Here is a 461,373-nt window from a genome sequence, read left to right on the forward strand (position 1 = left end):
CATCGTTGCCCTAGCCGGGGACGCTGCGTTCACCAACGGCATCTCCTTCGAGGCACTCAACAATATTGCCGTGCAGACCAAGCGGATGATCATCATCCTCAACGACAACGCCTGGTCCATCGACAAAAACGTAGGCGCAATCGCCTCCTACTTCCATAAGATCGTGACGCATCCGAGCTTCAAGTATCTTCACGACCGCGCCGGGGAGTTCATCGCCCGCTTCGGCGGTAAGGCTGTTTCTCACGTCGCACGCAAAGCGGAAGAATCCGTCAAAGGCCTTCTCGGTCCCTCGATGCTCTTTGAAGAGTTTGGCCTGAGCTACTACGGTCCCATCGACGGCCACGACCTCCCGCTCCTGATCGATACGTTCAAATTTCTCAAGCAGCAGAACAAGCCCGTCATCCTGCATGCGATCACGCAGAAGGGCCGTGGTTTCCAGCCCGCGCTCGATAAGCAGAAGAAGTTTCACGGCCTCGGGCCGTACGATCCGGAGACCGGCGAAACCACCGCAGCAGGGCAGAAAACCTACTCCGAGATCTTCGCGGAGACCCTTTCCAAGCTCGCCACCGCCAACGACAAGGTCGTTGCCATCACCGCAGCCATGCCCAATGGCACGGCCCTGGATCTCTTCCGCCCGCTGCATCCGAAGCGCTACTTCGATGTCGGCATAGCAGAAGAGCATGCTGTCATCTTCGCGGCGGGTATGGCGACGAAGGGCTACCGGCCTTTCTGCGCCATCTACTCTACCTTCCTGCAGCGCGCGTTTGACCCGATTGTCCACGACGTCGCCTTGCAGAACCTGCCGGTTGTCTTCTGCATGGATCGCGGCGGCCTCTCAGGAGACGACGGCCCGACGCATCATGGCCTCTTCGACATCAGCTATCTGCGTTCGATCCCCAACATCGTTCACATGGTGCCGCGGAACGAAGACGAACTCGCCGACATGATGTACACGGCCATGCTGCACGATGGCCCATCCGCCATCCGCTATCCGCGTGGCATCGGTCCCGGAAAGCCGGTCAAAGAGCAGCCCGTTGCGCTGGAAATTGGCGTGGCCGAGGTGGTGAAGCAGGGAACGGACGTCACGGTCTTTGGCCTGGGTGCTCTCTTCCATCTCGCGGAAGAGACTGCCGTTCGGCTCGAAGCGCAGGGTCTCTCGGTCGCTCTCATCAATCCGCGCTTTGCCAAGCCGATCGATCGCCACACGGTCGAACGCTATACGAAAGACGCTGGTCTTGTGATCACCTTCGAAGACCATGTTCTCGCAGGAGGCTTCGGTTCCGCCATCCTCGAAACGATGAATGCGCTCGAAATCAACACGCCCGTGGTGCGCATCGGTTGGCCCGACGAGTTCATTGAGCACGGACGCGTGGATGCGCTTCGCGCAAAGTATGGGATCACCGCAGACGAGGCTCTTGTGCAGGCTCAGCCCTATCTGCAGGCCATCCAGCAAGCCCATCTCGCCACGCGCTAGCCATCTTTATCGACCGGTCATCTGCAGGAACTTCGGCATCAGCTTGCAGGTCTGTTCCTGCCGATACTTGAAGATGGATTCGATCTGAGCCCGCCCGGCCAACGCATTCGCGATGTCTCCGAGCGGTCCGCCGGGGAACGCATACTCCAACTCATCCCGGACGAGAGTCCCGCTTACGCCATCGCGTACTTCTGAAAAGACACGGTGGCAGTGTCTCCAATAAGCGAAGGGCCCACGGTCCTGCTCGTCGCAGAAGTGGTCGTTCCACGCGAACTCCGTGATGCGCGCGTGCCAGTTCAGCCGAATTGGCAGCCTGGGGATTGCACGGAAACTCAGGATCATGGTCGTCCCCGTACCTGCTGCGGAAGAGCGGTACTGCGAACCAGAGGTTGAAGCTGGCGCTGCACCCGGACTCTTCAATACCGCCTCTTCAATGCGCGCATCCTGCCATGCAGGCATCAGTGGCGGAAGGTGGACGGGGTTCGCAAAGAACGCGAAGACGCCTTCGACCGGATACGGCAACCACTGCTCCGCTTTAAAGCAATGTTTCATTGTCGCCATCCTCAATATTGCTTCAGAAGTTGCATGCTTTCAGATGCGGGAAAATTTTATGAAGATATACGACTGAAGTAGTCGTGGATCGTGTAAAGTATCCATATCGGACTGATGTTGTCGTAGATAGAGCTGCCTTCGGAGAATCGTCCGTGAAGGCCAAGTGTTTTGTTTGCAGTATTTAGCGTTGGGGCAGTTGAGGGACTTCCTCGAGTGAAGCAAGAGTGGATGTGCAATGGCTATCCACCCAAACCTCGGAGACATTGAAATGAAGAAACACAGAAAAATCTCTCATCCGGCGCGCATCCTCGCCATGGGAACCCTGGCGGTCTACGCCACTGCTTCCAAGTCGCAAACGGTTGCTCCCCAGAGCGGGCAGAACAATGCGACTGGCGCCAGCAATCCTTCCACCCTCGCGTCATCTTCCGCGCGCCGGTTCAACATTGCCGCTGGAACCCTGGAAGGAGCGCTCAACGATTTCCGCGCTCAGTCTGCGGTCGAAGTGAATGTCAAGCTGCCGATGGACAAGCTCCAGGGCATTCAGACTCCCGCCGTATCCGGTCTTTATACCCCCAGCGTGGCCATGCGCCGACTTCTGGAGAACACCGGACTCTCGTTCAAATTCGCCGGTCCAGACAAGCTGGACATTGTTCTCCGGAATGACGAGTCGGTCGATGTGAGCTCGCTGGATATCCTTCCTCTTTCGACCTTCACGCAACCGTTGTTGGACACAGCGCAAACGGTCAACGTGGTTCCGCAGTTCATCATTCAGGAGCAGGCGGCCAACACGCTGCGTGAGACCCTCCGCAACATCCCCGGCATCTCGCTCGCAGCGGGTGAGGGTGGAGCGCAGGGCGACAACCTGAACATCCGCGGATTTTCCGCCCGCAACGACATGTTCCTCGATGGCATTCGCGACTTCGGTTCGTACTACCGTGACTCTTTCGACTACGAGTCGGTCTCTGTGATCCAGGGTCCCGCCTCCGTGGAGTTCGGACGTGGTTCAACCGGCGGCGTGATCAACCAGGAATCGAAAGCGCCGATGTCGAAGACTTCGATTCGGGGTGGCCTGCAGCTTGGCACCAACCTCAATCGCCGCGTGAACCTTGACGTGAACAAGCCGCTGGATGAGTACATCGCCGGTGCGGCGTTCCGTATGAACCTGGTGGGTCAGCAGTCGCAGGTGGCTGGGCGCAACAACGTGGAGATGAAGCGGTTCGGTGTTGCAACTGCGCTTTCCTTCGGCATGAACTCCAACACGCGCTGGAATCTGAACTACCTGCACGAGGCGGAAGATTCTCTCCCCGACTACGGCCTGCCGTACTTTTACGCGAAGGTAGCTCCGGTCGATCGGCATAACTTCTACGGCTTCGTGGACGACAACTGGCTTCGCACAAGTCCTGACATTATCTCGGGTCGCGTCGATCATGATTTCTCGCCGAACGTGTCTTTGCGCAGCTCGCTGCGTTGGGGCAACTATCCGCGCGACGTGCGGATTACCGAACCACAGATCGGCGCGACGGCCACTCTGGCGGGTGTGGGCGCAGTGCAGCCCAATGGAAACTACGCAAGCTATAACGCAAACTGCGGCACAGCCACTTGCTTCCTTGCAACCGCGCCGATCACTTCCATTGGCGTAACGCGCAACCAGATCCAGGCGCGCAGCACGGAAGATATTTTGTGGGAGCAGACTGCGCTGACCGCGCACCTGAGGTTCTTCGGGATCGAAAACGATTCGTCCTTCCTTCTCGAAGGTGGGCGGGAGCGCTCCGCGCCGGTACGTCCTCGTTACACGGTGGCGACCACTCCGGCCACGGCACCATCGCCTGGAGATCTCTTCGTTCCGCTGACCATCACAGCCCCTTCGATCACGCACGTGGCCTCGCAGAGCTATGGGTTTAACTTCATCGATACCCTGAAGATCACGCGTTGGGTACAGCTTTCGGGCGGCATCCGCTTCGACTACTTCAATACGCATTCGGACGCGTTTACACCGACGACCTCCACCACAACCACGCCGATCTATACCGGGACACGCGTCATTCTCGATCATCTCGACAAGATGCCGACCTACCGCGCGGCGATTGCGGTGAAGCCCCGCCCGAACGGCACGGTCTACTTCGACTACGGCACCTCGTTCAACCCGTCCGCGGAGTCGCTTTCACTCTCGGCAAACAACGCAACACTTCCTCCCGAGACGAACGAAACCTATGAGGTCGGTTCTAAGTGGGATGTGATGAACGGCAAGCTGAATCTCTCCGGTGCCTGGTTCCGCACAGAAAAAATGAATGCGAAGGAGACAAGTCCTCTTGATTCGACCATCACCCTCGTCTCCGGAACGCAGCTGGTACAAGGTGTGCAGTTTGGAGCCATCGGCCATTTGCCGCGTCACTTTGATGTGATCCTTGGCTACGCGTATCTTGCGGGTCGGCTGGAGAGCTCCGCGCTCAATGCTTCCCCGTTTGCTTCGCTCAATCTCGGTTTTTACAACAACTGGCAGACTCGCCTGAAGACCGATCCGAATGCCGTCGTCGATCCTCGCTACAACACCGCACCGTTCTACATCAATCCCGCAAACTTCCCGCTGGCAAACGTTGGAAAGAACACAGGCAATCTCTGGGTCACGCATGATCTGGGATGGCGCTTCGTGGGGGGATTTGGAACGAACTACATCGGCGCACGCAGGGCCAGCAGTTCTTCTCTGATTGGCATCTACAACACAGCGGCTACGCCGGTGACCAGCGCTCCTCTCGCGTTCAAGACGCTGCCTGGATACTGGAACTTCGATGCGATGATGCGTCGGCCTCTCACGGATAACCTGAATCTTCAGGTCAATGTCTTCAACCTCACAAATGGTTTCTATATCGCGCAGCCTCATCCGAATCATCTGATTCCGGGCGAAGGAATCAACGCGCAGATTGGTCTCAACCTGCACTTCTAACCCGCCGTGGCGCGTGAGAACAGCCTCCACTCACGCGCCGCGTGTTTTTCTAGAAAACTTATGCTGATTCAGATCCCGAATGTCTTCACTTCCGAGCAGGTAAAACAGATCCGCGCTGCGCTCGATGCAGCGGAGTGGGTCGATGGCAAAGTCACCGCCGGTCACCAGTCTGCGCTGACGAAGCAGAACGCCCAGATTCCGGAGAACAACCCGACCGCTCAGCAGATCGGAGATGTGATTCTCAAGGCACTCGGCAGCAACAATCTTTTCCGTTCTGCGGCGCTGCCCTTGAAGGTCTTTCCTCCACTCTTCAATCGCTATGCAGGCGGGCAGAACTTTGGCACGCACGTCGACAACGCCATCCGCACCCACGGCGCAAGCGGTCAGCGCATCCGTACCGACCTCTCGTGCACGCTCTTTTTCTCGGATCCTTCGGAGTATGACGGCGGTGAACTTGTCGTCCAGGACACCTACGGCGACCAGCGCGTGAAGCTGGAAGCCGGGAGCATGATTCTTTACCCGTCAACCAGCCTGCACCACGTCACGCCGGTTACGCGGGGCGCGCGCGTCAGCAGCTTCTTCTGGCTGCAGAGCATGATTCGCAGTGATGAAAAACGTTCCATCCTCTTCGAACTCGACCAGAGCATTCAGACTCTCGCGATAAACGATCCGAGCGATGCCACGGTAGTTCGACTGACCGGGGTTTATCACAATCTTTTAAGACAGTGGGCCGAGATGTAGAACCCCTTAAGTTCACTGGCAGACCTGTTCGCCGGTGAGAAGTGTGCGCCCGACGCCGCCCTCACGGTTGAGGGCGCACTCCTTCAAAAGTATCTGAGTGGGTTTGTCTTCTTCGAATACTTGTTTGTCATCCCGTAGCGCAGCGGAGGGATCTGCTGTTGCTTCCTGACAAATCTGGTTTGTGCGCTCCGCGCGACCCCATTCTTTCGCATAAAGCCGCGAAAGAATGGGGCACGGGACTTTCCCCAAACAGTGCCGAATACGTGAATCACACGGTTGGATTGAAATACATCGATAGTGGTGATGGTGGCCATGCCGCCTTTTCGTCCGAGAACGACGTCTGCAGGGAAACGTGCTTTTCGCTTCAACGGATTGGAAGAACGTTTAACTTTGACGTTTTTTGGCTACCCCGATCTGGTTGTCTATAGCGGAAAGATTTTCCTCGGTTTGACATTGGGAACAATGCACTTTTAACTGTGAGTCAGCGCATGCATACCGTAACGATGGACAAGCCGAACAAGGAAGCTGCGCACAGGCAGGATTCAGGGCTGTTTGCCATTGCCATTTTCAAACTGGGCAAGGCGGCGCTCTTCATGGCGATCGGCTTTGGCGCGTTGCACTTCCTGCATCACGATCTCTCGGAGAGTCTGTTGCACTTAATCGCAGCGCTGCGGTTCGATCCGGAGAACCACTTTCTCTCGGTCATCCTCGATCGGGCGGAACTGGTGTCCCATCATCGGCTGAAGCTGATCAGTCTGGGTACGTTCGCGTACTCAGGCCTCGCTATGACAGAAGGCGTTGGATTAATGCTCCGGAAGACCTGGGCGGAGTATCTGACCCTGTGGCTCTCCGTAAGCTTTCTGCCGTGGGAGAGCTACGAACTAATCCGGCATGTGGATTGGTGGCGTGTAGGCATCCTGTTCAGCAACCTGGTGATCGTGGTCTACCTGGTCTGGCTGCTGAAGCGGAAGCGCATGCCAGCTACTTCTCAGGAATAATTCCTTCTTAAATCTGGTCCTGAAAGAGCGCTAGCCTCTATCTTCGCTTTTTCTTCGTCTACCGCGTGACGTGGTTTGACGCAAGTAGAGACTTGAGGACGACTCAGAAAGCTAAACACAATATATGGGGGTTGACTAGGATGGTAACCCTTCAAGATGCGATTTCCACTTTCATCTGTTGAAAAAAGGGAAGTATTTACCACTTTTCGCTTTACTTGCGGCGTCATACGCGTAACGATGTGGAACGAAGTGGTAAAAAGTGGTCAAAAGGAAACGAATCCCGGATGCCATGAGCAATCTTAGCGTGACTTGGCAGCAAGTGGCGGTAAACGCACCAGAAACGGTTCATGCAAAAGGGTTCACATGTTTCGCGGTAATCATCCAGCACGGGTCGACGAGAAGGGCAGGCTTAAGCTGCCTGCCGACTTCAAGCGCCGTTCGGATGAGGTGTATGGGCCGCAGTTTTACATCACGAGCAAGGACGGGAAGCGGGCGGAGATCTATCCGATCCGCGAGTGGGAAAAGATCGAAGCCAAGCTGGCCGAGATCCCTTCCATGAATCCGGCCAAGAAGAAGTTTCTGGACGTGACGAACTACTACGGCCAGATGGCGGAGTTTGACGCGCAGGGCCGGTTATTGATTCCGCAGATTTTGCGGGAGTCGGCAAAGTTGACCACCGATGTGGTGGTGTTGGGCGAACAGACGGTTCTCGCAGTGGTGAACCGTGAAGAGTTTGAGGCGGAGCTGAAGGCGGCTCCCCTGTCGGCGGCGGATATGACCGCGCTGGCTGATCTGGGACTGTAAAGTCCTGTAAGTTTTCTGCCCTCAGGGGCACGCATGGAGGCGGTGAATGTTCGATCCGCAGCATGTGCCGGTTCTTTACGACGAAGTTTTGAACTTTCTGAATGTGCGCGCCGGCGGAACCTATGCCGATGCCACGCTGGGACTTGGCGGACACTCGAGCGGCATCGCTCGTTTGCTCGGAGCAAAGGGAACGCTGATCTGTTTCGATCGCGACCCGGAGGCGATGACCAAGGCCAAGGCGAGGTTTGAAGCGCTGGCAGTAGAGCTGGGAGACACGATGCCAACGGTGCGGTTTGAACCGCGAGCGTTCTCCGAAGCGAAGGACGTGATCAAGCCCGGTTCGTTGGACGGCTTGCTGGCGGACTTCGGCGTAAGCAGCCTGCAACTGGACGAGGCGCACAGAGGATTCAGTTTTCGGTTCGAAGGACCGCTGGATATGCGTATGGATACGCGCAGCGGCGAGACGGCCGAGCAAGTGGTAAATCAGGCGGACGAAGAAGAACTCGCCAACCTGATTTACGAATTCGGAGAGGAAAGGAGGTCGCGGAGAATCGCCAGAGCCATTGTGAGGGCGCGCCCGATACGGACTACGGCAGAACTGGCCAAAGTCATATCGGTCGCGGCCCCCTCAATGAAATCGGACAAGATCCATCCGGCGACACGGACTTTCCAGGCACTTCGAATTCGAGTGAATGATGAGTTGGGCGAGATCAGGACGCTGCTGGAAAGCGCGCCATCTCTGCTCAAGGTAGGAGGCCGGTTGGCGGTGATCAGTTTTCACTCGCTGGAGGACCGGCTGGTGAAGGATGCGACGCGCGATGGCGCTCGCGATGGGATTTGGAACCTGATCGAGAAGAAGCCGATCACGGCGGGCGAGGACGAGATTCAGCGGAACCCGCGCTCACGGAGCGCAAAGCTGAGAGTCGCCGAGCGGATAGCCGATACGGGTTTTGTAGTAAAGCGCAAGTTGCCGCCCGAGGGCGGGAGTTTACGCGGTAGACGGTAGGGTTCGAAGAGATTTGGGCCTGTTTAGAACGACGATTTGAGTGAAAGAAGAGAGAGGCAAGCTATGAGCACACAGACGATGACGATGACGGGAGTGGTTGCGGGACGTGCGCAGCGCGATCGTGCGGAGAGTTTTCGCGAGCACAACCGCGAGGTCTTCGAGTCGCAGCGACGTGCTCGACGCGGACCTACGCCGGAAGTCTTCTTCACCAAGCACCTCGACAACAGCCGCATCGTGAAGGCGGATGACCCCGAGCGCCGTCGCGAGATGCGTTCGTTCGCCGCAGTGGCGGGCGTTCTGTTTCTCTTCGTGATGGTCTATGTGTGGCAGCACTTTGTTTCCATCGAGATGGGATACACCATCGAAGCGAAGAAGCTGCAGGTAGAGCATGTGCGTGAAGATAATCGGCAGATGCGTCTGAGCGAAGCCCAGTTGAGCGATCCTGATCGTATCGATCGCATCGCAAAGCAGCTTGGTCTCGATATGCCGCAGCCCGGACAGGTCGTTCGTCAGAACGGTCTCGATCCGAATGCCCCCGTAATGGCGCAGGCTGGCGTACCCGCAAGTTTGTTGACACAGTAGCTTTAAAGACCAAAGGGACAGTCCATGAGCAAACAGCCACGGCAGACGTTAACGGCTCCGATCCGGAGAATCCGTTTCGTCTGGGTGGCTTTTGCTTTTTTAATCTGGACCTTCGGAATCTCGTTCCGGCTGGTCTGGCTGCAGGTCTACAAACATAAGGACTGGGTAGACCGCGCGGCCAAACAGCAGCAGCGGACGTTCGAGGTGGCTCCACGACGCGGTGTACTGTACGACCGTAATCTGCGCGAGCTCGCCGTCACCGTCCTTGCAGAGAGCGTCTATGCGGTGCCGAGTGAGCTAGGCGACAACCGGGCGACGGCGGCGGAGCTGCTGGCTCCGATCGTGCACGTCGATCCGACAGACTCCTTTACTACCGAACAGGGCATCCTGGGACGCATGAACGCTTCGCGGAACTTTGCCTGGGTAGCGCGCAAGCTGACGCCGGAGCAGGCAACCCGCGTGCGCGAGTTGAATCTGAAGGGCGTCTACCTGCAGAAGGAGTTCAAGCGTTTCTACCCCAATAGTGATCTTGCTTCGCAGGTGCTTGGATACGTGGGAACGGACGACTCTGGCCTGGGTGGTCTGGAAGGCAAGTTCGACGATGATCTGCATGGAACGCCGGGGCGTGTGTTGACCGCGCTGGATGCGAAGCGCCATGCCATGGGCAGCGAAGAGCGCGAGCCTCTGCCGGGCGAGAACCTCGTGTTGAGCATCGACACCAATATCCAGTACATGGCGGAACGTGCGCTGGACAAGCAGATGGAGAAGGTGAAGGCCGCGCACGGTACGGTCGTGGTGCAGGACCCGAACACGGGACAGATCCTGGCGCTGGCAATCTCTCCGCGTTATAACCCGAACGACCTGAGACATCAGGATGCAAGTATCTTGAAGAACCTTGCGGTAAGCGATGTGTATGAGCCGGGTTCAACTTTCAAGCTAGTGACGTATTCGGCTGCACTCGATGCAGCGGGCGTGCAGCCTACCGACATTGTGGATTGCCAGGGCGGCGCCATGACCATGTATGGACGTACGTTGCATGACGATAAAGCGGATCACTTCGGACGCGTGACAGTGCAATATGCCCTTGAGCATTCAAGCGATGTCGGCGCTGCGAAGATGGCGCTGAAGGTGGGTCCGAACAAGTTTTATGACTACATCCGCGGATTCGGTTTTGGTGACCGCAGTGGAATCGAGTTGCCGAGCGAAACGCGTGGTCTGTTGCGCGCTCCGAAGAAGTGGGGTGCGACGAGCATCCTCTCGATTGCGATTGGGCAGGAGATCGGCGTAACTCCGGTGCAGCTGGTGACGATGGTGTCCACGATTGCCAATGGCGGTACGTACATGCCACCACATATTTTGTTGAGCGAGACGGAGCAGATGAAGGGTGACCCTCGTCTGCGACCTGCGGCGTTTCGTCCGGGAACGCGGCTGCCTGAGAAGTTGCCGGATGGTGCGCATCGCGTCATCAGCGAACTGACTTCGGCGAAGATGCGCAGCATGATGGCGGGCACGGTGATCGAGGGATCTGGTAAGGCTGCGACGCTCAACGGCTATAGTTCCGGAGGCAAGACGGGCACGGCGCAGAAGATCGATCCGGCGACGCACACCTATTCCCATACCAAGCTGGTTGCCAGCTTCGCAGGGATTGCGCCGGTGAGTAATCCTGCGATTGCGATTGCGGTGGTGATCGATACACCGACACTGGGCACCCGATATGGTTCGACTACGAGTGCGCCCGTCTTTGCCGAGGTGGCGCAGCAGGTCCTCGAGTACCTTGGCGTCCCGCACGACCAACCGCTACATGCACGATCCAAGAGCGAAATCGCCAGCACGCAAAAGCCGTCTGGCGAAGACGACGCTCCCTCCGACAGCGGCGCGGATCTCGGGGCTCTTTTTGCCGAGGTTAATTCGTTGCCTGCGGATGATCCTCTCCGCGCGAAGAATGACGCTGCGATGGTTGCGGCTTCGCCAGCCCCAGCCCCTACGGCAAGCGCGCCGATAAAGAAGGGTATGTTTGGCGCTCTGCCGGACAAGATTTTGACCGCGTTTCGAGAGCACGGCGGATCCAGTGTGATGCCCGATTCCGATGATCAAAAGCCACTGCCGAAGTCTGTAGCGCAGACGGTAACGCGGCCAGATGGTGGGGTCGTCGTGAGTTCGGAGAAGAATGTGCCGGTGCCCACGTTTGTTGGAGCATCGATGCGATTAGTTGTGGAGCGCGCGCGCGGAGTCGGTCTGCGCGTGCAGCCCGTGGGCAGCGGCATTGCGACGGAGCAGGTCCCGGCGGCGGGAGCGATGGTTCCGCAGGGGACGGAAGTCATCGTGCGGTTCGCACGTTGAGTTCACCCGCCTGGCTGATTATTTTGATCGGCGTTGGTGTGGGCGCATGTGTGGGTCTGGCCGGAACAGGCGGAGCGTTCATCATTCCTACCCTGATTTTTGGGTTTGGTCTGACGCAGCTGCGCGCGCAGGGAACGGCCCTGCTGATTGCATCCCTGCCGATCTGGATTGTGCCGTTGATCCCCTACGCGCGGGCGAAGCAGGTGGACTGGCGTCTTGGCCTGGTTCTGGCGATAGGCCTTACAGTAGGTAGCTGGTTTGGCGCGCAGTGGGCGCAGCAGTTGCCGGTGGGGCTTGTACGGAAGACCTTTGCGGTCGTGCTGATCAGTGTGGCGATCAAGCTGTTTCTACAGCGGTAAATACGATGAGATTTGAAGAGATAGTGCGCGGTGTGACGACGTTGGCGGTGCGGCTGGCGCCAGTGGATGTGCGCGGCGTGGAGTATGACTCACGGCGTACAGGCACGGGTTCACTGTTTGTCGCGATGCGCGGCGAAGCGACGGACGGCAATCGTTATGTCGCAGTTGCATTGAAGCTCGGTGCGGTGGCGGTACTGACTGATTCTCCTACCGTGTTTGAAGATCTGACTTCGCGCTCCGATATCGGTGTTGCTCTGGTGGAATATGGGCGGCGGGCGCTGGCCGAAGTGAGCGCGAACTTTTTCGGACATCCGGAACAGGTTTTGAAACTGTGCGCCGTGACGGGCACAAACGGAAAGACGACGACCGCCTTCCTGATTGAAGGTCTGTTGCGGAGTGTCTCGCGAAAGAGCGTTTTGCTGGGGACGATTGAGACGCATGTGGTGGAAAACGTTCGTCCTTCTCCGCATACGACGCCGGAGAGCCGCGACGTTCTGGAGATCTTTGCCGAGGGAGTACGGGCAGGCGCTACCGAAGCGGTAATGGAGATGAGTTCGCACGCGCTGGTGCAGGAGCGTGTGTGGGGTCTCCCGCTGGATGTGGCGGTCTTTACCAACCTGACACAGGACCACCTGGACTATCACGGGACCATGGGCGAGTACGCGCGGGCCAAGGCCCTCATGTTCCGTGGTGTGGGCACCTTGCCCCCAAGGATCGCCGTAATCAACGCGGATGATCCGTCTGCCGGAATGATGGTGGAGGCCGCTTCGGGGTGCGAGGTCTGGACGTATCGGGTGGGAGCCCGTGAGTTCGACGAGAACGCCTACGAGTTTGTGGCGGACGATGTGAAGCTCGGTGCGGGGTGGACCGAGTTTGCTCTAGTAACGCCCATGGGGGAGCGGGTGGTGCGGTCGCAGTTGACCGGGCGTGTGAACGTCTACAACCTCGTTGCGGCGATGGCGACGGGCATGGCCCGCGGCCTGTCTCTGGACGAGTGTGTGCGTGGGGCGGCGGAGTTGCTGCCGGTGCCGGGACGGTTTGAAACAGTAGGGAACGACCTGGGCATCACGGTGGTGGTGGATTATGCTCACACCGACGACGCCTTGCGAAACCTGATCGGATTGGCGCGGGAGTTGGTGGGCGAGGGGCGCGTGATTACCATGTTCGGTTGCGGAGGAGACCGCGACCGAACGAAAAGGCCAAAGATGGGGCGGGCTGCAGGCGACGGGAGCGACCTCGTCATCGTGACCAGCGACAATCCGCGCAGCGAAGACCCTGCGGCAATTGCCGCCGATGTATTGGTGGGTCTACAGGATACGAAAGCCATCGTCGAAGTGGAACTGAACAGGCATGTCGCTATCCGGCGGGCGATTACCGTCGCGAAGGCAGGTGATATTGTTCTGCTGGCTGGTAAAGGGCACGAGCGGGAACAGGTGTCGCGTCAAGGAAGTATCCTTGTAAGTGTTCCATTTGACGATGTCATGGAGGCACGGGCTGCTCTGGATGCAAGGAGTTCCAAAGGCTGATCCCCTGAGCGAACCCTGTGGCACCTTTTGGCATCAGACTCGTGACTGGCTTTCCTTGTCTTGATTGCACTATAGAACTTACGTGTCGGTCTGCGGCGAGCGTAGGTCGAGGTTCCTGAATTTAAGCGGTGGAGTTTGTGGAGTGAGCTTTTTCAATGGAAAGTGGCCAGCAGAAGCAACGCTGAAAGTTCGTCCGGCCGCGATCCGGGCGTTGACCTGCGTGCTCTCACTTTTTCTGGGCGTGGCTACCTCTGTTGCCGCGCAGGACGCTGTGACCTCTCCTTCCGCAGGGACTCCAGCTCCGTCGATCGCGCCGGCGATCCTGCCGGGGCCGAGCGCCTCTCCTGCTCCCCCGACATCTTCTTCGACTCCATCTGTACCTCCTGTCACTGATGCCACAAAGAGCGATGCGTCGCCAGCTGTAGAGGAAGCCGACACAGATGCGGCAAGTACGCTCTGGAGCTATCGCGGAGTGAAGGTCGACGCCGTCCAGTTCGAGGGTGTGAGTTTCGATCCCAAAGATCGAATTCTCGAGATGTTTGCGGTACATGAGGGTAAGCCTCTGGATCCGATTCAAGTGCGTGCCATGATTCGGCGGCTGTATGCGACGGGGCTCTATCGCAGCATCGACGTGCGGGCCGTGAAGCATGGCAGTGGCGCGGGACAGACGGTTACCCTGATTTTTGGTGGAACACCTCGGCTTTTTGTTGGCCGCGTGACAATCCTGGGAGTGAAGACGGAGCGCCTGAGTTCGCTTCTGGAATATTCGACCCAGCTGCAACCGGGAACGGCGTTTACGGCTGCAATGGTCGCCACGGGGGAGCAGGGGATCCGGCAGACGCTGTCGACAAATGGATACTACGAGCCGGTCATCCAATCGAAGACCAGGACCGACGAAATCGGCAAGCAGATGGACGTCACATACACTGTGACGCTTGGGCCGCAGGCGCGCGTCGGCGGAGTTGCCCTGACCGGAACGGACATCGGCATGACGCCCGAGGAGTTCCGCAAGCGAGGCAAGCTGAAGTACAAGAGCAAGGTCACGCGCGACACGACGAGCAACGCCCTGACGAAGCTGCGCGCACGCTACCAGAAGCAAGACCACCTGGAGGCCACCGTTGCTCTCGAAAAGCAGGAGTACGCCGCACCTCGCAAGCAGCTGGACTATACCTTTGGCGTGAACCAGGGACCGACCGTCAAGGTGATCATCAAGGGAACGAAGATCTCCAGCGCCCGGCAGAAGAAGCTGTTGCCGATCTATGAAGAGAGCGCCGTCGACAACGATCTCCTGAACGAGGGCGCACACAACATCCGCGAATTTCTGCAGCGGCAGGGTTACTTCGATGCCGATGTGAACCCGCATGTGGACGGAGTTGGAACGCCGGCGCAGACCGTGGTCTTCGATGTCACCGAAGGAAAGAAGTACCGCGTCATTGCGGTAGATATCACGGGCAACAAGTACTTCGACACGGACACGATGCGGGAGCGGATGCAGGTCGTGAAGGCGGATGCGTATGTGCGCAATGGACGCTATTCGCAGTCGCTGCTCGAAAACGATGTGGCCTCCATACAATCGATCTACCGTGCGAACGGTTTCAGCCGCGTGAAGGTCTCCACGGAGACGTTGCAGGCCGGGACGAAGGGCAAGCTGGCCCTGATGCGCGTCAACGTAAAGATCGATGAGGGAGAGCAGCAGAAGTTCGGAAGCGCAAAGTTGAGTGGCGTCGATCCTTCCCGCGAAAAAGAAGTGCGCGCCATGATGAACACGGTGGAGGATCAACCCTTCTCACTGAGCACGGTGTCAGGAGATCGCGACAGCATTCTGCAGTACTACCTCGCCAAAGGCTTTGAGCAAGCGAAGGTCGAAGTAAAACAGGCGTTGCGCGCGGACGATCCGACGCAGACAGATCTTACGTTTGTGATCACAGAGGGCGACGAGGTCTTCGTCGACAAGATTCTGCTGTCGGGCGTAAACCACACGCGGAAGAGCGTCGTGAATCGTCCTCTTCTATTGAAGCCGGGCGATCCTTTGGACCAGAGTGCACTGGTGGAGATGCAGCGCAAGTACTACGATCTGGCGCTCTTCAACGAGGCGAATGTTGCCGTGCAAAATCCTGAAGGAACAGCGGACCGCAAAAACGTTTTGGTGCAACTGACAGAGGCACGCCGCTGGGATGTGACGTACGGTGCGGGCTTTGAAGCGCAGACGGGAACACCGCAGACGAACTGCCGTGCGCAGGAATCGATCGGTGGAACCACTTGCACTCCCGAAGGAAGAGCGGGCGCCTCGTTCCGTGTTTCCGCAGACGTTACTCGGATCAATCTGCGTGGCACGGACAACTCATTGCAACTCCATACGACCTATGGCCTGTTGGAACGTGTGGCCTCGATCACGCTCAACACACCTCACCTTTTGAATCACACGAACTTCACCGGATCCCTTACCGGCGGATATTCCAACGTGCAGAACATCTCCACGTTCAAGGCTTCGACGCTGCAGGCGATTGCGCGTGTGACGCAGAAGATTCCGCGCGCCGATACGCTGATCTATGACTTTACTTATCGTCGTGTCAGCGTAGACCAGGACAGTTTGCAGGTAACGGCCAATCTGATTCCACTGCTCTCGCAGCCGGTGCGTGTAGGTGGCCCTGGCATTACCTGGTACCACGACACGCGTGGCCCTTCTCCGCTGGATGCTCAGAAGGGTATGTACCTTTCTGTTCAGGACTTTTTCTCGAATTCCAAGTTTGGATCACAGGTCAACTTCAATCGGACGGACATCGCTTATTCCACGTATTACACCTGGGGAAAGCGCAGGAAATATACCTTCGCGCGCAATACGCGCTTTGGTTTCGAGGTCGCTTCGGGGGCCAATCCAAATGCGGGCACATCGGCGTGCGCGGGCATTCTACTGACGACGAATGCAAGCTGTAATCCGATTCCTTTGCCGGAACGCCTGTACGCCGGTGGCGCTTCCTCGCACCGTGGATTCGCCGTGAACTCTGCCGGGCCCCGCGATTTGACGACGGGTTATCCCGTGGGTGGATCTGCGGTATTTATCAATAGTTTCGAGTTGCGCCTGCCTCCGCCAGTGCTTCCGATTGTGGGTGACAGTGTGAGCTTTGTGCTCTTCCACGATATGGGCAACGCGTTTCTGCACATCAATGATATCTGGCCAAGTTTTGGAAGATTCAAGCAGCCGAATCGGCAGACTTGCTTTGACGTCACACCCTCGCAGACGGGCACATGCGACTTCGCCTACTTCTCGCATGCGGTCGGCGTGGGTGCGCGGTACAACACGCCTGTGGGTCCCATTCGCGTGGACTTCAGCTATAACATTAATCCGCCGGTCTATCCGATCATCGACGACTACTCTTTGCCGCAGGCGAATCATGCCGTGGGTCATGGCAGCCACTTCCAGTTCTTCTTCTCGATTGGACAGAGTTTTTAATGACGATGCGCGCTACATTCCGGGTCTTCGCAGTGGCATTGCTGCTGTGCTTTATCTGCCGTAGTATGCCCGCGCAGACACCGGCGAAGCCGGCAGACCCGCGTGGGGAATCCGTGGACCGGATCATCGCGATTGTGAATGGGCAGATCATTCTGCAGAGCGACCTGGACGAAGAGGTACGGTTTGCAAAGTTGCAGCCATACCGCCTGGGCGCTGGAAAGACGCTGCGTGAACAGGCGATGAGCCGTCTCATCGACCGCACGTTGATCCTGCAGCAGCAGCAGGGTATGGGACAGGCGCCGATCACAGACGCTGAGTTGGATGCTGCAATTACGGACCTCCGCAAAGACCTGCCCGCCTGCGCACATGCTGCCTGCGAGACGGACGAAGGCTGGATCAAGTTTCTTGCCGGAGTCGGTTTTACTCCCGAAGAGGTGCGCGAGCGTTGGCGCATCCGTCTGGAAGTCTTGCGATTTATTGAGCAGAGATTCCGCGCGGGCATCCGTATCTCTGACGCGCAGATTGAAGAGTTCTACAAGACCACGATGCTTCCGCAGTACGCCCAGCAGAAAGTGCAGCCTCCGCCGCTGGAGACCATTAGCGCGAGGATCGAGCAGGTACTTCTGGAGCAACAGGTGAGCGTGCTTCTGGATCAATGGTTAAAGACACTGCGAGAGCAGGGCTCTGTGCGGATTCTCAAAGAGGGGGAGGACGCACAGTGAGTCTGCTGAATCCAGAGATTGAGGAGACCACTCCCCCTGCGCCTCGACGCCGTCGCGGGCTGGGTATCGCCGCATGGATCTTGGGAAGCCTCTTCGTACTCTTTCTACTCATCGTTGGTGGACTCGCGTGGTACTCCACGACGTCGGACTTCGATCGCCGCGTGAGTGCGATTCTGGTGAAGACTCTGGAGGACGCTACAGGTGGAAAGGTGGACCTGGCGCATACGCGCTTCAGCCTGAGACACCTGGCCGTCGAGGCGGATGGCCTGGTGATCCATGGTCTTGAAGGTCCAGATCAAGCGCCTTATATCGCGGTAGATAAAATACTCTTGCGCGTGACGATCAAGAACTTTCTCTGGCACGCGGCGGGCAAAGGTGCGATCAAGTACATCTCTCTGGATATGCTGCGTGTGGAGCAGCCGCACATTCATCTGATCGTGAATAAAGACGGCACAACGAACCAGCCTGAGCCGAAGACAAAGAGCACGAGCAATGAGCCAGTACTCGATACGCTTCTGGATCTACAGGCCCACACGGTGGAGCTTGTGAATGGAGTGGTGCTGATGAACGATCGCGCCATTCCTTTCGATCTTGCGGCACGCGACCTTGGAGTGTCTTTGCGCTATCTGCCCAAGAGCGATCACTACGGTCTGTCGGTGGGGATCAGCGATCTGCGCACGAAGATGCAGCAGGAGCCCGAAGCGAAGAGCCGCTTGCAGTTGGAAGCGGAGCTGGGACGCAAGCTGATAGAGCTCAGCAGTCTGACACTGGATACAGGCAAGGACTCACATCTCTTAGTCTCCGGGAAGATTGAGAACTTCGACAATCCCGCGTGGGAGGCGGGCATCAAGGGCGATATCGAAATCCCGCAGATCTCCGTACTCAGTGGCTTTCCCGGTCTCAAGGGTGGCCGTGTGAATCTGAATATCAGCGGACATAGCTGCACGGTCGCACCGGCAGCGGCGCAAAAGCAGCCGCGTTTCTGGCGCAGACGTCATCCAACAGAGAACAAGGCGAGCACCAAGGTGCTTCCTCCGGACCCGGATTGCCAGAAGGGCTACATGCTGGTGGGATCGGCGAAGTGGCATGACGCCGGGTATGAAGATGAGGATGTGACCGTCCACGGCGTAAATGGTGGAGCGGAGTTGCGCGTGACGCCGACGGAGCTTTTGTTCCAGGCTCTGACGGCGAACCTGCCTGCGGGCGGCGGAGAGATTGCAGGCGAACTGCGGATCAACAACTGGCTGGGTGAGGTCTCGCAGGATGCTGCGGTAGGTTCGGCTACGATTGCTGCCGGACAGAAGACGGCGAACGCAGCCGCCAGCGCGATCAATGCAAAGGAGCCTTTGATCGGGTCACGCAGCCTGGACAAGGTCGAACGCGCGCATGCCTATCTGACCGTGACCCTCACCAAAGTGAGTCTCCGCACGATCATGGAAGTCACGCGCAATAAGAAGGACCTGGGACTGGATACGGCTGTTACAGGACCGGTAAAGGTGGAGTGGGGCGGCGCTGTGGCAGATCTTCCGAGCTCTGTGGTCGTAAATGCCCAGTTGAAGCTTGCGCCGACTGGAGTTCTTCGTTTGAAGGCCCAGAACATTCCGGTAACGGGATCGGTGGACGCGGAGTATCGCGGCGATCGCGAAGTGGTCAATATCAAGCAGGTCACGGCGAAGACACCGGCGACGACGGTTTCCGCGAGCGGTGTTCTGGGCGTCAACAAGGGCGATGCGCTGACCGCGCTGCGCATGGATGCGGACTTCCGTGACCTGGGCGAATTCGATTCTGTTTTGAACTCGATTGGATACGAAGCCAATGGCAAGAAGGGTAGTGCCGCTTTGCCGGTCGTGCTGCATGGACAAGCGCACTTTGTAGGCACGGCAAGCGGTCCCATTGCGGGTCTGGATGTCAAAGGACACTTGGATGCGCAGCAGCTTGAAGCGCATCTAGGCTCTGCGGGCGATGTGCTGGTGGATTCGATTGTAGCCGATGCGGAGTACGCGCCGAAGGGCGTGACGGTGGCGAGTTCAACGATCCATCGCGGCACAGCGGTTTTGAACGTAGCGGGTAGTTTCGAGCCGCATCGTATGGTCGGCAGGCGTGGCGTCGTGAGTTACGCGTGGGACAACGACATGCTGCTGGACACGCATGTGCAGCTTGCCGATGCCAGCGTCAAAGATGTGCTCGACATGGCCGGCCAGGGCAAGCTGCCCATTAGCGGAACGGCGAATGCAGATGTGCGATTGAAGGGCACGCTGAACAATATGCAGGGTGGCGGCCGCGTTTCGCTGCGTAAGGGTGTCGCCTATGATCAGCCATTCGATTCCATCGTGGCGGATCTGACAGCGCATGGCCAGGACATCGAAGTAAGCAGCCTACAGGTGCAGGCGCAGGGTGTGCAGGTGAGCGGCAATGGTGGGTACGACCTGACATCGAAGCATCTCCACGCGCACGTGGAAGGAAACAATATTCTGCTGTCGAACCTGCAGGCCGTGCAGAAGGCCCAGGTGCCTGTGGATGGCGTACTGACGTTCAAGGCCGATGCCAATGGAACGATGGAGCAGCCGGGTCTCACCGCACAGTTGCGGCTGCTGAATCTGACCCTGAACAAGCAGCCACTGGGGCAGTTGAACGCAGACGTCCATAGCCAGGGCGATCAGGTCTTCCTCACTGCGCACTCCACAGCAGCGGGCGCAAGCCTGGATGTCACAGGACAGGTTCAGCTCGTGGGCGACTATCCCATAAAGGCGAACCTGAAGTTTGCGAATCTGGATGTGAATCCGATTCTGAAGCTTTATGGAAGCACCGCCAAAGCTACCTCCAACGTAGCGGGCGAAGCCAGCGTCAGCGGTCCGGCTAAGAAGCCGCAGGCCCTGACCGGCAATGCTGTATTAAATCAGTTCCAGGTAACGCTGCAAGGCATTGCGCTCACGAGCGAGCAGCCCATCCGTGCCAGCCTGGCCAACGGTGTGGTGCGTCTAGACGATCTGCATATCACGGGACTCGAGACCGATCTACACGCCTCGGGGACGGCGCAGCTGTTTTCGCCCGATGGTTCTCCGTTGCCTGCGTCGGGCGGCAAGATCGATGTGAAGGCGAATGGCACGCTGGGGCTTGGAATTGTGCATGCTCTCGATACGGACATACGATCGAGCGGCAAGATCACCTTCAACGTCGGGGCGACGGGCGGCATGAGCAAGCCGATGCTGGGCGGAAAGGTGCAATTCGCGGGCGTCAACCTGGCGATGGCGGACATTCCAAACGGCATCAGCAATATGAATGGCACGGCCATGTTTACGGAAGACCGTCTGCAGATCCAGGACGTCACGGCAGAGTCCGGCGGCGGCAAGATCAAGATGGGTGGCTACGTGCAGTTCCGCGGCGGTTTGTTTGCGGACGTCACCGCGTCGGCTCAGGCGGTTCGCGTGCGCTACTACGGCGTAAGCGCGACGATGAACGCCGACGCGCGTCTGCAGGGCAGTGGCGACGGCGCGACGCTGAGCGGCAATGTTCTGATCACGCGATTTGGACTGGCGGAGACCTTTGACTTTGCCTCGGTCGCGGGAGGAGCGGGGGGTGTCTCAGCACCGCCCGATCCCGACTCGCTGATGAACAAGATCCGTTTGAACGTGCAGGTAAAGTCCGCTCCTGCGCTGGACTTCCAGAACTCGTATGCAAAGATCGCGGGCACGGTGGATCTAAGCATTCGCGGAACGCTCGATGTGCCTTCTGTTCTTGGGCGTGTCACCATCACGGATGGAAGCGCGACGTTTGCCGGAACGCAGTATCAACTGCAGCGCGGCCAGATCTACTTCAATAACCCCGTGCGCATCGATCCGACGATCGACCTGGACGCGACGGCCCGCGTGGAGAACTACGACGTCACCATCGGTATTCACGGAACGTCGAAGAACTTCAAGCTGGCCTACCGGTCGGAGCCTCCGTTGTCACAGGCGGATATCTTCAACCTGCTGGCGCTCGGACGTACACAGGAAGAGGCGCAGATCAACACCCAGCAGCTGCAGCAGCAGGGACAGGATCCGACGACCAACGCTCTTCTGGGTGGAGCTCTTAATGCTACCGTTTCGAGCCGTGTAAATAAGCTATTCGGCGGCGCGGGCAAGGTGAAGATTGACCCGGCCTTTGTCGGCACGCTCGGAACTTCTTCCGCTCGCATCACAGTAGAGCAGCAGGTTTCGCGACAGGTCACGGTAGTTTTTGCGACGAACGTAAACTCTCAGGCACAGCAGCTGATCCAGGTGCAGTATCGGCTTAGCGATAATAAGTCGATTGTTGCGACCCGCGATGAAAATGGCGTATTTTCGATGGTCTATAAGATCAGAAAGCGTTATCGTTAGGCGTAACCTACGCGCGCTTCCTGCGTCCAATCAGGTGGAATAAAACACATGACTTATGTGTTTAGAATCGCCAGGAGAGCGAATTATGAAGAAAAGCATGAAGTTATTGAGTGGTGTTTTTGCCTTGTCCCTTGGATTGTTCGCAGCGCCTACGTTGCGTGCCCAGGATAAGATCGCTGACACGCAGATCCAGGAAGAGGTCGCGAAGGCCCTTTCGAACAAGCGGTTCAGCGCTGTGCAGAGCAACGTAAAGAACGGCATGGTGACATTGACCGGATCCGTCGACGTATACAGCGTGAAGGAAGATGCGGACCATCGCGTGCATCGGCAGAAGGGTGTGACGGCTGTCCGAAACATGATTGAAGTCAGCAGTTCGTCCAAGCTTTCGGATACCGAGCTCCGCGACAAACTGGCGGAGAAGCTGTCTTACGACCGCGTAGGCTATGGCACGACGGCCTTCAACTCGTTCACGATCGGCGTGCAGGACGGTGTTGTAACGCTGGGCGGTGTGGCATACGGACCGACGGACAAGGACTCGGCGATCTCAGTTGTGTCGAATTATCCCGGTGTGAAGGACGTTGTGGACAACATCGAAGTCGCGCCGACCTCACCGATGGACGATCGCATCCGTCTGGATGTAGCGCGTGCTGTCTATGGATTCCCGTCGCTCAACAAGTACGCAATCGACCCGGCGAAGCCGATCCGCATTACCGTCATCAGCGGCAATGTGACGCTGACAGGCGTAGTGAATAATCAGGCCGACAAAGATGCTGCCGGAATCCGCGCAAACAGCGTCGGTGGCGTGTTCAAGGTGACGAACTCGCTGCAGGTCGCGGGTCAGAAGCAGGACTGATTTTTCCTTTCGCAGACAACGGCCGGAGCAATGCTCCGGTCGTTTTGTTTTGGATGAACGGATGCCTAGCTTCACTACTTTTTCATCCCGCAACGAGATCTGCTTTTAAAACTTGGAAACTCAGTATCTTCCTTCCTTTTCCCGACATATCAGGTTTGTGCGCTCTGCGACCCACCCTTTCGCGGATGAAACTGGGAAAGAATGAGGCACGAACCTGTACGGGGTTCGCTTTACACTGGAAGTATGACGGGAACGATGACAGGGCTTTGGCGAAGCACGCGGGTCACACTGGAGATGATCAAGTGGGAGCATTCGATCTTCGCGTTGCCCTTCGCCTTGACGGGAGCCATGCTTGCCGCACATGGAGTGCCCGAGCTCCGCGTCCTCTTACTCATTGTGGTCTGCATGGTCTCTGCACGGTCGGCGGCGATGGCTTTCAACCGACTGGTGGATGCCGACCTTGACGCAGTGAATCCACGGACGGCGACACGCGCTATTCCAGCAGGTGTTTTGTCCAGACGTTTCACCGGTTTGTTCACGTTGCTCATGTGCGCGGTGTTTGTAGCGGCGGCGGGCGCGCTCAATAAGTTGACGCTGATTCTTTCGCCCATCGCTCTCGCCGTGGTATTGGGATACAGCTACATGAAGCGCATCTCGCGGTGGTCGCACCTGGTGCTGGGTCTTGCACTGGGGATCGCGCCTTCGGCGGCGTGGATTGCAGTACGCGGAACATTGGATGCGCGCATCATTGTGCTCACCGCGGCGGTACTGCTCTGGGTAGGTGGATTCGATGTGTTCTATGCGTGCCAGGACTTCGAGCATGATCGCAAGGCGGGGCTCAACAGCATTCCCCAGGCCTTCGGTCTGCAGGGAGCTTTCTGGATTGCGCGCGCCATGCACGTGGGCATGGTCGCTCTGCTTATATGGATGGTCCCGCTCTTTGGTCTGGGAACGATTGCAGAGGTCGGTGTCGGGATTGTGGCGGGCCTGCTACTTTACGAGCACTCGATCATTGCGCCGAATGATCTGCTTAGAATGAACGCTGCGTTCTTTTTGCTGAACGGGGTGATCTCGATGCTGTATTTCTTCTCAGTCGCTACCGATATCTTCTGGCGGCGCTAACAAACCACTTAGGCAACTTCGACGAGCGGTTCTTTCTCTACAGGCAAAGGCATTCTCTCGTGCACAGATGCAGGAGCGATACGTTCTGGAACGGATTCAACAGTCGCGTTGGATCGGCGCAGTGAAGCCCATGTGAGTGGTGCCTGTAGACGGAGGATATCTGCTGCAATCTCCTTGCGCTTTCGCTGAATGCGAAGCAGATTGTTTCCTGAAGCGGTGTTGGCCAATATTGCAAGCTCTGCTTCGGCTTTTGTAGCGAGGGTGAGGTAATGCTCGCGACGCAGGTAGATCCAAAGCGTGCCAACAACATGTACAAGGGTATCCATCATTCATCCTTATTGGTAAGTACCGGTCTTAGGATTGGATGCATGGGAGGTGGTCGGAATGGCTTCTTTGCAGCAGAAAAGGCACCCGCGAGGGCGGGTGCCTGTGGATAACTTCTCGTTCAGAGTACGCGAATACAGCTCCTAAGAGTGGCGGATCTCTTCGCGCTTTTCTGCCTGGTGCTCTTTAATTTCATCGAGTTTGGTGTTGACCGAGTCGCGGACGTGCTCCGCTCCCGAAACGACCTTGTCCCGCAGATTGGAGGCGTGAGCTTCTCCGGTAGCGCGAGTGTGATCCTCGTGAACCGCTGTGCTGGTCTTCGCAGTGTCACTCACGGAGCGTGCCGTATCTTTGACGTTGCCCCAGGTCTCTTTGGCGGCGCCTTTGACCTCGTCCTGAGCGCCGGCGTTTGCGAGATGCTGACTGCCGACGGCTTCGCCTACGGCCTGTTCTGCTTTTCCAAATGCGTTCTGTGCTTTGCCTTTGATCTGATCGATGTCCATGGTGCACTCCCGTGTTGAAGGGTTGAATGAGGAATGGCCGCTCATAGGGACGCGGCCATTCAGGTTCCAGATCAGCTGGCCGCTAAACTGCGCGTCGACCAGAGATGAGGTTGAAGATAAGGGAGATGATCGCAAGTACGATGAGGATGTGGATCCATCCACCCACGGTGTAACCGCTCACCAGACCCAGTAGCCACGCAACTAAAAGAATTACCGTAATCGTCCAAAGCATCGTCGTCTCCTAATGCCCTCTGCTGCCGGGCGATTTCATCGAATTTGAATCTGGGCCAAGCGGCCACACAACATGAGTTGCCGGGTAAACTTGCAGGGTTGCCAGAACGACAACGAATATCGTAAGGAGTGAAGCAATGCGTGTGGCGATTCAGGGAGAAGCGGGTTCAAACAGCCATGCTGCGGTGCTGGAAATGTTGGGAGAGCAGCAGGTAGTTGCCTGCGCGCTTTCCGCCGAGGTCTTCGATCGCTTGGCCAAGGGCGAAGCCGATGCTGCCGTTCTGCCGATCGAAAACAGCCTCCACGGATCGGTTGCAGAGCACTACGACCTTCTGCTCTCGCACGATGTTGTGATCGTGGCGGAACTTACCCTGAGAATCCGACACGCCTTGATTGCTGTGCCCGGCGTTCGCATGGACGAGGTGCGACGTGTTCTCTCGCACCCGGTGGCGTTGTCGCAGTGCCGCAGATTTTTCGCGGAACATCCCGAAATCGAAGCCGTGCCTTTTTACGACACGGCCGGAAGTGTGAAATATATCGTCGCGGAAAACCTGCAGGATGCCGCAGCCATTGCCCGCCCCAATGCTGCAGAGGTTTTCGGCGGAGAAGTCCTGGCACGGGACCTCGAGGACGATCCCCAGAACTTCACGCGGTTCTTCCTTCTGGTGCCGTCGGCTGCGGCTGAGCGTCTGCGGCCCGCAGGAGAGGTAAATAAGATGAGCGTTGCCTTCGCCATCGAGCACAGGCCGGGTTCGCTCGTCACTGCATTGCAGGGGTTGGCCGACCTGAAGGTGGACCTGACCCGGATTGAATCGAGGCCAGTTCCGGGGCAGCCTTGGGAGTATGTCTTTTATGTTGATCTACGGTTTGAAGGGGACGAGACCCCGGACCGGGTGGTCAAGTGGCTCAATGGACACTGTCGTATGGTGAAAGAACTTGGACGATACGCATCGGCCTGAGCATCCCATGCATCAGCTGAAGAGATAGGCCGTACTGCCGATGCAACTGAAGAGCCGGGAACGGACATCCGGTAAGAGACGTACCTCGTATCAGCACTGATGTGAAGGCTTTAGGGTAGGTTGCGACCGATTGAAATCTGCGGCGTCTAATATCCGAAGACCTGATAGAAGGACACTCAAATGCCAAACGATTTCTTAAGCGTTATCAAACCTACCGCCTCCGATCCAAGCAAAGCCAATGGACTAAAGCATGCCGCTTTACCGGTTCTTCCGGTGCGAGATACGGTTCTCTTCCCCCATGCTGTCTTGCCGCTTACGGTAGGGCGCGAGAGTTCGATCCAATTGATTCAATCACTTGGAGAGGCAAAAACTATCCTGGTAGTCGCGCAGCGCGACGCTCGCCAAGACCAGCCCGACTCCATCGACCTGCATACGGTAGGCACCCTGGCTACCGTGCACAAGGTGGTCAAGATGCCGAACCAGAGCCTCTTTGTCTTTACAGAGGGCACGGAGCGCGTGCATCTGGGCGAGTTCGACCAGCTGACGCCGTTCATGACGGCGGAGTATGAGACCATTCCGGAACTCGAGCCGTCGCTGACGCCCGAAGCTGAGGCTCTCCAGCGGAATGTGGTGTCGCAGTTCCAGGCGATTGTCTCAGCCTCGCCGACCTTGTCGGACGATCTGCAGACGATTGCCCTGAATATCGAAGAACCGAGCCGCTTGGCGGACTTCGTTGCTTCGTCGCTGCCGTTCTTGACGACAGTGGAAAAGCAGGAACTTCTGGAGACGGCGGATGTTTCGGCTCGCCTGGAACGGCTGAACAAGCACCTGGCCAAGGAGCTGGAGGTGCAGCAGTTGCGCACCAAAATCCAGACCGAGGTGCAGGACGCGGTGCAGCAGTCGCAGCGCGAATACTACCTGCGCGAGCAGATGAAGGCCATCAGCAAGGAACTCGGCGATGGGGACGATTCCAACAAGGACATCACGGAGCTGAAGGAGAAGATCGAAGCTGCTGGAATGCCTGAAGAAACGAAGAAGGAAGCCCTGAAGGAGTTGAGCAGATTGCAGCGGATGAATGCGGCTTCGCCGGATTACTCGCTGACGCGCAACTACATTGAATGGCTGGCGGTTCTGCCGTGGGCGAAGAGCTCAGGCGAAGAGCCGGACATCAAGAAGGCGGCGGAGTTCCTCGACGAAGACCACTACGGCTTGACGAAGGTGAAGGACCGCATCCTGGACTACCTTTCTGTGCGTCGGTTGAAGCCGGACATGAAGGGACCGATCCTCTGCTTTGTCGGACCTCCGGGCGTCGGTAAGACCTCGCTTGGAAAGTCCATCGCACGTGCGCTGGGACGGAAGTTCTCACGTATCTCGCTCGGCGGTATGCACGACGAGGCAGAGATCCGTGGACATCGGCGGACGTACATCGGAGCGATGCCGGGACAGATCATCCAGAACCTGAAGCGCGTGGAGACAAACGATCCCGTGTTCATGCTGGACGAGATCGACAAGCTTGGCCGCGACTTCCGTGGCGACCCGGCGAGCGCTCTGCTGGAGACTCTCGATCCGGCCCAGAATGGGACGTTCCGCGATCATTACCTCGATCAGCCATTCGATCTGAGCAAGGTGCTGTTCATCTGCACGGCGAACCAGTTGGATCCGATTCCGGCTCCGCTGCTCGACCGTATGGAGATCATCGAATTGACCGGTTACACGGAAGAGGAGAAGGTCTCGATTGCCGAGAAGTACCTCGTTCCTCGGCAGGTGAAGGAGAACGGGATCGAAGCAGTAGAAGGCGGAGAGGCGAAGATCGAGTTCTCGCGCGAGGCACTGGGCATCGTGGCTCGGCACTACACACGCGAGGCCGGTGTTCGTAAGCTCGAGCAGTTGATCGGAACTATCTGCCGCAAGCAGGCACGTCGCATCGCGGAGGGCAAGACCGAGAAGCTGGTCGTGACCGATGCTGTGATCCAGGAGTTTCTGGGCGGATACAAGGTCCGCGTGGATACGGAGATCGCGGAGCGGACAAAGCGTGCAGGCGTTGCGGTTGGCTTGGCGTGGACCCCGGTCGGCGGCGACATCCTCTTCATCGAAGCGAACAAGATGAAGGGCAAGGGCAACTTCCAGATCACGGGCCAGATTGGCGACGTGATGAAGGAGAGTATGCAGGCGGCGCTGACGTGGGTCCGTTCCAATGCGGGTTCGCTTGGACTAGATGAAGATGTGTTGAAAGACATCGATCTTCATCTGCATGTTCCGGCGGGCGCGATTCCGAAGGATGGACCTTCGGCGGGCGTGACCATGGCAACGGCGATTGTGTCCTTGCTGACGGACATGCCAGTGCATCCTCTGTTGGCGATGACGGGAGAGATTACACTCTCGGGCAATGTGCTCCCGGTAGGTGGCATCAAGGAGAAGTTCCTTGCGGCCAGACGGGCTGGTGTGAAGACGATCATTCTTCCCATCGACGTCAAGCCGAACGTGGAAGAGGACCTGACGGTGGACCAGAAGGCGGGCATTGCGATCCACTACGCTTCGCGGATCGAGGATGTGTTGCGGATCGCTCTGCCGCACAGCCTGCGGGAAGCGGTGAAGGATGAGATCGTTCGCGAAGAAGTTCTCGCGGCGACGGTCTAAGTAGAATGGCGGCAAATCGAAGCGGCCCGGCGAACCTGCCGGGCCGCTTTTCTTTTTGAAGGGATATCCTCGGACGATGCGTGTGCGCGTACTTTGTTTTGGAATGTTGCGGGATGTGCTGGGCGCGGAGTTTAAGCTGGATCTGCCTTCCGGATCCAGCGTCGCAAGGGTGATCGAGCGCTGCGAAGAGCGTGCACCTCAGCTTTCGACGATGTGGCCGCGTATCGCGGTGGCGGTGAACCAGGCTTATGTCTCGCGGGAGACTGGGCTCGTGGATGGGGACGAAGTGGCGCTGCTGCCTCCCGTAAGCGGCGGAGCGGTTTCCATCGTCTAATCTTTATCAGGGGTTGGCTGGGCAATGCAGGTGGAACTGACACGCACGGTAATTGATGCTTCTGCTGTTACGGCGGCGTTGAAGCTGGGCGAGGACGGCGCGGTGTGCGTCTTCGACGGCATCGTGCGCAACAACACGCGCGGGCGGCAGACGCTCTATCTGGACTATTCCGCATATGAAGAAATGGCGCTGGAGCAGATGCGTGCGCTTGCCGCAGAGGCGGTGGAGAAGTTCGGTGTGCGCGATGTCGCGATGGTCCATCGCCTGGGCAAGTTGGAGATCGGCGAGACGAGCATCCTGATTGGCGTATCGAGCGCGCACCGAGGCGTGACGTTCGAGGCTTGCCGGTGGCTGATCGATACCCTCAAGAAGACGGTGCCGATCTGGAAGAAGGAGTACTTTGTCGACGGCGCGGTGTGGGCCGATGGTGAAGCCTTTCCCGATGCAATCGTTCCGGCGGCATCCCTTTGAAGCTCGCTGCCGTACTCCTCGCTTTTCCGCTCGTACTGGCTGCTTCCGCGCAGCAGGCGGACGTACCTGTGTTGCGTGTCGAAACGCGGCTGGTGAATGTGCCGGTGAACGCAACGGATGCGATGGATGTCCCGATTCCCGATCTGAAACAAAGTGATTTTCAGATCCTGGAAGAGGGCAAACCGCAGAAGATCGCCATCTTTGAACGGCAGGCGACGACGCCGCTTTCGATGGTGATGGCGATCGATACCTCCGAGAGCGTAATTACGCAGTTCCAGACGGAGCGCGACGCGGCGAAGCGGTTTGTGAAGCAGATGTTGCGCGAACAGGATGAGATGGACCTGATCTCGTTCTCGGACACGGTGGATGAGATCGTTCCGTTCACCAATGACGCGGGCCGCATGAACGCTGGCATTGGAAATCTCCACAAAGGCGATGCGACTTCACTCTACGACGCGATCTATCTGGCTTCGCAGCGATTGACCGAGGCGAAGCGCGATGCGACGCGGCGCAAAATCCTTGTGATTGTGACCGACGGCGGCAACACGACGAAGGGCATGCGCTACCAGCAGGCAGTGGAGGCTGCGGAGCGCGCTGGGGCTGCGATCTACCCGATCATCATGGTGCCGATTGAAGCCGACGCTGGCCGCAACACCGGCGGCGAGCACGCCCTGATCCAGATGGCGCAGGACACGGGCGGAAAGTATTTTTACGTGCTGGACAAGCACGATCTGGACAAGGCCTTCGCGCACCTCTCGGACGATCTGCGGACGCAGTATCTGCTGGGGTATTACGCGCCACCCCGCCACAGGGATGACGGCTTTCGCACGATCAACGTGCATCTGACCGACGCGGCACGGGCTGCGACGGCCAAGCTACGGTACAAGTCGGGCTACTTCGCCGACGGACGCTGACTCTTAGCGAGTCGGCAGGTCAGCGAGTCGGCGAGTCAGTGGGGCCGCAAGTCGCAGGGCCGCAATTCAGCGGACTGGGTTTGGCGAGTATTCTCTCTGTATGAGCGAGCCGGTTAAGTTTGAATTTGCGGATGCTGCGGGTGAGATTGCCCGTGAGGCGGGGGCGCTGTTGCGCGAGTATTACAAGCGCGGCGTTGCGACAGAGTACAAGGGTGACGTGGATCTGGTGACGGAGGCTGACCGCGCCAGCGAGAAGCTGATTACGGAGCGGCTGCAGGCGGTATTTCCCGGCCACGGGATCTTCGGCGAAGAAGGAACACGGCAACAGCTGGGAGCGGAATATCGCTGGTACATCGATCCTTTGGACGGAACCACGAATTTTGCGCATGGCTTCCCCTATTTCTGCGTTTCGATGGGCCTGGAGCGACGTCCTGCGGGTCTTGCTGAAAACGAAGACGGCGCGATCGTGGCTGCGGTGATCTATGAGCCGCTGCGTGATGAGATATTTCAGGCGGAACTCGGTAAGGGTGCGCGGCGGAACGGCGAGCCAATGCATGTCTCCCGCACGGCGCAGATGCAGGAGTCGCTGATTGCAACAGGCTTTCCCAGTGTGAAGCGGCACGAAAGCCCGAACATCCACTTTTACCAGCAGATCACGCTGCGGACGCATGGTGTGCGCAGGGCGGGTGCGGCGGCGGTGGACTTGGCCTACGTGGCCTGCGGACGGCTGGAGGGCTTCTGGGAGTTCAACCTGAACCCCTGGGACACAGCGGCGGGCGCACTCCTGGTGACAGAGGCCGGTGGAAAGATCACGCGGTTCGATGGATCGAAGTTTCGGCTGGATTCGCGCGAGGTCCTGGCGACGAACGGTCTGATCACGGACGAACTACAGCATGTCTTTGAGGAGATGTTCGCTGGGCGTGGATTGGCACCGATTCCCACACCAGCGGAATTCCGGGAACGGCGTCAGTAAACCTCAACGAGTTGCTTCAGCCGCTTCTTCTCTAAGAAATTCTTGAATCTGCGTAGAGTCGAGGACGATTCTTGGAGAGGAAGTCGCATTTTTTTGCCGAATGCGCAGGCGTTCGACCATAGGAAGTAAGTCCTTCCAAAGGAGAGGATCTGTCTGTTGCCGGAGTTGAATGTCGCTTTTGCAGGCTTCGTAATACCCATTCACCCAGTAGAAAAAGGTGTGCCAAACCATTTCTTCGTCCAAAGCGCCGCGGCGCAGAAGGAGTGCCATCGTTTCGAAGAAGTCCAGGATCGGTTCTGCCTCGAACATATCGCCACTAGCCAGAGCTGTCGCTGCTTTGGAACGCTGTATCTGCTTGGCGGGGCCAAAGAAGTCATTCTCCAGGCGGAAAAGAAGGTCGATCGATTGGTTGAATCGCGCTCTTCTTATTTGATAGATGAAACCGCAGAGAGCGATGACGACACCAGCGGCAGAGACCACGACCGGAATCCAATTGGGAAGAGGCGTCATGCGGCCATGATAGAGGATTTAGAGGTTTTAGATGAAACTCCGTCCGCAATAGTCCGAATTTCACATAGGAATCGGCACGGATGACGCGGGTTTTCTGCTGATAGAATGAAGATCCCGAACGGATATTTTGATGAAGTTTGAGAGGATTTGGAAATGGCTTACGTAATCGCAGAACCCTGCATTGGCACCAAGGACACGGCTTGCGCGGACGCTTGCCCTGTGGACTGCATCCACCCCAAGAAGGGTGAGGATGGTAACGAGGAAGCAGTACAGCTCTTTATCGATCCCGTGGAGTGCATCGATTGCGGTGCCTGCGTTCCGGTTTGCCCGGTTTCGGCGATTTATGCTGCGGACGATCTGCCCGACAAATGGGCCGAGTTCCAGGAGAAGAACGCAGCCCACTTCGGTCGCTAATCTTCGAAAGTCTTTATGGAAAGCGCGCAACCTGCAGAGGTTGCGCGCTTTCTGTTTGCATTCACACTTTCAGAAAGGAGGGGTATGAGCGAGCGTCAGGATGAAGCCATTGTGCTGCGGACATGGCCCTTCCAGGAGGCGGACTTGCTGGTGTCGCTCTTCACGCGGCATCAGGGGCGTGTGAAGGGTGTGGCGCGGCATGCCATGCGGTCGCGGCGGCGCTTCGGCGGGGCTCTGGAGCCGATGACGTACGTGCGTGCGAACTGGGCGGAGAAGCCTCGGCAGGAGCTCGTGCGGCTGAACAGCTTTGAGATTTTGTGGTCGCCGCTTCGGGAGCCGGTAGACTATGCACGCTCTGCGGCGCTTTCAGTGGTGGCGGAAGTGTTGGAAAGTGCGTTGCCGGAGCAGGCACCGGAGGACGATGTCTTTCGGCTGGCCCTGACGACGATCGAGCGGATGCAGGTCGGTGAGGTGTGGCTTCCGGTGACGTATTTTCTGCTTTGGGTGACACGGCTTCTGGGATGGATGCCCGATCTTTCCTCATGCGCCGTGTGTGGAGAAAGTCTTCGTGGAAAAGGTTTCTTTTATTCGCCTGCAAGGGACGGAGCGACGTGTGTGGTCCATCGCGGAAGCGGGAGTGTTGAAGTCGGTGCGGAGAGTTCCGCGCTGGCTGTGCGAATTTTTCAGCAGCCGATTGCTGTGCTGGCTCAGGAGGCTTTTCCGAAAGCACGGGCGGTGGATCTGCGGAGGTTTGCGGTGACGGCGCTGGAGCGGCATCTCGAGGACCGATTGCTGTCGGCCAGGGTGCTGGCTCGGTTGTAGTGTCTTTGGACAAAAAGCTACGGATGACGGATTAGTTGTTGGGATAGTTTTTCGGGAGAAGAAGGGTGAGGGCGTCCGGAATGGTGGAGATGTGGAGCGGAAGGATGCCGAAGGGCTCGCCGTCGGCCTCCGCTTCGATCTCATAATCTCGCGGTGTGCAGAGAATTTCCGTCGCACGGACGGCGATCAGGTTGTCAGCGCTCTCGACGCCCGCGAGGGGTGCCTGTCCAAGAAGGCAGCGCAGGATAAAGAGAAAGAGTGCCAGACGATTGTGCTTTCTGGTGAGGATGGCGAGCAGATCATTGCGTGTGAGCGCGTTGCCGGGACGCCAGCGGTTGAGTATTCCTCCAAAGGAACGTGCGCGGAGGATGAGCAACTCCGAAGCAATGAGTGCGATCTCGGTTCCGTCCAACAGACCGATGCGCACGTCGAAGTCTTCGACACGATTTCTGCGGATCAGGTTGAGACCCTGGAAGAAATAGTGCATCCGCGAAGCGCTGGCCGTGGGCTTGGGGAGAGACATCAGTTCTGCGTGAAAGCCCGCGCCGGTGGCGGTAAGGAAGTAGGTGGGAGCAGCGTCCCCGGGGCGGGCCAGTGTGCCGACAGGAACGCGTCTCTTCTCAAACTGAGCCAGCTGTTGGATCGCTTGCAGGGGCTTCATGCTCAGGCCGAGATCGCGTGCGATGACGTTTCCTGTTCCGAAGGGAATAATGGCCAGGGCGATCTTTTGGTGGACGGCTCCCTGCATGGCTTCGAAGAGGGTGCCGTCGCCTCCGCAGACGATGACGAGTTGTGTGCCTGCCTGGGCGGCGGTGGCTACCTGAGGCCCCGCGCTTGCGGGGCCAGTCGTGGCGATCGATTCGACGTCCGGGAAGTGGAGTCGCAACGCCGCCAGCATGGTGGGGAGCTGCCGAAGGACGGCGCCGCCGCCGGCCTTCGGGTTGTAGAGAAGCAAGGTTGCAGACATCTAGAAGATTCTAGATGTTATTTCTGCGTTGCAATCCACTCGTTCACGCGCTTGTCGAGGACGTCGAGCGGAAGTGCGCCGGAGTCGATGACGAGATCGTGGAACTTGCGAAGGTCGAACTTCGTGCCAAGCGCGGTCTGAGCGCGTTCGCGGAGTTCGATGAGTTTGAGCTGGCCGATCTTGTAGCCGAGGGCCTGTGCGGGCCAGGCGATGTAGCGATCGGTTTCGGCCTGGACGTTTGTCTCGTCGATGGAGGAGTGGTCGTGGAAGAAGTCGACCATCTGCTGGCGCGTCCAGTGTTTGGAGTGAACGCCGGTATCTACGACGAGACGGATGGCGCGCCAGACATCGGCTTTGAGACGGCCGTAGTCGTTGTAGGGATCCTGATAAAAGCCGACTTCTTTACCCAGGCGTTCGCTGTAGAGACCCCAGCCCTCGGTGTAGGCAGTGTAGTAGCTCTGCTTACGGAACTCAGGGATGCCTGTAAGCTCCTGCGCGATGGAGATTTGCAGATGATGTCCGGGCAGACCCTCATGGTAGGAGACGACTTCCGCGTCCTCAAGGCCGCGGCTGGCGAAGTTATAGGTGTTGACATAGACGCGGCCGGGGCGCTTTCCATCAGGTGTTCCGGGCTGGTAGTACGCGGCAGCCTGCTCCTTCTCCATGTACTCGGGGACGGGGAGGACTTCGAGCGGCGCCTTGGGCAGTGTGCCAAAGAGTTGCGGCAGCTTGGCCTTCATGTCGTTGATGTGGCTGGAGTAGGCGTCGATGAGTTGCTGCTTGGAGGTGGCGTGCAGTTTCGGGTTGGTTTTGACGGCGGCATTGAAGGTCTTGAGATCGCTGAAGCCCATCTTCTTCGCGATGACCAGCATGGCGGCTTCGTCGCGCTTTACTTCTTCCAGGCCAATCTTGTGAATTTCGTCAGCGGTCTTATTGGTCGTTGTGCTCTGGCGGATGCGGAAGGCGTAATATGCCTCTCCGTCAGGAATCGACGAGATGCCGGGTTCGGTGCGGCCCTTGGGAATGTATTCCGCCGAAAGGAACTTCGCGAAGCGCTGGTAGCTGGGAAGGACGACCGTGGCGATGGCATGCATCACCTCGTCGTGAATGCGTTTTTGATCTGCGGCGCTGATGGTCTTGGGGAACTGCTTCAGCGGTGCGGAAAAGGGCGAGTCTTCCGGCTTGATGGCGATCAGCGCATTCGTTTGAACGAGCACTTTTTCGAGAAGGAATTTGGGAGGCATACGTCCGTCGTTGATGCCGGCTTCCATGGCGACCATGATCTGCGAGAAGGGTTTGTCCACGGTGGAGAGGCGCTTGATGTAGTCGTCGTAGTCCTTAACCGTGTCGAAGGCCGTGGCGGCGGCGAGCTGCGGCACCTGTGTATGGAAGCCGTTGAACTGGTTGACCGGCATCTCCCATTCTTTGAAGCGGGCGGATTCCTGATCGTCGATGAGCGTTCGGAGGAGGAGTTCGGAGGAGAGCTTATCCTGGTCGCTGAGACCGGTGGTGTCGATTGCGCCAAGGCGCTCGATAAAGACACGCTCGCGCTGGAGCTGATTGGAGAACCCGGCGGCGGACATGTCGCTCCAGCGATCGTTGTAACGCTTATCGCCAAGGTAGGTCGCGGTTTCGGGCGAGTGGAGCAGGACGTCTTCCCAGTACTCGACGAAGAGCGTGTTAAGCGCTTTGGAGCGATCCGCTGGGGAGATTTGACTCCGCAGAAGCGGGCTCGCGATGAGGCCTGCGAAGAGAGCGGTTGCAACGGCGCAGGAGCGCATGGAAGACAGCACGGAGTTTGCCAATTTCGAACACCTCAGATTCGTTTGAGTGTATCAATCCGGTGTAGATAAGTTGTCCCTTAATGCGGAGATGTTCTTAATTGGGATAGAGTGCAGCAGGTTGCCTTGCGCGGCGTCAGAAGAGGTCTTCTTTTCCAGCAAGCGGTAGAGGGTCGAACGACTGATGCCGAGACATTCGGCGGCGCGGAGCTTGTTGCCGCCGCAGTAGCCGAGCACGTAGTTCACGTGGTGGAGCACGATGTCTTCAAGTCGCTGCGTTTTTCCCAAGGGTAGAGGTGACAGGGATGGTTGAGCGGAATTTTCTTCAGCGAGAAGGCAGGCCGGAAGGTGTGGGATCTCCAGAACGCCCGCGTCCGTCTGGGTGACGGCGTACCCTACAACCTCTTCAAGCTCGCGGACATTGCCGGGCCAGGAGTGGGAGAGAAGACGCTCCAGCAGGTTTGCCGAAAGCGCAGGAGGAAGTTTGCCCTGTTGGCGAGCAGAGAGGCTCACGAAGTGGGTGACGAGTTCTTCCAGGTCTTCGAGGTGCGCGCGTAAGGGCGGCAGCGGAATCTCGATCATCGAAAGGCGTTCGTAGAGATCCTTGCGGAAGGTTCCTAATTGAACCTGGGGCCGGAGATCGTGTCGGGTTGCGGCAACTACGCGGATGCGCACATGACTGGCGCTGGCGTTCCGGAGTTCCTGCTGTCGGAGAACGCGCAGCAGAGCTACCTGCGTACTGAATGGCATTTCGCCGACGTCATCCAGAAACAAGGTGCCTCTGTAGTTGGAAAATCCGGCTTTCGCGATCTGTTCGGCGGCGGTGGAGGCATTGCAGACGACCAGGGGAGTGTCCGTCCCCATTCCCAGAGTATGGAGCGCGTGCGCGATGAGGTTTTTCCCTGTGCCTGGCTCCCCGGTGAGGAGCACGCTGCGAAAGTGCGGACCGATGCGATGGATCTGAAGTTTGAGGCGCTCCATCACGGCGCTGCTTCCGATCAGGCCGAAGTCTCCGGAATGGGCGGTGGGAGGGTTTGTCGTGAAATGGGGGACGGGGGCCGGCATCGCTTTCATCACTTCATCGGCAATAAAACGGAAAACATGAGCCCGACGTAAAAAAGGGGAAGACCGCATGCAGCGGTCTTTCCCCTTTGGGGAATTTCGCAGGGCGAAATTTTATGCGTTGGTCTTGGCGCAGTAGGTGTCGAAGGCCCGTGTGAGTTCCTGTGCGATGGCGGGGGCGTTCGAAGTTTCAATCGCCGAACGCTGCATCAGGTAGACGAGCTGGCCGTCGCGCAGGATGGCGATGGCGGGAGAGGTGGGGGGATGACCCTGGAAGTAGGTGCGTGCTTTCTCGGTGGCTTCGCGGTCCTGGCCGGCAAAGACGGTGACTGCCTGGTCGGGCTTGACGCCGTTCTGCATAGCCAGACGAACGCCAGGACGCATTTTGCCTGCCGCGCAACCACAGATCGAGTTGACGACGAGCAGGGTGGTTCCGGGCTGCGCAAGAGCAGCGTCAACCTCAGCCGCCGTGCGTGCCTCATTCAAACCGGCGCGTGTGAGTTCCTCGCGCATCGGGATCACCATAAGTTCTGGATACATGCATCCTCCTTGCAGACGGTTGAAAGCCGTGTGCTGCTTTGATTCTACGCATTCCCGGTTGGGTTCGTATCAGGAGAAAGTCGTGTGATTTACCCTCGAACCGGATGACGTTTCTCGAACAGGTCGCGCTGGCGCCGTACACCACCCTTGGAATCGGCGGTCCCGCCCGCTGGATGGCGACGGTGTCGACCGAAGGCGATCTGGTATGGGCCCTGAAGTTTGCGGCAGAGAAAGACTTACGGGTCTTTGTGCTGGGAGGCGGAAGCAACCTGTTGGTGGGCGACGCGGGTTTCGATGGCCTGGTGGTGCGGATCGCACTTCCGGGAATTGCGCGCGACGGCGACTGCCTGCGTGTGGGAGCCGGAGAGAGCTGGGACAGGTTCGTGCAGTATGCCGTGGAAAACGATCTGGCTGGTGTGGAGTGCCTGGCCGGGATTCCTGGAACTGTAGGCGGAACGCCGGTGCAGAACGTCGGAGCGTATGGGCAGGAGGTGGCCGAGACGATTGTGCGGGTGCGGGCCTTCGATCTTGAGCTGAAAAAGTTTGTCGAACTGATGAAGGAAGAGTGCGGGTTTGGCTATCGCACCAGTCTCTTCAACACCGACCCAGCAGAGGGCGGTGCTAAGGGGCGTTACGTGGTGACGCGTGTGGATTTTTGTCTGCATGCCGGTGGTGCGCCGCAGTTGAAGTATGCAGACCTGGCAAAGCGGTTTGCGGAAGGCTCATCTCCGAGTCTGGTGGAAGTGGCCGAAGCCGTCCGTGCGATTCGAGGGTTGAAGGGTATGGTGACGGCTGCGCCGGATATCTCGGGGGAATATCCAAGCGAGCGTGATGCAGATACGTGCTCGGCGGGGTCGTTCTTTCGGAATCCCGTGGTGCCGGTGGAGGTGTTGGGTGGGATTGCAAGCGCTTTGGAAATAGCCGAGGACAAGGTTCCGCATTGGGCAGTCGGCAATGATCGCGTAAAGCTGCCTGCGGCGTGGCTGATTGAACAGGCTGGGTTTCCGCGAGGCTATGTGATGGGGTCGGTGGGGATCTCGACGCGGCATACACTCGCGCTCACGAACCGGGGCGGAGCGACGACGGCGGAGATGGTGGCGCTGCGCGATGAAATTGCGCGGGTGGTGTGTGAGCGCTTCGGAGTATCGCTGGAGCAGGAACCGGTTTTAGTTTCCTAAGAGGTGCAAGAGATGCTCGCGGCGGTCGCTGAGGACTTCGCGGGCTGGGCCGACCTGGGTGATGCGGCTGTCTTCGAGGCGAGCGACTTCGTCGGCTGATTCGAGAGTTTCCGACAGATTGTGAGTGACGGAGAGGATCAGGGCTCCGGAATCTGCCTGCCAGTTTTTAAGCTCGGCGATGAGCTGCGTGCGCAGAAGAATGTCGAGGCCACTGAGGGCTTCATCGAGCAAGAGAAGTCTTGGGCGGGAGGCGATTGCCCGCGCGAGCGCCACGCGCTGGCGTTCTCCGCTGGAGAGGGTGGCTGGTTTGCTGTCTCGGACGTGTTCGACTTGGAAGCGCTGAAGGAGTTCGTCTGCGAGGGCCGTGCTCTCGCCTTTGAGCGGGAAGAGAAGATTTTCGCGCGCGGTCATGTGAGGGAAGAGCGCGGCGTGATGCGTGACGAGCGGGATCCGGCGGCGATCCGGGCTCAGGTGGGAGATGTCTTTCTCGTCGAGAAGAACGCGCGTGGCGGGCGGCTGCCATAGACCGGCGATGGCGCGGAGGATGCTGGATTTTCCCGCACCGGATGCGCCGAAGAGGACGGTCCACGGCTGCTTGATGACGAGATGGACCTCAAGCGTTTGTCTTCCGCGTTCGCCCTGGAGAGTCAGTTCAAGCATCGCTGTTTCTCCGGAAGAGGCTGCGGCCGTAGACGAAGAGCAGGGCGATGGTGGAGGCGAGAAGAAGCCAGAGGGCAGTGTGATTTGCCGCGGCGTAGTCGAAGTTCTGTACCTGATCGAAGAGGGAGATAGAGAGCGTCTGTGTGCGACCGGGAATGCCTCCACCGAGCATAAGGACGACGCCGAACTCTCCGACGGTGTGCATGAAGGTGAGGACGGCTGCGGCGAGGATCGAACTCTTCACCAGAGGCAGAGCGATGGCGCGAAAGACGCGGCTGGGGGATGCGCCGAGGGTCTGCGCGGCTTCGAGATAGCGCGGGTCGATGCTGCGCAGGCCAGCGACCACCGGCTGCACGGCGAAGGGAAGGCTGTAGAGCACGGAGCCGACGACCAGGCCTGAGAACGTAAACGCAAGAGGGTGGCCGAGGAGGCGGATGATTGTACGTCCCAGTGCCGTGAGCGGGCCTAGACCGACGAGGAGGTAGAAGCCGAGCACGGTCGGGGGGAGGACGATGGGGAGGGCAACGAGGGCTTCGACGATGTAGCGCAGTTTGCTGCGGCCGAGGGCGAGCCAACCTGCGAGAGGCAGGGCGAGGATCATCAGCACGAGCGTGGTGATGGTGGCAAGGCGGAGTGTGAGGAGGAGAGCTTCCTTATCCACTTTGCGAGTGTAGCTGGTGGTGAGTTATGCAGCAGATCCCTGCGCTGCGCTACGGGGTGACAAACAAAATTTAGCGGAGGAACACGAGCAGGGTTTCAGCGCAAACCAAGGTGTGTCCAATACTCTTCCGGTTCCTAAAGGGGTCTTTTGTCATCCCGTAGCGAAGTGGAGGGATCTGCTTTTGCGGTTTACTGGTAGGTTCGCTCTTCGAGCGAAAGATGCGCTTTGCGCATAACCCACACGTCGCAAAAGACGCGATGTATGGGGCACCCGGTTTGGGTCTCCGAAGAAATCTGGTTTGTGCGCTATGCGCGACCCCACCCTTTCGCATGAAGCCGCGAAAGAATGGGGCACGAGGGTGTTTTTTACTTGATGGGGTGCAGGCCGAGGCTGGCGAGGTGGGCCTGGATCTCGTCGCTCAGGATGTAGTCGAGCAGCTTGTGGGCATTGTCGCGCTGGGGAGAACTGCGCAGCACGACGGCGCACTGGCGGATCTCCGGGTAAACGTAGGTGGGAAAGAGGACGAAGCTGCCGCTGTTCTTGAACTTCGGCGAGGTGGCGATGGTCTCGGAGATGAGGGCGAGTTCCGCGTTGCCGGTCTGTGCGAACTGTGCTGCCTGAGCGACGGATTCGCCCTGCACAAGATGCGGTGCGACGTTTTCGTAAAACTTCATCTTCTGCAGTGCGGACACAGCAGCGCGTCCGTATGGAGCGTGGTCGGGATTGGCGATGGAGACGGACTTCAGATCTTTGCGCTCCAATACTTCGAGATGGAGAGGATTGAAGCGCGAATCCTTGCGGGTCCAGAGTACGAGGGTGCCTTTGGCGTAAGGGATCGCGTCTGTCGAATCGGCCATACCACTGGAGACGACGCGTTCGGCGAAGACATAGTCAGCGGAGAAGAAGATGTCCGCTGGAGCGCCTGAGATCATCTGCTCGGAGAGGACGGAGGACGCGCCGTAGTTGATGACGAGATGAATCCCGGTTTTACGTTCGAAGTAGGGTGCGAGCACTTCAAAGACCGGCTGCATGTCGGCGGCGGAGGCTACGTGCAGCTCTGTCTTCGGTTTGGGCGCGGGTTTTGCCTGGGCCTTGGCGGTGCTGGAAGACGCGCAGAGTGCCGCGAAAACGAACGCGATGAAAGCGAGCTGTTTCATAGAGAAGCAGCCTTTACGATACCCTGTACCTAGCCATGAATATGCGGTCACATCAGCTTCGATGCATCGGAACGGGCGAGCGTATAGCTCCGGAAGATGCTCCCCACGATTTTAGGGATCCTGAAACGCGCGAACTTTATGAAATTGAATACCCGTGGAGCGAAAGCGCCGAGACCTCCGGCACGCCCCATCGGAATCTGCCGAACCCGTCCGCGCTGCGGCACCTCTGGGCGGAACGGCGCGATTCCACCCTGCCGATTGACCAGTCGGGTGTCTGGCGGTATCGGGAGTTGCTGCCGATTCTGAAGGACGACAACACCGCAACGACGCTGCGCGAGGGCAATACACCGCTTTACGATCTGCCGCGCTGCGCTAAGTCGCTGGGGCTGGATTTCCTTCTGGCGAAGCACCAGGGCATGAATCCTACGGGTTCGTTCAAGGACACCGGCATGACGGCGGCGCTTTCGGTTGCCGTGGAACGTGGCTATGAGTGGGTAGCTTGTGCTTCCACTGGCAATACCTCGGCTGCCATGGCCGCCTATGCGGCGCGCGCCGGGCTGCGGAGCATTGTCTTCATTCCCGAGGGCAAGATTGCCTGGGGCAAGCTTTCGCAGTCGATGGACTACGGCGCGATGACGGTCCAGTTGAAGACGGATTTCGATGGTTGCGTGCGGATTCTGGCCGAGCTGGTGAAACGGCATCCGATTTATCTGTTGAATTCTGTGAATCCCTACCGTCTGGAAGGCCAGAAGACGCCGGCTGTCGAGATGGTGGAGCAGTTGGACTGGCAGGTTCCTCATCACGTGATCGTCCCGGGCGGCAATCTGGCCAATGGATCGGCTTTGGGCAAGGGTTTTGCCGAGATGAAGCACCTGGGACTGATCGATCGTGTTCCGAAGATCTCGGTGATTCAGGCGATGGGGGCGAACCCGCTCTTTCAATGGTTTACGAACGATCACAAGGAGATCGACCCGGTGGTTGCGGACACGCGCGCGACGGCGATCCGTATCGGGAATCCTGCTTCGTGGCGCAAGGCCGCTCGTATTATCGAGACGACCAATGGCTGGTGCGAGCAAGTGTCTGAGTCGGAGATTGCGTTTGCGAAGGCGCAGATCGGTGCCGAGGGCATTGGCTGCGAACCGGCGTCGGCTGTGACGCTTGCAGGCCTGAAGAAGCTTGTGGCGCAAGGCAGGGTGGAGAGCGGAGAGCGAACCGTCCTTCTTCTAACAGGCCACACCTTGAAGGATCCGGAGTACACCATCGATTTCCATCGCGGAACGCTGGCCATGGATATCGAAGAGGCAGCGCCTTTCCGCAGACCCCCTTTGGTTCTGGACGCCGATCCGGAGACGGTGTTGCGCGCCCTGGATGCCGAGATGAAGAACACGCCTGTGCCGGTACGCTGAAGATGAGTGGAACGGTACGGCTTCGTCTGCCTGCAACTTCAGCAAACCTTGGGCCGGGCTTTGACGCCCTGGGTCTGGCAATGGATTTTCACCTGTACGTGGAGGCGGCTGTCTCCGGCAAATTCGCGATTGAGGCGACGGGCCGCAATGCGCAGGTGTGCGGCGATGTTGAAGATTCCCTGATCCTGTCTACGTACCAGGAGGTGCTGGGGCAGCAGGGAATCAGTGCACCTTCGCTGGCGTTGAAGGTGCGTAACGAGATTCCGCTGGGCATGGGCTGCGGCTCTTCGGCGGCGGCGCTTGTGGCCGGGGTCGCGTTGGCTTCCCACTTCGGTAAGTTGGGGTGGAACCGGCACGAGATTCTGACAGAGGCGAGTCTTCGCGAGGGGCATCCTGATAATGTGGCTGCCTGCGTGATGGGCGGGTTGACGGTTTCGGCGATGTCAACCGATGGTTCTCTGACGACGGTGTCCGCGGTCTCGCTTGCTCCCGCGACGCAGTGGCCTTTGCTCTTGGTAATGCCGGGGGCTTCTTTGTCGACTTCCAAGGCTCGGGGTTTGTTGCCTGAGAGCTATTCCAGAGCAGATACGGTGGCGAATATTCAGGCGGCATCGCTGCTTACGGCGGCGTTTGCTACGGGTCGTGGCGAGCTTCTAGCTTTGGCGATGCGGGATCGTGTGCACCAGCCTTACCGGTCAGAGGCCTGCGCCTTGCTGCCACTTCTTTTGCCGTTGGCGGGTACCGAGGGTGTTCTGGGGGTGGCGCTCTCGGGTGCGGGGCCTTCTGTTCTTCTGGTTTTGGAAGATGGTATGGATCTGGCCGTTGCGGAGGCCCGTGTTCTTAAATTGCTGGATGGGAATGAGGTTGAGCTGTTTCGGTCGCGAATGGGCGGCGGGGCCACCCTTTAGCCGTAAGTAACGTGTTTTGATTACCTTGTGTGGTTACTAGAGATCTCTTGTTTCAAGAAGTCTTGAACTGTAACTTTGACTCTGTAGGAAGCCTTGGGAAGGGCTCCACCTGCACAGCGCCCGTTGAACCCGCTTGATGGGATCCGGGCGCTTCTCTTTTCGAGACGACAAAAGCTAAGTTACAGACCGGCGGAGAGGCGCGTCCTGGGATCGGCGTAGTCGCGGAGAGCATCACCCAGAAAGCAGAACGCGAGCACGCAGAGCATGACCGCCATGGCGGGGAAGAAGATCATGTGCGGAGCATCGAAGAGATGAGGGCGGGCGTCGTTGAGCATCGATCCCCAACTCGCCATCGGAGGAGGCACGCCAAGGCCAAGAAAGCTCAGCGTGGCCTCTGCGAGGACGGCTGCGGCCATGCCTACGGCTGCCTGAACGATCACGGGCTGCATGATGTTGGGAAGGATATGACGTGTAAGGATGCGAAGGTTGTTTGCGCCGAGGGCACGGGCTGCTTCCACATATTCGCGTTCGCGGGCGGCCATGACCTGGGCTCGAACGAGTCGAGCATAGTTAACCCAACCCGCGATGGCGAGCGCGAGGATGACATTGCGCAGGCCTGGGCCGAGGAAGGCAACGAGCGCGATGGCGAGAAGAATCCCTGGCAACGTCATGAAGGCATTCATGACATAGATATTGAGTAGAGCGTCGCGCCAGCCGCCGTAGAATCCGGCAACGCAACCAACGAGGGCACCGAAGACGAGAGAGAGACCTACGACTGTGACGGCGACGGTCAAGGAGATGCGTGCGCCGAACAGCGTACGCGAGAAGATATCTCTTCCTAACTCGTCGGTCCCGAACCAATGACCATGGCCAGGAGAGAGCAGGCGCGCCTGGAGATCGAGCGCTGCTGGATCATGTGGAGCGATCCAAGGCGCAAGCAGGGCAGCGAGCGCGAAGATTCCCAAAAGAGAAAGCGCCGTCCATGTAAGCCAGTTGCGATGCATCACTGGGATCATGTTACCTGTGGTGAGGCAGTGCGCGTCGACATGGAGAACCGTCAGGCATACTTGTGCTATGGCTGAGTTCAACCAGGGAATTTCTTCGGCAAAGAAAGAGGGTGGCAACGAGTTCCGCACCATTCTCGGAGTTCGCTTTTTTTCTGGATCGCTGAAGGGTGCAGTCGACCGGATGTTGCATGGTGGACTTCTGGTGGTTCCTTCGGCTCCGGTGCTGCAATTGATCGAGACGGACCTGGAATCGCGGGATGCTCTGTTGAGCGCGGATTTTGTGATCGCGGACAGTGCATACATGGTGTTGGTTTGGAGGTTCCTTCAGTGGGAGAAGATTCCGCGCATCTCCGGCCTGGCCTACCTGGATGAACTGCTTTCGCGTCCGGAGATGAAGAAGCCCGAGGACACGGTGTGGGTGATGGCCCGGCCGAAGTCCGCGGAGACCAACCGGGCATGGCTTCAGACGCAGGGCATCGATCCGCCGGATTCGCATATTTATCTCGCACCGGTTTATCCGCCGGGACCGATCCAGGACCCGGTGCTGCTGGAGATGTTGGAACGTCTTCGCCCGAAGCATGTGATTATGACCATCGGCGGTGGAAGCCAGGAGCGGCTTGGTCTTTATCTGCGGAGGAACCTGAGTTTTGTTCCGGGCATCCATTGCATTGGAGCTGCGATTGCTTTCCTGTCCGGCGATCAGGTGAAGGTGCCGATGTGGGCGGACAAGTTCTATCTTGGATGGCTGATCCGCACCATGGATAACCCCAAGCTGTACGGGCCGAGGTACGCCAGTTCCTTTGCCCTGGCAAAACTGATGTTTCGTTTTCGCAGCATGCTGCCGCCGATTAAGGCGAGCTGAGAGAAACGCATCCAATGGATTCAATCCGTGTCTGAACTGTTGTAAGTGATTTGGGGTCGACTTTGCGGCGTGCTTTTCTCATGGTTGTTTTCGCGTTCTGTGTGGTGGGTGCCCAAGTTGTTTTGGCACAGGGCCGAACGGTGGCAGAGCAGTATCTGTTCGCAGCGTTGAACCAGGAACGCGCCGCGGTGGGTCTGCCTGCGCTGACGTGGAATCCACAGATGGCGGTGGCAGCGCGAGAGCATGCGATTCGTATGGCAAGGATGGGTGGCATCTCTCACCAGTTTGCGGGCGAGCCGGATCTGACGCAGCGCACGTCGACTGCAGGAGCGAAGTTTTCTACCGTTGCCGAAAATGTGGCGGTCGGGGAGTCTCCGCTGACGATTCACAACGCGTGGATGCATTCGCCGGGGCATCGCGCGAACATTCTGGATGCGGTGGTTACGTCGGTCGGTATCTCGGCGATTTTGTACCAGGGACGTTTGTGGGCGGTGCAGGACTTCTCCCGGGACGTTGCGACCCTATCTCTCGCTGCGCAGGAGGAGAAGGTGCGTGCCCTGGTGGCGCAGAGCTCTCGTATGACATCGATCACCCCGACGCCTGAGGCACGGGACACGTGTGCACGCGAGAAGGGCTATGCGGGGGATCGGCAGCCGTCGTTTGTGATGCGGTACTCCGGTTCGAGCCTGGCGCTGCTTCCGGAGCAACTTACGGCCAAGCTGGCTTCAGGGCAATACACGCACGCGGAGGTAGGGGCATGTGTTCCCGAGGGTAGCGCGTTTGCGGGCTACAGCATCGCAGTGCTGCTTTATCCCTAACGCGTGTTCTTGTCTGGCACTGCTGCACTTTGACCCTGCGGCCTCATTTTGCTATAACAGACAGGTGGCCTAGCGTGAGTTCTTCCGCCGCGGACACTGTTGCAAGATCCCCACAGTGGGTGCCACGTTCCTGAGTAGCTCAATGGCAGAGCATTCGGCTGTTAACCGAAGGGTTGTAGGTTCGAGTCCTACCTCAGGAGCCATATTATCAAGCATTTGCAGCATGATTTACATGACTAAACCTCCACTATGACGTGGAGTATGTCGCAAACTATGACGTAAATCGTTAGGTGTCGCGTTACGTTGCTCGATCATCTCTCGAATCGCGTCTGAGTTGTGATGCTGATACGGCAACGTCGATCTCACACTTGCGTGTCCCATGGTCTGCATGACCGCTGGTAAATTGCCGGTGGAAGCCAGAGCATAGGTGCCGAAGGTGTGACGAGCGGAGTAGAGAACGATGCGCGGATCGAGACCCGCACGTCGCCGTGCCGCTTGAAACGCCTTACTGACAGACTCCAGGTGTCCAGACTTTGAGTCAGAAACTTATCGGGCCGGGGCATGGCTTTCGGCAGCTAGTTTTCCCCTTCCTCTTCTCTCTTGCGTTCTATTTCTTTGTCTTTTGGAGTCTGATATCTGTGCTTCAAAGATTTGTTAGACAACATGGCCTAGGCCGGATGTCTCGATAAAGGCTGAAGTTGCCGACAAAGCAGTATCTATGGCGCGTTTTTCGGCATCCCGTGTGGAGGAAGCATGGGCGGTTCTTGCGCAAAATAATGATCTTGCCTAAAAGTGCGGCAAACGTCTTCAAAGCGCTGGGAGTCATCTTCGCGATGCTCATGGCGTCCGCCATACCAGGCTTCAGATGGTTGGGAATGCTGCTAATTCCGGGTGCTCTCTTAGCCGCGCTACTATTTCCGGAAGGGATATATTCAGATCATGGTTGGGCTTTCTTAGTGGTGGCTGGGCTCATAGACTGGATCATCATTTGGATCGGCGTCTGGTACGTCCAGGATTACTAAGGAGCGGATGAGGCGAGACTATGAAATTTCATATGAGAGACGTTGCTTGCTTACTGTTTGTGAGTATGGCAATGGCCGCACAGCAGCCTAAAGCCCGATGTTTTTCACAATGCACAGCGGCTGTACGACAGCGGTAAATGGCCGGAAGCGGAGAAGAGCTTCGCGAATATCGCCCACGACGATCCTGGCAACGTTGCTGCGCAGATGTACCTTGGGCAGACTCTGTTCCGAGAGGAGAAGTACGCGGCGGCAGTTGTTCCCTACGAGAAGGTGCGGTCGTTAGAAAGAAGTGGAGTGAAGCTGACGCGGACCCAGCACCGAATCCTAGTGGATCAATTGGCGATGGCCTATGGCATTAGTGGGCATACAGTGGACTCGAAGGCACTTCTACAGGAGGCGGTTCGTAGCGATCCTGAATACCCTCTGAATTACTATAATCTCGCCTGTGTGGCTGTGGATGAGAACGACAAACCGGCAGTCTTAAAGAATCTTACGTTGGCCTTCCAACACCATGCTCAGGTTCTTCTGAACGAACACCTGCCTGACCCTTCTTCCGATCCCTCGTTCCAAAAGTATGCTCAGGACGCCGACTTCAAGGCCCTCGTGGATCGTCTGAAGAGCTGAGCAAAGGAAGCCTGATGAAGTTCTCTGAGATAGCGAATCGCTTGACGGGTATCTCGACGCCGTTCGGTAGGGCGTCATGGCAGCCTGCTGAGATGGAGATCGAAGGGGTGCGTCGAGTGATCGTCTTCTGGAGGCAGAAATGGCTATCGATAACAACATAACGACGGCAGATTCGACGGAACTGGGCGCTAATCGAAAACGCTATTGGATGTACTGGGCTTCTGCGGTGGCTTCATCGCTGCTCTTCCTCTTTTTCGTGGCTTCAATGCTCATAGTGCCTGGTGTCACGTCATCCCGCAAGATATGGATGCTGACTGTTATGGGAGTCGGCGCGGCGGCCTCGTTAGGGATTGGACTGTGGCGGTTCCGCAGCACGGAAGCCCCCGCCACACTTTGGCCGCTCGGCCCTATCATCGGTGTTGTATTGCTGCTGGAATTCGCATACTGTGCGGTGCGCCAGTCTCTTTGACACGGCTCGCTGCGATAGCCTCTTCGCTCTCGCCTCGCTCCAGTGCTGGCCAGACATATCCACCGGTAGCGTTCAAGGTCGAGATGGTTCCTTGCTTCGTATCGAGAATGGCGGCTCCATCCTCATTCACGACGGTCCGAAGATGAGTCTCGGCGTTTGCCATAAACACCCCGCAGCCTTGGACGATCAATTCGCAACCGGCTGTGAAGGTGAACTTTGTCTCCCTTCTTGCATCGTGCAAGCGAAAGCGGGAAATTGGTCAAACTTACTTCGCCATCGCAGCAGAAGGGTTTGGGAGCGCAAGATGCGCAGTTTCTAGTGCGCTTCTCGCGTACTTTCGGCCAAAGATACTTTTGGGCGAGGAGCTACTCATCGAGAGCTTGGAGCAGGTCTTTCCGCTTTTCCTATCTTCACGTAGATCTCGTCTACCCGCCACGAAGTGACTGATACGACGAACCCGCGTTGCCAGTTCAGGCACGTAGCTATGGACACTGCATGATCGTTGCTGGACTGACCTTCCGCGCCGCTCCCGCGTCATCTATACAAGATCTTGATGGCTGACACCGTGCTTACGGTACTAGCGACGCAAGCCAGAATGATCACAACCGGAAAACGGCGCGCTTGAACATGACCCATCGTACCTTCCGGGTGCGATGGGTCATGTTCAAGCCATAGTTCATGCAACAGGGCGTATTTGATTACTCCGGGCCCCATTCGGTGTGCTTTACGGTAAGGCGTTCAGGCCAGCTTTCACGGTGTTGGCGAAATTGTAGTTAGTTGTTGCGTCCCAACTAATACTCCAGGTCATTGCGCCTCGGAGTGTGGGCCACGTCGTCGATGGGCGAAACGCTCCGCACTTTTGTCCCTCGGTGAGGCAGTCGAGAGCATTGACTACGACCGAAGGATCTACATAGCCGCCGCCGGCGGCTGCTGACGTCGCTGGGAATCCAAGCCCGATTTGATCCGGGCGCAACCCACCCTGTATGAGAATGCAAGCCTGCGCCGTTGCGAAGTCTTCGGTGCCTTCCGCGTAAATGTTGCCGTCGCAACCGAACATTGTGCCGGAGTTGTAGTACTGCGTGTTAACTATCGTCAGGATGTTCTGAATCTTGAGTGCAAGGGCGAAATAGGGACTGCTTGTGTTCGTTACGTCGGTGGTCTGCGGTGCCATCGTGATGATGAGACCGGGCGAAAGCGCGGCAAGTTGCTGTAGTGCGCTGGCTAGATTTGTGACATTGATCCCGCTCTCCAGATCGATATCTACTCCATCGAATCCGAACTTAGTCATCAATGCGTGGGCGCTGTTGGCGAAACTGGTTGCGCTGGCCGCGTTATTAATCGCGACGGTTCCATTCGCACCGCCGATGGAGAGGATAACCTTTTGTCCGCGAGAGTGCAGAGTGCTGATGTCGGAGGTGAACTGCGAATCGTTGTAACCTCCCCCGATACATGCCGCTAATCCCGAATCTGTCGTGTAATCGACGGCACCGGGCGTTGACGTTGAATTTGCAAACGCCACGGCGGCTATGGTGTAGCTAGTGGGGACTGCGCTTAGACGGGGACACGTCGAGCCGTTAGTGAAGTTTTGCCAGTATCCTAGTAATAGGTGCTTGGGTAGGCCCGCCGAACCCCCACCGCTGCTGCCGCCCCCGCCAACCGTTGCCCACGCGAAAGTCTCCCAAGCTTGCGCTGTCGTGCGATCGGCATTCAGAGGCGCAGTCGACGCGATATTCAGATCGGCGGACACATATTTGCCGTTGCCAACATTCAGTAGATGGATCTGGCCGTTACCGAGGTCGATCCAGTGAAACTCCTCCCAGGTGTTGAAGACGGTGCGGGACGCCACAAGAGGAGTATTGGCCCCAAGATTCTGGTCCGCCGACACATACTTGCCGTTGCCGATCGAGAGCAAGGCAACCAATCCTCCGCCAGCGTCGACGACCTGGAACTGCTCCCAGGTGTTTACGGTTGTGCGGTCAGCGACGAGAGGGGCGGTAGCGTCCAGGTCTTGGTCCGCGGACACGTACAGGTTCGTGGCACTGGCCTTCAAGGAGATGATTTGACCGATGGGTGCCGCCGCAAAGGCCACCCCGCTCCCTATGGCTACGAATAAAAAGAAACTACAAAGGCTGACTAAGGATTGGTGCCGTCTTGAACAACTCCGGTTGCTGTCTTGTGATTCCGTTCTCATTTCATCGCTCCTGATTAAGATCGCCTTTCGAATAAAGGCGCACTACGACACCGCCGTGACCCTTGGAACGGCCTGAGTGGATCTCGATGCCGTTAGCCAGGCGTTGTCCACAACATTGCTTGTGCTGAATAACAATTTTTGTTGGAACATCGTTTAATTGATGACCTCGCTCCTCGTCACGCGCAGAGGTTGCTACTCGGATCTAATCTGAGTAGTCCGTCGCATCGGGGCGAAGAACGCATCACCGCGGCATTGGCCCGGTTAGCTGGTGCTGAGACGACCCAGCAAACTAATGAATGTGATCTGGAAGCGTTCGATGGTGGTTCTTTACCGGAGTATTTTGAGCATGAATAATAGTCATCCGAAACCTCTCAGCGGGATCCTAGTACTAAGCCAGAACAACATGACATCCGGTATGAATCTAAAAAGCAACGCGAAACCGAACGCGAGTAGTATTGCCGCGATCCTGCTTCGCGTCAAGTTAGATTTCTGGGTTTGCCATCAGGTTTTAGGCGACCGCCAAAGGGCAAGCAGTGCTATATCCTCGTCACCGCTACGAGACCAAGAAAAATTGAAGTGGTGGTCAAACGTAACTCGAGAGTGATGTATTTGTGGCAGTTCATGCATGGACAACGTGCGGAACTTGGCGGCCGCCGAGGTTCGCACTAAGCTGGGGAGCTCAGAGTTCCTTCGCTCCAGAAGTCCGCGAATGTGCTCCACTCGTTCGATGATTTCACCGTAGTCGGCAGGTCGATACATGGCGAAGGCTTCTCCTCTTGATGCTCAACATCGGAGTTGCGAATTCGCACCAAGCGGAGCCAGACCGTCCTAATGTTCAACAGGCATTCCAAGAGAAACGGTGCTGGCCCAGAGAAGTGCAAATCGTATGCTTGCGTGCAGGTTCAGACGCATCACGATTCCTTAAAGACGACAAGGAACGTTGGGTTCCAAAACCATCGCGGCACTGTGAGCGAGGACGTTGAAAGCGATTGCGGGGGAAGGCACAGGATTGTCACCACGTTCTTTAACTGATCGGCCCGCTTCCATTCGCACTCTATTGGTCCAGTCTGGGCCGGTGCACATTGGGGTCCTCTATATCAGGTGGCGCTTCCATCTGTCTCACGGCCTCGAAAGCCTGGGAGGAGAACGCAGTCGCCGGGAACGCGACGTTTGCTTTGAATCTCTGGTCGATCTGATTAGGCGTTGGCCGTGGCGGCTTCAGTTCCATGCAACGGTTGATAGACATCACCCGTTGACCAGAGATGGTGACGCAAGACGGCCAACAATTAAAGGCCGCCAAAATTCATTATTCAATTTCCGACTCGACGGATGGGCTCTCATGATTGAGGTTTCCGTTCCTGGAGAGAGGTGGAGATTGAAGTTCATAGTGATGGCGAAATAGGTGTGGAGACATTTCTGACTACTAGCCGTCTGCGTGGCGCCGAAGCATTGGCTGATCTTTTTGAGCGTTTTAGTGATTAGGTGTTGTGTTGTTTTCCGAAGTTTTTGGGTTCAGTCTCCCTTTTGGTGAAGGAGCGTCCGGAATAAACAGGAGTTCCATGTGTTACTCCGGGTAGGAGTTTCACCATGGCAAAGCATTCTCTCAACGGCCGCGAAGGCACCGATTTGGCTGGTTCGAGAAATCTCGGGCGATATGACTTGAACAAACAAGTCGAAGTACAGCGCACGCTTCGCCGGCACGAGACCGAGCTACAGCAAAACGTACACAAGCTCGAACTCAAGGAAGAGATCCCTCCCCTGGATCGTCAAACCTTTGCAAATTCATATCACACTAGCCCAGAAGATCTCTCTAACGTGGCTCTCGAAGGTCCAGACGGACGATCCCGGTCCAAGGTGGCACGCGCAGTATTGAGCCTGTTCGCAATCGTTGGTTTCGAATTGGGATCTCCCTGGATGGCTGCGGTACACGGTCAGACGTCGGCGACGCCGGAGTGGAACACTGCCAGCTTCAACCCGGCGCGCGATGCGTGGCAGAGGAATGAGACCAAAATCAATCCTGAGAACGCTAAGAACCTTCAACTGCTTTGGAAGGCGAAGCTGGAAGTGAAGACGATGGGGATGCAGTCCTTCCGGGAACCCCTGATCGTCTCCAGCGGCGGCAAGACGCTGACGATTCTGGCGGGCAGCTCGAACGAGATCTATGCTCTGGACGCCGATAGCGGCGCGGTGGTGTGGAAGAAGAAGTTGGCGTGGGCGTCGGAGAAGCCCGAGGAGCCGGGCGAAGGTAGCAGCTACATCTGCACGAATGCGTTGAGCGCTACTCCGGTGGTGACACCTTCGGGAGCAGGCGAGAGATTCGTTTACGTCATTGCCAGCGACGGCTATCTGCACACTCTAGCCTTGGGGAGCGGCGAGGAGAAGGATGCGCCGCTTCAGGTCCTGCCTGAGCCCCATGGGAAGCCGTATGGGTTGAACCTCGTCAACAACGTTATCTACACGATTACCGGCCGGGCATGCGGCGGAAATCCGAATGCGCTCTATGCGGTGAATCTGGCCAATAAGAAGGTCACGGTCTCGCAGCCTCCGCAGGCCGGTCTTTGGGGAGTAGCTGGAGCTACCATCGGTGCCGATGGGACGATCTACTTTGAGTCCGGAGATGGCGTATACGATGCAAAGTCGGGACGGCTCTCTACCAGTGTCGAGGCTTTTACCTTCTCGAACGATACGCTGACGTTGAAGGACTACTACACACCTTCGAACTATGAGTGGCTGACCAAGCGCGATCTGGATATGGATGCCACCGCGGTAATCTTCCCGTACAAGAGCCAGGAGCTGATGGTGGCTTCGGGTAAAGAGGGCCGCTTCGTGCTGATCGATACGAAGTCGATGGGCGGCGTGGATCATATGACACCTGTGTCCCGGACTCCGTTGATTACGAATACGAGTGCCAACCTCCAGACAGAGGGCACCTGGGGAAGTCATGCGTCGTGGCTGGATGCAGATGGAACGCGATGGGTGCTTGCACCTACTGGATCACCGGTTGCGGTCAAGTTTCCCATCACGAATGGCAAGGCTCCGAATGGAGGTGTCATCGCGATGAAGCTGGAGGACAAGGGTGGCAAGTTGGCCCTGGCACCAGTGTGGCAGTCCAGAAATATGATTACCGCCGAGCCTCCTGTGATCGCCAATGGCGTGGTCTACGTGCTGGCGGCAGGAGAGTTCACTGGGCAGGCGAACGAAACGGAGGGCGGGTTGTTCAATTCGGAACAGCGAATCCAGAGGTCCGTCCCTGCGAAACTCTTCCTGCTCGATGCCAGGACGGGTAAGGAGTTGTATTCGAGCGGAGATCAGGTCGCTTCGTTTCTGCATCAGGCCGGCCTTTCGGTAGCGGGCGGGCGAGTTATCTTCGGTACTTTCGATGGCACGATCTATTGCTACGGACTTAAGTAGTTCTCAGAGACGGGTTGGCCTGAACGCTCTTAAAGAATTGGATTCTTCAGATTGAGATATCGTCATTGCACTTTGAATCGAGGACGTGAGCTGATGAGAAATTCCCTGGTTTTATTCGCCGCATTGGCGCTGCCTGTTGCCGTCTTCGCGTCTGGTGCGGCCTTCGCCCAGGGCGGTGGGATCGGTAACTGGACTACCGCTGGCGCTGACCCCAGCCATAGTGGCTGGCAGAAGAATGAGAAGAAGATCTCCAAAGAGACTGCCGGAACTCAGTTTAAGTTTCTGTGGAAGCTCAAGCTGGGCGCGACGGCGAAGGAGACGCAGTCCTTCACGGAACCGCTGCTGGCTTTGCGTTTGATCAACGCGCAGGGGTTCAAAGACCTCGTCCTGTGGGGGAGCACGGATACGGTATACGCCGTCGACTCAGAGTTGGGCACAATTGTGTGGAAGAAGACCTACGATGTGCCCGCTTCCAACGGCACCGGCGCATGTGGGGCCCATAATCTCAGCATCGTGATGGAACCTCCGGTGGTAATTAACTTTGGGGCACATCGCGCTCCGGGTGCATCTCCTGCGCCTACGCCTCCTGCATCTGCTCCGCCACTTCCTCTGAGCCAGCGTCGTCTGGGCGTTACGGCTGGTGGTGGAGGCTTTGGGTTGAAGGGCCTGTATGTGTTGACCGGCGATGGAATCCTTCATGAGCAGGTTTTGAGCACGGGCATCGATTTCGCTCCCCCAGTCAAATTTCTGCCAATGGCCCATGCAAATCCGGACGGTCTGAGCGTGATTGGAAAGAAGATGTTCACCATCACAGGCCGTGGCTGTAGTGGAACTAAGAATGGTCTTTGGGCCATCGATCTGGCGAGCCCGGATTACACCACGACCAACTATATGACTGACAAGGTTGTTCCGCTGGGGCTCTCTGGCCCAACACTGGACGATGGTGTCGCTTACCTAGTGACCGGCAGCGGCGCTGCGGGCAATGTGCATGCAGACAGTGTGATCGCAGTAACGGTAAAGGATATGAAAGAGAAAGACTGGTATATGCCTGCGGGCGAGGGCAAAGTGAGGAACATCTCGCCGGTTGCATTTACTTTCAAACAGAAGAAGCTTGTTGCAGCGCCGGGCAGGGACGGCAGCTTCGTGTTACTTGACAGCGAGTCACTCGGCGGCGCGGATCACCATACGCCTCTGTCCGAAAGCGCGAAGATTGCAAAGACAAAGAGTGATAGCTTCGACAGCCTCGCCAGTTGGCAAGATGCCAGTGGTACAGCATGGGTGCTCGCATCGGTCTCCGGTTCTCTACTTCCCGAGGCAAAGTTTGCGGCCACGAATGGTCCTGCTCCGCACGGAAGCGTGGTTGCATTCAAGGTGGAAGAGAAGGGCGACAAGATGATGCTCACACCTGCCTGGGTATCGCGCGACTTGATCCACCCTGCACCGCCTGTGATTACGAATGGAGTGGTCGTAGCCCTCTCGCAGGGAAACTCGACGATGCATGCCACCCTTTACGTCCTTGATGCTATGACGGGTAAAGAGCTGTACTCCAGCAAGGATGCTATTTCGACCTATGCGCATTTGACCGGCGTCGCCGTTGGCGATGGCCATGCTTTCTTCACAACCCATGACAGTACGCTCTATTCCTTCGGTATCGGGTTGGAGCACTGACAAGGGATCTATCGGAGAGGTTTTGGATTATCTATGGTGCGGAGTGAACGTGAACCGATTAGCAAAAGTGGTGATTTCCAATGGCAAGCGCTTCCTGATCCAAATCGCGCTTTGGGGAGTGACCGTTGGTATGGCTTCCTCTCAGCAGACACCGCCACAGACGCCACCGAAAGACCACGCGCAGCACAGCACAGAGCTTCCGCCCGGTGCAGGGAGAGACACAGTGGTGCGGGTCTGCGGAAAGTGCCACTCGCCTAACATTTTGGTGGCGAATCCGCGGGATCGGCAGGGATGGGAAGACACCATCACCAAGATGTACGGACTGGGTGCGGTCGCGACGGATGAAGATTTTACAGAAATTCTTGAGTATCTGGCTAAGAATGTCTCCCAACCGCCGACCGCACCGTCAATGGCCAAAGTCGCTGTGAATAAGGCGACGGCTGCGGAAATGGAGACTTCTCTGGAACTGTGGGTGAAAGACGCTGAAGCCGTGGTTAGCTATAGAACGAAGAATGGAGATTTCAAGTCTCTCGAAGACCTGAAGAAGATTCCAGAGTTAGACGTGAAGAAACTGGATGAGAAGAAGGATCGAATTACTTTCTAAGCTAAAGGCGGCATAAAAACTTATGTCTTGCGATGAGGGTTACTACGCCAAACTTCAAAATCGTATGCTGGTGCCTCGGGAGACCGGCAAGGAGAGTCTTGTGCCGTGAAGGAATGGCAAGCCACATTGAGTCTGATCATGGATTGTGTACGGCGAAGGGTTGATAGGGAGACTGTAGGCCAGCCATTGAGCCCCGAAAGCTTCAAATTATGAATTCAGTGTGCCGACGCGCCGTTAGTGTCGTTTCACATTGGTTTGTTTTCCGTAGATATACGGACGGTCATTCTTGGACAGGCGACTGCGTGAGCAGTCTTGTTTTTCAGATCTTCAAAGGACGTGCAGCGTGAGCAGGTCGAAGTCGCCTCGGCCTGAAAATGCAAGCTGAAAAAGCGAATTCAAGCCCAGATGTTAAGCTCACCCGGGTGAGCCAGATCCAGGGATCGTGAAAAGCAATACCTTACAGCGTGGGATGTATGGTTGGCAGCGTCTGCAGAGATAAGCTGCCCTTCCCGAAGGACTGGGACAATATATTCAGCGTGTCCACATCATCAGTCGAAAGATAGACGCTGGAAGCTGTTTCGTTTTGGTCGAGATGGTCTACCGAGGAAGTACCGGGGATGGCGATGATGACCGGTGACCTCTTGAACAGCCAGGCCAAAGCTATCCCCGATGGTGCCACGCCTTCCCGTCTGGCGATAGCTTTTAGCTCTTCCGATTCAATAAGTTTCCCGATCTTTAGCGGGTAAAAAGGGATAAATCCGATGTCATGCTTAGTGCAGTAATTGACAACACCATCGTGGGTCCGCGTGCCAAGGTTATATTCGTTTTGCACGGTTGCAATCTCAACCGATGACCGCGCCCGCTCAATCTGATCGACACTTACGTCAGAAAGTCCGATGTGACGTATTTTCCCCTCGACCTGTAGCCGTTGAAGCAGGCCCATTGTGTCTTCAATCGGAATCTTCCGATCGACGCGATGAAGTTGGTATAAATCGATACACTCGACTCCGAGATCACGCAAACTACCTTCAATCGCTTGACGCAGATGCGACTCGCTATTATCGACTGCGCTCCGATGATCCTCAGACGTTGCCGGTCCGCTCCGTATCATGCCGCCCTTTGTCCCGATTACAAGCTCTGCGGGATAGGGCCGCAAGGTATCGCGAATAAGGCGCTCGTTGTCACCGGGGCCGTAAACATCTGCCGTGTCGATGAAGTTGATTCCCAATTCAATGACTCTGTGCAGGACTGCTCGGGCGGCTGGCACATCTTCTGGCGGGCCCCAAACGCCTTTGCCGGTGAGTCGCATGGCTCCGAAGCCAAGTCGGCGAACGGGAAGATCTCCACCGATACTGAATTCATCTATATTCATCATGCTCATCACATCTCCTAACTTCAGACTGCTTCGATTCATCAAGCCGCACTCATTGCAGCTTTCAAACGCTCGAAGCTTTAGAGTAAGTGTGGAGTGAACTACATGGTCAATACCTTATGCTGATTTCAGAATTTTCCCTCAAGAGCGGCCTTTCCAGAGAAACGGTTCGTTTCTATGTGCGCCTCGGGTTGTTGCATCCACAGACAACATCGAAGGGCGGTAGAAATCCTTATCAGCAATTCCAGCAGGACGACCTCGCTGCCGCTGAACTTATTCGAGTCGGCCAGGCGCTTGGTCTTTCTCTCAAAGAGATCGCAGTGCTGACGGAAAAGCGCCGCGGAGGCAAACTTCCTCTGAAGGGCCGAATAGAGCTGATGAAAGCACAGTTAACTCAATTAGACCTTAAGGCGATAAAGATTGAGAGATTAAAGACCTACGTTCGTGCCAAGATCGCTTGGCAGGAACATGGGGAGAAAGGCCCTGAACCGAAGCTCGACCCGGCGATATAGCGCAACAGATCCAGCGCTTTGCACCAACGAAGGAAGCCCTATAAAGAAGCAGAGCGTATTGCCGATGTCTCCATCTCCGTATAAGTGCAGGGTGAGTCATTCGAGTGAGCGCACATATAAGCTTATATAATCGGCTTATAGTTGACCTGTAGAAGGGCCGATGGGTAGTAGTCTTGATTTTGTGGTAGAGAATGCAACTGTGCTTGCTGTGCCTGAAACAGGGTCATTTGATGTGAAGCGCGGCGCTAAGGCTTTGATAAGGAACTTTGCTCCGCCGATGGCTCAGGCACAACAGACGCGGTATGGATATCCTGGCGAGTGTTCGATATGTTGGCGCGTATGTCTTCCGCCATCACTTATGCCCTGGGAAATCGACCCACAACCTAAGTGGAGAGCTAAACCGTGACGTCTAACGAATTTCCTGAATCTAAAGAAATCAGTGATCTCTTCAAGGGCTCCTCTTTGCGAGAGCGCTCAAGCCTGAAACTTGGGTGGAACGGGATCACTGTAGAACGTCGCAGTACGGAAGCTGGCGAACGGCCTGAAGCCGCTTCTGATCACTACTTCATTGTCCTTTGGGAAACTCACTCCACACATGGGGAACGCGAAGACGTTCGCGGACAATTCGCTTCATATATAAAACACCCCGGCACGATAAGTACATGCATCCCGGGAATTATTCCGCGAGTACGAGCTTTCTCGAAGACAGAAGCCATCGTCTGTGCGCTCAATCCAGTGTTCCTAGCTGGCATAGAAGATGAGCTCGATTGCCGTCCCACCGATCCGATGCGCAGCCAGTTAGGAATCACCGACAAGGGACTATGGGGGCTCGTATCGCTTCTAGCGACGGAAGCAGCGGAGGAAGGACGTTGCGGAAGGCTGTATGCGGACTCCCTGGCACACACTCTCGGTATTCGATTCCTGTATACGACGAGAGAACAGAGGCAGCAGGAACCACAGAAGATGTCTACTTTGCCGCGTTATCTGCTTCAGCGCATTGTGGAGCTTATGCACACAAATTTAGCGTCGGACCTCAGTCTCGCAACCTTGGCGTCCGAAAGTGGATACAGTCGCGCCCATTTTGTACGTATGTTCCGGGCAGCAACTGGCCAAACTCCCTACCAATATCTATTGGATCTGCGGTTGGAGCGCGCGAGACAGTTCATCAAGAATGGTTCAAGATCGCTTACCGACATAGCTGCCTCCTGCGGATTCGCCAGCCACACCTCGTTCTCAAAGGCATTCCGTCGCCGGTTCAGAACAACGCCAAGTCTCTATCGCCGCGAAATTTAGCACTTAAGATCTAAGGTGAGCGTTTAGGTGGAGCGCCACGCCCCAGCCCTATCTACATTGGGGCTGGGAGTACACAATGCCTTTTAAGAAGATAAGCGATCACGCGGCCAACGCATCGGACGCAGCTTTTGTAGAAAAAGTTCGTTCGAATCAACTGAAGCTATCACAAGATCTCCGCGCGAGCTATGACTTCATCGTTTGTGGATCGGGCTCATCCGGAGCCGTTGTAGCGCGCAGACTTGCAGAGAATACGGCGGCTAGGGTTCTCTTACTTGAAGCGGGTGGCAGCGATGATCTTCCGAATATCACCGAACCCCATTTGTGGTTTACGAACCTTGGAAGCGAGAGGGATTGGGGATTTCAGGCTCGACCAAACCCAGATCTGAAAGATCGTGTTGTATCCCTGAACATGGGAAAGGTGCTCGGCGGAGGATCGAGTATCAACTTGATGGCTTGGGCCCGCGGCCACAAGAACGATTGGGATTATTTTGCGCAGGAAGCCGCCGATCCAGCATGGAACTACGCATCTGTGCTGGAGATCTATCGCCGTGTAGAAGATTGGCATGGCACCCCTGATCCGCAGCATCGAGGATCGGGAGGACCCGTGTTTGTTGGCCAGGGACCAGACCCAAACCCTATTGCCCCAGCCATGCTCGAGGCTGCAAGACTGTTGGGCATTCCTACTTTTGCGAATCAAAACGGAGAGATGATGGAGGGCGAAGGGGGTGGTTCTATCACCGATGTGCGCATCCACGATGGACGCCGGCTATCGGTCTTCCGTTCTTACACCTTCCCGTATATGGATAGGCCAAACCTGACGGTATTGACCGACGCGCTCGTGACACGGTTGATCTTTGACGGCAAGAAGGTCTCCGGCGTCGAAGTGGCGATCGGAAACCAAGTACATCGGATCGCAGCCGATTCGGAAGTTGTGCTTTCCCTAGGAGCCATCAACACGCCGAAGGTTCTGATGCAGTCCGGAATCGGTGACGAAGCTGAGTTGAAGCGGCTGGGGATTCCAGTGGTTCAGCATCTTCCTGGAGTAGGACAAAATTTCCAGGACCACTGTATGGTCGCATCCTGCATGTGGGAGTATGAGGAGCCGCTAGCACCTCGTAGCAACGCCAGCGAGGCTACACTCTTCTGGAAGAGCGATCCAAATCTCGACACGCCCGACCTGCAGATCGCACAGATCGAAGTGCCATTCACGAGCCCTGAGACCGCGAAGCTCAATCCGCCTGCAGGGGCATGGGGAATCTGTCCCGGCCTTGTAAGGCCGAAGAGCCGTGGAAGGCTTCATCTGACCGGACCGAACCCTCATGATCCGATCGAGATCGAGGCGAACACTTTGAGCCATCCTGACGATCTCGAAGCCATGCTTCGATGTGTGGAACTTTCAAGGGAAATCGGAAACTCCGCGCCGCTCCGAGCTTTTGTGAAGCGGGAGGTGATGCCGGGCAAGCTCAAAGGAGCAGCTCTTGAAGATTTCATTCGGAGCGGCATTGTGAGCTATTGGCACCAGACCTGCACGGCGAAGATGGGACGCGATGAGATGTCCGTTGTCGACGGCAATCTCAAGGTTTACGGAATCGAAAAGCTTCGCATTGCGGATGGCTCAATTATGCCGCGCGTGACTGCAGGCAACACGATGGCTCCCTGTGTGGTCATTGGTGAAAGAGCAGGAGAAATCCTCAAGAAAGAATACAAATTCTGAGTAGCTTTCGTTTTAGGAAAGAGCCGCTGGAATCAGAAGGCTTTTCCTATCCAGCAACGATGACTTTCAAGACTCGCAGATCTTTGTTGGCATGCGAGTCTTGAAAGTCTATGAAGTCGCATCGGGCACTCAGCCCCGGAGTCTAGTCTTTTGCCCCTTACAGCTCTCTCGCCAGATGGCCGTTGGAATCACGCCAGCGGCCGCGTCCTCTCTTGTGTCCTTGTTGTTGGCGGCCTTGCGACGTTGTCTGGGTGTCAAAAAGACACTTCTAAAGCGGCTGCTCCTATTGTGCCTGAGGTGATTGTTGCTCAGGTCTCGTGCCAGCAATTGGGACAGGCCGAAGAGTTCACGGGACGTGTAGAAGCAGTCAATACGGTCGAAGTGAGGCCTCGAGTCTCGGGGTACTTGCAGCGAGTTAACTTTCGCGAAGGAGATATGGTGCATCGCGGAGACCTCCTGTTCGAATTAGATCCACGGCCATTTCAAGCCGAGGTAGACAGGCTCAGCGGAGATTTGGAAGTAGCACAGGCTGAAGTGGCCAGGACCGACGCCGACCAGCATCGGGCAGAGCGCCTCCGAGATAACGAAGGTATGTCCAGGGAGGAATACGACCGCAGGGTTGCGGCGCATACAGAAGCTGGTGCAAAAGTATCTACAGCCGAAGCAGCCCTGCGTGCTGCGAATCTGCGCCTTAGCTTCACTCGTATCACTGCAGCAATCGATGGGCGCATCGGCAGAGCGCAGGTAACCGAAGGCAACCTTGTCCAAGAGGGGCCTGCGCAGATCATACCTCTCACTACGCTTCTGTCTGTCAATCCCGTGTATGTCTACTTTGATGTGGACGAAGCAAGTTATCTCACAATCAAGCAACTTCCTGGCGCGGGAGTACAGTCGGCTCTTCTTGGCTTGGCGGATGAGACTGGATTTCCGCATAAAGGCCAGTTGAGTTTTGTCGACAATCAGGTGAACCGCAACACTGGCACAATCCGGCTGCGGGCTACTTTCGCGAATTCGAATCTGCGCATGACTCCCGGCCTCTTCGCCCGAATCCGACTCGAAGAAAACAAGACCTACAGGGGGTGCTTAGCTCGGGACGAGGCGGTTGTCACCGACCTCGATCAGAAATACGTTTACGTGCTCTCGAGAGGAAACTCCCTTGTGTACAGACCTGTTACTCTTGGCCCCTTGCAAAATGGGCTACGGGTCATACGATCGGGCCTTATGGACTCGGACGTGATTGTCATCTCTGGTTTGCAACGAGTGCGGCCTGGCATCAACGTCATTCCAAAGCGCGTCCCGATGGAACCGGCCTCTCCAACCAAGTCGAGCCGCCTCGCGGTTCCTAAGCCACTGCGGTCGATGAATCAAGCAAGTGGATCAAACGGAGCTGGTATTGAACATCTCTAATTTCTTCATCAAGAGACCTATTTTCGCAGCCGTCTTTTCAATCACCATCTTCGTGATTGGCGCCGTCGCCTATTTCAGACTTCCACTGAGTGAATACCCTGACGTCGTTCCGCCAACAGTGATTGTTAAAGCAACGTTTCCGGGCGCGAATCCGAGAGTCATCGCCGACACTGTCGCTTCACCGCTGGAGCAACAGATCAACGGCGTCGAGAACATGCTTTATACATTTTCCCAAGCGACATCGGACGGAGCGATGACGCTGACGATCACATTTCGACTCGGTACAGACCTGGACAAAGCGCAAGTGCAGGTTCAGAACCGCGTGGCACAAGCACTTCCGCGATTGCCAGAAGTTGTGCAGCGACTGGGCGTAACCACAGAGAAGAGCTCGCCTGATCTCTTGTTACTCGTTCATCTCGTGTCTCCGAATAACCGCTACAACATGCTGTACCTCGCAAACCTTGGCGTTCTGCAAGTCAAGGATGAATTGAAGCGCCTACCGGGGGTGGGCGATGTGACCATCTTCGGTGCTGGTGACTTCAGCATGAGGATTTGGCTCGATCCAGACAAGCTGAATACCCATAATCTGACGGTGAACGACGTTGTCCAGGCAGTGCGCGATCAAAACCTGCAAGTAGCTGCCGGCGTACTAGGCACCCCGCCGTTGAAGACAGGGGAAACTGCGTTCCAACTCCTCGTCAACACGCAAGGAAGACTCACAACCGTCGAACAATTCGACAACATCATCATCCGGTCGACAAAAGACGGCGCACTCACCCGTGTTCGAGACGTAGGTCACACCGAAATGGGGTCGAGTAATTACGCACTTAGAAGCCTTCTCGATCTTCGACCGGCGGCTGCAATCAGCGTGTATCTGCGCCCAGGATCGAATGCCCTAGCTACAGCTCAGCAAGTTCGCGACACAATGGCCCGCCTGAAGAAGAGCTTTCCAGATGGTGTCGATTACCAGATGCCCTACGACCCAACAGTCTTCGTACGCAACTCGCTTCTTGCGGTAGCGCACACATTTGTCGAAGCGCTGATTCTGGTTGTTCTTGTTGTCCTCGTCTTTCTGCAGACGTGGCGCGCTTCGATCATCCCAATCTTGGCACTCCCTGTCTCCCTGGTCGGAACCTTTTCGATCATGCTCCTGCTAGGGTTCTCTCTCAATACGCTTTCGCTCTTTGGACTGGTTCTTGCCATCGGAATTGTGGTCGATGACGCCATCGTAGTGGTAGAGAACGTTGAACGAAATATAGAGCTTGGATACGAGCCAAAAGAGGCCACCAGGCGGGCCATGCATGAGGTCAGCGGTCCCATCATCGCGATTGCTCTCGTATTGTGCGCCGTGTTTATCCCAACGGCCTTCATCGTGGGTGTGTCGGGCCAGTTCTATAAACAGTTCGCGCTCACGATTGCGATTTCGACGGTCATCTCCGCCTTCAGTTCGTTGACTCTCAGTCCGGCAATGGCTGCTCTGTTGCTGAAGCCAAAAGGCTCCGAGCCGGATGCCCTCACCAGAGGGATTGATTTTGCGTTTGGCTGGTTCTTCCGGCTGTTCAACCATGCTTTCGAGACCAGCTCCAATAGATACCGTGGATTGGTGAAGAAAAGCCTGCGAGGCAGCATCGTAGTGGTCATCATCTATTTTGGCTTCACTGCGCTTACAGGACTTGGCTTCTATCGCGTGCCTTCCGGGTTCATCCCGAACCAGGACAAGGGTTATCTTGTAGCCTTTGCTCAGTTGCCAAACGGTGCGTCTCTCGATAGGTCAGAGGAAGTCATCCGTAAGATCTCCGCCATTGGGTTGAAACATCCGGGAGTGGCTCACGCCGTTGCGTTTCCCGGCCTCTCCATCAACGGCTTTACGAATAGTACGAATGCAGGAGCGATCTTTTTTCCTTTGAAATCGCCCGACGAGCGGGCGAAGTCAGTCGACCAATCCGCTATAGCGATTGCGGCGGACATTCGTCGCGAGGTTGCAAATATCCCCGAAGCTTATATCGCGATCTTCCCACCGCCCCCAATCGAGGGGATTGGAACCACGGCCGGATTCAAACTGTACATCGAGGACAGAGCGAGCCTTGGCCTGGAGGCTCTCTACCGGGAAGCATCACGAACTTCCGTCGGCGCCAATCAGGCGCCGGCGCTTGCTGGAGTCTATTCCAGCTTCGATGTAAACGTCCCAGAGGTCAATGCGAATGTTGATCGCGACAAGGTGAAATCCTACGGCCTGAATATTTCGGATGTCACGGACACATTGCAGGTTTATCTCGGATCGCTGTACGTCAATGACTTCAACAGCTTCGGGCGAACCTATCAGGTCAACTTGCAGGCCGACTATCCGTTCCGACTCCAACCGGAGGCAATAGGTACGCTCCGCACACGCAACAGAGATGGGATGATGATCCCGCTCAGTTCCGTGGTCTCTGTATCCAGGACGTTCGGCCCGGATCGTGTCATGCACTATAACGGGTACCCGGCCGCTGATATTAATGGGGCTGCAGCCGAAGGCTTCTCCAGCGGCCAGTCCGAAGCGGCCATCTCTAGCGTTCTAGATCGCGATCTGCCCAAAGGCATGACCTATGAGTGGAGCGAGTTGACCTTCCAAAAGATCCTGGCCGGCAATACGATGATCTACATCTTCCCGTTGTCGGTCTTCTTGGTCTACCTAGTTTTGGCCGCTCAATATGAAAGTTGGTCGCTTCCGTTCGTCATCATTTTGATCGTGCCGATGACCCTATTCTCCGCGATCGGTGGTGTATGGCTAACGCATGGTGATAACAACATCTTCACCCAAATCAGCCTTATCGTTCTCGTCGGTTTGGCATGTAAGAACGCAATTCTGATTGTCGAGTTTGCGAGAGAGCGCGAGATTTTAGAAGGCATGAACCGAGTCGATGCCGTGCTCGAAGCCTGCCGCCTGCGATTGCGACCGATCTTGATGACTTCCTTTGCTTTCACGATGGGCGTGGTTCCTCTGGTGTTTTCGAACGGGGCGGGATCAGAGATGCGTCGGGCCATTGGAGTCGCCGTCTTTTTCGGAATGCTCGGCGTCACGCTCTTTGGACTCCTCTTTACGCCTGTGTTTTATGTATTGGTCACGAGAGAACGAAAGCGGACCGCAACCGAGGAGGATTTAAGCGCAAACAACCCCACTCAGCTGAACGCTCCCACGGAGGCTTGAACCATGCATTCATCGATTCGAGTCACCTCCTTTGCCACACTTCTGTTGACTGTGGGATGCTCAGTTGGACCACATTACCGATCACCACGGCAGCAGATCTCTCAATTCCACGAGGCCCCGCCTGAATTGACCACCAGCGGTTCCGTCGATCCGCGCTGGTGGCAGCAATTGGATGATCCCATACTCGATTCGGTGATTCAGGCATCTCTCAAATCGAACAACGACATCGCCATGAGTCTTGCGCATCTTCAAGAAGTTAGATCAATCTTCGATGAGCGAAAACTGGACAGATATCCCGTGGCTCCAGTGGATGCCTCATACTCTTACGCACGAGAGCAGGTACCTGGTTTCTTCAACAAGCCAGCAACCATAAACACCTTTCGGACTGGATTCGATGCGGTTTGGGAGACCGATATATTCGGCGGTGTGAAGCATGGAGTGGCAGCGGCACAGCACGCCACGGAAGCGGCAGCAGCAGACGTCCAGGCACTAAAGGTAAGTATCGCGGCAGAAGTCGCAATGAACTACTTTGTGATACGCAGCGCCCAGTGGCGGCTGGAAGTTGCTCAACACACCGTTAGTAACCAAAAGGACACATTGCGGGTGACGCAGAATCGTAGAGATGCCGGTCTCGGCGAAACACAAGATGTGGCGAGTGCGGCTGCGCGGGTAGCCGCCGTGGAAGCCACGATTCCTCCGCTAGAGTTTGAGATCAAACGAGCGCAATATCGGATTTCCGTACTCTCAAACGTGAAGCCGGGAGAGCTTGCCGTAGACCTTTCTCCCCACGCGTACCAGCCGATATCAAAGATGCTCGCCATTGGGAAACCCGATGAACTGCTGCAGAGACGTCCTGATGTTCTAGCGGCCGAACGTCGACTGGCCCAGGCATCAGAGACAGTCGGAGTTGCCCGAGCCCAGGAGTTTCCGCAAGTCAGCGTTTCTGCATTCATTGGATTTCTTGCAGGACGCGGCAGCACGTTCTTCACGCCGGATTCGTTGGGTGCAAGTGTGGGACCTTCGATCTCATGGTCGGCCTTTGACCTGGGAAGAAATCGCGCTCGCTTGCGCGGAGCGAAGGCGAACCTGGATGAGTCAACAGCCGCTTATCAGGACATAGTCCTTCGCGCACTCGAAGAGACTGAAGATTCGTTTGCGGAGTATAGGTCACAGCACAAAAGACTCGTCAAGCTGATGATGCAAGCTAATGAAAGCAAGCGGGCCGCCGACATCGCTCGGCTGCGTTATCGAGAAGGCGTCATTGACTTTCTGACTCTCCTCGACACCGAACGAACAGAACTCGAGGCGGAGAACGGTGTCGCAACTACGGAGGGAGAAGAATACATTTCGATCGTTCGCATTTACAAAGCTCTCGGTGGAATTCCTCGATAGTTCTCCCTAAATGTCTTTATCGACAAGGATGGCGTGGTGCAGGCACGACTTCAACTCAGTACTGGTTCGGCCAGCACCCATCGGCTTTCCTGTAATTGGATCATTTCGAGATCGGACGATTCCAGCTCCTGCCACGCCGCAGACCCGTCGCAGTTGAGAGAGTTCGCTGATGCCGAACACGACCCTTTCACGCCCTCCGCCCGTCGCGCTTAGGAATGCCAAGCTGCTTCCTTCGCTATCCAGATATCCGAACACATGCTCCAGTCCACGGCGCATGGCGTAGAGAGGTCGCGACCAGCCTCGCTTGCTCCAATCGCTCCGTACATCCGGGATACCAGAAAGCTCCTCCAAAGAGCACCCACGATCCAGGTCGGAGACTCGGTTGAAAGCCAGTCAACGACGTCTCCTCGCCCATGCGCACCACTCGCTCTTCGAGAAGGCTCGGCTGCGGAAATTTCAGAGCGAATAATGCCGCATACTCTCCGATTTCCGTACCTTGCGTCCCATACTTCGGAGGGCACGGGAGCGGCGGTCTTGGTGCGCATCTCCGCCAGATCCGAAAAACGTCGCGCTCGTAACATTGCTTCCAGAGAGAAATGACCCGCGTCGCGGAACGCGTAGCCTCCGGTTCTCAACGCATCGCTATAGCTTGCAAAGTGCTCAATGCTCATCTGAATTAAGGCGTCGGCATGAGGCTCGGAGTCCGTGTCACGACGGTAGCGGCGCCTTGTTCTCTCGCTGAGCTTTGAGTTGAGCCTCGCCTGAAGTAACTCCTGGACAGAGCGCTTCTGTTCGCTCGATCGGACAAACCTTTTATGCTTGGTTGAGAACAGTTTTCCGCGAGAACGGTGTTCCCACGGAAGGATGAGTTCCGCATTGCCGTCATATGCCCCAGATCCTCGCAGGGAGCGATCTTCCAGCACCGGCAACCCCACCGCTAAGGCACGCACGCGTCCCGCGATCCGTACCGAACCAGGATAGAGAAATTCCTCCGTGCCGAAGTAGGAATAGTCCGCGGTAAGCGGTTGCAATTTGCCTCGCGTCGCCACACAGCGGCTACAGCGATATCCGTTGCCAGAGTCCGACGCATCACTTGGAAGGTGACGAGGCGATCCGGGATGCCGAGTTGTCGAGCAATGGGCCGCATCGTACTTGAGCAATTCGGGAAAAATTTCGTTGAAGATACTGAGTTCGTCTCCGCAGACCGGACTCCATTCGGCTGGGTAGAACGCGAGCACAACGGGGCTCCCGCGCAGTTCGCTTCAGAGAAGCTTTTGATCCTGTGCGACATGCAGGCTGAACTCAGGTGCTGTTTTGCCAGCAGTGAGGATTGTGGCGAACATGTGTGCTCATGCATCCAGCATGGCATTGCTAAAGGGAAGACTGTATAGCTTTGCACACATCGTCTTCGATTCGGAGACCTTGACCATGATGAGTGCGCTTAGGTCTTCTTGATTGCGGAGGACGTTTTTTTCGCCGCCTTCGTCTTGTCTTGTTTGACGTCAAGGAGCGCGGCGCTCATCGAATTGGGACCTGGCCGTTGGTCGTGGAGAACGACGTTAAGTAATGATTTGTGAACATGAATACGTCCATTGTATTCAATGAATCCCATTTTTCGGAACCGGTTCATGAAAAAGTTCACCCTGGAACGGGTGGTCCCGATCATGTCCGCCAAGGTCTCTTGCGTAATGCGCGGAATGACCGTCTCTGGTTCGCCAGACTTTCCGAAGTCTGCCATGAGAAGCAAAATTCTCGCCAATCGTCTTTCGCTGGAGTTAAAGAGTTGATCGACAAGATCGGCCTGTGTCCGCATGGAACGTGCCAGAAGGAAAGCGACAAACAGGTCGGAGAAAGCGTGTTCAGCATGGAGGACTCGCATCATTTCCGCCCGTTCTATTTTGAGTGCAGAACAGGCAGTGATGGCCGTGGCAGTGGACATGTGCAAACCCGCGATGGCCGTCACTGATTCCTCTCCAACGAAGTCGCCCGCGGAGATCAGAGTGATTGTCGCTTCCTTCCCAGCCTTAGATACGACCGTAAGTTTTGCCCGCCCCTTTTGAAGGTAGAAAACTGAATCGGCAGCACTTCCTTGCGAGAATAGGGTTCCATTGGCTTTTATCTGAACGATCCGGCGACCCATGCCTGAGTTGGCGAGAAAGGCAATCGGATCGAAATCCTGCTTCTTCCGGTGTGGCATTTAGGCCTCTTCCTGTTCGCGGGCTACAGAGCGAACACGTGACCTTTATCTAACGCATGGTACGTATACGTGGAGCTGAAGCCGAAAGTTTAGGGCGATCACGCTCACGGCGCGATGGCCCAATGCTGCACTGATCATACCGACAGGCAGGGAACTGGCCTATGTTGTGAGCAGAAAACGCAGTATTCGTCGTTCGTCACAGCGAGACTGACTGTAGATCCGCCGGCCGCCAGCCACGGCGAGTCCACGGCGTGAGCAGTAAACGAGAAGGAAAGAAGCCCCTTATTTGCGATCTGAAACGGGAAACGATTCGATTTTCAAGGCACCGGACGTTCCAACACTAGCGAAGTAACGAAATTGCGTGCAATCCGATACAGTTTCTTTCTTCCAGGTAGTCCACACTTCAACTCGAGTAACCTGTCGCGTTCCCAATCGATTGTCGATGTGGCGAGGTCGCTTAGGGAGAAAACGAGCGATGAAGATGCAAGCAGCTGTCGTCGAGGCATTCGGTCAACCTTTAGTACTGCGCGAGTGGGACATTCCCGTTGCTGGACCGGGGCAAATCGTGATCAAAACCGAGGCCTGCGGCGTATGTCACACAGACCTGCATGCGGCAAACGGAGACTGGCCTCTCAAACCTGGCTTGCCATTTATCCCCGGCCACGAAGCCATCGGAAAGGTCACTGAAGTCGGCGCGGGCGTGACAATCGTCAAGGAGGGTGACCGTGTGGGAGTTCCGTGGCTCTACTCTGCCTGCGGCCATTGCGAATACTGCCTCAATGCATGGGAGACGGTCTGTCCCGATGCAAAGTTTGGCGGGTATACCAGGAATGGCGGTTTTGCCGAATACATCTTGGCGGACCCGAACTACGTAGCCCACATACCGAACGGACTCGCTCCATCGGAAGCTGCGCCTCTCATTTGCGCTGGTATCACTACCTACAAGGGACTGAAGCAGACCTCGGCGAAACCGGGGCAGTGGGTTGCGATCTCCGGTTGCGGCGGCCTCGGTCATCTTGCAATTCAATATGCCAAAGCTATGGGATTACTTGTCTGCGCTGTTGATATCGATGATGGAAAGTTGACGCATGCGAAAGCCCTCGGGGCGGATGTAATTGTCAATGCAAAGCATGAAGATCCGGCCGCAGCGGTCAAGAAGAGCACCGGTGGCGGGGCGCACGGTGTTCTTATCACGGCGCCGTCGCTGATTGCCTTCAAGCAGGGCATCGGGATGGCCCGTAAACTTGGCACCTGCGTCCTGGTTGGCCTCCCTCCGGGAGAGTTTCCGGTCCCCCTATTCGACGTGGTTGCGAACTGTATTACCGTCCGCGGATCCTTCGTAGGTACTCGCGCGGATATGGCGGAAGCATTGGCTTTTGCTGTCGACGGTAAAGTAAGAGCGGACATCGAACTGCAGCCCTTGTCAGCCATTAACGAAGTCTTCAATCGCCTTAGGCACGGAGATGTCCCGGCCCGTGTTGTTCTAAATTTCCAAAGCGCCTGATAAAGCACCACTCGATAGTTAAGTCTAATAGTGTGCTTAACTGCACAGTATCCATTTCGCATCGGGCTCATGCTTGAAGTGTTCTTGTGTTGGACTTCATAAGCTATAGAAGTTCTTTGGCAATCGAAATCTCTCAAGAGGAGAGATTTCAGAAGTTGCTCCAGGTCTCAGAAGGCGTGCAATGAAACGATGGCTGACGATTCCGTTGTTGGTAGTCGCTGCCACTTTATGGCCGACGTCTCCCGGGATGGCCCAGGCCGCCCCCTCAGTGGCAAAGTATACCGCTGCTGCCTCGATGACTGTAGGTTATGTAGGTGCTGAGACCTGCGCCATGTGTCACGCAGATATCTCAAAGAAGTTTGGTTCAAATCCTCACTCTGAAATGGCACTGACACACGGCGGGAAGGGCGTTACCTGCGAAAGCTGTCACGGTGCGGGGCAGGCGCACGTAGAATCCGGCGGCGATAAAACAAAGATCTTCAGCTTCCGTACAGCAACACCCAAGATGGTCAATACAAAATGCCTTTCCTGTCATCTTGGAACGCATGCGGACTTCGATCGTTCGGCTCACGCTCTCGCAGGAATAGGATGCACGTCCTGTCACAGCAATCACAGCCCGCAGAGTGAACTGCACCTATTGAAGGTGGCGGAACCCAAGCTTTGTTACACATGCCACACCGATGTGAAGGCGTCGTTCTCGCAACCTTTTCATCACAAGGTGAATGAGGGAGTTATGACTTGCAGCGATTGTCATAATCCGCATGGCACGTTGCAGGACAAGCTGCTTCGGGCCAACGCCGATCAAAACGCCATTTGTACCAAATGCCATGTCGAAGCGTTGGGACCATTCGTCTATGAGCATCCGCCGCTCAAAACCGAAGGCTGCACCGCCTGCCATTTCCCGCACGGTTCTCCAAACGTACGCCTGCTCACGAAGAACAACGTCAACTCGCTTTGTCTGCAATGCCACTCGGCATCGATGAACTTCAGCGCGCCAGGCACGCCTTCGTTTCATAACCAGGCAAACCAGTACCAGTCTTGTACCAGTTGTCACACCCAGATTCACGGCTCAAATGCCGATCTCGATTTCTTCAAATGAGAGGAGAGCCGCATATGACGAACTCATTGCTGACGCTCCACATTTTGAAGGCCCCACGCCTGGGCGGGTTCGCGATGGTTGCGTTCTGCATGGGGATGTTTTCGATGGCATTTCCCCGCGCGGAAGCACAGACCAGCCAACCGCCAGCTACGAGAAGTACCGCACCATCGGCTCCTCTTACTGTTCCGCCCCCTGCTCAGACCCCCACAAAGCCTTCTCCTGATTCCGCTCCAGTGACTCCCACAGACAATATTCGCTTTGGATATGCAATCCATCAATCCATCGATTTCGGCACTCACGTCGTCTCACAAAGCGGCAGCGGCGCCATGTATGCCACGCTGGTCAATATTCAATCTGGCCCTCGTATTCTCGATTTCTCCCTGAATATGGTTTGGGCTCACCCCGGTCACCCTCTTTTGTTCGATCATCTGTCCTCAACCAGCTTCGGCTATGGTGGAGATCCGAACAACGTTTCCACGCTCAACTTCTCCAAGGGAAAGCTGTACGATTTCCGCGGGACGTTTCGTCGTGACCGCCAGTACTCCGACTACGATCTCCTCGTGAACCCATTGATACCGTCGACATCGCTTCCTTACGTTCCGGTGCTCCATTCTCCACATCTTTTCAATACGGTTCGCCGTATGACGGACTTGAACCTGACGCTGGAGCCTCTGGCAAGGTTCAGCGTTCGGACCGGATACTCGCACATTATCAGCCAGGGTCCCTCGAACAGCACCATCCACGAAGGGGGGGAAGGCCTTCTCACGCAATTTTGGCGCAACGGTACGGACACCTGGAACGGTGGACTTGACTGGAAAGTCGATCCCCACACAACCATCAGCTTCGACGAGTTCATTATGCACTACAAGGGTGATACTCACTGGCAACTGACGGGGCTCAACAACGTGCTTTCGAATGGAGCTCCCGTTGCACTCGGAATCGATTTGTCGTCGGTATGGGCGACTCCCTGTGCCGCTCCGTTTACCACCAGCGGTACCGTCAATCCAACCTGCAACGCTTTCCTCGGATACAGTCGTTCGGCACCGACGCGCACGCTCACACCAACGGAGCAACTGCGCTTTCAGAGTGCTTCGATTCCACGACTCACCTTGAATGGGCGCGTTCTCTACAGTGCCACGACCAGCAATCTGAGCAACTATAACGAGACATTCAATGGGCTGGTATCGCGCTCTGCGTTGCGAGAATCGGTGGTGACCGGCTCTGCACGCATACGCCGTATTAACGTCAATGGTGACCTGAGCTTGACATGGCAGATTACGCCAAAGCTGGCGGCGACGAACCTATATAACTTTGCTGACTTTCGCATCCCAGGCACAAATTCCTTTACGGAAACTAACTACGCCGGAACAACCTTGCTTGCCGCTCCTGGCGCAACAACGACAACCACGACGCAGGACCATCAGTTTCTCAACCAAAAGACCAAGACTGATACGTTTCTGATGATCTGGGATGCAACACCTCGTGCGCGTGTGGACGGTGGATTCCGTTATCGCAGTCGCATAATTACCAACGCAGCTGGAGAATTTGTTCCGATTCATGAAGACTGGGGTTTGTTCGGTGTCGCGCTGCGTCCTACTCCTTTGCTACGCGTCAACTTCAACGTAGAGGCCATGTATGCGGACAAATCATTCACCCGCATTAGTCCGCGGCAGATGCAGCACTACATCTTGCGTACGACCTACAAGCCGCACGACTGGTTGACCTTCAACGGCACGGTGAATATTCGAGAGAGCCGTGACAACGTACAGACGGTCAACCATCTCGAACATAATCGGGATTTCTCGTTTGGTACATCCTTCTCGCGTAACAGTCATTGGTCGTTTGACGTCAATTACTCGTACGACGATGTTTTCGCAAGCACACTGCAATGCTATGCCTCGACTCCGGCTCCTCCTACGGCCATAGTCGCGCCTGCCGTTTGCGTTGCGGCGGCGACACCCTTCGCGAGCACCGGCTACTACAATGCACCCACCCAGTTTGTGTCCTTTGGCTTTATGGTGAACCCAGTCAAGAAGGTACATCTTAACGGCGGCTATCGCGTGAGCGCGGTCAATGGCACAACCGACGCCATCAATATCCGCCAGGTGCCCGGCTCTCTCCAGTCGCAGTTCCATACTCCCTACGCGAATGTTGCTTATGATCTTGCCCCCAACTGGATGTGGAAAGGCGACTACAACTTCTACGGTTATGGGGAGGGCGGTCCGAGCGGACCTACCCTGCCTCGCAGCTTCCACGGAAATATCTGCACGCTCGCAGTTCATTACGCCTTCTAAGGCCATGCCCACATCACGGAGATCACTATGAAATTTCTTTACGCTGCCACTCTCTCTGCAGTTGCTATTTTTTGCATGGCTACTGTCAGTCACGCGCAAGCGCCCACAAATCCCTACGCCGCAAAATGCCAGATGTGCCATGGCGCGACGGGATTAGGGGACACCCCCGCAGGAAAGATGATGGGTGCTCGTGCATTCAATGCGCCGGATGTGATCAAACAATCAGACTCAGATCTTCTCACTGTAATCAAGAGCGGTAAGGGCAAGATGCCTGCCTTTGCTGGTAAGTTGACCGACCCGGAGATGACGGCATTGGTCGCTTACATCCGCAAACTGCAATAGACGACGGCGATATTCGTCGACGAACTGATTCAAATATTACGCGTCAGCAGGGATGGGAAGAACATGGAAGAACTGATCGAAAAGCGGGAAGACACGGAAGTCGCAGAGCCGACCGGGAGACGCTCGTTCGTCATGGCAATGTTCGCGGTATGTGGAAGTGTGGTGGCCGCGTTATTGGCTGTCCCACTCTTCCGTTTTGCCACCTTTCCGCTTCGTAAAACTGAAAGTGAGACCGAATGGTCCGATGTCGGACTGGTCTCTGAATTCACGTCACTGACTGCGCCTGTTGCAAAGACCATCACGTTGGAACGGCGGGACGCGTGGCAAACGACCTCCTCACAAACCGCTGTCTACGTATTGCCGGCCAAGAATGGAGAGCTTCGGGTGCTTTCGCCGATATGCCCACATCTTGGTTGCTCCGTGCAGTGGCAGGATGCGCAAAATAAATTCATCTGCCCTTGTCACTCGGGATCGTTCACTGCGGAGGGCGAGCGCCTCGGTGGGCCGCCACCGCGTTCGATGGATGCCCTCGAAGCGAAGGTGGAGGATGGCACCTTGAAGGTCCGTTACCAATACTTCCGTCAACTGGTCTCCAACAAAGAACCAATGGCTTAGGCGAGGAAAGATCATGTCGAATCAACTCATCCCTGAACAGGACAAGAAGCCCAAAATCGTGGACCGGGTCGATTCCTGGTTTGACGATCGCACCGGGATTGACTCGATCCTCCACGAGTCGTTGGATGAACCGATCCATGGTGGCGCAAGCTGGGCCTATATCTTCGGCTCTGGCCTCCTGTTCTTGTTCATGTCACAGGTCATCACGGGCGTCTTCCTGGCGCTTTACTATGTCCCGTCGGCGGACCATGCACACACGGTGGTGTCGTATATCGTCAAGGTTGTTTCGGCAGGTTCGTTCATTCGCAGTATCCATGCCTACGGATCGAGCGGCATCATCATCCTATTGTGCCTGCATATTGGACAGACCGTACTCTATGGGTCCTATAAAGGACGCCGCGAGCTGCTTTGGCTATCGGGCTGCATTCTGATGGCGCTTATGCTCGGCATGGCCTTCACGGGTTATCTTCTGCCCTGGGATGAAAAGGCTTACTTCGCGACCGCCGTTGGAACAAACCTCATTGCGGAAGTTCCCTGGATCGGTCCGATTCTGCAGAAACTCGTGCGCGGCGGCGACCAAATGGGAACGCTTACTCTGTCGCGCTTCTTTGTGTTTCACGTCTTCATTCTGCCTGGAATGTTGATCGCGTTCATCGTTGGCCATATCTTCTTTTTCCGTAAGGCCGGAGCAGCGGGGCCTATCAAGGAAGATCCCGTGAACCCGCGTCTTCCCTCCGTGCCTTTTTATCCGCGCCAGGTATTCATGGATGCGGCGTTCGCTATCGTATTAATAGGCATTCTTGCTGTGATTGCGAAGACGATCCCGATGGATCTTGGGCCAGCTGCTAATCCTGCCGACACTCATTTTCTGCCGCGTCCGGAATGGTATTACCGGCCTGCTTTCCAATGGCTGAAGTACCTCAGTGGGCGCTGGTCGTTGGTCGGCGGAATTATGCTTCCCGCGTTGCTCGCGCTTATTTTTGCTGCGGCTCCCTTCCTCGATCGTCGCCTGGAGCGTAGACCCTGGAAGCGTCCCATCTCGGTTGGCGCATTCTTCCTCTTTCTCATCGTCTACACGGGCCTTGGAATTGCCAGCTACCGCGATGACTACAGTGATCCATCCATGGCCTCCCAGATGCACGCGCAGGATGCGGACGCTCGCCGCTTCATGGCAGCTCCCTTTGTTCCGGAGTCCACGGCAGGAAGCGTCTCTGCCAACCTTGCTTCCGCGGATCCAATGGTGGCGAAGGGGCATGCCCTGTTTCAAGCGCAGTCGTGCAACTCCTGCCATGGAGAAGGCGGAGTTGGCACCGCCGCGGCAGGCGCATTGACTGGGGTTGCTGGGAAATACACCGACGCCCAGCTTGAGGCGCTCTTGCAGGCGCCCAATAGCACGATGAGCGGAGGCGGAATGCAGCCCGTCGTGATGAAGCCGGCAGACCTCGAAGCGCTAAGCACCTATCTTCGCCAACTTCATTAATCGAACGGAAGGAATACCTATGCCATACGAAAGCACTAATCCTTACACAGGGGAGCGCACGATGCAGTTCCCGGAACATACGAGCGCCCAGGTTGAATCAGCCGTCGCACAAGCCGATACATGTTTTGCAAGCTGGAAGGAAACTTCATACGCGCAAAGGAAGTCCATCCTCGAAAAGGCAGCAAAAATCCTACGATCACGAACGGATGAGTTCGCCAATTTGATCACGTTGGAGATGGGGAAGCTGATTGGAGAGAGTCGAGGTGAAGTAGCTCTCAGTGCAGACATCATCGATTATTACGCTGAGAATGGAGAATCCTTTCTCGCTCCAGTGCAGCTTTCTCCAAAGAACGGCGAGGCGGTCATCGCGAGCGCTCCTATTGGTGTCCTCTTCGGGATCGAGCCATGGAATTTCCCCTACTACCAACTCGCGCGTTTCGTTGCACCGAATCTGATGGCTGGCAACGTCGTGATGGTAAAGCACGCGCCGTCTGTGCCTCAGTGTGCTCTTGCCTTTGTCGCGTTGTTCAAGGAAGCGGGCGCGCCCGAAGGAGCCTACACGAATCTCTTCGTATCCGACGAGGAGGCCGATCGGCTTATCGATGATCCGCGCATCAAGGGGGTGGCTGTTACTGGCAGTGAACGCGCGGGATCTGCGGTCGCGGCACAGGCTGGCAGGAACCTCAAGAAATCTACGATGGAACTCGGAGGGAGTGATGCGTTCATCGTCCTCGAAGATGCAGAAATGGATAAGACCGTGGAGTGGGCGGTTTGGGGAAGAATGAATAACACCGGACAATGCTGCGTGGCTGCGAAGCGGTTCATCGTGGTTGAAAGCGTTGCCGATGTCTTTCTCGCTAAGTTTCAGGCGGCACTCCAGTCACTGATCCCGGGAGACCCGATGGAAGCTGCAACAACTCTGGGCCCGCTCTGCTCAGAAGCTGCTCTCCTCCATCTCCTCGACCAGGTCAAACGTTCGGTCAGCGCGGGGGCTCACGTGTTGATCGGGGGAGGAAGATTGGACCGGAAGGGAGCCTTCATGCAGCCGTCGATTCTGACCGATATCAAGAAAGGTACGCCCGCCTACGATGAGGAATTCTTCGGGCCCGTAGCACTCTTCTTTCGCGTCGCGAATGAGGATGAGGCGGTACAGCTTGCGAATGATTCCAAGTACGGCCTGGGCGGTTCTGTTTTCACCGCGGATACCGTTCGAGGAAAGCGGATTGCCGATCGAATAGAAACCGGAATGGTTTTCATCAACCATCCGACGTGGACCGCGCCTGAATTGCCATTCGGCGGTGTCAAGAACTCGGGCTATGGCCGGGAGCTCTCCAGTCTGGGCATCCAAGAATTCGTTAACAAGAAGTTGGTTTGTGTCGTTCCAATTGACGCTCCGGCCTAGCCTCCGCTATGTCGAGGAAAGTACATTACATCCCTCCGGGAAGCGCCTGACGAGGCGTTTCCGGAGCGAACATTGAATTCCGATCTTGAAGTGATGCTGACGTCGCCTTTCACGGAGCACCCGAAACAGTCCGCCGTGGCTCTTTTTCGCAGGCGGGTTTTCTGATCCGAAGACCATGATCGTGTAGTGCCAAAGTCGCCGATCATAACTGTGGCGATCACTAGATGCGGAGGCCGTCTCTTAGTGTCTGTCTGATCTGTCTCATCTGTTCTTGAGTCGCATCGAGATAAGCTTTTACCCGTGTCGTGTCGGGTCGTTCGTGCTATGTTCGGCGAGATAGATAAGGTCCTCAAGATCCGGCTCCGGAACTTGCTGGAGCCACTGTCTGGGTACATTCCTGTCCGTATGCTGATGAAGAATCCCGCTCTCGCGTCGGAATCAATAACTCTATTTACTCTGAATTCGTTAGCGCTGACTAGATGAAATCCTGCGACATCTGCCAAAACACCAGCAATATTCGCAATATTTCTATAGAGATACTTAACAGCAGATGATACTGTTGCCACTCCCGCAGAGAACTGAATGGGAGGGGTACAAGATGGCGAATTTCCTGGTGCGTGTAGAGTTGCAAGGCAACCCCATCGATGGAACATACGACAAGCTCCACAGTTGTATGGAGAGCCTTGGTTTTAAACAAACCTTCACTTCCGCAGGAGAGGAACTCACTCACCTGCCTCACGCTATGTACGAGGGCAGTTGGGCAAGTAGTACGAGCAGCCTCTGTGTAGCGGTCAAGAATACCGTCAAGGCGAACATCTGGCCGAAGCCGGTCATTCTGGCGATTGAGTACAACACGTTTGCTCTGTTCAAGGCCTAAACAGGTCTCCATGGAGATGAGCATCTAGCGGAATTTGTTGCTCTTCGTCAACAACCGGAGGATCCCGTACCAACTACGTTTCATCATGGTGCCTTCCGATATTCGTCGCACGGGTCTCTGGTTCCGGCATCGGGAAGAGGGTGACGGCCTTGAGTTGAGCGTGAGCCACCACTCGTGCTCTCTTGTGACGCCCGCGCTACAGGCGATCATAAGCAGCTTAAGATAGACGTCTCTGACAGGACGCACTTGGAGGCAGCCCTATTCAAATAATCCGGCGTCGAGAATGGTTTATCCATCAAGGATTCCTCGGCGAAGTGCGGTCATCACTGCATCCAAACGGTCATTCGCTCCCAGCTTCGCCAGTATGGTCCGCATGTGACCTTTCACCGTATCCTCGGAAATGGCCAGCTTATCCGCGACAATTTTGTTTGACCATCCGCGAGAGACAGAGCGGAGGACTTCAAGCTCACGCGCAGACAGGGCTTCGGACGAGAAATGCCGTGTAAGTTCGGACGCAATCTCAGTAGGCACATAGCGTAAGCCACCATGTACAGCCCGAATAGCTTGTGCGAGTTCCTTGCGAAGCATTGTTTTAAGTAAGTATCCGACCGCGCCCGCTTTGAATGCTCGTGCAGCTTGCACATCACCGCGATAGGTGGTTAGCACGATGCAACGTGCTCTGGGATTAATTTGCAAGATCTGGCAAATCACGTCAATGCCGTTCAGTCCCGGCATTTGTAGATCTATCAATGCAACGTCAGGTCTATGGAGACGGAACGTCTCAACGGCCTCAACCCCAGTTGCCGCTTCGGCAACCACCAGCATGTCGGGCTCCCGCTCCAATGAGCGAGCGACGCCGTCTAGGATCAGCGGGTGGTCATCGGCACACATCACGCGGATGCGACTAGTCGTCACGAAACGGCTTTCCGGGAAACTGCGCGTCGATGTTGAGAGATTTGCCATAGAGGGAAGACGGATTCTACTTTCGTGGAGTGTTCTCTGTCGATGCTTAGGCTGCCCACCGCCGATAAGCGTGTTAGCTTTCAAAAAATCGAAACGCGGAGCGTGAAACCAGGTTGAATCAGTTCCGATGCAGCAGCCTCTGCCAGAAACTCTTAGGCGAAGTAGTGTAGGCGACCACAGCAGGTACAACGAGGAGAATCAACGTGCCCCCTTCCGCCGGAGACGAGATCCTGAATTCGGCTCTGAGGTTTTCCGCGCGCTCATGCATACCCGCAATTCCCCAATGGTCGGAAGTCCCTTTAAACTGTCTCGTGTCGGGAGGGATTCCGCGTCCGTCGTCGAGGACACGAACAGTGAGTCGACGCGGATTAAACGCAATGGTGACCTCTATTTTAGTAGCGCGACTGTGCTTATAGGCGTTCAGGATCCCTTCACGGGCAATGGCGTATATCTCTGGGTAGCTGAGTGGGTTTAAGTCTCGCGCGGCGCCTTGGGCAGTGACTGAGAATCGGGCGCTGCCATGGGAACCGAGCTCTTCCTGTAATTGTGAAACGGCTTCGTACAACGACAACGGCACGAGCGTCTCATAGCGCAGGTGTTTAATTTGATCCCTGCTCTCGATCAGAAGTTCATCCGCGCGGTCCAGCGCTTGTTCCATCTCGGCTCGGGAAGGTTCACTTCTGGGAATCGCCTGAGTGGCAAGATGGAAGCGCATCATCAGCCCCTGAAATCCTTGAAGTAAGCCATCGTGGAGCTCGCGTGCAACGCGCTCCCTCTCTGCCAGCCGTTCCGACAACCGCGAATGCAATTGTTCGGTAACGAATCGTGTGCGCGCACTCAGAATCAGCCAGGCGCAGGCGCCGAGGGCAAGAACGCAGAGAGCCCGGAACCACCCCGTTTGATAAAAAGCGGGTTCCACTTCGATCCTTAGTGGAGCTGCCAAGTCACTCCACTCCCCGCCATTGCTTGCTGAGACTTGGAATTGATACGTTCCAGGGCTGAGCCGAGTGTAGAAGGCCTGCCTGCGGCTTCCGGCATCCTGCCAAGTCATATTCTCCCCCATAAGGCGGTAGCGGTAACGGACCCTTTCGGGCGCACTTAGATTTATTCCGATGTAATTGATTTCCAGATCATGGAAGCGGGCCGAAGACGTGTGCAAGACCGCGCCAGGAAGACCAGGCGCCTGAACGACCGGCCGTCCATCCACAAGCACATTCTCAATCAGGACGCTGGGGAGCGTTGCTCTCACACCAAGACGGCTCGGGTCGAGGCTGACGACATTACCCGAAGTTGCGAACCAGAGATTACCGCGACTATCGGTTATGGCAGAAGGGGTACGCTTGTACTGGGTAGGTAGTCCCACTAATCCGTCGTTTTCGTCGAAGACTTCAGCCCTCACGAGGTAGGATGGATCCTTCTTTAAGCGGATGATTTCGTTAGGTGTAATACGCAGTACGCCAGCTGCGCTGTTGAGCCACATGCTCCCGAAGCGATCAAAGGCGATCCCGGATGTGCCGAGCAACAGGTCGCGATCCAAAGTGTGCATCCGGTGAAGGCTCTGTCCATCCACGAAGCACACTCCATTGGATCCACCCAGCCAAATCGTCGCTGCCCCTTCTGCGAACGCAAGAGTATTGCTCCACAATCCGTCTTGAACGTGGAGTTCTTTGTAAGAGCCTTCATCACGGACCACGACCTTGTTTTCTCCGTAGCCTAACCACAGTCTGCCTGAGGCGTCTGAGTATAGGGACCAAGGACCACCGAGTGAGTGCCCGACCTGGTTGAATGGTGCCCATTGTCGGTCTGCATACCTCCAGATGCCTTTGCCTTGTGTTGCAAGGATCAAGGACCCATCGGTGTCCTCTATCAAGCTCTTCGGCGGGACATGTTGCATCGCGTCTGGCAGCTTTTCACGGGTTGCGGAAGAGCCATAGCACTGCAGTTCATAGGCTGTCAGATCTGCGAAACAGATATCGCCATTGCGGCGCTTACCCAGAGGGCCCGTGTTGACATGAGGTCCGATGGGGGTTGTTTTGCCATCGAGAACACGCATCAACGAGGAGCCGTGTGAATTGATCCAAACGGAACCATCATCTGCAGCAATGAGGGACGGGAAAAAGCGCAGTTCAGTCGCACGAAACGGAATAAACGGAGTCTTCTTAAACCGGTCGAGACCGCGATCGGTGCCCACCCAAACGTTGCCCTCTCGGTCTTCTAAAAGCGCGTGAGTTTCCCGCGCGCTTAAGTCAGCAAGGCCGGCAGTTTCTATCGAGAGCTTCTTTCCGGGATCCGAGATGTTTCGGATGCGCGCAAGTCCCTCGTCATCTTGAGCGATCCAGAGGGTATCCTCTCTGTCTACAAGAAGTTCGGCCTTACCTTCAAGGTGAAAAGCACCTTTCGAACTCTTGTCCGAAAGAGAACGTACAGATCGCCATGCGTCCGCTACCCATATCTCGCCCGTTTTGCTTTGCACGATGGAGCTGACGTAATGCACTGCATAGGGCAAGTCCTCAAACCTGTTTGCCCCCTTCCTGAGGATCGCGAGTCTCTTGTCCCGACCGACCCAGATATTTCCTTCACGGTCAAAGAGAACCGAAAAGATCCCTCCACTGAAAAGGCCGTCCTTCTCTCTTAGATCGATCCATCGTTCTCCTTCCAAACGAAACAGTCTACTGCCGCCTGTTACCCATACTGAGCCATCTGGGCGCACGAAGATTCCATCCAACGTGTTTGGTATCAATCCGCTATCACGACCATAGTGCGTGCTGGTCCCATTCGCGTTGAGATGAACGACAGCTGTGTTTCGCAACGCTATCCACAAACCTCCGCTCGGGTCGGCTGAAAGTGCCGCTATGTCCAGAGAGGGCAGTTGCCGGTCCGCGGGGCCAAATGGATATGTGGCGAAACGAAGACCGTCGAACCGGTATAGGCCGAGCGAAGAGCCAATCCACAGATAGCCATCTTTGGTTTGAGCGAGACTCGTGATGCTGCCGGGCGCGCCATCCCGACGAGTCCAGAAGGTGTGTGTCGTTCCCTCAAATGCTGGCGCAGGAAGAGGAGGAAGCAACCCGGCTCCAGGCGAGTTCGCTTCGTCTGCGCTCGTCATGTTTCCTGGGGAGGCTTCAGACATTTCTCCTCGCGCACCGAAGGATGCACTGACCATCAGCAAGAGCAACACCATGAACAATAGCTTTTGAGGCCGCCTCATTCTTGAAACTTCGCCTGATGCGTTCAAGAGTCCTCGCAGATGTACCCCCAAGGATAACGGCACCACTATAGTCTCGCGCTGGCTGTTCGTAACCCCACCTAAGTATTGCTTCGGATTGTTTTATTTCTGCCGTACGAGCAGTCCAAGATAGTCGCGCGCCCACATTGATTCCTTCGGAGCAAGCCCTAGGTGGGATGCGTCAGACCACCAGTTGGTGTCTTCTTTGATCAGCTGGCCGAACACGAGGCGAACGTTCACGTATCGCGTCCGCAAGTCAATTTGGCGCAGGCTACAGACAACTTCAAGACAGGAGATAAGCACATGAGCACGATTAGGGTTAAGGATGGAACGGAGATCTATTACAAGGACTGGGGCACTGGCCAACCTCTCTTCTTTCACCACGGCTGGCCGCTTTCAGCAGATGACTGGGACACCCAGATGATGTTCTTTCTGGAACGGGGCTTTCGTGTAATTGCTCATGACCGTCGTGGCCACGGCCGTTCGACACAAACCTACAACGGACACGACATGGATACCTATGCTGCCGATGTAGCGGAGCTTGTCGAAGCACTGGATCTAAAAAACTCAATTCACATAGGACATTCGACTGGAGGTGGTGAGGTCACCCGCTATGTTGCGCGCCATGGCGCAGGCCGCGTCACCAAAGCAGTCCTCATCAGTTCGATCCCGCCAACCTTCATGCAGTCAGAAAGAAATCCCGACGGGGTTCCCAAGGAAGTCGTCGATAGTATCCGGAATGGGACAGCCTTCAACAGGGCGCAGTTCTACAAAGACATCACCGTACCGTTCTACGGCTTCAACCGGCCTGGTGCGATTGTCTCTGAGGGGATCCGTGAAAACTGGTGGCGGCAGGGCATGATGGGTGCGGTGACGGCTCACTACCAATGCGTAAAGGTGCTTTCAGAAACCGAGTTTTACGACGATCTGAAGATGATCAACATTCCGGTTCTTGTCATGCACGGCGAGGATGATCAGATCTGCCCATTTCCAACTACGGGGGCGAGATCCGTCAAGCTTCTGAGGCACGGCACGCTAAAGTCGTACCCAGGCTTGCCGCACGGGATGCCGACCACGCATGCAGACCTGATAAACGCAGACCTGCTCTCATTTATTCGGGCTTGAGAAACTCCATGCCCGGTGGTCGAGCGCGAGTTCTCACCGGGCGCGTTCCTGAGATCGGAATTTCCACTGGCACCGAGGCCCGACGTACGGCAATTCCGGTGAACATCCAATCGACACTATTCGGAGCAACCACCATTCGTAAGTCGTCCCCGCGGAACGGATTAGGTCACCTGACGAGAAGACGCCGGGGAACAGCAAAAAAGTTAGATTACCGTTTCCGTCTTCCCACAGAGCCGAAGATTTCTATTGAGGACGCGATGGGCGTGCTCGGACGGCTGCAGGACGAGGGGAAGATACGCCAGATCGGACTCTCGGCCGTGAGTGTCCAGATGTCGTAAGTGCTGATGTCGTGAACAGATGCACCGATGTGATCCAATTTGGCCTCTCATCCTTCACAACCGTTTGACCGCAGAATATCGCTGGAATCCGGAACATAATGCGCGCTATGGCCCGAGCGTAGGAGCGTATCCTGACCACCCTGGCGTCATGAAAGCAATCATTTCTTCAATTTCGCAAGAGTGAGCAATATAGCTCAGACATTGAAAACCTGGCTCGTTACGGTGATCAAGGGTCAGTGTTGTTTCACGCAGCAGGTTTAGGGATCGATCCTGCGCCGTTACACGACTCTTAGAGGATCAAAATGAATAAGGGCAGAATTGGCACCGCGTCCATAGTCGGTATGTTGCTGGTACTTTTCCTGACTGGATGTGGTCAGGAGGCGATCAATTTGCCGGATACGACGCGGCCTACCGTTGTCTCGACCACTCCGGCGCAAGGTGCCACCGGGGTAAGTGTGACAACCGTCCCGACGGCAACTTTCAGCAAGGCGATGAATTCCGCCACCATTAATGCGACCACTTTCACGCTTGCCGGGCCAGGTGGAGCAGTGGTAGCCGGGACGGTGTCCTATGCCGCGACGGGCTCGATTGCAACTTTCGTTCCTGCGGCCAATCTTGCAACGAGTACAACGTATGTGGCCACTATTACGACTGGCGCACAGGACGCGGCCAGCCCATCGAACTCGTTGCTGGCCAACTATGTCTGGACCTTTACAACCTCCCCTGCCGCCACAGTTATTGTCCCCACAGTGACGGGGAGCAATCCGGCGAATGGAGCGACGGGTGTGGCGCTTGCCACGGCGTTCAATGCTACTTTCAGCACCGCCATGAACGCCTCTACTTTGAATGCAAACACCTTCAAACTGACCGGACCCGGCGGTGTGGTAGTACCCGGAACCATTGCGTATACGGCGACCGGATCCGTTGCTACCTTCACACCCCTTCTCCCTCTCGCTACAAATACGACCTATGTGGCAACCATCACGACGGGCGCCCAGAGCCAGGCGGGCGTTGCGCTTGCGAACAACTTCGTTTCGACCTTTACAACAGTCCCACCGGCTACAGTGCCTGTACCGCCGGTTGTTGTTTCCACCATTCCGCTGAACGGCGCTACGGGTGTTCCATTGAACCAGACCCTGAGTGCTGTCTTTAGCAACGTCATGAATCCAGCCACACTCAATACGACGACGTTCAGGCTGACTTCTTCGGCTGGAACGGCGATCACGGGTACCGTTGGCTATGTTGCAGGTGGAAATACGGCAACATTCACTCCTTCCGCGGCTCTTCTTCCCAGCACCACCTATGTTGCGACCATTACAACGGGCGCGCAGGACACGACAGGAACGCCGCTGGCTGCTCTCTACCAGTGGGCCTTCCGAACGGTTCCCGCACCAACGCCACCCACGGTGATCTCGACCACCCCCGCCAACAATGCAGCTGGCGTTCCGGTCAATCAGAGCATTCTTGCCACCTTCAGCGAAGCGATGAATCCGACAACGATCAATGGCACCAGCTTTACGCTCACAGCACCTGGGGGCGTTGTGGTTGCCGGTACTGTGTCTTATCTCGCAACCGGTTCTATCGCCACCTTCGCTCCGGCCGAGAATCTCGCAATCAGCACAACGTATGTTGCGACGATCACGACAGGCGCACAGGATTTGCTTGGCATCGGCATGGCCAATAACTATGTGTGGACATTCACGACTGCCGCGACTTCCGATACGACGAAGCCGACGGTGATCTCCACGATCCCGGCCAATGGCGCAACGGGAGTGGCCTTCAATACGGCCGTAACCGCAACGTTCAGCGAAGCAATGGATCCGTCAACCATTACTGCGGCGAGCTTCACGGTGACCGGTCCGGGAACCACGCCGGTCGCAGGTTCCGTGACCTACGCCGCTGTAGGGAACACCGCTACCTTTACCCCAACCGTGAACCTTGTTCCCGGAACGTTATTTACCGGGACCATCACAACAGTGGCGTCGGACCTGGCTGGAAATACGCTCGCCGTCAATTATGTCTGGACGTTTACTACTGGAGCCGCTCCCGACACGACACCTCCCACCATTACACAAACCAATCCTGTGAGCGGAGCTACGGGCGTCGCTTTGACGCAGACAATCAGCGCAACATTCAGCGAAGCGATGGATCCACTGACGATCACCACTGCAACGTTCAAGCTCGCAACCGCGGGTGGTGATGCGGTGGCTGGAACGGTTTCCTACGACGCCCTCAGTTTCATCGCCACCTTTACGCCTTCTAGTTCGCTCGAAGGAGGTACTTCCTATCTCGCAACTGTCACAGGAGCGAAGGATTTGGCTGGGAACGCCCTTGCAGGCGGTACTATACCGAATCCCTGGAACTTTGCTACGGGCGCAGTTGTTGTTCCACCGCCGGTAAATCTCGGCACCGCATCGCTCTTCGGTGGCTTTGGTGGAGGCGCTGGTATGACCAACCAGGGAACCGAAACCGTCGTCAACGGCAACATTGGAACGACCGCTGTTTCGACGCTGATCACTGGCTTCCACGACAACACGCCCAACTGCATCTACACGGAAACTCCACTCAACGTCGGATTGGTGAACGGATCCATCGATACGGCGCCGCCGCCACCTACGGTCGGATGCCCGAACGAAGGGACGGCGGTGACCTCCGCGATCGCCGCTCAGGCTGCCGCCGACGCATTGACTGCCTACAATGCTCTCGTCGCCTTTCCCAACGGTCTTGACGTATCGACCTGCCCCGGCTGCGGGGGAGGATCCGCTGGAGAGCTTGGCAATCGCGTTCTGGCACCTGGGATCTATAAATCCGCCCCAGGAAGCTTCGACATCACGCAGGGCGATCTCACGCTGGATGCTCAAGGCGATCCAAATGCCTTCTGGGTATTTCAGATGGCGACGACCTTCGGTGTTGGCACGCCGTCCGTCTCCAGGAGCGTCCTGCTCGTCAATGGAGCCCAGGCTAAGAATGTCTTCTGGCAGGTTGGGACCGCTGCAACGATCAACGGAATCGTGGGTGGCGGCACTCTGCAGGGCACAGTCATCTCTCAGGCCGGTACTGCGGTGTCCACTGCTGGCGTGGTCGCGGTGACCACGATCAACGGGAGACTTCTGGTCCTAAGCGGGCCGGTGACACTCGTCAATACCGTGATCAATGTCCCCGCTCCTTAGGCCCGAGTTGAGGCCGCTCATATATGAGCGGCCTCAGTACTCGATCGTTTCACGGCGCTGTTAGATGACAGTCGCAACGTGCAAGTTCAGGAGAACCACATGATTCGCAAATCGCAAACCTCGATCGCATTGGCCTTTGTCTCTGTACTCGCATCGACCCTCTGCCTTCAGGCGCAGCAGCCTCAATCCAAAGATTTTCCCAAGACGGAAGTATTTCTTGGTTATAGCTATCTGCGTGCTGTGCCGACGCTCGCGGACGGAAATCGGCTGGTTACATTGAACGGCGGGAACGCATCCGTCGCTTATAACCTGAATCGATATCTGGGGCTCGTTACCGACTTCGCGGGCTTTGCCGACTCTGAAATACGTCTATCTGGACCCGGAGCGAATCCCGCTAGAATTGAAGACTCGACGGGCACCGCGTATACGTTCCTCTTTGGCCCTCGCCTTTCCTTCCGGCAACACCAGCGGTTCACACCTTTCGTGCAGGTCCTGGCAGGTGGCGCATACGCGACCGCTGTACCGCTAGATAGTTGCCATGCCGCACCCTGTACACCGCTTCCAGAGCAAGGTTCCTTTGCGATGACGGCAGGAGGCGGATTGGATCTGAAGGTATCTCGTCATCTGGCCCTTCGCTTAGTTCAAGCGGAGTATCTTATGACTCGATTTGCCGATGTGACGACCACGACGAGGCAAAATCAGAACGATCTGCGGCTTTCCGCCGGCCTGGTCTTCCGCTTCGGTGGTCATAGAATGGAATTCATCCCCAACCGTGCTCCTGTTTCTGTGTGCTCTGCTGACAAGCAGGTGGTCTACGTTGGATCGATGGAGACGGTCGGTGTCCACGCGAGGGCTGTTGACGCCGACAACGATGCGTTGATCTACGCATGGACGGCAAGCAGCGGTACCGTGACGGGTTCAGGTCCCGACGCGCAGTGGAACTATGCTGATGCTCCCGCTGGGGCCTATACGGTGAAGGTTCACGTGGAGGACGGCAAGGGCGGCACGTCAGATTGTGCTGTCGATATACAGGTCGCCCCTAAGGTCAACCATGTCCCGGTGCTGACTTGCTCTGTAGACCAGGCCTCCGTTGAAGCTGGAGAGATCGTTCATCTGACAGCCAATGGCTCGGATGCAGACAACGACGCTCTTACTTACACATGGGAAACAACAGGCGGCCAGCTTGCAGGATCTGGTGCAGCGGGAACTCTACAAACTCCGACTGGAGCGGGAAGTTCTTATACCGTGATGGGCCATGTCAATGACGGCCATGGCGGATCCGCAGATTGCTCCCTTACTGTCACCACCCATCCTTCGGCTGCAATGATCAAGCTCGAAGAGCGTCTGGAACTCCACAGTATTTACTTCCCGACTGCCGAGCCCACAGAAAAGGAACCGAATCGCGGTCTTGTCCCTAGCCAGCACAAAACACTTCTTTCACTTGCAGCAGATTTTTCAGAGTACTTGAAAGCAAGACCAGATGCTCATCTGATTCTGGAAGGTCACGCAGACCCCAGGGGATCTGTTGAATACAACCAAAAGCTCTCTGGTTTGCGTGTCGAGATCACGAAGCGATTTCTGGTAGAGCACGGAGTTCCAGAACAGAGCATCGATCAGAAGGCGTTCGGCGATCAGCACAATCTGAGCAAGGCGCAGGTGACGGATGCGATTGAGCACACCCCAGAGTTGGGACCGGAAGATCGCGCTCGGGCACTTCGCAATATGACGACGATCCTCCTTGCAAGCAATCGCCGCGTGGATGTCACGCTCAGTACCACGTCACAACATTCTCTGCGGCAATATCCGTTCAACGCAGCGGATTCGATGACTCTTCTTAGTCGGCAGAAACCCACTCGGTCTGCGAGAGGAAGCAAGAAGCGCTAAACCTGTCGTGCGTGGGCAGGACAGGCCCACGTCACGGCTAACTCAATCAAGTATGTAAGGGGTAAACAGTCTTTATGGCTGTGTGAAATCTGTTTCTGCGTCCTGATCTACATTGACAGAGATCGAGGTGTATTGGCTGCTATCCTCAGCGTCATCAGCGTGGCATATATTTTTTGCGGATTGCTCGCACGATGGGGAAATGTCTTTAGCTCCAGGGTTCTTCGCTCATATCGCCACTAGCATTTACGAAGGGCGAGCGATCTTATGCAGTCTTCAACGGACTTCGATCCGAAGATCTTTCTGGCGAGTGCCGGTTTTGGGCGCAAGATGGTCACCGTAAAAGGCGGAAGCGTATTCTTTGCCCAGGGGGCGGAAGCTGATTCTGTTTTTTATTTGCAAAAAGGTCGTGCTAAAGTCACCGTCGTTTCGACTGCCGGGAAAGAAGCCACCATCTCACTTCTGGCCGCAGGCGAATTTATAGGGGAGGAAGCGGTGAGCGCCGTCCCCGGTTTACGCTTATCCACTGCGACCGCGATTGGGCCTTGTTCCGCGCTCAAGATCCAGCGCGCTGAGATTCTTCGCGCGATCCATGAGGAGCATACTTTCTCCGACATGTTTTTGACGTTTCTCCTTGCCCGCAGTATGCGGACACAGGCGGACCTGGTCGATCATCTGTTCAACTCAAGCGAAAAACGTCTCGCAAGGATTCTCCTGCTCATGGCCGAGTTTGGAAAGCCGGACGATCAAGATAGGCTGATCCCGCACATCACACAGGAAACGCTCGCGGAGATGATAGGAACAACCCGATCGCGAGTGAGTTTCTTTATGAACCGTTTCCGTAAGTTGGGATTCATCGACTATGACGGCCGGATCACCGTTCGTAAGTCTCTGCTTAATATCGTGCTCCATGATTGACTACAGACATAATCCCCATCGGTCTTAGTCTGTTCTCCAAGATGCCACAATCTTCGGTATTGTCCTCGCACAAAGGTGTGAACTCCATTCACCCTACATTTTGATTGCGGATCGTCTGTTCATTCTGGAAACGGCCGGCCATGAAATTCACGCATCCGCTCTGGATGTAGTTATGGTGCGAGTAGCACCCTTCCGCCAGACTGCGGGCCTCTTCGTATTTATTTGAAATCTAAGAACTGCTGAATCCGAGCCGGAAAGAGATGCAACAACTGTGGTGAGCGCCTGAGCATGGGGCGCAGCAGAGTTTTGGAGAAGAGTGAGAAGGCTCCGAGGACCAAGATCGCTGCACCGCCGCCGACGCAGACTAGGCGCAGAAAATCAGGCATCGGGGGCAACAACAGCTCGAGGCCTTTTGAGACCGCTGCCGCAAAGAGAGCGAGGAGGAGACCTGGAGTTGAGGTCTCCATGAGATCTGTCCAACGAATACGAATCTCGCGATGGACCGCCGTTGTGAGCAGGAAGAAGCGGAAGAGATATAAGCCAAGCACGGTCCAACTAAGCGCCAGCACCGAATACCGGATCGCGATGACATAACCCGCTACCGCAAGGACGGCGACGATGAGTTGAGCGCCAAAGTCAATCTGCGGCTTTCCACGCGCTATCAGGAGCGGTTCGGAGAGGCTCATCACAGCGTTGACCGCCATGGCGAGTGCAATAGGACGCATATAAGGCACCGCATTCGCCCACATTTTTCCATACAGTCCAAGGACCACAACGTCGGCTGCCGCTGCAACTGCGGCAAACATGGGCAGGATTACGAGCAGTAAAAGCCCAAAGACGGAGGCGTAGACCCTGCGCAGCTTTTCTTCGTCTGTCTGCACGCGGGAGAAGGCTGGGAGAAGGACGCCGAGCAAGCTGGAGGTGATGGTTTCGGTCGTGTTGCCGAGCGTCGTGAAAGCTCGGCTATACAAGCCGAGAGCGAGCGGTCCTGCGACGCGTCCGACGACCGTGTTATCCAGATTGCTGATGCCCCAACGACATACGTTCGCCCCGAAGACACGGATCCCGAAGTGGAGTAACGGAAGATGGTCGGGATGGAAGAGCGGTTTGATCGAGTGCGGCTGACGGAGAAAGACGAGGACGCTATACAGGAAAGACTGCGTGAGCCAGGCAGCAACGAGACTCCACACCCCGGCACCCATTAAGGCGAGCGAGAGGCCGACCAAGGGGTATCCGACGACATAGGAGAGGATGGCGATGGCCTGGACCGATCGGGCATCCTGGCGTCGGTTGAGCAAAGCCAGGGCCGTGGTTCCAAATGCCTGGAGGACAAACAGCAGCGAGCAGACGCGTAACAGGAGCATCAGCTTCGGCTCATGGAAGAAGCGTGAGAGGATGGGCGCTCCGCAGAAGAGGAGCGTGGTCATCAGTATGCCGAAGGCCATTTGACAGGTGAAGCAGAAGCGGATGTCGCCTTCCGCCAAGTCTTCCTTTTGGAGCAGTGCAGAACTGAGGCCTACGTTCGAGAGCAGACTTCCAAAACCGAAGACGATCATCGCCACAGCGAGTTCGCCGAAAGGCCTTGGGCCTAGCAGGCGTGAGAGCAAGGTATTAATTCCAAAAGACAAAACCATCTTAACGACTGAGCCGATGTAGTTCCATCCGAGGGCTCGGCCTGTGGTCGTGGTGAGACTTTCCTGGAGATTGGGCACCGTGATCCTCTTATAGGCACTGGCGACGTTCACGGGAACGCTTTAATCACAGAGGGTTGGGAGAGTAGGATCCTCTGCGAAGCGGAACAGTACCTCGAGTTGCGAGTGCGTGACGCGGTCGGTCGAAAGATCGAGCTCGGCGAGGTCCTCTTGACTGAACCACCGCGCCCCACCGGTCTCGGAGGTCTCCTCCGCAAGTGTGCCGCCCTCGATTTTGCAGAGGATGAAGGCCTTGTAGACATACCAAGGCTGCGGCGGATGAGGATATTTTTTCTTGTCGCAGAGCATCAACAAACGCTCGGCTCGAACGTGGAGTCCCGTCTCCTCTTCGGTCTCCTTCTCTGCTACTTCAAAAGGAGTGTGGCCGACGTCTGCCCAACCCCCCGGTACGGTCCATCGCCCTTGGTCGACCTTTTCTTTAACGAGCAGAATCTGTCGCGACTCATTGAACATCACGGCTCGGATGTCGACCTTTGGAGTTTGGTATCCCGTTTCGGAAGCGAAGACACGGATGATCTTCTCGTAGGGCTCGTCGCTAAGTGACTGCAACAGATCGACGCTCAGTGCTCGCAGTTGTTGATATCGTTCGAGGTCGTACGCGTTGGTCGCGTAGGCAATCCCGGCCTGGGAGATGGCCTGGATGCGCTGGGCGCAGAGCAGCAATTCGGCGGAGGTCATGGAGCGGTCACCTTGAAGCGGCATGGCAATTCCTTGTCATCTGCTGTGGAGTCGGACTGCGGCTTTGCGGAATATAGCATGCGACGGAGAATAGGTGTCCGGCTTCGCGGAGTCTTTATGTCTGGAGGTGTACTCCGAGATGAGTGCCAGCCGCATGCATGGCGCGTTGGGGCAATTGGCTATCGACGTCGGCGATCCAGGCCTCAGCGTCAGCGACAGTTGCGGGTGTAAGGGCGGCGATAGTCTGGGGAAAAGAACATGTTCGGCGATGTTGCTTGACTTCTGCGAGGAGCCGATCGGAGATCGGCGCAACGACAGGATCGAACTGAGCGATCTCAACGATGTTGGCGCCATAGTCGCGGATGGTCTCCAGTGCTGCGGCTGCTGTGATGCGGGCGACATAGCGTTGAAGTTCCGCGATGCGCCATTCCAGGTGAGTTTGTAGCTGAACGATAGCTCCTGCGTAGAGGCGAGCTTCGCAAGGGTCGGCGAAGGGAAGCCGGAGGTGCCGGTACCAGGCCAGCGTGGTGTGTAGGGTACTGATGAACTGAATGGTTCTGAAGCATTTACGAACGAATCCTGTGAACTCCGTTGCAGGGTTACGCTCATCGCGAAGAGTTGTTCCGGCGGGAACGATGGATCCGAAGGCGATCACCTGGGGAGCGACGATGCCAGCGTTCCCGCCGATAAAGACTGGTTGCGAACGCTCGAGAAGACCGGACGCATCGCCGAAGAGGCTGGCGAACTTGTCTCGTTTGGGGCTGAAGTTGAAGTGGATAGCTCCGGAACCGATCTCGGTGTGGTCCATGCGTGAGGTGCCACCGGTGACGTAGACATCGCAGAAGTTGATCAGGGATCCCGCGACGACGGATGCGGCAAAGAAGGAGTTCTTGAGACCGACTGCGTGGCCAACTTCGACACCCTCTTCGAGTACGGTGCCGCGACGAATCTCGGCCGCGCCGCGCACCTTTGTGCCATCCAGCAGTGCGCAGTCGGTGAAACTACCCGCGTCGAGCTGGACTTCGCGACCGACCTGAACATTCGCGAGGGAAGCGATGCCGTACGCGCCGATCATCGAGCCCCTGCCCACGGAGGTAGTCTGGCCTCGAACAATCGCGTTCATCAAACATACGCCGGCTTCGATGAAGGGAAGTGTTACTTCGGGGCCGATGAAGACGCGCTGCGGACTGGAGATGACGACACCCTGGTCACGAAGGGCGGCGACGCGCTGGCTATTTCCCAGCTCATCCTGGAGTGAGTTCTGCTCGTCCTTAAGCGCATCGAAGTTCACGGACAGTCTTCCTGTGTCGCCTAGAGGCCACACTGCAGAAATAGATATTCAAATTGTGTCCCAGCGCATGTTAGCGTTGTCTCGCTCAGAGACAGTGCCGGGAACCAAATTACCACGGACCTCTTGATCGACTTTTGACACTTCCGTGAAAGCAAGGGCCAGGTGTACTGCGAAGCTTTTCTTAGGGGGAGCATGTTCATAAGTCCACGGTATAACTACCCTGCGCAGTTCGGAGAGAGCATTGACTCCCTGATGTCTGACCTGCGCGCCATGCTGCTTGGCGGGAAGTATATTCTCACCACCGAGGTTCGAGATTTTGAAGAGTCGTTCGCCGCATACAACGGGGTTGAGTTCGCCCGTGGGGTGAATAGCGGCACCGATGCGCTTGTCATCGCGCTGCTTGCGCTTGGGATTGGGCGTGGCGACGAGGTCATCACGCACGCGAACAGCTTCCATGCGACGGCGGCGGCGATCGACCTTGTGGGGGCGACCCCGGTCCTGGTCGACGCGGACGAAGACACGTATCTGATGGATGTGACCCAGGTTGCGGACGCCATCACGGAGCGTACGCGCGCCATTATTCCAGTCCATCTCTTTGGAAAGCCAACGCCGATGGGTGAACTGCTCAAGCTGGCGAAGTCGATGGGCGTCGTGGTGGTGGAGGATGCCGCGCAAGCCCATGGGGCGGTGATCGATGGGCGTCGCGCGGGTTCGTTCGGTGTGGCGGGATGTTTCAGCTTTCATCCCAGCAAGAACCTGGCGGCTGCGGGCGACGGTGGAGCGATCATCAGCGATGATCCTGAGCTCATGGAGAAGGTCGATCAGTTCCGTGCGCTCGGACAACGTGCGCAAAACGAGCATGTGGAGGTTGGATTCAACAGTAAGCTGGATGCGATCCAGGCGCGCATCCTCTCCTGCAAGCTGGAGCGGCTTGATGCCTGGAACAGTGCAAGAGCCTGGGTGGCGGAGAGGTACAGGAGCGGGCTGGCCGGACTTCCGTTGAGCATGCAACGCCATGATCCTGATGAGATACATGTCTATCACCTGTTTCAGGTGAGGACGAAGCATCGAGACGCGCTGCTGAAATCTCTAGTGGGGGAAGGCGTTGATGCAGTCATCCGGTATCCGACGCCCATCCATCTGCAACCTGCTTTTGCGCAATTCGGTTGGAAGCGAGGACAGTTCCCAGTGGCTGAGTCGCTCTCCGAAGAACTGATCTGCCTTCCACTTCGACCGGATATGGAGGAGGGCGAGATCGATTATGTGACTTCCAAAGTGCACGCGTTTTATGAGTCTGTTGTGTAAGCTCGTCGATGTTTTGTCTTTCGCAAGAACCATGCAAGAAGCTCTTCAATGCAATCAACATTTAGGTCACTTCACTTGAAAGGCCTCTTCATGATGAAAGCCTCTTTTACTTCTGTCCTTGCTATACCGGCCATCGAACGGGGCAATGAGCATGGGGGTCTAGGGCCGATCTCTTTCAGGCGTCTGCTACGAGAGACCGACTTCAAGGCTCCAATCGACTTTGTCGATTACACGATTGTGCCTTCGGGGTCAGCTATTGGAATGCATCAGCATGTCGGCAACGAAGAGATGTATTTTGTGGTGTCGGGCGAACCTCTAATGCGTGTGAATGGTTACGAAGCACGGCTTGCAAAGGGATCGCTTTCGGTAGTGCGGGATGGGGAGTCGCATGAGTTGATCAACGACAGGGGCGGTGACGTTGAGATTCTTGTCATCCAAGTGCGGGTATAGCAACGTGCAGACATCCACTCTGGTGATCGAACAGGCCGCTTCGGGTTGGGTGGCGCACCGTTTTGGAGAGGATCCAGTCGCGATGAGGGGGCTTGACGCGGATGCCTTACCGCAGGGTCTGATTGAGTTTGCCTCGCACGTCGCGAGACGCCTCGGTCAATCTTCGGCACAATGCACGATGGTAGTCACCCATGAGAACTCAGAAGCGAAGCCCACTCGTGGCAGTGCAGGCTTCATCGTACCTCTGACCCGTACGCTAGCCCTCGCCTATCTCGCACCAGCAAACTGGGATAAGTTTCTTGTGCTGGAAATGGGTGCGAGGCCGGTGGCAAGCCTCGCCATGCGGCACGATGGCTCGTTGAGGGAAGAGCGTCTTGCAGGCGCCACGCTCGAAGAACTGATCAGCCTGGTGAAGATGTTGGAAGTCCGGTTCATGCTGGTTCACTCGACGGAGCCGTTTGTAACCACACCGGATTTTTTTCCGGAGACGTCTGGTCTTCAGATTGAATCGGTGCACAACGCGGGAGCAATTGTTGAAGGTGCGAGGCGGGCTGCCACCCACTTTGAGCGTGGCTCTGGCGTGTGGCAGGTTGCATCCGGACATACGCGCATGCGGGCGAACCATACGTCGAGTTACGATCTCTACCGTCCCAACCTTGCGACCTTCGATCTCAACGAGGACACGCTGGAGCGCATCGTTAGCTCCCGTCCAGTCTTCTTCGTCATCGACCAGGTCATTGAGGCGATGCATGGGAGTGCGATTCGGTGCTATGGGCGAAAGCGTCTGAACATGATCGGCGAGTTTGTCTGTGCTGGGACGGAAGCCGAGAAGACGGTGAAGATGGCGGAGGATATCTGCCGTGCGGCTCTCAGTGCGGGCCTTCGCCGCGATGGCCTGATCGTTGCTGTGGGCGGTGGTGTAACGCTCGATGTGGCGGGCTTTGCAGCTTCGATTTTGCGCCGAGGGGTTCGCTATGTCCGTGTTCCCACGACGCTCATTGGTCTGGTCGACGTCTCGGTAGGAGTGAAACAGGCAGTCAACGCCTTCGGAACGAAGAATGTGCTGGGCTCTTTCTATCCTCCGCTCGCCTGCGTGCTGGATTATGGGTTTCTGAAGACGCTGCCGGCCTGTCACATCGCGGCGGGATTTTCAGAGGTGATCAAGATGGCGATCCTCTGCGATGGCCCTCTCTTCGAAGAGATTGAACGTCATGGCCCGACCCTGACCTTCTCTTCTTTTCAAGAACCGAAGGAAGTTGGGATGCGGATTGCCGAGACGGCTGAACTGCTCATGATGCAGGAGCTTGCGCCGAATCTGTTTGAAGACGATCTTGCTAGGCGCGTGGACTTCGGCCATACGTTCAGCCCAGTCATCGAGATTGATAGCGATTTCAGAATAAGCCACGGTGAAGCGGTCGGTCTGGACATGCTCCTCTCGACCGCCATCGCCGCCAATTGCGGTCTCTGCAATTCGGATGTGTTGGATCGGTTGGCGCGATTGTTGGATGCGTTGAGCCTGCCTGTCTGGCATGAAGAGATGCCATCGCCCTCGCGGTTAATGATCGCGTTGTCGAAGGCCCGAGATCATCGTGGCGGAGCGCTCAACCTTGTTGTTCCGCGTTCGGCGGGGTCGGTTGCGTTTCTCCAGGATGTGAGCGTGGAAGAGCTCGTCCGCGCATGTAACGATCTTCAGCGATTCGCCATAACAGAAAGGCTAGCCAGTCCAAACCCAATGGAGAGAAGCGATGGTCCAAGCCTTAGCATTTGATCTCGGGGGCACTCACCTGCGCGGCGCCTTGGTGAAGGGAAACAACCTGAGTCGCTCCGCAAGCTACCGTCTCCAGAACTCGGAGCAGGTATCGCGGCATTCTGATGTGTGGGACGTGATTGTGCGTCACATGCTTCTCTATGAGCGCGCCAGCGTGGAGTTTCTGGCCGCTTCGGATCCGATCGTGGTGTCGTTTCCCGGGCCAGTGCGGAAAGGCCGCCATATTGTTCAGGCGCCCACCGTGACTGGTGCTGGCGCGGGTCCTCGCGATCTGGCTCTGGAACTGGAACAGAAGACAGGCAGGGGAGTGCATCTGCTGAACGATGTTTCGGCTGCTGCATGGCATCTGAGTGGTCGGACCGCTGCCGATCGATTCATGGTGGTGACGGTCAGCAGCGGGATAGGTGCCAAGATTTTTGACCGGTCTCATTTTGCGGGTGTGATGGACGAGCCGATGTATGCGGGAGAGATAGGCCATGTAGTAGTGGATGACCGGCCAGCTGCTCCGATGTGCGATTGCGGGGGACGAGGCCACCTGGGAGCGATCGCTTCCGGGCGTGGTATCGAACGCGCGGCCCGTATTCGTGCGCGGGAGTTTCCCCAGGATTTCTCGCAGTCGATACTCCATGCGCAAGTGGGCGCAGCGACGGAGACTCTTACCAACGAGCAGCACATCGTCCCAGCGGCGCTGGCGGGAGATGACTGGACGCTGAGGCTGATCCGCGAAAGCACACGACCGCTGGCGCGTGTGCTTCTGGCGAATGTGCTCGGCGTCGGTTTGCAGAAGGTCTTCATCATTGGTGGGTTCGCCCAGGCCCTGGGCAGCTTGTATCTGCAGATGCTCACAGATCTCATGGGCGAGATGAGCCAGTATGCTGTGCTCGAGGATGCAATTCCGACATTGGTGGAGGCTGGATATTTGCACGGCGAATGTTGCTTGATGGGATGTGGAGCCTTCCTCCAGGCAAAGGAGCAAAGCCGATGATCTTCACGATTCTGGGAGGCAGTGCACCGAGTACACCTGTTGTCGTTGAAGCATTGGCCCGCCTTGTTCCGGACGAGATGCTGACGATCCGTTTGGCAGGCCGCCAGCGTGACCGGTTGGAGGCAGTTGGGCGTGCCTGCCGATTGCTGTCGCAAGGAAGCTGTTTCGACGTGGAGGTCTATGGGCCGGGTGAGTGGCGTGCGGCGATCGAAGGAAGCAATCTCATTCTGATCCAAAGCCGGATCGGTAACTATGAGGCGCGCGGCTTCGACGAAGCTTTTCCTATCGAGTTCGGCATACCGGGAGACGAGGGACTGGGACCTGGAGGGCTTTCGGCTGCGTATCGGACATGGCCCCAGTTGAAAGAGATTTGCTGCAGGATTCAGGCGCATGCGCCGAAGGCACAGACCGTATTGCTCACCTCGCCAAGCGGTCTGCTGGTTCGCCTTGCGGCGCTTGAGTTTTCCGGTTGGCCCCTGCTCGCAACCTGCGAACTGCCTTACACCACATTGAAGGCACTCTGCTCGATTGCGGGGGAAGATCCGGACGATATGACTTTCGACTACACCGGGGTGAATCACCTTGGCTATCTTTATAACCTGCATGCGAAGCGGGATTTGCTCGCTACCTACCAAGAACGGGCTGACGCAAAAAACTTTCCCTCGGCTGCACTGCTCGCTCGGCTCAATGCTTTTCCTTTGAAGTATCTCAGGCTCCACTACGAGCAGGAAGAGGTTGTGCAGGAACAACGCGACCGAATGGTCCCGCGGGCTCATGAGCTTGGCAAGATTGCTTCTCATGCGCTGGAGTGCTTCCATTTCGGAGATGAGGCTGTCATCCGCGAAGCGCTGAGCCAAAGGCGAGCGGACTGGTACGAGTTCGCGGTGATTCCGCTGGTCCTCTTCCATTTGAAGAGGGAAGTGAGGCAACCGATATTTCTCACCTCGGCAGACGATGCAGGGGAGGTGCGGGAGAGAGCGTTTCGCGTACGCAAGAGTGCCCTGGCCTATGTGCCTCCGAAAGCCCCGGCGACAGATGAGGTGGAGGACCTGGTGAATGCGTTTGCAAGGTATGAGCGCGTCGCGGCCGAAGCCGTTCTAGCAGGAACGGAGGAGGCGCTTTCGAGCGCGCTGGCACTTCACCCCTGGGTTAAGACAGGGAGCGAGCATGAGCTTGCAAGCATCATTCTTTCGCAGCCTTTCGAGCGCAGGACGAGTGAGGGGGAAAAGTTATGGCAGAACTGAGAGTAGCGATCTTTGGCTGTGGCCGCATGGGGAACGAACGGGCGCGCTGCGTCCAGGAGGCCGGGGCAACCGTGGTCTTTGTCTACGATCCGGATGCCGAACGCGCGGCGAAGATGGCGCTCGAGTTCGGAGCGGAAGCAATCGCAACGCAGGATGACCTTCCCTGGTCCGATGTTGACGCAGTCTTCTTTTGCACGCCGCCCCATTGCCGTGAGGCACAGGCACTGGCCGCGATCCGGGCGAAGGTTCCCTTCCTGGCGGAGAAGCCCATTGGAATCTCGCATGCGGCTTCAGACCGAGTGCTCGCTGCTCTGACAGACGCGCCAGTCGTGAACGCCATTGGCTATATGAATCGATGCCGTGCATCCATCCTGCAGGCGAAGGCATTGCTCGAGGACTGCCGCTTGCTTGGCATCTCCGCACACTGGGTATGTAGGCAGTACACAGTCCCCTGGTGGCTGGATGAAAGTGCGAGTGGCGGACCCATGAACGAGCAGGCAACCCATCTCTTCGACCTCTGTCGCTTTCTGGGTGGAGAGGTGGAAGAGGTCACTTCACTGGCGGCGTTGAACGGAAGTCATGCGGTTCAGCCTCTTGGATCGGCCTCCGCATTGCGCTTCTCCTCTGGCATTCTAGGAACCATCTTTTACTCATGCGAAAGCTCGGTCAAGGACATTGGCTTGCACCTTTTTACGGATAAGGGCGGCATAGAGCTTTCAGGCTGGGACTTTCAGATGACGTCGAACATGGTGACGAACACGCTGCCTCTACCCTCGGATGAAAATGTCTTCCTGACCGAGACGCGAGTCTTTCTGGAAGCCGTTGAGTCCGGCAGCAGAGAGAAGGTTGCATGCGACTGGGAGGAAGCAGCGCGTACTCAACTCTTGGTCGATGCGGCACGGCGCTCGATGAGCGAAGAAAGGGAGCTGGAGTTGCAGACATAGTTCTTCGTGCTTGCATCGCGTTTCTTAGGAGACACATCGATGTTCGAATCACATTGCGCGGGATTGGTGATGGCTGGGGGACGTTCCTCCAGGATGCGGCGTATTTGTGCCACGCATAAGAGCCTGCGCACGGTGGAAGGCGTTCCCCTGATTGAGTGGAATATCTCCTCTCTTCTCTTCCACGGGATAAGAAATATCTTTGTCGCTGTCAATGCCCGGGAGATCGAACTGAGCGAATGGATTCGCGGGTACGGAACGGACCTGGCCCATTCGGCGGGGGCGCGGCTTACGACGATCGTGGAAGATGTTCCCCTTGGAACGATCGGTGCGGTCACTCGCTTGCCGTCGGAAATTGATCCGGTGCTTGTGGTCAATGTCGATAACCTCACCGACTTGCCGCTCGCACGGATGGTCGAATTTCATATCGGGCGCGGTGCTGCCGCTACGATCGCAACGCACGCCGAGCCATTCAAGATTCCCTTTGGCCGGTTGGAGACAAAGCAGGACGACGTCACTGCCTATGAGGAAAAGCCCGATATCTTCGTACAGATCTCAAGCGGCACCTGCGTCTTCTCACGCCGTGCGATCGACTCGATGGCGCTAAAATCCCGAACGGATGTGCCCGACTTAATACGGACTCTGATTGCAAGCCGCGAGAGAGTAGCTGCCTTTCGGCATAACAGCCGATGGATTGATGTGAACGACGAGGAAGCTCTTGGGCGCGCCCACGTATTGCTGGAAGATCGAGGCGACTTGTGGCCCGGAGCTGAGTTCCGCAGGAACGCACATGCATGATCGACGCATCAAAGTGCTCTCGTTGGTTCCTGACCTCGGCCTCGGCGGAGGCGAAAACCGCGTGCTCAATCTTGCGAGAACGATTGATCGCAGCAAATTCGATCTGACCGTTGGGACCTTCTTCTCACGCGATCCAATCGCGGAAGCCAAGTGGGGAAGCCTGCATCCCGAGTTTGAGAGTGCGGGCATCGACGTGGTCGATCTGAGGCTGACGCGACCGAAGAAGCGGTTCCAGTCGCGCCCTCTCCAGGTGGTCAGTACGTTGATCGCTCTGGTGCGCGCGGCGGTTCACCTGCGTCGCTTCATTCGTGAACGAGAGATCGATGTCGTGGACGCTCACATGGATGGATCGCTTCTGATCGCGGTCGCGGCTGCGGTCTCTGCACGTGTACCGGTCGTGGTTACGCTTTATCACGTGCAGACCATCCCTCCGAAGCCCCTGCTCCAGCCCTTTAGGATTCTGTGCCTGCACTTGATCGCTGCGTTGATCACGGATTCACAGGCCCGCGTCCATGACTTCGAAGCGGTAATGCCACGGGTGCATGCGCCGATCTTCTACATCCCGAATGGTGTTCGCCTGGAACCGCCCAAGAAGACGCGGGAGGAGGTCCTCGCGTTCTTTGACATTCCGTCGAACGCCAACACGATCATCGGACAAGTCAGCGGGCTTTCACCCTTCAAAGGGCACCGATTTTTAATTGAGGCCGCCGTCCAGGTGGTGGCCGAAAACGAGAAGATGTACATCCTTTGCGCAGGGTTTTCGCGTGGATTTGATGCTCATATTGATGAACTCTGGATACAGGCTAAGGACCTTGGCATTGCCGACCGCGTGCGCATCGCATCTTATCCCGGAAGCATCGCGGACGTCTGGCAGATCATCGACGTGCATGTCCATGCGTCCACCTTCGACTCCCTGCCCAACGCAATCATCGAAAGCATGTCCCTCGGCAAGCCGGCAGTAGTGACGTCGGTCGGAGGCATTCCTGACGTGGTGGAGAACGGAAAGACCGGCATCGTCGTTCCGCCAGGAGATGCGGCTGCATTGGCCGAAGCCCTGCTTTGTCTACTCAACGACCCGGAGTTCGCTACGTGTCTCGGCCATGCAGCCTCTCTTCGTTACTTTGAAACCCTCACGCCGGAGTGCTGCACGCGCGCCGTGGAACGTTGCTTTCTGGAGATCACTTCGACGCCTGCCGAGAAGAAGGCGGCGTTGTTCCGTGAGCCAATCACATGAGCTCCGTGCAGGAGCAAAGCCGAGACATGGTGCTGGTTACCGGAGCTGCGGGCTTCATCGGACGTCATGTCGCGCATGCGCTCACCGAAGCAGGATTCGGCGTGCGGAAGCTTCTCGAACCGGCCAGTGGTTCGAACGAGGCTCTAAACGCGCTCTCATCCGATGAAGCATACGGCGACATCTGTGATCGTGCACTGCTCGCGCGACTCGCCTCGGGAGTAGACATCGTCGTGCATCTCGCGGGGTCTCCCTCGGTGTCCGAATCGTTCGAGAACGCGGCAGAGTGCGCGCGCGTTCATCTCCAGGGAACGATCTGTGTTCTGGACGCTTGCCGCAAAGCAGGCGTGAGGCGACTGATCTATATGTCCTCTGCCGAGGTGTATGGCAGACCGGAGACAGACTACGTCGCTGAAACGCATGCCTTGAACGCACGCTCTCCTTACGCCGCGGCAAAGATCGGGGCGGAGGCCATGATGAGCGCATATAGCTCAGCCTTCGCGATGGATGTGATCATCGTGCGGCCCTTCTCCGTCTACGGACCCGGAGCCTCTCCCCATGCGTTGCTTTGCGAGGCGCTTGCGACTACTGCGCGCGGGGAAGAGGTGAAGGTCCGCAATCTACGGCCTGTGCGAGATTACATCTTCGTCAGTGATGTGGCCGATGCTGTCGTCAAAGCATGCTCGATCGAACCGGCGGCCCACTTGTTGGTCTTCAATCTCGGCACCATGCGGGGCACGAGCGTCGCCGATCTCTGCAGACTCGTGCTTGCAGCATTCGATCGTCCGGGACAGGCCATAGAAGAGGGCGAGCAAAGACCGGGAGCCAGCGAGATCTACCGCCTCGTCTCCGATAACAGGTGTGCCCAGGAAGGACTGGGCTGGACACCTCGGACGTCTTTAGAGCAAGGTATCCATCAAATGGCCGAGGTATACAAGCGATGAGATATCTGATCACTGGAGCACAGGGATTCGTTGGGCGCTATCTCACGGCAGCAATCCTGGAGCGCGATGCACAGGCGCAAGTTCTCGGGCTGGGGCGCTCTCCCCGACTCGATGGCTGCTTCTCCCACGCGCTCTCTGGAGGTGCGCTGGCGAAGTTGCCACAGGAGATGGATCGGTCGCTCGATCCTCGCTTCTGCTACAGGCAGATAAGCATCCTCGACCAAGATAAGATCTTCGCGGCGCTGGAGGAGTTCAGGCCGGATGTCATCTTTCATCTCGCATCAGGTCTGCGCAACGATCCACCTGCCGATCTGATTTCGAACAACATCGAGGGTACAGCCGCCTTGATGTCTGCAGTGGAAGCGATCCCAGGAGCAAAGCCCAAGGTGGTACTCGGATCCACCGGGGGAGTTTACGGAAGGATTGATCCCGGCAGCTTTCCCTTGAGCGAATCGTGTCTCTGCGATCCGGCCGATATGTATGCGATCACCAAGCTCGCCGCGGAACAGATGGCTCGGTTGTCCGGACGATCGAGTGGGATGCCGGTTGTCGTCGGACGCATCTTCAACATCGTGGGAGCGGGACAGAGCGAGCGACATGTGTGTGGGAATTTCGCGGCTCGCTTGCTGGCGTTGAAGGCCTCCGGCGGAACTCGACTGGAGGTGGGGGATGTTGCGGCCACCCGGGATTTTGTGGATGCTCGAGATGTTGCTTCCGCCCTCATCGTCCTCGCTGAGCTTGGGGTTGCCGATCACGTGTACAACATCGCTTCGGGCGTGGAGACCTCGGTTGGTGAGGTTTTGCAGAAGCTGATTCGCGTGGTTGGGTTTCAGGGCGAATGGAGTTCTTCGGCGGGGAGCACTGGGACGGATAGGGTTCCAAGGCATTGGGCGAAGATGACGAAACTGGAGGAACTAGGATTCGTTCCGCGGCACTCCCTTGATGCGAGTCTGACGGATTTAGTGCGGTATTACCAGATGCGTTAGTCGATAGGCTGGCGCAATCAGGTCGCTTACAGGCAGACTTGACTTGGCATGATCGTCTTTCGGAACCTCACGACACTTTGGTTGGTATGGACACTGCTTGTTTTCGCGCAGTGCCTGCGCGCGGCCCAATCGCCTATGCAAAGTGGGCCTCAGTTCACACGCGACCTCTGGCGGGTGTCGGACGGGTTGCCGGAAGACACGGTGCAGGCGCTTGCTGTGGCGAAGGACGGCGTTCTGTGGCTCGGGTCGACGGGGGGATTGGTCCGGTTCGATGGATTTCATATGCAGGCCTATGGTGCTGGCCAGTCTGCTCCTTTGCCCGTGAATAGTATCTTCTGCCTGGTTGCCGATGGTGATGGCGATCTCTGGGCCGGAACGGAAGGTGGCGGTCTGCTGCGCATTCGCAGCAACGCTTTGAAGAGTTACTCCGTGGAGGAAGGGCTCACCGACGGCTTTGTTCGCAGTATTTTGCTGGACAGTCAGAAGCGCCTTTGGGTTGGAACGGATGACGGTCTCTTCAGAATGAATGACGGACGTTTGCAGCGCGTAGATCGAAGCAACGGCATTCCGGCTGTGGCCGTGCATGTCATCGCAGAAGATCGTGAGCACCGTATCTGGGTCGGCGGATCTCGTCTCATGGCGATCAATCCCGACGGGACGGCAAAGCAGTATGAACTTCCCGGAGCGTATAGCGAGAACCGCGTCAAGACGATCGTTGAGGATCACAATGGAACGATCTGGGTAGGCACCGTCGGCGGTTTGCAGCAGCTGGAAAATGGGCAGTTCCATACGGTGCATGGCATTCATGCTACGGTGCGCAGTCTATTACAGGCGAGCGATGGCACGCTATGGATCGGCACCATTGGACGGGGCCTGTGGAGTTTTAGTAATGGGCGTTTGAGTCAGCCGCTGTCTCAGGGACTACTCCCAAGTAATACGATTCTCAGTCTTCTGGAGGATCCGCAGAAGCAGATCTGGGTAGGGACGCAAGCGGGGCTTGCCCGTCTCCAGCAATCGCCTGTTCACCTGATTCCTCTAGCTGAGGGAAGCGATCCCGACTTCGAGACGATCTCCGGTGACGCACGGGGAAATCTGTGGGTTGCTGCACAGAGCTTGTATCTCATTCATGACAGCGTGGCCAACCGGACTCACTACAACGAAGTGGGAAGTGCCAAAATTCGTAATGTCTTCCGAGCTCGCGACGGTGCACTCTGGCTTGGGACCGACGGAGAAGGTGCGTTTCGTCTTGGAGAGAACAAAGTGAACCATTACTCCGCTCCCAAAGATCTGACGAATAACTTCATCCGCGGCTTCCTCGAAACGCGTAGCGGAGAAATCTGGCTGGCGACGGACGAAGGCATCAACCGTGTGAAGGACGAAAAAGTACAGAAGCTGGGCGCAGCGGACGGCCTGGCTTATTTTAGTACGCGATGTTTGATGGAGGACCGGCACGGCCAGGTATGGATCGGCACAGAGCGTGGGCTCAGCATGTGGCGGGCGGGGCGATTCCAGCAAAACGCTGCAACTCGCGCCCTCGCGCAGGAAAAAACCTGGTCTATCCTCGAAGACCGTAAAGGGACCTTGTGGTTCGCGACACGCGACCATGGCCTATTTCGTGTGCGTGGAGATGTGGTTGAGCAGTTCACCATGGGCCAGGGGCTGCCGACGAATAGCTTCTACCAGATTCTGCAGGATAAGCGTGGTGTGTTCTGGATGACGGGACCGAATATCATCGCCTCGGCGACGGAATTGGAGATGGAGCGAAGTGTTCCTCCGTCCGATCATCCCCTGGGCGTCACAGTTTTGCGCATGCCCTACGGTGCGGAGAACGCACAGATGTATGGTGGCCGACAGCCCTCGGGTTATGTTGCTCCGGATAACAGCGTCTGGTTTCCAACGAACCGCGGGGCTGCGCATATCGTCTCCATGCCACAGACCTCGACACCTGGTCCGCAGGCTGCTCTCGAGCAGATCGTTGCAGACGGCAATCGCATCGCGGTCGCAGACGAGGCCCACTTGCCAGCGCGTGTAAGCCGCCTTGGCTTTGGCTTTTCAGCGATCTTTCTGCGCTCACAACAAGAGGTCCGCTTCCGCTATAAGCTGGAGAACTTCGACCACGAATGGAATCTCGCCGGATCCACGCGCTCCGCGCTCTATACGAATCTTCCAGCGGGGAGATATCGCTTTCGTTTGGTCGCATTCGACGTGGCACAACCGGACAAGACGAGTGAAGTCAGCATCCTTGTAGTGAAGGCACCTTTCTTCTACCAGACGTGGTGGTTCTATACGCTCTGCGCGCTCTTGCTTGCTGCTGCGGGATGGACGATCTATCAGATTCGGATCGCGCAAATCCGCACACGATTTGCTGCAGTGCTGGAGGAGCGTAATCGCCTTGCACGCGAGATGCACGACACGGTGATCCAGGGGTGCACTGGGATCTCCGCACTACTGGAAGCCATCGCGATCACTCCCGAAACGAATCAGACAGCGCAGAAAAAGTTATTGGATGTCGCTCGTGACCAGGCCCGCCGCACCATTGATGACGCACGGGATGCGGTATGGGACCTCCGTCACGAACGCGAGGCGGAGATTGATCTGGTGGCCGCGATTCAGACGGTGGCCCAACAAACGATGCGCGAGTCTGGCAACACCGTGACGGTGACCGGCGATTCGAAACAAGTCGAAGTACCCGCGTCGATCTCGCACGAAGTTCTCATGACCGTGCGCGAGGCGGTCTATAACTCCGTCCAGCATAGTGGCGCGCGCGCCGTCGAGATTACTATTTGCAGCTCCGCAGAGAGCTCCGTGATCGCCATCGTCGATCAGGGCTCCGGATTTATCGATTTGGCGCAGGAGGGACACTATGGCATCCTCGGAATGCGCGAACGGATGCGGCGAGCAGGCGGCGAGTTCGATCTGGTAAGTGTGCCGGGCGAGGGCACACGTATCACGTTGTCGCTCAAACGTTCTGTCAGACCGCAGCGCAGAAAGCAGGATTGAGGCGTGGAGAAGGAAGCGAAAGCAATCCGTGTCCTGATTGTGGATGATCATCCGATCATGCGCGTCGGCATTGCTGCCATCATCAACGCGCAGGGAAATATGCAAGTGGTGGGTGAGGCTGGGACCGCCAGCGAAGCGATTCGTCTCCACGCAAAGCTATTGCCTGACATTACGCTCATGGATCTCCGTTTGCCCGATGGCAATGGTGCCGAGGCCATTCGCGTGATCTGCGCCGCATCGCCTTCCGCACGCATCATTGTGCTGACAACGTACGAAGGGGATGAAGACATCCATCAGGCTATGGAGGCGGGCGCACGAGGCTATCTCATCAAGGGTATGCCGCATGATGCTTTGATTCGCGCGATGCATCGCGTGCACACAGGACACCGCTTTCTCCCGCAGGTAATCTCCGAAGCGCTCTCTTCTCGCGTCCCTGGATCGAACCTCAGCCAGCGCGAGCAGGAGGTGCTGCAGCTTCTTTTCGCAGGCAAGAGCAATCGTGAGATCGCCGAGGAGTTGCAGATCAAGGAGACCACGGTGAAGACCCATGTGAGCGTGATTCTGATGCGCTTGAATGTAGAAGACCGGACACAGGCCGTGGTGGAAGGTCTGAAGCGTGGCTTAGTGCATTTATAGACCGCTCCTCCTTTCGTCGGATTCGTTCCGTACTCTTCTCTCCTTATAGTTTCGTGTGCGCTTCCTTCCGCTGGAACAGCGTTTTGAAATTCACGATGCGGCATGAGGATCCGAATGAAACTGTCTTGCCTCTTCGTTATGGCCTGTGTAGCTGCTGTGTTGTCCGTCTCCGCGGGTTCGCAGTCGAGTAGTCATCGCGTGATGATTGATGCATCCTCTCCCGCGCCCGTCCCCGCACCGGTCCTGGCAAAACTAGGCAGCTCTCGTAATCCGGCAGGCGACCAGATTGGCGTGAACTCGCAATATCTCACCCTCAACGGGAAGCCATGGCTGCCTGTCATGGGTGAGTTCCACTTCTCTCGCTTCCCAGAGCCGCAGTGGGAGCAGGAGATCCTCAAGATGAAGGCGGCGGGCGTCGACATCATCTCCACGTATGTGATCTGGATTCACCATGAGCAGGTGGAAGGCGTTTTCGACTGGAAGGGGCAACGCGATCTTCGTCACTTCGTGGAACTGTGCAAGCAGCACGGTATGTATGTGTATCCGCGCATCGGTCCCTGGGCGCATGCAGAGGTTCGCAACGGAGGTTTCCCTGACTGGTTACTGAAGAAGGGAGTCGTGCGAACGAACGACCCCGCTTACCTGCAGGAGGTGCAACGCTTCTATGCCGAGATCGGTGAACAGTTGCAAGGCCTGCTCTGGAAAGACGGCGGTCCGGTTGTCGGAACGCAGATCGAGAACGAGTATCGCGGCTCCAATAAAGCCGTAGGCGAGGAACACATCCGCACGCTGAAGCAGATGGCGATTGCTGCCGGCATCGATGTGCCTCTCTACACCGTGACGGGATGGGATGGCGCTGCGATTCCTCTCGACGCTGTTCTGCCGGTCTATGGCGGCTACGCCGATGCTCCGTGGGATGCCTCTGCGGAAAAGCTTCCGCCCAACGAGGTCTATGCCTTTCGCTTCGCGAATCGCATTGCGGGAAGCATGGGCGCGATTGGTGGCAAGGGGCAGAGTGCTGCCGAGAGTTATCGTGGCACCCCCTTTCTAACCGCCGAAGTCGGAGCGGGAACGCAGGACACGTACTTCCGCAGGCCCGTTCTCAGCACCGACGATGTGGCCGCGATGGCGCCAGTGATGCTGGGCAGCGGCGTGAACCTGCTGGGCTATTACATGTTTCATGGAGGCCGCAATTCGAGCGGCGGCAGCATCACCTTGCAAGAGTCACAGAAGACCGGTTATCCCACGGACGTTCCTGTAAAGTCGTACGACTTTCAGGCTCCGCTCGGCGAGTTTGGACAGGAGCGCGACTCTTTGCGGAAGCTGAAACTGGTGCACTATTTTCTGCATGACTTTGGCGACGTGCTGGCTCCCATGACGCCTCACCAGCCGCAGGAGACTCCTATAAATCCAGCGGACGGGACGGTACCCAGAGTCTCTGTGCGTACTTCGGGCGAGCAGGGCTTTATCTTCTTCAACAATCACGTTCGTGGTCTGGAGATGCCGATACGACGACAGTTCCAAATCGAGGTGAAGTTGCCCTCTGGAACGGTTCGCGTTCCAGAGACTCCAATCGATCTGCCATCCGGGGCTTATGGAATCTGGCCTCTCAACTATTCGCTGAACGGCACGCTCCTGCGCTACAGCACCGCGCAGCTCTTCAAGCGTGTGCAACGCAAGGGAGAGACGTACTATTTCTTCTTCTCTGTCCCAGGCATGCCTTCGGAGTTTCTGTTTGCGGCTGGGACGAAGTTTCTGAAGATATCGAAAGAGATTACTCTGACTCACACGGCAGACGGAGTTCGACTCCGTTTGGATTCAAACCGGGAAACAGAAGTGCAGCTTGCTGGCGGAGTACACCTTGTCCTTCTGCCGGAAGCCGAGGCAGAGCAGGTCTGGGCCGTTGACGACCCCGGTGTACTGGTCATGACTCCGGCGGACTTCTTCTCCGATTCGGGTACGTGGACGCTGCAGTCTTTAGGCAAGGCCGAGATTCCCTTTGCCGTCTTCGGTGACCACGGTGTACCGACCGCAGCGGGAGCGAAGGTCATCGCAAAGAGAAGGGAAGGCGTCTTCCAGCGATACGGCGTGACATTGCCTGACATTCCTCTCGACGTGAAGGTCACTCCACTTCGGCAGGCGACGGAGCGTTCTCCGTGGGAGTTTGGGCCCGCATTTTCGTGGCGTCCTAAACCGACTCCTCTCGCTCCAGAGGACACCGAATTCGAGCATGCTGCGATGTGGAAGATAGAACTCCCCGATCTTCTCAAGAGCGACCATATCGCGGATGTCCTTCTGCAGATTAGGTACCAGGGGGATGTTGGCCGACTCTATGGAGGAGATTGTCTTCTGGATGATGATTTCTGGAATGGTCTTCCCTGGACGATAGGGCTACGTGAGCTTCGAGAGGACACCTGCGGCCAAGGAAAGGAGTTTCATCTCTCCATACTTCCTCTCCCGGAGCGCTATCCGATGTACCTGGAAAAGGCCTCAGAGCTTCACTTCGAAGGTGGCATCGCGGAAAGCCTCGTGAGTATTAGAGCCATACCGCAGTATGAGATAAGAATCAGCGCCAGGCATTAGCAGCAATTCCTAAAATCTTCCGCCACTCCTACTTTCGGCGGATTTGCGTTGTGCGTGTGGAAGCTTAGAGTCCCTCTGTCATGGATTTGGCATCACGAGGCGTTCCCGGGCTTCCACAAACCTATCCGGGAGAAGCGTCACCTTTTGGAGGCAACACATGAAATGTAATCACCGGACCTGTGCGCACGCACGCAACTTCGTTCGCCGTACGGGTCTTTCCAGCGTTCTTCGCATCACGCTCCTTCTCTTTTTCGTAAGTTCAGGAGCGGCGTCGCTTCTGGCGCAAGGAGGCAGCGCGACGCTGAGTGGAACGATCGTCGACTCAGCGGGTGCTGCTGTCCCGTCGGCCCACGTCACCGTGACGAATGTCGATACGAACTTGTCGCTGCCCGCTGACGCGAATACCTCGGGGCTGTATCGTTTTCCCTCACTCCCTCCGGGCAATTACACCCTAAAGGTGGAGCAGAAGGGCTTTCAAGGATTTCAACAAACCGGCATTGTTCTAACGGTCAGCCAGCAGGCAACGCTGGATGTTGCTCTGAAGATTGGTAGTGAGTCGGAGACCGTCAACGTAAGCGCCGACGCGGCCCTCATCAACGCCACGAACGCAGAAGTCAGCAACACGGTAGGCGAACGCGCGATCCGGGAGCTTCCGCTCAATGGACGCGATCCTTCCAGTCTGGTTCTTCTCTCGCCGGGTACGGTCAACATCCTGAACACGGGTGGTGGAACACAGCAGGGAGAAACCACTTTTCCAAATGAATCCGGTGCCTCCGCAGGCGGGGGACGGCAGGGAAGCACCCTCTATCTTCTCGACGGCGTGCCGAACATGGACACCTACATGCTTCTCGCAGCACCCTCTCCGAACGCCGATGCCACAAGCGAATTCCGCGTCATCTCGAATAACTTCGACGCGCACTACGGATTTTCTCCAGGCGCCATCGTCAGTATCGATACCAAGAGCGGAACCAACTCTCTCCATGGTGGAGCCTTTGAGTTTCTCCGCAACAGCGCGTTGAATTCGGCGAACTACTTCTCCAAGCAGGTCGACCCGCTCAAGCGCAACCAGTTCGGTGGCTTCCTGGGCGGTCCCATCATGAAGAACAAGCTCTTCCTCTTCGGCAACTACCAGGGAACGCGCCAGACCTCCACTGCCACGGCGAACAGCGCCAACACGCCGACCCAGGCCATGTTGAATGGCGACTTCAGCGCTTATCCCACCACGCTCGGCGGACCCTTCACGACAATCAATGGCAAGAAAAATCAGGTCAGCCCAACTCTCTTCGATCCTGCGTCGGTCAAGATCGCAACCACTGCCTTGCCGCTCGGCCAGGATCCCGCGAGTGGTCTTATTTATTTCCAAAGTCCCGCATCGAAAGAAACCTTCGACGAAGGTACCGGGCGACTGGACTACACGATCAACGATCGCCAGCGTCTGACTATTCGCAGTTTTAACCAGTATTACAACCGCTCAGAAGGTGCGACACCGGGTAACATCCTTTCGGTCAACGCGGGCAAGCAGGGGAAGTACTTCAATGAAGTGCTGAACCACACCTGGACGATCACTCCCAGCACAGTGAATGCGCTCTCACTCTTCTGGAATCAGATGCACGTCTTTAACGTCGGCACGCAGCGTGACTCCTCTGGTAACGCCTTCTGTCTCTCGAAGTACATCAACGTGACGGAGGTGCCTGGCACCTGTTACACCGAAGGCTTCAGTGTGACCGGAGGATTTTCCGGACCATACAACGAGTACACGGGCGAGATGCGCCACTCCTTCGGCTTCTCCGATTACCTTACAAAGACGATCGGCAATCACACGCTCTCCGCTGGCGCTGACCTCTGGCGGCAGTCCGCGCGCGAGTTGACTTACTATCCTTCAGACCCCATCGTTGCTTTCAATGGCTACTACACGGGCTTCGGCCTCGCAGATTTCCTTCTTGGCAAGGTCGGTTCTTTCCAGCAGGGTGCTGGCGAAATTGCAGATGTCACCGGAACGTTGCTCGGTGCCTATGTGCAGGACCAGTTCCGTCTTCGTCCAAACCTGACGATCACAGCGGGGCTTCGCTGGGATCCAAATCTTGCACCGAAGTCCAAGGCTGGACGTGGCTCTGTCTGGGTTCCAGGGCAGCAGAGCACGATGTTCCCCGGCGCTCCCGCAGGTCTTCTTTTCCCCGGTGATCCCGGAGTTCCAGATTCGCTGGTGCGGAACAGCTACGGATACTTCGAACCGCGTATCGCCGTCGCTCTCCAGGCCACTCCAAGGATGGCGATCCGTGCAGGCTTCGGCATGTTCACGGCCCCGCTGCCCTATTCCATCTACAACCACGTTGCAGATATCAGCCCCTTCAGCCCGACTTACACCTTCTACGGCAGCAGCACGCAGGACATCCAGTTTTCTAACCCATGGGCCACCTTTACGCCCACCGGTGGTGTCAGTCCCTTTCCTCCGTTCGCGTACAGCCTGACTCCACCGCCATCCAACTTTAATTTCGGAAGTCAGACGACCGTTCCCGCTACCTTCTTGCCGAACTTCAAACTCGGCATGACGCAAAGCTGGAATCTCTCCATCGAACAGCAGTTCACAAACTCTCTCGTGGCGCATATGGCCTATGTTGGCAGCGAGTCTTACCATCAGACCACTGCAATCGATAGCAATCCTGGCCAGATTCAAGCAAATGTCCGCGGCGTCCGTCCGAATGCTGAGTTCGGGCAGGTGTTGACCACGACCAGCCTCGGCACCAGCAACTATCACTCACTTCAACTGCAGATGGAAAAGCGCATGTCTCACGGCTTCCAGATCCAGTCCAGCTTCACCTGGTCCAAGACGATTGATCTTGGCTCTTCAGGAAATGTGACCTTCGGAAGCCCCGCGCTCGCGAACCCCTACGATGTGGGTTACAACCGCGGCGTCTCCGATCTTAGCTTCCCCTTCGTCTCGGTGACCAACGGTGTCTACACTACGCCCGCTCTGCGCGGTTGGAATCCGCTGATGCGTGGTGCTCTTGGTGAGTGGGAGATTTCGGCGATCTACACGCTTCAGTCGGGACGTCCGTTCGGTATCCCCGGCGGCGGCAGTTCGAACAACTCCGGGGCCCTACAGTATCAGGATCGCGCGGATACGACTCCAGGCGTTCCCGTACAAACCCATCAGGGCAGCAAAGAACAGTGGCTGAATCAATACTTCACCACCTCGGCCTTCCAGCAGAATGCGCCCGGCACCTTCGGCAACAGCGGTCGCAACATCCTTCGCGCCCCTGGTATCAATTACAGCGATGCCGCCGTCATGAAGAACTGGAGTGCACACGAGCGTTATCGCTTGCAGTTCCGTTGGGAGCTCTTCAACGCGTTCAACCACACCAGCTTTGGCCTGCCAGATACGAACTCGTCCAGTGGAACGTATGGCCGCATCACGTCCGTGGGCAGCGTCGCTCCACGCGTTATGCAGGCTGGCCTGAAGCTCACCTTCTAGTGCAATAGTCGTTCAAGCAAAAAGCACCGCTCATTCTTAGAATGAGCGGTGCTTTTGGTTATAATTTGCGCACAAGGTTTTGTACTAAGCCATGTATTGCTCATCGGTCACATGTTCCATCCAGTCGACGGCCTTCCCGTCGAGCTTCTCCGCAATCGCGATGTGCGTGATCGCTGTGGTCGGTGTCGCTCCGTGCCAGTGCTTCTCACCCGGAGAAAACCAGACCACATCCCCGGGGCGAATCTCCTCGATGGGTCCACCCTCTCGTTGAGCCCATCCGAAGCCCGCCGTTACGATGAGCGTCTGGCCCAGCGGATGCGTATGCCATGCCGTGCGTGCGCCGGGCTCGAAGGTGACGATGGCTCCTCCAACACGTGCTGGTTCGGTCCCCTGGAACGGCTGGTCCAGGCGTACTGTTCCTGTAAACCACTCTGAAGGTCCCTTGGCTGAAGGCTGCGAGCCGATACGTTTGATTTCCATCGTGATCTCTCCCTTTTGGTAGTGGAGCATAAATTTATGCGACGAAACTCTTCGTCGTGACGGTCAACGACTAAAGGCTTGTTTTTGGCGGGGCTGTTACACTTTCATGAATGGACTTGATGGACATCTTTGTTCTTTCAAACGGCTCGAACCTGGAAACAGACTCGCCGTCCATGCTTCAGTGTGTTTGCCGCTGTTGTTCTTGTCGGTAGAACTTCCGAATATCTCTGCTTTTGCGATTCGCTAAGTGTTGAGATTGAAATGCGTTTCACCTTCCATATGCTGGGAAGCACATCATTCTGTTACACCGTCTCTCTTCCCTCCTAAATTCCGTTTTGCCCTCGAAGCCGAACTGGTTCGGTCGCGAAACGGAACATGAACTCTTGGCAGTGCCGAATCATACTCATATCTATTTCTGAAACGAGAGCGACTTGAATCGACGCGACTTTATAGGACTTTCCTCCTCGGCCGCCGTACTTGCGGCGACACGGGCACTTCCCGCTGCTGCCTCGAAGAAGGGCGAGGGGCGTCCGAACTTCCTTTTCATGATTGCGGATGACCTGATGTTCCGTACGATCCGGGCGATCAACAACCCGGAGGTGCATACCCCGAACCTCGACAAGCTTGTCCAGTCGGGCACGCACTTCACGCATTGCTTTCACCAGGGGTCGTGGACAGGTGCCGTCTGCATCGCCAGCCGGACGATGCTGAATACCGGCTTGACCTGCTTTGAGGCGAGCAAGGTCGAGATGCGTGACCAGTCGAACAACAGTGTGCCGTCGTGGGGTCAGACCCTTCGCGAGGCGGGCTATGACACCTTCATCACAGGCAAGTGGCATCTGGACGCTGTGACCCTGTCGCGAGCGTTCTCCGAACAATCCGCCGTGGGGCCGGGTTACCTGGCTTCGACCAAGGACATGTACGACCGCCCTGCACCCGGCAACACATGGGACCCGGCGAACAAGTCCCTGTTGGGCCACTGGCAAAAGCGTGGCATCTGGAAGAACGAACGCGATAATAACGACATCGAGCACTCCAGCGAGATCTACGCCGACGCTGCCATCGAGCACCTCGGCAAGGTTGCAAAGCGCGATGCGCCCTTCTTTATGTACGTCGGCTTCAATGCACCGCATGACCCGCGCCAGGCGCCTCAGGAATATCTGGACCTGTACCCAGCGGATAAGATCGCCATCCCTCCAAACTACCTGCCAGAGCACCCATTCGATCAGGGAGAACATAAGACGCGCGACGAACTTCTTGCGCCTTTCCCACGTACGCAGCATGATGTGCAGGTCCATCGCCGCGAGTATTACGCGATCATCTCGCACATGGACGCGCAGATCGGCCGCATCTTCGATGCGCTCAAGAAATCGGGCAAGGCCGACAACACGTACATCATCCTCACGGCCGACCACGGCCTCTCCGTAGGAGAGCACGGCCTGATGGGCAAGCAAAACCAATACGAGCGCTCCATGCGCATGCCCCTCATCCTCTCCGGTCCCGGCATCAAGGCAGGGAAGCAGGTAGATGAGATGGTCTACCAGCACTCCATGTACGCCACAACCTGTGATCTTGCGGGCGTACCGATTCCGGCGCACGTCGGTTTCCCCTCGCTCGTTCCAATGTTGAAAGCCGAGAATCCGCAGCCAGTGAACGATGCCATGTTCGGCTGGCTGAACGTGCTTCAGCGCTCAATACGGACGAAGCAGCACAAGCTCATCTTCTACGCTCCGATCAAGCGCTATCAGGTATTCGACCTGGAAAAAGACCCATGGGAGACGCACGATCTGGTCGACGATCCAGTCTACGCGCAAATCAAAGTCGAGCTGATCGCCAAACTCAAAGCGAAGCAGAAAGAACTCGGCGATTTCATGGACATCGAAAACACGCAGAAGGTACCGGAGAAGTTCGACGGTTGATCTTCAAACCTTTGCTCCAAAATCGGTTGCGCCCAACGGCAGAACGGCCAAAGGTCGTCGACCACTATGCAACGCATCCACCGAACACTGCTTTTCCTTTCTCTTCTGGTGCAGATCGCTGCACGCATCACGTTCTAACCTCTTTCAGGTAGGGGCCCGTGCACCGTTGGCGGGCCCATACTTTGAAAGAGCAAGCGAAGCATGAAACAGTAACGATATGGCGTACCTGGTAAATGGCGAGTTGGTGAGCGATGAGCTTCTCTTCGGAGAGTTCCATCATCTTGGCGGCTCGTCGATCGATCCCTCCCAACCCGGCGCGGAACATGAAGCGCGTGTGCTGCGACAGATGGCAGAACAGCGCATTCTCAGTGCAGTTCTGTTGCGGCAGTTGGCCGTGGGAGCAGGGATCACTGCGTCCGACGAAGAAGTGGATACACGCCGTCGCGCACAGTGGGGAACATCCAGTGCGTCAGTGTGCGGGCCTGGCGTCTATCTTGCCATTCGCGACAATCTGTTGATTGAAAAATATTCGCAATGGCTCACGCGTCATGAGATGCGGCCCTCGCGTGAGGAAGTCGAGCGCTACTACGAGCAGCATCGCGTGGAGTTTCATCAGCCGGAGCGGATCGAAGTCGCGCACATCATCTGCAACATCGACCGTCCGGAGGATCGCGCAGTGGCTCAATCGAAAATGCAACAGGCCGAGATGGAGTTGAACACAGGCAAGCCATTTCAAAAGGTGGCTGAGAAATACTCAGACTGTGGCGGCAAGGTTCCGCTGGGCTGGATCACGCGCGGCGTTATGGTCGAAGAGTTCGATGAAGTCGTCTTCACACTGAAGCGCAATGAGCGCTCAGAGATTTTTTCTTCGCGCTTCGGTCTGCACATTGCTACCGTGCTGAACATTAAACCCGCAGGCTACGAGCCACTGCAGGAAGTAAAGCTCTCCATCGCCAAACGCATGCTGGAAGAGCGGCGACAGAAAACTGTGCGCCTCGCTGTGGATGAAGCCACGCGACGTGCCGTAATTGAGGTAGTGGCATGAACAAGACTCCTTCACCGTGCTGCGTTCCAAGCAAAGCCCGCGCCGAACGTCTTGAAGCTTCGCAGGTGTACACCCAGCAGCGAAGCCGCGTAACCAACGGTTCGACAGAAGAGATGGTTCTGCTCAACGGCGGCAACTTTCTCATGGGTACGGACTACGCCGCAGGTTTTCCTGCGGACGGTGAAGGTCCGGTGCGCCGCGTGACCGTGTCGCCTTTCTGGATCGATCGATACACGGTGCGCAATCGCGAATTTGAAAAATTTACAGAAACTACAAACTACCAGACAGAGTCGGAGCGCTTCGGCTGGTCTTTTGTTTTCGAGGGAGATCTGGCTGATGAACTCAAAGTATCTCAGCAGGTGATCGGCGCCGAATGGTGGCGACGCATCGAGGGTGCGGACTGGCGACATCCCGAAGGGCCGCAGAGCCACATCGATAGCCGAGCCGATTATCCCGTCGTGCATGTCTCGTGGAACGACGCGTCCGCGTATGCAGTGTGGGCAGGCAAGCGGCTTCCCACAGAGGCTGAATGGGAGTTTGCGGCGCGCGGCGGATTGGAACAGGTTCTCTATCCCTGGGGCGACGATCTGACGCCGGAGGGCGAATACCGCTGCAACACATGGCAGGGAATCTTTCCCTCGTATAACTCTGCGGAAGACGGTTTCGCGAGTACCTGCCCTTCTGACTCCTATCAGCCCAACGGATACGGCCTCTATTGCATGACGGGAAATGTGTGGGAGTGGTGCGCGGACTGGTTCGATCCCGAATACCATGTACACGCTACGCACATCGATCCGTTAGGACCTCCCCTCGGTTCTGCACGTGTGCTCAAGGGTGGTTCTTATCTGTGCCATAAGTCCTACTGCAATCGGTATCGCGTTGCAGCGCGGTCCTCAAACACCCCCGACAGCGCGACGACGAATATGGGCTTCCGTTGCGTACGGGATGTGTAGTTTGATCTCGTACATGTTCCATACGTATCTTTGTCCATCGCAATGCGAAAATGGGGAATGAGTGATGCTGAGCAGGTTGAAAGTGTAAAGGATGTAGCAGGCAAGAAGAGTCCGCTGTTTGGACGATGGGCTACCGGATCTCTTCTCGTGTTGGCTGCGTTGCTGGTTGCCGGGATCATCTCCGCGTGGCGCACGAATGATGTGATGGCGAATCTCCCCTTTCTGCAGAAGGGTGGGAAGACAGGTGTATTAATCGCCAAGCAGAAGACACTCGTAGATGAGACTCCGTGGTCAACGGCACAGGCCATCGCCGCGCAGGCCGTCACACAGGAAGAACTCTCATACGCGCATGAAGCAGAGCGACTGGCAGACCATGATGTGGACCAGGCCTTCGCCGCAGCGCTGCGCACCGCCACGCTCCGGCAAAAGACGCTCACGGGCGCTGCCCTCGAAACACAGCAGCGTGTCGCGGAATTGGAAGCCACCGTCGCGTCGGATGCAGCTTCTATCAAGGACCTGACGGCCAAGGGCGGCGACGATCTGGAGATCGCGCAGGCTCAGCTAAGTTTGGATCAGGATGAACTAAGCGATGCGCGGGAAGACCTCGCGCGCGCCTCCGGTGATCGACGCGGTGAGATTCAGCAAGAGTTAACAGCGCGGCAAGCGGAGATGAAGAAGTTCGACGCCTCGCAGGGCACAGGCGAAATGGCTGCGATTTCGCTCAAGCGCTATCGCACGCTGGCGGGCCTGATTGGTGGGTGGCTTCGACAGAACCAACGCATCGCTTTACTCAATAGCGCAAAGGCTGCCTCAGATCAGGCGGCAGCGAAATTCAACGCAGAACACGACAGGTTAGAAGCCGTAGTGAAGGGGCAGAGCGGTGACGCCACGGATGCCACCGCAAAGCGCGTCGCCGGCCTGAAGCGCCTGAGCCTCGAACGGCAACTCATGAGCATCTATGACGATCGCGTTGAGACCGAACAGCGTCTTGCGGGCGTGTATGACAAATGGGCCGCACAGGTCGCGCTGCAACACCGGCTCCTGGAACATCTCATTGTGGTGCAGGCCACGTGGATTGCGGTCATCCTGATCGTGGCGATCCTGATCAACGCCGTGGCGCGTCGATTTACAGAACATGAGTCGCTCGACCGGCGGAGAATGAGGACACTGAGCAGAATCTCCCGACTGGTGATCCAGGTGCTCGCACTTCTCTCTGTGCTGCTCGTGATCTTTGGTCCACCCGATCAGATATCCACCGTGATCGGTTTGGCCACCGCTGGGTTGACGGTAGCGTTGCAGGACTTCATCCTGGCCTTTGTCGGTTGGTTCGTCCTGATGGGACGCAGCGGGATCGACGTGGGAGACGTCGTCGAGATCGACGGCGTAGCGGGTGAGGTTGTGGAGATCGGTCTCTTTCGCACCACGCTTCTGGAGACGGGAAACTGGACGGCCAAGGGACATCCCACCGGGCGTCGCGTCGCCTTCAGCAACAAGTACGCGATCAGCGGCAAGTTCTTCAACTTCTCAACGGCAGGGCAGTGGATGTGGGACGAACTTACTGTCACCGTGCCGGAGGATGAAGATACCTACGCGACCATTGAGCGTGTGCATAAAACCGTCGCGGCCACCACTGCGGACGATGCGCGACAGGCAGAGAGAGAATGGAAGAAGGCATCCAATGTCCACGGACTTGGAAGCTTTACCGCCGAGCCAGCGGTGAATCTACGTCCCTCCGGAAAAGGTGTCGACCTGGTCGTGCGCTACGTCACGCGGGCCAGTCAACGATTCGAACAGAGAAACAAGCTTTATCAATGTGTGCTGGAAACCATGCACGCCCCCAAGGACGTAACGACACCGAAGTAAGTCATGCGGCAGACCGTCGATCTTTCGCAAATCGTTGAGCTGGTGATGCTTCAGGATGGAACTCCCCCGTAACCCGATGTCGATCCCGCATCCCGAGTAAAATAAGAGGTCATGGTATTTGTTCTCGACAACTACGACTCCTTCACCTACAACCTGGTCCAGTACATGGGCGAACACGGTGTAGATATCGTCATCCGTCGCAACGATGAAGTCACGCCCGAAGAGGTTGCGGCCATGAAGCCCGACCGCATCCTCATCTCCCCCGGTCCCTGCACCCCGCAGGAAGCGGGAGCGTCCATCGGGATCATCCAGCACTATGCGAAGAACAACATCAGCACGCCAATTCTGGGCGTTTGCCTCGGCCACCAGGCCATCGGCGCAGCCTTCGGCGGCAACGTCATCCGCGCGCCAAAACTGATGCACGGCAAGACCAGCCTTGTCGAAAACGATGGCAAGACGATCTTCAAGGGTATACCGCACGAAATCACCTGCACACGCTACCACTCTCTCATCGTCAGCGCAGAGGGTCTGCCCGATGAGTTGGAGATCTCCGCCCGCACACGCGACGAAGCAGGCGACATCATCATGGGCCTGCGTCACCGCACTTTGCCCATAGAAGGTGTCCAGTTCCATCCCGAAAGTGTTCTTACTCAGCACGGACGCGAGATCATCGCCAACTTCTTAGCCCTGTGATTCTTCAGCCGCACCTCCGCCAAACGTTGCCGACGCTCTTCGCAGCGTTTCTCGGCATGGCTTGCTGCGGAAAGTCTCATGGTCAAAAGCCGATCGGCACACTCTCCACAAACGACGCGCAGATCTCCGGAACGGTGAACGTCCAACGCAACTCCGCCGAGATTCAGAGCAGCGGAACCGTGACTGCAGGCGGCAGGACCGCCGAAATCTCCCTCACCCGTGGTGGCAAAGTCCTTATCTGCACCACCAGCACGGTGCATCTCACGCAGAGCAATAACGAAAACGCTCCTCTGCTGTTGGCACTCAATCGCGGAGCCTTTGAGATCCACATGAGCGCCAACGCGCAGGACGCGATTCTCACCCCCGACCTCCGCTTCGATCTCTCGGAAGCGGCTCCGCTCGATCTCCGCATGCGCGTTACGCCCAATGGCGACACCTGCGTCGAAAATCGAGGAAAATCTGCTCCAGTGCTGCATGTCACCGAGCAGTTCGGCGGCGGCGGGTACTTCATTAAACCTGGCCAACGTGTCCTCTTTGAGCACGGAAGCGTGCGCGAAGTCGTCGACCGCGAAAGCTCCAACTGCGGCTGCCCGACGGGTCTCGTCGCCTCCAGCAATGACCCCAAGGCATTCCCCGAAGCCGTCAGCCAGGGCCTCACTCCGCCGCACGTACCGCAGGCTCCTCCGGGAGAGATGCACGCGCAGGTCTCCGCCACCATCGCCTACAACGGCAACGAACCCGTCCCAACCGATACGGCAGCGGCCCCCACGCTCTCCGCAACAAGCGCACAGGCAAGCGCCCCAGCTCCGCAGCAAACCACCCTTCAGCCAGCAGAGCGGCCGAAGGCGCCAAACCCCTTCCGCGCCATCGGTCACTTCTTCCGCCGGATCTTCGGCGGCGGTGGGAGCTAAGCCTCGTAGGCTACAATCGGAGTGCTAAAGACGTGCGTTTGCTCCGTCTTTTCACGTATTTCTAAAACGGAATCAGGAGTTTTTCTTATGAGTATCCCCGCTACCCAGATGCGTCCGGGCATGATCATCAAGCACAACAACGTGCTGCACTCTGTCTTCGCAGTCGAGCACCGCACCCCCGGCAATCTGCGTGCGTTCATCCAGGCCAAGCTGCGCAACCTGACGTCCAACGCCATGTTCGAGCATCGCTTCCGCTCCGGCGACGCCATCGACCGCGTCATCGTCGACGAAATCGCGATGGAGTACCTCTACAACGACGGCGACGACTACTACTTCATGGACACGCAGAACTACGAGCAGACGAACCTGAAGCGTGACACCCTCGGCGACGCTGTAGAGTTCCTGATTCCCAACCTCAACATCAGCGTCAGCTTCTACGACGGGAAAGCCGTCGGCATCGAACTGCCGGGAGTCGTGGAGATGACCGTCATCGAAACTGAACCCGGCATCAAGTCGGCAACGGCCTCCTCGGTCAGCAAGCCTGCCAAGACAGAGACCGGCCTCGTCGTTCAGGTGCCTGCTTTTATCAATGAAGGCGAAAAGATCCGCGTCGATACCGCCGAAGGTGCCTACATGAGCCGCGCATAAATCCTTCGCAACTTCCATCAGCGCGAAGCTTCGGCTTCGCGCTTTTGCTTGCGATACGGATCGTGACAGGTGCATCCTAGAGGGCATGAGTATGGAACGCGTCAAGACTGAGATGTTGCATCTGGCCTATGAAGACAGCGGCCCTAAAAAAGGCGAGCCCGTTCTCCTTGTACACGGCTGGCCGGAGTCGCCCCGGTGCTGGGATGGTGTTCTGCCTCTCCTGCATAAAGCGGGCTATCGCACAATCGCGCCCTACCTCCGTGGCTATGGACCCACGGGGTTTCGCTCGCATCTGATCGGGCGCAATCCCCGGCGCACAGGACAGGCTGTGGCCTTTGCTCAGGATGTCATCGATCTCGCCGACAAGCTCAAGCTGACCACCTTCGATTTCGTAGGACACGACTGGGGCGCACGCACAGGCTATGCTCTGTCGGCTCTCTTTCCCCAGAGGCTCAAGAGTCTGACTGCACTCTCCGTCCCCTTTGTGCCAGGACCGATGAAGGTCACCAGTCTGCCGCTTGCTCGGGCGCTCTGGTACCAGTGGTACCTCTGCAGCCATCCGGGAGCCAGGGACTTCGCACGCAACCCCATCAAGTTTGCCCGCATGCAATGGGAGACATGGAGCCCTGAAGGCTGGTTTACAGAAAGCCAATTTGAAGAAGCAGCAAAAAGCTGGGCCAGCGAGGACTTCATCGAAGTCACGCTCCACGCCTACCGTTCACGTTGGGGACATGCACCGACAGATCCGAAGTACGACCTTCTCAACGATCGTTATGAAAGCACCTTGTCCCTCCCTACACCGACGTTATTGATTCATGGCCTTGAGGATCGCTGCGATCTGGCCGAAACGACCGACGGCGCAGGACGCAGCTTTACCGGGGGCTACCGCCGCGCGCTACTCGACGGAGTCGGACATTTCGTATCGCGCGAGGCTCCCAGGGAGACTGCCCAGGAGATCCTCTCGCACCTCGCCTACGTCAGAGAGGTCAGGGCATGATCGTTCGTCACTATCAGGTAGAGGGTCGCGTCCAGGGCGTGGGCTTTCGCTGGTATGTCCATCGCGAGGCGGCCGAAATCGGACTGCGCGGCTGGGTGCGCAATACCCATGACGGTCACGTGGAAGCCGTGGCCGCAGGCGCGCCAGAGCAGATCGAAGAACTGGAAGTAGCCCTTCGGAAGGGCTCACGCGGAAGCCGTGTGGACCGCGTGCGCATTCACGATCTCGAAGATGCCGAAGCGGAAAAACTAGGACAGTTCCAGATCGAAGGGGCCTGGTGACGTCGCAAGGTCGTCTAAGATAAGGAAATGCAAAACGCCATCAACTGCGAGCCCTTGAAGGACCTTGTCCGTACCGTTCCCGACTTTCCCAAACCCGGAATTCTCTTCTACGACATCACCACTCTCCTCAAAGACAAGGCCGGATTTGCGCAGATGATCGATGCTCTGGCGGCGCATTACATCGGCAAGGACGTCGATCTCATCCTCGGCATCGAGGCACGCGGATTTATCTTCGGACCTGCAATGGCCTACCGCCTGAATGCAGGATTTGTGCCCGTGCGCAAACCGAAGAAGCTCCCTGCCCCAACCGCCAAGGTGACCTACGATCTTGAATACGGTTCCGACTCCCTAGAAATTCACCTGGATGCGATTGAACCCGGCCAGCGTGTGGTCATCGTGGATGATCTTCTGGCAACTGGCGGCACCATGCAGGCGACCGTGCAACTGGTGAAGCAGCTTGGCGGCGAAATCGCGGGACTCGCCTTCGCCGTAGAACTAGACTTTCTCCGCGGGCGCCAGAAGTTTGCGGAATATGACGTCTTCAGTCTTCTGCATTACAGCGAATAGCCGGAATCGATAATTCTTCCCGCCGCATCTAACCTATGGATGCGGCGTTCTGCCGTCTGCCAAACCCCAGGAGATTCTTCATACATGCTTCCCTCTCACGGATACGCCGCGCATAGCGCGACTGAATCTCTCGTTCCCTTTAAGTTTGAGCGTCGCGATGTTGGTCCCGATGATGTCCTGATCGACATTAAGTTCTGTGGTATCTGCCACTCCGACATTCATCAGGCTAAAAATGAGTGGGGCAACTCCCTTTACCCGATGGTTCCAGGACACGAAATCGTAGGCGTGGTGACCCAGGTCGGTGCCAACGTTAAAAAGTTCAAGACCGGCGACTTTGCCGGTGTGGGCTGTATGGTCAACTCCTGCAAGGAGTGCGATAGCTGCACCGCGGGAGAAGAGCAGTACTGCGATCGTCAGCAGATCGTCTTCACTTACAACTCAAAAGAGAAGGATGGAAGCCTGACTTTTGGCGGTTATTCGAATCAGATTGTCGTCAATCAGGAGTTTGTCCTCAGCGTATCTTCCAAGCTGAATCTGGCAGCCGTAGCGCCGCTTCTTTGCGCGGGCATCACAACGTACTCTCCCCTGAAGCATTGGAACGTCGGTCCCGGGATGAAGGTCGGCGTCGTTGGCCTTGGTGGTCTGGGTCATATGGCACTCAAGTTTTCGCATGCCTTCGGCGCTAAGACTGTACAGTTCACCACCTCCCCCGGCAAGATTGCAGACGCGAAGGCCCTGGGCGCGGATGAAGTGGTCGTCTCGAAGAATGCGGACGAGATGGCAAAGCACGCCGGCACGTTCGATTTCATTCTGGACTGCGTCTCCGCAGAGCACGATGTGAATGCCTATCTCGCACTCCTTAAACGCGATGGTGCGCTTTGCCTCGTAGGAGCCCCCGAGAAACCAATCTCCGTCGCCGCATTTTCCCTGATTCCAGGGCGCAAAGCGGTCGCAGGATCGACCATCGGTGGCATTCGCGAGACGCAGGAGATGCTGGATTTCTGTGCGGAGAAGGGAATTGTCTCTGACTTCGAGATGACGAGCTTCGACAAACTGGATGAGGCCTATGACCGTGTACTTAAGAGCGATGTAAAGTACCGCTTCGTTCTGGACACCACGACGCTGTAATCACGGATCGGCAAGACAAAGGGCGAGGACGCAACAGCGTCTTCGCCCTTTTATCGTTCTTCTGTAATTTGGAGGGTATCTCCAGCGGCGAGATATTTCTTCCTGAGAAACCAGGCTTCCATCTTTTCCCGGAGCAGATCCAGCGGAACGCGATGACCCGCCTCCATTACGCCATCCGCGATGGGCAGTGTGTCGTCAAAGATCGCGTCGTTCGTGAAATTTCGCATGGCGAAATTGTCGATCCAGCCCACAGGACAGGGAATTGCCTTGCCTTCGGGCGAAACGTATTCCACATGCAGGGTGTGTGCGAACACGCCGGTTAGTCGACCGCGAGTTCGCCCATCAGCAACTCGGGTTTCACATTGGAATCGATCACGGGCAGCGAGGGCAGCAGGGCAGTGCTTCCAGCTTCGCGAACCACAGCCTCCACGTTTTCCAATACTTCCTCGACCGTCATCGTGTAGATCTCGCGCCCGTTGTCGTAACCGTTCTCGACGATGGTCTTGAGATACCGTCCCGCAGCCTGCGCGGCGGCGTAATCGGTGATCACGAAGCCCGTCCGGCGCTTCTGTTCGATCCACGCGGTGTTGGGCATGGCGATCCACATGGGCCGTCCGTTCACGGCAAAACGGATGTCGGTGGCGTCTGCATGGCGCGTGGCGATGGCGACCATCGTCGCCTTCCAGGTGCAATGCAGGTCTTCGCCGGTCCAGCGGTCGGTCACATGGAAGTCTTCATACATGCTGTAAGCGTAATGGCTGGGCAGGACGGAGAGCAAGCGGCTTGCGGAAGGTTGTTGCCAACTGTGTTGCTGGGCAAGGATTTGCGCTGGTAGACTTGAGGGGCTGCTGTGGTGTGCGTTCTGGCTCGACCGGGATTGCCTCCGCCCTTCGAAGACCCCTCAAAATGGATCGAAGCAGACACTTTTTGCAAGAAGGAACACCCGTGGAAACGCACATCCGTTCGACCAAGCCAGACCTCGCCCACACGCCTACTATTGCGGACTGGGCCAACCAGAATCGCCAGAAGCTCGTTTTCGCGGTTTCGGCGCTGCTGGTCTTGATCCTCGTCGTGGTCGGTTCCGTCTTGATCTACAACACCCGTTCCGCCAGCGCGCAGCAGCAGTTTGACGCCGCTATGCGAACCTACGAGTCGCCCGTCGCTTCCCCAGGACAGCCACTTCCTCCGGGAACGAAGAGCTTTTCTTCCGATGCGGAGAAGGCAAAGCAGGCAAACAGCGAATTTTCTGTCGTGGCCGATAAGTACGGTATGACCTCCGCCGGTCGCAACGCCAAGTACATGGCCGGAGTCACGGCTGCGGAGAGCGGACAGACCGCCACCGCCGAAAAGACGTTGAAGGAAGTCGCTTCCGGCTGGAACGGCGACACCAGTTCGCTTGCTAATTTGGCCCTCGCGCACCTCTACCGTCAGAGCGGTCGCGACGCCGATGCAATTGCGATCTACAAGCATCTCAGCGAGAAGCCGACGACCGTCGTTCCTGCAGGCCTGGCTCAGATGCAGCTCGCCGACCTCTATGAAGCGGAGAACAAGCCCGCCGAAGCCAAGAAGATCTATGCGCAGCTGAAGGACAAGGACGCGAAGTCCGCCGCTGGCGAAATGGCCGCGCAAAAGCTCTCCGGCGCTCCGGTTCAGTAAGCATGCAGGACCTCGGACGGCTGCTTCTGGGCGCAGGATTACTTCTCTGCGTCCTCGGAGCAGCCGTTCTTCTCTTTGGCCGGATGGGCGTGCCCCTCGGCCGCCTACCCGGAGATATGAATTGGCGTGGCAAAGGATGGTCTGTTTCCTTCCCGCTCATGACGTCCATCCTCTTCAGCGTCGTCCTGTCGCTTTTGTTCTACCTCTTTGGCCGGATCCGCAGATAACAAGACTCCGCTCCGCTGCTAGACTTTCCTTTGCTATGGCTGCTGACGAATCCACGCCGACATCGCTGGCCGCGTTTCACAAGCGCCCACGAAAAGCCGCGCCCGCCCGCCAACCCGCAACTACAGACGTCCAGGGACAACTAGGACTCCTCTTTGTAGAGCAGACCGAACCCTCGCCGAAGATCGCCAAAATCGACCCGCCCAAAAAGGAACGCAAGGTCTGGACCGTGCGCTCACTCGTCGCGGATCTGCGTGGACACGTGGAAAAGGACTACTCCGACGAGTGGGTGGAAGGCGAGATCTCCAACTGCCGCTCGGCACCCAGCGGACACTTTTATTTCACGCTGAAAGACGGCGATGCGCAGTTGCCGGTAGTCCTCTTCCGCAGGCAGGCGATGCTTTTGCGTTGGAAACCGGAGGATGGCCAATCGGTCCTCGTGCGCGGAAGCGTCTCTGTCTACGAGAGTCGCGGCCAACTGCAGCTGATTGCAGAGACACTGGAGCCTCGCGGCGAAGGTGCATTGCGCCTGGCCTACGAACAACTGCGTCAAAAGCTTCTGGCCGAAGGTCTCTTCGACGCCGAACGCAAGCGCGCTCTTCCGCGTTTCCCCAAAACCATTGGAGTCATCACTTCGACAGCGGGTGCTGTCCTGCGCGACATCGCCAACATCTCCAAACGCCGGCACGCCTGCCTCAACCTGCTCATTTATCCGGCCCTGATGCAGGGCGCGGAGTCGGCCGACGAGGTACGAGCGGCCATCGCTTACTTCAATTCAGAAGCAGCGCCCAAAGTAGACCTGATCCTCATCGCACGTGGCGGAGGATCGACGGAAGACCTCTGGGGATTCAACAATGAAGCCCTCGCGCGCGCCATCGCTGCGAGTGGTCTTCCCGTTGTCTCCGCCATCGGACACGAGACCGACTTTACGATTGCAGACTTCGTCGCCGACCTCCGAGCGCCCACCCCATCCGCTGCTGCCGAACTCATCACCGAGCATCAGCACCGCGTAGGGGAACAGGTCGACATGCTGGAAACCAGGCTGGAGCGCGCGATGCGCTATCAGCAGATGCATGCGCGGCAGAGCTTTGCTCGGCTTAACTCCGCAATCGCAGTGAGCCGTGTGCGCGACGCCGTAGAACGCCGCCAGCAGCATGTCGACGCCCTGCGCTTCCGCGCGGAGAATGCCATGTCCACCCTGCTCCAGCGGCACAATGTCCTCCTGACCGGGGTGCAGCACAGGCTGGCGCGGCAGGATGCCGGACGTCGTGTGGATGCGGATCGAAGACTCTTTACGCTGTTGGAGCAAAGATTGGGCGCGAGCATGATCGCTCCGTTGCAGCAGATGCGTATGCATCTAAGGACCGAGGACGCACGTCTGCGCGCCTTGAGCCCGGAATCGGTGCTGCGTCGCGGCTACGCCCTGGTCTTCGACGCGAAGGGAAGATTGTTACGGAACGCCGCAGAGGTTCAGGATGGTGATGCTATCGTGGCCAGGCTGGCGTCCGGCGAGATTAAAGCCCGCGTGACGGACGACGAAGGAAACGCATGAGAAAGCTGTTTGGGACCGATGGAATTCGTGGAGTGGCCGGTGTCGCTCCTTTGGATAAACGCACGATCTTCGCCATTGGCGTGGCCATGGCGCATCACGTGACCAGCGATGGAGCACAGCCGAAGATCATGCTCGGCATAGACACACGCGAGTCCAGCGAATGGATCTCTGCCACCATCACCGCAGGTCTCCGCAAGGGCGGGGCCGCCGTGGAGAGCGCGGGCGTAATCACCACGCCGGCCATTGCCTTCCTCACGCGCACACACGGCTTCAGCGCAGGCATCGTCATCTCTGCGTCGCACAATCCCTGGCAGGACAACGGCATCAAGGTCTTCGGTCCGGATGGATACAAGCTCGCGGATGCTACCGAACTTGCCATCGAAGAAGAGATCTTCAAGATCCTCGCCTCCGATGTCCTCGAGACGGAAGCCGTACCGCCAGAGGTCGAAGAGTCCGATCGCGCCGAGTATGTGCTGGCATTGAAAGCTGCTGTGGACGGCCTCTCGCTCGATGGCAAGCGGATCGTGATCGACTGCGCCAACGGAGCAGCGTCCTCCGTTGCGGCCCAACTCTTTGCCGGTCTGAGCGGTGAAGTCCGCATTCATAACGCGAGTCCCGATGGCCGCAACATCAACGAAAACTGCGGTGCTCTGCATCCCGAAGTCGTCGCGAAGATGGTTCTCGCGGAAAAGGCCGATCTAGGCATCACCTTCGACGGCGATGCCGACCGCGTCCTCTTCGCAGATGAGAACGGCAAAGTCGTCAATGGCGACGCCGTCATGCTCCTCGCCGCGCGCGATCTCAAAGAGCGCGGCCTGCTTCAGGGCGATCTCGTCGTGGCCACCACAATGAGCAATATGGGGCTGGAAGCCGCACTGAAACGCAGCGGCATCCGCATGGTGCGTGCCAACGTCGGCGACAAGTACGTACTCGAACAGATGATCAAGACGGGCGCATCGCTCGGCGGAGAGCAGAGCGGACACATTCTCTTCAGCGGCCGTTCCACCACGGGAGACGGTCTCCTCACCGCACTCCTTCTGCTGGACATCCTGCATCGCTCGCGGAAATCCCTTGCCGAACTGACCAGCGATCTCAAGGTCTTTCCGCAGGTCATCGTGAATGTGAAAGTGCGCGAGAAGAGAGCACTCGACACCATTCCGACCGTGGTTTCTTCGATCTCAGCCGCCGAAATCGATCTCGCGGAGAGCGGTCGGGTGGTCATCCGTTACTCGGGAACGGAAGCCTTGGCCCGCGTCATGATCGAAGCAGAGGATGAAGCGCTGATGCGGCAACATGCCAACGCCATCGCCGCGGCGATCCAGACAGAGCTTGGACTCTAGCTTTCAGTCTCCCCGGAAGCTATGAATCATGCGGCGGTCCTTTTTGGTCGGGCGCACGCTCGGCTCAAAGTGGGCCAGAGCCTTACGCTCTGCTTCAGCTTTGGCGCGTAGTTCTCGGCTGGCTTTCGTCTCTTCAAAGAGCGTCTGTGCTACCGTCGCCGGGCCGCGCATTTCGCTAAGGAGAAGAACTTTCACCTCGTAATCTCCGGCGGGAGAGCTGATCCGAAGCATGTCTCCTACGCGAACATCGCGTGCTGGCTTCGCCGTATGCCCGTTGGACTGGACGCGGTTCAGTTCGCAGGCGCGAGCCGCCAGCGCGCGGGTCTTGAAGAAGCGCGCTGCCCAGAGGAACTTGTCCATGCGGATGGAATTGGAGCTTTCGGGCATTGACCTTCGCTTGCTGATGTTTCAGGACTCAATGAAATTCTAACGTGGCCGCGCGTCAGTTCGGTACATACCGGTTAAGGATGTGCTGACCATCGCTTCTGTTAATCAACCAGCGCAGCTCACCATTTTTGAAGTCAAGGCCTTCATACTCTCCAGAAAAAGGAGCCTGATGCAGCTTCCGTTCCTCGCCATCCGCCAGACGCAGCCCGTACAGCCCACCGTTGTTGTCGGCGATATAGAGAAAGCCGCCGTTATAGGTGATTCCCTGGATCAACGCGACCGGCGTCGGAAGCGGGATCGTGCGTGTGAGTTGGAAGCCGGGCAGGGAATAGACAAAAAGCTTTCTGCCATCGCAGTAGGAAGAGACTACAGCCTCGTTCGTATCCGGCAGGATGGTGATGCTGGAGGTCTCGTGGTGGCTCAGGGTGATATCCGTGAAGTAGAGCCGGTTGAGCGTTTGTGCGTCAAAGACGACAATCGCGGCGCGGGAGGGTGGCGCTGCACACCCCTGCCAGTTTTCTACGATGCCGTAGACCTTCCCTGCGTAGTAGGCTCCGTCACCCAGATGGATCGTGCCATCGATCAGGGGACTGTAGTTCGCCGCGACGGGGATGTTCTGGAGGTAAGAGCTACTCTTGAATAAAGCTCCGGTGTCGAAAAAGTAATGCGCGTCCGCGCCGTCCGTGGCATAGCCCTGGTAAACCCCCGTGTTGCCCGATTGACCGATCCACGTGAAGCCATTCACCCAGGCTGGCAATACTGTGGGGGAAGGGTCGGGAGTAGTCGGCGCAGAGGGTGAAATGACGGGGCTTCCGGGTTGTGTCACAACCGTGGCGCAGGACGCGAACGCGGCGCAACCGTCCACAATCCCCGATCCGCAGCCAGCGAGGGGAAGCAACAGCAGAAACAACGGCCCGCGAAACCAGGAGCCGAAAGAACAGATGCGAACCATGATGCGGCAGACCTCGAAAGAGAAAGCAACACAGAGTGACCATGCGCTCGGCGGTGCTCAGATGGAGCAAAGGTGCATGTACTTTGGGGACAATCGAAGCATACATCTACCGGCTAAAAGTCGCCATACAATCCGCGGCTTTCCTATCAGGTCAAAGCGCTTTCAATAAAATCCCATAGTTACCGGCCCACTTTCACGTAGGCCCATCCCGCCTCTTGCTTACGGACCAGTTCCACAACGCCGGACGGGACAGATGTGACGCCTGGCAGCAGGTCGGCCTTCGTGAGATTGTGGCCCCGCATGGCGTTTTCGCAGGCGACAAAGTGGACGCCGAGCTTCAGCAGGTCGGCGAGTTGCGGTGCGGTGGGCGCGCCCTTGGCCAGGATGGAGATACCAGGGCCGTAGGCGAGCACCTCGACTTCTGTGGCTTCCGGCTTGATACCCGAGAGGAAGTGATCGGCGAGGACCATCGCCGTCTGCCAGTCAGCTTGATCGCCGGAGGTCACAACGAAGACGACGTGGTGGGTTTTGCTTTTCGCGTGAAGCGGCGTGATGGCCAGGGCAAGGGCACAGAGAAGAAGGAAAGATTTCTTGAACATCTGTCCATCATGTCATTCTTCTCGGTATCAGGGTTTCGGAGGTCTGCCTTGTTCCGCTTTCCTCGTCGCGATCAAAAGATCCAGAGCAGAGCTTTGAATGCCAGCGTTCGTGTGCGTGTAGGGTCCGGACCATCGTTCGTCGAATGCGGTTTTCGGGCCTTGCGCCTTTTCCCAGAGTGACTGGCTGTTGCGCTGTAATGCGTCTCGGTAGGTTTGGGAGATAGGAAGATCTGAAAGGTTGCGAACGAAGATGCCTTTGAACTGAATGCCATCTTCGCCGCAGTTGGGCTCGCAGGGATCGTGAAGCACCCCGGCAGGATCTACCAGATGAACCAGCGTAGCCGAGGTGATGGTATTCGCGGTGCTGATCGCCGTTGCATCGTGGTTGAGTGCCGCGAAACCAGCAAGTGCACCCAGAATGACTCCCTGGTTATACGTCCAGGTGGTTTTGCCATTGTTCTTGCACTCTTTGGTCAGACCGTCGTTAATCAGGTGATCGGAGTTGATCATGCCCGTTTGCCGAAACCACTTCCACTCACGTTCGGCCCAGTCGCGATAGGCAGCTTGTGGTGCGCCCTGGGTGCGAAGGGCGAGAGAAGTTGCGACGGAGAAGAAAAGCTCATTCGCGATGGCGTTTTTATATGCGCGCTTCTTGCTCCACCAGATGCCGCCGTCGCACGTCTCGTCCCAGCCGGTGGTCATGTCCTGAAAGATGGCCTCTGAGGTCTTGAGGTACTTCTCGTCCTTCGTGACGTCATAGACGCGGATCCATGCCAGCGCCCACCAACCTTCATCGTCATAGAACTCGTTGAGAAAGCCCGGGAACTTTTTGGGCGCTTGCACAAGTGTGTTTTCGAAGACAGGAAAGTACCGGCGAGTGTGAAGCGTAAGGGACAGGTCCGCCAGTGTAGTGATTGAGTTGGCCGAATTCCACCACCCAGCCGTGCTGTAAAGGCCGGTTGTCTTGTTGTAGTCCCTCTGTAGCTGTTTTGCCGCTGCAGTGAGCTGTTTTGGAGAGGCTTGTGCGATTGCGGGTATGGCAAGGAGGCATGCAAAAAGCAGGAGTCTGCGCATGCCCAAAGGATACAGGTCGGAGATGTTGCCAGAGGAACGCGGCAAGCTTTGTTCGCTACGGACGTACTTCAATACTGATTGCGTCTGGAAGCGCGATGCCAGCAATGTCATCGAAGCCGGCCCGCACAAGATTGCCGCCGGATCGCTTGCCTGTGTAGAGAGCCTGGTCGCACATCAGGAGAAGATCATCCCAGGTGGTAGCAGAGCCCCGTGCAGAGGCGAGACCGAAGCTTGCAGTCACTTTGGTCTGAACCTCGCCGTAGACGATCACGAGCTCGGCAACGCAGGAACGGAGCCGTTCGGCAGTCTCTGCCGCCTCTTCTATGGGGGAGCCAGGAAGCAGAATGGCAAACTCGTCTCCTCCCAGGCGGGCGAGATGATCCGTCTTGCGCAGGCCCTTCTTGAGGCACCCTGCCACAGCGATCAGGGTAGCGTCCCCACAATGGTGCCCATAGGAGTCGTTGACCGTCTTGAAGTCATCCAGGTCGATGACGATGGCGCACAGGGGTGTCAGAACCTTACTGCAAAAAGCCAATTCCCGCTCCGCCGCCAGTTCCATGGCACGACGGTTGAGTAACTTCGTGAGTGGATCGGTCGAAGCCTGCGTCTCCAGCTCCGTTCGCAACAGGCCTGCCGTCATCCAGACATAGGCCACCATGGCGCCACACTGCAGGCAGGAGTTGGCGATCAGAATCGATTGGAAAAAATGCCCGGCACGCAAATAGTTTGAGGGTGCTCCCCACGAAGTCGTTCCAAAGAGCCGGACCAGATTAGTGCAGGCTAGCGCCGCCATAACTAATGCCATCGGCGTCCCGATCGGGCGGAGGGTCCCATCCTTCTTGCGGCAGATAAAGATGGCGATATGGGCCTGCTGGCAGCAGAGCACGATGCTGTAAGCGATCAGTCGCGCCTGTGTGTCGGGATGGATCAAGCCATATTGCACCATGGTGACGACCGCCACGACGATGCAGCCCAGTTGCCAGTAAATCTGTGAGGCCCTTCGTCCGAAAAGTGCGGCAAGAGACAGGAAGAGTGAAAAGTAGCCCGCAACCACAAACAGATTCCCCCCCAGTATGGAGAGACCATCCGGTATGTGTCCGCGAAGCGCAACGGCGATGGCGCCCAGAAGAGCGAACAGGTTGTAAAGAGAAAACCAGTGGATGCCGCGTAGACCTTTATAGGTCAAGGAGTTTGTGACCGCCAGAAGGGTATAGAGAGCCAGCAGCCATACATGCTCGAGATGTAAGACGTGGATCTCCATGGCTCTTCTCTACTCCATTGGTACTTCTGACGTGTGACCCTACTACAACATAACCTGTGGGGATGGATTGCTAGTGTAACGCAGCCAACCTATCTCTTCAGGAGAGAAATAGATAGTGCAACTTAAGGTAATAGATTTGGTGCGCCCTCGCGAATCGGCTCGATCCCCGATCGGTAAGCCGCAGGTAGGTGTACCCCCACCTTTCTCCGTCCATCGAATAAAAACAGTGGTTCAAAGAAGCAAAGGATTAGACACTCAACTAAGGCAATCTCTCTGCATGCTTACGCATGCTTCCATCGATGTAAAGGTAAAATTAACGTAAGATACGTTGTTCGCTACGCTTCGTTAATCCTTTTAAATCAATATGTTACAGTAGCCATCCTATATTTACCGTAAGTCCCTTGCGACCCTTGATCGCTCCTCCCTAAGGTGTGCTCGAAACGAATGTCCCTCTCTTGTCGTTCCCTATTGAATGGCAGGTAAAGGGATCTCGTTTTCAGAGAGGCCTTTCTATGAACATGATTCACAAAGTTGAACCGGCATCGAACGCCGGGCGACTCTATATGAGCGATGCATCTGAGCATCGCCTGCGAACATTGGTGAAGCACCTCACGCTTCCGCTGATGATTCTCTTTCTTGCAACCATCTCCGCACTGGGCCAGCTGACCACATCCGACATCCTGGGAACCGTCACCGACAGCACCGGTGCAGAAATAACTAACGCCACCATTACCATCCGCAATTTGGATACAAACGATACCCGCACCGTGAAGACCAACGGTAACGGTGACTACTCCTTTAATCTTCTCCAGCCAGGTCACTACAACATTCGCATTGAAGCGCCCGGGTTCAAATCTTCGAATACGGCAAGCCTCGCGGTAGAAGCTGGCGATCGAGCCCGTGCCGATGCCCATCTCGAACCCGGAGCCTCCAGCGAAACCATCACCGTCGAAGCGCAGACGCCGCTACTCCAGGCAGACACGGCCACCGTCAGCTCCACCGTTACGGCAAAGGCGGTACAGGACCTTCCGCTCAACGGTCGTAACTTCGTTCAGCTGGTTCAGCTCACCCCAGGTGCGAACGAAGGTCCCGGTAATGGTCTCTCCAGTGGCGGCCGTCCAGACGATCGTCGCTCCAATGCAGCTGGCATCTCGGTTAACGGGCAGGATGACACCCTCAACAACTGGGTAGTCGACGGCATCGATGACAACGAACGCATCATCGGATCCATCGGTGTCAAACCGAATGTCGAAGGCATTCAGGAGATCACCGTGCAGACGAACAGCTACGCGCCGGAGGCCGGCCGTACCGCCGGAGGCGTCATCAACATCGTCACCCGCTCTGGAACGAACCAGTTCCACGGCAGTGTCTATGAGTTCTTCCGGAATGACATCTTCGATGGGCGCAGCGTTCTGCAGACCAGCGGAGACAAACCCCGGCTTCGGCAGAACCAGTTTGGTGGCAGCATCGGTGGTCCGGTCATCAAGGACAAAGCTTTCTTCTACTTTGACTACGAAGGTCTGCGGCAGGTCGTAGGTCTCACCTATACCAAGACTGTCCCTACGCTTTCCGAGTACAACGCCATCAACAGTATCGGCGGAAGTACGCCCCAGTCTCTGTTGTCAGCCGACAACGGTACGGCAGGGCTTCCCATTGACCCGATCGCGCTGAACTACCTTAAACTCTTTCCGGCCCCCAATGCTGGACCCGTCGGTCAATTGACCAACAACTACATTACAAGTCCCAGCAAAACCCAGAGCAGCAACACCTATGATGCTCGCGTTGACTTCAAACTCAACGACAGCAATCAACTCTTCGCGCGTTTCGCATACAACACCGTAACAACGTTCACCCCTCCGGGTCTCGGCACGCAGAACGGTTTACAGATCAGCGGCGGTCGGTACGACTTCGACGGTCCCGCGACCGATATTGCGCAGCAGTATGCTCTGGGCTATACCCATATCTTCAGTCCCAGACTAGTTCTCGACCTCCGGGCCGCGTTCACCCGAATCAACAATCTCTCTCTTCCGCTTAACTACGGAAAGGGCGCGGACACACAGGTCGGCTTTCCTGCGGGACACATAGCATTTAGTCCGTTCGCCGATTCGCTTACTCCCGTTTCTGTAGGTCCCTTCGCGGATATTGGAGACGGTGCCTATGTTCCTCTGCAGGACATCGACAATACCTTCCAATACCTCGGAACCATCAGCTGGACGAAGGGCAACCACAACATCAAGGCCGGGCTCAGCTTCCTTCGTCGGCAGGCGCGTAACGTCCAAAGCGCTTCCGCGACGGGTGCCTACCAGTTCAACCTTCCAACAGACACCGTCAACGTGCCGGTCGTCACGAATGCGAGTCTGTTGCTCCAGCAAGACCATCAACTTGCGTCTACACTCGTGGGAGCTTTCGCAAGTACTACGCGTAACTTCAACCTGAGCCCCCCTGACTACCGTAGTTACGAACCCAGCGGCTTCGTGCAGGACAGCTGGAAGATCACTCCAAAGCTAACCTTTATTTACGGTCTTCGTTACGATGTCTTTACGCCCTTCACCGAAGCGCATAACCGGATTTCGAACTTCGACTTCCCGCAGGCACTCACCCTCAATGCACAAAACATCAGCTCTGCTTTGAAGATCGCTGGCCAGAACGGCGTCGACTCCAAGGTGAATATTCCCACCGATTACTCCAACGTTGCTCCACGCGTCGGCTTCTCCCTGTCGCTCGCGCCTACCACTGTCCTCCGCGGCGGCTACGGCCTGAGTTTCTTCCCCGGCAACTACACCTCCAACGCCGACCTGAAGAACGCGCCATTCACCTCCAACTTCAGTCCGGCCTGCCAGTCTCAGATTGCTGTAAACATTGAAACTGCGAAAAACCAACTTGCTGGTCAGAATGGAAGCTGCGCCGCCATCCCAGGCGCACCATCTACTCTGGCTCAGGGACTGCCGGTTCCAGCCGCTCCGGACATCACGAACCTGGCCGCTATTTCAGGTCTCTCGTTCGTAGCCGAAGCTCCTAAGTTTCGTTCGGCTCTCATCCAGCAGTTTAATCTGCAGGTGCAGCAGCAGGTCGGTCCGAACGTCTTCACCATCGGCTACGTTGGAAACATCGGTCAACATCTGCCGGAGTCCATCAATAATATCAACCAGCCGAAGCCCTATAACCCATTGGCACCGGTAGGAAGCGCGGCCAATCCCGTAGGCGGAGCGCGTCCACTCAATTCGGTACTTCCGAACCTCTCCGGCGTCAGCTATATCGACAGCGGAGGCGTCTCGAACTACAACGCTCTACAGGCCTCTTTCCAGCGTCGCTTCGTGAGAGGTCTGGCCTTCGATGCGAACTACACCTGGGCCAAGGCGCTCAGCGACATCACTGGCTTCTCCCAGCAGGGAAGCAACCAGGGTTGGAGTAACGCCGATCCTACGCGCATCCGTCAGATCGAATACGCCATCGCAGAAAACGATATCCAAAATCGCTTCGCTCTCTCGCTGAACTACGAGTTCCAGTTCGGAAAGAGCTTCCAGGGTTTCAAAAGAGCGCTCTTTTCCGGATGGCAGGCAAATACAATCACCGTCTGGCAGAGTGGTAAACCCTTCACGATCACCAGCACTGGAAGCGGTGTCGACAATCCCATTGAGAGCGATGGCAAACCACATGGCTTCAGCAATCGCGCCACACCGCAGAACAGCGGAGGCAACGATCGTCCCAACCAGCTTGGAGACGCGCGCGGCTCCAAGTCCAACAGTCAATTCTTCAATACAGCTGCGTTCGCTCCGCAACCACTCGGAACGGTGGGATCCGCTCAGCGCAACTCGCTGTTTGGCCCCAACTTCCGCCATGTGGATCTCTCTCTCTTCAAAACCTTTCCTGTCACAGAGCGTTTGAACGTGCAATTTCGTGCGGAAAGTTACAACATCTCCAACACGCCGAACTTCTACATCGGGAACGGCACCTCCACGTCACAGTTTGGCAGCGCGACCTTCGGTCAGATCTCACAGACCGATCCAAACTACACCCCAAGGCTGTATCAGTTCGCCCTCAAAGCGCAGTTCTAACCCAAACGTATCGACCCATCGGCGAGAGCATTCCGTGCTCTCGCCGATGGATCATTTAACTCTCAAATCAACCAAAGAATTGGGTGCCCTTTACATCGCGCTTTCGCGATGTGTGGGCTATGCGCGAAGCGCGGTGCAGGAAAGATTGCGCGGGAACCTCACTTTGTCATCCCCCTGGCATTGCGATCTGCTTTCCGTCTAGTGCCCCATTCTTTCGCGCTCTTGCGAAAGGGTGGGGTCGCGCGGAGCGCACAAGCAGATCTCACCCGGGAAAAGAGACCGGTGGCTGGGTGCCCATACATCGCGTCCTTGCGATGTGGGCTATTTGCGAAGTACATCCCGTTTCAGTCTCGGTTTGCAGGAAAAGAAAGGAAATGATCGTACTCTTACCGAGCCTATAGAAAGTACCTGGCGCTAGATAAGCAGAGCAAATCAAGATTGAGGTCGGTGAAGAACTCGACAAAAGAGGGAAATGAAGATGCTATCTTGATGGAACCCAAATCAATCTTGAAATAGGACCTGCCAATGTTCGAGAAGCGGATAACACATTCTGAGCTTAGTGCTTATCGAGTAGTTCGCGCGCAAAGTGAGTACGATCTCGAAAGAATCGCTGCCGCTCAGATAGCGATCTGGAACGACAGATGGAAAAGGAAGCAAGAAGCTGACCGCAATCGTGAATCACGGACCAACAGCCTAAAGGCGCGTGCTTTGAACGCCACTCAAGCGGCCACAGCTAAATCGCTTGCACTTGAACAAACTAGGGAGCTTGAGGCTGAACGGAATTATCTTGAAAACCTACTGCAACCAGCTCTTTCCCGTGATGCCCGAGTTGATTGGGAAGTAAAGAAGACACATGTGAAGTTTCCAGTTTCCCGGCCTTCACCGTCTCAAGCCATCCCTTTACCAAACCTTCCAGATCAGACGAACTTTGTATATAACCCGAGCCCTATCCAACCGAAATTCAACTTCATAGACAGAATCTTAACTAATCGAAAATTGAAGAAGATCGAAGAGGTCGAAAAGCTGAATGCTGATGCTATAGCCAAGGCAAAGGCAGCCTTCGATGTTGCGCTGCAGGTCTGGAGTGAAAAAAAGAAGCGGTCGAGACAGCCAACCTTGAACTCTCGAAGCGTTTTGACATCGAGTTGAAGCGCTGGGACTTGCAGAAGAGCGAATTCGAAACGCAGCAAGAGGCGAGAAACAAGGAGATAGATTGCCAGCGTTCAGCGTATGAGGCTAAGAATCAAGACGCGATCAATACTTACCTTGAGGAGGTACTGAGTCAGTCGGAATACCCAGACACCTTTCCGCAAGAGCACTACTTCGAATACAAGAGCTCAACTGGGAATCTCGTTTTAGACTATGAGCTTCCTAGTAGGGATGTGATGCCGTCAGTGAAGGATGTTAAGTATATTGCCAGTCGGTCTGAATTTCAGAAGTCCTTAGTGCCAGATACCTGGGTAAGGAAGACTTACGATGAGATGCTTTATCAGATCGCCCTGCGCACGTTATACGAGATGTTTCAGAGTGACGCCTGTGACGCCTTGGTCTCGGTGGTTTTCAATGGTTGGGTTCGTTCGGTTGATCGGGCGACGGGGTCACCCGTACACGCCTGCGTGATGAGCATTGAAGCAAGAAAAGACGAATTTTTGGCTATAAATCTCGATCGTGTAGATCCTAAGGCGTGTTTCAAAAAGCTTAAGGGCGTTTCGGCTAGCAAATTGATTGAACTCAGTCCTATCAAGCCAATCGTCACTTTGAATAGAGAGGATCGTAGATTCGTAGAAGGGTACGACGTCGCCGACTCCTTGGACGAACGAACCAATCTCGCGTCAATGGATTGGATGGATTTCGAAAACCTTATACGCGAAGTTTTTGAAAAAGAATTTAGTAAAGGTGGAGGAGAGGTCCGCATCACTCAGGCGAGCCGGGATGGAGGGGTCGATGCTGTTGCCTTCGATCCCGATCCCATCAGAGGAGGAAAGATTGTTATTCAGGCAAAGCGATACACAAACACGGTCGGAGTATCGGCAGTGCGTGACCTTTACGGTACCGTTCACAATGAGGGCGCTAACAAAGGAATATTGGTCACTACATCCGACTTTGGACCAGACGCTTATGCATTCGCAAAAGACAAGCCTCTTACTCTATTGAGCGGAGCAGAACTACTGTATCTTCTCGGACAGCATGGTCACGCAGCCAAGATTGACCTTGCGGAAGCGAAGCGGCTCGCAGCTGAGGCACTCTAAACTTCTACGATGTTTGATTTTCGAATTTATTGACCTATTTCGCGTCTCTCCAGTTCGGTCCCTTCCCAACTTCGGCCACAATCGGAATCGAAAGCGAAACCACCCCCTCCATCTCCAGCTTTACAAGTGCAGCAACCTCCTCCGTTTCACCCACCGGCGCATCGAAGAGTAGTTCATCATGCACCTGGAGCGTCATGCGCGTCGCCAGCTTCCGCTCCGTAAGCGCTGCGTCGATCTTGAGCATGGCGATCTTGATCATGTCCGCAGCGGTGCCCTGGAGAGGCGTATTCACCGCAGTGCGCTCTGCGAATCCCCTCTGATTAGGGTTCCGTGAACCGATATCGGGAATGGGACGCGTGCGTCCGAAGAGCGTAGAAACTTTCCCCGTCGAGCGTGTGTCTGAGATCGTCCGTTCGATGAAGGCCGTCACCCCGGCATAGCGCTCACGATAGCGTTCGATATAAAGCTTGGCCTCGCCCTGCGGGATACCCAGTTGCGCCGCCAGACCAAAGGGCGAGATGCCATAGACGATGCCGAAGTTCACGGCCTTCGCGCGGTTGCGTGTTTCCTTGTCCATCGTCTCAGGATCGACTTCGAAGACCTCTGCTGCCGTAATGGTATGGATGTCCTTGCCCGTGCGGTATGCGTCGAGCAGCAAGGGATCCTGCGAGAAGTGCGCCATCAGCCGCAGCTCGATCTGCGAATAGTCCGCGGAGAGGAGGACGTTTCCCTCAGCCGGAATGAAGGCCGCACGGATCTCACGACCAAGTGCGGTCCGCGTCGGAATGTTCTGCAGATTCGGGTTCGTGGAGCTGAGCCGCCCGGTCGCGGTGCCCACCTGATTGAACGTCGTATGGACGCGTCCTTCGCGGTCGGCCAGTTGTGGAAGCTGCTCCGTGTAGTTGCTGCGCAGCTTCGCCAACTGCCGGTACTCCAGCACCAGCGCTGGGGCCTCGTGGTGCGCCGCAAGCTCTTCCAGAACATCCTGTGCAGTGGAGACGACCTTACCCTTGCCGTACTTCATCGGCTTGGGGAGATCCATCTTGTTGAAGAGAACATCTCCCAGCTGCTTAGGCGAGTTGATATTGAAGCGGTGCCCGGACATCGCATAGATGCGCTCGGCCAGAGCATCCATGTCCACGGCCAGCTTGGAGCTCATATCGCGCAGCACCTGCGAATCGATACGGCATCCCACCTGTTCCATCCGCAGCAGAACCGGAACCAGAGGAAGGTCGATCTCCTCATAGGGCTTAAGAAGCTCGCCTTCTTCGGCTTGTATGCGAAGCGCGGGCGCGAGCCGGTGGATCGCAGAGGCGGCTTCAGGGAGTGCTGTCGCGGGTGGCGTCTGATTTTTTACCAGCGGCGTAATACTCTGGCCCATCCGCGCGGCGACGTCCGCCAGCTTATGCGAGCCGTGCGTTGGATTAATAAGGTAGCTATACAGCATGACGTCGTGGGCGACATTCGCGATCTCGAGGCCGCGCTGTCCGGCCGTATGAAGCAGCGACTTCAGATCGTGGGTCGTTTTGGGAAGGGCCGGATCCTTGAGCGCATCTCGTATCGCGGTCGCCTCGGGGGCGTTGAGATCGAGGAGCAGGGCCGTGTTATCGTCCGCTGCCAGACCGGCCATGAGCGTATTGCCGGTCGGCTCGGCTGCGGTGATGGCTGGTATCTCTGGTTCAGGCGCGCCAAAGAGAGACATATTTTCCGTTGGCGGTGGTTCCGGCTCTTCTCCTTCGGTCGATTCGGAGCTGTCGTCGGCGCAGATCTCTGCAGCCAGGGCAGCTTCGGACTCCTGGAGAAATATAGTCAGATTCTGCCTGCTTCTCGCTGATTGCAAAAGGGTTGAGATTTCCTCTGCATTTGGCTTGGTGATCAGATTCGCCTTCTCGGCAGTCGCAGGAGGTGCCAGCTCCTTAAGGAGAGTCGTGAACTCCAGCTCAGAGAACAGCGCTCGCAGAAGGACAGGTTCCGGCTCAGTTGTAGTCATGTCTTCGAGCGAAAACTCCATCGGCAGATTGCAGTGGATCGTTGCCAGTTCCTTTGAGAGCAGCACCATCTCGCGGTTGTTCTGGAGCGATTCGCGCTGGGTCTTCTTTTTTACGTCGGCTGCCTTGTCCAGAGCGTTTTCAACAGAGCCGAAGGCCTGGATGAGTTCCACGGATCCCTTGTCGCCGATGCCCGGTGCGCCCGGGATGTTGTCAATAGAATCTCCGCGAAGGGCCATTACGTCAACGACTTGCCGGGGCGGGACGCCCAACACCTCTTCCACCTTGGCTGGGTCGAGAATCAGGTTGTCCTTCATCGGGTTAAGGATGGAAACGTTCTCATTCACGAGCTGCATCATGTCCTTATCCGAGGAGACGACGTAGACGTGATGCCCCTGCTCCGCCAGCCGACAACTCAGCGTGCCGATGACGTCGTCAGCCTCGTAGCCCTCGTAAGACAGGATCGGAATACGGAAGGCTTCGAGCGCACGGCGAATATAAGGCTGCTGCTGTTCCAGATCGGGCGGGGTTTCTGAACGATTGGCCTTGTAGCCGAGGTAGTCAACCTCATCAAACTGCTGGGTTTTGATGTTGAACTTCCGCATCGTCTTCATCTCGGCGGCCAGCTCGTTGCGGTGTACCGGTGCACCGCCTTCGTAAATCGCCGCCAGATAATGGGGCGCGAAGTCGCGGCGGAGCTTATTGATCATATTGACGAAGACATAGGTAGCCGCCGTGGGAATACCGGTGCGTGTCGACATGGGGCGCGAGCGCTGCATGGCATGATAGGCGCGGAAAACGAAGGCCATGGTATCGAGCAGGTAGACGGGCGGCTTGGTTGAGGGGGCCATACTCTCAGGATAGATCGGCAAGGATTTTGTTGCTTGCGGCCATTTGAGATAATACGATGAGGCAAATTTTAGAGACTGCAGATGAAGTAGAGGCTACGAACTCTTACTCATGAAGACACTTTACGAGGTGGCAGTTGAGTTCTTTAAATAGTCGGCGAGCGATGGGAGAATCCCAAAGTGCACGGCTTTGGTTTTATTTTCTTTTGGTCGTTGCGTCAGGACATATTGCTTGCTCTCTACTGACTCCCAGGCAGGGTTGGGTGACCTGTTGCTTTCTTGCGCTCGCATATGCGAGTGGCGTCGGTCTGTCGGTGCAAAAGGCGCGGATGGCAGTGGGTGCGCTTCGTCTGAAGTGGTTTATGGCAGCGGCCAGTTTCACCCTCTTCATCGCAGGCTATCTGTCGATTCTGTATGGCCACCTTCCTGGGGTGGGTCCCTATGGAACATCCATTCACGCTGTTCTCTTCGCGTTTCGTGGGCTTCCGCTTCTCTTCGCCCTCTGTAAGAGCGAAGACGGAGAAGAACCCTCCGCGTTTGCGTGGATCGACGGAGCCCAACTGGCTCTTGTCTGCTTTCTGTTTGTGACGCTGCTGTATCCCGGCTTCACCATGAACCTGCAGGGAATCCGTCCGCCGTTGCAGGATTTCGCCGCGATGCATTATCTGGATGTCGAAAACTTCCTCTTGCTCGCACTGGCGACGGCGCGGTTCTACGCCGCGCGCTCTATTGACGATAAGGTGTACTGCCGCGCTCTCTGCTGGTTTCTCTGGCCCATGAACTTGATCTGGTTCTTCCTGACCCATGTGGCCGTTTTCAAGTGGGATGTGCCGGCTGGATCGGTCTGGTTTGTTCTGGCCGATCTCCCGGTCATCTGTTTCGCTGCGATGACGGTCTTCCACTTCCGCTTCCGCATCGAGCAGGAGAGCAGTACTCACGTGGAAGCTTCCGCACTCATTCGGATCGGAAGTTCGGTCTTTCTGCCCGTGTCTGTTCTTCTTCTCTGCCTGGCGATCGCCAGTGCTGGTCACTTTGCGCTGATCCCGGTGATCTGCAGCATGCTTGCGATTTTTCTCTTCGCGATCAGGTCGTCGTATCTCCAGTTCCGATATCAGAAGTCGCAGAGCAGACTCATTGACGCGCGGAATGTCATGGAGATGATCTCTCACACCGACCCCCTCACGGGCGTGCATAATCGCCGTTGGTTCGATCTTGCACTCCTGCGGGAGTGGAAGCGTGCCCAGCGCGGCAAGCAGCCCCTGACGCTTCTCCTGATCGATATCGACCACTTCAAGGCATTCAACGACACGTTGGGCCATCTGCAGGGCGATGACTGCCTGACGGCAGTGGCGCAGAAGTTGATGTCCAATCTTCAGCGAGACGGCGACTCCATCGTGCGGTATGGAGGGGAGGAGTTCGTCGTCATCCTTCCCCAGACCGATATCCGAGGCGCGTTGACGGTAGCGGAGAACATGAGGCAGGCCATTGCCAGGATGGCGTACCCCCACCCAGGAGCCCCGAGCGGCATTGTGACGGTCAGCGTGGGCGCGGCGACCCAATCGGACTACTCCATGGAAGACACTTCTGAGGAGTTGCTGATCGCTGCGGATACGGCGCTCTATCGGGCCAAGAACGGTGGTCGTAATCGCGTAGAGTGCGAAGAGCTCTCCAATGGCGATGAGGCCCCGCCTCTTTCCGAGGCCATTCCCGTGAGCTGAGGGTCAACTCAGAAACATGCAGTCACCGTAAGAGAAGAACCTGTACCTTGATTCCACGGCATGCCGATATGCGGCGAGCACTTGCTCCCGCCCCGCGAAGGCGGAGACGAGCATCAGCAGGGTCGACTGCGGAAGATGGAAGTTTGTCAGCAGGGCATCGACCACCCGAAACTCATAGCCCGGCGAAAGAAAGATTGAGGTCGTACCGGAATGGGGTGCGAGGGGTTGGCCGGGATCCTGGGAAGCGCAGTGCTCCAGCGTACGGACGGTCGTTGTTCCCACGGCAACAACGCGGCGACCTTCGGCCTTGGCCCTGTTGATGGCCTCGGCTGTCGACTCGGGCAGAGTATAAGGCTCTTCGTGGAGACGGATCTCAGAGAGATCTTCCACGCGCAGAGGCTGAAAGGTTCCAAGTCCTACATGTAGCGTTATTTGTTGAACTTGTACACCTTTGCTTTGAATCTTGTTTAAGGTTTCTGGGGTGAAGTGCAGGCCTGCCGTCGGCGCAGCCGCTGAGCCCTTTAGTTCCAAATCGGAGAAGACCGTCTGGTAGCGAGACCGGTCTTCGGCGGAATCGGCGCGGTGGATATATGGCGGCAGAGGCATGTGGCCAATGCGCTCCAGCGTGGCGAAAAAGTCCGGGTTGGGAGCAAAGCGCAGGGTGCGCTCGCCGAACTCTCCGGTCTCCATGACTTCCGCTTGAAGCTCGTCTTCTCCGAAGACCAGGCGCTCTCCGACCTGGACTTTTCGACCAGGCTTCACCAGCGCACGCCAGCGGCCTCCGCCAAAGGGCTGTGTGAGGAGGACTTCGATCTGTCCGCTCGGGGCAGGAGAGCTACTCTGCGTCCGAAGCCCTGCACGGCGTGCGAAGAGCCGCGCAGGAATCACACGGGAGTTGTTGAGGACGAGGAGGTCACCTTTCCGCAGTAGATCAGGAAGGTCGAGGAAGTTCTTATCCTCCAGGTGACCGGTCGACCGGTCGACGGTCAGCATCCGTGCCGCGTCGCGCTCGACGGGAGGCTTCTGGGCGATCAGTTCAGGCGGAAGGTCGAAGTGGAAGTCGGAGACGCGCACTCTTTTAGTTTAGGTTCAGCTGCGGCGAGATGCTCACGCGGTGACCGCCATCTGCGTGGCGCGCTCCATCATCTGCTGTACCCGAACTAGGGCTTCGGCCAGATCGGCGTCTGGAGCGATCAGGACATGCGCAGGCCAGGAGACCGTCACACGGCTGAAAGGTTTGGGGATAAAGAAGAGATCCCAGCTCTTCAGTTTCCATGCGCTGGAGGGATGGAGATGGAAGGCTCCAGCGTCCCCGGTTGTGCGCTGCGCCAACTGGGTGAGGCCGGGTTTGGCAACGTACACAGGACCTCGGGGGCCATCCGCAGTGAAGGCAGCAAGCAGGCCTGACTTCACCGCACGTTCCATCTGCAGCAGGGCAACCGCTCCACCGCGCGAGGAGGAACCCCGAATCGCGACGAAGCCAAGGCGTTCCACCGTGCGGGCAATGAGTTCGCCATCGAAGGACTGCGAGATCAGGATCGCGATGCCCATGTTCCGGAAGCGGTAGGCCGCCATCAGGAGCGAGCGGTGCCAGAAGCCAAAGACTCCCGGCGGCGGTATGAGATGGCCCGGAGTTACGCCAGGATCGCAGACGTCACGGAAGCGAAGCGTGCACCCAAGCAGACGGATGAGACCGCTGGCGAGCGGCGGGACTACGGCGAGGAGCACGCGCTGCGTACTCGTGAAATTTGGAGTTGCAGGCACAGAGGCATTGTATGCGGACAGGTCAGGCTGTTAAGAAACTTGGTTTAAATCGGGGCTCTGTAGCTCACGAAAATCACTTGATGACGGTCAGAGCTCTATCAGCTCCTGCCGCAAAATTCTGTTTCAAGGAAAGTCGTCGCATGACAAAACACTTCGCAATTGCTCTTGCTCTGACAGTCGCTTCAGCGGGATTAGCTCAATCGTCAGCTCATAGTTCTGATCCTGTGACAAGACACTACCGCCTCATCTTCGTAGTCGATTCCGGCGAGGGCGAAATGGGGAAGCAAAGTTTTGTGCTGGATGTTCCGGTCGCACCGAGCAAGATGGGAGTAGCGCGGGCAAACCTCATATCAGGGAGTGATAGAGATAAACAATCTGTTACTCAGCAGCTCTTTGAATGTAGCAATGTCCACGCATCTTCCACGGGTCTAGCACTGCATATCGCGATGCAGTCCGACCGTGAAGCTCCAGCGATTCCGGGCCTTGTCTCGGCGAGACATCAACATGGAGAATTTCAGCGATCAGTCGATCTGCAGCTTGGCAAGCCTACGGTCGTGACACAGGAGATGCACTTCAGAGTGCTTGGCAATACTGATCCCGAACTAGCTTCAAAGTTGAAGCAGCCCGCTCCTACGATCACCGTCACTGCCGAAGCTCTTTAGCCAGCCAGAGTCACCGCGAGGAGTGTGCGCGTGAAATTTAGAGTTGCAGGCAAAGGTGTTGTATGTAGACACAACGCGGGTCTCTGCTACGGTCAGTTGCTACGGAGAGCCATCATCGGATCGATGCGTGAAGCCCGCCGAGCAGGAAGATAACCTGCCATAAAGGCCACACCCGTCAAAAGCATGATCATGGCGGCAAAGGTGATCGGATCGGTTGGCTGCGTGCCGAAGAGCATCGAACTGATCGCTCTTGCTACCACCAGAGAAGCCACGATCCCGACCGCGACTCCGATCAGCGCCATGCGTAATGTCTTCGAGATCACACCGAACTGCACGCGCTCCCGCGTAGCTCCCAGCGCCATGCGAATGCCGATCTCTCGGGTCTGCCGCGTCACGGAATACGAGATGACTCCGTAGATTCCGAGCGATGCGAGGAGAAGTCCGAGCGCGGCGAAGATCCCGACCAGCAGGGCAAAGAATTTTCGCGGTGAAGTGGCGTGATTGACCACGCTCTGCATGGGACGAAGCTCCGCCGCAGGCTGCTCCGGGTTGATCTGCCGCAGGGTCCTTATAATACCTGGCGCAAGCACTTCGGTTGGCAGCTTGGATCGGACGACGAGAAGGTTGCCGCCGCCCCACTGCGTCGCCGGCAGATACATTTCGCGCCCCGACTTTTCTTCGATGTTGATTCCATGGACGTCAGCGATCACACCGACGACGCGCAGATCTCGGCCCTGTAGGACTGCAGTCCGTCCGACGGCGTCTTCACCCGGCCACATGGCGTCCGCCGCTGTCTGATTCAGGATGATCGTGCCTTCGGCTTTCGTATTGTCCGACCAGGCAAAATCGCGGCCACGCAAGCGCAGCCCGATGGCCTTCAAATATCCCGGATAGGTGATGTAGACGAACGCCGACGGATCCTCGCCTTTGGCGTAGCTCCTGCCCTTGACGGTTGGTGCGCTCCAACTCCGATTGCGTAGAAGGGGCAGGTTATCCGAGATCCCGGCGGCCTCTACGCCGGGAAGGGCGCTTATTCGTTGCGATAGGTCCTGCACAAGCGCATTGCGTTGTTCGATGGAGGCGTTGCTGTTGTAGTCCACGTTGCTGGTGTACTCGATGTTGATGGCCGAGCTCTGGCTTGGCTGAAATCCCAGATCGGCGCGCATGACCTGTAGAAAACTGCGCAGAAGCAGGCCCGCGCCAATGACCAGGACGCAGGCCAGCGCGACCTCTGAGATGACGAGGAAATTCCGCAGACGTTCATGCTTCGGACTATCGCCCGTGCCCGTACCAGCATCCTTGAGCGACTCCTGCAGATTCCCGCTGGACATCTTCAGACCGGGCGCAAGTCCAAAAAGCAGACCTGCTGCAATCGCGATCCCGACCGTCCATGTAAGAACAACGCCGTCGACACGAACCGTGCTCATGAGAGGGAGAGCGATCGATCCCTGGTGCGAGAGCCAAAGCGTTGCGCCATAAGCCAGGCAGAGACCCAGCGCGGCTCCCGCTCCTGAGAGGACGAGGCTCTCCGTGAGTAGTTGCCGCACCAGTCGCCCGCGACCCGCGCCTAACGAGATACGCAGCGCAAACTCCCGGCTACGGGAAGCAGCTCGCGCGAGAAGAAGGTTGGAGAGATTTACGCAGACGATGAGTAGGATCATTCCCACGGCGCACCAGAGGACAATAAGAGACCGCCGCAGAGCTCCGCTGACGTAGTCCTTCAAGTAAATGGGTCTTGCGCGATCTTTGTAGACGCCGAGGGATTCCGGAGAGAGCTTGCTCCAATAGAACTTTGGAAAGAGTGTCGTTGCCTCGTTCTGCGCTTGTCCCAGGGTGACTCCCGGCTTGAGTCGACCGATGAACGCCAGCGTGTTTCCATTGTTGCGCAGATCTTTCATCACCTGCGGATCGAACATATCGACCTTCGACCCAGGAGAAAAGACTGCGCCAAAATCGAAGCTCTCCGGAAGCACACCGACGACCTGGACAAGATGGCCGTTGAGCCGAATGGCTTTGCCGACGATGTTGCGGTCGCCGCCAAACTGCCGCTTCCAGTAGCCATGTGTGAGCAGAACCACGCCGCCCGTGCGCGTCTCTTCTTCTGTGAATGTACGACCAAGTTCGGCGGAGACTCCGAGGACATGGAAGAAGTTCCCGGCGACCGAGATGTCTGTCACAGGGCTTGGCTCGCCATATCCCGTGAGCTTGAGGTTGTCCGGTGTCGAGAACGCAAAATACGCTGTCACGTCTTCGTACGATTTATTCATGGAGCGCAGATCGTCGTAGGCGTCAGAGGAATACGTCGCACCGGAGAGATCGTGGCCGCTTCCCGGCGGCGCGATCCAGACAAGATTCTGCGACTGATAAAAGGGAAGCGGACGCAGCAGGATGGCGTGCACCACGCTAAAGACCACGATGTTCGCACCAATGCCCAGCGCGAGGATTACTACCGCAACAAAGGTGAAGCCGCGGTCGCGCCCCAATGTGCGGAGAGCGTAACGCAGGTCTTGCGCAAGCTGCTCCAGCCGGAGCCATCCCCATCGCTCACGGGTTACATCCGCGACGAGAGGGATGTTTCCGAACTCGCGCCTGGCTTCCTTCTGTGCAGTTTCGGGAGATTCTCCCCGCGCGATGCGGTCGGCGATGGCCATCTTCAAATGGCTTTCGATTTCTTCCGCCAGGTCTGACTTGTGCCGCGAAAACCGAAAGAACTTCATGCTTCACCTCTCGTAGATGTCATGATGGCCTCAATCGTCGCGACCATCTTTCCCCACCGCTCATAGTCGGAGGCGAGCTGTTCTTTGCCGAGCGCGGTGATCTTGTAGAACTTCGCCCGCTGGTTGCTCTCGCTTTTCTTCCACTCGGCTTTCACCCAATCCTGGCGTTCCAGCCGATGAAGGGCCGGATAAAGCGATCCCGTCTCCACCTGCAACACTTCCCCCGAAGTGGCACGGATCGCCTGGCTGATGCCATAACCATGTTGTTCACCCCATTGCAGGGTCTGCAGGATCAACATGTCCAGCGTTCCCTGGAGAAGTTCGATCCGGTTCTGGTAGCCGCTTTTCTTCGCCATAGGGTGTAGACCTTCTACATGAACTATGTAGAAGGTCTACATCCTCTCAGGCAAGAAGCGCAAGGTATTTTTTTCGCACTAGAATGATCCGGCTGTTGACCGGGGAAACTTTAGGTACCCGAACGACCAAGAAATAGGGCATCCACCCTGTCCAGGTTACGTCCAACCTAAGGTGCCCTCGGGCGAAAGTAGTTGAAATGAAAGGCAAGGCGAAGTGGTATGGCAATCGATGTTCTCGATGAGTTGAGTCAGGATGTAAAAGAGTTGAACCCGTGGGAGGCCCAGGCAGAGCGATTTGATTTCGCCGCCAAGAAGCTGCAGTTGGAGACGGGAATCTGGAAGGTGCTGCGGCAGCCTTCGCGCGAAATTATCGTTCACTTTCCCGTGCTGATGGACGACGGTTCCATTGAAGTCTTTACCGGCTATCGCGTGCAGCACTCGATGGCTCGCGGTCCTGCCAAGGGTGGGATCCGCTATTCGCCGGATGTCTCGCTCGACGAGGTTCGTGCACTGGCAAGCTGGATGACATGGAAGTGCGCGGTCGTGAACATTCCCTTCGGCGGAGCCAAGGGTGGCGTGATCTGCGATCCGAAGAAGATGAGCCAGGGCGAACTGGAGAGGATGACGCGGCGGTACACGTCGGAGCTGATCGAGTTCATCGGCCCGGAGAAGGATGTTCCCGCGCCGGACATGAACACAAACGAACAAACCATGGCATGGATCATGGATACCTACTCCATGCACATGCGCCAGACCGTGACCAGCGTCGTGACCGGCAAGCCGATCAACATCGGCGGTTCGCGGGGTCGCACGGCGGCCACGGGGCGCGGCATCTCGATCGTCTGCGATGAAGCTCTCAAGCATCTCGGCATGAAGCCAGCAGAGACGACCGTGATCGTGCAGGGTTTTGGCAACGTGGGTTCCAACGCTGCACGTCTGCTGGCGCAGAAGGGGTACAAGGTGGTCGGCATCGCCGAGTGGGATGGTGGTCTCTATAACGCCGCCGGGATCGACATCGAAGTCTTGCTTCTACATCGTTCAAAGACGGGCAGTGTGCGAGGCTTCAACGGTGCGGAAGAGGCAAATTCGGCCGAGTTGCTGATTCATGCCTGCGACATTCTGATTCCCGCAGCGACGGAGAATGTCATCACCAGCCGGAATGCTGCAGCCATCAAGGCGAAGATTCTTGTAGAAGGCGCCAATGGACCGACGACGCCCAAAGCCGACGCGATCCTGGAAAAGAACGGTGTTTTCATCGTGCCGGATATTCTGGCCAATGCAGGCGGCGTGACGACGAGTTACTTCGAGTGGGTGCAGGACCGCATGGGCTACTTCTGGACCGAAGCCGAGGTCAACGAGCGGCTTGACCGGATCATGAGCGAGAGCTTTATCGAAGTGATTCGGTACGCGCAGTCTCATGGAGTCAACAACAGGATCGCGGCCTACATGCTTGCGATCGATCGAGTTGCCTATACAACGAAGCAGCGCGGGTTCTACGCTTAACGGCTTGTGTGAGGGTTGAATGAAGGGTCTGGTCTTTTCTGTTTTGTTGGTCGCCGGGATGGTACACGCGCAGGCTGGGAACTCTCCTGCCGGGAGTAAGAGTGGCGCGGAAACGGTCCGCCTGAACTCCAAAGTTTCGCCGGAAGGTTCAGGTCAGGCCAACAATCCTATGGACAAGCCCGAGGTGCGAAAGCTTGCGGAGGCGGTCCTGAAGAAGATTGAGCCCGGCGCGGTCTGGAACGACGAGAATGGGAAGCCGATCCAGGCGCATGGCGGCGGGATTCTGAAGCAGGGTGCGTTCTGGTACTGGTTCGGCGAAGACCGCACACAGGGGCTGGACAAGAGCAAGCGCTACATCAGCTGCTACCGATCCAAGGACTTGACGCAGTGGGAGACGAAGGGGCGCGTTTTGGAACTGTCTGAGCCAGACGAGTATCGAAAGCAGTTCGGAGAGAACTGGCAGGCCGAACGTCCCAAGGTCTTCAAGATCAGCCCGCGGAAGTTTGTGATGTATATCCACCTGGATGCGGCCTACAAAGCCGCCGAGGTGGGTGTCGCGGTGAGTGAAAACATAGAGGGTCCTTACCGCCTAGTGAGGCACTTCCGCCCGCTGGGCAAAGAGAGTCGCGATATCGGACAGTTTGTCGATGACGACGGACGAAACTATCTGATCTTCGAGAGCCGACCCACGGGAGGGTTCTACATCGCGCAGCTGAACGACGACGGGATGGATGTCACCGAGACCGCCTTTGTACACGCGCCTCTGGAGGGTGGAGCGATTGTGCATTATGAGGGGCTCTACTACGTGCTCGGATCGCACATGACTGGATGGAAGCCGAATCCCAACGTCTATGCGACGTCAAAGAACCTAAAGGGCCCGTGGAGCGAGTTCAAGGATGTTGCCCCGCCAGAAGCCAACACCTACGGGACGCAGTCCTCCATGCTGATCAAGGTCAAGGGCAAAACGAAAACAACCGTAATCTATGTGGGCGACCAGTGGAAGCCAGAGGCGCTCTGGGATTCACGCTACGTCTGGATGCCGCTCGAAATCGGTGACGGAAAGATGAAGTTGCCGCAACCGAAGCCCTGGACCATCGATATCGATACCGGTGAAGTCCACTAAGGTGCTATTGGTCCAGAGCCCTCTCTGCGGTAAAACCACAAGAGTCCCAAAAAATAATTCCAGTAGATGAATCCCATAGCGGGAAGATGTGCCTCAGGTGCGTCCTTGCCCTGCTGGGCCCCGTCTGTATGAGATACAGTAATCGTTTGTTCCCACAGAACCGTAAAGCGGTCCTTATGTTCTGCGCTAGTCCTTTGCAGCAATGATGTACTTCTGCGTTCTTTTCCTGAGTCCAAGCCTGGAGCAATCTTTTGACTTTTGAGTTCCTAAAGAAGCGAAGCTTCTGGGTTTCCACAGCGCGCTATCTTGTCGCTGCATTTCTGTTTAATCTGCCCTTTGTCTATGCGCGCCACGAGATCAATATGCGCGTGGCCGAGATCAATCTCGACTATCTTGTGCTTGTTCTGCTCTATATCGTCGCCGGACGCTTCCTTGCGGGCGTTGGTTTCTTCCTGGTGTATGTCGTTGAGATATTGAAGGTCTTCGACAAGATTTATTTCTTCACGCAGGAAGATCTGGCCTACGCGGTTCGTTTTGCCTTTCAGGTGCAAACGGGCACGCTCATCGGCGGTGTGTCGGCGGCGCTTCTCTTCTGCGCTCTGTTTACCTACCTTTGGTTGAAGGTTCTGCCCGGTAGGGATGGGGTTCGTCTTGGGCTGTGGGCCGCAGCGCCTTCCGCCGTTCTGATGGTGCTTCTGCTGGGCGTGGATACATTGAAGGGCTACAACCCGATCACGCGCTCCGGTGGTCAGCGCTGGGGTACGCATCTGGTAGGGGAGACCTTCTACCGGACCTCGATGTACATCGTGGCTTCGCTTCGCTACGACCCGCCTCCGGGAACGCCGATTCCTTCCGCGTCGGATGTGCTGCGGCCTTTGAAGGGCGACAACCGCTACGCAAAGCTCAATATCGTGCAGGTTCTTGTGGAGTCGATGGGACTTCAGCTCAATGCGGGCGAAGGCACGCGCGAGTTCGCCATGTTTCACAGTCCGGAGATTCTGCAGCGCTATCGGTTGACCGAAGGAAGCGTACCCTTCGACGGACCGACGGTTCCCGGCCAACTGCGGGAGTTGTGTGGACTACAACTCGGTGTCCGTGTGGACGCCAGTGTAGCAGCGCAGTCAGAACGGTGCCTTCCCAGGCAACTGCGGTCGCTTGGCTATGACACTGAGGCCATCCACGGCTACACGGGAAGCATGTTTCACCGGTCGATCTGGTACCGCGACTTTGGTTTTCAAAAGAGCGTCTTTCTGGAGCAGATGAAGGACACTCCTGGCATGCATGTCTGCGAGGGAGCGTTTGAGGGAATCTGCGACGCGGACATCGCACAGATGATTCATAAGCAGTTGCTGGCATCCCGCAAGCATCCTCTCTTTGTCCATTGGATGACGTTGAACTCCCATCTTCCTGTTGAGGAAGAGGGAGCACCGGAATACTCCTGCCCAACGGGCTATGCCGAGGATGTCTGCAACCAACTCGGCTATGTTCACGTGGCCCTCGAGAGCATTGCAAAGATTGCCGCAGATCCGACAATTCCTCCAACGACGTTTGTGATCGTGGGAGATCATGCGCCTCCTTATATCGAAGGTGAGAAGCGTAATCTGTACGATCAGGCGAATGTTCCCTATCTCTTGCTGCAACCGAAGAGTGCCAGTGAAGCCGCTGGCGGTTCAGGAAGTTTAGAAATGCCGCATCAGAAAAATGGCGTATTGCGCCCGTAGATCGCCTCCGCTTGACTACAGGGCGAGGACAAGGAAGGATGCTGACAGATGCCGAGAAAGAAGTTGCAAGGATGACCGTGTGAATCTGCCCAACTCCATGACGATGAGTCGGATCGCCTGCATCCCTCTGCTGATCTGGATGCTGTCGCCGCACTTCTTCGCGCGTGGTATCCATGGAGAGCAGGAGATTCTCGCCTCGGGGCTCTTTATTGTTGCGTCGATTACGGACGGCCTCGACGGTTATCTCGCTCGCCGGCGCGGGCAAATCACCACGATGGGGATTCTTCTGGATCCGCTTGCCGACAAACTGCTGGTCACGGCGGGGTACATCTGCCTTGTGGCCATGAACCCGTCCATCGTAAAGCCCTGGATCGCGGTACTGGTGATCGGGCGCGAGTTTCTTGTGAGCGGGCTGCGGTCGATCGCCGCAAGCGAAGGCTTCACGATCGAAGCCAGCGAAATCGGCAAACTGAAGACCGTTATTCAGATTGTCTCTGTGGTCGCCGCGATTCTGGATCATCGCTGGTACCAGTGGAACTGGGGTGGTTTTATTGTGCCGGTGCATTTGGTGGCAATCAACGCCATCTACTGGATGACAATCGTCTCCATCATCTCCGCTGTGGATTATTTTGTCGGCTTCTGGAAGAAGATCGACCACGCCAGCGGAAAGCGGCGTCGGCGGAAGAGTTTCGTTCTGAGCCGGAAGAAGGCTGAGTCCGCATAGTGAGATAGGAAGTGGAAAGACGAAGGGCACGGAGAAATCCGCGCCCTTTGTCTTTCTTTGTCCTTAGGAAGAGATCAGCCTGCAGTCGGGGTGTTGGACTTCGCCACAAAGTGGTACGGAGGCCATGGGCCGGAGAGCTGCATGCTGCACTCCTTCATGCTGGTTTGCGCGGAGGAGTACTTGTTCTGGTAGCGTTCGATGGTCTTGTTATCGATCAGGTGGGCGATATCGAGCAACATCTTGCCCGCATCGGTTCGCTTGCAGGTAATCTCTGTCGCCAGCGGCAGGAACATCCGCTGCATCTGGACAGAAAGTGCGCGCGCACGCGACTGGCGCTCGCGCTGCTGTGAGGCATTTTCGCGGAGGCTTTCGAGATATTCCTTGCCGACACTGCCGTTGAGAATCTTGTGAGTCTCAGGGCAGGTGTCGTCGACGAGTACCTTGAGATGCATCTCAGCCTTGCCGCGCAGACGCTCGACATTGGCGGAGAAGTGCCTGTGATTGGAGCGGACGGAGCGACGAAGGGCATCGTCGTCCTCAAAGGTGGTGTTGAATCGGAAGGGAAGCACCGTGGAGTGTTTGAAGCAGTCCGCAACCACGCGGGCGTGTTCTTTTTGGCACTGTTGCGTGAGACGTGCGTTGTCTTCTGGAGAATGCTCGGAAACGATGACGGTAAGATCTGCCGCGGGGAAGAGGAAGGTCTGATTTCCAAATAAGCCGTGAATCCCCTCAAGGGGCATTGGACGGCGGTGACGGGACATTTGTGGAAAAGCGCTTCGTTCTGCAATGCAGTACGCGTACCAGGACATGGCTGTATCACTCCGGTTCGCTGCGGGTCGATGCCCGGCAGCTGATCTTGTAGAAATCTTTTGGTAACAAATGGCCGTGCGATCACACAGTTTTTATAAAAAGTGAGCTATGCCGAACGCGAGTCGGATACTATGCCGACGGAATCACGTTTGGCAATAGGTTATTTCTCAGGTTCGCAGGTATTTTTAGGGGATTCGGTCGACAGCCCGCGTTCGCCAGCCGAAACGTACGGCAAGCAGCCGAAGCGCGAAGCCCACACCGGTAGCGACACCTGTGGCCACATTGTCCGGCACGCCCACTTTGTGCAGTAAAAGAAACACAAGGGCCGCTATGGCCGCCACCAGGGCGTAGAGTTCGCCTTCCTGGAAGATGCTGGGCGGGTGTCCGCTGAAGAGATCGCGCAGCGATCCTCCACCAACGGCCGTCGTAATGCCCAGGAGCAGGCAGGGCAGAAATCCAAGGCCGGCGTTCAGGGCTCGCGTCGCGCCGGCAACCGTATAGAAGCCGAGACCGGCTGCATCCACGATGAGCATGAGAGTCTGCATGCGGTGTCCGACCATGCTTCCGAAGAAGAGTGCGAGGACTGCACCTGCCAGCGCCAGCGCCAGATAGTGAGGGTGCTGCAGTGCCAGCGGTGGACCGTCGCCGAGCAGGACATCTCGCGCAATACCTCCACCTACGCCGGAGATGAGACCCAGGCCGAGGACTCCTGTGAAGTCGTAGTTGTAGGCTTTGTCCCGGCGTACGGCGAGCGCTCCACCCAATGCCCCGAGGATGATGCTGGACGTTTCCATCGTGCGGAAGAGCGACGCCGACAGGTGGGCGCGATCTGGCAGAGCGGCTGGAAGGCGCGGAAGATCAACGAAATGCATTTGGGTCCGGCCTCCAGATATTCTGATGATGACGTACTTTTTTGGGAAAGGCGAGACTATGGGGAATCTTTGCGGGTGGATGTTGGGGTTGGGAATATTGGTGGGGGTGGGGACGCAGCAGTTGAAAGCGGAGGACAAGGCGGTGCCGCCACCGGCGAAAGCAGAGGATAAAGCGGCAGCTCCCTTACCGGACGTGATTGTTTTTACCAACGGAGATCAGCTCAGTGGGGCCCTGGTCCGCGGCGTGGGTGATTCCGTCGTCTTCAAGAGCGATATGGCAGGCGAACTGACGATCCCGCTGTCCAAGGTGCGAGAACTGCGGTCGAGCGGCAGTTTTGCCGTCCTGAAGAAGAACGCTCCCGTATCCCGCGGCGACCTCCATCCCGGAACCCTGGAAGTGACCGATGGAACCGTCGTCGTCGCCAGCCCCATGGGAGCACCGGAGCAGATGCCGATTAAAGACGTGGCCTACATCCTGGACCAGACGACTTTTGATCGTGAAGTGGAGAAGAAGGCAGGTCCGCTTTATGGCTGGACGGGCGCTGTGAATGCTGGAGCGACGTTTGTTCAATCCACACAGCATGGAGGAACATTCAACGCCGGTCTGACCCTCGCACGCACCGTTCCGACCGTAACTTTCCTGAATCCACGGAACCGTACCCTGTTGGATGTCTCAGAAACCTATGGCAAGCTGACAACTCCTACGATCCCACAGACCGAACCGACGCCAACCCCGGATTCCGTGGTGAAGACGAGTGTCTTCCATGCGGACCTGGAGCGAGATCAGTACTTCACGCAAAGGTTCTATGCGTTGGCCAATACGAGCTTTGACCACAACTTCTCCCAGGGCCTGCAGTTGCAGAGCGTTTACGGTCTTGGTATCGGTTGGACCCCGATCTCGACTCCAAAGCAGCAGTTGGATGTAAAGGCCGATCTGCACTATGAAGGCCAGGGATTTCAGGACCCCAGCACGAACCTGGACCTGATCGGTTCCACCCTCGCTGAAACGTATAAGAGAACGCTGCCTCGCAAACTGGTGCTGACAGAGCAGGCGTCTGTGCTTCCGGCGTGGAATAACTTCAATGCCTATTCTGCGAACGGAAGCATCGGCCTCTCGCTTCCGCTCTTCAAACGCCTGAGCGTCGCGCTGACGACCACCGACAACTTTATCAACAACCCCAGCACCGGCTACAAAAAGAACAGCTTCCAGTTTGTGACGGGCATTACTTATTCGTTGAAGTAGACAGGATTCTGCGGACGGGATCTGGCAGTTCCAGCGCCGAGCTTTCGAGCAAAAGGCTGAGCTGCCAGATCTGCGTGTCGCTGAGTTGGTCCTTGTAGGCCGGCATGCCCTGGTGAGGAAGGCCATTGGCGATGATTTCGTAAACCTGTGCCGACTTCCTGGCAGTAAGGGCATGCGGGTGTTTGCCGTAGAAGAACTGCCCTGCGGGAGGATTCATCTCCAGCCCTGTGTCTGCGGTCAGGCGTGTGTCACCGTGGCAGGAAGCGCACCGGGCCATGTACGTGTGCGCCCCGCCCTCAAAGACATCTTCGCTGGGGCTGAAGGGGGCATCTTTCGCGACGGTAGCCATTTTCTGAGCCAGTTTGCGGGTTGGCGCAGAGGGCTGGGTGATTGGCGCGGTCGCGGGGAGCGTGCTGGTGCCTGGATGAGGACGATGCAGCAGCGGCGTCAGGACCGAGGTGTAACGGTAGAGCCCGTAAACTGCTCCAAGTGTGAGCACGATTCCCAGAAGCACACCAAGGAAAACCTTTCCGCCGGAGCTTTTTTTGCCCCGCGAGCGGGAAGAGGTGGATTTTGTTTTGGCCATAGCTTGCTCCTGCTGTGTTCGGTGCCGCGATTCGGGGCGGCGGATGTTCTAATAAGAGAGGACACGCGGTGAGGTTCAACCCGCCAGCTTCCAAGCTACCAAGTGGCGACATCGGGTAGAAGTGCTTGTTGATGTTCAAGGAGTGTTTGTTGATGTTCCGTTTCTCTTCACGGGCGCGTTTGGCGCTCACCGTTGCGCTGGGAGTATCTCTGGCGAGCTTTTTTTCTCTACATGGACAGACTTCGCGTCAGCGGCGCATCAATGCCACCCGCCAGGCACGCATTGCACGCACGATCGAACAGACCTACACCCACAAATGGGAAGTAGCGGGCGGCGGCGGTTATCTGCGTTTTCGTAGCGGAGAGTTTCTCCAGAAAAATAATGAAGTCACCTGGGCGACCAGCCTGACGCGGAACTTCACCCCGGAGTGGAGCGTCGTCGGCGACGTGCGCGGAGCCTACGGCAACGCCAAGATCGGCAACAATATTTTCAACATCAAGAATCCGCTGATCACGGAGTACACCTTCATGGCTGGGCCGCAGTACCGCTTCTACCGTAAAGAGAAGACGGCGATCAGTGCTCACGTCTTGGCAGGCGCGGCCATGGGCAACTTTGACGGCGGATCGAAGGCCATTCCGGCCTACCGCCTCGGCATGTGGGATACGTCCACAGTGGCTGCCTTCTCGGTAGGAGTGAACTTCGATTACAACCTCTACCATGACCTCGCGTTCCGCATTACGCCGACGTATGTCGGCACACTGTTTCGCGGCGCTCCCATCGACGACAATACGAACCGTCTTTCGGGTTCGACGGGATCGGTCCAGAACAATGTGGGCGTGAATGTCGGTGTGGTTTACCGGTGGGGACACCAGTAGCGTTTTTCGATCTGCAAAAGGGCGCCGGCGACGCTGGCGCCCTTTTTATTTGCGCGCTAGATCGTTTCGCGCGGCTCGGTCATTGCCAGGGGATCGAGGATCTCGCTGATCTGCTCCTCTGTGAGGAGTTTTTTCTCGCGGGCGAGATCGAGGATCGAGCGTCCAGTGCCGACGGATTCTTTGACGATCTCTGCAGCGCTGGCGTACCCGATGTAGGGATTTAATGCGGTGGCGAGCGAGACCGTGGACTGCGCGTAGAAGTTGCAGCGGGGCGTGTTGGCGGTGATGCCGCGGATGCAGCGATGGTCGAGCTCATGCAGGGTGTGCGTGAGGATGGTGATGGACTGCAGGACGTTGTGGGCCATGGTGGGCATCATGACATTGAGTTCGAGCTGGCCCGCCTGCACTGCAAGGGCTACGGCAGTGTCGTTGCCGATGACCTGAAAGCCCACCATGGCAGCGAGCTCGGGCAGAACAGGATTGACCTTGCCGGGCATGATGGAGCTGCCGGGCTGAAGACCGGGGAGACCGATCTCGTTGAAACCGGTGTTCGGTCCGGAAGAGAGCAGGCGAAGGTCGTTGGAGATGCGGATGATCTCCAGCGCCAGGGTGCGGAGCGCGCCGGAGATCTCCGACATCGGCGCGCAGGATTGCATGGCGTAACGCATGTCCGCTGCGGGTGTGAGCTCCTGCTTCGTCAATTTGGAGAGATTCGCGATGGCCTTCGCGCGATACTGCGGATGCGTGTTGATCCCTGTTCCGACGGCGGATCCACCCAGCCCTAGCTCTCGAAGCGACTCAGAAGTCGTGCGGAGGTGACGCAATGATTTTGCTATGGCTACGCCATAGGCGGCGAACTCCTGGCCCAGCCGGATCGGCGTTGCATCCTGCATGTGGGTACGGCCGGATTTGAGGATGCCGTCGAATTCTTTGGCTTTTTCCTCGAAGGAATTTCGCAGGGATTCGAGAACCGGATAAAGATCCTCCAGCGCCAGCAGCGCGGAAAGCCGCATGGCGGTAGGGAAGACGTCGTTGGTGCTCTGGCCGTAGTTGACGTGGTCGTTGGGGTGGACTTTTTTATAGGAGCCGAGGGGATCGCCGAGGATCTGTCCCGCGCGGTTCGCGATGACCTCGTTCGCATTCATGTGAAAGCTGACGCCCGCGCCTGCCTGGAAGACGTCCACGGGGAAGGCGTCGTGGTGTTGGCCGTCGAGGATCTCCTGCGCGGCCTGTTCGATGGCATTGGCCTGTTCTGCGGTGATGAGCTTCAGATCGGCGTTGGCCTGCGCTGCTGCGAGCTTTATGGCGGCGATCGCGCGGATGAGGGCCGGGTTGGCGCGAAGTCCGGAGATAGGGAAGTTCACGATGGCGCGGGCTGTTTGTGCGCCGTAGAGGGCTTCTGCTGGAACTTCGACGTTGCCGAGGGAATCTTTTTCGGTTCGAATGGCCATAGTGTTAGTGTCCCTCATATCACTAGATGCCGGTGCATATGCCACCGGGATAGATGGTCTAAAGGAGAAAAGCATGTCGAAGCAGGATAATCAGGCGGTACTCGGTAAGTTTGCCGAAGCGGCGGGCACAGGCAAATTTGAGCTGTTCGACGAAGTGGTTGCGGCGGATTCGGTCGATCACGATCCTGCTCCGGGACAGGTTGCCGGACCCGACGGCTATCGGCTTGTGTTTACCGAGTTGCATACGGCGTTTCCCGATATCAAGATCGAATTGGCGACGGCGGTGGCGGACGAAGATTCGATTGCCTTTGCGTATACCCTCACTGGAACGCATACGGGGCCCTACCTGGGAATTCCGGGCACAGGCAAGAGCGTGAAGGTACGCGGGCTGCAGATCTCCAAGTTCAAAGACGGCAAGATGGTGGAGCGGTGGGGAAGCTCCGATCAACTTGGCATTCTGCAACAGATCGGCGCGACGGAACTGCCGAAGGCATAGCTTTCGATCTTAGTAGAGCATGGCGCGCAGAACTTTTGCGCGCCATGTTTCATGGCCGAAAGCTGCGGGCCAGCTGTAGGCGTAAGCGGGTAGAATCTGTGAGTCATGACCACGATCCCCCAGGAAGACTTCGTCCAGAGCATCGCCGACGCGCTGCAGCACATCAGCTACTACCATCCCGTCGACTACGTGACGAACCTTGCCCGGGCCTATGAGCTCGAAGAGAGCATCGCGGCCAAAGACGCGATGGCGCAGATCCTTATCAACAGCCGCATGTGCGCGGAGGGCCACAGGCCCATCTGCCAGGACACCGGCATTGTGACGATCTTCCTGAAGATCGGCATGGACGTGCGCTTCGATGCCGAGCTGGATGTGCAAGGGATGTGCGACGAGGGGGTTCGCCGGGCCTACGCTCTGCCGGAGAATGTGTTGCGTGCCAGTGTTCTGGCGGATCCGGCTTTTGGACGGAAGAATACGAAGGACAACACGCCGAGTTGTGTTGTGGTGGAACTCGTCAAGGGCGACCGGGTAGATGTGACCGTCGCGGCAAAGGGTGGTGGGAGCGAGGCAAAGAGCAAGTTTGCCATGCTGAATCCGTCGGACTCCGTTGCTGAGTGGGTGTTGAAGATGGTGCCGACGATGGGTGCGGGATGGTGTCCGCCGGGGATGCTGGGCATTGGCATAGGTGGTACAGCGGAAAAAGCGATGCTGCTGGCGAAGCAGGCATTAATGGACCCGATCGACATGCAGGACCTGCTGGCCCGTGGGCCTGCGAACAAGATTGAAGAACTACGCATCGATCTCTACAAGCGCGTGAATGCGTTGGGTATCGGAGCGCAGGGTTTGGGCGGCCTGACCACTGTTCTTGACATCAAGATTTTGGATTACCCCACGCACGCGGCGAACCTTCCCGTGGCGATGATTCCGAACTGTGCGGCGACACGCCACGCGCACTTTGTGCTGGATGGCAGCGGAGCAGCGACAATTCCCGTCCCAAGCCTGGAAGATTGGCCGGAGCTGACCTACTCGCCCATGAACGCAAGGCGCGCAGATCTGAACACAATCACACGTGAGCAGGTAGCCGAGTGGAAGACGGGCGAGACGGTCCTCCTCAGTGGCAAGCTGCTCACGGGCCGTGACGCGGCGCACAAACGGATGATCGATATGCTGAACCGCGGCGAGAAGCTGCCCGTGGATTTCACGAACCGGTTTATCTACTACGTTGGTCCTGTCGATCCGGTCCGCGAAGAAGTCGTTGGGCCCGCGGGACCTACGACTGCGACGCGTATGGATAAGTTCACGCGACAGATGCTCGAACAAACCGGGCTTCTGGGGATGGTCGGGAAGAGCGAGCGTGGACAGATCGCGATCGATGCAATTCGGGACAACGGCGCGGTGTATCTGATGGCGGTGGGTGGAGCGGCTTACCTGGTGTCGAAGGCGATCAAGGGATCGAAGGTACTGGCATTTGAGGACCTCGGCATGGAGGCTATCTACGAGTTCGACGTGAAGGACATGCCGGTGACCGTTGCGGTCGACGCACGCGGTGTAAGCGTCCACGAGACCGGACCAGCGGAGTGGAAGGCACGCATCGCGGGAGAGTTTGGCGGAGTTGCGATTCTTCAGTAGTCCAGAAGATGGGTGCCTTTCCGAAAGAGAAGGCACCCATGCTTCGTTAAGTTAATTAGAACTCGACGCCTTCGCCCCAATCCGTGAACACGAACTCATCCAGCTCTTTCCGTGAGCGCGGAGCGAGTTCGGGTGCCTTGAAATGCTCCGGCAGGGTCTCCGGATCGCCGAGATATCCGAGCGCCCAGACCGCAACCGGATCGAAGTCGGCAGGGATCGCGAAGGAGGCGCGCAGCGTCTCTGGATCGAAACCACCCATGCCGTGGGTATGGATGCCGAGTTCAATCGCTTGAAGGCAGGCCGTGGCCGAAGCTGCGCCTACGTCATGCTTGGCAACCTTGTTCGGCGCACCGTTGGCACTGAAGGTGTTTTTTGCAACGGCGGCATAGAGGACCGGAGCCGACTGCGCCCACTGCTGATTGACTTCCATCAGACTGCTGAAGATCTTCTTGTAGGCCTCGCCGTGGTCGGGATCGTCCTTGATGCCCAGCAGGTAACGCCAGGGTTGTTCGTTGTAGCTGGAGGCGGCCCATGCGGCGGCGGTGAAGATCTTGCGGAGATCGTGTTTGGAGACAGGCTTGGCCGCAAAGGCACGCGGGCTCCAGCGCTTGAGAATGAGGTCTTTGACGCCGCTGGAGGCGGGGCCGTGCTTGAGGGTTTCGAGCGAACTATCGGACATAAGAACTCCTTAAACAGTGGGATGCGCTGAGACGCCTCGCGGGTACATGGCTTTTTGTTATCAGAAGTCCGGGCTGGAGGATGTTTGAATAGAAGGATGACGACTTCTGCGGAATTTGATGTGCTGGTAATTGGAGCGGGGCCTACCGGTCTGGCGTGTGCGATTGAAGCGCAGAGGGCTGGGCTGCGCGTGGTCCTGGTGGACAAGGGCTGCCTGTGCAATTCTCTCTTTCATTATCCCGCGCACATGACGTTCTTTACCACGCCGGAGTTGCTGGAGATCGGCAATATGCCCTTCAGCAGCCCGAACCAGAAGCCGACGCGGAGCGAGGCACTGGAGTATTACCGCAAGGTGGCGGAACATTACGCTCTGGACGTCCGCCAGTACCACCGCGTGGAGGGCGTCACCGGCGGAGACGGCGACTTTCAGGTGAAGACCGTAGATCGCTTTGAACGTGTTGTAGAGATGCATGCGAAGAAGCTTGTCATCGCGACCGGATATTACGATCTGCCGAACTATCTCAGCATCGAAGGCGAAGACCTGCCGAAGGTGCAGCACTATTACAACGAACCGCATCCGTACTTCGGAATGGATGTTCTTGTCATTGGGGGAAAGAATTCGGCGGCCATTGCGGCGCTCGATCTGTGGCGTCACGGGGCCAAGGTGACGCTGGTGCATCGCGCGGCCGAGATGCATCGGCACGTCAAGTACTGGATTCTTCCCGATATCAACAATCGTGTAAAGAACGGCGAAGTGACCGCCTACTTCTCCTCAACGGTCACGAAGATCGATGAAGACACGGTAACGCTGCAGACGCCCGAAGGTGAAAAGACGATTGAAAACCAGTTTGTCTTTGCTCTGACTGGATATCACCCGGACTTTACTTTCATTGAAAACCTGGGCGTGCGATTGGATGCAGAGAACGCGCGCTGCCCGATCTGCGATCCCGAAACCCTGGAGAGCAACGTTGCCGGAATTTACCTTGCGGGCGTCATCGTCGCCGGGGAACGGACCAACGAAATCTTTATTGAGAACGGACGTTTCCATGGAGCCCAAATCGCGAAGGATCTTGCGATGAAATTCGCTTCAGCGAGTCCAACCAAGTGAAAGAGATAAAGGCATAAGCGATGGTGATCTCCAAGCGTGGATGGGTTCCACGGACGATTCTCGGGCAGCTTCTCCTGGGCACGGTCCTGTTGCAGATCTCTGTACTCACGGTATTTTTGTGGATGAGTATGCGGTCGCAGATGCGAACGATCCATCGGCACGATATGGCGCGCATCGAAGCGCAGGCCCGTTTATTGGCCCGCCTGAGTGTCAATCCTCTTCGTCGAGGAGACAGGGCGGAACTGGGACGGCTGGCGGAGGCTATGCGGTCCTCTACCTCCGTAGTGGGTGCACGCATTACAGATATGCAAGGCAACGTCCTGGCTACGAGCGAAGGTGGGGGCTCCGGTCTGGATGCTGATGAAACCTACGCGTTAAATCGCCAGGACCGCGTTCCGCACTTCGATGCCCTCACGACGCGGAGAGGGAGCAGCGAGGGGATGGCGGAGGTGATGGTCGATGGGCAGCCCGCGGCGGTCGTCTGGCTGCTACCCGACGAAGACATCAACCTGCGTTCGCTGAATGCTTTTGTCAGCAATGCCCTGGTGTATGCGTCTTGCGCCTTGCTTGCGGACTTCTTTTTGATCGGTCTGCTGGCCCGCTCCGTCTCTCGGCCCTTGCGCATCTTGAATCGGGCGACAGAGAGTCTGAGCCGCGATCCCGAAGCCCTCGGCGCATTTCCGCTTCCCGTCACCACGCGGAACGAAGCGGGACGACTCACGCAGAGTTTTAACGCGATGGTCCATGATCTGGAAGTCCAGAGGAGCGGTCTGCGTGAAACTCTGGCCCTGCTGGACTCTATGCTGGGCAACGCCCCGATCGGGTTTGCCTTCTTCGATCGGAAGCACCGGTATGTGCGCATCAATGAGTTCCTCTCTCGCATCAGCGAGCGTCCAGCGGCTGACCATCTTGGACGAACCATGCATGAGATGTATGTCGATCAGGATCTTGCTGGTCGGATCGAAGAAGTCACAGAGCAAGTGTTTAGGACCGGCGAAGTGGTCCATGACATGGAACTCACGGGGAACTTCGGAGATCCCGGTCTGTCCACGGCAAAGCGCGTGTGGATCTGCAACTTCTATCCGGTGCGGACTGGAGAGCATGTTCGTTGGGTCGGTCTCGTGGTGACAGAAGTAACTGAGCGTGCGCGGGCGGAAGAGGCGATGCGTCGCTCCGAGAAGCTGGCTGCGGCAGGACGGCTTGCGGCGTCTATCGCGCATGAGATCAATAATCCGCTCGAGAGTGTTACAAACCTTCTGTTTCTCCTGCAACATCATCCTTCGCTCGATCCTGAAGCGCTGGAGTACGCCGCTCTGGCACAGCGTGAGTTGTCGCGTGTGGGAGAGATCACCCAGCAGACGCTGCGGTTCTACCGTTCTTCTTCCAGGCCAGAGATGGTGCGTCTGGTCGATGTAGTGAACTCGGTTCTGGCACTGCACACGGGACGCATGCAGAGTGCCGGTGTGAGGGTAGAGCGACGCGTCGATGCGACGGCGGAGATCTTTGGATTCACCGGCGAACTTCGGCAGCTACTGGCGAACCTGGTAGGCAACGCGGTGGACGCGATGTCACCCGATGGCCTACTGCGTATCCGCGTGCGCAAAGCGACGTTGCATGGTGTCGAGGGCGTTCGCGTCACCGTAGCGGATACAGGCACCGGTATGAGCGAGGAAGTCCGCCAACGCATCTTCGAGCCATTCTACACGACGAAAGAAGCGACAGGAACGGGGTTAGGGCTCTGGGTCAGTGCTGAGATTGTCGAAAAACACCAGGGTGTCTTGCGTCTTCGCAGCAGCCAGATTGAGGCAGGCAGCGCCTGCTCTGGAACGGTCTTCAGTATCTTTTTTCCACAACAGGCTGTTTCGGAAGTTCCTGTGATCGTTCTGAACGCTAGCCGATAACGCGGCGAAGAAATCCGCGTATGCCCAGCCATGTGAGCAGCGCCAGAAATCCGACCAGCATGAACAGAATTCCAGCTTCGTTCATGTGAGGAAGCGCTGGCGTCAGGGCGGCACGCAGACCTTCGGACATGTACACAATCGGATTCACCAGCACACCAATCTGCAACCAACGGATATGGATCAGTGCGGCCCAGGGGTAGTAGACACAGCCGAGGAAGGTGATCGGCATGACGACCACGCCGAAGATCAGGCCGATCTGCTGCGGCTTGACGGAGGTTCCAATGGTCATTCCCAAAGCGCCTGCAGTCAGCGAAGCCAGAACCAGCACAGCGATCAGGAAGGGCCAGCTGGTGACGTGAAAGAGGGGATGCTGCGTCGGCACATAGTACGCGAGAGGGAAGACGACGATGGCAGCGATCATGCTTTGCATGGCGGAGAAACAGATCTTCTCGATGGCGACGGCGCCCGTTGGCAGAGGGCACATGACGCGGTCATCGATCTCGCGCGTAATCCCGAACTCCTGAGCCAGCGGAAGCGCCACGGCGGCGATACCCGAGAACATGATGGCCACCGCCATCAATCCGGGCAGCAGCACCGTCGAGAAGCCCGGACCGGCCATGCCTGCAGTCGGCGAAAGGCTCGCCCCGCCGGACATGTGCGGCATGATGTAGGTGAAAACGAAGAGAAACAGAAGCGGATTCATGCAGACGCGAATGACGAAGGGAAACATCTCGCGGCGCAGCACATAGAGGTCGCGCAGAAAGAGACCGCGAAAGGCGCGCGCGTACTGGGTAAAGGGTCGGGTTGCTATCTCGGTGCTCATGGACGCTGTTACTCTCTCAGGTCGCGCCCGGTCAGGCGGATAAATACGGTTTCCAGCGTGGGCTGGGTGATGCGCATATCGCGCAGGCCAAAGGGCTGTGCGGAAGATACGATCTCCGAGAGCAGGCCATCCGAGGAGTGCGCCAGGACGCGAAGGAGTTTGCCGGTGCATTCGACGTTCGCGACGCCGTTCATCTGCGCAAACCGCTGGAGAAGATCGTTCGCGTCGTCGCGAAGGTCAAGCTCGTAGATCGTCTCTGCGCCAACGGAGTTCTTCAGAGCTTCAGGTGTGTCTTCCACCAGGATGCGGCCATGGTCGATGATCGCAAGACGGTCGCAGAGTTCGTCGGCCTCTTCCATGTAGTGCGTGGTCAGGACGACGGTGATGCCTTCTTCATGGAGACGCTTGACCGCGTCCCACATGGCGATACGACTCTGCGGATCGAGACCTGCCGAGGGTTCGTCGAGGAACAGAACGCTGGGCCTGTGTGCAATCGCACGTGCGATTTGAACACGCTGAGCCAGGCCGCCGGAGAGCTCTGAAGGATACGCGGATGAACGCTCCGTGAGGTGAAACTGCTCCAGAAGCTGGCGGGTGCGTGCGGTTGCTTCTACAGAAGAGAAACCGAAATACTGGCAGTGAAAGTGGATGTTCTCAAAGATCGTACAGGCGCGGTCGAGGGTGTTGTACTGCGGCACTACACCGATGTGCTTGCGCGCCATGGAGGGGTTGCGAACCACATCGATGCCAGCGATCATCGCGGTGCCTGCTGTGGGCAAAGCGCGTGTGGTGCAGATCGAGATCGTGGTGGTCTTGCCTGCACCGTTCGGGCCCAGCAGACCGTAAATCTGTCCCGGCCGAACATCCAGATCGATATTATCGACGGCGGTTACAGGCTGTTTCCCCTCATAGACTTTGCGGAGGCCGCGAAGAGAGACGATAGCGCTTTGGGATGGCCCAGTTTGATCCTGAAATGTCACGTACCGATTTTAGTGCCTTCCTGTGGTAAGTAGGTCTAAAGTCCTAATTTTTCCAAAAGAATTAGGACTTTTCCGGCTCGACTTTTGCGCCATCGACCACTGCATCGCCGGGGCTGATGACCACAACATCTCCTGGTTTCAAGCCGGAGACCACCTCTGTGTATGCACCGAAGTCGCGACCGAGAACGATCGCACGGTAATGCACGATATGGTTGGCATCCATCACGACGGCCTGCGGCCCCACGGAGCGGACCACGAGCGCATTGGCGGGAAGCAGGACCGGCTTCATGGCAAGGGGAGTATCGAACTGGACGTCGGCGTACATGCCGGGCAGGATCTTGCCGTCGGGATTCGGAAGATCGATCTCGGTCAGCAACGTCCGCGTGGCGGGATCGAGAGAGTTTGAAGTCCGCGTGATGGTGCCGGGAAAGGTGCGTCCTGGAAGCTCGCGCACGTGGATGGTGGCGGACTTCGCGGCAGAGACAGCGCCCGCCATCGACTGCGGGACATTGGCAAAGATACGCACCATGCTGGCCTGGCCGATCGTGAACATCTGGGTCACGGAGTTCAGCGAACCCGAGCTAATGAGCGAACCCGTGTCGATGTTGCGCGAAAGAACGATACCGGCAAAGGGAGCTGTAACCCTGGAAAAGCCGGCCTGCTCTTCCAGCGAGCGGACATTGGCTTCTGCTGCGGCGATATTGGCGCGAGCGGCCTCCACGGCTGCATCATTTGCACCGGACTCCGCAGTGCGGGTCTCCGCGTCGACCTTTGAGACCACACCCGCCTGGTAAAGCTGCTGCCACCGGGCGCCGTTTGCTGTGGAGAGCTTTGCGTTGGCCTGCTGCTGCATAAGCTGCGCCTTCATCTGCAACACGGTCGCCTGCGCCTGCCGCAGGGACTGCTGGGTGGTGGGATCTTCGATGATGGCAAGGAGCTGACCCCTTTTGACGTGGTCGCCGATGTCCACGAAACGCTTGGTCACATAGCCAGACGTACGCGCGAAGACGGGCGTCTGTTCAAACGCCTGCACCGTTCCGGGCAGGTCCAGCTTGGTGTCCGCTGTTCCGGAGGCGATCACGACCGTATGCACGGGGATCTCAGTCGTCGTCTGGACGGCCTGATCGGCGAGTTCATGGTTGTGATGCAACTTCGGAATCAAAAAGACGATCCCGACGAGGACCAGCAGAAGAAACGCGCCTCCAGCAACGGCGACAGGGCCGCGACCAGCGGGCTTCACGGGTTGAACGGTATCGGACATCGTATGAGACATCGTGCTCCTGGTGTTTTCGTGCGAGGAATCAGGCACCGGCTTCTACCTCTTGTTCCTGGGATTCGGAGGTATCTTCCATAAGACCTGGGGCGTTCTTGCGAAGAAGGCTGTAGAAGATGGGGACAATGACCAGCGTAGTCGCGGTTGCAACGAGAAGTCCACCGATGACGGCGCGGCCCAGCGGAGCGTTTTGTTCTCCGCCCTCACCCATACCGAGGGACATCGGAAGCATGCCGAGAATCATGGCCAGCGCGGTCATCATGACCGGTCGAAGCCGTGTGAATCCCGCCGACGAGGCAGCCGACAGCGAATCCATGCCGAGGGCGCGTTGATCGTTGGCAAAGGTCACCATCAGGATGGAGTTGGCCGTGGCGACGCCGATCGTCATAATCGCTCCCATCAGCGAGGGCACGGAGAAGGTCGTCCCCGTAAGGAAGAGGATCCACAAAATACCGCAGGCAGCGCCGGGCAGCGCCATCAGGATGATGAAGGGATCGAGCCAGCTTTGGAAGTTGACGACCATCAGTAGGTAGACGAGGGCTACGGCAAAGATCATGCCGAGGCCGAGGCCGGTGAAGCTGTCCTGCATGCTGCGCACCTGTCCGCGAACGGTGAGCGTGGCTCCCTTGGGAAGCTCCTTCCGCAACGGCGTCAAGACATTGTCGATGTCGCGCGCCACGCCACCCAGATCGCGTCCCTGCGTATTCACGAAGACGTCGTAGACGGGCTGCACGTTGTAGTGGCTTGTGATGGAGGGGCTCGACGTATGGACGATGTCCGCCAGGTTCGAGAGCATCTGCGCCTGGTTGATCGGCGGCGTGATCTGGTTCGCAGAGGCGGAGGCCATGCCCTGTGCCGCCTGCGATCCGGTTCCCGTGATGGGCATGTTTTGCAGTGAATCGACGGAGTCGATCTGGTACTGCGGAACCTGTGCCACGACGGAGTAGTTCACACCGTTCTGCGGATTTAGCCAGTAGTTCGGCGTCGCCGTTCCGCTGCCAGCCAGGGCGTAAAGAACGCTGTTGGCTACATTGTTTTCGGTCAGGCCGACGGTCTGCGCGCGCGTGCGGTCAACATTGACGCGCAGCTCAGGGGAGTACAGCACCTGATGCACGTGAACGTCCGCAGCACCGGGAACTCTCGCCACAGCTGCGCGGATCTTCTGGGCCATGGCATAGTTCTGGTCGGCCAGGCGACCGCTGACCTGAATGTCGATCGGGGCCGGAAGACCGAAGTTCAGGATCTGGTTCACGATATCCGAGGCTTGGAAGTAGAAGACGTCGTCGGGATACTTCTCGCGCAGCACCTTGCGCAGGCGATTGCGATAGATCTCAGTCGGATGATGGTCTTCTTTGAGAGAGAGAAGGATTTCACCATCTTGTACGTCCGTCAGTGAGCCGTCGCCGAAGGCGAGGTTGAACGATCCGTTGGGGATACCGATATCGTCCATGATGTTGTCGATCTCAGAGGCGGGAATGACCTCGCGAATGGTTCCTTCGACATCGCCAAAGATCCGCTCGGCCTCTTCAAGACGTGTACCGGGGGGAGTACGGACGTGGAGACGGAAGCTGCCTGCATCCACCTGCGGAAAGAAGTCCTGACCGATAAAGGGCACGAGACAGGCAGAGAGAAGGATGAAGAGGCCGAAACAGGTCAGCACAAACGTGGTATGCGCAAGCGCCCAGTTCAGGCTGCGATGGTAGGCGTCGCGCAGCTTCTCGAAGTGACGATTGAAGGCGAAGTGGGTATTCCAGATCGGTCCAGCACCTGCGGGCGCTTCGTGGCCGCCTCCTTCGATGGCGGCGTACATCTCCACCTCGGAGGCCAGCAGGAACTTCACCATCGTCGGCACGAGCGTACGCGACAGGAGATAGCTCGCCATCATGGCGAAGACGACCGCCATGCCTAGCGGGGTGAACAGGCTCTTCGCTGCGCCGGAGAGGAAGACGACCGGAACAAAGACGATGCAGATGGCCAGCGTGGAAACGAACGCGGGAACGGCGATCTGCGCCGCACCGTCCAGGATGGCGGGTTCGATCTCCTTACCCAGCCCAAGATTGCGATGGATGTTTTCGATTTCGACCGTGGCGTCATCGACCAGGATGCCGACCGCAAGACCCAGTCCGCCCAGGGTCATCGTATTCAACGTCTGCCCGCAGAGCTTGAGAAGAATGACAGAGACAAGAATCGAGAGGGGAATGGAAACGGCGATGATGACCGTCGAACGCCATGATCCGAGGAAGAGCAGGATCATCAGGGCCGTCAAACCAGCGGCGATGCCGGCTTCCTTCACGACGCCCTGGAGAGCGGCTCGAACGAAGACGGACTGATCGAAGAGCAGGCGCACTTCCGGCGGTGGCGGAGGCAGATTGGCGATGATGAGCGGAAGTCTCTGTTTGACGCGGGCAACGATATCCAGCGTGGACGCGCTCGCGCCCTTCATAATGGTGAGCAGCGTGGCGTGCTGCCCGTTCAGGCGGACGATGTTTTGCTGGATTGCGGAGCCGCTATGGACATGCGCGACGTCGCGCATGTAGACCATGGCCCCGTTCACCTGCCGGACCGGAATGTTATTCAACTGCTCTACGACCGCAGGACTGGCGTTGGTGCGGACGATGTAATCCGTCGTTCCAATCTTCGCGTCGCCACCGGGCAAAATCAGGTTCTGTGCGGTCAAAGCGTTGACCACGTCCGTGGACGACAGGCCTTTGGCGTAAAGGGAGGGAAGGTCCAGGTCCACCATGATCTGTCGCGCGCGTCCGCCGTAAGGAGAAGGCACCTGCGCACCCTGCACGGTGGCAAGCTGCGTACGGACAAAGTTCAGGCCAAGGTCGTAAAGGTCCGTCTCGGAGAGGCGATCGCTCGACATAACGGCCTGCAGAATCGGCACGTTTGAAGCGGAAAACTGAAGAATGAAGGGAGGAGTCGTTCCCGGCGGAAGAATGCGCAGGATGGTCTGGTTGACCGCCGTGACCTCGGCAATGGCTCCATCGACCTTAGCGCCCGGCTGAAAGAAGACCTTGATGATCGAGATGCCGGAGACCGACTGCGATTCGATATGCTCAATATCGTTGACGGCGGTCGTCATCGCGCGTTCACTGATCGTCGTGAAGCGCTTCTCCATCTCGTCCGGGCTCGTACCGCTGTAGGTCCAGACGATGGTGACCACGGGAATATCGATCGTCGGGAAGATGTCCGTGCTCATCGTCAGGATGCTGACAATGCCAAGTACGAGAATCAGAACGGCCATCACGACGAACGTGTAGGGCCTTCTGAGAGCGAGCCGGACAATCCACATCTTGGGAGATCTCCTTTGGCACGGTGGTTCGAAAAAGCTCTACAGAACCGATTTCATGGATAAGGACTTTATTTTCTCATCCCATCGCTGGCGTAGAATGGGCTTTATGGCACGTGGATTCGATAGCAAGAACGTAGAAGAGCAACAGAACGAGGCGGCGCGTGCTGGAAATGATAAGCGAGCGCTCGATATGACAGAGGCGGTAAAGAAACGCCGCGTCCAGGAGCTGTCTTTACAGAGAGAGCGGGTCCTCTCGGAAAGAACTTCCAGCCCGCATCGGAGGTCTGCCCTCGAGACAGCGTTAGCTGACATCGAAGAAAAACTAGCCGAACTAGGCTGGACTATACACATGTAGGTTGTACTAAAGAGGTGTAGACGTACGAGTAGCGTACGAAGATGCAACCTCTGGGATGGTTATGGCTTTTTATCTGGCGATGGACGCTGGCGGAACAAATACGACCTGCGTCCTGGCGGACGATGAGCGCGAGCTTGCGCGGACAACCGTCGGCACCATCAAACGCATGCGCGCCTCGGCTGAACTTTGTAAAGCGAATCTGGAAGAAGCTCTCGCTGCTCTGGAGCTTGCATCTGGCGTGAAGATGAGTGCGGTGAAGCAGACCTGCATCGGTACCGCAGGCGAAACCGTTGCGCTGGTCGCCGACTGGATTCGCGCGGAAGTGGGCGCACGCGTTGGCGGAGACCTGCTTTTGCTGGGCGATGTAGAGATCGCCCTGGACGCTGCATTCCCCGGAGGGCGCGGCGTTCTGGTACTCGCAGGTACCGGTTCCAATGTCTGTGGTCGGACCTCCGACGGTCGACTCACGCGTGCCGGAGGCTGGGGACCAGCTATCGCAGATCAGGGATCTGGCTACTGGTTAGGCCGTGAGGGTCTGCGCCAGGCATTTTTTGCCATGGACACAGAGACCCCCACGCTGCTCATGGATGCCATCTTTGAAGCGTGGAAGGTCACGTCTCTCGGGGACGCAGTGCAGCATGCCCACGCCGTTCCTCCGCCGGATTTCTCCAAGCTCTCGCGTCTCGTCGTGGACTGCGCGGAGCAGGGGGACGAAGTCGCGATCCGCGTTGTGCAGCGCGGCGGTGAGGATCTCGCTGAGCTTGCGCTGGTGGTGATGGACCGTCTGCGCCGTTGGGAAGAAGAGGCGACCGGCATTCCCAGCAGAGTCATGTGCGTGGCTGTGGCAGGAAGCATCATGGCCCATGTGCATAAGCTGCGTGAAGCCATGGCGGACGCGCTTCACACATTTGACCCCGACATTCAGGTGCTTCCGCAACCAGTGGATCCGGTGCTTGGGGCCCTTTGGCGGGCGCGCAACCAATAATCTCCAGCGGTACCGTAACGGGCAGCAGCTAGCGCAGGGCTCGTCCAAAAGCGCATACTATGAGCGCGAAACTTCAATACACAACGAAGACTCCAGGAGCGGTAAATACTTGTTCAATCGACGGGATTTTCTCGGACTTGTTTCTCTCGCGGCCGGCCACCAAGCGCTGGCGCAATCTGCCACCGTTCGTAAGGCCACTAAGAGCGCGTCCAAGCCTGCAGGCGACGTGACGAAGTGGGTCAACCTCGCCATCGGAACCGGCGGCCACGGTCATACCTTCCCCGGCGCAACCGTTCCGTTTGGAGCCGTGCAGCTTAGCCCGGACACCTATAACGAAGGCTGGGACTGGTGCTCCGGTTACTACACAACGGACACGTCGATCATGGGATTCAGCCACACCCATCTCAGCGGTACGGGCGCGAGCGATCTCCTGGACATCCTCCTTGTGCCGCGCGTCGGCGACGTCAAGCTTGTGCCCGGTTCGCGCGAAAATCCTGAAGAGGGTTATCGCTCGCGCTTTACGCATGCGACCGAAGTTTTGGAGCCCGGCTACTACTCCGTCATGCTGGACACCCCCGGTATCAAAGCTGAACTGACGACGACCGAGCGCACCGGCTTCCATCGCTACACGTTCCCGGCGAATGAGACCTCTCACTTCGTTCTGGATCTCTTCCACTCCGCCGGCAATCCGGAGAAGACCGTTGGCAGCGCCGAGATCAAGATTGTCGGCACGGACACCATCACCGGCGGCCGCGTCATTCATAACTGGGCGCCTACGCGGCAGATCTACTTCGCCATGCAGTTCTCCAAGCCATTCGCCAGCGCCGATCTCTACTCCAACCAGGAGAAGCAGAGCGGTACCGAAGTGAAGGGCAAGATGCTGCACGCCGTCGTGCACTACAAAACCGCGGACAGCGAGAAGATTCTCGTGAAAGTCGGCATCTCCATGGTCTCCGCCGAAAACGCCATGCTGAATCTGAAAAAAGAACAGCCAGCATGGGCCTTCGATCAGACACGTCTTCGCGCCAAGCAGACCTGGTCGCGTGAACTGTCGAAGATGGAGATCGAGACAGACAACGAGAACGACAAGAAGATCTTCTACACTGCGATGTACCACATGATGTGCGCGCCCACGCTTGCCGATGACGTCAACGGCCAGTATCGCGGCATGGACCAGAAGGTGCACAATGTAGACGCCGGTCAGCACAACTACAGCACCTACTCGTTGTGGGATACCTTCCGCGCCCTGCATCCCTCCTTCACGCTGTGGCAGCAGGAGCGCGTTCCTCAGCTCGTGAACTGTCTTGTGCGCATGGCAGAGGAGAGCCCGGGCGGCATGCCGGTCTGGCCGCTGCAGGGTGGTGAGACCTTCTGCATGACGGGTTATCACTCCGCCAGCGTTATGGCCGAAGCTTGCGTGAAGAAGTTCCCCGGCATCGACTGGAACCGTGCGTATAAGCAGATGCGCAAGCGCAACATGGACGAAGACTATGAAGGCCTGGCGTTCTACCGCAAGCTCGGTTACATCCCTGCTGACAAGCAGGGCGAATCGGTCAGCAAGCTGATCGAGTACGACTACAACGACTGGGCCTGCGCGCACGTTGCCGATGCCGTCGGTCGTAGCGACGATGCCGCCATCCAGCGCGAGCGTTCCAAGAACTATCGCCATCTCTTCGATCCCGAAACCCAGTTCCTCCGCGCCAAGATGTCCGATGGCAAGTGGGCCATGCCGTTCAACCCCAAGGCGACCGGCCATACCAAGGAGCATCGTGACTACACGGAGTCCAACGCCTGGCAGTCCACCTTTGGCGTGCAGCATGACGTGAAGGGCTACATCGATCTCTTCGGTGGGCGCGAGGCTTACCTGAAGAAGCTCGACGACCTCTTCGCGCAGGAACCCGGCGTGAGCAACGAGAACGTCTCCGACATGACCGGCTTCATCGGCCAGTACGTGCACGGCAACGAGCCCAGCCATCACATCCTCTTCCTCTACGTCTACGCCGGTCAGCCGTGGAAGACCCAGCAGCGCGTGAAGGAAGTCCTCGACACGCTATACCACAACGATCTCGATGGCCTCTCGGGCAACGAGGACTGCGGTCAGATGTCCGCCTGGTACGTCATGGCGGCCCTCGGCCTCTACGCCGTCGATCCCGTCAGCGCGACGTATGTTCTGACGGCTCCTCGATTCAACCGCGCCAGCGTTCGCGTGGGCGGAGGTCGTGAGTTGGTGATTGAAGCGAAGCGCACCTCGATCGACGATGCGTTTATCCAGTCGGTCACGCTCAATGGCAAGCCGCTCGATCGCCTGTGGGTCAAGCACACGGAGATCGCCAACGGCGCGCATCTGGTCTTTACGCTGGGTGCAGCTCCCAACAAGGACCTCGGTGCGGATCCTGCCGTGGCTCCCCCGTCGTTGACCGCGTAACTTTGCAAACTGCTTCGCCCGTTGCTCTCTAGTAGAATCGTGAAGATTCTTTACGGAGAGCAACGGGCAGACGCATGGCAGCGGTAGCAGAGCGAAAAGTATCCCTCACATTTCAGGAACTCCTGTTCAGGCTTCAGCAGTTCTGGGCCGCTCAGGGCTGCGTTGTGCAGCAGCCGTATGACGTAGAAGTCGGTGCGGGCACCATGTCCCCGGACACTTTCCTCCGCGTCCTCGGTCCCAAGCCCGTGCGCATCGCCTACGCACAGCCCTCGCGCCGTCCCGCAGATGGCCGCTACGGCGAAAACCCCAATCGTCTCTACAAGCACACGCAGCTGCAGGTGATTTTAAAACCGCCACCGGCAAATGTGCAGGAGCTTTATCTCGAAAGCCTGAAGGCCATCGGGATCGTGCTGGAAGAGCACGATATCAAGTTTGAAGAAGACAACTGGGAGTGGCCCGTGGGTGGCGCTTGGGGCGTGGGCTGGCAGGTTATGCTGGACGGCCAGGAGATCACGCAGTTCACCTACTTCCAGCAGTGCGGCGGCATGGATCTCGATCCGATCTGCGGCGAGATCACCTACGGCCTCGAACGCATCGCACAGTTTCTGCAGGACCTCGATTCCATCTACGACATTGTCTGGGCCGTCGAACCCGACACCGGCAAGCAGACTACGTACGGCGAAATTCGCATGTACGAAGAAGAGCAGCTTTCGGCGTACAGCTTCGACCACGCAGATGTTCCCAAGCTCTGGGACAAGCTCAACTCGTATGAAGCCGAATGCCTTGCTTTGATCGAAGGCGCCAAGGGCATTGCAGAGATGACTGACGTCAAGCAGCAGCGACGCTTCCCGGTTCTCGGAGCATACGAACTCGCACTCAAGTGTTCGCATCTCTTTAATCTCCTGGATGCGCGCGGAGCGATCTCCGTCACCGAACGCGTGGGCGTGATGGCACGCATCCGTACGCTAGTCGTCGGTGTGGCAAAGGCCTACGTCGCGCAACAGAACGCGGTCGCATCACAGGCCACAGCAGAGCAGGCATCGTAATGGCAGAATTTTTATTTGAGATCGGTCTGGAAGAAGTTCCCGCGCGCATGCTCGCAAGCGCCGAAGCGGAACTCGCACGTCGTACCATGGATCTGTTGGGACGCGAACGCCTGCTGGACGGAGACGTTTCCTTCGAAAGCTTCTCCACGCCACGCAGGCTGGCCGTGCTGGTGCGCGGCGTGCGTCCGCAGCAGCCGGATGTCACCGAAGAGATCGTAGGCCCGTCGACCAAGATTGCGTACAAGGACGGCGTGCCCACCGCAGCAGCCGAAGCGTTCGCAAAAAAGGCGGGCGTCTCGCTTGATGCTCTGAAGACCGTCACAAATGCCAAAGGCGAGTACCTCGGTGCGGATGTCCATCGCGCAGGCCGCTCTGCCAGCGATGTGATCGTCGAACTTCTACCGAAAGAGATCGCCTCGATCTACTGGGCGAAGACGATGTACTGGCGCGCAGGAAAGCCGGAGCGCTTCGTCCGTCCGCTGCAGTGGCTGCTTGCCCTGCTCGACGACAAGATCGTCCCGGTCACATGGGCAGGGAAGACCGCGGGCAATACCACGCGCGGCCATCGCGTTCTGCATGGAGCAGAGCCAGTGGTGATCGAACACCCGGGCCAGTATCGCGAACGTCTCGAAGCGGCCAAGGTGCTTCCGCACGTCGAAGACCGTCGCTACAAGATCCGCAAAGCGCTCGACCACGTCATGCGTACGGTCCCCGAGACGCGCTGGCGCGAAGACCACGCGCTCGTGGACGCCGTCACGCATCTCACGGAGTGGCCGACGGTGCTCATAGGCAAATTTGAAGAGGAGTATCTTGCTCTGCCGGAAGAAGTCCTCGTCACCGTCATGCGCGACCACCAGAAGTACTTCGCCGTAGAAGATAAGAGCGGCAAACTGGCACCGTACTTCCTCACCGTTCTGAACACGCAGGCAGACGAAGCGGGCGAGCACATCATCAGGCACGGCAACGAGCGCGTTCTGCGCGCTCGCTTCAACGACGCTCGTTTCTTCTGGGACTACGACCAGAAGATCACACTCGCAGATCGCGTGGAAAAGCTCCGGAACGTTACCTTCCAGAAAGACCTCGGCAGTTACTTCGACAAGACGGAGCGTGTCCGCGCGCTCGCCGCTTCGCTCGAAGCCATCGCAGCGGACCGCAAGATCCCTGTCGATACGAAGGCGCTCGACGAAGCCGCGTTGCTTGCCAAGACCGATCTCACCAGCGAACTTGTGAAGGAGTTCACGGAACTGCAGGGCATCGTCGGTGGTCTCTATGCGCGCGCGCAGGGTCACTCTGAAATCGCGGCCATCGCCATCTACGACCAGTACAAACCTACCTCCATGGTAGACGATCTTCCCCGCTCCACGGAGGGCATCCTGCTCTCGATCGCGGACAAGGCCGACACCATCGGTGGCATGTTTGCCCTCGGTCTGGAGCCAACGGGTTCCAAAGATCCCTTCGCCCTGCGCCGCGCCGCGAACGGCATCGTTCGCATGCTGGGCGAAGCGAAGCTGCCGATCACGCTCTCCGAGATTGCAACGCTCGCCACCACGGATCCGGAGACCTGCAGCAAAGTCAAAGGTTTCTTCGCGGAGCGTGTTGAGTTCTATCTCCGCGAAGCTAAGGGGCAGGCTTACGACGTGGTGAAGGCGGTACTCGCCGCCGGTGCGGAAGACGTCTCAGACACGCTCGCCAGGGCAGAGGCGGTTACGGCAGCACGCGGCTCGGAAGACTTCCTTGCCATCGCCGCATCCTTCAAGCGCATGGCGAATATCCTAAGCCAAGCGCGCGCGAAGGGGGATTCGGCTCCCTTCGCCGCCGGGAAAGAGTTCCTCACTGAACCCACAGAACGCAAGCTGGCGGAGGAAGCAGGACGCTTGGCAGCCTGGGTCGACGGTCTTCGCCGCAAGCAGGAGTACGAGCAAGCCCTCGAAGCCATCGCCACGCTGCGTCCGCACGTGGATGCCTTCTTCGATTCGGTCATGGTGATGGCGGAAGATGAAAAGATTCGCCGCGCACGCCTTGGTCTGTTGCAGCGGGTCCTCGCGGACTTCTCCAAGATTGCAGACTTTTCGGAGATCGTAACCGCGGCTTAAAACAGTTTCACTAGGTGGCGATCTTGCCGAGTTTTCCCAGGTGCGTGTCTCCAAAGCCGGTCTTGTACTTCAGACCATAGCCCAGGGCACGGTCGAAGCCGATATGTGCCGTCCAGATCAAAGCGTAGGGCATGACCGCAGGATGAAGAACGCCCACGCAAAGCAGCGCAACCGGCAGAAGATAGCTGTGCGCTGCGTTGTAGCTTGCGGTCGCTAACTTACGGTCGATCGCGTAGAGCACAAAGCTGAGGTCGGGTGCGAAAAACAGGAGCGCAAAGATGCCCCAGTTCCCATGTCTGACCTTGAAGAAGAAAACCGAACCCAAAAGGACGGCCAGACCCTCAAGTCGGAGGAGGGTTCTGACGCCGCCTCTTGCGGCTCCGCGAAACTCCTCTGGAGCGTTGGTCATCAATTCAACCGCTGCAGTCTCGCGATCAACTTCTCCGCCAGCGGTTCCCCGGACTCCGTCCAAAGCAGCCGCGAGGAGATGCCGCAGTGCTTCTCCACCGAAAGTGTGAAGGCGAGCAGCTTCTCCACGTTCTGCTGAATGCGCTCCGCTGCGGACTTGTCCAGCTCTTCGTCCTCGAGCACCCACGGTGTATCCAGGCCAAAGTCCACGCGGATGTGGCCGTTCTGTTCATAGCTTCCGTCGTCGAACTCCGGTCCAAAGCCGATGACCTTGACCGTCCACGGGGCCAGACGCCACGTCGCTTCAAAATCTTCCCCCGCAGGCTCAGGCTGCCAGAGCTCCCACTTCACCTCGAATTCGAAGGCCATATCGTCGTGGCCGTTCTCGGTGGCCTCGGCTACGGCATTCCGCGCAAGCGAGTCATCGCTCGGCTGCGAGCGGTCATCGTTGACGAAGATGCGTTGGAAGACGGGAGATTCACTCCATCCCAGTGGTGTTACCGTTGCCACCGCGACACGCTGATCGCCGGAGACGCGTGCAAACTGCTGCAGTACGCAGACCAGCTTGTCCGGAAGGGAATCTGTGCGGAAGTTCGGAAACCAGAGGCTAAGGTACAGTTGATCGGCCATAGATCCAGTTTAGATGCTCAGCAGGACCGGAAATCTTCAGCGGCCATTGCAGGTGAGAAGATAGAAGACAATGCAGGTGACGATCGAGCGAGTGCGGCGGTGGCTGGTGGTGATCGCGCTTGCTGTGCTGGTCCTCCTCGGCGCGGTCTTCGGGTACGCCAGATATCGCGCCCACCGCTTTCTGACCCGTCTTCCCAAGCAGCTCGGAATCGACGTAACGTCTGAAACCAATGGATTCACCTGGTCGCAGTCAGTAAAGGGAAAGACCCTCTTCACCATCCATGCAGCCAAGGCCATCCAACGCCACGATGGCAAAACGACGCTGCACGACGTGGTGATCATTCTCTATGGCCGGACAGTGGACGAACAGCACAAGGAACGAACGGACCGCATTTATGGCAACGAGTTCGAATACGATCAGCCAAACGGCGTCATCCGTGCCGTCGGCGAGGTGCATATCGACCTTCAGGCTCCCGGTGCGACCGACCCGCATGCAGCGGTGGCTGCTGCGCGCCGTGCAGGCTCCCAGGACGAATCGCAGGAGCACGATGTAATCCACGTTCGCACCAGCGGCCTGGTCTTTCTGCAGAAGCTGGGCGTAGCGGCGACGGACGAGCCGCTCGATTTCCACGCTAACGGAGTGGACGGCGACGCGCGAGGCGCAGACTACGACTCGGATACGGGCGTCCTGATTCTTCGCAAAGACGTGAAGCTGCGGTCTACCCGGCCCGGCAGCGAGTCGGCAACGGTCTTCGCCAACCGCGCAGAGCTCGACCGCCTGCAACACAAGGCCGTTTTCAACGTCGCGCACTTCCAATCGCCGGAGCGCAACCTGACAGCGGACAATGTCTTCCTTGATCTTCGCGACAACGGATCGCCGCAGCACGCCCGCGCGGAAGGCCACGTCGTGATGATCGGCCAGGATGGCAGCCGCGTTGAGACGCCGCATGCGGAGACCAATCTGTCGGAGAACAACCAGCCTCAGTTCCTGAAGATGATAGACGGTGTGCGCTACACCAGCGAAACCGCCGCCAGCGAATCGCGTGCGGTACAGGTGAAATTCAACAAGTTTGGCCGCGCGGAGACCGCGGACCTCTCCGGCAGCGTGCGGGGAAATGAGACGTCTGTAGTCGAAAAGCGCAGTGTCTCCGCGGACCACGTCAACCTGCACTTCTCCTCGGTGGGCAAGGGACCAGCCTCTTTGCGTGAGATCAAAGCCACGGGAGCTGCCCAGGTTACGACGACACCGCTCGCGACCCCGAAGGGAAGCGGCCCGGCTTCCACTGTGCTCTCCGCGGACACTCTGGTCGCCGATTTGGACGGGGAAGGGAAACTCGCCCACATTACACATCTCACCGGAGAGGGCCACACGGCGATGGAGCAAACGCTCGCCGATGGAGGACTGAGAAAGAGCACGTCGGACCACCTCGACGCGCATCTGAGTGCACCGTCGAAGGTCTTGCCTGCGAACGCAGGCCCGAAGAAGCCCGCAAAGCAGGAGATCCCTCTCGAATCGGCTGTGCAGACGGGGAACGTTGTCATCCTCGATCGCCAGATGCCTGCCCCCGCAAAGAAGCCGAAATCCTCCTCCGCTGCGACCGCCGCTACGGAGAGTCACGCCACCGCCGCGCGTGCCGAATTCGACGGACCTACCGACCGCGTCGTTCTGACCGGATCTCCGCGCATCGACAGCGGCGGCACGAACATCGTGGCGGACCGCATCGGCCTCAATCGCTCCACCGGCGACGCCGACGCCACCGGGAACGTCAAGGGAAGCTACGCCTCCGAGCCAGGACGCGATCCTATGCACGTACTGGCGGCCAGCGCAGAGTTCCATCACGCGGCCTCTTCCGCCAGCTTCTTCGGAGTCAACGGCGGCAACGCCCGTCTGTGGCAGGGATCGTCCATGGTGGAAGCCCCCGTGATCGATCTCGACCAGAAGACGCAGACGTTGCACGCGCACACCGACCACATCGACGCGAAAAACACGGTCCACACCTCGCTCCTCAACCAAGTGAGCAGCGGCCCCCCCAAAGCCTCCGCCACAGTAAAACCAAGGCCCGCCAACGGAGGCGTCACCCGGATCGTGGCCTCCGATCTCCTCTACCGTGGTGATTTGCCTCAGCCCACCGCCGTTTTCAGCGGCGGTGCCCGTGTCCAGAACGGCGATGGCATCATCGTGTCGGACGTCGTGACGGCGACGATGAAGCCCGCAGCCGACAAGACAACTCCGCAAGCCGGTGCCATGATGGCAGGAGCGGTTGACCATATCGTGGCTGAAGGGGCGGTTCATCTTCAGCAGACGGGACGCTCGGGAACGGGCTCGCGGCTCACTTATGATGTGGCTGAGGGAGACTATGTTCTCTCCGGCACGCCCGATGCACCGCCCCACGTTACCGACGCGCAACACGGCCAGGTCACAGGTGCTTCGTTGCTCTTCCACGCTGGCGATGATAGCGTCGTAATCGTTGCGGCTCCCGGAAAACGGGTCCGGGCAGAGACGCGCGTCAAGCGTTGACAGGCGATTCACCAGATTGATGAAGAGGCTTTCTACCGAAGAAATTACGAAGACCTATGGCGGACGCCAGGTGGTCCGGGGCGTAAGCCTGCACATCGAACAGGGCGAGGTCGTCGGCCTTCTCGGCCCCAATGGCGCCGGGAAAACCACCAGTTTCTACATGATCGTCGGCCTGGTGAAGCCCGACCTCGGTCGCATCCTGATCGATACGGACGATATCTCACGGCTTCCCATGTACCTCCGCGCGCGCAATCACGGCATCAGTTACCTGCCGCAGGAACCTTCGGTCTTCCGCAAACTGACCGTCGAAGAAAACATTCTTGCCGTCCTTGAAACCCAGCAGATCCCCTGGGAGGCCCGCAAGGTCCGCACCGAACGGCTCATCGAACAGCTCAACCTCGGGCACATCCGCAAAACCCGCGGCTACGCTCTCTCCGGTGGCGAACGCCGCCGCGTCGAAATCGCGCGCTGCTTGGCCATTGAGCCCTCTTTCATTCTGCTGGACGAGCCCTTCTCGGGCATCGACCCTATCGCCATCCTGGACCTGCAGCAGATTATCTTCTCGCTCAAGGCGAACGGAATCGGTGTGCTGATCACAGACCACAATGTGCGCGAAACGCTTAACGTCACCGACCGCGCGTACATCATCAACGAGGGGCGGATCTTCCGTCATGGAAGTCCCGGCGAACTTGGCCGCGATCCTGAGGTCAAGCGTCTCTATCTCGGTGAAAACTTTTCTCTCTAGTCCTGATTCCGGAATTCACGGTACTTCAGTAAACCCTTATATTTTGTTCAGCTTGCAAACAGGCGCCAGAGCTCGCATGGGGCATGTAGACTACGCTCATGTGCGTTGGCTATCTACGTGCATGAGAGGAACCCGCTGAGCTTGAATCTCCGGCCCAAAATGAACCTTAAGGTTTCGCAGCGCCAGGTCCTTACCCCTGGGCTGGTGCAGATGGTCAGCGTCCTCGCGCTGAACAAGCTGGAACTTAAGGAGATGATCAACGCCGAAATCGTTGAGAATCCGGTGCTTGAAGAGATCGAAGAGAGCTCGCATACTCTCGACGAGATCTCCGGCCGTGAAGGGGACCGTGAGCGCTCCGCGGAAGAAGTCGCGCAGCAGAAGACCGAGACGGAAAAAGATCCCTTCGACGAGATCGACTTCGGCAGTTATTTTCAGGACTATCTCGACCCCGGATTTCGTGCAACCTCGTCCAATTTTGAAGAGTTCGATAAACCTTCGTTTGAAAACTTTCTATCGACCCCCACCACGCTGAGCGACCATCTCCTCTGGCAGGTAGGTTCACTCACGCTGGCGCCGGATCTTCGCGAGGCAGTGGAGTCGATCCTGGGCAACCTGGACGACAACGGCTACCTCACCGCCGCGGACGACGAGATCTTCTCGCCCGAGACCGCCACCGAGCTGCGGCAGATGGCGCTCGCCGTCGTGCATCAGCTCGATCCGCTGGGCGTGGGCGCTCGCGATCTGCGCGAATGCCTTCTGCTGCAGGCACGTGCGGCCAACAAGCAGCTATGCGATGCGTTGGAAGATTTCGGAGCGACGCCGGAGATCGACCCTGAAGACGATCCGGATCTTGAAGTCGATACGCTGCGTGCTCGCCTTCGCATCGTCGACACAGCGATTGCAATCGTCCAGAACCACATCGCCCTTCTCGAAAATCGAGACACACGCGAGATCGTTCGCCTCCTGCGCTCGCAGCACGAGATCGTCGAGCAGGCCATCGCCTTTATCCGCACGCTCGACCCTCGTCCCGGCCAGCGATATAACCAGTTCGAGACCCGACTGATCGAACCCGATGTTGCTTTCGTAAAACGTGGCGAAGAGTACGTCGTCGTGATGAACGAAGAGGACCTTCCCGCGCTTCGTCTGAACGCCGGATACCGTCGCATGCTGCGTACCAAGACGACGGAAAAAGATGTGCGCGACTACGTCAAGGAGCGCTACCGCTCCGCCATCCAGCTTCTCCGCAACATCGAGCAGCGCAAGAACACGATCGTCCGCACCTGCGATGTCATCGTGCGTCGGCAGCAGGAATTTCTGGAGCGTGGCGTCGACGGTCTTCGTCCCATGATGATCAAAGAGGTCGCGGAAGAGATCGGCGTGCATCCCTCGACCGTCAGCCGCGCCGTGGCCAATAAATACGTCCATACTGCACAGGGCGTGTACGAACTTCGCTTTTTCTTCAGCGAAGGCGTCAATGGTCCCGAAGGTGGCGACCTGCCGTTGCTCCTTCTGAAAAAGAAGGTGAAAAAGCTAATTGAAGAGGAAGATCCCCGCAAGCCCTTGACGGACGATCATCTGACGGCAGAGCTCAATCGGCAGGGAATTCGCGTGACTCGCCGCACCGTTGCGAAGTATCGCGAAGATATGCAGATCCCCAGCACACATCGAAGACGCAAACGGGACTAAGATGGCATATCTGACCTGCCACCCATCTCCGGCAGGCCGCATCCTACTGACTTAAACCCGGGCCGAAACAACGGTCCCGAAAGAAAGAGGTCGCAATGCAGATTGAATTCACTGGCAGACAGTTCACCATCTACCCGAAACTTCGTACCCAGGCGCAGGCCGGTTTGGATCGAATTGAAACAATTATCGGAAGCAACTGTACCGCGCACGTGATCCTGAGCGAAGACAAGTTCAGAAAGATCGCCGAAGTGAATCTTCAGTGCAAGCAGCATTCAGATTTCACGGCAAGCTGTGAGGCGAAGGAGATGGAGCAGGCCTTGCATGACGCCCTCGACAAGGTGGAGAAACAGGTGACCAAGGTCAGCAAGAAAGCCACGACCCTGCGCCGTCATCCGGTACAGAACGCGGAAGGTTCTGTACGTCTGCAGACCGGCGACGTCCTGGCAGAGTTCGCGTAGTCTGCTGCCACGCGGTAGTGCTAGCATCTCCGCATGGCGAAGAAAGCCGCGAAAAGCGTAAAGAAGACCGACAACAAGAGCGCCGTGGCCCCGAAGAAAATCTCCGGAGCGCGGCGCTCTTCGTTATCGAGGCCAAACTCCAGTTCAAAATCCAGCCCCAAATCGAGTCGCAAAACTCCACCGCCGATTCTCGACCAACCACGCGAGCTCGTTGTCCTCACCGGCATCTCCGGCGCAGGCAAGCTCTCTGCACTGAAGGCCTTTGAAGATCTCGGTTTCTATTCCGTCGACAATCTTCCCCTCGAACTCATCCCACGCTTTGCCGACCTCGTGCATGGCTCCAGGGAGATTCGCCGCGCGGCCATCGGCGTCGACATTCGCGAAGGCCTCATCGAGCGCTTTCCCGCCATCCTGAAGCAGGTGCGCAAGGTCCTCCCTACGACGGTCGTCTATTTGGAAGCTTCGGATGATGTGCTCGTTCGCCGCTATTCGGAGACGCGTCGCCCGCATCCATTGGGCCGCGGGGAAACAGTCATCCGTTCCATCCGCTCCGAGCGGAAGCGGCTCGATCCCGTCCGCAACGTGGCCGATGTTCTGATCGATACCGGAAAATTCAACGTCCACGAACTGCGCGCGCATATCAATCAGCAGTTCGAACGCGGCGACCATGATCGCGGCCTGCTGATCTCCACCACGAGCTTCGGTTTCAAAAACGGCGTTCCCACGGACTCCGACCTCGTCTTCGACGTGCGCTTTCTTCCCAACCCTCACTTCATCCCGGAGTTCCGCCCGCTCACCGGACAGGATCCTCGCGTGGCCGAATACGTCATGAGTTTTCCTCAAACGAAAGAGTTTTTGGAACGCGTCGAACAGCTTCTGCTTTTTCTCCTGCCGCACTACGTGAAGGAAGGGAAGAGCTATCTCACCGTCGCCTTCGGTTGCACCGGAGGGCAGCACCGTTCGGTGGCCATTGCGGAAGAGATGAAAAAACGCCTCGCCGCTCACGACTACCGGGCCAATATCTCGCATCGCGATATGCCCCGTCTGGAAGGCGCAAAGAAAGCGTAGCCCCGCGCAAACCGTTAGAATGAACCTTGTGCCGATCTGCCAAGAGAACGAGTTAGCGCGATGAGACGCATCCTGCGCCTGCTCTCCTATCTCCGCCCCTACCTGCTTTTTTCGCTGCTCTCCGTCGTGCTCATGGCGGTCGTGGGCGCGCTGGCGGCATTCCGCATTCTTCTCGTCAAACCCATTTTTGAGAATGTGCTCTCCTCGGACGCTTCCCCCGACCGCGTTCTTGTTTACAACGTTCCGCGGACACACTGGCACATCGATCTGCAGTACTTCATCCCGCACCACTTTCATAACGCATGGAATGTCGTAGCCTTCGCGCTGGTAGTTTCGGCCGTAGTGAAATCCCTCTGCGACTACGCCGGAACGTATCTGGTGAACTACGCCGGATTCGGCATGATCACGGACCTTCGCAACGACCTTTACAACGCGGTCCTGCGTCGGTCGGTTTCTTTCTTCCAGAAGAACAGCACTGGTTCGCTGCTCTCCACGCTCATCAACGACATCGAGCGCGTCCAGGTGGCGATGTCGAGTGTGTTGAGTGAGTTTCTTCAGCAGATCTTCACCTTTATCTTCACGGTCACGGTCGCGATTATCGTCGGCGGACGTATGGCGTGGCTGCTTCTGCTCTTTGTGCCGATCATCATCTCTTCCGCTCGGCGCATTGGCCGCCGCGTTCGCCAGACGACGCGCAGCGGTCAGGATAAGCTTGCGGAGATCCAGAACATCCTGCATGAAACCATCACGGGCAATCGCATCGTGAAGGCCTTCGGCATGGAGCGCTGGGAGATGACCCGCTTCCGCACCGCAGCGCGACGCCTCTTCCGCGCCAACCTCAAATCGGTCAGCGTGCAGGCTATCTCGTCTCCGCTGATGGATGCCATCGGTGCCATCGCCATCGCTCTGTTGCTGTGGATCGGACGTCGACTGATCGTTGCGCACGAACTGTCGGCTGGTTCGTTCATCACGTTTCTCATCGCCGTCTTTACGCTCTACGATCCGGTGCGCAAGTTTGCGCTCTTCTACAACAGCTTCCAACAGGCCCTCGGAGCCAGCGAAGATATCTTCAAGTTCCTCGACGCGCAGGACGAAGTGCCGGAGAAGAAGAACGCTCACGTCCTCAAAGAGTTCAAAGACACCATCGTCTTCGACAACGTCGGTTTCAGCTATCAGGAAGACGATGATGCGGAAGAAAAGCTGGTTCTCTCGGAGATCGATCTTGTCGTTCCGCGCGGTGAAGTGCTCGCCCTCGTCGGCCCTAGCGGTGCAGGCAAGTCCACGCTGGTCAAACTCATCCCGCGCTTCTTCGATGTCACGGCTGGACGCATCACCTTCGATGGGCACGACATTCGCGATCTCACCATCGACAGCGTGCGCAAGCTGATCGGCAAGGTCACGCAGGACACCGTCCTCTTCAACGACACCGTGCGTAACAACATCGCCTACGGCCAGCCCGACGTTCCGCTAGAACGTGTGCAGCATGCTGCAAAGATCGCCCTTGCGCATGACTTCATCGAGAACCTCCCCAACGGCTACGACACCGTAATCGGCGAAAAGGGCTTTCGTCTCTCCGGTGGAGAGCGCCAGCGTCTGGCCATCGCCCGCGCGGTGCTCAAGAACGCACCGATTCTGGTCCTCGACGAAGCGACCTCGGCACTCGATACCGAAAGCGAATCACTGGTACAGGCCGCCCTCTCCAACCTGATGGAGGGCCGCACGGTCTTCGTGGTGGCGCATCGCCTGGCGACGGTTCGCCGGGCCAATCGGATCGCCGTGATTGAAAAAGGAAAGATCGTAGAGCTCGGTTCACACGCTGAGCTGATCGCCGCCGGTGGACTCTATCGTCGTCTCTACGAGATGCAGTTTGTGGATGAACCCCGTGCCGCAGAAGTACAAGAACCAATCCCGGAAGGAATCGCATGACTCTCGCAGTTCGTTCCATGACCGGCTTCGCTACGGCAACCGGCAGCGTGTCGGAACAACTTGGATTTTCCATCTCCGCCAAGAGTGTCAATCACCGCTTTCTCGATCCGCACTTGCGTCTGCCCTCCGGCTGCGACGCGCTGGAGATGGATCTTCGCCGCGCGCTGAAGGAATATGTCCGTCGCGGTCACGTCGAGATCACCGTGCAGCTCGACCGCTCCTCCCGGACGAACGTGCAGGTGAATATGCCCGTTGTTCGCGCGCACTACGAGGCCTTTCAGACCGCCGCAAGCGAACTGCGCCTGAATGTCTCTCCTGACCTCAACGCGATCCTTCGTGTTCCCGGCGCGCTCTCCGCGGACGCGCCCACGGGCTCCGAAGACATGGCCGCCCTTCAATCCGCCGTCATGGCGCTTGTTCCGCAGCTTCTCGAAGATCTCAACCGGATGCGCGAGCACGAAGGTGCAGCCCTCGTCGCCGAGCTGCGCGCCGAGATGGGCCGCATTCGCGACGCCGTAACAGAAGTCCGCAGCCTTCGTGCTGAGACAGCACCGCAGATGGCCGAGGTCCTCCGCGAACGCCTCCGCGCCTTGCTCGCAGACACGCCCATCAACGAGGACCGCGTCCTCACCGAAGCCGCTCTACTCGCCGAACGCGGCGACGTCGACGAAGAGATGGTCCGCCTGGACGCGCACGTCGATCATTTTCTGCAGATGCTCGACGAGGGGGGAGAAGTAGGCAAACGGCTCGACTTTCTTCTGCAGGAGTTCAACCGTGAAGCCAACACCCTGCTCTCGAAAACCGGCGGTTCAGCACATAGCCTTCGCATCACCGAACACGCGCTCAACGTGAAATCCGAGATCGAACGGGCGCGCGAGCAGGTCCAGAACCTCGAATAGCTCGCGAGACCCGTATACACTCATACGTATTCCCTCATGGCCGGCATCCTTTTCATCATTTCGGCGCCCTCGGGCTCAGGCAAATCCACGCTGGTGTCGCAGCTTCGCTCTCTCGTGGAAGGGCTGGACTTCTCTGTCTCCTACACCACGCGCTCTCCGCGTGGGTCAGAGGAAGATGGGCGCGAGTATCACTTCACCACGCGCGAAATCTTCGAAGGCATGATGGAAGCGGATGAGTTTCTGGAGCACGCCAGCGTCTTCGGCAACTACTACGGCACCGCGCGTTCGGCACTCGCACTCGCCGCGGAACACGGCCGCGACCTTCTGTTGGATATCGACGTGCAGGGTGCAATGCAGGTGATGGGACGCGTTCCCGAAGCCGTGTCGATCTTCATCATGCCGCCTTCTCCTCAGGTGCTGGAGCAGCGTCTGCGCAATCGCTCCGCCGCCGAACACATGACGGACGAAGAGGTGATCCAGCGCCGCCTGGCACAGGCCGCCAGCGAACTCAAATACATCGCGGAGTACGACTACGCCATCGTGAACGATGTGCTCGATGTAGCCGTCGCTGAGTTGAAGGCGATCGTGCTCACGGAGCGCGATGTACTTGACGATGACCTTCCCCTCCTGGCGGCATCCTGTCGCACCTCGGGCGCTTCCATCCGGCTCACGCAGGCGCTAGCCAGCTTCACCGGCGCCTAAGCCTGACGTCAGGCGTTGCCACCAGTCGAACCCATGCAGACCGTTCAATAATCGTCGAAAAAGTACTTTCCGCTTTGTTGTGCTTGGAGTAAATTCTTAAGCATTCGCACGACAATCTGAGCAGCTGAAGGGACACGCACATGACGACCCCGAAGGAATCTCTGCAGAATAAATACAGCCTCGTCAAGGGTGCTGCACGCCGTGCACGTCAGCTTCAGTCCGGAGCATCCCCTCTCATCGTTCCCCGTTCCATCAAGGCCTGCCGTGTGGCACAGGACGAGATCCGCTCCGGACACGTCAGTTTTGGCATTCCAGAGCCCAAGCATGTGGTGTTGCCGCTCACCGTCTAGAATGGCAGTAGCTGCATGACACGTGAGACCACAGAACGCCTGCGCGCATACGTTGATTACCTCCGCGACCTGGGCGTCTATGATCTCTATCGTCGTGGAGAACCGCGTCCCGAGTTCGCGAACCTGCTTGCACCTGCGCAGATGCCACGGCCTGTTGCGACCACACTGGCTGCTGCTCCAGCAAGACCGGCAGCGCCGCCCGTAAGGACTCCGGTCCCCGCCCCGGCGGCAGCGTCCACACTCTCGCCCTTTGCTGCTTCTCAGCAGAGGGCCAATGCTCCAGCGCCGTCTAAGCCAGCAACACCGCCGCCACCGCCTCTGGAACTCTCGCCAGCCTTCGCCCCACCTGATATGCCTCTGATCAGCTTCAACGCCCGCGCCGAACTTCCGCAGCATCGCGCCCTGCCTGACGATAAGGCTGCCACCCTGCAAAGTGTCCGCCATCATATTGGCGACTGCACCCGCTGTCCTCTCGCCTACGCTGGCCGTCGCAACATCGTCTTCGCGGACGGCAACCCCAACGCCCGCCTGATGTTTGTAGGTGAAGGCCCTGGCGCGGATGAGGATGCCAGCGGAGTTCCCTTCGTCGGCAAAGCCGGTCAACTTTTGAACAACATGATCAACGCGATGGGTCTCAAGCGCGAAGAGGTCTACATCGCCAACATCGTGAAGTGCCGCCCACCCGGCAACCGCAACCCTGAACCGGTCGAGGCCAATACCTGCTCCCAGTTCCTCGTGGACCAGATCGACATCGTGCAGCCGCAGATCATCGTCGCGCTCGGGGCCATCGCTGCAACCTATCTCCTTGGCGTCAAGAGGCCTCTCGTTGCCCTCCGTGGCCAGTGGCATGACGTACGGGGCTCCAAAACTGCTGTCACCTACCATCCCGCCTACCTTCTCCGTGATCCCAGCATGAAGGGTGAAGCCTGGAAAGATCTCCAGCGCGTCATGGTGGAGATGGGCCTGAAGAGCTAGCGGCACTAAACTGGAAGCTGTGTCTCTCTTCGCCGATGTCGCCCTTCCAGTGCCTCTGGACAAACCCTTCACCTATGCGGTGAACGGCGTGGTTCCCGTGGTCGGCGCGCGTGTCATCGTTCCCTTCAGCGGACAGCGCCTCATGGGCGTCGTCGTCCGTCTCCATAACATCGCACCCACGGACGGTTTCGAGATCAAGCCGATCCAGCAGGTGCTCGACTCGGAAGCGCTTCTCGACCGCTATCTTCTGAAGCTAGCCGAGTGGATCGCGCAGTACTATGTTGCTCCGCTCGGAGAAGTCCTGCGCGGCATGCTTCCGCTCATGGCCGAGGTCAAACGCGACCTGCTCTATCGCATCACCGACCATGGCCGCAAAGTTCTTTATGAAGGCGCGGAGAAGGGCTCGTCGCGCCGCTCGAAACTTTCGCCAGAAGACCAGAACCGCGAGTACGCCATCCTCAACTACCTCGACAGTGGCGAACCCGCGAAGCCCTCCGCGATTCGTTCCGCGACGCAGGCAGGGAAGGCGCTCCTCGATGCCATGGCGCGCAAAAAATGGCTCTTACGCGAAGCCGTTGCGGACACACGCGACGCCCGTCGTCTCGAAAAGATCGCCGTGCTTGTGGAAGACACGCGCATGCCGAAGCTCAACGAGAATCAGCAGCTTATCCTCGCCGAACTCGCCGCCGCGGGCGGACGTATGCGCGTGCGAGATCTTCGCAACAGTGGAACTCTGCTCGAAAATAAGGTTCCCGAAAGCACCCTGGCCACGCTGGTCAAACGCAACCTCGTCCGCATCGATGAAGAGCCGGAGACCTTCTACCTCGGAGGCGTTCACGCCGAGGGCAAGAAGCACGCGCACGAACACGCCCTGAATGAGACGCAGACTGAGGCGTATGCCGCCATTGCCATTGCGCTGGATAAGGGTGGTTTCCAACCGCATCTCCTCTACGGCGTCACCGGCTCCGGAAAAACCGCTGTCTACTTCGCAGCAATGAAGCGCGCGCTCGAAGCCGGAAAATCGTCCCTCCTGCTCGTCCCCGAGATAGGCCTCACTCCCGCCATGGCCGCGCAGATGTTCGCCGCCTTTGGAGACGACGTCGCCCTTCTGCATTCGCAACTCACGCCCGATGAGCGTGCTGAACAGTGGCATCGCATCCGTCGTGGAGATGCCCGCATCGTCGTCGGCACACGCTCCGCCGTCTTCGCGCCTGTGGCGAACCTCGGCCTCATCGTCATCGACGAAGAGCACGACAGCAGCTACAAGCAGGAAGAAACGCCCCGCTATCATGGCCGCGACACGGCGGTCATGCGCGCCAAGCTTCTTGATATTCCAATCGTCCTCGGCTCGGCTACACCCTCGCTGGAAAGCTGGGCCAACGCACAGAAGGGCCGATACGCGCTCATCACCATGGCCGAGCGTGTCTCAAATCGCCCCCTGCCTGCAGTCGAACTCATCGATATGCGGGAAGAGTTCCGCAACACCGGCACCGATCAGATCTTCTCCCGCCAACTCATTCTGGAAACGCAGGCCGCCCTCGATCGCGGCGAACAGGCAATGATCCTCCTCAACCGCCGCGGCTATTCGTACGTGGTCATGTGCCGTGCCTGCGGAGACAAAATCCAGTGCGAGAACTGCGCCATCTCCATGACCTTCCACAAGCCCGTTCTTGGAGCGGATGCTCACGCGCACGCCGGAGAGCGGCTGGAGTGCCACTACTGCGGCTTTCGTCGCAACGTGCCGAAGCGCTGCCCCAAGTGCGAAAGCGAGCACCTCTATTACCTCGGTGCCGGATCGCAGCAAGGCGAAGAGCGTCTGCAGGAGATCTTTCCCGGCGCGCGCATCGGCCGGATGGATCGCGACACTGTGCGGACGCGCGTCGACATGGAGCGCATGTTGTCACGCCTCCACTCCGGCGAGATCAATCTCCTCGTCGGCACACAGATGATCGCCAAGGGCCACGATATCCACGGAGTCACAGTGGTGGGCGTAGTGGGTTGCGACCACGCCCTCGGCCTACCGGACTTCCGCGCCGCCGAGCGAGTCTTTCAGCTCCTCACGCAGGTCAGCGGTCGCGCCGGGCGTGGAGACGCCCCAGGACGCGTCGTCGTGCAGACGTACCACCCCGACCACTACGCCATCCGCTTCGCCGCCAGGCACGATTACCTCGGCTTCGTGGCAAAGGAGATGCAGTATCGCCGCTGGATGCACTACCCGCCGAATACGGTGCTGACCAACATTGTGTTGCAAAGCCAGAAGCTCGAAGAAGCCTCAGCCTGGGCCGCGAACATAGGGAAGTGGTTTGTGAGTCGCGGCACACCCGGTTTACGTGTCCTTGGCCCCGCTGCGGCTCCTATCGTGCGCCTCAAGCGCATCTATCGCTTCCACTTTGTACTCAAAGCGGAAAAGCGGCAGACGCTCAACAGCATCCTTTATGCCATGCTTGCGCACGCCGACGCGCAGGGAATTCCGCGCCGAGGCATTCTCATCGACGTGGACGCCCTGCATTTGATGTAGTGAAATCTCTATTCGAGAGACTGTAAGTCTTTGCCTGGCTTGAATCGAACGGCCTTGCCCGGTTCGATGGAAACCTCGGCCCCGGTGCGGGGATTGCGTCCAATGCCGGTCTTGCGTGGCTTGACGGTAAAGACACCGAAACCGCGTAGCTCGATGCGGTCGCCGGAGGCCATCGCCTTCTTCATTGTGTCGAAGATGACATCCGTTGCCGCTTCAGCCTTGGTGCGAGGCAGCCCGCTCCGATCGACAATACGCTGTATGAGGTCCTGTTTAATCACTCGTATTCGCCTCGTGTCCGGGAAAAGTAAGCAGCTCACTTTCGACCGCTCTGGCTTGATGTTAGAAAGCTCCGGAACTCTTGTCAACGCTCCAAATGCCTTCTTCCCAATAGATTGCAGCCACGGCGTACCTGCCGTACACTGGCTTTTTCAACCTTAACTAAACCCATTTTTAGGAGAACCATGGCCATCAAGAGCGACCGCTGGATTCGCGAGCAGGCAGGAAAAGGAATGATTGAACCCTTCAGCGAAAAGCAGGTCCGCGATGGCGTCATCTCTTACGGCCTCTCCTCCTACGGTTATGACCTTCGCGTCTCCGATGAATTCAAGATTTTCACCAATGTGAACTCCGCCATCATCGACCCCAAAAACTTCGACGAGCGCAGCTTTGTCTCCGTGCAGGCCGACGCCATCATCGTTCCGCCCAACTCCTTCGCCCTGGCGCGTTCGATCGAATACTTCCGTATTCCTCGCGATGTCCTCACAATCTGCGTCGGAAAAAGCACCTACGCGCGTTGCGGAATCATCGTCAACGTCACTCCCTTTGAGCCGGAATGGGAAGGCTTTGTCACACTGGAGATCTCCAACACCACACCGCTCCCGGCCAAGATCTACGCGAATGAAGGACTTTGCCAGATCCTGTTCTTTCAATCGGACGAAGTCTGCGAAACGAGCTATGCGGATCGCGCCGGAAAATACCAGAAGCAGCAAGGCATCGTTCTCCCCAAACTGTAGTCGACGAACCATCGCGGCATGACCCAGTCCGATTCGATCCAGCCCGACGTAACTCCAGTGGATGCAACGTCAACCGACGAGCTTCCAACGCCGAGTGCGGTTCGGATCGGGATGGTCACCTCCGAGCCGCTGCGCCTTCTCGGCACCCAGGACATTCTTGGGGAGACAATAGAGGTCATACCGCTCACGCCCACTGAGGCTCTGCGGGATTCCGCGATTGACCTCGTCCTTGTGGACAATCCCATCCTCGACGACCTTCTGGCTATCATCACCAGCTTCCGGCGCGGTCGGCCAGCGCTTCGTGTGGTTACCCTCGGCCCTGTGGTCGGGATGGACGTAATCGAACGCATTATTGCTGCGGGAGCGAAAGGGTACCTCACCTACACCAGCGGCCCAGGGGACCTCCGCATGGCGATTGAGGTCGTGCGGGACGGGTCCGTCTGGGCGCCACGCAAGGTCCTTTCCCGGCTGATGGACCTGCGCTCGCCAGAGGAGAAGGAGCGCCCTGAACTGCGCTTTACCCCTCGGGAAAAGCAGGTTCTGGAACTACTTGCGGCCGGACACACTAACCGGGACATCGCCGGGAAACTCTCCATTGACGAGACGACGGCTAAGACGCACGTTGGGCGTTTGCTTCGCAAGATAGGCGTTCCCAATCGTGTGGGACTTGCGCTCTATGCTGTGGAAAAGCAGATTGTTATTCCAGGTGTGTCGCAGCCAGATGGTTAACTCAATAATTAACATGCCTGGTAACCCAAGGATGAATCCCTCCGTACTCTTGCGTGTACTAAAGTAAGCCCTCAAAGTAACCACAGCAACACAGACCTGGGAGAGGGGCTGGTGGGATCCGGTTATGAACTGGAAAACCTGGCCCCATTTTTTCCCCCCAAGGTGTTTTGCCATCCGAAATAATAAATAATTAAAGATCTCTCCCGCCTCCCAAGGAATCCTATAGGGCTCCATGCAACTCCCGGCCTGAGGATTCCATCCCAAGAGAGTGATTGCGGAAGACTTGTTCTTTCGCCCTCCGCTTCTAGTAAGCGTGACAATCACGATTCATCAAATTGACCGACAGGACGGAACTAAAATGAAACGAATTACAGCTACCTTCTGCGCGATGACCCTCGCAGCGACTTCACTGACTGCATTTGCCGCTGGTGACAAGGACAAGATGATCGGTCGTCTCGACAGCGCACAGGCTGTCCTGAACGAGATCATGGCGACACCGGACAAGTCCGTCCCCCAGAACATCCTCTCTTCGGCCTACTGCGTTGTAGTGATCCCTTCCTTCAAGAAGGGTGCCTTCGTTGTGGGCGGGCAGTACGGTCAGGGAGTTGCAACCTGCCGCAACACGCCCTCGGGCAAGTGGTCTGCTCCGGTCTTCGTCCAGCTCGCGGGCGGAAGCTTTGGCTTCCAGATCGGCGGTCAGTCGACGGATCTCGTCCTCATCGGTATGAACGAGCGCAGCTTGTCCGATATGTTGCATAACAAATTCAAGATCGGTGGCGATGCTGCTGCTTCTGCAGGTCCAGTAGGACGCAACGCACAGGCCGGTACGGACTGGAAGCTCGGTGCTGAGTTCCTGACGTATTCGCGCTCCAAGGGCCTCTTCGCCGGTATCGATCTCGACGGTACGGTCCTTTCGCAGAACCAGGATGACACTCGTACGTTCTACGGCACGGACATCCAGTTCGAGAGCTTGTTGAAGGGTTCCACTCCGGTTCCTCCTTCGGCTCGCCCCTTCGTTCGCACTGTAGCTAAGTACTTTGTAGCTGCAAAAGCAGCCCAGTAACAACCTCGCTAGGTAGCAGAGAAGCCGTCGCTTCTGCGGCGGCTTTTTTGCGTCTCCAATCCGTGCCCACTACACTGAAGGCTTGCAGCCATCTTTCTCAAGTACGCGCCACCGCCTCGAATTCGGCTTCGTCTGGCTTCTTGTCCGGGGTCTTGGCATCCTTCCGCGTTCTGTCGCGCGTGCCTTTGGAGCAGGAATCGGCCTCTTTTGCTTCCATCTCCTGGGTCGTCTGCGCCAGACCGGTCTGCGCAACCTCCAGATCGCGTACCCCGAGAAGACCGTTGAGCAGCATACGAGCGCGCTACGCAGTCTCTACCTTTCGCTAGGGCACCAGATTGCCGAATTCTGCTGCATGTCTCGCTACACCGCTAAATTTGCCCAGGAGCATATCTTTCGCTACGAAGGCCTGGAGCATTTTCTCGCTGCACGGGAACGGGGCAAGGGAGCTCTCGTTCTAACGGGCCACTTGGGGGCGTGGGAGCTTTCCAGCTTCGTTCACTCCCTCGTCGGCTATCCCATGGGAATGGTGATCCGTCGCCTCGACAACCCGCTCGTCGATGAGTTCGTCAACCGCATCCGCTGCCTGCATGGCAACCGCGTGCTGCATAAGGATGACTTCGCACGCGGTCTTCTCCGTGCCATGGCGAAGAATGAGACGGTTGGAATCCTGATGGACACCAACATGACGCCGCCGCAGGGAGTCTTTGTACCGTACTTCGGTGTTCCCGCGTGTACCGCTTCAGGATTGGCTCGTGTCGCTCGCGCCACGGACGCTACGGTGATTCCCGGCTTCCTGCTTTGGAGCGAGGCGGAGAAGCGCTACATCCTTCACTTCGGCGCGGCTTTGGAGGTCGTCCGGACAGAAGACGCGGAGGCGGACGCGCTTGCCAATACGGCGCTCTTCACCAGCACGATCGAGCAGTACGTCCGATCCGCCCCGGAACAATGGCTCTGGCTGCATAGGCGCTGGAAGACGCGCCCCCCGGGCGAACCACCCATCTACTAACGGAATACACTGGTATTGGACATGCCGAACCTGCGCCAGATCGCCGAGATGCTTCATGCGGATGCCGAAGACTTCCCCGAAGGCGGGGAGATTATGGGAGTCGCGAGTATCGAGGGCGCTCTGCCCTCGGATGCCGTCTTCGCCTCGGATGCCACGGCGCTGGAACGGGCGACCATTTCAGCCGCTGGATGTATCCTGGCCCGTCTCGCAGACGCTTTTTTGACAGAGGATCCGCGCGTGATCCCGGTCAAAGACCCGCGCTTCGCCTTTTCTGTCCTCGCACAAAAGCTTTCCCCTGCGCCCCAGGGCCATCTCCATACGACCGCTGTTCTTGGAACGAACGTCAGCCTGGGGGAGAACGTCAGCATTGGCGCAGGCACCGTTATCGGCGACAACGTAACCATCGGCGACAATACGACCATCGACGCGCGCGTGGTCGTCTACGCAGGCGTTGAGATTGGCGCGCGCGTCCTGATCCAGTCCGGTGCCGTGGTGGGCTCGATGGGTTTTGGCTATGCCTGCAGCGCGAGCGGCGAGTACATACGCTTTCCGCAGCAGGGAAGGCTCGTCATCGAAGACGACGTAGAGATTGGCGCGAACTCCACGATCGATCGCGGCGCTCTCGAAGAGACGCGTATCGGTTGCGGCTCGAAGCTGGATAACCTCGTCCACATCGGCCATAACTGCATCCTCGGCAAGAACGTCATTATTGCGGCGCAGACCGGCATCTCCGGCTCTTCCGTGGTGGAAGATGGAGCAATCCTCGGAGGGCAGGTGGGCATCGGGGAACACGCTACGGTGGGCGACCATGTCATTCTCGGCGGAGGCGCGGGTGTTCTGAGCGGCAAGAAGCTGCGCGGCCCCAACCAGATCTTCTGGGGCCGACCGGCACAGCCGTTGAAACAGTATCTCCGCGATCTGGCAAAGTTGCGGAAGCTATGATCGTCGTCGTCGGCGGGCACACAAGAAATATCGGCAAGACGTCGCTCGCCGCAGGGATCGTTGCGGCCTTCCCGGAGATGCACTGGACCGCGTTCAAAATCACACAGTTCGGTCATGGCGTCTGCTCCGCAGATGGGGAAGCCTGCGACTGCGAAACGGACGACCACACGATTGCCATAAGCGAAGAGCGTGATGCCCAGAGCGGAACAGATACCTCACGCATGCTCGCAGCGGGAGCGCAAAAGGTGTACTGGGCACGAACGCGGCAGGGCCAGCTTGCCGAGGCCATGCCGCTCCTGCGCAAGCGCATGGGGGAAGCAGAGAATGTCCTGCTGGAGTCCAACTCGGTTCTGCGCTTTTTGAAGCCAGATCTTTACCTGGCCGTTCTTGACCCGTCCATCGCGGACTTCAAGCCATCCGCGCTGCGATATCTCGACCGTGCGGATGCAATTGTCTTCCCGCAACGAGAGGGAGAATCGATTGCGGAGACAGGTTCGATTTGGCCAGAGATCAGCGATGCGATCTGGAATCGAAAGCCGCGTTTCGTGGTCAGGATTCAGGCGGAAGGTGCGGGCCCGGACCTGTTTCTGTCGTCAGATCTGAAGGCTTTTGTCGCGGAGCGGCTTCCTAAAGCGGCTTAGGTTTACCTGCTTCGTGCCCCATTCTTTCGCGGCTTCTTGCGAAAGGGTGGGGTAAGTTCGCCACAGATCTTTAGCGACTGAAAAAGCAGGTCCCTTCGCTTCGCTACGGGATGACAAAGAGTGCGTATAGCCGCCAAACAAAAGTAGCGCTACCGAGAATCCGGTAGCGCTACTTTCACGTGGAGACTGAAACTACGTTTAGTTGGCTGCGTTCGTCGTAGCGTCCAGATAAGCAACGTCGAGAGCGATACCCTGAACCGTGATCGCGAAGTTGTTAATCTCAGAGCCATCGACGGTGCTGAAGGCGTGAACCTGTCCGCCGTAAGCCGTGTACATCTTGTTGTATCCCTGTACCCAGCACAGACCCGTGAGCGAGCCGTAATAGTACTGGTTTCCGTCGTCGTTGGGATAAGGAACTTTGGACGATGCGGAAGTGGGATCCACTGCCGGAATAACCGTGGCCGTGCTTTTGGATAAATTGAACATCGTGAGGCAGTTGTAGTTCAGGCTATGGGCCTGACGCTCGCCGCTGGCGCAGTTCTGTGAACCGATCCAGAGCGTGCTGTTGTCCCCAAAGAGCATCTTGGTATGCGTGCCATCGGAGATGGAGTACTGACCGGTCACGGCTTTTGTCGCAAGACTGATGGTGGAGAGTGTACCTGCGAAGAGGCCGTCAGGTTGAAGCTGCTGTCCTGAGACATAGAGCGTGCTGCCATCAGAGAGTGCCGCGGTGACGCCGCCGGGAACGGTGGTTGTCGCGGTCACAGGCGATGAGGCTGCATAGTTGTCAATGCGCAGAGCGTCCAAGGTAAGGTAGCTGACACTCGATGCAGTTCCACCGCACTCGACTCCACAGTTGAGCACGTAGGCCTGCGATCCATCCAGCGAGAAGTAAACCCCGGTTGGATGGTCAAAGTTACCCGTGACCGGAAGCGCGCAGTAAACGGGAAGATTCACGGGCTGGCAGGCGGTGTAGCCGGTTGGGGGCGCCTGATTGGTGTTCAGCTTGACGATGCGGTAAAGACCGCTATTGTTCGGAGTCGCGAGGACATTGTTGCGGGTCATGGCAAGCATGACGGTGTGCGAAGGATTCATCGCGACGCGGTAGACATTTGGAAGGGGCAGGGCGTAGGTGGAGCCCGTTCCCTTGTCGATGACCTCCAGAAGGCCTGCGGTCTCCAGCGCAGCGAGAACGAACGTGCCATCCGGAGGTACGGTGATATCCGCCGCCCCTCCGGGCAGAGTTGCGGAACCGAGCGCGGAACCGAGCGTCTTCTCAGTGGAGTAGTCGATCGAAGTCAGACTAGCGTCGGTACTTCCATAAACATATCCGCCCAACTGCTCGGGATAGTTGATGATCTTCGTGGCGTTGTTTGTTGCAAATCCGGAGATAGAGAAGCTGGAATTTGCGTTGTAGACGTTGTTGCGAATGTCGCGTATCGAATCCAAGATGGCAAGCGATCCGCTGGTACCGAGACTTCCGGAGTTCGCGACCGAGACCATAACGCGCGAGGTCAGCTGGCTGGGCGGCACAGGACGGCCGGCGAACTGGTTTTCGGTGGTCTTATAGGGTCTGTTGCCGTAGCAGCCTACGAGCGAGAGGGTGGCAACGGCCACGCAGAGGACTACCGTCGACCGTGCGAAATCGCGAATCTTCAACTTGAAAAACTCCAAACTATGCGAGCGCAGAGAACCCGCGCGAATACTGATAAGTATAGCAAAGCAGATACGACGGGAAGACTTCCGCTCGGCCACTGCCTGTACCATGAAGAGATGGCTTCGAGGTCGCGAAAGCGGATCCCCGGAGCGGATGGAGACGGTTCGTACGCATGAAAAACGTTGCAGCAGATTGGCTTAAATCGAGGACCTTGCTGTTTGACGGCGCAATGGGCACGATGTTTTACGCACGCGGCATTTTTATCAACCGCTGCTATGACGAACTGAATCTCACGGAACCGGAGATGGTACGCGAACTGCACGAAGAGTACCTGATGGCCGGTGCTGAGGCGATCGAGACCAATACCTTTGGCGCTACGGCTCCGCGCCTGGCGCGGTATGGTTTGGCCGAAAAGGTGGGTGCGATCAATCGCGCGGCCGTCGTGATCGCCCACCGTGCGGTGCGGCATGCCAAGGAAAAACTTGCCGTGGACGCCCTTGTGGCCGGATCCATCGGTCCGGTTGCCGATGCTGCGTTGTCCGAGGACGAAGTGCGGAACGCTTATCGGGAGCAGATGGCGGCTCTTGTGGAAGGGGAGGGTATCGATCTTTTTGCGATTGAAACGGTGATGAGCCTGCGCGAGGCGCGACTCGCTCTGGAGGCGGCTGCGCTTGCCGCGCCGGGCATTCCGTCCATCGTGATGGTGACGGTGAATGAGGTGGGCCAGTGCCTGGATGGGACCGAGGTCGAGGAAGCCGTTCGCTTTCTTGAAGCGGCTGGCGCTGCGGCTGTGGGCTGCAACTGCTCCAGCGGACCGGAGATGATCCTGCGCACCATCGAGCGGATGCGCGCCGTGACCACTCTTCCCATCGCGGGGATGCCCAATGCGGGCGTCCCAAGCTGCGTGGATGGGCGGAGTATTTATCTGACCTCTCCTGAGTACATGGCAAGCTTCGCGCGGAAGGCCCTGCGCGCGGGCGCGACCATTGTGGGCGGTTGCTGCGGAACAACGCCTGCCCACATTCGCTCCATGCGCGGGGCCCTGCGTGCGGTCGTCGCCCAGCAGGAAGGAACGGCTTCCGCGGGCAAGGGAACCAAATCGGACCACGCGGTTGCTATCGTGGAACCCATGCCGCTGGCGGCGCGGTCTCTTCTCGGAGGACGGATCGCGCGCAAAGAGTTTGTGACCATGGTGGAGATCGTTCCGCCAAAGGGTATCGACGCCAGCCGCGAGCTGGAGGGAGCACGCATGCTGCACGCGATGGGCGTGCACGCGATTAATGTTCCGGATTCACCGCGGGCCTCAGCGCGTATGAGCGCAGGAGCGCTCTGCATCCAGATTCAGCAGAAGATCGGCGTGGAAGTCGTCCTGCATTCCACCTGCAGAGACCGCAACCTACTTGGCCTGCAGAGCGATCTTCTCGGAGCCGCGTCACTGGGTTTGAAGAACATGCTCTGCCTTACGGGCGATCCGCCAAAGATGGGAACCTATCCCGACGCGACTGCGGTCTTCGACGTCGACGCCATTGGGCAGCTTGCGATGGCGCGGGAGATGAATCGCGGCTTCGATATCGGCGGCAACTCCATCGGTGCGTCCACCAATTTCGTTCTCGCCTGTGCTGCGAATCCCGGACTGCCGGACCTCGATGCCGAGGTGCGTCGGTTCGCGGCGAAGGTGGAGGCCGGCGCCGAGTTTGCCATCACGCAGCCGGTCTTCGATCTGCGCCTGCTGGAAGATTTTCTACGCAGAATCGAGCAGTTCCGTATTCCTGTCATTGCTGGCATCTGGCCGCTGACGAGCGTACGCAACGCGGAGTTTATGCGCAACGATCTCAAGGTGAGCGTGCCGGAATCGATTATGACGCGGATGGCTGCGTGCGAGACCCCCGAGAGCGCGCGTGAAGAGGGTATCTTGATCGCGCAGGAGATGTTGCGCGAAGCGCGGCCGCAGGTGCAGGGCGTCCAGGTGAGCGCACCCTTCGGAAAGTATGAACTGGCGGCGAAAGTCTTGGACGGATTTCTAAGTGGAGGCGGCAATGGCGACGTTTGAAGAGCAGTTGAAGGCATTGGAGAGCGTAGTCGAGCGGCTGGAACGCGGAGATCTCCCCCTGGAAGAGGCACTCAAGCTGTTTGAGCAGGGTGTCGGTCTCTCAGACGGATGCAAGAAAGAACTTGAGGCCGCCGAAGGGCGTGTGCAAGTGCTCTTGCAGAATCGCAATGGAACCCGCAGGGTTGAAGATCTCGACCTGGAGGCTTGATTTCAGTGCGAAGAGGGTAAAATTTCTCTATGAAAACTGAACTCGAAAGCTTGATGGATCGGCTGATCGAGAACGGTCATGCAGGGATCGCGATTGAGCATAAGATTCTGGAGTGGAGAAAGACCGAGCTCGCAGAGAAGCTTGCGAACAAACCACTTTCTGAAGAAGCTCCCTTGGAACGCCGAGTCTCTTAGTGCCCAGGTTGACCGTAGTGGCTGGCGCCAATGGAGCCGGCAAGTCGACGCTTACGAAGACATCTCCGAGCGATTTTCAATTTGATCCACTCCTAAGATCCCGATTCTGTCGCTTTTCGCCTAAAGATGTTTTCGCCTAAAGATGAGCGCTGGATCCCAGGTGGATGCTGCGCGTGAAGTCCTTCGTAGAAGTGAAGAGCTACTAGATGCGCTCCAGACATTCGCAGTCGAGACCACTCTCTCCGGCCACACCTATCTCCGCGTGGCTGATGCTTCGAACGGTTTCGATGGTCTCACTGCTGAAGTTGTAATGGTGAAGTTCGCCTTTACCAATGGTGAACTAGGCGGAACCGTCGCGCGGATCGATCAGACAGTTAGCGGTCGCGCGAGGTCACGAAGCCAGGCACCCAAAGCAGGGCGCGCTTGGCTTCCGAGTCGGGCAGGTCCGTGAGGCACTGCCGGGCGACCTCCGCATAGGCGCGCGCGGCGTCCATGGCGTAGTCCAGCGAGCCGTGATGCTTGAGGATTGCAAGGATCGTCTTATGCGGGACGCGGTTGAAGCTGCGGTCGGCGAGGACGGTGCGGATCGCTTCGCGCTCTTCTCCTGTGCCGCGTTCAAGCGCGTGAATTACGGCGAGCGTCGCTTTGCCTTCACGGAGATCGCTCGCAACCGGTTTGCCCAGGGTGGACTCTTCCGAGGTCAGGTCAAGAACATCGTCCACGATCTGAAAGGCGAGGCCGAGGTTGCGGCCGTATTCGCCGAGCTGCCCTTCGATCTCCTTGGGAGCGTCGGCAATCGCCGCGCCGAGCTGCATGGAGACGCGGAAGAGGGAAGCCGTCTTGCGGAAGATGAGGTCGAAGTACTCTTCCTCATTGATCAGGCGACCCAGCTTCTGGATCTGGAGGAGTTCGCCTTCGACCATCTGCTGGGTGAGCGAGATGAGCAGGTCGAGGACGTGGAAGTTGCGCTCTTCCATCGCCACCTGGAAGCTCTGCATGTAAAGCCAATCCCCGGCGAGGACGCACTTGGAGTTACCCCAGGCTGTGTTGGACGAAGGCCGACCGCGGCGTGTGTCTGCCGCATCGATGATGTCGTCATGCACAAGCGTGGCCGTATGCAGCATCTCCACGACAGCGCCGAGACGGATGCGCGATTCGCCCCGAAAGTGCAGCGCCTTGGCCGAAAGCAGAAGAAGCAGGGGGCGAATACGTTTTCCTCCACCTGCCAGCAGGTACTCCGCGATCTCCGTGATGACACGGACCTCCGACGAAGACTGCCGCGCGAACTCGCGTTCGACGGCGGCAAGATCGTCGCGCAGGAGATCGAAGACCCCTTTTGCATCCGCGATGGAAGAAAGCTTCACGTGTGTCCTAAGAGGGTATCAGTTAGGCGGAGCGATAGTTGGTGAACTGCAGATCCAGGCCGATGTCTTGCTTTTTAAGGAGCGAGATCACTTCCTGGAGGACGTCGCGGTCTTTCGCCGAGACGCGTACAGTGTCGCCCTGGATGCTGGCTTGGGCTTTGAGCTTTGCGTCTTTAATGGCGGCGACGATCTTCTTGGCCTTATCCGAGGCAATGCCCTGGTTGAGCTTCACCTTCTGACGGACGGAAGAGTTCGACGCGGGCTCGATCTTCTCGAACTCCAGGCTCTTAAGCGAAACGCCGCGCTTCACGAGCTTCTGCGAGAGAATTTCGATCACGGCAGTCAGGGTGTATTCGTCCTGCGAGGCGAGCTGGATGGCCTCTTCTTTTTCCAGGGCGATGGTGGATTTTGAGTTCTTCAGGTCGAAGCGCGCGTTGACTTCCTTGGTGGCCTGGTCGATCGCGTTCTTCACTTCCTGGATATCTACTTTGCTGACGACGTCGAAGCTGTTGTCATTGGCCATGATTTGTTCCTTTTACTCCGCTAGGGATGGGATGCGCGTCGTAGGGAAGAGACGCTGAAAGTTTGTGGTGGTCTGTGCAATAAGCGCCGGTGTTGTGATGCCGCGAAGTTCTGCGAGGAAGTTTGCAGTAACTGCCGTGTTCGCCGGTTCGTTGCGTTGGCCTCTGTGTGGAATTGGAGCGAGAAACGGGGAATCTGTCTCTACAAGAATACGGTCTGCGGGCGCTGCGACGGCAGCTTCGCGGATCGTCGTGAAGCGCGGATAGGTTAGATTTCCCGCGAAGGACAGATAGAAGCCGATGGCCAGGCCACGCTTTGCGTGCTCCACCGTGCCGGAGAAGCAGTGAAGGATGCCGGGAAGGCCGGTCGGTGCCCACTCATCTTCAAGCATGGTGAGCATATCGTCCGCGGCATCTGCCGCGCCATACCGTTCTTTCGCGGCGGGAACAGCCAGTTCACTCGTGCGGCAGTGCAGGATGATGGGCTTGCCCGCCGCAGCGGCAATCTTCATCTGCGCGCTGAACGCTGCTTTCTGCGTGGCGATGTCGGGGTTATCGAGATGGTAGTAGTCCAGACCGATCTCGCCAATCGCGATGACCTTCTCCTGGGCCGCGAGTGCAGACAGCTTTTCCAGGCCTTCGGGCGTGGCTTTGTGCGCTTCCTGCGGATGAATCCCGGCGGAGGCGAAGATCTGCAGCTCCGGTGTGCTGCGCGTCGTGGCTAGATCATGCGCGCGGTGCATGGTCTCCGGGCCGTCGCCGATGCCGATGGACAGGATGGTTCCGAGCCCGGCTGCGCGCGCGTTGCCGAGGACCTGATCCAGCTCCGGGCCTTCGTAATAGTCGAGATGGGCGTGGGAATCTACGAGCATTCTTGTCTTCCGGAGAACCCCTTCTTCGAGCGAAGGCGTCTCATTTGCTGTGAGATCCATTTGATCGTCATCGTCCGCATCATCCTATCGCTGATCCACGCAGCCACGCAGTCCGCCGTGGCGATGTTGATCGCTGTGCTTTCGCTGATGGTGGTGGCTGCGGGCGGATTCGCGTTGCTGGTCATGTTAGGTGTCTTCAGTGTTTCGGGCATTGAGGCTTTGCGCTTTTTGGAAAAGCGCAAAGACAACAAGTAGCTACTTCAGTCTGGAACCGAGGGCGATCTCTTCCGAGAAGGTGGCGAGCACCGGCTTGCCGTTTTCTCCTTCGCTGGCTGCGAGCAGCATCCCGTGCGACTCCAGACCGCGCATCTTGCGAGGCGCGAGATTCGTGATCACAACGATGCGGCGACCGACGAGGTCTTCCGGTGTGTACCACTCGGCGATGCCGGAGAGGATCTGGCGTGTCTCCGTGCCAAGATCGACTTCGAGGCGCAGAAGCTTGTCGGCTTTGGGGATGCGCTCGGCGATCTTGATCTGACCAACGCGGAGCTCGATCTTGGCGAAGTCATCGATGGTGATGGGCTTGTGCTGCTCGGCGACAACGGTGTCGGCGGGGGGAGCGATGTCCTGCGCCATGGGGTCGGTGACGGTCTTCGTCTCGGGAGTAGCTTCGGGTGCGGCTGCGGGCTTGTTGGACTGTTCGAGGTCGGTCATACGAGTGATGATTTCCTTGTCTGCGCGGGGGAAGATGGGGGCGAGGGGGCCGAGCTTGGTGCCGGGCTTTAGTCCTCCCCAGTGGAGATTGTTGAGTTCGCCGTTTTTGGCTGCCTGTTCGATATCGCCGAGGCCGAGTTGTCGCCAGACCTGCGCCGTGGCGTAGGGAAGAATCGGATAGAGCAGTGCAGTGATCGTGCGAATCGATTCGGCGCTGCGATATAAAACATCTCCGAACTTCTCGCGGCTGGCTTCTTCCTTTGCAAGCTTCCACGGCGCGGCTTCGCTGAAGAACCTGTCCGCATTCGTGATCATCTGCGCGATAGAGGTGGTCGCGCGCGTGAAGGTCTGCGTGTCAAAGTCGGCATCGATTAGGGCTGCGAGCGTTTCGAATTCCCCATTGGGGATTTCGTCCGACGGTGCAGGAAGAACGCCTCCAAAATTCTTTTCCACCATGGAAAGCGTTCGGCTCACAAGATTCCCATATCCGTTCGCCAGATCAGCGTTATAGCGCGTAACCATCGCGTCGAAAGAGAAGCTGCCGTCCTGACCAAAGGGAATTTCGCGCAGAAGGAAGTATCGAAGAACGTCAGCAGCGAAGAGGTCCTGCTCAGCCTTGGGCAGGTCAGGCTTGATCGAACCGAAGCCTTCGAGGATTGTTTCTGACCGGACGATGTTGCCGCGCGACTTCGACATCTTCGACTCTTCAAAGAGCAGCCAGCCGTGGGCGACGATCTTCTTCGGTAGCGGCAGACCGGCGGCCAGAAGGAACGCGGGCCAGTAGACGCAGTGGAAGCGCGTGATCTCTTTGCCGACAATATGCAGATCAGCGGGCCAGTACTTTTCGAACTTCGCGATGTCGGCCGGATCGTCCGAGCCGTAGCCCACCGCGGTCATGTAGTTGGCGAGCGCATCGAGCCAGACATAGATGACGTGCTTCTGTTCCGTGAGTCCGGCGACGATCTCAGGAACGGGGATTCCCCAGGTAAAAGAAGAACGCGAGATGGAAAGATCGCGGAGAGCGCCAGGGATGTACTTGTGTCCGGCAGCGCTGACAGCGGTCGCATCCGTGTCGTTCACGTTTCCACGCAAAAAGCTCAAAACCTCGTTCTTACGTGCTTCTGGCGTGATCTCGAGCTCGTTCGACCCAATCAGGTCGATGAGCTGTGTCTGAAACTCGGAGAGCTTGAAGAAGAAATTTTCTTCCGTGACCGTCTCCGTCAGCTTACCGTCCGGGCCGATGGTCCCGGGAGGCCCTTCGACGAACATCTCCTCGCCGATGGAGTACTGGCCGGTATAGGAGCGGAGTTCGATGAAGCCGCGTTCGTAGAGGGTGGTGAAGAGCTTCTGCGCGCCGCGCTTGTGGGCTTCGTCGGTCGTGCGGATGTATTGGTCGTAGGTAACGCCCATGCGGTCCCACAGGGCGCGGAACTGTTCGGAGACCTGGTCGGCGAACTGCTGGGGCGGAATGCCCGCGGCTTCGGCGGATCGCTGGATCTTCTGGCCGTGCTCGTCGGTGCCGGTCAGGAAGTAGGTATCGAACCCCTGCAGGCGCTTGCGGCGCGCGATGGTGTCCGCCGTCAGTGTGGTGTAAGCGTGGCCGATGTGGGGGCGCGCGTTGACGTAATAGATCGGGGTCGTGAGATAGAACTTATCTTTTTTGTTGGGCATCGCGGCTTTGGACAGTTTAGCAAGTTGGGATGAGGTCGCGCTTTGGGGGCGAAGCGGAGAGATCCGCTTCTTTTCCGTGCCCCATTCTTTCGCGGTTTTATCGCGAAAGGGTGGGGTCGCGCGGAGCGCACAAACCGGATTTGTTAGGAAAGCGGATCCCTCCGCTTCGCTGCGGGATGACAAAAGGGGCGAAGGAGAGATTTCTGGCGAACTTACCCCACCCTTTCGCAAAAGCCGCGAAAGAATGGGGCACAGAGCATCTACTTCCTGCGCAGTGCTATGCTGGCCGCCTATGAAAACGTGCTCTTTTCTCTCGCTTCTGCCTGTCGTGGCCCTCGCCGCCGCTTTGCCCGCACAGACGTTGCTGGTGACGAACCAATATGCGCATACCTTGAGCTTCGTGGACCCCGCAACGGCCAAGGTGGTCGCCGAAGTCGCCGAGGGCGGCGCAGGCCACGAGGTTATCGCTTCTCCGGACGGGCGTTGGGCTGTGGTGCCGTTGTACGGCTCCGCTGGCGTCGGCAAGCCTGGAACGGATGGAAGCACCATGCTCATCGTGGACGTGCCTGCGCATAAAGTCGTGAAGACCTTCGACTTCGGTCACGGCGTGCGTCCCCACAAGCCGGTCTGGGACGCGAAGCGGAACGTGCTCTACGTGACCACGGAGCTGGACAAGACCGTTTCCGTGCTGGACCCGAAGACGTGGACGATTGTGGGATCGATCCCGACGGAGCAGGAGCAGTCGCATATGTTTGCCCTTTCGCATGACGGGATGCGCGGCTACACGGCGAATGTCGGCCCCGGAACGGTCTCCGTGCTGGATATCGCCGACCGCAAGACGCTGAAGGTGATCCCCATTTCGAAAGACACGCAGCGAATCTCAATATCGAACGACGACAAATGGGTCTTTACGGCGGACCAGGTCGAGCCGAAGCTGGCGGTGATCGATGCGAAGACGATGGCGTTAAAGAGCTGGGTGACGCTGCCTGGGATTGGCTACGGCACGGCTCCCACCAAGGACGGCAAGTACTTGATCGTGACGCTTCGACCGTCGCACGAGGTGGCCATCGTCGACCTCGCCAGCCTTAAGGTGGTCAAGACGATCCCCCTGGAAGAGATTCCCACGGAGGTGATCGTGCGCCCGGACGGCAAGGTAGCCTATGTAAGCTGCGGGCATCGCGTGGCTGCGCTGGATACCTCGACGTGGGCCGTGCAGAACTGGATCGCAACCGGCAATGGAGCGGACGGTCTGGCCTGGGCGAAGTAGATTCTGATCGGAGATCGGCGAGTGAAGGTGTTACGGCGTTTTGGTGTAAGTGTGTGCCTGCTGGTTGCGGTTGCGGGGCACACGCAAAGGGTGCAGGAGTGGTTGACCACGCCTGATCGCAAGGCACTAGTGGCAGAACAGGTTCCGACGGCTTTCGTAAAGCAAAGCCCCGCCGTGGAAACGATTATCGTCGACCCCAAGCAGAAGATGCAGACAATGGATGGCTTTGGCTTTGCCCTGACCGGTGGAAGTGCACAATTAATGCAGAAGATGTCACCAGCCGCGCGCACGGCGCTGATCCATGAACTTCTGGAGACGACGGACAAGGGAATCGGTGTCAGCTACTTGCGCGTGAGCATTGGCGCGTCCGATATGAACGACCGCGTCTTTTCGTACGACGATCTTCCTCCCGGAGAAGAGGACAGGTCGCTTTTGAGGTTTTCGCTACGCGAGGATGAGGCTGACGTGATCCCGGTGTTGCGCGAAGTCCTGAAGATCTCGCCGAAGATCGCGATCATGGCCTCTCCGTGGACTGCGCCCTCGTGGATGAAGACAAACGGTGATCCCAAGGGCGGCAAGCTGAAACCGGAGATGTACGGAACCTATGCTGCATACCTGGTGAAATACCTGGAGGGCATGGAGGCCGAGGGAATCCCGATTACGGCTCTTACCGTGCAGAATGAGCCCCTGAATCCGAAGAACACGCCGAGCATGGTGATGGAGGCGGAGGAGCAGAAGATCTTTATCCGCGACCACCTGGGCCCCGCACTGCGACGGAGCAAGCTGAAGACGAAGATCATCCTCTACGACCACAACATGGATGAGCCGGGATACCCGATGACCACGTTGAAGGACAAGGCAGCGGCGAAGTACGTGGCAGGTTCGGGTTTTCACCTGTATCTCGGCAAGGCCGAGGCGATGTCCACGGTGCACGATGCGTTTCCGCAGAAGGGCCTGTATTTTACGGAGCAGATGATCGTCGACCGCAAGGGAGCTACAGGGCTGGCGATTGCCGCGCCCGTGAAAAGGGTGATCGTAGGTGCGACGCGAAATTGGGCAAAGAGTGTGCTGCTCTGGAATCTCGCGGCCGATCCGCAGTTTGGCCCCCACACTTCGAACGGAGGATGTCCGGTTTGCGAGGGTGCGATCACGCTGGACGGCGATACTGTGACCCGGAACCTGGCATTTTATACGCTCGCGCATGCGTCAAAGTTTGTGCCTCCGGGCTCTGTGCGCGTCGGCTCGACGGAGACCGATGAGCTGGCGGATGTGGCGTTTCGAACGCGCGCTAGGAAGCTGGTTTTAATCGTGGCCAACACGTCGGCGGACGAAAAGAGCTTCGCGGTTCGTGACGGCAATAAGGTCTTCGAGGCGAAGCTGACGGCAGGCGCGGTGGCCACCTATGTTTGGTAATGAGCCTTGCTCCTGGTCGCGTCTCGATAGCCAGCATTTATCCTGTAGATATGGCATTGGTGGAGCAAAAGATCGCGCTGTTTGGAATGGCTCTGCCGGAGCTCATCGAGCGTATGGGCGCCTGGGGCGAAAAGCCCTACCGCGCGCGGCAGGTTTGGGACGCTCTTTACAAGCAGCGTGTGGCTGCGCTGGACGAAATCACTGTGCTGCCGTTGGCTTTGCGTGAGCGGCTTGCGACGGAGGGTGTAGAGATCGGCCTTCCTGAAATGGTGCAGACGGCCACGAGTGTGGACGGTACGGAACGCTACCTGATGCGGATGGTCGACGGTGAAACCGTAGAAACCGTGTGGATGCCGGATGGCGACGGCGGCGAGCGCGGCGACGGCTCCGAAGCGGCCGTGGAAGAGTCGGACGAGGTGGTCACGGCGGACGAAGCTGTAGACAAAACTAACGGCTATAAAAAGCCGGACAAGCGGAACTGGGGAGCGCTGGCGGAGAAGGGGTATCGCCGCGCCACGATCTGCATCTCCAGCCAGGTGGGATGCGCGGTGAACTGCCAGTTCTGTCTGACGGCGAAGCTTGGAATCAAACGGAACCTGACCGCTGGCGAAATCGCCGGGCAGGTCGCGGCGGTGCTCAACCGGCATAGCGTGAAGATGGGCAAAGACCGCATCAATCTCGTATTTATGGGAATGGGCGAGCCCTTTTTGAACTACGACGCCTTCATGGACTCAGTGCGCTTACTTGTAGAAGGCGTCGGCATTCCCGATTCGCGGATGACGGTTTCGACCAGCGGGATCGAACCTTCGATCCGTCGGTTTGCGACGGAGACCGTTCGTCCCAAGCTGGCGTTGAGCCTGAACGCTTCGAACGACGCCGTCCGTACGGAGATCATGCCGATCACGAAGAAGTGGAACATTGCGATGCTTCTGGATGCGGTGAAGACGATTCCTATGGGCAAGCGCGACTGGGTGACCTTCGAGTACGTGATGCTGGGAGGGGTGAACGACCAGCCACAGCACGCACGCGAGGTGCTGGCCCTGTTGAAGGGCATGCACGCGAAAGTGAACCTGATTGTGTGGAATCCGGGGCCGGGGATTGCTTACTCGCAGCCCGATCCCGATGCGGTGGCGGTCTTTCAGAAGATGATGATTGATGGTGGAATGCCGACGTATATCCGCAGACCGCGCGGGCGGGATATTTATGCGGCTTGTGGGCAGTTGAAGCGGACCGTGCAGGATGAACTGGTGAGTATCCAGTAGTTTTGGTTTCTTACTTTGTCATCCCGTAGCGAAGCGAAGGGATCTGCTTTCTTTTTTCCTGACAAATCAGGTTTGTGCGCTCCGCGCGACCCCACCCTTCCGCCGATAAAACTGGCGAAAGAATGGGGCACGGGATGTTCCTACGGCATCGTGGGTTCGTCGACGCGGACGTTCAGGTTGTGACCGAGGCGTGGGACGAGGAGATTGAAGATAGCCAGCGACGTGAGATAAGCGCATGCCGCGATGAGGAAGATCAGGAAGGGGTGATGGATCCACACGGTTTTTGTGAACCAGGTGAAGAGCGCCCCGCCAACCGCACCTGCCGCTCCGCCGATACCCACCACCGTCGAGACGGTGGTGGAAGGGAAGATGTCTGAGGGTGTGGCGAAGAGGTTCGCCGACCATCCCTGGTGTGCGGCGGCAGCTACAGCAAGCAGGCCGACAGCAAGCCAGACATTGCCGGGATAGCGCGAATGCACCACGGGAACAAAGACAGCGAAGACCGAGAAGCAGGCACAGATCAGCATCGCCAGCTTACGTCCCTTATTCACATCCATGCCGCGACGCATGAAGTGACCGGCCACATAGCCGCCGCCGATGGAGCCGACGCTGGAGCCGCAGTAAATCAGGATCAGCGGCAGACCGACGTGCTTCAAGTCGAGGTTGTAGTTCTCATGAAAGTACTTCGGCAGCCAGAAGAGGTAGAACCACCAGATCGGATCGGTCAGTCCCTTGGCGATAGCGAAGGCCCAGAGGCCGCGGCTCTTGAGAACATACCCCAGACTGGTGCCCTGATATTGCTTCAGGGGAAGTTCGAGGTTTGCCTGCGTCTGCGTCGAGCTGCGGCGCAGCTTGTTGTACGGGAAGAGCAGCCACAGCACGAGCCAGATCATCCCCATGGAGCCTGTCGTAAGAAAGGCCGCGCGCCAGCCGTAGATGCTGGTCACGAAGGGGATGAGAATCGGTGCGATGAGCGAGGAGAAGTTGGCTCCCGAGTTCCAGATGCCGGTAGCCAGGGCGCGCTCTTCGGTGGGGAACCACTCGCTGGTGGCCTTGATGGCTGCAGGGAAGTTGCCGCTTTCGCCAATGCCCAGCATAAATCGCGCCAGGCAGAAGCCCGCAACACTGCCGACGAAGACATGGCTCATGGAGGCGATACCCCAGAGACCGATGGCAAGCGAATAGCCCAGCTTGGTTCCCAGCTTGTCGATAATGCGGCCAGAGACCAGCAGGCCGATACCGTAGGCGATCTGGAAGAAGATCAGGACGTTGCCAAAGTGATCGTTAAAGGCCTGCGGGCTGTTGTCGTCCCACTGCATAAAAGGGAGCTTGTGCAGCTCCGGTTCGATGAGTGAGAAGACGGAGCGATCCATGTAATTGATCGTGGTCGCGAGGAAGAGAAGGCCGCAGACCATCCAGCGCACATTGGATTTCTGCGCTTCTGGGGCATACGTCGTGTATGGCTGGTGCACAGTGGACAAGTGGACGACTCCTCTGGGGATGCGGACTGGTACGGCCCATCGTAGCGGTTGAAGGGTGCTGTCGCCAACTGTCATCGACTCAGGTTCTACAATGAGTGGGGATTGTTGTCACAAAGGTGCTGTTTCGGATGAAGAAGACGATCGTGGTGACTGGGGCGGCGGGCTTCATCGGATGCAACACGGTGGCGGAGCTGAATCGCCGCGGCGAAGAGCGTCTCCTGCTGGTCGACGAACTGGGTACGGACGATAAGTGGAAAAATCTTGTCGGTCTGAAGTTTGACGATATCGTTGCGCCGGACGATTTCCTTCTACGTGTGGAGCAGGATGACTTGAAGGATGTGCGAGGCATCGTGCATCTGGGGGCCTGCAGCTCCACGACCGAGCGGGACGCGGACTATCTTCTCCAGAACAACTACCGGTATACGCGGACACTGGCCGAGTGGTCTGCAAAGCATGAGGTGCGCTTCGTCTATGCGTCCTCCGGCGCGACCTATGGCGATGGTTCGCTGGGATATAGTGACGAGGACGCTGTTACGCCCACGCTGGCTCCACTGAATATGTACGGCTATTCCAAGCACATGGTGGACCTTTGGGCCCTGAAGAACGGGATGTTCCAAGGGGCGAATCCGATTGTGGGGTTGAAGTACTTCAACGTCTATGGACCACACGAGGAGCACAAAGGCGAGATGCGCTCCGTGGTGCATAAGAGTTACGGCCAGATCGAGCGCGAAGGAAAGGTGCGGCTCTTCAAGAGCTACCTTCCCGGGTATGCAGACGGCGAACAGAAACGGGACTTCCTCTATGTGAAGGACGCCGTGGATGTGACGCTGTACTTTCTGGAAGAGAATAAGGTGGGTGGATTGTTCAACTGTGGAACCGGCGAAGCCCGTACGTGGAAGTCGTTGGCCCAGGCCGTCTTCGATGCCATGGGGCGTGAATCGAAGATTGAGTACATCGAGATGCCGGAGACGTTGCGCGGAAAGTACCAGTACTTCACCGAAGCGAAGATCGAGAAACTGCGGGCGGCAGGCTATGACCGAAAATTTATGAGCATTGAAGAAGGCGTGCGCGAGTACGTGCAGACCTATCTTGCAGCGAAGGGAAACTGAACCAGTGGCGAAGATACGAATCGGAATTGACCTGGGTGGGACAAAGATTGAAGGCCGCGCATTTGACGCAGAGGGCCATGAACTGGATCGGCTACGCGTCCCCACACCCCGCGAAGACTATGACGGAACCCTGGCGGCGATTGGCGAAGTTGCCACCGCGCTGGAGACACGTACGGGATCGAAGGGCCTCGTGGGTCTGGGCATCCCCGGAACGATCGTTCGCTCTACTGGACTGGTAAAGAATGCGAACTCGACCTGGCTGAACGGACGCCCCCTGGAGCTAGACCTGAAAAAGGTAACGGGGCGGGACATCCGCTGCGCAAACGATGCTAACTGCCTCGCGATCTCAGAGGCAACAGACGGTGCAGCCGCCGGGTATGGCGTCGTCTTCGGTGTCATCCTGGGAACAGGATGCGGCGGCGGTGTCTCTCTCGAAGGTAAGGTGCATGCCGGGCCGAATGGTTTGGCGGGCGAGTGGGGGCACAATCCTCTACCCAGACCTACGCCTGCGGAGTCGCCCGGACCACTCTGTTATTGCGGACACACCAATTGCATGGAACTGTGGCTTTCGGGGTCCGGGCTGGAGCGCGATTACGCCCAGGTAACGGGGAAGTCCCTGCGCGGGCCGGAGATCGTTGCGGCTTCTGAAGCGGGTGACGTAGAGGCCGAAGCGACGATGCAGCGATGGGAAGATCGCGTGGCCCGAGGCTTTACGACCATTATTAACATGCTGGATCCGGATGCCATCGTGATCGGTGGCGGACTCTCCAACCTCGATCGGCTCTACACGAACGTTCCACCCCGCGTGCAAACGCTGATCTTCGGAGGCGGCGCGCTGGATACGCCCATCCTGAAGGCCGTGCATGGCGATGCGAGCGGGGTTCGGGGTGCGGCATGGCTCTGGCCAGCGAGTGCTCTGGTCTAATTTCTAGTTCGTGCTGGTCTTGATCTGCTGCAGATCGATGTCCATCCACTCGCCGCGCTCGATACCAGCGCGGATCTGGGAGACGGTCTTGCCCTGCTTCGTCTGCTGGTAGGCATAGGCCGCTTCCTTCATGCAGGTGGAGCAGGCAGCCCCGTGGGTACCTTCGAAGCAGCTATGCAGGCTGTTGTGACCCATGGCGCGGTCGCAGCGGCAGTAACAGGGAAGCTGATGCAGGACGGCGGGGATCTCTTTCGCCATCTGGTAGGTGCGAACCTGGTAGCCGTGAGAGAAGTACTCGCCTGTAAGCTGTTCATTCTGCATCACTGGCTTGAGAGGCTTCCGGGGTGGAGCGGCGTTGTAGGCGGGGATCTCTTCCGTGGGGTTGCCGTACTGCGCATAGGCGGCCAGCGTAAGCAGGCTGAGAGCAACGAGAGTAAGCGTCCGCTTCATGGAATAATTCTACCGCGTCAGTTTCTATGAGATGTGGGAGTCGCTAGCAAAAAAAGGACCCGTATGAACGATGCTTTGTTCATACGGGGGAGGCCAGTGACGCAACTTGCTTGCAGTGGGCGAAAAACTCAACCTCTTCTGCAGAATCCGTGTAGTCATAGAACTACTGAAGTAAGTCTACTACTTTTTGTATTTCTGTCTACACGTAATGAGACGCGGCCCGTAGAAATTAGTTTCCTATTTCGCTTAAATTCCGGAATATTTTTGGAAATATTTTGTCTATGTACAAACCGGGGAGGTATCGAAGGTGTATCTCCTTTATTTTCTTCAGAACCTGTTCCTTCATCAGCGGAAATATTTTTTTAGGAAAGTTCTTAAAAATCTCTACAGATTGTCTTTAGCGAGCTTCGCATCCCGCTTGCGGTCTGCCCAGCCTTCTTTGGTGACCTGACGGGAGCGGCCGAGCGCGAGTGAGCCCGAAGGGACGTCTTCTGTAATACAGGAGCCTGCCGCAACGTAAGAGCCACTACCCAGAGTGAGGGGGGCGACCAGGGTGGAGTCAGAGCCGACGAAGACGTCGTCCCCGATGGTCGTCTGGTTTTTGTTCACTCCGTCGTAGTTGCAGGTGATCACGCCTGCGCCGATGTTCACGCCGTCGCCGACGACCGCGTCGCCGATATAAGAGAGGTGGTTCGCCTTGGAGCCCTCTCCGATCGTGGCCTTCTTGGTTTCGACGAAGTTGCCGACGTGCGCGCCCTTGCCGATATGGCTGGCGGGGCGGAGGTGCGCGTAGGGTCCGAGCAGAGCATCGTCCGCGACGGTCGAGGAGTCCAGAATGCATCCATTGCGGAGGAGGACGCGGTCTCCGAGGATAGAGTCCTGCACGACGGAGTAGGAACGGATGCGGCAGTCGGAACCGATGACGGTCGTACCGAGGAGCTGGACGAAGGGTTCGAGGATGGTGTCCGGGCCGACCTCCACCGTGGCGTCGATAACGCAGGTCTCGGGACGGAAGATGGTGACGCCGGAGGCCATGAGGCGTTTTGCCGTGGTGAGGCGGAGGGCTGCGTCGAGGTGCATGATCTCGACGATGGTGTTCGCGCCAAGGACTTCGTCGATATCGTCCGCTGCGAATGCGACGACGCGCTCCCCGGCGTCGACCATGAGGCGTGCGACGTCGGTGAGGTAGAACTCGCCATGGGCGTTGTCCGTGTCGAGCTGGTCGAGGTGACTAAAAAGCGAGGCGGTCTGGAAGGCATAGATGCCGGAGTTGATCTCGGGCAGGTTTTGCTGGTCGGGGGCGAGGGACTTCTGCTCCACGATGGCGAGGGCCTCGGACGAACCCGGAGACTTGCGGACGACGCGGCCATAGCCGGTGGGGTCCGGGGGGATTGCAGTGAGGATGGTCATCGCGGCGTGCTCGGCGAGATGGAAATCGCGGATGGCGGCGATGGTCTCCGGGCGGATGAGGGGAACGTCGCCTGAGAGGACGAGGAGATGCTCAGGAGGCGTGAGTCCAGCGAAAGCCGCTTTGACCTGCTGAAGCGCGTGTCCAGTTCCACGCTGTTCTGCCTGCAGCACAAAACGGACGCCTGCGGTGCGCGTGGCGGCTTCCACGGTAGAGCGAACGGTCTCCGCCTGGTGACCGATGATGACGGTGATGGCGTCGGCAGGCACGATGGCGAGCGCGGCGTCGAGGACATGAAGTAGCAAGGGTTTCCCGCCGATTTCGTGCAGCACCTTGGGGCGCTTGCTCTTGAGACGTGTACCTTTTCCGGCGGCCATGATGGCGATGCCAAAGCCTGGTTGATGCTGTTCGCTCACGAAGATCTCCTTGCGGTCTCCATGGTAGCGCGGGGCCGGGTCGAGGAGTCTGTGGCACCAAAGTTGTGTTGCCTTTTGCTGTTGAGCGGTCGAGACTTAGCCCATCCTCTATGCTGCGTGAACCCGCGTTCTTCCCGAAATCCGTTTGGGCGAGACACCTCTGCCTGCCAACCTCTCTTCTCGTAGCAGCTTTGGTTCTGTTTTGTGTTTCAGAGAATTCTGCCGAGGCCCAGCGGACGGCGATTTCGCGCGCCTTGGTCGTGGTGGACAATGAGGGCGCTCAGGATCTTGGTCCGGCTCCCGGCTCGGCGGCAGTGAGCGGCGTGGTGGTGACGCTGAAGCGGAGCGCGGCACAGCAGGCGGATCTCGACAGCTTTTTGACAAATGCAAGCACGCCCGGAGCGACGGGATATCACCACTTTCTGACAACGGAGGAGTTCGCGGCGAGATTTCAGCCGTCGAGCGCCAGCGTGGATGCGCTGTCGGCGTGGTTCTCGGAGCAGGGATTGACGGTGGGGGCCGTTTCGCGTGCGCGGACGTCGATGCTCCTGAGCGGAACCGTGGCGCAGATGAATGCCGTGTTCGCCGTAGGGCTTCATCGCATGAGCGTGGCCTCGGCCGAGGTGCTCTCTGCGACGGAGGTTCCTTCGCTGCCGGATGCGCTGGCTGCTTCCGTGACGGACGTTCGCGGCATGAATGCGATTGCTTTGAATACGGACGCGAGTTCGGCTCTCGATTTACTGGCGGCGCAGGTGGATGCGAACGTCTCCGCGGTGCTGGTGGTGAAGGGTGTTTGTACCGGCAGCGCAGCGGATGCGTTGGCCGATGGATTTTTGCCTTTGCTGGAACAGGCAGCGGCACAGGGGCAGACGGTGCTGGTCTCCGGCGATTGCGTCACGGCGGCACTCTCTCCGGCAGCGACTGCGCTGGCGACGGCGGTCCATGGCAGCGCGGATACGCAGGCCGTTTCGCTGGCAGTGGAAGGCGATGCGCGGCCCTCATGGCAGTCGGTGGTGGGTCTGCCTTCGGGAAGCATTCGCGCTGTGCCCGATCTGAGTTCGGATCCGGATGCGCTCTCGACTACGCTGCAGACCATCGTGGCCTCTGCAGGGGTACGGCAGGGCGCGGTGAATGCGATTCTCTATAGCCTCGCTCCGGTAGTGGGACTTTATACGCAGGATGCAGGTGTGGCAACAGGGACGTGGGAGACGGCAACAGGTCTGGGGCAGGTCGATCTGAAGGCCCTGATTAAAGCCTGGCCAATGGGAACAGGAACGACGTCGGTTTCGATCTCCAGCAGCAACTATGCACCGGTGCATGGGACGAGCTTTACGTTGACAGCGACGGTGACCGGTACGAGCACGACGACGGTGCCGACAGGAACGGTGACGTTCTCCAGCGCACAGGGCGGGACACTGGGATCTTCGGCGCTGGACTCTACGGGCGTGGCGACGTACGTGGTGAGCGGTGTCGCGGCGGGATCGTATGACTTCAAGGCGGTGTACGGGGGTGACGGTGTCTATGCTCCGGCTACAACCGCGAGCACGGCGGGTGTGACGGTGCTTGGCGAGCCGACGATGTTGTCTGCGGTTGTGGCGTCGGGAGCCACCGTAGGTGGGACCTTTGCCGTGACGGTGACGGCAAAGTCTGCGAGCGGGATTGGAACGCCGTCGGGCTCTGCTTCTGTAACGCCGCAGGGTACTTCGACCACGGTGGTTTATACAGGCGCGCTTAGCTCCACGGTGGCGGGAACGGCGACGGGCGTGGTCAATGTGTTAGCAACACAGGCCGGAAGTGTGACGCTGCTGGTGGGCTGCAACAGCGCAGACGTCAGCTTTACCTGCTACACGCCGGTGAGCGTGCAGGCGACGATTGCGAAAGCCACTCCTGGAGTCGTTGCAAGCTATTCCACCGGCGTAACAGCGGCCGCGAGAAGACGAGCCGCCGCGTTGGAGACGACTTCAACGGGGACGGTGTCCGCCACAGTGAGTTCGAGCAGCACCTCGGTGATCCCGACGGGGAACGTCCAGTTTCTGGACGGCACGACGGTGCTCGGAACGGGGATTCTCGCGAACGGTGTTGCGACCTTGCCGGTTGCGCTCACCGGAGCGGGCCATTCCATCACCGCAGTGTATGCGGGCGATGCGAACTTCCTCACGGCGACCTCCGCAGCGGTGGCGGCAACGGGAACGCTGGTGACGACGACCACATCGCTCGCATCATCCGCGTCGACATCGACGTATGGCACTTCACTGACGCTGACGTCGGTGGTCACACCGGCGTCTCTTGTGGATGCGACCGCACCGACAGGGACGATCACTTTTACTGATTCGCTGCAGGGCGTGGTCGGCACGGCGACGCTCTCCGCAGGCACCGCAACGCTGGCGCTGACGACGTTGAATGCCGGGTCTCATTCGCTGGTGGCAACGTATAGCGGAGATACCAACTACGCCGCAAGCACAAGCACTACGACTGTAACAGTGGCCGTAACCGCAGCGACCGGCAGTCTGACGGCGACGCTCTCTTCGACGGCGGCCATCGGGTACGGGACAGCGGCTTCGATCTCTGCGACGGTACTACTTACGAGCACTGGAACCGCGACGGGAAGCGTTACCGCAATGATTGCGGGCGTGAGCGGAGCTGTTTATAAGGGAGTTCTCACCGCTGGCGTGGCGACGATTGCTATCAATGCGCCGCCACCGGGAACGTATACGGTCACGGTAGCGTGCACGGCTTCGATTAACCTGACCTGCAGCAATACGGTGACGCTTACCTTGAAGGTGGTGGTGGGACCGACGGTGACAATGCTTACCGTGGTGCCTTCCGCGCCGCAGGCAGGCTATAAGACCACGTTGACGGCAACCGTAGGTCCGGCAGTCGCTACGACTGCGACCCTCGCCGCTGTGACCGGGACGGTCAGCTTTACCGACAATGGCATCTCGATAGGTACTGGCATCGTGACGAACGGAACCGCAACGCTCGCAGTTGCCCTGGCGGGCGGCAAATCGCACGCGCTGTTGGCGACATACTCGGGGGATGCAAACTATGCCTCAAGTGTCTCTCCTTCCACGATTGTGACGCCGTTGGCCATCGACTCCACGATTGCCTTGACCGCGAACACGGTGACACCGCTTGCGGGCGCCAATGTAACGCTGACGGCCACGCTGACCGAGCCGACCGGTGCACTCATCATTCCGACTGGTCTGGTCACGTTCTACGACACACTGAATGGAACAACGCGCAAGCTGGGAACGGCGATGCTGGTCTCCAATGGAGTGAATGCAGCGGTGGCTGTGTTTTCCAGCACGAACTACACGGCGGGCACGCATAGCGCGTATGCCATCTATGCCGGGGACGGCTCGTATAACACCATCACCTCAGGTCAGCTTTTGATCTCCGTTGGAGACTTCACCCTGACGATGAACCCGGCCACCATGACCATCAGTCAGGGACACAGCGGGCAGGCGGTTGGGCTGCTGACGACGGTGAGCGGCTTCACCGGGACCGTGACCTTCGGTTGTACGCCGCCTGCAAACACGTTGGCGACGTGTTCTTTTTCGCCGAGCTCTCTTACGGGTGGAGGCGCGACCACGCTGACGATCTCAACCACGGCCGATGCGACGTCCCTGATGAGAAACCGACCGCGTGGGGGCTCTGGCTGGCCGACAGGCGTTGCGCTTGGGGCCCTGTCGATGGCGTTTTTCGCGCGTCGCTCGCGGATGCGTTCGGTGCTCCTTGCACTGCTGCTTTCGATGGCTGCCCTGGGTGCGTGGGGATGTTCGAGCGGGACCTCGACTACGACCGGAGGCAGCACGACCATTGGAGGAGGAACTCCTATCGGGACGGGCAGTCCTTTAGGAACGTCGAGCTTTACGCTGACGACTGCGGCGACGGATGGTTCGACTACGGTCCGGCATAACTATTCGTATCAGGTGACGATTCAATAAGGTTTCGCTACAAGAGGATAAAATGTGCTCCACCTTCCGCGATGAAGCTGCGAAAGAATGGGGCACAAGTTTTCTCTAGGATCGGCTTTTTGTTTTTGCAGCTTTCTTCACTGGCTTCTTTGTCGCTTTGGTCGCTGGCTTGGAGAGGGTCTTCGACGGCAGATCCTTCCCGGTCATCAGGAAGTTTTGCGCGCTGAAAGGGGCGCCGGAGCGAGGCGCGCGGAGGTACAGACCGTCCGGTTGCATCAGGCGTGCCTTGGTGTTGTCGCGGAGATAAGCTTCCAAAATTTGGTCGCGCAGGCGCGTTGCGAGCTCCGGATCGAGCACAGGGAAGACGGCTTCGCAGCGTTCGTAGAGATTGCGCGGCATCCAGTCCGCACTACCGCAGTAGACCTCCGATTTGCCTTTGTTGGCGAACCAGAAGATGCGACTGTGTTCAAGGAATCGACCGACGATGGAACGGACCTGAATGTTTTCGCTCAGGCCGTGGATACCGGGGCGCAGCGAGCACATGCCGCGAATGATCAGATCAATCTTAACCCCGGCCTGCGACGCGGCGTAGAGGGCGTGGATGGTCTTGCGATCGAGCAGCGCATTCATCTTGGCGATGATGTGGCCGGGTTTGCCCGCGCGTGCATTCAGGGTCTCGCGCTCGATCAGGCGGATCAGCTCGGTGGCAAGGGTCTGCGGAGCGACGAGGAGCGGCTTGTAGTCGGCGGCATCTGCTTCTGCCGTGAGGTAGTTGAAGACGGCGTGGACGGCAGCGGTGATCTCTGGATTCACCGTCAGCAGGCTGATGTCGGTATAAAAACGCGCTGTGACGGGGTTGTAGTTTCCTGTGCCAAGGTGCGCATAGCGGCGCATGACACCGTCTTCGTCGCGGCGGACGAGCAGCGCGAGCTTGCAGTGGGTCTTACGCCCGGCGATGCCGTGGAAGACTTGTACGCCAGCTTCTTCGAGCGAACGCGCCCAGCGGATATTGGAGGCCTCGTCGAAGCGCGCGCGCAACTCGATAACGACGGTGATGTCCTTGGCTTCGGCGGCCTCCACCAGGGCGTGGACCATGGGAGAGTCGGAGCTGGTGCGGTAGAGCGTCTGCTTCAGCGTAATGACGCGTTCGTCTTCCGCGGCGCTCTGTAGAAACTGTTCGACCGTCAGGTAAGACTCGAAGGGATGGTGCAGTAGTACGTCGTGCTTGCGCAGTTCCGCGAAGATGTCCGGGGACTTGCTATCGAGCTTGAAGAGGCTTCCGGTGAACTGGGGAAACTTCAGGTCGGGCCGAGCGATCTGGCTGTAGAGGTCGGCCACGCGCGAAAGATTTACCGGTGCGTTGACGCGAAAAATCTGCCAGCGGTCGAGATCGAAGTTGATCCTCAGTTGTTCGATCAACTCTTCATTCGCTCCGCTTTCTATTTCGAGACGTACCACGTCGCCCTTGCGGCGGTTATGGAGTTCGGCGCGGACACTCTCCAGAAGAGAACGGGCCTCTTCCTCTTCGAGGTAAAGATTGCTGTTGCGCGTGATGCGAAAGGCCGATCGCGCGACGATCTGATAGCCGGGAAACATGCGTTCCGCGCGGGCCTGCACGAGTTCGTGGAGATAAAGGAAGTGGAACTCACCAGCGGGGCAGCGCATCGGAACAAAGCGGGGCAAGGAACGCGGAACGGTGACGATTCCGAGGATGGACTTGCGCGCCTTCGTCTGTTTTCTACGAAGAAGAAAGGCAATGCAGAGGGCCTTGTTCAGAACGCGAGGGAAGGGATGGGTCGGATCGATCGAAACGGGCGTAAGAAGTGGGTCGACCTCCGTCTCGTAGTAGTGCATGGCTTGCGACCGTTCGGTCTCATTGAGATCACTCCATTTGAGGATGCGGATCTTGGCCGCCTTCAACGCGGGCAGGACCTGGCCGGTGAAGCAGTCATACTGCATGTGCACGAAAGAGTGCAACTGGTCGGCGAGGAGTTCGAGCCGCTCCTGCTCCGTGAGGGCGTCGTCGATCTCTTCGGGAGAGGGGGTGTATCCTTCCTCGATGCGCTGCAGGATACCGGCGACACGGATCTCGACAAACTCGTCGAGATTGCTGGCCGTGATGGCGAGAAACTTCAATCGCTCCAGAAGAGGATTGGTGCTGTCCTGCGCTTCTTCGAGCACGCGCAGGTTGAAGCGGAGCCAGGATTCGTCGCGGTTAATGAAAAGATGTTGCGGCTTGGGTATGGGCTTGCGCGCCATGAAATATCCTCAGGGAAAGGCTACCTTAATACTTTGTTCGAAGCAGTTTGTATGAATTTCTTGTAACGTCGTGAGGTAATCTGGCATCAGATTGCAAAGGGCGGGGACGCCAGAAGGAGTACCAATGAAGATTCGTACATTTGGAAGCGCAATGGTTGCATTGGTGCTTTCCGCGGGACTTGCCGTAGCGCAGGACGGCGCGAAGCAGGATATGAAGACCGCTGGACATGACACGGCTTCCGCAACCAAGAGCGCCGGTCGCGGCATCAAGAAGGGCACTGTGAAGGGCGCGAAGGCGACCAAGCACGGAACCGCCGTTGGAGCGACGAAGACCGCGCGCGGAACCAAGAAGCTAGGCAAGGCCATCGTGGGTGACAAGACCCCGACGACCACGCCGCATGATCCGCCAAAACCCCAGTAATCGGGAAGGTTTTGTATCAGGGGCCAGCGCAGGTTTGCGCTGGCCTTTTTGTTGTTTAGGCGGCCGATACCTCGCGCGATGTGGAGGCGTCAAAGACCAGCATCAACAGCGAGGACCAGTAGAGGTCTGCACCGAGGAGATGGAGCACCTGCATCCACCACGGAGCGAGCAGGGCGAGGTCCGCGATTCCAAGAAAGATCTGAAAGGCGAGCAGAGCGAGCGTGGCCCCGATGAGCTTCTTCACGCGTGGCGAAGAGAGTTCGCGTGCCTTCGTGGTGAGCCAGATGAGGGCTGCCGTGGCCACCAGGACGCTCAGGGGATGGACACTGCGCAGTCGAAGCAGCATGGGGGCGTCTGCGGCGAAGTCCTGTGCGAAGGCGGCACGAAGCGAGGTCGCCGGGAAGAGGGTATCGCCAAGAGCGGCAAGCGACCCGCTGACGCCTACGACGAGGGTCGAGGCCAGTGTGAGCCAGTGCATCGCGCGCAGACGGGGCGCAGGGTTGCCACTGACAAGCCATGCCGCCAATGTGAGCGAAGCAAGGAGCAGGAAAGTATTGGCGAAGTGCACGCCGAGAAATACCACGCGGGCGACAGACCGGTTGCCTGTAACGTATCCGAGTTTAACGAGCAGAGCTCCGAGAATTGCTTCGACGACTAACAAGATCGCGGCGAAAACGACTGCTTTTCGCGCTGGATGCGGTTTTGGCAAGTTGCGGAGAACCAGGACGACGAGCGCGACCATCGCGAAGGCGGCGACTCCCGTCATCATGCGATGAGCGAATTCGATCATCGTGTGGATGTTGGGCGAGACCGGGATGACGTCGCCGTTGCAGAGGGGCCAGTGATTTCCGCAGCCCGCACCAGAGCCTGTGGAACGAACGATCGCTCCCCATGATGCGACGAGGACGTTCCACCCCAGAACGCCCCATGCAAACCGGGCAAGGTAGGTTCCGCGCTTCGCCGTTCTAAGCTGCATCGTGGGCATCGTTTAGCCTGCGGCCAGTTCCTTTGCGCGCATCGTGGCGCGTTTGACGGCTTTGATAAGGGTGACGCGAAGACCGCCCTCTTCGAGTTCGAGGATGCCGTCCACAGTGCAGCCTGCGGGAGTGGTGACGGCGTCCTTAAGTAGAGCGGGGTGGTAGCCGGTTTCGAGCACCATGCGCGCCGCGCCGTAGGTCGTCTGCGCCGCGAGCTGGGTAGCAATGTCACGCGGCAGGCCGACGTTCACGCCCGCTTCCGCCAGGGCTTCAATGATGATGTAGATGAAAGCCGGACCAGATCCAGAGAGGCCTGTGACGGCATCCATATGCTTCTCATCCACGATGACGGTGCGGCCTACGGTAGCGAAGATCTTCTGCGCGATGGCAAGCTGTGCGTCCGTCGTGTGGACTCCGCGAGCGAGCGCGGTGATGCCTGCAGCGAGCATGGCCGGGGTGTTCGGCATGGCGCGGACGACGCCCGCATCGTGACCGATAGCGGCTTCGATGGACTTGGTTGTGACCGAAGCGGCGAAGGAGATCAGCAACTTCTTGTCGTTGAGGACCGGAAGGATCTCTTCCACGAGCGCGGGAACCTGCGTCGGCTTCACACCAAGGAGAATCACGTCCGCGTGTTCCGCGGCGGAGCGGTTGTCCGTGGAAACCTCAATGCCGAACTGCGTACCCAAAGCGTGCGCACGGTCTTCGTGGCCCACGGTTGCGGTGATCTGTTCGGGTAGAAGCAGGTTGTTTTTCAGGAAGGCCTGGAGAAGGATGCCGCCCATCTTTCCAGCGCCAAGGATGGCGACGCGGACGTTGGGTAGCGCAGGGGGAACAACGGTGGGGAGTTCGAACTGTATCTCTTCGCTCATCATCTTCTTTCGCACGCACAAACAGTGGAGCCTTAAGGCTACCACTCGCGCGAAGGTTGCTGCGAAGTCTCAAGGGGAAGTGGACCGGTTCCATTGGCCCTGCATCGATTACCGATCACGATTTCGAGCTAAGCTAGTCTGCATGGATATGCCTGCTGCTTCACGGTTCGGAAGGAAGTCGCAGATAGGGTTTGTTCTGCTGGCTGCGCTCGCGATCGAGTCGGTGAACTTCTTTCTCGGCTCCCCCGCCGTGGATCCCGGTCCGCAGGAGACGCAGTGGTACACGAACCTGCTGGCGCTTCAATGGGTCGCCCTGCATGCGGTCGGAATCTTCATGACCGACTGGGTCGACCGCATGGGCTTCCCCAGGCTCGCCGTTCCGGCGCTATTTCTAGGTGGCTACGCGACGACTGTGGTCGTCCTGGTCGCGCTCGTCTTCATCGTTCAACGCGTCGTTCGCTGGATCGGACGCCCGGAACGGCGTCGTCGTCGCCGTTCCGGGCCCGCTCTATAAGCTATTTTTTGCCGAAGACCTCGCCCATGCGGCGGATCTGAGCGCCTACGCCGCGAAGCTTCTCTTCGATGCGTTCGTAGCCGCGGTCGATGTGATACACGCGGTCGAGGATGGTTTCTCCGTCGGCCACAAGCGCTGCGAGAACGAGCGATGCACTGGCGCGAAGATCGCTGCACATGACGGCTGCGGCGGAGAGCGGTGTCTTTCCGCGGACCGTAGCGGTGCGGCCATCGACACGGATGTTCGCGCCCATGCGGACGAGTTCGCTGACGTGCATGAAGCGGTTTTCGAAGATGTTTTCGATCACGGTCGAGGTGCCTTCGGACTGGGTCGCGAGCGCCATGTACTGCGCCTGCATATCGGTGGGGAAGCCGGGATATTCGACGGTGGAGACATCTGCTGCCTTTAGGTGGCCTTCGCTGCGGACGCGGATGTTCTCCTTGCCGACGTCCAGACGGACGCCGCACTCTTCGAGCTTGGCGATGACAGCAGCGAGATGGCCCGGGTTGCAGCAGTCGACGTTGAGATCGCCGCCCGAGATGGCTCCCGCGATGATGAACGTGCCCGCCTCGATGCGGTCGGGGTTGATGCGGTGGCGAGTCCCGTGCAGCTTGCTGACGCCCTGCACGGTGATCTTGGAGGTGCCTGCGCCTTCGATCTTTGCACCCATGCTGATGAGCATGTTGGCCAGGTCGGTTACCTCGGGCTCCTGCGCGCAGTTTTCCATGATGGTTTCGCCGTCGGCGAGGGTGGCGGCCATCAGGAGGTCTTCGGTGCCGGTGACGGTGATCTTGTCGAAGAGAATGTGCGCGCCCTTGAGACGGTCGGCGCGGGCCTCGATGTAGCCGTGGTCCTGCGTGATCTTTGCGCCCATCAGTTCCAGCCCCTTGAGGTGAAGATCGATGGGGCGGTCTCCAATGGAGCATCCGCCGGGGACCGCAACGCGGGCCATGCCGACACGCGCGACGAGCGGCCCAAGGACGAGCGAGGAGGCGCGCATCGTTTTGACGATCTCGTATTTGGCCTCAGGATCGGAGAGAACGGCGCAGCGGATCGTGGTGCGATGTTGTGCGCGGCCGTAGCCGAGTTCCACCTGGGCGCCCATGGCTTCGAGCAACTTGCGCTCGGTCTCGATGTCGCGGACCTGCGGAATGTTCTCGAGGACAACTTCCTCTTCTGTGAGGATGGCGGCGGCCATGCAGGGGAGCGCGGAGTTCTTTGCGCCAGAGACTTTGATGGTGCCGAGCAGCGGATTCCCGCCGCGGACTACAAACTTATCCATCCCGCTAGTTTACGGAAGAGTAACGAGGAAAGGTGGGTGGCTAGATTGGTGCGCTCTGCAAAACAGCCCTCGCCGCGACTGCGGCGAGGGCTGCTGATGGAACGGGAAGCTAAACGCCGGTTGGCGGAGGAGCCTGTCCTTCGCCACGGTGGCCGTGGTGCATGGCCTTCAACTGCTGCATCTGCTCGGGTGTGAGAATGCCGGTAAGCTGCTCCTGGGAGTCTTTTCCGATGGCATGCCTCTGCTGCTTGCGCTGATCGGGTGTCAGGGAGGTGTCCGCGCGGAGGGCCTGCATCTTCTGCTGGCGGTCGGCGAGGATGGGCTCGAGCTTCGCGGTCTGGTCGGGTGACAGGCCGAGCTTTTTGCTCAGGTGCATCGCCATCTTATGGGGGTTAGGGCTGTGATGGCGTTCGTGCTGCGCTGGCGGAGCATCGTTTTGCGGTGCGGGCGCGGTCTGTTGGGCGATGGCTGCGGCCCCAACAAGGGAGAGAGCGAGAGCTGCGATGAGAAGAGTGCGCTTCATGGTGTAACTCCTTGCGGCGGATAGGATGCGCCGCTCTGCAAGGAATAAACACGGTGTGGCGGGAAGGTTGTGAGCAACTATCTTTGGGGAGATGGGTTCTCGATGAGCCGAAACTCTGGGTGCCCCGTACATCGCGCTCTTTGCGATGTGCGGGAAGGATGCTGATTCGGTCGAGATCTGAGATGGAGTGAAAGGGGATAAGCGGTTCGCGCTCCGCGCGACCCCACCTTTCGCCAATAACGCTGGCGAAAGAATGGGGCACAGAGTTATAGCTCCAGGCGGGAGTCTTCGATGGCTAGACGAACGTTGCCGTCGGATTTGGCGAGGCGGCGAACGGCTTCCATCTTGTCCACCCCGGCCTTAAGCATCACGACAGCCGTCGGAATGGATTTGCTGGCGGACTTGATGGTACGGATGGCGGTGTCGCGGTCGACGCCGGTCACACGCATCAGGACGTTGATGCCGCGTTCTACCAGCTTTTCGTTCTTCATGTGTACGTTGACCATGAGGTTGTCGTAGACATAGCCCAACCGCGTCATCGCGCCCGTGGTGATCATGTTGGTGATCATCTTCTGGGCGGAGGAGGCCTTCAGGCGGGTCGAACCGGAGATGACCTCGGGGCCGACTTCGGCTACGACGCAGATATCACAGACTTTAGAAATCGGAGTGTTCAGGTTGCAGGTGATCGATGCCGTTTTTGCACCGCGCGCACGAGCGTATTCCACCGCACCGACAACGTAGGGCGTGCGCCCAGAGGCGGAGATGCCGATGACGATGTCTTTCCGGGTGGGGCGGCGTTTGGCGATATCGCGATGGCCCATTTCGGGCGAATCTTCGTTGACGTCCGCAGCCGAGGCGAGGGCTTTCGGGCCGCCGCACATGATGTACTGCACCTGCGCAGGAGCGGTAGAGAAGGTGGCCGGACATTCGGCGGAGTCCAGCGCGGCAATCCGTCCGCTGGAACCTGCGCCGACGTAGATCAGGCGGCCGCCGTCCCGCAAAGAACGGGCTACGACGTCGATGACCTGGGCGATTTCAGGGATGGCTTTTTTGACCGCCGCCGCGACCCTGGCGTCCTCCTGGTTGATAATCCGCGCGATTTCGAGCGCGGATTTCTTATCTAAACCTTCGGAGGCTTCGTTCTGCTTCTCCGTCGCTAGCGACTGGAGATCCGCAGATTGTTGGTCTTTCGATACTGCCGGTGTGGCCTTTGCCGGTGTCTCTTCAATCATCGTAGGTGTCATAAAAATCCGTCAGTTGCACGAACGATTGTAGCCCCACGTACTGACGTGTGGCTCGTTAAATTGCCTCGCCCTGCATATCCCTCAATCGAGATAAGATGCAAGCCATGCGCAACGGAAGCCTACTCATAGCCCTCATTTTAGTTATTTCTGTGCTTCCTGTTTCGGCACAGGTCACGAACGATCCGGTTCTGGAGAAGCAGCTAAAAGACATCATCGCTGCCCACCATGGAAGGGTCGCAGTCTTTGCCCAACAGAAGAGTACAGGAAAGACCGTCGCCATGGACGCGGATCTTCCGCTACAGACGGCTAGCACCATCAAGCTGGCGATGCTCTTCGAAGCGACGCGGCAGGTTGCCGCCGGACAGGCAAAATGGGAAGAGCCTATCACCTTGAAGGCGGTCGACCGCGTCAATGGCTCCGGGCTGCTGACCTTTATGGATGCTCCCCTGACGCTCACCCTGAAAGACGTTGCCACCCTGATGGTGATCGTGAGCGATAACACAGCAACGAACCTGATGATCGATCGTTTCACCACGAAAGCGGTGGACGAGGACATGATGGCGCTTGGGCTGGACCAGACGTGGCTCTATAAGAAAAGTATGGTGCCGCCGTCCGGACCGATGCCTCCCGATCAGCCGAAGTATGGCCTGGGAAAGACGACCGCCCGGCAGATCGCTACGGTGATCGAGCGGGTTGGGCGATGCCAGCTGGACGTCCCGGGAAAGGAAGCGCTGCCACCGGATTCTGCCGTTGCTGCCTGCAAAATCGCTTTGCACATGCTGCAGAGCCAGTTCTATCGCGACGGCATTCCGCGTTATCTGGAGACGCTCGACAGCAGCGAGGCCGGATCGGGTATCGCCAATAAGACAGGGGGGTTGGAGACGACGCACTCGGATGTAGGCATCATCGCCGGACGTTCTGGCCCAATCATTTTAGCTCTCTACACGTATGACAACGCCGACCATGCCTGGACGTCGGACAACGAGGGTACCGTTACGATGGCCAAACTTTCGCGGGCAATTGTGCAGGCCTGGGAGGCGAAGGGAATCGACGGTAAACTGTTGGTTCCCGGCCTGGGACTGGATGCGAAGATCCCTTTACCGGTAAAGCCGTAGGCAATTTCGCATAAAGAGCGTCAAATAAAGAGAACGCATTAAAAGAGAAGGCAATGAACGAAGTACCGATCCGACCCGAAACACCATCAGAACCCTCCTCTCTTTCGGCCCTCCCATCGCCCGCCGCGAAATGGACGCTTACGTCGTGGCTCCGTGATCTCGTGGTGTCGGTGTCCATCTCTGCGTTCATCATCATGTTTCTTTACCAGCCGGTGCGTGTAGAAGGCACCAGTATGCTGCCGATGCTGGAGGACCAGGACCGTCTGTTTATTAACAAAATGGCGTATCACGTGGGGGATATTCAGCGCGGCGATGTCGTGGTCTTTCAATATCCACGCGACCATACGAAGAGTTACATCAAGCGCGTGATCGCTCTGCCGGGTGACCGGTTGCGGATCGACCATGGTCAGGTCATCGTGAACGATAAGCCGCTGTTTGAAAAGTATGTTCCCGTGCGCTTTGTGGATTCGCGGTCGCAGCGGGAGATCCAGATGCCGCTTGGAGAGTATTACGTCATGGGAGATCATCGCTCGATCTCATCGGATAGCCGCGACTTTGGGCCTGTGGACAAGGAACTGATCTATGGACGCGCTGCTTTTGTCTATTGGCCGTTCGACCAGGCGGGAGTTGTGCGTTAACCTATAAACGAAAGTGATGTTCCCACACAACACCGGGGCACGCTTCTACATCAGAGTGAACATCTTCAACTTTTCACCCGGAGTTCCAATGAAAAAGCTCGCACACATCGTCATCGCATTGATCGCTCTGGTCATCGTCAGCGGAGAGTTCAGTCCGCTTGCTGCACAGCCTTATCACAGACGTCATCATCGTCATCATCATCACCCACGTCGTTAGTAACAAAAAGGCCTCCGAGAAATCGGAGGCCTTTTTGTTGGGGATTACTTTTGGTGGTTCTAAAAGCAGATCTTTTCGCTTCGCTACGGGATGACAAAAGGGCTGCTGCAAATGACGGAGGTCTGCCTCGAAATGACAAAGGGAAACGCTAAAACTGGTATTTGACCAGGCGCGCGAAGGACGTGGGATCGAGGCTGGCGCCCCCGATCAGGGCCCCATCGATGTTGGGCATACTGAGAAGAGCGCCGATGTTGTCCGGCTTGACCGATCCGCCGTAGAGGATGCGTGTGCTCTCTGCGATCTCTTCGCCCATGCGATTAGCGAGTTCTCTGCGAATGATGGAGTGCGCCGCTTCTGCCACTTCAGGAGACGCCGTGCTTCCGGTGCCGATGGCCCAGATGGGTTCATAGGCGATGACGAGGGACTGAGCCTTTTCCGGTGAAAGGTTTGCGAGCGCTCCACCCATCTGCGCCATCAGGGTGTCCGCCGTGTAACCGGCCTGGCGGTCTGCAAGCATCTCGCCGAAGCAGAGCATGGGGATGAGATCGTGCTGCACGGCGGCTTTGAGCTTCAGGTTCACATGCTCGTAGCTTTCATTGGCGTAGAGACGTCTTTCGGAGTGGCCGAGGAGCACGTGCGTCGCGCCGATAGAGGTGAGCATGGTGGGAGAGGTTTGTCCCGTATACGGGCCTTCGTTCAGCCAGTGCATGGTCTGGGCCCCGGCGTGCACGTTCGACCCTCGCACTGCATCGATCACATAGGCGAGCGATGTGGCGGTGGGGAAGATGATGATCTCGTCACGCTCATGGCCTTCGACCATGGGAAGAAACTCGTTCAGAAACCCCACGGAGTCCGTGGGGTTTTTGTACATCTTCCAGTTCCCGGCGATGATCTTCTTGCGCATGCTTCTCCTGCTCTTGGTTTTCGGAGCTTATGGGTTGGTAGCGGGCGTTGGCAAGCCCCAAGTAGAAGAAAAATTGACGACAGCGCTAACTCAGGACATTGGTCCTACTGCTGCTTCGGAGAGAGTGCGGCCACACCGGGCAGAGTTTTGCCTTCGAGAAATTCGAGGGAAGCGCCACCGCCGGTGGAGATGTGCGTGATGCGGTCGGTCACTTCAGCCGCGTGTACGGCGCTGACGGAGTCACCTCCGCCTACGATGGAGATAGCATCCGTGTTGTCTGCAACGGCGTGGGCGATGGCCATGGTTCCCTTGGCAAAGGCAGGCAGTTCAAAGACGCCCATGGGGCCATTCCATACGATGGTGCGCGCCTCGGCGATCTCTGCGTTGAAAAGCTCGATCGACTTGGGGCCGATGTCGAGCGCCATCCAGTCCTCAGGGAAGTTACTTGTACCTTCGAAGACCTGCGTCCTGGCGTCGGCGGCAAACTTGTCGGCAAGGATGTGATCGACCGGCAGAAGGAACTTCACGCCCTTTTCTTCAGCCTTCTTCAGCGCGGCCTTTGCGATGTCGATCTTGTCTGCTTCAAGGAGAGATTTTCCCGTCTTCTGGCCCTGTGCATTCAGGAAGGTGTACGCCATGCCTCCGCCGATGATGATGGCATCGACCTTGTTCAGAAGATTGTCGATGACACCGATCTTGTCGCTGACCTTCGCTCCGCCGATGATGGCGACGAAGGGCTTGTCGGGTGACTGCAGGGCCTTGCCGAGATAGTTGAGTTCCTTCTCCATGAGCAGGCCAGCAGCGGACTGTGCAACGAAGTGCGTGATGCCTTCCGTCGAAGCATGTGCGCGATGCGCTGCGCCAAAAGCGTCATTCACATAGATGTCGCAGAGGGCGGCAAGCTTTTTCGCGAAGCCGGGATCGTTCTTTTCTTCTTCGGGATGGAAGCGGAGGTTTTCGAGGAGGAGTACCTGCCCGCTCTCCAACTGGCGAACCAGCTCGGTGGCAATCTCACCGACACAATCTGGCGCAAAGCCGACATTGAAGGATTCGCCCATCTCGTGATCGATCAGGTTGCGGAGACGATCGACGACGGGGCGAAGGCTCATCTCTGCAACGGGTTTGCCCTTGGGGCGGCCAAGATGGGCGGCGAGGATGACCTTGGCGCGGCGACGGATGGCGTACTCGATCGTGGGAAGCGTTTCGCGGATGCGCGTATCGTCCAGGATCTCGGTGCCGTCTTTGGAGAGGGGCACGTTGAAGTCGACGCGAATAAGAACGCGCTTGTTGTTCAGATCGAGGTCACGAATCGAAAGCTTTGCCATTACCACTCCTGGGCGTTCGGAAATGCGTTAGGGAAGAATTGCTTCGGCTTCGATCTCGATGCGCCAGAGCGGATTAAGCAGTTCTTTTACGACCACCATCGTGGACGCCGGGCGAATTTCGCCAAAGACCTCGCCGTGAGTGCGGCCAATCTCTTCCCAGTCTTCGGTGTGGGTAAGGTACATGCGTGTGCGGACGACGTCGGCGAAGGTGGCGCCGGCCTGCGTGAGCGCAGCTTCGATGATCTTGAGCGTGGCGCGCGTCTGGTCGGCCGGGGAAGCTTCTTCAGCTCCCACCGGACCGGTTCCAGAGACGTGTACGACATTGCCGATTTTGACAGCGCGCGAAAAGCCGATGATTGGCTCGTATGGAGAGGTTCCGGCGATGTTTTTGCGCTCAGCCATTACAGACCCTTCTGCACCAGGAAGGTGATGAGGTCTTTGACGCGCGAGGAGTAGCCCCACTCGTTGTCGTACCAGCTGATGACCTTACCCATGTTGCCCTGGATCACCTTGGTCAGTTTGCTGTCGAAGATCGAGGAGCGAGGATCACCCTTGAAGTCGCTGGAGACGAGCTCCTCGTCCGTGTAACCAAGGATGCCCTTCAGCTTGCCTTCGCTTGCAGACTTCATTGCCGCGTTGATCGTCTCGGCGGTGATCGGTTTCTCGGCGACGAAGGTGAGATCGACGACGGAGACGTTCGGTGTCGGGACGCGGATGGCGAAGCCGTCCAGCTTGCCTTCGATCTCCGGGATGACGAGCTTCAGGGCCTTGGCTGCGCCGGTGCTGGTCGGGATCATGTTGATCGCGGCAGCGCGCGCGCGGCGGAGGTCCTTGTGCGGGAAATCCAGGATGACCTGATCGTTGGTGTAGCTGTGGATCGTGGTCATGATGCCGCTCTTGATGCCGAACTCATCCTGCAGAACGCGGACGACGGGAGCGAGGCAGTTCGTCGTGCAGCTCGCGTTCGAGATGACGTTGTGCTTCGCCGCGTCGTACTTGTCGTCGTTGACGCCGAGGACGATGGTCAGGTCCTCGTTGGTCGCTGGGGCGGAGATGATGACCTTCTTCACGGTCGTGCCGAGGTGGGCCTTGGCCTTCTCCGCATCGGTGAAGTGGCCGGTCGACTCGACGACGATCTGTGCGCCAACGCCTGCCCAGTCAAGCTTGGCGGGATCGCGCTCGGCAAAGACCTTGATGGTTTTGCCGTCCACGGTGATGGAATCGCTGCTGAAGGTGATCTCCTGCTTCAGGTTGCCGAGGATGGAGTCGTACTTGAGCAGATGGGCCAGCGTTGCGGGGCTGGTGAGGTCGTTGACCGCGACAAATTCGATTTCGGGATTGCCCAGGGCGGTACGGAAGACGTTGCGTCCGATGCGTCCAAAGCCGTTAATGCCTACCTTCACTGCCATTGCGCGATGCTCCTTTGGGGAATAACCCTGTTGGCGTAAGCGCGTAAGTCGCGCAGACGCATCCTACTTAGTGTAGCTGTCGCCACGCGCGGCCTCCAAACTTCAGGGGCATCCGTTGCACCAATTGGCGTGCACCCATCGCGTGTGGTACATCTCACGTAAGCGCGGTCATGACCGCCCGAAATTTGAAGCGCCAACAGAAAGAGCGCATACCTCTATGAGAAGACGTACCAGACGTGGACCGAACGATACCGAATCCACCGGTAAATCCGGGCAGGAGATTCCGCAAGGGCAGTTTGCGCCCCTCCGCCCGACGTACCCCGAATCCGCCCCCAGCCGCAGCATGCCGATTCCCCCCGTGCCGCCCGAGATGACTTTCAAGGCTGCCGAAGCCGGCGAACCGAAGATCATCGTAGAAACCCAACCCGAATCTCCTACCGTGCCAGCCGTTCCGGCCCGCGCCGTTACGCCTTCCGAGCCGAAGGGTTACGTTGTCCTGACGATCGGCCTTCCGGGTTCCGGCAAGACGACCTGGTACAAGCGCCGCGGCGTGCAGCCGCTCTCTTCCGACATGCTGCGGACGATCCTCTTCGACGACATTACGGACCAGCGCTACTCCGGCCTCGTCTTCTCTACGCTGCGTTCGCTTCTGCGCGCGCGTCTGATTGCGAAGATGCCGTGGAACTACGTAGACGCCACGAACCTCTCCGCACACGAGCGCCGTCAGTGGATCAAGATGGCCCAGAGCTTTGGCTACGAAGCGCAGGCGGTCTTCTTTGACGTCCCATTCGAGATCTGCATGGAGCGCAACAGCAAGCGCGACCGCGTCGTGACCGACGACGTGATGCACAAGATGGCCGAGCGCCTGAAGCCGCCAACGTTCCAGGAGGGCTTTGCGAAGATCACTGTCGTCCGCGTGAAGGGCGCTGGAGGCAGTACGCCAGCGATCGCCGACACGGCCTCGACCGACGAATCTTCCAGCTCCGAGGCTTAGAGAATGGCTGAACCGGGCAGCGTCCAACTCACGCGCGTGAGTCTGATGCTGCCCGATTCGCGTTTAATCCTCGATGACGTCTCGCTGGATTTAAAGCCCGGAACCACCACGGCCCTGCTTGGACGCTCGGGTTCGGGCAAGACGACGCTCCTACGCATGGTGAATGCGTTGGTGCGGCCAACCTCTGGAAGCGTGGTGGTAGATGGAACGAATGTCCTTGAGCTTTCCGTTGAGGACCTTCGCAAGCTCCGGCATCGTGTGGGCTACGTCATTCAGGAGACCGGGCTCTTTCCGCACATGACTATCGGCCGCAACGTAGCCCTTCCTTTGGAGCTTGCGGGGAAGTCCGCGGCGGAGCAGGAGCGGCGGTCGGCGGAGCTGCTGCAACTCGTCGGTCTCGACCCCGCCAGCTTCTCTCAGAGGCATCCGCATCAGCTCTCCGGTGGGCAACGGCAGCGGGCCGGGCTGGCGCGGGCACTGGCTTCGGAGCCGATGCTTTTGCTGCTCGATGAACCCTTTGGCGCGCTCGATCCGCTGACGCGCGCCGAGATGCAGACGCTTCTGCGCGACCTTCTGCGGCGCGTGAAGACAACGGCGCTTCTGGTGACGCACGATCTGAACGAAGCGCTGTTTCTCGCGGACAACATCGTCTTCATGGAGGCGGGTAAGGTGATTTCCCGGACGACGCCCGATCAGGTCCGTACCTCGCTGGATCCGGCGATCGCGGCGTACCGGAACGCTGCGGGAGGAAACCACGCATGATGGATTTTCTGCGACAGCACGGCTCCGAGATCGCGCGGTTGACGTTCGAACATCTTTGGCTGACAGCATGGGCGCTCGGCCTGGCGATTGCGATTGCCTTGCCGATGGGGATTCTGCTGACGCGGAAACCGATACTAGCGAAGCCCTTCCTGGGGATTGCGAATATCCTGCAGACGATCCCTTCGCTGGCGCTGTTTGGGCTTCTGCTGCCTCTGCCATGGCTGGGCGAAAGGGCGTCGCGGCTGGCGATTGTGGCCCTGACGGCCTATGCGCTGCTGCCCATCCTGCGGAATACTTATACCGCGATCCGGAATATTGATCCGGCCTTACGCGATGTATCCAATGCCTTAGGAATGAGTGAGATGCAGAAGCTTATGAAAGTGGAGCTGCCGCTTTCTGCGAGCATCATTCTGGCAGGCATTCGCACAGCGACGGTGACTTGTGTGGGCATTGCAACGATCGCTGCGGCCATCGGCGCGGGCGGTCTGGGCGAGCTGATCTTTCGTGGCGTGGCGTCGGTGGACAATCGTCTGGTGCTTGCCGGAGCCATTCCGGCGGCGCTGCTGGCCTTGGCGGCGGACGGGCTTTTGGGGCTTCTTGAATCCCGGTTGGCCAGGAACACAGGCCAGAATGTTGCCCGATGAAGCGCCTGCTGCTTCTCCTGCCTTTGCTGCTGACGGCCTGCGATCCTCCTCGTTCCTCCCGCCTCACAATCGCCTGTAAGAACTTCACGGAGCAGGTGCTGCTGGGGGAGCTTCTGGCGCAGGAGGTCGAGGCCGAGGGAGAGCCGGTGGACCGGCGCTTCTACCTGGCCGGATCGTATATCGCGCATCAGGCCCTGACGTCGGGCCGGATCGACGCGTACGTGGAGTATTCGGGGACATCGCTGACGGCGATTCTGAAGCAGCCGCTGGACCGAGACCCGGCGCGGACGCTTTCCACGATACGAAATATCTACGAACGGAAGTTCCACATCACGGTCGCGCCGTCTCTTGGATTCGAAGACACTTTCGCCATGATCGTGCGATCGGACGATCCGCGATTTTTCGCAGTGCGAAATCTTACCCAGCTTGCACCCATGGCGAACTCCCTGCGTCTTGGGACGGGGTACGAGTTCCAATCCCGTGCGGACGGTCTGCCTGCTTTGCAGGCGGTCTACCATCTCGACTTCAACGACCGGCCGCGCGTGATGGACCTGGGGCTGTTGTACCGGTCGATGGCGGCGAAGCAGGTGGATATCGTCTCCGGTAATTCGACGGACGGGGCAATTATTGCGATGCACCTTCGCGTGCTCCAGGACGATCTGCACGCCTTTCCGCCGTATGAAGCCGTGCCGCTGGTGCGCGACGATGCGTTGCGGGAGCATCCTGCGCTGGGGAGGGCTCTAAAAAGGCTTGCCGGACAGATTTCGGCAGACGAAATGCAATCACTGAATCACGAGGTGGATGGAAACCATCGCGATCCCGCCGAGGTGGTCCGCGACTTTCGACGCCAGAAACATCTTTAGCTCGCGCCCTTCGCATCCCATCTCCCGAGGAGAAGGTTCATGAGCGAGAAAGACTACAGCGGCAAAGAGGGCTTGAAGAAGATTGCGGAACTGGTGAAGGGAATCAAGTTCACCATGCTGACGACCGTCCTGGAGGACGGCACGCTGCACGCGCGTCCCATGGCGACGCAGGACCTTGAGGAAGACAGCTTTGATGGGAATATCTATTTCGTGGCGCGGGGCGATTCGCCCAAGGCCGAGGAGATCCGCGAGGACCAGAATGTGCTCCTGAGCTACTCCGACGCGGACGATGGCAAGTTCATCTCAGTTCAGGGCGTGGCGTCACTCTCGAAGGACAAGGCACTGATTCACAAGTACTGGAACGCTTCCTACAAAGCCTGGTTTCCCGAAGGCGAGAACGATCCAGCCGTCACGGTGATCAAAGTGAAGGTGACTGGAGCTCAGTACTGGGAAGCTAATTCCAGCAGGATTGTGCGTCTGGGACAGATCGCGATCGCCGCGATCACGGGTGGGAAGACGGATGTCGGCGATGCGGGAAAGATTGCTGTTTAGCGCTACGGTACAAAGCAGCGATACATTACGACGATTACGATAGCTCCCACCGCGGCGACGACAAGTCCCGCGGTGCGGCGTTTGTAGAGGAAGAAGATCAGGGCAAAGCCTGAGAGCGAAACCAGGACGAGCAGGACTGCGGAGACATCGATGACCCATCCCCAGGTCTTGCCCGTATCGCGGCCCTTGTGGAGATCGTTCATCACGGCGACGAAGCCGTTGCGGACTTCGACGAGTTCGTACTTGCCGGTGGCGCGCGTGATGCCCGCATCGGCAGAGTAGCCGGGGCCTTTGAAGGAGACGGTGATCTGGTTGTCTTCGGTGCGGAAGTCCGACATGGCTCCACGGACGTGATGCACGTTGCGGATCTGTTCCACGATCCGCAGTTCATCCGGTTTGGCCAGAAGCGCCAAAGGCATATTGCCCGTGCTGGTGACGGTCCGTTGTTGGCCATCGAACCATTCCGTGTGATTGAGGGTGAGGCCGGTGACGGAGAAGAAGAGCACGAGGGCGAACGAGACCATCGACAGGTAGATATGCAGCCAGCGAGAGACGACCGCCGTCTTGCGGCGCACGATCGCGCCCCGCGTAGGTGGGTTTCTCGGTCTGGCTGCAACCTTCGGTGGAGTCTCGGTCTCGGCCACGCTATTTCTTTCTGTAGGCGAGCGTGAGCGCGCCCATTTCGGTTCCGGCGGCCAGCGTTGCCTGCTGCGGCTTGGCGTTGAAATCCATCTCCTGCCGCTGGATCTCGTAGGTGCCGTGTTCGCGGGTGACTTCCACGCAGATGGTGTACTTGCCAGCCTGGACGAGCTTGCCGTCGTTGTCCTTGCCATCCCACTTGAGGGTGTAGGTTCCGGGAGCGCGTGTGGCGGAGCTGACGGTCTTGGAGAGATCGCTGCCTTCGGCCATGCTGCGCACCTGGTCGTCGCGATACCAGCTCTTCAGGTCCGGCAGCCAGCGCGGCTTTTGAAGCCAGAGGGCCAGGGTGCGGACAGGGAAGTGGTCCTTGTCTTCCACCCAGACGGCGACGTAGGGACGGCGGTAGCGCGGGCTGTCGATGCGTGCAAGCTCGAGCTGGATCATCAGTTCAAAGCTCTGGTTCCATGCTGCACTGGATGGGGCTGCAGACTTGCCGTGCGCGGCAACGTAGGCGACTTCCAGAACGGAGTTCGTCTGATACTCCGACCAGTTCCTGCTGGCGATGCGGGTTCCGTCACGCGTGACGAGGAGATAGGCGACGCCGGGCGTCTTTGCTGCGAGTGCGGCGGACTCCTCCGGCTGCAGGACACTGAAGGCGGTCGCGAGGGCTCCGGCGGTTTCGGCGTCGTGGGCGATGACGGTCGACGAGAGGATATGTCCGGCGGGCTGGGCGGTGCGGGGATCGACGATGTGCGAGAACTGCGGCACGAATTGGGGCGCACCGAGGTTGGAAGTGAGGTCGAAGCCGCGACGATAGGATCCGCTGGTGGCGACGGCCCGGTCGGTGACGATCACCTGATCCATGGCGGCTTCGGTCTCGGCGTGGGCTGCGGGATTTGCGATGTCCACGATCTGCGTCATGTCTCCGCGCGCCACGATGTCGCCGCCGATGTTCAGCATGACGCCCCTGGCTCCCGAGGCCAGGGCTGCATCGGCTGCATCGCTGGCGATGAGGCTCTTGGCAAAGGATGCGAGCGCGAGCGGAGCATCGCTGAGGCGGGTGGCGGTTCCGTTTGTGCGATCCAGAGTCCAGTGCGGCTGCTGCATGGCGACGACGGCGCGGCGGATTTCTGTGTCTGTGGGCGTGCGGCCTTCCGCGGTGGCCTCTTTCCAGACGCGCGCGGCGGTTTCTGCGGAGGCGTCCAGAGCGCCGTTGGTGCGATCACGCCATGTGTCGAAGGCGACGAGGACACGCATCAGTTCGGGCGAAACTTTTTCGGTGGTGCCACGAGTTGCCGCCCAGCGGCTGAGTTCACTTTGCGGGTTCCACGCGCTCAGGACGCTGGTTCGCGAGTCCAGGACCGCGAGCAGGGCTGTCTCTGCACGCTGCGCGGAGACCTTGTCAGAGGCGCGGAGTGTGACTTCCATGGAAGTGCCGAGGACGTTCTCGTGATGGAAGGTCCAGGCGTGGGTGGTGGCTTGCTCGGCGGCAGGTTGGGGTGTCGGGGCGGAGAGTGCGACGGGCGCAGATGCTGCCGTCAGGGAAGCGGAGACGGAGGCGATCGAGCGAATGATTTTGCGTGAGATTCGAGCCATTTCTACTGCTTCTCCTGTGCGTTGGGGCGGGGTGCGCGGGGCTGCGAGTTATCCGCATTGGCGAAGAAGACCAGAATCTCGTCCATGGTCAGAAAACCGTCGCCGTTGGTGTCGTACTTCTCAAACTGCGCCTGCATGCGGTCGGGGGCTTCGGCCTTCGAGATCTTACCGTCCTTATTGGTGTCCCACTCTTCCAGCAGATGGAGGGCGCGGGCCTTCGGGTCGACCTTGGGGCGCATTTCATTTGGGGAGATGGTGCCGTCATTGTTTACGTCAAGGGTTTTCAACGAGACGGACGCCTGCTTGATCTCTTCGGCGGAGAGAGTGCCGTCGTGGTCGAGATCGATTGCGTTCACGAGGAGATCCCCGCGCAGAGCCGGGTTCTGCCCGGGTGCCATCGGCCTGCCCGTCGGTGCGGTTTGAGACGAGGCCATGGCCCGGATCTCGGTCGCAGTGAGACGGCCATTGTGGTCGGTGTCCGCGCGATCCATCAGGCGCTGCATGCGTTCGGGGAGTTCATCCCTGGTTAGTTCGCCGTCGCCGTTCTTGTCGAAGGCCATCAGGCGCTGTACCTGCTCGTCCGGCGTCGCACCACCCACGGGTTCCTTGGGCGAATACTCCTCTGCGGAGAAAATACCGTCGTGATTGGCGTCCAGAGTCAGTAAGGCGGTGGGAGCGGCCAGGATCTCAGATTCGGAGAGGGAGCCGTCGTGATTGGTATCTAAAGCCAGCAAAACGGGCCTTGGAGGCTGGGTCTGCTGCTGAGCGAGCGCGGCACTCCCAAGGAGGACTGGAAGAAGAACAAGGGACCTCATGTTTTGCATAACTATCCGTAATCGAGAGTGGGACGGTGTGTCCTCCCTCTTTATAGGACAAATTTGGTCCTATATCAAGTCCGGGACTTATGAGGGAGGCATACCTTCGATGACGGTGACCCCGGCGGGTGCAACAAACTCGAAGTCGGCATCGTTCAGAGGAACGTTTTCCTGAAGATTGGTGAAGGAAAATTCCGTGATGGAGCCGTCCGCGTCTTCGATCTTCAGGCCGGTTAGGATGCCGGTGGGGGTGTTGCAGGCGAGGGTCATCGCGTTGATGCGCTGCTCCATGCCTTTAGGTACTCCCTTGATCTTCGCCGAGTTCTGCGAGCTCTCAATTGTCAGGTTCGTGAGTTCCTTTTCGATCTTGAGACGTCCGAGGAGGAAGCGCAGGGGGGAGCGGAGATCGTCAAGCTGCTTGGCCGCCACGCGCTGCGCCTGGGGATCGCCGGGGGTGTAGAACCAGGCGTATTTGCTATTCAGAATGAAGACCTTACCGGCAGGCGAGGCGTAGTTCCAGCGCATGCGTCCGGGTTTCTTCAGGAGCAGGGTCCCGGTTTCTACGCGCGTCTGCCCCATACCGGAGTAGCGCTCTGTGTAGTCGAGCTTAAGAGAAGTCAGATGGTTGTAGTGCGCGTCGACCCGGCCTGCAATCTCATGCAGGTCGGGCGACTGGGCGCAAAGAAGAGGAGAGATCGCCAAAAAAGCGCAAAAGAGCCATAGACTTCGCACTTTTTCTTTCATGATCGGACCTTCTTACTGGATCGACTGCGTGCAGGCTGTCCCGCCCTTGGGGTCGGACTTGATCTGGCCGCCATCGTCGGAGCAGAAACCACGGTCGCCGGATTTGCCTACGGCTTCAGGGACGGCGGTGATCTGGTAGGAGGTGAACTGGTCCGTATTGTTGACCGTGACCTTGGTGCAGTTGGTGAGAGCGAAGACGTATCCGGCCTTGTGGCCGCTGGCGAGATCGGAGGGGATGAGGCCGGCAGCGGTCGGTCCGGGGGTGGCAGTCTGTTCGCCGCCAAGAGAGGAGAGTGAGCAGGCAAAGCCGTTCTGCGGGTACATGGAGGAGTACTGGAGTTGAGCTCCCACGATGGCCTTGATGGACTGGATGGCAGAGGTTTCGTTGCCCTGGCGGCGGATACGCGTGATGTTCGGGATGGCGAACGTCGCGATGATGATGATGATGGACATGACGATGAGCAGCTCGATAAGGGTAAAGCCGCGCTCGTTCTTTTGCTGTTGGTTCAGGGTCGTCATGTGCCGTGGTCCTCTTCCAGTGAGACGTTTCGTGATTGTGGTTCGACAACAAGAACTTTAGCAGGGCAGAGGATTTGATGCGACAGGGCGACCTCGACTGTTTCAGCGATTTCCTGTGGGATGCGTGACCAATAGAAGTTGATGCCTGGTTGGGGAGAGCCTTGTCGGGACAGAAACCGCGCGATAGGCTTGAAAAATGTTACAAGGCAAATCCCATGCATAAGGATTCTCCCGATCTGGGAAGCATAGAGGAAGATGCCCTTAAAGCTTTTAAGAGTGTGCGTGCACGCTTATTCGGGATCGCCTATCGCATGCTGGGAAGTGCGGCGGACGCAGAGGACCTTGTGCAGGATGTCTGGCTGCGGTGGCAGACGACGGACCGCAGCGTTGTTCTGGATGCAGGGGCATTCTTAGCGACGATCACGGTTCGTCTGGCGATCAACGAAGCCCAGTCCGCACGTTCACGCCATGAAACCTATGTGGGCTCGTGGCTTCCCGAACCTGTCGATACCAGCGAAGACCCTTATCTTGGAGCTGAACGGGGCGAGGCGCTGGAGTTTGCGGTTTTGTTATTGCTTGAAAAGCTCTCGGCGACGGAGCGGGCAGCCTATGTGCTTCGTGAAGCGTTCGACTATCCATACCAGCAGATCGCGGAGATTCTGCAGATCACTGAAGCGAATCTCCGCCAGCACGTGAGTCGTGCGCGTAAGCACATTGCGGATGGACGGCGCGCTTCCGTCGACCTCACCGAGCAACGACGTCTTCTCGGGGCTTTTATTGCAGCCGCTCAAAAAGGAGACCTCGCCGCTTTAGAAGAATTATTTGCTGCGGATATTGTCTCCAACGCGGATGGGGGTGGGATCGTACGCGCGGCACGCGCGCCTGTCGAAGGCCGCGAGCGTGTGGCGAAGTTTATTACGGCGGTTGCGCCGCATTTCTGGAAGGGCGTGGAGGTTGAGTTCATCGAGGCAAACGGCCAGCCGGCTGCTCTGATTGTGCGTGATGGCAGTGCTGTGGCTCTGGCTATGATCGACGCAACGGCGGAGGGTATTGCGCAGATCCTATGGGTGATGAGACCGAGCAAGTTGATGGGTGTTTCTCGCCTGTTGCAAGGGCCTCGCGCATTACTGTGAAAGAAGTTGGAGCATGGGTTTTGTTCCAATTGACGTGGAATATTCCTGAAGATTATTCTGCAGGCGGGCGTGCAGGACGCCTCCCGTCCGCGGACAGGACTGAGTCCACCTGAAGGAATGACCTGATTGGTTTTACGAATCTCCTTTTCGCCCGGCGCAAGCGGACCACGGGCTTGATCGCAAAGGAGGTTTGTTCTGTCTCATCGCCATCTTCCCGTTCGCCCCAACCTCGACCAACTAAAGCAGCAGGCAAAGGATCTGCTTCGTCAGATTCGAAGCCAGGACCCTGCAGCTCTTGAGGATTTCAAACAACATTATTCGGGCAAGGTCTCTCCTTCCGATGCCCGGCTCTCCGATGCGCAGTTGATTCTGGCGCGCAGTTATGATGCGCCGAGCTGGCCGCGCCTGGTCCTTGCCTGCAAGTTGATAGATGGCATTTGGCTAGACGATCTCGAACTTGTTCGGAAGATCCTTCTGAAGCATCCACGGTTACTGCATGAAGAGGCGCTGGTTCGAAAGAATAGTAACTGGGGACCTCCCATGAGCTATGCTGCGAATCTTGGGCGCGACCGGATCATTGAGATGTTGAACGCAATGGGCGCGCGCGATCATGAAGGAGCGCTTGAGCGAGCGACGCTTCAATCTCAGATTGGTACGGCTCGTAAGCTGCACGCGATGATGCATTCTCCACGGTTGAGGCCTGACGTTTTGGATGGCCCGGCCTATACGTTGAGCGTGTCCGGAACCGCGCTGCTCTTCGAGCTTGGCGCACGGGTGGAGGACGATCAAGGTAAATCGCTTGCTCCGGTCGCTACGGTTTTGGAGACGGATAGCCGCAAACCAGAGGCCAAGCACCGGATACTGGAGATGTATGTTCAACACGGATTGAAGTTGCCGGATACGCCGACGATGGCGCTGCATCGCGGGCGGATTGATTTACTCGAAGAGCATCTGCGGCGCGATCCACAGATGTTGCGGCGCACGTTTCGCTTTGAGGAGATCTATCCGCCGGAGTTGGGCTGTCATGACGAGGTGCTGGCAACGCATGGGACACCGTTGGCCGGAGCGACGCTGCTGCATATGTGTGTCGATTACGACGAGATGGAGATCGCCCGCTGGCTGCTGGATCGTGGGATGCCAGTGGATGTGAAAGCCAGTGTGGATGCGGATGGGTTTGGCGGACATACTGCTCTGTTCGCTACGGTGGTCTCGCAGCCGAACTTATGGATGAACCGGAGTGGACGGCCAGCGACGGCACCGGTCACCCAATTGTTGTTGGATCATGGTGCGGATGCGAACGTGCGCGCGTCGTTGCGGAAGCAGTTACATCCCGGCTACGGGGAGGAGATCCTGCGGGAGTTTCGCGATGTAACCCCGCTCTCGTATGGGGAGAGCTTTCAACGGAAAGAGTTTGTGAATGAAGCTGCTTTGCGTCTGATTGTCGAGCATGGAGGGCATGCGTAAGAGCTGCGGCTATTCGAAGTCTGCGTGTCCCACGGCGACTCTGCGGTCGAAGACGTAGCAGGTGCCTTCCCATTTGCTGTCCTGCATGGGAACGTCCTCAAGATATTTCAGTATGCCGCCCTTGAGGTGATGTACTTCGCTGAAGCCTTCCTGCAGCATGAAGGCCGAGGCTTTTTCGCAACGGATGCCGCCTGTGCAGAACATGGCGACCTTCGGGTGGGCGGCCGGATCCAGATTCTCGCGTACGTAGGTGACGAAGTCGGAGAAGGTGTTGATCCCTGGATTGACTGCTCCGCTGAAGGTACCGATCTCTGTTTCGTAGTGATTGCGCGTGTCGAGCAGGAGGACTTCGGGATCTGCGATGAGAGCGTTCCAGTCTTCGGGCTGGACGTAGTTTCCGGCCTGCGTGGCGTCCACCTTCGCTTTGCGAAAGGCGATGATCTCCTGCTTGACCTTGAAGAGCAGACGGCCGAAAGGGAGTTCTTCTGACTTTGAAAACTTTACTTCGGCACGATCCAAACCGATTTTTACGTCGAGAAAATTCAGGAAACGGTCAATCGTTTCAGGCAAACCTGCCATGGTGCCGTTGACACCTTCGGTGGCAATGAGTGTGGTGCCGCGAAGATCTGTGCTTGCGAATTCGGCGAGCAGCTCCTCGCGCAGCGTTGCGGGATCGGGCAGAGTGATGAATCGATAAAAGGCTGCAACCGTGTAAGACATGACTCTTTCATCATAGATGGGCAAGGGTGCAGGCCAGCGGCCACTCAGTAAATTGGCTCTTTTCCTTAGGGAATGGTCTACAATTCCAGCCCAACGACAAGAAACGTCCGTGTCGGGCCCTCTTTTCCGGTTTGCAGCGCAACGATGACGCGGAGGTACACCTTTGTATCGACAAGTTGGCGGATCGGCGATTTTCTTTGTGCTGCTAAGCGCCTTGATTTCCAACGTTGGGGGCGTTGGTCATGGCGTAGAGAAATCAAAGTTGCCGGTAGGCTCTGAGCAATCTGCGAGTTCTACCAGCGCCATACCGGTGGACGCTCTCGAGGCGGATACCCACCGGTGTTCGGCGGCCGAGGTGTTACGCCGACACCTCGGCAGAGCCGAAAAGATGGTCACCGTAGCTCCGGAAAAAGACAACGGAATCGTCTGCAGCGATTTCGCTTTTCAGGATCTGGGCGCTGTGAAGGCCGATGCGAACGAGCATCAGAATGCGATTCCACAGAACCTGAAGACGACCGGTTTGGACCTTACCTGTTCTCCTAACGCCGACAAAGAGAACAAAGGGCATCGGTGCAGGGTGCTGATCGCGACGCTACCCGATCCACTGCAGTCGGCCAACCTGCTTGAGTTCGATCGCGATCTCGAAGCGTTGCAGGAGGCGGTGTCGACCGCTGGTTACGACTTTGAGTCGATGTATACCCCGTGGAACCTGGCGGATTTAGAAGAGCCCAAGGACCCGAAGGGCAGTCGCGAGGCCATGCATTACCGGAGGCTCTTCGGCGATGAACCGGGCGCGATGCTCTTTCATGGACGACCGGCTCCGGACGGTGCGCAAAATTCTCCGGTTCCCCGCATGGGCAGCGAACTGCTGATGTTGCTGCTTGTTCCGGAGTCTCCTACGTATGGCTTGAATATGCATGCGGCGGTGGAAGCTCTCTCGGCAATCGATCAACTGAAGTCCAGCTTCAACTTTTCGACTGACTTCTCACCGTCTACGAAGGATGGCATCTTCTGGATCGGACCCAACTACTCGGCGTCTGCCGCAGGTCTTTATCATCTCGCGAAGGTGAAAGATGCGCAGCCGTTCTATGCCATCAGCGGATCGATTACTTCCGAACGGGCGATCTCTCTTCTTAAAGCGGTCCGCACTCTCAAGGCGGACAAATCGTCTTCTACCAATTCGACGGAGGATGTTACGACTGCCCCCTCCGACAGGGCGTCGCTTGAATATCTCCTGGAATCCGGACTGATCGGAGAAGGGAAAAGAGCGCCCGTTGCGGTACTGCAGGAGAACGAGTCAGCCTATGGCTCCGAGGATATTCACCTGAAGCCTTCGCACGAAGGACCGGAAATACGCACCTTCCGGTATCCGCGCGGAATTTCGCATGTGCGGGGTCTCTTCGGAAAACAGCTGACGAACTTCAAGCCTCAGAATGCCGAAGCGCCCACGGCGCAGGACTCCAAGTCTCTTTTCGACTTTACCGATGCTTTGCAGCAACCGCTCGATAGTCCCCCGGAGTTTGCGGCCCAATCTCCCTATTCGAATGAAGGCGTACTCGCCGCGATTGCCACGAGCGTAGAGCACATCGGCGCGAAGGCGATCGTCATTCTGGCAACAGACCCACTCGATCAGCTTTTCCTGGCGCGTTACTTTCATCAGAAAGTACCCAATGCGCGTGTGGTGTTATTGAGTGCCGAGCGTCTGCTTCCTGAGCTTCGGGGCCAGTACGATTTGGATGGCACACTGTCCGTCAGCCGATTCCCTTTGTTTGATGATGCGTTTCTCTATGCTCCCACGGTGGGGCAGTCACGCCACTCTCTCAGCTTCATGAACAGTACGCAGGAGGGGATCTTTCTGGCGGCGCTGCAGCAGATTGCGCCGTTGCAGGTCTTTGAAGATGAAAAGAGCCACGCGCTGGAGAAGTTGTCTCTCTGGATCGGTGTCTCTTCTCATGGAAGTTACTGGCCCGTTCATCGCGCTCCCCCCGCTGCTCTCCCAGGCGAGCATTCTTTGAGGAATAGTTATGCCATCACCAATATTCCCGAGGATCCGTTGCCGAAGCTATGGTTGATCGCAACCTCGATCGCGTTGGTGTGTGCTGCAGTCCATGTCTTTCTCTTCCTGGTCGGCGGCCCGTTTCACGCGAGGTGGAGGGCGAGTGACCGCGGCTGGATCAAGGGATTTTCAAGGCACCGCGTTCTTACGTTCTATCTTGCGGACAATGTCGATGCCAGCGATCCCTCGCAATGGCGTCGCGAGTTGGGCCGACAGTACTGGCTTCTCTCCGCCAGCACGCAAATCGTGCTGGTGCTGGCGTGGCTTGTGCTCCCTGCGATTGTTTTTGTATCCAGCCACGACAAGGATCCGAGCATTCCGCACAAACTGGAGACCTTCCTCCGTGCAACGGATTTCGGGGTTTCTCCATTCGGTATCGTCGCGCTGGTTATTTTGCTTGCGGCCTGTGTGCCTTGTTTATGGCTTACTTTCAGTTTTTATCTTCGCCGCTTTGGCGGTACGTTCGACATGCCTTTCTGGAGGTTCGTCTGGCTACCATTGCTCTCCCTCCTGTGGCTGGTGTTCAATCTGGTTGTTCTTTTCCATGAGCTAGCGGACGGAACTGTGGGATCACTGTTTGCACTCCGCTGTGTCCATCTTGCTTCCGGAGCGTCCCCGTTGTTGCCCTTGCTGCTGGCTTCTGCAGGCCTGCTCACGGCGGCTGCGGTCAATCTGAATGCGTTGACCCTGGCGCGGGACCGGGACCCTCAGGTGCCTTTGCTTCCACCGGGCCTGGGGGTAGACGCCGGAACCATGGATCTCTGCAGGAAACGTCTCACTGATCGCATCGAGTGTTGGGGATTTTTGCCTCCGCCCGAGGGTCTCGTGCTCCTGCTCGGTGTGCTGCTGGCATGTGCTGTGCTTCATCCCTTCCTTCTCTTCTCCTCGATCGACGGCCAGTGGATGACGATGCTCTATGGCTACACGTTCATCACGGCCCTCTGGACGATCGCGTGGCTCTGGGTTCGGTTCATCGCGATCTGGAAGCTGCTGCGCTTCCTGCTGGAGCTGCTGGAAGGCTCTCCTATGCGCTTCGCCTTTTCACGTTTGCCGAAGGTATTTTCTTTGGCCCCGATCTGGTCCTACGCAGGGCTGCGCCGCACCCTCATTCTTCCCATGCGATGGTTTGAATACCGCAAGGTCGCTCCCCGAGTTGTTACTCCGGAGCGGGCCGTGGACCAAATTGCGGGGGAGGCAAAGTTCATCGATAGGATTGTTTCTGGCCTCGGCAGCGATGAGATGCTGCTTGATCGGGTGTATGTCGAGTTCAGCGAAGACCAGAACCGATATGCCACATTGCTGTTGAGGCACCCAGTCCTGAAAGCTACATGGCAGCGTGGCGGTCCGGATATCGATACCGACCGTGCGAGCGAGGGAAGCAGCGATCCCGGTAAAGCAACGAAACAGCTCTCTTCCGTTTGTCGTGATGATCTTCCCGTCCCTTGCGGAACTTCGTTCCCAAGCCCCTGCGAGGTGGCCGTCGCCAACGAGTACATTGCGATGCGTTTCGGGGCCTATGTGCGTTATGTGACGTTGCAGTTGAAGAACCTGATGACGTTTATGTCGATGGGACTTTTCCTTCTTTTAGTAGCGGCCGTGAGCTACCCCTTCCAGGAGCCGCAGAATATTGCCTGGTCGCTGATCGTCATCGTTGCCATCCTGCTGTTCGGCATAGGGACCGTACTTCTCCAGATGGACCGCGACTCGATCCTGAGCCGCATGAGCGAGACTCCGCCGGGAGAGGTAAAGCGCGGAGCGTTTTTACTGCATATGCTCAGTGTCGGCGGCCTCCCTGTTTTGACCGCGTTGTCTGCGGTCTTTCCAAGTATGGGGAATGTGCTCTTTTCCTGGATCCAGCCGATGCTGACAGCCCTCCATTAATTCAAAGAATGTGTGTTTCTCCTGTGGACATTGCAATGGAGCGGTGCTAGCTTCTTTGGTGTGTCCAAAGGAGTGGACACAAGGGGAGGGTTCCATGTTGACCTTTTTGCGGGTTCAGGCTGCGAAGCTGCGAGGATTCTTTGTCCGGAAGAGAGCCGACGATGAGTTCCATGAGGAACTGGCGAACCACCTCGAACTGCTCACGGAGCGCATGATCCGTTCCGGCGTTCCTGCTGGTGAGGCTGCGCGGGCGGCACGTCGCCAGCTTGGGAATGCGACCCTCTTGCAGCAACAGCAGAGGGACGGGCGAACGCTTCTCTTTCTGGAGAACTTTTTGCGCGATCTGAGGTTCAGTACGCGACAGCTTGCGCGCCATCCAGTTTTCACGCTCACTGTTCTCTTCACGCTCGCGCTGTCGATCGGGGCGAATACCGCAATCTTTTCACTGGTGAATGCTCTTATTTTGAAAGACCTTCCCTATGCGCAGCCCGAACGCATGGGAACGATCTATGCCCGGTATACCGGCCCCGAGGCTTCCAATGGAAACGCCAATCTGGATGGTGAGCGATGGGAGTTGTTGCGGGACAACGTGCCGTCGCTGACTTCGGCGGTCTATAGCGGATTGAATTCCGGCGTTAATTTTCGAAGTGGGTCGCGGGTGCAGTATCTGCATGCCGGTCGTATCTCAGCGCACTATTTCGATGTGCTCGGAGTTCATCCTTTTCTCGGGCGCGCTTTTTCCGAAGACGAGGACCGTCCGCACGGGGCTAAGACTGTCGTTCTGAGCTATGACTTCTGGCGCACGACGTTTGTCGGAGATCCGAAGATCGTGGGGCAGGCTGCGCTGCTGAAGGGAGAGGCCTACACGGTCATTGGGGTCTTACCTGAGGGCGCGACTACCCCGTTGAATGCGGACGTCTATACGGCGCTTCAGCCCAGCCGTTCGGGCGAAGGGCAGGGAAGCAACTTTTCGGTGATCACTCGGCTGCGTGAGGGCGCGACGTGGGAACAGGCGGATGCGGAGATCAACCGCGCGTGGGCAGCACGTATCCAGAGATTTGCAAAGAGCAATCCCGGAGCGCAGGTGAGCTACTATTGCGTGCCTCTACAGAAAGGAGAGACGGGACAGTTGCGACCGCAGGTGCTGACGTTGATGCTGGCGGCGGGATTCATCCTGTTGATTGCGTGCGCGAATCTTGCGGGACTGACGCTCGTTCACATGCTGCGACGCACGGGGGAGATTGCGACGCGGTTGGCGCTGGGAGCGTCGCGGTGGCAGGTCTATCGGCAGATATGGATTGAAAACCTGTTGCTGGCGCTTTTAGGTGGAGTGGCTGGTATCGGCGTGGGATTGATTGCACTGCGCGGTTTGTTGCTTCTTCTGCCACAGCATTTCCTACCGGTCGCAAGTGTGCCGCTCGACGCCCGCGTGCTGGCATTTACTTTCTGCCTCTCTCTGCTGACGAGTGTTCTCTTTGGCATGCTGCCTGCGCTCACCTCGCGCAAAGTGGACCTGCGCACCTCGATCGCGAGCCATGCCGCGGTGGGTGGGAGCAGCCTGCGGCTTCGGCAAGGGCTGATCGCGGGCGAGGTTGCGTTGACGGTTGTGCTTCTCGCTTCGGCGGGTCTGCTGATTCGTACTCTCATCCATCTGGAGACCCTGCCCACGGGGTTCGATGCGACGGGCGTGATGACGGCGAAGGCTTCGCTGGATGATGCGACCTATCGCGATCCAGCGGCTTTCCGGAAGCTTCTCGACCAGAGCATTGCCTCCATGCGGCAGATCCCCGGTGTGCAGAACGCCGCTGTGGGACTCACCTTGCCTTACGAGAGAACGCTGAATGATGCGGTTACGCTAAGTGACGGCAAAGAGGCAGGAACGCAAGTCCAAACGGATGAGTTGTATGTCACTCCGGGTTACTTCGATACGCTGAAGATTCCAGTGTTGAAGGGACGGGCCTTCAGCGATGCGGATGGGCCGGATGTTCAACAGGTTGTTATCGTCAACCAGAGCTTTGCGCAGAAGTTTTTCCATGGTGCGGATGCCGTGGGGCGATATCTGGATAAGAACCGACGGATCGTTGGTGTGGTTGCGGACATGGCGCTCTCTTCGGGATTAAGTATCAGCGAGCCGCTTACCAGCGAAGAGACGATCTACCTTCCTGCAGCGCAAGTGAGTAAGGGATTGCTTGGAGTCCACGTATGGTTTCAGCCAAGCTGGATCGTTCGCACGGCTGCACCTGTTGAAGGCTTGACCGCCCAGATGCAGCGTGCCCTGGCGAGTGCGGATCCTAATCTGCCGTTTTCCGGCTTCTACCGCATGGAAGAGCTTCGCGCCAAGACTCTGGCGATGCAGAGGGTCGAGGTTGCTCTGCTGGGGACGCTGGCAACGCTGGCCCTGCTACTGAGCGCTGTGGGGATCTTCGCTCTTGTGGCTAACACGATTGCGCAACGAACGCGCGAGCTTGGAATTCGCATGGCCCTTGGATCTACGGTGGAGCAGGCGATGCTGCATGTTGGGCGCTCCGGCATGCTGGCGTCCACCGTAGGGCTGGGCGTGGGGCTGGTCCTTTGCGCGGGCGCGCTGCGTGCGATGGACAGTGTGCTCTATGGCGTGGGTGTGTATGACGCACCCACGCTTGTTGGCGCGCTTTTAACGCTTTTTGTGGTGGCGGCGTTGGCGACAGCGTTGCCCACGCTGCGCATTTTGCGCATCGATCCGGCACAGACGTTGCGGCAGGAGTAGATGGGCGGTACAGGTTCCGATTAAACGGTCCGCAGGAATGCGAGCAGCTTTTGGAAGTAGACCTCCTGGTCATCCCACATGCAGAGATGACTTCCGTTGGGACAGTAGGCGTAGGTTCCGTGCTGCACCAGCGTCGCCATCTTCTCCATGTCCTTTGGATCCATCTCGTCGTACTTTGAGCCGATCATGAGTGTCTTCGTTTGAATTTCGTGGAGCCGTCCCCATACGTCCCAGTCTTTGAGATTCCCGGTCGCCACGAACTCGTTCTTGCCTTGCATCTGCGTGTAGATGGTCTGGTTTGTATGCTCAAAAGAACGCACCAAACCGTTTGGCCATGGCCTCGACCTACAGATCATCTGGGAGTACAGATCCTCCAAAACGATTTTTTCGTATTCGGGTGAGTCATAGTCCCGGATGGCTTCCAGTGCGTCCAGCTTCTCAAGCGCGACTGGCGACAATTTCGCCTTCCAAGTCGTGGCGTGTCGTAAGAACGCATCTGAACTCGCCGACCTATTCGACACGACCAAACCTCGCAGGTTCTGGGGATACTTCAGCGCATATTCCAGAGCAAGCGCTCCACCGAAAGAGTGTCCGTACAGAACGAAGTGGTCAAGTCCCAACCCCTGACGGACTTCTTCTACCTCGTGCACATAGCGCCCAAGCGTCCAGAGCCACGTATCTTCCGGATGGTCTGAATGATTGCAACCGAGTTGATCGTAGTAGTACATCTCGATCCCGGCTTCAGGCAGAAACGACTCCATTGCTTCGAGATACTCATGGCTGAATCCGGGCCCGCCGTGCAGTAGAAGGACCTTGATCGGACCGCTCCCGACCTTCTTCGTCCAAACCTTATACTTACCGCCCATCACGGGCACCATACGCACGCCACCAGTGCGAATTCCGGGGGGATTTAGGCCGTCGGGTTCCTGAACGGTGACCTCCGCGGCTGACACGGTGCTGGCAGTTGCGCCTGCTGTATTGATCATCCAGGATGCAGCGCTGGCTGCTAGAAACTTCCTTCGATTCATGTAGTTCTCCAAAACGGCCTTCGTGGAGAAAACACGGGAACCTCGGGTCTATTCCATTTCGCTAAGCTTTGGCATTTCACAGCACCTTGTCCTCCCGCAGCGCAGCGAAGATCTGGCTTTTCAGAAGCGACCACTTTCCTGACAGATCCGGTTGGTGCGCTCCGCGCGACCCCACCCTTTCGCGATGAAGCTGCGAAAGAATGGGGCACGGGCCGGTGGCCACCTCATTAAGTCCCCCCTGAACTTCGTACGAAGATTTTCGTTGACATGTACGAAATGGTTCGTATAAGTTTTCCCCTATGACGAGTACACATGAAATTCCAAAGCCGACCGAAGGGGAACTAGAGCTTCTAACGATCCTCTGGGACCTGGAGCAGGCGACCGTGCGCGAGATCTTTGATGCGGTGAATGCACGCAGGCCTGTGGTTTATACCGGCGTGTTGAAGCTGCTGCAGATCATGACGGACAAGGGCCTGGTGAAACGCGATGAACGGGAACGCGCGCATGTTTACCGAGCGGCCATTGCGCGAGAAGAGACGCAGCGGCAGTTTTTGCGCGAGTTGAGCAAGCGCTTTTTCTCTGGAAGTGCGGCCCAACTGGCATTGCATGCGCTGGAGATGGAAGTTTCCAGTGAAGAAGATCTGGATGAGATTCGGAAGCTGTTGCGCCGTAAGAAGTAACGGAGAGTCGAGGCAATAATGAATGCTCTGACATGGATGCGAGATGGGGAGATGGTGGCGCTTGGATGGACGCTGCTGCACTTTTGCTGGCAGGGAACTGCGATTGCCGTGGTGTATGCGCTGGTCGATCGGATGACGTTTCGCGCGGCGGCGAAGGTGCGCTACGGGATCGCCATGGTGGCCCTGGGGCTTATGCCGGTGGCGGCGCTGGTGACCTTTGTCGAACAAGAGCGCCTGGTAGTGCACCTGCCGCGTGGCGGGCAGGAGGTTGTTGCCTCGCAGCTTGGGGCGATTCACAGCACGCTGGTGAAGGAGCTTCCCCAGGCCGCGCCGATGTTGGCGGACAGCGAGCTCTTTCTTGCGGGGAGTGCTGACCGTCTGCTGCCGTGGGTCGATGGTGTCTGGCTTGCCGGGGTGTTGTTGCTGGCGCTGCGTGCTGTGGGCGGATGGTGGCAGCTCGAGCATCTTCGACGACGTGCGGAGGCGCTGGTGCCGACAGAGGTGGAGGCGAGCTTCCTGCGCATCTCACAGCAACTGCGCATGGGGCGCAAGGTCGCGCTGCGGCTCTCCGATGAGCTGATCTCGCCGATGGCGATGGGTGTGTGGAGGGCGACGGTGATTCTGCCGGTCTCTGCAGTGATGCAGCTGGAGCCTGCGCAACTGGAGGCGGTGCTGGCGCACGAGTTGGCACACATACGGCGATGGGACTACCTCTGCAACCTGCTGCAGACGACGGTGGAGTGCCTGCTGTTCTTCCATCCCGCGGTGTGGTGGGTGAGTCGTCGCACACGCGACCTGCGAGAGGTTTGTTGCGACGAGGTGGCCGCGAGGACTTGCGAGAGCCCGGTCGTGTATGCCGAGGCGCTTTTGCAACTGGAAGAGCAGCGCACTGAAAGACTGCAACTGGCGATGGCGCTTGAGGGGCATCGTGGAACTTTATTGATCCGCGTGAGACAGATTCTTGGAGAGGGAATGATCATGGAGCGTAGAACGACGAGCGGTACGCGGGTAGCAATTATTGGGGCAGTGGTGTTGGCGCTGCTTCTTGGGTCGAAGGCGGCAAACGGTCTGAAGGTCATCCATCGTTCTGTGTCTTCTGCCGTTGTCGCACAGCAGGATGTGAGCTCTGTAACTTCTGTTCGTGTGAGTGCGCCTGCGGTGGTGAAGTCCTCTACGGGAGACGCAGATGTCCAAGCAGACACCAGTCCGAATGTAGTGGCGGAGATGGTGGCATCAACCCCGATGCCCGCGCCGACACCTGCACCCATGGCAACTCCGAATCCCGCTCCGACACCGGGCCTGGAGAGCGACGAGGAGACGCCGCAGGGTGGAGCGAACTATCTGCAAAGGATGAAGGATGCGGGCTATCCGCTCGACCTGAACCGGGACCTGGATACGATCATTTCTTTGCGCAATCTTGGCGTGACGCCGGAGTATGCCAAAGGCATGGCGCAGGTTGGGTTAGGCACACCGACGTTGCATGAGTTGACCGGCTTGAAAGCGCAGGGTGTAACACCGGAGTATCTCCAGGGTCTGCGTTCGTCGGGTATTGCTCCCACGAGCTTTCATGAAGCGATCTCCGAGAAGGCTGTGGGTGTGACGCCCGAGTATTCCAGGGAGATCGCGGCGCTCGGCATTGGAACTCCGACGACGCACGATCTTATCAGCCTGAGGGCCCAGGGCATCACGCCGGAATATGTGGCGGAGCTGAAAGCTTCTGGTCTTGTGGCGAGAGACCTTCATGAGCTTGCGGGCATGAAAGCAGTGGGTGTGAACCCCGAATATGCGAAGGCGATGATGGCGACGGGGTATCCCGATATGACGCCGCATGAACTTGTGTCTTTGCGGGCACAGGGTGTTACACCGGAGTATGCGCGATGGGTGAAGCAGAGTTTCCCTAACGCGGACATGCACAGCCTGCGGCAGGGTGGCGTGTTTCATGTGGATGCTGATTTCGTTGCGAAGGCGAAGGCGCATGGATTTACCGATACGAGCTTCGACAAACTGGTGAAGCTGAAGATGACGGGCCTTCTGGACTAAGCAGTCTCTAACCAATCACACAAGGGAGAATCGCGATGAAACGCATGGGTATGGCATTGCTGCTGGTTGGGCTTTCTGGAGTTTCGACGATCGGTTATGGAGAGACTTTGTCTGGTCTTTGCATGGTCTCGTCGGCGCACAACGTCGTTCGCGATCTTGATACTGCCGATCTCCTGCTTCACAGGACCGGATGCGATAACGAAGAGTATCACTGCGGCAATTCGGAAAACTCCAACATCGCGTGGAGCAGATGGAGCGGCGTCTCACCCGAGGCATTAAGGCAGGAGGGGGCGGTGCTTACTGCAGAGATGAAGGGCGAAGCTGGGGCACTGCGCTGCTCAGGAACAGTGCATGAAGGCATTCTCGCCGGGAAGTATGAGTTCACACCGAACGCTGAGTTCGTACAGAAGATGGCGGCGATGGGCTTCGACGAGATCACGACGCGCAAGCAAGAGGGATTTCTGACGCTGGACGTTACTACGGGGTGGGTTCGCCAGGTCAAGGACGCAGGAGTGACTGAACTTTCGACGAACAAGCTGATGGGTCTGCGAGCGCTGCATGTCGATCCGGAGTATATCCGCGCGATGGCCGCCGCCGGTTACCCGGAGTTGCGCGCCAACAAACTTACGGAGATGAAGGCCGTTGGTGTGACGCCAGAGAAGGCAGCGGAGGCAAAGTCGCTCGGCTTCAATCCTTCAGAGCAGGAGTTGATCCAGATGAGCATCTTCAAGATCGACCGGCCCTTTGTTGAACGGATGCGGAGCAAGGGACTCAATGATCTGACGCTTGCGAAGCTGATCAAGGTCAAGATCTTCAAGCTGGAAGAGTGATCGAGTGATTGCGAGGAAAAGATATGAGAACTCCGAGGCGTTGGTTTGTCGCATTGCTTGCACTCGCTGTGACTGCTTCCCTGGCCGAAGCAGCCAAGTCGATCACTGATTCTCGCAAACCGCAGACGGTCGTAAGAGAGAACGCCTATGTGTCCACACAGGGGGAGTGGGGCGTTCACCCGACGGAGAAGCGCCACTCCTCTTTTCTTGTGTATCTTTCGTATGGCCCGCGTTCGTTGTCGGTGGATTGTTCTTCCAGGCGCTGTGTCATTGAGTTTGCGGGCGCGGAAAAGGGTTCCTCTCTTTCGATCGGAGAGCACCCGGCGGCTTAGGTCTGGCGGAAGGATTGCGCAACGATGTGAAGCTTGTGCGGACGGTCTCTCCACGCGGTCATGACGAGGAACCATACGGGCCAGCTGAGTACCCAGTTCGGAAACCAAAAACCGCTGCTACTCCATGTGTGAATGCTCAGCAACGTGATTCCGATGGCCATAGCGAGTGCTGGTTTGAATTTGATCTGTGCGAATCGAAGCCCATGACTTACGCCACAGATCGCGGGAAAGAGAAACAGGACGAGGGAGAAGCGTGACAGGAATGCCACGTGAAATCTGGACATACAGAAGAGGCACGGGATGAACGCAGAGATCGCGCTGACGCTTACCGTTCGTCGTGAGACCGATCCCATGACGAAGCCTCCCGTCCACGACCATCCGATAAGGAGCAGGACATTGCATACGAACAGAGCGAGTCCCGGCCCTACGATGAGTTCTGATGCGTGTTCGACTTTCGATCCTAAGAGGCGTTGACAGGTCTGGCTGACATGGAGTGAGAGGCCTATGAGCAAAAAGCTGCAGGGCACGGCGAGTCCCAGTGAAGTAAGCCAGGGTCGCCAGCTCTTCCATATTTCAAGCTTTCTGCGGACAACGAGACCAAGAACGTCGCGTAGAGCCAGCCCTCCGAATACGCCGGTCTCTTCCAAATCGCCCAGTACCGCTTCGCGCTCGTTATACTCCAACAACTGCGAAAACACTTCGACGCAGGTCTGGACGAGGCTGCTCATGAGAGGCTCCCACCTTTTTCCATGGCCCAACGGGCGTTCATGCTGACGCGCATGACGACATCGTAGAAGTTCTTTGCTGCCAGCTCTCCCGTTTCAGTCACCAGCACCATGCGCTTGGCTCGCCCTCCGCGCTGAGGAGTGGCTTCCCCCATCCAGGTCTTGAGCAGGCCCTTCTTCTCGAGGCGCTCGATCGTGGTGTAAAGTGCGCCAATCGAGCACTTTCGCAGGGTGCTGGCTTCGATTTCTTCGCGAATGGCGGCGCCGTAGGCCTTGTCTCCAAGTCCTGCGGCGGCGGTAATCAGGGCGTATTCAAATTCACCAAGCATGATTTGAATTACATTGTGGTACTAAGCTTAGGGCCTGTCAAGAACTTTGATCTTATGGCATGATCTCCAGAACGTGTTTTACGATCCTGCGCTTTCGGATCGTGGTCCTGGGGCCACGAAGCAGCTTGCAAAGCCGTCAGATTTTGCTTTGCACTCTCTCTTTGCTGCGCGACATCCAATTCCTCAACGTTGGCGAATTCGCGATGGCCGTTCCATTGGGAAGGTTGCTGAAACCCTCCTTGTCACCAGAATCGACCGCATTGCGGCGCGATCCGGGAGAAGTACATGAAGAAGTCTGAAGTCTTTCAGGCATGGGCCATGATTCTGGCCGGACGCGCGCCTTCGCTTTCCATTGAAATTACAAAAGAGTGTCCTTTGCGCTGCCCCGGCTGCTATGCCTTCGACGCGGCGCATCTTGGCGGGACCACGGAATTGCGCCAGCTCTCCGATTTCAAAGGAGATGTGCTGATCGAGAAGATTCTCGCTTTGATCGACGAGCACAAGCCGCTGCATCTCTCGCTGGTGGGGGGCGATCCGTTGGTCCGCTACCGAGAGCTTGAAGCCCTCCTGCCGCAGATCGAGAGCCGTGGTGTGCATACACAGGTTGTGACGAGTGCTTTTCGGATTATTCCGCCTGCGTGGAAGGAGTACAAGAAGCTGAACGTTGTGGTCTCCATCGATGGTCTGCAGCCGGAGCACGATGCGCGGAGAAAGCCTGCGACCTATGAACGCATTTTAAAGAACATCCAGGGCTCAAAGGTTTCGATCCACTGCACGATCACGTCGCAGATCGTGGAGCGGCCGGGTTATCTCGACGAGTTTCTGGCGTTCTGGTGCAGTCGTCCGGAGATTACGAGGGTCTGGTTCAGTTTGTTTACGCCGCAGATGGGCGCTACGGATCTGGAGATTCTTTCGCCTTCGCAGCGTATGCAGGTGATTGCCGAGTTGCGGGAGCTGCGTTTGAAGTATCCGAAGCTCGACATGCCGGAACCTGTGCTGGAAGAGATTGCGTCGCCTCCAAAGAACCCGGAGGAGTGCATCTTTGCGAGGACAACGGAGACGATCTCCGCTGACCTGAAGACGCGGATTGGACCGTGCCAGTTTGGGGGCGAGCCGGATTGCGAGCAGTGTGGATGCCTGGCTTCGATGGGGCTTGCAGCGGTTGGCAATTACAAGTTGGTGGGTCCACTGACTGCAGGACACCTCTTCAAAGCTTCTGACCGTGTGGGGAAAAGATGGAGAAAATTGCGCGGTAGCCTGCAAAGGACGCAAGTTGTTGATCCAGAACCAGTGCCCTTCAAGATCCTGCAAAGCTGATGCAGGTTCGAGGTCGGCAAAGCTCTTCCGATGTAAAGTAGGAGTGTGCAGGTCAAAGTCTCGCGAGAGAACTTTGTTAAACGGGAAGCCGGTGTAACTCCGGCGCTGTCCCGCAGCGGTAATGGGAGCGAAACGTTGCAAGGCGCGAGCCAACGCACTGTCTCAACGAGATGGGAAGCGGCGATGGAGTAGGTTGCCCAGAGTCCGAAGACCGGCCTGCCGCCACCACCATGGAAGCGCTGTGCGCTCACCGTGGGTGCGTTTGAGGATACCGCTCTCGTGGATTGGACCGGTGACCACTGCTGCATCTCCGTGCGATTTCGCAGGGCGGTGTTGCCTGCGCATGGGTGGTTCTTCCGTACTCCAGGAGAGAACCGAGATGGTTGCAGGTGTAGTTTCTTTGTCCCCGACAGTGAAGTTGAAGACAGCAAATTTGGGCTTTCCGCGTATGGGGCGTCAGCGTGAGTTGAAGTTCGCGCTGGAGGGTTTTTGGGCAGGCAAGCGGACAGAGTCCGAACTTCTTGAAGTGGCCTCGAGCTTGCGCGCCGAGCATTGGAAGTCGCAGAAGGCAGCGGGTCTCGACTTCGTTCCCTCGAATGACTTTTCGCTTTACGACCAGGTGCTGGATGCGCTGGTCCTCGTAGGAGCAACTCCGGAGCGCTTTGGCACTGGGCCGGTAACGCTGGAGCGTTATTTTGCCATGGCGCGGAACAGCCGTGAACAGACAGCGATGGAGATGACGAAGTGGTTCGATACGAACTACCACTATCTCGTGCCGGAGTGGTCTGAAGGAATCTCGTTTGAAGTGGATACGACCAAGCTGTTGACCGAGGTGCGCGAGGCACGTGCGCTTGGCATCGAAACGCGTCCGGTGCTTGTTGGACCGTTGACTCTGCTTCTGCTGGGTAAGGGCATTGACGGGGCGTTCGATCCGATGACGTTGTTACCGAAGATCACGTCCGCCTACAGACAGGTACTCGAAGCACTTGCCGCAGAGCGTGTGGAGTGGGTGCAGATCGATGAGCCGATGCTGGTGACCGATCTGGAGACCGGTGTGGCTGAGAGCTATCGCAGCGTCTATGCCGAACTGGCCATGGTGCCGGTGAAGTTGATGCTGACGACGTACTTCGATGCGCTAGGGGACAATCTTTCTCTGGCTGTCGATCTTGGGACGGCTGGCATTCACATTGACGTGGTGCGTGCACCGGAAGAGTTGAAGGCGGTGATCGCGGCGCTGAAGCCGGAACAGGTGTTGAGCGTCGGTTGTGTGGAAGGACGGAACATCTGGCTGAGCGATTTTGCCGTCGCTTCTGCGCAGTTGAATGAAGCTGTGGAGGGTCTTGGAGCGGAGCGTGTTCTTGCTGCTCCTTCCTGCTCTCTGTTGCATGTTCCACATGATCTCGGTAGCGAGATCAAGCTGCCTTCGCGGATCAAGAGCTGGCTACGGTTTGCGACGGAGAAGGTTGCTGAAGTTGTGGCGCTGGGCACGGGCGACGTGGCTGCCGCGCAGGCCAATGCGGCTGCAGTGGCCGATCGTGAGGCGGCGGAGACGACCACCAATGCGAAGGTTCGTGCGGCGCTGGCTGAGCTCCAGGCGACCGACTTCGCGCGCGCTTCGGCCTATACCCAGAGGGCGATTGTGCAGAGGGAAGAGCTTGGGCTTCCGTTGCTGCCGACGACGACGATAGGGTCGTTCCCGCAGACGGCGGAGGTGCGTAAGCATCGCGCGGCACGGAAGAAAGGTCATGAGACTGCGGATGAGTATGAAGCGTTCCTAAAGAAGGCGATTACAGAGTGTGTCCGCGAGCAGGAGCGCATTGGGCTGGATGTCCTGGTGCACGGTGAGTTCGAGCGCAACGACATGGTGGAGTACTTTGCCGAGTTCCTGGATGGCTTTGCGTTCACGGAGAACGGCTGGGTGCAGAGCTACGGATCGCGCTGCGTCAAGCCGCCTGTGATCTATGGCGATGTGTCCCGTCCGACGCCGATGACGTTGAAGTGGACGAGCTATGCTCGTTCGCTAACGACGCGTCCCATGAAGGGCATGTTGACGGGGCCGATCACGGTCTTGCAGTGGTCCTTTGTTCGGAACGATATTCCGCGGCAGCAGACGGCGTGGCAGATTGCGCTTGCGTTGCGGGACGAGGTGACGGACCTGGAGGGCATCGGCATCCGCATCATCCAGGTGGATGAGCCTGCGTTGCGTGAGGGGCTTCCTCTGCGTCGAGCGGATTGGGCTGCGTACCTCGACTGGGCGGTGAAGGCGTTCAAGCTGGCGACTTCTTCCGTTGCCGATGAGACGCAGATCCATACACACATGTGCTACTGCGAGTTCGACGACATCCTGCCTGCCATTGCAGCGTTGGATGCGGACGTGATCTCGATGGAGACGGCGCGTTCGCGTATGGAGCTGCTGGAGGCCTTCCGTGCGCACGCGTATCCGAACGAGATCGGACCGGGCGTGTATGACATCCATTCGCCGCGCGTTCCTTCCGTCGGCGAGATGAGCGAGTTGTTGACGCTGGCGTTGGAGGTCCTGAAGCCTGAGCAGATCTGGGTGAATCCAGATTGCGGGTTGAAGACGCGCGGTTGGCCGGAGACGGTGGAGGCCCTGGAGAACATGGTCAAAGCTGCTGGCGAGCTGCGGTTGACGTTGAACGCGTAGTCTGCTGGTGAGGTCTACGGGTGATGGAAGCCCGTAGACCTCACTTGCCTCCGAATATTTTGGCTTGACGCGGTCAGCGATGTCGAGCAGTCTTACTGTGATTGCAGGGATCTTATCCTGCGATCCAGGAGACACGATGAGCGCTTCCGGCCCTTCGATGGAACAGATCAAAAGCTCTATGCGCGCGACCTGGATGGCCGGTGATTTCGGCGTCGTGGCGAAGACGATCTCCGGAGGTGCTGAGGCCTTTGTCCATCGCCTGGCTCTGCCGCCGGAATCCCGCGTTCTGGATGTGGCCTGCGGGACGGGGAATCTTGCCATTCCGCTTGCGCGGCAGGGATGCGTAGTGACGGGAGTGGACATCGCTCCTAATCTTCTTGTGCAGGCAAGGGAACGCGCGGCTGCCGAGGGTTTGACCGTGAGCTTCGATGAAGGGGATGCCGAAGAGCTTCCCTACGACGATGAAACCTTCGACGCGGTGGTTACGATGTTTGGCGCCATGTTCGCGCCTCGACCGGAGGTGGTTACAGCGGAGCTTGCGCGTGTTCTTAAGCCGGGTGGGCTGCTCGCTATGGCGAATTGGAATCCCGCAGGTTTTTCCGGACAGATGTTCAAGGTGGGTAGCCTGCATGCGCCGCCGCCACCTGGCATCGCACCTCCTGTTTTATGGGGAGACGAGACGACTGTTCTCAGGCGTCTCGCAGGTCCCTTCACAGAGATCGAAACGAAGTTGATTCCTATTGAGTTCGATCTACCGATGAACCCTGCAGGGACGGTTGCCTTTTTCCGCAAGTACTTCGGACCCACCCAGATGGCCTTTGGTCGCCTGGATGAAACCGGGCAGGCGGCCTTGGCGGCAGAGCTAGAGGCGCTTTGGGCGGGTGCCAACGTCGCCTCCGATCCGGAGAGTCATACGCTTATCCATAACCAATACCTGCAGGTTACGGCGAAACGTAATCCTTCTTCCTGAGACCCTGTTAGTTGATCGTCAGGGTGGTGGTCGTGGTTGCCGTGATAGTACTGGTTGCGCTATCCGTTCCTGTGATGGTCAGGGTATACGAACCCTTGGTCGCGTTCGTTGTTGCGGTCGTGGTGCTGTTGGAACCCGAGGAACCGCATCCACTGATGCCAAAGCCGATGGCCGTGACAAGCGAGAGTACGACGTAGAGGCGAAGCTTACGCGAGCGCCAGCCGAAAAGACCCAGGCAGAGCATACCCGCGACGGCTATGTCCGCTTTATTGGAGGGAGATGCAGGAAGGCTGTTGCTTTCCAGTCGGGATACACCGGTGGAGGTGATCTTCCGCATGCCGCTTCCGCTGACGGACGAAACCGTGGCACAGGCGGTGGAGCTGGTGTAGATCGTCAGTGCGCTTGTGACTGCTGTTGTGCTCGTGATGGCCGCGTTGTTCAGCGTGTAGCAGGCGTTCGAGAGGGAACCGCTGACGGTCACGTTGAAGGCAACCGTGCCCGTGTAGCCTCCAGCTGGTGTCACCGTGACGGTGGAAGTGCCGGAGTTTCCGGCAGTTAGGTTGACTGCGGTTGCGCCGAGCGTAAAGCTGCCGGTGCCAGAGCCAGCTGCGCCTACCGTGACCGTGGCAGTACCGGTCGACGCGGCGTAGATGGCGCTGCCGGAGTAGACGGCCTTGATGACATGTGCGCCAGCTATCGTCGAGGAGAAGGTATAAGTTGCCGTACCAGCGGTGCTCAGAGCAAGTGTTTTGGTCGTTGTGGTTCCGTCGACTGTGATGGTCAGAGTTCCAGCGGGTACGGTGGTTACAGTCGACGATCCCGAAGCGACGGTAATCGTGATGACGTCGCTTACACCAGAGGCGACGGTGTTAGAGGCCGCCGAGACCGTGGTGGTGGTGGCTGCCAGGGTGGCGGTCGCGGCGTTGGTGGGCCAGAGGGTCAGCAGGTTGTAGAGATCGATGGAACCAAGTCCTGTGGCCTGATCGTACCCGGTGGTTGCGGCGTAGGCCGACGCGCCTGCCGTGGAGCAGGTGCCGGCCGTGCAGGCGTTCGTACCTACCGTGATGTCGTGGAATGCTGAAGCGTAGTTTGCAGCGTTCGAGGCCAGTGTGTAGAGCGTGGGGTCGATGTTGCCCTGGCCGGTAGAGTTCAGCTTCTGATTAATGATAGCCAGCATGCCCGCGAAGACGGGAGCAGCGAAGCTAGTTCCTCCGGCAACGGTGAGATAGACGCTATTTGCGTCACGGAAACCATTCGAGCAACTGCCGGTAATGCCGACGGTCGTATCGCTGGAGCAGTACAGGTAACCGGCGTTTGAGGCTGAAGAGGTAAGCGAGATATCGGGGACGAGACGGAAGTTGCCGGAGGGGATGCCAGTCACTCCTGTCTGCCACGTGGGGCGCGGGGCCATGGAACTGACGCCACCGCCGCCGGAGCTCAGGCCGTTGGCGGCAGAGTCGTCATTCCAGACCATTTCCGGCATGTAGGAAAGAGCGGAGCTGATGACATCGCTTCCGCTTGCGGCCTGCCAGTACGTGGTGTTGGTGGTCGCAACGGCAGCTGCCGTGAACTCCGTTCCGCCGAGTGCGGTGACGTACTGGCTGCTGGCCGGAAAACTGACGACGAGGGCCTGCCGCTGTGCGGTCGTGAGCGTGGTCGCGTCGTTGCAGCTCGTCGAACCGTCGTCTCCCGAAGAGACGATGACGGTCTGACCCTGTGCGGCGGCCTGCTCCAGAACGCCGTTGTAGGAAGAGAAGTTGCTCGCACTCAACTCTGTCTCGCAGAGACCATAGCTCACGCTGAGAATTGTTGCAAGCTGTGTATCGACCGCGTAAGCGATGGAGTCGAATACGCCATTGTTCGAGCTGCTGCCGGTGTAGACGAAGAAAATCGTTGCGCCCTTGGCGATGCCTCCCGAGTATTCCAGGTCAAGGTCGGATTCAGATTCATCGCCGGTGTAGACGGTAGAGCTTCCCGTGTTGGGAACGAGGGTGAGTGTGGGGTCTTTGATCGGCAGCCCGGCTGCCGTCTGGAACTTCTCAATGTCGGAAACTACGACCGCGGACTGACCCATAATCGCAATCGACTGGCCCGTGCCGGTATAGCCTGCGTTGTAAGCGGCTTTTACGTCGTAGATCGTGGTGATATCTCCGGGTGTGAGGTAGTGGCTCGAAGTCTGGCTGGAGGTAAAGTTGGGCGAAGCCACAGCCTGCGAGTGATTTAGACGAACATGCGGCCGAGCACGAAAGTTCGACAGATTTGCGACGTCCTTTACGATGCCGGAGAGAGCCGTGGGAATGCTGATGTCCGCCGAAGGCGCGTAACGTTTCTCACCGTCCGATTTGTAGTAACGCAAAGGAGAGAAGGCAGACGCCACCTGCTGGGCTTCGCCCGAGAAGACGATGCGGTCTTTGCTACGGGAAACCCTGTCGACCGTGAAGCCCTGTGCTTGCAACCAGGCTGTTGTCTTCGCGATGTCGGCGTCGGTGACTCCGAAGCGAGCGGCGAACTGATCCACTGTCAGCCACTGGTGGTATATCGGAGAGGTCGGATCCTGCTGCGCAGCGAGGAGTGCCTGGAGGTCTGCTTCCTGTGCTGTGGTGCGACTGAAGATCAGCGTCATGCCCTCGAGTTTGGTTCCTGCGGGAACGGCTCCGGCATCGTCGGCTGCGAGCGCATGGGGGGAACGCGATCCGGCGATCGGGGTACGCTGCTCATTGCTGATTTCCGCAGTAATGCGCGCGACAGGCTTCTGCGCCAAGGCGGACAGGGAGCCAAATCCCAGGAAGAATGTGCAAAAGAGTGAGGGGATGACGTTGCGCAGAGTCGTGCCGTATCGCATACTTTATGCCTTCTGTACTTGTTCCTCTTGTATCGGCAAATGCCGGTTGGGAAGAGGAGCTAAAAAGTTTTATCTTCGAGAGTTAGGACGAGCTTTTTTGTTGGCGGTGTACATAGACTACCGCCAATAAGCGTCATCGGTGGCAGTCACAAGGTGGTTGAGCGCCAACGCGTTAGCGTAGGCGTACGAGAGTGCAGTGTTATCGAAGATGACCCAGGTGTTTTTGTGCGCCTTGATCTTTTCCGCCAGCTCAGCGAGAAACTCGGGTTCGTAATTGGAGTAGTACGTTCGCGGAGAGCCATGGAGACGAAAGTATCTCAGCGTAACGTCACCTCCGGGAATGGCTGCTTTGGGGGATGCCTTGGCCGGATCGGCTGCCACACGGGCGACTGCGTACTGCCGGAGGAGTACATCGGTTTCTTCGGTAAACCATGTGGCGTGGCGTGGCTCAAGGCGGTTTCCCCTTTGTAGAGCGCACGAAGCGTGGTGAAGAAGTCCTCGGCGAGCGTGGCATCGAAGGCAAGCGAGGGCGGTAGTTGAAAGAGAATGGGCCCCTGTTTGTGTTCGATGGGTTTGATCTGGTCAAAAAAGCCGTGAAGTAAAGTTTTGGCTTCGCGGAGTTTTGCCTCATGCGTGATGGCCTTGGGCGCTTTGATCGAGAAGCGAAAGTGCGCAGGTGTCTCCGCAGCCCACTTTGCCCAGGTGGTGGCACGATGGGGACGGTAGAAGGTGGAGTTGATCTCCGCGCAATTGAGCGTGCGAGCGTAGTGGTAGAGGTGGGTGCCTTCTGCTTTTGGCTTTGCGGGGAGCGACCAGCCTGCGGTCCCGATGCGATTCATCCCTGTTGGATGCATTCTCATCGGTTCTATGCGTTCCCGTGCTAGACTTTCGCGCATGCCACTCATACTTCTTCTTGTCATTCTCGTGCTTCTCTTCGGCGGCGGTGGTTATTACATGGGTCCTGGCGTCGGCTACTACGGCGGTGGCGGACTCAGCCTCGTGCTGCTCATCGTGATTCTTTACCTGCTCTTCGGTAGAGGACGCGGACGCATCTAGCGAAACCAGGTTTCCGCTCGTTTGAACACAGTCCCGCGACGGTGCGGGACTGTGTTCGCGGTTAAGGCTGTAGTTTGATTTTTTAGGATGAGGGGTCAAGAGGATGCGCTGGTCACGACGCGATGTATTGAAACAGGCCGGAATGATCTCGGTGGCCGGAACCGTTGGCACTGCTGTGCCGGATGCAATGTTGGGCGAGACGAAGAAAACTTCTTCGACGAAGGCGGGTCAGGTCCTGACGTCGCAGCAGGTGCCCCATACAGACGGCGATTTTCACGACAATCTCTTTACGAGGTTGGGGATTCGGCCACTCATCAACTGTCGAGGCACGATTACGGCAATCAGTGGATCCACTTCGCTGCCCGAGGTGAAGCAGGCGATGTACAACGCGTCGCTGTACCACGTCCGCATGGATGAAATGATGCTGGCTGTGGGTGCGGAGCTGGGTAAACTGTGCGGAGCGGAGTGGGGTATTGCGACGACCGGAACAGCCGCGGCAACCTGTCTTGCAACCGTGGCCTGCATCGCCGGAACAGATGTAGAGAAGAGCCAGGCTCTTCCGTACATCAAGAAGAAAGACCAGGTGGTGATCCCGAAGACCTCGCGCAATCCGTATGACATTGGGGTGCGTATGTGTGGAGTGGAGATGGTGGAGTTCTCGACTCCGGAGGAGCTCCGCGCAAAGATTAGCGAGCGCACCGCCATGCTCTATATTTTGGCGAATCCTCGTTACGACGACACACCGATGAGCACGAAAAATCTTGCGGCCATCTGCAAAGAGAAGGGCATCCCGGTATTTGTGGACGCGGCGGCGACGGAGCCAAATACACCGAATCCTCATCTTGTGGCCGGAGCGGACCTGGTGGCTTACTCCGGTGGCAAATGCATGCGTGGACCTCAGTCCGCAGGGCTTTTGATTGGCAATAAGGGTCTCTGCCAGGCTGCCTATTTTCAAGGCGCACCGCATCACAACTACGGCCGCGCGATGAAGTGCAGCAAGGAAGAGACGATGGGGCTGCTGGCCGCCGTACGTGCGTGGCACACGCGAGATCATACGGCGGAACAGGCGATGTGGCTCGGTTGGATGCAGTCGATTGCGGACCGCATGACGGGTCTTCCTTCGGTGAAGGCAACCGTGTTGCCGTCGGCTCCAGAGGGCTCGATCGATCGCAGTCCGGGCGTGCGGATTACGTGGGATGCAAGTGTCGTCGGAATTACCGGGACCGAGCTTGCGAAGTTGCTTGATGAAGCACCGACGCGAATCGTGATGGGTGGAACGGGCGTTCGTCCGGACACAATGATGAGTTCGGTGACGATCTATGGATACATCATGACGCCAGCCGAGGTGAAGATTGTGGCCGATGCGATCTATGCAGCGCTGAGCCATCCTCCGCACTATGCGGATCCCGTTATACCCACGGGGACTTCGGCTTCAGTGCAAGGGAACTGGGCTGTGACGATTCATTATCTGCGCGGCACAGGCGAACAGCGCTTTGTGCTGAAGCAGGAAGGAAATGTCGTAACCGGCGATCATCATGGCGAACTGTACAACGCCACGTTCCACGGTGCGGTTCATGCCGACCAGATCGCGATGACGAGCGTGTTGCCTGTGGTGGGTTATCCACTGACGTGCCACTTTAAGGGCGTGGTACAAGGCAGCAGCATGTCGGGAACGCTGGCAATGGGGGAGTATGGTGAAGCTACCTGGGAAGCAGTGCGCAGCTAAAGCCTGACCGGGACGTTTGTTTAGAGAGCGTGTAATCACGTTTGTGCCGCCCGTCGTCTACTTAGTTACAGCTCATCTTGTGTCGTGTTGCATGGCGTCCGCCCGGTGCAGAGGCTGCTCTGTTTCAAGAGTGGAGATTTCCAGGTGTTTTTTCTGAAAATTGTCGCCAGCATGGCGTTAATATCCACACCTATACTGTGGGCGCAAGCGGCGTATACGGCTGGTCGTGTGGGAGATCTGCAGGTCGGCGCGGAGTTTGTCCTGGGCCAATCGAAGTATCTTCCGGTTCAGACCGTGTCGGGTTCGTTCATCGATCCCGTGGTTCTATCGCAGAAGGTGGATCTGAAGGGATTCGGTGGATACGCGACCTTCGATTGGCGTGAGCACTACGGAGTGGAACTCAATATCCGACACGCCAAGGGCAAACAAGACGACGGCCAATCCGAGAACACGGTTGAGTTCGGTGGGCGATATGTTGTTGTGCGCAAGTACAGGATGGCTCCTTACGCGAAGGCGATGATCGGGCGTGGGGTTTACAACTACCCTGATGGCGCTGGTTCGCTTGCGTTCAATTTATATGCCCTGGGGGTGGGCGTGGACTACCACGCGACCAGCTACATCAACGTGCGCGCAGAGTACGAGTATCAAAGCTGGCTGAACGTCCCGATCCAGAACCCTCAGCCGCAGTTGATTTCCATCGGCGTGGCGTATCGCTTTCATTAATTCAAGCGACCTGCGTAGCCTTCGCCTCCAGCCACTCGTAGTCGCGTGCCCTCTATAAGTAGGTCGGTGCTTTTCTAAAAGCGAAGACGTGTGCGGCATCCGTTTTTCGATAGTTATGCGATATATGTCATCCGCATAAAATTCTGTAGCCCATTTTGGGTCTGATGCGGGTATAAGTGCAATCTTTTTAAAGGCGTGAGGACGTATTTTAGTCATGTCCCAGGCGGCAGCTAAAATTCGAAGCGCCAGCTGCGAATTTAGTTAAACCCTTAGATTTTATTGAAATCAAGCTGCTCATTCTGACCTATTGATCCTAAGTTCCTATCAAAAGTTGCGATTGATCCCGTCCTACTTGACTGCATTTAAAAGGATGCGCAACGACCGTACGGGTCGGGATAGAAGTGCATGTTCGGGAATAAAACTGCTGGCGGCGCATCTTTACATGCAGAAATCCCGCTCTTCTTCTCGCTTCTCTAAGCATTACTTACTCATGCATATTCAAAAGGAGATACTTCTGTGATCGTAGACGATAAATTAGTTCGCTCTGGCTGCGGCAAGAGTCACAACCGGAGATGGCTCACGGCATTTTTCGTACTATGCACCCTTGCGTTGTTGACCGGCAAGGCGGCCTATGCGGATCCAGACTTCAATCAGGTGGCGGGAGGTACAAGCTCCGATTCACCGGCTCTGACGTTTCTGAATGGCGTTCCTGTAATGATGGCTCGCGCCAATGATGCGTCGAACGCGATGTGGTACTCCATCAACAGGGGCTCCTGGATTAAGGTTCCGAGTGGGACGACCCTGGCCGCTCCAGCGCTCGTCACGTTTCAATCAAATGTTATAGCTGTATCGGCTGGAACAGACGGAAACTATTATTCCATGGTGATGAGCAATGCTTCGGAAGCTCCTTCGAGCTGGGCATTTAACGCAACCTGGACGGTCGTTCCAGGAATATCAGGTCGGGCGAGAACGAATTTGCGTCCAGCCGTGGCAGCCACAACAAGTAACTCGATCTTCATCTTCGCTACTTATAACGACGAAACCATTAACTTCTCATCGGCGCACCAGATCAATTCCAATGGAAGCATCGATTGGGGTTCTTTTAATGTGGTCCCTGGCGGTGGATTTACCACCTCCAGCGTAAGCGCTGCTGTCTCAAACGGTATTCTCGTCGTATTTCAAACCGGCACCGACCATCATTTATACGTTCAAAGCTTTAGTGTAGGTGGCGACTTTTGGCAAAATCTTTGGATCGACATTAGTTTCTCTCTTACCCAAAACCTGTCCTTCAGTACCTCCGTCGCCTCTATCGGTTCCGATGAAGACTTAGTTGGAAACTTCGCAGTCTGTGGTGTAGACGGAAACGTGCTAAGAATAGATTGCACTTCTGTTACTGCATTTCTTGATTCGGACGGCAAAACCTTCTCGTATGTATTAGGTACCCCATCGGTATTGAATGTGCCTGGCGTTCCCCAGATAATGCATCCGCCCACCGTGGCATCCGATGCGAATAACTTGATTGCAATAGCAGCCACCTTCAGTAGTCCCACAAATGCTCAACCCAGCGTCTGGCTGAGTGAGGTTAAGAGCTTGTCCGCACTTGTAACTCCCGGACAATAGGGCTGAAGCGATCTCTGTGTTTCTCCACGCGGAGATCGCTTTTCCCCAGCGCGATTTGCCTAATTCAATTGAATCGCCGCTACAAGAGCTATGTACTGGAAAAAATCCTTGGCTAAAAGGGTAGATTCTCACGGGTGATTTTCAACTTGTCCAGGTTACCGAGCGGGGAGAGTTTCCTGGGGCAGGAGCTCGTTGGCGATGCACTGCATCCTCGCCGAAGTGACGGCGTGGATCTGCTCAACTACCTCGTCTACAGAGGCGAAGCGACAGAAGTTTATCTGCGGAGAGCTCACACCCTTTCTTATTGATTAAGCAACCTGCGTAGCCTTCGCCTCCAGCCACTCGTAGTCGTACGCTTCCTGATGCACCACGGGGACTTCTAAGAAGTTTTCTTCCAGCGGAGGCGACTGTACCTGCCATTCGAGACCTGTTGCTTGCCAGGGGTTGGCGCCAGCGATGGCTCCGTACTTCAAGGACCAGAGAAAGTACAGGACGGGCATGATGTAGCCCACGCCAAGAATCGATGCGCCTGCTGTGGAGATCACATTGAGCACCTGAAATTCGGGTGGGTAGGAGTGATAGCGGCGGGGCATGCCCAGGAAGCCAAGCGCGAACTGCGGCAAAAAGGTCAGGACGAAGCCGATGAAGGTTGTGACCGCTGCGAAGCGCGAGATGGTCTCCGGATACATACGGCCGGTCATCTTGGGCCACCAGAAGTGCAGGCCCGCGAGGAAAGCCATCAGCATGCCTCCGACCATGACGAAGTGAAAGTGGGCCACGAGAAAGTAGGTTTCCGTGAGTTGGATGTCCATGCCCATGGAGCCGAGAAAAACTCCGGTGAGACCGCCGATGGTGAAGAGTCCCATGAAGCCGAAGGCGTAGAGCATGGGTGTTTCAAAGGTGATGGATCCCTTTTGCAATGTGAAGAGCCAATTGAAGATCTTAATGGCCGAAGGGACCGCCACCACCATCGTAAGCAAGCTGAAGATCAGGGCAGAGTAGTTGGAGACGCCCATGATGAACATGTGGTGTTCCCAGACGAAGAAGCCGAAGAGAGCGATGGCGACTGAAGAAAAGGCAACAGCCGTGTAGCCGAAGATCCGTTTGCGACTGAAGGTGCTGATGACCTCCGAGATGATGCCCATGCCGGGGAGAATCATCACGTAGACCGCAGGGTGTGAGTAGAACCAGAAAAGGTGTTCGAAGAGCAGTGGATCGCCGCCCTTTGTGGAGTCGAAGACGCCGATACCGAAGAGCCTCTCAAGCGCAACCAGGGCCAGAGAGACGGCCAGTACAGGCGTGCCCAGCACCATGATGATCGAGGCTGCGTAGTTCGCCCAGATGAAAAGCGGCAGGCGAAACCAAGTCATGCCCGGCGCGCGCATACGGTGGATCGTGGCGATGAAGTTGATGCCCGTGAGGATCGACGAAAATCCTGCGATGAAGATGCCCGACGCCGTGGTGACGACGTTAGTGTTCAGGTAGTGCGTCGAGAGCGGCGTGAGAAAAGTCCAGCCTGTATCGACGCCGCCTGTCGCCATGGCGATGAGCGTGAGCAGACCGCCGATCAGATAGAGATACCAGCTCAGGAGATTGAGGCGCGGAAAGGCGAGGTCACGCGCGCCGATCATTAGGGGGACGAGGAAGTTTCCCAGGGTCGCAGGCACGGAAGGCACCAGAAAGAGAAAGACCATGATAATGCCGTGCATGGAGAAGAGTTTGTTGTAGGTGTCGGAGGAGACCAGGTCTCCATTCGGCGTGAGCAGCTCCATGCGGATGAGGCCTGCGAAGATGCCGCCGAGGAGAAAGAAGAAGCTCAGCGAGATGAGGTAAAGAATCGCGATGCGCTTGTGATCCTTGGTGAGGATCCAGCCGAGGAAGCCCTTTTCTGTGAGGTAGCTTTTCCGCGGAAGACGCGCGGTTTCTTTGGGTGGAAGACGGAGAATGGTTTCGCCCACGGAATGCTCCTTTGGCCCCGGAATGGGAGCCGTAGTTGCAGCGTAGGTTTTTTCATGCGCGCGGTCTTGGAAGTTATTGCGGTTATGCGAGAAGCAGGCGGCCAGGTGTCGCACCGGTGTAGCGGCGCAGCGTGTTGGTCAGGTGCGCCTGATCGTAGAAGCCTGTGTCGAGCGCGACTTCGCGCAGAGGCATGCCAGCGAAGAGCATCTCCTTGGCGTGGCGGACGCGGAGCTGCATCTGGTACGCGTGCGGTGGCAGGCCGTAGCGCCTGCGGAAGGTGCGGAGCAGGTGGAAGCGGCTGATTCCTGCAATCTGCGCCAGATCTTCGAGAGGTACCGAGTTGTGCCATGTGGCGTGCAGGAAGTCCCGCACATGTTCGACGCCTGAGGTGTCCGAGAGACTGACGCTTCGGTTCGTGATGGAACGGTCGCGCTGAAAGAACTGCGGGAGATAGTGCACAAGGAGCGAGTCCCGTTCGAGCCGCGACTCGGCCTGTTGCAGCGAGGTATGCAGACGAAGAAAGGTCTCGCCTAACGGCTGACTATCTCGTGGAGATATCTCAAATGCTGGTGTCTCTGGTAAGTCGTCATCGCTGAGCGAGGAGCGCACCAACTCTTCGGAGAGGTAGAGAGCGCGGAAGTGCCAGCCTGTTGCGGGATCCGCAGCCTCTCCGTCGTGCAGTTCTCCCGGATGGAGCGAGGTGAGAACTCCGGGAGAGACGATATGCTCCGTGCCGCGCAAGCGAAGACGCTGATGTCCGTGGGCGGAGATGGAGAGCATGTAGGCGTCGTGCCAGTGAGGCAGGAAGGCGTGGTGGTAGAAGTCACCGTGCAGAAGCTCCGCGCCATCGAGCTCCGACCAGCGCAGGAGGACCGAGGTTTCACCTGCCGCTCGAGCAGGGCATAGAGCACGTTTTGGTGGAGCTTCGATGCTGCGCGCCATGACCAATCCTCCCTCTCCAGAGTGCTCCCTGAGGGAGGATGTGTCTTGGAGAAAATTGCTCTCCGTGGCTAGAACGCCAGATCTTCGCGGGTGATCTTCAGCTTGCCCAGGTTGCCGAGCAGGGTGAGGGAGAGCTTGTCCTGGTGAAGAAGCTCGTTGGCGATGCGTTGCATGTCCGCTGGGGTGACTGCATCGATCTGTTCGACTACTTCATCCACAGAAGCAAAACGCCCGAAGTTCATCTGCTGCCGTGCGAGGTTGGACATGCGTGCGTTGGAGCTCTCCAGGCCGAGGACGATGTTGCCCTTGAGCTGTGTCTGCGCGCGGAGAAGCTCGTCGTCGGGGATGGGTTCGTTCTTCAGGCGCGTGAACTCGGCGAGGATACGGCGAAGCATCTCTGGCGTCTTTTCGATGGACGTTCCGGCGTACACGGCAAGGGAACCTGTATCGCGGAAGGGGTTCATCTCCGAGTAGATGGAATAGGCCAGACCGGCTTCTTCGCGTACGGATTGGAAGAGACGTGAGCTCATGCCGCCGCCGAGGATCGTGTTCAGAAGATAGAGGGCATAGCGGTCGGGCGAGTTGACGGGCGGTGCGGGGACTCCGAGGACGAGCTGCACCTGTTCGAGCGACTTCTTGTCATGCAGGGTGATGTGCGGCGTCATGGGCGGAGCGTGGCGGTGCAGGAGGTCTTCCGCTGCGATATCTTCCAGGCTGCCGAAGCGGGCTTCGATCTTGGCGAGGAGATCTTCGTGCGAAAGATGGCCTGCGGCAGAGAAGACCATGTTGCGTGGAGAGAAGCGTTCGTGGTGGAAGGCGGCGACGATCTCACGGTTGAAGCTGGAGACGGTCTCCACGGTGCCGAGGATGGGGCGTCCGAGGGAATCTGAAGGCCACAACTTCTGCGTGTAGATCTCGTGCACGAGATAGTCGGGGTTGTCCTCGTCCATCTTGATCTCTTCGAGGATGACGGACTGTTCGCGGGCGAGGTCTTCGGCGTTGAAGGTCGGGTTCAGGACGAGGTCGCTGAGGAGCTCAAGCGCGGTGTCGAGGTTGGTGTCGAGCACCTTGATGTTGAAGCAGACGGTTTCCTTGCCGGTGAAGGCGTCGAGGTTGCCGCCGATGGCGTCGACTTCGCGCGATAGCTGTTGCTGCGACCGCGTGGTGGTGCCTTTGAAGACCATGTGTTCGACGAAGTGGGAGATGCCGTTGAGCTCTTTGGGTTCGTCGCGCGAGCCGGTGCGGACCCAGCAACCCATGGAGACGGAGCGCATGTGGGGCATGGACTCGGTGAGGACAAGGAGGCCGTTGGAGAGGGTGGTGGTACGGATGTTTCTTGTAGGTGTGGCTACTTCGGCCAGAGTCGCATTCTCAGCGACGGGTACGGAGATGGGCATCCCTTTATTGTAGCGATTCAGCGAGCTAGACGTTGTTCCAGTCCCGCTTTGACTGTGGGCCATTCGTCGGGGGTGATGGAGAACCAGACGGTGTGGCGGGTGCTGCCGTCGGGCATGATCCAGTGATTGCGGAAGGTGCCTTCGTACTGCGCTCCGAGCTTACGGATGGCAGCCTGAGAGTGCAGGTTGAGGTGATGTGTCTTTAACGCGACACGGCGCAAGTTGAGGGTTTCAAAGGCATAAGTCAGTTGAAGGAGCTTGGCTTCCGGGTTGACAGGGGTTCCACGGAAGGGTTCCGCCATCCAGGTATTGCCGATTTCTACGCTGCGGTGTTCGGGATCCAGATCGATGAACTGGGTGGAACCGATGGGTTCACCGGTGGATTGAAGAACATTCGCCCAGAAAAGGGTGCCCGGCTTATCGAAGAACAGGTCGGCCCAAGCCTTCAGTTCAGCAGGATTCGTCACCTTGTACTTCATGTAGCGCCAGATGGTGGGATCGAAGGCCACTTTTTCAAGGGCGGGAAGATGCGCAGGTGTAAGCGGTTCCAGGCGGATCTTCCCGCCGGTCAGGGTGGGCGTCATGCGGTCTGGCCTTGTCGCTCCGGAAGGTCCAGAAGGGTGGCGGCGACGCGGTCGTAGTCGTGGCGAAGGACGGAATCTGAACCAGGGCCTGTGTGGATGTAGTCCCCGGGGATAGGGATGACTCCCAGGGCGCGGATGGCGTCCAAGTCGGGGGTGATCGGGGTTTGACCCTCGGAGGCGTAGCGGGCGAGCAGTTCCGGAGAGATCGGTGCCGTATTTACGAGGGCATAGTCGAAGATGCGTTCGTTGCCGGCGTGCGCGAAGAGCCTTTCGAGGTGCTGGGAGGCGGTGAGGCCGAGGCTTTCGTTGGCTTGGGTCATCAGGTTGCAGACGTAGGCCCGCGTCGCGCTGGAGTTGGCAATGGCTTGTGGAATGCCGCGCACGAGCAGATTGGTGACGAGTGAAGTGTAAAGCGATCCCGGCCCGAGGGTGATCAGGTCCGCCTTCGCAAGGGCTTCCAGCGTCTCCGGAAGGGGTGGAGCGTCGGGCGGGTCGAGCAGCAGTTCCACGATACTCCGCTGTGACCTGGTGATGTTGGTCTCGCCGTGGACCAGGGTGCCGTCGTCCATCTGGGCGGAGAGGGTGACGTTGGCATTCGTGGCCGGGTAGATGTTGCCACGGATCGCCAGAATCTGGGAGGAGGCCTGGACGGCCTGGGCGAAGTCTCCCGTGACCTGGCTCATGGCGGCGAGAAACAGGTTGCCAAAGGAGTGTCCGGCGAGGTCGCTGGCATTTTCTCCCGGCGCGGCATCGGGAAAGCGGAACTGGAAGAGGCGCGTGAGGAGGTGTTCGTCCTCTGAGAGCGCCGTCATGCAGTTACGGATGTCTCCCGGAGGAAGAATGTTGAGGTCGTCGCGGAGGCGACCGGAGGAGCCCCCGTCGTCGGTCACGGTGACGATGGCGGCAAGGTGCGAGATGCGGCAGGGATCTTCATCGCAGTGTGTGTCTACAGACACCGTCGGATGAGACACATAGCGCTTGAGGCCACGCAGGAGCGTGCTGAGACCTGTGCCTCCGCCGATGGCTACTACACGTTTTTGGGGTGGCGGCATGCTCTGAGGATTGTAGTGGTTCGGGTGCAACCAGGTTTTTCACGCGTAGAAACGCGAAGAAGTCCGTCTTCACCTACCCAGCGGTCGGGGAAGACGACCGCTGGGCGAACGGGATGAATTAGGCCTCGGGGTAGAGGAGTTCGGTGAAGCGTGGGTCGTCGGCCATGTCCTGGAAGTCGGAGTCGGAGCGCGCCTGGATACGGTTGAGCGTATTCAAGCGAATGGACTCCGTGAGATGGTCGAGACATTTATGCGCGTCTCCGGTCATGGAGGCGAGGACGGCGAGACCGTAGAAGGCATAATCGGCTTCGTTATGCGCTTTGACGATCTGGGTCAGTTGCTCACGGGCATCTTCGTAGTGGCCGTCATTGAGCAGCGAGATAGCGTAATCGTACTGCTCTTCAGGCGTGGCGAAGGAGTGTTTGTTCTTGGTGGACTGTTTGACGCAGGTATCCAGATACATGCGGATCCGGTCGGCAAAGTCCGGCGGAGAGATGGCAAGCACCTTGTTGAAGGCCACGTGGGCCTTGTCGTATTTGCCTTCGTGTAGAAGACGGACTGCGACTTCATACTGCTCGAGCGCTTTGACGCGTGCTGGATCCGGTTGCGGGGCAGCGCTGCTCGCAGAGGGGCTGGAGGGCTGTTTGGTGGTAGAAGGAGTCGGGGTTTTCGCGGTGACCATGGGATTTCCTGTGCTCTGAGACAAAACGGTGAGGGAATTGCGTCCGATGCGTTTTATACGCGGAGGGGTGAGTGTGGTCAAGCCTGTTTAGGGTTGGACGAATTATAGAGTATAGGGTTGAGTGTTGGATCGTTATACATCTTGAACTGGCGATAGAGCTTGAATCGCCGGGTGCCGTGGAGGATTTCGCTCCAGAGATGTTGGAGCGCGGCAGCCAAGTCGGCGAATTGTTCGTCGAGCTGAGAGAGACGGAGCCGGCTGTTTTTCCGGTGCTCCTCCGTGACGTCCGGCCGACTGGTTTGTTCGGCCGTGTGGAAGCGTTTGAGCGAAAGGATGGAGAGGCGATCGAGCATCATCCCGGGGGTTTCGGAGTGAAGTGGAGCGGCGGGATTTTGTTGGACGGCTTCTAGAAGGGTACGGTCCAACTCTTCGACGAGATCGTTCCGCCGCTGGTTCAGGGTGTCGATCGAGCGCTTGGTGGAGGTGATGGTCGCGTCCGTGGCATGTGGGTCCCGCGCCAGGTCTTCCTGGTGCCACAGATCGAAGTTGGCCTTGTGCAGCCGCAGAGCGATGGAGAACAGCGTCGGGGATTCTTCCGGCTGGAGGTTGTGCTGGTGCCAGTCGCTCGTCGCGTTGTGAAGGGTCTCCGCAAGGGAATAAGGATCGAAGGCGAGTGTCCCGGCGGTCGCAGGGGAGTGCATTGGAGGGTTCGTGAAAGCGGTCCCGGGTTTTGGGCTTTGTATCATGCGATGAGGATGACTGTAACAGCGAAACGACGGTTGATCTACCACCCGAGCCCGATGCCGTCCTTGAGCCGCACCGGGCATGTCATCCGCCGCTGCTCCTATTGTGCCGAGGGACAGGAAGTCCAGATCCTTCGACGTGCGAGTGCGATGATGTTGGGGGAGATCCGATGAACGCGAGAATGCCGGAGTTACATGCCGTTTTGGGGCTTCTGGAAGGCGGTTTTGCGCGGCTTCGCGTGCTTGTGGTCGGCGACCTGATGCTGGATCGCTATGTGGTGGGGGACGTGGAGCGGATTTCGCCGGAGGCTCCGGTCCCAATCCTGCGGCATGTGCAGAGATACGCGCGCCCGGGTGGGGCGGCGAATGTGGCGATGAACCTGGCCGGGCTGGGCGTGCATGCCGTACTGGCGGGAGTGATCGGACACGATGAAGATGGCGCGGAGCTTATGCGGCTGCTGCGGGAAAGCCGTGGGGTCGACTGTTCGTGCGTGGTGGAAGGCGGTCGGCCTACGATCTCCAAAACCCGCATCGTCAGCCGGACGCAGCAGATGCTGCGGCTGGACGTAGAGAGCCGCGAGGCTGCGGCTGCGGAAGAGATTGACGAGCTTCTGCAGCGGGTGCTCGTGGCGCTGGATAGGGTGGATGCCGTGATCCTCTCCGATTACGCCAAGGGAGCCTTGACGGAGGGCGTCTGCCGCGATGTGATCGCTGCGGCGCGGTTCAAGGGGGTAAAGGTATTTGTCGACCCCAAATCGCGAGAGTTTTCGCGTTACGCCGGAGCGACTACGATCTGCCCCAACCTTGGGGAACTGGCGGCGGCGACGGGTGTGAGTGCCTATGACAGAGAAAATCTACTTGCCGCAGCGCGGATGCTGGTGGTGTCTACGGGGGTGGACTTTCTCACGGTCACGATGAGCGAGCATGGCATTCGTATTGTTGGGGGCAGCGGTAGTGAGTATCACTCGCCTGCGCGCGCGCGTGAAGTCGCGGACGTTTCGGGGGCCGGAGACACCGTGATTGCGACGCTGGCTGCGGCTATGGCTGGGGGGCTGGCACGGGAGACGGCGGTAGAGCTGGCGAATCTGGCAGCAAGCCTCGTAGTGGCCAAGGTGGGCACTGTACCGGTGCGCGCGGAAGAGATGGTGGCCGAGTTGACGGTGAGCCAGCGCGCGGAATCGACGAATAAGGTCCTGACTCTGGAGCGGGCCGTCGAGCGTGTGCGTGAGTGGCGAGCCGTTGGCGAGAGCATCGTGTTCACGAATGGCTGCTTTGACCTGCTGCACGTGGGACATGTGACGCTGTTGGAGGATTGCCGCGCGTTTGGATCGAAGCTGGTGGTCGGGATGAACACGGACGCTTCAGTACAGAGGCTCAAGGGTCCGAACCGCCCCGTAGTGGGTGAGCGCGAACGCGCCAAGGTGATGGCGGCGATGGGAGCTGTGGATGTCGTGGTGCTCTTCGATGAGGACACGCCTTTGGATTTGATCCGGGCGTTGCGTCCGGACGTCCTGGTCAAGGGTGGCGATTATTCCGTCGAAACCGTCGTCGGGCATGAGGACGTGATCGCGGCGGGTGGCAGTGTGGAGATTGTTCCGACGGTGGAAGGGTTTTCGACGACGGGATTGGTGCAGAAGCTTAAGGCGTCTCAATCGCGGGAGTCGTAGTTCGGTTGCCGGAGAGCACGTGAAATCCCGTTTTCTGCAAGTATCTGGGAAAGCTGGTACAGCAGACACTTGTAACAGCCCGCTCGCGCTAGCGCTGTAATCGTCTTCTAAAGTTGTTGAAAGTATGGTGAGAGCGCTGGGGCTCGAACCCAGGACCAACGCCTTAAAAGGGCGATGCTCTACCAACTGAGCTACGCTCTCGAACCGCTTCCAACCCCATAGCTAAGTTAGCACAGGATATGGGGCGAAGGGTGCCGCCGATCCCGGCAATGAGGCTTGAAGGAGGGTGCGTCTTTTGGGTCACGTTCCGTGGGCGAATTGCGATGCCTGGGGACCATCGGATCCTGGGTGGAGGGAATGCTTCATTCGTGCTGATCGACGCCGTGGATCTTGTCAAGGGAGCATTTTGAGATAGCCAAAATCATTGTCCGTCCTATTCAAATGGCTGTAAACCTTGCTCTCAGTGCCACTTAAGTGGCACTGAGGATTCGTTGACTTGCATGGGTGCGGGACATAGGCTCATGAAAACGCCCTTGAAGATCGATTTACGCCTGCGGGAATTTGCTCAATACCTGGCGCACAATCAGGGCTATCTCACGCAAATATGCGGCGCGAAGGTTTTCTTATGGAAGTGAACGAGAATCCGATGGAAGACGAGCAGGAGATACGAGATACACCCGAAGATGTGGCAATTTTGTATTCATGGGCGAACCTCCACGGCGCGAAGTATCGTGATTTTTCTGCTTCACGCCGCGAGTACCGTGCGAAGATGCGGCAAAGGGCCCTGGAAGCGCAACGAATCGCAGAGCTGAAGGCGGCACAGGAGCGGGAAGAGGCAGCTCAGTTGGAGGAAAAGGTTGCGAACCACAGGGTCAATGAGACTTCTGGCGAAACTGTGTCTGCGGTAGAAGCCGAAGAGGCAGCGACACGTGCCGAGATGCAGCGCCAGGAAGCACAGCGCCATGCACATGCTGCCGCGTTAGCAGAGATGGCGGCGCAAGAGGCCGAGCGTGAAGTTGCAGAGGCGCGGAAGCGCGCCGTAGAGCAGGCAGCTAGATATGAGGAAGCGGGTCCGCGCATGCGTGCCTCCGCGGACCTGCAAACCCCTGCTGTTCCTGGAGAGGTACAAGATCCCTATTACTATGCCGGGCATCCGGATCCAGGAACGTTTGCTTCCACGCCGGGTGTGCGAACGGCCCAGGGCCGCGTATCCCCCGAACCGAAACCTTATATTGCTGTTCCCCAATACGCTGCAGCCGAGCCGTCGCGGGAACAGTCCCGTTTGATCCAGGACAGTCTTGAGGAGCAAGGACACCAGGCCGAAGGGGATGTTCCGCGCGGTTTTGAAGGAGAGCGGGGCGCACTGGACCGGCAGTATCGCGACCGGCAGGACCGCACATGGAACCAGGTAGAGGGTCGACAAATAACGGACGAGCGCCTGAGAGAAAGTGTGGAGATCGCGCGTCGTCTGATTCCGCCGCCTGTGTACGAAGACAGCGCCCTTCGCCCCATCGCGCGGGAGTACCCGCAGGCTGACGAGGGGTATGTTGCCCCTCGCAGAGCACCGCAGGAGATCGAAAGCACCGAATCGAACGAGCGGCGCAGGCAGGACGTGCCGTCTTCGCCGATTTATAGCGAGAATATCGGGGCACAACCGAGATCGGCTTTTGAGTACGAGCCCACGAACCGCAACGCGGAAGCCGAAGTGAGCCCACGTCCGGCTGCTCCCAAGGTAGAAAGACGACGCTCGCAGGAACGCTACCGGGGATCGGAAGAACGGCGTCGCCGGATTCTTGCCCAGGAGGCACTGCGTCAGCGCGAAGCGCGGCTAGGCCGCGACCTGGCGGAAGCCGATGAGTTGAAGAAGCTGGAGCGCGTGGAGCAGGAGATGCGCGCGCAGGCCGAACTGCGCGCCAGGTTTGAGGATCGCCACGGTGGAGTTCCGACGCCGAGTCTGGCCGATGCGGAACGTATTTTGAAGGAGCAGGAAGAACGCCGCGCCTTTGAGGCGTTTGGGCGCGAGTCTTCCGCAGCAAGCGGAGCCGCAGGTCCTAAGGGGCAAGGGAGTGATCGCGTCCGTACGGATTCTGGACATGGTGTGCGGCAGTCGACGACGCGTCCGCCCGGTCTTTCTACCCGTCCGCCCTCGGGACTGCAGGCCAGGGCGCTTCAGGGAATGGATACGAATCGCCCGGCCTGGCTGGTCGGCGAACCGGATGCACGTACTGCAGGACCACGCCAAGCGGAGGCGATGAATGACACCCTACAGCATTCGCGTGAGCGCGTGGCTGCCCGTTGGTATGCCCTCAAGGGGCTGATGGGGCAACCCCTCGGCGAACCAGAGCCGGTGAAGCCTGTGCTTCCGCAGGCGGAGCTACAGATGCCGATCCTGGCCGTGATGAGTCTGGCCGGAGGTGTCGGCAAGACGAGCCTAGTGGCAACGCTGGGGCGCATGCTCTCCGCGATGGGCGAGAAGGTCCTTCTCGCGGATATGGCCTCGGTCGGCCTGTTGCCGTATTACTTCGGAGCCCGCGAGCTTCGGCCGGGCGTGATGCGCACGTTCTCTCCGCCTGCGGGAAGTACAGATGCTCCCGTCTACATGGTGAGTCTGGAGACCGATCAGGTCAGTGCGGATGTAGCCGGACAGGAGAGACTGCTCCAGGACCTGCGGCGTGCAAGCCGTGGGGTACAGCGAGTGCTTCTCGATCTGAGCGGAGCTTCGATGTGGATGGCACGGAGCCTGGCCTCTGTCAGTCCTACCATCCTGGTTCCGGTTGCGCCCGATATGAACTCCGTTCTGGGAATTCAGGGTATGGAAAAGACGCTGCAGTCGCTCGTCAACGCGGACGGACGTCCTATCTCTGTGTTTTATGTGCTGACCCAGTTCGATGCCACACTTCCGCTGCATCTGGATATACGTGAAGCCTTGAAGCAGAAGTTGGGCGCGCGCTTGTTGCCGATCTCTATCCGCCGGTCTCCGTCGGTGAGCGAGGCGCTGGCAGAGGGTATGACGGTGATCGACTATGCTCCATCGGCGCATGTCACCGAAGACTATACACAGTTGGCAAGTTGGGTGCGGAACCAGACGGCACCGGCCACCGCCGGATTCAGAGGGATGCGATGGAGTGAGGGATGACGCGGTCGTTCATTTGGAGTGAGCTTGAAGCAGGGAACGGTATCGGCCTCAAACTGCTTCGCTGGACGATCATCATTCTGGGCCTGGCCTGCATGCTCATTACAGGCATTCTCGAACTAACCTGGCCGCAGCAGGCAGTACTGGGCATGTTGATGGTGCTTCTGGCCATCTGGATGGACCGTAGTTCGAGCTCCTATCTGATTACCCTGACGCTGATGCTGGCGTCCATGTATTCCACGTTTCGCTATGGCTTCTGGCGCTTTTCGACTGTAGGGAAATTCTTTCTCGATCCTTCGTCCAAGTGGGGACCTCTGGATGCGTTCTTCATCCTGGTCCTGTGCTTCGCGGAATCGTATGCGTTTGCCATTTTGTTTTTGGGATACCTCCAGACGATGTGGCCGCTGCGCCGCACGCCTGTACCTCTGCCCGATAATCCCGACGATTGGCCAGAGATCGATCTTCTGATTCCTACGTATAACGAACCCTTGAATATCGTTCGGTATACGGTGCTGGCTTCGATGAATATCGATTGGCCCGCAGACAAGCTGAATATCTACATTCTGGATGACGGAAAGCGCGAGGAGTTCCGCGCATTTGCGGAAGAGGCGGGCGTGGGATACATGACGCGCGATGACAACCTTCACGCAAAGGCGGGCAATATCAATCGTGCGCTGAAGCGTTTGAAGGCCCCTCTAGTGGCGATCTTCGATTGCGATCACGTGCCGACGAGAAGCTTCCTGCAGGTGACGATTGGATGGTTTCTGCGCGACCAGAAACTGGGAATGCTACAGACGCCGCACCATTTTTATTCGCCCGATCCGTTTGAGAGAAACCTTGGTCAGTTCCGCACCATACCGAACGAGGGAGAACTTTTTTACGGCATTGTGCAGGACGGCAATGATTTCTGGAACGCGACGTTCTTCTGCGGATCGTGCGCGGTGCTACGTAAGACGGCGCTGGACGAGATTGGCGGCATTGCCGTCGAGACGGTGACCGAGGACGCGCATACTTCTCTGCGTATGCAGATGAACGGATGGAACACGGCGTACATCAATATTCCGCAGGCGGCAGGCCTGGCGACAGAACGCCTAAGCGGTCATGTGAAGCAGCGTATTCGCTGGGCACGCGGCATGATCCAGATCATGCGCACGGACAATCCGCTGTTTTGCAAAGGTCTGAAGCCAGCGCAACGGCTTTGCTACTTCAATGCGATGACGCATTTTTTATATGCGCTGCCGCGATTGATCTTTCTTACGGCACCGTTGATTTATCTGATCCTGGGACATACAAACGTACCCGGATACTGGGCTGCGATTCTCGCGTATGCGTTCCCGCACCTTGTGTTGTCGAGCATTGCGAACTCGCGTATCCAGGGACAGCATCGGCACAGCTTCTGGAATGAGATCTATGAGACGGTCCTGGCGCCCTACATCTTTCTTCCGACGATGCTGGCTTTCATCAACCCCAAGCTTGGTTCCTTCAATGTGACGGCGAAGGGTGGCGTGGTGAGCGACCGTTTCTTCGACAACCGTATCGCCGCACCGTTCACCTGGATGCTGGGCATAAATGTCATTGGATTGCTCTGTGCTATTCCACGTTTTCTGCAATTTCCTGGAAGCGACTCGGTCTTTCCACTGAATGTGCTGGCAAGCATGTATGACGGGTCGCATCCTGGAACGATCGTGATGAACCTGATCTGGACTTTGTTCAACATGATGGTCCTGGGCGTGGCGACGAGCGTTGCATGGGAGAGTCAGCAGAGACGTACGACGGTACGCGTGATCATGCAGGTCTCCGCGCACGTGATGCTCTCCAGCGGAACCTCAATTTCGGGCATTACGGCGGACGTCTCCAGCGGCGGCGTCATGATGGAAACGGATATGCCCATGAATATTCCGGTAGGTGAATCCGTAAGGTTGGTCTTTCCTGTTCTGGATGGCGAGGCTTCTCTTCCGGCGACGATTGTCCGCGCGACCGGGACGGAGTTGAGGGCGCAGTTCGACCCACTCTCCATCAGTGAAGAAGAGACTTTGACGCAGGTCCTCTACTCTCGTGCAGACACGTGGCTGGGATGGGGTGAGGCGCGTGAACCGGACCGTCCGCTGCGTAGTCTTGGACGAATCTTTGCGCTGTCATTCCAGGGCTTCAAACAGATTGGACAGAGCATGATCCAGAGAAAACCGAAGCCGGCTTCGATGCATACGAGTATCGTCAGCTCGCTTCTCCTGATCGCGGCTCTTCTGGGTGGTGTGGCGTTATGCCCCGCAAAGGGCTTTGCGCAGACGCGTCCTGTGACTGCGTCAGCTGTTGAGTCATCGCAAGCGGTGAAGCAGGTGTCTCCGGGGCAGTTCGATAATGTCTTCACGCTCGCGGATGTCGGTGTTCCAGAGACGATTGTCTTGCGTGGCGTGGATGCTTACCACTCGACCTACTTTTCGGTGCCTCAGACCCAGGTGGTGAAAACCGCGACGATGAAGCTGCGGTATCATTTTTCGCCCGGCCTGCTGCCATCGATCAGCCATCTCAAGGTGAGCATAAACGGTACGTTGTTCGCGACCCTGCCCGTGGCTACGCGGCCCAACGGAGTCGCTGCTGACCTGACACCGGAGGAGAAGCATGCCGAGGGTTCGCAGATCAGTGTGAAGCGCGTGAATGAGACCAGTGCGCTCCTGGAAGCCTCGCTGACCATTCCTGCGGACATCCTGGTGCATGACAACCAGATCACCTTCGAGTTCATTGGTCACTACACGCTGCAGTGCGAAGATCCTTCCCACTCCACGTTGTGGAGCCAGGTAGACGCCAGCAGTTCGATCGAACTGACCGGCAGCCTGCTTCCCCTGCAGGATGATCTGAAGCTGCTTCCGCTTCCGTTTTACGACGCTGCTATGAATCTGCATCCGGTGGTCCCGATCGTGTTTCTGAATCAGCCTTCGCCCAAGGCGATGCAGGCAGCGGGGATTGTGGCTTCCTGGTTTGGCATCATGACGGACTACCGCGCGGTCCATTTCCCTGTGACGTTTGGTCAGATCCCTGCGGGCAATGTGATTGTGATCGGAGGCAGCGCTAGTGAGCTTCCCCAGTCCTTGAAGGTGCAGAACTCCAGCGGAGCTACGGTTGCGATGCGGACGAATCCCTCAGACCCATATTCAAAGGTGCTTGTGATTACGGGAGACCGTGACGAAGATCTTGTCACGGCGGCGCGTGCCCTGTCGCTCCAGAGAAATCTGTGGGAGGGGAACCAGGTTCACGTGACCTTGAGTCCTTTGAAGAAGAGCGAACCGGATGATGCGCCGCGATGGATGCCGACCGACAGGCTCACCACACTCGGTCAGATTATGCAGACCGGTGATTTGCAGGGCGATGGCTCCGTACCCGTCGGTGCGTACATGCGCCTGCCTCCTGATCTCTACATGGAGCGTCTTGGCAGCCTTACCTTCCACATGGAGTACCGCTATAACGGGATACCGCTGGCGAACGAGAGTTCGCTGCAGGTGTACATGAATGGCGCTTATGTTTCGTCGACCCCGATGCCGCATTCGGAGAAGGCGAGCGCGAAGCTGTCCACCGAGATTCCGATTCCCGTCGTGAACCTGCGTCCCTTCAGCCAATCCATGATGATGAAGTTCTTCTTCCAGATCGCGAAGAAGAACAAGTGCCAGGACACGGCCCCGATGAATCTTCAGGGAGCCATTCTGAAAGATTCGTACCTCGACATTCGCGACATCCCCCACTGGGCGGTTCTACCGAATCTTGAGTTGTTTTCGAATGCAGGCTATCCCTTTACCCGTCTCAAGGATCTCTCCGAGACAGCCGTGGTCATGCCTGATGCTCCTGGAGCGGATGAGATCGAACTATTCCTGACGATGATGGGACACTTCGGAGCGCAGACCGGGTATCCCGTGACCGATGTTACGGTAACGAACGCGGAAGGCATGAAGACCGACGAGACGAAGGACTATCTTGTGTTGGGAACGGCCGAAGATCAACCCGTACTGACGACGTTGAACAAATCACTTCCGGTGCAGATCCAGTCCGGTGGACTGCATGTAGAAGATACACAGGGCTTCTTCAATCCGCTGCAACATGCCTGGTGGAAGGTCCGCAGTTCGGACCATGTACAGACCGGTCAGTTGGAGACGGCGGGCGGACTTCCGGATGCGTTGATCGAAGGGATGGAGTGGCCTAAGGGGTCGAATCGTTCCGTGGTGGTGATTGCGCTGCGCGATCAGACGGTCATTCCAAACTTTCTGGATACATTTCTGCGCGTGGCGACGACCTCGGATATTGCACAATCCGTAAGCGTTCTGCACGGAACGCAGTTTGTCTCCTATCGTCTCGGCAACGACGTATACCGGGTGGGATATCTGTCCCTCTGGTTCCGGATGAAGATGCTGTTTTCGGAGTTTCCCGCCCTGGTCGTGGTCATGGTATTGATCACATGTTTTCTCCTGGGAGGTCTGATGCGCGTGGCTCTGCGTCGTAAGGCAAGAGTCCGTCTACAAGGAAACTAGAGAGACCGCGCAGGACAAGCGCCTGCGCGGTCTTTTTCGATCGACGCAATCTGGAAAGGAACGACGGTGAGAATGCTGAACAGCAGGATCAGTCGCAAGGTAGCAGTGATGGCCCTATGTGCGATAGCTGGCCTGCAGGGGTGCAAGGCGGAGCAGCCCTGGCCCCTGTGGCAAAAGTACACGGACGTCTTCATGGACGGGAGCGGCCGCATCGTCGACAAGGGAGCGGGCGACCATACGACCAGCGAGGGACAGGCTTATGCCATGTTCTTCGCTCTAGTGGTGAACGATCGCAGCCGCTTCGACAAGCTGCTGCACTGGACCGAGGACAATCTTGCCGGGGGCGATATGACGGCACGTCTGCCGGCCTGGAACTGGGGCAAAGCAAGCGATGGATCGTGGAAGATTCTGGATGCCAACTCCGCTTCGGACGCCGACGTGTGGCTGGCTTATGACCTTCTCGAAGCTGGCCGCCTCTGGAAGGTCGAGCGCTACGAAAAGCTGGGCCAAGTTATGGCGGGACGCATTGCGCAGAGCGAGGTCGTCTCTGTGCCGGGCATTGGAACCATGTTGCTACCCGGTCCTACTGGGTTTCATCCCGACCCAACGAACTATGTTTTGAATCCGAGTTACCTTCCGCCGCAGGCACTGGCGCGGCTGGCGCTGGCTGCCCCCGCAGGCCCGTGGGGAACGATTGCAGACAGTCTTCCTCAGCTGCTGGCCAAGGGCTCAGGCGGAGGCTTTGCCATGGACTGGGTACTCGCAGGAACGACGGTAAGGCCTTCTCCTAACCCTCAACAGTTGGCGGAGGGAAAGAAGGATGAGGTCGCCGTGGGAAGCTACGATGCCATCCGTGTTTATCTCTGGCTGGGTATGGCTGACCATGCAACACGCGGCGTACAGGCAGCGATGCCTGAGCTTGGAAATATGGGAGCGTACCTGAAGACCCATGTCACGCCTCCGCTTACCGTTGACCAGACGGGCAAAGTCTTGAATGAGGCGGGAACGATCGGATTCTCGGCTGCCGTGATCCCTTATCTCTTGAGTACAGGGCGTCAGGCTGAAGCAAAGATGCAGATGGATCGCCTCGGTGCGAGCGCGGATCCTGCAACCAGCCTGTATGGACACCCGCCGATGTATTACGACCAAAACCTCGCGCTCTTCGCTACGGGCTGGATGGAGAAGCGATTCCGGTTCGAAAAAGACGGGCGTTTGAGGCTGTTATGGAAGTAATAAGGCGGATGCGGGCGGTGTTGGTAACCCAGTTAACACCGGAAAAAAGCGGGACAGCCGGCAAGAAAGACGGTAAGATTCTGAGGAAACTACCCGAAGAATCAAGGTGTATCCGCGTTGCGGAGAGGGAAGACCATGCGATTGCCGATGTTTAGTTCGACGGCTCGCTGGAGTGCTGGCGGATGGGTGTGCGGCACACTCGCCGTTGCCCTGTTGTGCCCGCCGGACAGGTTGTGGGCCCAGGCGAACAATGCAGCTACACAGCAGCTTCTGGAAAAGGCACATGCCATGGAAGCGCGCAGCCGGATGGACATGGCCGCGCAGACATGGCAGCAGGTTCTCCTTGCAGATCCGAATAACACCGAGGCTCTCGGTGGTCTGGCGCGCGCTGCGAAGATGAGCGGCAACAACACGCTGGCCAATACTTATCTGCAACGACTGCGGGCGATCAATCCCAACGACCCCGGCATTGCGCGCGCAGAAGGCGTCATGCAGCAGAGCGCGCAGCTGGACAAGTTGAACCAGGCAGGCAAGCTGGCCGGTGCGGGAAACTACGCGCAGGCGATGACGATCTACCGTCAGGTCTTTCCGAATGGACCTCCGCCCGGAGACTGGTCGCTGGCATACTACGAGACGGAGTCGGCCACGGACGAGGGTCGTCCCCACGCTGTTGCCGGTCTGCGCGGGTTGGTCGAAAAATATCCGCAGGACACGCGCTATCAGGTAGCCCTCGGACGAATCCTTACCTACAACCCTCGCACACGTGCCGAGGGACGACGTCTGCTGCAGAAGCATCCGCAGGATCCGCAGGCGGTCGAAGCCCTGAAACAGTCGCTGGTCTGGGACGCTCAGAATCCGGCAGCGGCAGCGGACATTCGGGCTTATCTGCAGACGCACAAAGATCCAGCGCTGGCAGAGGCCCTCCGGAATACTGCAGCCAACGAAGCGCGCGCGCGGAAGGCCGGAGCCGGTCGTGTCGTCACGCCTGAAGAAGCGGCAATGACGCAGGAAGAGCGGCAGCGCGGTGCGGAAGAAGCTGCGGCTTACGGTGCTTTGAACGCGAAGAATCTAGAAGAGGCCGAAGCGCGCTTCAAAGCGCTGCTGGTCAAGAACTCCGATGACGCACAGGCGCTGGCAGGTATGGGCTACGTGCGCATGAACCAGTCGAACTTCGGTGGCGCGATCAGCTTCCTGGAGCAGGCCAAGCAGGATGGATCGAAGGACCGGGGTGTCGATACGGCGCTTGCGACCTCGCGCTTCTGGTACACGATGGGCGAAGGCTCGATTGCTCTCAACGAGAACGACCTGCCCACGGCAGAGAAGAACTATCGCTCCGCGTTGCAGATGCGGCCCGCGAGTCCGGAAGCTATGGAAGGTCTGGCGGGAACCTTGGTGAAGGCACAGCAGCCCGAAGCGGCTGTCCCCGTCTTCGAGCAGTATGTTCGTTTGAAGCCTGCGTCTCCCGCGGCATGGCGCGGCTTGTTCATGGCGCAGTATGCGACGGGCAATGCGGCGCTGGCATTGACGACGGAAAAGAGAATTCCATCTGCGGTACGGACGCAGTTGATGCGCGATCCCGAGTTCCTGCGAACGCTGGCTTCTGCTTACTCCGCAGTGGGCCGCGACGCCGATGCGCAGAGAATCCTTCGTTCTGCGTTGGAACTGCCCTTTCCGTCTGGCGGCGAAGGTCTGAAGGTCGAGACACAGTTGCAGTACGCGAGTCTCTTGCAGCAGGCCAACCGTATGGAGCAGGCAGCGGGGCTTTATCGGCAGGTGCTGGTCGCGGATCCTTCGAACGTTCCTGCATGGCAGGGACTGGTACGGGTCGAGCACGCGGCACATAGCGATGCGCTGGCGCAGCAGACGCTGGAAACCATGCCGCCTACGGTTTACGACCAGGCTCTTCGCGATCCCGGCTTCATGACCACTGCGGCTTCGGTGTATCAGGCTCAAAACAAGTACGACGTGGCGCAGGCCCTTCTGGAGAAGGCAGTCTCGCAGCAGACCACGGCAGGGCAGAAGCCCTCTTCGGCGCTGATGACGCAGCTTGCGGGTCTCTACCTGCAGCGCAACGATGCTCAGAAAGCGTATCCAATCTACCGCCAGATCCTGTTGGAAGATCCCAGCCGCATCGATGCGTGGAAGGGACTTCTGGGGGCGTTGCACACAAGCGGACACGACCGTGAGGCGCTGGCGCAGATCCAGCAGATCCCGGTCGAAACACGCAAACATCTCGAAGGCGATGTCGATTATCTGCAGACGGTAGGGGCGGTCTACAACGGCCTGAACCAGCCCGCACAGGCGATGGTGTTCCTGAACCGCGTGCAGCAGAAGTATGCGGCGGCACACTCGCAGGCCCCCGCGGATATCGATATCCAGAATGCGTATCTGCTGTTCAACGGCAACAACGACACGGGTCTCTACAGGCAGTTGATGGTGCTGGGCAGTCGAGGCGATCTGACGGATGAGCAGCGCCGTTCCGTCCAGACGATCTGGGCTCTATGGGCCGTTCGACGGGCCAACCAGGCATCGGCGCAGGGCTACGTGAAGCGTCCCCTCGCGATTCTGAATGCAGCAGCGCGTGCTTTTCCTGATAATCCTGGTGTGATCAAGGCGCTGGCGAGCGGGTATCTGCGTGCTGGCCTGCCAAAACAGGCGACCGCAATTTTTAAGGCGCAGGATATGACGTCCGCCACAGCTTCGGACTACAAGTCCGCTGTGGGCGCGGCGATTGCTTCGGGCGATCTGAAGGACGCGGAGACGTGGCTGCGCTTCGGTCTGGAGCAGTATCCGAAGGACTCGCAGATGCTGACGCTGGCGGCAAAGTTTGAGCAGGCGCGCGGCGATAGCGGACGCGCGGCGGATTACTATCGCGCCTCGCTGGCGGCGATGCCCCCGGCGGATCCGGGAGCGGAACTCGCCGATGAGTTGAGTCGGCCTGTAGCCGCACTGAGGCCTCCTACGGTTGCACAGCAGCAAGACCTGGCAACGCTCCTCGCGCCTGGAACGGATGCTGCAACCGGTCCCGCTGGAGTCGCGGTAGTCGAAACGGTTCCGGAAAAGCCCTATCTTCCCAGCTACGGAAACGCGTACGGACAAGCACCCGTCGTACTGACCCCCGATGGAACGCCTGCAGGCGGAGCACTTGTTCCGCAGTATATGGTGAATCCGCAGTATCAGCAGCGGATGCAGCAGCAACAGTTACAACAACAGCAGCAGACGCAGCAGCCGGGAAAGCCCCGCAATACGCGGCTTGGAGACTACGTTCCTACGGCAGGCCTGGAGCAGCCCTCGGTGGGCGCCGGCTCGACGGATGAGGTTTTGACGGCGTCCAGTGTTATGGGTGATCCGCAGTCGCTGGCGTACCAAAGAGAGCAGATTCGGCGGCTCACGCAGCAGGCCCAAGATTCGGCTTTCAGGGGACAGGTTCCCGGGGCGGTGATCGCCTCCAACGCCGGAGATGTCTATGGGCCGTACATTCCCTATAACTCGCCGGACAATTCCAATCCCGTGCCGATGTTCAACGCAGTGGCCGCACCGGTGCAGCTCGCGGGAACACAGTCTGCGCCGGTGGAGATGTACAACGCTGCGACGACGGATGTGCTGCCTTCGACGCGAAATGTTCCCAATGCAAAGGGAAGTCGCAAGGGACGGTCTTCGCATCCAGAGATCGCAGCGGCGGAGGCGGCGGAGGAGCGTCGTCGCCAGTCGGATCCGGGTTCCCGTACGCTTTCGAGCTCTCCAGTCAGCATGATGGGGCAGAGCAGCCCGCCGGAAGATGTCGACGTCGCGCCGGTGCAGCAGTCGCAGTATGCCCCCAATCAGACAGGGAGGCCCGCTGGTCTGCCTGCGATGGAGACGACGAACGGCGTGTCCGGACAGGGCTACCCGACGCAGAGTCAGTATTCGACCACGGTGCAGCGTCAGGCTACGGACAGCTACGGACAGCAGTATCCCCAGCCACGACGCGGCCAGACGGCAACAAGACAGTTGCCTCGACGGATTGTGCGCAGAGCGCCTGTCGCGTCCAGCACCTCGCCAGGACCGGCGTATGCGCCGCTCTATTACCCCGCCGTTCCTACGGCCCTGAGCGGACAAGGATACCCGGCGCTTGGAGCGCCTTATCCTCTCGGCACGGTGCCAACGGACGCGCAGCTCGTGCAGAGAAATCTGCCCCCTTTGCGCGGAGCGTTCAATCCGAACGGAACTCCCGAGGTGGGACCTCCGCTTAACGAGCGTCAGCAGGCTGAACTGGATTTGGCTACGCTGGAGGCTTCGTATAGCGGATGGGCGGGTGGCTCGCCCAGCGTTCGTTTTCGCAGCGGAACACCGGGCATGAATCGCCTGTTGGATTTTGAAGCGCCGATCGAAGCGACCTTCGTCGCAGGAAAGACGGTTCGTTTCAGCATTATTCCCAAGGCGATTTTCTTGAATTCGGGCACCCTCGATGTAGCCAGTTTCGCAAACACTACAGGAACGATTCCTATTCTGGGAACGCTGCCTGCGAACGCGGTCAACCAGCCTGCACAGCAGGTTGCTTCCGGTGTGGGCGGCGAGATCCAGATGACGGCGCAGAACCTCGGCCTGGCGGTCGGCTATACGCCTTATGAGTTTCTTGTAAGGAACGTCACGGGGCGGGCTCGGTGGCGTCCAGGGGGCGGACACTTCACGCTCTTTGGAGAGCGCGATTCGGTTAAAGACACGCAGCTCTCTTACTCGGGTATGTACGATCCGGGTTCGACGACAACTGTCTTTGCAGGAAATATCTGGGGCGGTGTGATCTCTACCGGTGGTGGAGCGCGGTTTGATTTTGGTGACGAGAAGGCGGGTTTCTACCTGAGCTTCGACGGAGCCGCCGTTACCGGATTTCACGTCCTGGACAACAAGAAGTTTGAGGGCACGGGTGGAGCTTACTTCCGTGTGGCGCAGTTCCCTGGATACGGAACGCTGAATGTCGGTGGGACCCTCTTTGGAATGCACTACGACCACAACGAGCGGGGACAGACCTACGGCCTCGGTGGATATTTCAGCCCGGATGCGTATTTTCTTGGCGCTATCCCGATTACGTTCAATGGTTTCCACGGGACGAACTGGCACTATGTCCTTGCCGGAGCAGTGGGCATTCAGACCTTCCAGGAAGATAGCGCCGCGTACTATCCGCTGGACACATCGTTGCAGACGGGCGCTTTGAGCGGATGCACATTGCCCGCGATTGCGGCGCGCACCTGCGGATACTATCCGGTTAACTCCGGAACAGGCGCGAACTTCGACATCAGCGCGCAGGCTTCGTATCGCGTGAACGAGCACTGGTTTGTGGGTGGGTTTGCCAAGGCGAACAATACGAACAACTACAACACCGGCACGGTAGGCTTCTCAGTCCATTACATGTTCCGTCCGCAGTACGCGACGGAAGATTATCCGACGGGCCTGTTCCCAGTCGACGGATTGAGACCTCTGCGGGTACCGTAGAGGCTCAATCCTTCCTGTTCTGGGGCGGAAGTAATGCTTGGAATGGTTTTTCCTGAAGAGAAGGATTGCCTCCAGCGCCGATTCGTTATATCACTTTCCTACACCATCATTTGACCCGGTCTAAGATGTCTCTCTGTCCGGGTATTTCCCTGTGAGGACAGTTGTTTCCCAAGTGGTATTTCCGTCCGCAGAGCCATCGGAGCGCTTCGGCGTTTTGCGATGGTTTGGGCAAAGTGCTGTTCTGCCTGACGTTATGCACTGGCTTCTTTGAGAGCCAGGCTTTTGCAAAAGATAAGATGGTCGCGCCGGACTGGGTAAAGCAGGCTTCCGCACAACCCATGCGCGCGTTTCCACCGAAGACCGATGCCGTTGTCCTGTTACACGAGGTGAATGTCTCTGTCAATGCGCAGGGGCGCGAGGTCACGCATGAGCGCGAAGTCATTCGCATTCTGCGCGCGCAGGGTAGGCGAGGATACGGCTCTCCGGCAGTCTATTACAACGATACCGTCTCCAAAGTCACGTCAATGAAGGTCTGGTCCATCGGTGCGGACGGACACGAGTACGCCGTGAAAGACAACGAGATGATCGACCGATCGTCGGGCGAAGGGTTCGAGGTGTACACCGATTCGCGGATGCGTTATGCCTCGCCTCCATCGGTCGATGTCGGTTCCGTTGTGGCCATCGAGTCCGAGATTGAGACAAGACCGTATGTCACCGAGATTCTCTTTCCGGTTCAGCGTGAGATCCCTGTGCGGCGCGAACGGCTGACGATCACGATGCCGCCGGGCTTCATCTACAAGGCCGTGTGGAAGGGGCCGGATCGCACCAAAAGCGTGGACATGGAACACGGGACGACGTTGTGGGAGATGGAAGACGAGCCTGGAATCGACCTGGAAGATGTGCCGCTGTCCGGCAGCGCCTGGGCACTGGTCTCCCGCTTGAGCGTGCACTACACGGGGCCAGGGATGCCCACACCGACCCTGGGGGAGTGGAACGGGATTGGCGCGTGGTATGCCGAGCTGGCAGCCGGCAGAAATCTTCCCAACGATGCGATTACAAAGCAGGCACAGTCGCTTGTGCAGGGGAAGACCGACTTTGCCGAGCGTGCGCAAGCCATCGGCGAATACGTCCAGCAGAGAATTCGTTATGTCGCGGTGGAGATCGGTGTTGGTGGGCAGCAGCCCCACGCTGCCGGAGATACGTTCTCCCACCAGTATGGCGACTGTAAGGACAAGGCGACGCTTGTGAGCGCCATGATGAACGCTGTGGGCATGCGGGCAACGTGGTTGATGGTCGACAGCAGGCGCGGTGTGATTGCGCCGGAAGCGCCCTCCATCGCGGCGAATCACATGATCGTCGCCATCGATATTCCCAAGGGGTACGAGTCTCCTCTCTTCCAGAGCACGGTCACGCTGAAGAACGGCAAGCGATATCTTATTTTCGATCCCACGTCGGAGAAGACCCCGTTCGGCCAGCTGGAAAGCGGGCTTCAGGGCAGCTATGGCCTGTTGATGGAAGGCAAGGAGAGCGAGGCGATTCTGCTGCCTGTACTCAAGCCCGGTGCGAATCAGGTAAATCGCAAAGCGAGCTTTACCTTGAGTTCGGACGGCGATCTGAAAGGCCATGTGAGCGAAGAGCGCAGTGGAGACATTGCGGGTTATCGACGGCACATTTACAGCGAGTGGAACTCGAATCAGCAGAGCCAGTTTCTCCACGGCATGCTGGCCAGAGATTTCACCAGCTTCGAGGTCGCGGAGGTCAAGGTATCCAACGTGGAGGATCTGCAGAAGACCTTGTCGATTTGCTATGGGCTGGAAGCAACTCACTTTGCACGGGTCACCGGACCCTTGCTCATGGTGCGGCCACGTGTGCTCTTCACGGATGGGATGCGTGTGGACCGCAAGGCGCGCTTTTCTCCGATTGACCTGAACGAGACGCGTCGTGTGCATGACGAGTATGACATCGCTCTACCCTCCGGTTACGCGGTGGAGGAGATGCCGGAGCCGGTAAAGCTCGATTTAGGTTTTGCGAAGTACGAGAGCTCCAGCAGCGTGAAGGACGGCAAGCTGCATTACAGCCGTACCTACGAGGTACGTGAGGTCACTCTACCCGCTGAACGCTACGACGAAGTGCGCAAGCTGGCAGGTGTGATCGAGGCAGACGAGCAAAGCAATGCAATTTTGAAGCGGATTCCTTAGAGGCCCAGGAGAAAGTAATGAAGATGCGCGCAGGTTGGTGTGCGGTTTGGATTGCAGCGGTATATTTCGTTCCCGCGGTGGCGAAGGCCGATCAATGGACGGCGCCTACGCCGGACGAGTTGAAGATGACCGCCCAGCCAGAGGTTCCTGGAGCGGCGGCGGTGTATCTTCAGCGCGAAATTCTGACGGACGACGCATTGCATATGTATAGCTACTATGTCCGCTTGAAGGTCTTGACGGAAGAGGGCAAGAAATATGGAGATGTGCAACTCTCCTTCCTGAAAGGCAATGAGGGCGTGAATACGACTGTGACGGATATCGCTGGCAGGACTATCCAGTCAGATGGGACGATCGTTCCGTTTACCGGGAAACCTTTCGAGAAGATGGTAGAGAAGACGAAGGACGTGAAGGTAATGTCCAAGGTCTTCAGCATGCCAGCGGTGCAGGTGGGCAGCATCCTGGAGTATCGCTACAAGTTGCGATGGGACGATAACTATTACCTCTCTCCGGACTGGTATCCGCAGGAAGAGCTGTTTTCGCGCAAGGCACATTACGTCTGGAAGCCGACGGACAAAATGTTGACGAGCAAGAGTAACGGACACGAATCGCTGTCGAACAGCATTGCGTGGTCGCCCATCCTGCCCGACAATGCCAAGGTAAAGGACACGCTGTTGCCTGGTGGGAATCAGCACATCCTCGAGCTTTCCCTGGAAAATGTTAAGCCCATGCCGCAGGAGCCCTTCATGCCTCCAATCGCGAACACCTCCTACCGTGTGAACTTTTATTACACGTCCTATCGCACGGCGGATGAGTACTGGAAAGGAGAAGGCAAGTACTGGTCGAAGGAACAGGACAAGTTCATCGGACAGGGGTCTGCGGTTTCTGCAATGGTGCATGCCACCATCGTGCCGGGCGATACGAGCGACCAAAAGTTGCGCAAGCTCTACGCCGCAGTGATGGAGTTGGAGAATACCGATTACACGCGTCAGCACACCTCTGCTGAGGAACGGATGGCGGGTCTGCGGGAGATCAAAAACGCGGACGACGTACTCACGCGCAAGCGTGGATCGAGCGATCAACTGGCTGAGCTCTTCGTCGCTATGGTGCGGTCCGCGGGCATGAAGGCGTACGTCATGATGGTCACCAACCGCGAGCGCCGCATGTTCAATCCGAATCTGTTGTCGCTATACCAGTTGGACGATGCGATTGCGGTTGTGAATGTGGATGGCAAGGATCTTTTTCTGGATCCCGGTACACGCTACTGTCCCTATGGTCATCTCGAATGGAGACACTCTCTGGCGGCAGGACTTCGACAGGTAGAGGGCGGGGTGGCTCTTGCCAACACCGCCGCAGAGCCGTATACCTTTGCCTCCACCGGCCGCGTTGCGGACCTCAAACTCGACGAGGAGAGAGTTCTGAAGGGCAAGGTCACGGAGTCGTTCGAAGGGGATCCGGCGATCACGTGGCGTCACGTAGCGCTGCGCGGAGACGAGGCCAGCTTGAAGGACGACCTGAAGAAGCACCTGGAAGAAGAGCTTCCGGCTGGCATGGAGGTGACCGTCAATACCGTCGAAAATCTGACCGCCTATGAGAAGCCTTTGAAGGTATCTTTTACCGTGAGCGGAAGGGCAGGGACTGCGACGGCAAGCCGGCTACTTTTGCCGGGAGATATCTTCCTGGTCAACAACAAGCCGACCTTCACCCAGGAGAAGCGCGAGACCGGCGTTTACTTTCAGGAAGCGGCGATGTACCGGGACGCGATGCGGATCATCTATCCCGCGACCTACACCCTCGAGTCTGCACCGGCAAAGAACAGCTGGAAGTTCCAGCAGCGTGCCGCTTATACGATCGAAAACAAACCCGTTGCAAACTCCGTGACGGTCTACCGCAATCTGACCATGGGAGACTTCTTCTTTGCGCCGAAGGATTATGCCGAGCTTCGGGCCTTCTACTCAAAGTTTGAAGGGGCCGATCAGGACGCCATCGTCCTCAAAGTCGGCGCGGCTTCTGCTCCGGCGAAAGCTGGCAGCTAGGGCGTCGGGCGAGGCACGCGGCAGACCTTCGCGACGTCGTTCTGGTAGTCACAGGGAAACGACGTCGCGGAGGCCTTTGGCAGAACCATCCAATCCACGTGCAGGGGAGCAAGACGTGCGAGACGGTTCGCATCGCCCATGCGGTTGAGTCCCGTCTGCGCAGCCATCCCGACGAGCCAGTCCGCGGCGAGTGACGGGGAGACGGAGGCCACACCGCCGTCTTTGGAGTAGTCCGGGAGAGAACTCCGCAGAGCGATCGAGCGGAAGTTCTGTGCGTCTTCTCCTTCGACCGTGATGTAGTGAGCATCGAGCGCGAAGAGGTCGCCTTGCGCAGTATGTTCACGGCACCAGACGAAGGCCCGAGCCCACCCATTGGTACGCGGCCTCCGGGAGAACTCCAGGTGCTGGGATGCAGGGTAGATCTCTAATTGCGCGACAAAAAGAGGTGTAGCGATGCAGGACGCGAGCGTCGCCCAGGCAACGAACTCTCGCTTTCGAGAGTTCATTGTCTCGTGGAGAAAATCTCCGATCCAGCCCCCAGCCACGATGAGAAAGACCGCATAGAGGAGATGAAGCGCCCGAAGTGGCTGCATCCGTGCGATGAAAAGATGGGCTGCTGAGGATCGCGCGAAGAGAAGGGCGATCAACAGGCACAGTAGGGTCGTGGCTGCGTGGGCGTGGATGAGGAGGCGTTCTTCCGCGCCTGCACCGCGCGTCTTTTCGTGACGGGAAAGAATCCATAGCAGGAGAACAGGAGGAGCAAGGGCGCCGAGGACCTCATACCATTCCCACTGTCCGAGGAACCAGTAAGACCGCGTCGCGGCCAGCACACGGAGCGCTCCCTGGTCGACGGGAGAGAGAAGATAAACCATGAGACAGATCAGTAGGGCCGCACCTGAATAAGATGCGAATGTCCGCATGGGATGCCTCCGCTGAAGCGCCCACACGGAGCAGAGAAGCAGCGCTCCCCAAAGCGCCATGACCGGATGCAGGACAAAGGCGGCGGCAAGCAAGAGCGCGCTGGCGAAGACACGGCGGCGAAGCAGATGTTCCAGTGCGAAAAGAAGCAAGGGCAGTGAGATGGATCTTGCGGTGCAATAGGGGTCCGTCAGATAGAGCGCCGTACCCGCCACGGGCAGTGAGAGAGAGAAGGCCATGACGAGCACCGCGCCAAAGCGTGCCGATCCCTGGCGAAAACAAACTTTCGCCACTTCGGACGAGGCCCACAGCGTGGCTGCGATGGCTGCGAGTTGCAGGAGCGCCAGGCAGGACGTTACCGAGAGGTGAATGAGCGCTGCGAGGCTGCTGACCGTCCAGGCGAAGACCCCATTGCCCACGTGCGCGGCGACAAAGGCGTGATCGTGGGGGAAGAGCCATGGGTGCACGCGCTGCTGTATCGCTGCGGCATAGATGCCCCCGTCTTCGGCGTCGGGGTGATATCCGAGGATGCAGAAGGAAAGAAGGCTGAGCGCGAGAAGTGCAGGCAGCGAAAGAAGTTTTTCTGTTTTCCAGGGAGAAGCCGATCTGACCACTTTCACACAGTACAACGAAACGGCGGCCGATGCCGGGGGCCGAGGCGGCGAAACGTATAATGACGGCTGGTCATGATGATTTCAACGCTACCTTTTAACCGCATCTTGAATGTGCGCTCTCACTATTTCTCGCTGTGTCAGGTGGTCGTTTGAGCGAGCAAAAGAAAAAACGCAATCTATGGAAGACGCTGCCGGGATTTGTGATCAGCGCATTCTTCCTCTGGCGGACGCTCACCGGAATTCACTTCAAAACGATCCAGTCCATCCGGTTCGTGGATCGTTGGTGGTTTGCGGCTCTAGCCATAGCGTTGATTACCGGGTACACCTTGCGCGTCTACCGTTGGTGGCTGATGCTGCGCGCCAGCGGAGCGCCTGGATTTGGCGTCTGTGCGCGGGTACTTCTCACCAGCTTTGCGGCGAATAATGTGTTGCCGTTTCGTATCGGCGATTTTCTGCGCGTGTTTGGCTATGCGGAAGAACTGGGCTCGTCCTCTTCCTCCATTCTCGGGACGGTGATTCTGGAGCGGCTGCTTGATATGTTCATGCTGCTGTCCTTTCTGACTGCGGCCGTCGCGACCTCCACACACGTCCTGACGTTTCCAATGTTTGGGCACGATGTACGCATTTTGTCGTTTGCCCTTCCTGTCCTGGCCGTGGTCACGCTGGGAGTCGCCGCTTTTCTCCTCTTTGCGCGGCAGATGGAGACGCTGGTCCGTGGTTTGGTAGGTGCGCTGCCCGCTGGCAGGCTCGTGGATAAGGCCGAAAGCTGGATCCTGCTTGCGTTTGACTCTGTGAAGAAACTCAGTCTCACCGCGAAGCTGATGCTTCTGTTCACTTCGCTTGGGGCGTGGTTCTGCGAGGGAATCATCTTCGTCGCGGCTTCGCGGGTGATGGGATTGGTCGTAGGGGCGCGCGGCCCATGGCTGGCGCTCTCACTGAGCAATCTGTCGTACCTGATTCCAAGTTCGCCGGGTGCGATTGGGACGTTTGAATACTTCTGCAAACTGGGAATGGTCAGCCAGGGTGGCAAGCCTGATTTGGCCGCAGTGTATGGACTTCTGGTCCATGTGATCGTATTGTTGACGATCACTGTAGCGGGTGGCATCGCGTTCTTCATGCATCGCGCGGGACGTGCCCGCGTAATCGCCCGCGCCGATAGGGCGGAAGTTGCGTCGGAACGCAAAACCCCAGTTAGAAATTGATCGAGAGAGACCATGTATCGCACACAGCAACAAAAGATCCTGACCCATCTGGTTACCGTATTGGAGACGAAGTACGGCGTGACGCTCGCGCAGATCGCGGCGGAGCAGCCGCCCAAGACGGAACTGGGTGAGGTCGCTTTGCCTGTGGCGTTTGAGCTGGCAAAGCGTTTGAAGAAGGCGCCGCGCGTGATTGCGCAGGAGCTTGCCGACGAGATGCGCGGTGTCGAAGGCATCGCCTCGGTAGACATCGCGGGTGCGGGCTATCTCAATTTGAAGTTCGACCGTGCGTCTCTCGTGCGCGCGATGGCCGTAGGCCAGCATGCCGACGTCGGCGGATTGGGATTTCGGTTGGTGGAGCATACCAGCATCAATCCCAATAAGGCGGCGCACGTCGGTCACCTGCGCAACGCGATTCTTGGAGATACCTTCCAACGCCTGCTGCGGAAGGACGACTTCAAGAACGGCTATGGCGTGGGTGTTCAGAACTACATCGACAACACCGGCGTTCAGGTGGCCGATGTGGTGGTGGGTCTGACGCATCTGGAAGGAAAGTCTCTGGCGGATGTGCGCTCTCTGCTCATAGATCTCAAGGCAAAAGGGCAGCGCATCGACTACTACCTCTGGGACCTGTACGCGCGCGTTTCTCGCTGGTACACGGAGGATCCGGCGGACATTGGCGCACGCAAGGAGCTTCGTCTGGCGACGCTGCACTTGATCGAAGAGGGCGGAAACGATACAGCGATCATCGCGGACATTGTTGCGACTGCCGTCATCGAACGGCACCTCGAGACGATGCAGCGATTGGATATCGAGTACGACTTTCTTCCGCGCGAGAGCGAGATCCTGCACCTGCACTTCTGGGACGCGGCACGTGCCCTCATGATCGAAAAGGGCGTTCTCTATGAAGAGACCGAGGGTAAGAACAAGGGCTGCTGGGTGATGCGGCGTCCGGGAACGGAGCAGACCGAAGGCACAGACGACGACGCCAAGGTGATCGTCCGTTCCAACGGTACGGTGACGTACGTCGGCAAGGATATCGCCTATCATCTCTGGAAGTTCGGTCTTCTTCCAGGGAAGGATTTTGGCTACGCGAAGTTCCACGAGTACCCCACGCATACCTGCTGGATCTCGACGGTGCATGGAGAAAACCCGCATCCCACCTTTGGCAAAGCGGACTGGATCTACAATGTGATCGACTCACGGCAGAATGATCCGCAGGCCAATGTGATGGAAGCACTGCGTGGCATGGGCTATGAAGACGCCGCGAATCGTTACACGCATTTGAACTACGCCATGGTGGCGCTGACGCCGCGCTGCGCGATCGATCTTGGATATGAAGTGAGCGAAGAAGACCGCGCCAAGCCGTATCTCGAAGTCAGCGGACGCAAAGGCTTTGGTGTGAAGGCGGATGACCTGCTGGATCGACTCATCGAGGCGGCGAAGGCTGAAGTGGATAAGCGGCATCCAGATCGCGATCCTGTCGAACGCGAAACTGCGGCAACGCAGATCGCTGTCGGCGCACTGCGTTATTTCATGTTGAAGTTCACACGGAATACGGTCATCGCGTTCGATCTGCGGGATGCCTTGAGCTTTGAAGGCGAAACCGGACCTTACGTACAGTACGCCATCGTGCGTGCGGGTAATATTCTGCGCAAGGCCGGAGTGGAGCAGGATGCGTCGCTGGACGTTTTGGCTGATGTCGATGTCGCAGCACAGATCGACGGCGATGAAAACAATAGCGTGTGGGAGATTTGGCTAATGGCGTCCCGCCTGACGACGGTGATCGAAGCGGCCATCGTGGCGGCTGAGCCAGCCTTACTGGCACGGTATGCGTTTCAGTTGGCCCAGGCCTTCAACAACTTCTATCACCGGCATCAAGTGTTATCCGAGACAGATCTCGCTCGCAAGACCGTCCTGTTGGCCACCGCTGCGGTTGCGCGGCGTGAGATGATCCGGGCACTTCGATTTATGGGGATGGACGCGCCCTCGTTTATGTAGCTTGTGGTGGTTTAGGTCTACGGCTTCGGTGTAAGTTCGTGGACCCATTCCACAATACTGCGCACCGCTACGCCTGAAGGTCCTTTGGCGATGTACGAGCGCTGGTTTTCTACCCAGGCCATGCCTGCAATGTCGAGGTGGATCCAGGGAGTATCGCCGACGAACTCCTTGAGGAACATTGCGCCTGATATGGCTCCGCCCCAGCGATTCATCCCTGTGTTCATGATGTCGGCGATGGACGACTTGATGTACTCCTTGTAGTCGTCGGTGCAGGGAAGCCGCCAGAAGGATTCTCCTGCACGGCGCATCGCCGTCTGAAAGGCCTCGCAGGTCGCCTCGTCGTTGGAAAAGAGGCCCGAGTTGTTGACCCCAAGCGCTACCACGCACGCGCCGGTCAGTGTGGCGGCGTCGATGAGCTGGGTGGCTCCAAGTTGTTTCGCATAGTGCAGACCGTCGGCGAGGACGAGGCGTCCCTCCGCATCCGTGTTCATGACTTCGATGGTCTTGCCGGACATGGCGGTGAGCACGTCGCCCGGTTTGTAGGCCGTGCCGCTGGGCATATTTTCGGCGGAACAGACTACGGAGATCACGCGCGCAGCGGGCTTCAGCTGAGCGATGGCGCGCATGGCGCCGATCATGGCCGCTGCTCCAGCCATGTCGTACTTCATCTTCTCCATACCGTCGGCGCCCTTGATCGAAATGCCGCCGGTGTCGAAGGTAATGCCTTTGCCGACGAGACCGAAGACAGGGGTGCCGTCTGCAGGAGGCTTGGCGGGTTCGTAGGTCATCACGATGAGGGCAGGGGGTTCCGCGGAGCCCTGGGTCACGCCGAGGAAGGCACCCATGCCAAGTTCTTTCAGTTTGGCAGTGCTGTAGACCTTGCACTGGATGCCGAACTCTGTACACATGGCCAGCGCACGTTCTCCGAGGACGGTCGGCGTGAGGACGTTTCCAGGTTCGTTTACAAGAGCCTGGGTAAAGGCGATGGATGTACCGAGGATGTTTCCTTCAGCAAAGCCCTCCTGAATCTCCAACTGAGTGCTTCGCTCCGGGGTAGACGAGACGACAGAAAGCACATCCATGCTCTTGTCTTTGCGGTCCGTGCTGTAGGTGTCCGGATCGAAGTCCGCGATATAAGCGCCTTCGACGAGCGCGCGGGTCGTCAGGGAGCAGGGAAGATCTTCGAGCGCCTCGTCGGAGAGGGAGCGGTCTTCGGGGAAGGCGATCGCGCAGTTCCGGATGCTCTTCAGCTTTGCCGTACGGATGGCCGTTCCGGCGCCGATGCGCACCTGATTCGGCGAAAGAAGCTTGGACTTGCCAAGGCCTACGATTAACAGGCGTTCACATTTGAGGCCGGAGGGGGCATGGAGCAGGAGTGTTTCCCCAGCCGAAGCCTTGAACTCGCCTCCGGTCAGGAAGGCGGCGGCGGCATCGCTGATCGTGTCGGAGGTGGTGAGCAGGGTCGGAAGCGGCGTTGCGTCTTTACCAATGGCAATATCGACGGCGAAGACGGTCAGCAGGGGGGAGGCAAACGTGGCGGCGTCCTGAAAAGCGATCCGGGTAATCATCCTTTTCATGGTACTTCCTCCCACGCGGCTGGGCTATTGCTTTAAGCTCTCTGACTGCGTGCGATGGCGGAGCGCGTTTCTTTATCTACTTCCCGTTTCCGTTCGGACTCACGCTTGTCCCAGTCCTGTTTACCCTTGGCGAGGGCGAGTTCGCATTTGACCTTTCCGCCACGAAAATAAAGACGAGTTGGGATGAGAGTAAATCCCTTCTGGTTCGTCTTAACCTCAAGCTTGCGCAACTCCTGTTTATGAAGAAGGAGACGGCGCGTGCGTGTGGCGTCGTGATTCATCAGGTTGCCATGAGAGAAAGGTCCAATGTGCGCGTTCAGAAGAAAAGCCTCGCCGTCCTTCAGGAGGCCGTAGGCGTCCTTGAGGTTGGCTTTGCCTTCACGAATGGATTTGACCTCGGTGCCCTGCAAGGCAACACCGCATTCGAATTTATCCAGGAGAAAGTAGTTATGACTGGCCGAACGATTGATGGCAGCATCCCGGTCGCCAACGGCAATGGGGTCGCGCGGACCTGTCTTTCTGGGGGGCGCGGAGGTTGTCGGAATGGCGGTGGGACGGGCCATGGAGAATCTGATGCTAGCACGATGGAAACGATGCTCTCGGGTCCATTCCGGGCGGGTGGGGAGCGATAGGCCAGATGGTATACTTGGTAGGTCCCAGCAGGCAAAAAAATGGATTAAATGTACGTTTTGCTTGCGTTTACAACGTGAGATCTGGATGGCGTGCAGAGCGGGTGGGTATTTTGAACAGAGGCACGATGGATCGCCGGCGTAGAAACTTTTTTCTCGGGATCATTTTTTTGGCAGGCATCTTCTGCGTCCTGTCGCAGAGCGCGAAGGCGCAGTCGGCATCCACCTGGAACAAGCGCGGTCTGGCGGCGGAGCAACGCGAAGACTACGATGCCGCTTTTGAGGCTTATCGTCAGGCGCGGCTGCTGAAGCCGGGCGACCTTAATTATAAAACCCACTTTGAGCGCATGCGCTTCCAGGCGGCTGCCGCTCATGTGGATCGCGGACGTGTCCTGCGGCAGAACGGTGATGTGAATGCTGCGTTAGCAGAGTTCCAGCGGGCAATCGCCATTGATGGCGGAAACCAAGCGGCGCAACAGGAAATCGTCATCACGCAGCAGCAGATCTCCTCGACGCCCACGGCTTTGGACGCACCGGCTGTCATTCCTGCCGCGCCGTCCTCAATCTCCGCCGGGCCGATTGAACTGCAGCCTGTTTCGACCGATCCGATCACCCTGCACAGCGTTGAAGATACAAAGAATATTTATCAGGCGATTGGAAAGCTGGCGGGTCTGAATGTCATCTTCGATCCGGACTACACCTCCAAAAGAATCCAAGTAGATCTGAATAACGTCGGCCTTTCCGATGCGCTGCGCATCGTCGGTGTAATGTCTGGCACCTTCTGGAAGCCCGTTACGGGAAATACAATCTTTGTTGCGCAGAACACAAGAACCAAGCGCACCGATCTGGACACCATGGCGGTGCAGACCTTTTATCTCACCAATGCCGCACAGCAGAACGATGCGAACGAAGTGCTGACGGCCCTTCGGAACGTCATGGACCAGAATGTTAAAGTCTTCCTGGTTCCGAGCCAAAATGCGATTGTGATGCGCGCTACGCCGGACCAACTCCTTCTCGCGCAGGAGTTGATGAATAACCTTGATCGTGCCAAGGCCGAAGTGGTGGTGGATGTCGCGGTGTTGGAAGTAAACAAAGATCACATGACCAATCTGGGAATTCAACTGCCGGGAAGTTTCAGCATTACTCCGCAGACCTCCAATGCGACCACGACGACAAGTACAACGACGACCACTACAACGACGACAAGTCTCACGCTGAATAATCTCGCTCATCTCAACGGAACAAATTTTGCCGTTTCCATCGGTTCCGCTGCGCTGGCGGCCACCTTGTCGGACAGTGACACACGCGTTCTACAGAATCCTCGGCTCCGATCGACCGATGGTCAGCGCGCGCAGTTGAAGATTGGACAGAGGATTCCGGTAGCCACGGGGTCGTATAACTCCGGTGTGTCCACGGGTGTTGCCAGCGTTGGCGTACAGACGCAGTTTCAATATATTGATATCGGCGTCCAGATCGACTTGACACCTACTGTCCATCAGAATCATGAGATCAGCCTCAAAATGAAAATTGAGGTTTCGACCCATGCGAACGATGAGACGATTTCAGGCGTGGTGGAACCGGTCATCGGACAGCGCATCAGCGAGCAGGTGATTCAACTAAAAGAAGGTGAGCCTTCTATTCTTTCTGGCATTCTTACCAAGACTGAATCAGACAGCCTTGGTGGAACGCCAGGCTTGAGTCAGATTCCTCTACTCGGAAGAATCTTTTCCAATAAAACTCGCGATCGTGCAAGTACCGAGATCGTCTTTGTCCTTGTGCCGCATATTGTGCGTGAGTCCGTTCTGACCAGAATGAATACCCGACCCATTGATACGGGAACGGGCCAGGGCATCGAGTTGCGACGTGAGGTCGTTGTTGCCCCTGTGAGCGCAGATGTGTCGACACCCGTGCGACCAACTGTTCCGCCCATGACAGCCTCTGCGGCCGCAGCCGCGCTGATCGGAGCTAATCCCGGAAGCGCCGCGGATGCCGCGAATGCGGCGCAGAAAGCCGCGAATGACGCCATAGTTGCGAAGAACGCCACAGGGAGCGGTGCGCCGGTCAACTTTACGGTGACACCGGCCACTGGTGTGCAAGCCGTCGGTAGTACCTTCCAGCTGGCCGTCGTCGCGAATAATGCGAACGATCTGTACTCTGTCCCGTTACAGGTGCAGTTCAATCCACAGGTCCTCCAGCTTGTGAACGTGGATTCGGGGGAATTGATGGGACGTGATGGGCAAGCCGTGGCAGTGGTGCATCGTGATGAAGGTAATGGCGTGGTCACGATCTCCGCGTCGCGTCCACCCGGTGTGAAGGGTGTCAATGGCCAGGGATCGGTTGCGGTGCTCACCTTCAAGGCGATGACCTCGGGTGACTCGAACGTGGCCCTGACCAAAGTGGGAGCGAAGAACAGCGGTCAGGGGAATCTCCCTGCGGTCGGATCGCAGGCTGTGGTGCATGTGAAGTAGTTATGAAAGGGCAACCCAATTCGATCAGGAACCGCGAAGCCGGCCTGACGCTCGTCGAACTGATCGTCGTCGTCACGATCCTGGCGATCCTGGCGACGGCGGCGGTTCCAGTGTCACGCTGGCAGTTGAAGCGTCAGAAGGAAAAGGAGCTTCGCGCAGATCTATGGCGCATGCGCGACGCGATCGACCATTACAAGGACGCGGCCGAACGGGGAGCATTTCAGACGAAGGCAGACAGCTATAACTATCCTCCCGATCTTCAAACTCTTGTGGACGGTGTGGATGTGCAACTCAAGAAGGTAAAGTTTTTGCGGGCGATTCCGATTGATCCAATGACGGGGCAGGCCGACTGGAGTCTGCGCGCCATGAAGGACGATCCAGATTCAGATAGTTGGAGTGGAGAGAATGTCTTCGACGTCCACTCCCACAGCCAGGGAACAGCGTTAGACGGGACGAAGTACTCGACATGGTAAAGCGACGCAAATCCGAGGCGGGCTTCACTCTGCTGGAACTCATGGTGGTGATGATCATCATCGGCGTTCTGGCGGCGATTGCGATTCCTGCGTATCTGACGCAGATCAAGCGTGCGAAGGAAGCCGTTTTGCGCGAAGATCTCCACGTCATGCGGCAAGCCATCGATCAGTACACCGTGGACAAGCAGAAGGCACCGCAGTCGCTTGACGATCTGGTGCAGACCGGCTACATGAAGACGCTTCCTACCGACCCGCTGACCAATCGAGCGGATACCTGGGTCACGGAACAGAGCGACTCGTACAGCAGCGTCGACCAGACCGAAAGCGGCGGCATGAACAACGTCCGCAGCGGTGCCGGAGGGCTCGCGACCGATGGCTCTATCTACTCGTCATGGTAGTAGACCAGGCTTCGGTGCTGCGCGCTTTTGTAGCGATCTGCGCCGTGCAAACAAACTGGGCAGGCAAGATCGTTCTGGTTCATGCTTTGGATGAGAAGGGTGCGGCCATCGCGATGGCCGCGACTATGGCAGGGGCCGTAACCCTTGCCATCGAAGGCGATCCCGAGCGTGCGCGTGCAGCCCTGCGTGCAGGCTGCTGCGACTTTGTCGTCAGCACACTTGATGAGGCGCTGCGAACGATGAAAAACGAGGTACGCAAGGGAGTGGCATTGAGCGTGGGCCTAGTGGGTGAAGATGCGCTTTTAATGCAAGAGATTCGCGAACGAGGTGTAGTTCCTGACTTCGATGCGGAGCGGACGCCGCTGACCGAATCTGGATTCGAGATATTGAGCTTTGTTGCCGCAAATCTGAACGAGCGGCGTGCATTCGACGCGGACCTCTTACAGACGGCAGATCCTGTACAAGCACGTTGGTTGACTGCCGCGCCGAAGTTCTTCCCGCGCGACTTAAAGCGTTCGTACTGGACGGCCTAAGACTCTTTTGTCTTGAAGTAGACGATACCCAGCAAGAGGGTAGCCAGAAAGACCCATACAAACTGATACGCGTAGAAAAATGGAATGCCCCAGAGGGTAGGCGTCTCGCGATTGTAGAGCTGCGGAAAGCATAATCCCACGAAAGGAAGCACCAGCAGAAGCAGCCACGGATTCCATCGAGATTCGTGCTTGGACGCCATATCTTGCAGCATAGCAAACCGTGAGTGTGTTGGCTGCGCTGCAAGACCTTCGGATACCATGAAGGTAGATGGCGGAAACCACCAAAAAAGCGGAAGCAGAACAGGCAAACTTCGATCGTGCCGTTGCGATCATGCGCCGGTTGCGGGGGCCGGACGGATGTCCCTGGGACCGCGAACAGACCTTCGATTCCATCAAACCCTACACGCTCGAAGAGACCTACGAGGTTTTCGATGCGATCGAGCGGCGCGCCTGGCCTGATCTCAAAGACGAACTTGGAGATCTTATCCTGCAGGTGCTCTTTTATTCGCAGATGGCCGAGGAAGCGGGACACTTCGGTATCCAGGATGTCTTAGAGAATCTCAATGCAAAGCTCGTTCGCCGCCATCCCCATGTTTTCGGCGACGCGCAGGCGGAAGATTCTGCTGCCGTTCTTCGCACCTGGGAGAAGGTCAAAGCCACAGAGAAGAAAGACCGCGCAGGTGGTCGCCTGGATGATATTCCGCGCACGATGCCCGCTCTGCTTGAGGCGGCAAAGATCGGTTCGCGCGCCTCCAAAATTGGTTTCGACTGGCAGCATGCTTCGGAGCTATTTACCAAACTGGATGAGGAGCGCGACGAACTGAGAGCAGAGGTTGACGCCGACCCTCGCAACCAGGAAGCCATCGCCGATGAGTTTGGCGATCTGCTCTTCGTGGCGGTGAATCTCGCGCGGCATCTCAAGGTCTCTCCGGAGGACGCCCTGCGTGGATCAAACGCTAAGTTCCGCAGACGGTTTGCGGCAATGGAGCACTTTGCGGGAGGGCCGGAGGCGCTAGCTCTGCTCCCGACGAGCGAGATGGAAGAGCTTTGGCTTCGGGCCAAGCAAGAGGAACGGGGAAAAGAAGTATGAACCAGGAAAAGAATGCTGAGAAACAGATCGAGATCAGGCCACTGCATGACCTAGCCAGCTTTGACCGATGCGTCGAACTGCAGCTCGCCATCTGGAACTATTCTGAGGGCGACCTGATTCCGCGGCGTGTGTTCCTTGTGGCAGAGCGCATCGGAGGCCAGGTTCTGGGGGCCTTCGATGACGATATGATGATCGGCTTCACTGTGGGCCTCCCAGGCTATCGCAATGGGCATGCCTATCTTCACTCGCACATGTTGGGCGTGCTTCCTGAGTACAGAAATTACGGGATCGGACGACGCCTCAAGCTGGCGCAGCGCGAAGAAGCGCTGGCGCGCGGCTTCGACCTGATTGAGTGGACCTTCGATCCTCTGGAGATTAAGAATGCGTATCTAAACATCACGCGGCTCGGAGCGATCAGCCGCAGGTATAAGGATGACTTCTACGGCCCCTCCTCCTCGCCCCTGCAGGGCGGACTTCCGACAGATCGCTTGTACGCGGAGTGGTGGTTACGCTCGAAGCGTGTGGAGGGTGCTTTGGCAGGTCAGTCTGTTTTGCAGGAGGCCGATGAAATCGTAACCGTGCCCGCAGAGATCTACGCGTGGAAGGCTTCGGAGGCTGGACGCGATCAAGCGCGCGAAACCCAGACGCGAAACCGGGATGCTCTAAAAAAAGCCTTTTCCGAGGGGCTTTCCGTGGTGGGGTATGACCGTGATCCCGACGGCGGGGGGCATTTCCGCATTGCTCGATGGAACGAAGATCTGCAGTACTAAAAAGAGTTCTATGGAGACGACGAATGAAAATTGATGCGATTGTGATGCGCGAGGTCCAGATGCCTTTGGAGCATCCGTTTGAGACCAGCTTTGGACAGACTACCGAACGCAGGATTCTTTTGGTCGAGCTGCAGGCCGAGGGACTTACCGCCTGGGGCGAGTGTGTCGCAGGCGAACATCCATACTTCTCCGATGAGATGATCGACACTGCCTGGCACATCACGCGCACCGAACTCGCGCCGCGTCTGATTGGAACAGAGATCAAGTGTGGCCGCGATGTTCCAGCGCTTTTGAAACAGGTACGCGGCCATCGTATGGCCAAGGCTGCTCTCGAGAACGCTGTGTGGGAACTCGAATCGCAACTCAAGAAGGTTTCTCTGGCGTCACTTCTCGGTGGAACTCGCGACAAGATCGCGTGCGGTGTGTCCATTGGAATTCAGGGCACCTTGGAAAAGCAGCTCGCGAAGGTTGAAACTGAGGTTTCCGCCGGCTATCAACGGATCAAGCTGAAGTGCAAGCCGGGTTGGGATGCGCACGTATTCGCTGCGGTGCGCGAGCGTTGGCCGGATATCCTCCTCAGCTGCGACGCCAACTCGGCGTATCGCCTCTCCGATGCGGAGCATATCGCAAGCTGGGACCAGTTCAACCTGCTGATGATCGAGCAGCCCCTCTGGTATGACGACTTCTACTTCCATGCCACGTTGCAGAAGCGCCTCAAAACGGCCATCTGTCTGGACGAGTGCATTCGCAACCGTCGTGACGCGCAGGCCGCCATTGAACTGGGCAGCGGCCGCATCATCAACATCAAGGTAGGTCGTGTAGGTGGTTTCACGGAAGCAATCGCCGTGCATGATATTTGCCTGCAACATAACATCCCCGTCTGGTGTGGAGGCATGCTGGAATCCGGTATTGGTCGCGCACAGAACGTCGCGCTCTCCAGCCTCCCTGGCTTCACACTACCCGGAGATGTCTCCGCCTCCAAGCGTTATTGGAAGGAAGACATCATCGAACCTGTGGTCACGGTGAGCGCCACGGGAGAGATCAAAGTTCCGACGTCGGTGGGCCGTGGATATGAGGTCAAGCCGGAGAGGATTGACGCTCTTTCCGTAAGAACGGAACGCGTCACGAGCCAGTTCGCAGAATAAATCAGCGTCGTGGTTCGTCGAGCAATATGTGAATGGCATCATCCAGAGAAAGCGTGGAGGGGAGCATCAGAAAATCGCTCGCCTCCATACTGGACTTGACCTGAATGGTTTTGACCATCAACTCACGCAGCGATAGATTCATTACGAGTTTCGAATAAGCGTACTTGCCCGGAGCGTAAGGCGCTTGTTCGAACTCCAGATGCCCGCCCGCATAGATTCGAGCGATCAAGCCCCAGGCGAAATTCGTATTGCGAATGATCGTTCCTTCCATGCGGATGACATGATGGTCAGAATGGTCGACCCACAAAATACCTTGCAGGCCTGTAAGTGCCTGCTGAGCGGTCGACGCAGGATGGAATGCAGGGTTCGGACTAAAGTCATAAACGATCTGGGGAGAAATAATATTGGGGAGCTGTGGCTGTCCGGGATGAAGCGTGAAAAGCATCGCCTGAGGCAACACCGAAACGAGCTCCGTCGTCAGCGTTCTGCTGGAAACTTCCTGCTTGCGCTTCTTTCGTAATTCAGAGGCGGACCCTAGTGAAGCGGTGAGACGGTCGCGCTCAGCTTTATCTTCTTCAGCCGTCAGCGGCTTTCCTTCGCGGGAGATCAATCTACCGACGCTTCCGTTCGGTGTCTCAATTACGTCACGCACCACGGTGCCGTGATTGTCGCTCTTGTGGACGAGATAACGAAGACTTGTATCGCTTCGATTGACGATCTCCAATTGTTTGCGCACGATGTCCGAGGCGACTTCGGGCGGCAGTTCGTCCTGCTTCGGCTGCGCCACAGAAAAGAGAGAGACTGCCGCCAAGAGAGTCCCCGCCCAGTAATGCTTCCAGTTCATATTTCTCCCGGTCCTGCACGCGAGCAGCCCCGCTTTGGATCTCTACCTTTTGCAGTCTAAGCTTAAGACTCAGATGTGGATCGAAAGGTCTCGTTTGCCTGCGAGAGTAGGGTTGGCTACACTCACGCTTGAAGGCAACTTTCACAAGCTTTGCATAAGGTGGTCGATGGGTCTTTTCGGAACGAAAGAAGCCAAGGAGCAGAGGCGCACAGGAATCGCTGCCAAGGTGCCGCGTCACTCCAGCGGTTGGACACAGCTCCTCAAGGAACTCAAGCAGCAGGAAGGCCTGCGGATTCTCGACTTCGGGGCCACGTCATCCACCAATATTAATTTTGTGACCAGCCTCGGCCACAGCATTTATACCGTGGGACTGATCGACGAGGCAGCCGATCCGAAATGGACGTTACAGTCGCAATTATTTGAACAACCTGCATTTGATACGGAAAATTTTCTTAAAGAGAATCTGGAGTTCGGCGAGCGAAACTTCGATGTCGTACTTCTCTGGGACACCGTCGCCTATCTGCCATCTCATCTAGTGGGGCCGGTAGTTGAGAGAATCTGCTCCGTCATGGCTCCCGGCGGTCGTCTTCTGGGATTTTTCCCTGTAAAGCCCGAAGGGGAATTCAGCCGATTTCATCTACGCGAAGATGACCAGGTTGATATGCAAAAGGCAGGATCGTATTCGTTGCAAACCATTCTTACGACGCGGCAGATCGAAAATTTATTCGCCAGCTTTACAGCGTATAAATTCTTCCTGGCAAAGGACAATCTTCGCGAAGTTTTAGTCACACGTTAAATGCAGATGGGCCGATCAAATCGGCCCATCTAATCTTTCGCGTTAGGCAGCTTTTTGCTTCCGGCGTTCTGCCCAGCGGCGCTTCTGCGCATCCGCAATTCTCTTGCGGGCATCGGGGCTGAGGTTACGCTTGCCTGCCTTCTTGGCGGCTTTTTTCGGGGTAGGGGCGGCTACGGTAACTGTGCCCTTGGGACGGCCCGGACCACGCTTTGCTGGGGCTGTTGCGGTAACAGACGTACTCGTCAACAACGCACGTGCCTGCTGCAATTTAGATATCTGTGCGTCGATCTCAATCAATATACGACTTACTTCCATAACAACATCCCTCCTGGGTAATTACATGCGAGTGTAATTCATGTAAAGCATTAAAATCCCATATAGGCACAGAAATAAAACCCGAGTTACCGGGTTTTTTCTGAAGATGGGGTCGCAGACTTGGGTGTACGGATGGAATATCCGGGACGTACATCCTCACCGCGTTCAAATCGTTGCACGGATCCGAGACCACGTTTCCGGTTCGTCTCTTCAATGCTCTGCCGTAAGAGCGTAAGTGTTTCCTGCTTGTCCGCGGTGAATTCCGTCGCCATGCGCGTCAGGGCATAGGTCACAATGTCGGAGTGATGCAGGTGATGCATCCCCGGATCCAGGCGCAGATTCAGCCAGAGACGGTGGACCAGCTGTACGTCGCTCGCAGGAATCGTGGGCGCATGCGGGCCAATATGGAAGCTCTCCGCATCTCCGGAGGAGGGCACAACATAAAAGGTGAACTGGCGTTTCGGCTCGGGAAGAGTTTCCCATGCCTGGCCGACGTGGTAGGCCTGCTCCTGCGCCGTGAGCTTCGTCGAAAGTCCCGAAACCACCGCAGCGACATCGAGCGAGTTAGCCATGCGAACAATGGCCGCAAAGATATCGCCCGCTGGAACCACAAGCAGAGAAATATGTTTGCCAAAACTCTCAGCTACGGAAACAGCCTTTGTGAAGAGCATCTGCTCGTGCTCGCTGAATAATTGCTCGGAGGCATCGACATACTCCGGACCGCCAGCACCCATCATGCGGGCAGCTAGCACCACTAGATCCTGATCGTCCGTATCCGTACGGGCCAGCGCCCATTTGAGAGCATGTGGTGTGGAAGCGTCGCGCATCGTTACCAGAACACCGCCCGCGCGAATATCGAGGTCCGACCGACCTACTTCTTCGCTATGCTCCAGTTGGAAGTGTTCCTTCATCTGTCTTTCCGTCGCTTTATGGCGTCGCTTGTTCTCGCGCTCGGAGATCGAAAAGATGATGAAGAAGACCACTGCAAAAAGAATGCCACTTACTGTTGCGACGGACTTAGTAAACAAGTTCACGATGGCAACGGTAAGCAGAACTAAAAAGACAGACATCAGACCGAAGGGAATTTCTGTCTTCCCGATCTTCAGGTTGAGTGGAACCTTCGATCCACGTTCGCCCTGGAACTTCCAACGCAAAACCAGCATCGCGAGGGCATTGAAGGTAAAACTCCAGATGACTCCGAAGGCATACGCTTCGCCGATCAGAATCACGTTACCGCGTGTGACCACAATCACGAGTAACTGAATACACGCCACCAGATTCACAATGCGGTAGCTCGTACCGAAACGCTTCTGAGGCTTGCGGAACCAATCTGTAAGAACACCATCTTCCGCGACGCGCATCAGGACGCCGGTCGATCCAACGATGGCTGTATTAACCGCGCCGCCGAGGATGAGGAAGCCGACGATTACGACAAAGACACGGAAGGCGATACGCAGAGCCAGCGGTCCCACCATATACATCGCCGTGCCCGCGATCAAGTTATCGCGATAGACACTTACCCGGACGCTATCCGGGATCAACATGACGGCAAGCAGGGAACCGATGCCCGTAAACACAGCGCTGTAGATCGCAATGACGAAAGCGGCGCGTTTGAGGTTTTTCAGCTTCGGATGTTCAATCTCTCGATTGACCTGGGCGAGAGACTCTTCGCCGCTCATTGCGAGAACGGAGTGACCGAACGCCATCAGGATGCCGAAGAGACCGAGCATCTGCGCGAACTTCGTTCCCTTCAGGAAACCAAGCGCAGAGTCGGAGAAGTGCAGATTGGCCGGAATGGGCGCGGGCGGTAGATGCGCACCCTGATGAATTGCCGAATAAATACCCCAGGTAAGCAGAATCACCACCATGACGGTGGTGATCTTCATAATGCTCAGGGCTTTCTCGCTGGATTCTTCGATGCCTTTGATGTTCTGCCACCAGAAGTAACAGGTGATGACAATTGCAATACCGGCAGAGGCGTAATTGACGTCGAACTGATGCACCACACCGGAGTTGCTGACCAGGATGCGGGCCAGTGAGGGATGGTGGGCACCAATTCCGATTACCTCATTGATGAGGCCGATAACATATTGTCCCGCGGATACACCCGAGATCGGTCCAGTCAGAACGTAGTCGAACATCAGGGCGGAGACACTGATCTTGGCAAAGGTGCCGCCAAGTGCTTCTTTCACAATCCTGTAAACGCCGCCCCTTGTGTACATGGAGCAGCTCTCAACATAGAGAGCTCGGACAGAGTATGCGAAGAGGACAACGCCCAGGATGAACCATGGAGCCGCTTTGCCGACTGCTTCCTCCGCGATTCCCCCCGCATAGAAAGCAGAGGAGCCCAGATCGTTGAGAACGATTGCGGCGGCGCGCCAGAAGGAAATGAAGGTGAGCATCACCGAAGACGCAACTACAAGGCGTACGCGGTTCGGTTGAGTCGGGACAGGGATACGTTTTGACATCAGGTCGGTGGCAATCTCAAGCTAAAACCCTGTGGAAATGGGTGTTTGCAATGGACGCCCAGCGATGAGTCTATGCCGTAATTGCTTCAGCGTCAAACCACAAAACTACAGGCTGTCTCGTGTCGGTTCGGCAATGTCGTCGGAAGCAAACTGCTGGATGTCCAGAAACGTAGTCACCACGCAGACGACAGCAGAACCAGCCATGCCCACGAGGAACAGGGGCACCAGGATATGCGCGATAAGAGGCATCAAAAGGTCAAGCACAGGTTTATCTTACTCCTGATCGCCCGGTCCGGAGGTAACGAGAGTGTTAGACTCCCGCCGTATGCACTCCATTCCAGCCCGCGCCTGGCTGCTCGCTTCATCTTCGGCGTTTTTGCAAGTCATTATTTTTCCTCTCTCCGGGCCTGTTCCTCCATGGAGGGCCGCCCTGTGCTGGGTCGCCATGGTTCCTTTTCTGCTGGCGCTTATGGGAAATAGTGGCTCCGGGGAACCTCTTCGCATCCGTGATTTTGCACTGCTCGGGTACTTCTGCGGCTTCCTTTGGTATCTCGGTAACTGTTATTGGATTTTGAGCACGATGCACCTTTACGGAGGTCTGTCTGTTCTCGCCAGTTTCGGCATCATGGTCCTGTTTTGTCTCTACCTGGGGCTGTATCACGCTCTCTTTGCCACTTTGGTCGGCCTGCTGCGCGCCTGCAAGTCGCTGCACCGCAGCGTCGTCCTGATCGCTGCACCGTTTCTTTGGGTTGCCGTGGAACTGGCTCGCGCCAGGGTGACAGGATTTCCGTGGGATCTTCTCGGCGGGGTCCAGGTGCAGAACAGCCTTTTGACCGCCCTTGCGCCCGTAGGCGGCGTCTATGCACTCAGTTACGTCATCATGCTGGCCAACGTGGAGTTCTGTTCGGCATGGATCTTTAAGAATAAAAAACTTCGGGTGCAATCCCTCTGCGTCGGCCTGGCGATGGTGGTGGTTTTGGAGGTCGGAGGACGAATGGGCCTTGGCGCACCTCCGCCACAGCAGGGAACCGAGACGGCCGTCCTGTTGCAGCCCAATCTCGATGTCGGGGCGCTCGCCTCGCCTTCCTCAGGTGCAGCAGTGCTACAGGACGCCATGAATCTCAGTCTCCATCCCACGCGGACCGCCGCGCAGACGCAACGTGCGGTGACGCTCTGGCCGGAATCTCCCGCTCCTTTTGAAACAGATGACCCGAATCTTCGCGAGGCGTGGCTCCTGCTGGCCAGCCGTACCGGAGCCCCGGTGATCGCGGGCACTATCGGGCGAGATCCTGTCTCCACTGGTCATGAGATCTACAACTCCGCAGCTCTTATCGACCCTGATTCCGGATACGTCGGACGCTATGACAAGGTTCATCTCGTTCCGTTTGGGGAATTTGTCCCCTTCGAGCAGGTCTTCAGCTTTGCTGGAGGCCTCACACAGGAGGTCGGTAACTTCAACCGAGGGAAGTCACGCAGCGACTTCTACGCAGGCGGTCACGCGTACGGCGTCTTTATCTGTTACGAGTCTGTTTTTGGCGACGAAGTGCGCGAGTTTGCGCGCAATGGCGCAGAGGTCTTTGTAAATCTCTCCAACGACGGTTGGTACGGAGACACCAGCGCGCCCTTCCAGCACATCGCCATGGCGCAGATGCGTGCCATCGAAAACCGCAGATGGGTTCTTCGCGACACCAATACGGGGATTACGGCTTCCATCGATCCCTTCGGCCGCATTATCGAACGCGTGCCGCGCCACACCCAGACTGCCGCGATCGTGCACTTCGATTACGAGCACGAAACTACCTTTTATACGCGCTACGGAGACCTCTTCGCCTACCTCTGCGCTCTGATCACAACCGCCCTCTTTGCCTGGGCCATGGTCGAGCGCTATCAACTCGGCAAGCGTAGTTCACAGCGTTCTTTGTAGAATGAACTTATGTTGAGTGATCTGGAATACGCCTACTCCCCGGTTCGTGCCCGCGTGCGCGATCTGCGGGAGTATCTTTGACTCCACCCGCCTGAAGAAAGACCTCGCCCGCATTGAAGAACAGAGCTCTGACCCAGCCATCTGGGCAGATCCCGCGCGTTCTCAGCCACTGATGCGCGAGCGTAAACGCCTCGAAGGTCTCCTCAGCGACGACGCGGATCTTGAACGTCGCAGCGGGGACATCGATGCCTACTTCGAACTCGGACGCGAGGGCGAAAATGTCGAGCCGGAACTCGCGCGTGAGATCGCGTCCATCGAGCAAGCGATCGAAAAGCTTGAATCCCGCACCATGCTCTCCGAAGAGACCGATCCCCTGAACGCCATCGTGACCGTGCATCCCGGCGCGGGCGGAACGGAGAGCCAGGACTGGGCCGAGATGCTTATGCGGATGTACCTCCGCTGGGGTGAACGCCAGGGGTTCAAGACGGAGATCAACGAAATTCAGGACGGCGATGAAGCGGGCATCAAGTCCGCGACTTTTACCATCACCGGCGACTTCGCCTACGGTCTGCTTTCAGGAGAAACAGGCGTCCATCGCCTGGTGCGCATCTCTCCTTTCGACTCCGCGAAGCGGCGGCACACCTCGTTCTCCTCCGTTTTTGTTTCGCCTGAGATCGACGACTCTATCGTCATCGACATCAAGCCCGACGATCTCCGCATCGACACCTACCGTTCCGGCGGAAAAGGCGGTCAGCACGTTAATACGACGGATTCCGCCGTCCGGATCACGCATCTCCCCACCGGCATCGTCGCCGGTTGCCAGAATGAGCGCTCGCAGCACAAAAACAAGGACAAGGCGATGAAGATGCTCCGCTCGCGTCTCTACGAGTTCGAGCTGGACAAGAAGAAGGCGATCTCGCGCAAACTGGAAGACTCCAAGCTCGAAATCAACTTCGGCTCGCAGATTCGTTCCTATGTTCTTCAGCCCTACCGCATGGCAAAGGACCTTCGCACCCGCGTTGAAGTCGGCGATGTGGACCGCGTTCTGGATGGCGACCTCGAACCCTTCATTCGGGGCTTCCTCCGGATGCGGCGCGATGGTCATATTCCTGCCCCGGTCGAGGATGATGAAATCTAAACGCGCCGGAGGCGCATCTGAATCCTGATGGCTACGACTACCTCCACCCCGGACCTGACCTCGGAACTGCGGAAACAGCTCCTCGCCCTGCTCAAAGGCGGACAGGCGCACGCAACCTTCGAGGACGCGATCAGAGACCTTCCCGCTGACCTGCGCGGCAAAACGCCGGAAGGGTTACCGTACTCCCCCTGGCAGATTCTGGAACACCTGCGTATCACCCAGCGTGACATCCTAGATTTCAGTACGAACCAGGAAGGGAACTACAAGGAACTCGATTGGCCCAAGGACTACTGGCCGAAAACGGCAGTTCCGACCTCCGAGGACGTCTGGAAACAGAGCATTTCGGCGTTCAGCCATGACCTGAAGGCGTTTGAGGCGCTGGTGAAAAACGAAGATCTGACTGAACCTTTCTCCTGGGATGGCAGCAAGAACCTTCTTCGGGAGGCTCTTCTTCTCGCCGACCACACCGCCTATCACCTCGGTGAACTCATCGTCATCCGTCGCCTGCTCGGCGCGTGGAAGAAGTAAGCCATGAACGAACCGGCACTCATGCTCGAAATGCTGCGCGGCAAGACGATCGCCGTGGTGGGGCTCTCCGACAATCCGGGGAAGGCCAGCCACGGTGTCTCGCGGGTCATGCAGCAGGCGGGCTACCGTATCTTTCCGGTCAACCCCGCCGTCCAGACCGTACTCGGAGAGACCAGCTACGCCTCGCTCGCCGATCTTCCGGAGCGCCCGGATATCGTCAACGTCTTCCGCCTGCCCAAGGCAATCCCCGGCATCGTGGACGAGATGATCGCGCTCGATCTGAAACATCTGTGGGTCCAGCTGGGCATCGTCCATCTGGAAGCCGCAGAGCGCGCGGAGTCTGCAGGGATCGGTGTGGTGATGGACCACTGCATTATGGTGGAACACGCTCGACTGGCATCTGCTCTCTAGAAGCGATCGGAAATAACCGCGTTTAGTTTTCGTTGGCGGCAAGTTTTCGATGGATCTCCAGCAGCGCCGGTATCGTTGAAGGGTCTCGCCTGCCAAAGCCGCATTCTGTGCTCAGATCAAACTCTTGAGCATGACGCGTAGCGACCTCGATGCGCCTTCTCGACCCTTCCAGGCCATCCGAATAGTGAATTAATCCAAGGATGAGACGGGTACACGCGGGAAGCTTCCAATCTGCGAGGGGCCTGAAGTAAGTATCGTCCCTTCGGTTTGCAGGAACCGGCATGTGGATGAAGTCGATCCTGCGCCCGGTCTCCGAGAAACCATTCGCAAAGGCTACAGCGATGGCGAGATCGACAGGCTCCACAATATGCTTATGACCGAGATCTCCGTAACAGAGATGGATGCCGAGCTGTACTTCCGGTTTCACAAAACTGTTGAGATGTCCAAGGCGGCGGAGAGAACCTTCTATTGCGTCTGGATAAGGGAGCTGCGGACCGCCTGCCGCACCAAGGACTTCAAAGGTAGCGTCCCACTGAAGAGCAAGTTGCTGGGCCGGAATCGCTTTCTGGATCTGCTCGACTTCTTTCAGCATCGCGGTTTCTATCGCCGTCTCTAGAACCAGCCTCTGCTCCGGCACGACGAAGTAGCTAAGAAGCGCCACGGGCGTTGGCAGAGAAACCTGGAAGCGTGTATTTGGTGAAATGACTCCCTCGCTGGAGAGCTTTCTGAAGATCTCAAACGACTCAAGTGCTACTTCGGCATAACCCAGGAGACCAAAGCGCACCGTAGTCGGATCGATAGAAGGGCGCACCTGGTAGAACTGCGGCGTCACTTTTCCCGGGAGACCGGTCGAGTTGACGTCGTCATGCGCCATCTCCATGTCAGGATTTGAATTGAACGTGGCGTGTTGCCATGTAATCCATTGTTGACGTTCCCCGCTCTCACCATCAGGGATGCGCGGACAATATGGGCCAAGAATGCTTGCTATCGTTCTGAAAACCGTTTCTGTATCCGAAAGACCCAGGCTGCCTACTAAATGCACTTGTCGCTTAACTTCGCTCACTTTTGTTCCAACTCCTATTCCCTGGAAGCTACTCCAGGAGGGGGGACGTGTAAAACCTCGAAAGAGGTATTCCTTGGAGTTTGCTGAAGAGAAACAACAAAATTACAAATGGGTTCAAAAGTCTCAAGACGAGACCACCTAGAATAGAAAGCACATGCGATTTTTCCGCCCCATTGTTGCGTCGGTTCTTTTTGCCTTAGGCGTGGGTGCCCAGGCTGGTTCTCAGATCACAGCTGTCGGCAACGGTGGTCCTGGTCCGTTCAAGGCCGATCACCTCACGGTCGAACTGATCGCATCGCAGCATGAGATTGCACAGGGCGGGGAAGTTACACTTGGCCTCGTCTTTACGCTGGAAGAACACTGGCACGTCTACTGGAAGAACGCGGGCGACTCAGGTGAACCTCCGAAAGCAGTTTGGACCGTCCCGCACGACCTCACCGTAGACGAGCTACGTTTTCCCGCGCCGCAGCGTTTACCTTTGGCGCCGCTTATGGATTTTGGGTACGAAGACGCGGTCACCTTTCCCATCACCGTTCATGCCGCCAAGAACGCCAAACTCTCCACCAAACCGATTCATCTGACTGCCAAGGTCGACTGGCTCGTCTGCAGCAATCGCTGCCTCCCCGGCAAAGCCAATCTAGGCATCGATCTTAAGATCGTTCCCGCCGTGCAGGCTGAGCGAGTGAAGACCGACTCCACCGCGGCCATGGCCGTTGGGCCTCTTGCCTCTGCGCTCTCGCATCTGCCTAAGCCGTTGCTGGCTGACTTCCGCACGGAAGTTGTCGGCACGCCCAAGGAGTTCGTCCTAACGTTCCACACTGGCACCAAGGAGACGGATGGGGAGTTCTATCCCTTCGTTCAGGACCAGATCCTCAACGCCGCCGATCAAGAGACGGAGCCGTTGGACGACGGTATTCGCATCCATATTCAACGCTCGCCGGATCTGAAGGAACTGCCCAAGACCCTTCACGGCCTCGTCAAACTCTCCGACGACGAATCGTACGAGATCGATTCGCCCATTAAACCCGGCACGGCAGCACCCAAGACGTCCGCAACCTCGGCGACACCCTCCAACGCAATGGGTGCCCTGACCGCCATCGGTCTCGCCTTCCTGGGCGGCATCATCCTCAATCTCATGCCGTGTGTCTTCCCGGTGCTCTTCCTCAAGGCGCTTGCCCTGGTCAAGAATCATGGGGCTGAGCGCAAGGAGGCGTTGCGGCATGGCCTGGTCTACACGCTGGGCATCGTGGTCTCGTTCTGGGCGATCCTTGCCATACTGCTGGCATTGCGCGCGGGCGGAAGCGAACTTGGCTGGGGCTTCCAGATGCAGTCGCCAGGATTCGTCTCCATCCTTGCGATCTTCCTCTTCTTTTTCTCGCTCTCACTCGCGGGCATGTTCGATCTCGGTCTTTCGCTGACCAGTGCGGGCGGCGGTCTGGCGCAGAAAGAAGGCTATGCCGGAAGCTTCTTCACCGGGGTTCTTGCCACCGTGGTGGCCACTCCCTGCACGGCTCCGCTCATGGGCGCGGCCATTGGCTTTGCTCTGACGCAGCCTACGTGGATCACGTTTGCCATCTTTACATCCCTCGCGCTGGGCCTTGCGTCGCCCTACCTCATCCTCAGCGCTCGCCCGGAGTGGACCAAAATCCTTCCCCGTCCTGGTGCATGGATGGAGACGCTCAAGCAACTCACCTCTGTCCCGCTCTTCGGTACGGTCATCTGGCTTAGCTGGCTTTATGCCAAGCTCTTCCCTTCAGCCTTGGGCATCGATAATTTGGCATGGCTGCTCGTCGGTCTGCTTGTGGTCGCCATTGCGGGATGGGTACTCTATCGCTGGCCCGCGGGCTGGAAGAGCACGCTGGTCGCCGCTCTTATTGCGGTCTTCGCCGCGTCTGTACCGTTCCTGATGCGCGAGAAGCCCGAAGCCCACGCCGTCTGGCAGCCCTACTCGCACGAAGCCATCGCTGCAGCACGCGCCGCGCATCACCCGGTCTTTGTGGACTTCACCGCGGCATGGTGCCTGAGCTGCCAGGTGAACGAGCGCCTCGTTCTCAACTCCACCGATGTGCAGGAGCGCTTTCACGAACGGAACGTGACCCTGCTCAAGGCCGACTGGACACAGTACGATCCTGCCATCACGGCAGAGCTGGCTGCGGTGCATCGCAACGGCGTGCCCACGTACGTGGTCTATCCTGCAGATGCTGCGAAAGAACCAGAAGTGCTCCCCGAAGTTCTGAGCAAAGATATCGTTGTCTCCGCGCTGGATCGCAACCTGAAGTAGATTGAAGCCCCTACGCAGAAGCCGGAAGAGCAGCCATGTCCAATGGCTGCTCTTTCTTTTGTGGTCTTACTGCTTCACAAGTGTTGCCACGGTGATATGGGGCCAGTGAATAATCGGAGCGCCGGGTTTCGGTGGAAAGTCCAGAATGACCCGCTGTACATACTGCAGTTGCAGGAATGGCTCGCCATCTGTGGGTTGTACGGTTTCAATCCAGAAGATGGCATCCATCTGCAACGCATTGGCATTTCGAACGATAAAGGGAATATTCAGAATTCCCGTTGAGCCTTGAGCAGCAACGGTAGAGACCTGAATCACAGTGGTATGTGTAATGTTCTGATCTTTGATCGCCGCCAGCAGAGCGAGGTTCGGATTTCGGTTGGTCGCTTTGGCATCGAGCCCCTGCGGCAAAAATGGAGGCAGTGGCGCACTAAGATACGGCCCCACATAATCCGGATCGGTGATGATTTTCTGGGCTGGTGTATTTAATCCCGGAATGGTGTCGTCCGTGAAAGGAAAGGAATCGACCGGATTGATTGTTGGTCCCCCTTTGACTTCAGTAATGAATGTGCTCTGTGCCAGCAGCGAATTGCCGTGCGGAATGGTGGATTGGCGCACCACCGTTTGTGGTTCTTTGGGGTCCGTGGTCGCCGGGACATTGATCCACATACCTGTTTCGATATGTAGCGCTCCATGAGTCGCCCCATCCGCTACCTTCTGCAGGTAACTCAAACCGTGCACATTGATATCAACCTGCTCGGAGCCCCGATCGGGAATATCGCCGCCGATAAGTGTGAACTGGAGATCCTCAAGAGTGCTATTAATCTCAAGAAAGAATGGTTTTCCGTGCTTGAAATCTGGACGTGCAATCAGGTTGAATCCTTGTCCCATCCAGCTTCCCGGAAATTCGCGGAGTGGCCCGAGTTTGGGATGCTCAATGTCAAAGGGTGCAGAGGCTCTAGTTGTGGGGCGATTGTTGGACATGGCGCACTTCTCCTGGGTCGCAGTTGCGACAAGGCACTCGCAAAAGCGATTGCTGCAGAGAGAGACAAGCGGAGCGACGGTCTATTCCCGATGCAAGATGAACATCCTTCAGAACGATGAGTCTCTGTGTGATCACCAGATAAAAAGTGTCTAAACTGAGGTTGTTATTTATTCCCGCGTCGGAGTTCTCATGCGTCTAAGGAATTTGTTCGCGTCATTCACACTTATCTCCGCTTTCGCTTTCGGTGCGCCCATGCAGGCGCAGTTTGCAGGTACGGGGCCAAGGGATAGCTTCCGAGATACTTCGATTCTCCGGCCGAAAGCAGGGAGCAAGGTATCGGTAATCGTCTTTGAAGATCTGGGCTGCCCCGCCTGCGCACACGCTCATCCGATCGAGATCGAGGCCACGCAGAAATATCATGTGCCTTTGATCCGCTATGACTTTCCCATTGCGGCTCATATCTGGACCTTCGATGGAGCCGTCTTTGCGCGCTATCTTCAGGACAAGGTCAATCCCACGCTTGCCAGTGAATACAGAAGTGCAGTCTTTGCCTCGCAGATGTCGATTGGGAGTAAAGACGATCTGCGCAATTTCACGACTCACTGGATGCAGCAGCACGGCCAGCAAATGCCTTTTGTGATCGATCCTGCAGGGGAGTTAGCAGCGAAAGTAAAGGCTGACTTCGACCTGGGTCGGCGCTTGAATGTGATGTTTACTCCGACGGTGGTGGTCGTCACCAATAATGGTTATCAGGTAGTGTGCGGGACAAAAGAAGGACCCAGCGATCCCACCCAACTGTCTGCGGTGATCCAGGGTGCGATTGCGCAGACGAAGTCCGTGTCTTCTACAACCCCAGCGCATCCGCGATAATTTAGCGTCGTTCGCGCAGCCGTCGGATCTCTTCCATGCGCTGTGCCAGTAATTTCTCTCGCCCATCGTTCGTAGGGTGGTAATACCGGCGACCTGCAAGTGAAGGCGGCAGGCACTCCATCGCAGCCACCTTTCCTTCTACATCGTGCGCGTATTCGTATCCCTTGCCGTAATCGAGTTCCTTCATCAACTTTGTTGGCGCGTTCCGCAGATGCAGTGGGACAGGCTCTGCTGCTGTCGAGGCCACATCGGCCTTGACAGCAGCATACGCCATATAGACCGCATTCGATTTCGGCGCGAGCGCCAGATAAACCACGGCCTGTGCCAGCGCAAGCTCTCCCTCAGGAGACCCAAGAAAATGCATGGCATCACGAGCGCTAAGGCAGAGGTTCAAGGCCTCAGGAGCCGCCAGGCCGATATCTTCCACGGCCATCCGTACCACGCGCCGGGCCACGTACATCGCGTCTTCACCCGCTTCGAGCATCCTCGTTAACCAGTAGAGCGCAGCGTCCGCGTCCGAGTTGCGCACGCTCTTATGCAGCGCGGAGATCAGATCGTAGTGCTGCTCCCCGCGCTTGTCGTAGAGTAGGACGCGCTGCTGCAGGGCCTCGCCAACGGTCTCCTTGGTCAATGCCCCGTCACCGCGTGCCGACGCAATGCGTGTGGCCATTTCCAGCGCATTCAGGGCGTAACGCGCATCCCCGCTGGCGTAGCTCGCAATCATCTCCAGCGAGCCTTCTGCCGTCCCCAGATGCATCGCCCCAAGGCCGCGTTCTTCATCGGCTAACGCTCTCTGCATCAGCACGATCACTTCGCTCTCCGACAATCCACGGAGCGTATACACGCGGCATCGCGACAACAAAGCCGCATTGATCTCGAACGAAGGATTCTCCGTGGTCGCGCCAATCAGCCGCAGCGTTCCACGTTCGACATAAGGTAGAAAGGCATCCTGCTGCGCCTTATTGAACCGATGAATCTCGTCGATGAAGAGGATCGTGCGCGACCCCATCGCCGCTGCTTTCTCCGCGTCCACCATAACCTGCTTGATCTCTTTGATGCCGCTCATCACCGCGGAAAATTCGATAAAGCTGGCCTGTGTCATGCGCGCCACGATCTTCGCCAGCGTCGTCTTACCCGTACCCGGCGGCCCCCAGAAGATCATGGAAGCAGGATCGTCGCGCTCCAGTTGTAGACGTAGCGGCCCATCCTTCCCGACCAGATGAGTCTGCCCGGCAAACTCATCCAGAGTACGAGGCCGCATACGCTCCGGCAATGGAGCGTCTCGCGCAATCCGTTCTTCGGTGCGCTTCGGCTGCGTCTCTGCGCCAAAAAGGTCCATCAGGTCTGCCTCCGCTGTACTGAAGCCGCATAGAGCAGAAGCGATCCCGCGACCGCTGCGTTCAAACTCTCCACTGCGCCGGGGCAGGGAATCGTCGCGCGTTCGTCGGAGAGCGCCAGCAACTCCACGCTCAACCCGGCCCCTTCGTTGCCAATCATCACGGCGCACCCTCCCCGCAGGTCGATGGCTTCGGGAGTGCCACCTTCGCGAGCTACCGCAGCAATGAACCGCATTCCAGCGTTCTGCAAAGCGAACAGACGCTCGATCTCTACCGCAATTACAGGAATCCGAAACGCAGATCCCGCCGACGCGCGCAGTGCCTTTTGGTTCCACACATCCGCCGTCCCCGGCAGGCAGAGTACAGCGGCAGCTCCAAACGCCTCCGCCGATCGCACCAGAGTTCCGAGATTTCCCGGGTCCTGGAGACGCTCAAGCACAAGAAAAAGTCCGTCAGACCTCTTCGGCATGCGTGCTTCGGGGGGATACGCCAGCGCGGCGATCCCCTGGGAGCTCTCCGTCGCCACCGCGCTGGCAAAGACCTCGCGCGACAGCACCACCGCGTTCTCCTCTGCTAAATCCAGTTGAGAAAGGAGTTCCCGGGCATCCTCACGGACGAAGATGGCTTTCAGCTCCATACCACTCCGCAAGGCCTCAGCCATCAGGTGAGGGCCTTCCATTGCGATCTGGCCTTCGGCCAGCTTTCGACGCCCTTCAAAGGCTGCTCGCAGCTGCTTCACCCTGGGATTTGTCTTGCTCGTGACCACCGCCGTCATAGCCCAGATTCTACGCTGCACGAACATCCGCCTCGGCAACACGAGACGGGCTGTATTCTAGCTGCACCGCATTACCTTCCCATTTGCCGTAGGAGCTTTTCTTTGACCGCAGAGATGTTACGTATCAACGCCGACGAGCCCGAGCCCGAACTCGTGCAGCACGTCGTCCGCTGCCTGGAGAGTGGCATGGTTGCCGCTATCCCGACAGACACCTTCTACGGCCTGGCCGTTGACCCGGTCAACCTCCGTGCCGTGGAACAGATCTACGAGCTGAAGGGCCGCGCTAAGCACAAGCCACTCTCCCTCCTCATCGCAGATACCGCCCACGCCTACGAACTGGCTCGCGATGTAGACACCGCCTTCGATAAGCTCGCAGAGAAATTCTGGCCCGGTCCTTTGACGATCATCGTGAAGGCGGGCTCTCGCCTCCCTCTACGCGTCACCGCGCACACCGGCAATGTGGCTCTCCGCGTTCCTGAAGCAGCCATCCCTCGCGCCATCGTCAAGAAACTGGGTCTTCCCATCACCGCGACCTCGGCCAACCTGCGTGGTCTGCCCGAGTGCAATTACGCCGCCTGCGTGCGCGACCAACTCGGTGGCCAGATTCCCCTGATCGTCGATGGAGGGCCCACGGCCCGGTCCATTGCCACCACCATCGTCGACCTCTCCGGCGGCGGCAACTCCTGGATGATCCTCCGCGAAGGTGCGATTCCTACGCACGAGATCGCCCTCGCCCTCCAGCACTAAAAGGAACGGAGACCATGGCCGCACGTCGCAGATATGCCGGAGAGACGAAGAAATCACATCCCCTCTGGATGTTTTTTCTATTCGTCCTGCTTCTTTGCATCGCGTGGTGCGGCTGGGTCTATTTTCAAATTAACCGCGTCGCTCGCGGGGATGAAGCCCGTGGGGCAGACGCGATCGCCGTCTTTGGCGCGGCGCAGTATCTCGGCCATCCCTCGCCGGTCTACCACGCGCGCCTGGACCACGCCGTGACCCTCTACCGCCGAAGCATCGCCCCCATCGTCATTACTCTTGGCGGCAGTGGCGACAAGCGCTCCGGCGCCACGGAGGGGGGCGTCGGCCGGGATTATCTCCTCGCCAACGGGATTCCTTTCGACCACATCATCGCGGAAACCCGCTCCATCGACACCGAGCAGCAGGCGGAAAGCCTTGCTACTATCGCCCACGTCAGAGGTCTGCATCGTATTGTCGTCGTCAGCGACTCCACCCATCTCTTCCGCATACGCGAACTCTGCCACGAGCAGGGACTGGATGTGCTGACCTCGCCACGTCCCACGCTGGGCCGGATCTCTGCCTACGACGCTTTTACCCGCACCATGCACGAGATCTTCAGTTACACCTTCCTCCGCATGCACCTGAACATCGGCTGGCTCCATCGCTGGCTCGAAGGCAGGGAAGACGCCGGGTAGCCCTCCTGTAGAGCACGCCGTCGCTGGAAGACTTCCTGATTTACAATCAAGAGGGTTCAGACTCACGATTCGCCGCACCTCGTAGGAGCAGTTTTGCGTTTAGAAGTCGAAAGAAATTCGGTTGTAACAAGCTCCATCCGTGGCGCTCGTATGAGTTCATTCATCGCACGATCTGCTGGTAGCGCTGCACTTGCGGCAACCCTGCTCGCGCTCGCAGGTTGCGGAGCCACCTATCGCCCCGTCGTGAGTGCGATCAATCCAGTTGGTCCCGCCACCCAGACGACAAAATATGCTGTCGCCGTTTCAGATCGAGGAAATGGTGCGGCGGGTCTTTTGACGATCGTCGATGTCTTTGGAGACACACTCCTCGTCAACGCCGATCTTGGAACCTACCCTAGCTATTTTGCCCTCGGCTCCTCCGGCTCGGATGGATATGTTCTTCACTGTCAGCGAGATGCGACGGGTACCCCTGTCACTGGCAAGTGCAACGACACTATCGATGCATTTTCTGTCTCCCCTACGTTGATGACCAATGCGATTCAACATACTTCCCTGATCGTTGGCTCCAACCCCATCTCCGCAGTGGCCAACGCCAGCTTCTTGTATGCAGCTCAGCCAGGTAGTTCCACCGTTTCTTCGTCGACGATCGGCCAGCCGCCAGCCTTCCGGCAGCAGCTTCCCACTGGCTTGAATCCGATTTATGTCGTAGTCTTCCCCAGTTCCAGTGCTTCCACCAATGCGAACCGTCTCTACGCACTGGCACAGGGGGCTACGCCGGGCGTTAGCACAGGCACGGCCACAGCGATTGAATCTTCCACGAACACCATCTCAAACACCATCACCGTCGGTCGCAATCCCGTCTACGGCATCATGAACGTCGACGGTCGTCGCGCTTTCGTCGTCAATAAGACCGACGGCACCGTTTCGGTGATCAATACGCAGACCAACGCACTCGACATCACCTCTGCGCTTCCCGCCGCAACCATTGCGGTCGGCGCGAATCCTGTGTGGGCCGATCTTGCCAACAATATCAACGAAATGGTTGTGCTCAACGCAGGGGATGGTACAACGGCAGGCTCTCTCAGTATTTTGAGTATTCCCCTCTGCTCAAGCATCACCGCCGTTGGCGATGTCAACTGCGACACCGCAAACCCCATTGATGCAGTCGGCTTTGGCACAGTTCTCGGAACGGTCCCGGTCGGTGTCAATCCTGTCATGGTGACTGTCCTGCAGGATGTGAATAAGGCCTACATTGCGAATCAGAATGGTACGGTTACGGTGGTTGATCTGACCACCCTGAAGGCTACTAAGACGATCACGGTAGGCGGAACCCTGAACTGGATCGTAGCCACCAGCGGAACGCCTACAGGCAAGGTATATGTCACCGCTTCGGACACCCAGAACCTCACGATCATCAACACGAATACGGATACCATCACCACCACGATTCCTCTCCTTGGAACAGGCGTAGCGGTCCGCGTCACGGCTCAGTAATCAGAAAAATCGCAATAAAGGGCAGGCCTCGATGAGGCCTGCCCTTTGGTATTGTTGTCTACTTTACTGTCCGATCATCACAATCGGAATGGTGGGAGTCTGTGCACCGCCGTCTTCTTCAATGGTTACGCCAAACTTGCTGGCGACGATACCCTTCGGAAGATCGGAAAGAATCACGCTGGCGTATCCACGCTGGTCTGGCTTGAAGGTTCCAGCCGGGATAGGCTGCCCGCCTTCGCCAGAAGGAATCAACCACAGTTCGTAGGTCTTCTCTGCAGGGAGCGGATCAAGATTGCTTCCCTGGAAGACCAACGACCCCCGGGCGGCTAAATAGAGAACACGTCCTGTGGAAGGCGGTTTTACGTCCGTCTTCGTCAGGGTAAAGCGCTGGGTGGAGGCGCTCACGATCGTATCGAGCACCAGTTGCGCCCGCTCTGTACTTTCGCTCGCGGTAGAAAGCGCTGCAGCCTGGGTTCCTACTTTCTCCCGTAAGCTGTCGCGTTCTTTGTAGATGGACAGACTGAAGAGCGCCAATGCCGCTGCAGCTCCCCAACCTACCCAGGGGAAGACAAGGCCAAACACACCACGCTTTGGATCTTCGAATCTCTCGTCGCGCTCGAAACTCCCCCTCCCGGTCTCAAAGGAATCGCTTTCCAGTGAACGAAAGATTTGTGTCGGTGCGGCTGTCTGACGGTCGACGTTGGAGTCGAAGGCTGCAAATGGAACTGCTTTCTTCTCACGTGCTACCTGTTTTAATAATCTCTGTCGTGCTGCGGCTGGCGGCTCGTGCGCCTCGGCGCTCAGGGCAAAGGCGGCAAGATCGCCGCTGGTTCGTGCGAGTTCTTCGCGCGCTTCCGCCGACGTTGCCAGAAAAGCTTCTACGGCACGCATTTCCTCTGGCTCCAGAAGTTGCATGGCATACAGCGCCAGGTCATCGGAGGTAAATTCTCTGCGGTTTCCCATCACTGCATAGCCTTTCTCAGCACAATCAGTGCTGCGCGTATCCGCGTCTTCACGGTGCCAAGGGGGTCCCCGGTTGTCTCAGCAATCTCAGAGTGTGTCAGACCATCGAAGAAGGCCATCTCCAGCGTATTGCGCTGGTCCATGGGGAGCGTGCCGATCAGCGCACGCACCTTTTCCATCATTAGATTGCGCTGCGAGTCCTCTGCCAGATTGAACTTTGAAGAAAGAACGACATCGTCTACCGAATCCTGCGGCTTCCGCCTGCGAAGCACATCGATCGAGCGGTTCCGCGCAACTACAGCCAGCCATCCGCCCATACTTCCACGGCTGCTCGCGAAACTGTCGGGATTGCGCCAAATCTGCATGAAAACTTCCTGTAAAACATCTTCGGCTGCCGCCGGGTCGCGCAGTACACGCAAAGCAACGGAATAGACGATCTTCGAATATCGATCGTACAAGGCCGCCATCGCACGTTCGTCGCCACGCTGCACCTGAGACAGGAGAATAAGGTCCTCTCCCATCGGAGGGTTTGGTGGCGGCATGTCGTTGTCTCTATAGATAGAACGCATCGAAGTCGTCCTCGGATGATACGGCCATCATCTTTTCTTTTCCGAAAGTACTCTTAGCAGTGGATTGGAGACCTGAAAACAGGCATTAGATGCCTCAGCCGCGCAACATTCTATTGATTCAATAACGAATAGGCACAGTGTACCCTCAAGGGAGCGCAAGGATTTTTCTCGGCGTCTCAGTCTCATGCCAGTTACTCTCAGACTCGACAAACTTATGGTGGATCGCGCCCTTGTGCCATCCCGCGAACGTGCGCAGGCACTGATCCTCGCCGGGCGCGTTCTCGTCAATGAACAGAAGATCCAGAAACCTGGCACGCCCATCGCCGAAGAGTCCGTCATTCGCCTTCTTGGGGAAGATATGCGCTACGTCAGCCGGGGTGGCCTCAAGTTGGAACGCGCGCTGGAGTACTGGAAGATCGACGTTACAGGAATCTCTGCAGTCGACATCGGGGCGTCCACCGGAGGCTTCACGGACTGCATGCTGCAGCAGGGTGCCGCCACCGTTCTCGCTGTGGACACGGGCTACGGACAGATCGCCCACAAACTCCGCGCCGATGCGCGCGTCCGCCTGATGGAGCGCACGAACGCACGTAAGCTGGGACCCTCTTCTTTGCTTCGCGAAGCTGTGTTGCCCCCGGTCTTCTTCGCTATGGATGTCTCCTTTATCGGAGCCTCGCTCATTCTTCCACCCGTCCTTGCTGCCCTTAGCGAGCCGGAACAACCCTGGCAGGGAAGCGGTGTCATCCTCGTCAAGCCCCAGTTTGAAGCGGGACGCGAACACGTAGGGAAGGGCGGCATCGTCCGCGACCCCGCAGCTCATCAGATCGCCATCGAACGCGTCCGCGCAACCGTTATCGAACTCGGTGCGAATCACACGGATGTCATCCCATCTCCGATTACTGGGATGGAAGGCAATCACGAGTTCCTTCTGTACGTTCGCTTCGGTATAGCAGGCGAAGAAGTTACACTGGACTCGAATGCCTAAAGTTGCCATTATCTCGAAACCGCAGAAACCTGAGCTTGCCACGCTCCTGCCAGAACTCCTTCTGTGGCTTCGTGAGCGCGACTACGAAGCCATCCTCGATCCCACCAGCGGCGTGTACCTCGGTATGCCGAACTGCTGCGACCGCGCCACCATGCCGGCGCAGAACCCGGAGTTGGTCATCGTCCTCGGCGGAGATGGGACGCTGCTGAGTGCCGCGCGTGCCTTCGCACGTTATGACGTCCCCATCCTCAGCATCAACCTTGGCTCGCTCGGCTTCCTTACAGAGGTCCCTCTTTCCGAGCTCTACATCACACTGGACGGATGGATCAAGGGAAAATGCAGCATCGATGAACGCGCCATGATGCACGCCGAACTATGGCGCGGCGGCAAAATCTTTCAGCAGTGGGATGCGCTGAACGACGTCGTCATGTCGAAGGGCGCGATTGCGCGCATGGGCGACTACACGGTGCGGCTCGATGAGCAGCTCGTAGCCCAGTTCCGCGCCGATGGCATCATCGTCTCCACACCCACCGGATCCACTGCTTACAACCTTGCGGCGGCTGGCCCGATCGTTATGGCCAGTGTAAACGCTTTAATTGTTACACCGATCTGTCCCCACCTGCTTACGATCCGCCCCATCGTCGTTCCGGGAGACGCGGAGATCTCCGTCGCCGTGGAAGGCATCGCCGATCAGACCTACCTCACGGTCGACGGTCAGGAAGCGGTAGAGCTCAAGCTGAACGACACGCTTCACTGTCGACGTTCACAGTACAGCGTCCGGATGATCCGCCTCGGCGAACACGGCCTCTTCAGCGTCCTCCGCTCGAAGCTCAAATGGGGCCAGCGCTAAAACACGTCCCGATGTCTTGATTTGTCATTCCGTAGCGCAGCGGAATCTGCTGCCCCTCTGTGCTTTGAGCAGAGAATCCTGTTTCACAATTCTTTCTCTCAAGAAATCAGCGGCACTCAGAATTCAAAACATACCTGTTGCTTTCCCAATAAAGCTATGGCATTCTCCTGTTGGTAACCAAAATGAGCGTTGCACTGGACGGGTCGCATGGGTCAGAAGAAAGATGTTCAGCAAGGAACCCTGGCCTTGATGGTTTTGAAGACCCTCGATGTTCTGGGACCGTTGCACGGATATGGTATTGCGCGGCGCATTGAACAGATCAGCGGCGACTTGCTCGCGGTCAACCAGGGCACGCTCTATCCCCTCATGCTCAGGCTGGAGCAGGAAGGCGCGATCGCATCCGAGTGGGGACCTTCAGAAAGCAACCGTCGAGCGCGCTTCTACAGCTTGACGCGCGCGGGACGAAAACTGCTGGAGGCGGAAAAACGCGATTGGGAGCAGACCGCGGCGATCATCGCGCGTTTTTTTGAAGTGAAGGCGGAGGATCTGGCATGAGGTTCTTCCATCGCTTCTTCACACGTCTTCATAATTTGGCTACGAGACGCCGCGGCGACGCGCGGCTTAGAGAAGAGATGGAGTCTCATCTGGCGCATCAAGCAGAAGAGTACCTTCGTGCCGGGATGAGCCCCACGGAAGCTCGCCGACAGGCCCGCGTGAAGTTCGGTGCGGTAGAGACGGTTAGGGAAAACTATCGTGCGGAAGAGGGCCTTCCCTTCATAGAGAACCTGCTGCTGGATGTTCGATATGCGCTTCGCGTGCTTCGAAAGTCTCCCGCCTTTACTGTCGTAGCGTTAGCCACGCTGATGTTGGGGATTGGTGCAAACGTCGTCGTCTTCGGTGTGCTGAATGAAGTCCTGTTGCACCCGCTGGAGGTGCACGATCCGCAGAGTCTCTACCAGGTGCGCCATAAGCAGTGGATGGTCGGAAGATTGTTGACGACGTCCTACCCTACGTTCGAAGATCTCCGTCGGCGTAACACCACCTTCAGCGGAATGGCTGGGATGTACGGCTACTCAAATGCCAAGCTGAACTGGCGCAACTCGGTGAGGAAGGTCTCCGGCTATGAAGTGACTGGCAATTACTTCGACATGCTGGGCGTGCAGCCAGAGGCCGGCCACTTCTTTCACGAAGCGGATGAGCATGGCCCGAACTCAGCGCCCTATGTTGTGTTGAGCAATGCCCTATGGCGAAGCACGTTTCATGCAGATCCAGGCATCGTTGGGACCGTTGTGGAACTCGACAAGCATCCGTTTACGGTGGTTGGGGTGACGTCGGCCCAGTTCCATGGCACGGAGAAGTTTCGCTGGCCGGACTACTGGGTTCCCATGATGAACGAGCAGCAGCTGGAGAACTCTGATTACCTGCATAACCGGACATCGATCTACATCACGGTGCTTGGCCGACTGAAGCCTGGTGTGACACAACAGCAGGCGACGGAGAATCTGAATGCAGTTACGGCCGAGCTGGCGAAGGAGTATCCCGAGACCGACGACGGGCAGCCGTTGCGTCTGATCCATCCAGGACTCATCGGGGATGAAGGCGATGTAATCCGCGGATTTCTCTACAGCGTGAGCTTGCTTGCACTTCTGGTTCTGGCGGCAGCGTGTGCGAATCTGGCCACGCTGTTTGCGGCGCGTGCTGCGGATCGCAGTCGCGAGCTGGCGCTTCGTGTGGCCCTGGGATCGAGTCGGCGACGGCTGGTGCGACAACTCCTGACCGAGGCCCTTGTCGTCTCGTTGATAGGAGGAGCGGCGGGACTTGGGAGCGCCTACCTGCTGCTGGGCGTGTTGAATCGATCCTCTCTGTTCGTGGGTAGCCTAACGGTCAGCGTGGATGTCCGTGTGTATCTTGTTGGCCTTGTGTTGACGCTCGGAAGCACGCTGCTCTTTGGTCTGGTGCCGGCGCGGCAGGCGTGGCAGAGCAGTCCCATGCTGGCGATGAAGGGCGGACAAACGGAGTCAACGCACTTGCATCGGTTTACCTTGCGAGATCTTTTACTGGGTGTGCAGATTGCGATTTGCATGCTGTTAGTCACAGCCTCGTTCGTTGCGGTACGCGGCATGATCCAGGCGCTTCATACTCCTCTGGGGATAAAGCCAGAGGGCGCAATGCTCGCCTATCTGGACCTGAGCCCGGTGGAACAGGCAAACGATGCTGTGCCGGAGAACGTGGCGATCCAGGACGCCACACTTGAAAAGCAGAAGGTAGTACTTGAGGCGGTGCGGAGCATCCCCGGCGTGACGGCCGTCGGCATGGTCAACCAAACGCCTATGACAGGCGGTTTGCACGGGATCCCGATCTTCTCGCCGGGTACGACAGAGTTCAAGCTGAAAAACTCTGTGCTGGCACCGTATGTTTTTTCGATGTCTCCCGGATACCTCGGCACCGCCGGCACTCGCCTTCTGCGTGGGCGGGATGTCTCATGGCACGACACCGCGAATACACCCTACGTAGCCGTTGTGAACGAAACCTGCGCGCAGAAGATGTGGGACCGGGCGCCAGCGATTGGACAGCGTTTCATGCTGAAGGGCAAGCTTACGGAAGTCGTCGGTGTAGCGGAGGATGGCAAATATCACGATCTGACGGAGTCTCCGCAGCCTGTCGTGTATCTGCCACTGTCGCAAAGCGAAGATGGCGGAGCGGTCTTCGTGGTGCGTTCACAGCGCACGCCCAAGGAGATGGCGGCGGCACTGGAACACACTCTCAGTAACATCGCGCCAAATGTGCCGATCTCGGTGTTGAGTTGGTCCGACCAGCTCGCAGGGGAGTTATTCCCCGCACGCGCGGCCACTGTGGCACTGGGCGCCATGGGTCTGCTGGCGGCGATGTTGGCGGTGACAGGCATCTTCGGCATGGCTGCCTACAACGTGAGTCGACGAAAGAAAGAGCTCGGCATCCGAATGGCACTAGGCGCGCGGAAGACACAGGTGATGAGCGCTGCCGTGGGACGTCCCATGGGGCTGCTCAGTATCGGATCGGTGCTGGGTCTGTTGGCGGGCATCTCGGCGAGTCGCCTTCTGGGGGAGATCGTCTATCACGCAAATCCAAAGGACCCGGCTGTGGTGGGCGGCGCGGTGCTCACGATGGCTCTGCTCGGCATTGCTGCATCCGCCATCCCGGCCCGGCGAGCGCTTGCTGTGGATCCATCCAAACTCATGCGGGAGGAGTGAGCTAACTCAGGGATTCGCAAAAGCCGCGAAACGCCTCCAAGGTCAACCCGTTTGGCGAGATCTGAAAATCGATGGTCCAGCTAAAGCTTGCACGCGGTGCAAGTTCGCAGGCGATGCCTTGCAACTGCGCATCGTACAACGTACCAACCGGTGCGAGCGTTGGTTCCAACGCAACGGCATACTGCAGCGGATCTTCACTCCCTTCAGGCCAGCCGCCATAGCAGAGCCACACCCCAAGGTACGGAAGCTGCATGGTATCGAAGACAAGAACGACGCCCTGTTGTTTCGAGGCGCGATAAAGCCCACACCATCCTTGATTCAGGCGTGAGGTGTAAAGCATCTCCCCGACGCCAGACTCATACGAAAGCGTCTGGCTTAGATCGATAGGCCCGGAAGATGTCTCGTTTATGGGCCAGGTCACGGTATCACCCGCTTGTCCGAGGCGATGGTTGCGAGAGTAGTTGAGTATCAGGCTTGTTACTTCTTCGGGAAGAACGATTCGGTCACCGGCCTCGACTGCAAGCAGAGGATGGCATGCGTAAAGAAATGATTCAGACTTGGCTCCAACATTTTCCACGCTATAACTCATGCGCAAAGATCGACCGAGCAGATGAATGTTCTTACGAAAAAGCAAGGGTCTACTGAAGCCCTGCGCGGAGAGGGAGAGATTCGATTTGGCGGAGGCCTCTTCCACCATCCACGGAAGCTGCCAGAAGTCTCCATGATCGGGAACCGCGCCACCGATTGTTTCCTCATTGCACGCACCAACGCTCGGCAGACACTCTTCAATTCCAGCACAAGCTCCGTACTGGAAGCGTGCGTGAAGAGAAGGTGCCTGCGCGACACGCAGGTGTTGTGACTGAAAAAGGAATTCGAGACCCGTTGCCTGGTCCTTCAGCGATTGAACGCGGCCGCCCTCTTCCGGAACGATCGTGGCTGAGATGGAGCCGTTCTGAAAAAACATAGTTCTTATGCCTGCAGTGCGATGGCGGAGGCACTGCGATCGCGCCAGTGCCCGCGTGTGAAATCGGGCACCTCGACCGGTGCGCTTCCAGTGCTGACAGAGCGCACGCTGAGCGGACCGATGGAAGACCATGCCGCAGCGTCATAGACGTCGATGTCGGGCGGTAGACCTTCGCGCATGCACTGCACCAACCGAAAGAGCATTAGAAAATCCATTCCTCCATGACCTCCCATCTTCTTGGCATTCTCTCCCTCATTTTTCCAGAGAGGATGATCGTATTTCTTCCAGGCTTCAAGCGAACCATATTTTTCTCCTCCCGCCTGGCCATCGACATAGATGCGGGGAGGATAGTCTTCGAAGACACCCTTGGTTCCAGCGATCGAGTTGACCCTGCTATAGGGGCGAGGATTGACGACATCATGTTTGACGGTAATAGTTCTTCCCAGGGAGGTCTTGATCAGCGAAACATTCATGTCGCCGGTGACGTATCGCTCAGCCCAACGAGGATCGCCCGCTTTGACGGCGTCTTTCCGATAAAGATCCAAGCCCTTCTGCTGCGAACTCATCGACACCATATGCTCGAAACGATCGCCGCGTTGAATCCCCATATAGTTGGCAACCGGGCCCAGCCCATGCGTCGGGTAGAGATTGCCATTGGCCTTTGTATGTTCCGCCCTGCGCCAGAGACCTTCACCCTGAGTGGAAAACAAGATGTTGCGGAGGTCATGGAGATACGCGCCCTCTCCGTAAAGAAGCTCGCCCAGTTCGCCTGCGTGGGTTAGGCGAAGCACGAGCGTCTCTTCGTAGCCATAACAACAGTTTTCCAGAATGAGGCAGTGTTTGCGTGTCTTCTCGGAGGTGTCGACGATCTTCCAGCAGTCCGCCATCGTGGTAACGGCGGGTACTTCCAAGGCCACATGCTTTCCGCTCTCCATCGCAGCAACGCCGATGGGCGCGTGCCAGTTCCAGTAGGTTGCAACGATGACCAGATCGACATCGGTACGTTTCATGAGATCTTCGAAGGAATGCTCATTCCCAAAGTAGATCTCCGGCTTCTTATGACCCGCTGCCTCTACAAGGGACTGTGCATGCCTGGCCTTCTCCTCGAAGATGTCGCAGATTGCAACGATCTCCGCATCCGTGCCGAGTAGATTCTTGAGCAGCGAAGTCCCGCGTCCACCAACGCCAACGATGGCGATGCGAGGGATTTTCGCCTCAAAGGGAACATTTACCATCGTGGAACTTGCCAGAGCATGTGCGGGAATACTAGCAGTGGCACCGACACCGATCGTAGCCACTGCGCCCAGGCGGAGGAAGTCCCTTCTCGAACTATCCGCCCGAGCGCCTTCGTTGATTCGCTTCATGAAAATCTCCTGTACCTCTGCTTGGATTAAATCTCGACCGTTACGGAATGAAAGCGGGAGCGCTAAAAGATAAATGCTCCCTGAAACGTGATCTGTCTAGGCTTGGCTACTTCCAGGGAACTGAAGGTACCAACCTGACTTGTGAATTGATTGCCACCCGCTACGGAGATGCTTCCACTGGGAGCGAGGAACTGAGGATGATTGAAGAGGTTCGACATCTGCGTAATGAACTGGAACTTTACACGATCGGTCAGCGCGATGTGTTTGATCAGGGAGAGGTGCGTGAGATAGAGGTTTTGGCTTTCCAGGCTATTCGGTAAAGCGTTTCCAAAATGGCCAGCCTGCGGAACAGCAAAGGCTGCGGTATTGAACCAGTTGGTCTTGCTTTTGCCGCCTGGAATGTTATTCGGGTCGCCGATCAGATCGGGCAGGCCGCCAAAGGTATTCGTATTGGTCGGATCCGATCCCGAAAACGACGGTGAAAAGTACGTTCCTGAAGCAAGATAGGTGATGACATTCGTTGACCATCCACCGATCACTCGGTCCATCGTTCCATTGGCTGTGCCAAGGAAGCGCTGGCCTCTGCCGAAGGGCAGAACATAAGCGAGGCTGCCGACTGCGTAGTGTCTACGCGTCAGACCGTCGTTCGCCCAGTGGCTAAGAACGTCGTAGGGGTTTTCTGTATCCAGATAATTAGCTTTGCTGCGCGCGAGAGAATAGTTGGCGTTGAAGGTAAAGCCACCGGCGCGTCGTTTCACATCGATCTGCAGGCTGTCGTATTTCGCGCCACCATCGAAGCGAAGCATCGTGGCCGTAACGAGATTCGGATAGGGCCTGCGGCTCGTCGTGAAGGGGGTTGTGCTTGGCTGAGGTTGATTGATGTTCAGAGAGTAATTCAGTCCAGTGCTGCGCGAACCGACATACGATGCGCGAAAGCCCATCTTCTTGAACTCAGTTTCATAGGTGCCACTGAACTGGTGAATATGTCCGTTCGTAACATTTCTCGGATAGCCGTTAACGCTTTGGCTGGGTACAGTCGCAAACGCGGTGCTGGACGGATAAGGATTGGGAAAGGAGAGAAGGGGAGCAGTGGTCGGGCTTGGTGTGTTTTGGAAATAGGTTTCCGAGAGGGCGAAGGGCCCAGTCGATCCTAGTTGAGGGTTGATGGGAAGGAAGTTATTGAAAGCTCCGGCGGCACCGAATCGGGAGATATAGATACCGTAGCCTCCCCGAAGAACAGAATGGTCCGTCAACTGATATGCGGCGCCAAGACGCGGAACAAAATTGCTTTTGGCTGCAATGGCCTGGACTGCTCCTGCCTTGACGGAGATATTGGAAGGATAGAGCGGGCTGACCTGAGCAATGGCTCCAGGGTCCACAAGGACGCTACCCGTGGCGGGATCGAAGTTATACAGCAGATGGTCGGGTGCGCCCGGGGTACCGTAGAGGTCCCAACGTGCGCCATAATCCAAGGTCAGTTTGTGCGTGAGCTTGAAAGAGTCCTCCACATAGAGTCCGTACTCTGTGAGGGTCTGCTCACGATCCCCGAGAGGATTGGTGCGCTGGCTTGATCGAGGCAGACCCAGGAGAAAGTCCGCGTACGCACTGCCCGTGATGGATCCGTCAAAGGTAAACGTTCCGTAGTCTGTAATTCTGCCGTAGAAGTTATCGAAGTGTTCGACGTTGCCACCGAACTTCCAGACGTGACGCCCTACCTGCCAGCTGATGGAGTCATTGATCGTGATGATACTGTTGTTTGCCTTCACACCTCCGGGAACATTCGTAAGTGCTGTCAAGCCAGTGATGCTGATGCTTGGAAAGCCCTGACCTGTCTGCCCGCTTGGATTGGATCCGAGAAGACCGGTGGCAGTGAGAACTTTACTGCCGTCGGGGGGTGTCTGCCCAGCTTCGCTCTGCCCATCGACCATGTAATCCGTCGAATATCCGAAACGGAAGTTATTCAGCAAGCGCGGATTGAAGACGTGCGTATCGCCCGCGGCCCATTGTTGGTGGCGTCTCAGGCGGGTCCACACAAGGGCGGGAAGACCATTGTTCAAGACATAAGGAGTTTGCCGCATCAGCCAGCGCACGAAGATCGAGTTATTCTTCGTCAGGTTATGATCGATGCGCGCAAGCGGCCAGTCTCCGCGATAAAGGTCGCTATTGAAAGGGAAGTGGTAAGCATAATCATTGACCTGGGTAGTCGAAGCGACGTTCGGCGCGGGAAGATAGTTGTTTTGAAAGGCCAGCGCAACCGCACTCATACGCTTTGTAGGGATAGTGTTCTGTGCGAAGGGCTGTCCGGTTGTAGGATCGATGATGGTGGTTGCGAAGACTCCGCCTCGCCATGCATTCGTTGGCACGCTCGCCTGATACTGCGTGCCAAGGGGAATTCTCTGGGCAAACCATTGGCCGTAGAAAAACGTTCTGTCTTTCCAGATGGGACCGCCTGCCTCAACATTCCATTCATGCTGTAGAAAAGACGTCTTCGTCGTGTCAAAGTAGCCCATCGCATTGAAGACGGAATCATAGATGCGGTAACTGGCCTGACCGTGAAATGCGTTACTTCCACGCTTCGTCACTTCGTTGATCTGAACAGGCACACTGCTTTCCGCTGGAGCGTTGAATAGAGTCGCAGAGACCTCTTCGAAGAAGTTCGCGTTATTGCTTTGTGCGCCCTGGAGATCGTTCGGAATGCCATCGAAGGTCTGTGTCTGTTGGGACTGCGTCTGCCCGTTGGCAATAGGGGACCCTGTGCCGCCCTGAACGCCGGATAAAGTCGTCAGCATCGAGTAAGTGGTGGGATAGATCGTCGCCTGGGGCGATTCGTCATGCTGCTTTCCGGTGAAGACGCCCTGGATTGTCGCGGACTCTGTCGCGATCAGTGCAGCGCCAGAGGAGACAACGATCTCATCTGCCGCCTCACCCAAAGCAAGCTGCGTATCCACGCGGCGAATCTGTCCGCTCTCCAGCAGGATGTTATTCGCTACAAACATCTTGAAGCCTTTGGAGGTAGCGCGAAGCTGATAGGTTCCCGGCTTCAACTCGCTGAACTCGAAGTCTCCGTTGCCGGTGGAAGTCGCCTGGCGGACGACTTGTCCCGTGGCAGGCTCAAGAAGACTGAGTTCTGCGGAAGGAACCACGCTACCGGAGGTATCCGTCACCGTTCCGCGAAGTGTGGCATTCACCGTCTGCCCGTAGAGCGCCATGTGCGTTGCAAAGCAGAGAAGCGCGAAACCAAGGAACAACCGGAGCTTATAAAAAAATAAAGCCCCACACCGGTTCGAAGAGAGTGAGAAGCCTTTTCGGTGCGAAAAATACATGAAGAGCCTCCAGTGGTGCATCAACGGCTAGGGGTGCCAGTGTCAGAGGGGTTAGAACAGCTCAGCGATGAGGGAAGTTGACCTAGTATGCATTACGTTTTGTATCTTGACAATGCTTTTGTAGAATTTTTGTAATCGTTTCATCTCTTTTTGTGAAGTGTCGGCAATAGAATGGAAGACAATTCAGATCTCTCATTCCATAGCTTCGACCCCATCGAGATAGGGCACAGTTCCCGTCTGGTAGGTGCAGGGCTGGGGGTTGGCCTAAGCTGAAACGAAAGAAAAAGATCTTATGATCTAAGCTTTTGCGTTGAGAATCATCCGGTTCATTTCGTTCGGGAATGCCACAACTTACGGAGGAAAATAACTTGCATAAGGGACACATCATCTTCAAACGATTGCTTGCGGTACTCCTGGGTGCTGGTCTTTTCATAACGGCAGAGGTTCATGCTCACGCGGAAGACGTGCGGTTTGTGAATACACTGATGCCGCAACCTTCACAGCTGCGCCTCTCTACTGGCCCCGCAAAGATATCGCCGGAGATGAAGACGACCCTGCATGGCTCTAGCAATCCTCTCCTGCAGCAGGCCACCCGCCGCGCACTGGATCGTCTTGAAAGTATGACGCAGGTCCTGATCGACAAGAACCTGCAACCCACTGACACGGCGACCCTCGACATCGCGGTCGAAGACGTCACGGCCACACATCCTGTTCTGCAGATGGATGAGAGCTATTCGCTCGACGTACAGAGCGGCAAGGTCAGCCTCCACGCAAAGACGGTCTTCGGAGCGATGCATGGACTGGAGACCCTTCTACAGCTCGTGCAGACCCAAGGGACCGACTTCTTCTTTCCTGCTGTGCACATCGCGGACACGCCCCGCTTCCCATGGCGTGGCTTGATGCTCGACCCAGGGCGGCGTTTTCTTTCCGTAGAGGAGATTCTTCGCACGCTCGATGGCATGGCTGCTGTGAAGCTGAACGTACTCCACTGGCACCTCACCGAAGACCAGGGCTTTCGCATCGAGAGCAAGCGCTTTCCCAAGCTGCACGAACTAGGTTCCGAGGGCCAGTACTACACGCAGGAACAAGTACGACAGATCATCCAGTACGCCTCCGCGCGTGGAATCCGGATTGTGCCGGAATTTGATATGCCAGGACATTCCACCTCGTGGTTCGTCGGCTATCCCGAACTCGCCGCTCAGCCTGGGCCATATCACGTCGAACATGTAAACCATATCTTCAATGCGGTTATGGACCCCACGCGCGATTCCACCTATAAATTTCTCGACACATTCTTTGGAGAGATGGCTGTGCTCTTCCCGGACGAGTACATGCACATCGGTGGAGACGAGAGCAACGGCAAGGATTGGAGTGCCAATCCAGCGATCGTCCGATTCATGCAGCAGCACAATCTGAAAGACAGCAAAGCGCTGCAGGCGTACTTCAATCTCCGTGTCCAGGTACTGTTGAAGAAGCATGGCAAGCAGATGGTCGGGTGGGATGAGATTCTTCAACCAGAGCTCGCGCAGGACGTCGTCATTCAGAACTGGCACGGGTCCGAGTTCCTGATCAACGGTGCACGCCAAGGGCACCGCGGAATCTTCTCGAAACCCTACTACCTGGATCACATGTATTCCGCCGCAGAGATGTATGCAGCTGACCCGCTACCTGAGGGCAGTCCGCTCTCTGCTGCAGAAGCGAAGCTGGTCCTGGGTGGCGAAGCCTGTATGTGGGGCGAACAGATTGCCACGCTGACTGCGGACTCACGAATCTGGCCGCGCGCTGCCGCTGTGGCAGAGCGTCTCTGGTCTCCGATGACGATACGCGATACCGAAGATATGTACCGGCGTTTGGAGGTTACGTCTCTGCGTCTGGATGCACTGGGCATCACACATCTCTCGACGCCGCAACGCGGCCTGAGACAACTCGCGGGAAGTGATGCGGGTGCGGCGAAACTTGCGTTCTTTACCTCGTTGCTACAGCCCGTGGATTTTCACGAGCGGGGAAAGGAGCAGCACACCTCGCCGCTCACTCCCATAGGACGTCTGGTGGATTTTACGACTTCGGACCCGCCATCACGGCGTCTCCTCGACGCGCAGATCCACGCCTATCTTCAGGCTACCGATCCCAGGATGCGCGAGATGCACCGCGAGGAGTTGATGGATACTTTCTTCCGCTGGCTGGAAGTATCGTCGGACTTGAATACTCTGGCCGCAAACCACCCTCTGATCGCTGAAGTCAGAGTACGTCGCGAAGAGCTGCCAGCCCTTGCCTCTCTGGGAATTCAGTCCATCGGCTATCTCGAATCGCACACCATGCCTTCAGCGGAATGGACAGCCGCACAGACAGGGCTTTTGAGCAGAGCGGCAGAGCATAAGGAACTTGTGGACTATGTGGTCCTCGATTCGCTCAGTGTCCTTTTGAACGCGACCTCCAGGCCGTAAGGTATCGTTGCGGCCGGTCATCCTGAAGTTGTGGCTGGTCTTCGCCAGCAGCTAATACGGATTCGTATACAGGGACTTAGCTAACTCTGCGTTGCCCTCAACGTCAGAGCATATGATGGAGACAACCTTATGAAGAAAGCCGATGCAAAGGTGCCAAGCGCCGCCAATCCCATGCTCATTGAGGAAAGGCGCCAACACGTTCTCGCCACGATCCAACGGGAAGGACGTGTACTGGTCTCAGAGATAGCGGAAGAGTTGAATATCTCTCGCATCACGATCCGCAAGGATCTGGATCATCTGGAAGCCAGGGGCCTGGTGCAGCGCACCCATGGTGGAGCACTGGCGCCGCAGGTGGGATCTCTTCTCGATCCGTCGCTGCAGGAGAAAGAGCAGCATCAACTCCAGGAAAAACAGAGGATCGCATCCGCAGCGGTGAAGCTCGTGGAAGAAGGCCAGTGTGTTCTTCTGGATTCCGGCACTACCACCACGGCCATCGCGCGCGCGCTTAGAGGATTCTCCAAACTGACAGTGGTGACTAACGCCGTCAACATTGCCGCAGAACTTACTGGCACGAACTTTGATGTGATCCTGACTGGCGGCATGTTACGCAAGAACTCGTTTTCCCTCGTCGGTCCCCAGGCCGAAGATGTACTCCGAGAGATCAACGCCGACATCCTGTTTCTCGGGGTGGATGGCTTCGACCCACGCATCGGTGTCACCACGCCGAACGTGCTGGAATCGCGCGTGAATCGGGCCATGGTGAAGGCGGCCCGAAAGATTGTCGCAGTGTGCGACTCCACAAAATTCACTCACCGTAGCTTTGCGTTGATTGTTCCGCCGTCAGCGATTCATACCGTGATTACGGATTCGCGTCTCTCCGCGGAAGATGCGCAGACGCTGCGCAATGGCGGCATCGAAGTCATTCTGGTCTGACCTTCGTTTAGTCGAGGAGAGCCGTTTCGGTATGCGCGGCGAAGAAGCTTTGCATGAGCTCTGCATCGCGGTAGGATTCGGTGCCGCCTGGACGGAGCGTCGAAAATGCAGCCGCAAAATTGCCCATCGCAGCGCACTCCGCGAGAGGTTTCTTCGCGAGATATCCTTTGAGAAAGCCCGCGTTGTAACTATCCCCGGCTCCAATGGTATCGACTGGCACCACTTGAGGCGGCGGAACGGACCAGCGTTGTTCGCCGGCCTGCACAATCGAACCGCGCCCGCCGCACTTCACCGCCACGATACTCACGCGCTTCGCCAGACGCGCGATGGCCTCGTCCAGATCCTCGGTCTGGGCCATGCGCTTGGCCTCATCTTCGTTGGGCAGGAGTACATCCACGCAGTCCAACATTTCGTCCAGAGGTGCGCCCCATCTGTCCTCCGGGTCGTCGTTCGTATCGAGCGAGATAGTCAAGCCTTTCCCCGAGAGCTCTCGGCACAGTGCAGGCAGACCGGCCTGCAGTCCCTTCTGTAGGAAGAGAGAAGAGACATGAAAGTGGCGACTGTCTGCTACAAAATCGACATCGACATCGCTCACCGTCATCTCTGCCATCGTTCCAAGATAGGTAAGAATATGCCGCGTCGCACCATGATGCAGCAGGAGTGTGACCCCTGTCTGCGAGCCTGAAGCGAAGGTCGTACGGGACACATCCACGCCCGCCACACGTAACCGCTCGAGCGCGATCTCTCCCAGCGGATCGCTTCCAACACGCGTTACAAATCCTACTTTGGCACCCAGAACAGACAGATTATGCGCAAGGATTGCTGATGAGCTTCCAAGGGTCAGCCGAAAATCATTCGCGAGCAACTCTCGGTCCACAGGCATCTGCTCGGCAAGCCCGTAAAGAATCAAGTCGAGATTAATCTCTCCGGCAATCGTTACATCGAACATGCTCAAACCTTCAGATCGTGACAACGCGGTTGAGATTTTTCGGGTTGTCCGGATCCAGACCCTTCTCCAAACCACGATAGCTGCCGAGCAGCTGTCCCCACAAGACGTAGACGATGATCCGCGCGAGCTCTGGTACCGGCAGACTAAGTTCGATGAGAAGATCTGCTGTTTCACGGAGCGTCTCCGAAGCAGAGTTCGCCACGGCGAAGATTGTTCCGCCTAGTTCCTTCATCTCTACCAGCACCGAAATCTCGCTCTCGTAGCCGGATTCGGAGATAAGGCCGCCCACCATCGCTTTACCGTCCACGACGGATTTCGGCCCGTGGCGAAACTCCAACGTGTGGAAGTATTGCGCATAGCTCGAAGAAGACTCCATGACCTTCAAAGCGGTTTCGGAAGCGATTGCGTAAAGAGGTCCTTGGCCGAGAAAAGCAAAATCCTCAAAGTCCTGTTTGGCGAACTGCTCAATCCGCGGTCCATAAATTTTCAGCAGGCGTTCGGTATGCTCCGGCAAGGTACGCAGAGCGAAGAGGAACGCGTCGTCGCCTGCGATAGAGGCAGCCAGATACTGAAGAGCCATCAGCATCGAGGTAAAAGAGGAGGTCATCACCGTGCTTTCCTCGATGACGGGTAGCTTCAACGTCCGAGGGCTGAGACGTTCCAGTTCGCGTCCATCGCACGTAACGGCCAAAAACTCCATGGAGCGGCCCTGAAGATACTCAGCCACGTGCAGCACTTCAGAGGTGTGACCGGAGCGCGAGATCAGGACGGGAAAATAATTGGAAGTGTCGTCAGGAAATACGAGAGAGGGGAAGAGCAGGATTTCAGAGGCTGGTACGGCCCGGGTCTTCACGCTGAGCAATGTGGTGAAGCTGGCAGCTGCCGCCTGCGCAAGATAATAACTGGTACCGCAACCTACGAAAACCCATTCCGTCTGGCGTGGATCTTTGCCCTGCACCAGTGAGGTCAGGTCGAAGTTTTCCAGCATGTCCAGGCAGTCTTGCCAGACCTTAGGCTGTCCATAAATCTCTAAAACCGTTTTTACATCCTGTCGCATGTTCACCTGATTCTTTGAGCCTCATCGCAGAGGGAGCGGCTGCTTGTCCAGCAACGGACACCTCTGCAGCGCATCTATGATCTATCATAGCATCTATAACGAAATGTAAAGATGTAAAAAATAACTTCTTATCGGACAAAGCATTACTTGAACGATGCCAAAACGCCCTTCTTTTCCGGGCGGAGCTGGTTTTATTCGGAAGCGGGAAAACAAGCGGCGGCATACGGCTTAAGCGCTTCTCGGATGCTGTAGAGGATCAGATCCACTGGTCTTTTCGAAAGCATTCTCGCGCGGACGACTTTGTAGTGTTCGGGCATCTGCGCACTCAAGAGTGTCTCCGGTATGGAGAGGGAATTCAGATTGGAGATGAGCAGATCGGTCGCCTTCTGCACGCTCGGATGTCCCCAGTAATAACGTATGCGGTCGCTATAGCTGTACCTGCGAAGGAGCCGTTGCTCTTCCGGGCTCCCGTGGTAATGGCTCACCCAGTCCTTCGGATCGGAGACCATGGCTTCCTCCACGACAGAGCGTAGCGAGGAGCGCCTCTTGGGCGCGATGAGTTCGTCTTCGATCGCTGCCAGAGCGAAAATCGCCTCGCGCATGGCAAACGTCAGCGCTGGCCCGACCTTCAGAATGGCAAATCCATCGAGCACGAGATCACGATAGGCTGCGGGCTTTTGATAATCCGTGGAGTGCGCCTCAAAGACGAGGCCGTCGGCAGAGTCTAGCAGCGACTTCAACTCTTCTGCTTTAGCGGGTATGTAGTCCACAACACTGTCGTGATTGAATTCGACTCCGGGCTGTACCACCAGGCCCACCACACGAGGCCAGACGACACCCAGGCCCTGACGGTTGAAGATCTCGTGGTGAATCCGTAGCGTGTTTTCGGCAGCGGCCCGGGTCGTTACTTCAAGTTCTGTAAGAGCCTCCGTCGCACCGCCCGGGATGGGCACTTCGGTCCCGATAATGTAGACGGGCCTTTCCCCGGTGAGAGCGGCCTCTGCTGCCAGGCAAAGTTGGGCGGCGCGTTCCGCGACCACTTCGTCGGAGAGAGGCACCGTTTCTCCTGCGCACGCCATGCTCGCGTCGAGATGCAGCTTCTTAAAGCCTGCGGCCGCATACTCGGCCATCATCTCTTTGGCTAACGCCATGGCCTCCTCTGCCGGAAGCTTCTGCCAGGCGTTGGGTCCGAGGTGATCTCCCCCAAAGATGATTCGGTCCGTGGAGAGACCCTCCTCTTCCGCAATCGCAACGACCATCCGCCGGAAGTCCGCAGGACGCAGTCCTGTGTATCCCCCGTGCTGATTGACCTGATTCGAAGTCGCTTCGATCAACAGTGGACTTTCGTCCGAGAGAGCCTGTTGAATGGCAGCGCGGATGACCCAGGGATGCGCGGAACACACGGAGTAAATGCCTCGTGCGCTGTTTGGTGTCTTTCGATTTGCGAGCAAGCTCTCCAGTAGATTGAACATTGGATATCCTCTTTCTCCGCTTCCGTCGAATAAACAGAAGGGCCGAACTCCTCTTCCAGCATGCGCTACAATTATCGCCTAAACAAAGAAAACGAAACCAAACGATACACAGTGCTTATAGCATGACCTGGGAGGTGGCATCATGGATATGACGGACAAAGACAAATTTGTAGATATGGTCAGCGCAACGGCTGAAGTAGACCTGAGACTCAGCGATTTCCATCCCCGGTCTTCTCTGCGGACGACCGTACACGCGATTGAGCGTGGCAAGTTTCCTGTCATCGATTATCACAATCATCTCGACTCCACCGATCCCAAAGAAGTGCTGTCCATTATGGATCAGACCGGTGTGGAGCACGTGGTCAATATCACCATGCAGGTGGGCCAGAAGGCGCTCGACATCATGGACCGTTTTCATGCCGCTGCGCCGGACCGCTTCTCCAGCATCGGTTGGATGGATTGGAGCGGAGTCGAAGGCTCGGACTTTGTGAAGGTCACCGTCGACCGCCTGCATCGCATGATCGATCACGGCGCTTGCGGTATCAAGTTCTGGAAAGACTTCGGCCTGACCCTGCGTGATTCGGAGAACAAACTCATTCGGATTGACGACGATCGGTTCGCCCCGATCTTTGAGGCCTGCGGAGATCTCGCTCTTCCCGTTATGTTCCATACCGCCGACCCGAGCGCCTTCTTTGAACCGATCGATGCGTACAACGAGCGATACGAGGAGCTGGCGGCGCATCCCGATTGGGGATTCTCTACTTCACCCGTTTCAAAACGAGACCTGTTGGAGCAGCGGAACCGGGTCATCGAACGCCATCCTGCAACGACATTCGTAGGCGCGCACTGTGCAGAAAGCGGGGAAGATCTCGAATATCTTGCGCAGCAACTCGATCGCCTCCCGAATCTGCAGATCGATATCAGCGCGCGAACGCCCGAACTGGGGCGGCAGCCCTATAGCGCCCGCGCCTTTTTCCTGAAATATTGTGATCGGATCCTCTTTGGAACCGACCTTCTGCCAGATACTGAGATGTATCGACTCTACTTTCGTTTTCTCGAAACTGCGGATGAGTACTTCGAGTACCCATCGCACGCCTCACGGCAGGGAAGATGGAATATCTACGGGATCTTCCTGCCGGACGATGTCCTGCGTAAGATCTATCGAGAGAATGCTCTCAAGCTTATGCCGCACCTGCGTTAATGTTGCTGTTGTCCCGCACTGCTCTAAGTAGAATCCAAGCCCGAGGCCTCCTAGATTGCCACGTAAATTGAATCCTGTTTTGTACAACCGGTACCTTATCGCAGTGGCTGGCCTGGGCGGACTTCTGTACGGCATCGATGTGGGCATTATCGCGGCGGCGCTTCTTTATCTGGGAAAGACGGTGAACCTCTCCGTCGGGCAGACCTCGACCATCGTAGCGGCGGTCCTCGGCGGAAGCATGGTCTCTTCACTGATCGCAGGGTTTCTGGCGGACTGGGTAGGGCGGAAGAAGATGATGATCGTCAGCGGCCTGCTCTTCGTCGCGAGCGTGGGCATCATCGTCATCTCGCAGGGCTTTGTGCCTCTTCTGATGGGGCGTCTTCTGCAGGGCATCAGCGGCGGTGTGATCGCCGTGGTGGTTCCTCTTTATCTCGCGGAGTGTTTGAGCGCGGATGAAAGAGGCAAGGGCTCGGCCATCTTCCAGTTCATGCTGACGGTCGGCATCGTCGTCGCGGCGGTCACCGGCCTCTACTACACGCGCACCGCGGAAGCAGCCATCGCCGCGGCCAACGGCAACGCCGTCCTCATCCATGCCGCGCAGGACCATGCGTGGCGAGGCATGTTTTTGTCCGTGATCTATCCGGGCATCGCCTTCTTTTTGGGCACGTTCTTCCTGAGTGAAACGCCGCGCTGGCTCTTTCGCAAGGGCCGTCGCGAAGAGGCGATGACCTCGTTACGACGTGCCAACTTTGAAGACGCCGCGCTGCGCCAGATGCGCGAGATGGAAGAGTTGAGCGCCGAGAATAAAGCAGCGGATGCAGCAGTAGGTGCCGTCGGCACGCTCTTGCAGAGAAAGTACGTCATACCGTTCGTTCTTGCCTGCCTGATCCTGGGACTCAACCAGGCCACGGGAATCAACTCCGTCCTCGCTTACCTCGTGGTTATTTTGAAGCAGGCAGGTATGACCGCGCAGCACGCCACGGAAGGCGATCTTGCGGTCAAAGTTCTCAACTGCCTGATGACGATCGTGGCCATCGCCCTGATCGACCGTCGTGGTCGCAAGTTCCTGCTCACCCTCGGTACCGGCGGCATCGTGCTCTCGCTTACCGTCGCAGCGCTCCTATTCCACGGATTTGAATCCAACCGGACGGACGTCATGCAGCAGGTAGAAGCCGCCAGAACGGGCGACCACCTCACGCTGCCCATGTCTGCCATGCCCTCTACCGACGGAAAAGCCGCTTCGCTTACAGTGCTCTATACCTACGGAGACGGTGACCACATCGCCACGGCACTCACTACCGACCCGGATCCTGTCCTGAAGATCGCGCCAGAAAAGCCGGGTACCCAACTCACCATCGAACGCGCTTCGTTTGGTGTGCTCCCTACGGAAAAAATGGGTTGGTGGATCACGACCTGCGTTGCGTTCTTTATCGCGTTCTACTCAGTAGGGCCCGGTGTCGTAGTCTGGCTCACGCTCTCAGAGCTGATGCCGACACGCATCCGTTCCGCAGGCATGGGAATCGCTCTTCTACTCAACCAGGGCGCATCTACACTGATCGCAGGTGTCTTTCTGCCCGTAATCGGCCGTTATGGCTACTTCGCGATGTTCGCCTTCTGGGCGCTCTGCACGGTCCTGTATTTCATCATCGCGGCGTTCTTCCTTCCCGAAACGAAGGGCAAAACGCTCGAAGAGATCGAGCTGCACTTCCAAAAGGCAGCGGGACGGAGCGCTTAGAGGCGCTCCCATCTTGATGAATCGCTTCGGCCAAAGTCCGGTCTAATCTTCAAGAGCGCGAGTTGTAAACTCGTGTTGAAGATTTTACGGATGAGGTATGCCGATGCCGAATTACACAAAGAGCGAAGAGGCGATCTCTCGCCTCTCCCCCGAGGAGTTTCAGGTCACACAGAAGAACGGGACCGAGCGTCCTTTTCAGAATGCGTACTGGGACCATGACGAGCCCGGCCTGTACGTGGACATCGTCTCGGGCGAGCCGCTGTTCTCATCACTGGACAAGTTTGACAGCAGCTGCGGCTGGCCGAGCTTCACGAAACCCGTCGAGCCGGAAAACGTAGACGAGCTCGTCGACAGTAGCCATGGCATGAGCCGGACGGAAGTCCGCTCCCTCCATGGCGACAGCCACCTTGGCCACGTCTTCGACGACGGCCCTAAAGAGGCGGGCGGTCTGCGCTACTGCATCAACTCGGCTTCGCTGCGATTCATCCCTCTTGATGAGCTGGAAAGCGAAGGCTACGGCGACTATCTCAAACTGTTTGAGAAGAAGGTACAGGAGTAACGACATGGCAACATCGAACGAACGTGCAGTGCTTGCCGGTGGCTGTTTCTGGGGCATGCAGGACCTGTTGCGCCGTCTTCCAGGCGTGATTTCCACGCGGGTCGGCTACACCGGTGGAGACGTTGTAAATGCAACCTATCGCCACCACGAAGGCCACGCCGAAGCCATTGAGATCGTCTTCGACCCGCAGCAGATTACCTTTCGTCGGATTCTGGAGTTCTTCTTCCAGATCCACGATCCAACGACAGTGGATCGGCAGGGAAATGACGTCGGCTCAAGCTACCGTTCCGCGATCTTTTACACGACCGACGAACAGAAGGCAGTTGCGGAAGAAACCGTCGCCGATGTCAACGCCTCGGACTTGTGGCCGGGCAAGGTCGTGACCGAAGTCGTCCCCGCAGGCGCATTCTGGGAGGCCGAACCGGAGCACCAGGATTACCTGGAACGTATCCCCCACGGATACACCTGCCACTTCATCCGGCCGGGCTGGGTTCTTCCGAAGCGCACTGTCCAGCCTTTATAAGTAATTCCGCCAACGCATCATCTTCTATGGACATTGCAAAGGAGCGCATGGTAGCTTCTTTGCAGTATCCATAGGAGCTGGCATGGCAACGGACAAATCCGAGGTTTTACAGGGAACTCTGGATCTCATGATCCTCAAAACGCTGCAGTCGTTAGGCCCACTGCACGGATTTGGCATTGCGCGGCGTATTGAGCAGTTGAGCGAAGACGTACTGACGCTAAACGAGGGTACGGTTTACACCTCACTCCTGCGCTTGCAGCAAAAGAGCTGGATCACAAGCGAATGGGGTATTTCAGAAAATAACCGCCGCGCCCGTTTTTACAGCATTACCAAGCGCGGCCTGAAACAGCTCACTGTAGAGACGGAAAACTGGGAGCGCATCGCAGCAGTGATTGGCCGTGTGCTGGCTCTTGAGGTAAAGGGCTAGCTATGTCCGACCGCGCGCGGACGTTCATGGCTCGATGGTCGGCGCTTTTCGGCCAACGCCGCGCCGAGAGCTCTCTGGACGAAGAGCTGCGCACCCATCTGGAGATGCTCGCAGAAAAGTATGAACAAGCGGGCATGAGCTCCAGGGAAGCCGCACAAGCGGCACGACGACAGTTTGGAAATACGACTTTGCTGAAACAGCGGCAGAGAGAAGCGAGGACAACGATGTTCTTTGCAAATACTTCGCGAGATTTACGGTATGGCGTACGGCAACTGGCAAAGACGCCTGTGTTCACCATCGTCTGTGTGCTGACACTTGCGTTGGGCGTGGGTGCCAACACAGCCGTCTTCAGCGTGATGCATGCGGTGCTCATCAAGATGCTGCCCGTGCAGGACGCTTCGCGTGTTTTCTATGTACATACAACGGGGTGGCCAGACGGTGCCTCACAGACCGGTGAAGGGAGCACCTCCTTTTCCTATCCCGTGTATCGGGCTTTGCGAGAGCGGAGCGGGTTGCAGCAGGTGATGGCTTTCATTCCCATGTCCTCGAGCGGGAAAGCGGCTGTACGCGTTGGCACAGTACCGGAGGAGGCTGCGGGCGACATGGTGAGCGGCAACTATTTCAGTGGGCTTGGTGTCGGTACTGAGTTGGGCCGCGGCTTTGTCGAGAAGGACGAGGACGACCACACTCCCGTCGTCGTTATCAGCGAGAGCTTCTGGACGACGCACTATGCGCGTAGCCGCGACGTGCTCGGAAAACCGCTTTATATCAAGTCCATTCCGTTCACCATCGTGGGCGTTGCCGCGAAGGGATTCGAAGGCACCGAAGGAAGTCGGCCACTGGAGTTCTGGATACCTCTCCAGAGCAGGCCGGAGTTCAATGCCTGGGGCAACCCGGCAGAAAACGGCATGTACCTGACGAAGCAAAACTTCTGGTGTATGAAGCTAATGGTGCGCGCCGCATCGGGAGGGAGCCGTGAGCAGGTCGTGGCGCGGGCGCAGGCAGTCTTTGAGCAGGCAGCGTATATCGGCGTGCGACCGAAGCGCGCAGGAGACGAAACGTACCAGCTCTCCTTCACGGAAGCGAAGCAGTTCGACAGCCAGGACGACTCCTTCGCTCGCTCATTGAAGATCCTGATGGCGATGGTCGGTCTCGTTCTGCTGATCGCCATGAGCAATGTCATCATGCTTCTGATGGCACGTAATGCAAACCGACAACGGGAGTTCAGCGTGCGCCTCGCTCTCGGCGCAGGTCGGCGGGAGATGTTTCTGCAGCTTCTCACCGAAAGCGTTCTGCTCGTCACCCTCGGCGGCATCGCCGCATGGGCGTTCGCTCTCGGTGCGACGCACGCCCTCGGATCGTGGGCGCACATTGAATCGAATCTCCAGCCGGATGGAACGGTCCTGTGGTTCACCCTGAGCGTGCTCTTCCTGCTGGCCCTTGTCTTCGGACTCGCCCCGTTGCGGGCTGCGATGTCCGGCGGCTCGGATATGGTCGTCCGCAGCTCCGCCACGGTTTCACAGTCGAGTTCGCAGAAGATGCGCGTTGGCAATGCGGTCATCGTCACGCAGATCGCCATGTGCGTCGTCCTTCTGGTCGGCGCGGGACTGCTCCTTGGCACTCTGCGAAATCTGCTGAATACACCTCTGGGGCAAAAGCCACAGGGCCTGCTCGTCTTTGGCATACATCCCCAACATGCCGATACCAAAGAGGAGAGCATCGCCTTCTTCGTCAATCTTCAGCAGAGACTCCGCACGATTCCCGGCGTGGAGAGCGTCTCCATGGCATCCAATCGGCCCGGCTCGGGATGGTCCAACAACAACGGTGGCCTCCTTGTGGACGGACACAAACCGAATGGGATCGAACCGGGACAGGCAAATTATCGGGGAAACGTAGTCGGTGCGGACTACTTTCGCACCATGGGTGTACAGGTGATTCAGGGGCGGGATTTCTCCGATGCGGACTCCCCGGCCGCTCCAAAGACTGTCATCGTGAATGAAACCTTTGCGAAGAAGTATCTGGGCAACCTGAACGCCGTCGGCCATGTCCTTAGCGATCCAAAGGGCACCGACCCGACCCTCATCATCGGCGTCGTGAAGGACCACAAGTACACCGGCATTACCGAGGAGACGAGGCCCATGCTTTGGACCGTCTTCACGCAGGGTGGCGCTGTCAACCAGCTCAATATCGAGATGCGTGTTCCTGGAAACCCCATGGCGATGTTGCCTGCAGTGCGCAAGGTGATCACTCAGATCGATCCCGACATGCCCTTACTCGAACCTACGACCCAGAGCGCGGTCTTTGAGCAATCGATCTCGCAACAGGCTCTCTTTGCCCGTCTCGCAGGCTGCTTCGGTGTCCTGGCCGTTGTGCTCATCGCAACCGGTCTCTACGGAACGCTCGCGTATCGCGTCAGCCGCCGTAGCGCGGAGATTGGCGTGCGCATGGCCCTTGGAGCGCAACGTTCGCAGGTAGTGTGGATGGTGCTGCGCGGAAGTCTGCTCTTGTGCGCGGCAGGTGTGGTCCTGGGTGTGCCGCTCGCAATGGCCGCCGGTAAAGGTCTGGAAAGCTCACTCTACGGAATGAAGTCCCTGGATCCGGCGAGCTACCTTATGGCGATTGTGGGGGTTGCTCTCGTAGCCCTGCTGGCAAGCGCGGTACCCGCAGGACGCGCTGCGAACGTAGATCCCCTGAGTGCCTTGCGGTCGGAGTAAACGTCGATCACGAAAGGTCTACCGCAGCGTGATCAAGGGAGTAGAGGGACTGCAGAAAACCTTGCCATGGCTCAGAGCGATCTTCCTCTGCGCTAGGCCTGCCATGGCAGGGTCGTGCGTCACCATCACAATCGTGTGCCCCGCGCGATGTAAACCACGCAGCAACTCCGCCACAATCTCCTGGTTCGCTGCGTCGAGGTTCCCAGTAGGTTCATCCGCTAGAAGAATCGGTGGCTCATTGATCAGCGCCCGCGCGATACAAACCCTCTGCTGCTCTCCACCGGAGAGCTCACTCGGCAGATGCTCCGCACGATCCGCCAGCCCAACCTTCGCCAGAGACTCCAGCGCTTCGTCGCGGTTCGTGATGGAGTGGAAATACTGCGCCAGCATCACATTTTCCAGCGCCGAGAGGTAGGGAATCAGGTGGAACTGCTGAAAGACGAACCCGATCTTGTCTGCGCGAAAGCGATCGAGAGCAGAAGGCGCCATCGTCTTCACATCTTCGCCATCGATAAGGAGCGTCCCGCTGGTCGGCCGGTCGAGACACCCCAGCAGATTGACCAGTGTTGATTTGCCGGAGCCCGAGGGGCCCGTAATCGCGACCCATTCTCCAGCCGCAATCGAGAAGGTCGCATCATCCAAAGCCCGCACTACACCGGCCTGTCCGCGATACTCGCGACTCACCTTCGTCAGCGAGATGACTCCGGCGGAACTCTGTGCGTTTTCTTTCATGTCTGCTTCCATTCTCTCACTCACCCCGCAGCAGGGCAGCGGGTTGGAGAGCGCGCAACGCTCGCGCGGGAAGCATCGCGGCCACAAACGCAATCAGCAGATTCATCACAAACACCACGGGAAGCACACCTGCGCGCGGCAACGTCGCAGTATGAAAGTTCAGCTCACCAATGCCCCAGGCCGCCAGCGAGCCTAAGAAATATCCGGCAACCACGCCCACAACGGCGATTGCCATCGCCTCTGCAACGAACAACGCCAGGATCTGGTTCCGTCGACTTCCCAGCGCTTGCATCAGTGCAAAGTCGCGACGTCGTTCCAGCACCGAAGCCGACATCGTAGCGAGTACCGCCACGCCCACCGTCAGAGCGATCAATACCACGGAGGCCAACAGCAGCGTACGCATGCGGCTCACGATCCGGCTCTCCGAATCTACAAGTTGCCTAACCGGTGTGACGGTCATTCCCGGCAGACTCGTCCGCATCCGCTCCGCAGCAGCCTCGACCGCAGCCGCGTCCCCACCGACGCGCACTTCAATCACGCTCGGCGTAACATGCGCGAAACTTTCAAACGTCTCCAGCGAGATATAGATGCGGCTCTCTTCCTCGCCGCCCGTCTTCAACTGCCCGACGCCATGCAGCAACAGCGAGCGCCCGTCATAACTCAGCTTCACATCGTTCTTATTGTCGATAAACTGTGCGGCCTTTTCGCCCAGAAGGGAATCGTTCGCCGCCGCAGGCCACGCGGCCAACTGCCACCACGAGTCCAGCTTCTTTACCGCGCCAAAGTCCGTTCCTGCCACGACAACGTCCGTGCCACGATCCGTCTTCATCACGGCATAGGCAAACGGCGCGGCCACAGCATCGCTTCCGGCAGCACTCTGGACCTTGGTGAGAGCATCCTCTGGAAACGCAGCCTTGTCCGCAGTCGTCACCACAACGTTTGCGCCAAAGCTGCGGAACTCATGGTGCAGCTTTTCCGTAATATCGAGGGAAAGCGTCAGCATCGCTGTGGCAATCGCCGCAGAAACCGTCAGCCCCAACGCCGCCGCTGCAATTCTTCCGGGCTTATGCTTCAGCGAGCGCAGCAATAGTCCTCGCATGGAGATCGCCTGCATCGAGTGTCGAGAAGAAACGGAACTCCTCATCAGGCATCCGCCCGCAGCGTCGCCGAAGGATCCATCCGCAGCGCCGACCGGATCGAAGGCGTGCTTCCCGCAAACGCCACCAGCACCGCCACTCCAACGACAGCGGGCAAGAGTGCAAGATTCACAAGCAAGCCACCAGCCGTGTCCTCAAAGATGCGTCGCCCCATCCATCCCGCCAGCAGCGATCCCAACAGAAACCCAACGCATCCGCCCATCGTCGCCAGCAACGCGCTTTCCGTATAAAACAAGGCTGCAATCCGTCCCTGGCTGGCGCCGAGCGAGCGCATCAACCCAATCTCGCCGCGCCGTTCCAACACCGCAGTAGCCATGGCGGCCGATACTGCAAACCCTGCAGCAATCAATGCGCCCAGGCCGATCAGCCACATCAGTCCCGAGATCCGTCGCAGCACCTGCCCCTGGCTCTGCTCCACCTTGCGAATCTGCTCCGCACGCGCCCCCGGAAGCGCCTCTGCGATCTGGTAGGCAATGGAATTCGCATACGGCCTGCAGTACCAGAGCTCTTTTTTCTTGGGCGAAAGCGTGTCCGGATTCTCCCGTGCGAAAGCATCCTCAGGCCGCGTCCGCGCGCCCACCAGAACGCGACCAACGGCACCGGGTGTTCCAGCGAGCGCCTGTGCCGCAGAAAGCGGCATCAACACTTCGCCATCTGTCTCATCGCCGGTCGTCACCAGGCCAACGACGCGCATTGCGCCAATCGTGGAGCCGGTCTTCACACCTAACCTGGTTGCGAGCGAAGAGCCCACGACCACCTCATCGTCCTTGGCAGGCCACGCGCCATTCAGCTTCCACCACGGATGCATCGCCGCCGCAGCGGCCTTGCCATTCCTGGAGGCAAACCACATTCCCACCGCAGGCACCGTCGCGTCTCCGGCATGCAGAGAAACCGGAAGCTCCGGGGAAACTCCATTAATATTGTTCGCCCAGAAGATCGTCTTCAGCTTCGCCAGATCGGCCTCGCGCAGGCCGACCCCGCCTGTGGTGGGCTTTACGCTGACTCCGCCGATATTGACCTGCAGGGTCTCGGCCAGCGGCGTCACCACGATATTCGCGCCGTAGCTCTCAAGCTCTTTGTGGATGCGGTCGCCGATGGAGGTCGCCAGCGCCAGCATCGAAGTCACCACGGTCACGCCCATCAGGATCGCCACGCCCGCCAGCGCCTTGCGCCGCTTCTGCCGCCGAAAACTCTCCCACAGAAGGCGAACAAACATTCGCTAAGCCCCGAACCGAGCAGCGAGGGTCTTCAGATCGCTGCCCGCGATCATTACTTCTCCGCCCGCCTGCGAACTCTTCAATGGCACGGGATTGCACCCGCCTGCCTGACCCATCGACTGAGGCACCAGGGGAGAGGCGCACATCTTGCACGTAATCCCCTGCGGCCCGATGTAGAAACCTACCGGACCGCAGATCTGGCAGGCATCGGCGACGGAGACCACATTTCCGTCCGGCTTGCGATACAGCAGGAACCGTACCGTCTTCGCACCGGAGTCCGTATCCACCACCACCGAGTAGCGATGCAGCTGATCGTCGTTCACCTCAGCAAGAGGCACAGCCACCTGGCTTCCCGTCAGTACAACGGCCTTTGCCGGGGAGAGAGAAGTGGTGCTCTTCGCGTAGATAAACTCCGCAGTCGTAATAAAGATAAAGAGGAAGCTCGCGGCGCAGACCGCGGTCATCCACATCCGCTCGCGCCGTGCTGTCCACTCCGCTTTGCGTCGGTCGGCAGCAGTCGCTGTGGCGTCAATCGCTACGCCGTTGCGCCGCTTGTATTCCATCAGCATCATGATGCCGGCCAGCGCCAGCATGGTGATGAAGAAGAAGAGATCGTTGCGGACAATCGGCCCGATCAACCGCATCTCCGCCTTATTCGAGGGGAGAACGCCGTTCTCACTCAACTCGTGCAGACCGGAGACGATCAACTGAAACGCGACGAAGTAAAGAATGACCGTCGTCACTTTGAAAAACCGTCCCAGGTTTACGCGCAGACTTCCGCGCGCGAACATCACGCCGAAGACCACGCTCACGGCCAGGCCGAGCAGCGTTCCCATAAAACTCATCAACTCGGAGGAATTTAGCGAAACGGCTGCCAGGATCAGCACCGTCTCCACGCCTTCGCGCAGCACCATCAGAAAGACGAAGAAGAAAAGTCCCAGCTTTGCCGAAGGACTCGCAGCCAGTCGAGAGATCTTCCCCTCGATCTCGCCTTTCAGACCTTTCGCTGCCTTGTGCATCACCCAGATCATGCTCACGACGAAGAACGCCGCCAGCAACATGACCCAGCCTTCGAAGATGTCTGTGTTCACTTCCAGTTTGGCGATAACGACCGCCGTCAGAATCGAAGCCAGAACCGCCGATCCAAGTCCCCAGAAGACGGTCTTTTTCAGCTCGTTACGACCAATTTTGTTCAGGTAGGCGAAGACAATCCCAATAATCAGCGCCGCTTCAACACCCTCGCGCAGCGTGACGATAAATGCTTGCAACATCTTGTTTATTCACGCTTTCACGAGCAATCTTGCGTCGTCGCAGTATCTCGATTCTATTGCGGACTAGATTGGTCGTCAATTGGGCGGCGCAAGATGGTGCGCCCGGAAGGATTCGAACCTCCGGCCAACTGGTTCGAAGCCAGTTGCTCTATCCAGCTGAGCTACGGGCGCATAATTTTCTGGGAAAGCTGCAAAGAAAAATGGGGAAATGGTGCTCCCGGAGCGATTCGAACGCCCGACCTAACGGTTCGTAGCCGTTTGCTCTATCCAGCTGAGCTACAGGAGCACACCCTTGTGCAACTCTTTGAGAATAACAACTCATCAGCGACCACGCAACCTCTGCACTTCTTCAAAACGTGACACGCAATCCCAATTGGTAACTTCTCGGCGGTACAAAGTGCGTTCCGCTGAAGGGTGAAAGGAAGTTGTACAGCGCGATTTTGTTCGTCGCATTGAGCACAGAGAAGCGAACGCCTATCGCTGCTCGTTCCACGTGGAACAATTCATCCTCGCCAGCCGAAAAATCCAGTAAAGTCCGTGGCGAAACACGCACCGGATTGCGATCGTCATTCTGCATGCCGAACGCTGGAATCCGCACACGCGCTGCCCCAAACGCATCTGGGCTGCATTGCCGAATGGCATGCTGTGGCGTCGCCAAATCATTGCCGCAGTAAAGCCCCATCTGGGCTTGTTCATCTGCCGTGAGTTGCAGAGCATCGGTGTAAACCGGAACCGTATTCGGAAGCGCGAGACCGCTGTTGTATCGCCACGTTCCTGCAATCCACGGACGATGTTCTTTCAGAATGCGTGCGGGAAGTTGATAGCGAAGATTCGTTGTCTGCTCGAACTCTTCTCCATGGTCGATGCGAAACACCGGACTGGCAGGCACGCTGTTGAAGATCAAGCCACCCACCGCAGGCGTAAAGAATCGCGAACGTACATGCCCCATCACGCTGTATGCACTCAGTCCATGAAAATCATTGAAGTTCAAACGCAGCGCCAGGCCGTCGATCTTGGACTTGCGCCAGGCCACGCTGAAGGTGATCGGCGTACCGAAGAGCGTATCGAAGTCGAAGGCCGTATGCGTGAACTTCCAGTAATAGTCCGCATCGACGCTCAGGTGTCGTCCAAAGTTCTGCGCAAAGCCCACGTTGAACTGGTTCCGCGTCCCGGGCCGTACTGGCTCAGAACGGAAGCTTGCGAATGGATTCGTTCCCGAAGTGTTCGCAGAGGATTCGCTCGCGAAGATCAGGTTTTCGTTATACGGCGTCTCATACAAGCGCGCATACGAGGCCCGCAGAAGCGTGCGGCTTCCCGGAGTTCGCCATCCAGCGCCCAGGCGCGGTTCGATCTGTCTTCCTCGGCTGAGACCGTTGTAGACGTCGTAACGCAGACCGACGTTCAGAAGTAGCCGCCCAAACTTGATCTCGTCCTGGCCGTAAACCGCGCCCTCTACAATCTCTGCCCCTTGATTGAAGTGGTACTGTGTTCCTCCACGTGAAAGGTCATACGGCAGCAGGTTCGGTAGAAAATCAGGATTCGCAAGGAACCCGGCCCGTGCGCACTCGCTCATCGAACGAACAGAAAGAGCGGGAACAGGATCGCCATCCGTACTGAGACAGACGGCGTTGAAGAGTGGATCGGTTAACCCCACATCGAACCGTTCGTGCAACGGCGTATGCCAATAACTGCCACCAATCTTCACCGTATGCGCACCCTTTGCGTAGATCACATCGGCGCGAAAGCCAGTGTTCGTCAGCGTCCGATTCTGTGCCAACGTTGCGGTCGCGTCGGCCAGGGCATTCGCGGTAGGGAAATACTGCGCCTCGTCGTGCCGGTAGAACCCTACGACCATTCCCATCAACTCCGGGGTAAAGACGTGGCTCCAACCCAAGGCCGCATTGACGTTCCGGATCTGGCTGCGCTGGTCCTGTCCCGCAGCCTGCGCGTCGTAGCTGTTCGGCGTCTGAAACCATGACCGTCCTGCCCCAAGGTTCAAGTGCACCGCATTTCTTTCGTTCGGACGCCAGTCAATCCGGTCGAAGCCACCGGAGCTGTTGCCATGATCGTGGAATGGCCGAATCTCCGGTGTATCCAGAAAACGTCCTGAATCGCTGCCGTTCAAGGCAAGAAAACTTCCCCAACGCTTATTGCCTGCCGCCAGTGTGAATCCGTGCCCCGAAGTGCCGAAGCTGCCGTAGTCACTCGAAAGCTCGCCCGCTAATCTCTGCCCAATCCCTGACCGTGTACTCACTTCGATGACCAGGCTTGTCTTGTCTCCAAACTCAACACCCGGAGCGCCCGTCGTCGCAGTCAGCGACCGGATGATGCTCGGGTCGATCTGGTTCGAAAAGACCTTGGCCTGCTGGTCCGTAATCGGTTGCCCATCGAGGGAGATCGATGTGTCGGCATGTTCGCCAAGAGGATGCGCAAACCCGTTCGCATCAGCCGCAACGCCAGGTGTAGTGCGCGTGATCAGGTCCGTAAAACCAGTTGCCCGATTAAAACTCGGAAGTGCCGCGATCTCTTCCTGATTAAGGAGGGCATGCGCTGTGGGCGAGCTTGTTTCGAAGGAAGCGCTCTCCGAGGACACCGTAACCTCTGTGTCGCCAGCCGTCGCCACCAGTCGAATTTCTGTTGGCGGTGCATCCGCCGAGATCGGAAGAGTACGCTCCCGAAATCCATTGGAGATTACCTTCACAAAGCAGCCATTCGCCGGGGAGACCGAAAAGGTCACGGCGCCGCTGGCATCCGTTGTTCTTACTTGCTCCTCGCCACTGCAGTGAAGGATTACGACTGCTCCGGGTAAACTTGCACCAGTGCCATCTTCGACCGCGATCGTCCACAAAGACGCTTGTGCGCTGGCTAGCTTCAAGCCCAGGCTGAGCAGAAAAAAGAATAGAGCGCTCGTATTTTGAATGAATTTAGGTCTGCCTAACATTGATTTAGGCTAGGCTAAATATAGTGAAGCCGCAAGGGAGTCTGCGTGAAAACTGTTGAAGCAAGTCGAAAGAGCAGCGAATCGATCGACGATTATTTAAAGGCAATCCTCGCTCTCGGCGGCTCCGCGGAACGTCGCGTACAAAGCAAAGAACTTGCCGCGCGACTCTCCGTAGCGCCCGCTTCGATCACAAATATGCTCCAACGCCTTGCTGCGGAACGTCAGCCTCTCGTCGCATACCAACGTCACAAAGGCGTGACGTTATCTGCCGCAGGGAAGAAAAGGGCACTGGAAATTGTGCGACATCACCGGCTCATCGAAACTTTTCTGCACAAAATTCTCGACTACCCTGTGAATAAAGTGCACGACGAAGCCGAACGCCTGGAGCACTTTATTTCGGAAGAGTTTGAAGAACGGATCGCGGCCAAGCTCGGAGATCCGCAGATCGACCCGCACGGCCGCTGTATCCCCCGCCTGGACGGCTCCATGCCGACCGCACATGGCCCGAACTGCCAGTGCGGTAACTGAAGGCCTAAAGGCAGTAGGGAAAGAAGTTAGGAGGCTGCTGGCGTGGCTTCCACGGGAACCTCGGGTGCCAGCAGAGAGACTTCTCCGGCCACAAGGACGCCCGCGCGACGAATCAGCTGATAAACCGTAGCCGCTGTCAGCCGAGTCGCATCATATTCAATGCGAACGGTCTTGTCGGCTTCGTTGAGCTCCATGCTGCGAATACCATAAACTTCGCGCAGCCTGGAGAGCGACATGGCTGCAGCTTCGCTTGGTTGTTCGTCGTATCGGTACAGAATATCTACGGTAGTCACGTGTTGATTCTATCAGCGCCCTGTGGAAAGACCGCTCCGCTAAAATTACGAAGGCCTAATCCTGTTTTACGGAAATGAAAACTGCACACGCAATGAATATCTCCACCCAAGAACTCGCCGCCGATCACACTGAACGCTTTGGTCAACAGGGAACCAGCTTCTCCGCTCCCGCACGCGTCAACCTTATCGGTGAACATACGGACTATACGGGCGGTTTCGTCCTTCCGCTCGCCATCGGGTTCGAGACGACGGCGACGATCAGCCCACGTACTGACCGCAAGGCGGTCCTCTATTCCTCGAACTTTGACGAACAGGTGGAATACGAGCTCGACGCCATGCCACAAAAGGGCCGCGGACACTGGAGCGACTATGGCATGGGCGTCGTCTGGAGCCTGGCAAAAGACGACATCAAGACTTCCGGATTCAATCTATCCGTAGAAGGCAATGTGCCCCTCGGCTCGGGTCTTAGTTCTTCGGCTTCCGTGGAAGTCGCCGTCGCTATGGCGCTGCTCTCTCTCGCAGAGACGGAGATCCCGGGCGAAAAGATTGCCACGCTTTGCCGCCGCGCCGAGAACGACTTCGTCGGTGCGCCGTCGGGCATCATGGACCAGTTCGTCATCACGAACGCCGTTGCGGAGAAAGCACTTCTCCTCGACTGCCGTTCGCTGGAGTTTTACCTGCTTCCGCTCCGGCCGGACATTCGCATCGTCATCGCAAACTCCATGGTGAAGCACTCCATCGCCGAGGGCGCGTATCGCGATCGCCGCGAAGAGGTTGAGGCCGGTCAGGCTGTTCTCTCCAAGATGAATCCTCAGATCAAGCTTCTCCGCGATGCCACCATGGACGATCTGAAGCAAGCGCGTGGACGCATGAGCGACGCCTCCTATCGCCGCTGCCGCCACATCATCACCGAGAACGCGCGTGTGCTTGAAGCGCGTTCCGCGCTCTTCGGCGGCGACATGCGCAAGTTAGGCGACCTGCTCTTCGCCGCACACATCAGCATGCGCGATGATTTCGAAGCAAGCGCACCCGAGGTAGACAAGCTGGTCGATCTGGCGCGCAGTCTTCCAGGCTGCATCGGATCGCGCATCACGGGCGGCGGCTTTGGCGGCTGCACTGTAAATCTTGTCGAAGCGCAATACGCCGACAACTTCGCCGAGCAATTGAAGCTGCGGTACAAAGACGCGGCCGGAATTGAAGCAGAGATCTACGTGTGTGAGGCTGTGGACGGTGCCGTGGCTCGTGCCAAGGCGGGCGAATGACCTTCGACCTGTCGCAGACGCCGCACCGTCGCTGGAACCCCCTCCGTGGCGAGTGGGTACTCGTCTCTCCGCACCGGACGCAGCGTCCTTGGCAGGGCCAGACCGAAACGACCGCCGCTCCGGTTGTGGCGCAGTACGATCCGACCTGCTATCTATGCCCCGGCAACGAGCGGGCGGGTGGACACCACAATCCGCAGTACGACGCGACCTTCGTCTTTGAAAACGACTTCGCCGCGCTGAAGCCGGATATCCAGGCCTTCAAAAACGACGAAAGTAACGCAGGACTGATCGTGGCCGAGAGCGAAAGCGGCATCTGTCGCGTTCTCTGTTTCTCGCCGCGACATGATCTGACGCTGGCGAAGATGGAAGTCGACGACATCCGCAAGGTGGTGGATGCGTGGACACAACAGCTTCTGGATCTCGGGTCACGCGAAAATATCGGCTATGTACAGATCTTCGAAAACCGCGGAGCCATGATGGGTGCGAGCAACCCGCATCCACACGGACAGATCTGGGCGAGCGCTTCAGTTCCTGACGATCCGTCGAAGGAACAGCAGCAACAGTTGGCGCATTTCACGAAGAATGGTAAGACGCTGCTTTCGGATTACCTGGCGCTGGAACTCAAGCTGGCGCAGCGAATCGTGGCCGAGAATGAGCATTTTGTAACGCTGGTTCCGTACTGGGCAGTCTGGCCGTTTGAGGTGATCGTGATCTCGAAGCGCGCCGTAGCCGGCCTCGACCTGCTGACGGAAGCCGAGCGGCTTGGCCTGGCGGAGATGTTGAAGACCGTGACGAGCACCTACGACAAGGTCTTCGACGTCTCATTCCCGTATTCGATGGGTCTTCACGGACGTCCTACAGACGGAGAAGAGCATCCGGAGTGGCACTTCCATCTGCACTTCTATCCGCCGCTTCTGCGGTCGGCGACGGTGCGGAAGTTCATGGTGGGCTTCGAGTTGCTGGGTTCTCCGCAGCGCGACATAACGGCGGAGTCTGCGGCGGAGACGCTGCGGACGGCCCTGAAAAAAATAGCCTCAAGAGAATGAAAAGATAAGGCCCTCAGAGCAGCTCTGAGGGCCCTTTTCTGCTTGCCATTGCCAGCTTACTTATGAGCACTGATCGTTGCTGGCGCGGTTTCATTCGTTTTGACATAGTTGCCGTAGCCGACCACGATGGTCGATCCGATCAGGAGACACACCCCAAGGGTGACGAGCATCTTGGTCCGGCTACGTGTACCGCGCCACTCCTTCAGAAGGACTCCCCAAAGGGTGGCGAAGAGGATGATCGACGCCATGTGCAGGGTCCAGGAAGAGAACTCAAAGTGTCCCATTTTGGTCTGTCCCATGGAGTAAAAGAAGAACTGGAAGTACCAGATCACACCTGCGAGCGCGGCGAGGAAGTAGTTTGCAATCAGCGTCTTAGTGGACAGCCGTAAAAGCGATGGATCAGTGGGATCAAATCCGGCAATAGTGTTTCCGCTAACAGCGGCGGCGCGGAGCGGGTTGCGTCCCGGCTGTCCTACGAACTCGGCGGCGGACTTGTTTTTATAGATCAGAATGCCGGACCAGATCAGGTTGGTGATAAAGCCTCCCCAGAGCACGACGATCAGGACGGGCAGGTTCTGCCAGAGATCGAGGCGTCCGTCGGCAACGAGGTGGGCGCGGGCGATATCGCCGATGGGCTTTCCCGCAGAGAGGCCGACCGAGAAGAAGGCGCTCATAAAGCCCGCGAAGATGGCGACGGCCAGACCGCGGGCAAAGGAGAAGTCCCGCTCTCCGGCGTCTGCCTTTTCTTCTTCAGTAACTTCGTGTTCCTTGAGATATCCCGCAGTGCCGTTGACGGCAATGGCCACAAGGCAGAGGGCGAGTCCCCCGAGGACGATCTGGCCGGATCGGTCGTGCAGTACCGTACCGAAGGTCCCGGCAAAGATCGGCGGCATGAGCGTTCCGAAGAAGGTGCAGAAACCCAGGGCGATGGCGTACCCGAGGGCCAGACCGAGGTAGCGGATGGAGAGGCCGAAAGTGATGCCGCCGACTCCCCAGAGAATCCCCCAGAACATGGCGAGGTAGATAGTGTGGCGGGGCGCTTCCATCAGGATGGTCGCGGTGTGCGGGACAAAGATGCTGCAGAGGACCAGCGGGGCGACGATCCATGCGGCAAAACCCTGGATAAGCCAGTAGACTTCCCACGACCAGCGCTTGATGCCACGGAAGGGAATGAAGTTGGTGGCGGAAGCAAAACCGCCGATCCAGTGGTAGATGACGCCGATGAGCGGATTCGCTCCCATGTATGTTTTCCTTTGTAGACTGCGTGGCGACCATCCTAACGGATGCAGAGTGCTTCAGGGAAATGTACTCTCTATTGAAACGAAGCGAGTTGTGGAGGCTTGGGCTGTGAAGGTCGCATTGTTCATCACTTGTTACAACGACACGCTCTTCCCGGCGACGGGCAAAGCTGTCGTGGAAGTTCTGGAACGGCTCGGACATACGGTGGAGTTTCCCGCAGGCCAGACGTGCTGCGGGCAGATGCACTGGAACACCGGATACCAGGACGAGGCGCTGCCGCTGCTGGAGAGGTTTGTCACGCAGTTTGAACACTCCGAGGCCGTGGTGATTCCATCCTCAAGCTGCGTGGCCATGATGCGCGATCACTACGGCATCATGGCGGAGAAGATCGGCGATCCGCAGTTGATAGACCGGGTGAAAACATTGCTGCCAAGAGTCTGGGAGTTCTCCGAGTTCCTGACGAAGAAGCTGGGCCTGACGGACGTGGGCGCTTACTATCCCCATCGCGTGACGTACCACGCAAGCTGCCATGGTTTGCGGTCGCTGCATCTCGGCGATGGGCCAATGTCGCTCTTACGATCGGTGAAGGGAATCGACCTTGTGGAGATTGCCAACCTGGATCGCTGCTGCGGCTTTGGCGGAACCTTCGCCGTCAAGAACGCGGACGTGAGCAGCGCCATGCTGGCGGAAAAGACACTCGCGGTTCTGGACACTGGCGCGGAGACCTGCGCGGCGGCGGACAACTCCTGCCTGATGCACATCCAGGGAGCGCTGCACCGGCAGAGGACCGGTGTCGCGACGATGCACCTCGCCGAGATTCTTGCGGGAACCGAAGAGACGCACCAATGTTCGATTCACCCAAAGGCGATCGACGGAACCGGGGTGCGCATATGAGCCGCATCCCGCTGGATCCACGCACCGCCCCCAGCTTCCAGACGGCGGCGAAGGTCTCTCTGCAGGACGCGCAGCTTCGCAAAAACGTGAAGCACGCTACCGAGGTCATCCAGGCAAAACGGAAGAAGCTCGTTGACGAGAAAAAAGACTGGCAGGAGCTGCGCGAGGCCGGACGGCAGATTCGCGCGCACTCGCTGGCGCACCTTGAGATCTACCTCGAAGAGTTTGAGCGAAACTTTACGCGCGCGGGCGGTGTGCTGCACTGGGCCCGCGATGCGAAGGAAGCGCAGGAGATCGTCGTTCGTTTGACGAAGGAGATCGGGGCCGACGAGGTCATCAAGATCAAGTCGATGACGACCGAGGAGATCCAGTTGAACCGCGCGCTGGAGGCTGCGGGCGTGAAGGCCTACGAGACAGACCTCGCCGAACTTATTATTCAGCTTGGCGAAGACCAGCCTTCGCATATCGTGGTGCCCGCGCTGCATAAGAATCGAACGCAGATCCGCGAGATCTTTATGCGTGAGATGAATCTGCCTAACCTTGGCGAGTCTCCCCAGGATTTGGCCGATGCGGCGCGAACCTTCCTCCGTGAAAAGTTCCTGCGCGTGAAGACTGGCGTCAGCGGTGCCAACTTCCTGATCGCGGAGACAGGCGGCATCTGCATCGTCGAAAGCGAAGGCAACGGACGCATGTGCCTCACGATGCCGGAGACCCTGATCGCCGTCGTAGGCATCGAGAAGGTCATACCGCGTTTCCAGGATCTCGAAGTCATGCTGCAGATCCTTGCGCGTTCGGCGACGGGCGAGCGGATGAATCCGTACAACTCCATCTGGACCGGTGTCCATAAGGGCGACGGACCGAAGGCGATGCACGTGGTCCTGCTGGACAACGCGCGAACCGACGTTCTGGCTGACGGCGAAGGCCGGCAGACGCTGCAGTGCATCCGTTGCGCGGCTTGCCTGAACGCCTGCCCGGTCTACCGGCAGACGGGCGGCCATGCCTATGGAAGCGTCTACGCCGGGCCGATCGGTGCGATCCTGACGCCGCAGATGATGGGTATGGAACATGCACAGTCGCTGCCGTACGCCTCGTCTCTCTGCGGTGCCTGTTATGAAGTCTGTCCGGTGAAGATCAACATTCCGGAGGTGCTCATCCATCTGCGCCACAAGGTGGTAGAGCGTAGCGGCTGGTGGGCTCCGGAGAAGGTCGCTATGAAGGCCGTAGCCGCAGTCTTCCGGTCCGAAAAACGCTTCCGCGCGGCGCAGCGTCTGGGCCGTATGGCTGGGGCTCCTCTGGTGAAGAAAGAGAAGCAGGTCGAAGGCCTTGTGCAGTTGAAGGGCTCCGACACAACCACGCCGGGATGGATCGGCTGGCTGCCGGGGCTGATGGGTGGATGGACGGACACGCGCGACCTGCAGGCGATGCCGAAGGAGACGTTCCGGGATTGGTGGGAGAAGCGATGAGCGAGGCTCGTGGAATCATTTTGGATCGTATCCGTGCGGCAAAGGGCGCATCGAGCACCTCGTCTGCACAGGAAGCCTACGCGCAGATCTCTCGCACATACCTGCACGGTGGCCAACTCGATCGCGAGGGCATCGTTGACCTGATGGAAGAGCGTCTGCGCGAGTACGATGCAGGCGTCTTTCGTGTGGCGCACGCCGAGGTGGGAGCGATCGTGGCGCGCGTGCTGCAGGCCCGTGGTCTTGCTCGTGTGCTCGTACCTGCGGGTCTGCCTGCGGAGTGGATGCGCGGCTGCGAATTTGTCGTGGACACCGGATTCAACGCCGGAGAACTGGACGGTTTTGACGGTGTTCTGACGACGGCGACAGTCGGCATCGCTGAGACAGGAACGATCGTGCTCCAGAATGCTCCGGGGCAGGGACGCCGCGCGATTACCCTTGTGCCGGACTACCAGATGTGCGTTCTGCGCGTCGACGATCTAGTGGAAACCGTTGTGGAAGCGATGGCTCGGCTGGAGGCGACGAAGGAGTTGGCGACGACGTTCTTCAGTGGACCTTCGGCGACGGCGGACATCGAGATGACGCGCATCAAGGGCGTCCACGGGCCGCGGTTTGTCGATGTGTTGCTGGTGGGGTAAAGCGCGCAGGTGCTAACCCTGGGGCTGTTTGCGTTTGGTGAGAGCTGGATTGGGCTTCCGCATAAAACCCTCCTGAGCCTGCCTGTGCGCAGTTTGCGATCTCAGGAACTTTTTCTGATCGACGGCGAGAGCATACAGCTCCTGTACCCCGACATACGCAACTTTGCTATCAGAAAAGTACACTAAGATCGCCCCGTCCACTCTTTCCACCGAATCAATCGTTATGTCCGCCATACTCGCCTCTGATGTAGAAAGACTAATGAGGATAGGGAAGTGCTGTCTGCCTGATTTTGAAAGCTAGCGCATTTTTTATGCCATGCAAAAAGAGCGCTCCAAAATGGGAATGCGCCTGATTTGAGCACTAGTAGCGTTGTGTCAAATATTCTTGACACTGAATTTCTAAGAGACTAATCTTTCCGTGTCAAATATTTTGGACACGGAGGAAGTGATGGATCTGTCTTATCAGGAGAAACGGATCTGGATGAATCTGGTGGCCGAGGTGGTGGTGTACGCGTATTACTTCGGGCGCGTGCGGCTTTCGGCCCTCACCGTAGGGGAGATGGTGGGGTTGGTCGTGACAATGGTGGTGTTACAGGTGACTTTGCAGACCACGCTGGCTTTGACCGCGAAGCGTGAGGCGATGGATGAGCGCGACCGGGCGATCGAAGGAGTCGCGTTTCGCAACGCCTACTTCGTGCTCGTCATTGGATTGGTTGCGATGATCGCCATGATGTGGTCGTTGAACTCTTCGGGCGTACCGAATGGGGGATTCCTGATGGCGCATCAGTCCGGTTTCTTTGCGGTCAACCTGGTACTGGTGGCTCTGTTTGCTGCCGAGGTGGGCAAACTAGTGACGCAACTGGTGCTGTACCGGAGGAGCGCATGACGTCCAGGATCCGGAATAATATTCGGAATCTGCGGGCGGAGGCGGGTTTGACGCAACAGGAGCTGGCGGATCTGATCGGCGTGACGCGGCAGACGGTGAATGCGATTGAGGGCGATAAGTATTCGCCGACGCTGGAGGCCGCGTTCCGGATTGCGGAGGTGCTTAAAGTGCCGCTGGAAAGTGTTTTTTCGTTTGTGAAGGGGAAGCGGTAGGGTTTTGATCTTGATGTGGTGCGCACCCTGGCGAGCCCAATCTGTAAGGAGAAAAAGCCTCTTCTATTTTTTTTACGCGCTTTTGCCGGGGAAAATGGCATGTCAACCCATCTTTTCAGTCAAAGCAATGAAACGGAAAGAGTTCCGCGTGGCAGAGTTACCTTCCACCATTTAATAAAATAGAAATAGACTTCTGAGTCAAAAGTTGGATCCGTAAACGGAGGCCGGGTGCCCCGTACATCGCGCTTTCTGCGATGTGCGGGAGGATACGGTCTCCGCTTTGGAATGGAGATGGAGTGAAATTTTAGAAGCGGTTCGCGCCGAGCGCGAAGACCTACACATGCGCGATGAACTGCGCATGTATGGGGCACCCCGGTTTATGCGTTCCGCGACCCCGTTCTTTCGCGCAAAGAGCACCCGAAAGGACGGGGGCACTTTTCTTGTTTGTTGATTGTCTTTGACAATCGTTGGGTTGGACGTCTAGTTTGGTGTTGTTTCAATAGGTATCTAGATTCTGATTTGGAGTGGGTGGCGATGGCGAGTGGGCAGGGGTTGGGGAATCGGGCGCAGGAGCGGGTGTTTGCGGCGCTGGATGGATTTCGGATTGAGGTGCCCTCGTGGGGTTTTTCCAATACCGGGACGCGATTTGGAAAGTTTGTGCAGGCTGCGGCCGCGACTTCGATTGAAGAGAAGTTTGCCGATGCCGGTGAGGTCAACAAGCTGACCGGTGCCGCACCGACGGTGGCTCTGCACGTATTGTGGGATACGCCCAAAGGAGTGAAAGACGTCCCCCAGATTCGGCAACTGGAAGAGAAATATGGCGTGCGCGCGGGATCGATCAACCCGAACCTTTTTCAGGATCAAGCGTATAAGTTTGGCGCGATGGCGAATCCGGATGCGGATGTCCGGAAGCTGGCGATCGCTCATCTGTTGGAGTCGGTCGAGATCGGCAAAGAACTCGGTTCGAAGGACGTTTCCATTTGGGACTCGGATGGATCGAATTATCCAGGAACACAGAGCATACGCAAGCGCATTGTGTGGACGGAAGAGGCGCTCGCGGCGACGCACGCGGCCCTTGGTCCGGACCAGCGGATGCTGGTCGAGTACAAGCCCTTTGAACCGGCTTTCTATCACACGGACATCGCCGACTGGGGCATGGCGCTGATGCTGGCACACAAGGCCGGACCGAAAGCCAAGGTATTGGTAGATACCGGCCATCACTACCAGGGACAGAACATCGAGCAGATCGTGGCCTGGTTGCTGCATATGGATATGCTGGGTGGCTTCCACTTCAACGATCGCAAGTATGCGGACGACGATCTGACGCTGGGATCGATCGATCCCTACCAGGTCTTCCGAATCTTCCACGAGATTTTGAGCGAGACCGGACCTGCGGTGAAGGATGTAGCCTTCATGATCGACCAGAGCCACAACCTGAAGGGCAAGATGGAGGCAGCGGTGCAGACCGTGGTCACAGCGCAGGAGATCTACGCGCGCGCTGCTCTTGTAGACCGCGAGCAGCTTGGCGAGTTGCAGGACAAGTGCGACTTGGTGGCTGCGGAAGAGTTGTACCGTGGCTGCTTTTGGACAGACGTTCGGCCGATGGTGCGGGAGTGGAGAGAGGCGCGTGGTCTGGCGGCTGATCCCCTGGCGCAGTTGAAGACGAGCGGTTACGTGGAAGAGGCTGCAAAGGCGCGTGGTGCGAAAAACGCCGGAAGCGTGGCAACCTATGCGTAAGAGACTCTGCGGGCGGGGTAATTCGTGAGCAAGGCGGCGAAGAGGCTATATCTCATACCGGTGTTGTCGAAGGCGCTCGATATTCTCGAGCTGCTACAGGCCGAGGGCGAACCTATGTCGCTGGAGGCACTGCACCGGCGGACGAAGGTGTCCAAGACGACGGTGTATCGCGTCCTGAAAACATTTACGCATCGCGGTTATCTGGCGCGAAGCACGGATGGTCTGTATCGCGTCGTCTCGAAGCCGAAGAAGATGCGCTTCGGTTTCGCGGCGCAGTCTGCGGAGATGCCGTTTTCGATTGCCGTGACGGAGAGCCTGAAGGCTGCGACGGCAGCGGCGGGTATCGACCTGCTGGTGCTGGACAACAAGTACGACGCAGCGACGGCGATTCGCAATGCCGAGGAGTTCGTGAAGGCACGCGTGGACCTCGTGATCGAGTTTCAGGTGGAGCAGGACGCGGCTCCGGTGATTGCGGACAAGATCGCGGCGGCCGGTATTCCGATGATCGCAATCGATATTCCGCATCCGCATGCAACGTACTTCGGCGTGGACAACTATCGCGCGGGACACGAAGCGGGTGGCGTGCTGGCGTACCACGCGCAACGTCAGTGGAACGGCAAGGTGGATTGGGTCCTCGGTCTGGAACTGCCAGAGGCGGGAACGCTGGTGCAGAGCCGGACGACGGGCGCCTTTGAGGCCGTGAAGGCGGCTCTTCCGGAGATCCCGGTGGAGAGCTTTGTGCGCCTGGATGGGCGAGGCATGCGCGAAAAGAGCCGTAAGGTGGTCGCGGATTTCCTGAACCGGCACCCGAAGGACAAGGGCGTTCTGATCGCCGCTGCGAACGATACAAGCGCGCTGGGCGCCCTGGATGCCGTGCGCGAGTTGAAGCGCGAAAAGCAGGTTGCGATTGTGGGCCAGGATGCGATTCCCGAAGCGGTTGCGGAGATTGCGAAGAACAAGTCCGCACTGATCGGTACGGTCTCGCATGAGGCGGCAGGATATGGAACGCGGCTGATTCATATTGGGCTGGCTTTGCTGAGCGGCCAGACGGTGCCTCCGTACAACTATGCGGAGACAAAGCTGGTGACCGCGGAGACGGCGGGGCGGATCTAGTGGGGATTTGAAAAGCAGATTCCTCCGTTGCGCTACGGAATGACGAGGGTCTTGTTTCGATAGGGAAATAGTTGCTGTATCGACATTTTCTATGGAATGATTAAACCGCTGTGACAGGTTCTGTCGCCGGAATTTGATTGGAGTATGGAATGGCTGGCTTGAAGTTTCTGGAAGATCGCTGGGATGAGAAGGTTGCCGCAACGCTGGATGCGCCGGAGCTGTTGCGCTATCGCTCGAACCTTCTGGGTTCTGACCTGCGATTGACGAATTTTGGTGGTGGCAACACGAGCAGCAAGCTCGAGATGACCGATCCCCTCGATGGAACGCAGAAGACCGTGCTTTGGGTGAAGGGTTCGGGCGGCGATCTGGGAAGCATCAAGCGCGCTGGCTTCGCAACGCTTTATCTCGATCGCCTGCTTTCGATGGAAAAGGTCTATCCCGGCGTAGCGCGCGAAGATGAGATGGTGGCTATGTACACGCTGTGTACATTTGGGAATAACCCCGTGGCTGCTTCGATCGACACGCCTCTGCATGGATTCCTGCCCTTCGCGCATGTGGATCATCTCCATCCGGACTGGGGCATTGCCCTGGCGGCAAGTGCGAACGGCAAGCAGAAGATGGAAGAGTTCAACAAGGAGTTTGGACACACCATTGTCTGGCTTCCCTGGCAGCGCCCTGGCTTTGAACTGGCGATGATGCTGAAGCGCGCGGTGGAAGCAAACCCGAAGTGCGATGGCATTGTGCTGGGTGGGCATGGGCTGTTCACGTGGGGCGACACGCAGCGTGAGAGCTACCTGAACACGATTACGATCGTGGATCAGATCGGCCAGTTCATCGAGAAGCATCATCTGAATCGTGGCAAGGAACACTTCGGCGGAGCTCTGCATGCGACGCGTTCCGACCGTCGCGAAGTCGCCCTGGAGATGTTCGCGCATCTGCGTGGAGCAGTAAGCCGCAAGCAGCGCTGGATTGGCAGCTATGTCGATGCTCCGGATGTGATGGAATTTGTAAACTCCGCGCAGGCGAAGGAGTTGGCACATCTGGGTACGAGCTGCCCGGACCACTTTATCCGTACAAAGATCCGACCGATGTATATCGAGTGGGATGCTAAGGGTGATGCTGCAACGCTGCCGAAGCTGATCGACGCTGCTTTGGAGACGTATCGCAAAGAGTACGGCGAGTACTATACGAAGCACGCGCTGAAGGACTCGCCCGCGCAGCGCGACGCGAGCCCGACTGTTGTACTCGTGCCGGGTGTGGGCATGTTTACCTTCGGCAAGAACAAGACCGAGTCACGCCTGACCGGCGAGTTCTACACGAACGCGATCCACGTCATGCAGGGCGCTGGTTCCATGTCGAGTGCCGTTCCATGCACGGACGTTCCCCAGGCTGGACCTGCTGCCGGGCCGGAGGAGTTCACGGTCTTTGAGAACTACGTTGCTCTGCCGCCGAGCGAGGCCTTCCGCATCGAGTACTGGGCCCTGGAGGAAGCAAAAATCCGCCGCCAGCCCGCGGAGAAGGAACTGAGCCGACGCATTGTGATGATCGTTGGCGGCGGAAGCGGCATCGGACGCGAGGTTGCGCTTTTGGCCGCTGAGCGTGGAGCCCACGTGGTCATTGCGGACCGCGATACCGCAGGCGCCGAGAACGTTGCGGAAGAGTGCAAGAAGATCGCCGGTAAGGAAGCTGTGCTCTGGGTGCCGATCGACATTCGCGACCGCGTGGCGATCAAGAGCGCTCTGGCTGCGGCAGTCGAGCGCTTCGGTGGCGTCGATATGGTCGTAAATACCGCTGCGATCTTCCCCTCGTCTCCCGATGGCATCATCAGCGATTCGATGTGGGGTACAACGTTGGAGATCAACGTGACGGCGAACTGGCTGCTCTCGGACGAGGCTTCCAAGGTGCTGCAGGCGCAGGGTCTTGATACGTCGATTGTGCTGACGTCCTCCGCAAATGCCGTCGTCGCGAAGAAGGGAAGCGAGGCCTACGACGTGAGCAAGGCGGCGCTAAGCCATCTTGTGCGCGAGCTTGCTGTAACCCTGGCTCCGATTCGCGTGAACGGAATCTCTCCGGCCACTGTAGTCAAGGGTTCGACGATGTTCCCGCGCGATCGCGTGAAGGCTTCCCTGACCAAGTATGCGATTGCCTTTGCCGAGGACGAGACGGACGATTCGCTGCGGAACAAGCTGGCGGCCTTCTACGCCAAGCGGACGCTGACGCATGTGCCGATCGATCCGAAGGATTGCGCGGAAGCGATCCTGTTCCTCGCAGGACCGAAGACGCCCGTGACCACGGGACATCTGATCCCGGTGGACGGTGGTCTGGTGGAGGCGTATCTCCGGTGAGTTCTTCTGAAGGCGAGCGGGTCAGCAAGTCAGCGGGTCAGCAAGTCAGCGGTTTGACCCATCCGCTTGATGCGCGCGCGCTGATTGCTGTGGATCTTGGGGCCGAGAGTTGTCGAGTCTCTTTGCTGCGCTGGATACAGGGCGACCCGAGCATGCAACTGGTGCATCGGTTCGCTAATGCAGCGAGTCAGCGGGGCAGCGAGTCCGCAAGTCAGCGTGGATTGCGGTGGGACCTCGCGCGGATCGTTGAGGGTGTTGAAGAGGGACTGCGGCGCTGCGTGGAGATTGCCACGGAGGGCATTCGGTCGATCGCTGTGGATGGGTGGGCGGTGGACTATGTCCGCCTCTCGCCCACCGGCGATGCGGTCGCCGATCCCTTTTGCTATCGCGACACACGGTGTGCCGAGGCGGAGATTTCTCTGCATGAACGGATTGCTCTGGAGCATCTGCGTGCGTTGACCGGCGTGCAGATGCAGTCGCTTAACACTGTGTATCAACTGCATGCGGATGCCTTGGCTGGTGAGGCCGGGACGTGGGTGAATCTGCCGGAGTATCTGCTCTATCGTTGGGGCGGAGAAAAGGTCTCCGAACGGACGAATGCGACGCATACCGGCCTGGTCGGTCTGGATGGTGCGTGGTCTCCAGAAATCTTTGCGGCTGCGGGCGTGCGTGTGGAAGATGCTCCGCGCATCGTTGAAGCCGGAACGGTCGTCGGCGAATATTCAGGAACGATTGCGGGATTGCGCGGTGCCCGGTTGATCGCCCCTTGTTGTCACGACACGGCGAGCGCTGTAGCCGGAATTCCTGCGAGCGGTGACGACTGGGCGTATATCAGCTCGGGAACGTGGTCGCTGGTGGGGACGGTGCTGGATTCTGCCTGCTTATCGGATCAGGCGACACAAGAGAATTTCACGAACCTTGGGGCTGCGGGCGGGCGGGTTCTCTTTCACAAGGGCATGCATGGGATGTGGCTTCTCCGGCAGTGCATGGAGGAGTGGAACACGGACGATGTCGCAGGTCTGGTCGCTGCGGCTCATGCGGCTGAAGGGTTTTCGCCAGAAGAATTGATTGCGGTGGAGCATGCCTCACTTGCGCAGCCCGGCGGAATGCCGGACAAGATTCATGCTCTTTGGGATGGTGTTGCCCTGGAACCGGCGCGGATGGCTCGGTTGATCTTCGAGTCGCTGGCGATGCGCTATGCCGAGGTGGTTCGTGGGATTGAAGAGATGACAGGGAAGAAGCTCCGGCGCATCTATGTCGTCGGTGGTGGAAGCCAGAATTTTCTTTTGAACGAACTGACTGCGAAGGCTACCGGGGTGGAGGTTTTGCGGGGCGCTGTGGAGAGTTCTACGGTGGGAAACTTTGCCGTGCAGATGGGGACTCTGGAGGGGGATGTTTCGGCTGGCAGTGTGGCAGGGTGGGCTGAAATCGTTGGACGAGGTGCTTCAGCGTAGTTAATTCTTCATAGTCTAGCCACTTTGTCATCCCATAGCGAAGCGGAGGATCTGTTATTTCTTTCCTGATGCGTCCGGTTTGTGCGCTCTGCGCGACCCCACCCTTTCGCAAGAAGCCGCGAAAGAATGGGGCACAGAGTCAGGGCTTTGCCAGGAGCTTTTCGTAGTCGGTGATTTGCTGGAGGGTGAGGGCGTGCATGTCTTCACCCTTTTGCCATGCTTTGTACCAGGTGACGAGCCACTCCAGGGTAGTGTCGATGTGCAAAGAAGGCTTCCAGCCCAGCTCCGTGCGGGCCTTGGAAGCATCGAGCTTCAGGTAGCCCGCTTCGTGGACACCGGGATCGGGATCGAGTGTCCACTTTGCGCCTTCGCCCCAGAAGTCGGTCATCTTGGCAGCGATGCGGCCAACTGGCCATGCGTCGTCGTCCGCCGGGCCGAAGTTCCAACCGGTAGCGGCGGCGACGTTGCCTTGATAGAGTTCTTCCGCAAGGCGCATGTATCCCCAGAGTGGTTCAAGGACATGCTGCCATGGGCGGATGCTGTTGGGCCGGCGGATACGGACGTCTTCTTTCGCAAGGAAGCCGCGGACAAGGTCGGGGATGAGGCGGTCGTCGGACCAGTCCCCGCCGCCGATGACGTTTCCGGCACGACCGGTGGCGATGCCACAGCGATGCTCGGCAAACTTGCTGAGGTGGAAGAAGCTCTGACGGTAGGCGGCGGTGACAATCTCCGCGCAGGCTTTGGAGGAGCTGTAAGGGTCATAGCCGCCAAGAGGATCGGTTTCGCGATAGCCCCAGACCCACTCCTTGTTCTCGTAGCATTTATCGGTGGTGACCGAGACGACGGCGCGTACGGACGGGCACTTGCGTACGGCTTCGAGAACATGTCCTGTGCCGAGAACGTTGGTGGCGTAGGTGCCAAGCGGGTCGAGATAGCTGAGGCGCACTAGCGGCTGAGCGGCCATGTGGATGACGATCTCGGGAGCGAATTCGATCATAGAGCGCTCGAGATGAGGGCGATCCATGATGTTGCCACGAATGTCTTCGACGACGGTCCCGATGCGGGCGACATCGAGGAGATTCGGGGTGGTGTAAGGATCGAGAGCGTATCCGCGCACTTCCGCGCCCAGATGGGCAAGCCAGAGCGAGAGCCAGCCACCCTTGAAACCGGTATGGCCGGTGAGGAAGACTTTTTTACCGTGCCAGGAAAAGGGGGACTGTGGTGTCATGGTGTCAGGATAACCGTTTGAGCGGAGGAGAGGCGATATGGTTGGGTTGCTGGCTGTCGCTGTAGTTTCGGCTTCGAGTTTCTTTGGGCAAGCCCAAACTCCTCGTCCAAAGTTTGAAACGTTCGAAGTAGCAACGATCAAGCTGGTACCCTCCGATACAAAGCGGGGCCGATACATCAAGATGCAGGGCACGCATCGCTTTGTCGAGAATGACTACACCCTGAAGCTCCTCATCGCCGCTGCCTATAACCTCAATTCCGAGGCGATTTCCGGTGGACCTGCGTGGATAAACTCGGATCACTATGACATTCTGGCCGTGACGCCCGGCGAGGTGCAACCGACCCGCGATGAGCAGATGGCGATGCTTCGAAGTCTTTTGGCCGACCGGTTCAAACTGAGCTTTCGCCGGCAGCAGAAGGAGTTTTCGGTCTATGCGCTGGAGGTCGCGAAGAGTGGGCCGAAGCTCAAGCCGAGTACAGCAGGTCCAGAAGAGCCGGTTGTGATGGGGCCGGGGCAGGTCTTTCCGCAGCGTATCTTGTTGCCTGCGCGGAACGCCACCATGAAGGATTTCACTTCTTTGTTGCAGCGGGCGATCCTTGACCGACCTGTGGTCGACCGAACAGGTTTGACAGGACGGTATGACTTTGAACTGGAGTGGGCACCGGATGAGAGTCAGTTTGGTGGCGATGTTCCCGCTGCTTCCGCCACGGCGCCGAGTTTGCCGCTCTTCTCGGCGATGCAACAGGAACTTGGTCTGAAATTGGAGCCGACGAAGGCTCCGATTGATGCGCTTGTTGTGGATGCGGTAGAGAGGCCTTCGGAGAACTAGGCCCGTCTGCTTCCTGACGAATCCGGTTTGTGCGCCCCGCGCGACCCCACCCTTTCGCGATAAGGCCGCGAAGAATGGGGCACAGGCCTTACCAGGTCTTCCAGGGGGCTTTGCCTTTGCTCCAGAGATCTTCGAGCTGCTGTTTGTCGCGAAGGGTATCCATTGCCTGCCAGAATCCATGATGGAAGAACGCCTTCACTTCGCCTTTGGCGACGAGAGACTCCAGCGGTTCCCGCTCGAACATCCATGTGTCGTCCTTGATCTCTTCGAGGACCCGTGGAGAGAGCACGAAAAAGCCGCCGTTGATCCAGCCGCCTTCGTCTTTGGGTTTTTCTTGGAAGGCATAGACGTGATCGTTTTTCAAACCCAGTGCGCCAAAACGAGCCAGAGGCTGAATCGAGGTGAGTGTGACCTCTTTGCCATGAGTTTTGTGGAACTCGATGAGGGCGTTGATGTCGACATCCGCTAAGCCATCGCCGTAGGTCATGCAGAAAGGCTCGTTTGGATCCAGATACTTGCCCACACGCCGGAGACGGCCGCCCGTGCCGGAGTTATCGCCCGTGTCCACCAGCGTGACGCGCCACGGCTCTGCTTCACTCTGATGAACGGTCATCTTGTTTTCCTTCATATCAAAGGTAACGTCCGAGGTGTGCAGGAAGTAGTTGGCGAAGAACTCCTTGATGACATATCCCTTGTATCCGCAGCAGACGATGAAGTCATTGATGCCGAAGTGGGAGTAGATCTTCATGATGTGCCAAAGGATGGGCCGGCCACCGATTTCTACCATGGGCTTGGGGCGAACAGAGGTTTCCTCACTAATCCGTGTGCCAAGACCGCCTGCGAGAAGAACTGCCTTCATACTGATAACCTCGCGGGTTCCGCATCTAAAGGTGGAACCGCATAACTTTGGATGCTGAAAGTGGTTGTGCACGTAGGAGATAGCTCCCAGCCTGCAGACCGCATCCTATCGAGTATGACACGGCCCAAGGCTTTTCCTTTGTGTATCCTAGAGCGAGACCAATGACTGACAGAGCACAGCAACTTAGACAGCAGATCCTTGATTTAACCTTAGAATTTCAAGCCGAAGCCTTCCCCAAGAGAGAGTTTGTGCCCGGAACCAGCACTGTGCCTGTTTCCGGCAAAGTGATTGATGGAAACGATATCGCGGCGGTAGTGGACTCTGCCCTCGATGCATGGTTCACGACCGGCCGCTGGGCCAAGGATTTTGAAAAGAAGCTGGCGCGTTTTTTTGGTGTGCGTTCCGCCTCTCTGGTGAACTCCGGTTCGAGCGCCAACCTGGTGGCTTTTGCCGCTTTGACGTCACCCAAGCTGGGCGACCGCCAGATCAAACCCGGCGACGAAGTCATCACCGTTGCGGCAGGGTTTCCGACGACGGTCAATCCCATCTTTCAGATGGGCTGCGTTCCGGTATTTATCGATGTCACGCTGCCGACCTACGAGGTTGACGTCACCAAGCTTGAAGCGGCATACAGCCCGAAGACGAAGGCTGTGATGATCGCCCATACGCTTGGAAACGTCTTCGATCTCGAAGCGGTCTCCGCGTTCTGCAAAAAGTACAACCTCTGGCTAGTGGAGGATTGCTGCGATGCGCTCGGTTCGACGTACAAGGGACAGAAGGTGGGCACGTTTGGCGATATCGCCACAGTCAGCTTCTATCCTGCGCATCACATCACCATGGGTGAGGGTGGCGCGGTCCTGACAGACAAGCCGGCGCTTCAGGTCCTGATTGACAGTTTCCGCGACTGGGGCAGAGATTGCTGGTGCGAACCCGGCGTGGACAATACCTGCGGCAAGCGCTTCGACTGGCAGCTCGGAACATTGCCCTGTGGGTATGACCACAAGTACACCTACTCGCACGTGGGCTACAACCTGAAGGCGACGGACATGCAGGCGGCTCTGGGCGTGAGTCAGATTGAGAAGCTGCCTCACTTCATCGAGCGTCGCAAGGAGAACTTTGCTTATCTCAAGAATGCGCTGAAGCCGGTAGAGGATGTGCTGATTCTTCCCGAGGCGACGAAGGACTCCGATCCGAGCTGGTTTGGATTTCCGATCGGCGTTCGGGAAGGTGCACCTTTTTCCCGCGACCAGATGACAAAGATGCTGGATAGCGCGAAGATTGGAACCCGGAATATTTTTGCCGGAAACCTGATCCGCCAGCCGGCGTATGAGGGATTAAATTTTCGCGTTGTTGGGGAACTGACCAATACGGACTATGTGATGAATCACGTCTTCTGGATTGGGGTCTTTCCCGGTTTGACGGAACCTATGCTGGAGTACATCGCGAAGACGATGATTGACTTTGTTGGGACGAGCAAGCTCCTTCCCATCACGCCTTCCAATTAGGCATCTTACGGAGCATGCCACCAGAGTGGCCATAAGGACCGAATCATGAATTTGCGCGAACGAAAGATGTACGAGCTGTTGAAGAAGGGCAAAGAAGAGTACGGCTACGTTGCCGTCAAGGCCGAGTACGAGGCCGAAGGTACCCGTGTGGACGAACTTCTTCGCCTAGTCGAGATCTGTCGCAAGGCCGGTTTGAAGCTTGGCATCAAAATCGGTGGATGCGAAGCGATGCGTGACCTGATCGAGACGAAGCAGATCGGTGTGGACTACATCATCGCTCCAATGATCGAGAGCCGCTATGCGTTGTCGAAGTTTGCTGAGGCCGTAGACAAGGTTTACCCAAAGGACGAACAGGGCGATACCGATTTCCTATTCAACCTGGAGACGATCAACGCTTTCGCGCACCTGGACGAGATGGCGGACTTTACCAAGTCTGCGCCAGAGCTGGCGGGCATCGTCTTTGGACGAGTCGATTTCTCTCTCTCAGCCGACCTGGGACGCGACGCGATCAACGGACGCGAAGTCACGGACTACGTGCTGAAGACCGCCGAGGCCTGCAAGGCTCGTGGTCTTGATCTTGTCGTGGGCGGGGGCGTTTCGAGCGACTCCATTCCCGTATTACGCGAGATGCTTGCGGTGCATCTCACGCGATTCGAGACGCGCAAGGTCATCTTCGATGCGCAGGCTGCAAAGGAAAAGCACATCGACCAAGGACTTTTGAATGCCGTGCATTTTGAGTTGCTGTGGCTCCTGAATAAGCGTGATTACTACGGGCAGATTCAGCAGGAAGACTCCAAGCGCATCGACATGCTCGAAAAGCGGTGGGCGGTCTTGAACCGGTAATGGCGCGAGCGGAACACCTCCTGGTATTTGGCGCGAGCGGAGCCATCGGCTCTGCCATCTGCGCACTGGGCGTGCAGAAGGGCTGGAAGGTCACAGGTGTCTCCCGCACCACGCCGGACGAGTTTGTGGCAGGGGTCGAGTATCTTTCTCTCGATCCCTTTGCTGCGGAGTTTGACGGTTCGCGGCTGACACGCTCTGCGAAGTTCACGAGCGTTTGCTGGGCGCAGGGGACAAACACGAACGATAGCGTGCGCACCGTGAATGAAGAGACGAACCTGCATCTTTATCGCGCCAATTGCCTCTACATCCTGGTTACGCTGAAAGCTCTGCTGGATCAGAATGCGTTGGAGCCGGGCTCGCGCATGTGCGTCATCAGTTCGATCTGGCAGGAGCTTGCGCGGCAGAACAAACTTTCCTACTGCATGACGAAGGCTGCTCTGCAGGGGCTTGTCCTCTCGGCTTCGGCGGACCTCGCTGCGGATGGACATCTGATCAACGCGGTTCTTCCGGGTGCTCTCGAAACTCCGATGACGCGGAAGAATCTCACCGCGGAACAGATTGAGCGGCTGACGTCCGCGACGCAGTTCGGTCGGCTGGCTACGCTGGACGATGTTGCGTCGGTGGTCTGTTATCTCTGTTCGCCCGAAAACACGGGCATAACCGGGCAGTTTGTGGCTGCAGATCTGGGGTTCAGCCGTGTCCGCATCGTTTGAGATTGAATCGTCCACAGGGAGCTACCGCGTCGAGGTGCAGCGTGGATCGTTCGCGCATTCGCTCGCTTCGTTTGAGAAGAGCGCGGTCGTTGCCGACTTGTTCTTTGAGCCGCGTTTCAAAGACGCTGGCGCAAAGGCAATCTTCGTAGAAGCCATCGAAGAGAACAAGAGCCTGGATGCTTCTCCTGCGCTGATCGAGCGGATGAGGGCGAGCGGAGCGAACCGGCAGACGCAGATGGTCGCGGTGGGCGGCGGTATTATCCAGGACCTCTCGGCGTTTATCGCGTCGGTCTACATGCGGGGTTTGAAGTGGACCTACATGCCCACGACAGTGCTGGCCATGGTGGATTCGTGCATTGGCGGTAAGAGTTCGATTAATGTAGGACCGTATAAAAACCTGGTGGGAACGTTTCATCCTCCGGAAGTCGTGCTGATCGATCCTGATGTGATCGAAACGCTGCCGGAAGACCAGAGGGCCAGCGGCCTGATCGAAGCGGCGAAGATTTGTTTCTGCCGGGGGGACGAAGCCTTCGCAAAGCATATGGCAGCGGGGCCGTCGACGAGCATGTCCGCGGACGCGTTGGAGCAGGTGATTGTGAACAGCCTGCTTTCGAAGAAGTGGTTCATCGAAATCGACGAGTTCGACAAGAAGGAACGGCTGCTTCTGAACTTCGGACATACCTTCGGGCATGCGATCGAAGGCGCGACGCACTTCGGAATCTCGCACGGTATTGCTGTTGGCTTAGGCATCGTGTGTGCGTTGGAGTTCGAGCGTGGCCGTAGCGTGGACTACTCCGGCTGCGCGCGGGTGGCTCTGTTGGAAAAGCATCTGAACGAGATGGTACGGTCTTCGCCTGAAGTTGCGGCGGAGTTGAAAAAAATGCCAATGGACGATGTGATCCAGCGATTTGAGAGTGACAAGAAGCACGGTACAGACTTTTACGCGCTAATCCTTGTGGAGCCGAATGGCGATGTGGTGCTTCGTAAGGTAGACCGCAGCAGCGAAACGTTAGCTGCCGTAAGGCGCGCGATCGAAACGATGATTGAGAGATACGCATGACGCAGAGAACGAACGAGACGATGAAGTACAGCGATGTACTGGCGCAGTGGCTGGTGGATCTGGGATACACCCACTGCTTTTTTGTAGCGGGCGGAAACATCATGCATCTGTTGGAGAGCTGCAGCCATAAGCTGACGTGCATTCCCGTGGTGCATGAAGTCGCGGCTGGTATCGCGGCAGAGTATTTCAACGAAGTACACCTCGGCAGCAAGGCCTTTGCGATGGTAACGGCTGGGCCGGGGCTGACAAACATCGTGACCGCCCTCGGCGGGGCCTACCTCGAAAGCCGGGAGCTGCTCGTCATCGGCGGCCAGGTGAAGACCGCCGATCTGAATCGTGGCGAAGTAAGACAGCGCGGCATTCAGGAGATCGATGGCGTGGCGATTGCCGCCGCGGTTACGGAGAAGTCGATTTTGATGGAGGAGGTCGTAGATCGCGCCGAGTTTGCGGAGATGACCTTCTGCGGACGATCCGGACGCAAGGGGCCTGTCTTTCTTGAGATTCCGCTCGATGTGCAGGGCGCGCGTGTCGACCCGGTTGCGCTGACAAATAAAATTCCCTCGGCAGTGCCGTACTTTGAAGCCGTTGCGCCGAGTGTGATCGCTGAGATTGCAGCGAAGCTGAAAAAATCCGAGCGTCCCGTCATTCTGCTGGGAGCGGGCATCGATCGCGCGACGACGGAAGCAATGCTCGGTGATCTGGAGAAGCTCGGCGTTCCCGTGATGGCTACGTGGAATGCGATGGATCGCGTTCCCGCCGACCATCCGATGTACTTCGGACGTCCGAACACCTGGGGCCAGCGGTACTCGAACATCCTTCTACAGCAGGCCGATCTGGTGATCGCTCTGGGAACTCGCCTCAGCCTGCAGCAGACAGGCTTCAACTGGCAGGGATTTGCGCCGGTGGGTGAAGTGGTGCAGGTGGACTGCGACCGCGCGGAGTTGCAGAAGGGGCATCCGAAGGTAGATCTTCCGGTATGCGGCGACGCAAATGCCGTGCTGAAGGAACTCGTGAAGACGGACGCTGGCGATCATTCGGCCTGGGTCTCCTTCTGCCGCGAGGTGCGCTCTGCTATCCCCTTGGTCGAGCCGGTGAACAACACCGGCGAAGGCTACCTTTCGCCCTACAACTTTGCTGAAACTTTGAGCGGCATCACGACCGAACAGGACATCGTGATTCCTTGCTCCAGCGGAAGCGCCTTCACCGTGATGATGCAGACCTTCGCGCAGAAGCGTGGACAGCGCGTGGTGACGAATAAAGGCCTCGCCTCGATGGGCTATGGCCTAAGCGGAGCCATCGGTGCTGCGCTTGCGGGCAAAGGACGCAGGACGATTCTGGTTGAGGGCGACGGCGGGTTCATTCAGAACCTGCAGGAACTCGGCACAGTGGCCGCGAACAAGCTGAACCTGAAGATCTTTGTCTTCGACGATCACGGATACGCTTCGATCCGCATGACACAGATCAACTACTTCGGCGGACGCTACGTCGGTTGCGACACGGAGACGGGCCTTGGCATTCCGAAGTGGGAGCCGCTCTTCGAGGCGTACAGCATTCCCGCGATGCGCGTTGGGATTGGCTATGAGAATGATCCCGAATTTATCAAGCGGATGTCAGCTCCCGGACCAGCGGCTTTTCTGGTACACATCGATCCCAAGCAGACGTACTTCCCGAAGATTGCGAGCCGCGTCACCGCATCGGGCAGTATGGAGTCAAATCCGCTGCATCTCATGACGCCCGATCTGGACGACGCAACGGCAGCGAAGGTGTTTCGCTACGTTGCCGGGCCTGTGACAGAGAAATAACGGGTGCGAAGGTGACACAGCCGATTGCCAACTCGGACCTCGATGCCATCCTTCAGCAGACGGTGGGGCTATGGGAGGAGATGCGTGGCGAGCGCGTCTTCATCACCGGAGGCACAGGATTTTTTGGCGCGTGGCTGCTGGAGAGCTTCGTTCATATCAATCGCATACTAGGATTGAATGCGCGCGCGACGGTGTTGACGCGGGACGCGGAGCGCTTTTGTTCGAAGTGCCCGCAGGTCGCGGCGGATGCGGCGATCGAGTTCGTGCAGGGCGATGTGCGGGACTTCGCGTTTTCCGAGGGCGAGTTCAAATATGTAATCCATGCCGCCACAGAAGCCAGCGCGAAGCAGGCCGCGGAAGAGCCTTTGGAGATGTTGACGACAATTCTTGCCGGGACAGAACGCGCGTTGGAATTTGCTTCGACGCATGGGACGAAGAGATTTCTACTGACCAGTTCCGGTGCGGTCTATGGCAAGCAGCCGCCGGAGATCGTCCATCTGCCGGAAAGTTATCCTGGCGCTCCTGATCCTACCCAGGCAGGAAGCGTCTACTCCGAAGGCAAACGTGCAAGCGAACTGATGTGTGCGCTGTATGCGAACACACGCGGTTTGGAGTGCGCGATTGCACGCTGCTGGGCGTTTTGCGGACCGCATCTTTCGCTCGACGCGCACTTTGCCATTGGGAACTTCATCCGCGATGTGATGGCCGGCGGCCCAGTGAAAATCGGCGGAGACGGAACGCCGACACGGTCGTATCTCTACGCGGGGGATCTGGCGGCATGGCTGTGGACGATGTTGTTCCGTGCGCCGAGTATGGTTCCGTACAACGTCGGTTCTACGGAAAGTGTCAGTATTCGTGAACTGGCTGAGATGGTGTGCAACGCCCTGGGATCGGATGTCGAGATCCAGATCGCTGCCAAACCGGCTGGTGGCAGCATCTCACGGTATGTACCCGATGTGAGCAGGATCAAGCGTGAATTGGGGTTGCGCCAGACCGTGTCACTCGAAGAGACGATACGGCGAACGGCGGCGTGGTACGGTTGGAGGTCGAGATGAGGAGCGTTGACCGGATGAAGAAGATCAGCGTAATCAGCCCCGCATATAACGAATCGGGCAACGTGCAGCCTCTGGTAGAGCGTGTGCGCGCCGTCTTTGCCGGGCTGCCGCAGTATGAGTACGAGCACATCATCATCGACAACGCTTCGACCGACACCACCGTGGATGAGCTTCGCGCCTTAGCGGCGGAAGACCCGCACGTGAAGGTGATCGTGAACGCCCGCAACTTCGGTCATATCCGCTCGCCACACCATGCTCTGCTGGAAGCGGACGGCGATGCGATGATCGTTCTGCTGAGCGACCTGCAGGACCCGCCTGAGTTGATCGCGGAGTTTCTACACGAGTGGGAGCTGGGTTGGAAGGTCGTCGTCGGCGTGAAGACGTCGAGCGAAGAGAGCGGCCTGATGTTTCACATTCGCACGGCATATTACAAGCTGGTCGAACGCCTGACAAGCGTGAAAGTACTGCGCCATTACACAGGCTTCGGCCTCTACGATCGCCAGGTGATGGAAGAGGTGCGGCGCTTCGGTGACCCCTATCCATACTTTCGCGGCATGATTGCGGAGATCGGTTTTCCGATCAAGCAGATCGCATATGGGCAAAGACGGCGTGAGCGAGGCATCACCAAGAACAACTTTTACACGCTGTACGACATGGCGATGCTGGGCATTACGAATCTCTCGAAGGTGCCTCTGCGTGTTGTGACCTTTGGTGGTTTCGTCTTTGCGTTCCTCAGCCTGATCGCTGGTCTGCTTTACCTGGCGGCGAAGCTGCTCTTCTGGAACCAGTTTGTTCTGGGTCTTGCTCCAACGATGATCGGTTTGTTCTTTCTTGGATCGGTGCAGTTGATCGCCATTGGCATCATCGGCGAGTACATTGGGTCCATCCATACCATCGTGCAGAACCGGCCATTGGTCACAGAAAAAGAACGCATCAACTTCGATCAGTAAGTAAGGCGGACACGTGCAGATTCCGAGTGGCGAGAAGCTGCGATTTCTGGTGGCCGGTGGATGCAACACTCTCTTCGGGATCGCGGATACCTTTGCGATGACGCACCTGATGGTGCTCGCTTATCCCACGCAGCCGGCGCTGATGACCTCCGCGGGCATCGCGGTTTCCACCGTCCTGAACATCACAGTCTCATTTTTCAGCTATAAGCTCTTCGTCTTCAAAACGAAGGGCAATACTCTGAAGGAGTATCTGCGCAGCCTTCTGGTCTATCTGCCGAGCCTTGCCATCAGCATGTTGGTGGTGGTGCCGCTGACGGTCTGGTTGCGGCACGCCCTTCCAAATCCCGCGCGCGCGCCGTTGGTTGCCACGGGTATGATTGTTGCGTTTACCGTGGTGATGAGTTTTCTGGGTCACAAACACATCACCTTCAAAAAGAAGACCGTGGATCCGGTGGGCGCGGTCGATACGGAATAAGGAGTTTGCCGATGCGGAATGGATTGCGTTTTGGTCTTGCAGCTATTTTGGGGATTGCGCTAAGTGCGGGGGGACAGGCCGTGGTGATGGATAAGGCCGTAGCGGACGGACATGTGGCCGTGCCGCTTTGGAGTGGGGCTGCTCCCGGAGCGCAGGGAACCGCATCAGCCGATATTCCTACGCTCACGACGTATCTGCCCACTTCCAATCCCACAAAGACGGCTGTAATCGTCGCTCCGGGTGGAGGCTACGCGCATCTCGCTCTGGACCACGAAGGCGCGCAGGTGGCGCAGTGGCTGAACGCGCATGGTGTTGCGGCATTTGTGCTCACATACCGGCTGGGGCCGAAGTATCACCATCCTGTAGAGCTTGGCGACGCGCAGCGGGCGATTCGCACAGTACGCGCCAGTGCGGAGAAGAACGGCATCGCGACAGATCACATCGGGATGCTGGGCTTTTCGGCAGGCGGGCACCTGGCTTCTACGGCTGGGACGCACTTCGATGCGGGCAACGTGACTGCGACGGATCCAATTGAGCAGGTTTCGTCTCGCCCCGATTTTCTGGTGCTGGCATATCCGGTAATCTCACTGCGACCAGCGGTGGGACATGTGGGGTCGGCGAAGAATCTGCTCGGGGACAATCCCGATCCGGCGCTGGTGACTCTGCTTTCGAACGACGAACAGGTGACGCCGCAGACGCCGCCCTCCTTCATCTGGTCGACGACGGATGACGCGACCGTGCCTGTGATGAATAGCGTCTTGTTTTACAGCGCTCTGGTAAAGAACAAGGTGCAGGCCGAGCTGCATATCTTCCGCCACGGAAAGCATGGATTGGGGCTGGCGCAAGGGGATGTCGATATCAAAGTTTGGCCGGACCTGTTGCTGCATTGGATGGCGGCAAATGGTTGGGCGCAACTGCCCGCTGCGCAGTAGGAAGCGTCCTGTGCCCCATCTTTTGCGATAAAGCCGCAAAAGAATGGGGCACATAGGGAGCTACTCGTAGCGGAGGGCTTCCGCAGGGAGGACACGAGCAGCCGAGGCCGAGGGATACAGCGTCGCTACCAGCGAAACGGCGAGAGAGACGGCGGAGACGATGACGCCGTCAATCGCGCGCGGCGCAAAGGGCAGGTAGTCGATCGAATAGACCTCTGCCGAGAGCTGGATGAAGTGATAGTGGCCGCCCAGAATGGCGGCGGTATATCCCACGAGCAACCCGAGCGCTGTTCCGAGTATTGAAATGAGCAGCCCCTGTGCCAGAAAGATGCGGCGAACCTGGTCCGCACGGACACCGAAGCTCATCAGGACAGCGATGTCGCGGGTCTTCTCCATCACCATCATGGTGAGCGCGATGAGGATGTTCAGGGCCGCGACACAGACAATCAGACCGATCACGATGAAGGTAACGATCCGCTCAAGCTCCAGGGCGCGAAAAAGTTCGCGATTCTGCCCCATCCAGTTTGTAGTTTGGAAGCCGGGACCGGCGGCAGCTTCGATCTCTTTGGCAATTTTGTCGGCATGGTAGAGATCGTCCACCTTGAAGCTGATGACGGAGATCAGGTCTGGCTCGGTGAAGAGTTTCTGCGCATCTGCGAGGCGGAGGAAGGCGTAGCTGGAGTCGTACTGGTAGAAGCCGGAGTGAAAGACGCCTGCAAGCCGGTAGCGCTGGTACTTGGGAATGAGGCCGAGGGGGGTAAGTTCCCCCTGCGGCGAAGTGACAAGGACTGTATCACCTACCCGTGCTCCAATGGTTTCGGCGAGATCGCTGCCCAGGACGATAGGAAGTTGGGCGGAGCTGGTTTGGTCGAGGTCCGCAGCCGAACCCGTCTTTATGGATTGCAGCAGGTCGGAGACGGTGCGTTCGTCGGCGGGGAGGACGCCTTTAATCAGTCCGCCGCCGGAGCGCGGACCCCGCGAGATAAGGACCTGTCCGTAAAGGCCGGGCGCCGCCGCAGTGACGTGAGGCAGCTTCCGCATGCGTTCCAGAAGAGGCTTCCAGTCCCGGATACCATCGGCGGCGACCCGCATCAGGTCGACGTGGGCCGTAGAGCCCAGGAGGCGCGACTGCAGGTCTCGCCGCATCCCATTGGTGATGGCGAGCGCCACGATCAGCGAAGCTACGCCCGCCGCGACCCCGACAACAGAGATGGCCGTAATGACACCGACCACCGCCTGGCGGCGTTTTGCGCGGAGGTAGCGGGCGGCGATAAAGAGTTCAAAGCGCATAAGTGATTCACAGCGCATGGTTTCATGCGATCTCAAACTACGACGCCGGAAGGAGAACCTTTCGGCAAAACGTCACGTCTATTCAGAGTAGAACTCTGCCGCCGTTCGTGCCAGAGTGATTCAGGTAGTAGAGTCGAGAGATTATGACGATGGTATGGAAGTCGAAGTCGGTGGGGGCAGCTGCTTTGGCCCTGAGTTTTTTGGTCTACTCTCCGGGCGCGACTGCACAGCAGCAAAAGCCGGCAGAACCGGATGCCAGCGACAGTGGGCCGGTGCAGGACAACAGCCCGGTCATCGTGAAAAAGAAGACAGACACCGACGAGCCCCCACCGCCCGCTCCGGCGGAAGAAAAGATCAAGAACCCCACGGGACTGGAGAACTACTCCATCCGCGTGGATGTCCCGGTCGTCACGGTGGACGTGAGCGTCGTGCTGGAGAAGACCCGCCAGTTCGTCCCGGGTTTGAAGACCGGAAACTTCCGCGTCTATGAAGATGGCGTGGAACAAAAGGTCGGCGACGTTCGCACCGTGCAGACCCCGATCACGGCGGTCATGCTGCTGGAGTTTGCGGCCAACAGCTGGTACTTCCTGCAGGACATGCGGAACACCTCGGATGTGTTTTTCCGGACATTGAAGCCGGAGGATTACATCGCGATTGTGACCTACGATCTACGGACGCATATCCTGACGGACTTCACGCAGGACAAGCGGGTCACGGCGGAGGCGCTCAACTCGCTCACGATTCCAGGATTCAGCGATACCAACATGTTCGACGCGCTCTCCGAAACACTGGACCGGCTGACACGGATCGATGGACGAAAGTACATCATTCTGGTCGGAACGGGCCGGGATACCTTCTCCAAACTGACGCTGGATAAGATTCTGGCCAAGGTAAAGCAGGCGCAGAACGTGACGATCTTCGCCATCGGAACGGGCCAGCTTGTGCGGGAACTCGCCGACTCACGCGGCCGTATGGGCGGGATCGCGCGCATGGATTATCTCCAGGCCGATAACCAGATGAAGACCTTCGCTCAGATGACGGGTGGGCAGGCTTACTTCCCGCTGTTCCAGGGAGCGCTGCCGGATGTGTTTTCGCAGATCAACCAATCGATCCGTAACCAGTATGTGGTGAGCTACCGTCCATCGAACATCAAGCAGGATGGTACCTACCGCAAGATCAAGGTGGAACTGGTGGACAACGAAGGCAAGCCTCTGCGGATGGTGGATGAGAAGCAGAAGAACCTGAAGTATGCCGTTATCGCTCGTGACGGCTACAAGTCTCGTCTTCCAGTGGAATAAGTCTGAACCGCCTTGTGCCCTGTTCTTTCGCGGTTTTTGGCGAAAAAAATGGGGTCGCGCAGAGCGCACAAACCAGATCTAAAAGGACTCAGGACAACTCTTTACCTGCCGGTTCGGCAGCGACCAGAATCGTAAGCGCCAAACCAGCCAAAAGCACCGCACCTTCAACCCGCGTAGACCAGGCATGCCGAGCATCGAAGTCCCGACGAAGGGGACTGTCAGGCATCAGCGCCGTGATATAGCCGGAAGCGGCGGCACGGTCGCGCTCCATGGGAATCAAAATAAAGACATTCGAGGCGTAAGTGAGCGCCATCATCGCGACGGCCAGGCCGATCTGCCCGTAGATCTTGTAGGCGTGCTGCTTCAGAAGGCGAACAGCAAGAATGATGGCCACGCCGCACCACAATCCGATAGCGTGAAGCGAATGCAGCGACGCTCCGACAACCAGGCCCGCCAGTTGCGAAGACGGCAGAACCCGAAAGGCCGTGGGTGCGAGGACAGCGCCAAAGAAGAGGATGCTACCGAGCCAGAGGATGAGGGCAAAGAGGCGGAGCGTTCGCGCGAGGGTAAGCATACGTTGATTCTAGATGTGGTCGCGGCCGATGAGACGCTCGATACGCTTCGCCATCGGCGGATGCGTCGAAAAGAGGGAAGCGAAGTCGGCTCCGCTGATGCGTGGCGCATTGATGAACATGTGGGCCGTGTTGGCGCTGGCGAACGTTGGTACGCGGGCGCTAGCGGCACCGATCTTCTGGAGCGCACGGGCTAGAGCATAGGGATTCCCGGTCATTGCGGCGCCACTGGCGTCGGCCTCGTACTCGCGTGTGCGCGAAACCCAAAGCTGAATCAGCGTGGCCGCGATGGGAGCGAGGATGAGCATAAAGAGTGCTCCGATGCCTCCGCCGTTGCGGTCACGGCTGTCGCGGCCGCCGTATCCGCCGAAGATCATGCCCCAGCGACCGATGTGCGCGATCCAGGTGATGGCACCGGCGAGCGTGGCGGCGATGGAAGCGGTAAGAATGTCGCGGTTCCGGACGTGGCTCAGTTCGTGAGCGAGCACACCTTCCAGCTCTTCATCGTCGAGCAGTTGGAGGATCCCTTGCGTAACGGCGACCGAGGCGTGCTCGGGGTTACGACCGGTGGCGAAGGCGTTCGCCGAGTTGTCGGGAAGCGTGTACAGCTTCGGCATGGGAAGTCCCTGCTTCTGCGTCAGGCGTTCCACAATGGCGTAAACACGGGGAAGCTGCTCGCGCGTCGCAGGCTGTGCGTTGGACATCCGCAGGGCGATCTTGTCAGAGTAGAAGTAGCTGACGAAGTTCATGATGCCCGCTATAAGCAAGGCGATGGTCATGCCGTTGGAGCCGCCAAAGGCGCGTCCAATGCCAAGAAGCAGCAGCGTCATCAACGTGAGAAGAAGCGTGCTTTTGAAGGTGTTCATCCGTAGATGTCTCCTGCAGAATTAGACGTTTGAACCTGCAGGGGGATTCGTTCGCCGAGAGATCGCCCGCTGCAGGACGATGTCAAAGGCTGCGCGTGCGCGGAGATACTCCTCTTCCGAAATCCTGCCGGAGAGACGGTCTGTTTCGAGCGAAAAGAGTTCGTCGCGCAGAACAGTTTCCAGCGTGGTTGTGGAGGCCACTGCAACCTGCATGGGCAGCGGAGCGGACGGCGTGCCCGCGATTGCTTCCGTGGTTGCAGGAGGTCCACCACGCAGCATGACACCAGCACCCACAGCAAGAAGAAGGGCAATGCCCGCGATAATCCACCACTTATACTTGGTCAGCGGGTCGGGCGTGTTGATGGGATCGGCCATACCGCCGCCGGGCTTGTTGTCCGCGGTCCCGGCTGCCGCTGGTGCGGCTCCGGAGGCATCACCCGTCGCAGGTCCGCCGTTCGCGCCTTGATCGGCGGAGGGCTGACCATTGGTATCCGTCTGGCGCGGAAGCTCGCCCGTGCCCGAAACCGTGAAGCCGACGAGCGCTCCGGCGGGAAGGCTGCGCGCCACGTAGGTCTGCGCATTGACTTCATCTGTGATCGGCGAGAAAGGCGTATTACCCGCGTCGAACTTCATGCTCTTCGCCATGATGATAACGACCGTATCCGTGGTCATCGTGGGTGTGGAGGCAAAGTGGAAGCTGCCGGTATAGGGCAGGTGGTACGAGATCTGGAAACGTGTCTGACCGGGGCGAACGGGAAAGATGAAGGCGTAATGGCCCTTTTCCGTGAGCGGAACCGGCGGGGATTGTACGGGCATGCTTCCCTGGCTGAGCGCGGCAGAGCCTTCGACGACGGCGCCCTCAGGCAGCTGGAAGTCAAAGGAACGGTCGGAGAACTGGGTGCGCGGTGGGTTGGACTCGTTCTTGATGAAGAAGTTTTCGACGACCTTCAGGCCCGTTCCGGCAGGGTCGGTCTGGATGCGGAACAGGTTGGCCTCGATGGAGACACCGGCGACCTTTGGCGCTGAGTTGAAGACTTCTACTTCGACGCTTTCGGTTCCCGGAGGTGCGGGGCGGAAGTAGTTGGCCTTGTCATGAGTCACCCGGACGAGATGCATCCCTTCGTCGGGCACATCGAGCGTGAAGTGACCGCGCGCGTCCGTTTTGGTGTGCGCTGCTTCCTGCATTCCCTGCGCCAGGCGGATCAGGACGACGTCGTCACCGGCCGCTGGCTTGTTGACGGTCTTGTTCGTGACCACGCCCGTAATGGTTCCGGCGGCGAAGGCAGGAAGGGCGAAGACGGCGGAGGCGAGGACGGGGAGCAGAAGAGATTTCAGAGGGAAGCGCACAGGCAAAGGATATCGCTTTCGAGAGAGTTAGGCGCTTTATGGGCGGAGTGTGTCGATTTCGGCGATGACATGGGCGGCTTCGTCTTCGAGCGAGGCGCGCTGCGTGACATAGTCTTCTTCCGGGTATTTTCCGGCGCGGTACTCGAAGTTCAGGTCGCGCAGATTTTCGTAGATGACATCGCGGCGCTCGTCGAGGTAGTCGACGCGGGTCTTGGCCCGTTGGACGAAGGGATTCTCATCCGGCCAGAAGGTGTACGCGAAGAGGATGAGAAGGAGGACGACTCCAGCGAGGATGCCCATCAGTATTCGGTGTCCCTTCGAATGCGGTCGCGGAGATCGTTGCTCGATGCCTGCGGAGCTGAGGGGATACCAGCAACGGCAGGCTGGGACCGACGGTTCCAGCGGTGAACGATATAGATCGTCCCGAAGGTGGCCAGTAGAAAGAGCGAGACGGGAACGATCCAGGCTGCATTGTCGAAGCCGCCACGCATAGGTGTAGCCAGAACGGTGGGGCCGTACTTGGCGGCGAACCAGTTGAAGATACTGGTATCACCGTCACCGCCTGCGATCTTTGTTCTCAGTTCCGCGATCAGCTTCGGCGAATCGGGGCAGCCGACGTGATTGCACTCCACCAGGATCTGCGTGCAGCCGCAGGTGCAGACGAGTTTGTGGCCGATGCTGTTGAAACGTCCCGCAGCGTCGGTTGCGCCCATCGCGAGAACCGACGCAAAGAAGAGAACGACGAGTTGCGAAGTCCGGCGACGCGTCATACGCTACCTCCTGCGACCGGCTGCAGCTCCCGCTCTTCGCGTTTGGGCGTAAGGCTTCCCGTAAGCGCCGGACGGATCGAAGGAGCCAGCGCGATAAAGGTTCCCAGGATCACAATGCCCACGCCAACCCAGATCCATGAGACGAGCGGATTCAGGAAGACCTTGATGATGGGGCGGTTCGTCTCGGGATTGCGGCCTTCAAAGACGACATACAGATCGCGTGCCATCGTGGAGTGAATCGCCACCATGGTGGAGCTGGTCTGGCTGGCGTTGTAGAAGCGCTTTTCAGGGGCAAGCTGCGTAATCTTTTTGGAGCCTTTGTAGACGTCCAGCAGGGCATAGTCAGTGTCGTAGTTTTTATTTGAATCCTGCGTGAAGCTCTGGCAGATGAGCTTGTAGCCCCCGACTTCGATCGAATCGCCAAAGCCCATCTCCAGCTCCTTCGACTGATTGAAGGCCGAACCGGCAAGACCGGCGAAGAGAACGACGATGCCGAAGTGAACGAGGTATCCGCCGTAGCGGCGCGTATTGCGCCGGACCAGAAGAATGCCCGAGGAGAGCAGGTTCTTCCGTGTTTGCGTGCGGACGACACCCGCGCCGCGGAGAAACTCCGAGCTGATAGCGGTGACGACACCCGCGCCGATAGAGAAGGCAAGCAGGGCATAGATACCGCCCGCCGCTTCATCGTCCTTCCAGGGGCGAACGCCGAAGGCGATCAGAACGACCGCCGTGAAGACAACGGCGATACAGGGAAGGATCATGTTGCGGCGGATTGACCGCAGCGAGGTAGAGCGCCACGCGAGAAGCGGACCCACTCCGGTAAGGAAGAGCAGAAAGAGACCGACCGGGACAGCGACGCGATTGAAGTAGGGCGCTCCCATCGTGACCTTCGATCCCTGCACGTACTCACTCAGAACGGGAAAGAGTGTTCCCCACAGGATGGTGAAGCAGGCGGCGAGAAGGACGAGGTTGTTGAAGAGGAAGCTGGCTTCGCGGGAGACAACGGATTCAAGCTTGTTTTCACTCTTCAGATGATCGCGCTGGAGGAAGTAGGTAAAGAGACAGACGACAAAGATGATGCATAGGAAGGTCGTAAACCAGCTTCCGATGCTGCTCTGCGCAAAGGCATGGACAGAACTGACGATGCCGGAGCGTGTGAGCAGCGTGCCGAGGATCGTTAGCATGAAGGTAATGAAGATAAGCCAGACATTCCAGCTCTTCATCATGCCGCGTTTTTCCTGCATCATGACCGAGTGCAGAAAGGCGGTTCCGGTGAGCCAGGGAAGGAAGCTGGCGTTTTCAACCGGATCCCATCCCCAATAGCCACCCCATCCCAGAACCGCATAGGCCCAGTGCATGCCGAGACAGATGCCGCAGGTGAGGAAAAGCCACGCAATCATGGTCCAGCGGCGGGTAATCGCGATCCACTTTTCTCCGGGATAGCGCATCATGAGCGCGCCTAGAGCAAAGGCAAACGGAACGGCAAAGCCGACATAGCCGAAGTACAACATCGGAGGATGGATCACCATCTCCGGGTATTGCAGGAGGGGATTGAGACCGAATCCATCCGGCTGGGGTTCGCCCTGCCAGAGAGCGAAGGGGGGCGCGGCGAAGTTGAGCAGCAGGAGGAAGAAGATCTGCGCGCCAGCAAGAATCGTGGAGGCGTAGGCGGAAAGCCGGACATCCACCTTGTGCTTCAGCCGAAGTACGAAGCCGTAGCCGCAGAGGAGAAAGGCCCAGAGGAGCAGGGAACCTTCCTGCCCGCTCCAGAGAGCGGAAAACTTGTAGGCCGGATTCAGATCGCGGTTGGTGTGGTGAAGGATGTACGCGACGGAGTAGTCGTTGGTGAAAGATGCCCAGACGAGGGAAAAGGCGGCGGTTGCGACGGCGATAAAGCTTGCGATACCTGCACGTCGGGCGGTTTCGGCCAGCTTTTCAGGAGAGATGCGCCCGCGACGCCCATGGGCCATCTGCCAGAGGGCGATGCTACCGGCCAGCAGGGTATAAACGCTCAACATTAAAGCAAGAAGAAGAGCGAAGCTTCCGAACTGGGGCATCGGATGGGAGAGCGCGGGGGCTGTGGTGAGCTGCTGATTCATAGCGCAACTCTATTCTCGCAGGCGAGAGCGCCATGGGCAACGAATCAGAGGCTTTTCGCGGCGGTAATCGGATCTAGGAGTTTTTGGCTGGCGAGGCGGTGAACGCTGGCGAGCAGATTGTCCGGAAGGAGCGGTTTCAGGCGGAAGAGAACGTTAAGGTCGTGATACTCCTCCTCGGCTTCTTCCATGCCACTGATCACGAGGACCGGAATATTCGGCTTGAGCAGCCTGAGTTCCCGTACGAACTGGGACCCGTTCATGCCAGGCATCACGTGGTCTGTGATGACAAGACTGATTTCAGCGGGAAAATCGTTTTCACGAAACTGTTCCAGGGCGCGCATGGGATTTAAAGCGGGGATAACAAAATAGCCCGCGCGCTTCAGGATCGTCTGGCGTGTGGCAGCCTGAATGGCGTTGTCATCAATCAGCAGAACGGTCACCTGCCTGTTTTCAGGCATGGTCGCATCAGGGAGATCCAAATCCAACATTTCCTCCAACTAGATAGGGGCCCGTCGTCGCCAGGTTACTTCCAGCTTTTTATCTGGTTCAAAGTTTGAGATGCAAAGGAAGGATTCAGGTTGTCTGCGAGGTGAGAAGATCAATCAGTAGACTCTTCCGGGATAAAGCCGGTAGGCTTTGGGTCGATAGATCACGCAGCGGGGCAAACCTTGAATCTGACTTATATTGACTGGCTGATCATGGCGGTCTACTTTACGTTCGTCCTTGGCATCGGTGTGGCGCTGAAGCGTTACATGCGTACAAGCCATGACTTTTTCCTTGCCGGACGCTCCATCCCCGCATGGGTTTGCGGCCTGGCATTTATTTCGGCGAATCTCGGTGCGCAGGAAGTTATCGGAATGGGTGCTTCCGGCGCGAAGTACGGTATCGCCACGAGTCATTTTTACTGGATCGGCGCGATCCCGGCGATGGTGTTCGTCGGTATTTTCATGATGCCGTTCTATTACGGGTCTAAAGCGAGGAGCGTTCCCGAGTATCTGCGGATGCGCTTTGACGAAAAGACGCGCGCGATCAATGCATTCTCCTTTGCCATCATGACCGTCTTCTCGTCCGGCATCTCCATGTACGCCATGGCGTTGCTGATCCAGACCTTGGGCCTTTTCCACGGCATTATTCCAGACCAGTATGTCTTCCATGTTTCCATCGTGCTGTCTGCGGTGATCGTGCTGGGATATATCTTCCTCGGTGGTCTCACGAGCGCGATCTATAACGAAGTGCTGCAGTTCTTTCTCATCGTGGCGGGTTTTGTGCCGCTGGTCTTTATTGGCCTGCACAATGTCGGCGGATGGCATGGAATTCAGCAGCGTTTGCCAGTGGCGTTTACTCACTCATGGCGCGGCATGAGTCACGCGAACACGAATCCCCTGGGCGTGGAGTGGTTCGGTCTCACCATGGGGCTCGGGTTTGTGCTGAGCTTCGGTTACTGGTGCACGGACTTTCTCGTGGTGCAGCGCGCCATGGCTGCCGACAGTGAAGAGTCGGCACGTCGCGTGCCGCTCATTGCGGCTATCCCCAAGATGTTCTTTCCGTTCCTGGTCATTCTGCCCGGCTTGATTGCGGTTGCCGCACCTGCGATTGCGAACAAGGTTGGTCCGGCGGTCATGTCGAGCTCGGGCGCGATGACGGGTGTCGGCGCCGTCGATGCGAATGTTCCTGCGAGCAAGGGTCTGATTCCCGTAAAAACCGATCCCGTCAGCGGACACGCTGTTTTGGATGACAAGGGCAATCCGGTCTACAACTACGATCTCGCGATCCCGATCCTTTTGCTTCACTACTTTCCGACGGGCATCCTCGGCCTGGGACTTACGGCGCTGCTGGCAAGCTTCATGTCGGGCATGGCGGGTAACGTTACTGCCTTCAATACCGTCTGGACGTATGACATCTACCAGAGCTACATCAACAAGAAGGCCACCGACGCGCACTATCTCTGGATGGGCAGGATGGCGACCATCGGGGGCATCCTGTTATCCATCGGCGCGGCCTATCTGGCAACCGGGTTCAACAACATCATGGACGCGCTGCAACTTGTCTTCAGTTTTGTAAACGCTCCACTCTTTGCGACGTTCCTGCTGGGCATGTTCTGGAAGAAGACCACCGGCCATGCTGCTTTCATTGGCCTGATCTCTGGAACGGTGGCAGCCCTGGTGCATCATGGCCTTACGCTTCCGCTGGACTATTCGCCCGGCATTCACGGCGCATGGATCCACCTCGTTCACACCTATCCGAGCGACATGGCGCAGAACTTCTGGACGGCGATCTTTGCCTTCGGGACCAACCTGTTTGTGACAATTGCAATCAGCCTGGTGACAACGCCACGTCCGGAGTCGGAGCTTGTCGGCCTGGTGTATTCGCTGACGCCGAAGCCAGCCGAGCATCATCTGCGCTGGTACCAGAAGCCCTCTACGCTCGCCATTGCTGTGCTGGCGATGCTCGTCGTCTTGAATCTAGTCTTCGCATAGGAGGTCGCATGGGTCTTGATATTCGCATTCCGCTGGGCATGATGTTTCTCGCGACAGGCGGCATGATGCTGCTCTACGGCCTCTTCTCGCGCGGCAGCGCCATCTACGAAAAGTCGCTGGGGATCAACATCAATCTTTACTGGGGCCTGGTGATGTTCGTTTTTGGGCTGGTGATGTTTCTCTTCGGACGTCGCGCGAAATGGCAGAACGATCCCGTCAATCCGCGCCCGTGGGAGCGCGAAGGGGAAGAACCTCGTCGTGGCGGTCACTAGATTGCAGGTTCCGGAATGCTACAGCCGTGTTGCCTCGAGGATGTCTTCCACACGCTCGCTCTCTCTGAAACTGCGATAATCGGCATATGAAGCGTCGCGTGATTGAACAGTATGAGCTTGTCCGCAAGCTGGGCGCGGGCGGCAGCGGCGTGGTCTATCTGGCAAACGATACGACGCTGCAGCGTCCTGTGGTGATGAAGCTGCTCAAGCGCGGTGCTCTGACACCGGAGCAGATGCGCTCTACCGTTCTGCGCGAGGCGCGGCTGGCCTCCGCCATCGAACATCCCAACGTCTGCGCCATCTACGACGTGGGCGAAGCGGAAGACGAGTTCTTCATCGTTATGCAATACATCCCCGGCAGGCCCCTGGATCGCATCATCGCGGAGGGCCCGCAGAGCCTTCAGCTTGTGCTTTCAGCTGGCATCCAGGTGGCAGACGGTCTAGCGGCTGCACATTCTCTCGGGATCTTTCATCGCGATCTGAAACCTGCCAACGTCATCCTGACGGAGGGCGGTCTGGCGAAGATCCTGGACTTCGGTCTGGCGCGCCGCATCAGCATGGACGATGCGGAGTTCGATCCTGCCAAACCGAGCAAGCGTACACCGATGGAAGGTGCGACGTACACCGCGCGGGGCGGCACCATCGCCTACATGGCGCCGGAGCAGTTTGTGACCGGGCAGAGCAGCGTGCAGAGCGATATCTTCGCCTTCGGCGTTCTGCTTTACGAACTGGTCGCTGGCCAGCATCCCTTCCATCGTCCCGACGCGCCCGAGTTCCAAAGCATCCGTGCGATTCAGTTTGCCGATCCTCCCTCGTTGCGCGAGATCGTTCCCACGATTCCCGTGGAATTGGAGAGCGTCATCCTGCGCTGCCTGGAAAAGCAGCCGTCTTCCAGGTTTGCCTCCGCTGCCGATGTACGCGAGGGCCTGAAGACGATTCTTCAATCGGCGCAGCTTGAGGCTGTTTTGATCCCGGGGGACACCATCGCCAGCATGCCTACGAAGGGTCGTGCTTCGATGGAAGCTCCCGATGAAGAGAAGCGCACCTCGGGCTTTCTTTCCATGCTTGCAGAACGCTTTCGCGAGAGCGGAGGCAATGAAGACAACAACACCATCGTGGTGCTTCCGTTCGTCAACTTCGGACCGGCGGATGCCGCGCCGCTCTACGGCTACGCGCTTGCGGACGCCATCGCAGCCCGTTTGGCGCGGATGTCCTCTCTCGTGGTGCGTCCTTCCAGTTCGCTGATGTCCCTGGCGTCGAAGCAGCTCGATCCGCTGGCCGTCGGACGGAAGCTATTGGTGCAGTACGTTATTGCAGGAAACTTTCTCAAGTCGGATAAGGGCTTCGACCTGAACTGGCAAATGCTCGACGTTCCCCGGCAGGCCGTTCGCGCCGGTGGAGCGATCAACGTGGCCAGCTTCGATCTGGTCGCCGTCCAAACTGAAATCTGTAATGAGGTTTTCAGCACTTTGCAGGGCGTGGGATCGATGAAGGGCGGGGAGAACTCGGGACACGATGCTCCTCTGGCCGCGGACCTTTCGGAGGAGTATCTCGAAGCGCGCGCTGTTCTCTCATCATTCATGTCACGCACCGGCAGCCGCGACGATCTCGACCGTGCCCGCGAACTCTTTGACAGCGTGACCCAGAACAATCCCGACTATGCCCCTGGATGGAGCGGCCTGGGCATCACGCATCTGCAATACACGCGGCACGGGATGGGCGGACAGATGCATCTACTGGAAGCCCGCCGCGCCTTTGACCGCTCGCTGGCGCTCGATGCGGGATCGGTGGAAGCCAATCTCTATCGCGTACTCATGCTGCTCTCCCGCGGTGAAAAGGAAAGCGCACGCCACGGCATTGAACACCTTCTGCAGACCGCAGGGAACGACTGGAATGTGCATCAGGTGGCAGGCATCACGCTGCGTCTGGACGGAATGTACGAAGAAGCTTTGGACCAGTTCAATACCGCGCTGCGCCTCAATCCTTCGAATGCAGCGGTGATCTACAACCACCGCGCGCGCGTGTACCAGTACCAGAACCAGATGGAGCTGGCATCGGACGAGATCGAAAAGGGCCTCACGCTGGAGCCACGGCAACCGCTGCTCCGCATCTCGCTCGGTTACCAGTACATGCGGACGGGCGATCTGGGGCGCGCGATTGCGACGCTGGAAGAGGTGATTGCCATGGATGCCTCCATGCGCATCGTCTCTCCTACGATTGCCATGTGCTACACCATGCTCGGCGACCGCGACAAAGCTGCGACCTTTATCAACGATGAGACTCTGGCTGCGGCGGAGGCGGACAGCGAGATGGCTTATCGCCTTGCCACCTACTTTGCCGTGGAGGGAGACGAGAGCGAAGCGCTCCACTGGCTGCGGCGTGCGATCTACTTGGGGAATGAAAACTATCCCTGGTTCTCGAAGAACCCGGCGTGGGCGAAGCTGCGGGGCCACGGGGATCTGGAGCGCATTCTGGAAGATTTGAAGAAGAGTGCGCGCAAGAACCAGAAGACGTGGAACAGGCTTCTGGCTCAGGTGAGATAAAGCAGTTTCGCTTCTGTGCCCCATTCTTTCGCGGCTCTTTGCGAAAGGGTGGGGTCGCGCGGAGCGCACAGACCGGATCTTTAGGCCTTGTAGGTTCGGTGAGCTCTGAGCGCCATCCAGACCACGAGGCAGAGGAACTGGGTGCAGACGAAGAGTTCGATCCATGCGCCCGCGGAAGAGACTCCCGCAGGAGACGGCGCGAGAAAGAAGAGCGCCACGATCAGTGCGATGGCGCCAATCCAGGAAAACGCCAGACCGAAGTAGCGCGGCCTGAACGAGGCCTGCTTTCGTGCAGGAAGCCGACTGGCGATCCGCGCGGCAAAGTCCGCCGGAATGGCGGGTTGAGGCTGAGTCTCCAGCGCCTGAACGATGAGCGCGTCGAGCATTGCGTCGTCCTGGTTGATCTCCATCTCGCTCATGATGCTCTCCCTTCGCTTCCCGTTCTGGCCTGAATGGCTTCGCGGAGCTTCTTTCGTCCGCGGTGCAGATGCGTTCGTACCGTGCCGATCGGCATCTGCAGGGCATACGCGATCTGATCGTAACTTCGCTCTTCCTGATGGTAGAGAACCAGAACCGTCCGTTCAATAGCGCTCAGCTTCTGCAGTTCTTCTTCGATCGAAGCTTTCAACTGACTCTGCGCCATCTGCTGTTCGGCATTTTGTCCTGGATGTTGAAGCCGCTCTTCCCAGGCGCTCGTCTCGTCCGAGATGGAGACCAGCGGACGGTCTGTGCGTCGTCGCCGCTTCCACTCATCCTGCGCGACGTTCACGGTCACGCGATAGATGTATGTGCCAAGAAGGGAATCGCCGCGAAAAGCCGGAAGTGCGCGGTAGAGCCTAAGGAAGACCTCCTGCGCAAGATCCTCGACGTGCTCACGGCTGCCCGTAAGCCGCGTAAGGGTGCGAAAGACCATCGACTGGTGCTCGCGTACGACGTCTTCGAAGTCGATCTCCATGGGCAAGTTGAGTATGACCGCCCACTCGCGGTTAAGTTTCATGGATTCTGCTGAAACTTAAAGAGGGGGCACCTGTCTAACCCGGGCAGAAAGGTAGGATCTTCCAATGCATGGAGTCTTCAGTCCGTTCATTATCCCCCTCGGAGGGATGGCAGTCGGGATCGTCGCCATCGTCGCCGGAATTGCCGGAAACGCTCACAATGTCAAAATGAGGGCCGAACAGCGGATGGCCATGATCGCGCGCGGCATGAGCGTCGATGATATCGATCGTCTGCTCGGGAAGTCGGAGGACGATAACAGGCCTGTCCGGGATCCGCTACGCAGTCTGGCCAACGCAAGGAGAACGGCAATCGTTCTTATCTCGATCGGTATCGGCTTGATAGGGTTCTTTTTGTTGTTGACCTGGATTCTGGGTGTGCACAACGTGCTCGCTGGCGCGGCCGCTGGTGTCATTCCTTTCGCCATCGGCGTCGGTTTCCTGATCGACTACAACCTGCAGAAGCGCGAGTTATCGCGCTTCGGGCTGGAGACGGGAACCGATCTGCCGATGCACGAGCGGTAGTAGTTACTCTGCGCCTTCGCTCCTGGGGTGGTTGAGGAAGATGGGCGCGGACAGGCTGAAAACAATGGTCGCTTCAGGGGCGAGGTGCATCTGACGATCCTGCTTGAGCCACCAGATGGTGCTGGCTCCCGCGCCGATCCCGGCTCCGATAAGTGCTCCCGGAACGCCGCCGAAGACTCCGCCTGCAGCGGCTGCGCCGCCGGTGGTCAGAGACATGGCTGCGAGGGTAGCGCCGACGTGGTCGCGGCGAACGATATTTCCTTCATTGTCGATGCGGGTTTTGCCGTACTGGTCCGTGTCGATGACGGATGCGCGGATGGGGTACTGAACGCCGTTCAGCGTGATGTGACGCGGTTCAATGTGGATCAAAGCCGCACCGGAGATGCGCTTGCCGCCGTGGACGGCCGTCACGATCGCTTCAAAAGGTGTTCCGGCAGGCAGCAGAACGCGTCCGTTGCGTTCGACGGGGTCGGAAAGCTCGCCCAGAAGCGCAGTGCCCGTCGTGGTCTTCGTCGTATCGAGTTCCTGGTGGACGCGAACGCGCAAAATGGTCCCTGCGGGAAGTTCGTTTTCGGCAGCGGGAACGTCGAGGACCATCAGCGAGGCGTCATCGTCTCCAGCCTGCTGTGCATTGAGCTGCGAAAGCGAAACGTGATGCGGGTCGGGAGCAACAGCCGCGGACGGACCGACGATGGTGAAGGGAGGCTCCGAAGTAGGTGCCGACGTTCTAGTGGACGGAGAGGTCCCAGGTGCGCTGCTGGCGGTCGCCGGCGCGGCAGTGTAGGTCGGCGCGGGTTGGTCGGCAACGATCGCCTCGGGAGGATTTGCAACGCCGCTGGCCTGGGCCACGGCCTGCATCGTCGCGAAGGTAAAGGCTGCGGAAAAGGGCAGGGCTGATGAACGCTTCATGAATTTCCTCCATCGCACAAAATTTGCGCGGGACATATTCCAGCCTAGAAGAGTGTGGGCGCGGTGGAACGCGCCTTTCGTGCCGGGGAATCCAGTCTGCTAATGGCCAGGATGGTCTGCGGTCTTTGTTAGAATCGCTCCTGGTGGCGCGTGCATGGCGGAATTAATTGAAAGCATAGGGTTAGCGAGCGGGCGTAGTATTCCCGTGGACAGAAGACCCAAGCTGAATGAACGCCTTACGCATCGAGTGGTCGCTTCGGGAAGTTTGAACGACGGAAGTATTTTGCAAAATGGACAAAGGAGCACCATGACTGAGATCGTTTCCATCCACGCGCGCGAGATCCTGGATTCGCGCGGCAATCCGACAGTAGAAGCCGATGTACTCCTTGCAGGCGGAGCGCTGGGTCGCGCCGCGGTGCCGAGCGGCGCTTCCACTGGCGAGCATGAGGCTGTGGAGTTGCGTGACGGCGACAAGGAGCACTATCTCGGCAAGGGCGTCATGCAGGCCGTGGAGAACGTGGAGAGCAATATCTCTCCCGAGCTCGCAGGTATGGATGCCACGAATCAGCGGCTGATCGACGCGACGATGCTCGCGCTCGACGGCACGCCGAACAAATCGCGCCTCGGCGCAAATGCCATTCTGGCCGTCTCGATGGCGTGCGCGCGCGCTTCGGCCAACGCCCTGAAGCTGCCGCTCTACCGCTATCTTGGCGGCGTGAACGCCTGTGTGCTGCCGACCCCGATGATGAACATCATCAACGGCGGAGCGCATGCCGATAACAATGTAGATTTTCAAGAGTTCATGATTATGCCTGTCGGCGCGGAGACTTTCTCGGACGCTCTACGCTGGGGAACGGAAGTCTTCCATACCCTCAAGGGCGTGTTGAAGAAGAAGGGGCTGCAGACCTCCGTTGGCGACGAGGGCGGATTTGCTCCGTCGCTGCGTTCCAATGAAGAGGCCCTCGACGTCATCCTTGAGGCCATTGAGCTCGCCGGTTTTGCCGTGGGCGACGATATCGCCCTGGCGCTCGATCCTGCGAGCAGCGAGTTCTACGACAAGGAGACGGGGATGTACGTCTTCAAGAAGTCGGACAAGAGCGAGAAGACCTCCGAGCAGATGGTCGAGTACTGGGCGAACTGGGTGGAGCAGTATCCGATCGTGTCCATTGAAGATGGTCTGGCCGAGGATGACTGGGCTGGCTGGAAGCTGATGACGGACAAGATGGGAAGCCGCTGCCAGCTGGTAGGCGACGATCTCTTTGTCACCAACACCAAGCGTCTGCGCAAGGGTATTGAAGAGGGCGTCGGTAACTCGATCCTCATCAAGGTGAACCAGATCGGAACGATCTCGGAGACGCTGGAGGCGATCGAACTGGGCCGTCGTTACGGCTACACGTCGATCATCTCGCATCGTTCGGGTGAGACGGAAGATACGTTCATCGCAGACCTCGCTGTGGCGACCAATGCCGGACAGATCAAGACCGGATCGCTCTCACGCACGGACCGCATTGCGAAGTACAACCAGCTTCTGCGCATCGAAGAAGAGCTTGGCCAGTCGGCGGAGTTCATGGGCATCGAGAGCATTAACTGCGAGTAGTGAGGCTCTTTCGATGGCGAAGAATAGACCGCTGATTCTAACGGTTCTCGATGGTTGGGGCATTCGTGCCGAGACGCGTGGCAATGCGATTGCCCTGGCGCGGAAGCCCAACTATGACCGCTTGCTGCGGGAGTTTCCCAACACGACGATCCGCGCGAGCGATCATTATGTCGGCCTGCCCGATGGGCAGATGGGTAACTCCGAGGTGGGTCATCTGAACCTCGGTGCCGGAAGGATTGTGCGCATGGACATCGTGCGCATCGACGACATGGTGACCAAGGGCAGCTTCTTCGAAGACGAACTTCTGGTCGGTGCCGTAATGCGTGCCAGCGCGCGCGGTCGAAGCGTCCATCTCATGGGCCTGCTCTCCGATGGTGGAGTGCATGCCCACGTGCGGCATCTGTATGCGCTTCTGAAACTCTGCAAACAACAGGGTGTAGAGCGGGTTTACGTCCATGCGTTCCTGGATGGTCGCGATACGCTGCCGACTTCGGGCGTCGGGTTTATCGAGGAGCTGGAGCAGAAGTTCCGCGAGATCGGTGTAGGGGAGCTGGCGAGCTGTTCCGGTCGCTACTTTGCCATGGACCGCGATCTGAAATGGGAGCGCGAAAAGAAGGCCTTCGACGCGATGGTCGCTGACTCTGCGGAGGGTGGATCGTACAAGGACCCTGCGACGCGCGTACGCGAGTGCTACTCGAACGGTGTGACGGATGAGTTCGTGATCCCGTTCCTCTGTCTTGATGAGGCGAACCAGCCAATCGGCCGCATTCGCGATGAAGATCTGTTGATCTGCTTCAACTATCGTGCCGACCGTGTGCGACAGATTACGCGTGTACTGGCACGGAATATTGAAGGCGGTCTGACGAAGGACAACGCGCTCGACCTGCCCAAGGCCGAAGAGCTCGATCTGGAGATTCCACGGAGTCGTGTGCCAAAGAACATCGAGTACGTCACGATGACGCGCTACGATCCGCACTTCCGGACGGCGATGGTGATTCCTCCGGAGAGCATGGACAACCTGCTGGCGAACGTGATGGCCCAGGCCAACCTGCGAAATCTGCGCGTTGCCGAAACGGAAAAGTACGCGCATGTGACGTACTTCTTCAACGGTGGCATCGAGAAGCCCTTTCCCGGAGAAGAACGGGAGATGGTGCAGTCGCAGAAGGTGGCGACGTACGATCTGGCTCCCGAGATGAGCGCGAACGGCATTGCGGATAACGTGATCAAGGCGTTGAACGACACTGCCTTTGACGTCATCGTGGTGAACTTCGCCAACGCCGATATGGTGGGACACTCGGGCAAGATCGACGCGACGGTGAAGGGTGTCGAAACCGTCGATGCCTGCCTGGGGCGGATTCACCAGGAGCTGCGCCGCGTGGGGGGATCGTGGCTGATCACGGCGGATCATGGCAACGCCGAGATGCTGATTGACCCCGCGACGGGAGGACCGCATACGGCGCATACGACGAACCCGGTGCCGTTCATCTGCGTGACGGATGAGGGAAACCGGATTGGCGTGCGTGAGGGCGGGTCGTTACGGGACATCTCTCCGACGATGCTGGGGATGATGGGGATTCCATTCCCGAAGGAGATGACGGGGATGGATCTTCGAGTAAAGCTGTTTTAGGTGGCTATAGTTAAGGCCTGAAATTGCGAATCAAGTTTATCTTATTCATTTCATTGCACTTACTTTTCTATTAGCAGGTCCATCTGCTTCTCTTCGAGAAGGGCAAAGTGGCTGTGACAGATCTGTTTGTGCGCTCCGCGCGACCCCACCCTTTCGCAAAAACCGCGAAAGAATGGGCACGTGGGTAGGGTTTGGTCGGTATACTGGCTCCGATTTTTTGGGAGGCGTTATGCAGTTGCCGTTTGTTCACGTGGAGTTGAACACGAAGGACCTCGAGAAGACGAAGGCCTTTTATGGGGAACTCTGCGGTTGGGAGTTCAACGATGCGACCACGGAGATGGGGCCGTACACGACGTTTCTGCAGGGAACGTTGCCGAGCGGCGGAATCACGACGATCCTCGATGCGCCCTCGCCCTGGCTGCCATATATCGGTGTGGAAGATATTCAGGCTGCGACGGACAAGGCCGCGTCCCTGGGCGCGAATGTCTTTCTGCGCGGGCACGAGGTAGCGAACGTGGGTTGGCTTTCGCTGCTCTTCGATCCGAATGGGACGATGGTGGGGTTGTTCCAGCCGGTCAAGATGTAAAGATAACGAGTCAGCAGGTGAGCGAGTCAGTAATCGCTCTTACGAGCGAGGACTATAAGTCGCGGCGGTTTTCTATGGCGCGGGTCAGGGTGATCTCGTCGGCGTACTCGATGTCCGAGCCTGCGGGGACACCGGTGGCGATGCGGGAGACGCGCAGGTCGCGGCGGGTGCGGTGGATCTCCGTGGCGAGGTAGGTAGCCGTTGCTTCGCCTTCGGTGGTGGGAGAGAGGGCGAGGATGATCTCGTCGGCCTCCGCCAGGCGGTTCAGGAGATTGCCGATACGGAGGTCCTCCGGCCCTACGCCGTTGACGGGCGAAAGTGTGCCGTGGAGGACGTGGTAGACCCCGTTATAGGTGCGCGAGCGTTCCACAGCGGCGATGTTGGTAGGTTCTTCCAATACGCAGATGGTGCGGTGCGAACGGGTCGGGCTGGTGCAGAAGGTGCAGGGGTCGACGTCCGTGATGTTGTTACAGACGGAACAAAGATGCAGCGTGGCCTTCAGATTCAAAATCGCGGCGGAGAGCAGGTCGGCGTCCGTCTGCGAGGTGCGCAGGATGTGGAAGGCGAGGCGCTGCGCGGATTTGGAGCCCACGCCGGGCAGCTTGCGCAGCTCGTCGATCAGGCGGGACATGGGGGGAGCGAAGCGTTCCAAGGGAGTTCCCAGTTGCTAGTTTGTAGTTTCCGTTAGCTGCCGAGACCGGGCAGGTTCAGGCCACCGAGGAGACCGGACATGGAGGACTTCATGGCCTCGTCGGCCTTGCGCCCGGCTTCGTTGACGGCGGCGGTGATGAGGTCTTCGAGCATCTCGATGTCGCCCGGAGCGGAGGCAGTGAGCGCGGCGGGATCGATTTTGAGGCGAAGGAGCTCTTTGCGGCCGTTCATCCGTGCGGTGACCATGCCGCCGCCGGTGGAGGCTTCGACGACGGTGGCCGAGAGCTTGTGCTCCATCTCGTCCTGCATCTGCTTGGCCTGGCCCATCATGTCTTTCATCTTGGAGAGATCGGATAAGTTCATAAGAGTTTTTAGTTTCTAGTTGTTCGTTTTTAGTTGTTCGTTATTTGCGGAGGTCGCGGACGTTGGTGACCTCAGCGTTGAAGAGCTTCTGCGCCTGCTGGACGGTGGGGTGGTTCATGGCGAGGGACTGCACGGATCCTTCGCGGGCCGGTTTTGCTTTCTTTTCAGAGAGTTTGACGGCAGGGTCTGCGGGAAGGATGACCAAGCGCAGATCGGTGGCGTCTTTTGCCCGCAAAGCGCCCTTGATGATCTGCTCGGTTTCGGCGCGAACGAGGAGTTTAAGAGTGGCCGGGTTGATGTCGGTCTGGATTCGAAGCTCGCCGTTGGCAATGACCCAGTCGGCGTCTTCCAGGCGCTCTGCGGCGGAGGTCTGGCCTTTGGCGGCAAAGAGGGCTTCGAGTGCGGCGCTGCGAAGCTGGTCGGCCTCACCGCCCACCTCGGACTTCGGCTGGCTCTCGGGATCGGCAGGCGGGAGTTCGGTGATCGCTGGCGTCTCCACGGCGTGAATCGTTGAGGCAGCGGTGGGTTCAGGAGCGGGTTCGGGCTCTGGGATGGGAACCGGCTCAGGCACTATGGCGGGTTCGGCGCCGACGATAGTGATGGGCGCTTCGGCTACCGCCAGCGCTCCTTCGGTACGGGGTGGCCTCGGCTGCGTCGTGGAGGCGCTTGGGGTTTTGCGCGCACTGTCGTTTCCGAAGGGCGAGATACTCTGCGGAGCTACCGTGGCGCGGGGAGGAGAAGCAGATCTCTCCACTTCGCTTCGCTCCGGTCGAGATGACGAAGGGTCCGCTTCGTTTCGCTCTGGTCGGGATGACGAGGGAATAGTGGGTGGTACGGGTGGCGGAGTTTGCGGATGTGGCGGCGCGGGCGCTGGGGCGGAGACCGATGCGGCTGCTCTTGGAGTCGGTCTTGGGGTGCTGGCCCCGGTGGGGAAGGCGCTGAGGAGTTCTTCCAGAGGGAGCAGGCGCTGCAGGTGCACGAGTTTCAAGAGACCGAGTTCGAGATGGAAGCGCTGTTCCTGCCGGAACCCGAGATCGTCGAAGGTGCGGAGCATCATCTGCAGGAAGCGAGTGAGCTCTTCTTCCGTGAAGAGCATGGCCGAGCGGGCGGCGCGTTTGCGCTCTTCCGGCGAGATCTGGAGCAAGTCGGAGTTGGCGTTGTCCGGTGTGAGGTTGGCGATTTTGGCCATGACCGTGTTGCGGAGGTAGCGGACGAAGTGGCGCGCGAGTTGCGCGGGCGAGTTGCCGGCGTCGAGAAGGCGAGCGGCAATCGTCAAGACTTCCGCGGACTGGTTCTGCGAGACGGCTTCGAGGATTTGCTCGAAGACGGTGTTCGGTACGGCTCCCATGAGATCGCGAATCTGTGTGGCGTCCAAGGCGGGCTTGCCATCGACCGTCGGAGCCGAGGCGATGGCCTGGTCCATAATGGAGAGCGCGTCGCGCATGGAGCCGTCACCGGCTTCGGCCAGAAGGGCGAGCGCAGCCTCGTCGGCAATGATCCCTTCTTTGGTCGCGATGCCGCTGAGCTCGGTGATGATGTCGTCAAGCTTGACGGCGTGAAAGCTGAAGTGCTGGCAGCGTGAGCGGATGGTCTGCGGGATGTTCTCCGGTTCGGTGGTCGCCATCATGAAGACGATGTGGTCTGGCGGTTCTTCCAACGTTTTCAGGAGGGCATTGAAAGCCGCGTCCGTGATCTGGTGGGCTTCGTCGAGGATGATGATCTTGAACTTGTCACGCGAGGGGCGGTAGCGGGCGGCGTCACGGAGTTCGCGGATCTCGTCGATACCGCGGTTGGTGGCGGCGTCGATCTCAAGGACGTCGACGGCGTTGCCCTGGCGGATTTCGACGCAGGAGTCGCAGATGAGGCAGGGTTCGGCCGTGGGGCGCTCCGGGCTGCCGATGGGGTACTGGCAGTTGAGGGCGGAGGCGAGGATGCGGGCGATGGTGGTTTTGCCGATGCCACGGTGGCCCGAAAAGATATAGCCGTGCGCAATGCGTTGCTGGTTGAGGGCGTTTTCCAGCGTCCGTGTGACGTGGTCCTGACCGGCTACGTCGGAGAAGAGAAGAGGGCGGTATTTGCGGGCTAGAACCTGATAGGCCATCAAGGTTGATTTTACTCGTCTGGGTGGGGGAGGAAGTGGGGACTGTTTTTGCACATGTCTTGGGCTGCGACTGGTCCGGTCGAGCTGCGCTCGAACGATGCGCTTCGCGCATAACCCACACATCGCAAAGAACGCGATGTATGGGGCACCCTGTACTGGTTTCCTGAAGAGTCCGGTTTGTGCGCTCTGCTCGACCCACCCTTTCGCAAAAAGCGCGAAAGAATGGGGCACAAGTGATCTCCTTTGGTTCTTGCTGGCGTGAAGCGGGGAAGGATGCGATATTCGAGCGATGATCGCCATGGAAGAGAAAGTTGAGAAGCGGACGCCGCTCTGGCTGTATGGTCTGCTGGATGTGCCTTATGGCGTGGTGACGACGGGGCTTCTCTCTACTTCGTTGTCCTTTCTTCTACGGCGATCCGGGATGGGTGTCGGTGACATCGCCAATACGGTGGCGCTGCTGAATCTGCCGATCACCTTTTATTACCTCTACGCGCCGATTGTGGATTTCTTCTTTCGGCGCAAGATCTGGGCGGCGCTGGTGGGGTGCGGCGCGGGGTTGTTTGCGGGTGTAGGTCTATGGCGTCTGCAATCGCATCCGCGCCAGGCCGTGGTGCTGATCTTTCTGGGGAGCGCGCTGGCGACGATGGTGAGCGCGGCGAGTGGCGGCATGATGGCGGCCCTGCTGACGAAGGCGGAGAAGGCCAACGTCGGAGGGTGGATCCAGGGTGGCAATCTGGGTGTGGGATCGCTGGTGGGCGGTCTACTGCTCTGGCTGGCAGCGACGCATGGGAACGGTCTTCTGGGGGCGGTGATTCTGGCGACGTGCGTTCCGCCCGCGCTTTCTGCCCTGCTGGTGCGAGAGCCACATCGGGAAAAAACAGGAGACAAGCTCGGCGCGACCTTTGTGGACATGGGACGGGAGATGGCGCGGACGTTCTTCAGTTGGAAGAACGCGCCGGGGCTTCTGGTTCTGGTCTCGCCGATTGGAACAGGTGCGATGCAGCAGCTGATGGGCGGTCTGACGCAGGAGTATCACGCGTCGTCCACGCAACTGGCCTTTGCGAATGGCTGGGGCGGCGGTGTGTTGACGGCGATTGGGTCGCTCTGCGCGATTCTCTGGCCGGTGCATCTGAACCGGATGATTCCGTACGTGGGGGCGGCGGTTTTTTACGCTGCGGTGACGGGTGCGGTGGCGATTGCGCCGATGCAGGCGTCCACGCTGATTGTGGGATTGCTGCTCTCCAACTTTGCCACTGGTTTTGCCTATGGTTGTTACACCGGGCTTGTACTGCAAACGCTGGGCGAGGGCGGAAAGAGGCAGAGCACCAAGTACACACTGATCAACGCGATCGGCAATTTTCCCATTGTGTACATGGCCTGGCTGTGCGGGCGGGTGGCGGTGCACTTCGGGCCGATTCTGGGGCCTCGGTCGATTGCGGGGTTCGATGCGGCGATGAACCTGGCGGTGGTGGTGCTGTTTTCTGTCTGGTGGATGGCATGGGGAAGAAGGAGAGCGGTGGCTTAGACCTTATTCTTTTTGTACGGGACAGAATAAGCCGCCAGCAATCCCCGAAATTCTTCTTGCTCAGAAGGACTCAGAGCGTGCTTTGGAATCGGATGAAAAGTATATCCCTTCAGCAGGATCCAGATTGTTTTTCCTTCGACATATCCTTCGAAGGCAACCCAGGGAATACGCCCTTCGCTGGCGTTGGGGATTCTCGCTGTATAACCAAATTCGTTAACTTCTACAAAAACGTTTTGCATGTTTGGTAGTTCGCGCTCATACCGTTTGCTAAGCGCTCGACGCTTTATAGCCGGGGTACCAAGCACAGCAAGGAAAAAGAATGCGATCGGAATGAGGCCAATAATCAGGGATTGTCTGGCTGACAGCTCAGTGGCCGATTTGAAGAACTGATTCCCAGCTATCACCAAAATGATGCACGCGGGCAACCAGCGTGCGACGTAATAGCCGACAGGAGAGAACTTACGCTGAAACAGATCTTGCGCTTCGAGATATTCATCAATTGTGGTGGTGGCGGTATAGGAGATCATCACGCTTTCGCGTTCCGAGCGAGCTTTTTCCGGCGTCGGACCTCGGCCTCGGAGAACATGGTCCCGCGGCATTTGGCTGAACCGCAGTAGCAATCCTGTGTGTCGTCGTCGTCGGAGTCGTACAGGTTGTACATGTAGGTGAGTTCCTCTCCGGCGCGGATGGGACGGAGGGCGCGGATGAAGATGCGTCCGTCTTCTTCTTCGGATTCGCAGTTGGGCTCGCAGCAGTGATTGATGAACATGGCGGCGGAGAAGCCGTCGATGACGGTGTCCGTGCCGGAGAGGCCGAAGAGATAGGTGACGTCGCGTTCGGCGTAGCGCTCGTCGGCGACTTCTTTGGCGATGCGGGGGCCGTCGTATTCGACGACGATACCGCCCTTGCGGATGGGGGAGACGGTGTAGCAGCCAGCGGCATGGATCGCGGAGGAGCGGATGATCAGGTCGGTCATAAGGGTTTCGGGAGAGTATAGCGTCTTCATGACGAAACAGATGCAGGAGAAATGGCGTCTAATCTGGAAGCGTATGAAGATTCTTATTCTAGCGACGGTTGTGGCGTTGGGTGCGGCGGGAACGCTTGCGGCCCAGGACATCTCGACGCCTACCAAGACGAAGCCCTGCCCGAAGGGAAAGACCTGTCCGACGGCCGAGCCTCCAGCCCAGAACGATTCGGCGCCTCCGACGTCCATGCAGGGAGCGGACGCGGACGTTCCAGATGGATCTTCTCCGCCTTCGGCTCCTCCTGCGCACACTCCCGCGCCTTCTTCCTCTACACCACCCTCCGCACCATCGCAGGGCGGTTTCCCGGATATGCCGACGGGTGGAAAAGAGCCCGATCCACCGAGTTCCTCCTCCTCTTCTTCTTCCTCCTCGTCTTCTTCAGATCCGGATGCACCGCATTCCACCACGGGAGACCCGGGTTTCAGTTCGAGTAAAGATCACGCGGGTGAGGACGATGCTCCCCCCACGACGGAGGGTGATGATTCTCCTGTGAAGGCGATGCCTCTGAAAGATCTTGGAAGCATCGGAAGCTCGAGCGAGGCGCGGAAAAAGCTGGAAGCCTCCCGCGTTCCCGACGATTTGAAGGTGGCGAAGTTTTACAGCAATGACGGTAACTGGGCTGGTGCATATCTGCGGTATAAGGATGCCGTGGGGCATGAGGCAGACAATGAAGACGCGCAGTGGGGCTATGCGACTTCTGCCGATAAGTTGAAGAAGACGGACGAGGCGCGCGAACACTACAGCGAGTATTTGCGTGTGGCTCCCGATGGAGAGCATGCCAAGGCTGCGGAGAGGGCACTGGTGAAGCTTGGTCCAGCACCGCCCAAGACTGCGTCCAAGACGGAGTCGCCTCAGTGATCAGTCTTCGGACGGAGCAGGGCCATTGGGGGTGTCGTCGGGGTCAGGGTCAAGATCTTCTTCGACACGGACGTAGCGGCGCAGATAGCGGAGCGGTTCTGTCTCCCCGGCCATCTCGCGCAGATGATATTTCCACACATCGGGACGTGCGGTGCGGCGGGTGAAGGCCTTGCGGTGGACGGTTTTGACGGTACCATCGGGCAGAACACGCGAGAAGTCCTTCGCCGGCATGGAGAAGGTGATCTGCGTTCCCGACTTCCAGAAGCACGAGGCAAACTCGTGCGAAAAGAGCAATGTGAAGCAGCGGCGTCCGAGCGAAAGCCACTGTGCGGCGTCGTCGAAGGAAACCCACGGGCGCGCCGTATGGCGTGCGTACCACTTGCGAAATTCAAAGCCGTTGGCGCGAGCCTGGGCGATCACGAGTTTCAATAAATCGAGGCGAGTCATGGGAGTCCGAAGTAAGGCAGTCTGGCTATGTGCTCTGCTGTTGATCCTGGTTTCTGGGACTGAGGCTCGTGCGGACTCTACCTATCCGCTTAACAACGATAGTACGGTGCGCGAGGGCTATCAACGATTCTTCATTCTGGATTATGAGGGCGCGCTCTCACGTTTCGAGGGTGTGTTGAAGACGCACGAGCAGGATCCGATGGCGATGGCCTATGTGCAGATGACGCTGATCTTCAGGGAACTCTATCGACAGGACTTGCTGGATACAACGTACTACGCGCGGGAAAACTTTCTTTCGAGTAATCGCAAGGTGGAGGTACCGCATGACGTCGCCCAGAGGATCGAAGACCTGACGAATGGCGCTGTCTCGGTCTGCGACCAGAGGATCAAAGCCAATGGGCAGGATAAGGATGCGTACTTCGCGCGAAGCTATGTGCGCGGTATGCACGCTGCGTGGATGACGCTGGCGATGCACAGCTTTTCGAGTGCGGCGCACCAGGGATTGCAATCGCGCAACGATGCCGACCAGGTTTTGAAGCTGGATCCGCAATACACCGATGCAAAGATGGCGGTGGGTTTGCAGCAGTTTGCGGTGGCGAGCCTGCCGCGCTTTCTGCGGATACTCGTCGGCATGGTGGGCGTGGGTGGATCGAAGGAGAAGGGCTTGGCCATGTTGCGTGAGTCTGCAGCTGGAGGCACAGTGACGAAGGTGCCTTCGATGACGGCATTAAGCCTGTTTCTGCGGCACGATGGACGCTACCCTGAGGCCCTTGCGGTCGCGCATGAGCTGGCAGCGATGTATCCGCATAACTTCCTCTTCCGTCTGGAAGAAGCCAATCTGACGAAGGATGCGGGGCGTGGGCAGGATGCGATCCGTATCTATCGGACGGTGCTGGCGGATGCCGAGAAGCATGGATACTTTGTCGATGTGCGGTTGCAGCTTCCTTACTTCGGTCTGGCTGAGACCGAGCGGGGGCAGGGTGATATTGAAAGCGCACTGCGGGACTACATGGAAGCAGAGAAACAACCGAACTGCAGCGAATGGATGCGTCGGCGGGCGCAGTTGAACAGCGGCATGATGGATGACTTGCTGCACCATCGGGATGCTGCAATAGAGCAGTATCGTCTGGCGGCTGCACCGGGTGGCGATCAGTCGCAGGCAGATGCAGCGCGAAAGTATATGAAGACGCCGTATAGCGGACGATAAAGCTGTGCCGGCAGAATGTTGAACTGATGCGCCTTACCTTGCGTATAACAGTGTGGAGTTCAACAGGAGGCGGGTATGGTTTGCTGGCGATGCGGGGCGCAGATCGTTGAGGGTGCGCGGTTTTGTTCGGCTTGTGGAGCGGCGGTGCAGGGGGTGGGCTCGGTCCCGGGATACGTGCCTTCGGCGACCTACAGCGGACAGCTGATGCGGGCGCGGGCTGGACGAAAAATTGCCGGTGTGTGCGAAGGTCTGGCCCGGTACATCAATGTGGATGTGATGATCGTGCGCATTGTGGCGCTGGTGCTGCTCTTTGGTGGTGGCTTCGGATTTCTGGCGTACATCATTGCGTGGATCGTCATTCCGGAGGAGCCGTACGCTCTTCCGCCGACGGTCTAAGCGTCCGCTTTCCTGCGATCAGGTTCTCGAAACGGTATAACAGAAGAGCCGGCTGTGATTCGCATGCAGCCGGCTACTTCTGTTTTTGTGGGGTTCCTTTTGAGTTCGAGTGCAAGGCCGTTTGTGTATGCGGGTGGTGAACTGGTGTGCGATGGTGTGTCGCTGCAGAAGCTGGCGAAGAAGTTTGGCACACCGCTTTATGTTTATTCCGCCGCGCAGATGGTCGAGCGCGCGGGGATGTTTGCGCGGGAGTTTGCGGATGTGCAACACACGGTCTGCTATGCGGTGAAGGCGAACTCCGCTCTTGGAGTTTTGAAGCTGCTGGCGGCGCAGGGATGCGGGTTCGACATTGTTTCGGGCGGTGAGTTGGAGCGGGTGATTCGCGCTGCGGGAGACAAGCGCGCGGAGGTCTGTGGCCGCGTGGTGTTTTCTGGTGTGGGAAAACAGCCTGCGGAGATCGATCTGGCGTTGCGCGAAGGGATTCTTCTCTTCAATGTGGAGAGCGAAGGCGAGCTGGAGCTTGTGGCTGAACGGGCCGCGAAGCTGAAGATCAAGGCGCGGATCGCGCTGCGTGTGAATCCTGATGTGTTTGCGGAGACGCATCCGTACATTTCGACCGGGCTGCGGGAGCATAAGTTTGGGATCGACATTCGCCTGGCGCGGAAGGTGTACAAGCGCGCGGCGCAGTTGAAGTGGCTGGAGCCTGCGGGCGTGAGTGTGCATATCGGATCGCAGATTCGCTCGGTCGAGCCGTTTGCGGCCGCATTGTCGAGGGTGGTTGCGCTGATCAAACAGCTTCGTGCGGACGGGCATGACATCCGCTATGCCGATGCTGGCGGCGGATTGGGCATCGACTACGGGGCAGGGAACTTTGAGCCTGCGAAGCAGGTCGCAAAGTATGCCAAGGCGCTGAAGGGCGCGCTGGGAACGATGGATCTGCATCTTCTGCTGGAGCCTGGGCGGTTCATCGTAGCGCAGGCCGGGGCGCTGGTTTCGCAGGTGTTGTTTGTGAAGAAGAACGGAACGAAGACGTTTGTGATTGCGGATGCGGCGATGAACGACCTGATTCGCCCGGCGCTTTACCAGGCGCATCACGAGATCGTTCCCCTGAAACAGACGTCCCGGAAGCTAAGGAAAGTCGACGTGGTTGGGCCTGTCTGCGAGAGCGGGGACTTCTTTGCGCGGGATCGCGAAATGGCTCCATTGAAGCGTGGGGACGGGATCGCTCTACTGGATGCGGGGGCCTATGGGCTGTCGCTTTCGAGTAACTACAACACGCGTGTGCGGCCTGCTGAAGTTCTGATTGAGCGCGGTAAGGCCCGGTTGATTCGGCGGCGGGAGACAGTTGAGGATCTGTTTGGGCCGGAGATGATTTAGCTTCGCACCGTGCAGGGGAGTGCTTTCATCCAATGGACATGGCGATTGCAGCGGGTGTTGGCATAGGGCATGTGCATTTGAAAGTGGCGGACCTGGACCGTGCGCTGGGGTTTTATGTGGGCGTACTGGGATTTGAGATTACGCAGCGGATGGGAAACTCCGCTGCGTTTCTGTCCGCGGGCGGGTATCACCACCACATTGGTCTGAACACGTGGGAGAGCGCGGGTGGCGTGGCTCCTGCCCCGGGGACAACGGGGCTTTACCATGTAGCGATTGTGTACCCGGACCGTGCCGAGTTGGGCGATGCGTTGCGGCGGTTGCTGAAGGCCGGTATCCCGTTGGATGGGGCCAGCGACCACGGGGTGAGCGAAGCGCTGTATCTGCGAGACCCGGATGGGAATGGCGTGGAGCTCTACCGGGACAGGCCTCGTGAGGATTGGCCGCGCACGGCGGCGGGGGAACTGGAGATGGTGACCAAGTCTCTGGATCTGCGAAAGTTGTTGGACGAGGCGAAGGTCGAAGAGTAGCTGGGCAGAAGGGGTGCCGTGGCTGATAAAATCGCAGGCGACGCGCGCTTGCGGTCTGAGCGCTGGATACTTCGAGAAGATGCAGGAGCAGGGAAATGTCAGGCCACTCTAAATGGGCAACAATTAAGCATAAGAAGGGCGCTACGGATGCGAAGCGCGGCAAGATTTTCACACGTCTGATCAAGGAAATCACTATTGCAGCCAAGGGTGGCGGTGGCGATCCCGACGGCAATCCGCGTCTGCGCACGGCGATTCTGGCGGCCAAGGCCGAGAACATGCCTGCGGACAATATCAAACGCGCGATCCAGCGCGGTACGGGCGAGCTGGAAGGTTTGAGCTACGAGGAGATCGCGTTTGAGGGTTACGGTCCTGGCGGCGTGGCGATCATGGTGGAAGTGACCACGGACAATCGCAACCGTGCGGTAAGCGAAGTGCGCCACGCCTTCAGCAAGAACGGCGGCAACCTTGGCGAAACGGGAAGCGTTGGCTACCTGTTCAGCAAGAGGGGCGTCATCGTCGTGGCCAAGGCTGGAACGAACGAGGACAAGATTACCGAGGTCGTTCTTGAAGCTGGTGCGGATGACCTGAGCGAGGAAGGCGATAACTGGGAGATTTTGACGTCTCCAAAGGATTTTGAGGCCGTGCGGGATGCGCTGAAGTCGGCAGGATTTACGCCGGAGCATGCCGAGGTGACGATGATCGCTTCGACGTATCAGAAGCTCGAAGGTGCGCAGGCAAACTCGATGATTCGGCTGTTGGAAACGTTGGAAGACCTGGATGACACGCAGAATGTGTACTCCAACTTCGATATGGACGATGTGCCGGTTGCACATTAAATCGATTGCGGAAGGCAAAGACGGAGAGGCCGCCGAGGACCGGCGGCTTTCTTCTGTGAGGGATTGGATGAAGCGATTTGTAGCGGTGTTGGGACTTGTTTTGGCGGCAGCAGGTGTGAATGCGCAGGTTCAGAAGAGCGATGTGGGTGCGGTGGCCAACTCCACTCCCTGGGAGTTCGGTGCGTTGGTCCAGGGTGGCAAGGGCGTCACAGACAACCGTGACGATTTCAAGTTCCTTATGGTTGGCGGTCACCTGGGTAAGGTACTGACTCAAGAGATGGGGCACTCGATGCTGCGCGGAAACTTCGAGTATGCCGTCGAGGTCTTTCCCTTCTGGCAATCCTATACACCGACGTTTCAGCGCGCGAATTGTGCGCCGGGGACTTCCATTACCATTACGTGTTCCAACCTCTTCACTACGGGGGGAACGTACACCGGAGCTTCAGTGACACCCATTATTCTGCGGTGGAACTTCACCTCGGGCCGCAAAATCATGCCCTGGGTGCAGGCCGCGGGCGGCGTTTTGTGGACAAACCACAAGTACCCGGCATTTGGACAGGGGCCTTTGAATCTGGTGAACGACGGACCAGGATCGGACGCGAGTGTATTCAACTTCACGCCGCAGGGCGGAGTTGGATTTCACTACTTCGTGAAGCCGAAGCGCAGCGTAGACTTTGCGGCGAACGCGGTCCATATTTCTTCGGCCAGCCTGGGAGACAAGAATCCTGGTGTGAATGCGTCGGTGCAGTTCAACGTGGGTTACACCTGGTGGAAGTAATTTTTCTTCCGTAGTGGTTGTGGTGATGAATTTGAATGGTGAACCAATTGTTGAGTGTGTCCCCAATTTTTCCGAGGGACTGAACGAAGAGACCATAAGGGCGATCGTCTGCTCCATGCAGGTTTTTGGGGTGAGCCTGCTGGACTGGTCGATGGATGCGACGCATAACCGCAGCGTGGTAACGATGGCTGGAGCGCCCGAAGCTGTGGCCGAGGCGGCGATTCGCGGAGCAGGTAAAGCTGCTGAGCTGATCGATCTGACGCGGCAGACCGGGGTGCATCCACGCATTGGAGCGGCGGATGTAATCCCGTTTGTGCCTGTTCGCGGGTACACGCTTGCCCAGTGTGCCATGCTGGCGCGGAACGCGGCGATGCAGATCTGGCGACGGTATGGGGTTCCGGTTTATCTCTATGAGGCGGCTGCAGCCAGGCCGGACCGCGTGAATCTTGAGGATGTTCGGCGCGGGCAGTTTGAGGGGATTCGCGAAGCCGTCAAAAAGGACGCGAAGTCCCGTCCTGACGTGGGCGGCCCCGATCTGCATGCCACGGCGGGCGCGAGTGCCGTAGGAGCACGCAGCTTTTTGATCGCATACAACTTGTATCTCGATAAGGGAGATGTTGCCGCCGCGCGTGCAATCGCCAAGGAGATCCGAGCGTCCAACGGAGGGCTGGCCGGGGTGAAGGCGATGGGCGTCCTGGCCAATGGCCGGGCGCAGGTGAGTATGAATATTACGGATTTTCGACGGATGCCTATGGACAGGGTCTTCCAGACGGCCGAAAAGCTGGCGAAGCAGCAGGGAGTTCAGATCGAGTCGGCGGAACTCATTGGTTTGATTCCGGAAGAGGCCTACACACCGGATGCGTCTTGGCTACGTCCAATACCTGAGTTCGATCCGGCGGAGCGAGTTTTGGAGCGTAAGCTCGAGAATCCGAGGCATTGGCCGCTATAAAATTTGAAATAAGAGAGTTTGGGAGGTTGTCACAATGGGTTTCACGAAGGTGGCGGGATGTACGCTGGCGGCAGTCTTGACCGCTGGGCCGGTGTTTGCGGCACAGTTGAGTGGGGATGCGCGCGCCTCGATCCCAAAGGACATTCAGCAGATTGTTGTGGTGGATTATCGTGCGATGCAGAACTCCTCTGCTGCGATGAACCTGAAGGACAAGATCATGCCCCCCGAGCTGAAGAAGCTTGAGAGTGCGCTGCGCCAGAGCGGTATGAAGGTGGACGCGGATACGGAAGTTCTGGCGTTCGCAGCGTTTCACTCGGGTGCCGCAGATGCCACGCGCACGGTGGGCATTGCACAGGGCCAGTTCCAGACGGCAGCAATCCTTGCCAACTTTACCAAGCAAAAGGTGAAGGGCACACCGATGCGCAACAACTTGGTGTACCCCATGGGAGCATCCGGAATGAGCGTGGTCTTTCTGAACCAGACGACGATGGTGTTTGGCGACAAGCCTTCAATCAAGGCGTCTCTTGAAGCGCACGACGGCATAAATGAGAGTTTTCTGGCCAACAGCGACATGATGAACGAGATGGCGGCCGTGGACACGAAGGCCATCTGGAGCCTGCTGGACCAGAAGGGCACGCAGACAATGATGAAGAGCGTTCTGGGTGATGCGTCGCAGTTGACAGACTACGACTCGGTGAAGAACCGCATGAAGAGTTCGCGCTACACGATGGAGTTTAAAAACGGTGTGGACTTCAATATGGCGGTTGTGATGAGCGATACCATGACCGCCGCGACTGCAGCAACTCTCATGAAGGGCATGGTCCTGATGAAGAAGACGACCAGTGGCTCGACTGGTTCCAGCATGATGGAGAAGCAGGCACTGGATATGACCAGCATTGGCTCCAACAGCGGAACGCTTACTGTGGACTATGCTTCGACGGATAGCCAATTTTCGACGCTGCTGAGTTCGCCTTTGTTCCAGCAGGTCGTGCACTAGAGCAGGGTTGAGTTGTAACGCAAGGGAAGGGAAGACCTGCTGGTCTTCCCTTCCTTATGTTTTTGGAGATGAATTTTATGGTGTGGGGAGTTTAAAAGCAGGGTGGATTCATGTTCCAAGTGCAACGTTTTTTACTTTATCTGGGTTTTGCCAGAACTTTACGAAGTCGAAGTCACCTTGTGGTAGGAAGAGTTCAGCTGGGGCTTTGTTTCCGAGGGATTTTCTGATTCTTGCGTTGAGCTGCATGGCGATTTCGTCGAGTTGCTGCTGGGAGTAAACGCTGAGGTCCTGTCCCTTGGGGAGGTATTCACGGACCAGGCCGTTGGTGTTTTCGTTGATGCCTCTTTCCCATGGGCTGTGGGGATGGGCGAAGTAGACCTTGACGCCAGACTTCTCTGTGAGGGTGCGGTGCTGGGCCATCTCCCTTCCCTGGTCGTAGGTGAGGGTGAGGCGCATGGGACTTTGGAAGCGATTGAGGATGGTGGCGAAGGCGTTGGCGGTGGTCTCGGCGCGACCGTCCTCGAGCTTGACCAGGGCGAGGAAGAGCGTGGTGCGCTCGACCAGGGTGCCGACGCGAGAGCGGTTCATCTTTCCCTTGATGAGGTCACCCTCCCAGTGGCCGGGAACGAGACGCTCGTCCACCTCGGTGGGCCGCTCGTCGATCAGGGTCATGCCGTCCACGAAGGGCCGCTGGTGGCGGTTGGGATCGCGTGTGCCGCGCTGGGGACGCTTGCGTCGCAGAAGGCGCAGCAGCTCCGTGCGCAGCTCACCCCGCGGCATGGCGTAGAGCGCGGTGTAGATGGTCTCATGCGAGAGGCGCACCGGATCGGGCATACGTGACAGTGTGGACGCGATCTGGAACGGACTCAAGCGTCTGCGAAGATGCACGCACATCTGGTCCCACAACGGCGTGCCCGGCACCAGCTTCCGCTCCACACGGGGCTTGCGATGGGCCTGCCGCGCCCGCTGTCCCGCCCGCCGCGCAACATAACCACCGTTGCCCCAGCGCCGGCTCTGCGCACTGCTCTCGGAAGGCCGCTTCCAGCCGTTGCGACGCAGCTCCCGCGTCACCGTCGATCGCGAGCGCTGCAGACCGGCGGCGATCGACGCTGGTCTCCAACCCATCTGAAGCTGACTCTGAATCACAACACGCTCAAAATCATCCAGCTGAACATAACAATTCCCCATATACAACACTCCTATCCAGAAATGTTGCACTTGGATCTTGAGACCAGCCAGATCCCTTCACTTCGCTGCGGGATGACAAAGGTTCTTGCTGATGGGAACGACCTTGGTGCGCTTACCCCCACCCTTTTCCACCCCGGTTTCGCGATGAAGCTGCGAAAGGGGGGCACAAAGTGGAGCTAGCAGCCTTCTTTGCAGCGGGCCATGATCGAGGAGATGGTGCGTTCGCGGACGTCGGTCGGGAGTTCGTAGACCTGGTTGTCGCGGTAGATTTCGATGGTCTGGCGGGTGGTGCTGACGACGACCTCGCAATGATGACATTCGCCGAGATGAGTCTTGATTTCAGACAAAAGTGTCGGTTCGACGTGGCCGTCGAAGAAATCGGTCATCTTGGCAAGAAACTCGGTGCAGGTCACGACGTCAGGCCCTCATTCTTCTTCAGATACCGGCTGAGACGTTCACGGAGTTGAAGCCGGGCGCGTAGCAATCGGGATTTGACCGCCGGAACGGAGAGGCCTAGCGCCTCTGCGGTTTCTTCGGTCGATAAGTTTTCGATGTCACGAAGTGTAAAAACGGTTCTAAATCCGGGGGCGAGACCTGCAATTGTCTTCTTCAGGATCTCGGAAAGCTCGGATTGGGTGAAGTTTTGTTCCGGATTGGGACTCCAGTCGGCAAAATCGCGCGGAATGGAGCCTTCTTCGGTCTGAACATCCTGGTCCATGGAGACGGTCCGGCTGGTTTTGCGCTTGCGGAGGCGCATCAGGCTCTCGTTCACGGCAATTCGCGTCAGCCAAGTTGAAAACTTGGAGTTTCCCTGAAACTGGTCCAATTTGCGGTAGGCCTTCAGGAAAACGTCCTGGGTGATGTCTTCAGCGTCTTCGCGGTTCTGGGTAATGTGCTGGGCTGTCCGGAAGATCTGCCGGTCATACTGGCGGACGAGCTTTTCGAACGCAGCTTGGTCGCCGGCGCGCGCGCGCTCGACCAGTGCGACATCGGGATGGATCTCTTGCTCTTCGATCTGAGGCGCAGTCGCTGTCATCGTCTTCGTTCATTCTAATGGCGCGGGAGGGTGCGGGCAATGGACTGAGTCACGGTATCGGGGTAGGTACGTAAGAATGCATCCCCGGATGGAAGTGAGGGCGATTGCATCCTAGAGTGGTAGATGTGGAGAGCAGATTGAAGAGTTTAGAGAATCGTGGCGGGCTACGACCGGGCGCCCGGATAACCAGTGCGCTGGTGCTTTGCCTTGCCTTGACCTCCGTGGATGGACTGGCAGCGACGAAAAAGAAGCCAGCGACCGCGACGAGCGCGAAGAAAAAGGCGACACCCGCCGGCTCCCATGGGAAGGCTGCGGCCAAGGGGACAGGTAAAAAGGGGGCCAAAGGTTCGAAGGGCAAAGGCATAAAAGGCAGAGGAGCGAAGGCAAAAGTCGTCTCCGTTCACTCCGCGCCGACCGCGCAGAGTCTTCATCTGGCGCGCGCTTTTGCGGCCAGCACGCAGTTACGGCCGATGGCGCAGCAGCTGGCGGCGAACCGGAGCCCTGCTGCGTTCGCGGGAGTTTCGGAGTATGCACGTCAGCATCCTGGAGAAGCGGCTTCGGCGGCTTACCTGTCGCTTGGTCATGCGTACATGCTGGATCGCAGGTTCAGCGATGCGAGTTCTGCGTTTCGGCAGGCCGCCGCCCAGGGCGATGCTTTGAATGATTATGCGGATTACCTGGGCGCCCAGGCGGCGCTTCAGTCAGGAAATGGAAGTGTGGCCTTTTCGCTTTTGAGCGGATTCGCACAGAAGTATCCGGAGAGCATCTTTGCCGCGAATGCGCCGGTGCTTCTGGCAAATGCGTATTTGCAGCAGAATAATGCGTCGATGGCGTTGCAGACTTTGCAGGCCAATGCGAGCAGTTCGCAGGCCACGCACTCTGATTTTCAGTATGCGAAGGGCCGAGCGCTCCAGGTGAGCGGGCAGAATCAACAGGCGATTGCGGTCTTCCGCGAGATCTATCTGCGTCAGCCGCTCACCACTGAGGCCGGGCAGGCGCGCACGCAGCTGAGTGCGCTGGGGGCGCAACTGACGGCCGCAGAGCGGAAGATCCATGCCGATCAGCTCTTCAACGCGAAACGCTACACAGAAGCCAGCGCGGAGTATCACGCGCTGGAGCATGACGATGCCTCTCTGTCGCTTGCAGATAAAGATGCGCTGGAGATTTATGCGGCGGTGTGCGACCTGAAGTTGAAGCATCTTTCGCGGCGCGACGTGGAGCGTCTACCGGATACAAATGATGACAGCGCGGCGCTCAAGCTGTATCTCACGGCAGAGATCAGCCGGAATGAAAAAGACATTCAGGCCCAACGCAATGCGATGCAGGCGATGATTGAGCGCTTTCCGCATAGCCGATGGACGGAAGAGGCGCTTTACTCCGGCGGAAACATGCATCTGCTGCAGCATGATGCGAGCAATGCGATCTGGCATTATTCGCAGTTGTATACGAACTTTCCGAACAGCGTGTACGCCCCCAGCGCCCACTGGCGCACGGCGTGGATGAACTATCGGTTGCGGCGGTATCCGGAGGCGGCGCGGCTGATGGAAGAGCAGATCGCACGCTATCCGCAGAGCACGGAGGCATCTGCGGCGCTGTTCTGGCGGGCACGGCTGTATGAGGATCCCGAGAAGAATTTCTCGCAGGCAGTGAACTTCTACCAAGTTCTTTCGGAGGTTTATCGCAACTACTACTACGGCGTGATGGCGCGCGTGCGCCTGCGTGCGCTGGGACAACAGCCTGTGGTTGCGCCCGCACCGACACTTGCCAGCGTGAAGACGCCAGCGACTCCGATACTGATTGCCGAGTTGCCTGAGAACGATCCGCATCTGATCAAGGCGCGTTTGCTCGCGAATGCGGCGTTGAATGAATACATCGCGCCGGAGATCCAGATGAGTCCGACGAGCGCGCAGTGGGGAACGCTGGCACAGGCGGAGATCTATGCCTCTTACGGAGAAAATGTACGCGCCCTCCAGTCGATGAAGCACAGTGGTTTGTCGTTCTTCGCTCTGCCGATCGATGAGGTGCCTGCGGAGTACTGGCATCTGTTGTTCCCGAAACCTTATTGGAGCGAGATCACGGAGCAGGCGCAGAGGAACAACGTGGACCCTTATCTCGTGGCATCGCTGATTCGACAGGAGACGGAGTTCAATCCGGTAGCGGTTTCTCGTATGAACGCTTACGGGTTGATGCAGCTTCTACCGGCGGTCGGTAAAGCGCAGGCAAAGCGCCAGGGCATCAAGGGATTCAATACGAATATGCTGCTGAATCCTTCGACAAACATCGCGCTGGGTGTTGCGAACCTGAAGCAGGTGATGGACCGTTTTGGAGGACAGCCTGAGTATGCGCTTGCGGCTTACAACGCTGGCGATGTTCCGGTGCGCAACTGGATGGCGTTGAACGACTACAAGGACATGCCGGAGTTTGTCGAATCGATACCTTACACAGAGACGCGAGAGTACGTGCAGGCGATCATGCGGAATCGGGAGATGTATCGGCAGCTGTATAGCGGGGCCAAGTAACTACTCGTGGTGCAGGGCGACGACGGGGTCGAGCTTCGAGGCTCGTAGCGCAGGAAGAAACCCGGAGATGAGACCGACGAAGGCGAGGATGACGAAGGACACGCCGATGATCAGGAACGAGGGCGTGAGCACAATGTCTCCCTCGTGGTTTGCGGTTTTATAGATGTCAGAATAGAGGGGCATCGGCGGCACGAGGTGCGGCAGAATGAGTGCCACGACCAGTCCTGCGAGCCCCGCGAGGAAGGTGAGCGTTAATCCTTCGACGAGGAACTGGAGCAGGACATCTCTTCGTCGTGCGCCCAGCGCTTTCATCAGACCGATCTCTCGGGTGCGTTCGGTGACGGAGACGAGCATGATGTTCATGACGCCTACGCCTCCGACCATGAGGGTCATGACGCCGATGATGCCGAGCATGATTTTGAGGGCGAGGGTGAACTGCATGAGTTCCCCGGAGTCTTCGACGGTGTCCCAACTGTTGACGGCTTTTTTATCGTTCGGATCAAAGTGATGACGTCCGGCGATGATGGCGCGGACGGATTTGAGCGCCTTCGTGTGCAGGTCGGCGGAGAGCGGCTGGAATACGATCATGCCGGGGTCGCGGATGCTGTCGACTTCGCGCATGGTGTCGAAGGGTAGAAAAACGTTTTGATTGTCGGGACCGTTATTGGAGGAGTCCTGAATCTTGTTGCGTAAAACGCCGATGACATCAAAAGAATGGCCCGCGATGAGCACGGTCTGGCCGACGGGAGGGAATCCGTTGAAGAGCTTTTCCGCGGCGCGGGGGCCGAAGATGCATACTTTGCGGTGCTCGGTGAAGTCGTCCTGCTGAAAGAAGCGGCCCTCTTCGACGTCAAGCTTACGCATGGCACCGTAGGGAAGCTCGATGGCCTTGGTGTTGATGTTGACTGATTTGGCCTCCCATTTGAAGGCGTAGGTGTTGTCGTACTCTGCCGAGACTGCCTTGATGAGCGGCATGGATTCTTTAACGGCTTCGAGATCTTCGAGCTGCAGCTTGATCTTTTTCCCTGCGCGCTCGCCCCCGCTTTGCATGCTGGTCTGACCGCCGAAGACCATAACGACGTTGTTGCCGATACCGAGGAAGCCGTTGAGGACGGTGCGACCAAGGTTGTCTCCGTAACTGATCAAAAGGACCACAGTGACGAGTCCCCACGCGATGCCTAGCATGGTGAGCCCTGAGCGCATGCGGTTGCGGAGAAGGGAGGCGATGCTTTCGCGGATGGTTTCTGCAAGACGCATGGTTACTCTGCCCTCAGGCACTCAATGGGGTTCAGGCCAGCGGCGCGCCGAGCTGGATATGTTCCAGCGAAGAGCGTAATGCCTGCGAGGGTAACGAGCGAAGCGATGATGGCTGCGCCGGAGATTGCGGGATGAGGAAGAAACTCAGGCAAGGGGAGATAGTTGAGGAGAAGACAAAGACCCACGGCAAGGACGAATCCAGTCGTCCCAGAAAGAACGGTGATAATGCCGGATTCGATGAGGAACTGGTGGCGTATGTCTGATGGGCGTGCGCCGAGGGCTTTGCGAATGCCGATCTCGCGTGTGCGCTCAGTGACTGCGACGAGCATGATGTTCATGACGCCGATACCGCCGAGCGCGAGGGTGAGCACTGCAACCGCGCCGAAGAAGATAGTCATGACACCGAAGATCCTTGCGGTAAACTTCGCGCCTTCGAGCGTGTCCCAGATCCAGAGGGCTTCCTGGTCTGCGGGATCGTAGTGGTGACGCGATGCGAGGATGCGGCGCGTTTCAAGGATGGCCGCGGGGCTGGCGTCGGCGCTGATGGGCTGGATGACGAGGTTGCTGATCAGGTTTCGTGTGCTCGTCATGTTCTTATCGAGGGGAGGGAAGTCACGGGCCATCGCAGAGTAAGGCACGAAGAGCTGCGAGCTGTCCGGGCCTGAGCCGTAACTGCCGTTTTGTTGCTTCTTTTTGAGAACGCCTATGACTTTGTAGGGATATCCGCCCATCATCAGGGTTTCGCCAATAGGAGAGAAGTTGCGGAAGAGTTGGGTAGCGCTTTCGTCTCCCAGAACCGCAACACGTTCTCCGTTCTGCTCGTCTTGTTCGGAGATGCGGCGGCCAGCGGAGAGACGGAGGGAACGGAAATCCTGATAGGCTGGCCAAATGCCACGCACGGCGCGGTTGGCGGCGTTGTATTGCGAGACCTCCTGGACAGAGCGGCGGATCTCCGGGCTAACACTTTTTACGAGGACGGCCTGATCGCGGATGGCGCGGGCATCGTCGATGGTGAGGCGTATCTCGCGCCCTGCCGCATAACCTCCGGCCTGTGCGCCGGTACGTCCACCGAAGATGATGGCGATGTTGGTGCCGAGGTTCTTCATTCGTTCCTGCTGGTCTTTTTGAAAGCCGATGCCGAGACCGACGAGGAGAATGACGGAGCTGATGCCCCAGACAATGCCAAACATGGTCAGAAAGCTGCGCAATTTGGTCTGCCAAAGCGCTTGGATTGTCTGCCGAAAGATCTCGAAGAGGGGCATGATTTTTTCTCAGAGGCAGATACGCAGCCGAGAGGCATCCGGTTCCCCTTCATAGATTCACTTTTCTTCATGTGGCCACTTCGGGAATATAAAATGTCGAACCAGTATGGAGATGATTGAGAAATACCACGTAGCCCATGTGAAAACACGGCTCGATGCCTCCGCGATTAACGTCATAGGCCACGCCCGAAGAAAAAAGATGATACCCAAGGTCAGGTAGAGTGGGAGCCATCCGATTGGCCGAAGGAGCGTAGATCATCGATGTTCCTTTATGATGGGACTGTGGGCGATTTCCTGCGGGCGTGGTGAAATGGCAGACACAGCGGACTTAAGTAATTGAGTGCCCGTCGGGAAACCGGCGGCGTAGAACTGCTCAAAGTCGGGGAAACCTTAAATGGCAATCCCGAGCCAAGCCTGGAAGCACTTCCGGGAAGGTGTAGAGACTAGACGGGCAGCACCTAAACCCCGAGTGGGGAATGGTGAAGGTATAGTCCAGACCACGAACCCGTACTTGTGGGGCGGTGAAAGCCGAAGTGGTATGAAAATCCGCAGACCTTAACCGGTCGTGTGGGTTCGAGTCCCTCCGCCCGCACCACACCTATATCTGAGTGGCCAGGATGGAACCGTCCTGGCATGATCTGCGCAGTGCCGACCAGGGCCGCCTTGGACCTCCATCTGAATCGTTCGGTCTTTCGGTCAGACGACAAATAAGCTTTACTTCAACCTGGTTCAGGAGCAGCGTCCTTGTGCCATCAAGAGTCGCCACAGCTACCTCTTTCTTATCCACGAACAGACGCGCTGCAAAAAATCACCAAATGTACTGAAGAACAAATTTATTGTGGCAAACGACAAACGTCTGTTCGTTAGCTTCCAGCCGCTCGACCAGTTGCGTAATCGGCACACCACCTCAACTTCCTTCAGCACAGACGGAATGTGCTCAACCCAGACTAGCCGGATCCATCACTTGGAGCTGGTGGGAGAGGTCCTGCAGGATCCGCGGAGGTCGCTGCGTGACCGAATAGCCAAAAAAAATTCATGTGGCAGGATTCTATGGAATATTCCGTCAGCGCTCGTGTCTATAAAACGGACACTCCTGAAAATAAAGTGCTTGGCGATACCACCTGCAAAGACCAAGCATGCGAGAAGTGGGCTTGCAATCCTATGTGCGAGGCGAAAATGTTGCGCCACATCAGTTCTCTCATTTGGACTCACAGTTTTATTTATGAGGAAGCTACTTTAGCGAGAAATTAATTTGGTGGTTGTGTGTTTATTTAAATAATTTCACCTCTACATTTCCCGCGCCGGGAATACACAGGACTCAGGTGGTGGTACAGGTTCCGATACGGGACAGGATACTTGGTGTCGACTGCATCTCATGGTTGACCCCAAGTATGAGGGCCAGTAACTTCTGAATCGCGAAGGTGCTTATACGAGATTTCAGATTTTCATCAACGGGGCACGCAACGATCTTTTGATCCAACATCTCGAAACTGCCCGTTAGGCCTTTGTGGCTCTGCGGATCGATATAAGGAATACAACGATTGAGGTTAGACCATTGAAGCAATGTGATCGCGATTTTAGAATATTTTTCTGCCTTTTAGCTTTGATTTTTCTTTTGCCGCTTCAGGCGCTGATAGCGCAAGGAACGGTGTTGGCACCCTCGGAGAGGGTGGTTATTAACATGGGCCATCAGCCTTGGAAGTTTGAGTCTGGCCAGGACCCGGCTGGCGCGCAAAACAATAGCTTCAACGACGCCTCATGGCAATCTGTGGGTTTGCCAACTTCCGCCGATGAACTCTTTACCTTCACCAATGAGACGTCCGGCGGCGGTGCCGGAGATTCTAACGGTAATCCAGCGTGGTACCGTCAGCATTTCACCGTAGGCACACAGTATTCGAATCGCAAAGTGCAAGTAGTCTTTGGTGGCGTGAATACGGGCGCGCAAGTCTACATCAACGGCAACCTGATTCCCGGTACACAGGCCTTTGCGCCACAGGCGACCCATGTGGAGGGATTTCTACCGTTCATTTGCGACCTGACACCTTACATCAATTTCGGTGGCGACAATGTGATTGCCGTTCGAGCAGCACGCAACGCAAACTGGTTTCCAGACATCGGTTTTGCCGGGGGATTCCGTTTTGACATGGGTGATCTGGGCATCTTTCGGAATGTGATGATGTACATCACGGACAAGATTTATATTCCGGAAAACGTGTACTCCGGTTCGAAACTCTGGGGAACATACCTTGCCACAGATGCTGCAAGCGATGATTCGGCGACGATTCATATACAGACGAATGTCATGAATGAAAGTGGAACACCTCAGGATGTTACGCTCACGACGCAAATTGTAGATGCCAACGGTAACGTCGTAGCAACCCGGCAAGATGACCAGATTATTACGGCAAGTACGCACGCTAACCCGCTGCCGGTGATGTTTGATCAGGTTCTTACGGTCAATAAGCCTACACTGTGGTATCCGAATAATTCAATTTATGGCGGGCCTTACCTATACAAGGTGTTCCACACTGTGAGCATGAACGGCGTGGTGATCGATTCCAAGCAGAGCATGCTCGGTATCCGAACCGTGATGTGGGATCAAAATTTCGTCTATGTCAATGGGAAGGTGCAAAAGCTTAATGGTGCGGGTGCTCGGTATAACTACCCGGGTGTCGAATCAAGCATGTCAGAAGAGCAGAAGTGGCGTGATCTTCAGCAATTCGCCGCTATGGGCGGGAATCTGTGGCGGCCGGGCCACGCATCGGAGGGTGACGAATTTATCAATGCGGCGGACGCTCTTGGTGTCATGCTCGTCGACCCCAGTGGCGATGGAGAAAATGGCTTCAGTGATCCATGTGGCCCAACGGCCAAAATGACTTGCGATCAGGAAGCGCTCAAGCTTGAGCTGCATCGCGACATGATTATTCGAGATCGGAGCCACGCATCGGTCCTAGCCTATGAGGCTGACAATGGTGTTACTCTTCCCGCGTTTGCACAACAGGTCGCGGCAGTGGGCAAACAATGGGACTTCCTCGGTAGCGATGGACCAATCGGAGGACCCTTTGGAGGTCGTCCTCAGTCCGATCGTTCCGGCGGTGATCCCCAATACGAGAATAACGGCGACTTTTTGAGCTGCTCGGGAGAAGGTTGCGAGATCGGCGTCAAGCAATCCGTTCCGGGCAAGCCGGTCTGGGGTGCGGAAGAGTGGGGCCCAGGTTCACTCTCGTACGACCACGATCACGAAATCTCCATGGCTGCAAAATACATCGACTCTTGGAGCAAGGGACTCGACTCGAAGATTATGGGTTTTGCGCAGTGGTACTTCGCAGACTCTACTGGCGAGGAAGGGCAATATGTGGAGCCTGACATCGATGCCAACCACAATATTGAACGCGGTATCGGCGATTCGATGGTGGATTTCGAACGGCATCCGAGATTGCTTTACTACATAGAAAAGGCAAACTGGCGTCCGTTCCGTGATGCAGCAGGGAAAATCTACAAGCCAGTGGTTAAGCTGGCAAATACCTGGAACCGGACAGGAACGATTCAGGTGAATGCCTGGAGCAACTGCCCCTCCGTCCGCCTCTTGATTAACGGTGTTCAGCAGGGTCAGGATCAGATTCCGAATCCATCGAGCTCACGGGCTGACAATGACAGTGATTTTGTCGCCACGGAGTTGACGACCAAACTCGCCGCTCAGGCTCATTGGACGGTGAACTGGCAATCGGGTACAGCGGTTGCTGCATGTATGGACGAATCTGGCGCAGTGGTGAACGATCCGGTTACCGGAACTCCTGTGACAGACACTCTCACGACAGCAGGAACTCCTTATCAAATTGTGTTGGAGCCTGTACCGAATGTGACTCGTCCGGATGGCACGACGTTTCAGGTGACAGCGAATGGCTCGGACTTTGAGCTGATCAACGCCAAGGTTGTAGACGAGAACGGAATTCTCGTTCCAGATGCGACGAATCTCCTTACTTTCTCTGTCAGCGGCAATGCCACCTATGTCGGAGGCACGGTGCAGCTGGTGGATCCAACGCAGCCCCATAGCTACCACGCCCCTGGCGATCCTAATTTGCCAGCCGAGGGCGGTCTTCAGACGATCCTGGTCAAGAGCCAGTTCAACCCTGGGGCCGTCACGGTCACCGCAACGTCGCCAAACCTGAAGAGCGCTACAGCGTCATTCAATATTTTCCCTATCCCTCAGCAAACCCCTTCGGCTACGGCTCCAGCAATCATTGCAGAGCCAGTGAATACGTCCGTGACCCGCGGTTTCTCCGCTCACTTCAGCGTCACTGCGACGGGTGCTGGTCCGCTGCAGTACCAATGGTTTAAGGGAGGTGTGCAGATTCCGAGCGCGATGGGGACTACATTTGATACCCCACCCACGACAGATGGGGACGATCAGGCAGTCTACAGCGTTACGGTCTCAAACAGTTTAGGCAGCGCACCTTCGACGAACGCAGTTCTCACCGTGGTTGCGCCAGCAGCCCCGGTCATCACGACGCAGCCACTTTCGCAAGCCATTGACGCAGGAGGATCCGTCACGTTCTCTGTTGTGGCAACTGGATCTCCTACTCTGAGTTATCAGTGGACAGATAACACAGTTCCCATTCCTGGAGCCATCACCAGTACCTACACGCTGCAAACGTCTGACACTACCGAGAACGGTCATGTCTTTGCGGTATTGATCAAAAATCCCGTGACGACGATTCAGTCTAATCCGGCGATCCTAACGGTAAATCCAGCACGCCCTCCGGTCGTTACAACGGATCCAGCCAATGTGGTTGCCCTTCCGGGGCAGATAGCTTCCTTTACGGTAGTAGCCACAGGTTCGCAGCCGCTAACTTATGTCTGGACAAATCAAAATACTGGACTAAAGGTGGGCGGCAATTCGCCCATCTTGACCATTGAGTCTGTATCGAATAGTTCTCTCGGAAGCTATATCGTCACGGTAAGTAATAGTGCCGGTATGGCGCAGTCTAAAGCCGCCACGCTAAGCCTTGCTCCCCCAGGCGTCAATATGTCATTGGGCAAGACAGCCTCTGCTAGCAGTTTTGAAGATCCGGTTGGTTTGGCTGCTAAATTTGGAATCGATGGAGATACCACCACACGCTGGGGATCGAATTTCTCAAATCCGGCAACCGCAGTCCCACAGTTTTTTGTGATCGATTACGGCGTCTCGATGACGTTCAATCGCTCCAAGATTACCTGGGATTCTTCTTTTGCCACGGCCTATGACATGGAGGTTTCGAGCGACGGCACAGACTGGGGCGCGCCATTTCATGTGCAAACCGCCGGCACCGGCCAAGTGGAGGACTTCACCTTCCCCACGCAGACCGCACGTTATCTCCGGTTGTTTGCTACGGAGCGTAACGATCAATATGGTATTTCGATTCATGAATTAGCCACCTATAATGGCGCCGCTTGCGGCGACCGCAAAGAACATTGGACTCTCAATCCGTCCGTCTCCACCCTTGTATTGGATAATCTAAGTGGCCTGACGTGGAAGAATACGCCTAAGACCACTGATAACTCGGCGGACGGGCAGTTCACGCAGGTTTCCGCCATCAACTACTGCCAGACACTTGGTATGCGCATTCCAACTAAGGACGAAGCGCTTGCTATCTCAGGTTCGTCAGGTCCCTCTTGCGCCTTTCCAACCTTCTGGGCAACCTGGACTTCTACCGATGATCCGGTCGATGCGACCCGTGCTGTCATCATTGATTCGACCGGCGGGGTATCCGCCGGCATCAAGGATAACTCCCCGGGATCGACACTCTGCGTGCTGGGCGACGTACAGACAGTACCGGTCATCACCACTCAACCCGCACCGACCACGGTGGAAGCAAACCAGGCGGCTACATTCTCTGTGGCAGCGACTACGTCCGGCAACGCTCTTGCTACCTACACCTGGCTGAAAAACGGCGTGGCCTTCCAGGTCACGGGAGTTCCTACCGTCACAACACCGTTGATTACGGCGGACGATAACAATGCACTGTATTCGGTCACTGTAACTGGCGGTAACGGTTTGACTGCAACCAGTAACACCGCGCTGCTGACCGTGAATGGTACGGCTCCTCCTCCGACAGGTGGTGGCGGCGGCGGTACAGGCGGTGGCACTGCTCCTCCGCCTCCGTGTGGCAATGCCACAGCATGCACCGGCAATGGCAACGGCCCGGCTCCAGTCGGTCCTAACCTGGCGTTGAACAAGACGGCGACATCCAGCGCAGACGAGAGCGGTTCTTTCCCCGCGAAGAATGGTGTGGATGGCAACTTCAATACACGTTGGTCCTCGGCATTCTTCGACACCGAGTCGTACGAGGTGGATCTCGGCTTAGTTCAACCCATCGGACAAGCCCTCATACGGTGGCAGGATTCCTACGGCAAGTCCTACGTGATTGAGACCTCCAGTGATGAAAATACGTGGACCACGGCATTTACACAAAACAATGGACTGGGTGGTGTCGATAATCTCACCTTCCCAACCGTGAATGCACGCTATATACGCATGAGGGGGCTGACCCGAGCTACACATTACGGCTATTCGTTCTGGGAGTTCGAGGTGTATGGTCCAGTGCTGCCGACGATCATCACGCAGCCAGTCAGCCAATCAGTAGTTGTCGGCGCCACGGCGCAGTTCACGGTCGTGACAGACGGTAAAGTTCCATGCACTTATCAGTGGTTCCGCGATGGAGTCATCATCCCAGGCGCAACGAGTGCCACCTATACGACGCTGGCTCTTGCGTTGGCGGATACTAACAGTTCCTTCAGCGTAATTGTTAGTAATGGTTCGGCTTCTGTGCCTTCTTCGAGTGCTCTGCTCACGGTCACCGATCCGGTCACCCCAACCGTCGGCATTGCGAACCTTGCACTCGGCAAGCCGGTAACCTCCAGCAGTAATGAGAACAACAACCTTGGCCCACTCAATGCCGTGGACGGTGATCTCACTACCCGCTGGTCATCTGGCCACACAGACACCGAGTGGCTCGAGGTAGATCTTGGTTCCCCCATGCTCACAAGCAAGGTGATGATCTACTGGGAGGCAGCCTACGGCAAGGCCTACGAGATTCAGGTCTCGAATGACGAGCAGGCCTGGACAACGGTTGCTAAACAAAATGAAGGAAAGGGGGGCGTGGAAACCGTTCCCCTCCTCAGCACGGTTAATCGCTATATCCGCTTCTTCGGACTTACCAGGGCTACGACGTATGGCTACTCGTTCTATGAGTTCCAGGTCTATGGCGCAGACGTCCCGGTCATTTCCACTCAACCTACCAGCCAAACAGTGATAAGCGGTAAGAGCGCAACGTTCACCGCCGCAGCTACCGGAACCGGTCTCATCAGCCTTCAATGGAATCGTAATGGTGTTCCTATATCGGGTGCCACCGGAACGAGCTACACCACACCGATAGCTACGTCGCAGGACAACAGCAGCATCTTCACTCTCGTCGCAACGAACGCCTCTGGAGCCTCAACCTCCTTAGGCGCAAAGCTGACGGTCAACTCTCCCGCTCCTACGGGCCCGAACTTGGCACTGAATCAACCGGCTACTTCAAGCGCTGACGAGAACGCTCAGCTTGGACCAGCTAATGCCGTAGACGGCGACACAACCACTCGCTGGTCGTCGGCATTTTTCGACAAAGAATGGCTCCAGATAGATCTCGGCTCGCTAAAGACGATCGCGCAGGTCGTGATCGACTGGCAGAACTCCTTCGGAAAGGCCTACCAGATCCAGGTCTCGACAGATCTGCAGACCTGGACAACCGTCTATACCCAATCCAACGGCAACGGTGGAACGGAAAACATCACCTTCCCCTCCGCAAACGGACGCTATGTTCGTATGTTAGGAGTAACTCGCTCGTCGCCATACGGATACTCGATTTATGAGTTCCAGGTTTACGGTGTAGGGGGGACCAATGTAGGGAGCGCTCCAACTATCACTACAGAACCTGCCAACCAGACGGCGAATGTCGGCAGCACTGCGACTTTCTCCGTGGTTGCCGCTGGCACAGGTCCCTTCACCTACCAGTGGCTGAAGGGCACCACCCCGATCACAGGTGCTACTGCAGCCAGCTACACGACTCCCCTTCTCGCAGCAACCGACAATAGTAACCTGTACAGCGTCGTCGTCAGCAATGCGAATGGAACCATCACTTCAAATCCCCCAGCAACTCTTACCGTCAACAACGTAGGGAATGCTCCAACTATCTCCACGGAACCTGCCAACCAGACGGCGACTGTTGGCGGCACTGCGACCTTCACCGTGGTCGCCGCTGGCACAGGTCCCTTCACCTACCAATGGCTGAAGGGAACCACTCCTATCACGGGTGCCACTGCAGCCAGCTACACGACTCCCGTTCTCGCTGCGAGTGACAACGGCAACCAGTACAGCGTTATCGTTGGCAATGCGAATGGAACCATTACTTCAAATCCCCCAGCAACTCTTACCGTCAATACCGGTCCGAACTATCCGATTTTTCCGGGCTTTGTCGGTGTCGATCTGCAAAACAACACCAAGGGAACTTGGACGGATGGACAGATCTTTGTCACTGTCATAGGAAGGGATGCCGCGAACAATAATGCTTTCGCTTATCTGACTTCAGACGGCACGGTCATTGACTTCACTCTCAATGACGGTGCTGACCCCAATCACCTCACCAAGAATGGTAAGAACTATGGCAATTACTCCTTCTCGCTGGCACAAACCAAGCTACTGAAGATTCCCACGTTGGTCTCGGCTCGCGCATTCATCTCACTTGGCGAACCCCTTTACATTCAAATTAATCCGGACCCTAATAACCCGACACAGGTCGTGGGCTACGCAGGCCCTAGCCGTACCAATGCAACCGATCCCAACTTTAATACTCCCCTTGACTGGTATGAATTCGATAATGAAACCCTGATGGACATCAACACGACCCAAGTGGACCGGTTCGGCCTACCTCTAACGCTTGACGTCTGGAGTGCCGGAGGTACCTCGCACCAGCGGATCGGCATCACTGAATCCATCGCACAGCTCGATGCGGAATTCGCCACTGAAGTACCGGCGGAGTTCCAACCACCCACGATGAACAACCTCAATATCCTTTCGCCAGCCAGCCTTGGCATGCCTATGGCGGCGGACGGAGCAAATGCTCACTATTTCGACAATGTGATTGCAACTGCATGGAAGTCCTACGCAACCAGTCCAATCACGATCACCGTCAGCGGTCGCCAATTCAAAGGTACTGCAGTCGCTTCGACCTTGACCTTTACGGAAGTCAATCCCAGTGCAAGCCATGCTGGCGAGACCTTCGTGGTGCAACAACCTTCCACCCAGGAGGTATTCCTATGCAACGGCAGCATGAATGAAGGAGTCGACATGAGTAATGGTTCAACCCCGGCCCTCCAGGATGAAGACGCTGTGCAGAGACAGTTGCAAAACCAGGTCTGCTCGGCGACGAATCGGGGTGTTCTCTCCAACCCAGCCAACTGGGCTAATGCTTCGACCTACTACAGTACATCGCCAGCACCGGCCAATTATTATTCGGCATTCTGGCATAGACACTCCATTGATGGGTTGGCATACGGCTTTGCTTATGACGACAACAATAATCAGAGCGGCTCAATTAACGTAAAAGCGGAGCACATGGTTTTTGGGATTGGTTGGTAATGAGTAAGGGGCATGGCGTTCGCACATTCTGAGAGCGCCATGCCTGCTGTTTATCTAATTATTTGACGTATTTCTATCACGCAAACTCCACAAGGTGACTGTATTCGACAGTTTGCACAAATGCCGGATCGCTCGTTGTGCAGTCCGGAACGTCAATCTCATCTCTGTGGCTACTACACGGAGCGATCTGCTCTCTTTCAAATGCAGTTCGGGTCACCGAAAGCAATCTGCTCCAGCATCGATTCATAGACGGTTTGTCCGACCGCCTCACGATATTCAGGCGTTGTTCCTTGTCGAAGGTCAATTCTTACGAGTGGCGTATATCTCGCTGTTCCTAGTCACTCTTATGGAACGCCGATGACAACTTTGGTTGTTCTCTTGCTTTCGAACTGAGAGTCTTAAGGTTGCTTGTTTACGAAAATTACGCGGAGGTCTCGAATGTTATTTCCTGAAGGGCCCGGATCCACCGTATCTCCCAGCGCTTCAAACAATGGATAGGCGTTGAAGGATTCGAGTGCATTTTGCGGATTCATTCCTGCCCGCAGCGCACGCTGCCATGTTGAGCCGTCGACAACGGCCCCTGCGGCGGGACTGTTTCCATCAATCCCATCCGAACCAACGCTCATCGCGACAAAGTTCGACTGACCGTCGATCAACTGAGCGACCCGAAGCGCCCACTGCTGGTTGCGTCCGCCAAGACCAGCCTGCCCTTTGATAGAAACCGTCACCTCGCCGGCGGAGAGGATACAGAGCGGAATCGATGCAACGGATTCCTCGCGTGCCCGCTCCACAAGATATTTCGCGGCATCGCTGTAATCCCAGTCATCGCAGGTATTGTCGACGATGACGCGATATCCAGCGGTGGAGACCAGTTGTATGGCTTCCTCGATCAGTGAGTCGCTCGACAACAATGAGAGACTGGTCGAAGGTAAGCGCCCCTCAGGAAGAGTCTTGGGCGTCTCAGGCATTTGCTCTAAAAACCGCGCCATCGCCTCGGGAACAGGTGCAAGCAATGGCGTTTCTGCGAGGATACGCCGAACCTCTTCCACGGTGCTGGTATCCGCAAGCGACGGGCCCGAGCCCACAATGTCGAGCCTTCCCGGTGGAACATCCGAGATAAGAACCGTGCATCGCGTCGCCGCACCTGCCGCGAGCGCCAGACGACCGCCTTTGATCGCGGAGAAGTGTTTGCGCAGAACGTTTGTCTTGCCGATTGCAAGTCCGGAATGAAGCAGTCGTCTATAGAATGCGGACAGATCCTCTGAACTGATGGAAGCATCGAGCGGAGCTTCTGCCATGGCGGAGGCTCCACCACTTATGAGATAGAGAACCAGGGTGTCTTCGTCGGCCGTTTGCATCAACTGAAGAAGTTCATGCGCCGCGACGAATGAATTTCTTCCCGGCACGGGATGGTCACCCCGCAACGAGAGAATTCCGGGGGGTGCAGCCCATGTACCGAGCCCAACCACCACCCCCGTCAACGGAAGTGCATCGCCAAGCGTTTGAATAGCGTGCTCCGCCATAGGTACAGAAGCTTTGCCGATCGAGACAAGAAAAATGCGTTTGAACAGACGCAGATCGAAACGGTCCTCGCCTACACGAAGTTCGCTTCCTTCCAGGACGAAAGAGTCGCGCATGCTCCGCGGCACGTTCACCCGTAACATCACTTGGGTGAAAAGCCACTGAGCATAGCCTTTCGGGTTCTGTTGCCTTGGCGCGATCTCTTCTCTATCTAGGAACGGTGGCACGCTTTATTCCCTCTAGACCAGTTTCAGTGCGCGCACCGCCTCACCGGCGGCCCGCAAGTTGGCCAGCTTCATCTCAGAATACTTGCGTGACAGAATTACGCCATCTGCCCCGCCATGAAATGCAGCCTCGACCACTTGTCTTGTGATGTCAGGAGTGCTCTTCGCGCTTCCTTGCGCAGTAGGAATATCGATGTCGATCCCAGGCCACAGCTTCGTCTTTGCACCGGCCAGGCCCTCCCTGGCGCGCTTGGTCTCTCGCAGGACGTAGTCGGCGGAAAATCCTCTGGCTGCAAGTTGCTTCATATCCGCTTCCGGGCCGTAATCAAGGACGCGGTAGTGAAAGTCGAGCAGTTCCTGCTTCGGCACATCCGCAAAGTAAGTCGACCCCACCGAATTAACATAGTCCACCATGCGCTCCCCGGCGCAGTTCTGATAGATCACGACCTTCAGAAAGTCGGAATATGGCGCCATCTCGGCATAGTCCTGTTCCGCACGATAGATCGGGTTGAAGGAGTTGTTATGCCATACGTGCCAACCCACGCCCATATTCGGCTTGATGGATTTGATCTTGTCGTAGATCGCCTTCTGCGTCTCGCGCAGACTGCGCGTCCACAGGGACTCCCATGCCAGAAGCTCCGGGTAACGCAGCATCAGGCGCCACAGCATGACGTAGTAGCCGTCGGAAGGACGAACGCCCTTGCGCGATGCGGTAACGAACCTCTCCAGCTCCTCGAAGCCCTTCCTCGCACGATCCGGATTGATCCCCTCCGCTTTGGCTCTTGCAACAGTGTGTTCAGAAAAATCACAGACGCTGGAGAGGGCAGGATGAGAATGGCTTGCGCCAAGAGCATTCGAAAGTGGGCCCTGGCGTTCCGATCCCCACATGATGCCATCGAGATCGTAGTTGCGCGTCCAGTTCTCCACCATGCCGAGAATCCATGCACGATGCTCCGGCGCATTGAAGTTCATGCTGCCGATCTTTTCACCCTGCAGGTTTACATCCTGCATTGGCTTGATACCGGGAAGGTCCTTGCCCATCACATCTTCAAACCAGGCAATTGTCTTGACACCATGCTTCTTCGCTTTTGGGATCACATCTTCCAGGACGTCATAGTTACCAAGGTCGGGCGCGCGAAAATCCTTCAGTGTCGTGTCGGCAAAGTACTTTTTGTCGTAGTTCGTGTAGCAACCGCCGACGAAGGTGTCTTTGTCATACTGTTGTTTGCCGTGGTCGGGCAGCGGCTGCCCCGGCACCTGGCGTCCACCAATGCCGCGGCCGTACGTAAACGTTGCGACAAAGAGTGTGTCCACAAACGCATCGCGCTGACACTCTTCGATGACTGCATCCGTGCCTTCATCTGTGAAAGACACCGCGCCAATCTGAATTCCGATCATCTTCTTGGGTTTGCGCACAGCAGGGTTCAGTGCGATGGCGGGTGCCGCGGCGGCCGTCATCGCCGCGCCGGCTGCTGTCTGAAGAAACTCTCTACGATCCATGTTTGATTTCCTTTGTATGTAAGAACTATTTGAGGTCAAGAACCGTTGCCGGATTGCTTCGAGCCATGGTGTCGATCTCCGTCTGTGATACACCCGCCTGCAGAAGACCTGCATAAAAACGCTTCAGTCCTTCGGTATGCACCGGGTTCACCACCTGGCCCAGATCGCTGGAAAGAATAATGTGGTCCGCGCCAACTGCATGAATAGCCTTGGCATAATCCTCGAAGGAAAATTCTTTGTAGGGGCCGATCAGGCCGTTGTAAACAAACTCCAGATACGCGCCCATGGACGCGGCCTGCTTCATCTGGTCGATGTTCATATGAATCGGTGCAATCATCGCGTGCGTTACGACAATGTGCTTCACGCCCACGCGATTCGCTTCGCGAATCATTGACAGGATTTCGTCCGGATAGTTATGCCCGGTCTCCAGTATCAGGTTGTACTTTGCGATGACGGCAATCACCTGCTTCACCTCCGGCAGCAATTCGCCATCCTGGGTTACGGCAACATAGGGACGCTTGTTGGGCCCCTTCTCGGCTTCAACTGCCGCACGGGAATCAAAGCTCGTCATCCACACCATGCGGCCATAGCCTCCCGAGATGTGCGCCATGTTCTCAACTGCCGCAGCGTTCATGCCGCCGACGGTGCGATTCAAATCGATACCGCCAAAGACCTCGATGCCCGGTACTACTTTCCGTACGAGATACGCATCATTCGCGGTGGGCACGTAGTGGTTTTTGAGAACAATCGCCCGCATGCCTTCCGCCTTGGCAAGACGCGCGACATCGATCGCGTCCACGGAACGTGGCAACACGTCCGGGCCACAGTGCATGTGAATGTCAATTGCTCCGGCCAGAGGCTTCGCGGACGAAGCACCCTGACCGAAGAGAGTACCTGCAACAACCAACATGCTTCCAAGCACAGTAAATCGCATTACGAAACCACCTTCATTTCACGTAAAGCATCGCCCACAGCCGCAAGATTCGCCAGCTTCATCTCGGAGTACTTCCGCGAGATCACAAGCCCCTTCCCACCCGCATCAAAGCAAGCCTTGGTGCAGGCCTTGATCTCCGGAGGAGCCGTATGACTGTATTCAACATTCATATTCGAGATATCGACGTCGAGTCCCGGCCAGATCTCCGTCTGCGTTCCAGCAACATCTTCCACGGACCGTTTCGTCTCGTGATAAACATAGCTCGAATCGAGTCCCACAAACGGCAACTCCGTATAGCTGCGGCCGCGATAGCCCATAATGTTGTACTCAAACTCCAGGGCGTTCTCTATCGACATATCACCATAGATCGTCTTGCTGGCGCTGGTGATATACGTTTCCATGCGTGTGCCCCCAAGATTGTCATACACCGTCATCTTCAAAAAGTCGGTATACGGACTGATCTTTTTCAGATCAGTCTGTGCTCGGAAAAACGGGCTGAAGCTGTGTGCATGCCACACGTGCCAACCCACCTCCATCTTCGGATTCACGCTTTTCACAACGTCGTAGATCGCCTTGTACGTCTCGTGCACGCCATCGTTCCACATGGTCTCCCACGCAAGAATCTCCGGATATTCAAACAACACGCGCCAGAACGTAACGTAATGTCCATCCGGCGGGTTTCCGCCGCCGCGGCAGAAGCGAACCCACTTCTCAAGCTCCTTGTAACCCTGCATTGCGCGTTGCACGTTGATGCCGCGCCCGGCAGCAGCCTTCTGGCAGAACTGGCAGAAGCAAGTCACACGGGAAGGATCGTTTCCGTCGCGCTGATGCACGGATTCGATCATGTTGCCGAACGGGCCGTAACGCTCCGAACCCCACATCACGCCGTCGATCTCATACGAATGCGTCCAGTCCTGAAAGGTCGCCATGAGGAATGCATGATGATCGGGATTGCGAAAGCAAGCGGTCTTTGCCGGACGGCCGTAAAGATCACGCTCTGCAATTAACTCAAAGTTCGGCACCTTGGTATTCCACACGTCCTCACTCCACGTGTAGGTCTTCATACCGCGCTTCTTCGCCTTTGGAATCGCGTCCGCCAGCACGTCATAACTGCCCGCGTCCGGAGCGCGATGCGGCACCATCTTGGTGTTCTTGAAATACTCCGCATGCGGCGTGGTGTAGAAGCCACCAAAGAAGTTGTCTTCTTTCTGCACGCCATGATCTGGAAACGGATGGCCCGGCAGCTGACGCCCGGCAATGCCGTTGCCGTAGGTGAAGCAGGCGATGAAGAGCGCATTGCAGGCGCCTTTTTCCTGCAGAATATCGAGCACCTTATCCGTGCCCTCATCCTGGAAGGAAATTCCCCCAATCTGAATCCCAATCGTGGGAACCTTCTTCTCACTCTGCTGCGCAGGAAGAGCTTCTGCAAGCAACTTGTTACTTACTCCTGAATTTGCGGCCGCCAGTGCTGCGCCCGCGCCTGCGACAAAAGTACGTCGGTCCATGTTGGCCATTCTTTCTCCTTACTAAAAATTGATCTTGAGCGCTATTTGTAGTGTGCGTGCAGCATTCAACGTCGAGTTCACAATGCCGGCGGAATTAGAACCAATCGAAGCGTTCGGATTGGTGAAGGTTGGGTGGTTGGCGACATTGAATGCTTCAAAACGAAATTCGGCATTGGCCGCCTCGTGAATGGGAAAGGTCTTCTTAAGAGTCATATCCAACTGCACCAGGCCGTCGCCAGTAAGAATATTGCGGCCAGAATTGCCGAAGGTGAATGCCGTAGGGCTGCTGAAGACTGAGGGATCGAACCAGCGCTGCGGCGTAGGGTTACCCACGGCGCCCGCAAATGCGCCGGGAGCACGATTTGGGAACTGACCGCTCGTACCGTTGTTGGCCACATCGCTGGAAAGTACCGGGGTGAAAGGTAAGCCGCTGCGAGCCGTATAGATGCCTGCGATCTCCCATCCGCTGACCACCTGATTGACGACGCCGGTTGCATTGCTGAGGAAATAGTGGCCGTGGCCCACAGGGAAGGAATACACCGAACTAATCGTCAGAACGTGCATTAGGTTGTGATCGCACGGCGCGTAGTAGCGGGAGAGCTGCCCAAGAGACTGCGGCCCAGATTCGCTCGACCCGTTGTCGAGACACCGGCTCCACGCATACGAACCCAATAACTGGAAGCCGTTGCTATAACGCTTCTCCGCTTTGACCTGCAGTGCGTTGTAGTTGGCCGATCCATAGGTATTGCCAAGATTGAATACACCCCACTGCGGGAACGGTCGCCGATTTTGAATGCTGCCGGCACCGGGATTCGGAACGTTGTCCGGCGTTGAAATCAGCTGGTTGTGTTTGGTGTTGTTGCCGACATATGCCACCTCGAGCGACAGGTTATTCATGAGCTGATGCTGAATCGCCAGGTTGTACTGGTGCATGTACGTATGCTTCATATCGATCGGCGAAGTCCAGATGGCTGGCTGCAGGCATGAAAGATACGCGACCGTCGTACCCGGGCATGCCACGCCCGGATTTGGGTTTGCCGAAACAAGAGGTTGGCCGTTGAATGGATTTTGAAAGGTAAACGGCGGTGTGGTCTTGCTGGACGTGTTCACGGTCTGCACGACTTCAAACGGAGGAGCCTTGACCCACTGCAGCGACATGTTTGAATCGAAGTAAATCGGGAACAGGCCATACGCTGCACGGATCACTGTCTTGTCGCTATTTCCGACGCGATAGGCGAGACCAACGCGCGGAGCGAAGACGCCAGGACCGGTTCTATGAATGGACTGCGGCAGGTGCAGCGACTCGGAGCTAAGCAGCCGATCGCTGAAGAGCGGAATCAACTGGGGCATCACTGGCTGGGCATTCGGATTGATCAGCATACCGCCGTTGTGTGTTGGCACCACGAGCTTGCCTGTGCTGTAGTCAATGGCATTGGCTTGGCCATTTAATCCGTCGTAAAACGGATCGTGTTCATAGCGGAGACCCATATTCAAGGTCAGGTCCGGGCGAGGACGCCAGTTATCCTGCGCAAAGAATGCCAGCCAATTTCCAGTGCTGCCGTAGAGATCCAGCGGATAAGCGCGCGTTACAGCGGCCGGATAACCCAACAGAAAATCGGAGAAGGCATCCCCCGTGTAGTTGGTGGTGAAGGAGAAGCTACCCTCCTGGTTCTGACCGTTGAAGAAGGTATGGCGCTGATGAAGAACCTGCACGCCCGCGGAGATTTCATGCCCACCCGAGGTGTAGCTCACGGTGTCGGCATATTGCCAGGTGCGGATGCGGTTAGACTTCGGCAAATTATTAACGCCGGAGCCATTGAATGGCGTGTATCCAGTGAGCGTGATGTACGGGAAGCTCGGTGTAATTTGCGACAGTTCGAAGCCGGTAATGCCCGCGCCTGCAAGGAAGTTCGTTCCAGGTAAAACAGCTCCGAACAGGAAAATATCTTTGTACAGCCCAAACTTCGCTTCATTCAGCCACTTCCCTCCGAAGGTATGGGATTCGGTCAGTGCGATATTCTGCGCACGGCTATTGAGCGACTGGATTCCGAGAGCCTGGAACGCATTCGGATCCTGCTCATCGTTGTCCGCGATCGAGTATCTGGCCATCCAGTGGTCTCGTGTCCCCATCGCCCAATCGACCTTGCCATCACCCTTCATAATGAGCAGCTTCTGCGGCGCACTGAAGTTTGCCTGCGACTGCGTGGGCATGAACTTGAGGAAAAAAGCGGCCTGCGGAGAGATGGGCACTTGATCGTTCGTAAAGCGGAGGCCAGTTGCAGGATTGATCGGCTTCTTCGCTGCGGCGCTGAAGTCGCCCTTGCGCATCGCGTCCGTGGGCACAATGTTGGCATAGGTGATGCCCTGGCTCTGACGCGTCTCTTCAAAATCCGAGAAGAAGAACAGCTTGTCTTTGATGATGGGGCCACCGACTACGCCACCAAATTGGTGACGCTTCAGAATGTTCTTGTTGGTGCGCGCAAAGTAGTTGTGCGCGTCGGCCGCGTCGTTACGCAGGAACTCAAAGACAGTTCCGTGAAAGCTGTTGGTACCGCTCTTCATCGTTGCCGCAACGACGTTAGGCGTGTTGCCATACGATGCCGGCATGTTGGCGCCTAGCACCTTGAACTCTGCCAGCGAATCGACGTTGGGCTGCACATTTGTTCCGCCCTGTTCATATTCAGTGATGTCGACGCCATCCAGAGACCATCCATTGAAGATGAAACCGGTACCATTGATCTGCACCGCAACCGAGGACGAACGTAGCGATCCACCGCCGGTGCGCGTGCCTTGTCCGCCAGGCGTGTACGTGGCACCGGGTGTAAGCGCAACGAGATTCCAGAACTGACGGCCATTCAGAGCGACCGCTTCGATCGATTTGCCTTCGACCACCTGGCCCACCGAGCTGTCCTGTGAATTGATGATGGGGACAGCCGTCGTGACCGTCACCTGTTCGCTCACTGCGCCGGCAACCAGCATTACATCCAGAGCCGCTGCCTGTGCAGTCTGCAGAGTGATCTTCGGAACGACCGACACTTTGAAGCCGTTTGCCCTGGTCGAAACCGTGTAGTCTCCGACTGGCAGATCTACAACCGCGTAAGAACCCGATTCACTGGTCGTGGTTGTGTACTTCTGATGCGTTGCGATCGCTTCGACTGTTACCGTCGCATTCGGAATGAATGCACCCGAAGCATCGCGGACGAATCCGGACAACGTTGCGTTGGACGACTGTGCCAACATCAGCGCAGAGGAAAGAAATATCACTAGGAAAGGGGCTGCAAGTTTGCGAAAAAAAGACATAGGAGTCTCCGGGTGCTCCGAGTTGGAGCCGCGTTGGTGATGAATAACTTTCAAATACAATGAAACGCGGATGCGGCGGTGCTCAAACATCCGATCTGCTGCGAACCATACCTCTTAGCCGGCGCGATTACGATGCGCCGGATCACTTACTTCCACTCGCGCCAATCCTTCAAGCACTTTGATGGAGGCGCAAATATCTTCTTCGCCATAACCCGCAGCTATGGCGGTGCGCAGCATCTGCGCGGACAATGCCGTGAGCGGAGTTGGAACGCCAAGCTCGCCCGCTGACTCCAGCATGAGCTGCATGTCCTTCTCAAGCCACTTCACGGAAAAGTGCGTAGCAAAATTCCGGGCAAACACCAGCGGAGCCTTCGCTGCAACCAGTCCCGACTTTGCCGCGCTGTTATTCAGGATGTCGAGCATCAGCTCAGGCTCAATCCCTGCCTTTGTGCTCAAAACAAAAGATTCGTTGAAGGCATTGATCAGGTTGCCGATGATTAAGTTCTGAGAAAGCTTCGCGTGCAGCCCCATGCCGTTCGCACCACAGTAGTAGAGGTTCGGGCCCATGGTTAAGCAGAAAGGCTTCACCCGTTCAAAGACGTCCTTGTCGCCGCCTACCATGAAGGTGAGATTGCCACTCTCGGCGCCATTCTTTGATCCAGTCACAGGAGCATCGAGTAACTCAATACCGCGTGTGCGCAACTCTTCTGCCATCTGCTTACTCGCGCTTGGGGAGATGCTGCTGCAATCCACGACGACACTTCCAGGCCGTGCACCAGCCGCGATTCCGTCCGCGCCAAAAATCGTGTTGCGCGACATCGCCGTATCCCCCACGCAGAGGAAGACGACCTCGCTTCGCTGCGCAACTTCGGCTGGAGTCGCCGCGATCGTCGCCGCGCCCGACGCCTTCAGCTTCTCTGCCTTGCCCGGAGTGATCGACCACAGCGTAACCCCATGTCCGGCCTCAAGCAGATGCCGGGCCATAGGCATGCCCATGATTCCCAATCCGATAAATCCCAGCTTCGCCATAAGACTGAATCCTTTGCCTCAGAAGTGAAGGTAGTGCGTGTACAGCAATGCGATAAGACCCACGATGGCGGCAAGAAGAACGCTGTGCTTCAGCATCAGCCGAAACAACCTTGACTGATCCGCGTTGCTCATCCCAGTCGCTGCCGCCGCGACCACGATCGTTTGCAGACTGATCATCTTTCCAACCACGCCGCCCGATGAATTTGCCGCAGACATCAAAACAGGACTAAGACCCAGACGCTCTGCGGTGACAACCTGCAGACTTCCAAAAAGGGCATTCGCAGAAGTGTCCGAGCCTGTAAGAAAGACGCCGACCCACCCGAGCAACGCGCTGAAAAATGGAAACACCGCGCCGCTCGAAGAAAACGCAAGCCCCAGCGTTGCGGTGGCTCCGGAATAGTTCATAAGAAAAGCCATCGCTAGTACGGAGACCACCGTAGTAATCGGCACGAGCAACTGCCTGCACGTTGAGCCAAGAACCCCCAGGAACGTGGACAAAGAAACCCGCAGGAAGAGCGCACTACAGATGGCTGCGCACATGCAGGATGTTCCCGACGCGGACAGAAGATTCAGTACGAAGTACGCATGGTACGGTTGCGCGTTCGCAACGACGGGAGCCATGCGCATCACCCGATCATGCAACATCGGCCATTGCAGGTTGAAGGTGCCCACAGACAGCAGATGTTGAATCGGCTTCACGCTCCAAAGTAGGACGAATACAACGAGGAATGCATACGGCATCCACGCGACCACGATCTCCTGCGTCGACGCGACCAGGAGATCTGAACCATCCGCCGGTGGGGCAACCGCCTCGCTGGAACCGCGGAACGCCGCTTCGAGATCGCGCGGCATGGGTTCGCTTTTGCGGAAACGACAGAGAACAAAGAGCGCAACCATCGCGAAGATGGACGCAAGGATGTCCGTCAACTGCGGACCCATGTAAGTACCAACCACAAACTGTGTTCCGCCAAACACGAAGCCCGTAATCACACAGGGAAGCAACGCCGCGCGCAGCGTTCTCTTCCCACCCATCACAAACACCATGTAGGCCGGAATGATTAGTGCGACCGGTGCGCAGATGGCTGCAACCGCCGCACTCAGCTTCAATAGCGGAAGACCGGTCGTCGCGGCGAGTGTCAACAGCGGCGTTCCGATCGAACCGAACGCGACGGGAGCTGTATTTGCGAGCAGACAGATGGCAGAAGCACGGAAGGGCGAGAAGCCAAGGCCCGTAAGCATGGCGGCCGCGATGGCGACCGGCGTTCCGAAACCCGCTGCCCCTTCAATGAACGCGCTGAAAGCGAAAGCGATGAGCAGGGCCTGCGAAGGTGCGTCTTCCGTAAGCTGTCCGACCGACTCGCGAATGATGGTGAACTTACCCGTAACGGTCGTGATGCGAAAAAGAACGATCGCCCAGAATACGATCCAGCAAATCGGAAAGAGACCGAAGGCCGCACCGTAGGAGACTGCACCAAACGCCAGCGAAACCGGCATGTGATAGCAGAAGAGGGCAACCACTAAGCTCACCGCAAGGCCACAGAGTCCGGCCACCCACGCGGGTTTACGCAGCACACCCAGCATCACCAGCACAGCCAGGATGGGCAGTGCCGCGATCGCGGCGGATACCCCGATACCCTGACCAAAAACGCGATATGCCTGCTGCCAATTCACCTTGTTCCGCCTCGCTTCTGCCACTAAAGCAATCAGCTACGAATTGTCCATTAGGGAACAAGTACATAGGACTTTTCGAAAGCGGGAGGATGGTATGTTGGTCTGACCAATTGTGTCAAGACGGCTTTTCCATTTTATTTTCTACTACCCGGTCGCTGGATCTTGATCCCCAGCCAAATCGGAGCTTCCAACGATTTGAACTGCATGATAGCTTTCAACTTTGCCACGAAATTGGCCTGACCATTTTTTGACCGCCTTGGGAAAGATCTAGGACATTTGGCTGTAGTGATAAGGTGACCAGAGATGCGAAAACAGAATGCACCAGACACGACGCTCCAGGAGAAGACCGCCCTTAAAACACGGCCTGTTCAGAAGAACTCGATAAGCGATGAGATTGTCCAGCAGATCATGAAACAGATCTCGAGTGGCAGTCTGAGGCCGGGCCAACGTCTCCCTTCGGAACGGGAGTTGTGCAAGCAATTCAACGCTGGCCGTTCCTCCCTTCGCGAGGCGCTGCGCTGCCTCTCCATCATGGGTGTACTCACTGCGCGCGTCGGCGAAGGAACCTCGGTCGCCACGGACGGCAGCAAATTTCTGAACACGATTATGAAGTGGCGCGTCATCACGGAGCGCTATGACGTTCGCGACCTGATGGAAGTGCGCCTGGCGATGGAAGGCCTTTCTGCAGCGAGCGCCGCCGAGCGCGCAACCGACGCTGAACTTGCGGCGATCTCAGAGTTCGTGGTGCGCATGCACGATGCGGTAGGAGATGCGAAGCGATTCAGCTCTCTTGATCTTGAATTTCATCTTGCGATCTCACGCGCATCAAAGAACCTCGCGATGGTGGACATGCTTACCATGATTCGCAGCCAGCTCCCGCGCGTCGTATCCACGGTGCTCAAGCTCCCTGATGCGCGGCCACTCTCACTCAAAGAGCACGAAACCATCATTAAGGCCCTGCTGAAGCGCGACCCGGAGGGAGCCCGTAAGGCCATGCAGGTCCATCTGAGCTCTGCAATTAAACGTTACGACTCCACACAGCCAAAGGTTATGTATTGAACGCATCCAAATCGCTAACGCTCTATGTGGGTTGTCTAAGCATCGACGGGCTCAATCTCTTTTTGAGGGCTAAGATTTTGCGTTTGGCGGCCTTCCGTTTTGTTCCGACTCTGTGTATTGTTCATCGCTGAGAAAGGGGTTATGTCTTCTCGCAAGCCGGTGGTCGATGCCTCGTTGCTTCAGCCGTTCTCTCAGCGGAGCGAATAGTAAGTCCGGTCGGCGATCACGCGCTTCGACTTCTGCCAGGGACGGTCTTTAGTCGGGGACGGCGAGCGTAGCTTTCCCGGGGAGGCACTTGCCGTCTGAAACCCCCAGCGGAAGACCGGCACCGCCGACCAATACCATCCACTCGTGCCCTTGCCAGATCATTTAAGTTGCCTTCACACGGACAGGGTAGAATTCAAGGCCACATGCCTCATCGCGCAGAATCTCGTCAGGACATCGCACAATGAACGTTCTCGTCATTGAAGATGACTTCAGGATCGCTAGCCTGGTTGAGCGTGCCTTGATAGAAGAAGGGCATCGCGTCGTCGTTTCAGGCGACGGCAGGGAAGGGGCCGACCTTCTACTCACAGGCCAGTTCGATGCCGCTCTGCTCGATATCTTTCTGCCCGAGATGGATGGTTTCGAGGTACTCGAGAGGGTCCGGACGCAGCAGTGCAAGACTCCCATTCTTGTCCTCACGGCGGTCGACGCTGTGCCCAAAATCGTGCGTGCCTTCGATTTGGGGGCAGACGATTACCTGGTCAAACCATTTATCGTCGAGATCCTGCTTGCGCGCGTCGGCGCCATCGCCCGCCGTGTCGCGAACCACTCGGAAGAAGCACCGGAGACGGGGAGTGTCGTCCTCGACCGTGGGCGCCGTCTTGCCCTTCGCCATGGGAAAGAGATTGCGCTGACGAAGAAACAGTTCGAACTCCTGGATACCCTCATGCGCCGCAAGGGGCTCATTACGACGCGCGAGCAGCTCATCGAAGCTGGCTGGGGCATACAGGCCGACGTGAAAGAGAACACTCTTGATGTCTACATCCACGGCCTGCGGGCCAAACTCGAAGACCAATCCGATAAGGGACAACCACTCATCCGCACCGTCCACGGCTCTGGTTATATGTTTGTCGCGACATGAGTATGGGAGCAATCTCGGTTCGTGCCAAGCTCATGCTGCTGTATCTTCTGGTCACCTTTCTTGGGCTCTCCGCGTTTGGAATGCTCTCTTACGGTGCGCTGCGATACTCGCTTCTGCAAGGCAAGAAGACGCATCTGCAGGGGCGTGAAGACAGGCTCATCAGTCTCCTCAGAGAGAACAAAGCGAAGGGTGTAACGCAGCCGTTGAGCGAGCAGCTCCGGAACTATGCGCTGGTTACCCATGAAGGCAATCTTTTTCACGTGCACACGCTCGATGGCGGCTTCATCTTTCCGATCGAGGACGCCTCGCACGACTGGGGTCTGCTGGCCGGGCAGAACTGTCAGACAGCAGCTTTCGACTCGATCCTGATCGACGGCAAGCCCGCGATGGTGATGTGCCATCAGATCCTGGTCGACGGGCGTGCCGTGCTTCTGCATATCGGCGGGACGCTCGAAGAAGAGCACTACATCCTGCTCAAGTACCGCAACGCACTCTTCCTTTTGATGCCCGGGCTGCTCATTCTCTCTTCGGTCTGCGGATACTTTCTCAGCCGCTTTGCGCTCAAGCCGGTCGACCGCGTCACGCGTGCTGCTCTAGGGATCGGTATCAGCAATCTCTCCGAGCGGCTCCCTGTGCCGCCAGCCAGGGATGAAATCCAGCGACTCGCCATCGCGTGGAACCAACTGCTCGCAAAGCTGGAAGCGGCCGTGTCGCGGCTGAGCCAGTTTTCCGCCGACGCC

Annotated in this window: 375 protein-coding genes, 4 tRNA genes, 2 pseudogenes and 1 riboswitch (2 of these 382 only partly in view); of the genes and pseudogenes, 235 read left to right on the forward strand and 146 right to left on the reverse strand. The window is 57.7% G+C overall.

All coding sequences use genetic code 11. The features are described 5' to 3' along the window. On the forward strand, positions 1-1,474 hold the 3' portion of the coding sequence (dxs, locus tag ACIPR4_RS05740; protein WP_013567712.1) for a 1-deoxy-D-xylulose-5-phosphate synthase. 416 nt of this gene lie to the left of the window's left edge; the window shows 1,474 of its 1,890 coding nt (coding positions 417-1,890); the start codon falls outside the window, past its left edge; it ends in the stop codon at positions 1,472-1,474. 6 nt (positions 1,475-1,480) lie between these two features. On the opposite strand, the gene ACIPR4_RS05745 is transcribed toward dxs, so the two are convergent. Further along, on the reverse strand, positions 1,481-2,026 hold the full coding sequence (locus tag ACIPR4_RS05745) for an SRPBCC family protein (protein WP_013567713.1): 546 nt from the start codon (positions 2,024-2,026) through the stop codon (positions 1,481-1,483). A 268-nt stretch (positions 2,027-2,294) separates the two neighbouring features. Here ACIPR4_RS05745 and ACIPR4_RS05750 point away from each other — a divergent pair, with 268 nt between their 5' ends. The 14 genes from ACIPR4_RS05750 to ACIPR4_RS05820 all read left to right on the forward strand — a co-directional run bounded on the left by ACIPR4_RS05750 (position 2,295) and on the right by ACIPR4_RS05820 (position 23,829). Then, positions 2,295-4,967 (forward strand): TonB-dependent receptor, encoded by a 2,673-nt coding sequence (locus tag ACIPR4_RS05750; protein WP_013567714.1) that lies wholly within the window; start codon positions 2,295-2,297, stop codon positions 4,965-4,967. Between the two features lie 60 nt (positions 4,968-5,027). Beyond that, a complete protein-coding gene (locus ACIPR4_RS05755) occupies positions 5,028-5,708 on the forward strand; it encodes a Fe2+-dependent dioxygenase (protein WP_013567715.1) in 681 nt (226 codons plus the stop codon). Between the two features lie 488 nt (positions 5,709-6,196). Then, complete coding sequence (locus ACIPR4_RS05765; protein ID WP_013567717.1) at positions 6,197-6,706, forward strand: DUF2127 domain-containing protein; 510 nt, start codon at positions 6,197-6,199, stop codon at positions 6,704-6,706. A gap of 363 nt (positions 6,707-7,069) precedes the next feature. Then, positions 7,070-7,510, forward strand: a complete 441-nt coding sequence (locus tag ACIPR4_RS05770) for a division/cell wall cluster transcriptional repressor MraZ (RefSeq protein WP_013567718.1) — start codon at positions 7,070-7,072, stop codon at positions 7,508-7,510. A 46-nt stretch (positions 7,511-7,556) separates the two neighbouring features. Beyond that, positions 7,557-8,516 carry a 16S rRNA (cytosine(1402)-N(4))-methyltransferase RsmH gene (gene rsmH / locus ACIPR4_RS05775; RefSeq protein ID WP_013567719.1) on the forward strand — a complete coding sequence of 320 codons (960 nt, stop codon included), beginning with the start codon at positions 7,557-7,559 and terminating at the stop codon, positions 8,514-8,516. A gap of 63 nt (positions 8,517-8,579) precedes the next feature. Further along, on the forward strand, positions 8,580-9,098 hold the full coding sequence (locus ACIPR4_RS05780; RefSeq protein WP_013567720.1) for an FtsB/FtsL family cell division protein: 519 nt from the start codon (positions 8,580-8,582) through the stop codon (positions 9,096-9,098). 24 nt (positions 9,099-9,122) lie between these two features. Next, positions 9,123-11,438, forward strand: coding sequence for a penicillin-binding transpeptidase domain-containing protein (locus ACIPR4_RS05785; protein WP_013567721.1), 2,316 nt, complete (start codon positions 9,123-9,125; stop codon positions 11,436-11,438). Then, complete coding sequence (locus ACIPR4_RS05790) at positions 11,435-11,797, forward strand: sulfite exporter TauE/SafE family protein (RefSeq protein ID WP_013567722.1); 363 nt, start codon at positions 11,435-11,437, stop codon at positions 11,795-11,797. Before ACIPR4_RS05785 ends, ACIPR4_RS05790 begins: the two co-directional genes overlap by 4 nt. A gap of 5 nt (positions 11,798-11,802) precedes the next feature. After that, positions 11,803-13,323, forward strand: a complete 1,521-nt coding sequence (locus ACIPR4_RS05795; protein ID WP_013567723.1) for a UDP-N-acetylmuramoyl-L-alanyl-D-glutamate--2,6-diaminopimelate ligase — start codon at positions 11,803-11,805, stop codon at positions 13,321-13,323. A gap of 142 nt (positions 13,324-13,465) precedes the next feature. Continuing rightward, on the forward strand, positions 13,466-16,774 hold the full coding sequence (locus ACIPR4_RS05800; RefSeq protein WP_013567724.1) for a POTRA domain-containing protein: 3,309 nt from the start codon (positions 13,466-13,468) through the stop codon (positions 16,772-16,774). Next, complete coding sequence (locus ACIPR4_RS05805) at positions 16,774-17,496, forward strand: peptidylprolyl isomerase (RefSeq protein ID WP_013567725.1); 723 nt, start codon at positions 16,774-16,776, stop codon at positions 17,494-17,496. The genes ACIPR4_RS05800 and ACIPR4_RS05805 overlap by 1 nt, the downstream gene beginning before the upstream one ends. Next, positions 17,493-21,854, forward strand: coding sequence for a translocation/assembly module TamB domain-containing protein (locus ACIPR4_RS05810; RefSeq protein WP_013567726.1), 4,362 nt, complete (start codon positions 17,493-17,495; stop codon positions 21,852-21,854). Before ACIPR4_RS05805 ends, ACIPR4_RS05810 begins: the two co-directional genes overlap by 4 nt. Positions 21,855-21,939: 85 nt before the next feature. Next, positions 21,940-22,707, forward strand: coding sequence for a BON domain-containing protein (locus ACIPR4_RS05815; RefSeq protein WP_013567727.1), 768 nt, complete (start codon positions 21,940-21,942; stop codon positions 22,705-22,707). Between the two features lie 255 nt (positions 22,708-22,962). Then, a complete protein-coding gene (locus ACIPR4_RS05820; protein WP_013567728.1) occupies positions 22,963-23,829 on the forward strand; it encodes a UbiA-like polyprenyltransferase in 867 nt (288 codons plus the stop codon). An 8-nt stretch (positions 23,830-23,837) separates the two neighbouring features. Here the strand turns inward: ACIPR4_RS05820 and ACIPR4_RS05825 are convergent, their stop codons facing one another. From ACIPR4_RS05825 to ACIPR4_RS22435, 3 genes are all read right to left on the reverse strand, one after another. After that, positions 23,838-24,155 carry a hypothetical protein gene (locus tag ACIPR4_RS05825; protein WP_013567729.1) on the reverse strand — a complete coding sequence of 106 codons (318 nt, stop codon included), beginning with the start codon at positions 24,153-24,155 and terminating at the stop codon, positions 23,838-23,840. Between the two features lie 141 nt (positions 24,156-24,296). Then, positions 24,297-24,656, reverse strand: a complete 360-nt coding sequence (locus ACIPR4_RS05830) for a CsbD family protein (RefSeq protein WP_013567730.1) — start codon at positions 24,654-24,656, stop codon at positions 24,297-24,299. 82 nt (positions 24,657-24,738) lie between these two features. Further along, the gene (locus tag ACIPR4_RS22435) at positions 24,739-24,888 is read right to left on the reverse strand and encodes a lmo0937 family membrane protein (RefSeq protein WP_013567731.1); all 150 of its coding nucleotides are present in this window, start codon (positions 24,886-24,888) and stop codon (positions 24,739-24,741) included. A gap of 136 nt (positions 24,889-25,024) precedes the next feature. Between ACIPR4_RS22435 and ACIPR4_RS05835 the strand changes: the two genes are divergently transcribed. The 6 genes from ACIPR4_RS05835 to ACIPR4_RS05860 all read left to right on the forward strand — a co-directional run bounded on the left by ACIPR4_RS05835 (position 25,025) and on the right by ACIPR4_RS05860 (position 31,175). Next, the gene (locus ACIPR4_RS05835; RefSeq protein ID WP_013567732.1) at positions 25,025-25,846 is read left to right on the forward strand and encodes a prephenate dehydratase; all 822 of its coding nucleotides are present in this window, start codon (positions 25,025-25,027) and stop codon (positions 25,844-25,846) included. Between the two features lie 180 nt (positions 25,847-26,026). Continuing rightward, a complete protein-coding gene (gene lon, locus ACIPR4_RS05840; RefSeq protein ID WP_013567733.1) occupies positions 26,027-28,483 on the forward strand; it encodes an endopeptidase La in 2,457 nt (818 codons plus the stop codon). 76 nt (positions 28,484-28,559) lie between these two features. After that, on the forward strand, positions 28,560-28,817 hold the full coding sequence (locus tag ACIPR4_RS05845; RefSeq protein WP_013567734.1) for a MoaD/ThiS family protein: 258 nt from the start codon (positions 28,560-28,562) through the stop codon (positions 28,815-28,817). Positions 28,818-28,841: 24 nt separating this feature from the next. Next, positions 28,842-29,288, forward strand: coding sequence for a molybdenum cofactor biosynthesis protein MoaE (locus ACIPR4_RS05850; protein ID WP_013567735.1), 447 nt, complete (start codon positions 28,842-28,844; stop codon positions 29,286-29,288). Continuing rightward, positions 29,285-30,202, forward strand: coding sequence for a VWA domain-containing protein (locus ACIPR4_RS05855; RefSeq protein ID WP_013567736.1), 918 nt, complete (start codon positions 29,285-29,287; stop codon positions 30,200-30,202). The genes ACIPR4_RS05850 and ACIPR4_RS05855 overlap by 4 nt, the downstream gene beginning before the upstream one ends. A gap of 100 nt (positions 30,203-30,302) precedes the next feature. Continuing rightward, complete coding sequence (locus ACIPR4_RS05860; protein WP_013567737.1) at positions 30,303-31,175, forward strand: inositol monophosphatase family protein; 873 nt, start codon at positions 30,303-30,305, stop codon at positions 31,173-31,175. A 3-nt stretch (positions 31,176-31,178) separates the two neighbouring features. Here ACIPR4_RS05860 and ACIPR4_RS23460 read toward each other — a convergent pair whose 3' ends face one another. After that, positions 31,179-31,685 (reverse strand): DUF4760 domain-containing protein, encoded by a 507-nt coding sequence (locus ACIPR4_RS23460; RefSeq protein ID WP_013567738.1) that lies wholly within the window; start codon positions 31,683-31,685, stop codon positions 31,179-31,181. A gap of 153 nt (positions 31,686-31,838) precedes the next feature. Here ACIPR4_RS23460 and ACIPR4_RS05870 point away from each other — a divergent pair, with 153 nt between their 5' ends. Continuing rightward, positions 31,839-32,099 carry a 4Fe-4S dicluster domain-containing protein gene (locus ACIPR4_RS05870; RefSeq protein ID WP_013567739.1) on the forward strand — a complete coding sequence of 87 codons (261 nt, stop codon included), beginning with the start codon at positions 31,839-31,841 and terminating at the stop codon, positions 32,097-32,099. A gap of 84 nt (positions 32,100-32,183) precedes the next feature. Then, positions 32,184-32,921, forward strand: coding sequence for a DNA repair protein RecO (gene recO / locus ACIPR4_RS05875; protein ID WP_013567740.1), 738 nt, complete (start codon positions 32,184-32,186; stop codon positions 32,919-32,921). Positions 32,922-32,952: 31 nt separating this feature from the next. On the opposite strand, the gene ACIPR4_RS05880 is transcribed toward recO, so the two are convergent. From ACIPR4_RS05880 to ACIPR4_RS05895, 4 genes are all read right to left on the reverse strand, one after another. Then, on the reverse strand, positions 32,953-33,888 hold the full coding sequence (locus ACIPR4_RS05880) for a diacylglycerol/lipid kinase family protein (protein WP_013567741.1): 936 nt from the start codon (positions 33,886-33,888) through the stop codon (positions 32,953-32,955). A gap of 17 nt (positions 33,889-33,905) precedes the next feature. Continuing rightward, positions 33,906-35,693 carry a DUF885 domain-containing protein gene (locus ACIPR4_RS05885; protein WP_013567742.1) on the reverse strand — a complete coding sequence of 596 codons (1,788 nt, stop codon included), beginning with the start codon at positions 35,691-35,693 and terminating at the stop codon, positions 33,906-33,908. A 30-nt stretch (positions 35,694-35,723) separates the two neighbouring features. Next, on the reverse strand, positions 35,724-36,734 hold the full coding sequence (locus ACIPR4_RS05890; protein ID WP_222829262.1) for a sigma 54-interacting transcriptional regulator: 1,011 nt from the start codon (positions 36,732-36,734) through the stop codon (positions 35,724-35,726). Positions 36,735-36,845: 111 nt separating this feature from the next. Then, complete coding sequence (locus tag ACIPR4_RS05895; protein WP_013567744.1) at positions 36,846-37,271, reverse strand: BrxA/BrxB family bacilliredoxin; 426 nt, start codon at positions 37,269-37,271, stop codon at positions 36,846-36,848. A 104-nt stretch (positions 37,272-37,375) separates the two neighbouring features. On the opposite strand from ACIPR4_RS05895, the gene ACIPR4_RS05900 reads away from it, so the two are divergent. Next, on the forward strand, positions 37,376-38,449 hold the full coding sequence (locus tag ACIPR4_RS05900; protein ID WP_013567745.1) for a UDP-N-acetylmuramate dehydrogenase: 1,074 nt from the start codon (positions 37,376-37,378) through the stop codon (positions 38,447-38,449). Here ACIPR4_RS05900 and ACIPR4_RS05905 read toward each other — a convergent pair. From ACIPR4_RS05905 to modA, 3 genes are all read right to left on the reverse strand, one after another. Next, positions 38,438-39,109: an ABC transporter ATP-binding protein gene (locus tag ACIPR4_RS05905; RefSeq protein WP_013567746.1), complete on the reverse strand. Its 672-nt coding sequence runs from the start codon at positions 39,107-39,109 to the stop codon at positions 38,438-38,440. The genes ACIPR4_RS05900 and ACIPR4_RS05905 overlap by 12 nt on opposite strands. After that, positions 39,102-39,770, reverse strand: a complete 669-nt coding sequence (gene modB, locus ACIPR4_RS05910; protein WP_013567747.1) for a molybdate ABC transporter permease subunit — start codon at positions 39,768-39,770, stop codon at positions 39,102-39,104. Before modB ends, ACIPR4_RS05905 begins: the two co-directional genes overlap by 8 nt. Positions 39,771-40,135: 365 nt before the next feature. After that, the gene (modA, locus tag ACIPR4_RS05915) at positions 40,136-40,927 is read right to left on the reverse strand and encodes a molybdate ABC transporter substrate-binding protein (protein ID WP_013567748.1); all 792 of its coding nucleotides are present in this window, start codon (positions 40,925-40,927) and stop codon (positions 40,136-40,138) included. Positions 40,928-40,962: 35 nt separating this feature from the next. Between modA and thrC the strand changes: the two genes are divergently transcribed. Then, the gene (gene thrC / locus ACIPR4_RS05920) at positions 40,963-42,333 is read left to right on the forward strand and encodes a threonine synthase (protein WP_013567749.1); all 1,371 of its coding nucleotides are present in this window, start codon (positions 40,963-40,965) and stop codon (positions 42,331-42,333) included. Positions 42,334-42,335: 2 nt separating this feature from the next. After that, positions 42,336-43,241 carry a homoserine kinase gene (gene thrB / locus ACIPR4_RS05925; protein ID WP_013567750.1) on the forward strand — a complete coding sequence of 302 codons (906 nt, stop codon included), beginning with the start codon at positions 42,336-42,338 and terminating at the stop codon, positions 43,239-43,241. Positions 43,242-43,420: 179 nt separating this feature from the next. On the opposite strand, the gene ACIPR4_RS05930 is transcribed toward thrB, so the two are convergent. Next, a complete protein-coding gene (locus ACIPR4_RS05930; RefSeq protein WP_013567751.1) occupies positions 43,421-44,257 on the reverse strand; it encodes an ABC transporter permease in 837 nt (278 codons plus the stop codon). 58 nt (positions 44,258-44,315) lie between these two features. On the opposite strand from ACIPR4_RS05930, the gene ACIPR4_RS05935 reads away from it, so the two are divergent. The 3 genes from ACIPR4_RS05935 to ACIPR4_RS05945 all read left to right on the forward strand — a co-directional run bounded on the left by ACIPR4_RS05935 (position 44,316) and on the right by ACIPR4_RS05945 (position 46,131). Then, a complete protein-coding gene (locus ACIPR4_RS05935) occupies positions 44,316-45,110 on the forward strand; it encodes a WecB/TagA/CpsF family glycosyltransferase (RefSeq protein ID WP_013567752.1) in 795 nt (264 codons plus the stop codon). 122 nt (positions 45,111-45,232) lie between these two features. After that, entirely contained in the window at positions 45,233-45,928 is a 696-nt protein-coding gene (locus tag ACIPR4_RS21490; protein ID WP_187290253.1) for a CAP domain-containing protein, read from the forward strand. A 128-nt stretch (positions 45,929-46,056) separates the two neighbouring features. Further along, positions 46,057-46,131 (forward strand) — tRNA-Asn (locus ACIPR4_RS05945). A 25-nt stretch (positions 46,132-46,156) separates the two neighbouring features. Here ACIPR4_RS05945 and ACIPR4_RS23465 read toward each other — a convergent pair. Next, entirely contained in the window at positions 46,157-46,450 is a 294-nt protein-coding gene (locus ACIPR4_RS23465) for a tyrosine-type recombinase/integrase (RefSeq protein WP_083811886.1), read from the reverse strand. 620 nt (positions 46,451-47,070) lie between these two features. Between ACIPR4_RS23465 and ACIPR4_RS23470 the strand changes: the two are divergent. The 3 genes and pseudogenes from ACIPR4_RS23470 to ACIPR4_RS22440 form a co-directional block, all read left to right on the forward strand. Continuing rightward, positions 47,071-47,202: pseudogene (locus ACIPR4_RS23470) on the forward strand (hypothetical protein); the annotation flags it as partial. A gap of 42 nt (positions 47,203-47,244) precedes the next feature. After that, entirely contained in the window at positions 47,245-47,574 is a 330-nt protein-coding gene (locus ACIPR4_RS05955) for a hypothetical protein (RefSeq protein WP_245536468.1), read from the forward strand. 139 nt (positions 47,575-47,713) lie between these two features. Beyond that, positions 47,714-48,043, forward strand: a complete 330-nt coding sequence (locus tag ACIPR4_RS22440) for a hypothetical protein (RefSeq protein WP_013567754.1) — start codon at positions 47,714-47,716, stop codon at positions 48,041-48,043. On the opposite strand, the gene ACIPR4_RS23475 is transcribed toward ACIPR4_RS22440, so the two are convergent. Together ACIPR4_RS23475 and ACIPR4_RS05970 are read right to left on the reverse strand one after the other, a co-directional pair. Continuing rightward, on the reverse strand, positions 47,985-48,206 hold the full coding sequence (locus ACIPR4_RS23475; protein WP_041585944.1) for a PqqD family protein: 222 nt from the start codon (positions 48,204-48,206) through the stop codon (positions 47,985-47,987). The two genes, ACIPR4_RS22440 and ACIPR4_RS23475, sit on opposite strands and share 59 nt — an antisense overlap. Before the next feature lie 561 nt (positions 48,207-48,767). Further along, positions 48,768-50,132 (reverse strand): glycosyl hydrolase family 18 protein, encoded by a 1,365-nt coding sequence (locus tag ACIPR4_RS05970; RefSeq protein ID WP_222829263.1) that lies wholly within the window; start codon positions 50,130-50,132, stop codon positions 48,768-48,770. Positions 50,133-51,821: 1,689 nt separating this feature from the next. Here ACIPR4_RS05970 and ACIPR4_RS05985 point away from each other — a divergent pair. The 3 genes from ACIPR4_RS05985 to ACIPR4_RS21495 all read left to right on the forward strand — a co-directional run bounded on the left by ACIPR4_RS05985 (position 51,822) and on the right by ACIPR4_RS21495 (position 55,917). Continuing rightward, on the forward strand, positions 51,822-53,645 hold the full coding sequence (locus ACIPR4_RS05985; RefSeq protein ID WP_013567757.1) for an outer membrane protein assembly factor BamB family protein: 1,824 nt from the start codon (positions 51,822-51,824) through the stop codon (positions 53,643-53,645). A 93-nt stretch (positions 53,646-53,738) separates the two neighbouring features. Continuing rightward, complete coding sequence (locus ACIPR4_RS05990) at positions 53,739-55,313, forward strand: SH2 domain-containing protein (protein WP_013567758.1); 1,575 nt, start codon at positions 53,739-53,741, stop codon at positions 55,311-55,313. Positions 55,314-55,362: 49 nt separating this feature from the next. Next, the gene (locus tag ACIPR4_RS21495) at positions 55,363-55,917 is read left to right on the forward strand and encodes a helix-hairpin-helix domain-containing protein (protein ID WP_013567759.1); all 555 of its coding nucleotides are present in this window, start codon (positions 55,363-55,365) and stop codon (positions 55,915-55,917) included. Between the two features lie 457 nt (positions 55,918-56,374). On the opposite strand, the gene ACIPR4_RS06000 is transcribed toward ACIPR4_RS21495, so the two are convergent. Continuing rightward, a complete protein-coding gene (locus tag ACIPR4_RS06000) occupies positions 56,375-57,298 on the reverse strand; it encodes an aldo/keto reductase (RefSeq protein WP_013567760.1) in 924 nt (307 codons plus the stop codon). Positions 57,299-57,408: 110 nt separating this feature from the next. Between ACIPR4_RS06000 and ACIPR4_RS06005 the strand changes: the two genes are divergently transcribed. The 6 genes from ACIPR4_RS06005 to ACIPR4_RS06030 all read left to right on the forward strand — a co-directional run bounded on the left by ACIPR4_RS06005 (position 57,409) and on the right by ACIPR4_RS06030 (position 66,794). Then, positions 57,409-57,801 carry a MerR family transcriptional regulator gene (locus ACIPR4_RS06005; protein WP_013567761.1) on the forward strand — a complete coding sequence of 131 codons (393 nt, stop codon included), beginning with the start codon at positions 57,409-57,411 and terminating at the stop codon, positions 57,799-57,801. A 402-nt stretch (positions 57,802-58,203) separates the two neighbouring features. Beyond that, the gene (locus tag ACIPR4_RS21500; RefSeq protein WP_013567762.1) at positions 58,204-59,094 is read left to right on the forward strand and encodes a helix-turn-helix domain-containing protein; all 891 of its coding nucleotides are present in this window, start codon (positions 58,204-58,206) and stop codon (positions 59,092-59,094) included. A 76-nt stretch (positions 59,095-59,170) separates the two neighbouring features. Beyond that, a complete protein-coding gene (locus tag ACIPR4_RS06015) occupies positions 59,171-60,808 on the forward strand; it encodes a GMC family oxidoreductase (RefSeq protein WP_013567763.1) in 1,638 nt (545 codons plus the stop codon). A gap of 150 nt (positions 60,809-60,958) precedes the next feature. Next, positions 60,959-62,215: an efflux RND transporter periplasmic adaptor subunit gene (locus ACIPR4_RS06020; RefSeq protein WP_013567764.1), complete on the forward strand. Its 1,257-nt coding sequence runs from the start codon at positions 60,959-60,961 to the stop codon at positions 62,213-62,215. After that, positions 62,202-65,402: an efflux RND transporter permease subunit gene (locus tag ACIPR4_RS06025; protein WP_013567765.1), complete on the forward strand. Its 3,201-nt coding sequence runs from the start codon at positions 62,202-62,204 to the stop codon at positions 65,400-65,402. The genes ACIPR4_RS06020 and ACIPR4_RS06025 overlap by 14 nt, the downstream gene beginning before the upstream one ends. A 3-nt stretch (positions 65,403-65,405) precedes the next feature. Continuing rightward, the gene (locus tag ACIPR4_RS06030; RefSeq protein ID WP_013567766.1) at positions 65,406-66,794 is read left to right on the forward strand and encodes an efflux transporter outer membrane subunit; all 1,389 of its coding nucleotides are present in this window, start codon (positions 65,406-65,408) and stop codon (positions 66,792-66,794) included. A gap of 1,441 nt (positions 66,795-68,235) precedes the next feature. Here the strand turns inward: ACIPR4_RS06030 and ACIPR4_RS06045 are convergent. After that, positions 68,236-68,991 carry a Crp/Fnr family transcriptional regulator gene (locus tag ACIPR4_RS06045; protein WP_013567768.1) on the reverse strand — a complete coding sequence of 252 codons (756 nt, stop codon included), beginning with the start codon at positions 68,989-68,991 and terminating at the stop codon, positions 68,236-68,238. A 475-nt stretch (positions 68,992-69,466) separates the two neighbouring features. Between ACIPR4_RS06045 and ACIPR4_RS06050 the strand changes: the two genes are divergently transcribed. The 8 genes from ACIPR4_RS06050 (at position 69,467) to ACIPR4_RS06085 (ending at position 78,604) form a co-directional block, all read left to right on the forward strand. Then, positions 69,467-70,495 (forward strand): zinc-dependent alcohol dehydrogenase, encoded by a 1,029-nt coding sequence (locus ACIPR4_RS06050; RefSeq protein ID WP_013567769.1) that lies wholly within the window; start codon positions 69,467-69,469, stop codon positions 70,493-70,495. 181 nt (positions 70,496-70,676) lie between these two features. Continuing rightward, positions 70,677-71,594 (forward strand): DmsE family decaheme c-type cytochrome, encoded by a 918-nt coding sequence (locus ACIPR4_RS06055; RefSeq protein ID WP_013567770.1) that lies wholly within the window; start codon positions 70,677-70,679, stop codon positions 71,592-71,594. A gap of 14 nt (positions 71,595-71,608) precedes the next feature. Beyond that, complete coding sequence (locus ACIPR4_RS06060; protein WP_013567771.1) at positions 71,609-73,888, forward strand: porin family protein; 2,280 nt, start codon at positions 71,609-71,611, stop codon at positions 73,886-73,888. 27 nt (positions 73,889-73,915) lie between these two features. Beyond that, positions 73,916-74,230, forward strand: coding sequence for a c-type cytochrome (locus ACIPR4_RS21510; protein ID WP_013567772.1), 315 nt, complete (start codon positions 73,916-73,918; stop codon positions 74,228-74,230). Between the two features lie 63 nt (positions 74,231-74,293). Next, positions 74,294-74,845 (forward strand): Rieske (2Fe-2S) protein, encoded by a 552-nt coding sequence (locus ACIPR4_RS21515; RefSeq protein ID WP_013567773.1) that lies wholly within the window; start codon positions 74,294-74,296, stop codon positions 74,843-74,845. Positions 74,846-74,858: 13 nt separating this feature from the next. Further along, positions 74,859-76,325, forward strand: a complete 1,467-nt coding sequence (locus ACIPR4_RS06075) for a cytochrome b N-terminal domain-containing protein (protein WP_013567774.1) — start codon at positions 74,859-74,861, stop codon at positions 76,323-76,325. Positions 76,326-76,344: 19 nt separating this feature from the next. Further along, the gene (locus ACIPR4_RS06080) at positions 76,345-77,727 is read left to right on the forward strand and encodes an NAD-dependent succinate-semialdehyde dehydrogenase (protein ID WP_013567775.1); all 1,383 of its coding nucleotides are present in this window, start codon (positions 76,345-76,347) and stop codon (positions 77,725-77,727) included. 598 nt (positions 77,728-78,325) lie between these two features. After that, the gene (locus ACIPR4_RS06085; protein ID WP_013567776.1) at positions 78,326-78,604 is read left to right on the forward strand and encodes a hypothetical protein; all 279 of its coding nucleotides are present in this window, start codon (positions 78,326-78,328) and stop codon (positions 78,602-78,604) included. A 288-nt stretch (positions 78,605-78,892) separates the two neighbouring features. Here the strand turns inward: ACIPR4_RS06085 and ACIPR4_RS06090 are convergent, their stop codons facing one another. Beyond that, on the reverse strand, positions 78,893-79,567 hold the full coding sequence (locus ACIPR4_RS06090) for a response regulator transcription factor (RefSeq protein WP_013567777.1): 675 nt from the start codon (positions 79,565-79,567) through the stop codon (positions 78,893-78,895). Between the two features lie 118 nt (positions 79,568-79,685). Further along, positions 79,686-82,697, reverse strand: coding sequence for a sensor histidine kinase (locus ACIPR4_RS06095; protein ID WP_187290254.1), 3,012 nt, complete (start codon positions 82,695-82,697; stop codon positions 79,686-79,688). A gap of 399 nt (positions 82,698-83,096) precedes the next feature. Between ACIPR4_RS06095 and ACIPR4_RS06100 the strand changes: the two genes are divergently transcribed. From ACIPR4_RS06100 to ACIPR4_RS06120, 4 genes are all read left to right on the forward strand, one after another. Further along, on the forward strand, positions 83,097-83,918 hold the full coding sequence (locus ACIPR4_RS06100; protein WP_013567779.1) for an alpha/beta fold hydrolase: 822 nt from the start codon (positions 83,097-83,099) through the stop codon (positions 83,916-83,918). A gap of 640 nt (positions 83,919-84,558) precedes the next feature. Then, entirely contained in the window at positions 84,559-87,426 is a 2,868-nt protein-coding gene (locus ACIPR4_RS06110) for an Ig-like domain-containing protein (protein ID WP_013567781.1), read from the forward strand. Positions 87,427-87,525: 99 nt separating this feature from the next. After that, a complete protein-coding gene (locus tag ACIPR4_RS06115; RefSeq protein ID WP_013567782.1) occupies positions 87,526-89,310 on the forward strand; it encodes an OmpA family protein in 1,785 nt (594 codons plus the stop codon). 264 nt (positions 89,311-89,574) lie between these two features. Continuing rightward, on the forward strand, positions 89,575-90,225 hold the full coding sequence (locus tag ACIPR4_RS06120; protein ID WP_013567783.1) for a Crp/Fnr family transcriptional regulator: 651 nt from the start codon (positions 89,575-89,577) through the stop codon (positions 90,223-90,225). A gap of 218 nt (positions 90,226-90,443) precedes the next feature. Here the strand turns inward: ACIPR4_RS06120 and ACIPR4_RS06125 are convergent, their stop codons facing one another. The 3 genes from ACIPR4_RS06125 to ACIPR4_RS21520 form a co-directional block, all read right to left on the reverse strand. Continuing rightward, positions 90,444-91,937 carry a lipopolysaccharide biosynthesis protein gene (locus ACIPR4_RS06125; protein ID WP_187290255.1) on the reverse strand — a complete coding sequence of 498 codons (1,494 nt, stop codon included), beginning with the start codon at positions 91,935-91,937 and terminating at the stop codon, positions 90,444-90,446. A gap of 42 nt (positions 91,938-91,979) precedes the next feature. Next, on the reverse strand, positions 91,980-92,639 hold the full coding sequence (locus ACIPR4_RS06130; protein ID WP_013567785.1) for an NUDIX hydrolase N-terminal domain-containing protein: 660 nt from the start codon (positions 92,637-92,639) through the stop codon (positions 91,980-91,982). Positions 92,640-92,730: 91 nt separating this feature from the next. Next, the gene (locus tag ACIPR4_RS21520) at positions 92,731-93,906 is read right to left on the reverse strand and encodes a hypothetical protein (RefSeq protein WP_013567786.1); all 1,176 of its coding nucleotides are present in this window, start codon (positions 93,904-93,906) and stop codon (positions 92,731-92,733) included. 192 nt (positions 93,907-94,098) lie between these two features. Here ACIPR4_RS21520 and ACIPR4_RS06140 point away from each other — a divergent pair, with 192 nt between their 5' ends. The 14 genes from ACIPR4_RS06140 (at position 94,099) to ACIPR4_RS06205 (ending at position 114,249) form a co-directional block, all read left to right on the forward strand. Beyond that, on the forward strand, positions 94,099-95,211 hold the full coding sequence (locus ACIPR4_RS06140) for a DegT/DnrJ/EryC1/StrS family aminotransferase (protein ID WP_013567787.1): 1,113 nt from the start codon (positions 94,099-94,101) through the stop codon (positions 95,209-95,211). A 90-nt stretch (positions 95,212-95,301) separates the two neighbouring features. Next, positions 95,302-95,661, forward strand: coding sequence for a cupin domain-containing protein (locus ACIPR4_RS06145; protein WP_049780783.1), 360 nt, complete (start codon positions 95,302-95,304; stop codon positions 95,659-95,661). A gap of 4 nt (positions 95,662-95,665) precedes the next feature. Then, positions 95,666-97,429, forward strand: coding sequence for a sedoheptulose 7-phosphate cyclase (locus ACIPR4_RS21525; protein WP_049780784.1), 1,764 nt, complete (start codon positions 95,666-95,668; stop codon positions 97,427-97,429). After that, positions 97,407-98,414 carry an ROK family protein gene (locus ACIPR4_RS06155; protein ID WP_013567790.1) on the forward strand — a complete coding sequence of 336 codons (1,008 nt, stop codon included), beginning with the start codon at positions 97,407-97,409 and terminating at the stop codon, positions 98,412-98,414. Before ACIPR4_RS21525 ends, ACIPR4_RS06155 begins: the two co-directional genes overlap by 23 nt. Beyond that, entirely contained in the window at positions 98,411-99,658 is a 1,248-nt protein-coding gene (locus ACIPR4_RS06160; protein WP_013567791.1) for a family 4 glycosyl hydrolase, read from the forward strand. The genes ACIPR4_RS06155 and ACIPR4_RS06160 overlap by 4 nt, the downstream gene beginning before the upstream one ends. Continuing rightward, a complete protein-coding gene (locus tag ACIPR4_RS06165) occupies positions 99,646-100,602 on the forward strand; it encodes a Gfo/Idh/MocA family protein (protein WP_013567792.1) in 957 nt (318 codons plus the stop codon). Before ACIPR4_RS06160 ends, ACIPR4_RS06165 begins: the two co-directional genes overlap by 13 nt. A gap of 39 nt (positions 100,603-100,641) precedes the next feature. Continuing rightward, complete coding sequence (locus tag ACIPR4_RS06170; RefSeq protein ID WP_013567793.1) at positions 100,642-101,397, forward strand: sugar phosphate nucleotidyltransferase; 756 nt, start codon at positions 100,642-100,644, stop codon at positions 101,395-101,397. After that, positions 101,390-102,631, forward strand: a complete 1,242-nt coding sequence (locus ACIPR4_RS06175) for a glycosyltransferase (protein WP_013567794.1) — start codon at positions 101,390-101,392, stop codon at positions 102,629-102,631. Before ACIPR4_RS06170 ends, ACIPR4_RS06175 begins: the two co-directional genes overlap by 8 nt. Beyond that, entirely contained in the window at positions 102,628-103,572 is a 945-nt protein-coding gene (locus tag ACIPR4_RS06180; protein WP_041585952.1) for an NAD-dependent epimerase/dehydratase family protein, read from the forward strand. The genes ACIPR4_RS06175 and ACIPR4_RS06180 overlap by 4 nt, the downstream gene beginning before the upstream one ends. Next, the gene (locus tag ACIPR4_RS06185; RefSeq protein ID WP_013567796.1) at positions 103,569-104,558 is read left to right on the forward strand and encodes an NAD-dependent epimerase/dehydratase family protein; all 990 of its coding nucleotides are present in this window, start codon (positions 103,569-103,571) and stop codon (positions 104,556-104,558) included. The genes ACIPR4_RS06180 and ACIPR4_RS06185 overlap by 4 nt, the downstream gene beginning before the upstream one ends. 48 nt (positions 104,559-104,606) lie before the next feature. Continuing rightward, positions 104,607-107,558: a sensor histidine kinase gene (locus tag ACIPR4_RS06190; protein ID WP_013567797.1), complete on the forward strand. Its 2,952-nt coding sequence runs from the start codon at positions 104,607-104,609 to the stop codon at positions 107,556-107,558. A 3-nt stretch (positions 107,559-107,561) separates the two neighbouring features. Beyond that, positions 107,562-108,194, forward strand: a complete 633-nt coding sequence (locus ACIPR4_RS06195; RefSeq protein WP_013567798.1) for a response regulator — start codon at positions 107,562-107,564, stop codon at positions 108,192-108,194. Between the two features lie 114 nt (positions 108,195-108,308). Then, positions 108,309-110,777 (forward strand): beta-galactosidase, encoded by a 2,469-nt coding sequence (locus ACIPR4_RS06200; RefSeq protein WP_013567799.1) that lies wholly within the window; start codon positions 108,309-108,311, stop codon positions 110,775-110,777. Between the two features lie 157 nt (positions 110,778-110,934). Beyond that, on the forward strand, positions 110,935-114,249 hold the full coding sequence (locus ACIPR4_RS06205; RefSeq protein ID WP_013567800.1) for a TonB-dependent receptor: 3,315 nt from the start codon (positions 110,935-110,937) through the stop codon (positions 114,247-114,249). Positions 114,250-114,333: 84 nt separating this feature from the next. On the opposite strand, the gene ACIPR4_RS06210 is transcribed toward ACIPR4_RS06205, so the two are convergent. Continuing rightward, positions 114,334-114,729, reverse strand: coding sequence for a (R)-mandelonitrile lyase (locus ACIPR4_RS06210; protein WP_013567801.1), 396 nt, complete (start codon positions 114,727-114,729; stop codon positions 114,334-114,336). Positions 114,730-115,160: 431 nt separating this feature from the next. On the opposite strand from ACIPR4_RS06210, the gene ACIPR4_RS06215 reads away from it, so the two are divergent. The 11 genes from ACIPR4_RS06215 (at position 115,161) to ACIPR4_RS06265 (ending at position 125,734) form a co-directional block, all read left to right on the forward strand. Beyond that, a complete protein-coding gene (locus ACIPR4_RS06215; protein WP_013567802.1) occupies positions 115,161-116,648 on the forward strand; it encodes a sulfatase family protein in 1,488 nt (495 codons plus the stop codon). Positions 116,649-116,865: 217 nt separating this feature from the next. Then, positions 116,866-117,693 (forward strand): peptidylprolyl isomerase, encoded by an 828-nt coding sequence (locus tag ACIPR4_RS06220; protein WP_013567803.1) that lies wholly within the window; start codon positions 116,866-116,868, stop codon positions 117,691-117,693. Then, a complete protein-coding gene (locus ACIPR4_RS06225) occupies positions 117,690-118,646 on the forward strand; it encodes a formylglycine-generating enzyme family protein (RefSeq protein WP_013567804.1) in 957 nt (318 codons plus the stop codon). Before ACIPR4_RS06220 ends, ACIPR4_RS06225 begins: the two co-directional genes overlap by 4 nt. Before the next feature lie 57 nt (positions 118,647-118,703). Then, complete coding sequence (locus ACIPR4_RS06230) at positions 118,704-120,509, forward strand: mechanosensitive ion channel domain-containing protein (protein WP_144312334.1); 1,806 nt, start codon at positions 118,704-118,706, stop codon at positions 120,507-120,509. A gap of 111 nt (positions 120,510-120,620) precedes the next feature. After that, entirely contained in the window at positions 120,621-121,202 is a 582-nt protein-coding gene (locus ACIPR4_RS06235; protein WP_013567806.1) for an anthranilate synthase component II, read from the forward strand. After that, a complete protein-coding gene (locus tag ACIPR4_RS06240; protein WP_013567807.1) occupies positions 121,199-122,113 on the forward strand; it encodes a hypothetical protein in 915 nt (304 codons plus the stop codon). The genes ACIPR4_RS06235 and ACIPR4_RS06240 overlap by 4 nt, the downstream gene beginning before the upstream one ends. A gap of 87 nt (positions 122,114-122,200) precedes the next feature. After that, positions 122,201-122,761, forward strand: coding sequence for an elongation factor P (gene efp / locus ACIPR4_RS06245; protein ID WP_013567808.1), 561 nt, complete (start codon positions 122,201-122,203; stop codon positions 122,759-122,761). 85 nt (positions 122,762-122,846) lie between these two features. Further along, positions 122,847-123,758 carry an alpha/beta fold hydrolase gene (locus tag ACIPR4_RS06250; RefSeq protein ID WP_049780785.1) on the forward strand — a complete coding sequence of 304 codons (912 nt, stop codon included), beginning with the start codon at positions 122,847-122,849 and terminating at the stop codon, positions 123,756-123,758. Further along, positions 123,755-124,039, forward strand: coding sequence for an acylphosphatase (locus tag ACIPR4_RS06255; protein WP_013567810.1), 285 nt, complete (start codon positions 123,755-123,757; stop codon positions 124,037-124,039). The genes ACIPR4_RS06250 and ACIPR4_RS06255 overlap by 4 nt, the downstream gene beginning before the upstream one ends. A gap of 27 nt (positions 124,040-124,066) precedes the next feature. Then, on the forward strand, positions 124,067-124,606 hold the full coding sequence (locus tag ACIPR4_RS06260) for an adenine phosphoribosyltransferase (protein WP_013567811.1): 540 nt from the start codon (positions 124,067-124,069) through the stop codon (positions 124,604-124,606). Between the two features lie 84 nt (positions 124,607-124,690). Next, positions 124,691-125,734, forward strand: coding sequence for an NAD(P)-dependent alcohol dehydrogenase (locus ACIPR4_RS06265; RefSeq protein WP_013567812.1), 1,044 nt, complete (start codon positions 124,691-124,693; stop codon positions 125,732-125,734). 50 nt (positions 125,735-125,784) lie between these two features. Here the strand turns inward: ACIPR4_RS06265 and ACIPR4_RS06270 are convergent, their stop codons facing one another. Together ACIPR4_RS06270 and ACIPR4_RS06275 are read right to left on the reverse strand one after the other, a co-directional pair. Beyond that, entirely contained in the window at positions 125,785-125,961 is a 177-nt protein-coding gene (locus ACIPR4_RS06270; RefSeq protein WP_245536470.1) for a hypothetical protein, read from the reverse strand. A gap of 92 nt (positions 125,962-126,053) precedes the next feature. Next, positions 126,054-126,512 (reverse strand): hypothetical protein, encoded by a 459-nt coding sequence (locus tag ACIPR4_RS06275; protein ID WP_245536471.1) that lies wholly within the window; start codon positions 126,510-126,512, stop codon positions 126,054-126,056. Between the two features lie 167 nt (positions 126,513-126,679). Here ACIPR4_RS06275 and ACIPR4_RS06280 point away from each other — a divergent pair, with 167 nt between their 5' ends. The 4 genes from ACIPR4_RS06280 to glmM are packed head-to-tail and all read left to right on the forward strand — an operon-like array spanning position 126,680 to position 130,507. After that, entirely contained in the window at positions 126,680-127,390 is a 711-nt protein-coding gene (locus ACIPR4_RS06280; RefSeq protein WP_013567815.1) for a tetratricopeptide repeat protein, read from the forward strand. A 2-nt stretch (positions 127,391-127,392) separates the two neighbouring features. Beyond that, positions 127,393-127,617: a DUF2905 domain-containing protein gene (locus ACIPR4_RS06285; protein WP_013567816.1), complete on the forward strand. Its 225-nt coding sequence runs from the start codon at positions 127,393-127,395 to the stop codon at positions 127,615-127,617. A 35-nt stretch (positions 127,618-127,652) separates the two neighbouring features. Continuing rightward, entirely contained in the window at positions 127,653-129,167 is a 1,515-nt protein-coding gene (gene xseA / locus ACIPR4_RS06290; protein WP_013567817.1) for an exodeoxyribonuclease VII large subunit, read from the forward strand. After that, positions 129,164-130,507 carry a phosphoglucosamine mutase gene (glmM, locus tag ACIPR4_RS06295; RefSeq protein ID WP_013567818.1) on the forward strand — a complete coding sequence of 448 codons (1,344 nt, stop codon included), beginning with the start codon at positions 129,164-129,166 and terminating at the stop codon, positions 130,505-130,507. Before xseA ends, glmM begins: the two co-directional genes overlap by 4 nt. 3 nt (positions 130,508-130,510) lie before the next feature. On the opposite strand, the gene ACIPR4_RS06300 is transcribed toward glmM, so the two are convergent. From ACIPR4_RS06300 to ACIPR4_RS06325, 5 genes are all read right to left on the reverse strand, one after another. Further along, complete coding sequence (locus tag ACIPR4_RS06300) at positions 130,511-130,894, reverse strand: RNA-binding S4 domain-containing protein (protein ID WP_013567819.1); 384 nt, start codon at positions 130,892-130,894, stop codon at positions 130,511-130,513. A gap of 55 nt (positions 130,895-130,949) precedes the next feature. Then, entirely contained in the window at positions 130,950-131,846 is an 897-nt protein-coding gene (locus ACIPR4_RS06305) for a hypothetical protein (RefSeq protein ID WP_013567820.1), read from the reverse strand. 179 nt (positions 131,847-132,025) lie between these two features. Then, positions 132,026-132,445 carry a DsrE family protein gene (locus ACIPR4_RS06315; protein WP_013567821.1) on the reverse strand — a complete coding sequence of 140 codons (420 nt, stop codon included), beginning with the start codon at positions 132,443-132,445 and terminating at the stop codon, positions 132,026-132,028. A 27-nt stretch (positions 132,446-132,472) separates the two neighbouring features. Continuing rightward, the gene (locus ACIPR4_RS06320) at positions 132,473-133,564 is read right to left on the reverse strand and encodes a glycoside hydrolase family 76 protein (protein ID WP_187290256.1); all 1,092 of its coding nucleotides are present in this window, start codon (positions 133,562-133,564) and stop codon (positions 132,473-132,475) included. Between the two features lie 10 nt (positions 133,565-133,574). Further along, positions 133,575-134,780 carry a GGDEF domain-containing protein gene (locus tag ACIPR4_RS06325; protein ID WP_013567823.1) on the reverse strand — a complete coding sequence of 402 codons (1,206 nt, stop codon included), beginning with the start codon at positions 134,778-134,780 and terminating at the stop codon, positions 133,575-133,577. A gap of 512 nt (positions 134,781-135,292) precedes the next feature. On the opposite strand from ACIPR4_RS06325, the gene ACIPR4_RS06330 reads away from it, so the two are divergent. The 3 genes from ACIPR4_RS06330 (at position 135,293) to ACIPR4_RS06340 (ending at position 141,084) form a co-directional block, all read left to right on the forward strand. Next, entirely contained in the window at positions 135,293-138,835 is a 3,543-nt protein-coding gene (locus ACIPR4_RS06330) for a TonB-dependent receptor (protein WP_013567824.1), read from the forward strand. Positions 138,836-139,360: 525 nt separating this feature from the next. Continuing rightward, a complete protein-coding gene (locus ACIPR4_RS06335) occupies positions 139,361-139,984 on the forward strand; it encodes a hypothetical protein (protein ID WP_041585955.1) in 624 nt (207 codons plus the stop codon). A gap of 11 nt (positions 139,985-139,995) precedes the next feature. Further along, a complete protein-coding gene (locus ACIPR4_RS06340; RefSeq protein WP_144312336.1) occupies positions 139,996-141,084 on the forward strand; it encodes a restriction endonuclease in 1,089 nt (362 codons plus the stop codon). Between the two features lie 34 nt (positions 141,085-141,118). Here ACIPR4_RS06340 and polA read toward each other — a convergent pair whose 3' ends face one another. Beyond that, on the reverse strand, positions 141,119-143,923 hold the full coding sequence (gene polA, locus ACIPR4_RS06345; protein WP_013567825.1) for a DNA polymerase I: 2,805 nt from the start codon (positions 143,921-143,923) through the stop codon (positions 141,119-141,121). A 326-nt stretch (positions 143,924-144,249) separates the two neighbouring features. Between polA and ACIPR4_RS21530 the strand changes: the two genes are divergently transcribed. Next, positions 144,250-145,638 (forward strand): GGDEF domain-containing protein, encoded by a 1,389-nt coding sequence (locus ACIPR4_RS21530; RefSeq protein ID WP_049780788.1) that lies wholly within the window; start codon positions 144,250-144,252, stop codon positions 145,636-145,638. Positions 145,639-145,641: 3 nt separating this feature from the next. Here the strand turns inward: ACIPR4_RS21530 and queA are convergent, their stop codons facing one another. After that, the gene (gene queA, locus ACIPR4_RS06355; RefSeq protein ID WP_013567827.1) at positions 145,642-146,712 is read right to left on the reverse strand and encodes a tRNA preQ1(34) S-adenosylmethionine ribosyltransferase-isomerase QueA; all 1,071 of its coding nucleotides are present in this window, start codon (positions 146,710-146,712) and stop codon (positions 145,642-145,644) included. Positions 146,713-146,745: 33 nt separating this feature from the next. Then, entirely contained in the window at positions 146,746-147,366 is a 621-nt protein-coding gene (locus ACIPR4_RS06360) for a lysophospholipid acyltransferase family protein (protein ID WP_245536472.1), read from the reverse strand. Positions 147,367-147,413: 47 nt separating this feature from the next. Between ACIPR4_RS06360 and ACIPR4_RS06365 the strand changes: the two genes are divergently transcribed. Beyond that, positions 147,414-148,064 (forward strand): hypothetical protein, encoded by a 651-nt coding sequence (locus ACIPR4_RS06365; protein ID WP_144312337.1) that lies wholly within the window; start codon positions 147,414-147,416, stop codon positions 148,062-148,064. 92 nt (positions 148,065-148,156) lie between these two features. Here ACIPR4_RS06365 and ACIPR4_RS06370 read toward each other — a convergent pair whose 3' ends face one another. Both ACIPR4_RS06370 and ACIPR4_RS06375 read right to left on the reverse strand, forming a co-directional pair. Next, positions 148,157-150,781 (reverse strand): ABC transporter permease, encoded by a 2,625-nt coding sequence (locus ACIPR4_RS06370; RefSeq protein ID WP_013567830.1) that lies wholly within the window; start codon positions 150,779-150,781, stop codon positions 148,157-148,159. Further along, positions 150,778-151,137: a PadR family transcriptional regulator gene (locus ACIPR4_RS06375; RefSeq protein ID WP_013567831.1), complete on the reverse strand. Its 360-nt coding sequence runs from the start codon at positions 151,135-151,137 to the stop codon at positions 150,778-150,780. Before ACIPR4_RS06375 ends, ACIPR4_RS06370 begins: the two co-directional genes overlap by 4 nt. Positions 151,138-151,356: 219 nt before the next feature. Here ACIPR4_RS06375 and ACIPR4_RS06380 point away from each other — a divergent pair, with 219 nt between their 5' ends. The 4 genes from ACIPR4_RS06380 (at position 151,357) to pgsA (ending at position 156,208) form a co-directional block, all read left to right on the forward strand. Beyond that, positions 151,357-152,640, forward strand: coding sequence for a Glu/Leu/Phe/Val family dehydrogenase (locus ACIPR4_RS06380; protein ID WP_013567832.1), 1,284 nt, complete (start codon positions 151,357-151,359; stop codon positions 152,638-152,640). Between the two features lie 19 nt (positions 152,641-152,659). After that, positions 152,660-153,763, forward strand: a complete 1,104-nt coding sequence (locus ACIPR4_RS06385; protein ID WP_013567833.1) for a family 43 glycosylhydrolase — start codon at positions 152,660-152,662, stop codon at positions 153,761-153,763. A 251-nt stretch (positions 153,764-154,014) separates the two neighbouring features. Further along, positions 154,015-155,484 (forward strand): sulfatase-like hydrolase/transferase, encoded by a 1,470-nt coding sequence (locus ACIPR4_RS06390; RefSeq protein WP_013567834.1) that lies wholly within the window; start codon positions 154,015-154,017, stop codon positions 155,482-155,484. Positions 155,485-155,563: 79 nt separating this feature from the next. Further along, positions 155,564-156,208 carry a CDP-diacylglycerol--glycerol-3-phosphate 3-phosphatidyltransferase gene (pgsA, locus tag ACIPR4_RS06395; RefSeq protein ID WP_013567835.1) on the forward strand — a complete coding sequence of 215 codons (645 nt, stop codon included), beginning with the start codon at positions 155,564-155,566 and terminating at the stop codon, positions 156,206-156,208. Between the two features lie 74 nt (positions 156,209-156,282). Here pgsA and ACIPR4_RS06400 read toward each other — a convergent pair whose 3' ends face one another. Together ACIPR4_RS06400 and ACIPR4_RS06405 are read right to left on the reverse strand one after the other, a co-directional pair. Continuing rightward, on the reverse strand, positions 156,283-157,017 hold the full coding sequence (locus ACIPR4_RS06400) for a GvpL/GvpF family gas vesicle protein (protein ID WP_013567836.1): 735 nt from the start codon (positions 157,015-157,017) through the stop codon (positions 156,283-156,285). Positions 157,018-157,203: 186 nt separating this feature from the next. Next, positions 157,204-157,890: a trimeric intracellular cation channel family protein gene (locus tag ACIPR4_RS06405; RefSeq protein WP_013567837.1), complete on the reverse strand. Its 687-nt coding sequence runs from the start codon at positions 157,888-157,890 to the stop codon at positions 157,204-157,206. Between the two features lie 58 nt (positions 157,891-157,948). Here ACIPR4_RS06405 and ACIPR4_RS06410 point away from each other — a divergent pair, with 58 nt between their 5' ends. Beyond that, entirely contained in the window at positions 157,949-159,133 is a 1,185-nt protein-coding gene (locus tag ACIPR4_RS06410; protein WP_013567838.1) for a DUF481 domain-containing protein, read from the forward strand. Here the strand turns inward: ACIPR4_RS06410 and ACIPR4_RS21535 are convergent. After that, positions 159,114-159,719 (reverse strand): c-type cytochrome, encoded by a 606-nt coding sequence (locus tag ACIPR4_RS21535; protein ID WP_013567839.1) that lies wholly within the window; start codon positions 159,717-159,719, stop codon positions 159,114-159,116. The genes ACIPR4_RS06410 and ACIPR4_RS21535 overlap by 20 nt on opposite strands. Before the next feature lie 152 nt (positions 159,720-159,871). Here ACIPR4_RS21535 and ACIPR4_RS06420 point away from each other — a divergent pair, with 152 nt between their 5' ends. Beyond that, entirely contained in the window at positions 159,872-160,594 is a 723-nt protein-coding gene (locus tag ACIPR4_RS06420) for a hypothetical protein (RefSeq protein WP_013567840.1), read from the forward strand. Between the two features lie 56 nt (positions 160,595-160,650). Here the strand turns inward: ACIPR4_RS06420 and ACIPR4_RS06425 are convergent, their stop codons facing one another. Next, on the reverse strand, positions 160,651-162,045 hold the full coding sequence (locus ACIPR4_RS06425) for an aspartate ammonia-lyase (RefSeq protein ID WP_013567841.1): 1,395 nt from the start codon (positions 162,043-162,045) through the stop codon (positions 160,651-160,653). Between the two features lie 73 nt (positions 162,046-162,118). Between ACIPR4_RS06425 and ACIPR4_RS06430 the strand changes: the two genes are divergently transcribed. Both ACIPR4_RS06430 and ACIPR4_RS06435 read left to right on the forward strand, forming a co-directional pair. Continuing rightward, positions 162,119-162,541, forward strand: a complete 423-nt coding sequence (locus ACIPR4_RS06430) for an ester cyclase (protein WP_013567842.1) — start codon at positions 162,119-162,121, stop codon at positions 162,539-162,541. A gap of 105 nt (positions 162,542-162,646) precedes the next feature. After that, on the forward strand, positions 162,647-164,170 hold the full coding sequence (locus tag ACIPR4_RS06435; protein WP_013567843.1) for a fumarate hydratase: 1,524 nt from the start codon (positions 162,647-162,649) through the stop codon (positions 164,168-164,170). 55 nt (positions 164,171-164,225) lie between these two features. Here the strand turns inward: ACIPR4_RS06435 and ACIPR4_RS06440 are convergent, their stop codons facing one another. Continuing rightward, on the reverse strand, positions 164,226-164,849 hold the full coding sequence (locus ACIPR4_RS06440; protein ID WP_013567844.1) for a nitroreductase family protein: 624 nt from the start codon (positions 164,847-164,849) through the stop codon (positions 164,226-164,228). A 96-nt stretch (positions 164,850-164,945) separates the two neighbouring features. Here ACIPR4_RS06440 and ACIPR4_RS06445 point away from each other — a divergent pair, with 96 nt between their 5' ends. Beyond that, positions 164,946-165,956 carry a YpdA family putative bacillithiol disulfide reductase gene (locus ACIPR4_RS06445; protein ID WP_013567845.1) on the forward strand — a complete coding sequence of 337 codons (1,011 nt, stop codon included), beginning with the start codon at positions 164,946-164,948 and terminating at the stop codon, positions 165,954-165,956. A gap of 20 nt (positions 165,957-165,976) precedes the next feature. Next, positions 165,977-167,857, forward strand: a complete 1,881-nt coding sequence (locus tag ACIPR4_RS21540) for a sensor histidine kinase (protein ID WP_013567846.1) — start codon at positions 165,977-165,979, stop codon at positions 167,855-167,857. On the opposite strand, the gene ACIPR4_RS06460 is transcribed toward ACIPR4_RS21540, so the two are convergent. From ACIPR4_RS06460 to ACIPR4_RS06475, 4 genes are all read right to left on the reverse strand, one after another. Next, positions 167,847-168,680 (reverse strand): ABC transporter permease, encoded by an 834-nt coding sequence (locus ACIPR4_RS06460; RefSeq protein WP_013567847.1) that lies wholly within the window; start codon positions 168,678-168,680, stop codon positions 167,847-167,849. The two genes, ACIPR4_RS21540 and ACIPR4_RS06460, sit on opposite strands and share 11 nt — an antisense overlap. An 8-nt stretch (positions 168,681-168,688) precedes the next feature. Beyond that, positions 168,689-169,660 (reverse strand): ABC transporter ATP-binding protein, encoded by a 972-nt coding sequence (locus ACIPR4_RS06465; RefSeq protein WP_013567848.1) that lies wholly within the window; start codon positions 169,658-169,660, stop codon positions 168,689-168,691. Positions 169,661-169,721: 61 nt separating this feature from the next. After that, positions 169,722-170,933, reverse strand: coding sequence for an efflux RND transporter periplasmic adaptor subunit (locus ACIPR4_RS06470; RefSeq protein WP_013567849.1), 1,212 nt, complete (start codon positions 170,931-170,933; stop codon positions 169,722-169,724). Positions 170,934-170,961: 28 nt separating this feature from the next. Beyond that, positions 170,962-174,231, reverse strand: coding sequence for an efflux RND transporter permease subunit (locus ACIPR4_RS06475; protein WP_013567850.1), 3,270 nt, complete (start codon positions 174,229-174,231; stop codon positions 170,962-170,964). 416 nt (positions 174,232-174,647) lie between these two features. Here ACIPR4_RS06475 and ACIPR4_RS06485 point away from each other — a divergent pair, with 416 nt between their 5' ends. The 4 genes from ACIPR4_RS06485 (at position 174,648) to glyS (ending at position 181,135) form a co-directional block, all read left to right on the forward strand. Continuing rightward, positions 174,648-175,571 (forward strand): N-acetylglucosamine kinase, encoded by a 924-nt coding sequence (locus ACIPR4_RS06485; protein WP_013567852.1) that lies wholly within the window; start codon positions 174,648-174,650, stop codon positions 175,569-175,571. Between the two features lie 109 nt (positions 175,572-175,680). Next, entirely contained in the window at positions 175,681-177,996 is a 2,316-nt protein-coding gene (locus ACIPR4_RS06490) for a GH92 family glycosyl hydrolase (RefSeq protein WP_013567853.1), read from the forward strand. A 74-nt stretch (positions 177,997-178,070) separates the two neighbouring features. Then, on the forward strand, positions 178,071-179,042 hold the full coding sequence (locus ACIPR4_RS06495; RefSeq protein ID WP_013567854.1) for a glycine--tRNA ligase subunit alpha: 972 nt from the start codon (positions 178,071-178,073) through the stop codon (positions 179,040-179,042). Beyond that, a complete protein-coding gene (gene glyS, locus ACIPR4_RS06500; protein WP_013567855.1) occupies positions 179,042-181,135 on the forward strand; it encodes a glycine--tRNA ligase subunit beta in 2,094 nt (697 codons plus the stop codon). Before ACIPR4_RS06495 ends, glyS begins: the two co-directional genes overlap by 1 nt. Positions 181,136-181,145: 10 nt before the next feature. Here the strand turns inward: glyS and ACIPR4_RS06505 are convergent, their stop codons facing one another. Both ACIPR4_RS06505 and ACIPR4_RS06510 read right to left on the reverse strand, forming a co-directional pair. Beyond that, positions 181,146-181,544, reverse strand: a complete 399-nt coding sequence (locus ACIPR4_RS06505) for a DUF4260 domain-containing protein (RefSeq protein WP_013567856.1) — start codon at positions 181,542-181,544, stop codon at positions 181,146-181,148. Beyond that, positions 181,544-182,173, reverse strand: a complete 630-nt coding sequence (locus tag ACIPR4_RS06510) for a hypothetical protein (RefSeq protein ID WP_013567857.1) — start codon at positions 182,171-182,173, stop codon at positions 181,544-181,546. The genes ACIPR4_RS06505 and ACIPR4_RS06510 overlap by 1 nt, the downstream gene beginning before the upstream one ends. A 76-nt stretch (positions 182,174-182,249) precedes the next feature. Between ACIPR4_RS06510 and ACIPR4_RS22685 the strand changes: the two genes are divergently transcribed. The 11 genes from ACIPR4_RS22685 (at position 182,250) to priA (ending at position 196,018) form a co-directional block, all read left to right on the forward strand. After that, entirely contained in the window at positions 182,250-184,691 is a 2,442-nt protein-coding gene (locus ACIPR4_RS22685; RefSeq protein WP_187290257.1) for a hypothetical protein, read from the forward strand. Between the two features lie 19 nt (positions 184,692-184,710). Further along, entirely contained in the window at positions 184,711-185,436 is a 726-nt protein-coding gene (gene lptB, locus ACIPR4_RS06520; protein WP_013567859.1) for an LPS export ABC transporter ATP-binding protein, read from the forward strand. Positions 185,437-185,595: 159 nt separating this feature from the next. Next, a complete protein-coding gene (locus ACIPR4_RS06525; protein WP_245536473.1) occupies positions 185,596-187,122 on the forward strand; it encodes an RNA polymerase factor sigma-54 in 1,527 nt (508 codons plus the stop codon). A 95-nt stretch (positions 187,123-187,217) separates the two neighbouring features. Then, positions 187,218-187,580: an HPF/RaiA family ribosome-associated protein gene (locus ACIPR4_RS06530; RefSeq protein WP_013567861.1), complete on the forward strand. Its 363-nt coding sequence runs from the start codon at positions 187,218-187,220 to the stop codon at positions 187,578-187,580. Positions 187,581-187,613: 33 nt separating this feature from the next. Then, on the forward strand, positions 187,614-188,648 hold the full coding sequence (rapZ, locus tag ACIPR4_RS06535; protein WP_013567862.1) for an RNase adapter RapZ: 1,035 nt from the start codon (positions 187,614-187,616) through the stop codon (positions 188,646-188,648). Between the two features lie 60 nt (positions 188,649-188,708). Beyond that, positions 188,709-190,574, forward strand: coding sequence for an ABC transporter ATP-binding protein (locus ACIPR4_RS06540; RefSeq protein WP_013567863.1), 1,866 nt, complete (start codon positions 188,709-188,711; stop codon positions 190,572-190,574). After that, positions 190,571-191,473, forward strand: coding sequence for a YicC/YloC family endoribonuclease (locus ACIPR4_RS06545; RefSeq protein ID WP_013567864.1), 903 nt, complete (start codon positions 190,571-190,573; stop codon positions 191,471-191,473). The genes ACIPR4_RS06540 and ACIPR4_RS06545 overlap by 4 nt, the downstream gene beginning before the upstream one ends. A gap of 36 nt (positions 191,474-191,509) precedes the next feature. Continuing rightward, entirely contained in the window at positions 191,510-192,175 is a 666-nt protein-coding gene (gene gmk / locus ACIPR4_RS06550; protein ID WP_013567865.1) for a guanylate kinase, read from the forward strand. A 140-nt stretch (positions 192,176-192,315) separates the two neighbouring features. Then, positions 192,316-192,525: a DNA-directed RNA polymerase subunit omega gene (rpoZ, locus tag ACIPR4_RS06555; RefSeq protein ID WP_013567866.1), complete on the forward strand. Its 210-nt coding sequence runs from the start codon at positions 192,316-192,318 to the stop codon at positions 192,523-192,525. Between the two features lie 15 nt (positions 192,526-192,540). Continuing rightward, complete coding sequence (locus tag ACIPR4_RS06560) at positions 192,541-193,500, forward strand: uracil-DNA glycosylase (protein ID WP_013567867.1); 960 nt, start codon at positions 192,541-192,543, stop codon at positions 193,498-193,500. A gap of 19 nt (positions 193,501-193,519) precedes the next feature. Beyond that, complete coding sequence (gene priA, locus ACIPR4_RS06565) at positions 193,520-196,018, forward strand: replication restart helicase PriA (protein WP_013567868.1); 2,499 nt, start codon at positions 193,520-193,522, stop codon at positions 196,016-196,018. A gap of 8 nt (positions 196,019-196,026) precedes the next feature. Here the strand turns inward: priA and ACIPR4_RS06570 are convergent, their stop codons facing one another. Beyond that, on the reverse strand, positions 196,027-196,296 hold the full coding sequence (locus ACIPR4_RS06570; RefSeq protein ID WP_013567869.1) for an HU family DNA-binding protein: 270 nt from the start codon (positions 196,294-196,296) through the stop codon (positions 196,027-196,029). Positions 196,297-196,479: 183 nt separating this feature from the next. Here ACIPR4_RS06570 and dcd point away from each other — a divergent pair, with 183 nt between their 5' ends. From dcd to ACIPR4_RS06600, 6 genes are all read left to right on the forward strand, one after another. Further along, a complete protein-coding gene (gene dcd, locus ACIPR4_RS06575) occupies positions 196,480-197,031 on the forward strand; it encodes a dCTP deaminase (RefSeq protein ID WP_013567870.1) in 552 nt (183 codons plus the stop codon). 18 nt (positions 197,032-197,049) lie between these two features. Then, positions 197,050-197,760 carry a helix-turn-helix transcriptional regulator gene (locus ACIPR4_RS06580; RefSeq protein ID WP_013567871.1) on the forward strand — a complete coding sequence of 237 codons (711 nt, stop codon included), beginning with the start codon at positions 197,050-197,052 and terminating at the stop codon, positions 197,758-197,760. A gap of 358 nt (positions 197,761-198,118) precedes the next feature. After that, a complete protein-coding gene (locus ACIPR4_RS06585) occupies positions 198,119-198,823 on the forward strand; it encodes a lipid-binding SYLF domain-containing protein (protein ID WP_013567872.1) in 705 nt (234 codons plus the stop codon). An 82-nt stretch (positions 198,824-198,905) separates the two neighbouring features. Further along, positions 198,906-199,829 (forward strand): lysophospholipid acyltransferase family protein, encoded by a 924-nt coding sequence (locus tag ACIPR4_RS06590; protein WP_013567873.1) that lies wholly within the window; start codon positions 198,906-198,908, stop codon positions 199,827-199,829. A gap of 21 nt (positions 199,830-199,850) precedes the next feature. Next, positions 199,851-200,771, forward strand: a complete 921-nt coding sequence (gene lpxD, locus ACIPR4_RS06595) for a UDP-3-O-(3-hydroxymyristoyl)glucosamine N-acyltransferase (protein ID WP_013567874.1) — start codon at positions 199,851-199,853, stop codon at positions 200,769-200,771. Further along, positions 200,768-201,412 carry a hypothetical protein gene (locus tag ACIPR4_RS06600; RefSeq protein ID WP_013567875.1) on the forward strand — a complete coding sequence of 215 codons (645 nt, stop codon included), beginning with the start codon at positions 200,768-200,770 and terminating at the stop codon, positions 201,410-201,412. Before lpxD ends, ACIPR4_RS06600 begins: the two co-directional genes overlap by 4 nt. A 198-nt stretch (positions 201,413-201,610) precedes the next feature. On the opposite strand, the gene ACIPR4_RS06605 is transcribed toward ACIPR4_RS06600, so the two are convergent. Then, a complete protein-coding gene (locus tag ACIPR4_RS06605; protein WP_041586514.1) occupies positions 201,611-203,071 on the reverse strand; it encodes a hypothetical protein in 1,461 nt (486 codons plus the stop codon). 170 nt (positions 203,072-203,241) lie between these two features. On the opposite strand from ACIPR4_RS06605, the gene ACIPR4_RS06610 reads away from it, so the two are divergent. Beyond that, positions 203,242-205,119, forward strand: a complete 1,878-nt coding sequence (locus ACIPR4_RS06610; RefSeq protein WP_013567877.1) for a bifunctional homocysteine S-methyltransferase/methylenetetrahydrofolate reductase — start codon at positions 203,242-203,244, stop codon at positions 205,117-205,119. Beyond that, positions 205,106-205,327: an exodeoxyribonuclease VII small subunit gene (xseB, locus tag ACIPR4_RS06615; protein ID WP_013567878.1), complete on the forward strand. Its 222-nt coding sequence runs from the start codon at positions 205,106-205,108 to the stop codon at positions 205,325-205,327. Before ACIPR4_RS06610 ends, xseB begins: the two co-directional genes overlap by 14 nt. A 568-nt stretch (positions 205,328-205,895) precedes the next feature. Here xseB and ACIPR4_RS06620 read toward each other — a convergent pair. The 3 genes from ACIPR4_RS06620 to ACIPR4_RS06630 are packed head-to-tail and all read right to left on the reverse strand — an operon-like array spanning position 205,896 to position 208,278. Beyond that, positions 205,896-206,885 (reverse strand): polyprenyl synthetase family protein, encoded by a 990-nt coding sequence (locus ACIPR4_RS06620; protein ID WP_013567881.1) that lies wholly within the window; start codon positions 206,883-206,885, stop codon positions 205,896-205,898. A 22-nt stretch (positions 206,886-206,907) separates the two neighbouring features. After that, positions 206,908-207,408, reverse strand: a complete 501-nt coding sequence (locus ACIPR4_RS06625; protein WP_013567882.1) for a YajQ family cyclic di-GMP-binding protein — start codon at positions 207,406-207,408, stop codon at positions 206,908-206,910. Positions 207,409-207,420: 12 nt separating this feature from the next. Then, complete coding sequence (locus ACIPR4_RS06630; RefSeq protein ID WP_013567883.1) at positions 207,421-208,278, reverse strand: TatD family hydrolase; 858 nt, start codon at positions 208,276-208,278, stop codon at positions 207,421-207,423. A gap of 60 nt (positions 208,279-208,338) precedes the next feature. Between ACIPR4_RS06630 and ACIPR4_RS06635 the strand changes: the two genes are divergently transcribed. Next, the gene (locus ACIPR4_RS06635) at positions 208,339-208,533 is read left to right on the forward strand and encodes a hypothetical protein (protein WP_041585958.1); all 195 of its coding nucleotides are present in this window, start codon (positions 208,339-208,341) and stop codon (positions 208,531-208,533) included. Here the strand turns inward: ACIPR4_RS06635 and metG are convergent, their stop codons facing one another. Further along, positions 208,534-210,663, reverse strand: a complete 2,130-nt coding sequence (metG, locus tag ACIPR4_RS06640; RefSeq protein ID WP_013567885.1) for a methionine--tRNA ligase subunit beta — start codon at positions 210,661-210,663, stop codon at positions 208,534-208,536. 292 nt (positions 210,664-210,955) lie between these two features. On the opposite strand from metG, the gene ACIPR4_RS06645 reads away from it, so the two are divergent. The 3 genes from ACIPR4_RS06645 to rlmN are packed head-to-tail and all read left to right on the forward strand — an operon-like array spanning position 210,956 to position 214,605. Then, complete coding sequence (locus ACIPR4_RS06645; protein ID WP_013567886.1) at positions 210,956-211,930, forward strand: YncE family protein; 975 nt, start codon at positions 210,956-210,958, stop codon at positions 211,928-211,930. Positions 211,931-211,951: 21 nt separating this feature from the next. Continuing rightward, positions 211,952-213,343 (forward strand): glycoside hydrolase family 30 protein, encoded by a 1,392-nt coding sequence (locus tag ACIPR4_RS06650; protein WP_013567887.1) that lies wholly within the window; start codon positions 211,952-211,954, stop codon positions 213,341-213,343. Next, on the forward strand, positions 213,343-214,605 hold the full coding sequence (rlmN, locus tag ACIPR4_RS06655) for a dual-specificity RNA methyltransferase RlmN (RefSeq protein ID WP_013567888.1): 1,263 nt from the start codon (positions 213,343-213,345) through the stop codon (positions 214,603-214,605). Before ACIPR4_RS06650 ends, rlmN begins: the two co-directional genes overlap by 1 nt. A gap of 140 nt (positions 214,606-214,745) precedes the next feature. Here rlmN and ACIPR4_RS06660 read toward each other — a convergent pair whose 3' ends face one another. Continuing rightward, entirely contained in the window at positions 214,746-216,077 is a 1,332-nt protein-coding gene (locus ACIPR4_RS06660; protein WP_245536513.1) for an MFS transporter, read from the reverse strand. Between the two features lie 137 nt (positions 216,078-216,214). Here ACIPR4_RS06660 and rfaD point away from each other — a divergent pair, with 137 nt between their 5' ends. Together rfaD and ACIPR4_RS06670 are read left to right on the forward strand one after the other, a co-directional pair. Beyond that, a complete protein-coding gene (rfaD, locus tag ACIPR4_RS06665) occupies positions 216,215-217,195 on the forward strand; it encodes an ADP-glyceromanno-heptose 6-epimerase (RefSeq protein ID WP_013567890.1) in 981 nt (326 codons plus the stop codon). A 4-nt stretch (positions 217,196-217,199) separates the two neighbouring features. Next, positions 217,200-218,120: an ROK family protein gene (locus tag ACIPR4_RS06670; RefSeq protein WP_013567891.1), complete on the forward strand. Its 921-nt coding sequence runs from the start codon at positions 217,200-217,202 to the stop codon at positions 218,118-218,120. Positions 218,121-218,123: 3 nt separating this feature from the next. Here ACIPR4_RS06670 and ACIPR4_RS06675 read toward each other — a convergent pair whose 3' ends face one another. Both ACIPR4_RS06675 and glmU read right to left on the reverse strand, forming a co-directional pair. Continuing rightward, the gene (locus ACIPR4_RS06675) at positions 218,124-218,570 is read right to left on the reverse strand and encodes a CYCXC family (seleno)protein (protein WP_013567892.1); all 447 of its coding nucleotides are present in this window, start codon (positions 218,568-218,570) and stop codon (positions 218,124-218,126) included. 384 nt (positions 218,571-218,954) lie between these two features. Next, on the reverse strand, positions 218,955-220,394 hold the full coding sequence (gene glmU, locus ACIPR4_RS06680; protein ID WP_013567893.1) for a bifunctional UDP-N-acetylglucosamine diphosphorylase/glucosamine-1-phosphate N-acetyltransferase GlmU: 1,440 nt from the start codon (positions 220,392-220,394) through the stop codon (positions 218,955-218,957). A gap of 191 nt (positions 220,395-220,585) precedes the next feature. Between glmU and ACIPR4_RS06685 the strand changes: the two genes are divergently transcribed. Then, complete coding sequence (locus tag ACIPR4_RS06685) at positions 220,586-224,341, forward strand: Ig-like domain repeat protein (protein WP_187290258.1); 3,756 nt, start codon at positions 220,586-220,588, stop codon at positions 224,339-224,341. A gap of 75 nt (positions 224,342-224,416) precedes the next feature. On the opposite strand, the gene ppk1 is transcribed toward ACIPR4_RS06685, so the two are convergent. Then, on the reverse strand, positions 224,417-226,570 hold the full coding sequence (gene ppk1 / locus ACIPR4_RS06690) for a polyphosphate kinase 1 (protein WP_013567895.1): 2,154 nt from the start codon (positions 226,568-226,570) through the stop codon (positions 224,417-224,419). A 124-nt stretch (positions 226,571-226,694) separates the two neighbouring features. Between ppk1 and ACIPR4_RS06695 the strand changes: the two genes are divergently transcribed. Continuing rightward, entirely contained in the window at positions 226,695-226,991 is a 297-nt protein-coding gene (locus ACIPR4_RS06695; RefSeq protein WP_013567896.1) for a hypothetical protein, read from the forward strand. Between the two features lie 55 nt (positions 226,992-227,046). Here the strand turns inward: ACIPR4_RS06695 and ACIPR4_RS06700 are convergent, their stop codons facing one another. Together ACIPR4_RS06700 and proC are read right to left on the reverse strand one after the other, a co-directional pair. Beyond that, positions 227,047-227,976 (reverse strand): COX15/CtaA family protein, encoded by a 930-nt coding sequence (locus tag ACIPR4_RS06700; RefSeq protein ID WP_013567897.1) that lies wholly within the window; start codon positions 227,974-227,976, stop codon positions 227,047-227,049. A gap of 3 nt (positions 227,977-227,979) precedes the next feature. Then, positions 227,980-228,843, reverse strand: coding sequence for a pyrroline-5-carboxylate reductase (proC, locus tag ACIPR4_RS06705; RefSeq protein WP_013567898.1), 864 nt, complete (start codon positions 228,841-228,843; stop codon positions 227,980-227,982). A gap of 145 nt (positions 228,844-228,988) precedes the next feature. Between proC and ACIPR4_RS06710 the strand changes: the two genes are divergently transcribed. Further along, positions 228,989-229,354 (forward strand): hypothetical protein, encoded by a 366-nt coding sequence (locus tag ACIPR4_RS06710; RefSeq protein ID WP_187290259.1) that lies wholly within the window; start codon positions 228,989-228,991, stop codon positions 229,352-229,354. Position 229,355: 1 nt separating this feature from the next. On the opposite strand, the gene murA is transcribed toward ACIPR4_RS06710, so the two are convergent. From murA to murQ, 3 genes are all read right to left on the reverse strand, one after another. Then, positions 229,356-230,636, reverse strand: coding sequence for a UDP-N-acetylglucosamine 1-carboxyvinyltransferase (murA, locus tag ACIPR4_RS06715; protein WP_013567900.1), 1,281 nt, complete (start codon positions 230,634-230,636; stop codon positions 229,356-229,358). Positions 230,637-230,745: 109 nt separating this feature from the next. Beyond that, entirely contained in the window at positions 230,746-231,159 is a 414-nt protein-coding gene (locus tag ACIPR4_RS06720) for a hypothetical protein (protein ID WP_013567901.1), read from the reverse strand. 266 nt (positions 231,160-231,425) lie between these two features. Then, complete coding sequence (gene murQ / locus ACIPR4_RS06725) at positions 231,426-232,403, reverse strand: N-acetylmuramic acid 6-phosphate etherase (protein WP_013567902.1); 978 nt, start codon at positions 232,401-232,403, stop codon at positions 231,426-231,428. 104 nt (positions 232,404-232,507) lie between these two features. Between murQ and ACIPR4_RS06730 the strand changes: the two genes are divergently transcribed. The 3 genes from ACIPR4_RS06730 to ACIPR4_RS23285 all read left to right on the forward strand — a co-directional run bounded on the left by ACIPR4_RS06730 (position 232,508) and on the right by ACIPR4_RS23285 (position 234,373). Next, positions 232,508-233,518, forward strand: coding sequence for a serine hydrolase (locus ACIPR4_RS06730; RefSeq protein ID WP_245536475.1), 1,011 nt, complete (start codon positions 232,508-232,510; stop codon positions 233,516-233,518). Between the two features lie 53 nt (positions 233,519-233,571). Further along, a complete protein-coding gene (gene lepB, locus ACIPR4_RS06735) occupies positions 233,572-234,156 on the forward strand; it encodes a signal peptidase I (RefSeq protein ID WP_013567904.1) in 585 nt (194 codons plus the stop codon). Positions 234,157-234,244: 88 nt separating this feature from the next. Continuing rightward, a complete protein-coding gene (locus ACIPR4_RS23285; protein WP_281047265.1) occupies positions 234,245-234,373 on the forward strand; it encodes a hypothetical protein in 129 nt (42 codons plus the stop codon). Between the two features lie 148 nt (positions 234,374-234,521). Here ACIPR4_RS23285 and tpiA read toward each other — a convergent pair whose 3' ends face one another. From tpiA to gap, 4 genes are all read right to left on the reverse strand, one after another. Next, positions 234,522-235,277: a triose-phosphate isomerase gene (gene tpiA / locus ACIPR4_RS06745; RefSeq protein ID WP_013567905.1), complete on the reverse strand. Its 756-nt coding sequence runs from the start codon at positions 235,275-235,277 to the stop codon at positions 234,522-234,524. Between the two features lie 104 nt (positions 235,278-235,381). After that, entirely contained in the window at positions 235,382-236,602 is a 1,221-nt protein-coding gene (locus ACIPR4_RS06750; RefSeq protein ID WP_013567906.1) for a phosphoglycerate kinase, read from the reverse strand. A 27-nt stretch (positions 236,603-236,629) separates the two neighbouring features. Next, positions 236,630-237,004 carry a RidA family protein gene (locus ACIPR4_RS06755; RefSeq protein WP_013567907.1) on the reverse strand — a complete coding sequence of 125 codons (375 nt, stop codon included), beginning with the start codon at positions 237,002-237,004 and terminating at the stop codon, positions 236,630-236,632. Beyond that, positions 237,004-238,011: a type I glyceraldehyde-3-phosphate dehydrogenase gene (gene gap / locus ACIPR4_RS06760; RefSeq protein WP_013567908.1), complete on the reverse strand. Its 1,008-nt coding sequence runs from the start codon at positions 238,009-238,011 to the stop codon at positions 237,004-237,006. Before gap ends, ACIPR4_RS06755 begins: the two co-directional genes overlap by 1 nt. Before the next feature lie 217 nt (positions 238,012-238,228). On the opposite strand from gap, the gene ACIPR4_RS06765 reads away from it, so the two are divergent. Genes ACIPR4_RS06765 through ACIPR4_RS06785 form a run of 5 tightly spaced genes read left to right on the forward strand, consistent with a single transcriptional unit; the run spans position 238,229 to position 241,826 of the window. Next, positions 238,229-239,005: an ATP-binding protein gene (locus ACIPR4_RS06765; protein WP_013567909.1), complete on the forward strand. Its 777-nt coding sequence runs from the start codon at positions 238,229-238,231 to the stop codon at positions 239,003-239,005. A 3-nt stretch (positions 239,006-239,008) separates the two neighbouring features. Then, a complete protein-coding gene (locus ACIPR4_RS06770) occupies positions 239,009-239,767 on the forward strand; it encodes an ATP-binding cassette domain-containing protein (protein ID WP_013567910.1) in 759 nt (252 codons plus the stop codon). Further along, the gene (locus tag ACIPR4_RS06775) at positions 239,764-240,411 is read left to right on the forward strand and encodes an ABC transporter permease (RefSeq protein ID WP_013567911.1); all 648 of its coding nucleotides are present in this window, start codon (positions 239,764-239,766) and stop codon (positions 240,409-240,411) included. The genes ACIPR4_RS06770 and ACIPR4_RS06775 overlap by 4 nt, the downstream gene beginning before the upstream one ends. Beyond that, a complete protein-coding gene (locus ACIPR4_RS06780) occupies positions 240,408-241,274 on the forward strand; it encodes a glycine betaine ABC transporter substrate-binding protein (RefSeq protein WP_013567912.1) in 867 nt (288 codons plus the stop codon). The genes ACIPR4_RS06775 and ACIPR4_RS06780 overlap by 4 nt, the downstream gene beginning before the upstream one ends. Positions 241,275-241,313: 39 nt before the next feature. Continuing rightward, entirely contained in the window at positions 241,314-241,826 is a 513-nt protein-coding gene (locus ACIPR4_RS06785) for a pyridoxamine 5'-phosphate oxidase family protein (protein WP_013567913.1), read from the forward strand. A 2-nt stretch (positions 241,827-241,828) separates the two neighbouring features. Here the strand turns inward: ACIPR4_RS06785 and ACIPR4_RS06790 are convergent, their stop codons facing one another. The 5 genes from ACIPR4_RS06790 to ACIPR4_RS06810 form a co-directional block, all read right to left on the reverse strand. Continuing rightward, complete coding sequence (locus ACIPR4_RS06790; protein ID WP_222829264.1) at positions 241,829-242,470, reverse strand: PepSY-associated TM helix domain-containing protein; 642 nt, start codon at positions 242,468-242,470, stop codon at positions 241,829-241,831. A 1-nt stretch (position 242,471) separates the two neighbouring features. After that, entirely contained in the window at positions 242,472-244,061 is a 1,590-nt protein-coding gene (locus tag ACIPR4_RS06795) for a DUF2271 domain-containing protein (protein ID WP_013567915.1), read from the reverse strand. Between the two features lie 2 nt (positions 244,062-244,063). After that, entirely contained in the window at positions 244,064-244,885 is an 822-nt protein-coding gene (locus tag ACIPR4_RS06800; protein WP_013567916.1) for an EF-hand domain-containing protein, read from the reverse strand. A gap of 78 nt (positions 244,886-244,963) precedes the next feature. Further along, positions 244,964-245,620, reverse strand: a complete 657-nt coding sequence (locus tag ACIPR4_RS06805; RefSeq protein ID WP_013567917.1) for a LolA family protein — start codon at positions 245,618-245,620, stop codon at positions 244,964-244,966. A gap of 12 nt (positions 245,621-245,632) precedes the next feature. Further along, positions 245,633-246,139 (reverse strand): type IV pilin protein, encoded by a 507-nt coding sequence (locus ACIPR4_RS06810; protein WP_013567918.1) that lies wholly within the window; start codon positions 246,137-246,139, stop codon positions 245,633-245,635. Positions 246,140-246,354: 215 nt separating this feature from the next. On the opposite strand from ACIPR4_RS06810, the gene ACIPR4_RS06815 reads away from it, so the two are divergent. After that, complete coding sequence (locus ACIPR4_RS06815; RefSeq protein WP_013567919.1) at positions 246,355-247,272, forward strand: RNA polymerase sigma-70 factor; 918 nt, start codon at positions 246,355-246,357, stop codon at positions 247,270-247,272. A gap of 540 nt (positions 247,273-247,812) precedes the next feature. Then, positions 247,813-248,736: an ankyrin repeat domain-containing protein gene (locus ACIPR4_RS06820; RefSeq protein ID WP_245536476.1), complete on the forward strand. Its 924-nt coding sequence runs from the start codon at positions 247,813-247,815 to the stop codon at positions 248,734-248,736. A 9-nt stretch (positions 248,737-248,745) separates the two neighbouring features. On the opposite strand, the gene trhO is transcribed toward ACIPR4_RS06820, so the two are convergent. Next, complete coding sequence (gene trhO / locus ACIPR4_RS06825; protein WP_013567921.1) at positions 248,746-249,456, reverse strand: oxygen-dependent tRNA uridine(34) hydroxylase TrhO; 711 nt, start codon at positions 249,454-249,456, stop codon at positions 248,746-248,748. A 163-nt stretch (positions 249,457-249,619) separates the two neighbouring features. On the opposite strand from trhO, the gene ACIPR4_RS06830 reads away from it, so the two are divergent. Together ACIPR4_RS06830 and ACIPR4_RS06835 are read left to right on the forward strand one after the other, a co-directional pair. Next, positions 249,620-253,393 carry a hypothetical protein gene (locus ACIPR4_RS06830; protein ID WP_013567922.1) on the forward strand — a complete coding sequence of 1,258 codons (3,774 nt, stop codon included), beginning with the start codon at positions 249,620-249,622 and terminating at the stop codon, positions 253,391-253,393. 94 nt (positions 253,394-253,487) lie between these two features. Then, positions 253,488-256,139, forward strand: a complete 2,652-nt coding sequence (locus ACIPR4_RS06835; protein WP_013567923.1) for an ABC transporter permease — start codon at positions 253,488-253,490, stop codon at positions 256,137-256,139. A 20-nt stretch (positions 256,140-256,159) separates the two neighbouring features. Here ACIPR4_RS06835 and ACIPR4_RS06840 read toward each other — a convergent pair whose 3' ends face one another. Next, positions 256,160-257,167 carry a proline iminopeptidase-family hydrolase gene (locus ACIPR4_RS06840; RefSeq protein ID WP_013567924.1) on the reverse strand — a complete coding sequence of 336 codons (1,008 nt, stop codon included), beginning with the start codon at positions 257,165-257,167 and terminating at the stop codon, positions 256,160-256,162. 299 nt (positions 257,168-257,466) lie between these two features. Between ACIPR4_RS06840 and ACIPR4_RS06845 the strand changes: the two genes are divergently transcribed. Genes ACIPR4_RS06845 through ACIPR4_RS06860 form a run of 4 tightly spaced genes read left to right on the forward strand, consistent with a single transcriptional unit; the run spans position 257,467 to position 261,049 of the window. Continuing rightward, complete coding sequence (locus ACIPR4_RS06845; protein WP_013567925.1) at positions 257,467-257,847, forward strand: BlaI/MecI/CopY family transcriptional regulator; 381 nt, start codon at positions 257,467-257,469, stop codon at positions 257,845-257,847. Between the two features lie 18 nt (positions 257,848-257,865). Then, the gene (locus ACIPR4_RS06850) at positions 257,866-259,887 is read left to right on the forward strand and encodes a M56 family metallopeptidase (RefSeq protein WP_013567926.1); all 2,022 of its coding nucleotides are present in this window, start codon (positions 257,866-257,868) and stop codon (positions 259,885-259,887) included. Positions 259,888-259,922: 35 nt separating this feature from the next. Then, positions 259,923-260,717 carry a hypothetical protein gene (locus ACIPR4_RS06855; protein WP_013567927.1) on the forward strand — a complete coding sequence of 265 codons (795 nt, stop codon included), beginning with the start codon at positions 259,923-259,925 and terminating at the stop codon, positions 260,715-260,717. 23 nt (positions 260,718-260,740) lie between these two features. Continuing rightward, complete coding sequence (locus ACIPR4_RS06860; protein WP_013567928.1) at positions 260,741-261,049, forward strand: hypothetical protein; 309 nt, start codon at positions 260,741-260,743, stop codon at positions 261,047-261,049. Here ACIPR4_RS06860 and ACIPR4_RS06865 read toward each other — a convergent pair. Both ACIPR4_RS06865 and ACIPR4_RS06870 read right to left on the reverse strand, forming a co-directional pair. Beyond that, positions 261,046-261,777: a hypothetical protein gene (locus tag ACIPR4_RS06865; protein ID WP_013567929.1), complete on the reverse strand. Its 732-nt coding sequence runs from the start codon at positions 261,775-261,777 to the stop codon at positions 261,046-261,048. The genes ACIPR4_RS06860 and ACIPR4_RS06865 overlap by 4 nt on opposite strands. Beyond that, positions 261,774-262,103 carry a PadR family transcriptional regulator gene (locus ACIPR4_RS06870; protein ID WP_013567930.1) on the reverse strand — a complete coding sequence of 110 codons (330 nt, stop codon included), beginning with the start codon at positions 262,101-262,103 and terminating at the stop codon, positions 261,774-261,776. Before ACIPR4_RS06870 ends, ACIPR4_RS06865 begins: the two co-directional genes overlap by 4 nt. Positions 262,104-262,388: 285 nt before the next feature. Between ACIPR4_RS06870 and ACIPR4_RS06875 the strand changes: the two genes are divergently transcribed. From ACIPR4_RS06875 to ACIPR4_RS06885, 3 genes are all read left to right on the forward strand, one after another. Further along, positions 262,389-263,420 carry a radical SAM protein gene (locus tag ACIPR4_RS06875; protein WP_013567931.1) on the forward strand — a complete coding sequence of 344 codons (1,032 nt, stop codon included), beginning with the start codon at positions 262,389-262,391 and terminating at the stop codon, positions 263,418-263,420. A 32-nt stretch (positions 263,421-263,452) separates the two neighbouring features. After that, positions 263,453-263,654, forward strand: a riboswitch (cobalamin riboswitch). Positions 263,655-263,799: 145 nt separating this feature from the next. Continuing rightward, a complete protein-coding gene (metE, locus tag ACIPR4_RS06880; RefSeq protein WP_013567932.1) occupies positions 263,800-266,085 on the forward strand; it encodes a 5-methyltetrahydropteroyltriglutamate--homocysteine S-methyltransferase in 2,286 nt (761 codons plus the stop codon). Positions 266,086-266,221: 136 nt separating this feature from the next. Further along, positions 266,222-267,055 (forward strand): class I SAM-dependent methyltransferase, encoded by an 834-nt coding sequence (locus ACIPR4_RS06885; protein WP_013567933.1) that lies wholly within the window; start codon positions 266,222-266,224, stop codon positions 267,053-267,055. Positions 267,056-267,062: 7 nt separating this feature from the next. Here the strand turns inward: ACIPR4_RS06885 and ACIPR4_RS06890 are convergent, their stop codons facing one another. The 3 genes and pseudogenes from ACIPR4_RS06890 to ACIPR4_RS06895 all read right to left on the reverse strand — a co-directional run bounded on the left by ACIPR4_RS06890 (position 267,063) and on the right by ACIPR4_RS06895 (position 270,817). Continuing rightward, positions 267,063-269,897: a protease pro-enzyme activation domain-containing protein gene (locus ACIPR4_RS06890; RefSeq protein ID WP_013567934.1), complete on the reverse strand. Its 2,835-nt coding sequence runs from the start codon at positions 269,895-269,897 to the stop codon at positions 267,063-267,065. A gap of 117 nt (positions 269,898-270,014) precedes the next feature. Then, positions 270,015-270,296 (reverse strand): annotated as a pseudogene (locus ACIPR4_RS23290) (DUF72 domain-containing protein); the annotation flags it as partial. Then, positions 270,215-270,817 carry a DUF72 domain-containing protein gene (locus tag ACIPR4_RS06895; protein WP_342612430.1) on the reverse strand — a complete coding sequence of 201 codons (603 nt, stop codon included), beginning with the start codon at positions 270,815-270,817 and terminating at the stop codon, positions 270,215-270,217. The pseudogene ACIPR4_RS23290 and the gene ACIPR4_RS06895, both read right to left, overlap by 82 nt. Between ACIPR4_RS06895 and ACIPR4_RS22355 the strand changes: the two genes are divergently transcribed. The 4 genes from ACIPR4_RS22355 to ACIPR4_RS06910 all read left to right on the forward strand — a co-directional run bounded on the left by ACIPR4_RS22355 (position 270,792) and on the right by ACIPR4_RS06910 (position 275,022). Then, complete coding sequence (locus tag ACIPR4_RS22355) at positions 270,792-270,953, forward strand: DUF3309 family protein (RefSeq protein ID WP_013567935.1); 162 nt, start codon at positions 270,792-270,794, stop codon at positions 270,951-270,953. The two genes, ACIPR4_RS06895 and ACIPR4_RS22355, sit on opposite strands and share 26 nt — an antisense overlap. A 103-nt stretch (positions 270,954-271,056) precedes the next feature. Beyond that, the gene (locus ACIPR4_RS06900) at positions 271,057-272,679 is read left to right on the forward strand and encodes an aminotransferase class V-fold PLP-dependent enzyme (protein WP_013567936.1); all 1,623 of its coding nucleotides are present in this window, start codon (positions 271,057-271,059) and stop codon (positions 272,677-272,679) included. 144 nt (positions 272,680-272,823) lie between these two features. Further along, positions 272,824-273,402, forward strand: a complete 579-nt coding sequence (locus ACIPR4_RS06905; protein WP_013567937.1) for an outer membrane beta-barrel protein — start codon at positions 272,824-272,826, stop codon at positions 273,400-273,402. A 516-nt stretch (positions 273,403-273,918) separates the two neighbouring features. Then, complete coding sequence (locus ACIPR4_RS06910) at positions 273,919-275,022, forward strand: PLL family lectin (protein WP_013567938.1); 1,104 nt, start codon at positions 273,919-273,921, stop codon at positions 275,020-275,022. A gap of 308 nt (positions 275,023-275,330) precedes the next feature. Here ACIPR4_RS06910 and ACIPR4_RS06915 read toward each other — a convergent pair whose 3' ends face one another. From ACIPR4_RS06915 to ACIPR4_RS06945, 7 genes are all read right to left on the reverse strand, one after another. Beyond that, positions 275,331-276,980 (reverse strand): cytochrome c oxidase subunit I, encoded by a 1,650-nt coding sequence (locus ACIPR4_RS06915; RefSeq protein WP_013567940.1) that lies wholly within the window; start codon positions 276,978-276,980, stop codon positions 275,331-275,333. Between the two features lie 82 nt (positions 276,981-277,062). After that, on the reverse strand, positions 277,063-277,923 hold the full coding sequence (locus ACIPR4_RS06920; RefSeq protein ID WP_013567941.1) for a helix-turn-helix transcriptional regulator: 861 nt from the start codon (positions 277,921-277,923) through the stop codon (positions 277,063-277,065). A 68-nt stretch (positions 277,924-277,991) separates the two neighbouring features. Then, on the reverse strand, positions 277,992-279,320 hold the full coding sequence (locus ACIPR4_RS06925; RefSeq protein ID WP_013567942.1) for a M16 family metallopeptidase: 1,329 nt from the start codon (positions 279,318-279,320) through the stop codon (positions 277,992-277,994). 17 nt (positions 279,321-279,337) lie between these two features. Beyond that, on the reverse strand, positions 279,338-279,904 hold the full coding sequence (locus ACIPR4_RS06930) for a GNAT family N-acetyltransferase (RefSeq protein WP_013567943.1): 567 nt from the start codon (positions 279,902-279,904) through the stop codon (positions 279,338-279,340). Beyond that, the gene (locus ACIPR4_RS06935) at positions 279,901-280,956 is read right to left on the reverse strand and encodes a gluconeogenesis factor YvcK family protein (protein WP_013567944.1); all 1,056 of its coding nucleotides are present in this window, start codon (positions 280,954-280,956) and stop codon (positions 279,901-279,903) included. The genes ACIPR4_RS06930 and ACIPR4_RS06935 overlap by 4 nt, the downstream gene beginning before the upstream one ends. A 118-nt stretch (positions 280,957-281,074) precedes the next feature. Next, positions 281,075-281,638 (reverse strand): TPR end-of-group domain-containing protein, encoded by a 564-nt coding sequence (locus ACIPR4_RS06940; RefSeq protein WP_013567945.1) that lies wholly within the window; start codon positions 281,636-281,638, stop codon positions 281,075-281,077. 77 nt (positions 281,639-281,715) lie between these two features. Next, positions 281,716-282,339: a DUF4254 domain-containing protein gene (locus ACIPR4_RS06945; RefSeq protein ID WP_041585962.1), complete on the reverse strand. Its 624-nt coding sequence runs from the start codon at positions 282,337-282,339 to the stop codon at positions 281,716-281,718. A 212-nt stretch (positions 282,340-282,551) separates the two neighbouring features. On the opposite strand from ACIPR4_RS06945, the gene rfaE1 reads away from it, so the two are divergent. Next, positions 282,552-284,048 carry a D-glycero-beta-D-manno-heptose-7-phosphate kinase gene (rfaE1, locus tag ACIPR4_RS06950; protein ID WP_013567947.1) on the forward strand — a complete coding sequence of 499 codons (1,497 nt, stop codon included), beginning with the start codon at positions 282,552-282,554 and terminating at the stop codon, positions 284,046-284,048. A gap of 125 nt (positions 284,049-284,173) precedes the next feature. On the opposite strand, the gene ACIPR4_RS06955 is transcribed toward rfaE1, so the two are convergent. Continuing rightward, positions 284,174-284,249: transfer RNA gene (locus tag ACIPR4_RS06955), tRNA-Lys, on the reverse strand. A gap of 424 nt (positions 284,250-284,673) precedes the next feature. Here ACIPR4_RS06955 and ACIPR4_RS06960 point away from each other — a divergent pair. The 6 genes from ACIPR4_RS06960 to ACIPR4_RS06985 all read left to right on the forward strand — a co-directional run bounded on the left by ACIPR4_RS06960 (position 284,674) and on the right by ACIPR4_RS06985 (position 302,628). Beyond that, the gene (locus ACIPR4_RS06960; RefSeq protein ID WP_013567949.1) at positions 284,674-287,184 is read left to right on the forward strand and encodes a cellulose synthase operon protein YhjQ/BcsQ; all 2,511 of its coding nucleotides are present in this window, start codon (positions 284,674-284,676) and stop codon (positions 287,182-287,184) included. Further along, the gene (bcsA, locus tag ACIPR4_RS06965) at positions 287,181-291,695 is read left to right on the forward strand and encodes a UDP-forming cellulose synthase catalytic subunit (RefSeq protein WP_013567950.1); all 4,515 of its coding nucleotides are present in this window, start codon (positions 287,181-287,183) and stop codon (positions 291,693-291,695) included. The genes ACIPR4_RS06960 and bcsA overlap by 4 nt, the downstream gene beginning before the upstream one ends. Before the next feature lie 72 nt (positions 291,696-291,767). After that, the gene (gene bcsZ / locus ACIPR4_RS06970; RefSeq protein ID WP_013567951.1) at positions 291,768-292,928 is read left to right on the forward strand and encodes a cellulose synthase complex periplasmic endoglucanase BcsZ; all 1,161 of its coding nucleotides are present in this window, start codon (positions 291,768-291,770) and stop codon (positions 292,926-292,928) included. Positions 292,929-293,063: 135 nt separating this feature from the next. Further along, positions 293,064-298,397 carry a cellulose synthase subunit BcsC-related outer membrane protein gene (locus tag ACIPR4_RS06975; RefSeq protein ID WP_013567953.1) on the forward strand — a complete coding sequence of 1,778 codons (5,334 nt, stop codon included), beginning with the start codon at positions 293,064-293,066 and terminating at the stop codon, positions 298,395-298,397. Positions 298,398-298,693: 296 nt separating this feature from the next. Beyond that, the gene (locus tag ACIPR4_RS06980) at positions 298,694-300,595 is read left to right on the forward strand and encodes a DUF3857 domain-containing transglutaminase family protein (protein ID WP_083811988.1); all 1,902 of its coding nucleotides are present in this window, start codon (positions 298,694-298,696) and stop codon (positions 300,593-300,595) included. Between the two features lie 17 nt (positions 300,596-300,612). Beyond that, positions 300,613-302,628: a DUF3857 domain-containing protein gene (locus ACIPR4_RS06985; protein WP_013567955.1), complete on the forward strand. Its 2,016-nt coding sequence runs from the start codon at positions 300,613-300,615 to the stop codon at positions 302,626-302,628. On the opposite strand, the gene ACIPR4_RS06990 is transcribed toward ACIPR4_RS06985, so the two are convergent. After that, entirely contained in the window at positions 302,625-304,166 is a 1,542-nt protein-coding gene (locus tag ACIPR4_RS06990) for a hypothetical protein (protein WP_013567956.1), read from the reverse strand. The two genes, ACIPR4_RS06985 and ACIPR4_RS06990, sit on opposite strands and share 4 nt — an antisense overlap. Positions 304,167-304,309: 143 nt before the next feature. On the opposite strand from ACIPR4_RS06990, the gene ACIPR4_RS06995 reads away from it, so the two are divergent. Together ACIPR4_RS06995 and ACIPR4_RS07000 are read left to right on the forward strand one after the other, a co-directional pair. Next, a complete protein-coding gene (locus tag ACIPR4_RS06995) occupies positions 304,310-305,362 on the forward strand; it encodes a lysylphosphatidylglycerol synthase transmembrane domain-containing protein (protein WP_013567957.1) in 1,053 nt (350 codons plus the stop codon). A 12-nt stretch (positions 305,363-305,374) separates the two neighbouring features. Further along, positions 305,375-307,360 (forward strand): arginine--tRNA ligase, encoded by a 1,986-nt coding sequence (locus ACIPR4_RS07000; protein WP_013567958.1) that lies wholly within the window; start codon positions 305,375-305,377, stop codon positions 307,358-307,360. A 17-nt stretch (positions 307,361-307,377) separates the two neighbouring features. Here ACIPR4_RS07000 and ACIPR4_RS07005 read toward each other — a convergent pair whose 3' ends face one another. Then, on the reverse strand, positions 307,378-308,928 hold the full coding sequence (locus ACIPR4_RS07005; RefSeq protein WP_041585966.1) for a leucyl aminopeptidase: 1,551 nt from the start codon (positions 308,926-308,928) through the stop codon (positions 307,378-307,380). Between the two features lie 41 nt (positions 308,929-308,969). After that, positions 308,970-309,500 (reverse strand): SsrA-binding protein SmpB, encoded by a 531-nt coding sequence (gene smpB, locus ACIPR4_RS07010; protein WP_013567960.1) that lies wholly within the window; start codon positions 309,498-309,500, stop codon positions 308,970-308,972. Positions 309,501-309,736: 236 nt separating this feature from the next. Between smpB and ACIPR4_RS07015 the strand changes: the two genes are divergently transcribed. Genes ACIPR4_RS07015 through ACIPR4_RS07030 form a run of 4 tightly spaced genes read left to right on the forward strand, consistent with a single transcriptional unit; the run spans position 309,737 to position 313,438 of the window. Continuing rightward, complete coding sequence (locus ACIPR4_RS07015; protein ID WP_342612434.1) at positions 309,737-312,034, forward strand: cohesin domain-containing protein; 2,298 nt, start codon at positions 309,737-309,739, stop codon at positions 312,032-312,034. A gap of 2 nt (positions 312,035-312,036) precedes the next feature. After that, positions 312,037-312,507, forward strand: coding sequence for a type II secretion system protein (locus ACIPR4_RS07020; protein WP_013567962.1), 471 nt, complete (start codon positions 312,037-312,039; stop codon positions 312,505-312,507). Then, positions 312,501-312,905, forward strand: a complete 405-nt coding sequence (locus ACIPR4_RS07025) for a type II secretion system protein (protein ID WP_013567963.1) — start codon at positions 312,501-312,503, stop codon at positions 312,903-312,905. The genes ACIPR4_RS07020 and ACIPR4_RS07025 overlap by 7 nt, the downstream gene beginning before the upstream one ends. After that, positions 312,899-313,438, forward strand: coding sequence for a urocanate hydratase family protein (locus tag ACIPR4_RS07030; protein WP_013567964.1), 540 nt, complete (start codon positions 312,899-312,901; stop codon positions 313,436-313,438). The genes ACIPR4_RS07025 and ACIPR4_RS07030 overlap by 7 nt, the downstream gene beginning before the upstream one ends. Here ACIPR4_RS07030 and ACIPR4_RS07035 read toward each other — a convergent pair. Beyond that, a complete protein-coding gene (locus ACIPR4_RS07035) occupies positions 313,435-313,638 on the reverse strand; it encodes a DUF3311 domain-containing protein (RefSeq protein WP_144312343.1) in 204 nt (67 codons plus the stop codon). The genes ACIPR4_RS07030 and ACIPR4_RS07035 overlap by 4 nt on opposite strands. A gap of 68 nt (positions 313,639-313,706) precedes the next feature. Here ACIPR4_RS07035 and mazG point away from each other — a divergent pair, with 68 nt between their 5' ends. The 3 genes from mazG to menC are packed head-to-tail and all read left to right on the forward strand — an operon-like array spanning position 313,707 to position 316,443. Continuing rightward, complete coding sequence (gene mazG / locus ACIPR4_RS07040) at positions 313,707-314,528, forward strand: nucleoside triphosphate pyrophosphohydrolase (RefSeq protein ID WP_013567966.1); 822 nt, start codon at positions 313,707-313,709, stop codon at positions 314,526-314,528. Then, positions 314,525-315,298 carry a GNAT family N-acetyltransferase gene (locus ACIPR4_RS07045; protein ID WP_013567967.1) on the forward strand — a complete coding sequence of 258 codons (774 nt, stop codon included), beginning with the start codon at positions 314,525-314,527 and terminating at the stop codon, positions 315,296-315,298. Before mazG ends, ACIPR4_RS07045 begins: the two co-directional genes overlap by 4 nt. A gap of 23 nt (positions 315,299-315,321) precedes the next feature. Next, positions 315,322-316,443, forward strand: coding sequence for an o-succinylbenzoate synthase (gene menC, locus ACIPR4_RS07050; protein ID WP_013567968.1), 1,122 nt, complete (start codon positions 315,322-315,324; stop codon positions 316,441-316,443). Between the two features lies 1 nt (position 316,444). Here menC and ACIPR4_RS07055 read toward each other — a convergent pair whose 3' ends face one another. Further along, on the reverse strand, positions 316,445-317,287 hold the full coding sequence (locus ACIPR4_RS07055) for a hypothetical protein (protein WP_013567969.1): 843 nt from the start codon (positions 317,285-317,287) through the stop codon (positions 316,445-316,447). Positions 317,288-317,453: 166 nt separating this feature from the next. On the opposite strand from ACIPR4_RS07055, the gene ACIPR4_RS07060 reads away from it, so the two are divergent. Beyond that, on the forward strand, positions 317,454-318,083 hold the full coding sequence (locus ACIPR4_RS07060) for a class I SAM-dependent methyltransferase (protein ID WP_013567970.1): 630 nt from the start codon (positions 317,454-317,456) through the stop codon (positions 318,081-318,083). Positions 318,084-318,125: 42 nt separating this feature from the next. Here the strand turns inward: ACIPR4_RS07060 and ACIPR4_RS07065 are convergent, their stop codons facing one another. From ACIPR4_RS07065 to ACIPR4_RS22690, 3 genes are all read right to left on the reverse strand, one after another. Then, positions 318,126-318,398, reverse strand: coding sequence for a hypothetical protein (locus ACIPR4_RS07065; protein WP_013567971.1), 273 nt, complete (start codon positions 318,396-318,398; stop codon positions 318,126-318,128). Positions 318,399-318,484: 86 nt separating this feature from the next. Beyond that, positions 318,485-320,866 carry an APC family permease gene (locus ACIPR4_RS07070; RefSeq protein WP_013567972.1) on the reverse strand — a complete coding sequence of 794 codons (2,382 nt, stop codon included), beginning with the start codon at positions 320,864-320,866 and terminating at the stop codon, positions 318,485-318,487. Between the two features lie 105 nt (positions 320,867-320,971). Further along, positions 320,972-321,130 carry a hypothetical protein gene (locus ACIPR4_RS22690; RefSeq protein WP_013567973.1) on the reverse strand — a complete coding sequence of 53 codons (159 nt, stop codon included), beginning with the start codon at positions 321,128-321,130 and terminating at the stop codon, positions 320,972-320,974. 43 nt (positions 321,131-321,173) lie between these two features. On the opposite strand from ACIPR4_RS22690, the gene lnt reads away from it, so the two are divergent. The 4 genes from lnt (at position 321,174) to ACIPR4_RS07090 (ending at position 324,867) form a co-directional block, all read left to right on the forward strand. Then, on the forward strand, positions 321,174-322,790 hold the full coding sequence (gene lnt / locus ACIPR4_RS07075) for an apolipoprotein N-acyltransferase (protein WP_013567974.1): 1,617 nt from the start codon (positions 321,174-321,176) through the stop codon (positions 322,788-322,790). 9 nt (positions 322,791-322,799) lie between these two features. After that, positions 322,800-323,928, forward strand: a protein-coding gene (prfB, locus tag ACIPR4_RS07080) for a peptide chain release factor 2 (RefSeq protein ID WP_013567975.1) whose coding sequence is annotated in 2 segments (ribosomal slippage) — positions 322,800-322,868 and positions 322,870-323,928 — 1,128 coding nt in all. Because the reading frame shifts where the segments join, the coding sequence is not laid out codon by codon here. A gap of 27 nt (positions 323,929-323,955) precedes the next feature. Next, positions 323,956-324,456 carry a DinB family protein gene (locus ACIPR4_RS07085; RefSeq protein ID WP_013567976.1) on the forward strand — a complete coding sequence of 167 codons (501 nt, stop codon included), beginning with the start codon at positions 323,956-323,958 and terminating at the stop codon, positions 324,454-324,456. A gap of 3 nt (positions 324,457-324,459) precedes the next feature. Further along, entirely contained in the window at positions 324,460-324,867 is a 408-nt protein-coding gene (locus ACIPR4_RS07090; RefSeq protein WP_013567977.1) for a CoA-binding protein, read from the forward strand. A 22-nt stretch (positions 324,868-324,889) separates the two neighbouring features. Here ACIPR4_RS07090 and ACIPR4_RS07095 read toward each other — a convergent pair whose 3' ends face one another. Beyond that, positions 324,890-325,930: a hypothetical protein gene (locus tag ACIPR4_RS07095; protein WP_013567978.1), complete on the reverse strand. Its 1,041-nt coding sequence runs from the start codon at positions 325,928-325,930 to the stop codon at positions 324,890-324,892. A 154-nt stretch (positions 325,931-326,084) separates the two neighbouring features. Here ACIPR4_RS07095 and ACIPR4_RS07100 point away from each other — a divergent pair, with 154 nt between their 5' ends. Beyond that, the gene (locus ACIPR4_RS07100) at positions 326,085-328,211 is read left to right on the forward strand and encodes a protein-disulfide reductase DsbD family protein (RefSeq protein ID WP_013567979.1); all 2,127 of its coding nucleotides are present in this window, start codon (positions 326,085-326,087) and stop codon (positions 328,209-328,211) included. A 66-nt stretch (positions 328,212-328,277) separates the two neighbouring features. Here ACIPR4_RS07100 and ACIPR4_RS07105 read toward each other — a convergent pair whose 3' ends face one another. Further along, on the reverse strand, positions 328,278-329,192 hold the full coding sequence (locus ACIPR4_RS07105) for a heme-binding protein (RefSeq protein ID WP_013567980.1): 915 nt from the start codon (positions 329,190-329,192) through the stop codon (positions 328,278-328,280). A gap of 190 nt (positions 329,193-329,382) precedes the next feature. Between ACIPR4_RS07105 and ACIPR4_RS07110 the strand changes: the two genes are divergently transcribed. After that, positions 329,383-330,063 (forward strand): DsbA family protein, encoded by a 681-nt coding sequence (locus ACIPR4_RS07110; protein ID WP_013567981.1) that lies wholly within the window; start codon positions 329,383-329,385, stop codon positions 330,061-330,063. Position 330,064: 1 nt separating this feature from the next. Here ACIPR4_RS07110 and ACIPR4_RS07115 read toward each other — a convergent pair whose 3' ends face one another. Next, a complete protein-coding gene (locus tag ACIPR4_RS07115) occupies positions 330,065-331,402 on the reverse strand; it encodes a replication-associated recombination protein A (RefSeq protein WP_013567982.1) in 1,338 nt (445 codons plus the stop codon). Further along, positions 331,402-332,196: a TrmH family RNA methyltransferase gene (locus ACIPR4_RS07120; RefSeq protein ID WP_013567983.1), complete on the reverse strand. Its 795-nt coding sequence runs from the start codon at positions 332,194-332,196 to the stop codon at positions 331,402-331,404. Before ACIPR4_RS07120 ends, ACIPR4_RS07115 begins: the two co-directional genes overlap by 1 nt. Before the next feature lie 81 nt (positions 332,197-332,277). Here ACIPR4_RS07120 and ACIPR4_RS07125 point away from each other — a divergent pair, with 81 nt between their 5' ends. The 3 genes from ACIPR4_RS07125 to ACIPR4_RS07135 all read left to right on the forward strand — a co-directional run bounded on the left by ACIPR4_RS07125 (position 332,278) and on the right by ACIPR4_RS07135 (position 335,102). Next, positions 332,278-332,922 (forward strand): L-threonylcarbamoyladenylate synthase, encoded by a 645-nt coding sequence (locus tag ACIPR4_RS07125; RefSeq protein ID WP_013567984.1) that lies wholly within the window; start codon positions 332,278-332,280, stop codon positions 332,920-332,922. A gap of 14 nt (positions 332,923-332,936) precedes the next feature. Then, a complete protein-coding gene (locus ACIPR4_RS07130) occupies positions 332,937-333,608 on the forward strand; it encodes a YdcF family protein (protein ID WP_013567985.1) in 672 nt (223 codons plus the stop codon). 150 nt (positions 333,609-333,758) lie between these two features. Continuing rightward, the gene (locus ACIPR4_RS07135; protein ID WP_049780796.1) at positions 333,759-335,102 is read left to right on the forward strand and encodes a YncE family protein; all 1,344 of its coding nucleotides are present in this window, start codon (positions 333,759-333,761) and stop codon (positions 335,100-335,102) included. 63 nt (positions 335,103-335,165) lie between these two features. Here the strand turns inward: ACIPR4_RS07135 and ACIPR4_RS07140 are convergent, their stop codons facing one another. Both ACIPR4_RS07140 and ACIPR4_RS07145 read right to left on the reverse strand, forming a co-directional pair. Continuing rightward, positions 335,166-336,065: an anti-sigma factor gene (locus ACIPR4_RS07140; RefSeq protein WP_013567987.1), complete on the reverse strand. Its 900-nt coding sequence runs from the start codon at positions 336,063-336,065 to the stop codon at positions 335,166-335,168. Continuing rightward, positions 336,065-336,607 carry an RNA polymerase sigma factor gene (locus ACIPR4_RS07145; RefSeq protein WP_041585968.1) on the reverse strand — a complete coding sequence of 181 codons (543 nt, stop codon included), beginning with the start codon at positions 336,605-336,607 and terminating at the stop codon, positions 336,065-336,067. The genes ACIPR4_RS07140 and ACIPR4_RS07145 overlap by 1 nt, the downstream gene beginning before the upstream one ends. A 211-nt stretch (positions 336,608-336,818) precedes the next feature. On the opposite strand from ACIPR4_RS07145, the gene ACIPR4_RS07150 reads away from it, so the two are divergent. The 4 genes from ACIPR4_RS07150 (at position 336,819) to ACIPR4_RS07165 (ending at position 341,699) form a co-directional block, all read left to right on the forward strand. Beyond that, complete coding sequence (locus ACIPR4_RS07150; protein WP_013567989.1) at positions 336,819-337,619, forward strand: TlyA family RNA methyltransferase; 801 nt, start codon at positions 336,819-336,821, stop codon at positions 337,617-337,619. Beyond that, positions 337,612-338,469, forward strand: coding sequence for an NAD(+)/NADH kinase (locus ACIPR4_RS07155; protein WP_013567990.1), 858 nt, complete (start codon positions 337,612-337,614; stop codon positions 338,467-338,469). The genes ACIPR4_RS07150 and ACIPR4_RS07155 overlap by 8 nt, the downstream gene beginning before the upstream one ends. Before the next feature lie 207 nt (positions 338,470-338,676). Further along, positions 338,677-339,024 carry a PadR family transcriptional regulator gene (locus ACIPR4_RS07160; RefSeq protein ID WP_013567991.1) on the forward strand — a complete coding sequence of 116 codons (348 nt, stop codon included), beginning with the start codon at positions 338,677-338,679 and terminating at the stop codon, positions 339,022-339,024. Continuing rightward, complete coding sequence (locus tag ACIPR4_RS07165; RefSeq protein ID WP_013567992.1) at positions 339,021-341,699, forward strand: ABC transporter permease; 2,679 nt, start codon at positions 339,021-339,023, stop codon at positions 341,697-341,699. Before ACIPR4_RS07160 ends, ACIPR4_RS07165 begins: the two co-directional genes overlap by 4 nt. A gap of 1 nt (position 341,700) precedes the next feature. Here the strand turns inward: ACIPR4_RS07165 and ACIPR4_RS07170 are convergent, their stop codons facing one another. From ACIPR4_RS07170 to ACIPR4_RS07180, 3 genes are all read right to left on the reverse strand, one after another. Then, entirely contained in the window at positions 341,701-342,663 is a 963-nt protein-coding gene (locus tag ACIPR4_RS07170; RefSeq protein ID WP_013567993.1) for an aldose epimerase family protein, read from the reverse strand. Positions 342,664-342,668: 5 nt separating this feature from the next. Further along, positions 342,669-344,027, reverse strand: a complete 1,359-nt coding sequence (locus ACIPR4_RS07175) for a Gfo/Idh/MocA family protein (protein ID WP_013567994.1) — start codon at positions 344,025-344,027, stop codon at positions 342,669-342,671. 62 nt (positions 344,028-344,089) lie between these two features. Beyond that, positions 344,090-347,275: a TonB-dependent receptor gene (locus ACIPR4_RS07180; protein WP_187290261.1), complete on the reverse strand. Its 3,186-nt coding sequence runs from the start codon at positions 347,273-347,275 to the stop codon at positions 344,090-344,092. 443 nt (positions 347,276-347,718) lie between these two features. Between ACIPR4_RS07180 and ACIPR4_RS07185 the strand changes: the two genes are divergently transcribed. Both ACIPR4_RS07185 and agaR read left to right on the forward strand, forming a co-directional pair. Next, the gene (locus tag ACIPR4_RS07185; RefSeq protein ID WP_013567996.1) at positions 347,719-349,794 is read left to right on the forward strand and encodes a beta-N-acetylhexosaminidase; all 2,076 of its coding nucleotides are present in this window, start codon (positions 347,719-347,721) and stop codon (positions 349,792-349,794) included. Between the two features lie 129 nt (positions 349,795-349,923). Beyond that, positions 349,924-350,727, forward strand: coding sequence for a transcriptional repressor AgaR (gene agaR, locus ACIPR4_RS07190; protein ID WP_013567997.1), 804 nt, complete (start codon positions 349,924-349,926; stop codon positions 350,725-350,727). A 7-nt stretch (positions 350,728-350,734) separates the two neighbouring features. On the opposite strand, the gene ACIPR4_RS07195 is transcribed toward agaR, so the two are convergent. The 3 genes from ACIPR4_RS07195 to ACIPR4_RS07205 all read right to left on the reverse strand — a co-directional run bounded on the left by ACIPR4_RS07195 (position 350,735) and on the right by ACIPR4_RS07205 (position 354,205). Further along, a complete protein-coding gene (locus tag ACIPR4_RS07195) occupies positions 350,735-351,676 on the reverse strand; it encodes a carbohydrate kinase family protein (RefSeq protein ID WP_013567998.1) in 942 nt (313 codons plus the stop codon). 10 nt (positions 351,677-351,686) lie between these two features. Next, positions 351,687-352,733 carry an SIS domain-containing protein gene (locus ACIPR4_RS07200; protein WP_013567999.1) on the reverse strand — a complete coding sequence of 349 codons (1,047 nt, stop codon included), beginning with the start codon at positions 352,731-352,733 and terminating at the stop codon, positions 351,687-351,689. A gap of 191 nt (positions 352,734-352,924) precedes the next feature. Beyond that, complete coding sequence (locus ACIPR4_RS07205; protein WP_013568000.1) at positions 352,925-354,205, reverse strand: D-tagatose-bisphosphate aldolase, class II, non-catalytic subunit; 1,281 nt, start codon at positions 354,203-354,205, stop codon at positions 352,925-352,927. A 142-nt stretch (positions 354,206-354,347) separates the two neighbouring features. Between ACIPR4_RS07205 and ACIPR4_RS07210 the strand changes: the two genes are divergently transcribed. The 6 genes from ACIPR4_RS07210 (at position 354,348) to ACIPR4_RS07235 (ending at position 361,364) form a co-directional block, all read left to right on the forward strand. Beyond that, positions 354,348-355,406 carry an amidohydrolase family protein gene (locus tag ACIPR4_RS07210; protein ID WP_013568001.1) on the forward strand — a complete coding sequence of 353 codons (1,059 nt, stop codon included), beginning with the start codon at positions 354,348-354,350 and terminating at the stop codon, positions 355,404-355,406. Between the two features lie 55 nt (positions 355,407-355,461). Continuing rightward, positions 355,462-357,141: an MFS transporter gene (locus ACIPR4_RS07215; protein WP_013568002.1), complete on the forward strand. Its 1,680-nt coding sequence runs from the start codon at positions 355,462-355,464 to the stop codon at positions 357,139-357,141. 103 nt (positions 357,142-357,244) lie between these two features. Then, positions 357,245-357,700: a peptide-methionine (R)-S-oxide reductase MsrB gene (gene msrB, locus ACIPR4_RS07220; RefSeq protein WP_013568003.1), complete on the forward strand. Its 456-nt coding sequence runs from the start codon at positions 357,245-357,247 to the stop codon at positions 357,698-357,700. A gap of 4 nt (positions 357,701-357,704) precedes the next feature. Continuing rightward, positions 357,705-358,223: a peptide-methionine (S)-S-oxide reductase MsrA gene (gene msrA, locus ACIPR4_RS07225; RefSeq protein WP_013568004.1), complete on the forward strand. Its 519-nt coding sequence runs from the start codon at positions 357,705-357,707 to the stop codon at positions 358,221-358,223. A gap of 82 nt (positions 358,224-358,305) precedes the next feature. Then, a complete protein-coding gene (locus tag ACIPR4_RS07230) occupies positions 358,306-358,650 on the forward strand; it encodes a PadR family transcriptional regulator (protein WP_013568005.1) in 345 nt (114 codons plus the stop codon). A 2-nt stretch (positions 358,651-358,652) separates the two neighbouring features. Further along, positions 358,653-361,364: an ABC transporter permease gene (locus tag ACIPR4_RS07235; RefSeq protein WP_013568006.1), complete on the forward strand. Its 2,712-nt coding sequence runs from the start codon at positions 358,653-358,655 to the stop codon at positions 361,362-361,364. 18 nt (positions 361,365-361,382) lie between these two features. Here ACIPR4_RS07235 and ACIPR4_RS07240 read toward each other — a convergent pair whose 3' ends face one another. The 7 genes from ACIPR4_RS07240 to ACIPR4_RS07270 form a co-directional block, all read right to left on the reverse strand. Next, a complete protein-coding gene (locus tag ACIPR4_RS07240; RefSeq protein ID WP_041586531.1) occupies positions 361,383-362,096 on the reverse strand; it encodes an ABC transporter ATP-binding protein in 714 nt (237 codons plus the stop codon). 16 nt (positions 362,097-362,112) lie between these two features. Beyond that, positions 362,113-363,195 (reverse strand): ABC transporter permease, encoded by a 1,083-nt coding sequence (locus ACIPR4_RS07245; RefSeq protein WP_013568008.1) that lies wholly within the window; start codon positions 363,193-363,195, stop codon positions 362,113-362,115. A gap of 44 nt (positions 363,196-363,239) precedes the next feature. Then, entirely contained in the window at positions 363,240-364,469 is a 1,230-nt protein-coding gene (locus tag ACIPR4_RS07250; RefSeq protein ID WP_013568009.1) for an ABC transporter permease, read from the reverse strand. A gap of 3 nt (positions 364,470-364,472) precedes the next feature. Next, positions 364,473-365,741, reverse strand: coding sequence for a Fe-S-containing protein (locus ACIPR4_RS07255; protein ID WP_013568010.1), 1,269 nt, complete (start codon positions 365,739-365,741; stop codon positions 364,473-364,475). Between the two features lie 94 nt (positions 365,742-365,835). Beyond that, positions 365,836-365,912 (reverse strand) — tRNA-Arg (locus ACIPR4_RS07260). Positions 365,913-365,950: 38 nt separating this feature from the next. Beyond that, positions 365,951-366,027 (reverse strand) — tRNA-Arg (locus tag ACIPR4_RS07265). Positions 366,028-366,090: 63 nt separating this feature from the next. Continuing rightward, on the reverse strand, positions 366,091-368,478 hold the full coding sequence (locus ACIPR4_RS07270) for a TonB-dependent receptor plug domain-containing protein (RefSeq protein WP_187290262.1): 2,388 nt from the start codon (positions 368,476-368,478) through the stop codon (positions 366,091-366,093). Between the two features lie 249 nt (positions 368,479-368,727). Between ACIPR4_RS07270 and ACIPR4_RS07275 the strand changes: the two genes are divergently transcribed. After that, on the forward strand, positions 368,728-369,210 hold the full coding sequence (locus tag ACIPR4_RS07275) for a metal-dependent transcriptional regulator (RefSeq protein WP_013568012.1): 483 nt from the start codon (positions 368,728-368,730) through the stop codon (positions 369,208-369,210). A 26-nt stretch (positions 369,211-369,236) separates the two neighbouring features. Here ACIPR4_RS07275 and ACIPR4_RS07280 read toward each other — a convergent pair whose 3' ends face one another. After that, complete coding sequence (locus ACIPR4_RS07280; RefSeq protein ID WP_013568013.1) at positions 369,237-369,503, reverse strand: hypothetical protein; 267 nt, start codon at positions 369,501-369,503, stop codon at positions 369,237-369,239. Positions 369,504-369,595: 92 nt separating this feature from the next. Between ACIPR4_RS07280 and galK the strand changes: the two genes are divergently transcribed. Then, positions 369,596-370,765, forward strand: a complete 1,170-nt coding sequence (galK, locus tag ACIPR4_RS07285) for a galactokinase (protein WP_013568014.1) — start codon at positions 369,596-369,598, stop codon at positions 370,763-370,765. After that, a complete protein-coding gene (locus ACIPR4_RS07290; RefSeq protein WP_013568015.1) occupies positions 370,762-371,811 on the forward strand; it encodes a UDP-glucose--hexose-1-phosphate uridylyltransferase in 1,050 nt (349 codons plus the stop codon). Before galK ends, ACIPR4_RS07290 begins: the two co-directional genes overlap by 4 nt. 56 nt (positions 371,812-371,867) lie before the next feature. Here the strand turns inward: ACIPR4_RS07290 and ACIPR4_RS07295 are convergent, their stop codons facing one another. Beyond that, the gene (locus ACIPR4_RS07295) at positions 371,868-373,052 is read right to left on the reverse strand and encodes an L-rhamnose/proton symporter RhaT (RefSeq protein WP_013568016.1); all 1,185 of its coding nucleotides are present in this window, start codon (positions 373,050-373,052) and stop codon (positions 371,868-371,870) included. Positions 373,053-373,158: 106 nt separating this feature from the next. On the opposite strand from ACIPR4_RS07295, the gene ACIPR4_RS07300 reads away from it, so the two are divergent. From ACIPR4_RS07300 to ACIPR4_RS07345, 9 genes are all read left to right on the forward strand, one after another. Further along, on the forward strand, positions 373,159-373,944 hold the full coding sequence (locus tag ACIPR4_RS07300) for a (Fe-S)-binding protein (RefSeq protein ID WP_013568017.1): 786 nt from the start codon (positions 373,159-373,161) through the stop codon (positions 373,942-373,944). Continuing rightward, complete coding sequence (locus tag ACIPR4_RS07305; RefSeq protein WP_013568018.1) at positions 373,941-375,407, forward strand: LutB/LldF family L-lactate oxidation iron-sulfur protein; 1,467 nt, start codon at positions 373,941-373,943, stop codon at positions 375,405-375,407. Before ACIPR4_RS07300 ends, ACIPR4_RS07305 begins: the two co-directional genes overlap by 4 nt. Further along, a complete protein-coding gene (locus tag ACIPR4_RS07310; protein ID WP_013568019.1) occupies positions 375,404-376,042 on the forward strand; it encodes a LutC/YkgG family protein in 639 nt (212 codons plus the stop codon). The genes ACIPR4_RS07305 and ACIPR4_RS07310 overlap by 4 nt, the downstream gene beginning before the upstream one ends. 448 nt (positions 376,043-376,490) lie before the next feature. Further along, positions 376,491-376,928: a hypothetical protein gene (locus ACIPR4_RS07320; protein WP_013568021.1), complete on the forward strand. Its 438-nt coding sequence runs from the start codon at positions 376,491-376,493 to the stop codon at positions 376,926-376,928. Beyond that, the gene (locus ACIPR4_RS07325) at positions 376,925-377,140 is read left to right on the forward strand and encodes a helix-turn-helix transcriptional regulator (protein ID WP_013568022.1); all 216 of its coding nucleotides are present in this window, start codon (positions 376,925-376,927) and stop codon (positions 377,138-377,140) included. Before ACIPR4_RS07320 ends, ACIPR4_RS07325 begins: the two co-directional genes overlap by 4 nt. Positions 377,141-377,674: 534 nt before the next feature. Further along, positions 377,675-378,877 carry a sugar isomerase gene (locus ACIPR4_RS07330; protein WP_013568023.1) on the forward strand — a complete coding sequence of 401 codons (1,203 nt, stop codon included), beginning with the start codon at positions 377,675-377,677 and terminating at the stop codon, positions 378,875-378,877. 24 nt (positions 378,878-378,901) lie between these two features. Beyond that, positions 378,902-379,990 carry a substrate-binding domain-containing protein gene (locus tag ACIPR4_RS07335; protein WP_013568024.1) on the forward strand — a complete coding sequence of 363 codons (1,089 nt, stop codon included), beginning with the start codon at positions 378,902-378,904 and terminating at the stop codon, positions 379,988-379,990. Positions 379,991-380,139: 149 nt separating this feature from the next. Continuing rightward, entirely contained in the window at positions 380,140-382,335 is a 2,196-nt protein-coding gene (locus ACIPR4_RS07340; RefSeq protein WP_013568025.1) for a bifunctional rhamnulose-1-phosphate aldolase/short-chain dehydrogenase, read from the forward strand. Further along, positions 382,332-383,789: a rhamnulokinase gene (locus ACIPR4_RS07345; protein ID WP_013568026.1), complete on the forward strand. Its 1,458-nt coding sequence runs from the start codon at positions 382,332-382,334 to the stop codon at positions 383,787-383,789. Before ACIPR4_RS07340 ends, ACIPR4_RS07345 begins: the two co-directional genes overlap by 4 nt. Positions 383,790-383,928: 139 nt before the next feature. Here ACIPR4_RS07345 and rfbG read toward each other — a convergent pair whose 3' ends face one another. Next, the gene (gene rfbG / locus ACIPR4_RS07350; RefSeq protein WP_013568027.1) at positions 383,929-385,017 is read right to left on the reverse strand and encodes a CDP-glucose 4,6-dehydratase; all 1,089 of its coding nucleotides are present in this window, start codon (positions 385,015-385,017) and stop codon (positions 383,929-383,931) included. A gap of 37 nt (positions 385,018-385,054) precedes the next feature. Between rfbG and ACIPR4_RS07355 the strand changes: the two genes are divergently transcribed. Further along, entirely contained in the window at positions 385,055-385,846 is a 792-nt protein-coding gene (locus tag ACIPR4_RS07355) for a TIGR03435 family protein (protein WP_013568028.1), read from the forward strand. Between the two features lie 88 nt (positions 385,847-385,934). Here ACIPR4_RS07355 and rfbF read toward each other — a convergent pair whose 3' ends face one another. Beyond that, positions 385,935-386,705: a glucose-1-phosphate cytidylyltransferase gene (gene rfbF, locus ACIPR4_RS07360; RefSeq protein ID WP_013568029.1), complete on the reverse strand. Its 771-nt coding sequence runs from the start codon at positions 386,703-386,705 to the stop codon at positions 385,935-385,937. A gap of 161 nt (positions 386,706-386,866) precedes the next feature. Between rfbF and rfbH the strand changes: the two genes are divergently transcribed. From rfbH to ACIPR4_RS07405, 9 genes are read left to right on the forward strand one after another with little or no spacing between them, the layout of a single operon-like run. Then, on the forward strand, positions 386,867-388,210 hold the full coding sequence (rfbH, locus tag ACIPR4_RS07365) for a lipopolysaccharide biosynthesis protein RfbH (RefSeq protein WP_013568030.1): 1,344 nt from the start codon (positions 386,867-386,869) through the stop codon (positions 388,208-388,210). Positions 388,211-388,255: 45 nt separating this feature from the next. Beyond that, positions 388,256-389,053, forward strand: a complete 798-nt coding sequence (locus tag ACIPR4_RS07370) for an aldolase/citrate lyase family protein (protein WP_013568031.1) — start codon at positions 388,256-388,258, stop codon at positions 389,051-389,053. Further along, positions 389,053-389,766, forward strand: coding sequence for an SDR family NAD(P)-dependent oxidoreductase (locus tag ACIPR4_RS07375; protein WP_013568032.1), 714 nt, complete (start codon positions 389,053-389,055; stop codon positions 389,764-389,766). Before ACIPR4_RS07370 ends, ACIPR4_RS07375 begins: the two co-directional genes overlap by 1 nt. Continuing rightward, entirely contained in the window at positions 389,750-390,826 is a 1,077-nt protein-coding gene (locus tag ACIPR4_RS07380; protein WP_013568033.1) for a 3-dehydroquinate synthase, read from the forward strand. Before ACIPR4_RS07375 ends, ACIPR4_RS07380 begins: the two co-directional genes overlap by 17 nt. Continuing rightward, positions 390,823-392,628 carry a thiamine pyrophosphate-binding protein gene (locus tag ACIPR4_RS07385; RefSeq protein WP_013568034.1) on the forward strand — a complete coding sequence of 602 codons (1,806 nt, stop codon included), beginning with the start codon at positions 390,823-390,825 and terminating at the stop codon, positions 392,626-392,628. The genes ACIPR4_RS07380 and ACIPR4_RS07385 overlap by 4 nt, the downstream gene beginning before the upstream one ends. Before the next feature lie 11 nt (positions 392,629-392,639). Next, positions 392,640-393,683 (forward strand): NAD-dependent epimerase/dehydratase family protein, encoded by a 1,044-nt coding sequence (locus ACIPR4_RS07390; protein WP_013568035.1) that lies wholly within the window; start codon positions 392,640-392,642, stop codon positions 393,681-393,683. A 14-nt stretch (positions 393,684-393,697) separates the two neighbouring features. Then, on the forward strand, positions 393,698-394,633 hold the full coding sequence (locus ACIPR4_RS07395) for a glycosyltransferase family 2 protein (RefSeq protein WP_013568036.1): 936 nt from the start codon (positions 393,698-393,700) through the stop codon (positions 394,631-394,633). Between the two features lie 13 nt (positions 394,634-394,646). After that, positions 394,647-395,108 carry a GtrA family protein gene (locus tag ACIPR4_RS07400; RefSeq protein ID WP_013568037.1) on the forward strand — a complete coding sequence of 154 codons (462 nt, stop codon included), beginning with the start codon at positions 394,647-394,649 and terminating at the stop codon, positions 395,106-395,108. Positions 395,109-395,119: 11 nt separating this feature from the next. Next, positions 395,120-396,040, forward strand: a complete 921-nt coding sequence (locus ACIPR4_RS07405) for an alpha/beta hydrolase (protein ID WP_013568038.1) — start codon at positions 395,120-395,122, stop codon at positions 396,038-396,040. 60 nt (positions 396,041-396,100) lie between these two features. Here the strand turns inward: ACIPR4_RS07405 and ACIPR4_RS07410 are convergent, their stop codons facing one another. Beyond that, complete coding sequence (locus ACIPR4_RS07410) at positions 396,101-397,330, reverse strand: ABC transporter permease (protein WP_013568039.1); 1,230 nt, start codon at positions 397,328-397,330, stop codon at positions 396,101-396,103. Between the two features lie 143 nt (positions 397,331-397,473). Between ACIPR4_RS07410 and ACIPR4_RS07415 the strand changes: the two genes are divergently transcribed. After that, the gene (locus ACIPR4_RS07415; protein WP_013568040.1) at positions 397,474-398,628 is read left to right on the forward strand and encodes a VWA domain-containing protein; all 1,155 of its coding nucleotides are present in this window, start codon (positions 397,474-397,476) and stop codon (positions 398,626-398,628) included. An 88-nt stretch (positions 398,629-398,716) separates the two neighbouring features. Here ACIPR4_RS07415 and ACIPR4_RS21545 read toward each other — a convergent pair whose 3' ends face one another. The 7 genes from ACIPR4_RS21545 to ACIPR4_RS07450 are packed head-to-tail and all read right to left on the reverse strand — an operon-like array spanning position 398,717 to position 404,740. Next, entirely contained in the window at positions 398,717-399,202 is a 486-nt protein-coding gene (locus tag ACIPR4_RS21545) for a DUF4149 domain-containing protein (RefSeq protein ID WP_013568041.1), read from the reverse strand. A gap of 9 nt (positions 399,203-399,211) precedes the next feature. Continuing rightward, positions 399,212-400,066 (reverse strand): zinc metalloprotease HtpX, encoded by an 855-nt coding sequence (locus ACIPR4_RS07425; RefSeq protein ID WP_013568042.1) that lies wholly within the window; start codon positions 400,064-400,066, stop codon positions 399,212-399,214. 21 nt (positions 400,067-400,087) lie between these two features. After that, on the reverse strand, positions 400,088-401,413 hold the full coding sequence (locus ACIPR4_RS07430) for a peptidase associated/transthyretin-like domain-containing protein (RefSeq protein WP_013568043.1): 1,326 nt from the start codon (positions 401,411-401,413) through the stop codon (positions 400,088-400,090). A 36-nt stretch (positions 401,414-401,449) separates the two neighbouring features. Continuing rightward, positions 401,450-401,713: a hypothetical protein gene (locus tag ACIPR4_RS07435; protein ID WP_013568044.1), complete on the reverse strand. Its 264-nt coding sequence runs from the start codon at positions 401,711-401,713 to the stop codon at positions 401,450-401,452. Next, entirely contained in the window at positions 401,713-402,183 is a 471-nt protein-coding gene (locus ACIPR4_RS07440; protein ID WP_013568045.1) for a cytochrome c-type biogenesis protein CcmH, read from the reverse strand. Before ACIPR4_RS07440 ends, ACIPR4_RS07435 begins: the two co-directional genes overlap by 1 nt. Beyond that, positions 402,180-404,282 carry a heme lyase CcmF/NrfE family subunit gene (locus ACIPR4_RS07445; RefSeq protein WP_013568046.1) on the reverse strand — a complete coding sequence of 701 codons (2,103 nt, stop codon included), beginning with the start codon at positions 404,280-404,282 and terminating at the stop codon, positions 402,180-402,182. Before ACIPR4_RS07445 ends, ACIPR4_RS07440 begins: the two co-directional genes overlap by 4 nt. A gap of 44 nt (positions 404,283-404,326) precedes the next feature. Then, a complete protein-coding gene (locus ACIPR4_RS07450; RefSeq protein WP_041586535.1) occupies positions 404,327-404,740 on the reverse strand; it encodes a response regulator in 414 nt (137 codons plus the stop codon). Between the two features lie 210 nt (positions 404,741-404,950). Here ACIPR4_RS07450 and ACIPR4_RS07455 point away from each other — a divergent pair, with 210 nt between their 5' ends. The 3 genes from ACIPR4_RS07455 to ACIPR4_RS07465 all read left to right on the forward strand — a co-directional run bounded on the left by ACIPR4_RS07455 (position 404,951) and on the right by ACIPR4_RS07465 (position 409,574). Then, positions 404,951-406,759, forward strand: a complete 1,809-nt coding sequence (locus tag ACIPR4_RS07455) for a sodium:solute symporter family protein (RefSeq protein WP_013568048.1) — start codon at positions 404,951-404,953, stop codon at positions 406,757-406,759. Positions 406,760-406,767: 8 nt separating this feature from the next. Next, a complete protein-coding gene (locus tag ACIPR4_RS07460; RefSeq protein ID WP_013568049.1) occupies positions 406,768-407,031 on the forward strand; it encodes a hypothetical protein in 264 nt (87 codons plus the stop codon). Positions 407,032-407,117: 86 nt separating this feature from the next. Beyond that, positions 407,118-409,574, forward strand: a complete 2,457-nt coding sequence (locus tag ACIPR4_RS07465; protein WP_013568050.1) for a serine/threonine-protein kinase — start codon at positions 407,118-407,120, stop codon at positions 409,572-409,574. A gap of 80 nt (positions 409,575-409,654) precedes the next feature. Here the strand turns inward: ACIPR4_RS07465 and ACIPR4_RS07470 are convergent, their stop codons facing one another. Beyond that, the gene (locus tag ACIPR4_RS07470; protein WP_013568051.1) at positions 409,655-409,993 is read right to left on the reverse strand and encodes a hypothetical protein; all 339 of its coding nucleotides are present in this window, start codon (positions 409,991-409,993) and stop codon (positions 409,655-409,657) included. Next, entirely contained in the window at positions 409,990-410,571 is a 582-nt protein-coding gene (locus ACIPR4_RS07475; protein ID WP_013568052.1) for an RNA polymerase sigma factor, read from the reverse strand. The genes ACIPR4_RS07470 and ACIPR4_RS07475 overlap by 4 nt, the downstream gene beginning before the upstream one ends. A 106-nt stretch (positions 410,572-410,677) precedes the next feature. On the opposite strand from ACIPR4_RS07475, the gene ACIPR4_RS07480 reads away from it, so the two are divergent. Then, entirely contained in the window at positions 410,678-411,091 is a 414-nt protein-coding gene (locus tag ACIPR4_RS07480) for a DUF6249 domain-containing protein (RefSeq protein WP_245536478.1), read from the forward strand. A gap of 3 nt (positions 411,092-411,094) precedes the next feature. Here ACIPR4_RS07480 and ACIPR4_RS07485 read toward each other — a convergent pair whose 3' ends face one another. Then, a complete protein-coding gene (locus tag ACIPR4_RS07485; RefSeq protein ID WP_013568054.1) occupies positions 411,095-412,000 on the reverse strand; it encodes a hypothetical protein in 906 nt (301 codons plus the stop codon). 307 nt (positions 412,001-412,307) lie between these two features. Between ACIPR4_RS07485 and eno the strand changes: the two genes are divergently transcribed. From eno to ACIPR4_RS07500, 3 genes are all read left to right on the forward strand, one after another. Then, entirely contained in the window at positions 412,308-413,597 is a 1,290-nt protein-coding gene (gene eno, locus ACIPR4_RS07490) for a phosphopyruvate hydratase (RefSeq protein ID WP_013568055.1), read from the forward strand. A 13-nt stretch (positions 413,598-413,610) separates the two neighbouring features. After that, on the forward strand, positions 413,611-415,224 hold the full coding sequence (gene gpmI / locus ACIPR4_RS07495; RefSeq protein WP_013568056.1) for a 2,3-bisphosphoglycerate-independent phosphoglycerate mutase: 1,614 nt from the start codon (positions 413,611-413,613) through the stop codon (positions 415,222-415,224). 229 nt (positions 415,225-415,453) lie between these two features. Beyond that, positions 415,454-415,810, forward strand: coding sequence for a VOC family protein (locus ACIPR4_RS07500; RefSeq protein ID WP_013568057.1), 357 nt, complete (start codon positions 415,454-415,456; stop codon positions 415,808-415,810). Between the two features lie 52 nt (positions 415,811-415,862). Here ACIPR4_RS07500 and recR read toward each other — a convergent pair whose 3' ends face one another. Genes recR through dnaX form a run of 3 tightly spaced genes read right to left on the reverse strand, consistent with a single transcriptional unit; the run spans position 415,863 to position 418,925 of the window. Next, positions 415,863-416,441: a recombination mediator RecR gene (recR, locus tag ACIPR4_RS07505; protein ID WP_144312347.1), complete on the reverse strand. Its 579-nt coding sequence runs from the start codon at positions 416,439-416,441 to the stop codon at positions 415,863-415,865. Between the two features lie 53 nt (positions 416,442-416,494). Then, positions 416,495-416,824, reverse strand: a complete 330-nt coding sequence (locus ACIPR4_RS07510; protein WP_013568059.1) for a YbaB/EbfC family nucleoid-associated protein — start codon at positions 416,822-416,824, stop codon at positions 416,495-416,497. Positions 416,825-416,864: 40 nt separating this feature from the next. Next, positions 416,865-418,925, reverse strand: a complete 2,061-nt coding sequence (gene dnaX, locus ACIPR4_RS07515; RefSeq protein WP_041585971.1) for a DNA polymerase III subunit gamma/tau — start codon at positions 418,923-418,925, stop codon at positions 416,865-416,867. 298 nt (positions 418,926-419,223) lie between these two features. Here dnaX and ACIPR4_RS07520 point away from each other — a divergent pair, with 298 nt between their 5' ends. After that, positions 419,224-420,450, forward strand: coding sequence for an MFS transporter (locus tag ACIPR4_RS07520; protein WP_144312348.1), 1,227 nt, complete (start codon positions 419,224-419,226; stop codon positions 420,448-420,450). Here ACIPR4_RS07520 and ACIPR4_RS07525 read toward each other — a convergent pair. Together ACIPR4_RS07525 and ACIPR4_RS07530 are read right to left on the reverse strand one after the other, a co-directional pair. Next, complete coding sequence (locus tag ACIPR4_RS07525) at positions 420,447-420,977, reverse strand: YcxB family protein (protein ID WP_013568062.1); 531 nt, start codon at positions 420,975-420,977, stop codon at positions 420,447-420,449. The genes ACIPR4_RS07520 and ACIPR4_RS07525 overlap by 4 nt on opposite strands. Beyond that, the gene (locus ACIPR4_RS07530) at positions 420,977-421,426 is read right to left on the reverse strand and encodes an SET domain-containing protein (protein ID WP_041585972.1); all 450 of its coding nucleotides are present in this window, start codon (positions 421,424-421,426) and stop codon (positions 420,977-420,979) included. The genes ACIPR4_RS07525 and ACIPR4_RS07530 overlap by 1 nt, the downstream gene beginning before the upstream one ends. Positions 421,427-421,499: 73 nt before the next feature. On the opposite strand from ACIPR4_RS07530, the gene ACIPR4_RS07535 reads away from it, so the two are divergent. Beyond that, entirely contained in the window at positions 421,500-422,333 is an 834-nt protein-coding gene (locus ACIPR4_RS07535) for a tetratricopeptide repeat protein (RefSeq protein WP_144312350.1), read from the forward strand. Here the strand turns inward: ACIPR4_RS07535 and ACIPR4_RS07540 are convergent, their stop codons facing one another. Then, the gene (locus ACIPR4_RS07540; RefSeq protein WP_041585974.1) at positions 422,334-422,780 is read right to left on the reverse strand and encodes a hypothetical protein; all 447 of its coding nucleotides are present in this window, start codon (positions 422,778-422,780) and stop codon (positions 422,334-422,336) included. Between ACIPR4_RS07540 and ACIPR4_RS07545 the strand changes: the two genes are divergently transcribed. The 8 genes from ACIPR4_RS07545 to ACIPR4_RS07580 all read left to right on the forward strand — a co-directional run bounded on the left by ACIPR4_RS07545 (position 422,779) and on the right by ACIPR4_RS07580 (position 429,847). Beyond that, a complete protein-coding gene (locus ACIPR4_RS07545) occupies positions 422,779-423,987 on the forward strand; it encodes a hypothetical protein (protein ID WP_013568065.1) in 1,209 nt (402 codons plus the stop codon). The genes ACIPR4_RS07540 and ACIPR4_RS07545 overlap by 2 nt on opposite strands. Before the next feature lie 75 nt (positions 423,988-424,062). Then, positions 424,063-424,383, forward strand: a complete 321-nt coding sequence (locus tag ACIPR4_RS22075; RefSeq protein WP_013568066.1) for a PspC domain-containing protein — start codon at positions 424,063-424,065, stop codon at positions 424,381-424,383. Between the two features lie 63 nt (positions 424,384-424,446). Further along, a complete protein-coding gene (gene lysA, locus ACIPR4_RS07555) occupies positions 424,447-425,760 on the forward strand; it encodes a diaminopimelate decarboxylase (protein WP_013568067.1) in 1,314 nt (437 codons plus the stop codon). A 32-nt stretch (positions 425,761-425,792) separates the two neighbouring features. Beyond that, the gene (locus ACIPR4_RS07560; protein WP_013568068.1) at positions 425,793-426,287 is read left to right on the forward strand and encodes a VOC family protein; all 495 of its coding nucleotides are present in this window, start codon (positions 425,793-425,795) and stop codon (positions 426,285-426,287) included. Positions 426,288-426,382: 95 nt separating this feature from the next. After that, positions 426,383-427,123, forward strand: a complete 741-nt coding sequence (locus ACIPR4_RS07565; RefSeq protein WP_013568069.1) for a YebC/PmpR family DNA-binding transcriptional regulator — start codon at positions 426,383-426,385, stop codon at positions 427,121-427,123. A gap of 67 nt (positions 427,124-427,190) precedes the next feature. Then, positions 427,191-427,901, forward strand: a complete 711-nt coding sequence (locus ACIPR4_RS07570) for an acyloxyacyl hydrolase (protein WP_013568070.1) — start codon at positions 427,191-427,193, stop codon at positions 427,899-427,901. Positions 427,902-427,926: 25 nt separating this feature from the next. Next, on the forward strand, positions 427,927-428,850 hold the full coding sequence (ftcD, locus tag ACIPR4_RS07575) for a glutamate formimidoyltransferase (protein WP_013568071.1): 924 nt from the start codon (positions 427,927-427,929) through the stop codon (positions 428,848-428,850). Between the two features lie 34 nt (positions 428,851-428,884). Next, entirely contained in the window at positions 428,885-429,847 is a 963-nt protein-coding gene (locus ACIPR4_RS07580) for a hypothetical protein (protein WP_013568072.1), read from the forward strand. 108 nt (positions 429,848-429,955) lie between these two features. Here the strand turns inward: ACIPR4_RS07580 and ACIPR4_RS07585 are convergent, their stop codons facing one another. The 3 genes from ACIPR4_RS07585 to ACIPR4_RS07595 all read right to left on the reverse strand — a co-directional run bounded on the left by ACIPR4_RS07585 (position 429,956) and on the right by ACIPR4_RS07595 (position 432,071). Continuing rightward, positions 429,956-431,035 (reverse strand): IS30 family transposase, encoded by a 1,080-nt coding sequence (locus ACIPR4_RS07585; protein WP_013568073.1) that lies wholly within the window; start codon positions 431,033-431,035, stop codon positions 429,956-429,958. A gap of 176 nt (positions 431,036-431,211) precedes the next feature. Beyond that, the gene (locus ACIPR4_RS07590) at positions 431,212-431,448 is read right to left on the reverse strand and encodes a zf-HC2 domain-containing protein (protein WP_013568074.1); all 237 of its coding nucleotides are present in this window, start codon (positions 431,446-431,448) and stop codon (positions 431,212-431,214) included. Beyond that, a complete protein-coding gene (locus tag ACIPR4_RS07595; RefSeq protein ID WP_013568075.1) occupies positions 431,445-432,071 on the reverse strand; it encodes a sigma-70 family RNA polymerase sigma factor in 627 nt (208 codons plus the stop codon). The genes ACIPR4_RS07590 and ACIPR4_RS07595 overlap by 4 nt, the downstream gene beginning before the upstream one ends. 137 nt (positions 432,072-432,208) lie before the next feature. On the opposite strand from ACIPR4_RS07595, the gene ACIPR4_RS07600 reads away from it, so the two are divergent. Next, entirely contained in the window at positions 432,209-434,590 is a 2,382-nt protein-coding gene (locus ACIPR4_RS07600) for a lytic transglycosylase domain-containing protein (protein ID WP_013568076.1), read from the forward strand. Here ACIPR4_RS07600 and ACIPR4_RS07605 read toward each other — a convergent pair whose 3' ends face one another. Both ACIPR4_RS07605 and ACIPR4_RS07610 read right to left on the reverse strand, forming a co-directional pair. Next, positions 434,591-435,847 carry an ABC transporter permease gene (locus ACIPR4_RS07605; protein WP_013568077.1) on the reverse strand — a complete coding sequence of 419 codons (1,257 nt, stop codon included), beginning with the start codon at positions 435,845-435,847 and terminating at the stop codon, positions 434,591-434,593. It abuts the gene before it with no gap. A 2-nt stretch (positions 435,848-435,849) separates the two neighbouring features. Further along, complete coding sequence (locus ACIPR4_RS07610; RefSeq protein ID WP_013568078.1) at positions 435,850-437,109, reverse strand: ABC transporter permease; 1,260 nt, start codon at positions 437,107-437,109, stop codon at positions 435,850-435,852. Between the two features lie 1,681 nt (positions 437,110-438,790). Here ACIPR4_RS07610 and ACIPR4_RS07620 point away from each other — a divergent pair. Beyond that, positions 438,791-446,764, forward strand: a complete 7,974-nt coding sequence (locus ACIPR4_RS07620) for a discoidin domain-containing protein (protein WP_144312351.1) — start codon at positions 438,791-438,793, stop codon at positions 446,762-446,764. 398 nt (positions 446,765-447,162) lie between these two features. On the opposite strand, the gene ACIPR4_RS07625 is transcribed toward ACIPR4_RS07620, so the two are convergent. From ACIPR4_RS07625 to ACIPR4_RS07655, 7 genes are all read right to left on the reverse strand, one after another. Next, the gene (locus ACIPR4_RS07625) at positions 447,163-448,512 is read right to left on the reverse strand and encodes a glycerate kinase type-2 family protein (protein ID WP_013568082.1); all 1,350 of its coding nucleotides are present in this window, start codon (positions 448,510-448,512) and stop codon (positions 447,163-447,165) included. Positions 448,513-448,524: 12 nt separating this feature from the next. Then, a complete protein-coding gene (locus ACIPR4_RS07630) occupies positions 448,525-450,009 on the reverse strand; it encodes a glycoside hydrolase family protein (RefSeq protein ID WP_013568083.1) in 1,485 nt (494 codons plus the stop codon). A 25-nt stretch (positions 450,010-450,034) separates the two neighbouring features. Beyond that, positions 450,035-450,919, reverse strand: a complete 885-nt coding sequence (locus tag ACIPR4_RS07635; protein WP_144312609.1) for a DUF6282 family protein — start codon at positions 450,917-450,919, stop codon at positions 450,035-450,037. A gap of 23 nt (positions 450,920-450,942) precedes the next feature. Next, a complete protein-coding gene (locus tag ACIPR4_RS07640; RefSeq protein WP_245536479.1) occupies positions 450,943-452,448 on the reverse strand; it encodes a hypothetical protein in 1,506 nt (501 codons plus the stop codon). A 21-nt stretch (positions 452,449-452,469) separates the two neighbouring features. Further along, positions 452,470-455,748, reverse strand: coding sequence for a TonB-dependent receptor (locus ACIPR4_RS07645; protein WP_013568086.1), 3,279 nt, complete (start codon positions 455,746-455,748; stop codon positions 452,470-452,472). A gap of 114 nt (positions 455,749-455,862) precedes the next feature. Continuing rightward, positions 455,863-456,777, reverse strand: a complete 915-nt coding sequence (locus ACIPR4_RS07650) for an NAD(P)-dependent oxidoreductase (RefSeq protein ID WP_013568087.1) — start codon at positions 456,775-456,777, stop codon at positions 455,863-455,865. 18 nt (positions 456,778-456,795) lie between these two features. Continuing rightward, a complete protein-coding gene (locus ACIPR4_RS07655) occupies positions 456,796-458,472 on the reverse strand; it encodes an L-lactate permease (protein WP_222829266.1) in 1,677 nt (558 codons plus the stop codon). A gap of 279 nt (positions 458,473-458,751) precedes the next feature. Between ACIPR4_RS07655 and ACIPR4_RS07660 the strand changes: the two genes are divergently transcribed. From ACIPR4_RS07660 to ACIPR4_RS07670, 3 genes are all read left to right on the forward strand, one after another. Next, on the forward strand, positions 458,752-459,507 hold the full coding sequence (locus tag ACIPR4_RS07660; RefSeq protein ID WP_013568089.1) for a FadR/GntR family transcriptional regulator: 756 nt from the start codon (positions 458,752-458,754) through the stop codon (positions 459,505-459,507). Between the two features lie 448 nt (positions 459,508-459,955). Continuing rightward, on the forward strand, positions 459,956-460,633 hold the full coding sequence (locus tag ACIPR4_RS07665) for a response regulator transcription factor (RefSeq protein ID WP_013568091.1): 678 nt from the start codon (positions 459,956-459,958) through the stop codon (positions 460,631-460,633). Positions 460,634-460,635: 2 nt separating this feature from the next. Further along, on the forward strand, positions 460,636-461,373 hold the 5' portion of the coding sequence (locus ACIPR4_RS07670) for an ATP-binding protein (protein ID WP_144312611.1). 687 nt of this gene lie beyond the right edge of the window; the window shows 738 of its 1,425 coding nt (coding positions 1-738); it begins with the start codon at positions 460,636-460,638; its stop codon lies off the right edge, out of view.

The sequence above is a fragment of the Terriglobus saanensis SP1PR4 genome, assembly GCF_000179915.2.
In the GTDB taxonomy this organism is placed as follows: domain Bacteria; phylum Acidobacteriota; class Terriglobia; order Terriglobales; family Acidobacteriaceae; genus Terriglobus; species Terriglobus saanensis.

Coding starts and splice junctions, on each gene's coding strand:
- ACIPR4_RS05745 (WP_013567713.1), bottom strand. CDS start 2,026: ATGAAACATTGCTTTAAAGCGGAGCAGTGGTTGCCGTATCCGGTCGAA.
- ACIPR4_RS05750 (WP_013567714.1), top strand. CDS start 2,295: ATGAAGAAACACAGAAAAATCTCTCATCCGGCGCGCATCCTCGCCATG.
- ACIPR4_RS05755 (WP_013567715.1), top strand. CDS start 5,028: ATGCTGATTCAGATCCCGAATGTCTTCACTTCCGAGCAGGTAAAACAG.
- ACIPR4_RS05765 (WP_013567717.1), top strand. CDS start 6,197: ATGCATACCGTAACGATGGACAAGCCGAACAAGGAAGCTGCGCACAGG.
- ACIPR4_RS05770 (WP_013567718.1), top strand. CDS start 7,070: ATGTTTCGCGGTAATCATCCAGCACGGGTCGACGAGAAGGGCAGGCTT.
- rsmH (WP_013567719.1), top strand. CDS start 7,557: ATGTTCGATCCGCAGCATGTGCCGGTTCTTTACGACGAAGTTTTGAAC.
- ACIPR4_RS05780 (WP_013567720.1), top strand. CDS start 8,580: ATGAGCACACAGACGATGACGATGACGGGAGTGGTTGCGGGACGTGCG.
- ACIPR4_RS05785 (WP_013567721.1), top strand. CDS start 9,123: ATGAGCAAACAGCCACGGCAGACGTTAACGGCTCCGATCCGGAGAATC.
- ACIPR4_RS05795 (WP_013567723.1), top strand. CDS start 11,803: ATGAGATTTGAAGAGATAGTGCGCGGTGTGACGACGTTGGCGGTGCGG.
- ACIPR4_RS05805 (WP_013567725.1), top strand. CDS start 16,774: ATGACGATGCGCGCTACATTCCGGGTCTTCGCAGTGGCATTGCTGCTG.
- ACIPR4_RS05815 (WP_013567727.1), top strand. CDS start 21,940: ATGAAGAAAAGCATGAAGTTATTGAGTGGTGTTTTTGCCTTGTCCCTT.
- ACIPR4_RS05820 (WP_013567728.1), top strand. CDS start 22,963: ATGACAGGGCTTTGGCGAAGCACGCGGGTCACACTGGAGATGATCAAG.
- ACIPR4_RS05825 (WP_013567729.1), bottom strand. CDS start 24,155: ATGGATACCCTTGTACATGTTGTTGGCACGCTTTGGATCTACCTGCGT.
- ACIPR4_RS05830 (WP_013567730.1), bottom strand. CDS start 24,656: ATGGACATCGATCAGATCAAAGGCAAAGCACAGAACGCATTTGGAAAA.
- ACIPR4_RS22435 (WP_013567731.1), bottom strand. CDS start 24,888: ATGCTTTGGACGATTACGGTAATTCTTTTAGTTGCGTGGCTACTGGGT.
- ACIPR4_RS05835 (WP_013567732.1), top strand. CDS start 25,025: ATGCGTGTGGCGATTCAGGGAGAAGCGGGTTCAAACAGCCATGCTGCG.
- lon (WP_013567733.1), top strand. CDS start 26,027: ATGCCAAACGATTTCTTAAGCGTTATCAAACCTACCGCCTCCGATCCA.
- ACIPR4_RS05845 (WP_013567734.1), top strand. CDS start 28,560: ATGCGTGTGCGCGTACTTTGTTTTGGAATGTTGCGGGATGTGCTGGGC.
- ACIPR4_RS05850 (WP_013567735.1), top strand. CDS start 28,842: ATGCAGGTGGAACTGACACGCACGGTAATTGATGCTTCTGCTGTTACG.
- ACIPR4_RS05860 (WP_013567737.1), top strand. CDS start 30,303: ATGAGCGAGCCGGTTAAGTTTGAATTTGCGGATGCTGCGGGTGAGATT.
- ACIPR4_RS23460 (WP_013567738.1), bottom strand. CDS start 31,685: ATGACGCCTCTTCCCAATTGGATTCCGGTCGTGGTCTCTGCCGCTGGT.
- ACIPR4_RS05870 (WP_013567739.1), top strand. CDS start 31,839: ATGGCTTACGTAATCGCAGAACCCTGCATTGGCACCAAGGACACGGCT.
- recO (WP_013567740.1), top strand. CDS start 32,184: ATGAGCGAGCGTCAGGATGAAGCCATTGTGCTGCGGACATGGCCCTTC.
- ACIPR4_RS05880 (WP_013567741.1), bottom strand. CDS start 33,888: ATGTCTGCAACCTTGCTTCTCTACAACCCGAAGGCCGGCGGCGGCGCC.
- ACIPR4_RS05890 (WP_222829262.1), bottom strand. CDS start 36,734: ATGCCGGCCCCCGTCCCCCATTTCACGACAAACCCTCCCACCGCCCAT.
- ACIPR4_RS05895 (WP_013567744.1), bottom strand. CDS start 37,271: ATGTATCCAGAACTTATGGTGATCCCGATGCGCGAGGAACTCACACGC.
- ACIPR4_RS05900 (WP_013567745.1), top strand. CDS start 37,376: ATGACGTTTCTCGAACAGGTCGCGCTGGCGCCGTACACCACCCTTGGA.
- ACIPR4_RS05905 (WP_013567746.1), bottom strand. CDS start 39,109: ATGCTTGAACTGACTCTCCAGGGCGAACGCGGAAGACAAACGCTTGAG.
- modA (WP_013567748.1), bottom strand. CDS start 40,927: ATGAAACAGCTCGCTTTCATCGCGTTCGTTTTCGCGGCACTCTGCGCG.
- thrC (WP_013567749.1), top strand. CDS start 40,963: ATGAATATGCGGTCACATCAGCTTCGATGCATCGGAACGGGCGAGCGT.
- thrB (WP_013567750.1), top strand. CDS start 42,336: ATGAGTGGAACGGTACGGCTTCGTCTGCCTGCAACTTCAGCAAACCTT.
- ACIPR4_RS05930 (WP_013567751.1), bottom strand. CDS start 44,257: ATGATCCCAGTGATGCATCGCAACTGGCTTACATGGACGGCGCTTTCT.
- ACIPR4_RS05935 (WP_013567752.1), top strand. CDS start 44,316: ATGGCTGAGTTCAACCAGGGAATTTCTTCGGCAAAGAAAGAGGGTGGC.
- ACIPR4_RS22440 (WP_013567754.1), top strand. CDS start 47,714: ATGGCTATCGATAACAACATAACGACGGCAGATTCGACGGAACTGGGC.
- ACIPR4_RS23475 (WP_041585944.1), bottom strand. CDS start 48,206: ATGGCAAACGCCGAGACTCATCTTCGGACCGTCGTGAATGAGGATGGA.
- ACIPR4_RS05985 (WP_013567757.1), top strand. CDS start 51,822: ATGGCAAAGCATTCTCTCAACGGCCGCGAAGGCACCGATTTGGCTGGT.
- ACIPR4_RS05990 (WP_013567758.1), top strand. CDS start 53,739: ATGAGAAATTCCCTGGTTTTATTCGCCGCATTGGCGCTGCCTGTTGCC.
- ACIPR4_RS06000 (WP_013567760.1), bottom strand. CDS start 57,298: ATGAGCATGATGAATATAGATGAATTCAGTATCGGTGGAGATCTTCCC.
- ACIPR4_RS06005 (WP_013567761.1), top strand. CDS start 57,409: ATGCTGATTTCAGAATTTTCCCTCAAGAGCGGCCTTTCCAGAGAAACG.
- ACIPR4_RS06015 (WP_013567763.1), top strand. CDS start 59,171: ATGCCTTTTAAGAAGATAAGCGATCACGCGGCCAACGCATCGGACGCA.
- ACIPR4_RS06030 (WP_013567766.1), top strand. CDS start 65,406: ATGCATTCATCGATTCGAGTCACCTCCTTTGCCACACTTCTGTTGACT.
- ACIPR4_RS06045 (WP_013567768.1), bottom strand. CDS start 68,991: ATGCCACACCGGAAGAAGCAGGATTTCGATCCGATTGCCTTTCTCGCC.
- ACIPR4_RS06050 (WP_013567769.1), top strand. CDS start 69,467: ATGAAGATGCAAGCAGCTGTCGTCGAGGCATTCGGTCAACCTTTAGTA.
- ACIPR4_RS06055 (WP_013567770.1), top strand. CDS start 70,677: ATGAAACGATGGCTGACGATTCCGTTGTTGGTAGTCGCTGCCACTTTA.
- ACIPR4_RS06060 (WP_013567771.1), top strand. CDS start 71,609: ATGACGAACTCATTGCTGACGCTCCACATTTTGAAGGCCCCACGCCTG.
- ACIPR4_RS21510 (WP_013567772.1), top strand. CDS start 73,916: ATGAAATTTCTTTACGCTGCCACTCTCTCTGCAGTTGCTATTTTTTGC.
- ACIPR4_RS21515 (WP_013567773.1), top strand. CDS start 74,294: ATGGAAGAACTGATCGAAAAGCGGGAAGACACGGAAGTCGCAGAGCCG.
- ACIPR4_RS06075 (WP_013567774.1), top strand. CDS start 74,859: ATGTCGAATCAACTCATCCCTGAACAGGACAAGAAGCCCAAAATCGTG.
- ACIPR4_RS06080 (WP_013567775.1), top strand. CDS start 76,345: ATGCCATACGAAAGCACTAATCCTTACACAGGGGAGCGCACGATGCAG.
- ACIPR4_RS06085 (WP_013567776.1), top strand. CDS start 78,326: ATGGCGAATTTCCTGGTGCGTGTAGAGTTGCAAGGCAACCCCATCGAT.
- ACIPR4_RS06090 (WP_013567777.1), bottom strand. CDS start 79,567: ATGGCAAATCTCTCAACATCGACGCGCAGTTTCCCGGAAAGCCGTTTC.
- ACIPR4_RS06095 (WP_187290254.1), bottom strand. CDS start 82,697: ATGTCTGAAGCCTCCCCAGGAAACATGACGAGCGCAGACGAAGCGAAC.
- ACIPR4_RS06100 (WP_013567779.1), top strand. CDS start 83,097: ATGAGCACGATTAGGGTTAAGGATGGAACGGAGATCTATTACAAGGAC.
- ACIPR4_RS06110 (WP_013567781.1), top strand. CDS start 84,559: ATGAATAAGGGCAGAATTGGCACCGCGTCCATAGTCGGTATGTTGCTG.
- ACIPR4_RS06115 (WP_013567782.1), top strand. CDS start 87,526: ATGATTCGCAAATCGCAAACCTCGATCGCATTGGCCTTTGTCTCTGTA.
- ACIPR4_RS06120 (WP_013567783.1), top strand. CDS start 89,575: ATGCAGTCTTCAACGGACTTCGATCCGAAGATCTTTCTGGCGAGTGCC.
- ACIPR4_RS06130 (WP_013567785.1), bottom strand. CDS start 92,639: ATGCCGCTTCAAGGTGACCGCTCCATGACCTCCGCCGAATTGCTGCTC.
- ACIPR4_RS06140 (WP_013567787.1), top strand. CDS start 94,099: ATGTTCATAAGTCCACGGTATAACTACCCTGCGCAGTTCGGAGAGAGC.
- ACIPR4_RS06145 (WP_049780783.1), top strand. CDS start 95,302: ATGATGAAAGCCTCTTTTACTTCTGTCCTTGCTATACCGGCCATCGAA.
- ACIPR4_RS06155 (WP_013567790.1), top strand. CDS start 97,407: ATGGTCCAAGCCTTAGCATTTGATCTCGGGGGCACTCACCTGCGCGGC.
- ACIPR4_RS06160 (WP_013567791.1), top strand. CDS start 98,411: ATGATCTTCACGATTCTGGGAGGCAGTGCACCGAGTACACCTGTTGTC.
- ACIPR4_RS06165 (WP_013567792.1), top strand. CDS start 99,646: ATGGCAGAACTGAGAGTAGCGATCTTTGGCTGTGGCCGCATGGGGAAC.
- ACIPR4_RS06170 (WP_013567793.1), top strand. CDS start 100,642: ATGTTCGAATCACATTGCGCGGGATTGGTGATGGCTGGGGGACGTTCC.
- ACIPR4_RS06175 (WP_013567794.1), top strand. CDS start 101,390: ATGCATGATCGACGCATCAAAGTGCTCTCGTTGGTTCCTGACCTCGGC.
- ACIPR4_RS06180 (WP_041585952.1), top strand. CDS start 102,628: ATGAGCTCCGTGCAGGAGCAAAGCCGAGACATGGTGCTGGTTACCGGA.
- ACIPR4_RS06185 (WP_013567796.1), top strand. CDS start 103,569: ATGAGATATCTGATCACTGGAGCACAGGGATTCGTTGGGCGCTATCTC.
- ACIPR4_RS06190 (WP_013567797.1), top strand. CDS start 104,607: ATGATCGTCTTTCGGAACCTCACGACACTTTGGTTGGTATGGACACTG.
- ACIPR4_RS06200 (WP_013567799.1), top strand. CDS start 108,309: ATGAAACTGTCTTGCCTCTTCGTTATGGCCTGTGTAGCTGCTGTGTTG.
- ACIPR4_RS06205 (WP_013567800.1), top strand. CDS start 110,935: ATGAAATGTAATCACCGGACCTGTGCGCACGCACGCAACTTCGTTCGC.
- ACIPR4_RS06210 (WP_013567801.1), bottom strand. CDS start 114,729: ATGGAAATCAAACGTATCGGCTCGCAGCCTTCAGCCAAGGGACCTTCA.
- ACIPR4_RS06220 (WP_013567803.1), top strand. CDS start 116,866: ATGGCGTACCTGGTAAATGGCGAGTTGGTGAGCGATGAGCTTCTCTTC.
- ACIPR4_RS06225 (WP_013567804.1), top strand. CDS start 117,690: ATGAACAAGACTCCTTCACCGTGCTGCGTTCCAAGCAAAGCCCGCGCC.
- ACIPR4_RS06230 (WP_144312334.1), top strand. CDS start 118,704: ATGAGTGATGCTGAGCAGGTTGAAAGTGTAAAGGATGTAGCAGGCAAG.
- ACIPR4_RS06235 (WP_013567806.1), top strand. CDS start 120,621: ATGGTATTTGTTCTCGACAACTACGACTCCTTCACCTACAACCTGGTC.
- efp (WP_013567808.1), top strand. CDS start 122,201: ATGAGTATCCCCGCTACCCAGATGCGTCCGGGCATGATCATCAAGCAC.
- ACIPR4_RS06250 (WP_049780785.1), top strand. CDS start 122,847: ATGAGTATGGAACGCGTCAAGACTGAGATGTTGCATCTGGCCTATGAA.
- ACIPR4_RS06255 (WP_013567810.1), top strand. CDS start 123,755: ATGATCGTTCGTCACTATCAGGTAGAGGGTCGCGTCCAGGGCGTGGGC.
- ACIPR4_RS06260 (WP_013567811.1), top strand. CDS start 124,067: ATGCAAAACGCCATCAACTGCGAGCCCTTGAAGGACCTTGTCCGTACC.
- ACIPR4_RS06265 (WP_013567812.1), top strand. CDS start 124,691: ATGCTTCCCTCTCACGGATACGCCGCGCATAGCGCGACTGAATCTCTC.
- ACIPR4_RS06270 (WP_245536470.1), bottom strand. CDS start 125,961: ATGCGAAATTTCACGAACGACGCGATCTTTGACGACACACTGCCCATC.
- ACIPR4_RS06285 (WP_013567816.1), top strand. CDS start 127,393: ATGCAGGACCTCGGACGGCTGCTTCTGGGCGCAGGATTACTTCTCTGC.
- xseA (WP_013567817.1), top strand. CDS start 127,653: ATGGCTGCTGACGAATCCACGCCGACATCGCTGGCCGCGTTTCACAAG.
- glmM (WP_013567818.1), top strand. CDS start 129,164: ATGAGAAAGCTGTTTGGGACCGATGGAATTCGTGGAGTGGCCGGTGTC.
- ACIPR4_RS06300 (WP_013567819.1), bottom strand. CDS start 130,894: ATGCCCGAAAGCTCCAATTCCATCCGCATGGACAAGTTCCTCTGGGCA.
- ACIPR4_RS06305 (WP_013567820.1), bottom strand. CDS start 131,846: ATGGTTCGCATCTGTTCTTTCGGCTCCTGGTTTCGCGGGCCGTTGTTT.
- ACIPR4_RS06315 (WP_013567821.1), bottom strand. CDS start 132,445: ATGTTCAAGAAATCTTTCCTTCTTCTCTGTGCCCTTGCCCTGGCCATC.
- ACIPR4_RS06325 (WP_013567823.1), bottom strand. CDS start 134,780: ATGGAGATCCACGTCTTACATCTCGAGCATGTATGGCTGCTGGCTCTC.
- ACIPR4_RS06330 (WP_013567824.1), top strand. CDS start 135,293: ATGAACATGATTCACAAAGTTGAACCGGCATCGAACGCCGGGCGACTC.
- ACIPR4_RS06335 (WP_041585955.1), top strand. CDS start 139,361: ATGTTCGAGAAGCGGATAACACATTCTGAGCTTAGTGCTTATCGAGTA.
- polA (WP_013567825.1), bottom strand. CDS start 143,923: ATGGCCCCCTCAACCAAGCCGCCCGTCTACCTGCTCGATACCATGGCC.
- ACIPR4_RS21530 (WP_049780788.1), top strand. CDS start 144,250: ATGGCAGTGGGTGCGCTTCGTCTGAAGTGGTTTATGGCAGCGGCCAGT.
- ACIPR4_RS06365 (WP_144312337.1), top strand. CDS start 147,414: ATGCGGACAGGTCAGGCTGTTAAGAAACTTGGTTTAAATCGGGGCTCT.
- ACIPR4_RS06370 (WP_013567830.1), bottom strand. CDS start 150,781: ATGAAGTTCTTTCGGTTTTCGCGGCACAAGTCAGACCTGGCGGAAGAA.
- ACIPR4_RS06375 (WP_013567831.1), bottom strand. CDS start 151,137: ATGGCGAAGAAAAGCGGCTACCAGAACCGGATCGAACTTCTCCAGGGA.
- ACIPR4_RS06380 (WP_013567832.1), top strand. CDS start 151,357: ATGGCAATCGATGTTCTCGATGAGTTGAGTCAGGATGTAAAAGAGTTG.
- ACIPR4_RS06385 (WP_013567833.1), top strand. CDS start 152,660: ATGAAGGGTCTGGTCTTTTCTGTTTTGTTGGTCGCCGGGATGGTACAC.
- ACIPR4_RS06400 (WP_013567836.1), bottom strand. CDS start 157,017: ATGTCCTGGTACGCGTACTGCATTGCAGAACGAAGCGCTTTTCCACAA.
- ACIPR4_RS06405 (WP_013567837.1), bottom strand. CDS start 157,890: ATGCATTTCGTTGATCTTCCGCGCCTTCCAGCCGCTCTGCCAGATCGC.
- ACIPR4_RS06410 (WP_013567838.1), top strand. CDS start 157,949: ATGGGGAATCTTTGCGGGTGGATGTTGGGGTTGGGAATATTGGTGGGG.
- ACIPR4_RS21535 (WP_013567839.1), bottom strand. CDS start 159,719: ATGGCCAAAACAAAATCCACCTCTTCCCGCTCGCGGGGCAAAAAAAGC.
- ACIPR4_RS06420 (WP_013567840.1), top strand. CDS start 159,872: ATGTTCCGTTTCTCTTCACGGGCGCGTTTGGCGCTCACCGTTGCGCTG.
- ACIPR4_RS06425 (WP_013567841.1), bottom strand. CDS start 162,045: ATGGCCATTCGAACCGAAAAAGATTCCCTCGGCAACGTCGAAGTTCCA.
- ACIPR4_RS06430 (WP_013567842.1), top strand. CDS start 162,119: ATGTCGAAGCAGGATAATCAGGCGGTACTCGGTAAGTTTGCCGAAGCG.
- ACIPR4_RS06435 (WP_013567843.1), top strand. CDS start 162,647: ATGACCACGATCCCCCAGGAAGACTTCGTCCAGAGCATCGCCGACGCG.
- ACIPR4_RS06440 (WP_013567844.1), bottom strand. CDS start 164,849: ATGTCCGATAGTTCGCTCGAAACCCTCAAGCACGGCCCCGCCTCCAGC.
- ACIPR4_RS06445 (WP_013567845.1), top strand. CDS start 164,946: ATGACGACTTCTGCGGAATTTGATGTGCTGGTAATTGGAGCGGGGCCT.
- ACIPR4_RS21540 (WP_013567846.1), top strand. CDS start 165,977: ATGGTGATCTCCAAGCGTGGATGGGTTCCACGGACGATTCTCGGGCAG.
- ACIPR4_RS06460 (WP_013567847.1), bottom strand. CDS start 168,680: ATGAGCACCGAGATAGCAACCCGACCCTTTACCCAGTACGCGCGCGCC.
- ACIPR4_RS06470 (WP_013567849.1), bottom strand. CDS start 170,933: ATGTCTCATACGATGTCCGATACCGTTCAACCCGTGAAGCCCGCTGGT.
- ACIPR4_RS06475 (WP_013567850.1), bottom strand. CDS start 174,231: ATGTGGATTGTCCGGCTCGCTCTCAGAAGGCCCTACACGTTCGTCGTG.
- ACIPR4_RS06485 (WP_013567852.1), top strand. CDS start 174,648: ATGGCTTTTTATCTGGCGATGGACGCTGGCGGAACAAATACGACCTGC.
- ACIPR4_RS06495 (WP_013567854.1), top strand. CDS start 178,071: ATGGCAGCGGTAGCAGAGCGAAAAGTATCCCTCACATTTCAGGAACTC.
- glyS (WP_013567855.1), top strand. CDS start 179,042: ATGGCAGAATTTTTATTTGAGATCGGTCTGGAAGAAGTTCCCGCGCGC.
- ACIPR4_RS06505 (WP_013567856.1), bottom strand. CDS start 181,544: ATGACCAACGCTCCAGAGGAGTTTCGCGGAGCCGCAAGAGGCGGCGTC.
- ACIPR4_RS06510 (WP_013567857.1), bottom strand. CDS start 182,173: ATGGCCGATCAACTGTACCTTAGCCTCTGGTTTCCGAACTTCCGCACA.
- lptB (WP_013567859.1), top strand. CDS start 184,711: ATGAAGAGGCTTTCTACCGAAGAAATTACGAAGACCTATGGCGGACGC.
- ACIPR4_RS06525 (WP_245536473.1), top strand. CDS start 185,596: ATGAACCTTAAGGTTTCGCAGCGCCAGGTCCTTACCCCTGGGCTGGTG.
- ACIPR4_RS06530 (WP_013567861.1), top strand. CDS start 187,218: ATGCAGATTGAATTCACTGGCAGACAGTTCACCATCTACCCGAAACTT.
- rapZ (WP_013567862.1), top strand. CDS start 187,614: ATGGCGAAGAAAGCCGCGAAAAGCGTAAAGAAGACCGACAACAAGAGC.
- ACIPR4_RS06540 (WP_013567863.1), top strand. CDS start 188,709: ATGAGACGCATCCTGCGCCTGCTCTCCTATCTCCGCCCCTACCTGCTT.
- ACIPR4_RS06545 (WP_013567864.1), top strand. CDS start 190,571: ATGACTCTCGCAGTTCGTTCCATGACCGGCTTCGCTACGGCAACCGGC.
- gmk (WP_013567865.1), top strand. CDS start 191,510: ATGGCCGGCATCCTTTTCATCATTTCGGCGCCCTCGGGCTCAGGCAAA.
- rpoZ (WP_013567866.1), top strand. CDS start 192,316: ATGACGACCCCGAAGGAATCTCTGCAGAATAAATACAGCCTCGTCAAG.
- ACIPR4_RS06560 (WP_013567867.1), top strand. CDS start 192,541: ATGACACGTGAGACCACAGAACGCCTGCGCGCATACGTTGATTACCTC.
- dcd (WP_013567870.1), top strand. CDS start 196,480: ATGGCCATCAAGAGCGACCGCTGGATTCGCGAGCAGGCAGGAAAAGGA.
- ACIPR4_RS06580 (WP_013567871.1), top strand. CDS start 197,050: ATGACCCAGTCCGATTCGATCCAGCCCGACGTAACTCCAGTGGATGCA.
- ACIPR4_RS06585 (WP_013567872.1), top strand. CDS start 198,119: ATGAAACGAATTACAGCTACCTTCTGCGCGATGACCCTCGCAGCGACT.
- lpxD (WP_013567874.1), top strand. CDS start 199,851: ATGCCGAACCTGCGCCAGATCGCCGAGATGCTTCATGCGGATGCCGAA.
- ACIPR4_RS06600 (WP_013567875.1), top strand. CDS start 200,768: ATGATCGTCGTCGTCGGCGGGCACACAAGAAATATCGGCAAGACGTCG.
- ACIPR4_RS06610 (WP_013567877.1), top strand. CDS start 203,242: ATGAAAAACGTTGCAGCAGATTGGCTTAAATCGAGGACCTTGCTGTTT.
- xseB (WP_013567878.1), top strand. CDS start 205,106: ATGGCGACGTTTGAAGAGCAGTTGAAGGCATTGGAGAGCGTAGTCGAG.
- ACIPR4_RS06625 (WP_013567882.1), bottom strand. CDS start 207,408: ATGGCCAATGACAACAGCTTCGACGTCGTCAGCAAAGTAGATATCCAG.
- ACIPR4_RS06630 (WP_013567883.1), bottom strand. CDS start 208,278: ATGCTCGTAGATTCCCACGCCCATCTCGACTATTACGAAGGCCCGGAG.
- metG (WP_013567885.1), bottom strand. CDS start 210,663: ATGCCCAACAAAAAAGATAAGTTCTATCTCACGACCCCGATCTATTAC.
- ACIPR4_RS06645 (WP_013567886.1), top strand. CDS start 210,956: ATGAAAACGTGCTCTTTTCTCTCGCTTCTGCCTGTCGTGGCCCTCGCC.
- rlmN (WP_013567888.1), top strand. CDS start 213,343: ATGAGCCTTGCTCCTGGTCGCGTCTCGATAGCCAGCATTTATCCTGTA.
- rfaD (WP_013567890.1), top strand. CDS start 216,215: ATGAAGAAGACGATCGTGGTGACTGGGGCGGCGGGCTTCATCGGATGC.
- ACIPR4_RS06675 (WP_013567892.1), bottom strand. CDS start 218,570: ATGAAGCGGACGCTTACTCTCGTTGCTCTCAGCCTGCTTACGCTGGCC.
- ppk1 (WP_013567895.1), bottom strand. CDS start 226,570: ATGGCGCGCAAGCCCATACCCAAGCCGCAACATCTTTTCATTAACCGC.
- ACIPR4_RS06695 (WP_013567896.1), top strand. CDS start 226,695: ATGAAGATTCGTACATTTGGAAGCGCAATGGTTGCATTGGTGCTTTCC.
- ACIPR4_RS06700 (WP_013567897.1), bottom strand. CDS start 227,976: ATGCCCACGATGCAGCTTAGAACGGCGAAGCGCGGAACCTACCTTGCC.
- proC (WP_013567898.1), bottom strand. CDS start 228,843: ATGATGAGCGAAGAGATACAGTTCGAACTCCCCACCGTTGTTCCCCCT.
- ACIPR4_RS06710 (WP_187290259.1), top strand. CDS start 228,989: ATGCCTGCTGCTTCACGGTTCGGAAGGAAGTCGCAGATAGGGTTTGTT.
- murA (WP_013567900.1), bottom strand. CDS start 230,636: ATGGATAAGTTTGTAGTCCGCGGCGGGAATCCGCTGCTCGGCACCATC.
- ACIPR4_RS06720 (WP_013567901.1), bottom strand. CDS start 231,159: ATGAAGCGCACTCTTCTCATCGCAGCTCTCGCTCTCTCCCTTGTTGGG.
- murQ (WP_013567902.1), bottom strand. CDS start 232,403: ATGACACCTACGATGATTGAAGAGACACCGGCAAAGGCCACACCGGCA.
- ACIPR4_RS06730 (WP_245536475.1), top strand. CDS start 232,508: ATGCGCAACGGAAGCCTACTCATAGCCCTCATTTTAGTTATTTCTGTG.
- lepB (WP_013567904.1), top strand. CDS start 233,572: ATGAACGAAGTACCGATCCGACCCGAAACACCATCAGAACCCTCCTCT.
- ACIPR4_RS23285 (WP_281047265.1), top strand. CDS start 234,245: ATGAAAAAGCTCGCACACATCGTCATCGCATTGATCGCTCTGGTCATC.
- tpiA (WP_013567905.1), bottom strand. CDS start 235,277: ATGCGCAAGAAGATCATCGCCGGGAACTGGAAGATGTACAAAAACCCC.
- ACIPR4_RS06750 (WP_013567906.1), bottom strand. CDS start 236,602: ATGGCAAAGCTTTCGATTCGTGACCTCGATCTGAACAACAAGCGCGTT.
- ACIPR4_RS06755 (WP_013567907.1), bottom strand. CDS start 237,004: ATGGCTGAGCGCAAAAACATCGCCGGAACCTCTCCATACGAGCCAATC.
- gap (WP_013567908.1), bottom strand. CDS start 238,011: ATGGCAGTGAAGGTAGGCATTAACGGCTTTGGACGCATCGGACGCAAC.
- ACIPR4_RS06765 (WP_013567909.1), top strand. CDS start 238,229: ATGAGAAGACGTACCAGACGTGGACCGAACGATACCGAATCCACCGGT.
- ACIPR4_RS06770 (WP_013567910.1), top strand. CDS start 239,009: ATGGCTGAACCGGGCAGCGTCCAACTCACGCGCGTGAGTCTGATGCTG.
- ACIPR4_RS06775 (WP_013567911.1), top strand. CDS start 239,764: ATGATGGATTTTCTGCGACAGCACGGCTCCGAGATCGCGCGGTTGACG.
- ACIPR4_RS06780 (WP_013567912.1), top strand. CDS start 240,408: ATGAAGCGCCTGCTGCTTCTCCTGCCTTTGCTGCTGACGGCCTGCGAT.
- ACIPR4_RS06785 (WP_013567913.1), top strand. CDS start 241,314: ATGAGCGAGAAAGACTACAGCGGCAAAGAGGGCTTGAAGAAGATTGCG.
- ACIPR4_RS06795 (WP_013567915.1), bottom strand. CDS start 244,061: ATGGCTCGAATCTCACGCAAAATCATTCGCTCGATCGCCTCCGTCTCC.
- ACIPR4_RS06800 (WP_013567916.1), bottom strand. CDS start 244,885: ATGCAAAACATGAGGTCCCTTGTTCTTCTTCCAGTCCTCCTTGGGAGT.
- ACIPR4_RS06805 (WP_013567917.1), bottom strand. CDS start 245,620: ATGAAAGAAAAAGTGCGAAGTCTATGGCTCTTTTGCGCTTTTTTGGCG.
- ACIPR4_RS06810 (WP_013567918.1), bottom strand. CDS start 246,139: ATGACGACCCTGAACCAACAGCAAAAGAACGAGCGCGGCTTTACCCTT.
- ACIPR4_RS06815 (WP_013567919.1), top strand. CDS start 246,355: ATGCATAAGGATTCTCCCGATCTGGGAAGCATAGAGGAAGATGCCCTT.
- ACIPR4_RS06820 (WP_245536476.1), top strand. CDS start 247,813: ATGAGCTATGCTGCGAATCTTGGGCGCGACCGGATCATTGAGATGTTG.
- trhO (WP_013567921.1), bottom strand. CDS start 249,456: ATGTCTTACACGGTTGCAGCCTTTTATCGATTCATCACTCTGCCCGAT.
- ACIPR4_RS06835 (WP_013567923.1), top strand. CDS start 253,488: ATGTTGACCTTTTTGCGGGTTCAGGCTGCGAAGCTGCGAGGATTCTTT.
- ACIPR4_RS06840 (WP_013567924.1), bottom strand. CDS start 257,167: ATGAATCGAAGGAAGTTTCTAGCAGCCAGCGCTGCATCCTGGATGATC.
- ACIPR4_RS06845 (WP_013567925.1), top strand. CDS start 257,467: ATGACGAGTACACATGAAATTCCAAAGCCGACCGAAGGGGAACTAGAG.
- ACIPR4_RS06850 (WP_013567926.1), top strand. CDS start 257,866: ATGAATGCTCTGACATGGATGCGAGATGGGGAGATGGTGGCGCTTGGA.
- ACIPR4_RS06855 (WP_013567927.1), top strand. CDS start 259,923: ATGAAACGCATGGGTATGGCATTGCTGCTGGTTGGGCTTTCTGGAGTT.
- ACIPR4_RS06860 (WP_013567928.1), top strand. CDS start 260,741: ATGAGAACTCCGAGGCGTTGGTTTGTCGCATTGCTTGCACTCGCTGTG.
- ACIPR4_RS06865 (WP_013567929.1), bottom strand. CDS start 261,777: ATGAGCAGCCTCGTCCAGACCTGCGTCGAAGTGTTTTCGCAGTTGTTG.
- ACIPR4_RS06870 (WP_013567930.1), bottom strand. CDS start 262,103: ATGCTTGGTGAATTTGAATACGCCCTGATTACCGCCGCCGCAGGACTT.
- ACIPR4_RS06875 (WP_013567931.1), top strand. CDS start 262,389: ATGAAGAAGTCTGAAGTCTTTCAGGCATGGGCCATGATTCTGGCCGGA.
- metE (WP_013567932.1), top strand. CDS start 263,800: ATGGTTGCAGGTGTAGTTTCTTTGTCCCCGACAGTGAAGTTGAAGACA.
- ACIPR4_RS06885 (WP_013567933.1), top strand. CDS start 266,222: ATGAGCGCTTCCGGCCCTTCGATGGAACAGATCAAAAGCTCTATGCGC.
- ACIPR4_RS06890 (WP_013567934.1), bottom strand. CDS start 269,897: ATGCGATACGGCACGACTCTGCGCAACGTCATCCCCTCACTCTTTTGC.
- ACIPR4_RS22355 (WP_013567935.1), top strand. CDS start 270,792: ATGCCACTCATACTTCTTCTTGTCATTCTCGTGCTTCTCTTCGGCGGC.
- ACIPR4_RS06895 (WP_342612430.1), bottom strand. CDS start 270,817: ATGACAAGAAGAAGTATGAGTGGCATGCGCGAAAGTCTAGCACGGGAA.
- ACIPR4_RS06900 (WP_013567936.1), top strand. CDS start 271,057: ATGCGCTGGTCACGACGCGATGTATTGAAACAGGCCGGAATGATCTCG.
- ACIPR4_RS06920 (WP_013567941.1), bottom strand. CDS start 277,923: ATGGCGCGCAGCATCGAAGCTCCACCAAAACGTGCTCTATGCCCTGCT.
- ACIPR4_RS06925 (WP_013567942.1), bottom strand. CDS start 279,320: ATGCCCATCTCCGTACCCGTCGCTGAGAATGCGACTCTGGCCGAAGTA.
- ACIPR4_RS06930 (WP_013567943.1), bottom strand. CDS start 279,904: ATGACGCCCACCCTGACCGGCGGGAAGATCCGCCTGGAACCGCTTACA.
- ACIPR4_RS06935 (WP_013567944.1), bottom strand. CDS start 280,956: ATGCCGCCACCCCAAAAACGTGTAGTAGCCATCGGCGGAGGCACAGGT.
- ACIPR4_RS06940 (WP_013567945.1), bottom strand. CDS start 281,638: ATGGTCACCGCGAAAACCCCGACTCCTTCTACCACCAAACAGCCCTCC.
- ACIPR4_RS06945 (WP_041585962.1), bottom strand. CDS start 282,339: ATGCACTCCCCTGCGACCGCCGGGACACTCGCCTTCGATCCTTATTCC.
- rfaE1 (WP_013567947.1), top strand. CDS start 282,552: ATGAACGCGAGAATGCCGGAGTTACATGCCGTTTTGGGGCTTCTGGAA.
- ACIPR4_RS06960 (WP_013567949.1), top strand. CDS start 284,674: ATGGAAGTGAACGAGAATCCGATGGAAGACGAGCAGGAGATACGAGAT.
- bcsA (WP_013567950.1), top strand. CDS start 287,181: ATGACGCGGTCGTTCATTTGGAGTGAGCTTGAAGCAGGGAACGGTATC.
- bcsZ (WP_013567951.1), top strand. CDS start 291,768: ATGCTGAACAGCAGGATCAGTCGCAAGGTAGCAGTGATGGCCCTATGT.
- ACIPR4_RS06975 (WP_013567953.1), top strand. CDS start 293,064: ATGCGATTGCCGATGTTTAGTTCGACGGCTCGCTGGAGTGCTGGCGGA.
- ACIPR4_RS06980 (WP_083811988.1), top strand. CDS start 298,694: ATGGTCGCGCCGGACTGGGTAAAGCAGGCTTCCGCACAACCCATGCGC.
- ACIPR4_RS06985 (WP_013567955.1), top strand. CDS start 300,613: ATGAAGATGCGCGCAGGTTGGTGTGCGGTTTGGATTGCAGCGGTATAT.
- ACIPR4_RS07000 (WP_013567958.1), top strand. CDS start 305,375: ATGTATCGCACACAGCAACAAAAGATCCTGACCCATCTGGTTACCGTA.
- ACIPR4_RS07005 (WP_041585966.1), bottom strand. CDS start 308,928: ATGATTACCCGGATCGCTTTTCAGGACGCCGCCACGTTTGCCTCCCCC.
- smpB (WP_013567960.1), bottom strand. CDS start 309,500: ATGGCCCGTCCCACCGCCATTCCGACAACCTCCGCGCCCCCCAGAAAG.
- ACIPR4_RS07020 (WP_013567962.1), top strand. CDS start 312,037: ATGAAAGGGCAACCCAATTCGATCAGGAACCGCGAAGCCGGCCTGACG.
- ACIPR4_RS07025 (WP_013567963.1), top strand. CDS start 312,501: ATGGTAAAGCGACGCAAATCCGAGGCGGGCTTCACTCTGCTGGAACTC.
- ACIPR4_RS07030 (WP_013567964.1), top strand. CDS start 312,899: ATGGTAGTAGACCAGGCTTCGGTGCTGCGCGCTTTTGTAGCGATCTGC.
- ACIPR4_RS07035 (WP_144312343.1), bottom strand. CDS start 313,638: ATGGCGTCCAAGCACGAATCTCGATGGAATCCGTGGCTGCTTCTGCTG.
- mazG (WP_013567966.1), top strand. CDS start 313,707: ATGGCGGAAACCACCAAAAAAGCGGAAGCAGAACAGGCAAACTTCGAT.
- ACIPR4_RS07045 (WP_013567967.1), top strand. CDS start 314,525: ATGAACCAGGAAAAGAATGCTGAGAAACAGATCGAGATCAGGCCACTG.
- menC (WP_013567968.1), top strand. CDS start 315,322: ATGAAAATTGATGCGATTGTGATGCGCGAGGTCCAGATGCCTTTGGAG.
- ACIPR4_RS07055 (WP_013567969.1), bottom strand. CDS start 317,287: ATGAACTGGAAGCATTACTGGGCGGGGACTCTCTTGGCGGCAGTCTCT.
- ACIPR4_RS07060 (WP_013567970.1), top strand. CDS start 317,454: ATGGGTCTTTTCGGAACGAAAGAAGCCAAGGAGCAGAGGCGCACAGGA.
- ACIPR4_RS07065 (WP_013567971.1), bottom strand. CDS start 318,398: ATGGAAGTAAGTCGTATATTGATTGAGATCGACGCACAGATATCTAAA.
- ACIPR4_RS07070 (WP_013567972.1), bottom strand. CDS start 320,866: ATGTCAAAACGTATCCCTGTCCCGACTCAACCGAACCGCGTACGCCTT.
- ACIPR4_RS07085 (WP_013567976.1), top strand. CDS start 323,956: ATGGCTACGACTACCTCCACCCCGGACCTGACCTCGGAACTGCGGAAA.
- ACIPR4_RS07090 (WP_013567977.1), top strand. CDS start 324,460: ATGAACGAACCGGCACTCATGCTCGAAATGCTGCGCGGCAAGACGATC.
- ACIPR4_RS07100 (WP_013567979.1), top strand. CDS start 326,085: ATGCGATTTTTCCGCCCCATTGTTGCGTCGGTTCTTTTTGCCTTAGGC.
- ACIPR4_RS07105 (WP_013567980.1), bottom strand. CDS start 329,192: ATGTCCAACAATCGCCCCACAACTAGAGCCTCTGCACCCTTTGACATT.
- ACIPR4_RS07110 (WP_013567981.1), top strand. CDS start 329,383: ATGCGTCTAAGGAATTTGTTCGCGTCATTCACACTTATCTCCGCTTTC.
- ACIPR4_RS07115 (WP_013567982.1), bottom strand. CDS start 331,402: ATGGACCTTTTTGGCGCAGAGACGCAGCCGAAGCGCACCGAAGAACGG.
- ACIPR4_RS07130 (WP_013567985.1), top strand. CDS start 332,937: ATGGCCGCACGTCGCAGATATGCCGGAGAGACGAAGAAATCACATCCC.
- ACIPR4_RS07135 (WP_049780796.1), top strand. CDS start 333,759: ATGAGTTCATTCATCGCACGATCTGCTGGTAGCGCTGCACTTGCGGCA.
- ACIPR4_RS07140 (WP_013567987.1), bottom strand. CDS start 336,065: ATGGGAAACCGCAGAGAATTTACCTCCGATGACCTGGCGCTGTATGCC.
- ACIPR4_RS07145 (WP_041585968.1), bottom strand. CDS start 336,607: ATGCCGCCACCAAACCCTCCGATGGGAGAGGACCTTATTCTCCTGTCT.
- ACIPR4_RS07150 (WP_013567989.1), top strand. CDS start 336,819: ATGCCAGTTACTCTCAGACTCGACAAACTTATGGTGGATCGCGCCCTT.
- ACIPR4_RS07155 (WP_013567990.1), top strand. CDS start 337,612: ATGCCTAAAGTTGCCATTATCTCGAAACCGCAGAAACCTGAGCTTGCC.
- ACIPR4_RS07160 (WP_013567991.1), top strand. CDS start 338,677: ATGGGTCAGAAGAAAGATGTTCAGCAAGGAACCCTGGCCTTGATGGTT.
- ACIPR4_RS07165 (WP_013567992.1), top strand. CDS start 339,021: ATGAGGTTCTTCCATCGCTTCTTCACACGTCTTCATAATTTGGCTACG.
- ACIPR4_RS07170 (WP_013567993.1), bottom strand. CDS start 342,663: ATGTTTTTTCAGAACGGCTCCATCTCAGCCACGATCGTTCCGGAAGAG.
- ACIPR4_RS07175 (WP_013567994.1), bottom strand. CDS start 344,027: ATGAAGCGAATCAACGAAGGCGCTCGGGCGGATAGTTCGAGAAGGGAC.
- agaR (WP_013567997.1), top strand. CDS start 349,924: ATGAAGAAAGCCGATGCAAAGGTGCCAAGCGCCGCCAATCCCATGCTC.
- ACIPR4_RS07195 (WP_013567998.1), bottom strand. CDS start 351,676: ATGTTCGATGTAACGATTGCCGGAGAGATTAATCTCGACTTGATTCTT.
- ACIPR4_RS07200 (WP_013567999.1), bottom strand. CDS start 352,733: ATGCGACAGGATGTAAAAACGGTTTTAGAGATTTATGGACAGCCTAAG.
- ACIPR4_RS07205 (WP_013568000.1), bottom strand. CDS start 354,205: ATGTTCAATCTACTGGAGAGCTTGCTCGCAAATCGAAAGACACCAAAC.
- ACIPR4_RS07210 (WP_013568001.1), top strand. CDS start 354,348: ATGGATATGACGGACAAAGACAAATTTGTAGATATGGTCAGCGCAACG.
- msrB (WP_013568003.1), top strand. CDS start 357,245: ATGCCGAATTACACAAAGAGCGAAGAGGCGATCTCTCGCCTCTCCCCC.
- msrA (WP_013568004.1), top strand. CDS start 357,705: ATGGCAACATCGAACGAACGTGCAGTGCTTGCCGGTGGCTGTTTCTGG.
- ACIPR4_RS07230 (WP_013568005.1), top strand. CDS start 358,306: ATGGCAACGGACAAATCCGAGGTTTTACAGGGAACTCTGGATCTCATG.
- ACIPR4_RS07235 (WP_013568006.1), top strand. CDS start 358,653: ATGTCCGACCGCGCGCGGACGTTCATGGCTCGATGGTCGGCGCTTTTC.
- ACIPR4_RS07240 (WP_041586531.1), bottom strand. CDS start 362,096: ATGAAAGAAAACGCACAGAGTTCCGCCGGAGTCATCTCGCTGACGAAG.
- ACIPR4_RS07245 (WP_013568008.1), bottom strand. CDS start 363,195: ATGCGAGGACTATTGCTGCGCTCGCTGAAGCATAAGCCCGGAAGAATT.
- ACIPR4_RS07250 (WP_013568009.1), bottom strand. CDS start 364,469: ATGTTTGTTCGCCTTCTGTGGGAGAGTTTTCGGCGGCAGAAGCGGCGC.
- ACIPR4_RS07255 (WP_013568010.1), bottom strand. CDS start 365,741: ATGTTGCAAGCATTTATCGTCACGCTGCGCGAGGGTGTTGAAGCGGCG.
- galK (WP_013568014.1), top strand. CDS start 369,596: ATGAATATCTCCACCCAAGAACTCGCCGCCGATCACACTGAACGCTTT.
- ACIPR4_RS07290 (WP_013568015.1), top strand. CDS start 370,762: ATGACCTTCGACCTGTCGCAGACGCCGCACCGTCGCTGGAACCCCCTC.
- ACIPR4_RS07295 (WP_013568016.1), bottom strand. CDS start 373,052: ATGGGAGCGAATCCGCTCATCGGCGTCATCTACCACTGGATCGGCGGT.
- ACIPR4_RS07305 (WP_013568018.1), top strand. CDS start 373,941: ATGAGCCGCATCCCGCTGGATCCACGCACCGCCCCCAGCTTCCAGACG.
- ACIPR4_RS07310 (WP_013568019.1), top strand. CDS start 375,404: ATGAGCGAGGCTCGTGGAATCATTTTGGATCGTATCCGTGCGGCAAAG.
- ACIPR4_RS07320 (WP_013568021.1), top strand. CDS start 376,491: ATGGATCTGTCTTATCAGGAGAAACGGATCTGGATGAATCTGGTGGCC.
- ACIPR4_RS07325 (WP_013568022.1), top strand. CDS start 376,925: ATGACGTCCAGGATCCGGAATAATATTCGGAATCTGCGGGCGGAGGCG.
- ACIPR4_RS07330 (WP_013568023.1), top strand. CDS start 377,675: ATGGCGAGTGGGCAGGGGTTGGGGAATCGGGCGCAGGAGCGGGTGTTT.
- ACIPR4_RS07340 (WP_013568025.1), top strand. CDS start 380,140: ATGGCTGGCTTGAAGTTTCTGGAAGATCGCTGGGATGAGAAGGTTGCC.
- rfbG (WP_013568027.1), bottom strand. CDS start 385,017: ATGACACCACAGTCCCCCTTTTCCTGGCACGGTAAAAAAGTCTTCCTC.
- ACIPR4_RS07355 (WP_013568028.1), top strand. CDS start 385,055: ATGGTTGGGTTGCTGGCTGTCGCTGTAGTTTCGGCTTCGAGTTTCTTT.
- rfbF (WP_013568029.1), bottom strand. CDS start 386,705: ATGAAGGCAGTTCTTCTCGCAGGCGGTCTTGGCACACGGATTAGTGAG.
- rfbH (WP_013568030.1), top strand. CDS start 386,867: ATGACTGACAGAGCACAGCAACTTAGACAGCAGATCCTTGATTTAACC.
- ACIPR4_RS07370 (WP_013568031.1), top strand. CDS start 388,256: ATGAATTTGCGCGAACGAAAGATGTACGAGCTGTTGAAGAAGGGCAAA.
- ACIPR4_RS07375 (WP_013568032.1), top strand. CDS start 389,053: ATGGCGCGAGCGGAACACCTCCTGGTATTTGGCGCGAGCGGAGCCATC.
- ACIPR4_RS07385 (WP_013568034.1), top strand. CDS start 390,823: ATGACGCAGAGAACGAACGAGACGATGAAGTACAGCGATGTACTGGCG.
- ACIPR4_RS07395 (WP_013568036.1), top strand. CDS start 393,698: ATGAAGAAGATCAGCGTAATCAGCCCCGCATATAACGAATCGGGCAAC.
- ACIPR4_RS07405 (WP_013568038.1), top strand. CDS start 395,120: ATGCGGAATGGATTGCGTTTTGGTCTTGCAGCTATTTTGGGGATTGCG.
- ACIPR4_RS07410 (WP_013568039.1), bottom strand. CDS start 397,330: ATGCGCTTTGAACTCTTTATCGCCGCCCGCTACCTCCGCGCAAAACGC.
- ACIPR4_RS07415 (WP_013568040.1), top strand. CDS start 397,474: ATGACGATGGTATGGAAGTCGAAGTCGGTGGGGGCAGCTGCTTTGGCC.
- ACIPR4_RS21545 (WP_013568041.1), bottom strand. CDS start 399,202: ATGCTTACCCTCGCGCGAACGCTCCGCCTCTTTGCCCTCATCCTCTGG.
- ACIPR4_RS07425 (WP_013568042.1), bottom strand. CDS start 400,066: ATGAACACCTTCAAAAGCACGCTTCTTCTCACGTTGATGACGCTGCTG.
- ACIPR4_RS07435 (WP_013568044.1), bottom strand. CDS start 401,713: ATGGGCATCCTCGCTGGAGTCGTCCTCCTTCTCATCCTCTTCGCGTAC.
- ACIPR4_RS07440 (WP_013568045.1), bottom strand. CDS start 402,183: ATGACGCGTCGCCGGACTTCGCAACTCGTCGTTCTCTTCTTTGCGTCG.
- ACIPR4_RS07445 (WP_013568046.1), bottom strand. CDS start 404,282: ATGAATCAGCAGCTCACCACAGCCCCCGCGCTCTCCCATCCGATGCCC.
- ACIPR4_RS07450 (WP_041586535.1), bottom strand. CDS start 404,740: ATGCCTGAAAACAGGCAGGTGACCGTTCTGCTGATTGATGACAACGCC.
- ACIPR4_RS07460 (WP_013568049.1), top strand. CDS start 406,768: ATGGGTCTTGATATTCGCATTCCGCTGGGCATGATGTTTCTCGCGACA.
- ACIPR4_RS07465 (WP_013568050.1), top strand. CDS start 407,118: ATGAAGCGTCGCGTGATTGAACAGTATGAGCTTGTCCGCAAGCTGGGC.
- ACIPR4_RS07470 (WP_013568051.1), bottom strand. CDS start 409,993: ATGAGCGAGATGGAGATCAACCAGGACGACGCAATGCTCGACGCGCTC.
- ACIPR4_RS07475 (WP_013568052.1), bottom strand. CDS start 410,571: ATGAAACTTAACCGCGAGTGGGCGGTCATACTCAACTTGCCCATGGAG.
- ACIPR4_RS07480 (WP_245536478.1), top strand. CDS start 410,678: ATGGCAGTCGGGATCGTCGCCATCGTCGCCGGAATTGCCGGAAACGCT.
- ACIPR4_RS07485 (WP_013568054.1), bottom strand. CDS start 412,000: ATGAAGCGTTCATCAGCCCTGCCCTTTTCCGCAGCCTTTACCTTCGCG.
- eno (WP_013568055.1), top strand. CDS start 412,308: ATGACTGAGATCGTTTCCATCCACGCGCGCGAGATCCTGGATTCGCGC.
- gpmI (WP_013568056.1), top strand. CDS start 413,611: ATGGCGAAGAATAGACCGCTGATTCTAACGGTTCTCGATGGTTGGGGC.
- ACIPR4_RS07500 (WP_013568057.1), top strand. CDS start 415,454: ATGCAGTTGCCGTTTGTTCACGTGGAGTTGAACACGAAGGACCTCGAG.
- recR (WP_144312347.1), bottom strand. CDS start 416,441: ATGTCCCGCCTGATCGACGAGCTGCGCAAGCTGCCCGGCGTGGGCTCC.
- ACIPR4_RS07510 (WP_013568059.1), bottom strand. CDS start 416,824: ATGAACTTATCCGATCTCTCCAAGATGAAAGACATGATGGGCCAGGCC.
- dnaX (WP_041585971.1), bottom strand. CDS start 418,925: ATGGCCTATCAGGTTCTAGCCCGCAAATACCGCCCTCTTCTCTTCTCC.
- ACIPR4_RS07520 (WP_144312348.1), top strand. CDS start 419,224: ATGGAAGAGAAAGTTGAGAAGCGGACGCCGCTCTGGCTGTATGGTCTG.
- ACIPR4_RS07525 (WP_013568062.1), bottom strand. CDS start 420,977: ATGATCTCCTATACCGCCACCACCACAATTGATGAATATCTCGAAGCG.
- ACIPR4_RS07530 (WP_041585972.1), bottom strand. CDS start 421,426: ATGACCGACCTGATCATCCGCTCCTCCGCGATCCATGCCGCTGGCTGC.
- ACIPR4_RS07535 (WP_144312350.1), top strand. CDS start 421,500: ATGAAGATTCTTATTCTAGCGACGGTTGTGGCGTTGGGTGCGGCGGGA.
- ACIPR4_RS07545 (WP_013568065.1), top strand. CDS start 422,779: ATGGGAGTCCGAAGTAAGGCAGTCTGGCTATGTGCTCTGCTGTTGATC.
- ACIPR4_RS07540 (WP_041585974.1), bottom strand. CDS start 422,780: ATGACTCGCCTCGATTTATTGAAACTCGTGATCGCCCAGGCTCGCGCC.
- ACIPR4_RS22075 (WP_013568066.1), top strand. CDS start 424,063: ATGGTTTGCTGGCGATGCGGGGCGCAGATCGTTGAGGGTGCGCGGTTT.
- lysA (WP_013568067.1), top strand. CDS start 424,447: ATGCAGCCGGCTACTTCTGTTTTTGTGGGGTTCCTTTTGAGTTCGAGT.
- ACIPR4_RS07560 (WP_013568068.1), top strand. CDS start 425,793: ATGGACATGGCGATTGCAGCGGGTGTTGGCATAGGGCATGTGCATTTG.
- ACIPR4_RS07565 (WP_013568069.1), top strand. CDS start 426,383: ATGTCAGGCCACTCTAAATGGGCAACAATTAAGCATAAGAAGGGCGCT.
- ACIPR4_RS07570 (WP_013568070.1), top strand. CDS start 427,191: ATGAAGCGATTTGTAGCGGTGTTGGGACTTGTTTTGGCGGCAGCAGGT.
- ftcD (WP_013568071.1), top strand. CDS start 427,927: ATGAATTTGAATGGTGAACCAATTGTTGAGTGTGTCCCCAATTTTTCC.
- ACIPR4_RS07580 (WP_013568072.1), top strand. CDS start 428,885: ATGGGTTTCACGAAGGTGGCGGGATGTACGCTGGCGGCAGTCTTGACC.
- ACIPR4_RS07585 (WP_013568073.1), bottom strand. CDS start 431,035: ATGGGGAATTGTTATGTTCAGCTGGATGATTTTGAGCGTGTTGTGATT.
- ACIPR4_RS07595 (WP_013568075.1), bottom strand. CDS start 432,071: ATGACAGCGACTGCGCCTCAGATCGAAGAGCAAGAGATCCATCCCGAT.
- ACIPR4_RS07605 (WP_013568077.1), bottom strand. CDS start 435,847: ATGCGTCTTGCAGAAACCATCCGCGAAAGCATCGCCTCCCTTCTCCGC.
- ACIPR4_RS07610 (WP_013568078.1), bottom strand. CDS start 437,109: ATGCCCCTCTTCGAGATCTTTCGGCAGACAATCCAAGCGCTTTGGCAG.
- ACIPR4_RS07620 (WP_144312351.1), top strand. CDS start 438,791: ATGGGCCATCAGCCTTGGAAGTTTGAGTCTGGCCAGGACCCGGCTGGC.
- ACIPR4_RS07630 (WP_013568083.1), bottom strand. CDS start 450,009: ATGGATCGTAGAGAGTTTCTTCAGACAGCAGCCGGCGCGGCGATGACG.
- ACIPR4_RS07635 (WP_144312609.1), bottom strand. CDS start 450,919: ATGTTGGTTGTTGCAGGTACTCTCTTCGGTCAGGGTGCTTCGTCCGCG.
- ACIPR4_RS07640 (WP_245536479.1), bottom strand. CDS start 452,448: ATGGACCGACGTACTTTTGTCGCAGGCGCGGGCGCAGCACTGGCGGCC.
- ACIPR4_RS07645 (WP_013568086.1), bottom strand. CDS start 455,748: ATGTCTTTTTTTCGCAAACTTGCAGCCCCTTTCCTAGTGATATTTCTT.
- ACIPR4_RS07650 (WP_013568087.1), bottom strand. CDS start 456,777: ATGGCGAAGCTGGGATTTATCGGATTGGGAATCATGGGCATGCCTATG.
- ACIPR4_RS07660 (WP_013568089.1), top strand. CDS start 458,752: ATGCGAAAACAGAATGCACCAGACACGACGCTCCAGGAGAAGACCGCC.
- ACIPR4_RS07665 (WP_013568091.1), top strand. CDS start 459,956: ATGAACGTTCTCGTCATTGAAGATGACTTCAGGATCGCTAGCCTGGTT.